388 protein-coding genes, 6 tRNA genes, 1 other RNA gene, 3 pseudogenes, 1 CRISPR repeat array and 1 riboswitch (2 of these 400 running past the window's edge) are annotated in these 461,373 nt (G+C 71.2%); of the genes and pseudogenes, 190 read left to right on the top strand and 208 right to left on the bottom strand.

Going from position 1 to position 461,373, the window contains the following annotated elements:
* The 4 genes from OG302_RS29315 to OG302_RS29300 all read right to left on the bottom strand — a co-directional run.
* Window positions 1-1,193, bottom strand: the 5' portion of a protein-coding gene (locus tag OG302_RS29315; RefSeq protein WP_371750268.1) for an MFS transporter. The gene continues 22 nt to the left of window position 1, outside the view; 1,193 of the gene's 1,215 nt are visible here — the first part of the coding sequence; it begins with the start codon at window positions 1,191-1,193; its stop codon lies off the left edge, out of view.
* Window positions 1,194-1,331: 138 nt separating this feature from the next.
* Window positions 1,332-2,354 carry an endonuclease/exonuclease/phosphatase family protein gene (locus OG302_RS29310; RefSeq protein ID WP_371529516.1) on the bottom strand — a complete coding sequence of 341 codons (1,023 nt, stop codon included), beginning with the start codon at window positions 2,352-2,354 and terminating at the stop codon, window positions 1,332-1,334.
* 174 nt (window positions 2,355-2,528) lie between these two features.
* Complete coding sequence (locus tag OG302_RS29305) at window positions 2,529-3,128, bottom strand: TetR/AcrR family transcriptional regulator (RefSeq protein WP_371529515.1); 600 nt, start codon at window positions 3,126-3,128, stop codon at window positions 2,529-2,531.
* A 56-nt stretch (window positions 3,129-3,184) separates the two neighbouring features.
* On the bottom strand, window positions 3,185-4,777 hold the full coding sequence (locus OG302_RS29300; RefSeq protein WP_371529514.1) for an MFS transporter: 1,593 nt from the start codon (window positions 4,775-4,777) through the stop codon (window positions 3,185-3,187).
* 156 nt (window positions 4,778-4,933) lie between these two features.
* Here OG302_RS29300 and panB point away from each other — a divergent pair, with 156 nt between their 5' ends.
* The 3 genes from panB to OG302_RS29285 all read left to right on the top strand — a co-directional run bounded on the left by panB (window position 4,934) and on the right by OG302_RS29285 (window position 7,860).
* On the top strand, window positions 4,934-5,824 hold the full coding sequence (panB, locus tag OG302_RS29295) for a 3-methyl-2-oxobutanoate hydroxymethyltransferase (RefSeq protein WP_371529513.1): 891 nt from the start codon (window positions 4,934-4,936) through the stop codon (window positions 5,822-5,824).
* A gap of 192 nt (window positions 5,825-6,016) precedes the next feature.
* The gene (locus OG302_RS29290) at window positions 6,017-7,036 is read left to right on the top strand and encodes an ATP-binding cassette domain-containing protein (protein WP_371529512.1); all 1,020 of its coding nucleotides are present in this window, start codon (window positions 6,017-6,019) and stop codon (window positions 7,034-7,036) included.
* On the top strand, window positions 7,033-7,860 hold the full coding sequence (locus OG302_RS29285) for an ABC transporter permease (protein WP_371529511.1): 828 nt from the start codon (window positions 7,033-7,035) through the stop codon (window positions 7,858-7,860). Before OG302_RS29290 ends, OG302_RS29285 begins: the two co-directional genes overlap by 4 nt.
* Before the next feature lie 11 nt (window positions 7,861-7,871).
* Here the strand turns inward: OG302_RS29285 and OG302_RS29280 are convergent, their stop codons facing one another.
* Together OG302_RS29280 and OG302_RS29275 are read right to left on the bottom strand one after the other, a co-directional pair.
* Entirely contained in the window at window positions 7,872-11,195 is a 3,324-nt protein-coding gene (locus OG302_RS29280; RefSeq protein WP_371529510.1) for a BTAD domain-containing putative transcriptional regulator, read from the bottom strand.
* A gap of 166 nt (window positions 11,196-11,361) precedes the next feature.
* On the bottom strand, window positions 11,362-11,727 hold the full coding sequence (locus tag OG302_RS29275; protein ID WP_371529509.1) for a DUF6578 domain-containing protein: 366 nt from the start codon (window positions 11,725-11,727) through the stop codon (window positions 11,362-11,364).
* Window positions 11,728-11,834: 107 nt separating this feature from the next.
* On the opposite strand from OG302_RS29275, the gene OG302_RS29270 reads away from it, so the two are divergent.
* Complete coding sequence (locus tag OG302_RS29270; RefSeq protein ID WP_371529508.1) at window positions 11,835-12,638, top strand: site-2 protease family protein; 804 nt, start codon at window positions 11,835-11,837, stop codon at window positions 12,636-12,638.
* Here OG302_RS29270 and OG302_RS29265 read toward each other — a convergent pair.
* The 3 genes from OG302_RS29265 to OG302_RS29255 are packed head-to-tail and all read right to left on the bottom strand — an operon-like array spanning window position 12,628 to window position 14,740.
* On the bottom strand, window positions 12,628-12,897 hold the full coding sequence (locus OG302_RS29265; RefSeq protein WP_371529506.1) for a hypothetical protein: 270 nt from the start codon (window positions 12,895-12,897) through the stop codon (window positions 12,628-12,630). The two genes, OG302_RS29270 and OG302_RS29265, sit on opposite strands and share 11 nt — an antisense overlap.
* A gap of 12 nt (window positions 12,898-12,909) precedes the next feature.
* On the bottom strand, window positions 12,910-13,614 hold the full coding sequence (gene npdG, locus OG302_RS29260) for an NADPH-dependent F420 reductase (protein WP_361827371.1): 705 nt from the start codon (window positions 13,612-13,614) through the stop codon (window positions 12,910-12,912).
* A gap of 37 nt (window positions 13,615-13,651) precedes the next feature.
* Entirely contained in the window at window positions 13,652-14,740 is a 1,089-nt protein-coding gene (locus OG302_RS29255; RefSeq protein ID WP_371529505.1) for an exo-alpha-sialidase, read from the bottom strand.
* Window positions 14,741-14,819: 79 nt separating this feature from the next.
* On the opposite strand from OG302_RS29255, the gene OG302_RS29250 reads away from it, so the two are divergent.
* Window positions 14,820-15,434 (top strand): hypothetical protein, encoded by a 615-nt coding sequence (locus tag OG302_RS29250; RefSeq protein WP_371529504.1) that lies wholly within the window; start codon window positions 14,820-14,822, stop codon window positions 15,432-15,434.
* Window positions 15,435-15,566: 132 nt separating this feature from the next.
* On the opposite strand, the gene OG302_RS29245 is transcribed toward OG302_RS29250, so the two are convergent.
* Window positions 15,567-15,788, bottom strand: a complete 222-nt coding sequence (locus OG302_RS29245; RefSeq protein ID WP_371529503.1) for a hypothetical protein — start codon at window positions 15,786-15,788, stop codon at window positions 15,567-15,569.
* A gap of 58 nt (window positions 15,789-15,846) precedes the next feature.
* Here OG302_RS29245 and map point away from each other — a divergent pair, with 58 nt between their 5' ends.
* Together map and OG302_RS29235 are read left to right on the top strand one after the other, a co-directional pair.
* Entirely contained in the window at window positions 15,847-16,704 is an 858-nt protein-coding gene (gene map / locus OG302_RS29240) for a type I methionyl aminopeptidase (protein ID WP_371529502.1), read from the top strand.
* A 159-nt stretch (window positions 16,705-16,863) separates the two neighbouring features.
* Window positions 16,864-17,520, top strand: a complete 657-nt coding sequence (locus OG302_RS29235) for a heme oxygenase (biliverdin-producing) (protein WP_371529501.1) — start codon at window positions 16,864-16,866, stop codon at window positions 17,518-17,520.
* Window positions 17,521-17,713: 193 nt separating this feature from the next.
* On the opposite strand, the gene OG302_RS29230 is transcribed toward OG302_RS29235, so the two are convergent.
* Genes OG302_RS29230 through OG302_RS29220 form a run of 3 tightly spaced genes read right to left on the bottom strand, consistent with a single transcriptional unit; the run spans window position 17,714 to window position 21,479 of the window.
* Complete coding sequence (locus OG302_RS29230) at window positions 17,714-18,397, bottom strand: PhzF family phenazine biosynthesis protein (protein WP_371529500.1); 684 nt, start codon at window positions 18,395-18,397, stop codon at window positions 17,714-17,716.
* 34 nt (window positions 18,398-18,431) lie between these two features.
* Window positions 18,432-19,946, bottom strand: a complete 1,515-nt coding sequence (locus OG302_RS29225) for an HtaA domain-containing protein (RefSeq protein WP_371529499.1) — start codon at window positions 19,944-19,946, stop codon at window positions 18,432-18,434.
* 60 nt (window positions 19,947-20,006) lie between these two features.
* A complete protein-coding gene (locus OG302_RS29220) occupies window positions 20,007-21,479 on the bottom strand; it encodes an HtaA domain-containing protein (RefSeq protein WP_371529498.1) in 1,473 nt (490 codons plus the stop codon).
* A gap of 142 nt (window positions 21,480-21,621) precedes the next feature.
* Here OG302_RS29220 and OG302_RS29215 point away from each other — a divergent pair, with 142 nt between their 5' ends.
* The 7 genes from OG302_RS29215 to OG302_RS29185 all read left to right on the top strand — a co-directional run bounded on the left by OG302_RS29215 (window position 21,622) and on the right by OG302_RS29185 (window position 29,247).
* Window positions 21,622-22,653, top strand: a complete 1,032-nt coding sequence (locus OG302_RS29215; protein ID WP_371529497.1) for a hemin ABC transporter substrate-binding protein — start codon at window positions 21,622-21,624, stop codon at window positions 22,651-22,653.
* A gap of 5 nt (window positions 22,654-22,658) precedes the next feature.
* A complete protein-coding gene (locus OG302_RS29210) occupies window positions 22,659-23,747 on the top strand; it encodes a FecCD family ABC transporter permease (protein WP_371750267.1) in 1,089 nt (362 codons plus the stop codon).
* On the top strand, window positions 23,744-24,622 hold the full coding sequence (locus OG302_RS29205) for a heme ABC transporter ATP-binding protein (protein ID WP_371529496.1): 879 nt from the start codon (window positions 23,744-23,746) through the stop codon (window positions 24,620-24,622). Before OG302_RS29210 ends, OG302_RS29205 begins: the two co-directional genes overlap by 4 nt.
* A 265-nt stretch (window positions 24,623-24,887) precedes the next feature.
* On the top strand, window positions 24,888-26,051 hold the full coding sequence (efeO, locus tag OG302_RS29200) for an iron uptake system protein EfeO (protein WP_371529495.1): 1,164 nt from the start codon (window positions 24,888-24,890) through the stop codon (window positions 26,049-26,051).
* Between the two features lie 21 nt (window positions 26,052-26,072).
* A complete protein-coding gene (gene efeB / locus OG302_RS29195) occupies window positions 26,073-27,392 on the top strand; it encodes an iron uptake transporter deferrochelatase/peroxidase subunit (RefSeq protein ID WP_371529494.1) in 1,320 nt (439 codons plus the stop codon).
* A gap of 15 nt (window positions 27,393-27,407) precedes the next feature.
* Complete coding sequence (gene efeU, locus OG302_RS29190) at window positions 27,408-28,406, top strand: iron uptake transporter permease EfeU (RefSeq protein WP_371529493.1); 999 nt, start codon at window positions 27,408-27,410, stop codon at window positions 28,404-28,406.
* Window positions 28,309-29,247, top strand: coding sequence for a hypothetical protein (locus tag OG302_RS29185; protein ID WP_371750266.1), 939 nt, complete (start codon window positions 28,309-28,311; stop codon window positions 29,245-29,247). The genes efeU and OG302_RS29185 overlap by 98 nt, the downstream gene beginning before the upstream one ends.
* A 34-nt stretch (window positions 29,248-29,281) precedes the next feature.
* Here OG302_RS29185 and OG302_RS29180 read toward each other — a convergent pair whose 3' ends face one another.
* Window positions 29,282-30,025, bottom strand: a complete 744-nt coding sequence (locus OG302_RS29180) for a bifunctional DNA primase/polymerase (protein ID WP_371529492.1) — start codon at window positions 30,023-30,025, stop codon at window positions 29,282-29,284.
* A 170-nt stretch (window positions 30,026-30,195) separates the two neighbouring features.
* Between OG302_RS29180 and OG302_RS29175 the strand changes: the two genes are divergently transcribed.
* Window positions 30,196-31,047, top strand: a complete 852-nt coding sequence (locus OG302_RS29175; RefSeq protein ID WP_371529491.1) for a glycerophosphodiester phosphodiesterase — start codon at window positions 30,196-30,198, stop codon at window positions 31,045-31,047.
* On the opposite strand, the gene OG302_RS29170 is transcribed toward OG302_RS29175, so the two are convergent.
* On the bottom strand, window positions 31,048-31,680 hold the full coding sequence (locus tag OG302_RS29170; RefSeq protein WP_371529490.1) for a TetR/AcrR family transcriptional regulator: 633 nt from the start codon (window positions 31,678-31,680) through the stop codon (window positions 31,048-31,050).
* A gap of 174 nt (window positions 31,681-31,854) precedes the next feature.
* On the opposite strand from OG302_RS29170, the gene ddaH reads away from it, so the two are divergent.
* Window positions 31,855-32,685 (top strand): dimethylargininase, encoded by an 831-nt coding sequence (gene ddaH / locus OG302_RS29165; protein WP_371529489.1) that lies wholly within the window; start codon window positions 31,855-31,857, stop codon window positions 32,683-32,685.
* Window positions 32,686-32,695: 10 nt separating this feature from the next.
* On the opposite strand, the gene OG302_RS29160 is transcribed toward ddaH, so the two are convergent.
* The 3 genes from OG302_RS29160 to OG302_RS29150 are packed head-to-tail and all read right to left on the bottom strand — an operon-like array spanning window position 32,696 to window position 36,202.
* A complete protein-coding gene (locus OG302_RS29160; RefSeq protein WP_371529488.1) occupies window positions 32,696-33,703 on the bottom strand; it encodes a small ribosomal subunit Rsm22 family protein in 1,008 nt (335 codons plus the stop codon).
* Window positions 33,704-33,743: 40 nt separating this feature from the next.
* A complete protein-coding gene (locus OG302_RS29155) occupies window positions 33,744-34,913 on the bottom strand; it encodes a serine hydrolase domain-containing protein (RefSeq protein ID WP_371750265.1) in 1,170 nt (389 codons plus the stop codon).
* Window positions 34,868-36,202 carry a Bcr/CflA family multidrug efflux MFS transporter gene (locus OG302_RS29150; RefSeq protein ID WP_371529487.1) on the bottom strand — a complete coding sequence of 445 codons (1,335 nt, stop codon included), beginning with the start codon at window positions 36,200-36,202 and terminating at the stop codon, window positions 34,868-34,870. Before OG302_RS29150 ends, OG302_RS29155 begins: the two co-directional genes overlap by 46 nt.
* Window positions 36,203-36,309: 107 nt before the next feature.
* Here OG302_RS29150 and OG302_RS29145 point away from each other — a divergent pair, with 107 nt between their 5' ends.
* A complete protein-coding gene (locus OG302_RS29145) occupies window positions 36,310-37,311 on the top strand; it encodes a Gfo/Idh/MocA family protein (RefSeq protein WP_371529486.1) in 1,002 nt (333 codons plus the stop codon).
* Between the two features lie 32 nt (window positions 37,312-37,343).
* Here OG302_RS29145 and OG302_RS29140 read toward each other — a convergent pair whose 3' ends face one another.
* Window positions 37,344-38,978, bottom strand: coding sequence for an alkaline phosphatase (locus OG302_RS29140; protein WP_371529485.1), 1,635 nt, complete (start codon window positions 38,976-38,978; stop codon window positions 37,344-37,346).
* 133 nt (window positions 38,979-39,111) lie between these two features.
* Between OG302_RS29140 and OG302_RS29135 the strand changes: the two genes are divergently transcribed.
* The 3 genes from OG302_RS29135 (at window position 39,112) to OG302_RS29125 (ending at window position 41,638) form a co-directional block, all read left to right on the top strand.
* Entirely contained in the window at window positions 39,112-39,951 is an 840-nt protein-coding gene (locus OG302_RS29135; protein ID WP_371529484.1) for an SDR family oxidoreductase, read from the top strand.
* Window positions 39,952-40,136: 185 nt separating this feature from the next.
* On the top strand, window positions 40,137-40,601 hold the full coding sequence (locus tag OG302_RS29130; protein ID WP_371529483.1) for a lamin tail domain-containing protein: 465 nt from the start codon (window positions 40,137-40,139) through the stop codon (window positions 40,599-40,601).
* A gap of 119 nt (window positions 40,602-40,720) precedes the next feature.
* Window positions 40,721-41,638 carry a PhzF family phenazine biosynthesis protein gene (locus OG302_RS29125; protein WP_371529482.1) on the top strand — a complete coding sequence of 306 codons (918 nt, stop codon included), beginning with the start codon at window positions 40,721-40,723 and terminating at the stop codon, window positions 41,636-41,638.
* Window positions 41,639-41,714: 76 nt separating this feature from the next.
* Here OG302_RS29125 and OG302_RS29120 read toward each other — a convergent pair whose 3' ends face one another.
* Window positions 41,715-42,038, bottom strand: a complete 324-nt coding sequence (locus OG302_RS29120; RefSeq protein ID WP_371529481.1) for a nuclear transport factor 2 family protein — start codon at window positions 42,036-42,038, stop codon at window positions 41,715-41,717.
* 159 nt (window positions 42,039-42,197) lie between these two features.
* Between OG302_RS29120 and OG302_RS29115 the strand changes: the two genes are divergently transcribed.
* The 3 genes from OG302_RS29115 (at window position 42,198) to OG302_RS29105 (ending at window position 44,971) form a co-directional block, all read left to right on the top strand.
* Window positions 42,198-42,743 (top strand): DoxX family protein, encoded by a 546-nt coding sequence (locus OG302_RS29115; protein ID WP_371529480.1) that lies wholly within the window; start codon window positions 42,198-42,200, stop codon window positions 42,741-42,743.
* Window positions 42,744-43,290: 547 nt separating this feature from the next.
* Window positions 43,291-44,088: a cyclopropane-fatty-acyl-phospholipid synthase family protein gene (locus OG302_RS29110; protein ID WP_371529479.1), complete on the top strand. Its 798-nt coding sequence runs from the start codon at window positions 43,291-43,293 to the stop codon at window positions 44,086-44,088.
* A gap of 133 nt (window positions 44,089-44,221) precedes the next feature.
* The gene (locus OG302_RS29105) at window positions 44,222-44,971 is read left to right on the top strand and encodes a hypothetical protein (protein ID WP_371529478.1); all 750 of its coding nucleotides are present in this window, start codon (window positions 44,222-44,224) and stop codon (window positions 44,969-44,971) included.
* Window positions 44,972-44,996: 25 nt separating this feature from the next.
* Here OG302_RS29105 and OG302_RS29100 read toward each other — a convergent pair whose 3' ends face one another.
* Complete coding sequence (locus OG302_RS29100) at window positions 44,997-45,401, bottom strand: hypothetical protein (RefSeq protein WP_371750264.1); 405 nt, start codon at window positions 45,399-45,401, stop codon at window positions 44,997-44,999.
* A gap of 309 nt (window positions 45,402-45,710) precedes the next feature.
* Here OG302_RS29100 and OG302_RS29095 point away from each other — a divergent pair, with 309 nt between their 5' ends.
* The gene (locus OG302_RS29095) at window positions 45,711-46,643 is read left to right on the top strand and encodes a glutaminase (RefSeq protein WP_371529477.1); all 933 of its coding nucleotides are present in this window, start codon (window positions 45,711-45,713) and stop codon (window positions 46,641-46,643) included.
* A 94-nt stretch (window positions 46,644-46,737) separates the two neighbouring features.
* On the opposite strand, the gene rnpB is transcribed toward OG302_RS29095, so the two are convergent.
* The 5 genes and pseudogenes from rnpB to OG302_RS29070 form a co-directional block, all read right to left on the bottom strand.
* Window positions 46,738-47,147: RNase P RNA component class A (gene rnpB, locus OG302_RS29090), an RNA gene on the bottom strand.
* 121 nt (window positions 47,148-47,268) lie between these two features.
* A pseudogene (locus OG302_RS29085) lies at window positions 47,269-47,985 on the bottom strand (DMT family transporter); the annotation flags it as partial.
* 82 nt (window positions 47,986-48,067) lie between these two features.
* Window positions 48,068-48,946 carry an AraC family transcriptional regulator gene (locus tag OG302_RS29080; protein WP_371529476.1) on the bottom strand — a complete coding sequence of 293 codons (879 nt, stop codon included), beginning with the start codon at window positions 48,944-48,946 and terminating at the stop codon, window positions 48,068-48,070.
* Window positions 48,947-49,018: 72 nt separating this feature from the next.
* Complete coding sequence (locus tag OG302_RS29075; RefSeq protein ID WP_371750263.1) at window positions 49,019-49,507, bottom strand: TetR/AcrR family transcriptional regulator; 489 nt, start codon at window positions 49,505-49,507, stop codon at window positions 49,019-49,021.
* A gap of 103 nt (window positions 49,508-49,610) precedes the next feature.
* Entirely contained in the window at window positions 49,611-50,048 is a 438-nt protein-coding gene (locus OG302_RS29070) for a DUF4260 family protein (RefSeq protein WP_371529475.1), read from the bottom strand.
* Between the two features lie 148 nt (window positions 50,049-50,196).
* Between OG302_RS29070 and OG302_RS29065 the strand changes: the two genes are divergently transcribed.
* Entirely contained in the window at window positions 50,197-51,021 is an 825-nt protein-coding gene (locus tag OG302_RS29065) for a MerR family transcriptional regulator (protein ID WP_371750262.1), read from the top strand.
* Window positions 51,018-51,845, top strand: coding sequence for a hypothetical protein (locus OG302_RS29060; RefSeq protein WP_371529474.1), 828 nt, complete (start codon window positions 51,018-51,020; stop codon window positions 51,843-51,845). The genes OG302_RS29065 and OG302_RS29060 overlap by 4 nt, the downstream gene beginning before the upstream one ends.
* On the opposite strand, the gene OG302_RS29055 is transcribed toward OG302_RS29060, so the two are convergent.
* Window positions 51,796-53,238 (bottom strand): RNB domain-containing ribonuclease, encoded by a 1,443-nt coding sequence (locus OG302_RS29055; protein WP_371529473.1) that lies wholly within the window; start codon window positions 53,236-53,238, stop codon window positions 51,796-51,798. The genes OG302_RS29060 and OG302_RS29055 overlap by 50 nt on opposite strands.
* A gap of 353 nt (window positions 53,239-53,591) precedes the next feature.
* Between OG302_RS29055 and yaaA the strand changes: the two genes are divergently transcribed.
* Window positions 53,592-54,392 (top strand): peroxide stress protein YaaA, encoded by an 801-nt coding sequence (gene yaaA, locus OG302_RS29050; RefSeq protein ID WP_371529472.1) that lies wholly within the window; start codon window positions 53,592-53,594, stop codon window positions 54,390-54,392.
* A 74-nt stretch (window positions 54,393-54,466) separates the two neighbouring features.
* A complete protein-coding gene (eda, locus tag OG302_RS29045) occupies window positions 54,467-55,108 on the top strand; it encodes a bifunctional 4-hydroxy-2-oxoglutarate aldolase/2-dehydro-3-deoxy-phosphogluconate aldolase (RefSeq protein WP_371529471.1) in 642 nt (213 codons plus the stop codon).
* 52 nt (window positions 55,109-55,160) lie between these two features.
* Window positions 55,161-55,524: direct repeats of the CRISPR family, unit length 30 nt; unit sequence CGCGCAGTTCCCCGCGCCCCTTACGGGCCT.
* A 57-nt stretch (window positions 55,525-55,581) separates the two neighbouring features.
* Here the strand turns inward: eda and OG302_RS29040 are convergent.
* From OG302_RS29040 to OG302_RS29025, 4 genes are all read right to left on the bottom strand, one after another.
* Window positions 55,582-56,844: a bifunctional RNase H/acid phosphatase gene (locus OG302_RS29040; protein ID WP_371529470.1), complete on the bottom strand. Its 1,263-nt coding sequence runs from the start codon at window positions 56,842-56,844 to the stop codon at window positions 55,582-55,584.
* Window positions 56,845-56,856: 12 nt separating this feature from the next.
* Window positions 56,857-57,600, bottom strand: coding sequence for a zinc ribbon domain-containing protein (locus tag OG302_RS29035; protein WP_371750261.1), 744 nt, complete (start codon window positions 57,598-57,600; stop codon window positions 56,857-56,859).
* The gene (locus tag OG302_RS29030; protein ID WP_371529469.1) at window positions 57,596-58,447 is read right to left on the bottom strand and encodes a Nif3-like dinuclear metal center hexameric protein; all 852 of its coding nucleotides are present in this window, start codon (window positions 58,445-58,447) and stop codon (window positions 57,596-57,598) included. The genes OG302_RS29035 and OG302_RS29030 overlap by 5 nt, the downstream gene beginning before the upstream one ends.
* 90 nt (window positions 58,448-58,537) lie before the next feature.
* The gene (locus OG302_RS29025) at window positions 58,538-59,614 is read right to left on the bottom strand and encodes an ABC transporter substrate-binding protein (RefSeq protein WP_371529468.1); all 1,077 of its coding nucleotides are present in this window, start codon (window positions 59,612-59,614) and stop codon (window positions 58,538-58,540) included.
* 219 nt (window positions 59,615-59,833) lie between these two features.
* Here OG302_RS29025 and OG302_RS29020 point away from each other — a divergent pair, with 219 nt between their 5' ends.
* Both OG302_RS29020 and OG302_RS29015 read left to right on the top strand, forming a co-directional pair.
* Window positions 59,834-60,934, top strand: a complete 1,101-nt coding sequence (locus OG302_RS29020) for a hypothetical protein (protein WP_371529467.1) — start codon at window positions 59,834-59,836, stop codon at window positions 60,932-60,934.
* Window positions 60,935-60,989: 55 nt separating this feature from the next.
* A complete protein-coding gene (locus OG302_RS29015) occupies window positions 60,990-61,142 on the top strand; it encodes a hypothetical protein (protein ID WP_361827493.1) in 153 nt (50 codons plus the stop codon).
* A gap of 87 nt (window positions 61,143-61,229) precedes the next feature.
* On the opposite strand, the gene OG302_RS29010 is transcribed toward OG302_RS29015, so the two are convergent.
* The 3 genes from OG302_RS29010 to OG302_RS29000 are packed head-to-tail and all read right to left on the bottom strand — an operon-like array spanning window position 61,230 to window position 64,156.
* Window positions 61,230-62,183 carry a 3-oxoacyl-ACP reductase gene (locus OG302_RS29010; RefSeq protein ID WP_371529466.1) on the bottom strand — a complete coding sequence of 318 codons (954 nt, stop codon included), beginning with the start codon at window positions 62,181-62,183 and terminating at the stop codon, window positions 61,230-61,232.
* A 17-nt stretch (window positions 62,184-62,200) separates the two neighbouring features.
* Window positions 62,201-63,277: a Zn-dependent alcohol dehydrogenase gene (locus OG302_RS29005; protein ID WP_371529465.1), complete on the bottom strand. Its 1,077-nt coding sequence runs from the start codon at window positions 63,275-63,277 to the stop codon at window positions 62,201-62,203.
* A gap of 24 nt (window positions 63,278-63,301) precedes the next feature.
* Complete coding sequence (locus OG302_RS29000; protein ID WP_371529464.1) at window positions 63,302-64,156, bottom strand: MaoC/PaaZ C-terminal domain-containing protein; 855 nt, start codon at window positions 64,154-64,156, stop codon at window positions 63,302-63,304.
* 267 nt (window positions 64,157-64,423) lie between these two features.
* Here OG302_RS29000 and OG302_RS28995 point away from each other — a divergent pair, with 267 nt between their 5' ends.
* Genes OG302_RS28995 through OG302_RS28980 form a run of 4 tightly spaced genes read left to right on the top strand, consistent with a single transcriptional unit; the run spans window position 64,424 to window position 67,957 of the window.
* The gene (locus OG302_RS28995) at window positions 64,424-65,356 is read left to right on the top strand and encodes an ABC transporter ATP-binding protein (protein WP_371529463.1); all 933 of its coding nucleotides are present in this window, start codon (window positions 64,424-64,426) and stop codon (window positions 65,354-65,356) included.
* A complete protein-coding gene (locus OG302_RS28990; protein ID WP_371529462.1) occupies window positions 65,356-66,078 on the top strand; it encodes an ABC transporter permease in 723 nt (240 codons plus the stop codon). The genes OG302_RS28995 and OG302_RS28990 overlap by 1 nt, the downstream gene beginning before the upstream one ends.
* 29 nt (window positions 66,079-66,107) lie before the next feature.
* Window positions 66,108-67,355 (top strand): sensor histidine kinase, encoded by a 1,248-nt coding sequence (locus OG302_RS28985; RefSeq protein ID WP_371529461.1) that lies wholly within the window; start codon window positions 66,108-66,110, stop codon window positions 67,353-67,355.
* The gene (locus OG302_RS28980; protein ID WP_371529460.1) at window positions 67,352-67,957 is read left to right on the top strand and encodes a response regulator; all 606 of its coding nucleotides are present in this window, start codon (window positions 67,352-67,354) and stop codon (window positions 67,955-67,957) included. Before OG302_RS28985 ends, OG302_RS28980 begins: the two co-directional genes overlap by 4 nt.
* 52 nt (window positions 67,958-68,009) lie before the next feature.
* Here OG302_RS28980 and OG302_RS28975 read toward each other — a convergent pair whose 3' ends face one another.
* From OG302_RS28975 to OG302_RS28965, 3 genes are all read right to left on the bottom strand, one after another.
* Window positions 68,010-69,446 (bottom strand): MFS transporter, encoded by a 1,437-nt coding sequence (locus OG302_RS28975; RefSeq protein ID WP_371529459.1) that lies wholly within the window; start codon window positions 69,444-69,446, stop codon window positions 68,010-68,012.
* A 115-nt stretch (window positions 69,447-69,561) separates the two neighbouring features.
* Window positions 69,562-70,752: a lipid-transfer protein gene (locus OG302_RS28970; RefSeq protein WP_371529458.1), complete on the bottom strand. Its 1,191-nt coding sequence runs from the start codon at window positions 70,750-70,752 to the stop codon at window positions 69,562-69,564.
* Window positions 70,749-72,992 (bottom strand): acyl-CoA dehydrogenase, encoded by a 2,244-nt coding sequence (locus tag OG302_RS28965; RefSeq protein ID WP_371529457.1) that lies wholly within the window; start codon window positions 72,990-72,992, stop codon window positions 70,749-70,751. Before OG302_RS28965 ends, OG302_RS28970 begins: the two co-directional genes overlap by 4 nt.
* 215 nt (window positions 72,993-73,207) lie before the next feature.
* Here OG302_RS28965 and OG302_RS28960 point away from each other — a divergent pair, with 215 nt between their 5' ends.
* Window positions 73,208-74,941, top strand: a complete 1,734-nt coding sequence (locus OG302_RS28960; RefSeq protein ID WP_371529456.1) for an MFS transporter — start codon at window positions 73,208-73,210, stop codon at window positions 74,939-74,941.
* A 131-nt stretch (window positions 74,942-75,072) separates the two neighbouring features.
* On the opposite strand, the gene OG302_RS28955 is transcribed toward OG302_RS28960, so the two are convergent.
* A complete protein-coding gene (locus OG302_RS28955; protein ID WP_371529455.1) occupies window positions 75,073-75,717 on the bottom strand; it encodes a CatB-related O-acetyltransferase in 645 nt (214 codons plus the stop codon).
* A 117-nt stretch (window positions 75,718-75,834) separates the two neighbouring features.
* Here OG302_RS28955 and OG302_RS28950 point away from each other — a divergent pair, with 117 nt between their 5' ends.
* The gene (locus tag OG302_RS28950) at window positions 75,835-76,515 is read left to right on the top strand and encodes a class I SAM-dependent methyltransferase (protein WP_371529454.1); all 681 of its coding nucleotides are present in this window, start codon (window positions 75,835-75,837) and stop codon (window positions 76,513-76,515) included.
* Here the strand turns inward: OG302_RS28950 and OG302_RS28945 are convergent.
* The gene (locus OG302_RS28945) at window positions 76,447-77,682 is read right to left on the bottom strand and encodes an epoxide hydrolase (RefSeq protein WP_371529453.1); all 1,236 of its coding nucleotides are present in this window, start codon (window positions 77,680-77,682) and stop codon (window positions 76,447-76,449) included. The genes OG302_RS28950 and OG302_RS28945 overlap by 69 nt on opposite strands.
* A gap of 103 nt (window positions 77,683-77,785) precedes the next feature.
* On the opposite strand from OG302_RS28945, the gene OG302_RS28940 reads away from it, so the two are divergent.
* The 4 genes from OG302_RS28940 (at window position 77,786) to OG302_RS28925 (ending at window position 81,628) form a co-directional block, all read left to right on the top strand.
* Window positions 77,786-78,361: an ABATE domain-containing protein gene (locus tag OG302_RS28940; protein ID WP_371529452.1), complete on the top strand. Its 576-nt coding sequence runs from the start codon at window positions 77,786-77,788 to the stop codon at window positions 78,359-78,361.
* A gap of 130 nt (window positions 78,362-78,491) precedes the next feature.
* Entirely contained in the window at window positions 78,492-79,481 is a 990-nt protein-coding gene (locus OG302_RS28935; RefSeq protein ID WP_371529451.1) for an N-acetylmuramoyl-L-alanine amidase, read from the top strand.
* 160 nt (window positions 79,482-79,641) lie between these two features.
* Complete coding sequence (locus tag OG302_RS28930) at window positions 79,642-80,499, top strand: hypothetical protein (protein ID WP_371529450.1); 858 nt, start codon at window positions 79,642-79,644, stop codon at window positions 80,497-80,499.
* Window positions 80,500-80,617: 118 nt separating this feature from the next.
* Window positions 80,618-81,628 (top strand): LLM class F420-dependent oxidoreductase, encoded by a 1,011-nt coding sequence (locus OG302_RS28925; RefSeq protein WP_371529449.1) that lies wholly within the window; start codon window positions 80,618-80,620, stop codon window positions 81,626-81,628.
* A 279-nt stretch (window positions 81,629-81,907) separates the two neighbouring features.
* On the opposite strand, the gene OG302_RS28920 is transcribed toward OG302_RS28925, so the two are convergent.
* A complete protein-coding gene (locus tag OG302_RS28920; RefSeq protein WP_371529448.1) occupies window positions 81,908-82,456 on the bottom strand; it encodes a hypothetical protein in 549 nt (182 codons plus the stop codon).
* 126 nt (window positions 82,457-82,582) lie between these two features.
* On the opposite strand from OG302_RS28920, the gene OG302_RS28915 reads away from it, so the two are divergent.
* Window positions 82,583-82,873 (top strand): hypothetical protein, encoded by a 291-nt coding sequence (locus tag OG302_RS28915; RefSeq protein WP_361827541.1) that lies wholly within the window; start codon window positions 82,583-82,585, stop codon window positions 82,871-82,873.
* A 63-nt stretch (window positions 82,874-82,936) separates the two neighbouring features.
* Here the strand turns inward: OG302_RS28915 and OG302_RS28910 are convergent, their stop codons facing one another.
* From OG302_RS28910 to OG302_RS28900, 3 genes are read right to left on the bottom strand one after another with little or no spacing between them, the layout of a single operon-like run.
* Window positions 82,937-84,028 carry a prenyltransferase gene (locus OG302_RS28910; RefSeq protein WP_371529447.1) on the bottom strand — a complete coding sequence of 364 codons (1,092 nt, stop codon included), beginning with the start codon at window positions 84,026-84,028 and terminating at the stop codon, window positions 82,937-82,939.
* Window positions 84,025-84,768 carry a class I SAM-dependent methyltransferase gene (locus tag OG302_RS28905; RefSeq protein WP_365817441.1) on the bottom strand — a complete coding sequence of 248 codons (744 nt, stop codon included), beginning with the start codon at window positions 84,766-84,768 and terminating at the stop codon, window positions 84,025-84,027. Before OG302_RS28905 ends, OG302_RS28910 begins: the two co-directional genes overlap by 4 nt.
* A complete protein-coding gene (locus tag OG302_RS28900) occupies window positions 84,768-86,123 on the bottom strand; it encodes a glycosyltransferase family 4 protein (protein ID WP_371529446.1) in 1,356 nt (451 codons plus the stop codon). Before OG302_RS28900 ends, OG302_RS28905 begins: the two co-directional genes overlap by 1 nt.
* Window positions 86,124-86,344: 221 nt before the next feature.
* Between OG302_RS28900 and OG302_RS28895 the strand changes: the two genes are divergently transcribed.
* Entirely contained in the window at window positions 86,345-86,980 is a 636-nt protein-coding gene (locus tag OG302_RS28895; protein ID WP_361827552.1) for a TetR family transcriptional regulator, read from the top strand.
* 545 nt (window positions 86,981-87,525) lie between these two features.
* Window positions 87,526-87,768, top strand: a pseudogene (locus tag OG302_RS28890) (LuxR C-terminal-related transcriptional regulator); the annotation flags it as partial.
* Here OG302_RS28890 and OG302_RS28885 read toward each other — a convergent pair.
* The 6 genes from OG302_RS28885 to OG302_RS28860 form a co-directional block, all read right to left on the bottom strand.
* Entirely contained in the window at window positions 87,694-89,682 is a 1,989-nt protein-coding gene (locus OG302_RS28885) for an ATP-binding cassette domain-containing protein (protein ID WP_371529445.1), read from the bottom strand. The pseudogene OG302_RS28890 and the gene OG302_RS28885 overlap by 75 nt on opposite strands.
* A complete protein-coding gene (locus OG302_RS28880) occupies window positions 89,679-91,406 on the bottom strand; it encodes an ABC transporter ATP-binding protein (protein ID WP_371529444.1) in 1,728 nt (575 codons plus the stop codon). Before OG302_RS28880 ends, OG302_RS28885 begins: the two co-directional genes overlap by 4 nt.
* Window positions 91,407-91,533: 127 nt before the next feature.
* Entirely contained in the window at window positions 91,534-91,656 is a 123-nt protein-coding gene (locus OG302_RS28875) for a SapB/AmfS family lanthipeptide (RefSeq protein WP_371529443.1), read from the bottom strand.
* Window positions 91,657-91,700: 44 nt separating this feature from the next.
* Window positions 91,701-94,328, bottom strand: a complete 2,628-nt coding sequence (lanKC, locus tag OG302_RS28870; protein WP_371529442.1) for a class III lanthionine synthetase LanKC — start codon at window positions 94,326-94,328, stop codon at window positions 91,701-91,703.
* Window positions 94,329-94,555: 227 nt separating this feature from the next.
* Window positions 94,556-94,789 (bottom strand): ferredoxin, encoded by a 234-nt coding sequence (locus tag OG302_RS28865; protein ID WP_344521034.1) that lies wholly within the window; start codon window positions 94,787-94,789, stop codon window positions 94,556-94,558.
* On the bottom strand, window positions 94,789-96,255 hold the full coding sequence (locus OG302_RS28860; protein WP_371529441.1) for an aldehyde dehydrogenase: 1,467 nt from the start codon (window positions 96,253-96,255) through the stop codon (window positions 94,789-94,791). The genes OG302_RS28865 and OG302_RS28860 overlap by 1 nt, the downstream gene beginning before the upstream one ends.
* Before the next feature lie 213 nt (window positions 96,256-96,468).
* On the opposite strand from OG302_RS28860, the gene OG302_RS28855 reads away from it, so the two are divergent.
* The 7 genes from OG302_RS28855 (at window position 96,469) to OG302_RS28825 (ending at window position 104,184) form a co-directional block, all read left to right on the top strand.
* Window positions 96,469-97,518 carry an MBL fold metallo-hydrolase gene (locus OG302_RS28855; RefSeq protein ID WP_371529440.1) on the top strand — a complete coding sequence of 350 codons (1,050 nt, stop codon included), beginning with the start codon at window positions 96,469-96,471 and terminating at the stop codon, window positions 97,516-97,518.
* A gap of 38 nt (window positions 97,519-97,556) precedes the next feature.
* Window positions 97,557-97,691: riboswitch (cobalamin riboswitch) on the top strand.
* 123 nt (window positions 97,692-97,814) lie between these two features.
* A complete protein-coding gene (locus tag OG302_RS28850) occupies window positions 97,815-99,032 on the top strand; it encodes a prenyltransferase/squalene oxidase repeat-containing protein (RefSeq protein WP_371529439.1) in 1,218 nt (405 codons plus the stop codon).
* The gene (locus OG302_RS28845) at window positions 99,029-99,697 is read left to right on the top strand and encodes an SCO2322 family protein (RefSeq protein WP_371529438.1); all 669 of its coding nucleotides are present in this window, start codon (window positions 99,029-99,031) and stop codon (window positions 99,695-99,697) included. The genes OG302_RS28850 and OG302_RS28845 overlap by 4 nt, the downstream gene beginning before the upstream one ends.
* 7 nt (window positions 99,698-99,704) lie before the next feature.
* Window positions 99,705-100,874, top strand: a complete 1,170-nt coding sequence (locus OG302_RS28840; RefSeq protein WP_371529437.1) for an energy-coupling factor transporter transmembrane component T — start codon at window positions 99,705-99,707, stop codon at window positions 100,872-100,874.
* Window positions 100,871-102,553 (top strand): ABC transporter ATP-binding protein, encoded by a 1,683-nt coding sequence (locus OG302_RS28835; protein ID WP_371529436.1) that lies wholly within the window; start codon window positions 100,871-100,873, stop codon window positions 102,551-102,553. The genes OG302_RS28840 and OG302_RS28835 overlap by 4 nt, the downstream gene beginning before the upstream one ends.
* Window positions 102,550-103,383, top strand: coding sequence for an ECF transporter S component (locus OG302_RS28830; protein WP_371529435.1), 834 nt, complete (start codon window positions 102,550-102,552; stop codon window positions 103,381-103,383). The genes OG302_RS28835 and OG302_RS28830 overlap by 4 nt, the downstream gene beginning before the upstream one ends.
* 345 nt (window positions 103,384-103,728) lie before the next feature.
* Window positions 103,729-104,184, top strand: a complete 456-nt coding sequence (locus OG302_RS28825) for a transglycosylase SLT domain-containing protein (protein WP_361827583.1) — start codon at window positions 103,729-103,731, stop codon at window positions 104,182-104,184.
* A gap of 130 nt (window positions 104,185-104,314) precedes the next feature.
* On the opposite strand, the gene OG302_RS28820 is transcribed toward OG302_RS28825, so the two are convergent.
* Window positions 104,315-105,484, bottom strand: a complete 1,170-nt coding sequence (locus tag OG302_RS28820) for a steroid 3-ketoacyl-CoA thiolase (protein ID WP_371529434.1) — start codon at window positions 105,482-105,484, stop codon at window positions 104,315-104,317.
* Window positions 105,485-105,767: 283 nt separating this feature from the next.
* Here OG302_RS28820 and OG302_RS28815 point away from each other — a divergent pair, with 283 nt between their 5' ends.
* Both OG302_RS28815 and OG302_RS28810 read left to right on the top strand, forming a co-directional pair.
* Window positions 105,768-107,012, top strand: a complete 1,245-nt coding sequence (locus OG302_RS28815) for a cytochrome P450 (RefSeq protein ID WP_371529433.1) — start codon at window positions 105,768-105,770, stop codon at window positions 107,010-107,012.
* 235 nt (window positions 107,013-107,247) lie between these two features.
* Complete coding sequence (locus OG302_RS28810) at window positions 107,248-108,873, top strand: hypothetical protein (protein WP_371529432.1); 1,626 nt, start codon at window positions 107,248-107,250, stop codon at window positions 108,871-108,873.
* Here OG302_RS28810 and OG302_RS28805 read toward each other — a convergent pair.
* The gene (locus OG302_RS28805) at window positions 108,827-110,887 is read right to left on the bottom strand and encodes a bifunctional glycosyltransferase 87/phosphatase PAP2 family protein (RefSeq protein ID WP_371529431.1); all 2,061 of its coding nucleotides are present in this window, start codon (window positions 110,885-110,887) and stop codon (window positions 108,827-108,829) included. The two genes, OG302_RS28810 and OG302_RS28805, sit on opposite strands and share 47 nt — an antisense overlap.
* A gap of 514 nt (window positions 110,888-111,401) precedes the next feature.
* On the opposite strand from OG302_RS28805, the gene proP reads away from it, so the two are divergent.
* The gene (gene proP / locus OG302_RS28800; protein WP_371529430.1) at window positions 111,402-112,808 is read left to right on the top strand and encodes a glycine betaine/L-proline transporter ProP; all 1,407 of its coding nucleotides are present in this window, start codon (window positions 111,402-111,404) and stop codon (window positions 112,806-112,808) included.
* Between the two features lie 210 nt (window positions 112,809-113,018).
* Here proP and OG302_RS28795 read toward each other — a convergent pair whose 3' ends face one another.
* Window positions 113,019-114,170, bottom strand: a complete 1,152-nt coding sequence (locus tag OG302_RS28795) for a serpin family protein (RefSeq protein ID WP_371529429.1) — start codon at window positions 114,168-114,170, stop codon at window positions 113,019-113,021.
* A 138-nt stretch (window positions 114,171-114,308) separates the two neighbouring features.
* Here OG302_RS28795 and OG302_RS28790 point away from each other — a divergent pair, with 138 nt between their 5' ends.
* Window positions 114,309-114,977, top strand: coding sequence for an O-methyltransferase (locus OG302_RS28790; RefSeq protein WP_371529428.1), 669 nt, complete (start codon window positions 114,309-114,311; stop codon window positions 114,975-114,977).
* Between the two features lie 66 nt (window positions 114,978-115,043).
* Here OG302_RS28790 and OG302_RS28785 read toward each other — a convergent pair whose 3' ends face one another.
* A complete protein-coding gene (locus OG302_RS28785) occupies window positions 115,044-115,436 on the bottom strand; it encodes a hypothetical protein (protein ID WP_371529427.1) in 393 nt (130 codons plus the stop codon).
* Window positions 115,437-115,571: 135 nt separating this feature from the next.
* On the opposite strand from OG302_RS28785, the gene OG302_RS28780 reads away from it, so the two are divergent.
* The 5 genes from OG302_RS28780 to OG302_RS28760 all read left to right on the top strand — a co-directional run bounded on the left by OG302_RS28780 (window position 115,572) and on the right by OG302_RS28760 (window position 118,207).
* Window positions 115,572-115,985: a DUF1992 domain-containing protein gene (locus OG302_RS28780; RefSeq protein ID WP_371529426.1), complete on the top strand. Its 414-nt coding sequence runs from the start codon at window positions 115,572-115,574 to the stop codon at window positions 115,983-115,985.
* A 6-nt stretch (window positions 115,986-115,991) separates the two neighbouring features.
* Window positions 115,992-116,441 (top strand): hypothetical protein, encoded by a 450-nt coding sequence (locus OG302_RS28775; RefSeq protein WP_371529425.1) that lies wholly within the window; start codon window positions 115,992-115,994, stop codon window positions 116,439-116,441.
* Between the two features lie 60 nt (window positions 116,442-116,501).
* Window positions 116,502-116,828, top strand: coding sequence for an antibiotic biosynthesis monooxygenase (locus tag OG302_RS28770; RefSeq protein WP_371529424.1), 327 nt, complete (start codon window positions 116,502-116,504; stop codon window positions 116,826-116,828).
* A gap of 66 nt (window positions 116,829-116,894) precedes the next feature.
* Complete coding sequence (locus OG302_RS28765) at window positions 116,895-117,533, top strand: LysE family translocator (RefSeq protein WP_371529423.1); 639 nt, start codon at window positions 116,895-116,897, stop codon at window positions 117,531-117,533.
* Between the two features lie 113 nt (window positions 117,534-117,646).
* Window positions 117,647-118,207: a GNAT family N-acetyltransferase gene (locus OG302_RS28760; protein WP_371529422.1), complete on the top strand. Its 561-nt coding sequence runs from the start codon at window positions 117,647-117,649 to the stop codon at window positions 118,205-118,207.
* A 51-nt stretch (window positions 118,208-118,258) separates the two neighbouring features.
* Here OG302_RS28760 and OG302_RS28755 read toward each other — a convergent pair whose 3' ends face one another.
* A complete protein-coding gene (locus tag OG302_RS28755) occupies window positions 118,259-120,328 on the bottom strand; it encodes a DHA2 family efflux MFS transporter permease subunit (RefSeq protein WP_371529421.1) in 2,070 nt (689 codons plus the stop codon).
* A 730-nt stretch (window positions 120,329-121,058) separates the two neighbouring features.
* Here OG302_RS28755 and OG302_RS28750 point away from each other — a divergent pair.
* Window positions 121,059-121,610 (top strand): peptidoglycan-binding protein, encoded by a 552-nt coding sequence (locus OG302_RS28750; protein ID WP_371529420.1) that lies wholly within the window; start codon window positions 121,059-121,061, stop codon window positions 121,608-121,610.
* 144 nt (window positions 121,611-121,754) lie between these two features.
* Here OG302_RS28750 and OG302_RS28745 read toward each other — a convergent pair whose 3' ends face one another.
* On the bottom strand, window positions 121,755-122,420 hold the full coding sequence (locus OG302_RS28745; RefSeq protein ID WP_371529419.1) for an HAD-IA family hydrolase: 666 nt from the start codon (window positions 122,418-122,420) through the stop codon (window positions 121,755-121,757).
* A 239-nt stretch (window positions 122,421-122,659) separates the two neighbouring features.
* Window positions 122,660-123,238 carry a TMEM165/GDT1 family protein gene (locus OG302_RS28740; protein ID WP_371529418.1) on the bottom strand — a complete coding sequence of 193 codons (579 nt, stop codon included), beginning with the start codon at window positions 123,236-123,238 and terminating at the stop codon, window positions 122,660-122,662.
* A gap of 501 nt (window positions 123,239-123,739) precedes the next feature.
* On the opposite strand from OG302_RS28740, the gene OG302_RS28735 reads away from it, so the two are divergent.
* The 4 genes from OG302_RS28735 to OG302_RS28720 all read left to right on the top strand — a co-directional run bounded on the left by OG302_RS28735 (window position 123,740) and on the right by OG302_RS28720 (window position 129,025).
* The gene (locus tag OG302_RS28735; protein ID WP_361827626.1) at window positions 123,740-124,387 is read left to right on the top strand and encodes an HNH endonuclease family protein; all 648 of its coding nucleotides are present in this window, start codon (window positions 123,740-123,742) and stop codon (window positions 124,385-124,387) included.
* 117 nt (window positions 124,388-124,504) lie between these two features.
* The gene (locus tag OG302_RS28730; RefSeq protein ID WP_371529417.1) at window positions 124,505-126,181 is read left to right on the top strand and encodes an alkaline phosphatase D family protein; all 1,677 of its coding nucleotides are present in this window, start codon (window positions 124,505-124,507) and stop codon (window positions 126,179-126,181) included.
* Window positions 126,182-126,540: 359 nt separating this feature from the next.
* Window positions 126,541-128,514 carry an FAD/NAD(P)-binding protein gene (locus tag OG302_RS28725; protein WP_371529416.1) on the top strand — a complete coding sequence of 658 codons (1,974 nt, stop codon included), beginning with the start codon at window positions 126,541-126,543 and terminating at the stop codon, window positions 128,512-128,514.
* A gap of 61 nt (window positions 128,515-128,575) precedes the next feature.
* Window positions 128,576-129,025, top strand: a complete 450-nt coding sequence (locus OG302_RS28720; protein ID WP_371529415.1) for a DoxX family protein — start codon at window positions 128,576-128,578, stop codon at window positions 129,023-129,025.
* Window positions 129,026-129,164: 139 nt separating this feature from the next.
* Here the strand turns inward: OG302_RS28720 and OG302_RS28715 are convergent, their stop codons facing one another.
* Window positions 129,165-129,719 (bottom strand): superoxide dismutase family protein, encoded by a 555-nt coding sequence (locus OG302_RS28715; protein ID WP_371529414.1) that lies wholly within the window; start codon window positions 129,717-129,719, stop codon window positions 129,165-129,167.
* A gap of 258 nt (window positions 129,720-129,977) precedes the next feature.
* On the opposite strand from OG302_RS28715, the gene OG302_RS28710 reads away from it, so the two are divergent.
* Window positions 129,978-130,619 carry a DedA family protein gene (locus OG302_RS28710; protein ID WP_371529413.1) on the top strand — a complete coding sequence of 214 codons (642 nt, stop codon included), beginning with the start codon at window positions 129,978-129,980 and terminating at the stop codon, window positions 130,617-130,619.
* A gap of 30 nt (window positions 130,620-130,649) precedes the next feature.
* Here the strand turns inward: OG302_RS28710 and OG302_RS28705 are convergent, their stop codons facing one another.
* On the bottom strand, window positions 130,650-130,907 hold the full coding sequence (locus tag OG302_RS28705) for a DUF2277 domain-containing protein (RefSeq protein ID WP_371529412.1): 258 nt from the start codon (window positions 130,905-130,907) through the stop codon (window positions 130,650-130,652).
* A 144-nt stretch (window positions 130,908-131,051) separates the two neighbouring features.
* Here OG302_RS28705 and OG302_RS28700 point away from each other — a divergent pair, with 144 nt between their 5' ends.
* The 5 genes from OG302_RS28700 (at window position 131,052) to OG302_RS28680 (ending at window position 133,255) form a co-directional block, all read left to right on the top strand.
* Window positions 131,052-131,399: a hypothetical protein gene (locus tag OG302_RS28700; RefSeq protein WP_361827644.1), complete on the top strand. Its 348-nt coding sequence runs from the start codon at window positions 131,052-131,054 to the stop codon at window positions 131,397-131,399.
* Window positions 131,400-131,439: 40 nt separating this feature from the next.
* Window positions 131,440-131,748 carry a hypothetical protein gene (locus OG302_RS28695; protein ID WP_371529411.1) on the top strand — a complete coding sequence of 103 codons (309 nt, stop codon included), beginning with the start codon at window positions 131,440-131,442 and terminating at the stop codon, window positions 131,746-131,748.
* Between the two features lie 146 nt (window positions 131,749-131,894).
* Entirely contained in the window at window positions 131,895-132,281 is a 387-nt protein-coding gene (locus tag OG302_RS28690) for a hypothetical protein (protein ID WP_371529410.1), read from the top strand.
* A gap of 9 nt (window positions 132,282-132,290) precedes the next feature.
* A complete protein-coding gene (locus OG302_RS28685) occupies window positions 132,291-132,815 on the top strand; it encodes a hypothetical protein (RefSeq protein ID WP_371529409.1) in 525 nt (174 codons plus the stop codon).
* A 50-nt stretch (window positions 132,816-132,865) separates the two neighbouring features.
* Window positions 132,866-133,255, top strand: a complete 390-nt coding sequence (locus OG302_RS28680; RefSeq protein WP_371529408.1) for a peptidase inhibitor family I36 protein — start codon at window positions 132,866-132,868, stop codon at window positions 133,253-133,255.
* A gap of 76 nt (window positions 133,256-133,331) precedes the next feature.
* On the opposite strand, the gene OG302_RS28675 is transcribed toward OG302_RS28680, so the two are convergent.
* On the bottom strand, window positions 133,332-133,625 hold the full coding sequence (locus tag OG302_RS28675; RefSeq protein WP_371529407.1) for a hypothetical protein: 294 nt from the start codon (window positions 133,623-133,625) through the stop codon (window positions 133,332-133,334).
* Window positions 133,626-133,956: 331 nt separating this feature from the next.
* Between OG302_RS28675 and OG302_RS28670 the strand changes: the two genes are divergently transcribed.
* Both OG302_RS28670 and OG302_RS28665 read left to right on the top strand, forming a co-directional pair.
* On the top strand, window positions 133,957-134,316 hold the full coding sequence (locus OG302_RS28670) for a cupin domain-containing protein (protein ID WP_371750260.1): 360 nt from the start codon (window positions 133,957-133,959) through the stop codon (window positions 134,314-134,316).
* Window positions 134,317-134,553: 237 nt separating this feature from the next.
* The gene (locus OG302_RS28665) at window positions 134,554-135,060 is read left to right on the top strand and encodes a two-component system response regulator (protein ID WP_371529406.1); all 507 of its coding nucleotides are present in this window, start codon (window positions 134,554-134,556) and stop codon (window positions 135,058-135,060) included.
* 44 nt (window positions 135,061-135,104) lie between these two features.
* Here the strand turns inward: OG302_RS28665 and OG302_RS28660 are convergent.
* Window positions 135,105-135,176, bottom strand: a tRNA-Val gene (locus OG302_RS28660).
* 203 nt (window positions 135,177-135,379) lie between these two features.
* Between OG302_RS28660 and OG302_RS28655 the strand changes: the two genes are divergently transcribed.
* The 5 genes from OG302_RS28655 (at window position 135,380) to OG302_RS28635 (ending at window position 140,392) form a co-directional block, all read left to right on the top strand.
* The gene (locus tag OG302_RS28655; RefSeq protein ID WP_371529405.1) at window positions 135,380-136,201 is read left to right on the top strand and encodes a DUF4097 family beta strand repeat-containing protein; all 822 of its coding nucleotides are present in this window, start codon (window positions 135,380-135,382) and stop codon (window positions 136,199-136,201) included.
* Between the two features lie 308 nt (window positions 136,202-136,509).
* The gene (locus tag OG302_RS28650; RefSeq protein ID WP_371529404.1) at window positions 136,510-137,889 is read left to right on the top strand and encodes a hypothetical protein; all 1,380 of its coding nucleotides are present in this window, start codon (window positions 136,510-136,512) and stop codon (window positions 137,887-137,889) included.
* Window positions 137,890-138,088: 199 nt separating this feature from the next.
* Window positions 138,089-138,694: a DUF4383 domain-containing protein gene (locus tag OG302_RS28645; protein ID WP_371529403.1), complete on the top strand. Its 606-nt coding sequence runs from the start codon at window positions 138,089-138,091 to the stop codon at window positions 138,692-138,694.
* Window positions 138,695-138,755: 61 nt separating this feature from the next.
* Entirely contained in the window at window positions 138,756-139,424 is a 669-nt protein-coding gene (locus tag OG302_RS28640; RefSeq protein ID WP_371529402.1) for a bifunctional 4-hydroxy-2-oxoglutarate aldolase/2-dehydro-3-deoxy-phosphogluconate aldolase, read from the top strand.
* Entirely contained in the window at window positions 139,421-140,392 is a 972-nt protein-coding gene (locus OG302_RS28635; protein ID WP_371529401.1) for a sugar kinase, read from the top strand. Before OG302_RS28640 ends, OG302_RS28635 begins: the two co-directional genes overlap by 4 nt.
* A gap of 30 nt (window positions 140,393-140,422) precedes the next feature.
* Here the strand turns inward: OG302_RS28635 and OG302_RS28630 are convergent, their stop codons facing one another.
* The 4 genes from OG302_RS28630 to OG302_RS28615 all read right to left on the bottom strand — a co-directional run bounded on the left by OG302_RS28630 (window position 140,423) and on the right by OG302_RS28615 (window position 145,460).
* Window positions 140,423-140,641 (bottom strand): zinc ribbon domain-containing protein, encoded by a 219-nt coding sequence (locus OG302_RS28630; RefSeq protein WP_371529400.1) that lies wholly within the window; start codon window positions 140,639-140,641, stop codon window positions 140,423-140,425.
* Between the two features lie 56 nt (window positions 140,642-140,697).
* Window positions 140,698-141,453: an HAD family hydrolase gene (locus tag OG302_RS28625; RefSeq protein ID WP_371750259.1), complete on the bottom strand. Its 756-nt coding sequence runs from the start codon at window positions 141,451-141,453 to the stop codon at window positions 140,698-140,700.
* Window positions 141,454-141,530: 77 nt separating this feature from the next.
* Window positions 141,531-144,131 (bottom strand): phosphoribosyltransferase, encoded by a 2,601-nt coding sequence (locus OG302_RS28620; protein WP_371529399.1) that lies wholly within the window; start codon window positions 144,129-144,131, stop codon window positions 141,531-141,533.
* A 117-nt stretch (window positions 144,132-144,248) separates the two neighbouring features.
* Window positions 144,249-145,460 (bottom strand): HpcH/HpaI aldolase/citrate lyase family protein, encoded by a 1,212-nt coding sequence (locus OG302_RS28615; protein ID WP_371529398.1) that lies wholly within the window; start codon window positions 145,458-145,460, stop codon window positions 144,249-144,251.
* A 181-nt stretch (window positions 145,461-145,641) separates the two neighbouring features.
* Between OG302_RS28615 and OG302_RS28610 the strand changes: the two genes are divergently transcribed.
* Window positions 145,642-146,547, top strand: coding sequence for a TerD family protein (locus OG302_RS28610; RefSeq protein ID WP_371529397.1), 906 nt, complete (start codon window positions 145,642-145,644; stop codon window positions 146,545-146,547).
* 119 nt (window positions 146,548-146,666) lie between these two features.
* Here the strand turns inward: OG302_RS28610 and OG302_RS28605 are convergent, their stop codons facing one another.
* The 6 genes from OG302_RS28605 to OG302_RS28580 form a co-directional block, all read right to left on the bottom strand.
* A complete protein-coding gene (locus tag OG302_RS28605) occupies window positions 146,667-147,410 on the bottom strand; it encodes a Tellurium resistance (RefSeq protein ID WP_371529396.1) in 744 nt (247 codons plus the stop codon).
* Between the two features lie 160 nt (window positions 147,411-147,570).
* Window positions 147,571-148,713: a DUF475 domain-containing protein gene (locus OG302_RS28600; protein ID WP_371529395.1), complete on the bottom strand. Its 1,143-nt coding sequence runs from the start codon at window positions 148,711-148,713 to the stop codon at window positions 147,571-147,573.
* Between the two features lie 64 nt (window positions 148,714-148,777).
* Entirely contained in the window at window positions 148,778-149,353 is a 576-nt protein-coding gene (locus OG302_RS28595; protein ID WP_371750258.1) for a TerD family protein, read from the bottom strand.
* 149 nt (window positions 149,354-149,502) lie between these two features.
* Window positions 149,503-150,078 (bottom strand): TerD family protein, encoded by a 576-nt coding sequence (locus OG302_RS28590; protein WP_361827689.1) that lies wholly within the window; start codon window positions 150,076-150,078, stop codon window positions 149,503-149,505.
* Between the two features lie 139 nt (window positions 150,079-150,217).
* Window positions 150,218-150,685, bottom strand: a complete 468-nt coding sequence (locus tag OG302_RS28585) for a peroxiredoxin (protein WP_371529394.1) — start codon at window positions 150,683-150,685, stop codon at window positions 150,218-150,220.
* A gap of 210 nt (window positions 150,686-150,895) precedes the next feature.
* Window positions 150,896-151,333: a DUF3052 domain-containing protein gene (locus OG302_RS28580; protein ID WP_361827694.1), complete on the bottom strand. Its 438-nt coding sequence runs from the start codon at window positions 151,331-151,333 to the stop codon at window positions 150,896-150,898.
* A 413-nt stretch (window positions 151,334-151,746) separates the two neighbouring features.
* On the opposite strand from OG302_RS28580, the gene aceE reads away from it, so the two are divergent.
* Together aceE and OG302_RS28570 are read left to right on the top strand one after the other, a co-directional pair.
* Window positions 151,747-154,479, top strand: a complete 2,733-nt coding sequence (aceE, locus tag OG302_RS28575) for a pyruvate dehydrogenase (acetyl-transferring), homodimeric type (RefSeq protein ID WP_371529393.1) — start codon at window positions 151,747-151,749, stop codon at window positions 154,477-154,479.
* A gap of 125 nt (window positions 154,480-154,604) precedes the next feature.
* Window positions 154,605-155,429: a potassium channel family protein gene (locus OG302_RS28570; RefSeq protein ID WP_371529392.1), complete on the top strand. Its 825-nt coding sequence runs from the start codon at window positions 154,605-154,607 to the stop codon at window positions 155,427-155,429.
* Here OG302_RS28570 and OG302_RS28565 read toward each other — a convergent pair.
* Window positions 155,410-155,826 (bottom strand): peptidase inhibitor family I36 protein, encoded by a 417-nt coding sequence (locus OG302_RS28565; protein WP_371750257.1) that lies wholly within the window; start codon window positions 155,824-155,826, stop codon window positions 155,410-155,412. The genes OG302_RS28570 and OG302_RS28565 overlap by 20 nt on opposite strands.
* Before the next feature lie 233 nt (window positions 155,827-156,059).
* On the bottom strand, window positions 156,060-157,670 hold the full coding sequence (locus OG302_RS28560; RefSeq protein ID WP_371529391.1) for an MFS transporter: 1,611 nt from the start codon (window positions 157,668-157,670) through the stop codon (window positions 156,060-156,062).
* Between the two features lie 203 nt (window positions 157,671-157,873).
* Here OG302_RS28560 and OG302_RS28555 point away from each other — a divergent pair, with 203 nt between their 5' ends.
* The 7 genes from OG302_RS28555 (at window position 157,874) to OG302_RS28525 (ending at window position 165,672) form a co-directional block, all read left to right on the top strand.
* The gene (locus OG302_RS28555; RefSeq protein WP_371750256.1) at window positions 157,874-158,491 is read left to right on the top strand and encodes a TetR/AcrR family transcriptional regulator; all 618 of its coding nucleotides are present in this window, start codon (window positions 157,874-157,876) and stop codon (window positions 158,489-158,491) included.
* A 243-nt stretch (window positions 158,492-158,734) separates the two neighbouring features.
* Window positions 158,735-159,946, top strand: a complete 1,212-nt coding sequence (locus tag OG302_RS28550) for an alpha/beta hydrolase (protein WP_371529390.1) — start codon at window positions 158,735-158,737, stop codon at window positions 159,944-159,946.
* A 75-nt stretch (window positions 159,947-160,021) separates the two neighbouring features.
* Complete coding sequence (locus OG302_RS28545; RefSeq protein ID WP_371529389.1) at window positions 160,022-160,894, top strand: DUF4429 domain-containing protein; 873 nt, start codon at window positions 160,022-160,024, stop codon at window positions 160,892-160,894.
* Between the two features lie 142 nt (window positions 160,895-161,036).
* On the top strand, window positions 161,037-162,401 hold the full coding sequence (locus OG302_RS28540) for a sensor histidine kinase (protein WP_371529388.1): 1,365 nt from the start codon (window positions 161,037-161,039) through the stop codon (window positions 162,399-162,401).
* Window positions 162,398-163,069: a response regulator gene (locus tag OG302_RS28535; protein ID WP_371529387.1), complete on the top strand. Its 672-nt coding sequence runs from the start codon at window positions 162,398-162,400 to the stop codon at window positions 163,067-163,069. Before OG302_RS28540 ends, OG302_RS28535 begins: the two co-directional genes overlap by 4 nt.
* A 150-nt stretch (window positions 163,070-163,219) precedes the next feature.
* Entirely contained in the window at window positions 163,220-164,446 is a 1,227-nt protein-coding gene (locus tag OG302_RS28530) for an alpha/beta hydrolase (protein ID WP_371529386.1), read from the top strand.
* Complete coding sequence (locus OG302_RS28525; RefSeq protein WP_371529385.1) at window positions 164,443-165,672, top strand: acyltransferase; 1,230 nt, start codon at window positions 164,443-164,445, stop codon at window positions 165,670-165,672. Before OG302_RS28530 ends, OG302_RS28525 begins: the two co-directional genes overlap by 4 nt.
* Window positions 165,673-165,996: 324 nt before the next feature.
* Here the strand turns inward: OG302_RS28525 and OG302_RS28520 are convergent, their stop codons facing one another.
* A complete protein-coding gene (locus OG302_RS28520) occupies window positions 165,997-167,049 on the bottom strand; it encodes an aldo/keto reductase (protein ID WP_371529384.1) in 1,053 nt (350 codons plus the stop codon).
* A gap of 5 nt (window positions 167,050-167,054) precedes the next feature.
* Window positions 167,055-167,612 (bottom strand): MerR family transcriptional regulator, encoded by a 558-nt coding sequence (locus OG302_RS28515; protein WP_371529383.1) that lies wholly within the window; start codon window positions 167,610-167,612, stop codon window positions 167,055-167,057.
* A gap of 123 nt (window positions 167,613-167,735) precedes the next feature.
* Between OG302_RS28515 and OG302_RS28510 the strand changes: the two genes are divergently transcribed.
* Window positions 167,736-168,251, top strand: a complete 516-nt coding sequence (locus tag OG302_RS28510) for a GNAT family N-acetyltransferase (RefSeq protein WP_371529382.1) — start codon at window positions 167,736-167,738, stop codon at window positions 168,249-168,251.
* A gap of 13 nt (window positions 168,252-168,264) precedes the next feature.
* Window positions 168,265-169,086: a serine hydrolase domain-containing protein gene (locus OG302_RS28505; protein WP_371529381.1), complete on the top strand. Its 822-nt coding sequence runs from the start codon at window positions 168,265-168,267 to the stop codon at window positions 169,084-169,086.
* 52 nt (window positions 169,087-169,138) lie between these two features.
* Here OG302_RS28505 and OG302_RS28500 read toward each other — a convergent pair whose 3' ends face one another.
* Window positions 169,139-169,810 carry a pirin family protein gene (locus tag OG302_RS28500; protein ID WP_371529380.1) on the bottom strand — a complete coding sequence of 224 codons (672 nt, stop codon included), beginning with the start codon at window positions 169,808-169,810 and terminating at the stop codon, window positions 169,139-169,141.
* Window positions 169,811-169,986: 176 nt separating this feature from the next.
* Between OG302_RS28500 and fasR the strand changes: the two genes are divergently transcribed.
* The 5 genes from fasR to fabF all read left to right on the top strand — a co-directional run bounded on the left by fasR (window position 169,987) and on the right by fabF (window position 174,894).
* On the top strand, window positions 169,987-171,120 hold the full coding sequence (gene fasR, locus OG302_RS28495) for a fatty acid biosynthesis transcriptional regulator FasR (RefSeq protein ID WP_361828527.1): 1,134 nt from the start codon (window positions 169,987-169,989) through the stop codon (window positions 171,118-171,120).
* A 95-nt stretch (window positions 171,121-171,215) separates the two neighbouring features.
* Window positions 171,216-172,163 (top strand): ACP S-malonyltransferase, encoded by a 948-nt coding sequence (locus tag OG302_RS28490; protein WP_371529379.1) that lies wholly within the window; start codon window positions 171,216-171,218, stop codon window positions 172,161-172,163.
* Window positions 172,164-172,180: 17 nt separating this feature from the next.
* Window positions 172,181-173,212, top strand: coding sequence for a ketoacyl-ACP synthase III (locus OG302_RS28485; RefSeq protein WP_371529378.1), 1,032 nt, complete (start codon window positions 172,181-172,183; stop codon window positions 173,210-173,212).
* Window positions 173,213-173,309: 97 nt separating this feature from the next.
* Window positions 173,310-173,561 (top strand): acyl carrier protein, encoded by a 252-nt coding sequence (locus tag OG302_RS28480; RefSeq protein ID WP_249590117.1) that lies wholly within the window; start codon window positions 173,310-173,312, stop codon window positions 173,559-173,561.
* 70 nt (window positions 173,562-173,631) lie between these two features.
* Window positions 173,632-174,894 (top strand): beta-ketoacyl-ACP synthase II, encoded by a 1,263-nt coding sequence (fabF, locus tag OG302_RS28475; RefSeq protein WP_371529377.1) that lies wholly within the window; start codon window positions 173,632-173,634, stop codon window positions 174,892-174,894.
* 72 nt (window positions 174,895-174,966) lie between these two features.
* Here the strand turns inward: fabF and OG302_RS28470 are convergent, their stop codons facing one another.
* A complete protein-coding gene (locus OG302_RS28470) occupies window positions 174,967-175,461 on the bottom strand; it encodes a DUF3145 domain-containing protein (RefSeq protein ID WP_361827740.1) in 495 nt (164 codons plus the stop codon).
* A 301-nt stretch (window positions 175,462-175,762) separates the two neighbouring features.
* Between OG302_RS28470 and OG302_RS28465 the strand changes: the two genes are divergently transcribed.
* Window positions 175,763-176,680 (top strand): SGNH/GDSL hydrolase family protein, encoded by a 918-nt coding sequence (locus OG302_RS28465; RefSeq protein WP_371529376.1) that lies wholly within the window; start codon window positions 175,763-175,765, stop codon window positions 176,678-176,680.
* A 37-nt stretch (window positions 176,681-176,717) separates the two neighbouring features.
* Window positions 176,718-177,704, top strand: a complete 987-nt coding sequence (locus OG302_RS28460; RefSeq protein ID WP_371529375.1) for an aldose epimerase family protein — start codon at window positions 176,718-176,720, stop codon at window positions 177,702-177,704.
* 44 nt (window positions 177,705-177,748) lie between these two features.
* Here the strand turns inward: OG302_RS28460 and OG302_RS28455 are convergent, their stop codons facing one another.
* Window positions 177,749-180,202, bottom strand: coding sequence for a glycoside hydrolase family 3 C-terminal domain-containing protein (locus OG302_RS28455; protein ID WP_371529374.1), 2,454 nt, complete (start codon window positions 180,200-180,202; stop codon window positions 177,749-177,751).
* Between the two features lie 175 nt (window positions 180,203-180,377).
* On the opposite strand from OG302_RS28455, the gene OG302_RS28450 reads away from it, so the two are divergent.
* Window positions 180,378-180,953, top strand: a complete 576-nt coding sequence (locus OG302_RS28450; RefSeq protein ID WP_371529373.1) for a TetR/AcrR family transcriptional regulator — start codon at window positions 180,378-180,380, stop codon at window positions 180,951-180,953.
* 34 nt (window positions 180,954-180,987) lie between these two features.
* Here the strand turns inward: OG302_RS28450 and OG302_RS28445 are convergent, their stop codons facing one another.
* Window positions 180,988-181,797, bottom strand: a complete 810-nt coding sequence (locus OG302_RS28445) for an NAD(P)-dependent oxidoreductase (protein ID WP_371529372.1) — start codon at window positions 181,795-181,797, stop codon at window positions 180,988-180,990.
* A gap of 131 nt (window positions 181,798-181,928) precedes the next feature.
* On the opposite strand from OG302_RS28445, the gene OG302_RS28440 reads away from it, so the two are divergent.
* Together OG302_RS28440 and OG302_RS28435 are read left to right on the top strand one after the other, a co-directional pair.
* On the top strand, window positions 181,929-182,831 hold the full coding sequence (locus OG302_RS28440; protein WP_371529371.1) for an aminoglycoside phosphotransferase family protein: 903 nt from the start codon (window positions 181,929-181,931) through the stop codon (window positions 182,829-182,831).
* A 65-nt stretch (window positions 182,832-182,896) separates the two neighbouring features.
* Window positions 182,897-184,171, top strand: a complete 1,275-nt coding sequence (locus OG302_RS28435) for a pyroglutamyl peptidase (RefSeq protein ID WP_371529370.1) — start codon at window positions 182,897-182,899, stop codon at window positions 184,169-184,171.
* Here the strand turns inward: OG302_RS28435 and OG302_RS28430 are convergent.
* Window positions 184,152-184,982, bottom strand: coding sequence for an EI24 domain-containing protein (locus tag OG302_RS28430; RefSeq protein WP_371529369.1), 831 nt, complete (start codon window positions 184,980-184,982; stop codon window positions 184,152-184,154). The genes OG302_RS28435 and OG302_RS28430 overlap by 20 nt on opposite strands.
* A 167-nt stretch (window positions 184,983-185,149) precedes the next feature.
* Between OG302_RS28430 and OG302_RS28425 the strand changes: the two genes are divergently transcribed.
* On the top strand, window positions 185,150-187,765 hold the full coding sequence (locus tag OG302_RS28425) for a M14 family zinc carboxypeptidase (RefSeq protein ID WP_371529368.1): 2,616 nt from the start codon (window positions 185,150-185,152) through the stop codon (window positions 187,763-187,765).
* A gap of 140 nt (window positions 187,766-187,905) precedes the next feature.
* Entirely contained in the window at window positions 187,906-189,063 is a 1,158-nt protein-coding gene (locus OG302_RS28420; protein ID WP_371529367.1) for a serine hydrolase domain-containing protein, read from the top strand.
* Window positions 189,064-189,145: 82 nt separating this feature from the next.
* Here the strand turns inward: OG302_RS28420 and OG302_RS28415 are convergent, their stop codons facing one another.
* Window positions 189,146-189,574, bottom strand: a complete 429-nt coding sequence (locus OG302_RS28415) for an organic hydroperoxide resistance protein (protein WP_361827766.1) — start codon at window positions 189,572-189,574, stop codon at window positions 189,146-189,148.
* A gap of 148 nt (window positions 189,575-189,722) precedes the next feature.
* Complete coding sequence (locus OG302_RS28410) at window positions 189,723-190,769, bottom strand: NADP-dependent oxidoreductase (protein WP_371529366.1); 1,047 nt, start codon at window positions 190,767-190,769, stop codon at window positions 189,723-189,725.
* Window positions 190,770-190,896: 127 nt separating this feature from the next.
* On the opposite strand from OG302_RS28410, the gene OG302_RS28405 reads away from it, so the two are divergent.
* Window positions 190,897-191,346 (top strand): MarR family winged helix-turn-helix transcriptional regulator, encoded by a 450-nt coding sequence (locus tag OG302_RS28405; RefSeq protein ID WP_371529365.1) that lies wholly within the window; start codon window positions 190,897-190,899, stop codon window positions 191,344-191,346.
* A gap of 18 nt (window positions 191,347-191,364) precedes the next feature.
* Here OG302_RS28405 and OG302_RS28400 read toward each other — a convergent pair whose 3' ends face one another.
* The 4 genes from OG302_RS28400 to OG302_RS28385 all read right to left on the bottom strand — a co-directional run bounded on the left by OG302_RS28400 (window position 191,365) and on the right by OG302_RS28385 (window position 194,576).
* Entirely contained in the window at window positions 191,365-192,087 is a 723-nt protein-coding gene (locus OG302_RS28400) for a hypothetical protein (protein WP_371529364.1), read from the bottom strand.
* 137 nt (window positions 192,088-192,224) lie between these two features.
* Window positions 192,225-193,073, bottom strand: coding sequence for an SMP-30/gluconolactonase/LRE family protein (locus OG302_RS28395; protein ID WP_371529363.1), 849 nt, complete (start codon window positions 193,071-193,073; stop codon window positions 192,225-192,227).
* A gap of 27 nt (window positions 193,074-193,100) precedes the next feature.
* A complete protein-coding gene (locus OG302_RS28390) occupies window positions 193,101-194,411 on the bottom strand; it encodes a helix-turn-helix domain-containing protein (RefSeq protein ID WP_371529362.1) in 1,311 nt (436 codons plus the stop codon).
* Window positions 194,412-194,423: 12 nt separating this feature from the next.
* A complete protein-coding gene (locus OG302_RS28385) occupies window positions 194,424-194,576 on the bottom strand; it encodes a hypothetical protein (protein WP_371529361.1) in 153 nt (50 codons plus the stop codon).
* Between the two features lie 191 nt (window positions 194,577-194,767).
* On the opposite strand from OG302_RS28385, the gene OG302_RS28380 reads away from it, so the two are divergent.
* From OG302_RS28380 to OG302_RS28335, 10 genes are all read left to right on the top strand, one after another.
* A complete protein-coding gene (locus tag OG302_RS28380; protein WP_371529360.1) occupies window positions 194,768-195,802 on the top strand; it encodes a DUF3068 domain-containing protein in 1,035 nt (344 codons plus the stop codon).
* A 220-nt stretch (window positions 195,803-196,022) separates the two neighbouring features.
* On the top strand, window positions 196,023-197,189 hold the full coding sequence (locus OG302_RS28375) for a glycosyltransferase family 4 protein (protein ID WP_371529359.1): 1,167 nt from the start codon (window positions 196,023-196,025) through the stop codon (window positions 197,187-197,189).
* On the top strand, window positions 197,186-197,905 hold the full coding sequence (locus tag OG302_RS28370; protein ID WP_371529358.1) for a class I SAM-dependent methyltransferase: 720 nt from the start codon (window positions 197,186-197,188) through the stop codon (window positions 197,903-197,905). Before OG302_RS28375 ends, OG302_RS28370 begins: the two co-directional genes overlap by 4 nt.
* Window positions 197,902-202,485, top strand: a complete 4,584-nt coding sequence (locus tag OG302_RS28365; protein ID WP_371529357.1) for an alpha-(1->3)-arabinofuranosyltransferase family protein — start codon at window positions 197,902-197,904, stop codon at window positions 202,483-202,485. The genes OG302_RS28370 and OG302_RS28365 overlap by 4 nt, the downstream gene beginning before the upstream one ends.
* On the top strand, window positions 202,482-203,900 hold the full coding sequence (locus OG302_RS28360) for a condensation protein (RefSeq protein WP_371529356.1): 1,419 nt from the start codon (window positions 202,482-202,484) through the stop codon (window positions 203,898-203,900). The genes OG302_RS28365 and OG302_RS28360 overlap by 4 nt, the downstream gene beginning before the upstream one ends.
* Complete coding sequence (locus OG302_RS28355; protein ID WP_371529355.1) at window positions 203,897-204,646, top strand: class I SAM-dependent methyltransferase; 750 nt, start codon at window positions 203,897-203,899, stop codon at window positions 204,644-204,646. Before OG302_RS28360 ends, OG302_RS28355 begins: the two co-directional genes overlap by 4 nt.
* Before the next feature lie 14 nt (window positions 204,647-204,660).
* The gene (locus OG302_RS28350; RefSeq protein ID WP_371750255.1) at window positions 204,661-205,566 is read left to right on the top strand and encodes a hypothetical protein; all 906 of its coding nucleotides are present in this window, start codon (window positions 204,661-204,663) and stop codon (window positions 205,564-205,566) included.
* Window positions 205,566-205,793 (top strand): Trm112 family protein, encoded by a 228-nt coding sequence (locus OG302_RS28345; RefSeq protein ID WP_361827795.1) that lies wholly within the window; start codon window positions 205,566-205,568, stop codon window positions 205,791-205,793. The genes OG302_RS28350 and OG302_RS28345 overlap by 1 nt, the downstream gene beginning before the upstream one ends.
* The gene (locus tag OG302_RS28340; protein ID WP_371529354.1) at window positions 205,790-206,608 is read left to right on the top strand and encodes an FkbM family methyltransferase; all 819 of its coding nucleotides are present in this window, start codon (window positions 205,790-205,792) and stop codon (window positions 206,606-206,608) included. The genes OG302_RS28345 and OG302_RS28340 overlap by 4 nt, the downstream gene beginning before the upstream one ends.
* Window positions 206,589-207,206 (top strand): hypothetical protein, encoded by a 618-nt coding sequence (locus OG302_RS28335; protein WP_371529353.1) that lies wholly within the window; start codon window positions 206,589-206,591, stop codon window positions 207,204-207,206. The genes OG302_RS28340 and OG302_RS28335 overlap by 20 nt, the downstream gene beginning before the upstream one ends.
* Here the strand turns inward: OG302_RS28335 and OG302_RS28330 are convergent.
* The 5 genes from OG302_RS28330 to OG302_RS28310 all read right to left on the bottom strand — a co-directional run bounded on the left by OG302_RS28330 (window position 207,134) and on the right by OG302_RS28310 (window position 214,802).
* Window positions 207,134-208,342 carry a Cmx/CmrA family chloramphenicol efflux MFS transporter gene (locus tag OG302_RS28330; RefSeq protein ID WP_371529352.1) on the bottom strand — a complete coding sequence of 403 codons (1,209 nt, stop codon included), beginning with the start codon at window positions 208,340-208,342 and terminating at the stop codon, window positions 207,134-207,136. The genes OG302_RS28335 and OG302_RS28330 overlap by 73 nt on opposite strands.
* Window positions 208,343-208,643: 301 nt before the next feature.
* Entirely contained in the window at window positions 208,644-209,528 is an 885-nt protein-coding gene (locus OG302_RS28325) for a RimK family alpha-L-glutamate ligase (protein ID WP_371529351.1), read from the bottom strand.
* Window positions 209,529-209,852: 324 nt separating this feature from the next.
* Window positions 209,853-210,161 carry a hypothetical protein gene (locus OG302_RS28320; RefSeq protein WP_371529350.1) on the bottom strand — a complete coding sequence of 103 codons (309 nt, stop codon included), beginning with the start codon at window positions 210,159-210,161 and terminating at the stop codon, window positions 209,853-209,855.
* 142 nt (window positions 210,162-210,303) lie between these two features.
* A complete protein-coding gene (locus tag OG302_RS28315; protein ID WP_371529349.1) occupies window positions 210,304-210,669 on the bottom strand; it encodes a DUF488 domain-containing protein in 366 nt (121 codons plus the stop codon).
* Window positions 210,670-211,067: 398 nt separating this feature from the next.
* Window positions 211,068-214,802, bottom strand: a complete 3,735-nt coding sequence (locus tag OG302_RS28310; RefSeq protein WP_371529348.1) for a S8 family serine peptidase — start codon at window positions 214,800-214,802, stop codon at window positions 211,068-211,070.
* Between the two features lie 205 nt (window positions 214,803-215,007).
* Here OG302_RS28310 and OG302_RS28305 point away from each other — a divergent pair, with 205 nt between their 5' ends.
* The 4 genes from OG302_RS28305 (at window position 215,008) to OG302_RS28290 (ending at window position 222,754) form a co-directional block, all read left to right on the top strand.
* Window positions 215,008-215,454: a CU044_2847 family protein gene (locus OG302_RS28305; RefSeq protein ID WP_371529347.1), complete on the top strand. Its 447-nt coding sequence runs from the start codon at window positions 215,008-215,010 to the stop codon at window positions 215,452-215,454.
* Window positions 215,451-217,160, top strand: coding sequence for a trypsin-like peptidase domain-containing protein (locus OG302_RS28300; protein WP_371529346.1), 1,710 nt, complete (start codon window positions 215,451-215,453; stop codon window positions 217,158-217,160). The genes OG302_RS28305 and OG302_RS28300 overlap by 4 nt, the downstream gene beginning before the upstream one ends.
* 51 nt (window positions 217,161-217,211) lie before the next feature.
* Entirely contained in the window at window positions 217,212-218,228 is a 1,017-nt protein-coding gene (locus OG302_RS28295) for an AAA family ATPase (RefSeq protein WP_371529345.1), read from the top strand.
* Between the two features lie 311 nt (window positions 218,229-218,539).
* Window positions 218,540-222,754: an SAV_2336 N-terminal domain-related protein gene (locus OG302_RS28290; protein ID WP_371529344.1), complete on the top strand. Its 4,215-nt coding sequence runs from the start codon at window positions 218,540-218,542 to the stop codon at window positions 222,752-222,754.
* Window positions 222,755-222,760: 6 nt separating this feature from the next.
* Here OG302_RS28290 and OG302_RS28285 read toward each other — a convergent pair whose 3' ends face one another.
* Complete coding sequence (locus OG302_RS28285; protein ID WP_371750254.1) at window positions 222,761-224,038, bottom strand: MFS transporter; 1,278 nt, start codon at window positions 224,036-224,038, stop codon at window positions 222,761-222,763.
* 235 nt (window positions 224,039-224,273) lie between these two features.
* Here OG302_RS28285 and OG302_RS28280 point away from each other — a divergent pair, with 235 nt between their 5' ends.
* Window positions 224,274-225,311: a rod shape-determining protein gene (locus OG302_RS28280; RefSeq protein WP_371529343.1), complete on the top strand. Its 1,038-nt coding sequence runs from the start codon at window positions 224,274-224,276 to the stop codon at window positions 225,309-225,311.
* A 190-nt stretch (window positions 225,312-225,501) separates the two neighbouring features.
* Entirely contained in the window at window positions 225,502-227,103 is a 1,602-nt protein-coding gene (locus OG302_RS28275) for a GAF domain-containing protein (protein ID WP_371529342.1), read from the top strand.
* Between the two features lie 43 nt (window positions 227,104-227,146).
* Here the strand turns inward: OG302_RS28275 and OG302_RS28270 are convergent, their stop codons facing one another.
* The 4 genes from OG302_RS28270 to OG302_RS28255 all read right to left on the bottom strand — a co-directional run bounded on the left by OG302_RS28270 (window position 227,147) and on the right by OG302_RS28255 (window position 227,972).
* The gene (locus tag OG302_RS28270; protein ID WP_371529341.1) at window positions 227,147-227,380 is read right to left on the bottom strand and encodes a hypothetical protein; all 234 of its coding nucleotides are present in this window, start codon (window positions 227,378-227,380) and stop codon (window positions 227,147-227,149) included.
* A 191-nt stretch (window positions 227,381-227,571) separates the two neighbouring features.
* Window positions 227,572-227,645 (bottom strand) — tRNA-Ile (locus tag OG302_RS28265).
* Between the two features lie 176 nt (window positions 227,646-227,821).
* Window positions 227,822-227,894 (bottom strand) — tRNA-Asn (locus tag OG302_RS28260).
* Window positions 227,895-227,899: 5 nt separating this feature from the next.
* Window positions 227,900-227,972 (bottom strand) — tRNA-Asn (locus OG302_RS28255).
* Between the two features lie 178 nt (window positions 227,973-228,150).
* Between OG302_RS28255 and OG302_RS28250 the strand changes: the two genes are divergently transcribed.
* The 4 genes from OG302_RS28250 (at window position 228,151) to OG302_RS28235 (ending at window position 233,768) form a co-directional block, all read left to right on the top strand.
* Window positions 228,151-228,453, top strand: coding sequence for a YtxH domain-containing protein (locus OG302_RS28250; RefSeq protein ID WP_361057864.1), 303 nt, complete (start codon window positions 228,151-228,153; stop codon window positions 228,451-228,453).
* A 62-nt stretch (window positions 228,454-228,515) separates the two neighbouring features.
* Window positions 228,516-229,955 carry an FGGY-family carbohydrate kinase gene (locus OG302_RS28245; RefSeq protein WP_371529340.1) on the top strand — a complete coding sequence of 480 codons (1,440 nt, stop codon included), beginning with the start codon at window positions 228,516-228,518 and terminating at the stop codon, window positions 229,953-229,955.
* 154 nt (window positions 229,956-230,109) lie between these two features.
* A complete protein-coding gene (locus tag OG302_RS28240; protein WP_371529339.1) occupies window positions 230,110-231,843 on the top strand; it encodes an ABC transporter ATP-binding protein in 1,734 nt (577 codons plus the stop codon).
* A 14-nt stretch (window positions 231,844-231,857) separates the two neighbouring features.
* Window positions 231,858-233,768: an ABC transporter ATP-binding protein gene (locus OG302_RS28235; RefSeq protein WP_371529338.1), complete on the top strand. Its 1,911-nt coding sequence runs from the start codon at window positions 231,858-231,860 to the stop codon at window positions 233,766-233,768.
* 22 nt (window positions 233,769-233,790) lie between these two features.
* Here OG302_RS28235 and OG302_RS28230 read toward each other — a convergent pair whose 3' ends face one another.
* From OG302_RS28230 to OG302_RS28210, 5 genes are all read right to left on the bottom strand, one after another.
* Complete coding sequence (locus OG302_RS28230) at window positions 233,791-235,116, bottom strand: RNA polymerase sigma factor (RefSeq protein WP_371529337.1); 1,326 nt, start codon at window positions 235,114-235,116, stop codon at window positions 233,791-233,793.
* 118 nt (window positions 235,117-235,234) lie between these two features.
* A complete protein-coding gene (dnaG, locus tag OG302_RS28225) occupies window positions 235,235-237,142 on the bottom strand; it encodes a DNA primase (protein WP_371529336.1) in 1,908 nt (635 codons plus the stop codon).
* 43 nt (window positions 237,143-237,185) lie between these two features.
* On the bottom strand, window positions 237,186-238,448 hold the full coding sequence (locus OG302_RS28220; RefSeq protein ID WP_371529335.1) for an NAD(P)/FAD-dependent oxidoreductase: 1,263 nt from the start codon (window positions 238,446-238,448) through the stop codon (window positions 237,186-237,188).
* Between the two features lie 144 nt (window positions 238,449-238,592).
* On the bottom strand, window positions 238,593-239,930 hold the full coding sequence (locus tag OG302_RS28215) for a deoxyguanosinetriphosphate triphosphohydrolase (RefSeq protein WP_371529334.1): 1,338 nt from the start codon (window positions 239,928-239,930) through the stop codon (window positions 238,593-238,595).
* A 56-nt stretch (window positions 239,931-239,986) separates the two neighbouring features.
* On the bottom strand, window positions 239,987-240,913 hold the full coding sequence (locus OG302_RS28210; protein ID WP_371529333.1) for a sirohydrochlorin chelatase: 927 nt from the start codon (window positions 240,911-240,913) through the stop codon (window positions 239,987-239,989).
* Between the two features lie 184 nt (window positions 240,914-241,097).
* On the opposite strand from OG302_RS28210, the gene OG302_RS28205 reads away from it, so the two are divergent.
* Complete coding sequence (locus OG302_RS28205) at window positions 241,098-241,853, top strand: vancomycin high temperature exclusion protein (RefSeq protein WP_371529332.1); 756 nt, start codon at window positions 241,098-241,100, stop codon at window positions 241,851-241,853.
* Between the two features lie 212 nt (window positions 241,854-242,065).
* Window positions 242,066-244,207, top strand: coding sequence for a molybdopterin oxidoreductase family protein (locus tag OG302_RS28200; RefSeq protein ID WP_371529331.1), 2,142 nt, complete (start codon window positions 242,066-242,068; stop codon window positions 244,205-244,207).
* A gap of 52 nt (window positions 244,208-244,259) precedes the next feature.
* Here the strand turns inward: OG302_RS28200 and OG302_RS28195 are convergent, their stop codons facing one another.
* On the bottom strand, window positions 244,260-244,556 hold the full coding sequence (locus tag OG302_RS28195; protein WP_371529330.1) for a DUF6355 family natural product biosynthesis protein: 297 nt from the start codon (window positions 244,554-244,556) through the stop codon (window positions 244,260-244,262).
* Window positions 244,557-244,763: 207 nt separating this feature from the next.
* A complete protein-coding gene (locus OG302_RS28190) occupies window positions 244,764-245,204 on the bottom strand; it encodes a gamma-glutamylcyclotransferase family protein (RefSeq protein ID WP_371529329.1) in 441 nt (146 codons plus the stop codon).
* A 183-nt stretch (window positions 245,205-245,387) separates the two neighbouring features.
* Here OG302_RS28190 and OG302_RS28185 point away from each other — a divergent pair, with 183 nt between their 5' ends.
* Both OG302_RS28185 and OG302_RS28180 read left to right on the top strand, forming a co-directional pair.
* Entirely contained in the window at window positions 245,388-246,155 is a 768-nt protein-coding gene (locus tag OG302_RS28185; protein ID WP_371529328.1) for a hypothetical protein, read from the top strand.
* Window positions 246,155-247,441 carry an ATP-binding protein gene (locus OG302_RS28180; protein WP_371529327.1) on the top strand — a complete coding sequence of 429 codons (1,287 nt, stop codon included), beginning with the start codon at window positions 246,155-246,157 and terminating at the stop codon, window positions 247,439-247,441. Before OG302_RS28185 ends, OG302_RS28180 begins: the two co-directional genes overlap by 1 nt.
* 20 nt (window positions 247,442-247,461) lie before the next feature.
* On the opposite strand, the gene OG302_RS28175 is transcribed toward OG302_RS28180, so the two are convergent.
* On the bottom strand, window positions 247,462-248,118 hold the full coding sequence (locus OG302_RS28175; protein ID WP_371529326.1) for an NADPH-dependent FMN reductase: 657 nt from the start codon (window positions 248,116-248,118) through the stop codon (window positions 247,462-247,464).
* Window positions 248,119-248,262: 144 nt separating this feature from the next.
* On the opposite strand from OG302_RS28175, the gene OG302_RS28170 reads away from it, so the two are divergent.
* The 3 genes from OG302_RS28170 (at window position 248,263) to OG302_RS28160 (ending at window position 250,769) form a co-directional block, all read left to right on the top strand.
* Complete coding sequence (locus OG302_RS28170) at window positions 248,263-249,048, top strand: aminotransferase class IV family protein (protein WP_371529325.1); 786 nt, start codon at window positions 248,263-248,265, stop codon at window positions 249,046-249,048.
* A 338-nt stretch (window positions 249,049-249,386) separates the two neighbouring features.
* Complete coding sequence (locus OG302_RS28165; protein ID WP_371529323.1) at window positions 249,387-249,938, top strand: hypothetical protein; 552 nt, start codon at window positions 249,387-249,389, stop codon at window positions 249,936-249,938.
* 126 nt (window positions 249,939-250,064) lie between these two features.
* Window positions 250,065-250,769, top strand: a complete 705-nt coding sequence (locus OG302_RS28160; RefSeq protein WP_371529322.1) for a class F sortase — start codon at window positions 250,065-250,067, stop codon at window positions 250,767-250,769.
* 38 nt (window positions 250,770-250,807) lie between these two features.
* Here OG302_RS28160 and OG302_RS28155 read toward each other — a convergent pair whose 3' ends face one another.
* The 4 genes from OG302_RS28155 to OG302_RS28140 all read right to left on the bottom strand — a co-directional run bounded on the left by OG302_RS28155 (window position 250,808) and on the right by OG302_RS28140 (window position 253,772).
* Window positions 250,808-251,590, bottom strand: a complete 783-nt coding sequence (locus tag OG302_RS28155; protein WP_371529321.1) for a sulfite exporter TauE/SafE family protein — start codon at window positions 251,588-251,590, stop codon at window positions 250,808-250,810.
* A gap of 107 nt (window positions 251,591-251,697) precedes the next feature.
* On the bottom strand, window positions 251,698-251,889 hold the full coding sequence (locus OG302_RS28150) for a hypothetical protein (protein ID WP_371529320.1): 192 nt from the start codon (window positions 251,887-251,889) through the stop codon (window positions 251,698-251,700).
* Between the two features lie 11 nt (window positions 251,890-251,900).
* Window positions 251,901-253,343: a ferric reductase-like transmembrane domain-containing protein gene (locus tag OG302_RS28145; protein ID WP_371529319.1), complete on the bottom strand. Its 1,443-nt coding sequence runs from the start codon at window positions 253,341-253,343 to the stop codon at window positions 251,901-251,903.
* 84 nt (window positions 253,344-253,427) lie between these two features.
* Complete coding sequence (locus OG302_RS28140) at window positions 253,428-253,772, bottom strand: hypothetical protein (protein ID WP_371529318.1); 345 nt, start codon at window positions 253,770-253,772, stop codon at window positions 253,428-253,430.
* Between the two features lie 334 nt (window positions 253,773-254,106).
* Here OG302_RS28140 and OG302_RS28135 point away from each other — a divergent pair, with 334 nt between their 5' ends.
* The 6 genes from OG302_RS28135 to OG302_RS28110 all read left to right on the top strand — a co-directional run bounded on the left by OG302_RS28135 (window position 254,107) and on the right by OG302_RS28110 (window position 260,834).
* The gene (locus OG302_RS28135; protein WP_371529317.1) at window positions 254,107-255,363 is read left to right on the top strand and encodes an NAD(P)/FAD-dependent oxidoreductase; all 1,257 of its coding nucleotides are present in this window, start codon (window positions 254,107-254,109) and stop codon (window positions 255,361-255,363) included.
* A 1-nt stretch (window position 255,364) separates the two neighbouring features.
* Complete coding sequence (gene nirB / locus OG302_RS28130; protein ID WP_371529316.1) at window positions 255,365-257,971, top strand: nitrite reductase large subunit NirB; 2,607 nt, start codon at window positions 255,365-255,367, stop codon at window positions 257,969-257,971.
* The gene (nirD, locus tag OG302_RS28125; RefSeq protein ID WP_371529315.1) at window positions 257,971-258,294 is read left to right on the top strand and encodes a nitrite reductase small subunit NirD; all 324 of its coding nucleotides are present in this window, start codon (window positions 257,971-257,973) and stop codon (window positions 258,292-258,294) included. Before nirB ends, nirD begins: the two co-directional genes overlap by 1 nt.
* Window positions 258,295-258,343: 49 nt before the next feature.
* A complete protein-coding gene (locus OG302_RS28120) occupies window positions 258,344-258,928 on the top strand; it encodes a TetR/AcrR family transcriptional regulator (RefSeq protein ID WP_371529314.1) in 585 nt (194 codons plus the stop codon).
* Between the two features lie 101 nt (window positions 258,929-259,029).
* Window positions 259,030-259,815, top strand: a complete 786-nt coding sequence (locus OG302_RS28115) for an SDR family NAD(P)-dependent oxidoreductase (RefSeq protein WP_371529313.1) — start codon at window positions 259,030-259,032, stop codon at window positions 259,813-259,815.
* 80 nt (window positions 259,816-259,895) lie between these two features.
* Window positions 259,896-260,834, top strand: coding sequence for an oxidoreductase (locus tag OG302_RS28110; protein ID WP_371529312.1), 939 nt, complete (start codon window positions 259,896-259,898; stop codon window positions 260,832-260,834).
* Window positions 260,835-261,004: 170 nt separating this feature from the next.
* Here the strand turns inward: OG302_RS28110 and OG302_RS28105 are convergent, their stop codons facing one another.
* On the bottom strand, window positions 261,005-261,574 hold the full coding sequence (locus OG302_RS28105; protein ID WP_371529311.1) for a hypothetical protein: 570 nt from the start codon (window positions 261,572-261,574) through the stop codon (window positions 261,005-261,007).
* Between the two features lie 233 nt (window positions 261,575-261,807).
* Between OG302_RS28105 and OG302_RS28100 the strand changes: the two genes are divergently transcribed.
* From OG302_RS28100 to OG302_RS28085, 4 genes are all read left to right on the top strand, one after another.
* Window positions 261,808-263,655, top strand: a complete 1,848-nt coding sequence (locus OG302_RS28100) for an APC family permease (protein ID WP_371529310.1) — start codon at window positions 261,808-261,810, stop codon at window positions 263,653-263,655.
* Between the two features lie 10 nt (window positions 263,656-263,665).
* Window positions 263,666-264,298, top strand: coding sequence for a hypothetical protein (locus OG302_RS28095; RefSeq protein ID WP_371529309.1), 633 nt, complete (start codon window positions 263,666-263,668; stop codon window positions 264,296-264,298).
* A gap of 487 nt (window positions 264,299-264,785) precedes the next feature.
* On the top strand, window positions 264,786-269,222 hold the full coding sequence (locus OG302_RS28090; RefSeq protein ID WP_371529308.1) for an RHS repeat-associated core domain-containing protein: 4,437 nt from the start codon (window positions 264,786-264,788) through the stop codon (window positions 269,220-269,222).
* A 10-nt stretch (window positions 269,223-269,232) separates the two neighbouring features.
* On the top strand, window positions 269,233-269,793 hold the full coding sequence (locus OG302_RS28085; protein WP_371529307.1) for a hypothetical protein: 561 nt from the start codon (window positions 269,233-269,235) through the stop codon (window positions 269,791-269,793).
* 170 nt (window positions 269,794-269,963) lie between these two features.
* On the opposite strand, the gene ppdK is transcribed toward OG302_RS28085, so the two are convergent.
* Complete coding sequence (gene ppdK, locus OG302_RS28080; protein ID WP_371529306.1) at window positions 269,964-272,720, bottom strand: pyruvate, phosphate dikinase; 2,757 nt, start codon at window positions 272,718-272,720, stop codon at window positions 269,964-269,966.
* A gap of 405 nt (window positions 272,721-273,125) precedes the next feature.
* Complete coding sequence (locus OG302_RS28075; protein WP_371529305.1) at window positions 273,126-274,448, bottom strand: ROK family protein; 1,323 nt, start codon at window positions 274,446-274,448, stop codon at window positions 273,126-273,128.
* A 122-nt stretch (window positions 274,449-274,570) separates the two neighbouring features.
* Here OG302_RS28075 and OG302_RS28070 point away from each other — a divergent pair, with 122 nt between their 5' ends.
* On the top strand, window positions 274,571-276,058 hold the full coding sequence (locus OG302_RS28070; protein ID WP_371529304.1) for a hypothetical protein: 1,488 nt from the start codon (window positions 274,571-274,573) through the stop codon (window positions 276,056-276,058).
* Window positions 276,051-278,012, top strand: coding sequence for a glycogen debranching N-terminal domain-containing protein (locus OG302_RS28065; protein WP_371529303.1), 1,962 nt, complete (start codon window positions 276,051-276,053; stop codon window positions 278,010-278,012). The genes OG302_RS28070 and OG302_RS28065 overlap by 8 nt, the downstream gene beginning before the upstream one ends.
* A gap of 350 nt (window positions 278,013-278,362) precedes the next feature.
* Here the strand turns inward: OG302_RS28065 and OG302_RS28060 are convergent, their stop codons facing one another.
* The 5 genes from OG302_RS28060 to OG302_RS28040 are packed head-to-tail and all read right to left on the bottom strand — an operon-like array spanning window position 278,363 to window position 283,198.
* Window positions 278,363-279,595 carry an NAD(P)/FAD-dependent oxidoreductase gene (locus tag OG302_RS28060; RefSeq protein WP_371529302.1) on the bottom strand — a complete coding sequence of 411 codons (1,233 nt, stop codon included), beginning with the start codon at window positions 279,593-279,595 and terminating at the stop codon, window positions 278,363-278,365.
* Between the two features lie 6 nt (window positions 279,596-279,601).
* The gene (locus OG302_RS28055) at window positions 279,602-279,793 is read right to left on the bottom strand and encodes a ferredoxin (RefSeq protein WP_371529301.1); all 192 of its coding nucleotides are present in this window, start codon (window positions 279,791-279,793) and stop codon (window positions 279,602-279,604) included.
* A gap of 48 nt (window positions 279,794-279,841) precedes the next feature.
* Entirely contained in the window at window positions 279,842-280,732 is an 891-nt protein-coding gene (locus OG302_RS28050) for a fumarylacetoacetate hydrolase family protein (protein WP_371529300.1), read from the bottom strand.
* Window positions 280,729-281,652 (bottom strand): catechol 1,2-dioxygenase, encoded by a 924-nt coding sequence (locus OG302_RS28045; protein ID WP_371529299.1) that lies wholly within the window; start codon window positions 281,650-281,652, stop codon window positions 280,729-280,731. Before OG302_RS28045 ends, OG302_RS28050 begins: the two co-directional genes overlap by 4 nt.
* Window positions 281,645-283,198, bottom strand: a complete 1,554-nt coding sequence (locus OG302_RS28040) for an aldehyde dehydrogenase (protein ID WP_371529298.1) — start codon at window positions 283,196-283,198, stop codon at window positions 281,645-281,647. Before OG302_RS28040 ends, OG302_RS28045 begins: the two co-directional genes overlap by 8 nt.
* 288 nt (window positions 283,199-283,486) lie before the next feature.
* Between OG302_RS28040 and OG302_RS28035 the strand changes: the two genes are divergently transcribed.
* Complete coding sequence (locus OG302_RS28035) at window positions 283,487-284,188, top strand: gamma-glutamyl-gamma-aminobutyrate hydrolase family protein (protein ID WP_371750253.1); 702 nt, start codon at window positions 283,487-283,489, stop codon at window positions 284,186-284,188.
* A gap of 330 nt (window positions 284,189-284,518) precedes the next feature.
* Here the strand turns inward: OG302_RS28035 and OG302_RS28030 are convergent, their stop codons facing one another.
* Window positions 284,519-285,118, bottom strand: a complete 600-nt coding sequence (locus OG302_RS28030; protein WP_371529297.1) for a MarR family winged helix-turn-helix transcriptional regulator — start codon at window positions 285,116-285,118, stop codon at window positions 284,519-284,521.
* A 214-nt stretch (window positions 285,119-285,332) separates the two neighbouring features.
* Between OG302_RS28030 and OG302_RS28025 the strand changes: the two genes are divergently transcribed.
* Window positions 285,333-286,826: an APC family permease gene (locus tag OG302_RS28025; protein ID WP_371529296.1), complete on the top strand. Its 1,494-nt coding sequence runs from the start codon at window positions 285,333-285,335 to the stop codon at window positions 286,824-286,826.
* A gap of 9 nt (window positions 286,827-286,835) precedes the next feature.
* Here OG302_RS28025 and OG302_RS28020 read toward each other — a convergent pair whose 3' ends face one another.
* A complete protein-coding gene (locus OG302_RS28020; RefSeq protein WP_371529295.1) occupies window positions 286,836-287,627 on the bottom strand; it encodes an acetoacetate decarboxylase family protein in 792 nt (263 codons plus the stop codon).
* A gap of 267 nt (window positions 287,628-287,894) precedes the next feature.
* On the opposite strand from OG302_RS28020, the gene OG302_RS28015 reads away from it, so the two are divergent.
* Together OG302_RS28015 and OG302_RS28010 are read left to right on the top strand one after the other, a co-directional pair.
* Window positions 287,895-289,223, top strand: a complete 1,329-nt coding sequence (locus OG302_RS28015) for a glutamine synthetase family protein (RefSeq protein ID WP_371529294.1) — start codon at window positions 287,895-287,897, stop codon at window positions 289,221-289,223.
* Window positions 289,224-289,324: 101 nt separating this feature from the next.
* Window positions 289,325-290,599: a cytochrome P450 gene (locus tag OG302_RS28010; RefSeq protein WP_371529293.1), complete on the top strand. Its 1,275-nt coding sequence runs from the start codon at window positions 289,325-289,327 to the stop codon at window positions 290,597-290,599.
* 39 nt (window positions 290,600-290,638) lie between these two features.
* Here the strand turns inward: OG302_RS28010 and dusB are convergent, their stop codons facing one another.
* The gene (gene dusB, locus OG302_RS28005) at window positions 290,639-291,769 is read right to left on the bottom strand and encodes a tRNA dihydrouridine synthase DusB (protein WP_371529292.1); all 1,131 of its coding nucleotides are present in this window, start codon (window positions 291,767-291,769) and stop codon (window positions 290,639-290,641) included.
* A gap of 61 nt (window positions 291,770-291,830) precedes the next feature.
* Window positions 291,831-292,766 (bottom strand): helix-turn-helix transcriptional regulator, encoded by a 936-nt coding sequence (locus OG302_RS28000; RefSeq protein ID WP_371529291.1) that lies wholly within the window; start codon window positions 292,764-292,766, stop codon window positions 291,831-291,833.
* A gap of 101 nt (window positions 292,767-292,867) precedes the next feature.
* Between OG302_RS28000 and OG302_RS27995 the strand changes: the two genes are divergently transcribed.
* From OG302_RS27995 to OG302_RS27985, 3 genes are all read left to right on the top strand, one after another.
* Window positions 292,868-294,334, top strand: a complete 1,467-nt coding sequence (locus tag OG302_RS27995) for an MFS transporter (RefSeq protein ID WP_371529290.1) — start codon at window positions 292,868-292,870, stop codon at window positions 294,332-294,334.
* 101 nt (window positions 294,335-294,435) lie between these two features.
* Window positions 294,436-295,917 (top strand): MFS transporter, encoded by a 1,482-nt coding sequence (locus tag OG302_RS27990; RefSeq protein ID WP_371529289.1) that lies wholly within the window; start codon window positions 294,436-294,438, stop codon window positions 295,915-295,917.
* A gap of 49 nt (window positions 295,918-295,966) precedes the next feature.
* A complete protein-coding gene (locus OG302_RS27985; RefSeq protein ID WP_371529288.1) occupies window positions 295,967-296,395 on the top strand; it encodes a protein-tyrosine phosphatase family protein in 429 nt (142 codons plus the stop codon).
* Window positions 296,396-296,449: 54 nt separating this feature from the next.
* Here OG302_RS27985 and OG302_RS27980 read toward each other — a convergent pair whose 3' ends face one another.
* Window positions 296,450-297,415, bottom strand: coding sequence for a DMT family transporter (locus OG302_RS27980; RefSeq protein WP_371529287.1), 966 nt, complete (start codon window positions 297,413-297,415; stop codon window positions 296,450-296,452).
* 83 nt (window positions 297,416-297,498) lie between these two features.
* Between OG302_RS27980 and OG302_RS27975 the strand changes: the two genes are divergently transcribed.
* Genes OG302_RS27975 through OG302_RS27965 form a run of 3 tightly spaced genes read left to right on the top strand, consistent with a single transcriptional unit; the run spans window position 297,499 to window position 300,082 of the window.
* Window positions 297,499-298,395 carry a LysR family transcriptional regulator gene (locus OG302_RS27975; RefSeq protein ID WP_371529286.1) on the top strand — a complete coding sequence of 299 codons (897 nt, stop codon included), beginning with the start codon at window positions 297,499-297,501 and terminating at the stop codon, window positions 298,393-298,395.
* A 55-nt stretch (window positions 298,396-298,450) separates the two neighbouring features.
* Window positions 298,451-299,467 carry an aldo/keto reductase gene (locus OG302_RS27970; RefSeq protein ID WP_371529285.1) on the top strand — a complete coding sequence of 339 codons (1,017 nt, stop codon included), beginning with the start codon at window positions 298,451-298,453 and terminating at the stop codon, window positions 299,465-299,467.
* Between the two features lie 24 nt (window positions 299,468-299,491).
* Entirely contained in the window at window positions 299,492-300,082 is a 591-nt protein-coding gene (locus OG302_RS27965) for a TetR family transcriptional regulator (protein WP_361827976.1), read from the top strand.
* 287 nt (window positions 300,083-300,369) lie between these two features.
* On the opposite strand, the gene OG302_RS27960 is transcribed toward OG302_RS27965, so the two are convergent.
* The 3 genes and pseudogenes from OG302_RS27960 to OG302_RS27950 all read right to left on the bottom strand — a co-directional run.
* On the bottom strand, window positions 300,370-301,068 hold the full coding sequence (locus tag OG302_RS27960) for a DUF4232 domain-containing protein (RefSeq protein WP_371529284.1): 699 nt from the start codon (window positions 301,066-301,068) through the stop codon (window positions 300,370-300,372).
* A gap of 112 nt (window positions 301,069-301,180) precedes the next feature.
* Window positions 301,181-301,330 carry a hypothetical protein gene (locus tag OG302_RS27955; protein WP_371750402.1) on the bottom strand — a complete coding sequence of 50 codons (150 nt, stop codon included), beginning with the start codon at window positions 301,328-301,330 and terminating at the stop codon, window positions 301,181-301,183.
* 1 nt (window position 301,331) lies between these two features.
* A pseudogene (locus OG302_RS27950) lies at window positions 301,332-301,550 on the bottom strand (helix-turn-helix domain-containing protein); the annotation flags it as partial.
* 136 nt (window positions 301,551-301,686) lie between these two features.
* Between OG302_RS27950 and OG302_RS27945 the strand changes: the two are divergent.
* Window positions 301,687-302,304 carry a YdcF family protein gene (locus tag OG302_RS27945; protein ID WP_371529283.1) on the top strand — a complete coding sequence of 206 codons (618 nt, stop codon included), beginning with the start codon at window positions 301,687-301,689 and terminating at the stop codon, window positions 302,302-302,304.
* A 50-nt stretch (window positions 302,305-302,354) separates the two neighbouring features.
* Here the strand turns inward: OG302_RS27945 and OG302_RS27940 are convergent, their stop codons facing one another.
* Window positions 302,355-302,576 (bottom strand): hypothetical protein, encoded by a 222-nt coding sequence (locus OG302_RS27940; RefSeq protein WP_371529282.1) that lies wholly within the window; start codon window positions 302,574-302,576, stop codon window positions 302,355-302,357.
* A gap of 96 nt (window positions 302,577-302,672) precedes the next feature.
* Window positions 302,673-304,052 carry a glycine--tRNA ligase gene (locus tag OG302_RS27935; protein ID WP_351160301.1) on the bottom strand — a complete coding sequence of 460 codons (1,380 nt, stop codon included), beginning with the start codon at window positions 304,050-304,052 and terminating at the stop codon, window positions 302,673-302,675.
* A 213-nt stretch (window positions 304,053-304,265) separates the two neighbouring features.
* Here OG302_RS27935 and OG302_RS27930 point away from each other — a divergent pair, with 213 nt between their 5' ends.
* Genes OG302_RS27930 through OG302_RS27915 form a run of 4 tightly spaced genes read left to right on the top strand, consistent with a single transcriptional unit; the run spans window position 304,266 to window position 307,486 of the window.
* Window positions 304,266-305,255: a metal ABC transporter substrate-binding protein gene (locus OG302_RS27930; RefSeq protein WP_371529281.1), complete on the top strand. Its 990-nt coding sequence runs from the start codon at window positions 304,266-304,268 to the stop codon at window positions 305,253-305,255.
* 41 nt (window positions 305,256-305,296) lie between these two features.
* The gene (locus tag OG302_RS27925; protein ID WP_371529280.1) at window positions 305,297-306,088 is read left to right on the top strand and encodes a metal ABC transporter ATP-binding protein; all 792 of its coding nucleotides are present in this window, start codon (window positions 305,297-305,299) and stop codon (window positions 306,086-306,088) included.
* A 2-nt stretch (window positions 306,089-306,090) separates the two neighbouring features.
* Window positions 306,091-306,993: a metal ABC transporter permease gene (locus OG302_RS27920; RefSeq protein ID WP_371750252.1), complete on the top strand. Its 903-nt coding sequence runs from the start codon at window positions 306,091-306,093 to the stop codon at window positions 306,991-306,993.
* Between the two features lie 37 nt (window positions 306,994-307,030).
* Window positions 307,031-307,486 (top strand): transcriptional repressor, encoded by a 456-nt coding sequence (locus OG302_RS27915; protein ID WP_361827995.1) that lies wholly within the window; start codon window positions 307,031-307,033, stop codon window positions 307,484-307,486.
* A 69-nt stretch (window positions 307,487-307,555) separates the two neighbouring features.
* On the opposite strand, the gene OG302_RS27910 is transcribed toward OG302_RS27915, so the two are convergent.
* Complete coding sequence (locus OG302_RS27910) at window positions 307,556-308,377, bottom strand: isoprenyl transferase (protein WP_361827998.1); 822 nt, start codon at window positions 308,375-308,377, stop codon at window positions 307,556-307,558.
* Between the two features lie 75 nt (window positions 308,378-308,452).
* Window positions 308,453-309,205, bottom strand: coding sequence for a DNA repair protein RecO (gene recO, locus OG302_RS27905; protein WP_371529279.1), 753 nt, complete (start codon window positions 309,203-309,205; stop codon window positions 308,453-308,455).
* Window positions 309,206-309,302: 97 nt separating this feature from the next.
* Here recO and OG302_RS27900 point away from each other — a divergent pair, with 97 nt between their 5' ends.
* Window positions 309,303-309,980, top strand: a complete 678-nt coding sequence (locus tag OG302_RS27900) for an AIM24 family protein (RefSeq protein WP_371529278.1) — start codon at window positions 309,303-309,305, stop codon at window positions 309,978-309,980.
* Between the two features lie 7 nt (window positions 309,981-309,987).
* Here the strand turns inward: OG302_RS27900 and OG302_RS27895 are convergent, their stop codons facing one another.
* From OG302_RS27895 to OG302_RS27885, 3 genes are read right to left on the bottom strand one after another with little or no spacing between them, the layout of a single operon-like run.
* Window positions 309,988-310,617: a DUF1266 domain-containing protein gene (locus tag OG302_RS27895; protein WP_371529277.1), complete on the bottom strand. Its 630-nt coding sequence runs from the start codon at window positions 310,615-310,617 to the stop codon at window positions 309,988-309,990.
* Window positions 310,618-310,633: 16 nt separating this feature from the next.
* Entirely contained in the window at window positions 310,634-310,855 is a 222-nt protein-coding gene (locus OG302_RS27890; RefSeq protein WP_371750401.1) for a hypothetical protein, read from the bottom strand.
* The gene (locus OG302_RS27885; protein ID WP_371529276.1) at window positions 310,852-311,034 is read right to left on the bottom strand and encodes a hypothetical protein; all 183 of its coding nucleotides are present in this window, start codon (window positions 311,032-311,034) and stop codon (window positions 310,852-310,854) included. The genes OG302_RS27890 and OG302_RS27885 overlap by 4 nt, the downstream gene beginning before the upstream one ends.
* 118 nt (window positions 311,035-311,152) lie before the next feature.
* Between OG302_RS27885 and OG302_RS27880 the strand changes: the two genes are divergently transcribed.
* The 3 genes from OG302_RS27880 to OG302_RS27870 all read left to right on the top strand — a co-directional run bounded on the left by OG302_RS27880 (window position 311,153) and on the right by OG302_RS27870 (window position 312,717).
* The gene (locus OG302_RS27880) at window positions 311,153-311,986 is read left to right on the top strand and encodes a helix-turn-helix domain-containing protein (protein WP_371529275.1); all 834 of its coding nucleotides are present in this window, start codon (window positions 311,153-311,155) and stop codon (window positions 311,984-311,986) included.
* Window positions 311,968-312,168, top strand: coding sequence for a DUF397 domain-containing protein (locus OG302_RS27875; protein WP_371529274.1), 201 nt, complete (start codon window positions 311,968-311,970; stop codon window positions 312,166-312,168). Before OG302_RS27880 ends, OG302_RS27875 begins: the two co-directional genes overlap by 19 nt.
* Before the next feature lie 195 nt (window positions 312,169-312,363).
* Entirely contained in the window at window positions 312,364-312,717 is a 354-nt protein-coding gene (locus tag OG302_RS27870; protein WP_371529273.1) for a hypothetical protein, read from the top strand.
* A gap of 99 nt (window positions 312,718-312,816) precedes the next feature.
* On the opposite strand, the gene OG302_RS27865 is transcribed toward OG302_RS27870, so the two are convergent.
* The 6 genes from OG302_RS27865 to OG302_RS27840 all read right to left on the bottom strand — a co-directional run bounded on the left by OG302_RS27865 (window position 312,817) and on the right by OG302_RS27840 (window position 319,635).
* Window positions 312,817-313,419 (bottom strand): GNAT family N-acetyltransferase, encoded by a 603-nt coding sequence (locus OG302_RS27865; protein WP_371529272.1) that lies wholly within the window; start codon window positions 313,417-313,419, stop codon window positions 312,817-312,819.
* A gap of 5 nt (window positions 313,420-313,424) precedes the next feature.
* Window positions 313,425-314,447, bottom strand: coding sequence for a ThiF family adenylyltransferase (locus OG302_RS27860; RefSeq protein WP_371529271.1), 1,023 nt, complete (start codon window positions 314,445-314,447; stop codon window positions 313,425-313,427).
* A 274-nt stretch (window positions 314,448-314,721) separates the two neighbouring features.
* Window positions 314,722-315,207, bottom strand: a complete 486-nt coding sequence (locus OG302_RS27855) for a GNAT family N-acetyltransferase (RefSeq protein WP_371529270.1) — start codon at window positions 315,205-315,207, stop codon at window positions 314,722-314,724.
* A 103-nt stretch (window positions 315,208-315,310) separates the two neighbouring features.
* Window positions 315,311-317,215, bottom strand: a complete 1,905-nt coding sequence (locus tag OG302_RS27850; RefSeq protein ID WP_371529269.1) for a beta-galactosidase — start codon at window positions 317,213-317,215, stop codon at window positions 315,311-315,313.
* Window positions 317,216-317,238: 23 nt separating this feature from the next.
* Entirely contained in the window at window positions 317,239-318,387 is a 1,149-nt protein-coding gene (locus OG302_RS27845) for a PP2C family protein-serine/threonine phosphatase (protein ID WP_371529268.1), read from the bottom strand.
* A gap of 519 nt (window positions 318,388-318,906) precedes the next feature.
* A complete protein-coding gene (locus OG302_RS27840) occupies window positions 318,907-319,635 on the bottom strand; it encodes a FadR/GntR family transcriptional regulator (protein WP_371750251.1) in 729 nt (242 codons plus the stop codon).
* A gap of 160 nt (window positions 319,636-319,795) precedes the next feature.
* On the opposite strand from OG302_RS27840, the gene OG302_RS27835 reads away from it, so the two are divergent.
* Genes OG302_RS27835 through OG302_RS27815 form a run of 5 tightly spaced genes read left to right on the top strand, consistent with a single transcriptional unit; the run spans window position 319,796 to window position 326,504 of the window.
* Window positions 319,796-321,445 (top strand): ABC transporter substrate-binding protein, encoded by a 1,650-nt coding sequence (locus tag OG302_RS27835; RefSeq protein WP_371529267.1) that lies wholly within the window; start codon window positions 319,796-319,798, stop codon window positions 321,443-321,445.
* Window positions 321,446-321,503: 58 nt separating this feature from the next.
* Window positions 321,504-322,460 carry an ABC transporter permease gene (locus tag OG302_RS27830; RefSeq protein WP_371529266.1) on the top strand — a complete coding sequence of 319 codons (957 nt, stop codon included), beginning with the start codon at window positions 321,504-321,506 and terminating at the stop codon, window positions 322,458-322,460.
* Entirely contained in the window at window positions 322,460-324,451 is a 1,992-nt protein-coding gene (locus tag OG302_RS27825; RefSeq protein ID WP_371529265.1) for a dipeptide/oligopeptide/nickel ABC transporter permease/ATP-binding protein, read from the top strand. The genes OG302_RS27830 and OG302_RS27825 overlap by 1 nt, the downstream gene beginning before the upstream one ends.
* The gene (locus OG302_RS27820) at window positions 324,448-325,524 is read left to right on the top strand and encodes an oligopeptide/dipeptide ABC transporter ATP-binding protein (RefSeq protein ID WP_371529264.1); all 1,077 of its coding nucleotides are present in this window, start codon (window positions 324,448-324,450) and stop codon (window positions 325,522-325,524) included. Before OG302_RS27825 ends, OG302_RS27820 begins: the two co-directional genes overlap by 4 nt.
* Window positions 325,521-326,504 carry a dihydrodipicolinate synthase family protein gene (locus OG302_RS27815; RefSeq protein WP_371529263.1) on the top strand — a complete coding sequence of 328 codons (984 nt, stop codon included), beginning with the start codon at window positions 325,521-325,523 and terminating at the stop codon, window positions 326,502-326,504. The genes OG302_RS27820 and OG302_RS27815 overlap by 4 nt, the downstream gene beginning before the upstream one ends.
* A 116-nt stretch (window positions 326,505-326,620) precedes the next feature.
* On the opposite strand, the gene OG302_RS27810 is transcribed toward OG302_RS27815, so the two are convergent.
* From OG302_RS27810 to leuA, 5 genes are all read right to left on the bottom strand, one after another.
* Window positions 326,621-327,298: a response regulator gene (locus tag OG302_RS27810; protein ID WP_371529262.1), complete on the bottom strand. Its 678-nt coding sequence runs from the start codon at window positions 327,296-327,298 to the stop codon at window positions 326,621-326,623.
* Complete coding sequence (locus OG302_RS27805; protein ID WP_371750250.1) at window positions 327,295-328,533, bottom strand: sensor histidine kinase; 1,239 nt, start codon at window positions 328,531-328,533, stop codon at window positions 327,295-327,297. The genes OG302_RS27810 and OG302_RS27805 overlap by 4 nt, the downstream gene beginning before the upstream one ends.
* Before the next feature lie 74 nt (window positions 328,534-328,607).
* Window positions 328,608-330,689, bottom strand: coding sequence for an MMPL family transporter (locus OG302_RS27800; RefSeq protein ID WP_371529261.1), 2,082 nt, complete (start codon window positions 330,687-330,689; stop codon window positions 328,608-328,610).
* Between the two features lie 181 nt (window positions 330,690-330,870).
* Complete coding sequence (locus OG302_RS27795; RefSeq protein WP_371529260.1) at window positions 330,871-331,605, bottom strand: TerB family tellurite resistance protein; 735 nt, start codon at window positions 331,603-331,605, stop codon at window positions 330,871-330,873.
* Between the two features lie 196 nt (window positions 331,606-331,801).
* On the bottom strand, window positions 331,802-333,529 hold the full coding sequence (leuA, locus tag OG302_RS27790) for a 2-isopropylmalate synthase (RefSeq protein ID WP_371529259.1): 1,728 nt from the start codon (window positions 333,527-333,529) through the stop codon (window positions 331,802-331,804).
* Between the two features lie 298 nt (window positions 333,530-333,827).
* On the opposite strand from leuA, the gene OG302_RS27785 reads away from it, so the two are divergent.
* From OG302_RS27785 to OG302_RS27770, 4 genes are all read left to right on the top strand, one after another.
* Window positions 333,828-334,901, top strand: coding sequence for a M4 family metallopeptidase (locus OG302_RS27785; protein ID WP_371529258.1), 1,074 nt, complete (start codon window positions 333,828-333,830; stop codon window positions 334,899-334,901).
* Between the two features lie 62 nt (window positions 334,902-334,963).
* A complete protein-coding gene (locus OG302_RS27780) occupies window positions 334,964-335,230 on the top strand; it encodes a protealysin inhibitor emfourin (RefSeq protein ID WP_371529257.1) in 267 nt (88 codons plus the stop codon).
* A gap of 86 nt (window positions 335,231-335,316) precedes the next feature.
* Window positions 335,317-336,687: a GH1 family beta-glucosidase gene (locus OG302_RS27775; protein WP_371529256.1), complete on the top strand. Its 1,371-nt coding sequence runs from the start codon at window positions 335,317-335,319 to the stop codon at window positions 336,685-336,687.
* The gene (locus tag OG302_RS27770; protein WP_371529255.1) at window positions 336,684-337,931 is read left to right on the top strand and encodes an MFS transporter; all 1,248 of its coding nucleotides are present in this window, start codon (window positions 336,684-336,686) and stop codon (window positions 337,929-337,931) included. Before OG302_RS27775 ends, OG302_RS27770 begins: the two co-directional genes overlap by 4 nt.
* Before the next feature lie 9 nt (window positions 337,932-337,940).
* Here the strand turns inward: OG302_RS27770 and era are convergent, their stop codons facing one another.
* Window positions 337,941-338,909 (bottom strand): GTPase Era, encoded by a 969-nt coding sequence (gene era / locus OG302_RS27765; RefSeq protein WP_371529254.1) that lies wholly within the window; start codon window positions 338,907-338,909, stop codon window positions 337,941-337,943.
* Window positions 338,910-339,113: 204 nt separating this feature from the next.
* Here era and OG302_RS27760 point away from each other — a divergent pair, with 204 nt between their 5' ends.
* Both OG302_RS27760 and OG302_RS27755 read left to right on the top strand, forming a co-directional pair.
* On the top strand, window positions 339,114-340,424 hold the full coding sequence (locus OG302_RS27760; protein ID WP_371529253.1) for an ammonium transporter: 1,311 nt from the start codon (window positions 339,114-339,116) through the stop codon (window positions 340,422-340,424).
* Window positions 340,421-340,759: a P-II family nitrogen regulator gene (locus OG302_RS27755; protein ID WP_371529252.1), complete on the top strand. Its 339-nt coding sequence runs from the start codon at window positions 340,421-340,423 to the stop codon at window positions 340,757-340,759. Before OG302_RS27760 ends, OG302_RS27755 begins: the two co-directional genes overlap by 4 nt.
* Before the next feature lie 200 nt (window positions 340,760-340,959).
* Here OG302_RS27755 and OG302_RS27750 read toward each other — a convergent pair whose 3' ends face one another.
* Both OG302_RS27750 and OG302_RS27745 read right to left on the bottom strand, forming a co-directional pair.
* Window positions 340,960-341,313 (bottom strand): cytidine deaminase, encoded by a 354-nt coding sequence (locus OG302_RS27750; protein ID WP_371529251.1) that lies wholly within the window; start codon window positions 341,311-341,313, stop codon window positions 340,960-340,962.
* A 26-nt stretch (window positions 341,314-341,339) separates the two neighbouring features.
* Window positions 341,340-342,248, bottom strand: coding sequence for a helix-turn-helix transcriptional regulator (locus tag OG302_RS27745; RefSeq protein WP_371529250.1), 909 nt, complete (start codon window positions 342,246-342,248; stop codon window positions 341,340-341,342).
* Between the two features lie 84 nt (window positions 342,249-342,332).
* Here OG302_RS27745 and OG302_RS27740 point away from each other — a divergent pair, with 84 nt between their 5' ends.
* On the top strand, window positions 342,333-343,760 hold the full coding sequence (locus tag OG302_RS27740) for an MFS transporter (RefSeq protein ID WP_371529249.1): 1,428 nt from the start codon (window positions 342,333-342,335) through the stop codon (window positions 343,758-343,760).
* Window positions 343,761-343,771: 11 nt separating this feature from the next.
* Here the strand turns inward: OG302_RS27740 and OG302_RS27735 are convergent, their stop codons facing one another.
* The 15 genes from OG302_RS27735 to hrcA form a co-directional block, all read right to left on the bottom strand.
* Window positions 343,772-344,128, bottom strand: a complete 357-nt coding sequence (locus tag OG302_RS27735; protein WP_371529248.1) for an MmcQ/YjbR family DNA-binding protein — start codon at window positions 344,126-344,128, stop codon at window positions 343,772-343,774.
* Window positions 344,125-345,426, bottom strand: coding sequence for a hemolysin family protein (locus tag OG302_RS27730; protein ID WP_371529247.1), 1,302 nt, complete (start codon window positions 345,424-345,426; stop codon window positions 344,125-344,127). Before OG302_RS27730 ends, OG302_RS27735 begins: the two co-directional genes overlap by 4 nt.
* Before the next feature lie 4 nt (window positions 345,427-345,430).
* Window positions 345,431-345,928: an rRNA maturation RNase YbeY gene (gene ybeY, locus OG302_RS27725; protein ID WP_361828095.1), complete on the bottom strand. Its 498-nt coding sequence runs from the start codon at window positions 345,926-345,928 to the stop codon at window positions 345,431-345,433.
* Between the two features lie 13 nt (window positions 345,929-345,941).
* Complete coding sequence (locus OG302_RS27720) at window positions 345,942-346,976, bottom strand: PhoH family protein (protein ID WP_371529246.1); 1,035 nt, start codon at window positions 346,974-346,976, stop codon at window positions 345,942-345,944.
* A gap of 160 nt (window positions 346,977-347,136) precedes the next feature.
* On the bottom strand, window positions 347,137-348,240 hold the full coding sequence (locus OG302_RS27715) for a carbohydrate kinase family protein (protein WP_371529245.1): 1,104 nt from the start codon (window positions 348,238-348,240) through the stop codon (window positions 347,137-347,139).
* A gap of 88 nt (window positions 348,241-348,328) precedes the next feature.
* Window positions 348,329-349,330 (bottom strand): adenosine deaminase, encoded by a 1,002-nt coding sequence (locus OG302_RS27710; RefSeq protein ID WP_371529244.1) that lies wholly within the window; start codon window positions 349,328-349,330, stop codon window positions 348,329-348,331.
* Between the two features lie 13 nt (window positions 349,331-349,343).
* The gene (locus OG302_RS27705) at window positions 349,344-350,252 is read right to left on the bottom strand and encodes a ribonuclease Z (protein WP_371529243.1); all 909 of its coding nucleotides are present in this window, start codon (window positions 350,250-350,252) and stop codon (window positions 349,344-349,346) included.
* Window positions 350,253-350,258: 6 nt separating this feature from the next.
* Entirely contained in the window at window positions 350,259-350,612 is a 354-nt protein-coding gene (locus tag OG302_RS27700) for a histidine triad nucleotide-binding protein (RefSeq protein WP_371529242.1), read from the bottom strand.
* A 131-nt stretch (window positions 350,613-350,743) separates the two neighbouring features.
* Entirely contained in the window at window positions 350,744-353,977 is a 3,234-nt protein-coding gene (locus OG302_RS27695) for a S41 family peptidase (protein ID WP_371529241.1), read from the bottom strand.
* A 45-nt stretch (window positions 353,978-354,022) separates the two neighbouring features.
* A complete protein-coding gene (locus OG302_RS27690) occupies window positions 354,023-354,604 on the bottom strand; it encodes a hypothetical protein (protein WP_371529240.1) in 582 nt (193 codons plus the stop codon).
* A gap of 113 nt (window positions 354,605-354,717) precedes the next feature.
* The gene (locus tag OG302_RS27685; protein WP_371529239.1) at window positions 354,718-355,110 is read right to left on the bottom strand and encodes a VOC family protein; all 393 of its coding nucleotides are present in this window, start codon (window positions 355,108-355,110) and stop codon (window positions 354,718-354,720) included.
* A 27-nt stretch (window positions 355,111-355,137) separates the two neighbouring features.
* Window positions 355,138-355,893 carry a 16S rRNA (uracil(1498)-N(3))-methyltransferase gene (locus OG302_RS27680; protein ID WP_371529238.1) on the bottom strand — a complete coding sequence of 252 codons (756 nt, stop codon included), beginning with the start codon at window positions 355,891-355,893 and terminating at the stop codon, window positions 355,138-355,140.
* Window positions 355,890-356,987: a nitronate monooxygenase gene (locus OG302_RS27675; protein ID WP_371529237.1), complete on the bottom strand. Its 1,098-nt coding sequence runs from the start codon at window positions 356,985-356,987 to the stop codon at window positions 355,890-355,892. The genes OG302_RS27680 and OG302_RS27675 overlap by 4 nt, the downstream gene beginning before the upstream one ends.
* 170 nt (window positions 356,988-357,157) lie before the next feature.
* Window positions 357,158-358,294: a molecular chaperone DnaJ gene (dnaJ, locus tag OG302_RS27670; RefSeq protein WP_361828118.1), complete on the bottom strand. Its 1,137-nt coding sequence runs from the start codon at window positions 358,292-358,294 to the stop codon at window positions 357,158-357,160.
* Entirely contained in the window at window positions 358,295-359,311 is a 1,017-nt protein-coding gene (gene hrcA / locus OG302_RS27665; protein ID WP_351160429.1) for a heat-inducible transcriptional repressor HrcA, read from the bottom strand.
* A gap of 202 nt (window positions 359,312-359,513) precedes the next feature.
* Between hrcA and OG302_RS27660 the strand changes: the two genes are divergently transcribed.
* On the top strand, window positions 359,514-360,257 hold the full coding sequence (locus tag OG302_RS27660; protein ID WP_371529236.1) for an MBL fold metallo-hydrolase: 744 nt from the start codon (window positions 359,514-359,516) through the stop codon (window positions 360,255-360,257).
* Between the two features lie 35 nt (window positions 360,258-360,292).
* Window positions 360,293-361,114 (top strand): DUF3097 domain-containing protein, encoded by an 822-nt coding sequence (locus OG302_RS27655; RefSeq protein WP_371529235.1) that lies wholly within the window; start codon window positions 360,293-360,295, stop codon window positions 361,112-361,114.
* A gap of 135 nt (window positions 361,115-361,249) precedes the next feature.
* On the opposite strand, the gene hemW is transcribed toward OG302_RS27655, so the two are convergent.
* Both hemW and OG302_RS27645 read right to left on the bottom strand, forming a co-directional pair.
* Entirely contained in the window at window positions 361,250-362,482 is a 1,233-nt protein-coding gene (hemW, locus tag OG302_RS27650) for a radical SAM family heme chaperone HemW (RefSeq protein WP_371529234.1), read from the bottom strand.
* Between the two features lie 60 nt (window positions 362,483-362,542).
* Window positions 362,543-364,465 (bottom strand): SpoIIE family protein phosphatase, encoded by a 1,923-nt coding sequence (locus tag OG302_RS27645; protein ID WP_371529233.1) that lies wholly within the window; start codon window positions 364,463-364,465, stop codon window positions 362,543-362,545.
* Between the two features lie 270 nt (window positions 364,466-364,735).
* On the opposite strand from OG302_RS27645, the gene OG302_RS27640 reads away from it, so the two are divergent.
* Window positions 364,736-368,833: a HAMP domain-containing protein gene (locus OG302_RS27640; RefSeq protein ID WP_371529232.1), complete on the top strand. Its 4,098-nt coding sequence runs from the start codon at window positions 364,736-364,738 to the stop codon at window positions 368,831-368,833.
* Window positions 368,834-368,845: 12 nt separating this feature from the next.
* Entirely contained in the window at window positions 368,846-369,433 is a 588-nt protein-coding gene (locus tag OG302_RS27635; protein ID WP_371529231.1) for a two-component system response regulator, read from the top strand.
* Window positions 369,434-369,493: 60 nt separating this feature from the next.
* Here OG302_RS27635 and OG302_RS27630 read toward each other — a convergent pair whose 3' ends face one another.
* Window positions 369,494-371,383, bottom strand: coding sequence for a long-chain fatty acid--CoA ligase (locus OG302_RS27630; RefSeq protein WP_371529230.1), 1,890 nt, complete (start codon window positions 371,381-371,383; stop codon window positions 369,494-369,496).
* A gap of 241 nt (window positions 371,384-371,624) precedes the next feature.
* A complete protein-coding gene (gene lepA / locus OG302_RS27625) occupies window positions 371,625-373,496 on the bottom strand; it encodes a translation elongation factor 4 (RefSeq protein ID WP_371529229.1) in 1,872 nt (623 codons plus the stop codon).
* Between the two features lie 250 nt (window positions 373,497-373,746).
* Here lepA and rpsT point away from each other — a divergent pair, with 250 nt between their 5' ends.
* From rpsT to OG302_RS27600, 5 genes are all read left to right on the top strand, one after another.
* A complete protein-coding gene (gene rpsT / locus OG302_RS27620; protein WP_135334171.1) occupies window positions 373,747-374,013 on the top strand; it encodes a 30S ribosomal protein S20 in 267 nt (88 codons plus the stop codon).
* 486 nt (window positions 374,014-374,499) lie between these two features.
* Window positions 374,500-391,950: a non-ribosomal peptide synthase/polyketide synthase gene (locus OG302_RS27615; RefSeq protein ID WP_371529228.1), complete on the top strand. Its 17,451-nt coding sequence runs from the start codon at window positions 374,500-374,502 to the stop codon at window positions 391,948-391,950.
* Window positions 391,947-396,029 carry an amino acid adenylation domain-containing protein gene (locus OG302_RS27610; RefSeq protein WP_371529227.1) on the top strand — a complete coding sequence of 1,361 codons (4,083 nt, stop codon included), beginning with the start codon at window positions 391,947-391,949 and terminating at the stop codon, window positions 396,027-396,029. The genes OG302_RS27615 and OG302_RS27610 overlap by 4 nt, the downstream gene beginning before the upstream one ends.
* Window positions 396,026-396,265, top strand: coding sequence for an MbtH family protein (locus OG302_RS27605; RefSeq protein WP_371529226.1), 240 nt, complete (start codon window positions 396,026-396,028; stop codon window positions 396,263-396,265). The genes OG302_RS27610 and OG302_RS27605 overlap by 4 nt, the downstream gene beginning before the upstream one ends.
* Window positions 396,266-396,312: 47 nt before the next feature.
* Window positions 396,313-397,644: a hypothetical protein gene (locus OG302_RS27600; protein WP_371529225.1), complete on the top strand. Its 1,332-nt coding sequence runs from the start codon at window positions 396,313-396,315 to the stop codon at window positions 397,642-397,644.
* Window positions 397,645-397,735: 91 nt separating this feature from the next.
* Here the strand turns inward: OG302_RS27600 and OG302_RS27595 are convergent, their stop codons facing one another.
* The 3 genes from OG302_RS27595 to OG302_RS27585 form a co-directional block, all read right to left on the bottom strand.
* A complete protein-coding gene (locus tag OG302_RS27595) occupies window positions 397,736-398,812 on the bottom strand; it encodes an alpha-hydroxy acid oxidase (RefSeq protein WP_371529224.1) in 1,077 nt (358 codons plus the stop codon).
* On the bottom strand, window positions 398,809-399,915 hold the full coding sequence (gene hppD / locus OG302_RS27590; protein WP_371529223.1) for a 4-hydroxyphenylpyruvate dioxygenase: 1,107 nt from the start codon (window positions 399,913-399,915) through the stop codon (window positions 398,809-398,811). The genes OG302_RS27595 and hppD overlap by 4 nt, the downstream gene beginning before the upstream one ends.
* 158 nt (window positions 399,916-400,073) lie before the next feature.
* Window positions 400,074-401,372 carry a PLP-dependent aminotransferase family protein gene (locus OG302_RS27585; RefSeq protein ID WP_371529222.1) on the bottom strand — a complete coding sequence of 433 codons (1,299 nt, stop codon included), beginning with the start codon at window positions 401,370-401,372 and terminating at the stop codon, window positions 400,074-400,076.
* 525 nt (window positions 401,373-401,897) lie between these two features.
* Between OG302_RS27585 and ccsB the strand changes: the two genes are divergently transcribed.
* The gene (ccsB, locus tag OG302_RS27580; protein ID WP_371529221.1) at window positions 401,898-402,986 is read left to right on the top strand and encodes a c-type cytochrome biogenesis protein CcsB; all 1,089 of its coding nucleotides are present in this window, start codon (window positions 401,898-401,900) and stop codon (window positions 402,984-402,986) included.
* A gap of 377 nt (window positions 402,987-403,363) precedes the next feature.
* Here the strand turns inward: ccsB and holA are convergent, their stop codons facing one another.
* Window positions 403,364-404,350: a DNA polymerase III subunit delta gene (holA, locus tag OG302_RS27575; RefSeq protein ID WP_371529220.1), complete on the bottom strand. Its 987-nt coding sequence runs from the start codon at window positions 404,348-404,350 to the stop codon at window positions 403,364-403,366.
* 173 nt (window positions 404,351-404,523) lie between these two features.
* Between holA and OG302_RS27570 the strand changes: the two genes are divergently transcribed.
* Complete coding sequence (locus OG302_RS27570) at window positions 404,524-404,769, top strand: hypothetical protein (RefSeq protein WP_371529219.1); 246 nt, start codon at window positions 404,524-404,526, stop codon at window positions 404,767-404,769.
* Between the two features lie 30 nt (window positions 404,770-404,799).
* Here the strand turns inward: OG302_RS27570 and OG302_RS27565 are convergent, their stop codons facing one another.
* From OG302_RS27565 to leuS, 6 genes are all read right to left on the bottom strand, one after another.
* Window positions 404,800-405,726: a YceI family protein gene (locus OG302_RS27565; protein WP_371750249.1), complete on the bottom strand. Its 927-nt coding sequence runs from the start codon at window positions 405,724-405,726 to the stop codon at window positions 404,800-404,802.
* 223 nt (window positions 405,727-405,949) lie between these two features.
* Window positions 405,950-408,607, bottom strand: a complete 2,658-nt coding sequence (locus tag OG302_RS27560; RefSeq protein ID WP_371529218.1) for a ComEC/Rec2 family competence protein — start codon at window positions 408,605-408,607, stop codon at window positions 405,950-405,952.
* On the bottom strand, window positions 408,604-409,473 hold the full coding sequence (locus OG302_RS27555; RefSeq protein ID WP_371529217.1) for a helix-hairpin-helix domain-containing protein: 870 nt from the start codon (window positions 409,471-409,473) through the stop codon (window positions 408,604-408,606). The genes OG302_RS27560 and OG302_RS27555 overlap by 4 nt, the downstream gene beginning before the upstream one ends.
* Window positions 409,474-410,618: 1,145 nt before the next feature.
* Window positions 410,619-411,464 carry a DegV family protein gene (locus tag OG302_RS27550; protein ID WP_371529216.1) on the bottom strand — a complete coding sequence of 282 codons (846 nt, stop codon included), beginning with the start codon at window positions 411,462-411,464 and terminating at the stop codon, window positions 410,619-410,621.
* A 99-nt stretch (window positions 411,465-411,563) separates the two neighbouring features.
* The gene (locus tag OG302_RS27545) at window positions 411,564-412,325 is read right to left on the bottom strand and encodes a hypothetical protein (RefSeq protein WP_371529215.1); all 762 of its coding nucleotides are present in this window, start codon (window positions 412,323-412,325) and stop codon (window positions 411,564-411,566) included.
* Window positions 412,326-412,456: 131 nt separating this feature from the next.
* Window positions 412,457-415,360 (bottom strand): leucine--tRNA ligase, encoded by a 2,904-nt coding sequence (gene leuS / locus OG302_RS27540; protein WP_371529214.1) that lies wholly within the window; start codon window positions 415,358-415,360, stop codon window positions 412,457-412,459.
* Between the two features lie 426 nt (window positions 415,361-415,786).
* Here leuS and OG302_RS27535 point away from each other — a divergent pair, with 426 nt between their 5' ends.
* Window positions 415,787-417,061 carry a cytochrome b/b6 domain-containing protein gene (locus OG302_RS27535; RefSeq protein WP_371529213.1) on the top strand — a complete coding sequence of 425 codons (1,275 nt, stop codon included), beginning with the start codon at window positions 415,787-415,789 and terminating at the stop codon, window positions 417,059-417,061.
* Window positions 417,058-418,647 (top strand): NADH-ubiquinone oxidoreductase-F iron-sulfur binding region domain-containing protein, encoded by a 1,590-nt coding sequence (locus OG302_RS27530; RefSeq protein WP_371529212.1) that lies wholly within the window; start codon window positions 417,058-417,060, stop codon window positions 418,645-418,647. Before OG302_RS27535 ends, OG302_RS27530 begins: the two co-directional genes overlap by 4 nt.
* Window positions 418,648-418,723: 76 nt before the next feature.
* Here the strand turns inward: OG302_RS27530 and OG302_RS27525 are convergent.
* A tRNA-Ala gene (locus OG302_RS27525) sits at window positions 418,724-418,796 on the bottom strand.
* 111 nt (window positions 418,797-418,907) lie between these two features.
* Here OG302_RS27525 and OG302_RS27520 point away from each other — a divergent pair.
* Entirely contained in the window at window positions 418,908-420,143 is a 1,236-nt protein-coding gene (locus OG302_RS27520) for a glycosyltransferase 87 family protein (protein ID WP_371529211.1), read from the top strand.
* Here OG302_RS27520 and OG302_RS27515 read toward each other — a convergent pair.
* From OG302_RS27515 to OG302_RS27505, 3 genes are all read right to left on the bottom strand, one after another.
* Entirely contained in the window at window positions 420,112-420,345 is a 234-nt protein-coding gene (locus OG302_RS27515; protein ID WP_016643127.1) for a hypothetical protein, read from the bottom strand. The genes OG302_RS27520 and OG302_RS27515 overlap by 32 nt on opposite strands.
* 3 nt (window positions 420,346-420,348) lie before the next feature.
* Window positions 420,349-420,540, bottom strand: coding sequence for a hypothetical protein (locus OG302_RS27510; RefSeq protein WP_371529210.1), 192 nt, complete (start codon window positions 420,538-420,540; stop codon window positions 420,349-420,351).
* Window positions 420,541-420,626: 86 nt separating this feature from the next.
* Window positions 420,627-422,093, bottom strand: coding sequence for an MFS transporter (locus OG302_RS27505; RefSeq protein ID WP_371529209.1), 1,467 nt, complete (start codon window positions 422,091-422,093; stop codon window positions 420,627-420,629).
* 94 nt (window positions 422,094-422,187) lie between these two features.
* On the opposite strand from OG302_RS27505, the gene OG302_RS27500 reads away from it, so the two are divergent.
* Window positions 422,188-423,099, top strand: a complete 912-nt coding sequence (locus tag OG302_RS27500) for a helix-turn-helix transcriptional regulator (RefSeq protein ID WP_371529208.1) — start codon at window positions 422,188-422,190, stop codon at window positions 423,097-423,099.
* Here the strand turns inward: OG302_RS27500 and OG302_RS27495 are convergent.
* The 7 genes from OG302_RS27495 to OG302_RS27465 form a co-directional block, all read right to left on the bottom strand.
* Window positions 423,091-423,163, bottom strand: a tRNA-Ala gene (locus OG302_RS27495). The genes OG302_RS27500 and OG302_RS27495 overlap by 9 nt on opposite strands.
* 154 nt (window positions 423,164-423,317) lie before the next feature.
* The gene (locus OG302_RS27490) at window positions 423,318-423,959 is read right to left on the bottom strand and encodes a histidine phosphatase family protein (protein WP_371529207.1); all 642 of its coding nucleotides are present in this window, start codon (window positions 423,957-423,959) and stop codon (window positions 423,318-423,320) included.
* The gene (rsfS, locus tag OG302_RS27485) at window positions 423,956-424,402 is read right to left on the bottom strand and encodes a ribosome silencing factor (RefSeq protein ID WP_371529206.1); all 447 of its coding nucleotides are present in this window, start codon (window positions 424,400-424,402) and stop codon (window positions 423,956-423,958) included. Before rsfS ends, OG302_RS27490 begins: the two co-directional genes overlap by 4 nt.
* Before the next feature lie 134 nt (window positions 424,403-424,536).
* Window positions 424,537-426,312: an LCP family protein gene (locus OG302_RS27480; RefSeq protein WP_371529205.1), complete on the bottom strand. Its 1,776-nt coding sequence runs from the start codon at window positions 426,310-426,312 to the stop codon at window positions 424,537-424,539.
* A gap of 16 nt (window positions 426,313-426,328) precedes the next feature.
* The gene (gene nadD, locus OG302_RS27475; protein WP_266867029.1) at window positions 426,329-426,967 is read right to left on the bottom strand and encodes a nicotinate-nucleotide adenylyltransferase; all 639 of its coding nucleotides are present in this window, start codon (window positions 426,965-426,967) and stop codon (window positions 426,329-426,331) included.
* A 63-nt stretch (window positions 426,968-427,030) separates the two neighbouring features.
* Window positions 427,031-427,192 (bottom strand): hypothetical protein, encoded by a 162-nt coding sequence (locus OG302_RS27470; protein ID WP_361828207.1) that lies wholly within the window; start codon window positions 427,190-427,192, stop codon window positions 427,031-427,033.
* Between the two features lie 84 nt (window positions 427,193-427,276).
* Entirely contained in the window at window positions 427,277-427,594 is a 318-nt protein-coding gene (locus OG302_RS27465; RefSeq protein ID WP_371750400.1) for a hypothetical protein, read from the bottom strand.
* A 100-nt stretch (window positions 427,595-427,694) separates the two neighbouring features.
* Here OG302_RS27465 and OG302_RS27460 point away from each other — a divergent pair, with 100 nt between their 5' ends.
* Window positions 427,695-428,822 (top strand): M48 family metallopeptidase, encoded by a 1,128-nt coding sequence (locus OG302_RS27460; RefSeq protein WP_371529204.1) that lies wholly within the window; start codon window positions 427,695-427,697, stop codon window positions 428,820-428,822.
* A 74-nt stretch (window positions 428,823-428,896) separates the two neighbouring features.
* On the opposite strand, the gene OG302_RS27455 is transcribed toward OG302_RS27460, so the two are convergent.
* The 5 genes from OG302_RS27455 to proB all read right to left on the bottom strand — a co-directional run bounded on the left by OG302_RS27455 (window position 428,897) and on the right by proB (window position 433,845).
* A complete protein-coding gene (locus tag OG302_RS27455) occupies window positions 428,897-429,964 on the bottom strand; it encodes a hypothetical protein (protein ID WP_371529203.1) in 1,068 nt (355 codons plus the stop codon).
* Window positions 429,965-430,030: 66 nt separating this feature from the next.
* Window positions 430,031-430,603 (bottom strand): hypothetical protein, encoded by a 573-nt coding sequence (locus tag OG302_RS27450; protein WP_371529202.1) that lies wholly within the window; start codon window positions 430,601-430,603, stop codon window positions 430,031-430,033.
* A 78-nt stretch (window positions 430,604-430,681) separates the two neighbouring features.
* A complete protein-coding gene (locus tag OG302_RS27445; RefSeq protein ID WP_371529201.1) occupies window positions 430,682-431,992 on the bottom strand; it encodes a glutamate-5-semialdehyde dehydrogenase in 1,311 nt (436 codons plus the stop codon).
* Window positions 431,993-432,066: 74 nt separating this feature from the next.
* Window positions 432,067-432,546, bottom strand: a complete 480-nt coding sequence (locus OG302_RS27440; protein WP_371529200.1) for a hypothetical protein — start codon at window positions 432,544-432,546, stop codon at window positions 432,067-432,069.
* A gap of 108 nt (window positions 432,547-432,654) precedes the next feature.
* The gene (gene proB / locus OG302_RS27435) at window positions 432,655-433,845 is read right to left on the bottom strand and encodes a glutamate 5-kinase (protein ID WP_371529199.1); all 1,191 of its coding nucleotides are present in this window, start codon (window positions 433,843-433,845) and stop codon (window positions 432,655-432,657) included.
* Between the two features lie 283 nt (window positions 433,846-434,128).
* On the opposite strand from proB, the gene OG302_RS27430 reads away from it, so the two are divergent.
* Window positions 434,129-436,219 carry a hypothetical protein gene (locus tag OG302_RS27430; protein ID WP_371529197.1) on the top strand — a complete coding sequence of 697 codons (2,091 nt, stop codon included), beginning with the start codon at window positions 434,129-434,131 and terminating at the stop codon, window positions 436,217-436,219.
* A 131-nt stretch (window positions 436,220-436,350) separates the two neighbouring features.
* On the opposite strand, the gene obgE is transcribed toward OG302_RS27430, so the two are convergent.
* The 18 genes from obgE to OG302_RS27340 all read right to left on the bottom strand — a co-directional run bounded on the left by obgE (window position 436,351) and on the right by OG302_RS27340 (window position 459,830).
* Window positions 436,351-437,790, bottom strand: coding sequence for a GTPase ObgE (obgE, locus tag OG302_RS27425; RefSeq protein WP_371529196.1), 1,440 nt, complete (start codon window positions 437,788-437,790; stop codon window positions 436,351-436,353).
* Between the two features lie 133 nt (window positions 437,791-437,923).
* Entirely contained in the window at window positions 437,924-438,178 is a 255-nt protein-coding gene (rpmA, locus tag OG302_RS27420; RefSeq protein WP_030564037.1) for a 50S ribosomal protein L27, read from the bottom strand.
* Between the two features lie 11 nt (window positions 438,179-438,189).
* Window positions 438,190-438,510, bottom strand: coding sequence for a 50S ribosomal protein L21 (gene rplU / locus OG302_RS27415; RefSeq protein ID WP_361828232.1), 321 nt, complete (start codon window positions 438,508-438,510; stop codon window positions 438,190-438,192).
* Window positions 438,511-438,674: 164 nt separating this feature from the next.
* Window positions 438,675-440,024: a phospholipase D-like domain-containing protein gene (locus OG302_RS27410; protein ID WP_371529195.1), complete on the bottom strand. Its 1,350-nt coding sequence runs from the start codon at window positions 440,022-440,024 to the stop codon at window positions 438,675-438,677.
* Window positions 440,025-440,205: 181 nt separating this feature from the next.
* Window positions 440,206-444,105: an Rne/Rng family ribonuclease gene (locus OG302_RS27405; protein WP_371529194.1), complete on the bottom strand. Its 3,900-nt coding sequence runs from the start codon at window positions 444,103-444,105 to the stop codon at window positions 440,206-440,208.
* Between the two features lie 236 nt (window positions 444,106-444,341).
* A complete protein-coding gene (locus OG302_RS27400; protein ID WP_371529193.1) occupies window positions 444,342-445,145 on the bottom strand; it encodes a TIGR03936 family radical SAM-associated protein in 804 nt (267 codons plus the stop codon).
* A 46-nt stretch (window positions 445,146-445,191) separates the two neighbouring features.
* Complete coding sequence (locus OG302_RS27395) at window positions 445,192-446,535, bottom strand: hypothetical protein (RefSeq protein ID WP_371529192.1); 1,344 nt, start codon at window positions 446,533-446,535, stop codon at window positions 445,192-445,194.
* A gap of 36 nt (window positions 446,536-446,571) precedes the next feature.
* Window positions 446,572-447,141 (bottom strand): GNAT family N-acetyltransferase, encoded by a 570-nt coding sequence (locus tag OG302_RS27390; protein WP_371529191.1) that lies wholly within the window; start codon window positions 447,139-447,141, stop codon window positions 446,572-446,574.
* The gene (locus OG302_RS27385) at window positions 447,142-449,064 is read right to left on the bottom strand and encodes a TIGR03960 family B12-binding radical SAM protein (RefSeq protein WP_361828246.1); all 1,923 of its coding nucleotides are present in this window, start codon (window positions 449,062-449,064) and stop codon (window positions 447,142-447,144) included.
* Window positions 449,065-449,128: 64 nt separating this feature from the next.
* On the bottom strand, window positions 449,129-450,739 hold the full coding sequence (locus OG302_RS27380; RefSeq protein WP_371529190.1) for a CHAD domain-containing protein: 1,611 nt from the start codon (window positions 450,737-450,739) through the stop codon (window positions 449,129-449,131).
* Between the two features lie 49 nt (window positions 450,740-450,788).
* Window positions 450,789-451,937, bottom strand: coding sequence for a rod shape-determining protein RodA (gene rodA / locus OG302_RS27375; RefSeq protein ID WP_371750248.1), 1,149 nt, complete (start codon window positions 451,935-451,937; stop codon window positions 450,789-450,791).
* Window positions 451,938-451,990: 53 nt separating this feature from the next.
* Complete coding sequence (gene mrdA / locus OG302_RS27370; RefSeq protein ID WP_371529189.1) at window positions 451,991-454,165, bottom strand: penicillin-binding protein 2; 2,175 nt, start codon at window positions 454,163-454,165, stop codon at window positions 451,991-451,993.
* A 97-nt stretch (window positions 454,166-454,262) separates the two neighbouring features.
* Entirely contained in the window at window positions 454,263-454,934 is a 672-nt protein-coding gene (gene mreD, locus OG302_RS27365) for a rod shape-determining protein MreD (protein WP_361828257.1), read from the bottom strand.
* Between the two features lie 14 nt (window positions 454,935-454,948).
* Entirely contained in the window at window positions 454,949-455,902 is a 954-nt protein-coding gene (gene mreC / locus OG302_RS27360) for a rod shape-determining protein MreC (RefSeq protein ID WP_371529188.1), read from the bottom strand.
* 166 nt (window positions 455,903-456,068) lie between these two features.
* Window positions 456,069-457,088: a rod shape-determining protein gene (locus OG302_RS27355; RefSeq protein WP_160505014.1), complete on the bottom strand. Its 1,020-nt coding sequence runs from the start codon at window positions 457,086-457,088 to the stop codon at window positions 456,069-456,071.
* 324 nt (window positions 457,089-457,412) lie between these two features.
* Window positions 457,413-457,826 carry a nucleoside-diphosphate kinase gene (gene ndk / locus OG302_RS27350; RefSeq protein WP_361828263.1) on the bottom strand — a complete coding sequence of 138 codons (414 nt, stop codon included), beginning with the start codon at window positions 457,824-457,826 and terminating at the stop codon, window positions 457,413-457,415.
* Window positions 457,827-457,947: 121 nt separating this feature from the next.
* A complete protein-coding gene (locus OG302_RS27345; RefSeq protein WP_371529187.1) occupies window positions 457,948-458,298 on the bottom strand; it encodes a DUF4233 domain-containing protein in 351 nt (116 codons plus the stop codon).
* Between the two features lie 5 nt (window positions 458,299-458,303).
* Window positions 458,304-459,830 (bottom strand): folylpolyglutamate synthase/dihydrofolate synthase family protein, encoded by a 1,527-nt coding sequence (locus tag OG302_RS27340; RefSeq protein WP_371529186.1) that lies wholly within the window; start codon window positions 459,828-459,830, stop codon window positions 458,304-458,306.
* A gap of 133 nt (window positions 459,831-459,963) precedes the next feature.
* On the opposite strand from OG302_RS27340, the gene OG302_RS27335 reads away from it, so the two are divergent.
* On the top strand, window positions 459,964-460,971 hold the full coding sequence (locus tag OG302_RS27335; RefSeq protein ID WP_371529185.1) for a rod shape-determining protein: 1,008 nt from the start codon (window positions 459,964-459,966) through the stop codon (window positions 460,969-460,971).
* Window positions 460,972-461,163: 192 nt separating this feature from the next.
* Here OG302_RS27335 and OG302_RS27330 read toward each other — a convergent pair whose 3' ends face one another.
* Window positions 461,164-461,373, bottom strand: the 3' portion of a protein-coding gene (locus tag OG302_RS27330) for a sensor histidine kinase (protein ID WP_371529184.1). It continues 951 nt past the right edge of the window; only the last 210 of its 1,161 coding nucleotides appear in the window; its start codon lies off the right edge, out of view — the gene reads right to left on this strand; the stop codon is at window positions 461,164-461,166.

The following is a 461,373-nucleotide window of genomic DNA, read 5'->3' as shown; positions in this document are numbered from 1 at the left end:
CGCAACGGCTCCCCCGAAGCCACGAGCCGCTCACTGCCGACCGAGGGCGACCGCAGGTCCACCAGGTACGCCACCCCGGCCACCCCGAGGCCCAGCACGGCGAGCGCCGCGCCCGTCAGCGCCGGGGAGGTGACCCCGAAGCCCGCGGCGAGCGCGAGGCCGCCGATCCAGGCGCCGCCCGCGTTGGCGAGGTTGAACGCGGCCTGGTTGGCGGAGGAGGCCAGGGACGGGGCCGCCGACGCCTTCTCCATCACCATGAGCTGCAGGGGCGACCCCGTCGTGAACGCCGCCATGCCGAGCAGCGTCACCGCGAGCGCCGCGCTCCACGCCGTACCCATCAGGACCGGGAACAGGGCGAGGACCACGACCAGCGCCGTGAGCCCGCCGAAGAGCGTGCCCCGCAGGGAGTGGTCGGCGAGCCGGCCGCCGAGCAGGTTGCCCGCCGTGGCACCGACGCCGAAGAGTGCCAGGAGCAGCGTGACGCTGGATTCCGCGTAGCCCGCGGCGTCGGTCAGCATCGGGGTCACATAGCTGTAGGCGGAGAACAGCGCGCCGAAGCCCGCCACGGTCGTGCCGAGCGCGAGCCAGACCGGGACGCTGCCGAGCGCCCGGAGTTCCCCGCGCAGGCCGCCGCTCTCGCCGTGGCCGTGGTCGGCGGGGACGAGGAGCGCCAGCGAGGCGATCGCCGCGAGGCCGATCGCGCTGACCGCGAGGAATGTCGCGCGCCAGCCGAGCTGCTGCCCCATCGCCGTGGCCACGGGCACGCCCACGATGTTGGCGACGGTCAGGCCGAGGAACATGAGCGAGACCGAGCGTGCCTTGCGCTCGGGGGCCACCAGGCCGGTGGCGACGACCGCGCCGACGCCGAAGAACGCGCCGTGCGGAAGGCCGCTCAGGAAGCGGGCGGCCATCAGCCAGTGGTAGTCGGGGGCCGCCGCCGACAGCGCGTTGCCCGCGACGAAGAGCACCATGAGGCCGATGAGGACCCGGCGGCGCGGCATGCGCGCGGTGACCGCGGCGAGCAGCGGGGCGCCGATGACGACACCCAGGGCGTACGCCGAGACGAGGTGCCCGGCGGTGGGGATGGATATGTCCAGGTCGTCCGCGACGTTGGGCAGCAGGCCCATCATCACGAACTCGGTCGTACCGATGCCGAAGGCGCCCACGGCTAGGGCGAGCAGGGCCAGGGGCATGAAGAACCTTCCGGGGGAGCGCATGAGGGACTGGTGTTCCGTAAGTTTACGTACGGAACAAACCCTCTCGGGCCCAGTATTCCGCGAGGTTAAGAACGCATGTGCAGCACGTGGCAGGAGGGACCCGGGGCTAGGGCCCTAGAGCTCCAGGCGGGCCGCGATCGGCAGGTGGTCGCTGCCCGTCTCCGGCAGCGTCCACGACGACAGCGGCTCGACGCCCTTGACCATGATCTGGTCGATCCGCGCCATCGGGAACGACGCGGGCCAGCTGAAGCCGAAGCCGTCGCCCGCCGCGCCCTGCGTGGACCGCATCTGCGAGGTGACCGCGTTCAGGGCCCGGTCGTTCATCGTGCCGTTCAGGTCGCCGAGCAGCACGACCTTGGAGGTCGGCTCGTCGGCGATCGCCTCGCCCAGAGCGTCCGCGCTCGCGTCACGCTGGTTGGCGGTGAAGCCCGCGTCCAGCTTGACCCGCACCGACGGCAGGTGGGCCACGTAGACGGCGACCTCGCCCTTGGGGCTCGCGACCGTCGTCCGCATCGCGCGCGTCCAGCCCAGCTTGATGTCGACGGGCTTGGTGCCGGTCAGCGGGTACTTGCTCCACAGGCCGACCGTGCCCTGCACCGAGTGGTACTTGTACGTGCCGGCCAGGGCCTTCTCGTACGTCGGGACGGCGTCCGCGGTGAGCTCCTCCAGGGCCACGACGTCGGCGCCGGACGCGGCGACGTCACGGGCGGTGCCCGACGGGTCGGCGTTCTCCGCGTTCACGTTGTGCGTGGCGACCGTCAGGTCGCCGCCCGCACCGGACTTGTCGGTGATCAGGCCGCCGAAGGAGCTCACCCAGATGATCCCCGGAAGCAGCACGGCGATCAGCGCGGTGGCGGACTTGCGGACGAAGCCGATGACGAGCAGCACCGGGACGAGGAAGCCGAGCCAGGGCAGGAACGTCTCGATGAGGCTGCCGAGGTTGCCGACGCCGTTCGGGATCTGGGCGTGGAAGAGCATCACCAGGGCGAGCAGCACCGCGAACCCGGCGGTGACGAGCCCACGCCGCCAGATGCCCCGGTCGTTCCGCCACCCGTCGACCAGGCGCCGGAACCGAGCCCCCTGGCGGCCGGGTTCCGAGCCGCCGCTGCCCGTCTCCGTCACATACGCCTGCGCCATACGCTCGTCGCCTCACTGCTGCCGTGCAACCGTCCTCGCCCCTGAAACCCTAGGCGATGATCGGGTGTCCTCCCCGCCGTCCGTGACGGCCGTACGGGACGAGGACGAGCGGCGCGGGGCGGCAGGTTCCGCATCTCGCCGCACAACGGGGCCGCTGTGACGAAACGCGCACATTCACCCCGTGGGCCGCAGCCCCGCGAGCACGGAGTCGACGATCCGCTCGGCGAGGTCCTCGTCGAGCGGGTCGTCGGAGCGCAGCACGGTGCGTACGAGCATGGGGCCGACGAAGAGGTCGTTGGCGAGCACGATGTCGATGTCGTCGCGGAGTTCGCCGTTCTCCATGCCGCGGCGCAGCACCTCGCGCATGACGCGGCGCTGGGGTTCGACGACGGTCGCGTGGTAGGCCTCCCACAGCTTCGGCAGGCTCTTCATCTGCGCGAACACGTTGTGCAGGAGCGCGGAGGAGCGCATGTTCACGCCGCGCCTGCGCAGATGTTCCAGGCAGACGATGATGTCGCCGCGCATCGAGTCCCCGGCCAGCACGGGCTGCGGGTCGTCGATGCCGCGCAGGATGTCGACGAAGAGTTCCTCCTTGCCGCTCCAGCGACGGTAGATGGTGGCCTTGCCGACACCCGCCGTGCGGGCGATCCGTTCGATGGAGAGGTCGGCGAGGGGCACACCGTCCTCGATCAGCTTCAGGACGCCCTCGACGATCGACCGCTCCACGGCCTCACTGCGGGGGCGCCCCCGGACGCCTTTGGCGATGTGGCCCACGTCAACTCCGTCTCTCCTCGTCCGGCGCTCTGCCGGGCCGATTCTCCCTGTCCTGGTCAGCGCCCCGCGCCCACCGGGTCGGCCTCCGGCTTCTGGGCCTCGGGCTCCTGGGGTGTGCGGCCCGGCAGGAACAGGGCGACGACCACGACGCCGATCAGGGCGACGCCCGCACCGCAGAGCGCCGTGATGTGCATGGCGTGCAGGAAGGAGTCGTGGGCGGCGGTGACCAGGGGTTCGCCGCGCGGGCCGAGCTTGGCGGCGACACCGAGGGTGGCCTCGATGGACTCTCCCGCGGTGTGCCGGATGTCGGCGGGCAGCAGCGTGAGCTTGTCCTCGACGCCGCTGCGGTAGGCCGCGGAGAGCACGGAGCCGAGCACCGCGATGCCCAGGGCGCCGCCGACCTGGCGGAAGGTGTTGCTCAGGGCGGAGGCGGAGCCCGCCTTCTCGCGGGGCAGCGCCTGCATGATGACGACGCTGGCGGGAGTCATGATGTGCGCCATCCCGGCGCCCATCAGGAAGAACATGACCTCCAGGATCCAGATCGGGGTGTCGGCCTCCAGGATCGTGAAGGCGGCGAGCATCGCGGCCAGGAGCAGCAGCCCGCCCGCACACACGGCGCGGACGCCGAAGCGGTCCACGACGAGGCGGGCGCGCGGCGCGAAGATGAGCTGGGCCGCGGCGAGCGGCAGCATCAGCAGGCCGGTCTGCAGCGGCGAGTAGCCGCGGACGCTCTGGGTGTAGAAGACCGCGAAGAACGTCACGCCCATCAGCGCGAAGAAGACGAGCGCGAGGGAGCTGATCGCCGCCGAGAAGACGCGGTTCTTGAAGTACGAGATGTCGATGGACGGGTGGTCGCTGCGCTTCTCGTACAGCACGAAGCCGACGAGTACGGCGAGGCCCGCGACGATGGTCGCGAGAACGGCCGGGTCGGTGAAGTCGGCGAGCTGGCCGCCCTTGATGATGCCGTAGACGAGCAGGACGAGGCCGACGATGGACAGGCCCACGCCCACCAGGTCGATCCGGCCCGGCTTCGGGTCGCGCGACTCGGGCACGAGCCAGATCATCAGCCCGATGGCGACGATCACGATCGGCACGTTCACCAGGAAGACCGAGCCCCACCAGAAGTGGTCGAGGAGCACGCCGCCGGTGATGGGCCCGATCGCGATGGCGAGGCCGACGCCGCCGGCCCAGATGCCGATGGCCTTGGGCTGCTCGTCGCGCTCGAAGACGTTCATCAGGACGGCGAGGGTGGCGGGCATCACGAAGGCCGCGCCGAGACCCATCACCGCGCGGAACAGGATGAGCTGGACCGGGGAGCCGGATTCGGCGGCGAGCGCGGAGCCGATGCCGAAGACGGCGAGGCCCGCGAGCAGCACCTTCTTGCGGCCGAGCCGGTCACCGAGCAGCCCTGCCGTGAAGAGGAGCCCGGCGAAGACCAGTGTGTAGGAGTTGATGGCCCACTCCAGGTCACTCTGGGTGGCGCCGAGACCCGTGGGCTCCGGGGTCGAGATCGTCTTGATGGCGACGTTCAGGATCGAGTTGTCGAGCACCACGATCAGCAGGCTCAGCATCAGGACGCCGAGGATCGCCCACCGGCGCCGGTGAACGGCTTCCGGTATGCGTGGGGTGGTGACGGCTGGAGTAGTCATGGCTCCCACCCTAGGCCCATTTCGATACGAGACCGTCTCGTATTGTAAAGACTTTACCGAAGGGTCCACTAGCCGCCGGGCGGCACGCGATGCCACCATGGAGGTGATCCGGGGACGCCGTCAGGGCGCCTCGAGATAACAGAAGGAGCCGTTGCGATGACGCAACTTCCGGCTGCCCAGAACCAGCCTGCGAGTCCCGCCGCGAGCCAGTCCACCGACAGCAGCAAGGCGCTGTACGGAGGCAAGAGCTCCCGCCGCATCACCGTGCGGGACATCACCGCCGCCAAGGAGCGGGGCGAGAAGTGGCCCATGCTCACCGCGTACGACGCGATGACCGCGTCCGTCTTCGACGAGGCGGGCATCCCCGTGATGCTGGTCGGCGACTCGGCGGGCAACTGCCACCTCGGGTACGAGACGACCGTGCCGGTCACCCTCGACGAGATGACCATGCTGTCCGCGGCCGTCGTACGGGGCACGTCGCGCGCCCTGATCGTCGGTGACCTGCCCTTCGGCTCGTACCAGGAAGGCCCGGTCCAGGCCCTTCGCTCGGCGACGCGCCTGGTGAAGGAGGCCGGTGTCGGCGCGGTGAAGCTGGAGGGCGGCGAACGCTCGCTCCCCCAGACCGAGCTGATCGTCTCCTCCGGCATCCCCGTCATGTCCCACCTCGGCCTCACTCCGCAGTCCGTGAACACCATGGGCTACCGCGTCCAGGGCCGCGGCGACGAGGCGGCGCACCGTCTGCTGAGCGACGCGAAGGCCGCGCAGGACGCGGGCGCGTTCGCGGTGGTCCTCGAACTGGTCCCGGCGGAGCTCGCGGCCGAGGTCACCCGCTCCCTGCACATCCCGACGGTCGGGATCGGCGCGGGAGCGGCGTGCGACGCCCAGGTCCTCGTCTGGACCGACATGCTCGGCCTCACCGGCGGCAAGATGCCGCGCTTCGTGAAGCAGTACGCGGATCTGCGGGGCGTGATGAGCGGCGCGGCCAAGGCGTTCGCGGAGGACGTGGTGGGCGGGGCGTTTCCCGCCGCGGAGCACTCGGTCCACTAGGGCCACCAGGTCCGCCCGTACCACCCGTACCACCCGTACCCCCGGGAGCGCGCCGCGCGCCCGGCACATGAGCCATAGCGGCACCACCGGCAGCCCGTCGATCTTCCCCCGTCGACGGGCTGTCCGCCTGCCACCGACCGGGTGTAGGCGGCCTGTCGGTGGTTTGTCGGTGGCTGCTGCCACTCTTGCGGCATGACGCGAATCGACAACACCCCCGGCGGCGCAGGAAGCGCCGTCACCGTGAGGGGACTGGTCAAGCACTACGGCGAGACCAAAGCACTGGACGGCGTGGACCTCGACGTACGCGAAGGCACCGTCCTCGGCGTGCTCGGTCCGAACGGCGCGGGCAAGACCACCCTCGTCCGCTGCCTCTCCACCCTCGTCGTCCCGGACTCGGGCTCGGCCTTCGTGGCCGGGTACGACGTCGTGAAGCAGCCCCGCCAGCTCCGCCGGGTCATAGGCCTCACCGGTCAGTACGCGGCCGTCGACGAGAAGCTCTCGGGCCGCGAGAACCTGTACATGATCGGGCGGCTCCTCGACCTCTCCCGCAAGGAGTCGCGGGCGAAGGCCGACGCTCTCCTGGAGCGGTTCTCGCTCACCGAGGCGGCGAGCCGCCCCTCCAAGACGTACTCCGGCGGCATGCGCCGGCGCCTCGACCTCGCGGCGTCGATGATCGGCAGCCCGTCCGTCCTCTACCTGGACGAGCCGACCACCGGCCTCGACCCCCGCACCCGCAACGAGGTGTGGGCCGAGGTCAAGCGCATGGTCGGCGACGGCGTCACCGTGCTGCTCACCACCCAGTACATGGAGGAGGCCGAGCAGCTCGCCTCCGAGCTGACCGTCATCGACCGCGGCAAGGTCATCGCCAACGGCGGCATCGACGAGCTGAAGGCGAAGGTCGGCGGCCGCACCCTGCGCATCCGCCCGGCCGACCCGCTGGAGCTGCGCCCGCTGGCCGGCGCGCTCGACGACATGGGCCTCACCGGCCTCGCCACCTCCACCGTGGACGCCGAGTCCGGCACGGTCCTGGTGCCGATCCTCAGCGACGAGCAGCTCACCGCCGTGGTCGGCGCGGTCACCGCGCGCGGCATCACGATCGGCTCGATCGCCACCGAACTGCCCAGCCTGGACGAGGTGTTCCTCTCCATCACCGGACACAAGGCCAGCGCCCCGCAGGACGTCCGCCCCGAACTCGAGGAGGTTGCCGTATGAGCACCGCCACTCTCACGCCGCCCCTCCACCAGGGAGAGGCCGACGCCCGTATCGGGCTGCGCGACCACGTGCGCCACACCAGCGCCCTGGTCCGCCGCAATCTGCTCTGGATCCGCCAGGACCCCGAGTCGATGTTCGACGCGGTCCTGATGCCGATCGTCTTCACGCTCCTGTTCGTGTACGTCTTCGGCGGCTCCATCGGCCAGGCGCTCGGCGGCGGTCAGGACCAGTACGTGCAGTACGTGGTGCCCGGCATGATGGCGATGATGAGCATGAACATCGCCATGGCCGTCGGCACCGGCTTCAACCAGGACTTCCAGAACGGCATCATGGACCGTTTCCGCACCCTGCCGATCGGCCAGGGCTCGGTCCTCTTCGCCAAGGTCGTGGTGGAGCTGATGCGGCTGCTCATCGCGACGACGATCATGATGATCGTCGGTGTCCTGGTGGGCTTCGACATCACGAACTGGGCCGGGCTGTTCGCCGCCGTGGGCCTCTCCGCGCTCTTCGGCACGTCGATCATGTGGATCTTCCTGGTCCTCGGCGTCACGATGAAGAGCGCCCAGTCCGTGCAGGCGATGGGCTTCCTGGTCCTGATGCCGCTGCAGTTCGGCTCGTCGATCTTCGCGCCGACCCAGTCGATGCCGGGCTGGCTGCAGGGCTTCACCGACTACAACCCGCTGTCCTCGCTCGCGGACTCCGCGCGCGGCCTGATGGTGGGCGGCCCGGTCGCCCACGACGTCTGGGTGACGGTCGGCTGGTCGGTGGCGCTCACGCTGGTGATGGCGCCGATCGCGATCCACAAGTTCCGCACGAAGAACTGAGTGCGTACGCGCTAGCCGGTGATGTACCTGTCGCAGAGGGCGGCGGCCTCCTCCACGGAGAGGCTGCCGCCTTCCGCGTACGCGGCCTCGTACGCGGTGTCACCCAGTGCCCCGCGGGCCGACTCCACGGCGGCCGTGACGATTTCGCGCTCCGCGGCGGGCGCGAAGTGACCGGGCGGCAGCTCATGGGCCGCGACCGCGAGCAGCCGCACCGCGTCGTGGGCGCACCGGCCGCCGTCGAGGGCGGCCAGGGCGCGGGCGGCGGTGGCGAGATGGACGGAGGTCATCTGCGGAGCCATCATCTTGCTGAGCGGGTCGCGGGACTTGTCGAGCGCGGCGCGCGCCGCGGCGAGACCCTCGGCATGCCGGCCGTCCACGGTGTGGATCCAGGCCTCGGCGCCCAGCATGAAACCCTCGAAGATGACGAACTCGGCGGCCTTGAACTCCTCCCGGAGCAGCTGGAGTTGCTGCCGCGCCTGGGCGGTGCGGCCGGTGCGGGTGAGCAGGTCGACGAGGAAGAAGCGGGCCGCGGGCAGGGACTCGCTGGAGTTCGCGGCGGCCTTGCCGTCATGGTCGAGGACCGACCAGAGCAGTTCCTCGCCCCGCTCCATTTCGCCCGCCTCGGTGAGCACCGCCCCGAGCCGGGCCGTGAGCACGCTCACCTGCGCGGGGGCGCCGAGCCGCTCCGCGTGCCCGATGGCGGCCTCGAAGTCCTCGGCGGCCAGGGCGAACCGGCCGCGCCGCTCATGGGCCTCGCCGCGCGAGGACAGCGCCTCGGCCATGCCCCACACGTCGCCGAGCCGGTCGAAGATCTCCAGGGACTCGTCGGCGTCACGGCGGGCGTCGCCCGCCCGGTCGGCCCGGTTGGCGAGGACGTTGGCGCGCTGCTGCAAGGACGCGGCGAGCTCCCAGTCGTACCCCCGCTCGCGGCAGGTGTCGATGGTCGCGTCGATGATGCGGTGCATCCGGTCGATGTCACCGTCGAGCAGGACCGCGAAGAACCACAGGCTGCCCGGCGACCAGCAGGTCTGCGGAAGCCCCGGCCGGTACGCCTCCCGGATGCCCGCGAGTTTCTCCAGGGCCTCCGGTGTCTGCCAGGAGTCCAGGTTCATGTCCATGCAGGAGAGCTGGATGAGGTGAACACCTCGCCGTGCCTCCTGGAGCACCTCGGGGCGCATGGGCGGCGGGTTGTCCGTGCAGCGTTCGTAGAGCGGTTCCACCGGCGTGACGGGACGCACGAAGGGGTCCGGGCCGAGGGCGATGACCTCGCGGGACCAGTTGCGGATCTCGATGCGCAGATCACGGATCGTCCAGTACCAGGACAGCGAGAGGACCAGGCAGAGCGCTTCCTGCTCCTCCCTGGCGGCGACGGCGTGCCGCAGGGCGGTGCGCAGATTCTCGTACTCGACCTCGAAGCGTTCGACGGCATCCCGCTGGCCTCCGCCCCGCAGGCGCGGTTCGGTCAGCCGGGCCAGCTCACGGAAGTACACCAGGTGGGCCCGTTCGGCGGCCTCGCGGTCACCGTCCTCGTCGAGCCGCTCCCCCGCGTACTCACCGACGGTTTCGAGCAGCCGGTAGCGCATGACGCCTTGCGGCGAAGGGGCGGCGACGGCAAGGGACTTGTCGACGAGGGAGCCGAGCACGTCGGCGACGTCCCGCGGCCGGAGCCCGGCCGCGGCCCCGCACACCGTTTCCGCGGCGGCCAGGTCGCAGCCGCCCGCGAAGACGGAGAGGCGGCGGAGCACGGTGCGTTCGGGGGCGTCCAGGAGGTCCCAGGACCAGTCGACCACCGCGCGCAGGGTCTGCTGGCGGGGCAGGACCGTGCGGGCGCCGTTCGTCAGGAGGCGGAAGCGGTCGTCGAGGCGGTCGGCGATCTGCCGGGGGGTGAGCATGCGCAGGCGGGCCGCGGCCAGTTCGATGGCCAGCGGCAGGCCGTCGAGGCGTCGGCAGATCTCGGCCGCCGCCGGCCGGTCGTCCTCGATGCGGAAGCCGGGCCGGGCCGCCGCACCGCGGTCCGCGAGCAGACGCAGTGCGATCGGCTCCGGCAGGGGCTCCACGGGGTGCAGCAACTCCCCCGGTACGCCGAGGGGTTCACGGCTGGTGGCGAGGACCGTCAGGCCGGGGCAGTGCGCGAGCAGCCGGTCCGCGAGGCGGGCAGCGGCGTCGATGACGTGCTCGCAGTTGTCGAGGATCAGGAGCATGCGGCGCGGTGCGCAGTGCTCGGTGAGGCGGACGACGGGGTCGTCGTCGTGCCACTCCGAGACGGCACGCAGCTCTTCGGCGCCCGCTCCGCGCAGGACCGTCTCGCGGGCGCCGAGCGCGGTGAGGACCGCCTCCGGTACCGCGTCCGGGTCGTCGACCGGGGCGAGTTCGGCCAGCCATACGCCGTCGGGCACGCCGTCGGCGTGGGCTTCGGCGGCCTCCTGCGAGAGCCGTGTCTTCCCGGAGCCGCCGGGCCCGAGCAGCGTGACCAGGCGGGCCCGTGCCAGGTCGCCCCGGATGGCCTCGATGTCGCCCTCCCGGCCGACGAACGACGTGAGCCTGGCCCGCAGGTTGCCCTGCGGTCTCCGGGGCGGCCGGGTCCGGGCAGGGGGCGGCTGCGGCTCGTCGGCGTGCAGCAACTCCTGGTGCAGGGCGCGGAGTTCGGGGCCGGGGTCGGCGCCGATGCGGTCCGCGATGAGGCGGCGCACTCCGTCGTACGCGGCGAGGGCCTGCGCCGGGCGGCCCGCGTCACGCAGGGCCCGCAGCCGCAGGGCCTGGAGCGGCTCGTCGAGGGGGTGGCCGTCGCACAGGGCGGCGAGCTCGGGAAGGACCTGCTCGGCCCGGCCCAGGGCGAGCGCGGCGGCCAGCCTGGCGCGGCGGACCTCCAGGCGGCGGGACTCCCAGCGGGCCGCGTCCGCCGTGCGGTCCGGGAGGTCGGCGAGCGGAGGGCCCTGCCAGAGGGCCAGGGCGTCGTCCAGGATCGCCGCCGCCTTGGCCGCGTCACCGTCGGCGAGGGCGTCCGTCCCCTCGGCCGCGAGGCGGTCGAAGCGGTGCAGGTCGACGTGGTCGGGATCGGCGCACAGCTGGTAGCCGCCGTCGCCGGAGGCGATCGCCCCGGCGCCGACCGCCCGCCGCAGCCGGCCCACCAGGGCCTGCAGCGCACCGGTCGCGTCGGCGGGCGGATCCCCGCCCCACACCTCGTCGACGAGCACGGCCGCCGGAACGGCCCGCGGGACGCGCAGGGCGAGGACCGTCAGCAGAGCGCGCAGCCTTGAACCGCCGACGGCGACAGGGGTGCCGTCGGCATGGAATGCCTGGGTGGTGCCGAGAATGCGGTAGCGCACGGGGTCCATTGTCTCCGGTCAGGATGAGGGGCGATGCAGGGCGCCGCACCGCACGTGGGCCCGTCACGGGCCGACTGCTACGTGATGTCGGGGGTCGCCCGCAGGCCGGGGGCGCGCTCGGCGCGGGCGCTGCCCTGCGGCCCGGAGCGATCGGGGCGGGCCCTCACGCCGCTGGTCACTCGGCCTCTTCCCGTACGTCGAGGACGACCAGTACCCCTACCTCCCGCCGGAAGTATCCCTGCTCCCGGCTCCCCTCCACCGGGTCCGTGAACCACTTCGGGCATGCCTCCACGGAGCGGAGCCACTCCTCGCCCGGTACGGGTTCGAACGTGTTCGTGCCGGCCGCGCGGGCGAAGCCCCGGGTCACCATCCGGATCGACCGGACCCGGCCCACCGTGTCCGGTGCCTCCTCGCCGTGCCGCTCCACGGAGTAGAGGTCAGGACCGCCCTCCAGCTGCCACGCCACCTCGTCCCCCACGGAGAACGGCGTCCCGCAGCACTCCATCTGCCAGTCGTCGTACATCACGTCCCACAGCGTCATGCCCCCACCCTCCCCGGAACTCCCCGCCGAGTGCGAGACGTTTTAGCCGTACGCCGGGGTACGTTCCCGTACGACAACCGGCCCGCCACCTCCAGGAGCCCCGCACCATGACCACCGCTCCCACCCGAAGCAGCGACCGGCGGATCAGCCCCGTCTTCCTCGGGATCGCCGCCGTCACCGCGGTCTCCGGCTGGGCCGCATGGACCGGGTTCGCGGACAATCCCGGGCTCGCGGTCTTTCTCTTCGTGACGGCGGCCTGGATCGTCTCGCTCTGTCTGCACGAGTACGCGCACGCCCGCACCGCCCTGCACAGCGGTGACATCTCCGTCGGCGCGAAGGGCTATCTGACCCTCAACCCGCTGAAGTACACGCACGCGCTGCTCAGCATCGTGCTTCCGGTGCTCTTCGTGATCATGGGTGGCATCGGCCTGCCCGGCGGTGCCGTCTTCATCGAGCGGGGCCGCATCCGGGGCAAGTGGAAGCACAGCCTGATCTCGGCGGCGGGCCCGCTGACGAACGTGCTCTTCGCGGTCGTCTGCACCGCGCCCTTCTGGCTGGACTCGCTCTCCGGCGTGCCGGACACCTTCCGCTTCGCGCTCGCCTTCCTCGCGCTGCTCCAGGTGACGGCCGCGATCCTGAACTCGCTGCCCATCCCGGGCCTGGACGGGTACGGCGTCATCGAGCCCTGGCTCTCGTACAAGATCCGCCGCCAGGTGGAGCCGTTCGCGCCGTTCGGTCTGATCGCCGTCTTCGGCATCCTGTGGATCCCCGAGGTGAACGGCGCCTTCTTCGACGCGATCGACGCGATCCTGCGAGGGCTCGGCGTGGGCGACCTGGAGACCTACTGCGGCCAGGACTTCTACCGCTTCTGGGACGGCGACCCGAGCCAGTCCTGCACGCTCAACTCGTAGCGGCGCGGGCGTTGCGCTCGGCCTTCGCGCGGCGCAGGTAGTACCACGCCATGTTCGACGAGAGTCCGGCGAGCAGCACCCAGATCACGCCGATCCAGTAGCCCTGGACGAAGGAGACCACGGCCGCCGCGACGGCGAGGGCGCAGACCGCGAGGGCGTAGAGAGCGAGGCGGGGCATGGGGGTCGGCTCCTGTCGGGGGTCGGTCCGTGGGGTGGCGGGCCGCCGCGCGATGCGGCGTCCGCAACCAGTGTCCCCCATGCCCGCTACGTCCTAGACGTCGGTCACGCGCAGCCCCGCGTGGGCCTTGTAGCGCCGGTTCACGGAGATCAGGTTGGCCACCAGGGACTCGACCTGGTGCGCGTTGCGCAGCCGCCCCGCGAAGACGCCCCGCATGCCGGGGATGCGGGCGGCGAGCGCCTGGACGATGTCCGTGTCGGCGCGGACCTCGCCCAGGACCATCACATCGGTGTCGATCTCCTCGACGGCCGCGTCCTGGAGCAGCACCGCCGACAGGTGGTGGAAGGCGGCCGTCACCCGGGAGTCCGGCAGCAGGGCGGCGGCCTGCTCTGCTGCGCTGCCCTCCTCGGGCTTCAGGGCGTAGGCGCCCTTCTTGTCGAAGCCCAGCGGGTTCACGCAGTCGATGACGAGCTTGCCGCTCAGCTCCTCGCGCAGCGCTTCGAGGGTCTTGCCGTGCCCGTCCCACGGCACGGCGACGATCACGATGTCGCTGCGCCGCGCGCACTCCGCGTTCTCGGCGCCCTCGACGCCGAGGCCCAGCTCGTCGGCCGCGGTCCGCGCGCGCTCGGCCGCGCGGGAGCCGATGATCACCTTCTGGCCCGCGCGGGCCAGGCGGTAGGCGAGGCCGCGGCCCTGGTCGCCGGTGCCGCCGAGCACGCCGACGACGAGCCCGGAGACGTCGGGCAGCTCCCAGGGATCCTTGGCCGGGGGCTTCTGCACACTGTCGTTAGAGGTCATGCGGCCGACCTTACTCACCGCCCGGTCGCCGCCCGAGTCAGGCCAGCGCGGCCACCGGTATCCGCCGGAACGTGATCGTCTCGTAGGCGCTGAAGTCGCCCGTCTCGTAGAGGAGTCCGACGGTCCCGTCGTCGACGCGCACGAGATCGGAGTACGCGGCGGGCAGCCCGTCCACCGTGTACGCGTCCTGCCACGTGGTGCCTCCGTCGCGGCTGCGGCGCACCGTCATCAGGGCCCGGAAGCCTGGGTCCGCGGGCCCGGAGAACAGCAGCACGTCCGGCGTGCGCAACTGGAGCACGCCGCATTCGACGACCGGGCCGACGAGCCCTGCCTGCGGCCGGAAGGGCTTGAGCAGGCTCCGGCCGCCGTCCAGGGAGTGGGCGTCGGCGCGGGTGCCGGGGGACGGCGAGTCGTTGCGGGTGTTGAAGTAGAGCCGCCCGTCGGGGAGTTCGGCGGCGGTGGTCTCGTTCACGTTCACGTAGCCGTCGGTGTTGTCGTCGACGTAGCCGATGCGCCAGGTCTGTCCGTGGTCGTCGCTGAGCAGGCAGTGGCCGCCGTTGTACTTGCCCTCGGTGCCGTCGTCCGTACCGGAGGGCGGCAGGGAGTGGTTGGCGGGCACGACGACCCGGCCGGTCGCGGCGGTGCCGGTCAGCTGGATCGCGTGGCCGGGCGTGGTCGCGTACCACCGCCAGTTCGTCTTCTTCACCTGCCCGGTGATCTCCCTGGCGGCCGACCAGGTGAGTGCGTCGTCGTCACTGTGCCGGACCCAGATCCGCCGCCCGTTCGCGGCGGAGACCTTGCCGCGCCGGATGGCGTCCTCGGTCGCGGCGGCGGCGTTGCGGACATGGACGAGGAGGATCCGGCCGGTGTCCAGGACGACGGGGGCGGGGTTGCCCGCGAGGTTGGTGCCGTTCTGGGCGACGACCTGGAGCGGCCCCCAGGTGCGGCCGCCGTCGCTGGACCGCTTCAGCACGACGTCGATGTTGCCGAAGTCCGCCTGCGAGCCGACTCTCCCCTCGCAGAAGGCCAGCAGGGTGCCGGAGCGGGTGCGGACGACGGCGGGGATCCGGAAGCTCGCATAGCCCTCGCGCCCGGCCCGGAAGGGAACAGATGTCTCATCAGCCATCCCCGGTCAGTCCCCACCCCGGGCGAATTCCCGGTGAACTCCGCCTGACGAGTCACACGTTGGGGCAGGATGCGACCCCATGGACGCCGTACGGGTCGCGCTGCTGCGCGAAGTGCTCGCGGGAACCGAGTGGGTGGGCGCGACGCGCCGCTTCGCGGGGACGCTGCGGTCCTCCGTGGTGCCGCACGGGGGCGGGCTGCTGCTCGTGGGCACGGAGGAGTACGAGCCGTGGCATCTGGCCGCGCATCTCGTGGACGAGGCGGCGTGGTCCGGGACACCGGAACTGACGCCGACCCTCGTACGCCACCGGGTGCGGGAGGGTGATCCCGCGCATCTGTCGACCGGGCTCGGCCGCATCGAGGCGGCAAGGCGCGGGGAGACGCTGCTGGTGGTGGCGCCGGACACGCCCGCGGCCGCGCCGGGGGCGGACCTCCTCGACCGGGTCCACGACGCCCGCGCGGCGGGGGCGACGGTGCTCGCCCTCGGCTCGGCCGACAGCGATCTGCGGGCCATGGCCCACGAGGCACTGCCCGTACCAGAGTCTCCCGACCTGGACCTGGACATGGTCCAGCACCTGGTGAGCGCGGCGACGGGCGAGAACTCGCTCCCGGCGGCGCGGGGCCGGAAGCGGCTGCGTGACCGGCTGTCACGGCTGGCCGACCAGCTGACGGCGCCACCGCCGGCGCGGTGGTAGCACCTGCGCTGAACCGCCGCTACGCGGCGGATGTCTCCCACCCACCCACCCGATCACCCCGCAGGGCGACGGGTGGGCGGGAAATATCCGCCGCGCAGTGGTGGTTCAGTTCCCCGCAGTCCCGGCGGCGGGTCAGGCGCTGCCGGCGTCCTTGTCATGCCACTTCGGGTCGGTCTCCCACTCCAGGTTCCGCTCGGCGGCGGTCTCCATCGCCCGCTGGGCCTCCTCGCGGGACCCATAGGGCCCGAAACGGTCCTTGCCCGGACAGTCGGGGCCCTCCTCGACCTTCTTGTGCTCCAGACAGTAGAACCACTCGCCCGGTTTACCGACGGTCCGCTTCTTGAACAGTGCCATGGTCTGCTCCTCTCTCTCCCGCCATGCTGCCCCACCACCGCTGGTTAGACTCGCTGGCATGTCTGGCCAGTCACTGCTCGTACCAGGGGAGCTCTCTCCCATCCGCCCCGTTCCGGGAAACATCAGGCGCCCGGAGTACGTGGGGAAACCCGCGCCCACCCCGTACACCGGGCCCGAGGTGCAGACCCCCGAGACCATCGAGCTGATGCGCGTCGCGGGCCGTATCGCCGCGCGCGCGATGGCCGAGGCCGCCAAGCACATCGCACCCGGCGTGACCACCGATGAGCTGGACCGCGTCGCCCACGAGTACATGTGCGACCACGGCGCCTACCCCTCCACGCTCGGCTACCGCGGCTTCAAGAAGTCGCTGTGCACCTCCGTCAACGAGGTCATCTGCCACGGCATCCCGGACTCCACCGTCCTGAACGACGGCGACATCATCAACCTCGACGTGACCGCGTACATCGGCGGTGTGCACGGCGACAACAACGCCACGTACCTGGTCGGGGACGTCGACGAGGAGTCCAGGCTCCTCGTGGAGCGGACCCGGGAGTCCCTGGACCGCGCCATCAAGGCGGTCAAGCCCGGCCGCCAGATCAACATCATCGGCCGCGTCATCGAGTCGTACGCCAAGCGCTTCGGCTACGGCGTCGTCCGTGACTTCACCGGCCACGGCATCAACACGTCCTTCCACTCCGGGCTGATCGTGCCGCACTACGACAGCCCGCACGCGACCACGACGATCAAGCCCGGCATGACGTTCACCATCGAGCCGATGCTGACCCTCGGCACGTACGAGTACGACATGTGGGAGGACGGCTGGACCGTGGTGACGAAGGACCGCAAGCGGACCGCGCAGTTCGAGGAGACGCTCGTGGTGACGGACAGCGGGGCGGAGATCCTTACGCTTCCCTGAGCTCTGAGCGGGTAGCGTTTTACCGACAGGACGTCGGGAACCAGTTGACTTAGGTAAGCCTAACTTGGATGATCGGTAGCGGTCGTACTGGCTCCCGCCTTTCCGCGGCTTTCTTTCGCGCTCTTCGCTCCCCGCTCTCTTCGGCTTCGGAGGTCCCTCATGGATCCGTTCTCCACGGTCATCCGCACCGCCTCGCACGAGCAGCACACGGAGGCGGAGACCTCGACGTTCATGAGCGACCTCCTCGGCGGCAGGCTCGGCGTCGACGCGTACGCGCGCTACACGGAACAGCTGTGGTTCGTGTACCGCGCCCTGGAGGAGGGCGCGGAGGCGCTGAAGGACGATCCGGTCGCCGGCCCCTTCATCCAGCCCGAACTGCTGCGCGTCGCGGAACTGGAGCGGGACCTCTCGCATCTGCGGGGCGCGGGCTGGCGGACGGAGGCGACGCCCCTGCCGGCGACCGCGGCGTACGCGGCACGGGTCGCGGAGTGCGCGCGGGAGTGGCCGGGCGGTTACGTGGCCCACCACTACACCCGCTACCTCGGCGATCTCTCCGGCGGCCAGATCATCCGCGGCAAGGCGGAGCAGACGTGGGGGTTCGCCCGGAAGGGCGACGGCGTCCGGTTCTACGTCTTCGAGGGCATCTCGAACCCGGCGGCGTTCAAGCGGGGCTATCGGGAGCTGCTCGACGGCCTGGGCGAGGTCGTCCCGGACGAGCTGGAGCGCCAGCGGATCGTGGACGAGTGCAAGCGCGCTTTCGCCCTGAACACCGGGGTGTTCCGCGAACTGGGCGAAGAGTTCCCGCTGTCGGCGTAGGAGCAGGCTCTGCGGAGCTTTCCCCCACCCCCGCCCCTTCCCGAAACCATGAGGCTCCGCCCCCTGGACCCCCGACAAGACGTCCTCAAACGCCGGACGGGCTGGATATTTCCAGCCCGTCCGGCGTTTGAGGACGAACTCGGCGGAGCCGGGAAGGGGCGGGGGTGGGGAAAGGACCGCCGGAGGCAAGACCTCAGCCCCCGCTGAGCCGTACCCGTCCCCCCACCTCGATCAGTCCGTCCGGTGCGGGGGCCGTGAGGATCTGGGAGCCTCGGCCCTGCGTGATGTTGAGCGCACGGCCGAGCCGCTCGGTGAGGAGCAGCGCCGCCGCCCCCGTGGCCTCGTCCTCCCGGATTCCGTCGTCCCGGCCGGGAAAGGCCCGCGCGCGCACCCGTCCCGCCGCCTCGTCCTCCCACGCCCAGGCGTAGATCCACTCCCCCGGCGGGGGCACGTCAAGGGCGTTCACCTCGGCCGGGGTCGCGTAGGCGCGCAGCGTCCGCTCCGGCGCCCACCGGGGCCGCGCCGCGATCCAGTTGAACTCCCCGTCCTGGCGGGCCTCCACCACCCCTGCGGGCGTGACCAGTTCAGGTACGTCGAGCAGCCAGGACGTACCGACGCAGGGGTGCCCCGCGAAGGGCAGCCGCAGGGTGGGGGTGTAGATGTCGATGACCCCGCGTTCGGGGTCATCGACGAACACCGTCTCGCTGAAGCCGAGCTTCGCGGCGATCGCCTGCCGCTCGTCCCGCCCCGCGACGCGGGCCCCCTCGCGCACGACACCCAGCTCATTGCCGTGCCGGCCGTCGGGCCCGCAGAACACCCGGAGCACGTCGAGACCGTCAGGCAGTTCAGAAGGCAGTTGCGAAGGCAGTCGCGTCATCCGGGCATTCAAGCATCCGCGGGATCCCCGCGCGTCAGGAAGCCCGGCGGCGGGCCACGAAGACCGCACCGGCACCCGCCGCGGCGATCGCCCCCGCGGCCCCGAGCAGCGCACCCGTCGGCACCGACGCACCGGTGGACGCCAGCGACCCTCCCGTACCGCCACCGACCGAACCGCCGCCACCGAGCGCGGCCGAACCGCCGCCGGTGGAACCGGAGTCGGCCGAGCCGCCCGTCGAGCCACCCGTCGAGCCACTGGGCAGCTTCGCCCCTTCGGCGACGGAGAGCGCCACCGTCACGGGGTCCATCGCGTCGCCCTTCTTGTAGCTGGAGGGTGCGTCGTCGCTGGCGAACTGCTTCGCGCCCGCCGCGGTGAACGCCGCGGGCACCTTGTCGAGCACGACGACGTCGTTCCTCGCCGTGTACGACGCCTTGGCGAGGTCGAGCGTCGCGAACTTCACGTCGTCGTTCTTGCCCTTGGGCGAGGTGACGTCCACGGTCAGCGTGCCCTTGCTGCCGTTCGCCGCCACCTTGATGTCGCTCAGCTTGATGTCGATGCCGTGCGCCTTGTACTGGAAGCGGACGGCACCGCCGAAGGACGCGGTCAGCTTCTTGGCGTCGGATTCCACCTCGCCCTTGGCGTACGGGAAGTCGTAGCCGTTGCCGTTCTTCTTGGCGCCGCCCGAGAGCGTCGCGCCGCCGCCGGACTCGATGTAGCGGCGGAAGCTCTCCTTCACGCCCCAGGCGAGCGAGCCGTCGTGCACCTCGCCCGTGGGCTTCCCGCCGCCGGACGTGCCGGTCGGCTTCGGGGTCGTGGTGGGGCTGCCGGTCGGCTCGGCGGTCTCCGTGGGCTTGGGGGTCGCGGTCGGCTTGGGCGTCTCGGTCGGCTTCGGCGTCCCGGTGGGCTTCGGCGTCTCGGTCACGGCGCCGCCCGCCTTCACCGACAGCGTCGCCGGGTCGAGCTTGTCGCCCTCCTTGTACATGCCGTTGAACGCCTTGGCGCCGTCCGCGGTCAGCGTCGCCGGGATGTCCTTGAAGGTCATCGCGCCGCCCTCGCCCTGGCCGGGCCTGATCCCGGTCAGGTCGAGCTTCGCGAGGTCGATGTCGTTCTGGACGGCGCCGTTGAGGCTGACGTCGGCCCGGATGGCGCCGTTCGTGCCCTCCGTGCGGACCTTGACGTCGGCGACCGTGATGTCGAAACGGTGAGCCGGGGAGGAGAAGCGGACGCCGCCCTTGAAGGCGGTGTCGGTGGCGTGCGTCCCGGTGTCGTACGTCCCCTTGCCGTCGGTGAAGGTGAACACCCCGTTGTCGGCGGCCTGCCTGGCGCCGTCCGTGGCCTCGATCTTGCCCACGGCGGGACCGGTGACGTACGTGCGGAAGGACTCCTTGAGGCCCCAGTCCAGCGTGCCGTCCGTCAGCTCCAGCTTCGGCGCGGCGGCGGCGCTTCCGCTGTCGGCGGCGAGCGCCGGGAGGGTGAGGGCGGTCGCGCCGAGCGTGACGGCGGTCGCGACGGCTGCCGCGAGGGTTACGGGACGACGGGTGGCGGCCATGATCAGTCTTCTCCTTGGAGAGAGCGGTAACAGCGAGGAGGGGGTGGGGTGATGGAGCGGTCAGGAGTCCGAGCCGGTGGCGTCCGCCGCCGCACGCTTCTTGCGCACGACCCCGAACGTGACCGCCGCGGCGAGGAGCACCGCCACACCCGCGCCGATGCCGATCGGCACGGCGGGCGAGGAGGAGTCGGAGGCGTCGGCGGCGTTCTGCGTCTTCGGTCCGGCGGCCTTCTCGGCCTGCGGCGACGGGCTCGCGGACGAGCCGAGGTCCGGCAGCGCGGGCAGCTTCGCGTCGGCGTCGAGGGCGACGGCCAGCGAGAGCGGGTCCATCGTGGAACCCGCCTTGTACATGCCGCCGAACGCCTTGGCGCCGTCGGCGGTGAGCTTCGAGGGCACTTCGGTGAGGGAGACGAGCCCGTCAGCGGGCTTCAGCCGACCGGATCCCGCCGCGAAGGTGATCAGCGGCGCCTTCTTCAGGGCGACCCCCTTGTCACCCTTGCTGTCACCCTTGCTGTCGACGTCCGCGAAGAGCGTGCCCTTGCCGTCCTCGACCTCTACGGCGACCTTGCTCAGCGCGAGGTCGAGGCCGTGCTCGCCGGTGAAGCGCACTGTGCCCGCGAAGTCCGCGTCGAGGGTCCGCTTCTTCTCGTCGTACGTCCCCTCTCCCCGGGGGAAGCGGAAGAGCGCGCCGCCGTCCTGGGCCCCGGCGGACAGTTTCCACTCGCCCTTGGCGATGGAGCCGGTGACGTACTCCCGGAAGGTGCGGCGCACGCCCCAGTCGACGGCGGCGTCCTCGATGCGCCCCGCCTTCGCCTTCTCCTTCTTCTCGGAGGGCTTCTTCGAGGGCTTCCCGGACGGCTTCTTCTCGCCGGAGCCCGAGCCGGAGCCGGCCGACCCCGCGACCAGATCCGTCGACAGGCTCACCCGGTCCAGCTCCGTGCCCGCCGTGTAGTACCCGGCGAAAGCCTTCGCGCCCTGGGAAGTGAGCGTCGCGGGCAGGTTGTTGAGGGCGATGGGTCCTGAGCCGCCCTTCATGTTGATGCCGGACATGCCGAGCGTGGCGAGGGGCACCTGGGCGGTGGACGTGACCTTGCCCGTGCCCTTCTCCTTGCTGACCATGTCGGCGTAGAGCGTGCCGGAGCCACCGGAGATCTTGACGGTGGGGCGGCTGACGGTGAGGTCCAGCTCGTACGAGCCGCCCTTCTTGTGCCCGAGGAAGTGCACTCCGCCGGAGAACCCGGCGCTGAAGGCCCCGCTGTCCGGGTCGTACGACCCCTTCGCCGAGTGGAAGCGGAACTGGCTGCCGCCGACCGTGGCCGCGCCGCCCTGGAGGGTCGAACTCCCCTGGGCTATCGGCCCGGTGACGTAGCTCTGGAACGAGGATTTGATGCCCCAGTCGAGCCGTCCGCCCCGGACCGTGCGGTCCTCGGCGTGCGCGGCGGCCGTGGGGAGCAGCGCTCCGACGAGTGCGGTGAGCACCACCACGGCTCCGGCGCGGGCGATGGCTCGCGCCTGTCTGGACGACGACGACATGGGACCCCTCCGGGTGTGGCCAATAAGGTAAGGCTAACCTAAACTACGATCACTTCGGCTGGAACCCCTCCCGGCCACCCGGGCCCCGGGCGCCTCGGCACAGACCCTCAACAGCACGACAGGACGGTGGACTTCGGTGCGTATGCCGCGCTCATTCCGTATCGCCGGCGCGTGGACCGCCGTGCTCGCCCTGGCCCTCACGGGCTGCGGGTCTGCCTCGGACGGCGGTGGCGGGACGTCCCCGAAGACGAAGGCGGCGGCCTCCGCACCCGATCGCGCCGATCGCCCGGACCGCGTCGAGCCGCTGAAGTCCCGCCCCGAGCCCGTTCTCCCCGCCACCGTCACGTCCGCCGACGGCAAGAAGGTCACCGTCAAGGACACGAGCCGGATCGTGCCGCTCACCGGCAGCCTGAACGAGATCGTCTTCACGCTCGGCCTCGGCGAGAACGTCGTGGCCCGCGACATCACCGCCACCTTCGAGCAGGCGAAGAAGCTGCCGGTGGTGACGCGTGCGCACGACGTCTCGGCGGAGAGCGTCCTCTCCCTGAAGCCGACGGTCGTCCTCGCGGACAGCACGACGGGACCCGCCGAGGCCATCGGCCAGATACGCGACGCGGGCATCCCGCTGGTCGTGTTCGACCCGGCGAAGGGCCTGGACGACGTGGGCCCCCGGATCGACGCGGTGGCCGAGACGCTGGGGGTCGAGAAGTCGGGCGACGCGCTCAAGTCCCGTACGCAGGAGCGCATCGCGAAGGTCAGGAAGTCCATCCCGGCAGCCGCCCACAGCGAGAAGCCCCGCGTCGCCTTCCTCTACTTGCGCGGCTCCGCGTCCGTCTATCTGCTCGGTGGCCGTGAGTCCGGCGCGAGTTCGCTCCTGGAGGCGGCGGGCGCGGTCGACGCGGGCAAGGAGTCGGGCCTGAAGAAGGACTTCACGGCGATCACCAGCGAGGCACTGGCCAAGGCGGCACCGGACGCGATCCTCGTCATGTCCAAGGGGCTCGCATCGGTCGACGGCGTGGACGGGCTGCTCAAGGTACCGGGGGTCGCCGAGACCCCGGCCGGGCTCGATCGCCGCATCGTCTCGGTCGACGACGGGGTGCTCCTGAACTACGGACCGCGCACGGACCAGGTCCTGAAGTCCCTGGTGGAGCAGTTGCACGGGGGCAAGAAGTGACCGTCGTGACCAAGGCGGCGGACGCCGGGCCCGCCACGAGGGAGCCGGCTGCGCCCCGGGCCCGCCGGCGCGGCACGGCCGCCACCCTGACCGCCGGGCTCACCGCCGCCCTCGTCCTGCTCTGTCTCCTCTCCGCGGGCATCGGCGCGTACGACATCCCCCTCGGGCACGTCCTGGGCTCCGTCCAGCACCGGATCGGTCTCGGTGGGAGCGCGCTGGACCGGGTCGGCGAGAGCGTCCTGTGGAACGTACGGCTGCCGCGTGTGACGCTCGCGCTGCTCGTCGGGGCGTCCCTGGGGTGCGCGGGGGCTCTCATGCAGGGCGTGTTCGGCAACCCCCTCGCCGAGCCGGGCGTGATCGGGATCTCGGCGGGCGCGGCCGTCGGCGCGGTGGCGTCCATCGCGCTCGGCCTCAGCTTCTTCGGGAACTGGACCGTGACGGTCTGCGCGTTCGTCGCCGGACTCGCCACCGTCCTTCTCGTGTACGTCCTTTCGCGCAACGGCGGCCGCACGGAGGTCGTCACGCTCATCCTCACCGGCATCGCCGTGAACGCGTTCGCGGGGGCGCTGATCGGGCTCTGCATCTTCTTCGCGGACAACGCGCAGGTCACCCAGATCACGTTCTGGCAGCTCGGCTCGCTCGCCCAGGCGACCTGGCCCAAGGTGCTCGCCGTGCTGCCCTGCGCGGCGGCCGGTCTGGCCGTGGCGCCGCTGTACGCAGGGAAGTTGGACCTGCTCGCGCTGGGCGAGCGGCCCGCGCGGCATCTGGGAGTCGACGTCGAACGGCTGCGGCTCGTGCTGGTCCTGGTGGTGGCGCTGCTGACCGCCGCCGCCGTGGCCGTCGCCGGGATCATCACGTTCGTCGGTCTGCTCGTCCCGCATCTGCTGCGCATGGCCGCGGGGCCGGGCCACCGCTTCCTCGTGCCGGGCAGCGCGCTCGGCGGGGCGGTCGTCCTCGTCGGCGCGGATCTCGCGGCGCGGACGGTGGCGGCTCCCGCGGAGCTGCCGCTCGGGGTGCTCACCGCGCTCTTCGGCAGCCCGTTCTTCTTCTGGCTGCTGCGCAGGACCCGTCGCGGACAAGGGGGTTGGGCATGATCACGCGGATCGCGCGGCGGTTGTTCGCGACCGGTGGCGGGCGGGCCGCCCTGCCGGGGGCCTTCGCTCCGGGCGATGTGCTCGCCGAGGCGTCGGGGCTCGTGGTGCGGCTCGGGGGCCGCGAGGTCCTTGCCGGGGTCTCGCTCACCGCCCGAGCGGGAGAGGTGCTTGCCCTCGTGGGGCCGAACGGGGCGGGGAAGTCGACGCTGCTGGCCGCGCTCGCGGCCGATCTCCCGGCCGCCGAAGGGGACGTACGCGTCTGCGGGCGGCCCACCGGCGAGTGGCCCGCGCGTGAACTGGCGCTGCGGCGCGCGGTGTTGCCGCAGTCCGCCGTGCTCTCCTTTCCCTTCGCGGTCGAGGAGGTCGTACGGATGGGGCGTGCGCCCTGGGCGGGGACGGCGCTGGAGGACGAGGACGACCGCGTGGTGCGGGAGGCGCTCGCCGCGACCGAGGTGACCGAGTTCGCCGCACGTCCCTTCTCCGCGCTGAGCGGCGGCGAGCGGGCGCGGGTCGCGCTGGCCCGGGTGCTCGCCCAGCGGACCCCGCTCCTCCTCCTGGACGAGCCGACCGCCGCGCTCGATCTGCGCCACCAGGAGCTGGTCCTGCGGATCTGCCGGGAGCGGGCCGCCGCCGGTGACGCGGTGGTGGTGGTCCTGCACGACCTGGGGCTCGCGGCTGCCTACGCGGACCGGGTGGCGGTGCTGCGAGCCGGGGTGGTGGCGGCGGAGGGCGCGCCGGGCGAGGTCTTCACGGGCGAGCTCCTGAGCGAGGTGTACCGGCAGCGGGTCGAGGTGTTCCCGCATCCGCGGACGGGGGTGCCGATGGTCGCCCCGGTGCGGGCCACGGCCGTCGGCAGCGGCGTGTCCGGCGATTGAGGACGAACGCGGCGAAGCCGGAGATCTGCGCGCCCAAGCCCACGAGTACGGGCCTGAAGATCCTTATTGACCCTCGCTTGACCCACCCATGAATCTCCCATCACCCCACCGTGACACCTCCGTAAGCACCCCTTGTCCAGTGAGAGGTGAATCACTGGATGGCTGGGTATCGACCAGGTAAGGCTCAGTTAAGTTAGGTCCGCCTCACCCCGCGACGCGCCCCACCCGCACGTCCGATCCATCCTTGACCCGTCTTGGAGCTCGTATGCGCCCCGTCCGTCTCTCTGCCGCCACCGCCGTCGCCGCAGTGGCAGCACTCACCGCCGTCACGGGCTGCACCGAGAAGAGCGAGGCCAAGGGCGGCGACAACACCGTCGAGGTGACCGCCACCGACGACAAGTGCGACGTCTCCGAGACCAAGCTCAGCGCCGGGCACGTCGAGCTCGCCATCGAGAACAAGGGCTCCAAGGTCACCGAGGTCTACCTCCTCTTCCCCGACGACCGCATCGTCAGCGAGCGCGAGAACATCGGCCCCGGCACGAAGCAGAAGCTCACCGCCGAGGTGAAGTCCGGCTCGTACCAGATCGCCTGCAAGCCCGGCATGAAGGGCGACGGCATCCGCCAGAAGGTCACCGTCAGCGGCGGCAAGACCGTCAAGCGCGACCCGCGCCTCGACAAGTCCGTCGCCGACTACCGCGCCTACGCGCAGGAGCAGGCCGACGCGACGCTGCCCAAGGTGAAGGTCTTCACCGACGCCGTCCGCAAGGGCGACATCGAGGCCGCCAAGAAGGCGTACGCCAACTCCCGCATCGGCTGGGAGCGCACCGAGCCGGTCGCCGAGTCCTTCGGTGACATCGACCCGAAGGTCGACGTCCGCGAGGACGGCCTGGAAGAGGGCCAGGACCTGGCGAAGGACTGGACGGGCTGGCACCGTCTGGAGCGGGCCCTGTGGAAGGACAAGAAGATCGGCGGGCGCGAGAAGGAGCTCGCCACGCGGCTCGACAAGGACCTCAAGGACTGGCAGAACCGCGTCGGCAAGGCCGAGATCACCCCGACCTCCATGGCCAACGGCGCCAAGGAGCTCCTCGACGAGGTAGCCACCGGCAAGGTCACCGGCGAGGAAGAGCGCTACTCGCACACCGACCTCGTCGACTTCAAGGCGAACGTCGAGGGCGCGGAGAAGGCGTACGGCCTGCTCAAGGCCGTCGCCTCGGAGAACGACCCGGCGCTCACCAAGGAGCTCGACAAGCAGTTCGCGGCCCTGGACAAGCTGCTCGGCGAGTACCGCACGGGCGGCGGCAAGGACTCGTACACGTTCACGTCGTACGACAAGCTCGACAAGGCGGACACCAAGGAGCTGTCGGACGGCGTCAACGCGCTCGCGGAGCCGCTGTCGAAGCTGGCCGCCGCCGTCGCGAAGAGCAAGTAGCGGTTAGGGGGCACCGGAACGATGACCGACACCACGAACGACACCGGCACCGACAGCGCGGCCGTGCCGGACGAGACGGGCAATGACGCCGGCGCCGCTTCCGCGTCCGCTCCCTCTTCCTCCTCCCCTTCCCGGCGTTCGCTGCTCGGCTGGGGCGGTGCGGGGCTCGCGCTAGGCGCCGCCGTCACCGGGGGCGCGGTGGCCGTGGCCCGCTCCGGGGACGAGGCCGTGCCCGCCGCGTCGGCGGGCGGCGCGGTCGCCTTCCTCGGCAAGCACCAGGCGGGCATCGCGACGCCCGTCCAGGACCGGCTGCACTTCGCCGCGTTCGACGTGAAGACGGACGACCGCGAGGAGTTCGTGCAGCTCCTGAAGGACTGGACGAAGGCCGCCGCGCGGATGACCGCGGGGCACGAGGTCGGTGAGGGTGCCTACGGCGGGCTCACCGAGGCGCCACCGGACGACACGGGCGAGGCGCTGGGCCTCAAGCCGTCACGGCTGACGCTCACGATCGGCTTCGGTCCCGGCCTCTTCGAGAAGTTCGACCTCTCGGACCGGCGCCCCGAGGCCCTCGTCGACCTCCCCAAGTTCCCCGGCGACAACCTCGACAAGTCCCGCGGCGGCGGCGACCTCTGCGTGCAGGCCTGCGCGGACGACCCGCAGGTCGCCGTGCACGCCATCCGCAACCTCGCCCGCATCGGCTTCGGCAAGGTCGCGGTGCGCTGGTCGCAGCTCGGCTTCGGCAAGACCTCGTCGACGACGCCGGGCGCGCAGACGCCGCGCAACCTCTTCGGGTTCAAGGACGGCACCCGCAACGTCTCGGGCGACGACAACTCCGCGCTCGCCGAGCACGTGTGGGTCGGCGAGAAGGACGGTCCCGGCTGGATGGCCGGTGGCTCGTACCTCGTCGCGCGCCGCATCCGCATGAACGTCGAGACCTGGGACCGGACCTCGCTCGGTGAGCAGGAGGACATCTTCGGGCGCGACAAGGGCGAGGGCGCGCCGGTCGGCAAGGCCAAGGAGCACGACAAGCCGTTCCTGAAGGCGATGAAGCCCACCTCGCACGTCCGGCTCGCGCACCCGGACAGCAACGACGGTGCGACGATCCTGCGCCGCGGCTACTCCTTCACGGACGGCACCGACGGTCTGGGCCGCCTGGACGCGGGGCTGTTCTTCCTCGCGTACCAGCGGGACGTCCGCACGGGCTTCATCCCGGTGCAGCGCAGCCTGTCGCGTTCCGACGCGCTCAACGAGTACATCCAGCACGTGGGCTCCGCGGTCTTCGCGATCCCGCCGGGCGTCCGCGACAAGGACGACTGGTGGGGCCGGGCACTGTTCGGCTGAGGGGATCTGACAGACATGTTCGGCAACTACCTGATCGGCCTGCGCGAGGGTCTTGAGGCCAGCCTGGTCGTCTGCATCCTCATCGCCTATCTGGTGAAGACGGAGCGCCGCGACGCCCTCAAGCCCATCTGGCTGGGCATCGGCGTCGCGTGCGGGATCGCGTTCGGCTTCGGCTGCGCGCTGACGTTCGGTTCGCAGGAGCTGACGTTCAAGGCGCAGGAGGCGCTGGGCGGTTCGCTGTCGATCGTCGCTGTGGCGCTGGTGACGTGGATGGTCTTCTGGATGCGGCGTACGGCCCGTCATCTCAAGGCGGAGCTGCACGGCAAACTGGACGCGGCGCTGCAGATGGGCACGGGCGCGCTGGTCGCCACCGCGTTCCTGGCCGTGGGCCGGGAGGGCCTGGAGACCGCGCTGTTCGTGTGGGCGTCGGTGCGCGCGTCCAACGACGGTACGCACGGTCCGCTGATCGGCGTGCTCCTGGGCCTGGTCACCGCGATCGCGCTGGGCTGGCTCTTCTACAAGGGCACGGTCCGCATCAACCTGGCGAAGTTCTTCACCTGGACCGGCGCCATGCTGGTGGTCGTGGCGGCGGGGGTCCTCGCGTACGGCGTCCATGACCTGCAGGAGGCGGAGTTCCTCGGCGGCCTGCAGAACAAGGCGTTCGACATCAGCACGACGATCCCGCCGGACAGCTGGTACGGCACCCTCCTGAAGGGCGTCCTCAACTTCCAGCCCGACCCGACGGTCGTCCAGGTCACGGTGTGGCTGCTGTACCTGATCCCGACGCTCGCGTTCTTCTTCGCCCCGGTAGGGTTCGGGCCCGGGAAGGGGAAGGTGAACGCAACGCATGAGCAGGCTTCCAAGGCAGCGCACTCCGATGCGGGAGGGCCGGTCGCGACGTCCGGTCCGGTACGCGATGGTGGCGTCGACGGTGACCGTACTGACGGTGACGGCGAGCGGGTGCGTGACGGTGCACGGGGAGCGGGAAGTCGTCCCGGCGGCGACGAGGGCTGAGGCCGACCGCGCACTGCGGGACTTCCTCACCGCGTACAACAAGGCGGACAAGGCGTACGACCCGGCGCTGGACGCCGCCCGGGTCACCGGTCCGCTGAGCGCCATCAACCAGGCGGGCCTGAAGTCGAACGGCGCCCAGCACCCGGACGGCAATCCCGGCCAGGTGCCGCTCGAACTGACGGACGCGAAGTTCTCGATCCCCAAGAAGGCCGGCTGGCCCCGGTGGTTCGTCGCCGACACGCGTGCCAACCGCCGCGCTGACATGCGCTGGCTGCTGGTCTTCACGAAGGGCAGCAAGGACCAGCTGTGGGAGGCGTCCTATCTGAATCTGGTGGCGCCCGGAAAGGTGCCCGACCTGAAGAAGGACAAGGACGGCTGGGCGGAGCCGGTCGAGGTGAACTCCCCGGGTCTCGCGGTGGCGCCGAAGGATCTCGGCGAGGAGTACACGACGTATCTGAAGTCGGGCGGCGACACGTTCGCGCCGGGCGACCACACGTCGACGTGGAAGGCGTTCCGCGACAAGAACACCAAGCGCCGCGGCATAGCCGTCCAGTACATCGACGAGCCGCGGAACGACGGGACGTTCGCGCCGGTGGGCCTGCGGACCCAGGACGGCGGGGCGATGGTCTTCTTCTCGACGCACCACTACGAGAAGCGGACCGCGGCGAAGGGCGTGAACATCCCCGTCGCGCCCGACGTGAAGCCGCTCCTGAAGGGTGAGGTCAAGCAGTCGATGACGCTTGAGCGCGTCTCCAACCAGCTCGTCGTCGACCCGGCCGGCTCGGGCAAGGTGACGTTCCTGAGCCGCATCCAGGGCCTGACGGGCGCGCAGGGCGACTAGCCGCCGGTTCTGGAGGCGACCCCGCGCGCGGGTGTCAGCCCCTCAACGGCCAGGCGGCGACTTCGTGCTGGGGCTCGCCCGCGACGCGGGCGCATTCGTCGGTGAGCGTCTCCAGGAGCGTCAGCGGGTCCGGGAGCGCGTGCTCGGGACCGCGGATCCAGTGGACCGCCAGGTCACCGGGCAGCCGCGCGGGCGGCACGAGGACGTACGAACCGCGGCAGTGCCAGCGGAAACCCGGGTGTTCGTTCGTGGTCTCGGGGTGGCAGTCCAGCTCGCAGGGCCACCACTCGTCCTCGTCCTCGGGGGTGCCGCGGGTGAGCGTGAAGAAGAGCATCCGCCCCTCGTCCATGGTGCCCTCGGACTCGGCGACGGGGCCCACGTCGATGCCGTCGGCGAGCAGCCTGGCGAGGGCCTCGCGCCCGGCGGCCAGCGGCACGTCGAGGACGTCGTGGACCATGCCGGTCGCGGTGATGAAGTTGGCCTGCGGCTGATGCCTGGCCCAGCGCTCGATCTGCCCGCGGTCGGTGGTGGACTGCGTCTGCCAGGCGAAGGAGATGGGGTGCCTGGCGGGGGTGGGACAGCCGATGCGGTCACAGGAACATCGGTACGCGGAGGGGTGCGCGGCCGGTGAGAGCGGCAGACCCGCTGCCGCCGCGGCGACCAGCAGGGCCTCGCGGCCCGCTTCGTCACCTGCCGTGTCGTCCGGTCGGGGACGTCGGCGAAGCCACTGGGAAATCCTGCTCTGCCCGCCGGACCGGCGGCCGAACTCCGCGCCCATCAATCCCCTCACCTCGCATGTGTGCCGAGAAGCATCTCCCATGGTCGCACCATCCTGCTCCTCGGGGGGCCAGAGCCCACATCCGGGGTAGCTGGGGTGATGCAAGGCGCAGGGTGACACCGCGCGTCATTCCGTACTAACTGGGGATTTAGCCCCCTACCGTGTTCGCCATGGTCACCAGGACTGTGCTCACGGGACTGTCGGGATTCATGAGCCTCGCCACACTGGCTCTCGCGGCGCCCGCCGGACCGCTCACCCCGCTCGAATGGGGCGGCGGCGGCCCCCTGACGGTGGAGGCCCTCCCCCGCGTCACCTACACCGCACACCGCGGCGGCGCCCTGGAGGTGCCGGAGAACAGCATGTCCGGCCTGGTGGCGGCCTACCAACGCGGCACGGCCCAGGTCATCGACGTCGACACCCGGATACTGCGCGACGGCACCCTCGTGGCCATGCACGACGAGACCCTGGACCGTACGACGACGTCCAAGGGGCCGGTGCGTTCGCTCACCCTGAGCCAGTGGCGGAAGGTGCGGCTTCGCCCGCGGGCCGGCCTGCCCGGGAGCTGGCGCGCCGAGCGTCCGCCGACGGTCGCCGAGATCCTCGACCGCTTCGGCGGGCGGATCGTGCTGATGCTGGAGGCGAAGGATCCGCGCAGCCTGCGGACGCTCGGCTCGCTGATCCGCGCCCGCGGCCTGACGCGCTCGGTGTTCGTGAACTCGAACGAGCCCCGTGTCGCCGCGCGCGCCCACGGCATGGGCCTGCTCGCGCAGCTGTGGCGTTCCAAGGCGCAGATGCGCACGGACCGGCCCGCGCTGTGGGCGGGGTTCGTGGACGTCCTGGACGTGGATCACAAGGCGCGGGACCTGGATCTCCTGCGCGCGGTCCACTCCGGGGTCCCCCGGGTGTGGGCGCACACGGTGACCACACCGCGCCAGCGCGACCGGGCTCTGCGGCTCGGCTGCAACGGCGTGATCACGGATGCGCCGGGGCTGCTGGCGCGGACGCCCTCGAAGGGTGGGTGATCAGCGCGGCGCGATTCCGTAGAGGGCGTATTCGACGAGCTTGTCGGCGTACTCGTGCGTGAGCGGGCCGGTGCGCTGCATCCAGCGCTGGGCGAGCGGGCCCGTCCACAGCTCCAGGGCGATGCGGGGGTCCACCTCGGGCGCGACCTGGCCGGCCTCCTGGGCGATCTCGATGCGCCGCACGTACATCTGGAGTCCGGGCTCCAGAAGCTTCTGCACGTACTCGGCGCCGAGCTCCGTGTTGAGCATGCCCTCGGCGGCGAGTGCCCGCCAGGGTGCGTCGTACTTGGGGTTCTTGAACTCGTCGATGGTGGCCCGCATGACGAGCTTGAGGTCCGCCTCCAGGTCTCCGGAGTCCGGGATCTCGGTCGGGGTCAGCTCGCGGCCCGTGCTGTCGCCCGCCTCCTGGTGGGCCTGTTCGCCGAGGTCCACGAAGGCGTCGAGCAGGACGGCTCCCTTGGACGGCCACCAGCGGTAGATCGTCTGCTTGCCCACGCCCGCACGGGCGGCGATCGCCTCGATCGTGAGCTTGCCGTAGCCGACCTCGGAGACCAGGTCGAGGGCGGCGTCATAGATCGCGCGGCGAGAGCGTTCACTGCGGCGCTTGGAGTCTGGGGCGGATTTCGTGGCCATGCCTTCGAATGTAGCAGCGAGCGAGCCGAGACGTACCGTCTCGTAAACGCGGGTGGGCCACTCGATGAACCACCCGTTCAGATCACAGCGCGCGGGCTCCGCAGACCGCACCATGGGCAGCAACTGCCCCACTACGGGCAGCAGCTGACCCCCGCGGTACGTGAGGAGCCCTCGTTGACCCGATTTCCTCGTCGCGCCACACCCCGGCGCTATCTGATGTGCTCACCCGCACACTTCAAGGTCACGTACTCCATCAACCCCTGGATGGATCCCTCGAAACCGGTCGACGTCCCGCTGGCCATCGCCCAGTGGGAGGACCTGCGCGACCGCTACCGCTCGCTCGGCCACACCGTCGAGGAGCTCACCCCGCGTCCCGGCCTGCCGGACATGGTCTTCGCCGCGAACGGCGCGACCGTCATCGAAGGCCGGGTGCTGGGCGCGCGGTTCGCCCATCCTGAGCGCGCCCCCGAGGCCGTCGCCCACCTGGAGTGGTTCAGGGAGCACGGCTTCACGGACCTCCACGAACCCACCCACATCAACGAGGGCGAGGGCGACTTCGCCGTCACGTCCTCGTACGTCCTGGCCGGGCGCGGCTTCCGGGCCAGCCCCCTGTCGCACGGGGAGGCGCAGGAGTTCTTCGGCCGCCCGGTGCTCGGGCTCGATCTCGTCGACCCCCGCTACTACCACCTGGACACGGCACTCGCCGTGCTCGACGACGCGACGGACGACGTCATGTACTACCCGCCGGCGTTCTCGCCGGGCAGCCAGGCGGTCCTGCGGCGCCTCTTCCCCGACGCGCTGATCGCCGAGGAGCCGGACGCGGTGGCGCTCGGGCTCAACGCGGTCTCGGACGGCCTGCACGTGCTGCTCCCGCAGGCCGCGGTCGGCCTCTTCGGGCCGCTGCGGGAGCGCGGCTACGAACCCGTCGTCATGGACCTGAGCGAGCTGCTCAAGGGCGGCGGCAGCGTGAAGTGCTGCACGCAGGAGCTGCGCGGCCGGCCCTGACCGGCTCCCGCTAGCTCTCCTGGTGGGGCGGCCAGGCGTCGCCCCACTCCGCGTCACGGGCCGCGCGGTACAGCGGCCCGTGGCGCTTGGTCACCGTCTCGCGGTGCAGGGTCTCGTCCACCGCGCACAGGTCGAGCAGGACCTGGCCCTTGCGGATCTGCGGCTTGCGCACCACTCGCTCCGGCGCCGGATCCGCGTCGAAGCGGACCGCCGCCACATAGCTGAACTTCTCGTCCTCGTACGCCAGGGACCCGCCCTTGACCTGCCGGTGCAGGGAGGAGCGGCTGACGCGGGCGGAGAAGTGGCACCAGTCATCTCCGGGCACGATCGGGCATGCGGAGCTGTGCGGGCAGGGGGCGGCGATGCGGAAACCGGCCTCGATGAGCCGGTCCCTGGCCTCGATGATCCGCGTGTAGCCGTCGGGGGTGCCCGGCTCGATGATGACGACGGCCTGCCGCGCCGCTGCCGCCGCCGCGTCCACGAGGGACCGGCGGTCGGACTCGGTCAGCTCCTTGAGGACGTACGACACCGTGACGAGATCGGTGCTCTCGATGGTGAGCGCCGATCCGATACGAGAGCGCTGCCACCGCACGGCCTTCAACCACGGGTTCGCGGCGGCCAGTTCACGCCCCAGGGCGAGGGCGGGCTCGGCCCAGTCGAGGACCGTGACGGGCCGCTCGCCCTCCCAGGTCGCGCTCACCGCCCAGGTCGCCGCGCCGGTCCCGCCGCCGACGTCCACGTGGCTGCCGGGCGCCCATGCCTCGGGCGCCGCGTCCGCGAGGGCGCCGAGCGCGGAACACACCGCCTCGAAGGTCGCGGGCATGCGGTAGGCGGCGTACGCGGCGACGTCCGCGCGGTCACGCAGGATCGGGGCGTCGGTCGGGGTGAGGCCCCGGTAGCTGGCGATCAGCCGGTCGACGGCTTGCGCGGCCTGCCTGGGCGGAAGCCCGTCGAGGAGCCCGGCGAGGGCGGTGCGCAGGGTCTCGGCGGGGGATGCCGGGGAAATCGGGGCGTTCACCCCGTGATTCTAGGCGCCGGAAGGGACGGGCCCCGTCCGTTCAGCGGGCAGCCCGCGCAAGACGGGTCGCCGCCCGTGCCCGGGGGCCGCTGTCGGCGGGCCCACGGCGCGGGTGGACCGTGTTGGCGAGGAGGATCAGGAAGGTGTCCGTGGCCGGGTCGATGACCAGGGACGTTCCGGTGAATCCGGTGTGGCCGGCCGCGCCGCGCCCCGCGAGCTCCCCCATGAACCACGCCTGGTCGAGGCCGAAGCCAAGACCCGGCGGCGTCAGCATCAGCTCCACGAAGTCCGGGCCGAGGATGCGCGCCGTGCCGTACGAACCGCCGCACAGCAGCGCGCGGCAGAAGACCGCGAGGTCGCGCGCGGTGGAGAAGAGCCCGGCGTGGCCCGCGACGCCGCCGAGCGCCCAGGCGTTCTCGTCGTGCACCTCGCCCCGCAGCATCCCCCGGTCGGCCTTGGCCCAGGGTCTGCGCTGGTCCTCGGTGGCGGCGGCGTCGGGGCGCGGCCCGAAGGCGGTGGCCGTCATGCCGAGCGGCCGGGTGATGCCCTCACGGACGAGCTCGTCGAGCGGGCGGCGCGTGAGGCGCTCCAGGACGTGCTGGAGGAGCAGCATGTTCAGGTCGGAGTAGCGGTGGTCGCCCGGCGGACCCGTCGGGGCCTCCGCGCGCAGGGCGGCGAGGCGCGCGGCGTCGTCCGGGCAGTCGTACAGCGGGAGTTCGGGGCGCAGGCCCGAAGTGTGCGTGAGCAGCTGGCGCACCGTGATGCCGTGCTCGGCGGCCGCCGTGAACTCGGGGACGTACGCGGAGACCAGCGCGTCGATGCCGAGGGTGCCGCGCTCCAGCTGCTGCATCGCGGCAACCGTCGTGAACAGCTTGGTGAGCGAGGCCAGGTCGAAGGGGGTGCCGGTGCGGGTCAACACCTGCTCGGCGGGCGGCAGTTCGACCCCGGCGCCCTTCTCCGGGTCGTACGCGGCGTAGCGCACCGCACGGCCCACCGCCTCCTCGACGGCGATCACCGGGCCGCGTCCGGCGAGCACGACGGCGCCCGCGCACCAGGGGCGTTCGCCGCGCGTCAGTGCGCGCACCTCGCGTACGAGGTGGGCCATCTCGTCCGTGTCGAGCCCCGCGCGGTCCGGCGTCCCGGCGCGCAGCAGGCGTGGCGCGGTCAGTGGTCCGTCCCCTCCCCGTTCGGCCTGGCCGAGTGCTGCCAGGGGCGGCACAGTCCCAGAAAGCAGCCGATGGCCGCAAGGCCGCAGAAGAGCTGCACCACGGCCATCGGGACGGCCGTGGCCTCGCCCGCGATGCCGACCAGCGGGGAGGCGATCGCGCCGACGAGGAACGAGGACGTGCCGAGCAGCGCCGACGCGGATCCGGCGGCGTGCGGGGTGCGCATCAGGGCGAGGGCGTTCGTGTTCGGCGTCGCGAGGCCCATCGCCGACATCAGGACGAAGAGCCCGGCCGCGACGGGGAACAGGCCGACGTGCCCGAAGACCCCCGAGGTCATGACGAGCAGCGCGGTGGCGGCGAGGACGAGGACCGTCAGACCGAAGGCGAGCACCTTGTCGAGGCTGACGCGGCCGACGAGGACCTTGCCGTTGATCTGGCCGACGACGATCAGGCCCACGGAGTTCACGCCGAAGAGCAGGCTGAAGGTCTGCGGGGAGGCGCCGTAGATCTCCTGGATGACGAACGGCGACGCGGAGATGTATGCGAACAGCGCGGCGAACGCGAAGCCGCCCGCGATCATGTACCCGGTGAAGACGCGGTCGGCGAGGAGCGACTTCATGGTGCGCAGCGCCTCGACGGTGCCGCCGCTGTGCCGGTTCTCGGGGGCGAGCGTCTCGGGCAGGGACCGCCAGACCAGGACCGTCAGGGCGATGCCGACCACGGTGAGCACGGCGAAGATGCCGTGCCAGTCGGTGAAGCGCAGGACCTGGCCGCCGATGAGGGGCGCGATGACCGGGGCGACCCCGGAGATCAGCATGAGGGTGGAGAAGAAGCGGGCCATCTCCACGCCGTCGTAGAGGTCACGGACGACGGCGCGGGCGATGACGATGCCCGCGGCGCCCGCCAGACCCTGCAACAGGCGGAAGGCGATGAGGAGTTCCGCGGTGGGCGCGAAGGCGCAGATCGCGGTGGCGAGGATGTAGACCAGGAGCCCGATGAGCAGCGGCCTGCGGCGCCCCCACTTGTCGCTCATCGGCCCGACGACGAGCTGCCCGAGCGCCATGCCGGTGAGGCAGGCGGTGAGGGTGAGCTGCGCGGTCGCGGCGGAGGTGTGCAGCGAGCGGGTGACCTCCGGGAGCGCCGGGAGGTACATGTCCATGGAGAGCGGCGGCACCGCCGTGAGGCCGCCGAGCACGAGGGTGACCAGGATGCCGGTGCGGCGCTGGGCGGTGCGGGCGGGAGCGGCCGGGGCCACGTCGCTCTCCACCGTCCGGGACTGCCGTATGAGGGGGCCTTCTGACCCACTCGTGGTGCGGCTGCCGTGCTCCGGCATGCGGATTCCCTCCCGATTAGGCGTGCGATTACCTATGCTCTCAGCTCAGCTGTGCTGGTTGAGACCATTTCCCGCGGTACTCCGCGGTAGGAACAGGGGCCCCTGTGGTGGAAGACGACCGTGAGCCCGTGCGCTGGGGCATCCTCGCGACGGGCGGGATCGCCGCGTCGTTCACGGCGAACCTCCTCGACATGCCGGACGCGGAGGTGGTCGCGGTGGCGTCCCGGACCGACGCGTCGGCGAAGGCGTTCGCCGAGCGGTTCGGGATACCGCGTGCGTACGGGGAGTGGGGCGCGCTCGCCGAGGACGAGGACATCGACGTCGTGTACGTGGCGACGCCGCACGCCTCGCACCGGGCGGCGGCGGGGCTCTGCCTGGAGTCCGGCCGCGCGGTGCTCTGCGAGAAGGCGTTCGCGCTGAACGCACGCGAGGCTCTGGAGATGGTGACGCTCGCCCGGCGGCGCGGCCTCTTCCTGATGGAGGCCATGTGGATGTACTGCCATCCGCTGATCAGGCGGCTGAAGGCGCTGGTCGACGACGGGGCGATCGGCGAGGTGCGGACCGTGCAGGCCGACTTCGGGCTCGCCGGGCCCTTCCCGCCGGCGCACCGCCTCCGCGACCCGGCGCAGGGCGGTGGTTCGCTGCTCGATCTCGGGGTGTACCCGGTGTCGTTCGCGCAGCTGCTGCTCGGGGAGCCCTCGGGAGTGACTGCGAGAGCGGCGCTCTCGGACGAGGGCGTTGATCTCCAGACGGGAATGCTGCTCTCGTGGGAGAGCGGTGCTCACGCTTTGTTGCACTGCTCCATCAACGCGGGCACCCCCGTCACCGCCTCCGTCACCGGTTCGCGGGGCCGCATCGACGTCCCGAACGGCTTCTTCTTCCCGGACCGCTTCGTGCTGCACCGCGACGGCCGTGACCCCGAGGAGTTCACGGCCGTCCCCGAGCACGGCCCCCGCGACAGCCTCAAGCACGAGGCCGCCGAGGTCATGCACCGCCTGCGCGCGGGCGACACCGAGTCGCCCCTGGTCCCGCTGGACGGGACGCTCGCGGTGATGCGGACCCTGGACGCGGTGCGGGAGCGGATCGGGGTGCGCTACCCGGGCGAGTGAGCGCGGCCCCGCGGACCGCTGGGTCAGGAGGGTCAGGCGGGCTTCAGCCCCGGGTTCCCCGCCTCCGTCACGAAGGACGCGGCCGTGGTGATCGGCGCCCCCGGCGTGGTCACCGCCGACACGGTCTTGAAGTCGGCGCGCGCGGACTTCTGTCCGAGAGCGACGGTCACGTACCCGCGCCGCCCGTTGTAGAACTTCATGTGCGGGTTGGCCTTGGTGTAGGTGTCCCAGTTCGCGGGCTTGTCGGCGCCGTCCTTGCCGCTGGCGATGGACGTGGCGACGATCTCCGTGCCTACCGTCCTGGACGCCTGGTCGTCGAAGTCGGCCTTGATGTCGTAGGCGTACGCGACGTGCACGTCGCCCGTGAGCACCATCAGGTTCTCGATCCCGGCCGACGCCGCGCCCGCAAGGACCCGGTCGCGGGAGGCGGTGTAGCCGTCCCAGGCGTCCATGCTGACCTTCGCCACCGCGTTGAGGTCGAGCTTGCGCTGGGAGAAGTTGACCTGCTGCGGCACGACGTTCCACAGCGCACGCGAGCGGCGCCAGCCGTCGATGAGCCAGCGCTCCTGGGTGGCCCCGGTGAGCGTGCGCCTCGGGTCCGTCGACTCGGGTCCCGGGACGTGCGTGCCGTCGCCGTACGCCTGGTCGGAGCGGTACTGCCGGGTGTCGAGGACGTCGAACTGGGCGAGCCTGCCCCACTGCACACGGCGGTAGAGCTGCAGGTCCGGGCCCTGGGGCTGCTGGGGGCTGCGCAGCGGCTGGTTCTCCCAGTACGCGCGGTAGGCGGCGGCGCGGCGGACGAGGAACTCGGCGGGCGGGTTGCCGTTCTCGTCGAGGTCGCCCGCGTAGTTGTTCTCGGCCTCGTGGTCGTCCCAGGTGACGACGAAGGGGTGCGCGGCGTGCGCGGCGCGCAGATCCGGGTCGGACTTGTAGAGGGCGTACCGCAGGCGGTAGTCCTCAAGTGTCTGCGTCTCGCGGTTGTAGAGCGCGGGCAGCGTGCGGTCGGTGTAGTTGCGGGCGCCGCCGACCGCGTTCACCGCGTACTCGTAGAGGTAGTCACCGAGGTGGAAGACGACGTCGACATCGTCCTGCGCCAGGTGTTTGTACGCGGTGAAGTAGCCGTCGTGGTACGCCTGGCAGGACACGGCGGCGAGCGTCAGGGAGCTGACCCTGCTGCCGGCCGCGGGGGCGGTGCGGGTCCGGCCGGTGTCGCTGATCCACTTCCCCGTCTTGAAGCGGAAGTAGTAGGTCCGGCCGGCGTCGAGGTTGTTCACCTCGACGTGCACGGTGTGGTTGAACTCGGGGTGGGCGTTGGCGGAACCGCGTCTGGCGATGCGGCGGAAGCGGGCGTCGTGGGCGAGCTCCCACTGGACGATGACACGCTCGGCGGGCAGACCGTTGCCCGGCTCGTACGGGGACGGGGCGAGGCGGGTCCAGAGCAGGACCGAGCCGGGCAGCGGGTCGCCGGATGCCACACCGAGCGTGAACGGATTGTCGGCGATCTTCCGTGCGTCCAGCTCGGCGGCGCTCGCCGCGCCCGCCGTCGGCAGGTTGGTGGCGAAGGCGAGCGAGGCGGCGGCTCCGGTGACGGTGAGGAAACGACGGCGGCCCAAGCGGCTCGCGGCCGCTCGGATTTCGGCTGTGCCCTGCTGGCCTGCGGGTGTCATGTGGCCCTCCCCTGACGATTGGTGTCACGGGCATGCAAGTGGCGGGGGACGACGCGCGCCTGTCGCGTACACAACACTCGGATGGCGGGACGATGATGCTCGCGTGGACGAGCCTCACGTACGCTGCGGGGCCATGAACGCTGAGCCAACTGGACAGACGAAGACCGCTGTGGTGACCGGCGCGGGCTCCGGGATCGGCCGGTCCGTGGCGGTCGAACTGCTGCGGGCCGGATGGTCCGTGGCGCTCGCGGGGCGCCGCAAGGAGACACTGGAGGAGACGGCGGCGATCGCGGCCGGAGTGTCGGAGGGCGCGGCCGTGCGGCCCGTCCCGCACGCCGAGGGATCCGCCGAGCCGAACGCCCCGGCCGAGACCGACGCCTTGTGCCTGCGCACCGACGTCTCACGGCCCGATGACGTGGCCGCGCTCTTCGCGGCCGTACGCGACCGCTTCGGCCGTCTCGATCTCCTCTTCAACAACGCCGGCACGTTCGGCCCCGGCGGCGTGCCCGTCGACGAACTGGAGTACGACGCGTGGCGGCACGTCGTCGACACGAACCTCAACGGCGCGTTCCTGTGCGCGCAGGCGGCCTTCCGGCAGATGAAGGGGCAGGACCCGCAGGGCGGCCGGATCATCAACAACGGCTCGATCTCCGCGCACGTCCCGCGCCCGCGCTCCATCGCGTACACGGCGACCAAGCACGCGCTGACCGGCCTGACGAAGTCGCTCTCCCTGGACGGCCGCCCCTACCGGATCGCCTGCGGCCAGATCGACATCGGCAACGCGGCGACGGACATGACCGAGCAGATGCGGACCGGGATCCTCCAGGCCAACGGGGAGCTGGCTCCCGAGCCGGTGATGGACGTGTCGGACGTGGCACGGACGGTGCGCCACATGGCGGAGCTCCCCCTGGAGGCGAACGTGCAGTTCGCGACGGTGCTGGCGACCAACATGCCGTTCATCGGGCGGGGTTAGCCGCCGGCGCCCCTGGCAGACCGCGATGTGGCCGACCGTGACCCCACCCTCACGGTCGGCCCACATCTGCACAAACGGAATGGGAAGTCCCGCGTCAATTACGCGCATCACACCCCGTATGCTCAGCGAGCCCTCCACGAGAACTCCACATTCAGAGCACTCTCACAGCACACTCGGAGCACACCTTGCGCATACGTTCCGCCGCCCCGGCCATCCTCGCCGCGGCCGCACTCGCGGCCCCTCTGCTCGCCGCGTCCCCCGCGACCGCGGCCTCGCACCAGGGCGGACTGCACCTCGGGTACATCCAGTTCGACAGCCCGGGCCGCGACTCCCGTTCCAACTCCTCGCTGAACGCGGAGTGGGTGAACATCCACAACAACTCCGGCTCGGCGGTCCAGCTCAAGGGCTACAAGCTGAAGGACAACACCGGCTACACGTACACCTTCGGCAGCTACAAGATCGGCGCCGGCAAGACGGTCAAGGTCCGCACCGGCAAGGGCACCAACGCCTCCGGCGTCCGCTACTGGGGCCGCGGCTCGTACGTCTGGAACAACACCAGCGACAAGGCCCGCCTCATCAAGCCGAGCGGTTCGCTCAAGGACTCCTGCTCCTGGACGAACAGCGACCCCGGCTACAAGAGCTGCCACTGACGGCCCATCGGCCACTGTGAAGGGGAGGGGGGCAGGGCAGCCGCTCCGTGACGGCCGGTGGGGACCCGCGCTGGGGGGCGGCGGGAATGACCGGGGTCGCGGAACGGTTGCCCTGCGACATGACGACGAATCCAGCCGGCATCTCCTCCCCCGGCGCGCCCTCTCCTGACGTGCTGCGCTACACCGCGTTCGCGACCGACCCGGCGGGCGGCAACCCCGCCGGGATCGTGCTCGACGCCGCCGGTCTCGACGATGCGGCGATGCTGGGGATCGCGGCGGAGGTGGGGTACAGCGAATCGGCCTTCCTGTTCCCCGCGTCCGGTGCCGCTTCCGGTGAGGGCCGCTCCGCCGACGGGCGCTCCTACGAGGTGCGCTACTTCAGCCCGAAGGCCGAGGTCTCCTTCTGCGGGCACGCGACGGTCGCGGCGGCGGTCGCCCTGGCCGAACGGGGCGGCGGCGCGGGCGACTTCGTCTTCTCCACGCAGGCGGGTACGGTGCCGGTGACCGTGACCGACGCGGACGGCACCCTGCGGGCCACGCTCACCAGCGTCGAACCGCGCGTCGACGAGGTCACGGCGGCCGACCTGACCGAGGCCCTGGCCGCGCTCGACTGGCCCGCGGCCGACCTCGACCCGTCCCTGCCGCCCCACCTCGCCTACGCGGGCGCCCGCCATCTGATCCTGGCCGCCGCGACGCGCGAGCGGCTCGCCGACCTGTCGTACGACTTCGACCGCCTCGCGGCCCTGATGCGCCGCCTGGATCTGACCACGGTCCAACTGGTCTGGCGGGAATCGGAGTTGACGTTCCACGTGCGCGACCCGTTCCCGGTGGGCGGCGTGGTGGAGGACCCCGCCACGGGCGCGGCGGCGGCCGCGTTCGGTGCGTACGCGCGCGAACTGGGCCTGGTACCCGCCGAGTCGGAGCTCACCCTGCACCAGGGCGCGGACATGGGACGCCCCGGGGTGCTCACGGTCACCCTGCGGGAGGGTGACGCGAGGGTGCGGGTCAGCGGGGCGGCGGTGCCGATCGGGGAGTAGGGCCCTTCACCCTGGTGGGCCCGGGGGCACCCCCGTGGGCGAACCCGGGAACCCCGGCGCGAGGCGGTGGGCCTCGTCAGGCCTGACCCGTCTCGAACCGGGAGACCTTCCCGTCGTCGACGGTGAAGTGCCACTTGGTCCGCATCTCGCCCCACGTGTCGTTGCGGAACGTGACGAGCAGCGTGCGCCCGGCGTCCGCCTCGTTCTCCACGTCCATGTGGCCGTGCGGGGAGAAGATCTCGCGGTCCGTCCAGTCGGCGATGTCCCGGTCGGAACCGTCGTCGGACATGGTGGCACCGGGGGCGAGCAGGGCCTGGAAGGCGGCCTGGTCGTGGGAGTTCACGGCGGTGACGAAGGCCCTGACCGTCGGGTCGGAGAGCCGGTTTACCTGAATGCTCATGCACCCACGGTCACACCGGCCGCCCCGCCCCGCCACCGGACGGGGTCACCCGTACGGCCGCTTGAGCGGGGTGCGCGGCAGGGCTCTGACGGACGGTGGGGGGACGAGCACCGCGTGACGAGCACCGCCGCCCAGGCCCCAACCCCAGGAGACAGCGCCATGACCAGTTCCTGCTTCGACCGACGCGACCTGGGCCTTCTGCTGCTCCGCGTCGGGACCGGCGGCGTCCTCGCCGCACACGGCGCCCAGAAGCTGTTCGGCTGGTTCGGCGGGCATGGCATCGAAGGCACCGGCGCCTTCATGGAGTCCATCGGCTACAAGCCCGGCAAGGCGAACGCCGTCATCGCGGGGCTCGCCGAGGCGGGCGGCGGCACCCTGCTCGCGCTCGGCCTCGCGACCCCCGCCGCCGGTTCCGCCGCGGCGGGCGCCATGGCCGGGGCGACCGCGGTGCACGCCCCCAACGGCTTCTTCAGCCAGGGCGGCGGCTACGAGTACCCGGCGTTCCTCGGCATGGTCGCCGCGGCCCTCGCCGTCACGGGCCCCGGCGCCTACTCCGCCGACTCCGCGCTCGGCCACACGTTCAACCGCAACTGGATGGTGCCGGCCGCCCTGGCGGGCACGGCACTCGGCGTACTCGTGACGGTGGGCTCGCGAACCAAGAACGTACGGGAACAGGAAAACGAGTCAGGCCCCGACGAGACCTGACGACTACCCCCACGGCTGCCCCACGGCCGTCGGCCCGGCGCTTGATGGGCGCTTGACAAGGGACGTGGCCGTCGGCCCGCGACAATGGCCACCCTGCACCACCGGTGCCTGACGGCCGCTTGATGGACGCTCGACGACGTACGTGGCCACCCGGCCGCCACGATGGCCACCCGACGCACCACAGCCCCCTGCCCGCCGCCCCACAGCCGTCTACCCAGCGCTTCACGGACGCCTCGCCGGCGCCTGACGCGGACGCTTCGATGAACGCTCGACGACGTACGCGCCCACCCGGCCGCCACGATGGCCACCCGACGCACCACAGCCCTCTGCACGCCGCATCACCGATGCCTGACGAGCGCTTCTTGGGCGCTCGACGACATACGTGGCCGCCCGGCCGCCACGATGGTGTCGATCGGCGGAAGCTTCGGTGGGTGAGGCCGTCCGGCGCCCCACGGCGGTCGGCCGACGGCCCGGCGCCCGGCGTTCCGGCGCCCCGCGGCGAAAGTCGCTCGCACCGGTACGAGTTGACCGGATAGCGTCCGCGCCCATGACCGACACCACCCCCTCCCCCGCGTCCGGCGGGACCGCCGCATCGGACCTGCCGCCCCGCCTCACCCGCCTCACCTTCCACGGCCCGCTCTCCGCGGCGCGGGCCGCACGCCTCGTCGAGCGCGTCGCGCCGGGCACCGGCTCGGTCCTCGATCTCGGCTGCGGCTGGGGCGAGTTGCTGCTGCGCGTCCTCGAAGCCGCCCCGGGCGCCACCGGCGTGGGCGTCGATCTGTCGGCCGAGGACCTGGCCAGGGGCCACGCCGCCGCCAAGGAGCGCGGCCTGGCCGAACGGGTCTCCTTCGTCGAGGAATCGGCGACGGACACCACCCGTGGCCCCGCCGATCTCGTCCTCTGCCTGGGAGCGAGCCACGCCCTCAGTTCCACCGAGCCGCCGGGCCACACCGAGGCGGCCCTGCGCGCGCTGCGCGGCCTGGTCAACCCCGGTGGCCGTGTCGTGCTCGGCGAGGGCTTCTGGCAGCGCACGCCCACCTCCGACGAGCTCTCCGCGATGTGGCCGGGCGCCCACGCCGGCGAACACCTCTACCTGGGCGACCTCGTGGACGCGGCGATCGCCGCGGACTTCCGGCCGGTGTGGGTGGAGACGGCGAGCGCGGAGGAGTGGGAGGAGTTCGAGTCCGGCTACCGAGCGGATGTGGAGGAATGGCTGGCCACGCACCCCGGCCACCCCCTTGCCGCCGAGACCCGCGAGAAGGTCGACCACCAGCGCTCCGGCTGGCTGCGCGGCTACCGGCAGGCGCTCGGCATCGCCTATCTGACGTTGATGCCGGTGGGCTGAGGACGGTGGGCCGAGGGCAGCGGGCCGAGGGCGGTGGGCAGCCGCCCGCGCCTCCGCGATACCGACCGAAGTCTGCCGCCCATCGACTTTCGGCCGCTCCCCCGCGGGCACCTGCCCGCCTAGCGTCGAGGACATGACCAGCGAAGAGCGTCTCGCCCCCGTCCCGCTCCACAAGGACCGCACGACGGTCCTCGGTTACCCGCGCGGTGACCTGCTGGCGATCCTCATCGGCACGCCGGTCCTGGGGCTGCTGCTGGGGCTCGCCCTGCCACCCCTGGCCCGGTGGCTGAGTGACCTGCCGGTGCTGCCCTGGCGGGACGGCATCACGTTCGTCGGCTCGCTGGACGAGCCGTGGCAGACCGCGATCGTGACGGGCGTCGGTCTGGTCGGCGGAGTTCTCCTCGCCGTCACGGAGATCGCCGGGACCCTGAAGCTGAGGATGACCGACCAGGAGCTGGTGACCGAGCAGCACGAGGTGACGCGGACCATCGAACGCGCCCGCGTCTCCGCGGTGTTCCTGGACGGCAAGGAGCTGGTGGTCCTGGACGAGACGTCACGCCAGTTCACGCGCGGCGTCCACAAGACGGCGGCCCCGGCCCTGGCCGAGGCGTTCCGCTCGCACGGCTACCCCTGGCAGGACGCCGACCCGTACGCGCCCATGTTCCACCGCTGGATCCCCGGCGCTCCCGGCCTGCCCGCCGAGGCGCACGCGGTCCTCGCGGCGCGGAAGGCCGCGCTGAAGAGCGAGGCCAAGGAGGACGTCCGGGACCTCGCGGAGACGATGCAGGGTCTGGGATACGTCGTACGGGACGAGGGCAAGGACCAGTACTGGCGCCCGCTGGCAGGGGGACCCGGCGGAAGGGGCGGTGGCGCTCGGACCTGAGCGCCACCGCCCGCACACACGAGGGTCAGAAGACGAACGGCCCGGGCGCCTGCGCCGACGTGGCGTTGCAGGTCACGCTGATCCCGAGGACCACGACCTGCAGCGACTTGCCCTCCAGGCTGTCGCCGGTGGCGACGGTCCCGTCGAGCGGTCCGGTGGAGACCTCGCCGCCGGCGGGGATGGCCGGGTTGGAGCTGCCGGTGAAGGTCGCGGTGTCCGAGCCGTTCTTGGTGAGCGTGAGCGTCGAGTCGACCGAGTTGGCGGCGATGTCGATGGGGGCGCTGATCGCCGAGGTGGAGACGCTGATGGTCGCGGCGGTCCCGTCCTGGGTGGCCTTGAGCGTCGCCGACCCCGAGCCCCACGACCCGCAGTCGAACGAGATGGTGGCCGTGTCCGGGGTGACCGCGGTGGCGGCGGGCGCCATCACCATCGCGCCGACGGCGACAAGACCGACACCGAGCGCCGACCCGGCACCGAGCCTGCCGGGTCCGCCGAGTCCGCCGGACCCGACGGCACCGAATCCGCCTCTTCTTCCTATTGCGCGCATGCCATGCCTCATGGGGGCCTGCCTTCAAGTGGGGGGAATGCGGGGGGGGGAGGAAGCCCGGCAACTGACGACTCGTCAGCATCCCGAGCCGTCGCCCATTGAGGCACGGGCCCCTTGCGGCCACAAGGGGCACTCCCATGATTCTTGACATGCTACGGCCAATTTCGGCCGCGCCTCCGCAATCAGTGCAAAATGGCGATCATGACCTCGCCCCAGACCTATCAGCCGGTACTCGACCGCATCGCGGCCGAGATCGAGAAGACACCGGGGCGCGGCACGCCCGCCGACTACATCCCGGCGCTCGCCGCGTGCGACCCGCGCCGCTTCGGCATGGCCGTCGCGGAGCCGGACGGCACCGTGTACGGCGTGGGCGACTGGCGGCAACCGTTCTCCGCGCAGTCCATCACCAAGGTGTTCACCCTCGCGCTCGACCTGGCTCGCGAGGGCGACGCGCTCTGGGACCACGTGGGCCGGGAGCCCTCCGGCAACCCCTTCAACTCGCTCGTGCAGCTGGAGTACGAGAGCGGCATCCCGCGCAACCCGTTCATCAACGCGGGCGCACTCGTCGTCACCGACCGCCTCCAGACCCAGACCGGGGACGCGGCGGGCGCGCTCCTGGACCTGCTGCGCGCGGAGAGCGGCAACGACCGGCTCACCATCAACGAGAGCGTCGCCGCCTCCGAGTCCACACACGGGGACCGCAACGCCGCGCTGGGCCATTTCATGGCGGCGTACGGAAACATCGACAACCCGGTGCCCGTCCTGCTGGACCAGTACTTCCGCCAGTGCTCCGTCGAGGCGTCCTGCGCCGACCTCGCCCTGGCCACCGGCTTCCTCGCCCGCTACGGCATCCGCGCCGACGGCACGCGCCTGCTCAGCCGCAGCCAGGCCAAGCAGGTCAACGCGATCATGCTCACCTGCGGCACGTACGACGCGGCGGGCGACTTCGCCTACCGCGTGGGCCTCCCCGGCAAGAGCGGCGTCGGCGGCGGCATCATCGCGGTCGTCCCGGGCCACTGCACGCTCTGCGTCTGGAGCCCGGGCCTGGACGAGCGCGGCAACTCGGTCTCGGGAGTGGCTGCGCTCGACCGCTTCACGACCCTGACGGGCCTCTCGGTGTTCTGAGACTCGCGGCGACCTGAGGCTCCGGTGCCTGGATCGAGGACTCCACAGGGACCCAACGCCCCTCAGAGGGCGCCGGGCCGCAGGGGAGAAGCGGCAGACGAGTCGGGCTGTACGCCGGGTTCTGTCGCCCGGTCGCCTCGCGGCGGCCGGGGAGACGGCCATCCATCTAGGGCCCGCATTGCTGCGGGCCTCGTGCGGTCTACCCGCGGACTCGGGCGGGCAGCCCTCGGTCGTCCGCGCAGGGCCCTGTCTCCAGGGCCCCTCTTGACCTTGCTCCAGGTGGGGTTTACCTAGCCGCCTGAGTCACCTCAGGCGCTGGTGGTCTCTTACACCACCGTTTCACCCTTACCGGAGACCGAAGTCTCCGGCGGTCTGTTTTCTGTGGCACTGTCCCGCGGGTCACCCCGGGTGGCCGTTAGCCACCACCTTGCCCTGTGGAGCCCGGACGTTCCTCGGGAAGAGCCCCTGGTGAGGGGAGCTTCACGCGGCCGTCCGCCCGGCTCGTCTGCCGTGTCGACCATGCTACCCGGCGTGTGCCGCGGCTCTGCCCCACGAACGCCCCCGTCGCCAGGAACGAGCCCGCCAGGATGAGCGCGAACGCCGCCGCGATGCCCGCCGTGAGGGGTTCGGAGAGGAACGCGACGCCTGCCGCCACCGCCACCGCCGGGTTCACGTAGGTGAAGACGACCGCCTTGGTCGGGCCCGCCTCACGGATGAGTTCGAGGAAGACGACGAAGGCCAGGGCCGTGCAGATGACGCCGAGGCCCGCGAGGGAGACCAGCGTCGGGGCGTCCGGGACGGCGGACGGCCAGGTCAGCGCGGCCGGTACGGCGTAGACCACGGCCGCCAGCGTCAGGCAGGGGGCGATCAGTTGGAGCGTGGGGACCGCCTTGAGGTGGCGGGCCACGATCAGGGGCGCCGCCGCGTAGCCGAGCGCCGTGAGCAGGACCTCCGTGAGGGACCAGGCGTCGCCGCCGGTGAGGTGCGGGACGGTCAGGACCGCCACTCCGCCGAGGCCGAGACCGAGCCCCGTCAGGCGGCGCGCGCCAAGGCGCTCCGTGTCTCCGAAGAGGCGGGCCAGGACGGCGCCGATGATCGGCACGGCGGCGATCAGGAGGCCCGCGGTGGAGCTGGAGAGGTGGCGCTCGGCGTCCGTCAGGGTCCACCAGGGGCCCAGGATCTCGATGCAGGCAAAGGCCAGCATCGGCTTCCAGTGGGCGCCCAGGACGCGGGTGAGACCCCCTTGCCGCAGGGCGAACGGCAGCAGCAGTGCGGCGCCGAGCGCGCAGCGGGTGAAGACCACCATGGAGGGTGAGAGGTCTTCGACCGCCACCTTGATCATCAGGTACGGGATGCCCCAGAGGACGCCCATGAGGGAGAAGAGGAACCAGCCGCGTGCAGTCATGCGGGCAGTTTCCGGCCGTTCAGCGCCCGCCGTCTTGAACGCTGTTGCGGTCCTGAGGGCTGTGGTGGCCCTGAACGCTGGTGCGGTACGCCGCCGGGGTCACCCCGAGGACGCGGCGGAACCACCGGGTCAGGTGCGCCTGATCGGCGAAGCCCACCAGGGACGCCGCCTCCGCGGGCCGCAGCCCCGCGTCGAGCAGCGCGCGGGCCCGGGTCACGCGGTGCTGGGCGAGCCAGGCGTACGGCGGCATCCCCGTCGACGTACGGAAGGCGCGCAGGAGTTGGTAGCGGGAGAGGCCCAGGGGCGCCGCCAGTTCGGCGAGGGAGGGCGGGGCCAGGAGTTCGTCGGCGAGGCGGTCGCGCACGGCGCGGGCGATGCGGTCGCCGCCGGGCACCGTGTCGCACAGGGGCCGGGCGGAGCCGTGTCTGCGGGCGAGGGCGGTGAGCAGCCAGGGCAGCCGTGACTCGGCCTCCAGCCGGTCGTGGCTGCCGCTGAGTTCGGTGTGGGCGGTGCGCAGGGCCGCGGCGAGCTCGGGGTCGTGCAGGACCGGGTCGCCGAAGTGGGGTGCGGTCAGGGTGCCCTCGGCGAGGAGGTGCGGCGCGGGGTACATCGCCCGGTACGCGTATCCGCCCTGGCGTCCCGGGCCGCCGGTGTGCACCTCGCCCGGGGCGAGCACGACGATGCTTCCGGGTCCGACGTCGAGGCGTCCGCCCCGGTAGTCGATGACCTCGGAGCCGCCGACGCAGACGCCGACGGTGAACTCCGCGTGGTAGTGCGGGGCGTAGCGGTGCCGGTCGAAGCGGGCGGTGAGGAGGTCGAGGGGCGGTGCACACGGTTCGAGGCGGGCCCGCGCCCAGACCGCGTGCTCACGACCGCCCTGCGGTGCCCCACCGTTCATGCCGCTCCCCCTCGTCACCACGCTCGACCGACGCTTCCGGACGCCGCGCTCAGACGTCACCCACGGGCGCCCTCAGGGGTGCAACGCCCGCGCGCCCCTCTTCCATGCCGTCGCCAGGTCGGCGTCGCCGGGAAACCGTCCGTGGATCTCCAGGATGACCATGCCGTGCGCGAAGGCCCAGGCCGCGCGGGCCAGGTCGACGTCGTGGTCGCAGGCCCGCATGAGGGGGGCGGCGGCCCGGTCCTCCAGGCCGGCCGGGAGGGCGTGGCGCGGGAGGGGGCGTTCGGTGGCGAGGCGGTAGAGGTGGGGGTGGGCGAGGGCGTAGGTGCGGTACGCGTCGGTCAGGGCCTGGAGCGAGCCGGGGTGCTCGGCCTCGGCCGCCTCGCAGGCTTCCGCCGATTCGGTGAGCATGTGCGCGATCAGCTCGACCTCCACCGCCGTCTTGTCGGGGAAGTGCTTGTAGAGGGACGGGGCCTTGATGCCGAGCCGGTCGGCCAGGGAGCGCATCGTGAGCTTCTCGGCGCCGGACTCCTCCAGGAGGTCACGGGCCGCCGCGACGATCTCCCGCGCGCGGGGCGTGAGGTGCTGCCCCCCTGCGGGCCGCTCGGGACGTCCGGGCCGCCCGGACCGCCCCGCGGGCTCGGCCCGCCGCTCCTGTCGCTGGTCAGCCACGCTGGAACCCTTCCTTCGTACGCAGTCCATAGCCGAAGGCGCGATCGTACGAGATGTGGGCGAGCCAGCCGCACAGGGCGGCGAAGGCGGGGGCCCATTCGATCGGCGTGAAGGTGTAGAGGGCGATGAGGGCGACGGGGATCAGGGCCCGGTGCGCCGCGTTGTAGAACGGGACGGCGCGGGGCGGGAGTTGACCCTTCACCATGTGGGGAGCGTCGCCGACGGCGACCAGGAAGGTCAGGTCGGGGGCGATGAAGAAGGCGAAGGCCAGGAGACCCGCGAGCCAGCCGTGGTTGACGGCTTCGAGTACGGCGAAGGCCGACCAGAAGAGCGCGTTCGCCAGCCAGGCGGCACGGCGGACGAGGGCGAGCCTGCCGATCGTCGTGCGCGGGGTGGCGGCGGTGACCGGGTGCGTTGCCGTGGCGCTCATGGGGGCCTCCTCGGAAGCGGTTGGCTAACCTTGTTAGCCAGAATCTACGGCTAACGACGTTAGCCGTCAAGGAATGCGTCGCGGAGACACCGACGGCCTTCCTTGACCTTGCCGCAGCGTCAACGTTTCTACTGGCCTCATGAACGGGATGCGGATCGGCGAGCTCGCCGGTGTCGTCGGCGTCACCACGCGGGCGATCAGGCACTATCACCACCTGGGGCTGCTGCCGGAGCCCGAGCGGCGGGCCAACGGTTATCGGGAGTACGGGCTGCGGCACGCCGTCGTACTCGCGCGGATCCGGCGGCTGACCGAGCTGGGGCTCGGGCTCGCCGAGGTGCGGGACGTGCTCGCGGACGACGCGGGGCGCGAGCTCGCCGAGGTGCTCGCCGAACTGGACGCGGACCTCGCACGTCAGGAGGACGCCATCCGCGCGCGGCGGGAGCGGCTGCGGGTGCTGTTGGAGGACGCGGAGCAGGGACGACTGTCCGCCGAGGGGCCCGTCTCGCCCCAACTGGGCGAGTTCTTCGCGGAGATGGCCCGCTCCACCGCCGGCCGCGAGGGGCCGGAGTCCGCGATGGCCGCGAAGGACCGGGAGCTGCTCGCCCTGATCGACACGACGGCACCCCCGGAGGACCGGGACAGGCTCCTGGCGGCGATGCACCCGGCGCTGACCACTCCGGGGGCGGTGGAGCGCGCGCACGAGGTGTACGCGCTGCTCGACGCGCTGGCGGAGGCCGATCCCGCCGATCCGGGTACGGACGCCGCCGTGGAGGAGGCGGCCCGCGCGCTCGCCGGAGCGCTGCCCGACTCTCTCCTGGAGGACCTTGGCACGGAGGGCGTACGGGCCGTGGCCGACGGGGTGGGCCTCGGGGACGACCGGTTCCTCGACGCCTTCTTCTCCGAATTCGCCCCCGCCCAGGCGGAGGCCGTCCGCCGCGGGATGCGGCTGCTCCTGGAGCGAGGTGCGGGATGAGGGCGCTCATGCGGGCCCTCGCCTGGGTGGTCGTACCCGTCGAACTCGCGCTCGCCGTCTGCCTGTTGGTGGGCGTCCCACTACCCCCGCACGTCCTCGTCGGCGTGGAGGCCGTCGCCGTGGCGCTGCTCGCCGTCGAGGGAGTGGGGCTCGCGGTCGTCTACCGGCGAGGCGGGCGCGCGGCGGTCAGGGAGCTCGTGCCCGAGCCGGTGCGGCTGATCGTCGGCCATGAGGTGCGGGCGCTGCACGGCCTGGTGCTGTGGGTGGCGCGGCGGCGGCACGGCGTGCGGGCGGGGGATCTCGCCTTCGGGTACGCCCGCGATCAGGCCGCGATGCTCTACGGCTTCGTGTTCGTCTGCGTCGTGGAGACGGTCGGGCTCGCCGTGCTGCTGCGGAACTTTCCCACGCTCCACGCGATCACTCTCGTCATCGACGTCTACGGCGTCGTCCTGATGCTCGGCATCCATGCCGCGTCCGTGACCCGGCCGCACGTGCTGTCCGCCGACGCACTCCGCGTACGCCACGGCGCCCACCGTGACCTGCGAATACCCCTGCACCTGATCGCGTCCGCGAGCGGTCAGCGGCGTTTCACGCACGAGGCCGCCGACGGGGTGCTCGACATTCCGGTCGCCTCGCAGACGTCCCTCACGCTGGAGCTGACGGAGCCGATCATGGCGGTCGGTCTTCTTGGTGGGCGCCGGCCTGTGACGACCGTACGGCTGCATTCCGACGAGCCGGCGAAGCTGCGAGCCGCGCTGGGGCGGGCCCTGGCACTCACGCAGGCACGAACCGCACCTTCGCCGTCCCAGGGTCCGCCTGCGTGAGCCGTACCCGCAGCCGCTCCCCCAACGGCAGGTCGCCGGTACCGCCCTCGACGCGGGCGACGATCGCGGGGTCGGTCAACTGGACCGTCCCGACCGCGGGTTCACGCTCCTGGACATCGACCACCACCCCGTCGAAGAGCTCGCCCACCCGGTCCTTGAGCAGCGCGGCCTCGACGAGGTCCACGCACTCGCGCTCCACGGTGTTGGCGCGCCGCGTGCCGTCCGCCATCTCCTTGGGCAAGTCCGGCAGCGCGGCGAGCACCCACTCCGGTGGCTCGTCCCCGGCGACCGCGGCCACGCACAGCTCGGCGGCGTAACGGTCGACGAGGCGGCGGAGCGGGGCGGTGCAGTGGGCGTAGGGGGCGGCGACGGCGGCGTGCGTGGTGAGCTCCGGGACGTCGCCGCCGCTGAACGCCGTATAGCCCGCGCCCCGCAGGAGCGTCGTGCACTCCTGGAGGAACGCGGCGTGGTGCGGCTGGTGCGGGTCGAGGGAGCGGACGAGCTCGGCGTACGGGACGTGGTGCGGCCAGTCGACCCGCAGGGCCTTCGCGGTGCGGCGCAGCCGGCCGACGGCGCCGTCCGGGGCGGTGGGCAGGGTGCGCAGGATCCCCGCTCCCGTCCGGATCATGAGCTCGGCGGCGGCCATGCCGGTGAGCAGGGAGATCTGGGCGTTCCACCCGTCGGCGGGCAGCGGGGCGCGGAAGTCGAGTTCGTACGCGCCGTTGCGCTCCACGATCTCCTGCTCGGGCACGTTGAGGGAGATGCCGCCGCGCTCGACCTCCAGTTGCTCGCGCAGCCGCCCGATGTCGGCGAGCAGCGCGAGGGCCTCCTCGGCGGTGCCGCCGTCGATGGCCCGCTGTACGCCGTCGTAGTCGAGCTTCGCGCGGCTGCGTACGAGGGCACGGCGCACGTCCGTGGAGAGCGCCCGCCCCTCCCCGTCCAGATCGATCGTCCAGAGCACCGCGGGGCAGTCCTGCCCCGGAAGCAGACTGGCGGCGCCCTCGCTCAGCGAGGTGGGGTGCAGCGGCACCTTCTCGTCGGGGAAGTACAGGGTGGTGACGCGTCGATGGGCCTCCGCGTCGAGCGGCGCGCCCGGCGTCACATACGCGGCGACGTCGGCGATGGCGTACCGCACCCGGAATCCGCCGCCCTGCCGCCGGGACAGGTGCATCGCCTGGTCGAGGTCGACGGAGGTGGGCGGGTCGATGGTGAAGAGGTGGATGTCGGTCGCGTCGAGCGCGGGGAGACGCGGGGCGGCGACGGCCCGCTCGGCATCGGCGAGGACGGCCCCGTAAAACCCCTCGGGAACCTCCAACTTCGCACGCAGCTCACGCAGCACGCCCCGCAACGGAGCTTCGGCTGCACCGGTCACACGGAGATGACGACGAGGCATGGACCGAGCGTAGGCCGGGAGGGGCGGGGCGGCACGGCGGAGGGGGCGGGGCGGCTGCGGAAGGGGGCGGCGGGTGGACACGCGGGCGGGGGGCGGACGCGTGATGCGGGGCGCGACGGGCGGCGGGCGGCGGGTGAACAGCGGCTGCGCGGCGCGATCGCGGGCCAGGCGGGCCCCGGGCGGCGGAGCATCCGTGCCGGGCACGCGGGGGTGCAGGGGTTTTCGGTGGGGTGGCTCTGCCTGCGGGGTGAGCGGGCTGGGGCGAGGGGGTCGGCGTGCGTGAATCTTGGTGGCGGGGGCGATTACCCTGGCGCGGGGCCGCACCCCCCTTTCGTCACCTCCGAAGGAGACCCATGCTCGTCCTGCTGCCGCCCTCCGAAGGCAAGGCGCCCTCCGGCCGTGGCGCCCCCCTCAAGCCGGAGTCGCTCTCCCTGCCGGCGCTCGCGGACGCGCGGCAGGCAGTGCTCGACGAGCTGGTCGACCTCTGCGTGGCGGACGAGGAGAAGGCCCGTGACGTACTCGGACTGAGCGAGGGCCTGCGCGGCGAGATCGCGAAGAACACCGAGCTGAGGACGGCGGGCGCGCGTCCCGCCGGGGAGATCTACACGGGTGTGCTGTACGACGCCCTGGACCTCGCCTCCCTCGACGCCGCCGCCAAGCGCCGCGCGGCCCGCTCGCTGCTTGTCTTCTCCGGGCTGTGGGGCGCCGTCGGCGTCACCGACCGCATCCCCTCCTACCGCTGCTCGATGGGCGTGAAGCTGCCCGGCCTCGGCGCCCTGGGCGCCTACTGGCGTACGCCGATGACCTCGGCGATGCCCGAGGCCGCGGGCGACGATCTGGTGCTCGACCTGCGTTCGTCGGCGTACACGGCCGCGTGGAAGCCGAAGGGCGAGGTCGCGGACCGGACGGCGACGGTGCGGGTGCTGCACGCGCAGATGGTCGACGGAGTCGAGAAGCGCTCCGTCGTCTCGCACTTCAACAAGGCGACCAAGGGGCGGATCGTGCGCTCCCTGCTGGAGACCGGCGCTCAGCCGAAGGGTCCGGCCGAGCTCGTCGAGGTGCTGCGCGATCTCGGACATGTGGTGGAGGCGCAGGCACCCGCGAAGGCGGGCAAGGCCTGGGCGCTCGACGTCGTGGTGCGCGAGATCCACTGACCCCGCCCCACCTGCGGTTGCAGCATGCGCAACGCCCTTTGCGCATGCTGCGTGGGCCGGGGCAGGATGCACCCATGACTTCCCCCTCCTCCGCCGCGGCTTCCGCCTCCGTGCTCGATCTCGCCCCCGTCGTCCCCGTGGTCGTCGTGGAGGACGTCGCCGACGCCGTGCCGCTGGCGCGCGCCCTGGTCGCGGGCGGGCTGCCCGCGATCGAGGTGACGCTGCGTACGCCCGCCGCGCTCGACTCGATCCGGGCCATCGCGGCGGAGGTGCCGGATGCCGTGGTCGGCGCGGGCACGGTCATCTCGCCCCAGGGCGTCGCGGACTCCGTCGACGCCGGGGCCCGCTTCCTGGTCAGCCCGGGGTGGACCGACACGCTGCTCGCCGCGATGAAGGCGTCCGGGGTGCCGTTCCTGCCGGGGGTCTCCACGACGTCCGAGGTCGTGGCGCTCCTGGAGCGCGGGGTGCACGAGATGAAGTTCTTCCCGGCGGAGGCCGCGGGCGGCACCGCCTATCTGAAGTCGCTCGGCGGCCCCCTCCCGCAGGCCCGCTTCTGCCCGACGGGCGGCATCGGCCTCGCCTCCGCGCCGTCGTACCTCGCGCTGGCGAACGTCGGCTGCGTGGGCGGCAGCTGGATGCTTCCCGCTGACGCGGTCTCGGCGAAGGACTGGCCCCGCATCGAGGCCTTGGCCCGCGAGGCGGCTGCCCTGCGGTGACGGGCCCCGGGGCCTGATGCGGGTACGCATCCGCAGGTGCGTGGGGGTTGGCCACGCAGTTCCCCGCGCCCCTTACGGGCCTGACGTCTGCACACCTCTGCGGGTACCTCGCGGCTGAGCGCGCAGTTCCCCGCGCCCCTTACGGGCCTGGCACGCGTACGCATCCGCAGGTGCGTGGGGGTTGGCCGCCCAGTTCCCCGCGCCCCTTACGGGCCTGACGTCTGCACACCTCTGCGGGTACCTCGCGGCTGAGCGCGCAGTTCCCCGCGCCCCTTACGGGCCTGACACGCGTACGCATCCGCAGGTGCGTGGGGGTTGGCCGCGCAGTTCCCCGCGCCCCTTACGGGCCTACGTCTGCACACCTCTGCGGGTACCTCGCGGCTGAGCGCGCAGTTCCTCGCGCCCCTTACGGGCATCACGCGCGTACGCATCCGCAGGTGCGTGGGGGCTGAGCGCGCAGCCCCCGCCAAGCCCTACCGCAGGTGCGACGTGTCGTTCAGCAAGCGCACCGACGCGTTGCCGTCCCCGTAGTACGCCACCGCCGACACCGACGCCGCCGAGAGTTCCATGCGGAACAGGGACTCCGGCGGTGCGCCGAGGGCCAGGCGGACCAGTGTCTTGATCGGCGTGACGTGGGTGACCAGGAGGACCGTGCGGCCCGCGTATTCGGCGGCGAGGCGGTCCCGCGCCGCCGACACCCTGAGGGCCACTTCGGCGAAGGACTCCCCACCAGGAGGTGCCGCGTCGGGCGAGGCGAGCCACGCGTTCAGCTCCTCGGGCTGACTCGAACGCACCTCTCCGAAAGTCAGCCCCTCCCAGGCCCCGAAGTCCGTCTCGCGCAGCCCCTCGTCGATGCGTACGTCGAGGCCCAGGCGCCCGGCGACGGCCTGCGCGGTCTCCTGGCAGCGCTTCAGGGGCGAGGAGACGATCGCCTGGATCGTGCCGCGGACGGCGAAGGCCGCCGCCGCACGCTCGGCCTGCTCCCGGCCCACCTCGGAGAGGGACGGGTCGGAACCGCCGCTCCCGGAGAACCGCTTCTGGGGTGTCAGCGCGGTCTCGCCGTGCCGCAGCAGCACGAAGGTCGCGGGAGCACCGAGGTCCGCGGGCGCCGCCCAGCCGACGGGCGGGGCCTGCGCCGCCACACTGCCCGCGGCACGCGCATCGGCACGCGCGTCGGCCGTCACCGTGCCCGCCAGCGCCGCCCGCGCCTTCGCCGCACCGGCGATGGCGTCACCCGGCGGGCCCGAGGGCTCAGCAGAAACGGAAGCCGACCGTGCCGCCCTCGCGTCCAGCTCCGCCGTCGAGTCCGACGGCTCCCACTGCTCGCCCCGCTTGCCCGCGTCCATCGCCTCGTTGGCGAGCCGGTCCGCGTGCTTGTTCTTCTCGCGCGGAATCCACTCGTACGTCACCTGGGACGACGGGAAGACCCGCGCGGCCTCGGCGGCGAGCGGCTTCATGTCCGGGTGCTTGATCTTCCAGCGGCCCGACATCTGCTCGACGACGAGCTTGGAGTCCATGCGGACGTGGACGGAGGCGGCCGGGTCGAGGTCGTGGGCCGCCTTCAGACCGGCCACAAGGCCCTTGTACTCGGCGACGTTGTTCGTCGCGACGCCGATGTACTCGGCGGCCTCCCGCAGGGTCTCCCCCGTGGTCGCGTCGATGACCACCGAGCCGTAGCCCGCGGGCCCCGGATTGCCCCGCGACCCGCCGTCGGCCTCCACGATGAACTCCCGCACGGCCACGGTCCCTTACAGACCCGACTCGGACGTACGGACCAGGATGCGGCGGCAGTTCTCGCACCGCAGGACGGTGTCCGGGGACGCCGCCTTCACTTCGTTCACCTCGGTGATGTTCAGCTCGAGGCGGCAGCCCTCGCAGCGGCGCTGGTAGAGCTTGGCCGCGCCGACGCCGCCCTGCTGGACACGGAGCTTGTCGTAGAGCTTGAGCAGGTCGGCCGGGACCGAACCCGCCACGACCTCGCGCTCCTTGGTGGTCGTGGCGCCCTCGGCGTCGATCTCCTCGAAGGCCGCGTCACGGCGGGCCGTCGCGTCGTCGATCTTCGCCTGGACCGAGGAGACACGTTCCGCCAGCTCCGCGACCCGCTCCTGGGCGGCCTCACGGCGCTCCATGACCTCGAGGACGACGTCCTCCAGGTCACCCTGGCGCTTGGCGAGCGAGGCGATCTCGCGCTGGAGGTTCTCCAGGTCCTTGGGGGACGTCACGGCGCCCGAGTCGAGGCGCTGCTGGTCGCGGTTGGCGCGCTGGCGCACCTGGTCGACGTCCTGCTCCGCCTTGGTCTGCTCGCGGGCGCAGTCGCTCTCCTCTGTCGTCGAGGCGACGTGCAGATCGCGCAGCTGCGCGATGTCCTTGGTCAGCGACTCGATCTCGGCGTGCTCGGGCAGGGACTTCTTCCGGTGCGCCAGCTGCTGGAGGCGTACGTCGAGTGCCTGGACGTCGAGGAGTCGGATCTGGTCGGCGGGCGCGGCGTTAATTGGGGGCTCCTGTGGTGTGGGTATTCGAGGCCGCGTGGGCGGTCCAGGGGTCGGTGACCGTCTTGGAGACGTGGACGCGCAGTCCCCATCCGTGACGGTCGGAGATCTGATCGAGCTGTGCGGCGGCCAGCTCGCACCACGGCCACTCGGTGGCCCAGTGCGCGGCGTCGAGCAGCGCGAGCGGGGTCTGGGCGCGGGCCTCCGACACCGGGTGGTGGCGCAGGTCCGCGGTGAGGAAGGCGTCCACGCCCGACGCGCGTACGTCGTCGAAGAGGCTGTCGCCGGAGCCGCCGCTGACCGCGAGGGTGCGGATGACCTGCTCGGGGTCGCCCGCGACGCGGATGCCCTGCGCGGTGGCGGGCAGCCGCTCGGCCGCGCGGGCGGCGAGTTCGCGGAGCGTCAGGGGGTGTTCGAGCTCGCAGATCCGGCCGAGTCCGCGGCGGCCTTGCGCGTCCGCGGGGTCCGGTACGAGGGGACGGACGATCCGGAGGTCGAGCGCGCCCGCGAGGGCGTCGGAGACACCGGGGTCGGCACGGTCCGCGTTCGTGTGGGCGACGTGCAGCGCGACGTCGTTCTTGATGAGGTCGTGGACGACGCGGCCCTTGAAGGTGGACGCCGCGACCGTGGTCGTGCCGCGCAGATAGAGCGGGTGGTGCGTGACCAGGAGCTGGGCGCCCAGCTTCACGGCTTCGTCGACGATGTCCTGCACGGGGTCGACGGCGAAGAGGACCCGGGAGATCTCCGCTCCGGGGTCGCCGCAGACCGTGCCGACCGCATCCCAGCTCTCGGCCAGTTCGGCGGGCCACAGGGCGTCGAGGGCGGCGATGACTTCAGACAGACGGGGCACAGAGGAAAGGCTACCTGCCCTCCGTGCCCCGCCGGCCATGGCTTACGTACTGCTACCGGACGCCCACGAGCTGCGTGCTACTTGACCGTCCTACTTGACGAGGAAGCCCTTGAGGTCGTCCAGGACCTCGTTCGCCGCCGTCACGCCGAGACCCAGGTACCAGGTCTCGTCCGGGACATCCTTCGCCTGGCCGTCCTCGACCGCGCCGAGCTTCTTCCACAGCGGGTTCTTCTCGGCCTCGGTGCGGCCCGTCTTCTTGGCGTCGCCGTAGACGCCGGTGAAGATCCAGTCGGCGTCGGCCTCGTCGATCTTCTCGGTGCTGATCTCCGTGGCGAGGTCGTTGACCTGCTGGTTCTTGGGGCGGGGCAGGCCGGTGTCGTCGAGGATCGTGCCGATGAAGGACGCCTTCGCGTAGAGGCGTACGCGGTCCGGCATGTAGCGGAGCATCGTGATCGTCGGCTTCTTTCCGCCGTCACCGATCTCCTCGCCGAGCGCCTTCGCCTTCTTCTCGTACGCGCCGAGCTTCGCCTTGGCCTCGGCGGTTCTGTCGAGCGCGGCGGCGTTCAGGAGGTAGTTCTCCTTCCACGTGAAGCCGGGGCGGATGGAGAAGACCGTCGGGGCGATCTTGTCGAGCTGCGGGTAGAGCTTGGCGGCGCGCAGCTCGCTGCCGATGATCAGGTCGGGCTTGAGGTTCGCGATCGCTTCCAGGTTGAGGGCGTTGATCGTGCCGACGTCCTTGGGGTTCCCGGCGTCCTTCTTCAGGTAGCCGGGGATACCGTCGTCGCCCTCGGTGGGGGCGTAGCCGACGGGCTTGATGCCGAGGGATACGACGTTGTCGAGCTCGCCGACGTCCAGGACCACGACCCGCTCGGGCCGCGCCTTGAGCTCTGTCCTGCCGCGGGCGTGCGTGATGGTGCGCGGGAACTCGCCCGGCTTCGCCGTGGTGCCCATCTTCGCGGTCTGCTCGGCGGCCTTGGCGAAGTCGTCACCGCCCTGGGCGACGGCCTTGCTGCCGCTGCCGTTGTCGGACTTGCCGGAGTCGTCACCGGACCCGCAGGCCGCGAGGGAGAGCGCGCCGGCCACGGCCACGGCGACCGCGGCCGCGGCCCGGTGGCGGCGGGGTCGTACGGACCGTGAGGACCGTGAAAGCAGTGCAAGCGGTGACATCGGTGCTCCAGGCTCCAGGGGGTGTGCCGCGGCTGCCGCTACCGCAGGCCCGCAACCACTTAGGTTCGCCTTACCCTAAGCGCGGCCTTCCCGCCCAGCACAACCACCCCCGCCCCCTCAGGCGAATCGATACATCGCCACCCTTCTGTGTGAAGCGGGCGGCCACGGATGCCACGGCAGTGCGTGCGAAAACTAGCTTCATGGCCCGGAGGTTCCCCCATGACAGCGCCCACGCTTGAGCCCGAGCCCACGACCGCGCCGCCGTCTCCCCCGGCGCCCGCGACACCCCCCGTGATAACCGCCGACGGCGCGTACGCCGCCCGCCTCGCCCTCGACGGCGATTCCTGGTTCCCCGAGCGCTGGACCCTCGACTCCCCCGAGCCGTACGCGGTGCCCCTGCCCGGCAGCCAGCCCGAGGAGCCCGGCACCGAGGTGCTCCCGATGGCCGACGGGCGCGTCCTGATCCACCGCGTCGTCGACGGCCGGCACACGTTCACGCTCCTCTACCCGACGGGCCCGCAGACCGGCGAGGTGCCCCTCGGCGCCGTGGAGTGCGGCGAGTCCCGGCTGACGCTGCTGCCGCCGTCGCCGGTCGGCAGTCACGCGTACGCCCTCGCGGTGGGCGCCGGGTCGACCGCCCTGTGGCTGGTGGCGGGCGGCGCCTTCGGTCCCGAGCACGTCGCGGAGATCCCCGGGCGCTGCTCGGGCGGGGTCTGGCTGGACGGAGAGGGCCGGATGCTGGCTCTGGACCGGGAGCTGGGCGGCCGGGTGAAGGCGGTGGCGGTGGACCTGGAGCGGGCCGGTGAGGTGTCCCCCCTCCTCCAGATCGCCGACGAGAGCAACGACCGGCTGCTGCTCGCGGACCCCGACAGCGGGCTGCTCCTGATCCGTTCGGACGCTCCGGGTCACGACCGGCTCGGCTGGGGGGTCCTCGGCGGCACGCGCCCGGTGCGCTTCCCGGAGTGCCTGCGCCTGCCCGATCTCGCGGTGACGCCGTTCGCCATCCAGCCGGGTCAGACGCTGATGCCGGAGAGCTGCGCGGTGGCGCTGCGGCTCGACGGGGCGGCGGGAAGCTGGCTGGGCCTGTGGCGGCCCGCCGAGCGCCGGCTGCATCAACTGGCCGCCCCTGAGGGGTGGTTGGCGGGCTCGGGGTGGTGGACGCGGGAGGGGGCGCTGCGTCTTCCGTATGTCACGGAGGCGGTTCCGTGCGGGGTCGCGGAGGTGGAACCGGCCGCTCCGGCGGCGGCGCCCGCGCCGGTCGCCGCGCGGCCCGTTCCGTTGCAGCAGGCGCCTCTCACCGGGCGCACGGACGTTGGTTAGACTCGCCCGGCTGTACGAACGATCTTCTTTACCGGTTTACGGGGTGAGTGTGTTGATGACGACCGAGATCAGTACGGAATCCGAGCGGAATCCCGAGCCGCGGGAGGCGGCGGGCGCTACCGGTGCGGGCAAGCACCGGGGGCCTGTGGCCGAGCACGACGGGGGCGCGGCGCCGCGGGGGCGGCACCGCCGCCAGGGCGAGAAGTAGGACCCGGCTCCACCGGGTTCTTCGCACGACAACGCCGGGCGGGCCGGATGTTCCGGCCCGCCCGGCGTCTGCCGTTTCCGGCGGGGTTCACCCCCGCTTCAGGCCCAGGACCTCCGACGCCGCGAACGTCTCCCCGTCCGGCCGCCCCGCGTAATAGGGCGACAGGGCCTCGTCCAGTTCCTCGTACGTGAAGACGTCCTTCGCCGTGTCGAACTTCGCCGCCACCTTGGGCCGCTCGACCACCGCGACCATGCCGCCGTGCACCACGAGCAGCTGTCCGTTGACCCCGGAGGCCGCGGGTGACGCCAAGTAGCCGACCAGCGGCGCCACATGCTCGGGGGCGAGCGCGTCCAGCTCGCCCGCGCCCGGCTCCTGGTACCCGGCGAAGACGTCCTCCGTCATCCGGGTCCGCGCCCGGGGGCAGATGACATTGGCCGTCACCCCGTACTTGCGCAGCGCCAGCGCGCTCGACGTCGTCAGGCCGACGATGCCGCCCTTGGCCGCCGCGTAGTTCGGCTGGCCCGCCGACCCCGCGAGGAACGCCTCGGACGAGGTGTTGACGATCCGGCCGTAGACGGGGCCGCCCGCCGCCTTGGACCGCTCGCGCCAGTGCACGGAGGCGAAGTGCGTGGTGTTGAAGTGGCCCTTGAGGTGGACGTGGATGACCGAGTCCCACTCGCTCTCGCTCATCGAGAAGATCATCCGGTCACGCAGGATCCCCGCGTTGTTCACCAGGATGTCGAGCTTGCCGTACGTGTCGACCGCCAACCGGACGAGCCCGCGCGCCTGTTCGTGGTCCGCGACATCGCCCAGGTGCGCGATCGCCTGCCCGCCCGCCGCCCGGATCTCGGCGGCGACCTCCTCGGCGGGCGTGGCCGACGCCTCGCCCGAGCCGTCGCGGCCCGGCTGGCCGAAGTCGTTGACGACGACGCTCGCGCCGAGCCTGCCGAGTTCGAGGGCTTCCGCGCGCCCGAGGCCCCGGCCCGCTCCTGTCACGATCGCGGCCAAACCGTCCAGTGGCCGTGGCAATGGCTGTGCCATCAGGGATCGAAGTCCTCTCAGATCTCGATGCACGTACGCAGCGCGACGCCCGTACGCATCTGGTCAAGCGCTTCGTTGATCTCGGAGAGCGGCACCCGGTGGGTGATCAGGCTCTCCAGGTCGATCCGGCCCGCGCGCCACAGCGCGATGGCCCGCTCGTAGGACTGCAGGACGTCACCGCCGCCGTACATCGACGGCAGGATCTTCTTCTCGTCGAAGAACAGCTCGAACATGTTGAGCTGGAGGTTGTCGTCCATGGCGCCCGCGCCGACGATGACGAGCGTGCCGCCGCGCCGTGTCGTCTCGTAGGCGGTGCGTGCGGTGGCGGACTTGCCGACGACCTCGAAGACGTAGTCGAAGCCCTCGCCCGCGGTGATCCGCTGCTTGGCGTCGGCCAGTTCGTCCGGGGAGACCGCCTCCGTCGCGCCGAACCGCAGGGCCGCCTCGCGCCGCGACGCCACCGGGTCGACGGCGATGATCTGCGCCGCGCCCTTGAGCCGCGCGCCCTGGATCGCGGAGATGCCGACGCCGCCGCAGCCGATGACGGCGACCGACGCACCGGCCTCCACCTTCGCGGTGTTGACGGCCGCGCCGAGGCCCGTCGTCACCCCGCAGCCGATCAGGGCCGCGATGTCGAAGGGCACGTCGTCCGGGATCGGCACCGCGCACCCCGCGTCGACCACGACCTCCTCGGTGAACGTCCCCGTGCCCGCGAAGCCGAAGACATCCCCGCCGGGGCGCTTGAAGTTGGGGGTGCCCGCGTTCATGAACCCGGCGAGGCAGAGCTGGCTCTGGCCGCGCTTGCACGCCGGACACTGGCCGCAGGCGGGCAGCCAGCAGACCAGGACCCGGTCTCCCTGACTGATGCCGGTCACGCCGTCGCCGACGTCGACGATCTCGCCCGCGCCCTCGTGGCCGGGGATGAACGGCGCGGGCTGCGGCAGTACGCCGTTCATGGCGGAGACGTCGGAGTGGCACAGGCCGGTGGCCCGCACCCGGATCTTCACCTTGCCGGGGCCGAAGCCCACCGTCTCGACGTCGTCGAGCACCTCTAGTTTGTCCTGGCCTATCTCGTGCAGTACGGCTGCGCGCATGGTGCGGCTCCCTCGTACGAAGATTCAGGCGTGTTCGACGATCGTGTCGGCGAGCACCGGCGCGTCGTCCCGTTCGACCGCCGTCACCGCCACCTGGACCCGGCCATCGGAGCGCCACATCCGGATCCGCAGGGTCTCGCCGGGGAAGACGATCCCGGTGAAGCGCGTGCTGTAGCTCCGCACCCGCGACACGTCGCCGCCGAGCACCGTGTCGACGACCGCCTTGAGCGTCATCCCGTACGTGCACAGGCCGTGCAGGATGGGGCGGTCGAAGCCCGCGAGCTTGGCGAACTCGGGGTCGGCGTGCAGCGGGTTCCAGTCCCCGGAGAGGCGGTAGAGCAGCGCCTGCTCCTCGCGGACGGGGCGCTCGACGGTCCTGTCGGGCTCTCCTTCGGGGGCCGGGAGGCGGGTGGAGGGGCCGCGTTCGCCGCCGAATCCGCCTTCGCCGCGTACGAAGATCTGGGCGTCGCTGGTCCACAACGGCCCGTCTGCGTCGGCCACTTCGGTGCGCAGGACGAGGATCGCGGCCTTGCCCTTGTCGTACACGGCGGCGACCTTGGAGGTGGTGACGGCCTCGCCCTTGACCGGGATCGGGCGGTGCAGCGTGATGCTCTGGCCGCCGTGCAGGACCGCGGCCAGGTTCACCTCGATGCCCGGGGACGAGAGGCCGCCGACGACGCCCATGCCGGCGCCCGCGACGGTGGCGAAGCTGGGCAGGACGTGCAGCCTGGACTCCAGGGTGTAGCGCAGTTCGTCGGGGTCGGTGGCGGGGACGCCCGCGCCCAGGCCCAGGTGGTAGAGCTGGATGTCCTTGTGATCCCAGGCGATCTCGGCCGACCTGGGCTCCGCGGCCAGTGCTTTCGCGGCGTCGATGGGCATGTGGTGGCAGCTCCTTGGCCGGTCTGAAGACCTCGGTGCGGCCGTCCGCACCGTCGGTCGCACCGAGGTCGCAACAGGGCCGGAAGGAGCCCGTTCTAGAACGCGTTCCAGTCCGGCGAACCCATGTATAGCCGAGCGTCCGGTAGTTGTGAAGACTCCTGACGTCACGTCAGATTTCCCGCTGATCACGCGTGTGACATTTGTACCGGCCGAGTCCGTACAACCACATCTGCCGCCGCCACGGCCCGCGTTCGTAGTGTCGGAGACATGACGAAGACAGCTCCCGCCGAGCGGGCCGTGGCATTCACCTCAGTGGGCAAGGCCTTCGGCCCGCTCCGCGCCGTCGACGGCGTCGACCTGGAGATCCGCCGCGGCGAGACCGTCGCCCTGCTCGGCCGCAACGGCGCAGGCAAGTCCACGACGATCTCCCTCCTGCTGGGCCTCGACGACCCCGACACGGGCCGCGTCGAGCTCTTCGGCGGCCCGCCCGAGGACGCCGTGCGCACCGGGAAGGTGGGCGCGATGCTCCAGGAAGGCCGCCTGGTTTCGCGCGTCACCGTGCGCGAGCTGGTCTCCTTCGTGGCCGGGCGTTATCCCGCGCCGCTGCCCGTCGGCGAGGCCCTCGCGCTGGCCGGGATCGAGGAGCTGGCGGGGCGGCGCGTCGACAAGCTGTCCGGGGGCCAGACGCAGCGGGTGCGGTTCGCGGTCGCGCTGGCCGGTGACCCCGCGCTGATCGTCCTCGACGAGCCGACCGCCGCTCTCGACGTGGAGGCGCGGCAGACGTTCTGGACCTCGATGCGGGCCTATGCGCGGCGCGGCCACACCGTCCTGTTCTCCACCCACTACCTGGAGGAGGCGGACCGGCACGCCGACCGCATCCTTGTCATGGACCACGGCCGGATCGTCGCCGACGGCAGCGGCGAGCAGGTCAAGCGGTCCGCGGGCGGCAGCACCGTCTCCTTCGACCTCGCGGGGCACGGCACGGAAGGCCTGACCCTGCTGCCCGGCGTGGTCTCCGTCGAGGTGCGCGGCGACCGGGCCCGGCTGCGTACGCGGGACTCGGACGCGACCGTGATCGCGCTCGCGGAGCTCGGCGCGATCCGTGGCCTGGAGGTCGCCGCGGCCTCGCTCGACGAGGCGTTCCTCGCCCTGACCGCCCCCGTCACCTCCCTCACCTCCCTCACCCAGGAGACCGTGTGATGTTCGCCTACCTCAGGCTCGAAGTACGCAGGACACTGCGCGACACCGGCTTCGTGATCGGCGGCATCGGGCTCCCGGTGCTGATGTATCTGCTGTTCACCAACATCGGCGGCGGCGCGGACTACGACGAGTGGAAGACGACGTCGATGATCGGCATGGCCGCGTACGGGGCCGTGATCGCCGCCCTGAACACCGGCACCGGCGTCGCCGAGGACAAGACGACCGGCTGGCTGCGGCAGTTGCGGGTCACACCGATGACGCCGCGCGAGGTCGTGACGGGCCGTGCCCTGACCGGCGCCGTGACGGTGCTCCCGGCGATCGTGGCGGTGTTCGCCGCGGGCGGCCTGGTCAACGGCGTACGCCTGGCGGCCTGGCAGTGGGCGGCGGCGGCACTCCTGCTGTGGCTCGGCTCGCTGCCCTTCACGATGCTGGGGCTCGGCAACGGCTACCGCCTGACCGCGCAGACCACGGGCGTGGTGAACACGGCCTGCAATCTGGGGCTGGCGGTGCTCGGCGGCCTGTGGTTCCCCGTGGAGCTGTTCCCCGGCTGGCTGCGCACCGTGTCCGACTACACCCCCACGCACCGCTTCGCGGAGCTCGGCACGTCCGTGACGGACGGCGGAGGCCTCGGCATCGGCACCGTGGCGGTGCTGACTGCCTGGCTGCTCGTGTTCGCTTCGTACGCTGTGTCCTCGTACCGCCGGTCTGCGCGGACCTCATGACGAGGCGCGACGGCGCCATGGGAGAAGTGATGTCGGAGAAGGGCTTCTGGCGGCGGCACACTCGCCTCGCGCGCTGGAAACACAGCAGCAGGGCTCAGCTCGCCGAGGTGCGGGCGCGGGAGAAGTCCTCCCGGAGCAGGCCCGACGACCTGGGCCCGCCGAACGGCTTCGCGATGCTGCCCTGGCTCCTGATGGGCATGGGCGCCTTCTCCAACCTCCTCCAGGGCAAGACGGGCAATCCCTGGATCGCGGGGATCGGCCTGCTGGTCTTCAACTCCCTCTACATCAACGTGGTGTTCCGCGCCTTCGACAAGAAGGCGCGGGAAGCGCGCGCCACCAAACAGGCACTGCTCGCGCTGACCGCGGTCACCTTCGCCCTGGCCATCGGCTACGGCGACAGCTGGCTGATGTTCTTCCCGCTGCTCGGCCTGGCCACCGGCTCGGTCCTGCGGGGCAAGCAGCTCGCTCCCGCGGGGTTCGCGCTGAGCATCTCCGCCGCGGTGGTCGGCGGGCTGCGGGAGGGCTGGGATGCGGCGGGTATCGCGTACGGCACGTTCATCTCCGTGATGGTGACGGCGGCGATCCTCGCGCTCTCCGAGACGGTGAAGGAACTGCGCTCCACCCGCGAGGAGTTGGCCCGCAGCGCGGTCGAGAAGGAACGGCTGCGCTTCTCCCGGGACCTGCACGACCTCCTCGGCCACACGCTCTCGGTGATCGTCGTGAAGGCGGAGGCGACCCGGCGGCTCGCCCCGCGCGACCTGGACGCGGCGCTCGGCCAGGTCGCCGACATCGAGTCCGTCGGCCGCCAGGCCCTGACCGAGATCCGCGAGGCGGTCACCGGCTACCGCGAGGGCAGCCTGGCCACTGAGCTCGACCGGGCGCGCGACCTCCTGGACGCGGCCGGCATCGAGGCGGTCGTACGCCAGTCGGGACCGCCGCTCGCCCCGCAGACCGCGGCGCTGCTCGGCTGGGTCGTGCGGGAGTCCGCCACGAACGTCGTACGCCACTCACGGGCGACCCGCTGCGAGATCGAGGTGACGGGCACCGCCGAACGGTCCCGGCTGCTGATCACCGACGACGGCCGCGGCGTAGGCTCGACACCGCCCGGCAGCGGGCTGAAAGGCCTGGCCGAACGCCTCGCGGCGGCGGGCGGCTCCCTGGAGTCGGGCCCCGCACCGCGCGGCGGCTTCCGGGTCACGGCGGAGCTGCCGGTCACCGAACCAAGTCCCGGCCCCGGTCCCGGTTCCGGCCCCGTCCTGGAGGAGCACACCCCATGATCAGAGTCCTGCTCGCCGAGGACCAGGGCATGATGCGGGGCGCGCTCGCGCTGCTGCTCGGCATGGAGGAGGACATCGAGGTCGTCGCGCAGGTCGGCAGGGGCGACGAGATCGTGGACGCGGCGCTGAACGCACGCCCCGACGTGGCGCTCCTCGACATCGAACTGCCGGGCCGCAGCGGTCTGGAGGCGGCGGCGGACCTGCGGGAGGAGTGCCCCGAGTGCCGCGTCCTCATCCTCACGACCTTCGGCAGGCCCGGCTATCTGCGCCGGGCCATGGAGGCGGGCGCGGTGGGATTCCTGGTCAAGGACGGCCCGGTGGAGGACCTCGCGGAGGCGATCCGGCAGGTCCTGCGGGGCGAGACGGTGATCGACCCCGCGCTCGCGGCGGCTGCCCTGAGCGCGGGGCCGAGTCCGCTGACCGGACGGGAGGCGGACGTCCTGAAGGCTTCGGTGGACGGGGCGACGGTCTCCGACATCGCGGGGCAGCTGCATCTGTCGGAGTCGACCGTGCGCAACTACCTCTCGGCGGCCATCGGGAAGACGGGGACGCGCAACCGCATGGAGGCGGTCCGTGAGGCGAGGCAGCGGGGCTGGCTCTGACTGGCCCCTGGGCCTCGCACACCGTCGATCACCGGCTCCGCCGAGTTCGTCCTCAAACGCCGGACGGGCTGGAATTCCCCTCCCGCGGCATCCACACCAGCAGCACCAACACGCCCGCCAGCAGGATGAACCCACTGGTCCGGAACGCCATCGCGTACCCCGCCGTGAGCGCCTCCGGCGTGGTCGAGCCGCCCATCCGCGACGCCGAGACGGTGGAGAGCACCGCCAGGCCCAGCGCGCCGCCCATCGTGCGGGAGGTGTTGATGAGCCCGGAGACGAGGCCCGCGTCGCCCGGGTCCGCCCCGGACGTGCCGAGGGAGGCCAGCGGTGTCGACGCGAGGCCCGCGCCGAACATCATCACGATGCCGGGCAGCATGATCGAGGTGAGGTAGCCGCCGTCGGCGGTCATCGTCGACTGCCAGCCGAAGCCCGCCGCCGCCACGATGATGCCGAGCAGGGACACGTTCCTGGCCCCGAGCACCGGCATCAGACGCGGAGCGAGCTTCGAGCCGAGGACGATCGTCAGCGACGAGGGGATCAGGGCAAGGCCCGCCTTCAGCGCCGAGTAGCCGAGGACGTTCTGCGCGTACAGCGTCATGAAGAACCACATGGCGAACATGCCGCCGCCGCACACGAACATCGCCGCGTTGGCCGCCGAGACGGACCGCACCCGGAACAGCTTCAGGGGCATCAGCGGCACCCTCGTACGCGCCTCGACGAGGATGAAGAGGGCGAGGAGCGCGAGGCCCGCCGCCAGCGGTACCAGGGTCGCCGCGGCCGTCCAGCCCTTCTCCTCGGTCTGCACGATCCCGTACGCGAGCGTGGCGAGCCCCGCCGTCACGAGGACCGCGCCCGGCACGTCCAGGCGACGTGCCTCGCCGGCCCGGCTCTCGCTGAGCCAGGCGACGCCCGCGACGATGACGAGGGCGCCGATCGGCACGTTGATCAGGAGCACCCAGCGCCAGGAGAGCAGGTCGGTGAGGACCCCGCCGACCAGGCCGCCCGCGGCGCCGCCGCCCGCGCCCACCGCCGACCAGGTGCCGATCGCGCGGACCCGCGCGGGCCCCTCGGGCACCGCCGAGGTGAGGATCGTCAGCGTGGACGGCGCGAGCACCGCCGCGCCGAGTCCCTGCACGGCCCGCGCCACGAGCAGCTGCCAGTCGGCCTGCGCGAGGCCGCCCGCGAGCGAGGCCACCGTGAAGAGTCCGAGCCCCACGAGGAACATCCGCTTGCGCCCGAAGAGGTCCCCGGCCCGCCCGCCGAGCAGCATGAAGCCCGCGAAGGTGATCGAGTAGGCGTTGACCACCCATTGCAGTCCGACCGCGCTCATGCCTAGGTCGGCCCGCATGGACGGGAGCGCGGTGTTCACCACCGACACGTCGAGGACGACCAGGAACTGTCCGGCGCAGGCGGCGAGGAGCACCGCCCAGACGGGTGCGGACTTCCGCGGCGGCGCGGCTATGTAAGTGTCAGGGGGCGTTTGGACCATGACGGCCATGCTCTCAGGCACCGGATGCGCCATGCATCGGGGTTTTGGCGCAGGGGGCCTCGGTCGTGCGTCCTAGGACTCCAGGACCTCGCTTCCGGCGCTGCCGCCCCTCTGCTCAGTTCTTCCGCAGCAGCGTCACCACAGCCGCCCCACCCAGGCCGATGTTGTGCGCGAGGCCCACCCGCGCCCCCGCCACCTGCCGCGCGTCCGCCGCGCCCCGCAACTGCCATGTGAGTTCCGCCACTTGGGCGATTCCCGTCGCGCCGAGGGGGTGCCCCTTGGAGATCAGGCCGCCCGAGGGGTTCACCACCCACCGCCCGCCGTACGTCGTCGCGCCGCTCTCGACGAGCTTTCCGGACTCCCCCGGCGCGCACATGCCGAGGGCCTCGTAGGTGAGGAGCTCGTTGATGGAGAAGCAGTCGTGCAGTTCGACGACGTCGACGTCCTCGATGCCGAGGCCCGACTTCTCGAACACCTGCCGTGCGGCGGCCCGTGACATCGGCTGCCCCACGACGTCGATGCACGAGCCCGAGCCGAAGGACTCCCCCGTGTCCGTGGTCATCGACTGCGCGGCGATCTCCACGGCACGCTCCTCAAGGCCGTGCCGCTCGACGAACCGCTCGGACACCACGACCGCGGCGGCGGAGCCGTCCGACGTCGGCGAGCACTGGAGCTTGGTGAGCGGGCGGTGGATGGTCTTGGCGGCGAGGATCTCGTCGACGCTGTACTCGTCCTGGAACTGGGCGTACGGATTGTGCACCGAGTGCCGGTGGTTCTTCGCGCCCACCGCGGCGAGCTGCGCCTCGGTGGTGCCGTACTTCTCCATGTGCTCGCGCGCCGCGTTGCCGAAGATCTGGGCGGTGGGCGGGGTCATCTCGAAGCCGTGCCCGGCCGCCATCACGCCGTAGTGCCGGGCGACGGGGGACGTCTTGAAGTCCCCTCCGTCGGAGCCGCCGCCGAGCGCGCCGCGCGCCATCTTCTCGAAACCGAGCGCGAGCACGCAGTCGTTGATGCCGCCCTCGACGAACTGCCGCGCCATCATCAGCGCGGTCGACGCCGTCGCGCAGTTGTTGTTCACGTTGTAGACGGGGACACCGGTCAGACCCAGTTCGTACACGGCGCGCTGGCCGGCCGTCGACGCCTGGAAGCAGTACCCGACCGGGACCTGCTCCACGTCCTCGTACGAGATCCCGGCGTCGTCGAGCGCCTTGGTTCCCGCCTCCTTCGCCATGTCCCAGTACTGCCAGTCCCGTGTCTCGGGCTTCTCGAACTTCGTCATGCCGACGCCGGCTATGTACGCCTTCACTGTCCAGCTCCTCTAGAGGTGGTGGGGCGGGGCTCGGGGTCCCTCGGCAGGCCGAGGAGCCGTTCCGCGACGACGTTGAGCTGGACCTGCGTGGTCCCGCCCGCGATGGTCAGACAGCGCGACATCAGGAAGCCGTGCAGTGCCCGCTCCCCGGCGCCCTCGCGCACCGCGCCCGCCGGGCCGAGCAGTTCCAGGGCCAGCTCGGCGACCTTCTGCTGGTGCGGGGTCTGCACGAGCTTGCGGACGGAGGCCCCGGCGCCCGGTTCCGCCCCGGCCACCTGCCGCATCGTCGTGCGCAGGCCGATGCAGGCGAGCGCGTGCGCCTCGGCGGCGAGCGCACCGATCCGGGCGCGGCAGGCGCCGTCGACCTCCGCGGCGCGTGCGATGAGCGCCTCCAGGCCGGTGTCGAAGGTGAGCTGGTCGGCCATGTGGACGCGTTCGTTGCCGAGCGTGTGGCGAGCGACCCGCCAGCCGTCGTTCACCTCGCCGACGACCGCGTCCTCGGGCAGCAGGACGTCGTCGAAGTAGACCTCGTTGAAGAGGGAGTCCCCGGTGATCTCCTTCAGCGGACGGATGTCGATGCCCGAGGCCCGCTTCATGTCGATGAGGAAGTACGTCAGGCCCTTGTGCTTGGGGGCGTCGGGGTCGGTGCGGGCCAGCAGGATCCCGTGGTCGGCCCACTGCGCCGCGCTCGTCCACACCTTCTGGCCGTTGATCCGCCAGCCGCCCTCGACCCGCTCGGCCCGCGTCCGCAGCGCGGCCAGGTCCGAACCGGCCCCGGGCTCGCTGAACAGCTGGCACCACAGCACCTCGCCGCTGAGCGTGGGCGCCAGGAACCGCTCCTGCTGCCCTTGCGACCCGTACGCGATGAGCGAGGGCACCACCCAGGTGGCGATCCCGAGGTCGCTGACGCGCACCCCGGCCGCCGCCAGCTCCTGCTGGACGGCGAGCTGCTGGACGGGCCCCGCGCCCAGGCCGTACGGCTCGGGGAGGTGGGGCGCGGCGTAGCCGGTGGGCGCGAGGACCTTGCGGGCGGCTGCCGGGTCGAGGCCGCGGGCCGGGGCGATGGCCTCGCGCGCCTGCTCCCGGTACGCCGCCGCCTCCCGGGGCAGCTCCACCCGCAGCTCCCGGCGCGCCCCGCCCTCCGCGAGCCGCACCGCCCGCAGCCGGTGCGCGTCGCCGGTGCCGAGCAGCTGCCGGGCAACCAGTGACCTGCGCAGATACAGATGTGCGTCGTGCTCCCAGGTGAACCCGATGCCGCCGAGGATCTGGATGGCGTCCTTGGCACAGGAGTACGCGGCATCGAGCGCGACCCCGGCGGCGAGCGCGGAAACAAGGCTCCGCGCGTCCCGCGCGGGGTCGTCCGCCGCTCGTGCCGCGTCCCAGGCGAGCGCCCGCGCCTGCTCGACGCGCACGAGCATGTCCGCGCACAGGTGCTTGACCGCCTGGAACTGCCCGATCGGGCGTCCGAACTGCTCCCGTACCTTCGCGTGACCGGCGGCCGTCTCCAGCGCCCAGGCCGCCACCCCGCACGCGTCCGCCGCGTACAGGGCGCACGCCAGGTCCCGTACGAGCGCCGCGTCGACGTCGAGCCTCCGTCCCGCCGGGACCTCCACCCCGGCCGCCGTCACCTCGGCGGTGGGCCGCGTCGGATCGGCGCTCTCCTGCGTACGTACGGTCAGCTCGGCCGCGTCGACGGCCAGCCACTCGGTTCCGCGCGCGGACTCGGCGGCCAGGATCAGCAGGTCGGCGTCGGCCCCGCAGAGCACGGGCGGCGCGGTGCCGTCGAGGAGGTAGCCGTCCGCCACGGACACCGCGGTCAGCGTGCCCGCGCCGAGAGCGACGGCGCCGATCCGCGCCCCGGACGCCAGCTCGGCGGCGAGCCCGGCGGCGCCCGCCCGGTGCAGCACGACCGAGGCGAGGGAGCTCGCCAGGTACGGTCCCGGGAGCGCCGCCCGCCCGGCCTCCTCCAGGACGACCGCGAGGTCCACGAGATCGCCGCCCCCGCCACCGCACTCCTCGGGCAGGTGCACCGCGAGCAGCCCCTGCTCGGCGAGCCCGTCCCAGTGGGCGGGCCTCGCGCCCGTGCCGGGATCGGGGTCTCCCCTGCTCGAACGGAGCTGAGAGCTCGGGGAGGAGTCGAGCAGCTTGCGTATCTCCTCGGGCGGCACCGCGCGGGTGATCCAGCCCCGCACCGCCGCCGCCAACTCCCGCTGTTCCTGCGTGATTCCGATGCCCATGCGCGTCCTCGCCGGTAGCAGCTTCCGGGACGGCGACAGACTAGAACACGTTCCAATTCGATGGAAGCCTGACGAGTGGTCAGATCCACACCCCGGTTAACAACAGGTCAAGAATTCACCTCGTACGACATCCGTCGGAATAGTCGCCCCGGGAAACAGGTTCGTTCTGCACGTACCCCTGCCAGCTTTTGCACCGCCCCCGGAGGCCCCACGTAATGACGCAGTCGACGACCCACCAACGCGGCACCCGCGGAGTCGTCCCCGTACTCGCCTTCGCCGGCATCGTCGTCGCGGTGATGCAGACACTCCTGGTGCCGGTCATCAAGGACCTGCCGACGCTGCTGAGCACCACGCCGTCGAACGCCACCTGGGTCATGACGGCGACCCTGCTCGCCGGCGCCGTCTCGACCCCGATCATGGGCCGCCTCGGCGACCTCTACGGCAAGCGCCGCATGCTCCTGACGAGCCTTGCCGTGATGGTCGTGGGCTCCCTGATCTGCGGCTTCACCGACGACCTCGTCGTGATGATCGTCGGCCGCGCCCTGCAGGGCTTCGCGATGGGCGCCATCCCGCTCGGCATCGGCCTGATGCGCGACATGCTGCCCCGCGAGAAGCTCGGCTCCGCGATGGCCCTGATGAGCTCGTCCATCGGCGTCGGCGGCGGCCTCGCGCTGCCGCTCGCGGCACTGACCGCACAGCACGCCGACTGGCACACCTTGTTCTTCGGCGCCGCGGGCCTCGGCGTCATCTCGATGCTCCTGACCGTCCTCTTCGTGCCCGAGAGCACGGTGAAGGCACAGGGCACGTTCGACGTGGTCGGCGCCCTCGGGCTCTCCGCCGGGCTCGTCCTCTTCCTCCTCCCCATCACCAAGGGCAGCGACTGGGGCTGGACCTCGGGCATGACGCTCGGCCTGTTCGCCGCCGCCGCGGTCGTCCTCGTCCTGTGGGGCGTGATGGAACTGCGTCTCAAGGCACCGCTGGTCGACCTGCGCACCACGGCCCGCCCCGCGGTCCTCTTCACCAACCTCGCCTCGATCATGGTCGGCGTCGCGTTCTACGCGATCTCCCTGGTGCTCCCGCAGCTGCTCCAGCTGCCGACCGCCACCGGCTACGGCCTCGGCCAGTCCATGGTCGTCGCGGGCCTCTGCGTGGCGCCGCTCGGCCTCACGATGATGTTCACGGCCCCGGTCTACGCGCGCCTCTCGGCGAAGTACGGCCCGAAGGTGACCCTCATCCTCGGCATGCTGATCATCGCGATCGGCTACGGCGCGGGCCTCGGCCTGATGAGCGCCGCCTGGCAGACGATCATCATCGCGGTCGTGGTGGGCGCGGGCATCGGCCTCGCCTACTCCTCGCTCCCCGCGCTGATCATCGGCGCCGTCGACCCCTCCGAGACGGGCGCGGCGAACGGCCTCAACACGCTGATGCGCTCCATCGGTACGTCGGTCTCCAGCGCCGTCATCGGCATGGTCCTCGCCAACACGGCGGACCACGTGGGCGGCGTCGCGATCCCCACGATGACGGGCTTCCGCACATCGTTCCTGATCGCCACCGGCGCGGTCGCGCTCGGCCTGGTCTTCGCCCTGTTCCTCCCCTCCGCCCGCCGCTCGGTCAAGACCCAGCTCCGGGCGAGCAGCGAGGAGGACGCGAACCTGCGCGCCGCGACGGAGGCGCTGGCCGGCTTCCACGGCCGGGTACTGAGCCCCTCCGGGACGCCGGTCGCCCGCGCCAAGGTCACGCTGATCGACCGCAGGGGGCGGCAGGCGGGCTCGGCCCTCACGGACGAGGTCGGCCGCTACGCGCTCCCCGTCCCCGGGGACGGCTCCTACGTCCTCGCGGCCACGGCCGCCGGCCACGCACCGCTGGCCTCGGCGGCGGCACACCGGGGCGACGACTCGGCGGTGGAGATGGACCTGCTGCTGCCGGGCGGGAGTGATGTGCTGGCGTAGGGCGGGCCCTACGGGGCTTTCCCCTCACATGCCGGCCGGGCTGGATCTTCCAGCCCGGCCGGAGCCTTTCAGCCCGTCCGGCGTCTGAGGACGAACCCGGCGGAGCCGGTGATGACGGCGACCAAGGCCGGCTAGGACCGGGGCGCCGCCTGCTCCAGCTCATCGATCGTCCCGGACATCACGGCCCGGACATGCTCGGTGAGATGCTCCGCAGGCCAGTCCCACCAGGCGACAGCCAACAGCCGCGCCACCTCATCCTCGCTGTACCGCGTACGGATGAGCTTGGCGGGGTTTCCACCAACAACCCCGTAATCGGGCACGTCGTCGACCACCACGGACCCGGAAGCGATGACGGCCCCGTGCCCGATCCGCACGCCGGGCATCACCGTCACCCCGTACCCGAACCACACGTCATGGCCGACCACGGTGTCGCCGCGCCCCGGCAGCCCGCTGATCAGATCGAAGTGCTCGGACCACGAGCCGCCCATGATGGGGAACGGAAAGGTCGAGGGCCCGTCCATGCGGTGGTTGGCGCCGTTCATGATGAACCGCACCCCCGTCCCGAACGCACAGAACTTGCCGATGCGGAGCTTCTCGGGCCCGTAGTGATAGAGGACGTTGCGCGTCTCGAAGCCGGTCGCGTCGTCAGGGTCGTCGTAGTACGAGAACTCCCCCACCTCGATCAACGGCGACTTCACCAGCGGCTTCAGGAGCACGACACGAGGCTGGTCCGGGAACGGATGCAGCACCGTCGGATCGGCCGGTACGAGTTCCATGCGCTCTTGCCTCCACTGCTGAGGTACGGCCCCGCCTCGATGATCAGCTGAACCATGCGGCAGCATAGGGCGGCCCGCCCCGGACACCCACCGCTTTTCCGAAGCTCAGGAGAACCCATGGCCCCCCAGCCCAAGCCGGAGATCCTCGCCGCCTTCGAAGCGGCCAAGGGCTTCATGCCGACCGGCGAGGGCCTGGCCCTCTACGCGGCGGCGACGGAAGCGGCGACGCTCGGCCTCCCCCTCCTGGAGGTCGGCACGTACTGCGGCCGCTCCACGATCCTGCTCGCGGACGCGGCGCGCGAGGCGGGCGTCACGGCGATCACCGTGGACCACCACCGCGGCAGCGAGGAGCAGCAGCCGGGCTGGGAATACCACGACCCGGAGACGGTCGACCCGCAGGTCGGCCGCATGGACACGCTCCCCACGTTCCGCCGCACGCTCCACCGGGCGGGCCTGGAGGAGCACGTGATCGCGATCGTCGGCCGCTCGCCGCAGGTGGCGAAGACCTGGGGCGGCCCCCTCGGCCTGGTGTTCATCGACGGCGGCCACACGGACGAGCACGCGACGGCCGACTACGAGGGCTGGGCCCCGCACATCGCGGAGGGCGGCCTCCTCCTGATCCACGACGTGTTCCCGGACCCGGCGGACATCATGACGGGCCAGGCCCCGTACCGCGTCTACCTCAGGGCACTGGAGTCCGGCGCGTTCACAGAGGTCTCGGCAACGGACTCACTGCGCGTCCTGCGCCGAACGGGAGGAGTGCTGAGCGGCCAGCACCGCCGCGAGGCCCTCTTGTAGGTCCTTGACGAAATACTCGGGGATCTCCAGCGACGGGAAATGGCCCCCGCTCCCGGGCGACCTCCAACGGACGATCTGCCGGTACCGCTCCTGCGCCCAGGGGCGTGGAGACTTCTCGATGTCACTGGGGTACATGGTGATGGCCGACGGGACGTCGACCCGGAGTTCGGGGTCCAGCGAGTTGTGGCTCTCGTAGTAGATGCGGGCCGCCGAAGCGCCGGTCCGCGTCAGCCAGTACAGGGTGACGTCGTCCAGGACCCTGTCCATGGAAATCGTCTCGAACGGGCTGTCCTCGGTGTCCGACCACTCGGCGAACTTGTCGAGGATCCAGGCGAGAAGCCCGACCGGTGAGTCGACGAGCGAGTAGCCGATGGTCTGCGGCCGGGTCGCCTGCTGCTTCGCGTACGCCGCGCGGTGGCGCCAGAAATGGCGGGTGTCCTCGGTCCACTGGCGCTCGACCGCCGTCAGCCCGTCCGTCGTCAATCCGGGCGGCGCCTCCGCGAACGTGGTGTGGATGCCGAGCACGTGTGCCGGGAACCTGCCGCCGAGGACCGTGGTGATGTTGCCTCCCCAGTCGCCGCCGTGGGCCACGAACTTGCTGTAGCCGAGCCTTCCCATCAGTTCCACCCAGGCGGCCGCGATCTTCTCGGTTCCCCACCCGGTGGTGGCCGGCTTGTCGCTGTAACCAAAGCCCGGCAGCGACGGGACCACGACGTGGAACGCCGGCGCTTCCGCATCGTTCGGATCAGCCAGCTCGTCCACCACGTCGACGAACTCGGCGATGCTGCCCGGCCACCCGTGCGTCAGGACCAGAGGAGTGGCGTCCGCGCGCGCGGACCGGCGGTGCAGGAAGTGGATTCCCAGACCGTCAATGGTCGTGCGGAACTGACCGATCCGGTCGAGGCGTGCCTCGAACGACCGCCAGTCGTATCCGGTGCGCCAGTAGTTCACGACATCGACGAGGTCGGCGAGAGGTACGCCCTGCTCCCAGCGGCGGGAGCCGGGCGCCGCGCCCTGGACCGTCTCGGCCTCCGGCAGCCGGGCCGCGGCCAGTCGCGCGCGCAGATCGTCGAGGTCGGCGTCGGATGCGTGGGCTTCGAATGCCTGCACGTCTGCTTGCTCGTCTGCTTGCACGCCTTCTTGCACGTCGCTGGTGGGACGGGTCATGAGACCTCCTGGCCATCGTCGAACCGACCGTGAACCACTGGGAACCGGCTAAGACGGTTCTACCGTGCCATCGCATCGGTGTGCAACCGGCTAAGGTGGTTCCATGCGTGCTGGCTTCCCTGATTTCCGCCTCGGCAGTGTGCTGGCGACCAGCTTCACGGGGACGCTGTCGGAGCGTCATGGCGACTCCGTGGAGCGCATCCCCACGCCGCAGCGCCTCATCGACTGGCTGGCGGTGAACGGCCTCGCCGTGGACTCCTGCACCGCCGCCCAGCTCGACCTCGCCCGGGAGCTGAGGGAGTCGATCCACGCCGCCGCGACAGCCGCCGCGGTCCGGGACCCTCTCCCCGCGTCCGCCGTCCAGGTCATCAATGACCGCAGCGCCCAGGGGCGGGCCGCGGCCGTCCTGACGGCCGACGGCGAGCGGCGATGGCGGCTCGGCTCGGCTTCCCGCGTGGAAGACGCCCTCAGCGTGATCGCCGCCGACGCGGTCCACATCATCGCGGGCGAACGGGACGGAAAACTGGCCCTGTGCGCCTCACCGACCTGCCGGGCCGCCTTCTTCGACACCAGCCAGAGCCGCACTCGTAAGTGGTGCGACATGAACACGTGCGGAAACCGCCAGAAGAAGGCGCGCTTCCACGCCAACCAGCGCAAGAACCCGACATCGGCGAAATGACCTGCGACACCGCGCGTACCGGGCGTAGCTCGCCGCCCCCGGAAGGACCCCCGCGTCCGGGGCGTAACCGGAAGGAGTGGAGAACCGTGGGTCCCTGCGGAGCACGTGAACGGCCCGTAAGGTGGCTCTCGTGTCGTACGTAGGTCCGGACAGCCAGCCCCCACGCCCGCCCCGCCGTTTCAGCGGCGGCCCCCTCACCGTGACGCTCGCCGCACTGGTGCCGACGTGCCTTGCGGGGTGGCTCATTTACGAGGCGACGAGCGGTCCCGGCGGGAACGAACCGCCCAGAACGCTCCCCTCCGCCAGCCGGTCCGCGCAGAGTTCGCCCTCCTCCGAGCCGTCCCCGGCGGCCTCCGAGAAGGACGACGACAAGGGCGAGGGCAAGGCGAGCGCCAAGCCGAGCACGACGAAGCCCCCGAAGTCCTCGACCCGGCCCGCCGCCTCCGGGCCCCTCAAGGGCAAGGTCGTCGTCGTCGACCCCGGTCACAACACCGGCAACGGCAGGCACACGGCCGAGATCAACCGCCTGGTGAACATCGGGACGAACCGCAAGGCGTGCGACACCACGGGCACCTCCACCAACAACGGTTACAGCGAGGCCCAGTTCACCCTCGACGTCTCGCGCCGGCTGCGCACGCTGCTGGAGAAGCAGGGCGCCACCGTGAAGTTCACCCAGGACGGCGACCGGCCCTGGGGCCCCTGCGTCGACGAGCGCGCCCGCATCGGCAACAACGCCCACGCGGACGCCGTCGTCTCCGTCCACGCCGACGGATCCGCGGTGGGCAACCGCGGCTTCCATGTGATCCTGCCCGCATCGGTGAAGTCCGGCGCCGCGGACACCACCAAGATCGTCGTCCCGTCACGCGCCCTGGGCGAGCGCATCGCGGGCAAGTTCCTGAGCTCGACGGGCAGCGCCCCGTCCAACTACATCGGTGACGGCACCGGTCTCGACGTACGCAAGGACCTGGGCGGCCTCAACCTGTCCACCGTCCCCAAGGTGTTCATCGAATGCGGCAACATGCGGGACCCCAAGGACGAGGCGTTGCTCACCAGCGACGCGTGGCGGCAGAAGGCCGCACAGGGCATCTCCGACGGAATCGTGAGCTTCTTGCGCGGATAACGGGTTGGTAGCGGGTTGACAGGTCTTTATCCCGAGCAGACACCCCACGCGAGTGAACGATAATGTCCTCCGTACGATGGGGGGCCATCCCCGCGCTTTGCACCACGACCTTGGGGCGAGCGACGCCTCCACCGACGAGACGACTTACGAAGGACCTGAAGTGAATATCCGCTCTCTCACTCGAGGCGACGGCGTGGTGATCGGGGCAGCGGTTTTGCTGTTCATCGCCTCGTTCCTGGACATCATCGACCTCGAAGGCGTCTCGGACTCAGCCGACATGCCGAACGCCTGGAACAGCGGGCCGTTCCTGCTGGGTGTCACCCTGGCCGGGATCATCGGTGCCGCCTGCATCGTCGTCGCCCGCGCGCTGCCGACGCCTCCGAAGGTCCTCGGCATCGACCTCGGGCACTTCGGTGTCGCCTTCACGGTGGCCTCGGCCTGGAACGCCATCGGGCAGATCTTCGACCCGGCCGGCGGCTTCGACAACATGGGGCAGTCGGGCGACAGCGGCATCGACGCCGGTGTCGGCACCATCCTTTCCCTGATCGCCGCGCTGGTCATGGCCGCCGGGGCGATCCTCGCCCTGACCGTGCCCGCCTTCAAGGCCCCCCTCGTCGGCTCCCCGCGTCCCGCCCCCCAGCCCTACGGCGCTCAGCCGCAGGGCGGGTACGGGTACCCCGGTGCGCAGGGCCAGCCCGGTCAGCCGTACGGCGCCCAGCCCGGTCAGCCCGGCCAGCCGCAGCAGGGGCAGCCGTTCGGCGCCCAGCCGGGCCAGCCGCAGCAGCAGACGCCGCCTCCCGGGCAGGCGCAGGCCACCGGTGAGTTCTCGCCGTTCTGGTTCGCCGTGCCGGTGCCGCGTCCGCTGTACGCGGAGGACGGTTCGCCGACGCCGATCGCCGAACTGGCGCCCGGCACCTGGTACTTGGCCGTCGAGCAGCGCGGCCCCGGCCTGGTGGCCCAGACGCAGGACGGCCGTCGTGGCGTGCTGCAGGACACCACGGGGATCCAGCGCGGCTGATCTCTCCCGTCCCTCGCGACACCTCGCGGCCCCTCGCCCTTCCGGGCGGGGGGCCGTTGTCGTACAGTCGCCATCCTGCAGGGAGCTGACGGGCCGTCAGAAGGGATCGGGATCGCGTATGCGCCTGGGACTCGCACTCGGTTACTGGGGGCGCGGCCCCGACCCCGGACACGTGGCGCTCGCCCAGGAGGCCGAGCGGCTCGGATACGACTCCGTGTGGACGGCGGAGGCCTGGGGCTCCGACGCCTTCACTCCCCTCACCTGGATCGCGGCGCGGACCTCACGGATCAAGCTGGGCACGGCGGTCGTGCAGATGGCGGCGCGCTCGCCGGTGACGACAGCCATGCACGCGCTGACCCTCGACCATCTCTCCGGCGGCCGGATGATGCTCGGACTCGGGCTTTCCGGGCCGCAGGTGGTGGAGGGGTGGTACGGGCGGCCGTTCCCGAAGTCGCCGCTGACCGCGACGCGCGAGTACGTGGACGTCATCCGCCAAGTGCTGCGGCGGGAGGGGCCGGTGACCCTCGAAGGCCGCTTCCACGCGCACCCGTACCAGGGCGAGGACGGCAGCGGCCTCGGCAAACCCCTGAAGCCGATCACGCACCCCCTCCGAGCGGACCTGCCGGTGCTGCTCGGCGCCGAGGGGCCCAAGAACATCGCGCAGACGGCACGGATCGCCGACGGCTGGCTGCCCCTCTACTGGTCGCCGATGCGGGCTGATGTGTACGAGGCGTCGCTGACGGAGGCGCGGGACGGTTTCATGGTCGCGCCCATGGCGCGGGCGAAGGTCTGCGACGACGTTGCGGAGGGCCTGCTTCCGGTCAAGGCGATGCTGGGGTTCTATATCGGCGGAATGGGGCACTCCGCGCGAAACTTTCATGCGGATCTGATGGCGCGGATGGGGTTCGAGGAGGAGGCCCGACGCATTCAGGACCTGTTCCTGGCAGGCCGCCGAGAGGAGGCGGTACTGGCCGTTCCGGACGCCTTCGCCGACGAGATCTCCCTGATCGGCCCCCGAGAACGCATAGCGGAACGCCTGGAACTATGGCGCAAGGGCCCCGTAACGGACCTCCTCGTCCTGTCCCCGGACCACCACACGCTACGAGTACTGGCCGAACTGAACGGCTAGCGCGAACGGCTTGCGCGGGGGCTTGCGCGGACCGCTGCGGCGAGCGCGAACGGCTGGCGCGGAACGGGGCGGTGGGCCTACTCGGCCGATGTCCCGGAGCGTCTGGCGCAGGTCTCCGCCCGCCGACGCCCATCTCCCCCAGCCCGCCCGGCACTTGAGGGCGGGCCCGGCGGAGCCGGTGGTCAGGCCGGGGCGCGGCCAGGCGGCGGCTCGGCCCAGGGTCCGGACCCTGCCCCGGACCCGGACCCGAACCCGGACCGCCCGAGGCCAGGGGCCTACCTAGCCCTTTGCCAGTTCGCCTGCTGATGGCACGCGGTCCTTGACCTCCGCGCCCGCGCCCTTGCCCGCGTCCTTCACCTTGTTGATGACGTCGTCGAAGGAGTTCACCACCGAGTCCGTCGAATCACCCTTGCGGAGCTTCTTGGGGAGATCCTTCAGGGCGTCGATGCCCGCCGTCAGCGGGGCCACCGCCTTGGACAGCGTCGGGTCGCCCTGGGCGTTCTTCGTCGCCGCCTTCAGGCGGTTGTAGGCGAGGGTTCCGGCGAGGCCCGCCTTGATCAGGGCGAACTTGCGCCCATCGGCGCCCTTCTTGAACTTCCCCGCCCGGAAGGGCTTCACGATCCACTGGTACGTCGCACCGGCGGCGATCCCCGCGTTCGCCACGAACCGTGTCTTCGCGAACTTCTGCTTCTCGGCGGAGCTCGAACTGGACGGCGCCGAGGCGGCGTCCGCTTCGTCACCGCCGCACCCGGTCAGCCCCGCGAGCAGGGCGCCGCACAGCACAGGGGCGACGAGGGACCGGCGTACGGTCGCGGCGGACAGCAACACGGGGGACCTCCGGGAGTGGACAGCTAGAGGACAGCTCTCCCGGCAGCCTCACCCCGCCCGGCACGGCCCGCCACTCGGGCGAGCCCGTACGGGTTTCAACCGGGCCGATCCCGGTACACGGGTCTTATGTCCACCCGACAAGCACGTGGCAGCACCGCAGCGAGGGTCATCGTCATCGTCGCAGACGTGATGGCCATCATCCTCGGCCTGTGGATCCTCATGTATCTGTTGGACGCGAACCGCGCCAACGACCTCGTCCAGTTCATCCACGACGTGGCCCGCTGGCTCGCAGGCTGGTCACACGACCTGTTCACATTCGACGAGGCCTGGGCCCGCGTCGTCTGCGGCTACGGCCTCGCAGCTCTCGTGTACGTCTTCATCGGCCACGCCGTCGCAGGACGGCTCCGCCGCTACTGAGCGGAGGGACCAGGCGTCGGCGCGCCGCTGTCACCCCCCGGCAGCGGCGCCGCTGCGGCGTCGCTACTGCCCCCCGGTGGCGGCGTCGCAGCACTCCGGTGCGAGGCCCTGGGGCAGGCGTTCTCCCGAGAACACCGCGCAGGTGGCCTCGTCGCCGCCCAGTGCCGCCACCGCGAGCAGCAGGGAGCCCGCCGTCCAGGTCGTCAGTTCCTCGGGCCAGATCGCCTTGTCGTCGAAGACGTAGCCCGTCCAGTAGAGGCCGGACTCGGGGTCGCGCAGGTGCTGGATCGACTGGAGGATCTCCAGGGCGCGGTCCGATTCACCCAACACCCAGAGGGACAGGGCGAGTTCAGCGCTCTCACCGCCCGTCACCCAGTTGTTGGGGATGACGCAGCGCACGCCGAGGTCCGGCACCACGAAGCGGTCCCAGCCCTCCTCCATCCGGGACTTGGCCTCCGTGCCCGTGAGCGCGCCACCGAGGACCGGGTAGTACCAGTCCATCGAGTAGCGGTCCTTGTCCAGGAAGCGCTCGGGGTGGCTGCGTATGGCGTGGGCCAGCGAGCCGGTCGCCAGCTCCCAGTCCGGCTGCGGCTCCTCCCGCTGCTCGGCGATCGCCAGAGCGCAGCGCAGCGCCTGGTGGATCGACGAACTGCCGGTCAGGAGCGCGTCGTTGACCGGCGTGCCGTCCTGCTCCCGCTTCCAGCCGATCTGACCGCCCGGCTGTTGCAGGGTGAGGACGAACTCCACCGCCGCCACCACCGTCGGCCACAAGCGGTCGAGGAACGTGTCGTCACCGGTCGAGAGGTAGTGGTGCCAGACGCCCACGGCGATGTACGCGCAGAAGTTCGTCTCGCGGCCCCGGTCCGTCACGTCGTGCGGATCCCCGTCGGCGTACGCCGCGTACCAGGAACCGTCCGGATTCTGGTGCCGCGCGAGCCAGTCGTAGGCGCGGCCCGCGGCCTCGTGCTCGCCCGCCGCGTCCAGGGCCATCGCGGCCTCGGTGTGGTCCCAGGGGTCGAGGTGGTGGCCGCGGAACCACGGGATCGCGCCGTCCTCGCGCTGGACGGCAAGGATCCCGCGCACGGTCCGCGTGGCCTGATCCGCCGTCAGGACGCCCGGCAGGACCAGGTGTTCCGTCCGCTCCGGGCTCGTCACGCGTCGGTCTTCGCGTCGGCCTTCGGCAGGTGCGGCTTCGTCGCGTACGCCACGAAACTCTTGCCCACGACCGGGTTGAGCAACTGTTCCGCCACCTTCGTGGCCAGCGGCTTCTTCATGATGTCCCAGACCAGGAGCTTGTGGTACGCCCGCACGGGCAGCGCCTTGTCGTTGTCCACGCCGAACGCGCACTTCAGCCACCAGTACGGCGCGTGCAGGGCATGCGCGTGGTGCGTGCCGTACGGCTTCAGGCCCGCCTCCCGCATCCTGCCGAGGAGTTCGTCCGCCTTGTAGATGCGGATGTGACCGCCCTCGACCTCGTGGTACGCGTCCGACAGGGCCCAGCAGATCTTCTCGGGTCCGTAGCGCGGGACCGTCACCGCGATGCGGCCGCCCGGCTTCAGGACGCGGACCATCTCGGCGAGCACGCCCTTGTCGTCGGGGATGTGCTCCATCACCTCGGAGATGATCACGACGTCGAACGAGGCGTCGGGGAACGGCAGGTTGAGCGCGTCGCCCTCCATCGCGGTGGCCGTCGCGCCCGCCGGCGCCTCGCCCGCCTCCTTCATCGCGGCGAACCACTTGGCGACCTCACGGATCTCCTCGGCGTTCTGGTCGAGGGCCACCACCTGGGCCCCCCGCCGGTAACACTCGAAGGCGTGCCGGCCCGCGCCGCAGCCCAGGTCCAGGACGCGGTCGCCCGCGGCGAGCGGGAAGCGGGTGAAGTCGACGGTCAGCATCAGCTGGGGCTCCCGGAGTACGTCGGGGTGGCCGCGGGGCGGCCGGATTGCGGGCGGGCATCGCGGGCGATCGCCGCGCGGTACAGCTCTGCGGTGCCCTGGGCGGCGCGGGCCCAGGTGAATTTGGCGAGAACCCGCTCACGCCCGGCCGCGCCGAGGCGGGCCCGCAGCACCGGGTCCCCGAGCAGCCGGTTCAGTCCGGCGGCGAGCGCGCCGGGGTCGGCGGGCGGCACCGCGAGGCAGGTCTCGCCGTCCGGGCCCGCGACCTCCGGGATCGCGCCGCCGGTCGTCGCGAGCAGCGGGGTGCCGGTCGCCATGGCCTCGGCCGCGGGGAGCGAGAACCCCTCGTACAGCGAAGGGACACAGGCGATCTCGGCCGAGCGGACGAGGTCCACGAGCTCGGCGTCGGTGATGCCCTTGACGAACTCGATGGCGCCTTCGAGGCCGTACCTCTCGATCGCCTGCGCCACCGGGCCGTCCTCGGCGCGCTTGCCGACGACGACGAGGTGGGCGGCGGGGTTCTCGGCGCGGACCTTGGCCAGCGCCTCGACGAGGTGGATGAGGCCCTTGAGCGGGACGTCGGCGCTGGAGGTCGTGACGATCCGGCCCGGGACCTCGGGGACCGACGGGTCGGGCGAGAAGAGGTCGGTGTCGGCGCCGATGTGCACGACGTCGATGCGGTCGTCGCGTACGCCGAGGTGGTCGATGATCTCCTGGCGCGAGGTGCCGGAGACGGTGAGCACGGAGGGCAGCCGGCGGGCCACGCGCTTCTGCATGCGGGTGAACGCGTACCAGCGGCGCACGGACATGCGGCGCCGCCAGCCGGCCGCCGCGTCCAGCTCCAGCTGTCGGTCCACCGTGATGGGGTGATGGATCGTGGAGACGAGCGGCGCGCCCAGGTCGCCCAAGAGGCCGTAGCCGAGGGTCTGGTTGTCGTGCACGACGTCGAACTCGCCGCGCCGTGCCCGCAGGTGACGGCGGGCGCGCAGGCTGAACGTCGCGGGCTCGGGGAAACCGCCGGTCCACATCGTCGCCACTTCGAGCGCGTCGACCCAGTCGCGGTACTCGCCGCGCTTCGGCGTGCGGAAGGGGTCGGGCGAGCGGTAGAGGTCGAGGCTGGGCAGCTCGGTGAGCCTGAGGCCCTCAAGGCCCTCGTCCAGGACGGGGTAGGGCTGCGCGCCGATCACCTCGACGCTGTGGCCGAGCCGGGCCAGCTCGCGCGAGAGGTGACGTACGTAGACGCCCTGTCCCCCGCAGAACGGGTTGCCTTTGTACGTGAGGAGAGCGATGCGCAACGGACGGTCACCATCGGCCGGACCCGTACGGGGACCCGCCTCCATGGCCTCAGCGGTCACTCTCGGCCCCCTTCTCCCTGCGGTTGTCCGCGAGGTTACGCCGGGACGGTAATCTAGAACAAGTTTCAGACTTGATCGTTGAATGATCGCTGAACGAGCTTTGAATCTACCGGCAGGTAGCCGCGCTGTAAGGCCCGGATCAGGTGATTCGCGCCACGGCGGGTGCCCTGCCATGCTGGCCGACCACGTGACCGTAACGGGACGACGGAACAACGGGACATATGACAGCGGAAGCCAAGGCAGCGGAAGTCGCAGCAGCTGATCCGGCGTCGCCGCCCCTGACCGAACGGCAGGAGGCGCGCCGCCGCCGCATCCTGCACGCCAGCGCCCAACTCGCGAGCAGGGGCGGGTTCGACGCGGTGCAGATGCGCGAGGTCGCCGAGTCGTCCAGCGTCGCCCTCGGCACGCTGTACCGCTACTTCCCCTCCAAGGTGCATCTCCTGGTCGCCACCATGCAGGACCAGCTGCAGCACATGCACACCACGATCCGGAAGCGCCCGCCCGCCGGCGAGACACCCGCCGAGCGGTGCGCGGAGACGCTGATGCGGGCCTTCCGTGCCCTGCAGCGCGAGCCGCACCTGGCGGACGCGATGGTCAGGGCGCTGACCTTCGCCGACCGCTCCGTGAGCCCCGAGGTGGACACGGTCTCGCGGCTGACCACCGCGATCATCCTGGACGCGATGGGCCTGGCCGACGCGCCGACCCCCGAGCAGCTCTCGGCGGTCCGGGTCATCGAGCACACCTGGCACTCGGCGCTGATCACCTGGCTCTCGGGGCGGGCCTCGATCGCACAGGTCAAGATCGACATCGAGATGGTGTGCCGCCTGATCGACCTGACGTCCCCCGAGAGCGCGTAAACCCGTTCCAGGCCCGCCCCCCAGGCCGCACAGCCCGCCCCTCGGACCCCAGGACCCGTCACACATCCCTCTGGCCAACGCTTCCCGCAACCCCTCAATCGGTGCATGGGGGGCGCACAACCACCTGGCAATTGCGCCCCTGAGCCTCTCCTGGTCCCGCTTGGCCAGTTCTCCGCGTACACACGGCGGTCGGCGCGGCTATTAATGGTCTGCGTGCTGTACGAAGCCATCGGGACCGGAGCTGGAACCTGGAGGAGCGAAGCGTGACGCGGGTACTTCTCGTGCACGACGCCTGTCTTTTGCGATCGGCCCTGGCGGAACGTCTCGCCCGTGAGCCGGACCTGGAGGTGTTCCATGCACCGTGGCACAACGCCCGCGACCGTACGGGTGCGGTGCTTCCCGACGTCTGCGTCGTGGACCCGGACGGCGACACGGCGTACGCGTCCGCCGAGTTCGGGGAGCAGTCCCATCCCGTGAGCGGCGGCCTCGGCTGCCCGCTCCTCGTCCTGGTGTCCGGCAGCCGGCCGGGGCTGCTGCGGCGCTGCATGGAGGCGGGCGCCCTCGGCTTCGTGGACAAGGCGAGCCCGCCGGACCGGCTGCTCGCCGGGATCAGGAAGGTGGCGGCCGGCGAGCGGTTCGTGGACGAGTCACTGGGCTTCGGATTCCTGAAGGCAGCTCAGATGCCGCTCACGCACCGGGAGTTACTGGTGCTCTCACTCGCCGCCGGGGGCGCGCCCGTCGCCGAGATCGCGCACCGCCTGCACCTGACCAACGGGACGGTGCGCAACTACATGGCCGCGATCACCCGCAAGACCGGGGCCCGCAACAGGATCGACGCCATACGGATCTCGCGCGGCGAGGGCTGGGTGTGACGACCCGTTCACCGGGCCCCAGTTGCCCGAGAGTTCACGGTAGAGGGAGGAGCTCCCGAGCAGCTCCTCGTGGCGGCCGCACAGGGTGTGCGTGCCGTCCATCACCAGGATGCGGTCGGCGCGGCGGGCCGAGCTGATGCGGTGGGCGATCACCACGAGGGTGCCGCCCGGCCGCGCCGCGAAGGCCCGCTCGGCGCGGGCCTCCGCCACCGGGTCGAGGTGACAGGTGGCCTCGTCGAGCAGGGCGAGGGGAGCGTACGAGACATAGGCGCGGGTCAGCGCGATGAGCTGGCGCTCGCCCGCCGAGAGCGCGGCGGGGTCGACCTCCGCGGCGAGACCGCCGAGCCGCTCGATCACCGCCCCGAGCCCGACGGCCTGCGCGGCGGCCAGCAGCTCCGCATCGCTGACGGCATCCGCCCGCAGATACTCCAGGTTCTTGCGCACCGTGTCGCTGAAGACGTACGCCTCCTGCGGGATCAACACCCGCCGCCCGACAGCTTGTCGCCCCCGCACGGACCGCCCGCCCACGCGAACCGCGCCGCCGCCGGGCTCAAGGAGACCGGCCACGAGCCCGGCAAGGGTGGACTTTCCGATGCCGCTGGGCCCGACGACCGCCAGATGGCCGCCTCGCGGGACGGTGAGCGACAGGTCACGCAGGACGGGCTCGGCGCGGGGGCCGTAGGCGAAGGTGACGGAGGAGAGCTGGAGGGCGGGCGCGTCGGCGGGAGCGGGGGCCTGGGCCGGAACGGGAGCCGAGGCGGGCCCCCCTTGCACGTCCCCGTCCGCACCCCCGCCCGCGCCCCCGTCCGCCTCTGCCCCGCCCGGCCCGGACAACGCCGCCTGCGGGGTCCACGCCAGGCGGCGCAGGACGACGGCCAGGCGGGCGCCGCTCGTGCCCAGGCCGTGGATCAGGTTGTGCAGGGCCGGGAGCAGCGCCTGGGCGACGTAGGCGATCGCCCCGACCAGGGCGCCCGGCGTCACCCCGCGGTTCAGGAGCCAGGGGGCCGTGACGAGGAGAAGGACGAGCGGGAGCTGGCCGCCGGTCGCGAGGGCAGCTGTCCGCAGGACGCCCCAGCGGGCCAGGGAACGGGCCGCCGCGTACTCCGTGGCGATGCCCCGGTCCAGGTCCTCGGCGACGTCCTGCTCGGCGCCCGCAGCCGCGACGTCCCGCAATCCAGGTGATATCGCGCCGAGTTGACCCGCGATGCCCTCGTCCGCGACGAGGAACCTCTCCTGGCGCCGTGCCAGCGGGCGCAGGCTCCCCACGAACAGGCCGACACCGGCGAGCAACGGCGGCGCGACGACCAGGAGGAGCAGCGGGGCGAGCGAGAACAGGCCGATCAGCGCGCCCGTCGCCGTGAAGAGGAACGAGCGGGACACGAGGACAAGGCCCGCGAACGTGTCCCTGGCGATCTCCACCTGCTGGGTGAGCCGGGACACGGAGGCGCTGTCCGCGTCCCGCAGCCCCCGGCCGACGACCTGCCGTACCAGGGTGTCCCGCAGCGGCTCCACCAGATCGGCGACCGCGCGGTACACACGCCCCGTGCCGTAGGCGGCCACGACCACACCGAGCCCGGCCGCACCGAGCCACCCGAGGCCCACCGCCTCGTCCCCCGCGAGGAACCCGTCGTCCAGGGCGCGGGCGAGGGCGTACCCGGTGAGGAAGGTCTGCCCGGTCTCCAGTACGGACCAGAGCGCGAGCCGCAGCACCACAGGCCACCTGCGCCAGAGGAAGCGGACACCTCGGCGGTAGGGGCCCGGCGGGGCAGGCGGGGAGGCCGGCTGCGGGGCCGGGGAGAGCGGCTCAGGAGCGCCGGAGGACACCTTCACGCGCCGAACACCTCCCGGTACTCCGCCCGCTCCCACAGCTCCGCGTGCGTCCCCACCGCCCGTATCCGCCCGTCGTGCAGCCACGCCACCGTGTCCGCGCGGGCCGCCGTCGCCGCGCGGTGGGCGATGATCAGGCGGCTGCGGTGCGGGGTGTGGTGGAGCAGGGCCTCGGCTATGTGGTGTTCGGTCACGGTGTCCAGGCTCGACATCGCGTCGTCCAGGATCAGGAGCCGCCCGCCGCGCGCGAACGCCCTTGCCAGACCCAGGCGTTGGGCCTCACCCCCGGAGAGGGGCGCCTCCGTGCAGGGTGTGGCGTAGCCGTCGGGGAGGCGGGTGATGAAGGGGTCGGCGTGTGCCGCGCGGGCCGCGTCGCGGATGCGGGGCGGCGCGGGGCGCGGGGCGCCGAAGCCGATCGTGTCCTCCAGGGTCGTGCCGAGCAGCGCGGGCCGCTCGAAGGCGTAGCCGATCTCGCGGCGCAGTTCCTCGCGGCGGAGCGAACGCAGCGGGACGCCGTCGAGGCGTACGTCCCCTTCGTCGGGGTCGGCGAGCCGGCCCGCGACGGACGCGAGCAGCGACTTGCCCGCGCCTGAACGCCCGACCACGGCGAGCGTGCCGCCCGGCGGCACCGTGAGGTCGACGCCGTCGAGAACGGTGCGTTCGCCGCGGATCACCGTCACTCCGCGTAGCTCCAACTCGCCGTATCCGGGCGGGAGCTCCGCGTTTCCGTACGAGGTCTCCGGCTCGGTGAGCACCTCGCCCAGGCGGCGCGCCGCGGCCCTGGCCCGTACCAGCGCGCCGAGCTGTCCGACGAGCATGCCGATCCCGGTGGCGAGCACCGCGTACCGGGAGGCGGCGAGCAACTCACCGACGCTGATGCGGTCTTGGAGCACGAGATGGCCCGCCACCGCGATGACCCCGAGCTGCAGGAGGGGTGCGACCGCGACGGCCTGTGCCTGGGAGCGGCCCTGGACCGTCCACATCCGGTGGCCCTGACGGGAGAGTTCGGGCAGGGCGTCCAGGACGCGCCCGGCCTCCTTGTCCTCGGTGTGCGCGGCGGCGATGGTCCGGGCGCCGCCGATCGCCTCGCCGAGCCGGCCCGCGATGTCCCCCTGGACCTGCTGGTAGCGCGCCACGCAGTCGGAGGAGACGCGCACGAACCAGCGCAGGAGCAGGACGAGGACGGGCGCCCCCGCGATGAACACCACGGCCAGCCAGGCGTCGATCAGGGCGAGGGCCACCACGGCGCCCACGGGCGCGACCAGGGCGGCGAGGAGCGCGGCGAGCGTGGCGGGCGCGACGCCCGCGTGTGCCGCGTTGTCGATGAGGCGGGCCACCAGGTCGCCGGGGGCGAAGCGCGCGGTGGCGCGTGGTCCGACGGCCAGCACATGGCGTCCGACACGGCCGCGCAGCCAGGCCGTCGTACGGGCGTTGGTGGTTCCGGTGAGGACGCCGTCGCAGGCGTCGAGGAGTGCGCTCACGGCGATGAGCGCCGTGCACACGAGGATCCAGCGGGTGGCGTCGGCGCCGACGTGACCGGCCGCGTGGCCCGCGAGGACGGCGTCGAGTGCGCGGCCGATCGCGAACGGCAGGAAGAGGCTCGCGCCCGCCCCCGCGACGCTGCACAGCGCGAGGGCCGCGCAACGGGCCGCGCTGTGCCGGGTCGCCGCCTTCAGCAGGCCCGCGTCGTGTTCGGGCCGGGGAGGACGGGTGGTCGTGGTCGCCATGCGGTCCGGGTCCTCGCAGTCCTCGTGTCCGTGGGGCGTCCGTGGCATGGATGGATCCGGGCGGTGCCTCTGGGGAGAGGCACCGCCCGGTCCCTCACGAACCGTGCCGGTCAGGCACGGGCCAGCGTCACAGACAGAGCAGCACGCTGGCGGCGCTCCAGCAAGCAATCAGGCTCACCTGGCTGCCGCCACCGCCGCCGCCACCGGTCATCTCGTCGGACTCCATGCTCTGCAGGTCGAGAAGCGCCATGATCTTCCCTCTCTTTTGGGGACGTAGTTGTCCTATGGGTGGTGTCACGACCCCGCCGCGTGGCGGGACCGGCTCTGGGGCCGCCTGAGCGGCGGCAGGAAGGGGACGTGTGCTCCGCCGTCCCCCAGGGCGGCGGCGAGGGCGAGAAGACAGCCCGCCGTTCCGGTGTGCAGGTCCATGGAAAGGCGCAGCATCTGGTTGCCGGGGAACGCGAGTTGGCCGGCGTACGGCATCGCGAACCAGCCGAGTCCCTCGATCTGCGCGGGGACGTCCTCGGGCGTGATGCCGGGCGCGGTGCTGCGGTTGAGGTGCAGCAGGAATCCGGCCCGCCCCTGGTAGAGGCCCGGCTGTACGCAGAAGCGTGAGCGCGCGGTGGACAGGATGCCCGGCCGCACGGCCTCGAACCCGGCGTCGTCCCGGTGCGCGAGGTAGTCGTCGAGGACCATCCCGATGCCCACGCTGCCGTCGCCGAGGTACGGCATCGTGCGCCAGCCCTCGTCCACCCCGAGGCTGCCGTCCGGCCGTGCCACGCACCGGGCGAGGTCCGCGCGCAGGGCCCGTGCCGCCAGGTCGAGGAGCGCGGGGTCGCCGTTCCTCTCGTAGAGCCGCAGGAAGAGGAGTGCGGGGCCGGTGTCGCCGTGCAGCAGACCGGCCCGTGGCCGTCCCTTCGGCGGGCTCTGGGAGGTCAGCCGCTCACCGATCACCTGCGCGGCCTGCAGGGCGTGCTGGGCGAGCGCCTCCTCGCCGGTGCTGTGCGCGAGGGCGTCGAGGGCGAGGCCGAGTCCGGCGAGGCCGCCGTCCAGGTCGGAGGGGAGCCGTTGCCAGTTCTCCCGGAGGACGAGCTCCATCAGGTCGAGCGCGCGGGTGCGGTGGCCGAGGCGTTCGAGGACGTGGGCGATGCCCGCGAGGCCGTCGTTGAGTCCGAGGGGTGTGCCGGGCGGTGCGGGCTCGGTGTGCTTCAGGAGCCAGCGCTCGCCCTCCTCGTAGCGTTCGGCGCCGCTCTCGGCGAGGGCGAGCAGCACGCCGGCCGCGCCGTGCGCGAGGCCGAGCCCGCCGCCGTCGGTGAACTGCGCGATGTCGCCGGGGAAGAGCCGGTCGTCGCGCTCGGGGGTGGCCGAGGCGAGGATGGCCTTGACCATCGAGTCCCGGCTGTACGGCCAGTCGGCGACGTCGACGAGCGGTGCGGCCTGCCCGGTCACCGGCTTCGCGGCACCCGCCGCGCGGGCCCGGTCCCGTCCGCCGCGCTCGATCTCCGCCACGGCTTCGTCGAGGAACTCCCGCGGTATGTCGGGGAACTGCTCGGCGATCACCGCGGCGAGGTGGGCGGCCTTGCCCCGGTCGACGGCGAGGAGCGTGGTGATCGGCAGGAAGAGGGCGAGCCGCAGGCACGCGAGAGCGTAGCGGTCGACGTCCACGCCCTCGCGGTCGGCGGGTGCGATGAAGCCGGGGTGGGCCACGACCTGGCGGCCGCCCTCTCCCACCCGCGTCGCCGCCTCGAAGTCGAGGAGGGAGACGGACTGTTCGTCGGGCGCGACCATGATGTTGAACATGTGGAGGTCGTTGAAGACGACACCCCGCTCGTGCACGGCGGCGACGGCCTCCTCGACGGCGCGGTGCATCCGCAGCGCCCAGGCCGTGTACGAGGCGACCGCGTCCGGGTCCGGCTCGCTGACGAGCAGCGGATGCCGGTCCGCGAAGAAGGAGTTGAGGGTGCTGCCCTCCAGGAAGTCCATGACGAGGAAGCGGTGGCCGCCGAGTTCGAACCAGTCGCGCACCTCGGGCGCGACACCGAGACCCGCCAGCTTCTCCAGCGCGCCCCGTTCGCGCTCCAGGCGGGCCACGGCGTCGGCCCCGTCGGATGCCAGGCCCGCGTGCGGCCGGCCCTCCTTCAGGACGACCTTGCGGCCGTCCCGGGTATCGGTGCCCGCGTAGACCCCGCCGCCGTTGGAGAAGTGCAGCGCCTTCTCCATGCGGTACGGCAGGTCGCCGACCGTCGTGTTGTTGCGCGCGGCGAGCTGCGCCTCCAGGAACGGCGGCAGCGTCACCCACTCGGGGACCTTGAAGGCCGGGTCGCGCGAGTCGGGGACGAGGCGGCCCTGGTCGTCCTCGACGGCGAGCACGAGACTGCCGCGCTCGTTGACGCACATGCGGCGGGTGAAGGCGCCGTACCTGACGTACAGCGGCCCTTCCTGCCAGCGCAGGTCGGTGAGGATGTAGGGCCCCTCGCATCCTTCGAGGGTCTTGCCCAACTCGTTGAGTATCGCGTGAAGTTGATCCTCGTCGGACGGGTAGAGCGTCGCGAACTTGCCGCTGCCGTCGCGTCCCGCGTACTTGCTGTTGCGCAGGTGGAGCAGGTGCGGCCCCGCGATGAACTTGAAGGGCACGGCGCGCGGGACGCAGTACTCGCGGACGGCGGCGGCTATGCGGTCCGCGTTCTCCAGCGTGGCGGACACGTGGATCTTCCAGCCCTGCTGCGGCGCGGGACGTGCGCGCCCGTCGTCGCCGAGCGGGACGAAGGTCAGCCAGTCGCCCTCGCGGGCCGACAGCCACCCTTGCGGGACCGGGCGCCGCGCCGTCTCGAACTCAGGGGCGTTCTTGCCCACGGACAAGCGGTCCGGAGTCTCGTAGAAGTGCCTGTCGGCCAGACAGTAGACCTCGTACCGCTTGTCCACGTCGTCCTCTCCCCATGTCGTCTGGGTCCGACAGTTCCAGGCCGCAAAGGGGACGGACAGTCACGGATGTCATCGATCAGGTATGCAGAACGCATGGGTAAAGTCCTGTTCGCACCCGTTCGAGCGCACATAAAGCACATAGGAACCGCACAAACCAGCGCGGATCGCATCACGGAAGTAAATCCCGTTGCCAGAGCGAACCCGGTCGGCCCGCGGGGCGAATCCCGTCAGTCCTCCGGCGGAAAGACGACCTCACCACTTCCGGACAACGTGATCGTGATCGCCTCGACCGGGCACCCCTCGGCCGCTTCGAGCACCTTTTCGTTGGCGTCGGTCTCGGGATCCGCGGGGTGCGACTGACGGGCGGAGTCGAGCGCGAAGCCGCCCGGCGCCGTGATCACGCACATCCCGGAGCCGATGCAGACCGACCGGTCCACCTCGACGTGCCAGCGGTCACCCATCAGGCACCCGTCCCCTCGTAGCCCGCGGGCAGGTGGATCATCTTGTGCTCGAAGTACTCGCCGTACCCCTCGGGCCCGAACTCCCGCCCGAGACCGGAGTTCTTGTAGCCGCCGAACGGGCCGAGCATGTCGAGGCTGAAGGTGTTCACCGAGTACGTCCCGGTGCGCACCCGGCGCGCGACGTCGATACCGCGCTCCACGTCCGCCGTCCACACGCTGCCGCTGAGCCCGTAGTCGGAGTCGTTGGCGATCTTCACGGCCTCGCTCTCGTCGCCGTACGGGATGAGGCAGATGACCGGGCCGAAGATCTCCTCGCGGGCGATGCGCATCGAGTTGTCCACGCCGCCGAAGAGCGTCGGCTCGACGTACCAGCCGTCGTCGAACCCGGGCGGACGCCCGCCGCCCGCGAGGATCTTGGCGCCCTCCTCCTGGCCGATGCGGATGTAGTCGAGCGAGCGCTGCTGCTGGCGCTTGGCGACGAGCGGGCCCAGTTCGGTCTCCGGGTCGAGCGGGTCGCCGACCTTGAGCGCGGACGCCGCGGCGGCGAAGGCCTCGGCGAACTCGTCGTAGCGCGAGCGAGGCACGAGGATGCGGGTCTGGGCCACGCACGCCTGGCCGTTGATCATCCAGGCGAAGGGGACGATGCCGGCGACCGCCGCCGACGCGTCCGCGTCCGGCAGGATCACGGCGGCCGACTTGCCGCCCAACTCCAGGGTCACGCGCGTGAGATTGCGCGCGGCGACCTCCATCACGCGCTTGCCCGCGCCGACGGAACCGGTGAAGGACACCTTGTCGACGCCGGGGTGCCCGACGAGGTACTCGCTGACCTCGCGGTCCGCCGAGAGGATCGAGAGCACGCCCTTCGGCAGCCCTGCCTCATGGGCGATGTCGGCGAGTATGTAGGCGTCGAGCGGCGTCTCGGGCGAGGTCTTGAGGATCACCGGACACCCGGCGAGCAGCGCGGGCGCGAGCTTGGCCGCGGCGGTGAACTGCGGGACGTTCCACGGCACCACGGCCGCCACCACACCGACCGGCTCGCGCCGTACGAGGATCTTGCCGAGGGCTCCGTCGCGCGCCTCTTCGTACGTGAAGTTCTTCGCGACCGTGAGCGCCGAGTCCCAGACCATCATCGAGGCGAGGGACTGCACCATCACGCTCGCCGTGTACGGGGTGCCGTTCTCGGAGCTGATGACGCGGGCGATCTCCTCGTGCCGTACGGCGAACGCGTCCTTGATCTTCGTGACGACCTCGATCCGCTCGTCGAGCGTCATCCGGGGCCAGGGGCCCTCCTCGAACGCCTTGCGCGCGGTGGCGACGGCCCGGTCGACATCGGCGGGCGCCGCGTGCGGCACACGCGCGAAGAGCTGGCCGGTGTGCGGCGAGACCACCTCGATGACGTCCTTGCCGAGGGGGTCCACCAGCTCCCCGCCGATAAAAAGCTGTCCGTGTTCCACGAGCTCGGTCATGGCTGACTGCCTCCTGCGGGATTCCGCCTGCGCGGCACGCTTTCTGACACTGTTTCAGAACTGATACCAGTTCTAGTTCCAGTAGTCCACGGAGAGCGAGATGCAAGTAACCTGTCGAAACAGTCGACTTGGGCGATCATTGGAACTAGTTCTAGTTATGGTGACGACGGCCGTGGTCGTGGCCGTGCAGCCGACGAGAGGCGAGGGTGCCCGATGACGCAGGTGACCGATCCGAAGGCGACCGACCACGGCGGCGGCGTGTGGAGCATCAAGGTCCCCATCCCGGACAACCCCCTGGGCTTCACCCTGGTCCACCTCCTGGACACGGACGCCGGCCCTGTCCTCATCGACACGGGCTGGGACGACCCCACGTCCTGGGACGCCCTCGCCGAGGGCCTCACCGCCTGCGGCACGTCCGCCGACGCGGTGCACGGCGTCGTCATCACCCACCACCACCCCGACCACCACGGTCTGTCCGCCAAGGTCCGCGAGGCGTCCGGCGCGTGGATCGCGATGCACGAGGCGGACGCGTCGGTCGTACGCCGTACGCGGACCGGGCCCCCCGAGCGCTGGTTCGACTACATGGTGGAGAAGCTGACGGCCGCCGGAGCCCCCGCCGACCACCTGGCCCCCCTGGTGGCGGCCCGTGACGCGGGCCGCGCGCCCCGGCTGCCCGGCCTCGCCGCCGCGCTCCCCGACCGCGGCATCGCCCCCGGCGAGCTCCTCGAACTGCCGGGGCGCAGGCTCCGCGCGATCTGGACCCCCGGCCACACCCCGGGCCACGTCTGCCTGCACCTGGAGGAGGAGCACCCGGCGCGGCTGCCGGGCCACGGCCGGCTGTTCTCCGGCGACCATCTGCTCCCCGGGATCACCCCGCACATCGGCCTGTACGAGGACCCCGACGACGAGACCGTCACCGATCCGCTCGGCGACTACCTCGACTCCCTGGAGCGCATCGGCCGCCTGGGCCCCGCCGAGGTGCTTCCGGCCCACCAGTACGCGTTCGCCGACGCCCCGGCCCGTGTGCGGGAGATCCTGGCCCACCACGAGGAGCGTCTGACGGACCTGCTCGCCCTCCTGGCCGAGCCGCTCACGCCCTGGCAGCTCGCCGAGCAGATGGAGTGGAACCGCCCCTGGGCCCAGATCCGCTACGGCTCGCGGAACATCGCGGTCTCCGAGGCCGAGGCCCATGTGCGGCGTCTGGTGAAGCTGGGGCGTGCCGAGGCGGTCGGCCACGATCCGGTGCGCTACCGGGCGGTGTGACCTGCGGCCCGGGAGGCGGGCACCCCGGACCGCTCCCCCTACGGGCCGGTAGAGTGACCCCGTCGTCATCATGCCCGTACGGGGGAAAGCCGGTGCGAATCCGGCGCTGACCCGCAGCCGTGTACCGCGTCCAGCGGTGAGCCGGAATGCCCGGTACCGAGCATGACCGGCTCGCTTCATCGGGGCCCCCGATGAACGGCACCGTCGAGGTATACGGAGCCGGAGCCGCCCGGTGCCCGTGCCCGCACGCGCCCGTGCTGCCCCGCTCCCCCGCAGGGAGAGGCACCCGCCGCATCATGAACGTTCGCCGCAGCGCAGCGGTCCTGGCCGCCGTCGCCGTGATCGGTTCGGCCGCCGCCCCGGCCGCTTTCGCGGACAGCGCGTCCCCGTCGCCTTCCGCAGCCCTCCCCTCCGGGCTCTACGGAGACGCGGATCCCAAGTTCGACGGGGTGTTCCGGCAGTCGTACGCCCTGCTCGCCCAGGACTCGGCCGGTGTGAAGCCCGCCGCGAAGTCCGTCGACTGGCTCACCGGGCAGCAGTGCGAGAGCGGCGGTTTCGCCGCATACCGCGCCGACGCGGGTGAGCCGTGCGACTCCAAGACGATGTTCGACAGCAACGCGACCGCATCCGCCGTGCAGGCCCTGGCCGCGCTCGGCGGTCAGAAGAAGGCGGTCGGCAAGGGCGTCGACTGGCTGAAGTCGGTGCAGAACAAGGACGGCGGCTGGGGCTACAGCCCCGGCATGGCCTCCGACGCCAACTCGACCGGCATCGTGATCGGCGCCCTCGCCGCGGCGGGCGAGAAGCCGCAGTCGGTGAAGGCCCAGAGCGGCAAGTCCCCCTACGACGCGCTGCCCGCGCTCTCGATGAGCTGTGACAAGGACGGCGGCGCCTTCGGCCTCGCGGACGCCAAGTCCGGCAAGCTCTCGCCGAACGCGGACGCCACGGCGGCCGGTGTGCTCGGCGCCCACGGCAAGGGCCTGGTCGTCGACCCCGCCGGGAAGAAGGCCGCCGCCCCGAAGTGCGAGAAGGCGGACACCGCCGAGCAGGCGGCCTCGAACGGCACCGGCTACCTCCTGAAGACCCTCGCCAAGGGCGACGACCACCTGATGTCGTCGATGCCCGGCGCCAAGAACATGCCCGACCTGGGCAACACCGCGGACTCCGTGCTCGCGCTCGCCGCGGCCGGCCAGCCGGAGCAGGCCAAGAAGTCCGCCGAGTGGCTGTCGAAGAACTCCGCCGACTGGGCCAAGAAGTCCGGCCCGGCCGCGTACGCCCAGCTGATCTTCGCCGCCCGCGCCTCGGGCCTGGACCCGCGTGACTTCGGCGGCGCGGACCTGGTCAAGCAGCTCAACGCGACCGGCCCGGCCCCGCAGGCGACCGAGGCCGCCGACGAGAAGAAGGACAGCGACGACGACAGTGGCGTCAGCGTCTGGTGGATCATCGGTGTCGGTCTGGTCGCCGGTGCCGGCATCGGCTTCCTGTACAGCGGCAACAAGAAGAAGCAGCAGCCGTGACGCGGGGTCGCGTGCGGTGCGGGCGCCTGGTGACCGGGGCGCTCGTCGCCGCCCTGTCCGGCGTCCTCGCCGCCGCCCCCGCCCAGGCCGCCGGCTACCGTTACTGGTCCTTCTGGGACCGGGACGGCTCCACGTGGGCGTACGCGACCCAGGGGCCGAGCACCGCACGCCCCGACGACGGGGCCGTGCAGGGTTTCCGGTTCTCCGTGTCCGCCGACTCGAAGGACGCCGCGAAGCCGCGCGGCGCCGCGGACTTCGACACCATCTGCGCCAAGACCCCCGCCAAGGACGACCGCAAGCGGATCGCCCTGGTCATCGACTTCGGCACGCCGGGTGACGCCCCCGACGGCGAGACCCCGCCGAAGCCGCGTACCGCATGCGCGCGGGTCGCGGACGACGCGACCAGCGCCGACGCGCTGGCCGCGGTCGCCAAGCCCCTGCGCTACGACAGCAACGCCCTGCTGTGCGCCATCGCGGACTTCCCGAAGTCCGGCTGCGGCGAACAGGTCTCGGGCGACGGGGAGTCCGGGAAGAAGCAGGACCGGACGGCGAGCGACAAGGACGGCGACTCCGGTGGCCCCTCCGTCGGTCTGATCGCGGGTGTGGCCGCCATCGCCCTGCTCGGCGGCGCCGCCGTCTGGCAGGCACGCCGCCGACGCGGCTGACCGCACGATGACCGATCACCCGAGCACCGCTCCCGGTGCGCTGCGGCGGCGCCTCGCCCCCGAGGCGCACCGGAGCAACGCGCTGCACCCGGGCGCCTGGTGGGTGTGGGCGCTCGGGCTCGGCGTCGCGGCGTCCCGCACCACCAACCCGCTGCTGCTCGGGATGCTGATCGGCGTCGCGGGCTATGTCGTGGCGGCGCGCAGGACGTCGGCGCCGTGGGCTCGGTCGTACGGCGCCTTCGTGAAGCTGGGTCTCGTGGTGATCGCGATCCGGCTCGTCTTCGCCGTCGTCCTCGGCTCCCCCATCCCCGGTACGCACGTCATCATGACGCTCCCCGAGGTGCCGCTGCCCGACTGGGCGAAGGGCGTGCGGATCGGGGGCCGGGTGACGGCCGAGGGGCTGCTCTTCGCGCTCTACGACGGGGTGCGCCTGGCGGGTCTGCTGATCTGCGTGGGCGCCGCGAACGCCCTCGCCAGTCCGGCGCGGCTGCTCAAGTCGCTGCCGGGCGCGCTGTACGAGGTGGGGGTCGCCATCGTCGTGGCGATGACGTTCGCACCGAACCTGATCATGGATGTGCAGCGCCTGCGGGCCGCGCGGCGCCTTCGCGGGCGCGCGGACCGGGGCATCCGGGGGCTGCTCCAGGTCGGGCTCCCGGTCCTGGAGGGCGCCCTGGAGCGGTCGGTCGCCCTGGCCGCCGCGATGGACGCGCGGGGCTTCGGCCGCAGCGCGCCGGTGCCCGCGGGGGTGCGCAGGGCGACGGCGGTCCTGACGCTCGGCGGCCTGATGGGCGTCTGCGCCGGTACGTACGGGCTGCTCTCCGCGGACGGCACGGGCTACGGCCTGCCCGTCCTGGCCGCCGGTCTGCTCGCCGCGCTCGCCGGACTGCGCCTCGGCGGCCGGCGCTCCGTGCGCACCCGCTACCGCCCCGACCCCTGGGGCGTGCGCGCCTGGCTCGTCGCCGGGTCGGGGATCGCGGTGGCGGGCCTGACGATCTGGGCCGCCTCCTACGACACTGCCGCCCTGCACCCCGGGGTGGTCCCCCTGACGGCACCGGCCCTGCCGCTGTGGCCCGCGGCGGCCGTCCTGGTCGGACTGCTCCCCGCCTTCGTGGCACCGGTGCCCGCCGATTCCGCCGCCCCTGTCCGCGCCCCCGCTCGCTCCAAGGAGCCCTCATGATCCGCTTCGAGGATGTCTCCGTGACGTACGAAGGGGTCGAAAGGCCCACCGTGTGCGGGGTCGATCTCGCCGTGCCCGAGGGCGAGCTGGTGCTCCTCGTCGGCCCTTCCGGGGTCGGCAAGTCGACACTGCTCGGCACGGTGAGCGGCCTCGTCCCGCACTTCACCGGGGGCACTCTGCGGGGCCGGGTGACGGTGGCCGGGCGCGACACCCGTACGCACAAGCCGCGTGAACTCGCCGATGTCGTCGGTACGGTGGGCCAGGATCCGCTCTCGCACTTCGTGACGGACACGGTCGAGGACGAGCTGGCGTACGGGATGGAGTCGCTCGGGCTCGCCCCCGACGTGATGCGCCGCCGGGTGGAGGAGACCCTGGATCTGCTGGGCCTCGCCGATCTGCGCGAGCGCCCCATCGCCACGCTCTCCGGCGGCCAGCAGCAGCGCGTCGCCATCGGCTCGGTGCTCACCCCGCACCCCGAGGTCCTCGTCCTGGACGAACCGACCTCCGCCCTCGACCCGGCAGCCGCCGAGGAGGTCCTGGCCGTACTGCAGCGCCTCGTGCACGACCTGGGCACGACGGTCCTGATGGCCGAGCACCGCCTGGAACGGGTCGTGCAGTACGCGGACCAGGTGCTGCTGCTCGCGGCGCCGGGCGAGCCGCCCGTGCTCGGGGACCCCGCATCGCTGATGGCCCGCTCTCCGGTCTACCCGCCGGTGGTGGGCCTCGGCCGCCTGGCGGGCTGGTCCCCGCTGCCGCTGACGGTGCGGGACGCCCGGCGCAGGGCGGGCGCGCTGCGCGAACGCCTGGCCACGGCCGCGCCCCGGGAGGTGGTCGCCGTCCCGCACCCCGACGCGCGCCCGGCGACACGCTGGGCCCGGCTCCGTGGACGCACGCAGGCGGACGCGCCAGAAGCAGCCGCGAGCGTCTCCGGTCTGGCCGTGCGCCGGGGCCGTGTGGAAGCCCTGCGCCGCGTGGACCTCACCGTCCGCGCGGGCGAGACCGTGGCCCTGATGGGCCGCAACGGCGCCGGGAAGTCCACGCTCCTCTCGACCCTGGTGGGCCTGCTCGAACCGGCGGCGGGCTCGGTCCGCGTCGGCGGCGCGATCCCGCACCGCACCGGCCCGCGCGAGCTGATCCGGCACGTCGGCCTGGTCCCCCAGGAGCCCCGCGACCTCCTCTACGCGGACACGGTGGCCGCCGAGTGCGCGGCGGCCGACCACGACGCGGCGGCGGACCCCGGCACCTGCCGCGCCCTGGTCACCGAGCTGCTCCCGGGCATCGCGGACGACACGCACCCCCGCGACCTCTCCGAGGGCCAGCGCCTCACCCTGGCGCTGGCGATCGTCCTGACGGCCCGCCCTCCCCTGCTCCTCCTGGACGAGCCGACCCGTGGCCTCGACTACGCGGCCAAGGCCCGTCTTGTCACGCTCCTGCGCGGCCTCGCCGCCGAGGGGCACGCCATCGTCCTGGCCACGCACGACGTGGAACTGGCGGCGGAACTTGCCCACCGGGTGGCGATCCTCGCCGACGGGGAGATCGTCGCCGACGGCCCGACCCCGGACATCGTGGTCTCCTCCCCGTCCTTCGCCCCGCAGACCACCAAGATCCTGGCCCCGCAGAAGTGGCTGACGGTCACGGAGGTACGGGACGCGCTGGGCGCCGGGGGTGGGGTCGCGTGAGCAGCTCCCCCGTGGCCCGCCAGGCCCGCCCCATCCGCCTGGGCCCGCGCTCCGTCGGCGCCCTCGCGCTCGTCAGCGCGGTCGGTGTCGTGGCCTTCGGGTGGCCGCTCATCGCGGGCGGGGACTCGGGGCTGAGCGCGCACGCCCAGGACGCGCCGTGGCTGTTCGCGGCCCTGCTGCCGCTGCTGCTCGCCGTGGTCGTGGCGACCATCGCGGACGTCGGTCTCGACGCCAAGGCCATCGCGATGCTCGGGGTGCTCGCCGCTGCCGGTGCCGCGCTGCGGCCGCTGGGGGCGGGGACGGCCGGGATCGAGCCGATGTTCTTCCTGATGGTGCTCAGCGGGCGGGTGCTCGGACCCGGGTTCGGCTTCGTGCTCGGTGCCGTGTCCATGTTCGCCTCGGCGCTGCTCACCGGTGGCGTCGGGCCGTGGATGCCGTTCCAGATGCTGTCCATGGGGTGGGTCTGCATGGGCGCGGGGCTGCTGCCGGGGGCGGACTCCCTGCGCGGGAAACGTGAGCTGTGGCTGCTCGCCGCCTATGGGGCCGTCTCGTCCGTCCTGTACGGCACCGTCATGAATCTGCAGGGCTGGCCCTACCTCGGCGGCCTCGCGACCGGCGTCTCCTTCGTGCCCGGTGACCCCGTCGGCGAGAACCTCGGCCGCTTCATCGCGTACTGCCTGGCGACCTCCCTCGGCTGGGACCTCCCCCGGGCCGTCGTCACCGTCCTGCTGAGCCTCGCCCTCGGCCCCGCCGTCCTGAAGGCGCTGCGCCGGGCCACGCGCCGTGCCGCCTTCGAGGCCCAGGTCACATTCGAGGGCCCGAAGGCGTAGGCGGCCGTGGGCTCTCCGTTACATGGAGGTCCCAGCGGGGTGAGGCGGCCCACAGGACCAAGGTCCTCTACGAAGCAGGGCCGTAGATCATCTCTGATGACGCGGACGCGTCAAAACGCCTTCTGACCTGGTGATTGAGAGCCACGTCACACGGAGGACCTTCCGCGCACATGCGACATCCACTAGTAAAAGGGGTCATTGCGGAGGCGTTGCGGCCCTGCTTCTCTGGATCGAGTCGCACGGCGCTTCAGGCCTCAAGGCCAACGGCCCGACGCATTCCCTCAGCCACACCCCCGTGGCCCACGGCATGCCCGCGACACCATGTCCCCCACGGAAGGCCACGCTTTGTCCGCCACGCTCCTCCGCCGTATCGCCACCCCGAAGAAGGCCCTCACCGGTGCCGCTCTGGCCGCCGCCACGACCGGCATGGTGTTCATGGCTGGTCCGGCCCAGGCCGCGGCCCCCACCGCCGCGAAGGCCGCCGCTCCGGCCGCCGCCCCCGCTGCGGCTCCTTCCTCGGCGCAGGCGATCGCGAAGAAGATGATCCCGGACCCCGCGCAGTACAAGGCGTTCAGCAAGATCGTCGAGCACGAGAGCGGCTGGAACCCGAAGGCGACGAACTCCTCCTCCGGCGCCTACGGCCTGGTCCAGGCTCTCCCCGCCTCGAAGATGGCTTCGGCCGGCGCGGACTGGAAGACCAACCCCGAGACCCAGATCAAGTGGGGCCTCGACTACATGAACGACCGCTACGGCAGCCCGGTCGGCGCCTGGAACCACTGGCAGGCCAACGGCTCGTACTGAGCACTGAGCCGACCGAGCCGACAGGAATCCCTGAGTCACATGAAGGCGGCCACCCCTCTCCAGGGGTGGCCGCCTTCGTCGTACGCGGGCCACTTCGCCGTACGCGAGGAAGCAGCAGGCAGCAGACCGCTCACAGCCGCTGAATGATCGTCCCCGTGGCCACCGCGCCGCCCGCGCACATCGTGATCAGCGCGAACTCCTTGTCGCGGCGCTCCAGCTCGTGCAGGGCGGTGGCGATGAGCCGCGCCCCGGTCGCCCCGACGGGGTGCCCGATGGCGATCGCACCCCCGTTCACGTTCACCTTCTCCAGGTCCTGCTCGAAGACCTGCGCCCAGCTCAGCACCACCGACGCGAAGGCCTCGTTGATCTCCACGAGGTCGATGTCCCTCAGGGACATCCCCGCCTTGCCCAGGACCGCCCGCGTCGCGTCGATCGGCCCGTCCAGATGGAAGTGCGGATCGGCGCCCACCAGGGCCTGCGCCACGATCCGCGCGCGCGGCTTCAGCTTCAGTGCCCGCGCCATCCGCTTCGACGCCCACATGATCGCCGCCGCGCCGTCCGAGATCTGCGAGGAGTTCCCCGCGGTGTGCACGGCGGTCGGCATCACCGGCTTGAGCCGCTCCAGGCCTTCCATCGTGGTGTCCCGCAGCCCCTCGTCGCGGTCGACGAGCCGCCACATGCCCTGCCCGCCGGCCTGCTCCTCCTCCGTCGTGGGGACCTGGACGGCGAAGGTCTCGCGTTTGAAGCGCTCCTCGGCCCAGGCGGTGGCGGCGCGCTCCTGCGAGATGAGCCCGAGCGAGTCGACGTTCTCCCTGGTGAGTCCGCGGTTGCGGGCGATGCGCTCGGCCGCCTCGAACTGGTTGGGCAGGTCGACGTTCCACTCCTCGGGGAACGGCTTGCCGGGGCCGTGCTTGGAGCCCGACCCCAGCGGCACCCGCGACATCGCCTCGACACCGCAGCTGATGCCGACGTCGATGACACCGGCCGCGACCATGTTGGCGACCATGTGGCTCGCCTGCTGCGACGAGCCGCACTGACAGTCCACGGTCGTCGCCGCGGTCTCGTACGGGAGGCCCATCGTGAGCCAGGCCGTGCGCGCCGGGTTCATGGACTGTTCCCCGGCGTGCGTGACCGTCCCGCCCACGATCTGCTCGACGCAGTCGGCGTGGATGCCCGTACGCCCGAGGAGCTCGCGGTAGGTCTCGCCGAGCAGATAGGCGGGGTGGAGATTGGCGAGCGCGCCGCCGCGCTTACCGATGGGGGTGCGTACGGCTTCGACGATGACAGGTTCCGCGGCCATGGGCGTCCTCTCCATCCACATCCCGCGGGAGTGTCCCGGCACCCACGCGGAGAACTAGTACGCGTTCTAGTTCTGCATGCAGTCTGCTGAGCGCGACCCCGGCACCGCAAGGGGCTTGCACGCACCTTGCGCACTACCTGCACGAAAGCCGTGCCGTCGAGGGCCTTGCCTCTTGTAGAACCCGTTACTACCTTGCGGGGCATCTCCTGATGGACCGTCAGAATCAGGAGGCCGGACCCCGGCCCGAGACTCAGAACCCAGAACTGAACTCCTGGAGTTGCCGATGCCCTGTCCAGCGCTGCCCGACGGGTTCGACTTCACCGACCCCGACCTGCTCCAAGAGCGCGTGCCCCACCCGGAGTTCGCCCAGCTGCGGCAGACGGAACCGGTGCGCTGGATCACCCAGCCGCCGCGCATCTCCGGCTTCGACGACTCGGGCTACTGGGCCGTCACGCGGCACGCGGACGTCAAGTACGTCTCCACGCACCCGGAGTTGTTCTCCTCCAACCTCAACACCGCGGTCATCCGCTTCAACGAGACGATCAGCCGCGACCAGATCGAGGTCCAGAAGCTGATCATGCTGAACATGGACCCGCCCCAGCACACGAGGGTCCGCCAGATCGTGCAGCGCGGCTTCACCCCCCGCGCCATCCGCTCCCTGGAGGACGCCCTGCGCAACCGCGCGGGCTCCATCGTCGAGACGGCCCGGGCGAACGCCGCGGCCGACGGATCCTTCGACTTCGTCACGAACGTGGCCGTGGAACTTCCCCTCCAGGCCATCGCCGAGCTCATCGGCGTCCCCCAGGGCGACCGGACGAAGATCTTCGACTGGTCCAACAAGATGGCGGCCTACGACGACCCGGAGTACGCGATCACCGAGGAGGTCGGCGCCGAGGCGGCCATGGAGATCGTCTCGTACGCGATGAACCTCGCCGCCGCCCGCAAGGAGTGCCCGGCCAAGGACATCGTCAGCCAGCTGGTGGCCGCCGAGGACGAAGGCAACCTCTCCTCCGACGAGTTCGGCTTCTTCGTCATCCTGCTCGCGGTGGCCGGCAACGAGACGACCCGCAACGCCATCACCCACGGCATGCACGCCTTCCTCACCCACCCCGAGCAGTGGGAACTCTTCAAGCGCGAGCGCCCGGATACCACCGCCGAGGAGATCGTGCGCTGGGCGACCCCCGTCGTCTCCTTCCAGCGCACCGCCACCCAGGACACCGAGATCGGCGAGGCGAGGATCAAGAAGGGCGACCGCGTCGGCATCTTCTACTCCTCGGCCAACAACGACCCCGACGTGTTCGAGGAGCCGGAGAAGTTCGACATCTCCCGCGACCCGAACCCGCACCTCGGATTCGGCGGCGGAGGCCCGCACTTCTGCCTCGGAAAGTCGCTCGCGGTCCTGGAGATCAACCTCATCTTCAACGCCATCGCGGACGCGCTGCCCGAACTGCGGCTCGTCTCCGACCCCCGCAGGCTCCGCTCGGCCTGGCTGAACGGAGTCAAGGAACTGCAGGTCAGCACAGGCTGACCTGCTGGCCAGGGAGGCAGGGACAACTCCCTCCTACGCCCTGCCCCTGCCTCCCCCGGGCCTCCCCCAGGCCGCCCACGGCCCCGTGCGCCACCTGTGGGCCACCTGCAGGTCAGCTCTGCGCCATCAGGCTGAATATCCGGCCATCAGGTGGCCTGAGCCAACGTTCCCGTTGCCTAACGCGTCTTGAGAAGCAAACCTTGCCTCTCCAAGACTTCGAACGGAAACGGTTGCCGTGGTCTCCGCCGGTCTTCCTCTCGCCCCCTCGGACAGCAGCACACCCACGGGGCGGAAGGGAAGCCTCCGGGAGTTCTGCCGGCGCAACCGGATCCCGCTCCTCGCCACCCTGCCCACGCTGCCGCTGTACGCGGTGTGGGCGGCGTTCCTCGCCACCGGCGGCGGCGACCTGGCGGCCCAGGAGGCGTGGGCGCGCTTCGCCTCCGAGCACGGGGCGTCCGCGTACGGCCTGTTCTGGTACGGCGGCATGCACACCGCCAACTACAGCCTGATCTCCCCCTACTTGATGGCCGCTGTCGGCGTGAAGACGGTGACGGTGGTGTCGGGTGTCGCCGGTGCCTGGCTGGTCGCCGCGCTCGTCGAACGCACCGGCCTTCGGCGCCCGCTGTGGCCCGCGGTGCTCGCCTCGCTCGCGGTGTGGTGCAACGTCGCCTCGGGGCGTACGACGTTCGCGCTCGGCATCGCCTTCGGGTTCGCCGCGTGCCTGGTGCTCGTGCGGGAGCGGCGCGTGGGGGCCGCCGTGCTGTGCGCGGCGCTCGCCACCATGTCCAGCCCGGTGGCGGGGCTCTTCCTGGTGGTGGCGGGCGCGGCCTTCTTCTTCGTGCGCGACTGGGGGCGGGCCGCGGCGCTGATCGTGCCGCCGGTGGTCGTCGTGGGGGCGACCACCGTGCTTTTCCCGTTCAACGGCGAGCAGTTGATGCCGTTCGACCGGATCTTCCCGCCGGTCCTGTTCAGTATCGCGCTCATCGTGGCGGCTCCGCGCGAGTGGCGGGTGCTGCGGTGGGGGGCGGCCGTGTACGCGGCCGGGACGGTCCTGACGTATCTCATCCCCTCCCCGATCGGCACGAACGTGGAGCGCCTCGCCGAGCTGCTCGCGCCCACCGCGCTGCTCGGCGCCCTCCTGGTGCCCGCGCTGACCCGCGCACGCCGCATCGTGCTCATCGTCGCCCTCGTCCTGTCCACCGCCTGGGTGACGCAGAAGACGGTGGACGACCTGACGGTGTCGACGACCGTTCCCGAGTGGGCCGCCGACACCCAGGGCGTGGTGCGGGAGCTGGAGCGGCTCGGCGCCGACCGGGGGCGCGTGGAGGTGGTCCCGGCCCGCAATCACCGCGAGGCCACGGCCCTGGCGCCGTACGTGAACATGGCGCGCGGCTGGAACCGCCAGCTCGACATCGAGCGCGGCCGTCTCTTCTACGACGGGACCTTCTCGGCCGCGACCTACCGGGCCTGGCTGGACAAGTGGGCGGTCGGCTATGTGGTGCTGCCCTCGGGCAAGCCGGACGGGTTCGCCGAGGACGAGGCGGCCCTGGTCGCCGGCGGCCCCGAATGGCTCGAACCGGTGTGGCGGGACGCGAACTGGCGGGTGTTCCGGGTGAGGAACGCGGTGCCGATGGTGTCGAGGCCGGCGACCGTCGTGCGGGCCACGGGCTCGGACCTGACGGTCCGGGTGCCCACACGCGGGCCGGTGACGCTGCGCCTGGTGTACTCGCCGTGGCTTCGGGCGGAGGGAGCCTGCCTGAAGCGGCACGGCGAGTTCACCCGTCTCAGCGTGCCCACGCCCGGCACGTACCGGATCAGCTCGGGGTACGGTCCTTCGCCGAGTCCTTCGGCATGTCGATGACCGGCTCCGCGCCCGTCGCCACCTTCAGGGTGCGGCCCACCCGGGGCCCGGCCAGGAGGTAGCCGATGGCGAAGCCCGCGCCGACGACGGTGGCGCCGCCGACCGCGTCCAGGACCCAGTGGTTCCCGGTGGCGACGATCGCGGAGACCGTGCACAGCGGATGCAGCAGGCCGAGCGCCTTCATCCACCACTTGGGCGCGAGGGCCACGATCACCACACCGCACCACAGCGACCAGCCGAAGTGCAGTGACGGCATCGCCGCGTACTGGTTGGTGAGCGCGGTCAGCGTGCCGTACTCCGGCTTGCTGAAGTCCTGCACGCCGTGGACCGTGTCGATGAAGCCGAGGTCCGGCATGAGGCGCGGCGGGGCCAGCGGGTAGAGCCAGAACCCGACGAGCGCGAGGACGGTCGCGAAGCCGAGGGCCGAGCGCGCCCAGCGGTAGTCGGCGGGGCGCCGGACGTAGAGGACGGCGAGGACGCTCAGCGGGACCACGAAGTGGAACGACGTGTAGTAGAAGTTGAAGAACTCCTTGAGCCAGTCGACCTTCACCACCGCGTGGTTGACCCAGTGCTCGATGTCGATGTGCAGGAACTGCTCGATCGCGTAGACCTGCTCGCCGTGCTGCTCGGCGGTGGCCCGGCCGCCCGAGTTGGTGCCGCCCGTCGCGGCGAGGCGCGCCTGCTGGTAGGCGGAGTAGCCGACGCGGATCAGGAGGAGTTCGAGGAGGAGGTTCGGGCGGGTGGTGACCCGCCGCCAGAACGGGATGAGCGGCACCCAGCTCCAGCGCGCGGGCACGGGCGCGGCGTAGTCGGTGGGGATGGGCGCCTGGTACGCCGCCGCCGTACGCGACAGGAACGGGACGACCGTGGCTGCGGCGAGCGCGGCGATCAGGACGACGTTGTCGCGGATCGGCTCCACGACCGGCATGTTCGGCAGCATCATCTTCGCGGGCAGCGTCGACACCAGGACGACCGCCACCGGCCACATGTACCGGTCGGACTGCTTCTTGCCGACCCGGCCGACCACCGCGAGCAGCACCCACAGGAGCTGGTGCTGCCAGGTCGTCGGGGACACGGCGACGGCGACGCAGCCGGTGATGGCCACGGCGAGCAGCAGCTGGCCGTCCTTGGCGTAGCGGACGGCGCGGCGCAGGCCGAGCCAGCCGACGGCCACGCTCAGGGTGACGTAGAACCCGATCTCCAGCGGCCCTTCGAGGCCGAACCGGAGGAGGGCGCCGTGCAGCGACTGGTTGGCGAGACCGGCCGGGCTCGCGCCGAGTCCCGCGCCCGCCAGGTGGTGTATCCAGTACGTCCACGAGTCGTGCGGCATCGCGGCCCAGGCGAGCGCGGTGACGGCGAGGAACGTGGCGCCCGCGGACGCCGTGGCGCGCCTGCGGCCGGTGAACCAGAAGAGGGCGGCGAACAGCAGCAGGGTGGGCTGGAGCGCGGCCCCGATGCCGATCAGGATGCCGCTGGCGCGTTCCCCCCGGACGGCGAAGCACCCGAGCAGGACGAGGAGCACGGGAAAGATGCTGGTCTGGCCGAGATACAGGGTGTTGCGCACCGGGAGCGACAGCATCAGGAGGCAGATCGCGACGGGCGCGGCGAGCAGCGAGGTGCGCCGGGCCACGGGCTGCGGCAGGGCGCGGGCCACGACGAGGCCGAGGATCACGACCAGGAGCAGCGTGCCGAACGTCCAGCCCCAGCCGAGTGCCTGCTCGGCCGCGCGGGAGAACGGCTTGAGCACGAGCCCGGCGAAGGGCGTACCGGTGAACTTGTCCGCGTCGTAGAACGAGCCGGTCACATGCAGGACGCCGTCCGGGCCGATCCAGGTCTCCAGGTCGGTGAGCCGCTCGCCTTTCGGCGTACGCAGGACGACGGCCGCCTGGCGTACCGCGAGTACGGCGGCGATCAGCCAGAGGGCGACGCGAGCCGCCCCGATCCGCGTCCTCGGTGTGCCGGGCACCCCCGTCCCAAAGGCATTTCCCGGTCCTCCGTGCTCAACGTTCGCCACGTGCCGTCGGCCCTCCCGCCCCGCTCGTCGTCTCTGTTCGGTTCTGCTCGGTCCCAACGTCCGGTCGGCTCCGAGAGTTCGCCGCCGCCTCCGGCATGCGCCGTGCGGACCCGGGACTCACGCCCTCGGGTAAGACGCGCACCACCTCCATTTCACCTGGCGGCCACACCGCTTTCTACCGGCTTTTGCGCAGACTTCCCAACCAGCCCTTTTGTCCGCATGGCAACGTGATCTGCACGGTCCGTACACCTTCTGTCCACGCTCGTCCATGGAACGACGGCCCGCACCCCGCGGGGCGGTTCCCCGGGCGAACCGCGACATAGATCACAAGAACGCCTTCCGGCCACTGTCGGAAGCGGAACCATTTGCCCTGGATAGCAGCGGTTTCGGGGCGGTGCGCGGTCGGCCGGACACCGAACGTAATGATGCTGCCTACACCTATGGTCGCCTGCGGGCCGCCCCTCGCCGGGCGGCCCTGTCCTTGCAGTCAACCGAGAGGCAGGCGAGCGAACCCTTGCCGGCAGCCGCCCCCGTCGCACCCGTAGCGCCGCAGACCCAGGCCCCGCAGACCCAGGCCCCTCCGTCCGCGGACGCGTCGGCGGACGTCACCGTCGTCGACCCGGCGCTGGTCAAGCGGGCGGTGAAAGCGGCCGCTCTCGGCAACGCGATGGAGTGGTTCGACTTCGGCGTCTACAGCTACATCGCCGTGACGCTGGGCAAGGTCTTCTTCCCCTCGGGCAACCCCACGGCCCAACTGCTCTCCACGTTCGGCGCGTTCGCGGCGGCCTTCCTGATCCGCCCGCTCGGCGGCATGGTCTTCGGCCCGCTCGGCGACCGCATCGGCCGCCAGAAGATCCTCGCGCTCACCATGATCATGATGGCGGCGGGCACCTTCGCGATCGGCCTGATCCCCTCCTACGCGTCCATCGGCGTGGGAGCTCCGATCCTCCTGCTGGTCGCCCGCCTGGTGCAGGGCTTCTCGACGGGCGGCGAGTACGCGGGCGCGTCCACCTTCATCGCCGAGTACGCGCCCGACAAGAAGCGGGGCTTCCTCGGCAGCTGGCTGGAGTTCGGCACCCTCGCCGGTTACATCGGCGGCGCGGGCCTGGTGACCCTGATGACGGCCCTCCTCTCCACGGAGGACCTCCTCTCCTGGGGCTGGCGCATCCCCTTCCTGATCGCGGGCCCCATGGGCCTGATCGGCCTGTACCTGCGGATGAAGCTGGAGGAGACCCCGGCGTTCGCCGCGGAGCTCACCAAGGCACACAAGGACGAGCAGTCCCGCCCGAAGGTGCGGCTGCGCGACATGGTCACGGGCCAGTGGAAGGCGCTGCTCCTGTGCATGGGCCTGGTCCTGGTCTTCAACGTCACGGACTACATGCTGCTGTCGTACATGCCGAGCTATCTGACGAGCGAGCTGAAGTACGACGAGACGCACGGCCTCCTGGTCGTGCTCGCCGTGATGGCGCTGATGATGTGCGTCCAGCCGTTCGCGGGCGCGCTGACCGACCGGGTGGGCCGCCGCCCGGTGATCGCCGCGGGCTGCGCGGGCTTCCTGCTCCTCTCCGTCCCCGCCCTGCTCCTGATCCGCCAGGGCTCGCTCTGGGCGATCGCCCTCGGCATGGCGGCACTCGGCCTGCTCCTGGTCTGCTTCACGGCCTCGATGCCCTCGACGCTCCCGGCCCTCTTCCCGACCAAGGTGCGCTACGGCTCGCTCTCCATCGGCTTCAACATCTCCGTGTCGGTCTTCGGAGGCACGACACCGCTGGTGGTGACGGCGCTGATCGGTGCGACGGGAAACATGATGATGCCCGCGTACTACATGATGGCCGCGGCCGTGGTGGGCGGCATCGCGGTGTGGTTCATGAGCGAGAGCGCGGGCCGCCCACTGCCGGGCTCGCCCCCGGCGGTGGAGAAGTAGCCCTGGGGTTGCGTTCGTTCGACCGGCCGGCGCTTGAGGCACTTCCCCCCTACAGCCCGGCCGGCGTGTGAGGCCGATCCTTTCGGGGGTCCAGGGGGCGGAGCCCCTTGCCATGCGGCGGAGCCGAACATCAGGTACAGCGGGAACGGGCGGGATGGGGGAAGGCCCCGCAGGGCCCGCCCGAACCTCAGCCCCGCTCCCCTCTGTCGCCTACCCCGGCACCCCCGCCTGCCAGGCGGTGAAGAGGGGCACCTCCCCACCCCCGTCGAGCACCACCACCCCGAACGGCCGGTTGAAGGCGATCCACTCGATCCGTCGAGGAACATACGCACCGCCGGGCGCCATCGGCACAGCAGTCACCGCCGCCGCCTCGACCCCCTCCTCGGCGATCTTCACCACGGCCTCCTGCACCACCTGCGATATCGCGAGCCGCTCCGGAGACATCCCGGAGAAGTCGGCCCCCTCGCTCATCGCCCACCGCACCCCGAGGGCGGCCAACTGCTCCGTCGCGTCCACCCGCGTCCGCAAGGACATCCGCGGCAACGTCATGTTGATCTGCTCGGCGTCGATGCCCGTCCACCGGCCTTCCGGCGCCCACGCCAGCGGCAGCACCTCGGCCGCCCCGGCCCCCGGCTCACCGAGCACGAACCGCACCCGGGCAGGCGCCCGCCCGCCCTCCGCCCGGCACTTCAGCTCGACGACGCTCGCGCCGCCCACCGTCCAGGCGCAGTTCAGCGGGACGGGCCGGTGCATCGTGGGCACCCGGTGCCGCACGCCGAGCGCATCCGTGAAGTCCTGATCACGCGTGCCGGCACCCTCGAAGGGGATCTCCCAACGCGCTTTCAGAGCAAGGGCATTCACCAGCACCAGCAGCACGTCCGGAGTAATGACCACCGGCAGCCGCTCGATCAGCCCGTTCGTCGCCTCCCGCACCCACGCGTCGATGCCGTCCGGGTCCATCGGCCCGAATCCGATGTCCGGCAGCGCTTCCCGATGGGCTCGGTACACCGGAACCCGGCTCCACACCCGGGTGGCGACGGCCAGCGCGTCCGTGGAGGCCAGCGCCCGCGCGGCCGCCGTGACCACACCGGCGGCCTTCTCGCCCGCGACGCCGAGCAACTCCCGCAGCTCCCCGGCGGTTTCCTCCCGCGCGCCCACCGCGACGGCGGCCAGCGCGAGCCACAGCCCCGCGGGCGAGCACACGAAGTCCCCCGCGCCCGCCCCGTCACTCCGGGCGTGCCCGTCCGCCGAGCCCGGCGAAGCCATCAGCGGCAGCCACCGGTCGGCAAGCCCGCGGATCGCCGCCGCGGGCAGCTCCGCTCCGGTCCCGACCCCTGGCCCCGCCCCAGTCCCGTACGTCATCTCAACCCCCGCAGCCAGCCCACAGCCCTCGTCCCGCCGTCACAGCCCGACGACCCCAGTATGCGAGTCCCCGCTGACAATCGACCCCCACCCCACTAACATCGTTAGGGAACCTAACGAACGTTCGGAAAGGCCCCCATGACCCAGCAGCAATGGACCGCGGTGGACACGTACTTCACCGACCTGCTCACCCCGGCCGACGAGGCGCTGACCGCGGCCCTGCACGACAGCGACGCAGCCGGTCTGCCGCAGATCAGCGTCGCGCCGAACCAGGGCAAGCTGCTCCAGCTCATCGCCCAGATCCAGGGCGCGCACCGCATCCTCGAGATCGGCACGCTCGGCGGTTACAGCACCATCTGGCTGGCCCGCGCGCTGCCCGCGGACGGCCGCCTGATCACCCTGGAGTACTCCCCGGTCCACGCCGACGTGGCCCGCGGCAACCTCGCCCGCGCCGGCCTCGACAAGCTCACCGAGGTCCGGGTGGGCCCGGCCCTCGACTCGCTCGCCGCGCTCGTGGTCGAGGAGGCGGACCCCTTCGACCTGGTCTTCATCGACGCGGACAAGGCCAACAACCCGCACTACGTGGAGTGGTCGCTCAAGCTGACCCGCCCCGGCAGCCTCATCATCGTCGACAACGTCGTACGAAGCGGCGCGGTGGCCGACGCCGACAGCACGGACCCCAGCGTGCAGGGAACGCGCAAGGCGCTGGAACTCATCGCGAGCCACCCGAAGTTGACCGGAACGGCGTTGCAGACGGTGGGCACGAAGGGGTACGACGGCCTGGCCGTGGCCCGAGTACTGGACTAGGCACCGCACCGGCCCGCCCGGCCACGGCTCTCCCGGCCATGGCTCTCCTGCTCAACCCTCCTGTGCTCAACCCTCCTGATAAAAGCCGACGTTCACGCTGCGTGGCCCGGCCCGGTCCTGGATGACGACCTCACCGGATCCGCCCCGCGGCAGCGGCGCCGTCCCCCCGTACGCGAGAGGCGACGGCGCCCCGCCCACGGTGAGCCGCACCTCCGACGCGGGCTCGGGATGCGACCCGCGCAACCAGGTGACGGTCCAGGTCCCGTCGGGCCCGCAGCGGAACTCCAGATGCGTGCGCGAGACGAACAGCCAGTCGTCGGGCGGCACAAGACGGCACACACCGCGATCGCGCCCCACCCGCAACACGGAACCGGGCGCGCTCGGCGCGTCGGCCATGAGCATGCCCGCCGTCGCCCCTTCGTCCGCCCCGGACAAGAAGGCCATGGTCAGCTCCAGCACGTAAATTCCCCCACTCTCTACGACCGGACGCGCTCCATGGAGCCGCTTCGCGCCACGCCCCACCGCTCCACACCGCGCCGCCGCATCCTAAGGCGCCCCTCGCGCGAAAGCACGGGCACTTGGAACAATGAACCCATGACCGAACGGAAGCCACCTGGGGTCGACTTCGAGTCCTGGATCGACAAGCAGATCCGTGAGGCGGAGGAGCGCGGCGACTTCGCCACGCGGCCGGGCCGCGGCAAGCCGCTCCCGGAGGGCCTCGACACCGCCTCGTACGACGAGCAGTGGTGGGTGAAGCAGAAGATGGTCAGGGAGGGCCTGTCCCACCTCCCGCCGACGCTCGCCCTGCGCAAGGAGGCCGAGGACGTCCTGGCCGCGGCCCCCGAAGCCCCGTCCGAGCAGGCCGCCCGCCGACTGGTGACGGACCTCGACGCCAAGATCCGCGAGTCCCTGCGCATGCCGCCCCCGGGCCCGCCCCTGGGCCTGAAGCCCTTCGACGTGGACGAGGTGGCCCAGACATGGCGCGACCGCCACGCGGACAGGAGCTAGGTCACCATGACCCGACGCCACTCGGCAGCATCCGCCGCCCTGACCGCCGCGCTCCTTTCACCCTTCTTGGCGGCGTGCGGCTCCGGAGACTCCACGACCACCTCCGCCTCAAAGCAGGGCGCCCGCAAGGCAGTCGAGTCCTACGTCACGGCACTGAACACCCGCGACGCGAACCGGCTGATCGAAGTGGGCGGCGTCCCGAACGACGCCCGCGCCCGCAACGAGGCCCGCCGGATCCTCGCCGACAAGGGCGGCCGGGAGCTGTCGGTCAAGAAGATCCAGATAGACCTGGACATGGGCCCCGACACCGGCTCGGCAAAGCTGACGGCACAAGAGAAGTCCGGCAGGAACACGCACGACACCTTCAGCGTCCTGAAAAAGAACGGCACCTGGCACCTCACCCTCTTCACCGATCGCCCACCCCCACCCGGCAAACCGACGTCGGAGGCGGAGTAGGGCAGTCCTGAGGCGAGCCCAAGGCTCCGGTACCGAGCGCCCCTGCGGCAGGATGGCCCCATGAGCATCGTCAAGATCAACGTGTTGACCGTCCCGGCCGAGCAGCGGGAAACCCTTGAGAAGCGCTTCGCGTCCCGCGCAGGCGCCGTGGAGAACTCCGACGGCTTCGAGTGGTTCGAGCTGCTGCGCCCCATCGAAGGGACCGACGACTACCTCGTGTACACGCGCTGGCGTGACGAGGAGTCCTTCAAGGCGTGGATGGAGGGTCCGATGAAGGCCGCGCACCAGGGCGGTGGCGCGGCCGGCGGGGAGCGGCCCAAGCCTGCGTCGAGCAGCGCCGCGGTGTGGTCCTTCGAGGTCGTGCAGCAGGCCTCGCCCAAGAGCTAGCCGCCGCCCCGGAGCGGGGCGGAAAAGCGGTACCGGTGCGCGCCGGCCCCGTGGTGCCATGAGGCCATGATGTCCATCGATCGGATACTCGCCTTCGCGGCCATGTCGTTCCTGCTCATCGTGGTCCCCGGGCCCAGCGTCCTGTTCGTGATCGGGCGGGCGCTGGCGCAGGGGCGCCGGGCCGCGCTGACCTCGGTGGTGGGGAACACGATCGGCGCGTACGTGCTCGTCGTGGCCGTCGCGCTCGGGGTCGGGTCCGTCGTCGAGCGCTCGGTCGTCGTCTTCACGGCGCTGAAGCTCCTCGGCGCCGCCTACCTGGTGTACCTGGGGGTCAAGGCGGTGCGCCAACGCGGCTCCCTGCACGCCGCGTTCAGCGGTGAAGGACCCGCCCGCGGTGGCCTGCGTACGTTGTGGGAGGGGTTCGCCGTCGGTGTGGCCAACCCCAAGACCATCGTCTTCTTCGCCGCCGTGCTGCCGCAGTTCGTGGACCGCGAGCAGGGGCACGTCGCGCTGCAGATGCTGGTGCTCGGCCTCGTGTTCAACGCCATCGCCGTGGCATCCGACAGCGTGTGGGGCCTGGTCGCGGCCACCGCGCGCGGCTGGTTCGCGAGCGCGCCGCGGCGGCTCTCGATGATCGGCGGCGTCGGCGGGCTCACCATGATCGGGCTCGGCGTCGGTGTCGCCGCCACCGGGCGCAAGGACTGACCTCAGCAGGGCCCGGAGACCCGGAACCCAGGGCCCGGAGACCCGCGCCCCAGGGCCCCGGGGCCCGTAATTCGCTTGCGGGGCAGCGCAGTCGCGTCCCGAGAATGGCCCCCATGAGCACCCACATCGAGACCGGTACCGCGGCCTCCGAAGCCGCCCCCTCCTGGACCATCGCCCCCGAAGCCGTCGACTCCGAAGCCGCCGCGGCGCTCTGGCGCGCGTACTACACGGAGGTGAGCGACCGGTACTACCTCCTCCATGAGGGGCACAGGACCGCCCCCGAGGAGCTGGAGCGCGAGGTCGCGGCGGAGACCGGCGACGACCTGCGTCCGCCCACCGGCATGCTCTTCGTCGCCCGCTACGGGGGCGAGCCCGCCGGGACGGCCGGGGTGCGGCTCCTGGGCGAGCTGAAGGGCGCGAGCACCGCCGAACTCAAGCGCGTCTTCCTCCGTGAGGACATGCGCGGCAAGGGCGGCGCCGGGCTCCTCCTCGCCGCCGCCGAGGACGCCGCCCGCGCGCTCGGCGCGGAGCGCGTCATCCTCGACACCCGTCTCGATCTGGTCGAGGCCAGAGCACTCTACGCACGGCACGGCTACGAGGAGAGCGAGCCGCTCACCGAGCGGATGTACGCCGAGTGCTGGTACGCCAAGAGGCTCTCCCCCGCAACCAGTTGAGCCGGCCGGGCCCTCCTGTACGCCCCGGCCGGAGCGGGGTGGCGGCGCCGCTCAGGCCGCCACCCCGCGCTGTTGCGGCCTGCCGTCGTGCGGCCGTTCGGAGTCCGAGCCGCACATCTCGGCGCCGAGTTCCTCGACGAGCTTGACCAGGTCGGTGGGCCGCTCCGGGCCCCACCAGTCGCCCAGCAACTCGGACAGGGACTCCTCACGAGCCCTGGAGAGACCGACGACGGCGGCCCGCCCCTCGTCGGTCAGCGTCAGACCCATGCCCTCGCGGCGGGCGAGACGGCGCTCCTCGACCTGCCGGGACGCCGCCGTGATCACGCTCAGCGGTACGGTGCTGCGCTCGGCCAGCGCCGCCGGCTCCACGTGGCCGTGGCGGCTGATCCGCAGCAGGAGCCAGCTGGCGGCGGGCAGCAGGTCGTAACCCGCGCGCTCGGTGATGCGCACGTAGATCTCGCGGCGGCCCTCCCGCGTGCCGAGGACCGAGAGCGCCCGCGCCACCTCGTCGTACGACGAACGCTCGACGGGATTGCTGGCGAGCGTCTGCGTCGGATCCGGTGCCGTGACCGAGCCGCGCAGCTTGTCCTCGCGCAGGAACCAGGCGAGGACGAAGGCGACCAGGGCCACCGGCGCCGCGTACAGGAAGACGTCCGTGATGGACGAGGCGTACGCGTGCACGACGTCGGACCGCAGCGCCGGCGGCAGCGCGGCGATGCCCCGCGGATCGGCCGTGAGGGAGTCCGCGCTGACGCCGGGCGGCAGGTCCTGGCCCGCGACGGCGTCGGAGAGCTCGGTGACGAGCCGGTTGGCGAAGACCGTGCCGAAGATCGCGACACCGAACGAGGCCCCGATGGAGCGGAAGAACGTCGCGCCGGACGTGGCGACGCCCAGATCCCCGTACGGGACCGCGTTCTGCACGATCAGCACCAGGACCTGCATGACCAGGCCGAGCCCGAAGCCGAAGACGAAGAAGTAGGCGCTCATCTCGCCCGTGGAGCTGTTCTCGTCGAGCTGGTGGAGCAGGAGCAGGCCGAGCGCGGTGACGCCGGTGCCCGCGACGGGGAACACCTTCCAGCGGCCCGTACGGCTGACGATCTGGCCGGACGCGGTCGACGAGATGAGCATGCCGATCACCATCGGCAGCATGTGCACGCCCGACATCGTCGGCGAGACACCCTGGACGACCTGGAGGAACGTCGGCAGATAGGTCATCGCGCCGAACATCGCGAAGCCGACCACGAAGCTGATGATCGCGGAGAGCGTGAACGTCCTGACCCGGAACAGCTTCATCGGGATGACCGGTTCGGCCGCCCGGCGCTCGATGGCCACGAAGGCCGCGGCGAGCACGACGCCGAGCACCGCGAGGCCGATGATCTGCGGCGATCCCCACTCCCAGGTGGTGCCGCCGAGCGAGGCGACGAGAACGAGGCAGGTGGCGACGGCCGCGATCAGGAAGGTGCCGAGGTAGTCGATGACGTGCTTCGTCGAGCGCACCGGGATGTGCAGGGCCGCGGCGATGACGACGAGCGCAACGACGCCGATCGGGAGGTTGATGTAGAAGACCCAGCGCCAGCTGAGGTGCTCGGTGAAGAGGCCGCCGAGCAGCGGACCGAGGACGCTCGTCGCTCCGAAGACCGCGCCGAACAGGCCCTGGTACTTGCCTCGTTCGCGCGGCGAGACGATGTCGCCGACGATCGCCATCGACAGGACCATCAGTCCGCCGCCGCCGATTCCCTGGAGCGCGCGGAAGCCGATGAGCTGCGGCATGTTCTGCGCCATGCCGCAGAGCGCCGAGCTGACGAGGAAGATCACGATGGCGAGCTGGAACAGCTTCTTGCGGCCGTACTGGTCGCCGAGCTTGCCCCAGAGCGGCGTCGCGGCCGTCGCGGCGAGCAGATAAGCGGTGACGACCCAGGAGAGGTGCTCCATGCCGCCGAGGTCGCTGACGATGGTGGGCAGCGCGGTCGAGACGATGGTCTGGTCGAGGGCGGCGAGCAGCATGCCGAGCAGCAGCGCGCCGATGGAGACCAGTACGCCGCCGTGCGCGTGCTCGTCCGGTGGCCCGGGGACGGGATCCGGCTCCGGCCCCACGGGGCGGGCGCTGACTTCCTGCGTCATGGACACCTCCTGAGGGCTCCCGCGAGTCCTGCGGCATCGCGCGCGGGGCCCCTCCCTCTCCATCCTGGTGCGTGTGACCCGTTATGGCCTGTTGAACCGGGGGTCTGCATAATCGCTGGAGTTCTCTAGGGGTGGGGTACGAAGAGTGAGCAGCAGGGAAAGACGTCCGGGCGGCGGCGACGGCAGCGGGGACAGGGGCGGGGAAACCGGCGGGGACGGCGTGCCCGGCCTGGGCGGCCGGGACGGTCAGCGATGTCCTCAATGCGGTACGTCGCGGGTCTCGGGCAGCGCTCCTGCCTGCGGCTGTACGGAGCGGGCCGCCGACGCGGCGCGGGACGCGAGGTCCGCGGACGCGGCCGCCGCGGAGGACTTCGATCCGCTGCGGATACGTCCCTATGTGACGCTGCCGGAGCCGGGTTCCGGGGACGCTGGGACAGGGGCGGAGGCGGCACCTGGCCCGGGGGCGGGGTCGGGGTCAGGGGCAGTTCCCGCGCCCGTTCTCCCGCCGGAGGCCGAGGCCCCGGTCCCGCCGCGGTCGGCGGACGTGGGGCTGTTCGCGCCGGGGACGCCGAGAGGAGCGGCCTCGGGGCCCTCGGGGCTCCCGGAACCCTCCGGACCCTCGGAATCTACCGGGCCGGAAGGGGGCCCGCCCTCGCCCACTCCGCCGTACGACGCCGAACCGGAGCCGCGGCGCGGTCGCCGTGTCCGCCTGTACGCGGCGGTGAGCGCCGTGGCGGCCGTGGTGGCCGTCGCGGTGCTGGCGGCGGTGCTGCTCGCGCCCGACAAGCCGCAGCGGGACCAGTCGCTGCCGGACGTGCCGACCCGTGCGGTGACCGCCGCGTCCGACTCCGCCACGGAGCCGCCGAAGTCGACGCCTGCGGCTTCCCCGTCACCCTCCGCGCCTCCGTCCGCGTCGGCTTCCCCGCCGCCGTCACCCAAGGAGAGCCCCTCCCCGTCCCCGTCACACACAGCCTCGGCCAAGCCACGGCCCACCCCGCCGCCGAGCCGCTCGACGGCACGGGCAACGGGTTCGGTGGAGCCGTCGGCACCGAAGTCCGGGGGCGTACTGCGCCGCGGCGACGAGGGCCCTGAGGTCGTGGAACTCCAAAAGCGCCTGCAGCAGCTGTACTTGTACATGGACGACGCCGACGGCACGTACGACTCCGAGGTGGCGGACGCGGTGTCCCGCTTCCAGTACGCCCGCGCGACGCAGGGCGACGGCAAGGGGGTCTACGGGAAGAAGACGCGGGCGGCGCTGGAGGCGGAGACGAGGGAGCCGTAGGGAGCCCTGGGGGCGCGGGGAACACCGGGAACGCGAAGGCGCCCTGCACCGCAAGGGTGCAGGGCGCCGAAAACACCGCAGAGGTCAGAGGCCAAAGCTCAGAGGTCAACGGCCAACGCCCCAGAGCCCGGAGCCCGGCCAAGGTCAGCCGAAGCTGAGCCGAAGCCCGCCACCGGCGACCGGCTCCACCCGTACCTCCGTCAGATCAGCGACATGCACGGTGGGCCCGAACTCCCCGGCCCGGGGGCCTATCCCCACGACCCGCATGCCCGCCGCGAGCCCCGCGGCGATCCCCGCCCCGGAGTCCTCGAAGACCACGCAGTCAGCGGGGTCGAAGCCGAGCTCGGCGGCCCCCTTGAGGAACCCCTCGGGGTCGGGCTTGCTCGCCCCCACGCTCTCGGCGGTGACACGCACGGCGGGCAGCGAAAGACCGGCCGCGGCCATCCGCCCGGTGGACAGGGGAACGTCCGCGGACGTCACGAGCGCGTGCGGCAGCCCCTCGAGCGAGGCCAGGAAGGCAGCGGCTCCCGGCACGGGGACGACACCCTCCATGTCCGCGGTCTCGGCGGCCAGCATCTCGCGGTTCTCCGCGTAGTTCTCCTCCATGGCCCGCTCCGGCAGCAGCACCGCCATCGACGCGTACCCCTGGCGTCCGTGGACGACCTTGATGACCTCGTCGAAGTCGAGGCCGTGCCGCTCGGACCAGCGCCGCCAGCAGCGCTCGACCACGGCGTCGGAGTTGACGAGGGTCCCGTCCATGTCCAGGAGGAGGGCCCGGGCGGTCAGTACAGGGGCAGTCTCAGCCGTCATCGACGTACTCCAGAGCACAGAGGGAGCGGGAAGGGGAGAGGGAGATTCCGCGCAGAAAGGAATCAAGGCGGCCCCGCCCGCCGGTCAGGGAACACGGGCGGAGCCACTTTGTTCCTCCACGATACAAAACGGGGCCACCAGACGCCAGCACCGCAGGTCACACCCCTTACAAGGGGTGACTCACAGGGGGCGGCCATCGGGACGCCTCAGCCAAATCGGGAGCCAGTTCAGGAGCCGATTCAGGCAATCGCCTCGTACAGGCTCCACACACCCAGCGCCGTCATCAACAGCGCCGCGATCTTGGTGATGAGCGACAGCGGCACGCGCTTCATCAGCGCCTTTCCGCCGACGATGCCGAGCCCGGCGACCGCCCACAGCGCGAGCACCGCACCGAGACCCACGGAGAGCGGGTCGTCGTACCGTGCGGCCAGGTTCGCGGTCATGATCTGCGTCAGGTCGCCGAACTCGGCGACCAGGATCAGCGTGAAGCCCGCGCCGGAGACCTTCCAGAAGCTCTGGTCCTTGGGCTCGCGGACCTCTTCGTCGTGGTCGCCGCCCTTGAGGAGCAGCATCGCCGCCCCGCCCAGGAAGAGGACGCCGGTGAGCGCGTGCAGGAGTTGCTGGGGCAGGAGCGTCAGCACGCTGCCCGCCGCGACGGCGAGCACGACATGGACGACGAAGGCGGCGGCGACCCCGACGAAGACGTACGAGGCGCGGTAGCGCGTCCCGAGGACGAGCCCGGCCAGCGCTGTCTTGTCCGGGAGTTCGGCAAGGAAGACGACGCCGAAGACGAGCGCCATCACGCTGATGCTGATCAAGGTTCCTCAATCGGTCGGGGCTGCCCCACCGAGAGCAATCTGTACATCACGTACGACACCTCGGCACGGCAGCACACACGGACGTACACGGTCATGTACGTCGGGTACTGCTTGCCGAAGGTCTCGCTGGCCGACCACGTCGATGACGGGGTCTGCCTCCGGGCGCCGGCTCAGGCGAGCTGAGCAGTATGTCGACGGTCCGGCGAAGAGCTACTCCCCTTCTGCGCCATCCATCGTACGGGACGTCCGCACGCCCCGGACCAGGGCCTTTCGCCCCCTCCGGAGGGTGACCCAGGTCACCCTCCGCGGGCCCCCCGGGGGCTTTTCGGCACCCTTCCGCCAACTCCCGCACAGATGACCGGCCATGACACTGCGCCAGAACTCTTGAACTGACCACCCGATTGACGCGACCCTGTCACCTGGCGCACATCCGCAGGAAACCCCACCGCGTCAGCATGGCCGCCCCAACGGCCAATATCCCCCCACATCAAGGGAGTTCGTATGTCCGCTGTCTACGCGCGTCGACGCCTCGCCACTCTCACCGCCCTCACCGCGCTCGCCTCCGGGGCCGCCCTCCTCACCGGCGCCCCCGCCCAGGCCGCTCCCCCGGCCCCGGTCTCCGCCGCCACCGCCCGCACCTACCTGGGGCAGCTCACCGTGAAGGCCGAGGGCTCGTCCGACGGCTACAGCCGCGAGAAGTTCCCGCACTGGAGCACCCAGTCCGGGGCCTGCAACACCCGAGAGGTCGTCCTCAAGCGCGACGGCACGAACGTCCAGCAGGACTCCAGCTGCGCGGCCACCTCCGGCACCTGGAAATCCCCCTACGACGGCGGCACCTGGACCGCCGCGGCCGACGTCGACATCGACCACGTCGTCCCGCTCTCCGAGGCCTGGAAGTCCGGCGCGAGCGGCTGGACCACCGCCCAGCGGGAAGGTTTCGCCAACGACCTCACCCGGCCCCAGCTGATCGCCGTCACCGACAACGTCAACCAGAGCAAGGGCGACCAGGACCCGGCGGAGTGGATGCCGCCCACCGCGTCGTACCACTGCTACTACGCCCGGATGTGGGTGGACGTGAAGCACTACTACAAGCTCACCGTGAACGCGGAGGAGAAGACCAAGCTGTCCTCGATCCTCAACGGCTGCTGAGCTCACCTGCCTGCGAGCAGCGAGGCAACCGGCCTGTAACCAGCGGGAATCCGCGGAACCTCGCCACGGGCCTCCGTCGTTCCGTACCGTACGGGGCGACGGAGGAGAGTGATCATCGTGGCACGGCTGCGCCTGGGTCCACTGCTGAGGTATGTCGACGGTTCGACGGCGACGGTCTGGGTCGAGGCCGACCGCCCGTGCACCGCCGAGGTGCGGTGCGCCGACGGCGCCAAGGGCACGGCGGACACGTTCCAGATCGCGGGCCATCACTACGCGCTCATCCCGGTCACCGGGCTGCGTCCGGGCACGGAGACCGCATACGAGGTGCGGCTCGGTGACAGCGGCGTCCCCGTGTGGCCGCTGCCGGAGTCACCCTTCCCGCCGAGCACCATCCGCACGCCGGGCGAGGGCGACGACGAGGCGCTCCGTGTCACCTTCGGCTCCTGCCGCTGGGCGGCACCGCCGAGCGACGAGCACGACCCCGTCGGGCCCGACGCCCTGGACACCCTCGCCGCCCGGATGGCCACGGGCACGGCGGCCGACCGCCCGGACGTCCTGCTCCTCCTGGGCGACCAGGTGTACGCGGACAACACGTCCGAGGCGACGCGGCGCTGGCTAGCGGCCCGCCGGAACCTGAAGGACCCGCCGGGCGACCAGGTCGCGGACTACGAGGAGTACACCCACCTCTACTACGAGTCGTGGCTCGACCCCGAGGTGCGGTGGCTGCTCTCCACCGTGCCGAGCTGCATGATCTTCGACGACCATGACGTCATAGACGACTGGAACACCAGCGCGGCCTGGCTCGCCGAGATGCGGGCGACGCCGTGGTGGCGCGAGCGCGTGCTGAGCGGTCTGATGTCGTACTGGGTCTACCAGCACATCGGCAATCTGCCGCCCGCCGAGCTGGAGCGCGACGAGCTGTACGCCTCGCTGCGCGCGACGCCGGACGGCACGGACGCGCTGCGTGCCTTCGCGGCGGCCTCCGACGCCGACCCCACGGCGACGCGGTGGAGCTACCGCCGGGACTTCGGGCGCGTACGCCTGCTGATGATCGACACACGGGCGGCGCGCGTACTCGACGAGCAGAACCGCGCGATGATCGACCCGGAGGAGGCCCGCTGGCTGCGGGAGCAGGCCCTGGACGGCATGGGCGAGGCGGCCGGCGCAGGCGACTCGGGCAGCGTCGACCACCTGCTGATCGGGACGTCACTGCCGTGGCTGCTGCCGCACCTCATCCATGACGCCGAGGGCTGGAACGCCGCGCTGTGCCGTGGCGAGCGCGGCGCGCGCTGGGCCCGCTTCGGCGAAGACCTGCGCAGGCGCTCGGATCTGGAGCACTGGGCGGCGTTCCCCTCGTCCTTCGACGCGCTGACCTCCCTGATCGCGGAGGCGGGCACGGGCGCGGGCGCACCGGCGACGGTGTGCGTGCTCTCCGGCGACGTCCACCACGCGTACATCGCGGAACCCACGTGGCCGGGTGGCGGCGGTCCCGACTCCCGTGTCCTGCAGCTGACGTGCTCCCCCGTCCACAACTCCATCCCCGCGTCGATAAAGCTGGGCTTCCACTTCGGCTGGAGCAGGGTGGGCCGCGCCCTCGGCCGCCGCTTCGTGCGCCACGGACGAACGAAGCGGGCTGCCATCAACTGGCGCAAAACCGGCGGCCCTTGGTTCGGCAACCAACTCATGACACTGACGCTACGAGGCCGTTCGGCGGACGTACGCCTCGATCAGGCCCGGGTGGTAAAGGGAGTCGGCGTCAACCTGGAGACAACCCAGGAGTCAAAGCTGTCGTGAGCGAGCGGCACTGGGGGCTCTCGCGGGGCTGAGGGAGCGCGGGAGCGCTGCCCTGCGGCTCTACCAACCCGGCCCCGCAGCTCTATCAACCCCCCATAAATCCCGTGGGCTTCTCGTCACGGACCTCTCCCCCCACACCTCTCACACCCGTCTCACACCCCCCTTATTCCCCATAGTCCCGCAAAGGCGACCAGCACCCCACGGGCATCATGTGACGCAGCCCACACCCGCCTGGGGATCCTTCGCCACGGGTTCGACTTCGGGGCTTCCGGCGGCATGATGAGGCGGACCGTCCGCTTCCATCACCCCCTATCCCCCCACCGCCCCCACACACCCTCCTATGCCCGGGAGTCACACCTTTGTCCGCACCATCCGCAGCGGCCTCACCGGAGCATGACGTTGCAGTCGCCGTCGTCGGCGCGGGGCCCCGCGGCACGAGTGTCCTGGAGCGCCTCTGCGCCTCGGCAGTCGAACTCCTGCCGCCGGGAGCACGGCTGACGGTCCACGTCGTCGACCCCTCTCCCCCGGGGCCGGGACGCGTCTGGCGCACCGCACAGCCGGCCGAGCTGCTCATGAACACGGTGGCCTCACAGGTGACCCTCTTCACCGACGAGAGCGTCGACTGCGCGGGGCCGGTCCAGCCGGGGCCGAGCCTGTACGCGTGGGCCGCCGCCGGCCACGCTCCGGGGCTCGGCCCGGACGACTACCCGACCCGCGCCTGCTACGGCCGCTACCTGGAGTGGGTCTTCGCCCAGACCCTGCGCGGCGCCCCCGGAACGGTCCGGGTCGAGGTGCACGCGGCACGCGCCGTACGGCTCGACGGCCCGGGTGACGGCGCCCAGACCCTCGTACTCGACAGCGGCCGCGAACTCCCCGGGCTCAGCGCCGTCGTCCTCGCACAGGGCCACCTCCCCACGAACAGTGCCGAAGGGCAGGAGCACCTCGCCGCGCACGCGGCGCGGCACGGCCTGCGCCACATACCGCCCGCCAACCCCGCCGACGTGGACCTGTCGGCCGTCGCCCCCGGCGAACGCGTCCTGCTGCGCGGGCTCGGCCTGAACTTCTTCGACCACATGGCGCTCCTGACGGTGGGCCGCGGCGGACGCTTCACCCCGACGCCGGACGGCACGCCAGGCGGCGGTCTCCGCTATCAGCCGTCGGGGCACGAGCCGAAGCTGTACGCGGGCTCCCGGCGCGGCATCCCCTACCACGCGCGCGGCGACAACGCGAAGGGTCCGTACGGACGGCACGAGCCGCTCGTCCTCACCTCCGACGTCATAGCCCGGTTCCGCAAGCGCGCGGACAGCGGCGACGCCCCGGACTTCCTGGACGAGATATGGCCGCTGGTGGCGAAGGAGGTGGAGACGGTCTATTACACCGCCCTCGTCCAACCCGACGGGCGGGCAACGGGCTTCCGGGACTCCTTCCTCGCCGCACCGCACCACAGCCCTCAAGAAGCTCTCGTACTGGACGAGTTCGGCATCCCCGAGGCCGCACGCTGGTCCTGGGACCGGCTCGCGCAGCCGCACTCCGGCCGCACCTTCCGCTCCCCGGACGACTTCCGCGCCTGGCTGCTCGCCTATCTGCGCGAGGACACCGCACAGGCCGCGCTCGGCAACGTAGAGAGCCCGCTGAAGTCCGCCCTGGACGTGCTGCGCGACCTGCGCAACGAGCTCCGCCTGATCCTCGACCACGGCGGCCTGTCCGGGACTTCGCGCCGCGAGCACCTGGACCGCTGGTACACACCGCTCAACGCCTTCCTCTCGATCGGCCCGCCCCGGCGCCGCATCGAGGAGATGACGGCGCTGATCGAGGCGGGCGTCGTCGAGGTGCTCGGCCCGCGGCTCGACGTGCGGCCCGCCGCGGACGGGACGTATCGCGCGCACTCCCCCGACGTACCAGGGTCGGATGTGTCGGTCACCACAGTGATCGAGGCCCGGCTCCCCGAACCGGACGTGCGGCGCACCGCGGACGATCTGCTCGGGCAGCTCCTGAGGACGGGCCAGTGCCGCGCCCACGTGGTCGACGGCTACGAAACCGGAGGGCTCGACGTCACACCCCGCCCCTATCACCTGATCGACCGTCAAGGTCATTTCCACGCAAGGAGGTTCGCGTTCGGAGTACCCACCGAGGGCGTGCACTGGGTGACGGCCGCCGGGGCCAGGCCGGGCGTCGACTCGGTGACCCTGTCGGACGCGGACGCGGTGGCACGGGCCGTGCTGCGGACGGCGGCGGGCGCGGCGGAGGCCCCATCTGCGAGGGGAAGGGTCCCGTCCGCGAGAAGAGCGGAATCCTCCGAATGGCCAGATGTTGAACTTGCAAGCATTGATTAGGTTCCCCTAACCTTGGGCCTCCGCTCGGTTACCGTCCCCAAAAACCGAAGGAGTCCCCCACATGACTGGACGTCTCAACAGCGCCCAGCCCTACGCCCTCGGGCTGTTCCGCATGGTCATCGGCCTGCTCTTCGCCTGTCACGGCGCCGCCTCGCTCTTCGGCGTGCTCGGTGGCGCGATGGGCGGCGGCACGATCGACGCGGGCACCTGGCCGGGCTGGTACGCGGCCGTCATCCAGCTGGTCGGCGGCGCCCTGGTCGCCCTCGGCCTCGGCACCCGCGCCGCGGCGTTCATCTCGTCCGGCTCGATGGCGTACGCCTACTTCAAGGTGCACCAGCCGGAGGCCCTGTGGCCGCTGCAGAACGGCGGAGAGGCGTCGGCGATATTCTGCTGGGCCATGCTCCTGTTCGTCTTCACCGGCTCGGGCGCGCTCGGCCTCGACCGCCTCTTCGCCTCGCGCGGCGAGAACACGGACGAGTCGGCGTCGGAGCGGACGCCGGTGGCCGCCTGACGCGTTCACGCGTTCACGCGCAGCTTTGCGTGACGGCGCCTCCTGCCCCGTACGAGTACGAAGTACGGGGCAGGAGGCGCCGTCACGTTCAGACCTCTCGCCGCTCCGAGGCCTCGGTCAGGGGCCTCGTCCGGAGGCCTCAGCCGGTGGGACCGAACGGCACCGTGAAACACGCCACCCGGTCACCCGCGCCGCCCTGCTCGCGGTGCAGCACGACGGATCCGGCCCCGCCCGGCCGGAACTCCCAGCCGTGGCGGGCGGTCGCCCCGCCCGAGCCGTCCTTGCCCGCGGTGAAGTCCAGCCAGACCTCGTTGTCCGGGTTGACGTAGGCCGGGTCCTTGGAGGGCTGGACCGGGTCCTCGCGGTGCTGGTAGTGCCCGCCGGCCGCGGCCGGGTCGGCGCCGCACGGCTTCTGGTGCACGTGCACGCCGTACGCGTGACCGGGCTTCATCCCCTTCACCCGGACCGTGACCGCCATGTCGCCCGGCTCGCTCCGCTGCTCGACCTCGATCCGCGACCCGGCGGGGACGAGCTTCTTGTCGTACGTGATCGCCGACGAGGCGACGAAGGCCGTGGGCGGCGCGAACCGCGCCCCGACCCGGATCTCGTGACAAGGCCCGTCCGAGCCGACCGTGCCACCGCCTGCCGCGAGCACCGCCGCCGCCACGGTCCCGGCGAGCATTCCTCCCACCATCGCCCCGCTCCTTCCGAACCGTCCGTCGGCCCTGCTGGCCTCCGCGCCGGTGACTTCTGTTCGTACGGGACTTCGGCGCGGCATGCCCCATCGAAGGCGGCAGCCGGGTGAACGTGATGTAGCGAACATATGAGCCCCCCGTGGATCTCCGTCGGAGAGCGCGGCGTACGCTGTACAGCTGTCACCAAGCCGCCCCTGCCGCTCCCCCGCGACGTCGCGGCAGTCACGTCGTCGACCGGGGAGTTACGGGGAATTTCGGTGCTTGAGAGTCTGGGCGCACTGACCAGCAGCCCATGGATCTACGCGGCAGTGGCACTTTCCGTGCTCTTCGACATCGTCCTGCCCGTGCTGCCGAGCGGCGTTCTCGTCATCACGGCTGCCACCGCGGCGGCAGCGGCGGGCACGGCCGGTACGGCGGCGGGTACGGCGGGCGCGGGAAACGTCCCGCACGCGGTCCCCGACATCCTGATCCTGCTGCTCTGCGCGGCCACCGCATCGGTACTCGGCGACCTGGCCGTCTACCGCCTCGCCTGGCGCGGCGGCGAGCGCCTGGACCGCGCCATCGCCCGCTCGCGCCGCCTCACCACCGCGCAGGAACGACTCGGCACGGCGCTTTCCCGGGGCGGCGGCATCCTGGTAGTCATCGCGCGCTTCGCCCCGGCGGGCCGCTCGATCGTCTCGCTCGCGGCGGGCGCGGCACACCGCAAGGTGCGCGAGTTCCTGCCCTGGTCGGCCCTGGCCGGCGTGGCCTGGGCCGGGTACAGCGTCGCGCTCGGCTACTTCGGCGGGCAGTGGCTCGGCGCGTCGTGGCTGGCCACGGGCGTCTCGCTGCTCGCGCTGTTCGCGGCAGGCGCGGGAGCGGCGTTCCTGGTCCGCCGACCGCGTACGGCTACCAGCTAGGCAGCGGGGCTCAGGCGGGCGGACCTGGGCTCAGGCAGCCGGGGCTTCCTCGGGCGACTGCTCGGCCGCCCGCGGCTTGGACCCGCGCACCTCGATCCCGGCGAGCAGCTCGGCGGTGGCTTCGGCGACCGCCTCCACGGCACGGTCGAAGACCTCGCGGTTGTGCGCTGCCGGGGCTCGGAAACCCGAGACCTTGCGCACGTACTGAAGCGCGGCGGCCCGGATCTCCTCCTCGGTGGCGTCTTCGGGGATGGCGGGCGGACGGAGCGTCTTGATGCTGCGGCACATGCTTACAGCTTGCCGCGAGCGGCGCGCGGACGGGAAGCCGTACGCCCATGAGAGCCACCGAGGCCCCCGCACCCCCAGAAGTTCGCCCCACCTCACGCGTGGCAGCCCTCGCACTCGAAATTCGAACAGGAGTACCATTAGCGGGTGCCTGCAACCCCTGCATACGACTTCCCTGACGACCTCCTCGCGGGCCAGGAGGAACTGCACCAGGTCCGGGCCGAGCTCCTGGCCCTGCTGAAGCGGCTCCCCTGGTCGGTCACGCCGCTGGACGGCTTCAGCGACGACCACGGCTGGCGGAAGGTCGAGCGTCCCGCATCCCCCGGCTGGACCCCGGACGAACAGGCGGAGGTCGAGAAACTCCGCGCGCGGGAGCGGGAGTTGGCGGTGTTCGTCACTTGCCACCGCTTCTGGGAACAGGTGGCGGGACCCGAGGCGGTGGCGGCTCGCGCACGGCTCAAACACGCCCACGGGAAATCCATTGACACGGGGTGACAGCGGGCGTTGACTCCCTCTACGCCAGGGAGGTGCTGCCATGAATGTTCTGCTGGTCGTCCTGCTCATCGCCCTGATCGGCCTGGGTTTCAGCCAGCCGCTTCTGTGGCTGGCCGCTGCGGCACTCGTCTTCTTCATGGTCCAGCACTACGACCGCGGGGGCTCGGGCAAGAGCAGCAGCGGAAGCGGTGCGGGCGCGGCCCCTGGTGCCGGTGGTGGCGGTGGAGCCGGAGGCGGCGGTGGAGGCGGCGGCTACCCCAAGACGTACCGCGACTACCGCATCCGCAAGGAACGCCAGGAGCGCTGGGACCGCAGGTACCGCCGGACCCACCGGGGTTCGGGTCGCTGAACGGTGCGGCCGCCACCGGGCGACCGCACCCGCTGACACCACCGGTATGACTAGTCATCATTCCGAGTGACAGGGCGCTTACCTGCGCAAACGCTGGGGATTGAGGTCATGCACAACGCATCGACCAGCCCCGGGAGCCCACGCGCATGCGCTTCACGACCGTTGCCTTCACCGCCGCCGTCGCGGCCCTTCTGACCGCGGCCGCGCCTTCGGCCACCGCCGAGCCGCACGCCGCCCGGGCCCGGGCGGCGACACCCCCCGGCCAGGTCTGTTTCTGGACCAAGCCCGGCATGATGGGCCAGGCCTGGTGCTACGGCCCGCCCGGCTACGCGGAGGCCGAGAACGGCACGCAGCGCAGCGCCTACTCCTTCGAGTCACGCGCCAACGGCAGTGTCTACGCCATCAGTTACGGCGCCGGATCCAGTTGCGTCTACCGAGAGATCCGCAAGGACGACTACGACGAGGACTGGACGGCCTGGGCCACGAAGCTGGACGGCGTGAGCCACGAGACCATGGGTTGCGAACAGGGCTGACGTACGCAGATGCCGCACCGCTCCCGCCGCCTCCTGGCCGCACTGTCCCTCTCGCCCGCCCTGCTCCTGAGCGCATGCGCGCAGTCGCCCGCACGGGCCCCCGCGATGCCACCGGACGACGTCATCAGATCGGCCCAACAGCAGCTGACGGACGCCTGCTTGAAGAGGCAGGGCCTGAAGCCGCCACGTCCGCACGCCGGTCCCGAGAAGACACCGGCCGCCGCCCAACAACGTACGGCTGACGCCCTGTTCGGCACGGGCCGCGCGGAACTCTCCATCGAGCTGCCCACCGGGTACCTCGTGCGCGCCCACACGGACGGCTGCCTCGCCGCGGCACAACGCACGCTCTACGGCGATCAGAAGCGCTGGTTCCAGGTCTCGACGATCAGTAACAACCTCAAGCCGGAAGCGGCGCACAGCCACCGCAGCCTCGCGTCGGTCCGCGCCGAGCACCGCGAGGAACTGGCCGACTGGCGAACGCTGCGCGCACGGGCCCTGCACCGAGCCAAGGCCCAACTGGCCACCCACCCCTGACCACTCATCACTGACCACCAACTCCCCACCAGGCAAGAGGGAAACACCGGATGATCAACAAGCACACGCACAGGCCCGCGGCCCTGCTCGCCGCCACGCTCCTGGCGATCGGCACCGCCGTGACCACCTCGGCCGCCGCCCAGGCGGCCTCGTGTCCGAGCGGCCAGTTCTGCGCGTGGACGGACAGCAACTTCGGCGGCCAGCGCACGAATTGGTCGGGGGACGACCACGACTGGGAGGACCCCATCCAGGACAACGACTCCTCCTGGGCCAACCACGGCATCTCGGGCCCCGGCATCAAGGACCACGTACAGGTCTACGAGAACCCGGGCCTCGTCGGCATCGGCACGGTGTGCCTGGACCCCGGCCAGGAGATCGCCACCCCCAGCGGCTGGGCCAACGACAGCGGCGACTCCCACACATGGAAGATGGACTGCTAGCTGCCGCCCCACCACGGTGCACCCCTATATCGGCCGTATCGGCCGTAACGGCCAACGGGGTGCACCGCCCCCTCGGTCAGCCGAGCGGCACCCCGGCGGGCAGCCCCCCGATCATCGAGGCCGGCCCCTGCACCGCGTCGCCGACCTTGGTCGTGACAGCAGCGGGATCGTCCGCCCGCACCTCACCGGCGGCCGGGTCGACGGCGACGTCGGTCAGGGGGTCCTTCAGGTCCTGCGTGGTCCTGGCGGCGGAGTCGAGCATCTGCGTCTCCCCGCCGGCAGGTGGCTGCGGCGCGGCGAACGCGGGAGAAACGGCCCCCAGGGCGAGCCCGACACCGACGGCACCAGCAGCGGCCTTGGCAATCTTCACGAGGTGAATCCCTTCCGGCAGGGCCCGACGGCAGTACGACGGTCGCCCGCCGAAAGCATCCGGGCCGGACACTCACAGAGCCCTTGCCGAAGCGCCCAACTCACCCAAGATCCGCAAGGTTCTGAACGACCACCCGATCGATTCGCCAAGATCCACGAAGGAGTCGGAAAGCTCCTGCTGGCGTGCTCGCCCGCATCCCCGGTGGCGTCCCCCGGTGGACAGGCAGACGATGGAGTGAAAGGGGTCGGCTGGTGACTGCGGCGGCCATGGACCTGCGGCGGCGACAACCGACTCCGAGAGTGTGGGCATGGCCCGGACGGAGGAAGTCGTCATGATGGAGGTCAAAGCGGTAGAGAAGCCGGACGAGCGGCGAGATTTCCCGCGCGGTCACCTGGAAGCCGTCCACCTCACAGGGCTGGACTTCGCCGTGGGCACCTTCGAGCCCGGCTGGCGCTGGTCCGAGTCCGTGGCCCCGCTCGCGGGCACCAAGAGCTGCCAGATCCACCACAACGCCTATGTCGTCAAGGGCCGGATGCGCGTCCGCATGGACGACGGGGCCGAGGGCGAAGTGGGACCGGGCGATGTCTTCGTGTGCCCGCCGGGACACGACGCGTGGGTCGTCGGTGACGAACAGGTCGTCGTGTACGACTTCGCGGGAGGCATGGCGCAGGAGTACGCGAAGGCACCGTAACTCCTGCGGGTACCTCCGCAATCTGCACTCAGCACATGGCACGACAGGCGCCCCCACTCGCTTCCAGGCGGGAGGGGGCGCTTTCGCTGCAACCAATTCTGTAACCAATGGTGCTGCTGTTATCCCTGTGACTCCTGATGCTTCTTCCTTGAACCCGGACACCACCCTGAGCTGACGAAGGGACTCTCCAACTCGACTTCGGCATAACGTGGTTACTGAGAGAGGGGGCTCATGTCCATGTCGTCCGAATCCGTGATCCTCGTAGTCGATGACCACAAGGACACCCTGTTCGCGCTGGAGAGCGCATTGGCCCCTCTCGGCTACCCGCTGGTGAGCGTGACCAACGGCGACCACGCCCTGAGGGTGATCCTTCGCGGGGAGGTCGGACTCATCCTGCTCGATGTGCGCATGCCGGGCGTGAGCGGTCTCGACGTCGTGCGCTACGTACGGCGCCTCGACCAGACACGCGCCATACCCATCATCCTGCTGACCGGCTTCGACGTGAGCCGCGAGATCGCCGCGGCGGCCTTCCTGCTCGGCGTGGCGGACGTAGCCCTCAAGCCCATCGATCCCCTGACCCTGCGCACCAAGGTCCGCTATCTCTTCGACACCTACGAGCAGTTGAAGTCCTTACAACAGGAGATAGACGATCTCCGCTCCCAGGTAAGAGCCGGAACCCTCAAACCCTCGAACGACAGCCACTCGGCCCCCCGCTGGACCCCCGGCCCCCAGGTCGAAACGTAACGAGAAGACCCCCGGCCAAGATCGGCCGGGGGTCTTCGTACCGGTGGGCGCGGACGGTTTCGAACCGCCGACATCTGCCTTGTAAGGGCAGCGCTCTACCGCTGAGCTACGCGCCCGGGATATTGCGACAGCCTACCTTGCCTGTGGCCCCGGGCCGCAAACCCGTATGCGGGGGTCTCGGGAGGGGGTTAACCCCACCTTTGGTCCGGGAGCGGGCCGGATCCCGTGGGGCGGGGTTCCTTCGTACGGTCTGAGGGCGGCCAGGTGGCCGCAGTCGTGGCGTGGACCGCCTGCCGTGGCCACTCTGGGGGAGATCTTCATGACCGTCCGTTCCGTGCGCGTACACACGCAGCGCCGCAGCGATTCCCGCCGTGCCCGCGCTCTCGCCGCCGCCGGTGGCGTCGTCGTCGCCCTACTCGCCGGTGCCTGTGGGGCCAGCGCCGACGACGACTCCGATCCGGAGCGGCGGACCTTCGCGCTGGAGGGGAAGACCTTGACCGTCGACTCCGACGACTCCGCGCTGGAGTTCGTCACCGGCGGCTCCGACGACAGCAAGGTCAAGGTGACCCGGTGGTTCGAAGGGTCCACCGCGCTCGGTGACACTCCCAAAGTGACCTGGGCCATGGACGGCGACCGGCTGACCCTGCGCATGAAGTGCTCCGGCGTCTTCAGTGCCTGCTCGGCCAAGCACCGCATCGAGGTGCCCCGTGGGGTGGCCCTGAAGGTGGAGAACGGTGACGGGCACGTGAGCGCGAGCGGGCTGCGGGAGCCGCTCTCCATCCGGACCCACGACGGCTCCGTCAGCGTCAAGGACTTCGCCGGGCCGCTCACCCTGGCCAGCGGCGACGGCGCGGTCGACGCCACCGGCATCCGGTCGGCGCGCGTCCGCGCCACCTCCAAGGACGGTGCCGTACGGCTGAAGCTGGACTCCGTGCCCGACCGTGTCGAGGCCCGCAGCGCGGACGGCGCCGTCACCATCGAGGTGCCGGAGAAGAAGGACGGCCGCGACGTCGCGTACGACGTGACGACCAAGACGGCCGACGGGGGCGTGGATGTTTCCGTTCCCCGCGACAGTGGTAGTCCGCACCTCGTGTCCGCCCGCAGCGAAGACGGCAAAGTCACGGTGCGCAGCGCGAACTAACCGGCCCGTGTGTTCGTCATTAACCGGTGGGAGAATGTGACACCGGGCAAGGCGGATGACAGCACGGGAGAGGGATAGTGACGGCGACACCTTCGCAGCCGTACACACCAGACACGTCGAGCAGATCAGCACTGCCGAAACCGCCGAGTCTGTCGGAAGTGGCGGAACTGCGAGAGCTGTCGGAACTCCGGGAGCCGCCGAAGCCGCCGGAGCTGTCAAAGCCGCCGGAACTTCGCGAGCTGCCGGACGAGGATGTGCGTCCTCACGGGAGCGTGCGGCCGCGGTCCGTCCCTGGCGTGCTCCCTGCCGTGCCCCGTGCCGTGTCCCCTGGCGTCCCGTCCCGCCCCCGCGTCCGCGTCCGCCGAAGCGCTCTTCGTGATGCCGTCACGCTCGTCCTCCTGCCCCTCCCCCTCCTCGCCCTCACCCTCCCCGCCGCCTTCGCAGGAGGCGGCACCCGGCGGTGGTTCGGCGGGCGCGGCGAGAGCATGCGGGCCGACGCCCAGGCCGCCAAGGACGCGGCAGCCGCGGCCTTCTACGAGCTGGACACCGCCCAGCGGGATCTGCGGATCTCCATCGAGACCATCGTCGCCGTCGACTCCACGCCCGCCGCGCAGCGTGCCGTCTCGGACTTCGACGCCATCGGCCGGCGGATCGACGAGGCCAGCCAGAAGTACATCAGCGCGGTGGACGCGCACGACCTCGACCGCGATGATCTGGAGGCCTCCGTCGCCGCCCGTGCGCGGAGCGAGCTCACCGAGGCCAAGGGCGAGCTGGACAAGGCCAAGCAGGACCTGGACCGCTTCCAGCAGGGGCTCGGCCCGCTGCTCGACAAGGCGGAGACGCAGCTGGCCCGGCTCGCCCCGGCCGTCGAGCGCGCCCGGCAGACCCTCCTCGCCGCCAGCAACGCCCTCGATGCCGTACGAGGGGCGGGGCTCAAGGCCGATGATCTGGCTGCCCGCCTCGCCGCGCTCGGGCCCGAGCTGACCAAGCTCAATCAAGGCGCCGGCCAGCACGGCGTGCCGGAGACGCTGCAGCGCGCCGACCGCGTCCTGCGGGACGCCGAAGCCGTGCGGGCCGAGGCCGAGCAGCTGCCGGAGCGGGCCGCCGAGATAGACCGCCGCCTCGTCTCGCTGCGTACGCGCGCGCAGGCGCTCACCACCCGCAGCGGGCAGGTCGACCCGGTCCTCAGCGAACTGCGGCGGCGGTTCACGGCCGCCTGCTGGCAGGACCTGCAGCGCGTGCCGGACGACGCCGCGGAGAACGTACGGCAGGCCGAGGCCAAGCTCAAAGAGGCCCGGCAGGCACGTGAAGAGCAGCGCTGGCCGGACGCCACCGCCCTGCTCTCCACGGTCCGCGCCCTGCTGAACTCGACGGACGAGGCGGTATCGGCCGCCGGCGACCGGCTGCAGCGGCTCAACGCGGTGGCGAAGGACCCCCAGCAGGAGATCGAGCGCACCCGCTTCGCGATCCGCGACGCCCAGCGCCTGGCCATGGCGGGGCGCCAGACCCCGGAGCAGCGGCACGCCCGCCCGCTGGACGAGTCCGTCGCCCGCCTGGACCGCGCGGTGGCCTCCTTGGAGGGGCGCCACCCGGACTACTGGCACTTCCTGACCGAGACCGAGGCCGTGCGGCAGTCGGTGGCCCGCGTGGTCTCCCAGATCCGGGAGGAGCGGGGGCAGGGGGCCTAGAGGGCCAGGGAGGCCAGGCCAGGCCCTAGGGGCGACCGGGTTCTGTCCCGTCTGCTGGCGGTCGGAGGCTTGCGGGCGGATCCTTGAGGTACGTACGCCGGATTCCGAGTACGTCGGTGAGTACTGCGGTTCGGAGTACGCGGTTCCGAGTTCGGAGCAACGTACAGAAGTGTCCTTCGCGCACTCCAAGGAGGCGGACATGGCCACGCATGTACTTCACTCAGGGGCGAAGCGGCCCAGGCGACGCGTCACGCTCAACGAGCATCTCCCCGTCGACCACCGCCTCAGCACGATCTACCGCTTCGGTGCCGGTCTCATGGGGCTCGTCCTGCTCGCGTTCGGCATCCTCGGCCTGATCGACAAGGTCGGCTTCTTCGACACCGGGGGCGACACCGTCGCCGGTCTGAACACCAACGGCGCGCTCAGCGTCCTGTCGATCTGCGTCGGGCTGCTCCTCTTCGTCGGCATGGTGATCGGCGGCAACTTCGCGTCGACGCTCAACATGGTCCTGGGCTGCGCGTTCATCCTCAGCGGCTTCGTCAATCTCGCCCTGCTCGACACGGGCCTCAACTTCCTCGCCTTCCGCATTCCGAACGTCCTGTTCAGCTTTGTGGTCGGGGTCCTGCTCATGATCTTCGGGATGTACGGGCGGGTCGGGTCCGCCCTGCCGCACGACAACCCGTACTGGCAGGCACGCCACCCGGAGCAGGTGCGGCACACCGGGCACGGGCGTATGCACGGGGCTCACCGCTCCGGGCGGTCCCTCCCCTCGGACCGGAGCGACCAGCCTGACCGGGCCGACTAGCGCGCTACCGGCCCGACCACCCTGAGCAGGCACGCTGGACCCCCTGTGCGAGCCTTGAGGCATGTCGGACCTCACCACTGACCCCGCCACCGGCCTCATCACTGCCTTCAGTTCTGCCCTGCGGACCCGGCGTCTGGTCGCCATCGTGCGCGGCACCGACGCGGAGGCCTCCTTCCGGACGGTCATGACTCTCGTCGAGTCCGGTGTACCGCTCGTCGAGGTCTCCCTCAGCGGCTCCGACGCACTGGGCGTCCTGCGCCGGGCCCGCGCGGAGCTGGGCGGCGAGGCCTGGCTGGGAGCGGGCACGGTCCTCACCGCGGACGACGCACGGCGCGCCGCGGACGCGGGGGCGAACCTCATCGTGACGCCGGGGCTCGGGGCCGGGGTGGACGAGGCCCTGCGGCGCGAACTGCCCGTCGCCGCCGGGGTGTTGACGCCCACCGACGTGATCGCGGCGAGCGCTGCCGGCGCCACCGCCCTGAAGATCTTCCCCGCTTCGGCGATGGGCGGCCCCGCCTATCTCAAGGCGCTGCGAGCCCCCTTCCCCGACATGCCCTTCGTACCGGTGGGCGGCGTGGACGCGGCCGCCGCCGAGGAGTATCTGGCGCTCGGCGCGGTCGCGGTCGGCGTCGGCTCCCCGCTCATCGGGGACGCGGCGGACGGCGGCGACCTGGACGCGCTGCGCAAGCGCGCGGCGGAGTTCGTGGCGGTCGCGGGGGCCGGCCGATGAGCGCCCTGACCCAAGCACACCCTTCCGACGTCCTGACCCTGGGCGAGACCATGGTCGCCCTGCGCGGCAGCGGCCCGCTCAAGCTCGGCGGCTCGATGGACGTGTCCATCGCGGGCGCCGAGTCGAACGTGGCCATCGGCCTCGCGCGTCTCGGCCACGCGACGCGGTGGGCCGGCGCCGTCGGCGACGACGAGGCGGGCGAGCTGGTGCTGCGCACGCTGCGCGCCGAGGGTGTCGACGTCAGCGGCGCCACCCGTGATCCGGACGCGCCCACGGGACTGATCCTCTTCGAGCCGCGGCTCCCCGAAGTGACCCGCGTGCACTACTACCGCGCGGGCTCCGCCGGTTCACGCCTCACGGCGGCGGCGGTCGAGGGCGCCTTCGCCGCTCCTGGCGCGCCCCGCGTCCTGCACCTCACCGGCATCACCCCGGCTCTCGGCCCAGCCGCCCTCGACGCATGCCGCCGGGCCCTCGAACTGGCCCGGGAGCACGGCACGACGGTCTGCCTCGATGTCAACTTCCGCTCACGGCTGTGGAGCGCCGAGGAGTCCGCGGCGGTCATGCGTTCCTGGATTCCCTACGTCGATGTCCTCATCGCCTCGGACGACGAACTGCCGCTGTGCGCCCCGGAGGAAGCCACCCCCGGCGAGGCCCGCGCGCTGCTCGCGCGGGGCGTCGGCGAGGTCGTGGTGAAGCTCGGCGCCGACGGAGCGACCGCGCACACCACCGACGGCGAACTGCACGTACCGGCACGTCCGGTGCGGGCGGTGGACGCCGTGGGCGCCGGGGACGCGTTCGTCGCCGGGTACCTGTCCGCACTGCTGGACGGTGAGGACGTAACAGGCCGCCTCGACCGGGCCGTGACCACGGGCGCCTTCGCTGTGGCGTCACACGGGGACTGGGAAGGAGCGCCCACACGGGCGGAGCTCGGGCTGCTGGGAGCGGGTCCGGGGACCGTGATCCGCTAGCGCCACAGCCCCGCCGAGTCGGCAGGCTCGCTAGCCGCAGCAGCCCCCGCCACAGCAGCCGCCTCCGCCACCGCCCTGCGGGGCAGGGGCGGACGTCGAGGCCGAGCCTCCGACGGCCACCGTCGACAGCAGCTTCACCGTGTCCTCGTGCCCGGCGGGGCAGGACGCGGGGGCGGCGGACTCGGCCATCGGGCGGCTCAGCTCAAAGGTGTCACCACAGGAACGGCAGCGGTACTCGTATCGGGGCATGGGCCAAGGCTAACGGCAGCGGATCACCCGTGGGCAGTCCCAGGCGACGCAGCGGTTCACCCGTGGGCAGTCCCAGGTGATCCCGACGCCGCGAGGAACCCCCGCAGGATCTCCTCCCCCGCCGCGACCCCGCGCTCCGGAAGCACCGTGAGCCCCGGCGCCCTCCAGCCCGTGTCCGCCAGCTCGCCGTGCCCCGGTCGCCAGGAGCGGTCGGCGGCGAGCAGCAGATCGGCGTCGAGGAGCGAGTCACCGGCGGCGAGGATCTCCTCCGCGCCGATACGGCGTGCCACCTCACGCACCGCCGCACTCTTCGTCAGCGGCTTCGGCACGGCGTAGATCTTGCGCCCCTGCAGCGAAACGGTCCAGCCGCGCCCCTCCGCCCACACGGCGAGCTCCTTGACCCAGCCGTCCGGCAGCAGGGAGCGCTCGACGACCAGATAGGCGAAGAGGTCCTCGGCCACCCGCTCCTTCAGGAGCCAGGCCGGGTCGGCGGTGCGCACCATGTGCGCGCGGACCTCGTCGAGCGAGGCGCACTCGGCGGCCAGGCGGCGGCCGACGCCCGCACGCCACTCGGGGTCGGACACCCCGTCGACGAGCAGGTGCCCGCCGTTGGCGCAGATCGCGAACTCCGGTGCGGGCCCCGGGAGATGGATGCGGCCGTACTGTTCGCGCGTACGCGTGGTCGTCGGCACGAAGACCGTGCCGCGGCCGACCTCGTCGAGGAGCCCGGCGGCGGTCTCGGTGACGTACGACAGCGGCTTGCTCTCGTACACCTCGACGCAGAGCAGGCGCGGCGCTTCGGCGTCGGGCATGGTCAGGCCGAGGGCGGCGGCGGAGTAGATGAGGGTGCGGTCGAGGTCGCTGGCCACGAGGACCCGGCGGGGCGTGCTCACTTGGCGGCCACCGCCTTGCCGTCCGTGCCGGTGGCGCCGCGCGTGAACTGAGGGTGGATCAATCCGACGCAGGTGTAAGGGAGTTCGGCCACTTCCTCCACCGGCACGCCTCGCTGCTCCGCGAGGAGCCGTACGTGGTCGAGGTCGGCCCCCGCCCCCGCGCGCGCAAGGATCTTCCAGGGCACGCGACGCAGCAGGACACGCGTGGTCTCGCCGACGCCCGGCTTGACCAGGTTCACGTCGTGGATCCCGTACTCCTCGCTGATCCGCTCCACGGCGGCCCAGCCCTCCCAGGTCGGCGCCCTGTCGGCGGAGAGCAGCTCCTTGACCTGGGCGTCGACGGCGTCGGTCACCTCGTCGAAGCGGGCCGCGACGGCGTCCAGGAAGTCGAGGGAGACATCGCCGTCGGCGAGCTCGCGGTAGAACTTCGCGCCGTGGAAGTCGTCGGGCCCGACGAGGTCCGCGCGGAGGACGGTGCGCGATATCAGGCCGGACACCGTCGAGTTGAGGCAGGCCGAGGGGATGAGGAAGTCCTCGCGGGTGCCGTAGGTGCGGACGCAGGAGCCGGGGTCGGCGAGGACGGCGATCTCCGGGTTGAAGCCGACCGGGCCACCGGACTCCTCGAACTCCCTTACCGCGTCGGCGAGTTCGCGCGTGATCGCCCCCTTGCCCGTCCAGCCGTCGACGAAGACGACGTCGGCCGTGTCGTGGTGGGCGGCGAGCCACCGCAGCGCGTTGGCGTCGATGCCGCGGCCACGCACGATCGACACGGCGTAGTGCGGCAGGTCGAGGCCGTGCCGGTGCTGCGCCCAGCGCCGCATCAGTACGCCGACGGGCGTGCCCGCGCGGGCCAGCGAGACGAGGACGGGGCGGGGGGTAGGGGTCCCCCCGCGCTTTCGGCTGTGGGGGAGCTCGGCGAGCACGGTCTCGGTGACGGTGCCGACGGCCTGCGCGATGCGGGCGGCGGAGGTGCCGAGCGCGGCGCGGAACAGCTCTTGGTACTGCTGGCTCGGCTGGTACTCGACCGGCAGCGATTCGGCGTAGTGCGCGCCACCGCTCTGTATCGCCTCCTCGCGCTCCTCGGTGGGCGCCTCCAGGCTCACGTCCGAGAGGTCCTGGAGCAGCCAGCCGACGTCTTCGGCCGCGTACGAGGAGAAGTCGGGGCCGCGAAGGGGCTCGGGCAGCATGGAGGGCCTTTCGGGGACGTGCTCAGGGGTGCGCTCAGGGATGCGCTCAGGGATGCGCCGGGGGGCTTGCTCGAATGCCTGCTCGGATGCCTGCCGGGATATTCGCCCGGACGCCGGCCCGGGGACGTACGAGGGCACGACGGCGAGCAGCACCCGCGGCGCATGCGCGGCGAGCTGGGCCAACAGGCCGTCGGGGGCGTGGAGTTCGGGGCGGTCCGCCACGGAGTCGACGACGAGGACGATCGCGTCGAAGCCGCCGCCCGCGACGTTGTACGCGTACCTCTCGCCGGGTCCGTCGGCGGGCGCGTCGTGCGCGGGGAAGACGAGGCGGCTGCGGATGGCGTAGCCGGGGTCGGCGACGGCGAGTACGGGCGAGCGGGTGGTGGTGGAGTACCGCACCTCCGCGTCGGTGCCGTCGGTGCGCAGCCGCTCCTCCAGCGCCACCCCGAGGGCCAGCGGCGCGTACATCAGCTCCTCGAAGCCGAGGACCAGGACGCGGCGCGGGGGCGTGGCCCCGGCCGCGGGCTCCGCAGCCAGCGCCTCCGCGACCCTCTCCGCCATCCCCGGCAGCACCGCCTCAAGTGCCGCCCGGTGCTCGGGGGCGAAGCCGTGGCGCCCGCCGTCCGGCACTCCGGCGGGCCAGCCGAGGTCGACCCGGGTGACCGCGCCGCCCTCCCGGCGCGGGGCGGGGAGCTCCGAAGCCTCGTACTCCTCGACCAGCGCCTGCCCCTTCTCCAGGACGCCGTCCGGCAGGCTCACCGTGCCGGACGCCGTCGTGATCAGGTCGACCCGCGCGCCGATCTCGCGGGCGAAGTCGGCCAGGCGGCCCTGGTCCCGCGGGGAGCGCATGTCGACGAGGGCCACGATGACGTACCGCTCGCGCGGGTGCAGTTCGTGCAGGGCGCGGATGGTGTTGAGGACCGTGTTGCCGGTGGAGAACTCGTCGTCCACGAGGACCAGCGGACCGTCCCCGGTGAGCAGTCGGGGGTCCTCGGGGAGCAGCAGGTGCGAGGTGGCGTGCGAGTGGGACTCCTCGAAGCCGCCCGCACTGCGCACTCCGTCGACCGGGCGACGCGTGGAGTGGAGGTAGGGCGCGAGGCCGATGCCGTCCGCGACGCAGTGGCCGAGGCCGGTCGCCGTCTCCGCGTACCCGAGCACGACCGCGCGCCGGGCCTCCGCGTCGCCCAGGAGCGTGCGCACCCGTTCACCGAGGTCGTGCCCGGCCGCGTACACGACGGAAGGGAGCTGTGGCACATGCTTGCCGAGGACGTTCGACACCAGGAGGTGCGCCCGCTTCGGGTTGCGGCGCAGGGCGAGGCCGAGCATGCCGCTCAGCCCCGCGTCCCCGGCCAGCTCCACACCGAGCCGCTCGGCGACCCACGTCCCTGACCACACCACGTCGTCGTTCACAGTCCTCGCACAGTCCTTGCGTTGCTTGCGTTGCTTGCGTTGCTTGCGTGCTTTGGGCGGCCCGGGTCCGGCCCAGGCGTTGCCTTGGGCGGCCGGAGTCCGGCCCAGCGGCGGTGGTCAGCCGGAGAGCCCGGCGGTGAGCAGCTCCACGAAGCCGATGTCCTCGCGCGCGACGCCGAAGACCTCGGCGCGCTGGAGGGTCCGCTCGGCCCAGGCGCGATGCGGCTTCACTTCGTTCATCTTGTTCGTGTACGTCGAGCGCATGACCCCTCCGCCGTCCCGCTCCGGGCGCAGGATGTCCTCGGCGTCGCTGAACTCCTCGTGGCTGACGACCGAGAGCGCGTGCACGGGCAGCACGTGCGAGGGGTGGATGCAGGTCTTGCCGAGCAGGCCGTTGGCCCGGTCGAGTTCGATCTCGCGCAGCAGCCCGTCGATGTCGTGCTCGATGAGCGCCTGCCGCAGTTCCTCGGCCCGGCCCTCCAGGAAGGGGCTCCGGCGCAGCTGCGGCTTGAACATCCTCTCCTGGACGCGGAAGTACTCCCACACGGGTCCGGTCACGGTGAAGCCCGTGCCGTCGGCCCTGCCGAGGTGATTGACCACGTCGGCGATGACCGACGCCACGATGTGGACGTCGTACGCCGTCATGTGCGGAGGTCTGCGCAGTCCGTACGCCGAGCAGAAGTCGGTGACGCCGAGCCGCAGCGCCAGCACCCGCTCGCGGTACTTGTCGACGGTGCGGGCGATGCCGGCGAGGGTCTCCGAGCGGCTCTCCAGGTGCAGCAGCTCGGGCGATTCGAGGACCGGCATCGCGAAGAGCCGACGGCCGCTGGCGGCTTCCGCCGCGGCGAGCGACTCCAGGAAGGCGACGCCGCGCTCCTCGGTGAACTTCGGCAGCACGAATCCGGACAGCAGCCGGATGGCGGAGCCGAGGCGGTCCACCAGGTCGGGTATCTGCTCGGGGGTCCGGACCCGTATGAACAGCAGCGGCGGTTCCGCTCCGTCCCGGGCCGCTCCGTCCTGCCCCGTCCTGTCCCGCTCCGTCCTGTCCCGCTCCGCCAGGTCGGCGAACTGCCTGACCAGGTTCTCCTCGGCTTCGACGACCTCCGCGTCGTCGATCGAGTCCTCCAGGCAGAGCACCATCGAGATCACGCCACGCCCGGCCTGCTTCAGGATGTCGTCGGCGAGGCGGGGGCGCGTGGCAGGGCTGTAGAGCGTGGCTCCCAGGGCGGCGGCGAGCAGACGCGGGGAGGAGTCCGCGGTGAAGGCGCACGGCTCCCGATGAAAGAGGCGCTGTCGCACCTCTGGGGCGATATGCCCGAAATGACGCATTATTTCCCCTGTACTCGTCGGCGCGACCCGACGTGATGTGGCCGGTAATAGTACGTAGGGACGGGTGTCAAGGGTTCCCCATGGGCATGAAATTCAAGTAACTCGGCCATGACGGACACACAGGCCACACACCGTCACCCCCGCGTTGTCCCGTCCAAACCCGGGAAGGCAGGATGACCGCATGACGCACGCGATGTTGAAGGGGTCGAACGTCCCGCTCGAAGCCACGGCCGTCCGCGCCGTGCTGCGCTGGACCCCCGGGCAGGGCGTCCCGGACGTCGACGCGTCGGCCCTGCTGCTCGGCGCCGACGGCCGCGTGCGCTCCGACGAGGACTTCGTCTTCTACAACCAGCCGCGCCATCCGTCCGGCAAGGTCTGGCGGCTCGGCAAGAAGCGCGTCGCCCAGGGCCTCTCCGAGGGCCTGACCGACACGATTCAGACGGACATGGCGGGCCTGGATCCCGCGGTGAGCCGAGTTCTGCTCGTCGCCTCCGCCGAGAACGTCGCCTTCGAACACGTACGCGCTCTGCGCATCCTGCTGTACGACGCCGGCGCGGGCGAGGCCGAACCGCTCGCCTACTTCGACATCACCCCGCAGACGGGCGCCGAGACGGCCCTGATCTGCGGCGAGCTCTACCGCCGCGGTGACGTCTGGAAGTTCCGCGCCCTGGGCGAGGGATATCTGAACGGCCTGGAGGGTCTCGCCGGCGACTTCGGGATCTCCGTGGACGAGTCGGAGGCGGTGCCCGAGCCGACGACCGAGGCATCGCTCCCGCAGCCGTACCCCCAGCGGCAGGCGCAGCCTCAGCCGATGCCCACACCGGCCACGCAGGCTCAGGCTCCGGCCCCGCAGATTCCGGCTCCGCAGCCCTTCCCCGCCCCGGCCCCGCAGCCCTCGTACGGCTACCCTCCCGCGCCGCCGCGCCACCAGCCCGCCCCGCAGCCGTCCTACGGCTACCCGCAGCACGCGCCCGCCCAGGCGCCGCCGGTGCCGCAGCCCTCGTACGGCTATCCGCAGCCCGTGGCCCCGATGCCCGACCCGAACTTCCGGCTGCCGCCCCAGGGGCCGCAGTTCCTCGCACGCTGAGAGTGCGGGGCTCGCGGGCCGCGCGGGACGTGTGAGGCGCGCGAGACTTGCGGGGCTCCTGAGGTGCGTGCGGCAGCTGTCGGGGCCAGGAAGAGGGCGCCCGGAGCCGTCCGGGCGCTTCAGGTGCCGCCCACCTTCGACTTGTAGCCACGGCCCCACTGCAGCCCCCAGCCGTACAGCCGGTCGAGCTCGGCCTGGAAGCCGTACACGAACTTCACCTCTCGGCGCACGACCAGCTCGCCCTTGACGTTCTCCAGCGTGAATATCGCGCAGGAGCGGGCCTGCGGCTGGCGCTCGTCCAGGTCGATCTCGATCCGCGGGCCGTTGCTGGGGTAGAGCGTGACCTTGGCGTGCGTGCGGTCGAAGGCCGGCGTCTGGTCGTAGATGTAGGCGAAGAACAGCAGCCGCTTGATCGACTCCCGGTGGTCGAGGTTCACGTAGATCGTCTCGCCCGACGGCGAACCGAACCGGTCGTCGCCGCTCAGCTTCACGTACGGCGGGGCGTTCAGGCTGCCGAAGAAGCTGCCCAGCGGCTGTACGACGCCCTTGGCGCCTTCCACCGTCTCGTACATACAACCGAGGTCGAGGTCCACGTTGACCACGCCCTGGGTGTGCGCCTGCACGACGTCGGGCTGGAACATCCTGAAGGGATGCCGCAGCAGGCCGCCGCCCTTGGGCTTGCCGATGATGTCGGACGTGCGCATCTGCCAGGAGAGGTTGACCCGGAGGTTGCCGGTGGACGCGCCCTGTTTGTTGAGCGAGACCGTCGGGTGCCGCTTCGTGAGTTCGATGGAGTTGGTCGCCGCACTGCCCGACTCGTAGTCCATCGAGCGCCCACGCCACAAACCGTCCCAGAAGGACATCGCCGCCCCCAAAAAAGTACCGGAGCCCCTTGGGCCCCTTACGAATGCCACGGGGCGGCCAGGAGGACTCGTCCTCGATGGCCGCCCCGTTCAGAAGCGTTCCTCACTCTTCCCCGCGTCACACTCCGGGGACGTGTCCGACCCTGGGCCGGACATCACGTCAGACGCCGGAAGAGACCTCAGTCTTCTCGTTCGAGCCCTTGCCCTCCGCTGCCGCCAGTTTCTTGTTGCGGCGGACCGAGGAGAAGAAGGACCAGGCGATCAGGATGACGCCGGCGGAGCCGGTGATCACCTCGTGGATCTCGTACTGGATCGTGACGAGCAGGATCACGGCGAGGGCGCCGATCGCGTAGTGCGCGCCGTGCTCGAGGTAGACGTAGTCGTCGAGGGTGCCCTGGCGGACCAGGTAGACCGTGAGCGAACGGACGTACATCGCGCCGATGCCCAGACCGAGCGCCATCAGGACGATGTCGTTCGTGACGGCGAAGGCACCGATGACGCCGTCGAAGGAGAACGACGCGTCCAGGACCTCGAGGTACAGGAACATGAAGAAGGCGGCCTTGCCGGCCAGGACGACGGCAGGAACCTTCTTGCCGCTCTTCTTGGCCTCTTCCTCCTGCTCGTGCTCGCGCTCCTCCTCTTCCTCCAGCTTGTTCTCGAAGAAGCCCGAGAGACCGCCCACCACGAGATACGTGATGAGTCCGGCGATCCCGGAGATGAGCACGGTCTGCGCCTTGTCCACATGCGCGCCACCGTGCTGGTGGGCGTGGGTGGCGAAGGTCATCGCAGTGATCATGAGCACGACGAGCGCGATGCAGACCGACAGCATGTCGACCTTGCCGAGCTTGGCCAGCGGGCGCTCCAGCCAGCCGAGCCACTTGATGTCACGGTCCTCGAAAATGAAGTCGAGGAAGATCATCAACAGGAACATGCCACCGAACGCGGCGATCGACGGGTGAGCGTCGGTCACCAGCTGCTGGTACTTGTCCTTGTCGTCGAGCGCGAGACGCACAGCCTCGATCGGGCCGATCTTGGCGCTGATGGCCACGATCGCGACGGGGAACACGAGCCGCATGCCGAAGACGGCGATCAGCACACCGACGGTGAGGAAGATCTTCTGCCAGAAGGCACTCATCTTCTTCAAGATCCCGGCGTTGACCACCGCGTTGTCGAAGGACAGCGAGATCTCGAGGATCGACAGGATCGCCACGATCCCGAACCCTGTCCACCCCCCGTAGAACACCGCCGCGGCCAGGCCGAGCGCGGTAACCGCGAACGACCAGCCGAAGGTTTTCAGAAGCACTGGCTACCCAATCGTGTGTGTACGGGCTCCCGTTTAGCGGTCTCCCCCGCGCCGGTCCCCGGCTTTACGAAACATTGACCCCGAAGTCTAGAGCGATGCCCCGCAGACCTGACGCGTACCCCTGCCCAACGGCACGGAACTTCCACTCTCCTCCATAGCGGTACACCTCGCCAAAGATCATTGCGGTCTCCGTGGAGGCGTCCTCGGAGAGGTCGTACCGAGCGAGCTCCTGCTGGTCCGCTTGGTTGACCACCCGGATGAAAGCGTTGCTGACCTGGCCGAACGTCTGGCCGCGGTTGTCCGCCTCATGGATCGAGACAGGGAAGACGATCTTGTCGCAGTTGGCGGGAACCTTGGCGAGGTCGATCAGGAGCGACTCGTCGTCCCCGTCACCCTCACCCGTCAGGTTGTCGCCGGTGTGTTCGACAGAGCCGTCCGGGCTCTTGAGGTTGTTGTAGAAGACGAACCACTCATCACCGATGACCCGGCCCGAGTTGCACATCAGCGCACTGGCATCGAGGTCGAAGGGTGCTCCGGTGGTGGAGCGCGCGTCCCAGCCGAGGCCGATCAGGACCTGTGTGAGGTTCGGTGCGGCCTTGGAGAGGGAGACATTGCCTCCCTTGGCGAGCGTGACGCCCATGATGTGGTCCTCCCCGTGGTTCGTGAGCAAGAATTCCCCGGTCCCCCATTGGTTCGGGAGCACTGCCCGGGAGCAAGAGTTTTAAGCACGTCCGGCGCCGCACTCGTGGTGTGCGGCGCCGGACGACAAGGCGGAGGGCGTTACTCGGCTCAGACGTTGACGCCGAAGTCCTGCGCGATGCCGCGCAGGCCCGAGGCATAGCCCTGGCCGACGGCGCGGAACTTCCACTCCGCCCCGTTGCGGTACAGCTCACCGAAGACCATCGCCGTCTCCGTCGAGGCGTCCTCGGAGAGGTCGTACCGTGCGATCTCCGCGCCGCCCGCCTGGTTCACGACGCGGATGAACGCGTTGCGGACCTGGCCGAACGACTGCTGGCGGGTCTCGGCGTCGTAGATCGAGACCGGGAAAACGATCTTGTCCACGTCGGCCGGAACGGCTGCCAGGTCGACCTTGATCGCCTCGTCGTCGCCCTCGCCCTCACCGGTGGTGTTGTCACCGGTGTGCTCGACGGATCCGTCCGGGCTCTTCAGGTTGTTGAAGAACACGAAGTTGCCGTCGCTGCTGACCTTGCCCTCGGCGTTGGTCAGAATGGCGCTCGCGTCGAGGTCGAAGTCCGTACCGGTGGTGGTACGGACATCCCAGCCCAGGCCGACCAGAACCGCGGTCAGGCCGGGCGCCTCCTTGCTCAGCGATACGTTGCCGCCCTTGCTGAGGCTGACTCCCACAGGTCCTCCCAATTGATGTCCAGGGGCGGGGAGCCCCAGTCGTGCTTTGCCATCGGATCAACGAGTGGATCCTAGTGACCGGTTCCCGGCCGCCACAGGCTCTGCACCTGAAGAATCACAGGGTGTCACCCCTGAGGAATCACAGGGTGCCGAGCGCCTTGACGTACTCGTTGAGGTCGCGGGCGTCCGGCAGGCCGTTGACGACAGTCCAGCGCACCACGCCCTCCTTGTCGATGATGAAGGTGCCGCGCACCGCGCAGCCCTTGTCCTCATCGAAGACCTCATACGCGCGCGACGCCTCGCCATGCGGCCAGAAATCGGAGAGCAGCGGGTACTCCAGGCCCTCCTGTTCGGCGAAGACGCGCAGGGTGTGCATGGAGTCGTTCGAGACCGCGAGCAGCTGGGTGTCGTCGTTCACGAACTTCGGAAGTTCGTCGCGCAGCGCACAGAGCTCGCCCGTGCACACACCGGTGAACGCGAACGGATAGAAGAGCAGCACCACGTTCTTCTCGCCGCGGAAGTCCGACAGCTTCACGGTCCGGCCGTGGTTGTCCTTCAGCTCGAAGTCCGGGGCCTTGGTGCCGGTCGCGAGTCCAGCGAGCGCCATGAGTTCGCATCCCTTCGATGGGGCTGTTCGGGTGATGACCACCCTACGCAACGGGCGTTTCGTCCGATCACCCCGCAGGGCGGACACTCCCCTCGCCGCTCCCTCGCCGCTCGTTGCGGCCCACGCGCACGCGTGAGCCCCCACCGGCATGCGTCGGTGGGGGCTCACAGCGATTGGCTCAGTCGACTTCCTGCTGCCTGAGCGGCAGCTTCACCGCTTCTTGGCTGCCGCCTTCGGCGTGACCAGACGGCTGCCCGTCCAGTCCTTGCCCGCGTTGATGCTCTTGGTCTGAGCGAGGCCGGCGGTCGTGGCCGCTTCGTTGATGTCGCTCGGCTCGACATAGCCGTCACGGCCTGTCTTGGGCGTCATCAGCCAGAGGTCGCCACCCTCTTCGATCAGCTGGGTGGCGTCCACCAGCGCATCCGTCAGGTCGCCGTCGTCCTCGCGGAACCACAGCACTACGGCGTCAGCAGTGTCGTCGTAGTCCTCGTCGACGAGCTCGCTGCCGATCACCCCTTCAATGGCCTCGCGGAGCTCCTGATCGACATCGTCGTCGTAGCCGATCTCCTGGACCACCTGCTCGGGCTGGAATCCCAGCCTCGCGGCAGGGTTGGTCCGCTCCTCCGCGTGGTCCGCGGTCGCGCTCACGGCTTGCCTCCTGATCATGTTTTCGGGAATGCCTTCATCCACGCGCGTGCGCGGGACATTGGCGGTAGTCCACACGGGCGGACCGGATCGCGCAAGTACCCGGCCGTCAAGACCGCTGAAACGGTGACGTTCCCGGCCGTGTCGACGCAACTCAAGGCCCACCTGCCAGATCCTTCTCCGCTCGCACTTCGCTCGCACGACACCGATCGGAACTGAGGTCCGAACGGCCTTACGAACCGGCTAGGCAGGATGGGCGTATCGTTGCGATTTGGTCGAGCCTACCCCAGGGCCGCCGGGCGGACCCCTCGGTTACCTCTCAGTAGAGATGACGATTCCGCCTACGCGGTACACGATGGGGAACGTCTCACAGCCAGGCAGAACCCAGGCGAAAGCCCCAACAGCGAAGGAACAGCGTGGCTTCCGGATCCGATCGCAACCCGATCATCATTGGCGGCCTGCCGAGTCAGGTCCCGGACTTCGATCCCGAAGAGACCCAGGAGTGGCTCGACTCCCTCGATGCCGCGGTCGACGAACGCGGCCGCGAGCGGGCCCGCTACCTGATGCTCCGGCTCATCGAACGCGCGCGCGAAAAGCGCGTCGCCGTGCCCGAGATGCGCAGCACGGACTACGTCAACACGATCGCCACCAAGGACGAGCCGTTCTTCCCCGGCAACGAGGAGATCGAACGCAAGGTCCTGAACGCGACCCGCTGGAACGCCGCGGTGATGGTGTCGCGCGCCCAGCGCCCCGGCATCGGGGTCGGCGGCCACATCGCCACCTTCGCCTCGTCGGCCTCGCTCTACGACGTGGGCTTCAACCACTTCTTCCGCGGCAAGGACGAGGGCGACGGCGGCGACCAGATCTTCTTCCAGGGACACGCGTCCCCCGGCATCTACGCCCGCGCGTTCCTCCTCGACCGGCTCTCCGAGCAGCAGCTCGACGCGTTCCGCCAGGAGAAGTCGAAGGCCCCGAACGGGCTTTCGTCCTACCCGCACCCGCGGCTGATGCCGGACTTCTGGGAGTTCCCGACCGTCTCGATGGGCCTCGGCCCGCTCGGCGCGATCTTCCAGGCGCGGATGAACCGCTACATGGAGGCGCGCGGCATCGCCGACACCTCCAAGTCGCACGTCTGGGCCTACCTCGGCGACGGCGAGATGGACGAGCCCGAGTCGCTCGGCCAGCTCTCCATCGCCGCCCGCGAGGGCCTGGACAACCTGACCTTCGTCGTCAACTGCAACCTCCAGCGCCTCGACGGCCCGGTGCGCGGCAACGGCAAGATCATCCAGGAGCTCGAGTCGCAGTTCCGCGGCGCCGGCTGGAACGTCATCAAGCTGGTCTGGGACCGCAGTTGGGACCCGCTGCTCGCCCAGGACCGCGACGGCGTCCTGGTCAACCGGCTCAACACCACCCCCGACGGCCAGTTCCAGACGTACGCGACCGAGACCGGCTCGTACATCCGCGAACACTTCTTCGGCGACGACCACCGCTTGCGCGCCATGGTCGAGAACATGACCGACGAGCAGATCCTGCACCTGGGCCGCGGCGGTCACGACCACAAGAAGGTCTACGCGGCCTACGCGGCGGCCAAGGCCCACAAGGGCCAGCCGACCGTCATCCTGGCGCAGACGGTCAAGGGCTGGACGCTCGGCCCGAACTTCGAGGGCCGCAACGCCACGCACCAGATGAAGAAGCTGACGGCCGACGACCTCAAGGGCTTCCGCGACCGTCTGCACATCCCGATCACGGACAAGGAGCTGGAGGGCGGCGCCCCGCCGTACTACCACCCGGGCCGTGACTCGGAAGAGATCCAGTACATGCACGACCGCCGCCAGGGCCTCGGCGGTTACGTCCCGACCCGCGTCGTCCGCTCGAAGCCCCTCCAGCTCCCCGAGGACAAAACGTACGCGACCGCGAAGAAGGGCTCGGGTCAGCAGTCGATCGCCACCACCATGGCGTTCGTCCGCATCCTGAAGGACCTCATGCGGGACAAGGAGATCGGCAAGCGCTTCGTGCTGATCGCCCCCGACGAGTACCGCACCTTCGGCATGGACGCCTTCTTCCCGAGCGCGAAGATCTACAACCCGCTCGGCCAGCAGTACGAGGCCGTCGACCGCGAACTGCTCCTCGCCTACAAGGAGTCCCCGACCGGCCAGATGCTGCACGACGGCATCTCGGAGGCCGGCTGCACGGCCTCGCTGATCGCCGCTGGCTCGGCCTACGCCACCCACGGCGAACCGCTGATCCCCGTGTACGTCTTCTACTCGATGTTCGGTTTCCAGCGCACCGGCGACCAGTTCTGGCAGATGGCCGACCAACTGGCCCGCGGCTTCGTCCTGGGTGCCACCGCCGGCCGCACGACACTGACCGGCGAGGGCCTCCAGCACGCGGACGGCCACTCGCAGCTGCTCGCCTCGACCAACCCTGGCTGCGTCGCCTACGACCCCGCCTTCGGTTACGAGATCGCGCACATCGTCAAGGACGGCCTGCGCCGGATGTACGGCCCCGACAGCGAGGACGTCTTCTACTACCTCACCGTCTACAACGAGCCGGTCCAGCACCCGGCCGAGCCCGCCGATGTGGACGTCGACGGCATCCTCAAGGGCATCTACCGCTACAAGGCGGGCGAGCAGGGCGCCATCCCGGCGCAGATCCTCGCCTCCGGTGTCGCGGTGCCGTGGGCGGTCGAGGCCCAGCAGATTCTCGCTTCGGAGTGGAACGTCAAGGCGGACGTCTGGTCGGCGACCTCCTGGAACGAACTGCGCCGCGAGGCGGTCGACGTGGAGCGCCACAACTTCCTGCACCCCGAGGAAGAGCAGCGCACCCCGTACGTGACGCAGAAGCTGTCCGGCGCCGAGGGCCCGTTCGTGGCCGTCTCCGACTGGATGCGGAGCGTCCCCGACCAGATCTCCCGCTGGGTCCCCGGCACGTACCAGTCCCTGGGCGCCGATGGCTTCGGCTTCGCGGACACCCGCGGTGCGGCTCGCCGCTTCTTCCACATCGACGCGCAGTCGATCGTGGTCGGCGTGCTCACCGAGCTGGCCCGCGAGGGCAAGCTCGACCGCTCCGTACTGAAGCAGGCCATCGACCGCTACCAGCTCCTGGACGTCACGGCGGCCGACCCGGGCGCCGCTGGGGGCGACGCCTAGGCCTTGCTGCCGAGGACCAGTGGTAACCGCCGTGCGGTACGCGCGGCGCCAGTAGCACGTAGGTCGTCCGGAGGGCGGTGGGGCGGTGGCTCCCGCCGCCCTCCGGCGTTTCCTACGATGCGCGCATGGAAGCGCCCATAAAGCACCAGTCGGCACAGCTCCGCTGGGAGCGACGCACCCAAGGTCCGCTCCTCGTGCTCGCGGTGGCCTTCGCCGTCGCCTATGCCGTGCCCATCGTGGCGCCCGACGCGAGCGAGGGCGTCGGAACCACCTGCACGGTAGTGGAGTGGATCGTCTGGGCTTCGTTCGCCGCCGACTATCTCGTACGCCTCTACCTCACCGACCACCGCAAGCAGTTCGTCCGCTCGCACTGGCTGGACCTCTGTGCTGTCCTCCTCCCGATGCTGCAGCCGCTGCGGCTGTTGCGGCTGGTCTCGACTCTGATGCTGGTCGGGCGCAGGGCCCGGATGGCGTCTCAGATTCAGCTGACGACGTATGTCGCCGGGGCTGTCGTGGGCCTCCTCATGTTCGGTTCGCTGGCCGTCCTTTCGGTGGAGCGGGAGTCACCGAACGGCAACATCAAGACTCTTGGCGACGCGGTGTGGTGGTCCTTCACCACGATGACCACCGTTGGCTACGGCGATCACGCGCCGACGACCGGGCTCGGCCGCATACTCGCGGTCGGCCTGATGCTGTCGGGCATCGCACTCCTGGGTGTCGTCACCGCCAATATCGCGGCCTGGTTCATCGCGCGCTTCGACCGGGACGACGTCGAGGAGCGGCGCCAGACAGCAGCGATCGAGGCGCTGACGACGGAGGTGCGAGAGCTGCGGGCACAGGTGACGGCACTGTCGGCCGGGGCGCTTCAGCCGACGTCGGTGGAGGTTCCGCGGCCGGCGCCGGCCGCGGATGCTCCTCAGGTGCCTCCGGTCAGCTCTCCCAGACCTTGAACGCCCTTACACGATAGGGCGATTCGGGTACCCAGGTGCCACCCCCTGGATAGGTGTCGAACTCGCCGGTCTCGGCGCACTCCACGGATTGATACGTGGTGACCGGCCGGCCCGTGCGGTTGGCGAGGGCTTGAGCGCTGCCCCCCTCCGGCAGCGCTACACAGCTCTCGATGTCGATCTCGGACAGCTCATACGTCTGTCGGGCACCTTTGAACTTCGCCTTTCCCCATAGGCAGAGCTCCCCCGGCCCGCAGGCGGCGAGCGTGGGTGGTGCGGCGGCCCCGGCGTATTTCGCGGGTGTCGCGAGATCGGCCTGAGTGGCGGGTGCCGCGGCACCCGCCTGTGCGGGGGCAAGGATCACCGTGGCGAGTGCGGCGACGGCGAAGGTCGTGGGCATGGTCGTACGCATCTGCTTCAACTCCCGTGTCGTTTGGATCACTTGCCAGAACTGTGACCCACTCGCTAGCTCCGTCGGAAGGGGTACGGATGTGCGTCACCCAGATAGGCGAAAGCCCCCCAGTTGAACCCTGAGGGGCTTTCCCTGATGCGTGAGCGCCAGGCAGATACTTGCTCGGCGTACGCCGTTCTTATGCCCTGAAATGTCTCCGGACGGGACCGGAACGCCTCCGGCTAGATGTGTCCGACTCCGGCTCCCGCTTCGGCGTTGGCGCCTCGCTTGGTCAACGTGGCGACCAGGGCCGCGACGACCGCGACGGCACCGGCGACGGTGAAGGCCAGGCCCATGCCGGACACGAACGTCTCGTGCGCGACCGAGGTGATCGCCTCGGCGATCGGCTCCGGCGCCTTCGGCGGTACCGGGGCTCCGCCCATCTCGATGGCGCCGGACGCCTGGTCGAGCTGGGCCGACGTCATGGGCGGAAGCTTGGCGTCCGCCCAGTTCGCGGGAAGGTCCTTGTCGACCCGGGAGGCCATCACCGCGCCGAGCACCGCCGTGCCGAGCGCGCCGCCGACCTGCATGCCGGCCTGCTGGAGGCCGCCCGCCACGCCGGACAGCTCCAGCGGGGCGTTGCCGACGATGACCTCGGTGGCTCCCACCATCACGGGCGCGAGGCCGAGGCCGAGGAGGCCGAGCCAGAGCGACATCGGCAGGGTCGCCGTATCCGTCGTCATCGTGGACATGCCGAACATCGCGACAGCGGTGGCCACCATGCCGCCGACGAGCGGGACGCGCGGGCCGAACTTCGTGATGAGCGCACCGGCGATCGGCGAGGACACGATCATCATGGCGGTCAGCGGCAGGAGGTGCAGACCGCTGTCGACCGGGCTCATCCCGTGCACGTTCTGCAGGTAGAACGTGACGAAGAACAGGCCGCCCATGAAGGCGAAGGCCATCAGCACCATCAGGACCACGCCGGCGGACAGCGGCACGGACCGGAACATGCCCAGCGGGATGAGCGGTTCCTTGACCTTCGTCTCCCAGAAGGCGAAGAGCGCGAAGAGAACCACCGCGCCCACGAGGAAGAGCAGCGTCCTGGGTCCGCCCCAGCCCCACTCCGAGCCCTTGATGAGGGCCAGGATCAGCGCGAACATGCCGCCCGACAGCAGGACGATGCCAGGGACGTCGAAGGACTTCGGCGCGTTCTCCGCGCGGTGGTCCTTGAGGATCACCAGGCCGAGGACGAGGGCGATGACACCGACCGGCACGTTGATGAAGAACACCGACTGCCAGCTGACGTGCTCGACGAGCAGCCCGCCGACGATGGGACCGCCTGCGGTCGAGGCACCGATGACCATGCCCCAGATGCCGATCGCCATGTTCAGCTTCTCGGCGGGGAAGGTGGCGCGCAGCAGGCCGAGCGCGGCCGGCATCAGGAGGGCGCCGAAGAGGCCCTGGAGCACGCGGAAGGCGACGACCAGGCCGACGCTGCTGGAGAACCCGATGGCGCCCGAGGCCACGGCGAAGCCCGCCACGCCTATCAGGAACGTCTGCCGGTGGCCGAAGCGGTCACCCAGCTTTCCGGCGGTGATCAGCGCGACGGCGAGCGCCAGGAGGTAGCCGTTGGTGATCCACTGGACGCCGGACATCGTGGTGCCGAGGTCCTTGGCGATGGCCGGGTTGGCGATCGCCACGATGGTGCCGTCCAGGGCGACCATCATCACGCCGATCGCGACGGAGAAGAGCGTCAGCCAAGGGTGGCCGCGGAGCCCCTTGGCCTGGGCCGGAGCGGACGAAGGCTCCGGCGCCTTGTCCGCCTTGTCGACGGTGATCTGACTAGTCATGCGTTCGAGGCTAGTGTCAGTCACTGACAGTTGACAAACCATTTCACAAGTCGGTAACTGTCACGTAGCTCACAGGTAAGGTGAGCTGGTCAGAACGGTGGAAAGAGGGCCATGGCGTGAGGACCGAGCAGCGAGCGGCGGACCCCGCGAAACCGCAGGCCGAGACTTCGGGAGAGACCTCCGTCGAGCCCTCGAGGCCCGGACTGCGCGAGCGCAAGAAGCAGCGCACCCGTGACGCGCTCCTGCGGGCGGCGCTCGAGCTCTTCACGACCAAGGGGTTCGAGGAGACGACGGTCGACGAGATCGCCGAAGCCGTCGACGTCTCCCAGCGCACGTTCTTCCGGTACTTCGCCAACAAGCAGGAGACCGCCTTCGCCGTACAGGAGATGGTGGAGCAGCGATTCGTGGAGACGCTGCGCGAACGCCCTGCCCACGAAGCACCGTTCGTGGCCCTGCGCGGCGCCGTCATCGGAGCCTGGGACGCCATGGGCCGGTCCATCGAGGAGGTCGTCCCGGTCGAACTCCACATGCGGACCTACCAGATGATCGAGTCCACCCCTTCTTTGCTCGCCGCCCACCTGCGCCGCTCCATCGAGATGGAGGAAGAGATCGCGAAGGTGATCGCCGAGCGCGAGGGGCTCGACCTGGAGACGGACCCCCGACCGCGCGTGGTGGTGGCCGCCTTCAGCGGAGTGATGCGCGTGACCGGGCGACTGTGGGGTGCGGGTCAGGACTCGAGCGTGGAGTCGATCCGCGCGATCACCGAGACATATCTCGACCACCTGGGGCCCGCGTTGGCGGAGGACTGGCGCACGGAGTGACGGTGCGCGCACCCCGCGTCGGTCGCGCTGAAGATCGACCCATCGAACAAATCAACACGTTGAGTGAATCATTGATGCACCGTCAGTAGCGGCGCACTCGGGCGCGCTACGCGCACGTAACGCATACAGAGTGTGACGAAATCGCTCAGAGTGCGCCCGCTATGCCTCAATTACCCCACAGGAAACGTGATCTGCCTCACCCAGTGCACGGTAGGCATCACGATTCTCCTAGGGTGTTCCGTAGTGACTTCCTTCGACTCCTCCCCTCAACTCAGCGCCTGGCGCGCACTGCTCGCGCTCGCCGTCGTGTTCGTCATGCTGGCGACCACGGGCTGGACCGCGGTGCGCCACCACAAGGACGCCTCATCGCCGCTCGCGGCCTCGCTCTCCGCCTGGGAGCACGGGCACATCAACGGACGGGCCCTGCCCGACTCCGGTGCCCCGGCCGGCAGGCTCGCCCACTTCTTCGCGTCGCTCAACGCGCAACAGCGCACCCGGCTCGCCACCCGCTATCCCCTTGCGGTCGGCAACATGAACGGTGCCCCCGTAGAGCTGCGATATCGCGCGAACCACATCGCCCTGGAGCAAGCCCGCAATACCGAGCGACGGCGCATGCACGACAACCGACTCTCCCCTCTCGGGCAGCAGGAGGCGGAGCGCAGAATGAAGCGCTTCGGCGTGATGATGCACCCGGGTCGGCAGGTCCTGTCGTTCGATCCCATGGGGACGGGTCGCATAGCCGAGGTCTTCGGAGACCTGGATCGGGCTTCCCGGGTGTCGGTCGTGGTGCCCGGAGTGGACACAAACGTACTGACGTTCGAGCGGACGAACCGCAAGTACTCGGCGCCTGTCGGCATGGCCAAGGCCCTGTACGGCGCGGAGCACACGGCGAGCCCACGCGCGCGTACCGCCGTGATCGCCTGGGCCGACTACACCGCGCCTGCCGGCCTCGGTGTGGACGCGGCCACGTCGATGCGCGCGGACGAGGGGGCGATCCGGCTCAACTCTCTGGTCCGCGGCCTGCCGGGTCACGCGCCTGTCGCGCTGTACTGCCACAGTTACGGCTCGGTGGTGTGCGGGGTCGCCGCGCGACAGCTGCCCTCCCGTGTCTCCGACATCGCGGTCGCGGGCAGCCCCGGCATGCGCGCGGACACGGCGGCACAGCTGGGCACCGGTGCCCGGATCTGGGCCACAAGGGACGGCGACGACTGGATCCAGGATGTGCCAAACATGGAGGTCGGCGGGCTCGGTCACGGTGCCGATCCCGTCTCTCGGGACTTCGGCGCCCGCGTGCTGTCCGCACGGGGCGCGATCGGCCACACCGGCTATTTCGAGCCGGGTACGGAGAGCCTCAGGAACTTCGCCGACATCGGCACCGGTTCGTACCGCTCGGTGCGGTGTGCGAGCGGGGATGACGGGTGCCGGAAGGAATTTTCCGGCACCGCAGTGGCCTGACGCGCGTAGAAATCGACAAAACAGCGGCACGCCGCAGGAGGGACGGAGGCGCGCGTGCCGCCTACGATGAGCCGCATGGGTGACGTACTGGCCGGATTTCATGCCGCCTGGGAGTTCGAGTCCGACTCCGTGCTCATCCGCTTCGAACGGGGGATCCGTACGCCGAAGCTGCTTCAGGCGCTCGGCGAACGCCGCATCCCTCACGAGGCGATCGCGGCAGTGACACTTACTCCCGGCAAGCGAGGGACGGTCGTGCTGCACGCCGTGCCGAGACCGGGCGCCGATCCGCTGATGGAGGCGGCCGCGGGTCAGCTCAAGGATGGCTGCGACCCGTATCGACTCGTGCTGCCTGCCGAGCGGGAGACGCTCGCCGAGTACTACGCGGACGAGCTGCGGGCTCAGCTCACAGACGGCGACTGCGGTCCCCCGGACCGCTACCTGGTGGCCGCGCCGGAGACTCCGCTGCAGTTCAAGGCGTACGACGGGAAGGCGTCCTTCGACGGTAAGTCGGTGGCCTTCCGGTGGTTCTGGACCGGCGCTTCGTCCGCGAAGTGGAAGGCCGGCGACCAGAGCTTCCTGGTCACGGACCTGAGCGGCGTCGAGTGGCGCTCCCCCGAGGTCTTCGAGGGCCACCTGCGGCTGCTGCGGCGTGAGACCCCGCTCGCCCAGCCCGCGCAGGCGGACCAGGATCCCGCGGCCGTCGTCTTCGGTCTCGGGTACGGGCCGGTGCACGAGTCGCTGCCGTTCGCCGCGTCGGTGCTCGCCGCGGTCCGGTCATCGGGACCGGCCCTGACGCCCGGGACGGTCCCCAGCGACGCTCCGGTGGCCCGCCGTGACCCGGCGGACATCGCGGAGCGCATCCGGCACCTCGGTGAGCTGCACCAGTCCGGTCTGCTCACCGACGAGGAATTCACCACGAAGAAGGCCGAGCTGCTCGCGGAGCTGTGACAGGTGTGACCCGGCGGAGCCATGGGCTCACGGGTCATACCTGGGTATTGGGTAGAGCCCGGTTCGTACCCTGGTATGAGGTGCAGGTCAGCTCCGCGGTACGACGCCGCCGGGCATGCTTCACGCCTACGCTGATCAGGCCATGAGCAGCGCATCGACACCACCGGACCAGGATCCCCGCCCACCGGCCTCCGGGCCGGACGGACGCCGGGTCACCCTTCAGCGTGTGACCGCGGGCGTCCGCGAAGGACTCGGCAAGGCCGGGGCTTTCCTCTCGACACCCGCCGGGCGGGCAGAGCCACCCCTGGCCCGGGCGACCAAGCGCTGGGTGCGCATGCTTCCCCTGATCACCGCGCTGGGCTTCGTGGTGGTACTCATTCCAGTCACGACCCAGGTGCTGGCCAACGACTATGGGGTGAGCGGCGGGCTGGCGGGCGCCTTGGGCGTCGCGCAGGCCGCACCGCTGCTGCTGGCGATCACCCGCCCGTTGGCCGCCTGGTGCATCATCATCGTCGCGGATGTCATCGGGGCGATCGTGACGCTGTCCATGGGCGACAACCGCCCCGCTCCCTGGACAGCCATGATCATCGTGGGTTACGTGGTCGTGTGCCTCTTCCTGTCCCTGCGCGAGAGCCGTCGCACCCTTCTCAGGATCTGGCTGGTCACCGTCGTCGCGAGCCTCGTCCTCAGTGCGTTCCGCGACGACGGCAGCCAGGACAGCAGCGTGCTGCTGATCGTGCTGAGCGGCGTCACGCTGCTGCTCGGCGCACTGCTGCGCGAGCGTGGCGACGCTCAGCGCAGGCTCGTCGAGCAGGAGACCATCAGCGAGGCCGAGCGCTCACAGCGCACTCTCCTCGAGGAACGGGCGCGCATTGCCCGGGAGTTGCACGATGTCGTCGCTCACCACATGTCGGTGATCACCGTGCAGGCCGACTCCGCGCCCTACCGCCTCGACGGCCTTCCGGACGCGGCGCGTGAGGAGTTCGGAAGCATCGCGGCCAGCGCTCGTGAATCCCTCACCGAGATGCGGCGTTTGCTCGCCGTGCTGCGCAGCGAGGGCACACCGGGCGAACGGACGCCGCAGCCGGGGCTCAGCAGACTGCCGCATCTGGTGGAGGCGACGATGCGCGCCGGCATACCGATCGATCTGTCACGTCCCGAACTGACCGTGCTCACGCAGTTGGCCGACGTCACACCGGCCGTCGACCTGTCCGCCTATCGCATCGTCCAGGAAGCCTTGTCGAACGTGATGCGGCACGCGCCGGGAGCGCGCACCAGCATCACCGTGACCCTGGACGAGGAGCATCTGCTGCTCCTCGTGGTCAACGGACCGCCCACCGAAACACCCGACTCTTTGGAGCACAGCGGCACAGGGCACGGCCTTGTCGGCATGCGCGAACGCGTACGGTTGGTCGGCGGTACGGTCGACGCCGGGCCGCTGCCCGACGGCGGTTTCCGTGTGGCCGCCCAACTCCCTCTTCTCAAAAAGGACTCCGGCACCGCATGACCATCCGCGTGATCATCGTCGATGACCAGAACATGGTGCGGTCCGGCTTCGCCGCACTCCTCGCGGCCCAGAGCGACATCGACGTCGTGGGCGAGGCACCGAACGGCAAGGTGGCCATCGAAGTCAGCCGCAGCACCCATCCCGATGTCGTCCTGATGGATGTCCGCATGCCCGAGATGGACGGACTCATCGCGACCCGCGCACTGTTGGACCCGCCGCCCGGGGTGGTTCACGTGCCGAAGGTTCTGATGCTCACCACCTTCGACGCGGACGACTATGTGTACGAGGCGCTGCGCGCCGGAGCCTCGGGCTTCCTCCTCAAGGACGCCCCGACCGCCGATCTCATCTCGGCGGTACGCGTGGTGGCGGCCGGCGACGCGCTGCTCGCTCCGTCGGTCACACGTCGTCTGATCACGGACTTCGCCAAGCAACGCCCGCGCAATGACCAGGCGCTGCGGCTGAACGGTCTGACGCCACGTGAGACCGAGGTACTGGCTCTGATCGCGCGCGGCCTGTCCAATCAGGAGATCGCCGAGCGCCTTGTCCTCGCCGAGCAGACCGTGAAGACCCATATCGGCAAGGTGCTGTCCAAGTTGGACCTGCGGGACCGCGCACAGGCCGTGATCTTCGCCTATGAGTCAGGACTGATCACGCCCGGAGAGCAGTAGAGCCCTCTCCCTCATACCGCGGTATGAGATCTCCATACTCCGGTATGACCTGCGAGTTGGCTCCCCAGTGTGAGGTGTCGCGGGGCACCGTCTCCCTACTTTTCCCTCGTCACGCCAGAGCGTGCCACGAGATGGGGAGGGAGACGGGCCATGCGCCTTCGTTCTTGGAAGGCCCGCGGAACGCGCGGGAGCTGGAGGGCACGCAGCAAGCGGACGCTGATCGCCGCGGCGCTCACGACGACGATCGTGGCCGGCACGACCGGCTGGGCGGTCGGCAATGAGCAGCAGCCGATCACAGGGCCACCACCGGGTACACAGGCGTGGCGCGCGGACCATACGTGGGGGGTTCGGTTGCCGGATCCGGCAACCACGGCCCCCGCCCGAGTCGCCGCGTTCTTCGACTCGTTGAGCGAGGCGCGGCAGCACAAGCTGGCCGCGCGGCACCCCTCGGTCGTCGGCAACCTGGACGGCGCCCCGGCCGCCCTGCGTTTCGAGGCCAACTCCCTTGCCCTCAAAGCCGAGCGTGCCCGCGAGCAGGCCCGGGAGAGCGATCCGGATCTCACACTGCAGGACCACGAGCGAGCCCGATCCCTCGTCGCGCGTTACGAAGAACTCCTGGGCCCCGGTCGGCAGATACTCGCGTTCGATCCGCGCGGCAGAGGCCAAGTGGCCGAGGTGTACGGGCACTTGGCGAGTGCGCACCATGTATCCGTTGTCGTTCCTGGCTCCGACATAGACCTGAGTACCTTCGACCGGTCGACGGACGAGTACGGCACACCGGCCGGAATGGCACGCTCCCTTCGCGCCAGGGCGGGCGACGACACGGCCGTGGTGGCCTGGGTCGGCTACACGACTCCGGTCGGTCTCGGCCCCGATGCCGCGACGGGACGGCTCGCGGAGGCCGGGGCGCCACGGCTCGCCCGGTTCGTGCAGGGCATGACGGCGTCTGGTGCCCCACGCCCCGCCGTGTTCTGCCACAGCTACGGCTCGGTGGTGTGCGGTCTGGCGGCCCCACACCTTCCGGCATCCGACCTGGTGGTGCTCGGCTCCCCCGGCATGCGTGCGGACACCGTGGCCGATCTGCACACCTCCGCCCGTGTGTGGGCGGCCAAGGACGACAGCGACTGGATCGGTGACGTGCCGAACGTCGAGCTGTTCGGCCTCGGCCATGGCGAGGACCCGGCCGATCCGGGATTCGGCGCCCGCCGCGTTCCCGCGGAACGAGCCGAGGGCCACACCGGCTACTTCGCCCCGGGGACGGACTCCCTCCAGGCCTTCGCCGCCATCGCGCAGACCCCTGCCGCCGGCACCCCGGACGACGGCACCGCCGGAAGTGCGGCTGCCGCCGACGCCCGTCCCATCGGAGAGCGGCCATGAGCCTCACCCCACTGAACACCTTGCGCAAGACCGCGTCGGCGATCGACGCCAAGACACCCGCACATCGCGACCGGGCCATAGACGGCCTGCGCGCGCTCGCCCTCCTCGCCGTACCGACCGGGCACTGGCTGCTCGGCGGATTCACGCTCGACGCGGGCGGCGCGCTGCACAATGCCAGCCCTCTGGCGTCGTTCGGGTTCTTCGCGCCGCTCAGCTGGGTGCTGCAGATGCTCGGCGTCTTCTTCCTGGTGGGCGGCTATGCCTCCGTCCTGTCGTATCGCCGGGCGGCGGCGCGTGGCGAGTCGACGAAGCGCTGGCTTCGCGGGCGGGTGGCGCGTCTCGGCCGTCCGGTCCTCGGCGTGACGGCAGTCTGGGCCGCGCTGGTCCCGGTCTTGTACGCGATGGGGGTGCCGGCCACGACTCTGCGCACGGGGTCCACGCTGGTGATACAGCCACTGTGGTTCGTCGGGATCTATGCGGTGATCACCGCGCTCACCCCCTGGTGCATCAAGGCGGCCGAGCGGCTCGGTGCTTGGGCCGCGGCACCCCTCCTCGGATCGGTCGCCGTTGTCGACTTCTTGCGCTACGGCCCGTTCGGGGAGGCCATGCCGTCCTGGCTGAGCCTGTTGAATCTGCTGCCCGGCTGGCTGTTCGCCTATCAACTGGGCGTCAGCTGGGGCGAGAAGAAGCTGGGCAGGCGCGGTGCGTGGCTGCTGCTCGCCGGTGGGACTGCCCTCTTCGCGGCCCTGCTGTTGGTCTTCCACTATCCGTCGTCGATGGTCGGCGTCCCGGGCGAGGCCCGGACGAACTCCCATCCCCCGTCGCTGTTGGTCCTGGCGCTGGCTGCCGCGCAGAGCGGTGCGGCGATCCTGCTGCGGGAACGCATCGGCAAGTTGTTGCGCAGGCCCGCTCTGTGGGCACCGGTGGTCGTGATCAACCTGTCGGCCATGACGATCCTGTGCTGGCACCAGACGGCGCTGCTCGCCGCCGCCGTGCCTGGTTCGTTCCTCGGCGGCACGGTGCCAGGGCTGACGGCGGGTCCGGACACCTGGGGCTGGATAGCCGCCCGGGTCGCCTGGCTTCCGGTCTTCGGGATGCTCCTCCTGCTGATAGGCCGCTTCACCCGCGGCTTCGAGGCCCCATGGAAGCGGGCCACACACGCTCGAAGGGCACTCGCCGGAGTCCTGGCGGCCGGGTTCGCGGTCTTCGCGCTGGGACTGGCGTAGCGGCCGGCCCGCCAAGAGACGGGAGGCTACGCGGAGGGGAGCCGCACTGCGGCGCCATGCCCGGAGGAGGCCCGCACGGCACGGGTCTCCGTCCATCGCAGCAAGCCGCCGATGGGCCGTCGCGGCGCACGAAGCCCTCCCGGGTGGGCCGTCGCGGCGCACGAAACCCTCCCCCCGGTAGGCCGCTTCGGCGCACGAAACCCTCCCCGGTGGGCCGTTGCAGCCCAAGGACCCCTCCCGCCGGGCTCTTGCTGCGCAGCAAGAAGCCCTGCCGAATGGGATGTTGCCGCGGTGACATCGCCGTGGGGAGTGGTCGGTTCGTTGTTACTCGCGGCCTGCCGAGGTGAAGGTCATGTCGGCGTAGCGGTCGCCTGCGACCTGGGTGGCGATGGGGTTGAGCCGGGCGAGTTCGGAGGGGGTGAGATCGAGGCGGGTGGCCGCGGTGTTCTCCTCGACGCGAGAGCGCTTGCGGGTGCCGGGGATGGGGACGACGGCCAGTCCGTGGGCCTGGGCCTGCTGTTGGACCCAGGCGAGGGCGACCTGGCCGAGGCTCGCGCCGTGGGCTTCGGCGACGGTGCGGATGGGTTCCAGGAGGGCCGCGTTGGCAGCGGCGTTGTCGCCCGTGAAGCGGGGCTGCTGGCGGCGGAAGTCGTCCTCGCCGAGTTCCTTGTCGGCGCTGACGAACGAGCCGGTGAGGAAGCCGCGGCCGAGCGGGGAGTAGGGGACGAGGGCGACGCCGAGTTCGGCGGCGGCGGGGACCACGCCCTGCTCGATGTCACGGCTGAAGAGCGACCACTCCGACTGGAGGGCGGCGATGGGATGGACGGCGTGGGCGGCGCGGAGTTCCGTGCCGGTGACCTCACTGAGGCCGAGGTGCTTGACCTTGCCCGCGGCGACCAGTTCGGCCATCACGCCGACGGTCTCCTCGATCGGCACCTGGGGGTTGCGGCGGTGCATGTAGTAGAGGTCGATGACGTCCACGCCGAGGCGCTGGAGGCTGGCGTCGACGCAGGCGCGGATGTAGGCGGGGTCATTGTTGATGATCCGCTTGGTCGAGTCGTCCGGGTCTACGGCCAGGGCGAACTTGGTGGCGAGGACGACCTCGTCGCGGTGTGCCTTGAGGAAGGGGGAAAGGAACTTCTCGTTCTCACCGGCGGCGTAGGCGTCGGCGGTGTCGTAGAGGGTGACGCCCAGTTCGAGGGCGCGCTCCAGGGTCGCCCGGGCCTCGTCGGCGTCGGTGGGGCCGTAGGCGAAGCTCATGCCCATGCAGCCGAGTCCCTGGACCCCGACTTCGGGGCCGTCCGTCCCGAGCCGCACCTTCGCGATCCGGTCGGGGGACTGGGGAGTCGCGGGAGTGTTGGGGGTTTCTGCGGTCATCAGTGTCAGAGCCTCTCTGGCGCCGGGCGGGCGTCAGCGTAGAAGTTGATCTTGTAGTCGAGTACGGCGAGCGTGTCCTGGAGCTCCGCTATGCGGGTGCGGACGTCGCGGCGGGTCCGTTCTAGGAGCTCCTGGCGCTCGGTGAAGGTGTGCTCGCCCTCGCGCACCAGCTCGGCGTAGCGGACCATGTCCGCCACCGGCATGCCTGTCAGGCGGAGCTTGCCGACGAAGGTGAGCCAGTCCAGGTCGCGGTTGCGGTAGCGGCGCTGGCCCGTGTGGGAGCGGTCGATGTGGGGCATCAGGCCGATTCGCTCGTACCAGCGCAGGGTGTGCGCGGTCAGGCCGATGAAGGCGACGACCTCGCTGATCGTGTAGTGGTCCTGCCCGTTCGGGCGGGGATGCGCGGTGGGTGCCGAGGCGCAGGCGTCGGCCCCGGTTCCGGCACCGGCGGAGCTGTCGGTGCTGCCGGCGCTCAGGGTGGCGTCGGCGCTGCCGGGTGTCGGGGCGGTCGCGCCCTGCGCGGGGCCCTTCGTGCGGGTCGTCTCGGTCTCCATCACCGTCATGACCTCCACGCTAGAACCTTGGAGTGCGCTCCAAGCAAGCAGAACCGGGAGGAAATATGTGACGGAAACAAACCCTCGGAAAAGCGGGGGACGTCGCTTCGTGCGGTGACTACGGTGCCGATCATGAGTGTTGTACGTCGCGCCACGCCAGAGGATGCCGAGGAACTGCTCAGGCTGCGGCAGGTGATGATCGACTCGATGTTCGCGAACGGTTCGGCTGCCACCGTCGAGTCGGACACCAGCTGGCATGCCGAGTCGCTTGCTGTCGTCCGGACCAAACTCGCCGAACCGGACGGCAACTTCGCCGCCTTCGTCATCGACCGACCAGGCCAGCCGGAGCGGCAGGAGCAGCCGAACCAGCCCCGGAAGCTTGCGGCGCTGGTGGTGGGGACGCTGGACTACCGCATCGGGCGGGCGGGGAATCCGCGGGGCGTCGTGGGTCAGGTGTTCAGCGTGGCCACTGATCCGGATCAGCGGCGGCGTGGGTATGCGCGGGCCTGCATGGAGGTACTGCTCGACTGGTTCCGGGAGCGTGGTGCGGGGAGCGTCGATCTCAATGCGTCGGCGGAGGCGGAGCCGTTGTACGCCTCGCTCGGCTTCGTGCGCAAGCCCGACCCCTCGATGCGGCTGAGCCTGTAGGGCGCTTAGGCTCGTGTCCATGCAGAGCCTGGCGTTGATCGAGAACTGGCCGGTCCCCACCGCTGCCGCCGCCGTCGTTCGTGCGGACGGCACGGTCGTCGGGGCGCACGGACCCACCGGGCACCGTTTCGCGCTCGCTTCGGTCACCAAGCCGCTGGCGGCGTACGCGGCGCTGGTGGCGTACGAAGAGGGGGCCGTCGAGCTCGATGAGCCCGCCGGGCCCGAGGGATCGACCGTGCGGCATCTGCTGGCGCACACCAGCGGCCTTGCGTTCGACGAGCACCGGGTGACGGCGCCTGCCGGGACGCGGCGGCTGTACTCGAACGCCGGGTTCGAGGTGCTCGGGGATCACATCGCCAAGGCGACGGACATTCCCTTCGCGGAGTATCTGCGGCAGGCGGTGCTCGAACCGCTGGGGATGGGGTCCACCACGCTGGAGGGGGACGCCTCGCCCGCCAAGGACGGCGTGTCCACCGTCGATGACCTGGTGAAGTTCGCCGCCGAGGTGCAGGCGCCGCGGCTGCTCGATCCGCGGACGGTGGCCGCGGCGATGTCGGTGACGTATCCGGGGCTGAAGGGTGTGCTTCCCGGGTACGGGCATCAGAGTCCCAATGACTGGGGGCTCGGGTTCGAGATCCGGGACTCCAAGTCGCCGCACTGGACGGGGAGTTCGTCCTCGCCCCGGACGTTCGGGCACTTCGGGCAGGCCGGGACGTTCCTCTGGGTCGATCCCGACGCGGGGGCGGCGTGTGTCGCTCTGGCGGACCGGGCGTTCGGACCGTGGGCCGTCGAGGCGTGGCCTCCGTTCACCGACGCGGTGCTCGCCGAGCTCTGAGGTCACCTCCACGAGCGTTTCCGCAGCCCGGCAGGCGCGGGATGCCCTCGTTTCAGCCCGCCATCTCCCACACCAGCAGCTCCGCCGCCCCCTCGCCCCCCGCCACCGCTTCCAGGCCCTCCGCGCTCGTGATGCGGGCCGCGTCGCCCGGGGTCAGGGTTTCGCCGGCCACGTGGACCTCGCCGCGCACCACGTGGAGGTACGCGAAAGGGGCGTCCGGGATCGCGGTGCGCTCGCCTGGGGCGAGCCTGCGGACGTGGAGGAGCGCTCCCGCCGCGGGGACGGCGTACGGAGTGGAGTCCGCGATGCCGTGGACGACCTCGTAGGACGGGTCGCCGCCAGGGGCCAGGGGTGACAGCCACATCTGGATGAAGACCAGCGGGGTCCCGGCGTCATTGCGTTCCACGTGGCGGACGCCCCCGGCCGCGCTCAGGTGCTGGACGTCCCCGGGGCGTACGACCGACTCGTGGCCGGCCGTGTCGCGGTGGGTCAGCTCGCCCTCCACCACCCAGGTCACGATCTCGGTGTGGCTGTGCGGGTGTTCGTCGAAGCCCGCGCCGGGCGCGAGACGCTCTTCGTTGCAGGCCAGGACCGCGCCGAAGCGGAGGTTGTCCGGGTCGTAGTGCGGCCCGAAGGAGAAGGCGTGGAAGGTTTCGACACCGGTGCCGGGCTCCCCGCCGCGGTACCGATCGATGGAGCGCCGTACATCAATCACACACCCCACGTTAGACCCGGCACCGCACGCCCCCGCCCCGATAAGGCAGTCTTGTCCCCGTGCCCGAACCCTCTGCGAACGAAGCCCGCCAGGACGCCCATCAGGCAGCCCACGAGGAAGCCGCGCGCCACGAGGAAGCCGCCCGGCAGGACGCGCACCGGAAGGCCCACGCCCACTCAGCCACGCTGAAGCGCCTGGAACAGTCATCCGGCAGCCTCGCGGCGCAGGCCATCGCGCGCATGGACGAGACGCTGTCCTGGTACCGGGCGATGCCGCCGGAGAACCGCTCCTGGATCGGCCTGGTGGCACAGGCCGGCATCGCCGCCTTCACCGAGTGGTTCCGCCACCCCGACGCGCCCCAGGCCATCTCCACCGACGTCTTCGGCACCGCCCCGCGCGAGCTGACCAGGGCGATCACCCTGCGCCAGACCGTGGAGATGGTGCGTACGACGATCGAGGTGATGGAGTCCGCGGTCGACGAGATCGCGGCCCCGGGGGATGAATCCATCCTCCGCGAGGCGCTCCTCGTGTACGCCCGCGAGATCGCCTTCGCCACCGCGCAGGTCTACGCGCAGGCCGCCGAGGCACGCGGTGCCTGGGACGCCCGGCTCGAATCCCTCGTCGTGAACGCCGTGCTCTCCGGAGAAGCCGACGAGGGGGCCGTCTCCCGCGCCGCCGCGCTCGGCTGGAACTCCCCCGACCACGTCTGTGTCGTCCTCGGCACCGCGCCCGACGGCGACAGCGAGCTCACCGTCGAAGCCATCCGCCGCGCCGCGCGCCACGCCAAGCTGCAGGTCCTCACCGGGGTGCTCGGCGACCGTCTCGTCGTCATCGCGGGCGGCAACGACAATCCGCTGCAGGTCGCCAAGGGTCTGATCGGCCCGTACGCGGCCGGGCCCGTCGTCGCCGGACCCATCGTCCCCGACCTGCTCGCCGCCACCCGGTCCGCGCAGGCCGCGGCCGCCGGGCTCAAGGCCTGCGCCGCCTGGCAGGACGCCCCGCGCCCGGTCCTGGCGGACGATCTCCTGCCGGAGCGCGCGATCGCGAGCGATCCCGCCGCGCGCGACCAGTTGGTGGAGGAGATCTACAGACCGCTGGAGGAAGCCGGCTCCGCGCTCCTGGAGACGCTCAGCGTCTATCTGGAACAGGCCAGCAGTCTCGAAGGGGCCGCCCGGATGCTCTTCGTGCACCCCAACACCGTGCGCTACCGGCTGCGACGTGTGACAGACGTCACCGGCTGGTCGCCATCGGACGTACGCTCGGCATTCACGCTGCGGATCGCGCTGATCCTGGGACGACTGGCCGACGGAGATCTCTGACCCCAGGGTTTTGTCGGGCCCCTACAATTCCCCCAGCGGTTCTTCGTCCCTGTCCCCACGGGCGGCTACCACCGTCCACAAGAGAGAGTGTGAGAGTGCTCGTACTCGTCGCTCCCGGCCAAGGCGCTCAGACGCCCGGCTTCCTGACTCCCTGGCTCGATCTCCTCGGTGCGGCCGACCGCATCGGCGCGTGGTCGGACGCCATCGGGCTGGACCTTGCCCACTACGGCACCCAGGCCGACGCCGACGCGATCCGTGACACCGCGGTGGCCCAGCCGCTGCTTGTGGCCGCCGGTCTGCTGTCCGCCGAGGCACTCAGTGACGTCCTCGCCGTGAACAAGCCCGGCGCGGTCGCGGGACACAGCGTCGGCGAGATCACCGCGGCCGCCCTCGCGGGTGTGCTCGGGGACGACGCCGCGCTCGGTCTCGTCCGCAAGCGGGGTCTGGCCATGGCCGAGGCCGCGGCCGTCACGGAGACCGGCATGGCGGCGCTGCTCGGCGGCGACCCCGAGGTCACCGTCCCGCACCTGGAGAAGCTCGGCCTGACGCCGGCGAACGTGAACGGCGCGGGCCAGGTCGTCGCCGCGGGCACCGCGGAGCAGCTCGCGGCGCTCGCCGAGGACAAGCCCGAGGGCGTCCGACGCGTCGTACCGTTGAAGGTGGCGGGCGCGTTCCACACGCACCACATGGCTCCCGCGGTCGCCGCGCTCGAGGAGGCCGCCAAGGTCCTCGACCCGGCCGACCCGACGCTGACGTACATCTCGAACCGTGACGGCCAGGCCGTGGCGACCGGCTCGGACGTGCTGTCCCGCCTGGTCGGCCAGGTGGCCAACCCCGTGCGCTGGGACCTGTGCATGGAGACGTTCAAGGACCTGGGCGCCACGGCGATGATCGAGCTGTGCCCCGGTGGCACGCTGACCGGTCTCGCCAAGCGCGCCCTGCCCGGGGTGCGGACAGTGGCCCTCAAGACGCCCGACGACCTCGACGCCGCTCGTGAGCTCATCGCCGACACCGCATCCGCCGCCGACGCGGCGGGTGCCTGAGAAGGAGCCAGGAGAGCATGTCGAAGATCAAGCCCAGTAAGGGCGCCCCGTACGCGCGCATCATGGGTGTCGGTGGCTACCGGCCGACCCGTGTCGTGCCCAACGAGGTGATCCTCGAGACGATCGACTCGTCCGACGAGTGGATCCGCTCCCGCTCCGGCATCGCGACCCGCCACTGGGCCTCCGACGAGGAGACCGTGGCCGCGATGTCCATCGAGGCCTCCGGCAAGGCGATCGCCGACGCGGGCATCACCCCGGAGCAGATCGGCGCGGTCGTCGTCTCGACCGTCTCGCACTTCAAGCAGACGCCGGCCATCGCGACCGAGATCGCGGACAAGATCGGCGCGGGCAAGCCCGCCGCCTTCGACATCTCCGCGGGCTGCGCCGGCTTCGGCTACGGCCTGACGCTCGCCAAGGGCATGATCGTCGAGGGTTCCGCGGAGTACGTCCTGGTCATCGGCGTCGAGCGGCTGAGCGACCTGACCGACCTGGAGGACCGCGCGACGGCCTTCCTGTTCGGTGACGGCGCGGGTGCCGTGATCGTCGGCCCGTCCCAGGAGCCGCAGATCGGCCCCACCATCTGGGGCAGCGAGGGCGACAAGTCCGAGACCATCAAGCAGACCGTGGCGTGGAACGACCTCCACGTCGGCGATGTCTCGAAGCTGCCTCTCGACAGCGAGGGCAACATCAAGTTCCCTGCGATCACGCAGGAGGGCCAGGCGGTCTTCCGCTGGGCCGTGTTCGAGATGGCGAAGGTCGCCCAGCAGGCGCTGGACGCGGCCGGAATCACCGCGGACGACCTGGATGTCTTCATCCCGCATCAGGCCAACGAGCGGATCATCGACTCGATGGTGAAGACTCTGAAACTGCCGGAACACGTCACGGTCGCCCGTGATGTGCGCACCACCGGGAACACGTCGGCAGCCTCGATTCCGCTCGCGATGGAGCGGCTTCTGGCGACCGGCGAGGCGAAGAGCGGCGACACCGCGCTCGTCATCGGCTTCGGGGCGGGTCTCGTGTACGCCGCCACGGTCGTTACCCTCCCCTAGGCATGAAGTCCGGATCAGCCGATCCGGACGTCTGCAACCAACCTGCCGCTGCCGCGGCGGGCGCCACACCCTCTGGATACATAGAAGGAGCGCCAACATGGCCGCCACTCAGGAAGAGATCGTCGCCGGTCTCGCCGAGATCGTGAACGAGATCGCCGGCATCCCGGTCGAGGACGTCCAGCTGGACAAGTCCTTCACCGACGACCTGGACGTCGACTCGCTGTCCATGGTCGAGGTCGTCGTCGCCGCTGAAGAGCGCTTCGACGTCAAGATCCCGGACGACGACGTCAAGAACCTCAAGACGGTCGGCGACGCGACCAGCTACATCCTCAAGCACCAGGCCGCCTGACCAGGCTGCTCTGCTGTCGCCACCCGGCGGTGGCGCCGCTGATCCCCTCAACACCGTGGAGAAATTTCCTGTGAACTCGACCAATCGCACCGTGGTCGTCACCGGTATCGGCGCAACCACACCGCTGGGTGGCGACGCAGCCTCTACCTGGGAAGGTCTGCTCGCGGGCCGTTCCGGTGTCCGTCTTCTCGAGCAGGACTGGGCGGCCGAGCTTCCGGTCCGCATCGCGGGCCAGATCGCGGTCGAGCCGGGCGAGGTCATCCCGCGTCCGCAGGCCCGCAAGCTGGACCGTTCGGCGCAGTTCGCGCTGATCGCGGCCAAGGAGGCCTGGGCCGACGCGGGGTACACCGCGAAGGCCGGCGAGGACACGTCCGTGGACCCGCACCGCCTCGGCGCGGTCATCGCCTCCGGCATCGGCGGCGTGACCACCCTGCTCGACCAGTACGACGTGCTCAAGGAGAAGGGCGTACGCCGCGTCTCCCCGCACACCGTGCCGATGCTGATGCCCAACTCCCCGTCGGCCAATGTCGGCATCGAGCTGGGCGCCCACGCGGGTGTGCACACTCCCGTCTCGGCGTGCGCCTCGGGCGCCGAGGCCATCGGCTACGCGATCGAGATGATCCGCACCGGCCGCGCCGACGTCGTCGTCGCGGGTGGCACGGAGGCGGCGATCCACCCGCTGCCGATCGTCGCGTTCGGCAACATGATGGCGATGTCCAAGAACAACGACGACCCGGCGGGCGCCTCGCGTCCCTACGACGTCGACCGCAACGGCTTCGTGCTCGGCGAGGGCGCCGGCGTGATCGTCCTCGAGTCCGAGGAGCACGCCAAGGCCCGCGGCGCGAAGGTCTACGCGGAGGCCGTCGGCCAGGGCATCTCGGCCGACGCCCACCACATCACGCAGCCCGAGCCGTCCGGCAACGGCATCGCGGCGGCGCTGCAGAACCTCATCGACGGCACGGACCTGAAGCCCGCCGAGATCGTGTACGTGAACGCGCACGCGACCTCGACGCCGCAGGGTGACGTCGCCGAGATCAAGGCGCTGCGCAAGGCGTTCGGCGACGACGTCGACCACATGGCGATCTCCAGCACGAAGTCGATGACGGGTCACCTGCTCGGTGGCGCGGGCGGCGTGGAGACCGTGGCCACGGTCCTCGCGCTGAAGAACCGCATCGCCCCGCCGACCATCAACATCGAGAACCTCGACCCCGAGGTCGACGCGGATGTCATCCGCGACGAGGCCCGCGCGCTGCCCGAGGGCAGGATCGCGGCGCTGAACGACTCGTTCGGCTTCGGCGGCCACAACGTGGTGCTCGCGTTCCGGACCGTCTGAGCAGTCACGCGTAAGTGACGAAGGGCCCCCACCGCTCGGTGGGGGCCCTTCGTCATACGAGTAGGAGCTACGTCAGACGACCTGGTGCAGCCACCGCACGGGTGCGCCCTCGCCCGCGTACCGGAAAGGCTCCAGTTCGTCGTCCCAGGGCTTGCCGAGCAGTTTGGCGAGCTCGGCCTCCAGGTCGCTCTCGCCGCGCTGGGAGCGGGCCAGAGCGGCGCGCAGGCGGTCCTCGGGGATCAGGATGTCGCCGTGGATGCCGGTGACGGCGTGGAAGATCCCGAGTTCGGGTGTGGCGCTGTACCGCTCGCCCTCGGCCGTGGGGCACGGCTCGGACGTGACCTCGAAGCGCAGCAGCTGCCAGCCGCGCAGGGCGGACGCGAGTTTGGACGCGGTACCCACCGACCCGCGCCAGGAGAACTCCGATCTCCAGCTGCCGGGCGCCGCGGGCTGCCTGATCCAGTCGAGGTTGACGCGCGCGCCGAGTACGCCCGCGACTGCCCATTCGACGTGCGGACACAGCGCGCGCGGTGCGGAGTGCACGTAAAGAACTCCACGTGTCGTCACCGGGACCTCCAGTGTGGGTCGAGGTTCGCCTTCCCCAGCGGCCTCGCGCCCGTGCCGAGCGTTGTCGCCCCGAATTCGGAAACTCCCAAAAACGGGACAGATGTGACGTGATGTAATTTAGCGGAACCGGAAGAGCAGGGTGCCACTGGGTGGCGAGGCTACCGTGCGGCGGAACAAGGAGTGTGACGTACCGTCGGTCCCAGGGCCAGGAATCGCCCACCATTCACCCGCAGGGGCGCCGAAACGGCGCGGTCGGCCTAGACGGCGATGGATCGGCCCACGGCAACAGAGGGGACTGGGGATGCGGAACCGAAGGCACCGCTCGCGTGCCGCCGTCGCCGCCGCGACGGCGGTTCTTCTCGGCGCCACCGCACTCACGGCATGCGACGCCTCCGGCGGTGACTCCCCCGCACCCCAGGGGCCGTCGGCGGACAAGCCGTCCCCCAAGCCCACCCCGGTCTGGGACACGTCCCCGGACTCCCTGGCGGCCGTCGGCGACTCCATCACCCGTGGCTTCGACGCCTGCTCGGTGCTCGCCGACTGCCCCGAGGCGTCCTGGGCGACCGGCACGGACTCCGAGGTGCGCAGCCTCGCCACCCGGCTCCTGGGGAAGGAGCGGGCCGCCGAGCACAGCTGGAACTACGCGAAGACCGGCGCCCGCATGGCGGATCTCCCGGGGCAGGTCGAGCAGGCCGCTGCCGAGCGGCCCGAGCTGATCACGGTGATGGCGGGGGCGAACGACGCGTGCCGTCCCTCGGTCGCTTCCATGACGCCGGTCGGCGAGTTCCGCGCGGACTTCGAGAAGGCGATGCGCACGCTGCGGCGCGAGCTCCCCAAGACCCAGGTGTACGTCACCTCCGTACCGGACCTGAAGCGGCTCTGGTCCCAGGGGCGCACCAACGCGCTGGGCAAGCAGATCTGGAAGCTGGGCATCTGCTCGTCGATGCTGGCGGACCCGGATGCGCGGGACGCGGCGGCGACGGAGCGGCGGGCCGGCGTGCAGAACCGGGTGGTCGCGTACAACGACGTGCTCAAGGATGTGTGCGCCAAGGATCTGCGCTGCCGGTACGACGGCGGTGCGGTCTTCGACTACCGCTTCGACGGCGACCAGTTGAGCCACTGGGACTGGTTCCACCCCAGCAAGGACGGCCAGTCGCGGCTCGCCGAGCTGGCCTACCGCCAGGTGAAGGCCAAGAATCCCGGGGATCCCGGGACCTGAGCCCGGCGGTGCGGCGGCCCGGCGTAGGGTCGCGATCATGCGCAGTGAACTCTTCGGGGCACTCCCCGACGGCACGCCCGTCCATCGCTGGACCCTGGAAAGGGGCGGGGTGCGGGTACGCGTCCTGACGTACGGCGGGATCATCCAGTCGGCGGAAGTTCCTGACCGGTCGGGGCGGCGTGAGCCGGTGGCCCTCGGCTTCGAGGACCTCCAGGGCTACCTCGATCATCCCGGGCCGTACTTCGGGGCGCTGGTGGGCCGGTACGCGAACCGCATCGCGGGCGGCGAGTTCGAGCTCGACGGCCGGACGTACCGCCTGGCGCGGAACAACGATCCCAATGCGCTGCACGGCGGCACGGCGGGCTTCGACAAGCGGGTGTGGGAGGCGGCGGAGGCCGGGCACGGGGTGCGCCTGACCCGGGTGAGCCCGGACGGCGAGGAGGGTTATCCCGGGCGGCTCGCGGTGGCGGTGACGTACTCGCTGGACGAGACGGGCGCGCTGCGGATCGCGTACGAGGCGACGACGGACGCCCCGACGGTCGTGAACCTCACCAACCACACGTACTGGAATCTCGCGGGGGCCGGGAGCGGCAGCGCGGGCGGGCACGAGCTGCGGATCGCGGCGGCGCGGCTCACCCCGACGGACGGCGTGCAGATTCCGACGGGGGCGTACGAGGACGTCGACGGGACGCGCTTCGACTTCCGGGAGGCGCGGAAGGTCGGGGCCGGGATCGACCACAACTACGTGCTCGACAAGGGGGTCACCACGCGGCCCGTCGAGGTGGCGGAGCTGAGCGATCCGGCGTCGGGGAGGGTGCTGACCGTGGCGACGACGGAGCCGGGCCTCCAGCTGTACACCGGGGACCACTTCGAGGAGACGCTGCCGTTCGGCCCCGGGGACGGGGTCGCCCTGGAGACACAGCACTTCCCCGACTCCCCCAACAGGCCGGAGTTCCCGGGCACGGTGCTGCGGCCGGGTGAGGTGTACGCGTCGGAGACCGTGTACGGCTTCTCGGTGCGTTAGCGCGGCGGGACGGAGGCCGTGCCGTCCCGCCGCGCACCGAACCGTCAGACGACGATCGTCTCGCTCAGCCGCCGGTCGGCGATGGAGCGGCCCACCTCGATCTCGTACGAACCACCTTGGTGTGCCCAGGCGTTGGCGGACTCGTCCCAGATCTCGAAGGCGCGGCGCGGGAGTTCGATCCGCACCTCCACGCTCTCGCCGGGCGCGGCCTCGGCGCCCGCGAAGCCGGCGAGCCAGCGGGCCGGGCGGGTGCCGTCGTCGGCGGCCGGGGCGAGATAGACCTGGACGACCTCGCGGCCGGTGCGCGGGCCGGAGTTGCGGACGCGGACCGTGGCCGTCGTGCCCTCCACGGCCAGGGACTCGTACGTCCAGTCGGTGTAGCCGAGGCCGTGACCGAAGGCGTACGCGGGGGTGGCGCCCGCCTTCTCCCAGGCGCGGTAGCCGATGAACACCCCCTCGCTGTAGGCGAGTTCACCGTCGGCCGGGGTGACCTGAGTGACCGGCGCGTCCGTGAGGCCGCCCCATGTCGTGGGCAGCCGCCCTCCCGGCTCCTGCGCGCCGAGCAGTACGTCGGCGAGCGCGGCGCCGCCCTCCTGGCCCGGGAACCAGCCGAGCAGCACCGCCGCGACGTCCTCGCGCCACGGAAGCTCCACCGGGGAGCCGGAGTTGACGACGACGACCGTGCGGGGGTTGGCCGCGGCCACCGCACGCACCAGATCGTCCTGGCGGCCCGGGAGCCGCAGGTCCCGCCGGTCGAAGCCCTCGGACTCGACGCGCTCGGTGGTGGCGACGACCACGACCGCGGTGTCCGCCGCGCGCGCCGCCTCGACAGCCTCGGCGATCAGCGCGTCGGGGTCGCGCCGCGGTCCCAGGTGCACGAAGGAGAACACCACGCCGGGGAGCGGAGCCTTCAGCTCCTTGTCGAGCGGGTGGAACAGGGAGACCTCGACCGCCGCGCCCGCCGTCAGGCTCACCCTGGCCCGCTCGACCGGTGAGCCGAAGAGCGCCTCGAAGGGGTCGGACCCGGCGGCCATCACCTCGGACCCGTCGAAGACGATCTCACCGTCGACGGAGAGCGTGAAGGCGCCCACGCCGCGCGTGCCGAAGGAGTGCTCGCCACTCTCGCGCGGGGTGAACGATCCGACGACCTCGACGGAGGCCAGCGCCTCATGGGTGACGCCGTCGGGCAGGTCGTCGCCGATCCACTGGACCTGGCCGGAGGGGAGGCTGCCCTCTCCGATGACGGCGCCGTCCGCGTCGCGGCAGACGGCCCGCAGCTCGAACCCCTTGCCGGCGGGGGCGAGTTCGTCGCTCGGGTCGGCACCGACGGCGTACGTCAGGGCGTCCTCGCCGAGCGCCGCCGTCAGACCGTCGAGCGGGGAGACCACGTGCGCCGGGAAGACGGTGGCGGAGCCGCCGCCCAGGACACGGGCGTCGCGTGCGGCGGCGCCGATGAGGGCGACCGACGCGGCGGGCCGCAGCGGCAGCGCTTCGTTCTCGTTGCGCACGAGGACGAAGGCGCGGCGGGCGATCTCGCGGGCGAGCGCCTCGCCGTCGATCTCGGCGGGCAGGCCGGTGACCACGGGTTCGGCACCTTCGAGGATGCCGACGCGGGCGGCGAGCCGCAGGACGTTGCGCACGGCGTCGTCGACCGCCGACTCCTTGACCCGGCCGCCGCGCACGGCCTCGGCGAGCGCATCGCCGTAGACGGTCCGCGGTCCTGGCATGGCGGCGTCGAGGCCGCCCTCGATGGCGCCGGTGGTCGAGCGGGCGGCCATCCAGTCGGAGACGTTGTAGCCGTCGAAGCCCCATTCGCCGCGCAGGACCTCGTTGACCAGGTAGCGGTGCTCGGTCATCGTCGTACCGTTGACCTGGTTGTACGCCGTCATGATGCCCCAGGGGTGGGCGTTGGTGACGATCGCCTCGAAGGGCGCGAGGTACAGCTCGCGCAGGGCGCGGGCGCCGACCAGGTTGTCGACGGTGAAGCGGTCGGTCTCGGCGTCGTTCGCGACGAAGTGCTTGACGGTCGTGCCGACGCCGCCGGACTGCACGCCCTGGACGTAGCCGGTGCCGATGACGCCGGTCAGATACGGGTCCTCGCTGTACGCCTCGAAGTGCCGGCCGCCCAGCGGTGAGCGGTGCAGGTTGACGGTGGGCGCGAGGAGGACGTGCACGCCCTTGCGGCGGGCCTCCTGGGCGAGGAGGGTGCCCGCCCGGCGGGCGAGGTCCTGGTCCCAGGTGGCGGCGAGCGCGGTCGGGGACGGCAGGGCGATGGACGGGTCGTCGGCGGTCCAGCGGGTGCCGCGCACGCCGATCGGGCCGTCCGACATCACGAGGGACGTCAGGCCGATCTCGGGCAGCGGGTGCAGCGACCACATGTCACGCCCGCCGAGCAGCCGGGCCTTCGCGTCCAGGTCCAGCGCGGCGAGCGCGGCCTCCACGACCGCCTCGCGCGCCCGGTCGGCCTGCGTGGCTCCCGTGCCCTGGGTTCCCGCCATGGCGGTACCTCCTCGTTGAAGTCCGGGTGAAGTCCGTTTCGTACGTCCCCTCCATCCTGCCTCGGCTACCTGTAGACCAGTAGGTTTCGTTATGCGGAAGTTACATTAGAGGCGACCATGACGTACGGTCGTTCCGTGAGCCGGAGCACGGCCGAGAACGCGAGGGGCGGACACGATGGCACCCAAGGCCACGACCAGGGCCAGGAGCGAGGAGCGGCGGGCCGAGATCCTCCGGGCCGCCCTGGAGGTGATCGCCGAGCGCGGCTACCGCGGCGCGAGCCTGGCCGCGGTGGCCGAGCGCGTCGGGCTCACCCAGCAGGGCCTGCTGCACTACTTCCCCACGAAGGACGCCCTGCTGGTCGCCGTCCTGGAGGCCCGCGACCAGTGGGACGCGGTGCCGGGGAACGAGATCCGCCTCGACCTGCTCGGCTCGCTCGTCGAGTACAACGCGATGCGCCCCGGCATCATCCAGACCTTCTCCGCACTGCTCGGCGAGAGCGTCACGGACGGGCATCCGGCACGGGAGTACTTCACCGAGCGGTACGGGTCGGTGCGGGAGAAGTTCGCGGCGGTCCTGCGCGTGGAGTACGGGGAGCGGCTCCCCGGAGGTCTCACCCCGGAGGCGGCGGCCCCGCTCCTCGTCGCCGTGATGGACGGTCTCCAGTACCAGTGGCTCCTGGACCCCGAATCGGTGGACATGGCGGGGGCGTTCAGGGATTTCCTGGCCCTGCTTGACGGCGGCGGCGAGTGAACGGCCGCGGTGGGTGAACGGCTGCGGTGGGTGATCAGGCCGACCGGATGTGGCCGACCGCCCGCGCGATGTCCTCGTGGACGACGTCCGGGTCGGCGGCGGCGGCCTTGTAGTGGTCGAGGACCGCTTCCATCGCCGGGAGCCGGGTGACCTCTGTCGCGAGCGCGACGTCCTTCACGGCGAGGTCGCTGCCGAAGTGCACATCGGTGGCGAAGGCCCGGCCCACCGCGCCCCCGAGCGGGCCCCCGGCGAGCGCTCCCTTGGCCGTCTCCTCGTCGAGGCCCAGCGCGTCCGCCAGTTTCATCGCCTCGGCCACGAGGACCACGCCCCCGATGACGGCGGTGTTGACGACGATCTTCAGCGCGGCCCCCGAACCGAGCGGGCCCGTACGGGTCACCGGGCCGAAGCGGGCCAGGATCCGCTCGATCCCGTCCGCGTCGCCCCCCGCGAGAATGCCGAGCTGTCCCGACGCCGCCTTGTCCGTGCTCCCCATGACGGGCGCGTCGACGAGAGTCACGCCGTCCGGCACCCTCGCCCCCAACTCCCGTACGACATCGGGCCCGACGGTGGACATCTCCGCCCAGTGGGTCCCCGCCCTCAGCTCCGGCACGATGGCGTCGGCGACGGCACGCACCGCGTCGGGGCCCGCCAGCATGGTGATGACGACATCGGCGTCCCGCACGGCTTCCGCCGGGTCGGCGGCGAGCCGGGCCCCCTCCTTCACGAGCGGCTCCGCCTTCTCGGCGGTCCGGTTCCACACCGTCAACGGATGACCGGCCGCGAGGAGTTGACGTTCCATCGGCTCGCCCATGTGCCCCAGTCCAAGAAACGCGATCTTCTCCATGGCCTCGACGCTAGAGCCGGGCGCGTGCCGCGACAAGCGGCTGACCGGGCGCCAATTCAGTTGACCCGGCACGCCCCGGCCAGCTTCGATCGCCGTCGGTTCTCGCTCGCCCGCCGCCCCGGAAGGCCCGCATGTCCCCCGCCAAGATGCACGCCCACGAAGCCGACATCGACACGCATCTCGTACGGCGGCTGCTCGCCGCGCAGTTTCCCGGCTGGGCGGACCTGAGTGTCGAGCCGGTCGAGTCCAACGGCACCGTCAACGCCATCTACCGCCTCGGCGACGACATGGCCGTCCGGCTTCCGCGCATCGAGGGCGGCGTCGAGGACGTACGGCGCGAGATGCGGTACCTGCCTGGACTGGCCTCCTCACTGCCCCTCGCGATTCCCGCGCCGCTGGGCGAGGGCGAGCCCGGGGAGGGCTTCCCCTGGCCCTGGTACGTGTACCGCTGGGTCGAGGGCGAGAATCCGGTGATCGGCGCTCTGGCCGAACCGGGGCTCTTCGCCGCCGACCTGGCGGAGTTCGTCCTCGCCCTGCAGCGCGTCGATCCCGCCGACGCGCCTCCCGCGTACCGCAGCGGGCCTCTCGCCTCCCGTGACGCCGACACCCGCGAGGCCATCTCGCAGCTGCGGGGCGTCATCGACACCGATGCCGCCACCGCCGCCTGGGACACCGCCCTGAGCGCCCCCCGGTGGGGCGGGCCGCCGGTCTGGGTCCACGCCGACCTGCAACCAGGGAATCTGCTCACCTCAGGCGGACGGCTCAGCGCCGTCATCGACTTCGGGTGCATGGGGCACGGCGAACCCGCCGTCGACCTGATCACCGCGTGGAGCCTGCTGACCGCGGAGGCGCGGCAGGAGTTCCGCGCCGCCCTGGGCGTCGACGACGCGACGTGGGCGCGAGGGCGTGGCTGGGCCCTGTCGATCGCTCTCATCGAGCTGCCGTACTACCGGACCAGGAACGCCACCATCACCAGGACCGCGAGCCATGTGATCGGTGAAGTGCTCGCGGATCACGCCACCGTGGATCACTAGACCCTTTCCGCGCCGCCTTCCTGCCGGGATACTGCGACCACCCCACCGGCCACGGAAGGACTCCCGTGTCACTCACGCCCCCCGTCTCCCCGCGGCTCGCCGCGCTCGGTGCCGCCCTCCTGCTCTCCCTCGCCGCGACGCCCGCGTCGGCGGCCCCCGCACCGGCCGCCACCACCGAGGAGCAGCGCCTGGACCGGGCGGCCCCGCAGGAGATCCTGCGCCGCAGCGGATTCGACGCCGTGGCACCGGAGTTCGCGCGCGCCCTGGACCGCGCCCATTCGTACGGCGAGGCCAGGCGCATAGTCGAACGGCAGGGCGAGGCGCTGTGGCGGCGTGCCGTCGACCGGGCACAGGGGCGGGGACCCGCGGGGGGCGGGGCCGAGGCGCTGAGCCGGGACGACGACCGGCCGTTGTACTGGGCCAGGCTCGGCATGACGCGGGAGCTCCGGCAGTGGAAACCGGCCGGATTCGGACTGGGCGAGGCCCGGCAGGGACGGCTGATGCGGGCCCTTGAGGATGCCTCGCGCGGGCACGACTCCGTCGGTTACCCGAAGAAGGACCGCGCGGGCCACCGTCTCAAGCGCATCCTCGTCACCGGCTTCGACCCGTTCACGCTCGACCGGGACGTCCGCATCAGCAACCCGTCCGGCGCCACCGCCCTGGCGCTCGACGGCGCCGTCATCGAGACCGCCGACGGACCGGCCCGCGTGGAGACCGTCGTCTTCCCCGTCCGCTGGGACGACTTCGCCGAGGGAACGGTCGAGCGCACCCTGCGCGCCCATCTCCCCCGCGTGGACCTCTTCACCACCATCAGCCAGGGCCGCGCGGGACGCTTCGACATCGAGCGGACCAACGGGGCCTGGCGGGGCGGCTTCCCCGACAACGAGAACCTCTCGCGCACGGAGACCGTCCCGGTCACCGATCCGGCCACGCAGCCGCAGTGGACGTCCACGACCCTCCCGTACAAGGAGATCGTGAGCGCGGGGACGGGCCGCTTCCCGGTGTACGACAACACCTCGGTGACCGAGATCCCGGCGGGCCGGACCGATCCCGTGGTCCGTCCCGACGGGCCCACCGACGGATCGACGGCCCGTGAGGGCGGCGGCGGCAACTACCTGTCGAACGAGATCGCCTACCGGGCGACGCTGCTGCGCGACCGCCTCGGGCTGCACGACCGCCTGCCCGGGGGCCATGTGCACACGCCGATCCTGCAGTTCGGTACGGGCAACACGGACCCGGCCACGGGGAAGATCACCGATGCCGAGTTCGTGCGCAACCGCCTCGACATCATCGCGCAGGTACGGCAGATCCTGACGACGGCTATGAACGCCCGCCGGTAGCGGACGGCTGTCCGCCGGGGCCGGCCGGACCGGCCGCGCCCCGCGGATCGTCGTCGTCCGCGGCCCGCCCGCTGTCCTCGCCGACCAGCTCCCGCGCCATGAGCGTCGCGCCCGCGACCGCCCCCGGCATCAGGAACACCGCGACGAACGGGACCAGGAAGGCCACGGCGAGCGGAGTGCCGAAGCCCCAGGCCAGCTGCTTGCGGCCGCGCAGGAGCGCCAGCCGGTCGCGGAGTTCGACGCCCCGGCGCTGAAGCGCCACCGCCGTCAGCTCCTCGACCAGGAAGAAGCCCGTCACGCAGAAGCCGACCACCGGGACGACGGTCTGGCCGACGACCGGGATGAAGCCGAGGGCGAAGAGCAGGATGCCCCAGATCACGGCCCGTACGACGATACGGAGGCTGTCGCGTGCGGAGATCCACAGTTCACGCCAGAGCGGCAGGCCCGACTCGGGGGCGTACCCGGAGACGGAGATGTCGACCTTCTCCGACAGCGACTCGTAGAAGGGCTGGCCCACCAGGAGCGTCACCGCCGTGAAGGTGATCACGGAGAGGAGGAGCGCGAGGGCGAAGAGCAGGGCCGTGAGGAAGCCGCGGAACAGGCCGAGCCACGGCGCGGACCAGTTGTCCGCGAACGGCGTCGCCCAGCCGACGAAGTCCGCGCCCCAGAGGGCGAGCGCGACGAGCGCCGCCGCGTAGAGAAGCAGGGTGATCAGGCCGGGCAGCAGGCCGACTCCGTACTGCTTGCCGTGCTGGGCGACCCAGCGCTGGCCCTTCATCAAGTAGCCGAAGCCCCGTCCCAGATCACGCATGCGGAACACCCTATCCGCCGGTGGGGGCGCTGCGGCCCACGGGACGCGTGGGGCCGAAGGCCCTCTTGTTGCGCGGGGGTTGGCACGGTAGACCACGCGTACTGACTTTCTCTCCAGGCTTCTACAGGCGGCTACAGGCAGCCACAGGCTTCTTCCAGGAGGTACGTATGGCGATATCCCGGCCATCGAGACCCGTTCTGCTCACCACCCTCGCCTCGGCGGGCGCCCTTGTTCTCACCACGCTCGCCCCGGGCAGCGCGACCGCGGATCCCGGCCCGCACGGCCGCGACATCCACCGCGAGGGCGCGCCCCTCAGCTCCACCGAGCGGGCCGCGAGGAGCCCGGAGAGCGCCGCCGACCGAGCCTTGGGGCCCGCGGCCTCCCCCGGGCTCGATACCGGCCCCGGCGCCGGCAAGAACCGCGGCTATCCGCGCGAGCAGAAGCTCACCGCGCCTCCCGCCAATCCGGACGACAAGTCGATAAAGCTGGGTCTGGCGCCGTATCACTCCCTGGCCCCGAAGCTGAATGACATCCAGGGCATCGGCGACCGCGTCAGCGTGGAGATCGCGGGCCGTTCGGCGGGCGGTCACCAGCTGTACATGGTGACGGTCACCGCCCCCGAGTCCGCGAAGGAGACCGCCCGCCAAGAGCGGATGCGCGAGCTCATCGAGAACGCGCCGGGCGCCGCAGCGAAGGATCCGGCGGTCAAGTCCTCGTACAAGACGCCGGTCTTCATCAACAACAACATCCACGGCAACGAGTGGGAGGGCACGGACGCCGCCCTCAGGCTCATCGAGAAGCTCGCGAAGGCCAAGGACGACAAGACCAAGGACCTGCTCGCGCACAACCGGCTGTACTTCAACGTCACGGCCAACCCCGACGGCCGCATCGCGGGCACCCGCGAGAACGCCAACGGCTTCGACCTCAACCGCGACTTCATCACCGCCTCGCAGCCCGAGGTCCGCGCGATGCGGCAGATCGCGATCGACAAGCAGCCCGCGGTCATGATCGACCTGCACGGGTACGTCAACGGCACGCTGATCGAGCCGACGACTCCCCCGCACGGCGAGAACTACGAGTACGACCTCTTCCTCAAGAACTCCTACGCCAACGCGCTGGGCATGGAGGCCGCGGTCAACGGCCTCGGCTACACGCCCGAGAAGGACGGCGTCGAACCGGCGATCATCCCCTTCCGCGACCAGGAGGAGGGCTGGGACGACTGGCCGCCGATCTTCACCCCGCAGTACATGCCGTTCCACGGCGCGGTCGCCGCGCACACCATCGAGTTCCCCATGACCGTCAACAACGAGGAGTACGACGAGCTGCCGGTGCCGGAGCTGCGGCGGCGGTCCGCGATCAACGTGGACATCGCGGGCGCCGCGATGTCGGCGACGCTCAAGTACACCCAGGAAAACCGGACTTCGGTCATCGCGGATCAGATCGAGACGTTCCGGCGGGGCGCGACGGGCGCGAAGCAGGTGCCGGTGTCGCCGGAGACCGTGCCCGGGGTGCCCGGCATCGGTCCGGAGGACGTCTACACGACCGACTTCCCGCGTGCGTACGTGATTCCGCGAGGCAAGGGGAAGGGTGAGCGCGGGCAGCGCTCGGCCGCTGCCGCCTCGCGGCTCGTGGAGCATCTGCTCGCCAATGACGTCCACGTCCGCAGGGCTACAAGGGACTTCAGGCTCGGCGGGACGTCGTACGGCGCGGGTTCGTATGTCATCGACATGCGTCAGCCCAAGCGCGGGATCGCCAATGTGATGCTCGCCGATGGGCGCGACATCAGCGACAAGGTGTCGACGATGTACGACATCTCGGGGTGGAGCCTCGGGCGGTTGTGGGGCGCGACGGTGGACTCGGTGAAGGGCGGCTCGCTGACCGGTGTGCGGACACGGGTCGTGGACGAGGCCTCCCGGGTCGGGTATGTCGCGCCGCGCGGGAATCTCCGTCTGCGGCTGGACGACGCGCGTGAGGTGGCTGCCCTCAACTGGCTCACGGACAAGGGTGTTTCCGTGCGCCGGGCCGATGACGGCAGCGTGATCGTGCCGTCGGCGTCGCGGGGTGCGGCTGCCGCCGCGGCGAAGAAGTACGACGTCGCCTTCGACGCGACCAGGGTGAAGGGCGGAGCCGTCGTCCACCGCACGCGGGTGGCCGCGGCCGTCACTCCCGGCGAGCTGTTCGCGCTACGGGAGATGAACTTCGACGTGGTGCCGGTCTCGACGGAGGTCCTCAACGCCGGGTTCGACTGGAAGAAGTCGGGTGCGGACGCGCTGTTCGTGTCGGCCGGGCTCGCCTACGGCGAGCTGAACGCCGGGGCCAAGGCCGGGCTCGACGCGTTCCTCGCCGGTGGGGGCGGGCTCGTCGGGCGTGGTGCGGAGGGGGCCGCGTTGAACTCCGCCGCGAAGCTGCTGTCCGTGAAGGCGGTCTCCGGGAACGGGGATGCCAATGGTGTGGTGCGGGTCGTCAATGCGGGCGGGCCCGTCACCGGCGGCGCGATCGAGCACTCCTTCGTGTACGCGCCCATGTGGTTCACGGGGCTTGGGAGCGGGGTGCGGGTGGATCAGTCCTACGGGGCCGGGAACCCGCTGCTGTCCGGGCACTGGCGAGCCGTGGAAGGCGGGGGCGGTGGGCCCTCCGATGCTGCGGGCAAGGCGTCTGTGGTGAGTGGGGCCGCTGCGGGGTCCCACGTGGTGCTCTTCGGCACCGAGCCGCTGTTCCGCGATCACCCCAAGGGGGTGTTCCCGCAGGTGGGGCGGGCTTTGCTGAGCGTGGACCGAGGCTAGAGCGGCCCCTGCGAGGCTTTCCCCGATCCCGCCCCTTCCCGATCCTGGGGCTCCGCCCCAGACCCCGCTCCTCAAACGCCGGAGGGGCTGAAAGCTCAGCTCCTCCGGCGGCAATCAAGACCCAGGAGGCACCGAACCGCATGACTCGTGAGATCAAGGTGCAAGGCACCGTCGCAGCCGGATACGAAGCCGTGCGGGAGGAGTTCGCCGCCCTGCTCGCCGGGGAGAAGCCCGATCACGCCTCGCAGCTCTCCGCCCACGTGCGGGGGAAGCAGGTCGTCGACCTGTGGGTGGGGCCCGACACCGACGGCGACACCCTCTTCGGCGTCTACTCGTCCACGAAGGGCGCGGCGTATCTCACCGTGGCCCTGCTCGTCCAGGACGGCACCCTGGATCTCGACCGCGAAGTGGCCCACTACTGGCCGGAGTTCGCCGCCGAGGGCAAGGCGGGCGTCACCCTGCGCGAGCTCCTCTCGCATCGCGCGGGCGTCGTGGGGGCCGACGGCGGCCTCACTCCCGAGGAGGTCGCCGACGACCGTGCCGTCGCCGCCCGGGCCGCGGCCCAGCGCCCGTACTGGCGCCCCGGCACCGCCTTCGGCTACCACGCCCTGACCATCGGCGCGATGGCCGGCGAGGTCGTCCTGCGGGCCACCGGGCGGACGCTGCACGAGACGTACGAGGAGCTCGTCCGCGCCCCGTACGGCCTTGACTTCTACCTGGGGCTGCCCGAGGCCCTCGAGCCCCGGTTCCGCTCCGTCCTGCCGATGATGCCCTCCCCCGCGGAGCGCGCGATCCTCGACGCGGAGCCGCCGCAGCCGGGCAGCCTGAACTCCATCGCCTTCAACCGCAACGGCGTGCGGCCCACCGACCTGGAGACGCTGCCCAATTCACGCCTGGTGCGTGCCAAGGGCCCCGCCTCCGTCGGCGGTGTCGCGTCCGCGCGCGGCCTCGCCCGGATGTACGCGGCGGCGGTCACCGGGCTCGACGGGCGTGAGCCGCTACTCAAGGCGGACACCGTGGCCGAGTTCGGGCAGATCCATTCCCACGGGTACGACCTGGTGTCGCGGGCCCACAAGGCGTTCGGGGTGGGCTTCCAGAGCGTCGCCGACGCCTGGTACCCGTACCTCGGCGCGGGGTCCATCGGGCACAAGGGCGCGGGCGGCTCGCAGTCCTTCGCCGATCCGCGCAGCGGGCTCGCCTACGGCTACACGCGGCGCCGGTTCGCCTTCCCCCCAGGGTCGGTCCCGGAGGACGACCGGCTCGTGCGGGCGATCCACACGGCCGCGGTCACCGGCTGAGCGGGAGACCCCCGGGCGACATGACGGAGGGCCGCACCCCCGCTCGGGGGTGCGGCCCTCCGTCACGTACGCGTCGCCCGGATCAGGCGACCGAGAGCTCCACCTTGATGTTGTCGCGCGTGGCGCTCGAGTACGGGCACACCTGGTGCGCCTTCTCGATGAGGGACTGCGCGGTGGCCGCGTCCACGTTCGGGATGGAGGCGCTGATGGCGACCTCCAGGCCGAAGCCGCCGGCCTCGGTCTGGCCTATGCCGACCTTGGCGGTCACGGTCGAGCCGGAGATGTCGGCGTTCTCCTTGCGGGCGACCACGCCGAGGGCGCCCTGGAAGCAGGCGCTGTAGCCGGCCGCGAAGAGCTGCTCGGGGTTGGTGCCGGCGCCGCTGCCGCCCATCTCCTTCGGCGGGTTGACGACGACGTCGAGCTTGCCGTCATCGGTGGCGACGCGGCCGTCACGGCCGTTCTCGGCGGTGGCGACGGCGGTGTACTTGACGTCGATCTTCTGGATGGACATAAGTGCCGGTTCCTCCTGAGATGTTCCGCGATGCGCGCCCACAGTCGCGAGAATGTGGAATCACTTTATCGGATGACGGAAAATGGCGGTCGGCGGCCACCTGCGCTCCGGCCGCCGCCCGCCGTCCTCATGTCACCGCTCACCACTCTCAGACGAGGGAAACGACCATCTTTCCGGTGTTCTCGCCGCGCAGCATGCCGAGGAAGGCCTCGACGCCGTTCTCCACGCCCTCGACGAACGTCTCGTTGTACTTGAGCTCACCGGAGCGGATCCACGCGCCGACCTCGGAGACGAACTGCGGCTGCAGCGCCTCGTGGTCCCCGACGAGGATGCCCTGCAGGCGCAGGCGCTTACCGATGATCATGGCCATGTTGCGCGGGCCCGGCGTCGGCTCGGTGTCGTTGTAACCCGCGATCATGCCGCAGATGGTGGCGCGGCCGTGCACGTTCATGCGGCTGATGGCCGCTTCGAGGTGCTCGCCGCCGACGTTGTCGAAGTAGACGTCGATGCCGTCGGGGGCCGCCTCCTTCAGCTGCTCCACGACCGGGCGCGGGTCCTTGTAGTTGAACGCGGCGTCGAAGCCGAGCTCCTCGACGAGGTGCTTCACCTTCTCGTCCGAGCCCGCCGAGCCGATGACGCGCGAGGCACCCTTGAGCTTGGCCATCTGGCCGACCTGGGAGCCGACGGCACCCGCGGCGCCGGAGACGAACACCGCGTCGCCCTCCTTGAAGGAGGCGACCTCGAAGAGTCCGGCGTAGGCCGTCAGGCCCGGCATGCCGAGCACACCGAGGTACGCCGACAGCGGCGCGGCCTGGGCGTCCACCTTGACGGCGTGCTTGGCCGGGACGGTCGCGTAATCGCGCCAGCCCGCGAAGTGCAGGACATGGTCGCCCACGGCCAGGCCCTCGGCGTTCGACGCGATGACCTCGCCGACCGCACCGCCCTGCATGGGCTGGTCGAGCTGGAACGGCGGGGTGTACGACTTCACGTCGTTCATCCGGCCCCGCATGTACGGGTCCACGGAGAAGTGCAGGTTGCGGACCAGGACCTGGCCGTCGGCCGGGGCGGAAACCGGGGCCTCGCGCAGGGCGAAGTCCTCCGGGACCGGCCAGCCGTGCGGACGGCGCACCAGGTGCCACTCGCGGCTGACGGCGGGGAGCTGCGCGGACCCGGGGGCCTCGGGGGTGACGGACATGCGGGCGTCCTCCTCCTGCTCAGACTGCCGTTCCCGGCAGACTGACGTCTCGGAAATGCTTCAGGTTGTGAAACAACCATGCTCCTACATATTTCATGATGTCAAGTAACGGGGTAGCCTGGAGCACATGGCCACCACCAGCTCCCGCACCCCGCGCACGGATCCCCTGACGCTCGAAGTCGTCGAGCTCATCGGCACGGTCGTCGCGCGCTACCACGAGGAGTACGACGCGGCGGCGGGCAAGCACGCCCTCACCGGGGCGCAGGCACGTGTACTGGGTCTGTTGTCCCTCGATCCGCTGCCCATGCGCCGGATAGCACAGAAGCTGAAGTGTGAGCCGTCGAACATCACGGGGATCGTCGACCGCCTGGAGGCGCGCGGCCTCGTCGAGCGGCGGCCCGACCCGGCCGACCGCCGCGTGAAGCTGGCGGCGCCGACGGAGGAGGGCCTCACCGTCGCCCGCAGCCTGCGCGAGTCCCTCGACTTCGCGCGGGAGCCGCTGGCCGAGCTCTCCCGCGAGGAGCGGCTCTCGCTGCGCGGGCTGCTCCGGAGGATGGTCGGCGAGGACGCCGGCTGAGGGCGGCCGCCGCGTTCGCTACCTGCACCACCACAGGAAGCGGTCGCACGTCTGGGACGGCTCCGGCTCGGGCGTCGGATCCGGCTGCCGCGTGGTCGGCGGGGGTGTGGGACGCGCGGTCCCGGGGGTGCCCGGCGCGTCCGGGCTGCCGGGCGCGGAGGTCGTGACCGGGGCGGTCGAATCGGGATCGCCGTCGGCCTCGTCCGCCTTGTCTGCGTTCTTGGCGTTCTTGGCGTCCTCGGCGTCCTCGGCGTCCTTGGCCTTCTTCGCCTCCTTGGACGCCTTGTCCTCCGCGGACGCCGACGCCGACTCCGATGCGGAGGGATCCGCCGACGAGGCCGCGCCGGCCATCGCACCCGTCGTCGCACCGCCCTCCGGGTCCTTCGGCGTGCGGGACGCGGCACCGCCCGCTCCGCCGTCCGGCGACGACGCCGCCGTCGGTTCGTCGAAGGGGCCCTCGATGCCGAGCTCGGCCAGGCTCAGGCCACCGGCCGCGAGCGCAAGGCCTGCGGTGATCAGCAGGACCTTGCGGCGCCTGCGGCGGTGCGCCCGGCGCCCGCGCTCCCGGCGGCGGCCTCTGCCCCGCGGCGCCTCGTCGTCGTGCGCGTGCCCGGGGTCCACCGGCTCGTCCTGCGTGGCGACCGCCTCCGCGTACTCACGGCAGGCTTCGGCCGGGGTTCCGCACCCCGGGCAGGCCAGGGCGCCGTTGAGGTGCCGGTGGCACGGGTGGCAGTAGTCCATGAGGCATGGAGGCTAAGTGAGCCGCGGGTAACAGAGGAAGCCGCTGCCGTGAAGGTTGTGTGCGGAATCGAATCTTCCAGCCGTGTCGGCTTCCCCTATGGGGCAAACCACCTGTTCCGCTCCGGCACACGCACCGCCTATCCCGCGAACGCCGCCTGTTCGACGCCTTGCCCGGCGTCCGGCAGCACGAGCACGGAGCCGGACAGGGGGTGCGGCGCCTCAAGTCCCGTACGGGCGGACGTGATGTACAGGTCACGCAGTCCCGCGCCGCCGAACGCGCATGCGGTCGGGCGGCGCACCGGCAGCTCGATCACCCGGTCCAGGGCGCCGGACGGGGTGTAGCGGCGGAGGGCGGCACCGTCCCACAGGGCGACCCAGACGCATCCGTCCGCGTCGACGGTGAGGCCGTCGGGGAATCCGGCCTCCGGTTCGATGGCGGCGAACGGCCGCCTGGCCGAACGGAGTTCACCTTCGCCCAGGTCCAGTACGTCGATGCGCCGGGTCGCGGTGTCCACGTAGTACAGGGAGCGGCCGTCCGGGCTCCACCCCGTGCCGTTGCTGACGGACACGTCGTCGAAGACCTCGGTCACGGTGCCGTCGCCGGTCACGCGGATCAGGTTGCCGCCGCCCGCCCCCTCGTCGTAGCGCATCGTGCCCGCCCAGAGCGCTCCGTCGGGGGCGACCGCCGCGTCGTTGCCCCGGCGGCCGGGCACGACCTCGCGGTGCAGCCAGCGGAAGGCGCCTCCGTCGGCCATGGCGTCGTACAGGCCGATGCCGTCCCGGAGGTTGACCACCAGGCCGCCGCCCGCGCGCGGTTTCGCGGCGCCGACGTGCTGCTCGGTGGCCAGGACCGAGCGGTGCCCGTTCGACGGGTCGTACGTGTGGACGCGTGAGCTCAGGATGTCGACCCAGATCAGCCGCTGGGCGGCATGATCCCAGGTGGGGCCCTCGCCGAGTGCTGCCTGCGCGCGTACCGCTATGTCCATTGCGGCAGGCTACCCGCACGCCCCCGCTCAGCCCACCCTTCCCAGCTCCCCGCGCAACCGCCGCGCCCTGAGCACCAGTTCCAGCTCGAAGCGGCGGTCCGGGTCGTCGACCTCGTCGCCCCACAGTTCCCTGATCTGCCGCAGGCGGTAGCGCACCGTCTGCGGATGCACCCCGAGCCGGGCCGCGACCTCCGGCGCGCCGCCCCGCGTCTCCAGCCAGGCCAGCAGCGTCTCGGCCAGACGGCGGCCGTGCGCGGGCCCGCAGTGCGCGAGCGGCGCCAGGCAGCGGCGGGCCAGGTCCTCGATGAGTTCCTCGGGCTGGAGCAGCACCAGGGCCTCGGTGTGCTCCGTGCAGTGCAGGACCTCGCCGGAGGGCAGCAGTCCGCGTTCCATCAGGCGGACCGCGGCCTCCGCCCAGCGCAGCGACTTCGCCGCGTCGGCGAGCGGTACGGGCGGGCCGATCGCACCGGACCAGCCGGCCATGGCACGCCGGAGGAGCTCGGGGCGGCCCGCGGCGTCGGGGTCGGGGACGACCATGCGGGGCTGTTCGGTCTCCATGTCGAGCAGGACGCCCTGGCCGACAGCGGGCGCCACGGCTTCCCTCGCCGGGCGGAGCAGGACGCCGACGGCGACCCGCTCGGGCAGTTGCCAGCCGACGCGGGCGGCCCGTTCGTCGAGGGCGCTGCGGGCACCGCGAGCACCCGGCTGCCTGGAAGCGGGATGCGGACCGGAGCCGTGGCCGGAATCCGCCGGTGTCCCGGCTCCCGCTTCCCCGCGCCGCTCCGAGAGCAGCAGTTCCATCAACTTCCGTTGCAGGCGCAGGCGTTCACCGGCCTGCCGGGCCGCGGCCTCGGCGTAGCCGCGGACGGACTGGTCGACCAGGCCGTCCAGGTACTCGAAGCCCGACTCGGCGAGTTCGTACATGGCCGGTGGCGGGATCTCGATCTGCTGGCCGATCTCGGCCAGGCGGCGCCAGGCGAGCCGAACACCGAGGCGGTAGATCGCCTGGAGCGAGTCGAGGCTGCGGCCGTGCAGGCCCTCGCCCCTGCCGAACTCCTGGAAGACTTCCAGGGGATAGCAGGGCCGGCCGCCCTCGGCGGCAGCGATCTGCTGGACGAATCCCTCCAGGGCGCGCCGTATGCCGATGAGCGCCATGGGTTCGCCCGAGTCGTCGAGGACGACCGGCAGGCCGGGGTACTCGGCGCGGATCTCCCGCAGGATGTCCTGGGCGAGGGCGGGCACTTCGTCCAGCGCGAGCGCGGCGAACTGCCGCACCTGCACGGGCGGTACGTCGCGCCAGGCCGAGCGGACGGACAGCGAACCCTGGCTCTCGGTCACGGGTACGGCCACTCACTGTCCCCGAGGGGCAGTCTCGTAGTGCACGAGGGGCGTGTTGGGCTGGTCGGGCGTCGCGTTCAGGAGCGCGACGACGCCGAACGCGGCGGCCACGGCGAGTGCCGCTGCGGCCACGGTGGTCAGCCCGGCTGCGAGCAATCGGTGCATGTCAGGGTCAGCCTCTCTGCTGGAGGTCGATCCCACCCGGGTCACGCTGATGTCGTACGCACAGTCCTTCACCGGCCCCGCCCGGCAAGTGCACAGTCTCATCAACGCATTGACACTTCGTCAAGGGTCCGCCTAGCGTCACGGCCCCATACGGCTCGGTAACACTTCTCACCCGCCCCCAGGAGTGCCGGATGCGCCGCACAGCCTCGCCCCTCTCGCTGATCCTCCTCGGACTCGGCGTCTTTCTGCTCGTCCTGGCCCCGATGCTCGCCTGGTACGTCGAGCCACGCGCGAAACGCACACCCGTCGACATCGACACCACCACTGTTTTCAAGGGCAAAGGCAGCTATTTCGACACCGAGAAGATCAAGACGGTGAACGGCAAGAACCTCACGATCACCCGCCAGGTCCGTGGTGACGTGGAGGACAGCAACAGCGACCACGCGGTCTGGGACGTGGTCACGTCGGTCGATCCGGACAAGTCCCTGCCGGCCTCCGACCCGCACGATTCGCTCCAGTTCACGACCGAGCGCTGGGTCACCGACCGCGAGACGAACAAGCCGGTGCACTGCTGCGACGAGAAGCCGTACTTCGAGGGCGAGGCCTACCTCAAGTTCCCCTTCGACGTGCAGAAACGCTCCTACACCTGGTGGGACAACACCCTCGGCGCGACCGTCCCGCTGACCTTCCGGGGCACGAAGAAGATCCAGGGGTACGAGGGCTACCGCTTCACCGCCAAGGTGAAGCCCGCCAAGACCGGGACCCGGCTGGTGCCGGGCCGCCTGGTGGGACAGCCCAAGCGCAGCAACGTCCTCGCCGAGGAGTGGTACGCCAACCACGGCGTCGAACTCGTCGCCGACAAGCGCACGGGCCGGATCATCTACGCGGCGATCGGCCCCCGCAAGACACTGCGCGCGCCCGGCTCCGACAAGGACGCGACGGTGCTCCTCGACAGCGAGCGCATCGCGTTCACGCCGAAGACGCAGAAGGCCCAGGTCAAGCTCGCCGACGACGACAGCAGCCGGCTCAAGCTGGTCGGCGAGACACTGCCGCTGGGGGCGGGTGTGCTGGGTGCGCTGCTCGCGATCGCCGGAGGCGTCCTGGTCCTGCGCGGACGACGTTCCGACAGTGGTGCACAAGGGACGAACGGGCCGGGTTCAGCGGCGGAGCCGGGCGGTCCGAATGGCGATACGTCCCCAACCGCCCTGCAACCCAGCACGATGTGATGAGACGTCAGCTGTTGAAAGCCCGAAAGTTGTCACTTCGGTGAGTAGCCGCGCCGAACACAGCGGCGAAAACTAACGATCCCCACCCGAACACAGTCCCCGCACCGCCCCCGCACCACCCTCGCACAGTCAGAGCACAGCGCCTTTGCAAGCGACCCCCGAACGGTGCAACCCCCCATAGCGACCTCACGGTTCCGCACCCTGACGAGTTGGAGCACGCATGCCCCAGCACGTGCCTTCTCCGCTGCGCGCCGCCACCCCCCGGGTCGCGCAACGGCTACCGGCACCTCCCCCGCAGCCGCGCCGGATCGTTTTTCTCGCCCGGCGCGACCTGGCGAATCCGGCCGCGGGCGGATCCGAGCTGCTCGTCGACCGGCTGGCCGACGGACTGAGCAGACTCGGCCATCAGGTCACCCTCCTGTGCGGAGGTCCCGCCGCTTTCCGCGACTACCGCGTCGTGTCGGCGGGCGGTGACCTCGGGCACTATCTGCGCTCGCGTTCCGCCTTCACCCGGCAGGTCGGCGACTGCGACCTCCTGGTCGAGGTCTGCAACGGCATGCCGTACCTGGCGCCGCTGTGGCACCGCGGGCCCACGCTGTGCCTGGTCAACCACGTCCACACCGATCTGTGGGGGATGCGCTTCCAGGGTGCGCTCGCCCCCGCGGCCCGGCTCGGCCGAAGACTCGAACACTGGTCGCTCTCCGGTGCCCAGCGCGGCAATCTCCTGGTGGCCGTCTCGCCGTCGACGGCCACCGCGCTGCGCGCGATAGGCGTCGAGCGTGAGCGCATACGCATAGTCCACAACGGGGTCGAGGAGCCGGGCCCGCTCCACCCCCGTTCGGACGAGCCGATGTTCCTGGCGATGGGACGGCTCGTCGAGTACAAGCGCATCGATCTGCTCCTTCGCCTCTGGGAGCGCGTCAGGCCCGTCACCGGCGGACGTCTGGTGATCGTGGGCGACGGACCCGAGCGGGCCCGACTCGAACAACTCGCCGGGCCCGGCGTTGAGTTCAGGGGCCATGTCACCGAGGCCGAGAAGCACCGGCTGCTCTGCGAGGCGTGGATGCTCCTCCATCCCTCCGCCGTCGAGGGCTGGGGCCTGGTCATCACCGAGGCGGCGACCCGCTCGACGCCGGCGATCGGCTTCGACGTACCGGGTGTGCGTGACTCCATCGAGGACGGCGTGACGGGGCTGCTGGCCCGGGGCGAGAGTTCCTTCGCCGCCGCCTGGTGCACCCTGGCGCTGAGCACCGAACGCCGGGAGACCTTCGGCAAGGCGGCGGGCGAACGGGCCACCAGCTACCGGTGGGCCAATTCCGTGCGCGAGTTCCAGGCGGTGGCCTCCGAGGCGATCGTCACGCACCAGGCAGCACAGGGGTCCGCGTGAAGGACCCGTCCCTGCACCGATCCATCACCCTCTTCCGGGCTTTTCTGCGCGAGCAGAAAGAGCCCGAGCGGTGTTACACCCTGCTCGCCCGTGACGCCGCCGACCAGGTCGAGGCCTATGGACCGGTCAAGGGCCGTGTCGTCGTCGATGTCGGCGGCGGCGGCGGGTACTTCACCGAGGAGTTCCGGCGGCGCGGCGCGCAGAGTTTCCTCTTCGAGCCGGATCCGGCCGAACTGGGCGCCAAACCGCCGGAGGGCTCCGTCGTCGCCGACGGATACCTCCTCCCGCTCGCGGACGGCGTCGCCGACGTCACCTTCTCCTCCAACGTCCTCGAGCACGTGGACGATCCGCAGACGTTCCTCAGCGAGATGGTGCGGGTGACCAGGCCCGGCGGCCTGATCTACGTCTCCTTCACCAACTGGTACTCGCCGTGGGGCGGCCACGAGTGGGCGCCCTGGCACTACCTGGGCGGCGCCCGTGGGCGCGCCCGCTATGAACGGCGTACCGGAAAAGCAGCCAAACACACGCTCGGCGAGAACCTCTTCGCTCACCACGTCGGTCCGACCCTGCGCCAGGTGCGGGCGAGGAACGACGTGTCCGTCGTGTCCGCACGGTCCCGCTACTGGCCGTTCCTGGCCGGTGGCATCACCAAAGTGCCGGGTGTACGCGAGTTCGCCACCTGGAATCTCCTTCTCATCCTCAGGCGGTGTCCATGACCACGGTCCAGGCCCCACCCCCGGCGGCAGTCCGGCCCACGGCTGACGCCCCCGAACCCGGCAGAGGCCCGCGCTCGCGGCGCTGGCTGTTCGGGTTCTGGGCCGTGGTGTTCGTCCTCTTCCTGGCCGTGAAGCCGGGGCGGATGACGTTCGACACCAAGCTGGGGGTCGCCGTCGACCCCTGGCAGTTCCTCTCCGACCTGGGCCAGCTCTGGCACGACCGGGGCGGTTTCGGCGGGATCCAGGACCAGTACGTCGGTTACACGTGGCCGATGCTGCCGTTCTACGGTCTGGCGAAGCTCGTCCAGCTCCCGGTGTGGTTCGCGGAGCGCCTCTGGATGTCGCTGATCGTGGCCACCGCGTTCTGGGGTGTGCTGCGGCTCGCCGAGAGGCTGCGGGTGGGCAGCGGAGCGAGCCGGCTGCTCGGTGCGGCGGCCTACGCCCTGTGGCCGACGTTCACCATCGTCGTCGGGTCGACGTCGGCGGCGGCGCTGCCCGGCGCCCTGCTGCCGTGGGTGCTGCTCCCGCTGACGAACGACCGCATCAGCGCGCGCTCGGCGGCCCTGCGGTCCGCGCTCTTCATCCCCTTCATGGGCGGCGTGAACGCGGCGGCGACGCTGGCGTCCCTGCTGCCGGTGGGCCTGTACCTCCTGTCGCGACCGAACGGGCCCCGCAAGCGCAAGCTGATCACCTGGTGGGTGCCCGGAGTCATCCTCGCCACCGCCTGGTGGGTCGTCCCTCTGCTGATGCTCGGCATCTACGGCGAGAACTTCCTTCCGTACGTGGAGAGTTCGGCCACCACGACCGGCACGATGTCGGCCACGGAGACGCTGCGCGGCGCGGGCAACTGGGTCGCGTACCTGAACTTCGGCGAGGCGTGGCTGCCCGCGGGGTGGACGGTCGCGACATCCGTGCTCGTCGTGGTCTGCTCGGCACTCGCCGCCGCCCTCGGCCTGGCCGGGCTCGCGCGGCGCGATCTGCCCGAGCGGCGCTGGCTCGTCCTGACCGTGCTGTCGGTCGTGCTGGTCACGCTCGCCGGGTACGGCGGCGCGTTCGGCGCGCCCTTCCACGAGACGGTGCAGTCCTGGCTGAACGGCGGGCTCGTCCCCTTCCGGAACATCTACAAGTTCCAGACGGGCCTCGCGCTCGCGCTGGTCCTCGGGCTGATGCACCTCGTGGGCGTGGCCGCGCAGGCGCGCGGGGCGCGACCGGTGCGCGGGCGCAAGTTCGCCCCGCTGATCGCCGCCGTTCTCGTACTGCCGGGGCTCGCCCTCCCCTACCTGAACGGCTCGATCCTCCAGCCGGGCTCCTTCCAGAAGCTTCCCAACTACTGGGAGGCGACGGGCGACTGGCTGAAGAAATACTCCCCCGACTCCCGTGCGCTCGTGGTGCCCGCCACCGCGCACGGCATCTACACCTGGGGCTCGCCCATCGACCAGCCCCTCGACGTGCTCGCCGATTCGCGCTGGGCGCAGCGGGACTACGTCCCGTTCGGCACTCCCGGCAACCGGCGCGCGATGGACGCGGTGGAGCAGGCGCTCACGACCGGCGGCAAAGTCCCCGGTCTGCGGGACTACTTGACGCGCGCGGGCCTCTACTACGTCGTCGTGCGCAATGACCTCGACCCCGACCAGGTCGGGAACGTGCCGACCTCGACGGTGAAGCGGACCCTGGAGGAGTCCGGCTTCGAGCGGGTCACCGGCTTCGGTCCGACGGAGACCGGCGGGATCATCCCCAACGACACGCCCCTCCAGGTCGAGGGCCTCTACCCGCGCGAGCGTGCGGTGGAGATCTACGCACCGGGCGCGGGCGCCAAGCGGCCCGGCCAGGCCGGGATCAAGCCGGTCTCGAACACGGCCGTGGTGAGCGGCGGCCCCGAGTCGCTGCTCCCGCTCTCCGCCGACCCCTCGATGCGGGACCGCCCCTCCGTCCTGACGGGCGACAACCATCCCGGCGTGGGAACTCCCGGTCTGCAGGCGGTCGGTGACGGTCTGCGCCGCGCGGACACGCGCTTCGGCCTGGTCAGCTCCAACACCTCGTACACCTACACACCGGGCGAGTACAACGCGAGCGGCGCCCTCCAGGAACCGGGCGAGAAGCCGCACCAGATCCTGCCCACCACGGGGATCGAGCACCAGACGACGGCCCAGCTGCGCGGCGCGAAGTCCGTGACCGCGTCGAGCTACGGCAACTGGCTCTTCCATCTGCCGCAGTACGACCCCGTGAACGCCTTCGACGGCAATCCGGCCACGGCATGGGCCGAGGGCAGCCCCGGGAAGCCGAAGGGCGAATGGCTCAAGGCGGAGTTCAGGGCCAAGGAGGCGATCCCGTCCTCGATCCGGGTCACGCCGCTGCCGCAGGAGGGCGTGCGAGCCGCGCCCACCCGGGTGCGGGTGGAGACGGAGCGGGGCAGCCGCACCAGTGCGCTGCAGCCCAACGGCATGCGGCAGAGCATCAAGGCTCCGGCGGGTGATTCCAGCTGGCTGAAGATCACCATCCTGGACGCGGAGATCGGCCACGAAGGCCTGACGGGCGCCGGATTCTCGGAGATCACCGTGCCGGGTGTGCGCGTGACGAAACTTCTGCAGCTCCCCACGGACACCGGGTCCACCAGCTCGGACCGGGAGGCGCCCGCGGGCGCCGAGGCGACGACGTACTCGATGCACCGTGCGTCGGACCCGAGCGCCCTGTCGCCGGTGAACACCGAGTCGGGGCTGCACCGGCGCTTCACGACCCCGGCCGAGGGCGAGTACGAGGTCAAGGCCGGCGCGCTCCCCGTGGCGGGGTCCGAGCTGGACGAGCTGCTCTACAAGGTGGCGCCGGAGCAGCAGGAGCAGATCGTCGCGAGCGCCGACTCCACGTCGAAGCTCGGCGGCGGCCTGTCGCCGCGCAACCTCACGGACGGCGATCTGACGACGGCCTGGATCGCCGGTGACAGCCCGGTGATCCATCTGAAGTGGAAGGGCAAGCAGCCGATCGGCGAGATCGTCCTGCCCGCGGCGGGCGGGCTCTCGACCCGCCCCGAGAAGGTGGAGATCAGCTCGCCGGACGGCGCGGCGATCGCCGGCGTCGACGAGAACGGCAACACGCGGTTCCCGCCGATCACCACGGACGAGCTGACCATCACGGTCACCGAGACCGCGCCGCTGACGGTCCACAACCCGGTGGCGGACGACGACATGCAGCTGCCGGTGGGCCTCACCGAGGCCTACATCCCGGCCCTGGACAAGTACCGGACGAAGCAGCCTTCGGCGTCCAAGACCTTCGAACTCGCCTGCGGGGAAGGCCCGATGCTCGCCGTCGACGGCAAGCTGCACGCGACGAGCGCGAAGGGTTCGGTACGGGACCTGATCGAGCGGCGGCCCATCGAGGTGACGCTCTGCTCGCGCGGCTCGGAGAACACGACCCTGTCGCTGGGCGCGGGCAAGCACACCGTCGAGGCCGGGGACGCGGGTCCGCTCGCCCTGATGGACGTCTCGATGACGCAGGGGACGCCGGGCGCGATCGACCGCCAGTCCCGTTCCATGAACATCAAGGACTGGCTGGGCGACCGGCGCGAGGTGTCGGTGGGCGCGGGCGCGGCCTCGTACCTCACGACCTACGAGAACATCAACGACGGCTGGAAGGCGACGCTCAACGGCAAGGAACTGTCGTCCGTACGCCTCGACGGCTGGCAGCAGGGCTTCCTGGTGCCGAAGGGCGAGGGCGGCACGGTCAAGCTCTCCTACGAGCCCTCGCGGATCTACGAGATAGGCCTGATCGGCGGCGGTGTCGCCGTCCTCGCCCTGATCGCGCTCGCCCTGATCCGGCGCCGCGAGCCGAACCCGGACGGCCCGGACCTGGCGCCGCCCGCGCCGGGTCTCGTCCTGGGCACGGTCGCGCTGACGCTGGTGGCCGCGGTGATCGCGGGCTGGTTCGCCCTGCTCGTGCCCGTGCTAGCCCTGCTGGCCTTCCGCCGTCACGCACTGCTCGTCCCGCTCGCCTTCGTGGCGATGGCCGGGGCGGGGATCGCGGCGGCGATGGGTGCCGGCGAGCCGACCACGGCGGACGAGGGCGCGTTCGGCCATGCCGCCCAACTCATGGCTCTCATCGCCCTGTTCGCGGCGCTGGTGAGTGTGCGGGGTGACGCCGGGGGTACGCGCACGGTGGCCGAAGGACCCGGTGGCGGTGGCAACGGCGGAGAGTTCGCTCCGTGGGAGCCGCCTCCGCACCAGCCTCCGCCCGCGGCACCCCCGGTGATGCCACCCCCGGCGAGCGGCCCCACGCCACCGCCGGGCCCTGACCGGGACCTGGGCACGACTCCGCTGCCGCGCCGCAAGCGCGGGGAGAGCGGGCAGGGGTCGGATACGGGGTCCGGGGCGGGCTCCGGGGCGGGCGGCGGCCTGGACGCCGGTGGCGCACCGCAGGCCACCAGCTCGACCATCTCGGCGAGAGGCCCGGCGTCGGCCCAGCCGGAACCGGCACCGCCGGGCACGCGGACGGCACGGACCACGCGCTTCAGGCGGCGCAGGCCAAGGGCGACGGACGGGCTCGCGGGAGCCGCGGCTCCGTCCGCCCCCGGGGAGGACACAGAACGATGACCGCACTCGATCACCCGGCACGTCACGCCGACGGACCCGAACGGCCTCCGGAGCGCGTGCCGTTCCCCGTCGTCGACGAGGTCTCCCGGCACTGCCTCCAGGAGGAGGAGCCGGAGACGGTACACATCGAGGTCCATCTGCCCGGCACACCGGACCCGGCCCGCCTGAAGGCCGCGTTCACCGAGGCCCTGCGCCGCCACCCGCGCATCCTGATGCGGGAGGCGCGGGGGCCTTGGTACCGCCGCCGCTACGAGTGGGAGCTGACGGCGGAGCCGGACGTGGAGGTGGTGACGTTCCCGGCCCCGGAGCGGGACGCCCTGAAGAAGGCCCGCACCCGCTCCCTCTCCGAAGCCCCGCCGCTGTCGGCATCGCCGCCGATCCGCCTGGAGGTGATCGCTTCGGAGCACGCCGCCAAGGCGGTCGCCCCCGGCGGGGACAACGGCTCGGGCAGCGAGGCCAGTACTTCCGACGCCCCCGACAGCGGCAGCGTCCTCTTCCTCACCATCAATCACACCGCCCTCGACGGCCCCGCCTGCCTCCGTGTCCTGGCCACCGCCGCCGAGCTGTACGGCGGGCAGGACAACTCCCCCGCCGCGCCTCCGCTGCGTACGGCCTCGTCCGACGCGCCGGAGAGTGCGGTGGACATCGGCGACGCGCCCTCCGGCTGGGCTCCGCCCGCCCGCGTCTCGCGCGGCACCCCGGAGCCCTCTCCCGGCAACGGCATGCTCGTCTCCGAGCTGCCGGTGCCGCGGCGGCCCAAGGGCGCGCCGTTCACCGTGAACGACCAGCTCATGGTGGCGACCGCGCTGATGATCGCGCACTGGAACCGGGAGCACGGCGCGCGGCCGAAGCCGTTCCGGATCACCATGCCCGTCGACGACCGGCCCCGCAGCATGGAGATGCCCATCGGGAACGGCACCCGCCTCGTCGAAGTGCCGTTCAGCGCCGCCGAGTTGACCTCCGAGGAGTGGAGCCCGGAGGACATCGGGGCACTCCTGCGCCGCACAGCGGAGCGCACCCGCGCCCTCAAGGCGCTCTCCCGGCCCCAACTCGGCCGCGGGGCGGCCCTCCTGACCTCGCCCGTCCTGCCCGTCGTCCTCAGGGCCGCCGTCACGCGCGGCCTGCGCAGAGCGGCGGCGCCCTGGACGTCCACCACGCTGCTCAGCAACATCGGGCGCGTTCCGTACTCCCTGGACTTCGGTGACGCCGGACGCGCGCACGCCGTCTGGTTCTCCGCGCCCGCCCGGCTGCCCCGCGGGCTGACCGTGACCACGGCATCCACCGCGGGCCGCCTGCACGTCGCCTTCCGCTGGTCGAAGTCCCTGCTCAGCAGCGGCGACGGCGCCCACCTGCGCGACCTCTTCGAGCACTACCTCCACGCCACGGAGCACACGGAGGAGGGGACGACACCGTGAGCAGCACCAGCACCGCGAGCACCAGCACCGCACCGCGCGACCTGCGGGACTTCTACGAGGACCCCTCCGTCCCCGTCGCGTCCGGCGACGCCCGCAGCCTCCGTCAGGCCCGGATGCTCGCCGACGCCCTCGGCCCGGCCACCGCCCACACGGCTGTCGTCCTCGACATCGGCTGCGGCGACGGTACCGCCGCGTCGGCCGCCGCCCCGCTCCTCGCGGGGCATCGCGTCGTCGGCGTCGACTGGTCCCAGGACGCCCTCAAGCGGGCCCACGCGCATCTGCCGTACGTCGTGCGCGGTGAACTCACCGACGGCGGGCTCCCGTTCGCCGACGGCGCCGCCGACGCCGTCCTCTTCAGCGAGGTCATCGAGCATCTCGTCGACCCCGACAGCGCGCTCGACGAGCTGAGGAGAGTGCTCAGGCCAGGAGGGCATCTGATGCTGTCCACGCCCAACCTCGCCGCCTGGTACAACCGCGGGCTCCTGCTCGCGGGGGTGCAGCCCGTCTTCTCCGAGGTCAGCCTGCGCGGCATCCACGGCCGTCCGGGGAGTGAGGTCGTCGGGCATCTGCGGCTCTACACCGCCCGTGCGCTGAGGGAGTTCGTCGCCGCGTCCGGCTTCGACGTGGTGCGGGTCGCCGGCGCGCCCTTCCACGGCGTGCCCCGTCCGCTGCGCGGCCTCGACCGGCTCGCCTGCGCCGTGCCGAGCGCCTCGTCGATCCTGCTGCTGCACGCCCGAAGGACGTAACCGTGTGGTGGGGTGTGGCCGCGGCCCTGCTGGCGAACCTCCTCTACAGCACCGGGTTCGTCCTGGAGAAACGGGCCCTGACCGCGATGCCCTCCGTCAGCGTGCGCAATCCGGCACGGCTGCTGCGGCAGGTCATCTCCAGTCCGCTGTGGATCGGCGGATCGCTCGCGCTCGCCGCCGGTTTCGGCGCGCAGCTCGCCGTCTACCGGACGCTGCCGATCGCCGCCGCGCAGGGCATCTTCGTGTCCGGGCTCGTGCTTCTGCTGCTGCTCTCCTCGGTGCTGCTCGGGGAGCAGACGTCGGGGCGCGAGCGGTACGCCGTCGGGGCCATTCTCGCCGCGCTGCTCATGGTCGTCCTCTCGCTCAGCGAGGAGGCCGACACCGTGAGCCGCAGCGCGCCCGTCCCGCTCGTCCTCACGGTCTGCCTGCCGTCCCTCGCGGCGGGAGTCCTGCTGTACGGATCGGCCGAGCGCCGCGCGAAGCACCGGCACCGCCTGCCGACGACGGGCGTCGAGTACGGGGTCGCCGTCGGCCTTCTCTACGGGGTCAGCTCGCTCGCCATCAAGGGCGTGTCCAGCTATCTGACCACGCAGGATCTGGGCTCGGCGCTGCTCCATCTGCTGGGCTCCCCGTACCCGTATCTCCTGCTGTTCACCGGCGCGTTCGGCCTGGTCATGTCCCAGGCGGCGCTGCAGCGCTGCCGGGCCTCTCTCATCGTCCCCGTGTGCACGACGGTTACCGCGCTGTTCACCGCGGTACTCGGCACGCTGGCGTTCGGTGAGCCGCTGCCGCAGGAACCGGTGCGGCTCGCCCTGCGGATCGCGGGCACGGCGCTCGCGGTGTCCGTGCTCCTCGCCATGCCCAAGCATGACGCGCCACCGCCTCAACCAACGCCCCCGACCAAGGAGTTGACGAGCTGATGAATCCCGAAGACCCGCTCCTGAAGATCCTCGCCTGCCCACTGGACAAGGGACCGCTGCATCTCCTGGAGCCCGCGGAACCCCTCGTACCGGAGGAGGTGCTCTACAACCCCCGGCTGCGCCGCCGTTACCCCATCGTCGACGGCATACCGCAGCTGCTGCCCTCATCAGGAGAGCAGATATCGGAGGACGAGCACGAGCAGCTCCTGAAGCGGATCTCCCCGTGACGGGCCCCCACAAGACCGTGGCCGCCCGGCTCGCCCCGCACCTCCCCGCCCGTCTGATCGCCTCCCTGGCCCGTCTCGTCTACCCGCGCTTCGAACCGGAGCTCGCCCGCCTCGCCGACCTCTGCCCGAGCGGCTGCGGCACGGCGGTGGACGTCGGCGGCTGGTACGGCCCCTGGTCGCGCCGCCTCGCCTCGCGTGCGCGCCGCGTGGTGACCGTGGAGCCCGTCCCGCATCTCGCCCGGCTCCTGGAGACCTCCACGCCCGGCAACGTCCGGGTGATCCAGGCCGCCGCCACCGACCGCCCCGGCACGGCCCGGCTCTGGCTGCCGCAGGGCGACCGCGGGGACCGCGGGGTCTCCTCGCTCATCCGCAGGGACATCCACGCCACGGCGGTCGAGGTGCCCTGCCTGACGCTGGACGGGCTCGGCCTGCGCGACGTCGACTTCATCAAGATCGACGTGGACGGCAACGAACTCCCGGTGCTGCACGGCGCCCACGACCTGCTCACCCGTGACCGGCCCGCCCTCTTCATCGAGCTGGAGTCCCGCATCCAGCCGATCGAGCCGATCGTCGAGCTGCTCACCCGGCACCACGGCTACCAGGGCTGGGTCCTGCCCGGACACACCTGGCTGCCGCTGGCCGACTTCGACCTGGAGGCGCACCAGAGCGACACGTCGTACGTCGTGTCGCAGGGGCTGCTGCGCAGGGTGCTCACCCCGCGCAGGCCCCGGTACGTCAACTCGGTGCTGTTCCTTCCCGGCGACCGTCGCCCGGGGGCCGCCGCGGTGCGCGACCATGGAGCCCATGTCCGCTAGCTCCGCCTCCGGCCCCGGCTCCTCGGGCCCGTTCACTCCTCTCGACTTCCAGCTGGTCCTGTTGCGCCGCATGGCCGACCACAACCCGGACCTGGTGGAGGCGGCCCGGCACGAGCTGGGTGTCTCCATCGCGGACATGCGCGAGGCCAACCGCCGCTGGCAGGCGATGAGCCGCTCCGCCCGCTCGCGGGGCGCGGTCTCCCGCTACCGCTCGGTGCTCGGCACGCCCGAGACCACCGTGGCCCGGCAGATCGGCGACCTGGAGTGCGAGGCCCTGCTGTGGCCGGTGCCGCTCTGGCCGGACCTGCGCTTCGAGGTGCTGCGGGCGCCGAACGGGGCGGTGTGGAACGAGTGGCTGATCCGCGCGCCCGGCGCCCCGGGCCCCGCGCTCCGCACCCTTGACGACCTCACGCCCTGGTCGTGCACGGTCGACGAGGCCGCCCGCGCGTTCGCCCCTGCCCGCCCGATGGAGGGCACGGCGCCCACGCGCTGGCGGCTCGCCTTCACCGCGCCGGACGGGGCGGGTCAGCCGCGACGCTGCGTCGCGGAGTTCACCTGGGGGCTGCTCCAGCGGCTCTCGTTCCCGGACGGCGACTGACGCTTCCCCACGGTCGCGATTCCGGTCACCAGGGCCAGCGCCACGAGCAGTGCGCTGACCCACAGCGGCGAGCGGTGGCCGAGTCCCGCGGAGAGTGCGATGCCGCCGCCCACGGGACCGATCGCGGCTCCCACGTTCAGGGCGGCCGTGGCGAATCCGCCCGCGAGCGTGGGGGCGCCGGTGGCCGCGTACAGCGCCTGGGTGATCAGCGCGGAGCCGACGCCGAAGGACAGCGCGCCCTGGACGAGGACGAGGACGACCGCCGCCACGGGGTGCTGCGCGGTCAGCGCGAAGAGCACCCACCCGGCGAGCAGCGCCACCGCGCCCGCGAGGAGGAACGGAACGGGCCGCGCGCCCGCGAACCGCCCCGCGACCGTCACCCCGGCGAACGATCCGGCGCCGAAGAGCGCGAGCAGCGCGGGCACCCACCCCTGCGAGAAGCCGGTGACGTCGGTGATGACCGGCGAGAGGTAGGTGAACGTACAGAAGGTCGCGCCGTTCACCAGGGCCCCGAGGAGCAGCGTCACCCCGAGGCGCGGTGCGCGCAGCGAGCGCAGCTCCCCGCGCACGTCGGACAGCGCGGCATCGGGCGCACCGGCGGGCACGGACCGCAGGATCGCGAGGACGGCGGGCACCGAGACGAGGGCCACCGCCCAGAAGGCGGACCGCCACCCCCAGTACTGCCCGAGCAGCGCGCCGCCGGGGACGCCCGCGACACAGGCGAGGGTGACGCCGCCGAGCAGCACCGACGTGGCCCGCCCCTTGGCGTCCGGCTCGACCATGCCGACGGCGGCGACCAGGGCCACCGCGAGGAATCCGGCGTTGGCGAGCGCACCGACGACGCGGGTCGCGAGCAGCACGGCGAAGCTGGTGGTCAGCGCGCCGGCCACGTGGACGAGCAGGAAGGTGGTCAGGAAGGCGAGCAGCGCGGTCCTGCGTGGCCGGCGACGGCTGAGTACGGCCATCATCGGCGCGCCGACGATCATCCCGACGGCGAAGGCCGAGGTCAGGGTGCCCGCGGTGGAGAGGGACACATCGAGGTCGGCGGCGATGTCGGGGCCGAGACCGGAGAGCATGAACTCGGATGTGCCTTGCGCGAAGACGGCGAGTCCGAGGATGTAGAGGGCAAGGGGCATGAAGGAACTCCGCACCTACGTCATGGATCGACAGGGCGGCGGCCGGCCACGGATGCCGCCCCGGCAGAGGGGGGCCACGCGGCGGTCGCGCCAACAGGTCGCGCCAGGAAGGGAAAGAGAAGAGGGATGTCAGTCCGCACGGCGGCGGTGAACCGCTTCGGCGAGGGATCCGGTGACGTGAGTGAGGGCCACCGGACATGCCGGCCGGTGGCTAGAGTCTGTCGGACTCGGGACTGGACATGGCCGCAGACTATTCACGTCTCGGAGGCCACGTCCACTCGGTTGCCCTGCATTACCGGCATTACCCGGCGGCGGTGAGGATCTCCTCGGTCACCGCGGGCAGCGAGTCCGCGTGCAGGAAGAGGAAGAGGTTCGGCTCGACGAGTTCGAGCTCCATGACGCGGGGCTCACCGCTGTCCGCGTCGTCGACGAGGTCCACGCGCGCGTAGAGCAGCTCGGGCGAGCCCGGGACGGCGGCCAACGCCCGCTCGGCGAGGGCGAGTTCGTCGACGGTCGGCTGCCAGGGGCGCAGATCGGGGTGCGGCATCTTCTCGTCGTCGTACGCCGTGCCCGGCGCGAGCACCGCGCCCTTCTGTATGGCGTGCAGGAAGCGCCCGCCGACGAAGACGAGGGCGCGTTCGCCGGTCTCGTCGATGCGCGGCATGTAGGGCTGCACCATCGCGGTGAGACCTTGGTCGTGCATCCGCTCGATGTGCCGTACGGCGGCCTCGTACTCGCCCTTCTCGTACCGCGCCGCGAGACGCGCCCCCGCCCCGGACGTGGGCTTGACGACGAACGTGCCGTCGTCCGGGATCTCCGGCACGTCGCCGGGCGCCACATAGCGGGTCGGCACGACGGGCACCCCCGACGCCGCGAGCTCCGCCAGGTACCGCTTGTCGGTGTTCCACCGCACCACGGACGCCGGGTTGGCCAGGACGGTGAGCCGCGCGACGCGCCCCGCCCAGGCCACGAACTCGGCGACGCGCTCGCTGTAGTCCCAGGCGGACCGGATGACGACGAGATCGAACCGCTCCCAGTCGACGTCCGGGTCGTCCCAGGAGACGGTGGCGACATCGGCGTCCGCCGCGCCGAGCGAGCGTGCCAGCTCGGGGAGGTCACGGTCGAGACCGGTCTCCAGCTGAGGCCTGCTGGTGACCAGGGCGATCGTGGGGCGGTCGGGTGACACGGAGGCCTCCAGGGTTCGATGATCCGCCCCGCAGGCTAACAACCTCTCGACGTGTCCCCGACAAGGCCTGCCTCGTACGTCATGCTCACGAGCCGCACCCGGTCACGCGCGTCCGGCTTGATATCGCCCGGCCGGGCCGGCGGCGGTACGGCACCGCGATCAGTGAGGCCCGTCGACAAGACGAAGCACCGCCCCGAGCCCCCGCACCGCCCCGGCCACCGCTCCACCGGGCAACACGTAGGACCGCAGACCTGCGCCCGCCGCCCCGCCGTCCTTGGCGGGGTGGTCGCCTTCTAGAGCTCGGAGGATCTGGTGGGGCCGGACTCAGAGGATGAAGACGCTCTGGGCCGTCTCCGTGCGGTACGTCTCGCCCGGGTAGACCAGCCATTCGACCTGGCCGGAGCAGTCGGGGCCCGAATGGACCTCGGCGATGGCGTCGGTGTGGTTGGTGACCGAGGACGGGAACCGGTCGATGGCGTAGCAGCCGCTCGAGTCCCCGTGTTCGTTGCCATTGACGATCAGGACACCTTGCGCCGCGTACGCCGATCCCGGCACCGCGACCGTCAGCGTCACGGTGGCCGCGAGCGCCCCCAGGGCCACAGCCACGCGTCCTCGCATCGTGTGTCGCATCATGTTGAGACTCCATCCGCCGTGCGGCCGCTCACGACGCGGTCCGCTGGAGTCACCCAAAGTAGCCGATCAGGCACACCAAGTGTCCGGCGCGCGGTTGCACCTGCCGCCGGCTCGCGCGCCGTGCGCCCCCGGCCTGACCGGTTCAGCCCTCCGTCAACTCCGCCCGCAGCGTCGGCAGATGGCCGTGCTCCACGTCCTTCACGGCGGTGACCAGGGTGACCACTCCGGCGGCCGCCAGGTCGCGCAGGTGCTGGAGGGCGTCCTGCTGCTCCGGCCCCGCGAGCTCGGCGCGGTAACGGCGGTCGAACTCCTCGTGCTGGTCCCGGTGTTGATGGAACCAGGTGCGCAGCTCGCTGGAGGGCGTGACCTCCTTGGGCCATTCGTCGACGGCCGCCCGCTCCTTGGAGACGCCGCGCGGCCAGAGCCGGTCGACCAGGACGCGCACGCCGTCCTCCTCGCCGGGCGGGTCGTACACACGGCGCACGGGGAACGTCTCGGCAGCCTTCATGGGCCCATCGTCGCGCCCCGCCAGGCCCCCCGCATCTCGAAAATGCGAACAAGGGAGCAGTTGTTCCCTGGAACAGGTGATCGTTACGCCAGGGATTGCATGTGACCTCTGTGATTGACGATGATTACGGTGCGCAAGCGACGGGCTGCAGACCGTAGTTGCCGCGTTCCCGGTCCATGTCCCATACGGGGTCCGGGAGTTGGAACATCCTGAGAAAGTCCCACAAGGAGAAGCACCACCATGAACCTCATCACTGACGTCGTCGCCGGTCTCGCCCACTTCCTCGGCTGGCTGGTCTGACGTCACCCGGAAGTACTCACAGCGACGCCGCCTCCCCGTCCCACGGGAGGCGGCGTCGCCGCGTCGAGGCCGTCCGATGAGCCTCGCGGGGGCCTCCGCTACCGCACCCCCACCGCCCGGATGATCTCCTGCGTGACCGACCCGCCCCGGTCGTCGCGAGCCGAGGCCCGCAGCGAGACGAACTCGGCGGAGGAAGGCACCTTCAGCTTCCCGCCCCAGGCTGCCGCCTTGCCGCCTTCACGGTCCAGCTTCACCCCGGTCCAGCTCTTCCCGTCGTCGTACGACACCTCCAGCTTGCCGCCTCCGATGGATCCCGTGTCCGCCGCTCCCTTGACGTACTCGGAGAAGATCCCGACATCCAGGGAGCGCCCGCCCCGCACGTTGCCCGCGAGGTCCGTGTCCACGTCGAACCCGAGGTTCAGCAGGGGCAGGAAGGCCCTCCGGTCGCCCGGCGTCTCCTTGGACCTGAAGGTCCACTCCGAGTGGCCCTTCGTGGCGAGCCGCCACCGCTCGGGATCCAGCGTCGTGTCCGTCACGACCTTGTACGTCGTCAGCGCCGGATCCGCGTCCCACACGTACACGCCCGAACTCTGCTTGCGGTCGACCAGCTTCCCGTCCGCGTAGACCTCGCTGAACTGCGTCATCGAGTCCTCGTTCCACACATCGCCGAACCCCGTGTGGTCGGGCCCGGAATCACCCCACCCGGGCACATTGAATTCCAGCGTGTTCCCGTACCGCTGCTGCCCCCAGCCGAGGCCCGTCCCCAGCCACGGATGCCACACGGGCTTGAACCAGTTCAGCTCGCCCCGCTTGCCGCCCCGGTAGCTGACAAGGCCGCTCCGCTCCTCCAGGGCGCCCGGCCCGGACGACACCGACTCGTGCCACAGCTGCCCGGCACCCGTGGACGCGTAGTCCGTGCGCTCCACCGGGTAGTCGATCTTCTCCTGGAAGCCGATCCCGACGGAGAAGGTGTCCGTCAGCGAGTAGCGGAACTCACCGCCCGCCACCGGCTTCACCGCGTGGAACTTCGTGTCGAGTGACGCCAGTTCACGCTTCGACGGCTCGTACGTCAGGTCGCGGGGCACCGCGCCCTTGTGGCCCTCCGACACGTCGTAGACGTACGGCGTGCGGGAGGTCGCCGTGGTCTCCACGGGCCGCCCCGACTTCGCCGCCGCGCGCAGCCGCGCGCCGTCCGCCGCGTCGACCGTGCCGATCTGGAGCGGCCGGTCCGCGTTGTCGTGCGTACCGAACCAGGCATTGAGCCTGCCCGGCGCGTCGTCCGTCACGAACAGCGCCTTCACGCCCGCGTCCTGGGCGGCCTGCCCGAGCTGGGCGGGCGTCGCGTCCGAGCCGGGGTCGCGCCGCACGATGACGGCCTTGCCCCGCACGTTCTTGCCCGCGTACTCGGCCGCCGTGCCGCCGCCCACGTCCACGATCGGCAGCTTGCCGCGGCCGTCGCTCACCGTGCCGCCGGGCTGCGCGACGACCTGGCCGAGGCCCTTCACGTCCAGGGCCGGCTTGCCGAGGCGCCAGACGGTGCGGTACTCGAAGCTGCCGTCGGTCACCTTGTCGGTGGGGGCGGCGAAGACGCTGTCGTACGTGACGGGCACCTGGACCGCGCCCTGCAGAGCGGCTCCGTTCGCCCGGCGGTCGTACTCCATCAGGAGCTGACGGGTCTCCGTCCGCTTGCCGACGTCCACGCCGACCTCACGCAACTTCCGCCCGTCTAGGGTGACTTCACGGTCCTTGTCGAGGACGATCTCCGGTGCGGCGAGGAAGCCGAGGCCCAGGGAGTCCTTGCCCTTGCCGCCGCGCACGTCGAGGAAGGAGGAGAGGGCGTACGTGCCGGGCTTGAGGCGCAGCTCCAGGGTTCCGGAGTCACCGACCTCCGCCTGGACGGGGTCGACCTGCTCCGCGAGCCGCTGGTAGACCAGACCGGCCGCGGTCGCGGCGCCGTCACGGTCCTTGACGTGGACGGTGAGCGTGTACCGCTCCTCCTCCTTGACCAGGCCGAACGCGGTGTGCGCGACGGGCTTCCCGGCGGCGCTCGCGACGATGCGGCCGCTGGCGCTGCCGACGGGCGCCTTCGCTCCGTCGCCGGTCACCGTGGTCGACGCGGTGCCGTGTGCCGGGACGGTGAGCGTCTTGTCGGCGAGGGTCGCGACCCCCTCCGCCGCGCCCTCGGCGGCGAGGCTCAACTCCACCGCCTCAGCCGATGAATTGGAGTACGTCACCGTCCTCGTGACGGGCTTGTTGTCGCCGTACGGCCATGAGTAGAACCCGAGGTCGGCGCTGCCGCTCGCGGTGACCCGCGCGTCGATCGCGTCGGGCACGCTGACTCGGCCCGAACCCAACTCATACGCGGACGCGTCGAGTTGTACGGACGTCGACATCAGGGCGTCCTTGAGGCGCGCACCGCTCCAGTCCGGGTGCTTCTCGGCGAGCAGGGCGGCGACGCCCGCGACGTGCGGGGTCGCCATCGACGTACCGCTCATCTCGGTGTAGTAGCCCTCGCCGCTCACCAGTTGGGAGCGGGCGGCGAGGATGTCGACGCCGGGTGCCGACAGGTCGGGCTTGAGGGCGTTGTCGCCGTGCCGGGGGCCCTGGCTGGTGAAGTACGCGGCCTGGTCGGCGGAGTCGACCGCGCCGATGGTCAGCGCGGAGTCGGCGGCGCCGGGCGAGCCGATCGACGAAGGGGCGCCGGTGTTGCCCGCGGCGATGACGAAGAGGGCGCCGGTGTCCTTCGAGAGGGTATTGACGGCGGCGGCCATCGGGTCGGTGCCGTCGCTCGCCTCCTGCGAACCGAGGCTCATCGAGACGACCTTGGCGCCGACGTCCTTGGCCGCCCACTCCATTCCGGCGATGATCTGCGATTCGCTGCCGGATCCCTCGTCGCTGAGCACCTTGCCTACGGAGAGCGTGGCGCCGGGCGCCACGCCCTTCTCCTTGTTGCCCTCGGACCCGGCGCCGCTGCCGCCGACGGTCGAGGTCACATGGGTGCCGTGGCCGTTGCGGTCGGCGACCTCCTCGCCCGGGATGAAGCTCTTGGTGGCGTCCACCCGGTCCTTGAGGCCGGGGTGGCCGCCGTCGACGCCGGTGTCGAGGACGGCCACCTTCACGCCCTTGCCGGTGAGTCCGGCCTCCCAGGCCTTGGGGGTGCCGATCTGCTCGTTGCTCTGCGCCATGTCGGCGTCGACGCGCCCGTCGAGCCAGATCCTCTCGATGCCGTCGGCGAGTCCGCCGTCCGAACCCGCCTTCGTACGCGCCGGCTTGCCCGCATCCGGCGCGACATCCCGCCAGAAAGTGCCGGGCTCGGCCGCCTTCACCGCCACGCCGCCCACGCTGGGCAGCGAGCGCACCTTGTCCGCGCCACGGGGGACCGCCGGGCCGGCGGTGCGCCGCGCGGCCTTCTCGTACGTGACGATGAGCGGCAGCGCACCGCCCTTCTCGTCCCCGAGCCCCTGCCGTATCAGCTCCGTCACGTCGAACAGCCGCTTGTCGAGGGTGCCCGCGCTCAGATAGGGCCGCGCCTCGTCCGGTACGACGGTGATGCGGTCCCCCGTGATCTCGCTCCGCACGGCTCCGGTGGCCCCGGCGGGCCGGTCGACGGTGACGGTCCTCTTGCCGCCGCCGAGTTCCGTGACGGTGACCTTGTCGCCGGTCACCAGGGTGACGGTGTGCGCGGCGCGGGCGGCGGGGGTGGCAGCGGTGGCCCGCCCTTGCGGCACGCCGGAAGGAGCCGCGGTAGCGGCCTGCCCCGCCGGCAGCAGCGCGAACGCGAGGCCGACGGCCGGCAGCAGCCTGGCTCTTCGCCACGCGGGTGATCGGGTCATGGGTGCCCTCTCTTCGTCGGACCCGGGCGGGGGTGGTTCCCGGGTGCTGCGAAGAGTGTCCGGGGGCTGGTGTTGCCGGGGTGTTGCCAGGTGCTGGCGGGAAGCCGCCAGGGCACCTTCCCGCCAGCCCCGCGCGTACGCGCCCGTCGCCCGGGAGGTGCGCGCCTGTCGCCCGGGAGGTGCGCGCCTGTCGCCCGGGAGTTGGATGACAGCCACAAGGGCCGTCGGCAACAATGCAGTTGGCAGGCGCGGCACGGGCTCGACGGGGGCATTGATGGACGATCTGGTGGAGTTCGCGACCGACGACGGCACGCACGTCGTGCTGGCCGACGTGGAGGACATGCACGGCTCGCACCTCGTCTCACGCGGCGAAGGACCGGTCCGGGCGGTCCGCACCTTCGAGGAGTCGCTCGCCGGGGCGCGCGCGGCGGCGGAGTCCGCGCTGCGGGTGTTCCGCGACGGGACCCTGCGCCCGGACTCGGTGGAGATCGAGTTCGGCGTTCGGATGTCGGCGGAGGCGGGCGCGGTGATCGTGAAGGGCACGGCGGAGGGCCACCTGGTGGTGCGCCTCGCGTGGACGCCGGACGGCCCCGCCACCGTGCCGGCACCCGAGGCCGCCCCCGCCCCGTCGGAGGCCACCCCCGCCCCATGAGCAGCGCATCGTGGCATGCCCGCATCGCGTGCGGGAGCGAAGTCGGCGCCGGGTTTCTCGTGTCCGAGCGGCACGTGCTGACCTGCGCGCACGTCGTCCGCGGCAGCGGCGGCGCGCCTGTCACCGTCTCCTTCCCGCACCGCGAGGACCTCGGCACGGTGGGCGCCGCCGTCGGGGCGCACGGCGGCTGGGACGGGCACGGCGACGACGTGGGCGACCTCGCCGTCCTGGAGCTGGAGCACGCGGTGCCGGTGCGGCCCGCCGAGTTCGCGGCGCCCGACGACGCGTACACGGAACCCCGTCCACGGCTCCTCGCGTACGGATTCCCCAAGGGGTACCGCGAGGGCACCCTCGCCGAGTACCGCGCGACCGCCGCCCAGCGGATCGCCGACGAGTGGGTCCAGCTGGAGGCATGGAGCGCTCACGGGCAGCCCCTGGCACCGGGGTTCAGCGGCGCGGCGGTGGCCCTCGCGGACAGCAACCGGGTCGTGGGCATGGTGTCGGCCGCCACCCGCGCGTCCAGCGGCGTACGCAACGGCCGGATGCTGCCCACCTCCGTCATGGCCCGCTACTGGCCGCCGCTCGGCGACCTGGTCCCCACCCCCGGCCATCAGCGGGCCGCGAAGGAACGGCTGCGCGCCCTGGTGGACCGGGCGGCGGACACCGGCGCGGCCCGCGACCCGGAGCGGCTGTACCGCGACGCGGTGGGCCCGCTCGGCCCGCCCGTGCCGCCGGAGGGCTTCGGCTCGCTCTGGTCGGCGGCCTGGTACGTGCTCTCGGAGGTCGACGACCCGGACGCGGTGGCGCGCCTCGCCGACCGACTCGCGGGCCTGCTCGAAGCGCCGTCGGCCCCCGCCCCACCGAAACCCGGCGCGTTACCGGCCTGGTCCCCCATCCTCGTCGAGATCGACCACAGCGGTGCGGGCGACGACCAGCTCCTGGTCGAGGTGTCCGCGTACCGCGAGGGCCTGCGCCACCCCGTCGGCTCGCACACCCTGCCCGCCGGTCACGTCCGCGCGTACGTCCAGGAGCTCGTCGACGACGCCTTCTCCCATCTCGCTCCCGGCACGGACGAGTTGCTGGCGTTCGTGCTGCCCCGGGCGCTGCTCAACTGGCCGGTGGCCCAGTGGGAGTGCGGTGCCGACGACCCGACCCCGCTCGGCTGCTCGTACCCCCTGGTCGTGACCGACCGGTCCCGACGCAAGGGCGGCCTGCGCCACCGCCTCGCCCGCAAGTGGGAGCACCTGGACGAGCGGCACACGACCGTCCTGCACCGCGTCGAGTGCGGCACCCAGGAGAAGCCGAACAAGCTGCGGTTCCGGCTGCGGCGCGACGGCGCGGATCTGGCGGGGTTCGCGGCGCCGCCGCGCGCCGACCGCGCGGGGCCCGACGCCGACGTGACGCACTTCGACGTCTCGCTGACCGCGCCGGTGCCGGTCCTCCTGTGGCCGCGCACGGGCTGCGCGGACCCCGGCCACCGGAGCGACACGAGCTGCGCGGGCTCCGACTTCCTCGACCGCATCGCCGCCCACGTCGAAGGCCGTCCGCCCGCCGAACTCCCCCGCACCATCCTGACGTTGCGCGAGACCGCGGAGGCGTCGGACGAGCCGGACACGCACTGGGCCCGGGACGTCCAGCTCCTCTGGGACGACCCGCGCTGCTTCCCCGACGCACCCGCCGCCCACCACCGCTCCCCCGTCGCCTGAGCCCGTCGCGGTACGCCTGAGTCCGACACCCGAATACGGAGAACCCCGATCATGTCCCTGTGGCCCGTCTACACCGGCACGAACGAGCCCCACGACGGGATCAACGAGCTGCCCGAGCCGCCGCCCTGGCGCGCCTTCGACGGCGGCCCGGTCCTCGACACCCCCACGGACGACGGCTCGGCGACCTCCCCGGACCGCGTGCACCGGGCGCACACCTACCGGGCCACGGAGACCTGCGTCCAATTGGTCAACGCCGCGCTGTACTTGCGGCGCCCGCTCCTGGTGACGGGCCCTCCCGGCAGCGGCAAGTCGAGCCTCGCGTACGCGGTGGCACGGGAGTTGGGCCTGGGCCCGGTCCTGCGCTGGAACATCACGAGCCGCAGCGCCCTGCACGACGGCCTCTACCAGTACGACCCGCTGTCGCGCCTCTACGCGGCGGGGCGCGCGCCCAGAGCGCGGGCGGCGCGGGACGGCGCGGGCGTCGAGGACCACCTCCGCCTGGGCCCGCTCGGCACCGCGCTCCTCCCCTACCGCCGGCCCCGCGCGCTCCTCATCGACGAGATCGACAAGAGCGACCTCGACCTGCCCAACGACCTCCTGAACATCCTGGAGGAGGGCCAGTACGAGATCCCCGAGCTGGTACGGATCGCCAAGCACACCCCGAAGGCCGAGCTCCTGGCCGACGGCTCGGACGACCCGGTGACGGTCGAGCGCGGCCGGGTGCGCTGCCGGGCCTTCCCGTTCGTCGTCCTGACCAGCAACGGCGAGCGCGAGTTCCCGCCCGCGTTCCTGCGCCGCTGCGTCACGCTGCGCCTGCGCCAGCCGCGCGACGAGCACCTGGAGGAGATCGTCCGGGCCCACCTCGGCGAGCCCGACGCCTACGCCCGCACGCTCATCGCCCGCTTCCTGGAACGCGGCACCGGCGGCGAACTCGCCACGGACCAGCTCCTGAACGCGATCTACCTGACCGGCGCGGCAGGCCTCGACGCGACCTCCCGCGACGAACTCGCCCGCCAGCTGATGCCGTATCTGACCCAGGCCGCAGACCTGGACCCGAATGCACTCTGACCGGCCCCGGCACCGGGGCCCCGTGACGCGACTCACCGATCTCCTCGCGGAGACGGCGGGCGGTGCACGTCCGACATTGACCGAGCCGACCCGACACCCGTTACTGACACGGAAGTTGATGCCACATCTGACACGGGCCGCAGATTCCCACCCCTCTGCCCCGCCTCCGCGGCGGGGCCCCGGCGCGCAGCTCGCCTGTCTCCCCACCACGGAGGCGGCGGACGACGCATGCCTGACATCAGCCGAGCCGGCGAAACGCCGCTGGCCGGCATGGCAGTTGGCGCCTTACCTGACACAGGCAACGGACCCCTATGCGCGCTGACCCGCCCCCGCGGCGGGGACCCGTCGCGCGGCTCGCCGATCTGCTTGCGGAGGCGGCGGGCGGTGCACGTCCGACGTCGGTCGAGCTGGCCGAACTTCTGTGGCTCGCGGGGCAGATGGGCGGCGAGGTGACGCCGCCGGATGCCTCCGACGTCGTGCCGTCCGGGCCGCCACCCGCGCCGCCATCGGAGGACCCGCCGCGTCCACAGCCCGCCGAGCCCACGCCTGCCCCCGCACCGGACGACCGGGTGCCGCTGCGGCTGCCTGCTCCGGCGGGCCGTGACGCCGCGGGGGCGTCCGCCACGCCTGCGGTCCCGTCGGGCACCCCCGACGCACCGGACGCGACCGCTCACACCCCGGTCCGGGTCCCCGTCCCCCCGATGGTGACGCACCCCCTCACGCTGCAACGCGCCCTGCGTCCCCTGAAGCGCCGCGTCCCCTCCCCCGTGGGGCAGGTCATCGACGAGGAGGCCACGGCCCACCGCATCGCCCGCCTGGGCGGCCACCCGCGTGGCTGGCTTCCGGTCCTGCGGCCCGCCGAAGAGCGCTGGCTGCGTCTGTGCCTGGTGTACGACGCGGGCCCCACGATGCCGATCTGGCGCCCCCTGGTCCACGAACTCCACACGGCGCTCGCCCAGTCCGGCATCTTCCGCACGGTGGAGCTGCACCGGGCGGAGCCGGACGGCACGGTGCCGCCCCAGGCCGCCCACGCCCCCGCGTCGGGCCGCACGGTCACCCTCGTGATCAGCGACTGCATGGGCCCGCAGTGGCGGCAGGGCGCGGCGGGCACCCGCTGGTACCGCACGCTGCGGCGCTGGGCGGCGCGGATGCCGGTGGCCGTGATCCAGCCACTGCCGGAACGCCTCTGGCGCACCACGGCGCTGCCCACGACCCCCGGCTCGCTGTCGGCTCCCCACCCGGCTTCGCCGTCCGCGGCCCTTACCTTCACGCCGTACGCCGCCTCGGACGCGCCGCCCGCCGGGGCGATGCCGGTCCCGGTCCTGGAACCCGCCGGACCGTGGCTCGCCCACTGGGCTGCGCTGGTGGCGGACGCGGGCGGGGCGCAGCTGCCGGGGGCGGTGGGGTGGCTCGGACCCGGCCCGCAGCCTCCGGCGTTCGATGCCGATGCCTCGGACATCGGCGACCTCACCGCCGAGGACCTCGTACTCCGCTTCCGCTCCACGGCGTCCCCGGCGGCCTTCCGCCTGGCGGGCCATCTGGCCGTGGGCGAGCCGCAGTTGGGGGTGATGCGGCTCGTACAGGCCGCAGTGGAGGAACACCCGCGCCCCCAACACCTCGCGGAGGTGATCCTCAGCGGGATGATGCTGGCTTCGGACACGGGCCCCGGGTCGTACGAATTCCGCGACGGGGTGCGGGAGTTGCTGCTGCGCACTCTGCCGCGTACCGCTCGCGGTCGTACGCGGGAACTCCTCGCCCGGGTGGGCGGGCTGATCGACGATCGGGCGGGGACGGCCCCCGGGGAGCTGCGGGCGGTGGCCGCTTCCGGGGGTGACACCGCCTCCGGGGGCGGCACCGGACCGAAGACCCCGGTGGGCGACCCCTTCGCTTCGGTCACCCCGGAGAGCGTGCGACAACTGGGCGGCGGCGGCCGTGACCCGCGGCTTCTCGGTGACCGCTACCGCATGGTGCGGCAGATCGGGCAGAGCGGCAACGTGTGGCTCGCGGAGGATCTGCGCCGGGACGGAACACCCGTGGTGGTGCAGCGCTACCCGCAGGCACCGCAGTGGCTCCGCCTCGACTTCACCCGGGCCGCACGGCAGCTGTCCCGGTTCCGCCACGCGCAGGTGGCCGCCGTGCTGGACTACGCGAACGGTGAAGTTCCGTACGTGGTCATGGAGTTCGTCGAGGGCCGCACCCTCGCGGAGCTCCTCGCGGACCACCCGCACGGGCTGCCCGTCCCCCTCCTCCTGGACCTCATCCCGCCGCTCGCCCGCGCGATCTCCGCCCTGCACGCCGAAGGCCTGACCCATGGCGCGCTCTCCCCCGTCTTCGTGCTGCTCCCGCCACAAGGGGGCGCCGTCCTGTGCGGCTTCACGCTCATCCCGTACGACGAGGAGAGCGGCTCCGCCGACCTCGGGGCGCTCGGCCTCCTCGTACGCCACATGTACGCCGGCACCCAAGGAGCCGCCGGGCTGAACCCGACGAGTCCGCCCGGAGCACCCGAGCGCCGCAGCATCGGGGAGACGCTGCTGCCGGCCGTCGTGAACCTCGCCTCCAGCGACCCGGAGCTCCGGCGCGATGCCCTCCGGCGGCTCACCCAGCTCTCCGCGCCCGAGTCGCGCGAGCGCACGTACTCCCTGCTGGGGCCCTTGCGCGTCACCCGCGACGGCCGCCCGCTCGCCACCGGCAGCAGCCGGGAGCAGGCCATGCTCTGCATGCTGCTGCTCCGGCGCGGCCGAGGCGTGTCCCGCGACGAGCTGATCCAGGGCCTGTGGGGTGCGGGGGCCGAGCCCGCCGACGCGTCCCGGCTCCTGGGCACGTACGCGTCCCGCCTGCGCAACGCGCTCGGCCCCGACTCCGTGGTGACGGGGAGCGGCATGTACTCGCTGTCCCTCCCGACGGGCCCCGACGTCGTCGACCTGTTCCGCTTGCAGCGACTGCACGACGACGCCCGTGACGCCCGCTTCGCGGGAGACTTCACCCGCGCACGCGAGCTCGTACGGTCCGCCCTGGGCCTGTGGCGCGGCACTCCGCTGGACGGCATCCCCGGCCCGGCGGCCCAGGCCGCCCGCGCCGACATCGACCGCCTGCGGCAGTCCCTCCTCCACACGCAGCTGGAGCTGAACCGGGAGCTCGGCGCGACCGAGCAGGAGCAGACGGAACTGGACGAACTGCTCCAGGAGTTCACCCACACCGAGGACGAGGTGCTCGCCCCCCACGAGGAACTGCCCAGCGCCCAGCTCGACGACCTCGGCGTCAACCGTGAACTGCCGGACGACCAGCCGACACCCCCGGCTACGACCCTCACCTTCGAGTACCTGACCCGCCCCTCGGGAACCCAGCCGGAGACCCTGCACAAGCTGGGCCGGGCGATCTCGCACCTCCTCATCACGGGCGGCATCGGCCCCGACCACTTCGAGCTGCGACCCCGCGCCCGCGGCTGGGACGTGGCCATCGCCCCGGAGGTCCACGTCCTGCACGCACTGACGGCGACGATCCAGCAACTCCCCTCGGCTCTCGCCGAGTTGCCGGAAATCGGCCTGGGCGTCACCGTCACCCACGAGCCCGACCCCACGGTCTCCGCCCTCACCTTCCCCGACGAGCTGCGGCACCTCTTCCACCGCCCCGGCAGCCGCGCCACCGTGATCGTCTCGAACGACCTGCACGACAGGCTCAGCCGCTCGGGCCGCGGGGGCGACGCCCGGTTCGAGCCGGTCCCGCAGTCCGACGACTGGTACTGCGAGGTCACCGCGACCGCGGAACCCGTGCCATCGGGCACGGCCGACCCCGCCGCCCTGCGTGCCCTGTTCGCCGATCGCAGCGCCGTGATCCTCGGCTTCGACGGCCCGGTCGTGCCGCTCTACTCCGCCTCGCAGGCGCGCGCCGCCGCCCTCAACCTGATGGGCCCCATCACGGAGTCGCGGGAGGTGGGGGGCGCCCTGGAGGGCAGGGCGCCGCTGCCGGGCGAGCTGGAAGGGTACGAGGGTTCGGTGCACCCGATGGACCTGCTCCGCGCCCACCAGGGCCACGAGCTGGCCGACGAACTCCGCACGCGGCTCCTGTACATCGAGCGGCAGAGCCTGACGAACGCCCGGCCGACGCCGCACCTCCCCCAGCTCCTGAACACCCTCATGTCCAAGGGCCTGCGCGTCGCGGTCGCCGGGGACTGCGAGTCCGGCGTCATGGCGGACATGCTCTCCAGGCGGGGCCTTGCCGCCATGGTCGGCGGCGGCACGCACGGCCGCCGCGGGAACTCGCCCCTGCTGCCGGACCCCGACTGCCTGCGCCGCGCGCTCCTGGCCCTGGAGACCGATCCGGGGCAGTGCGTGATGGTCGGCTCCTCGTCGGCGGAGCTGCTCGCCGCACGGCGGATCGGGCTGCCGTTCATCGGCTTCCGACGGGACGAGAAGTCCTACCGCAGGCTCCAGGCGGACGGCTGCGAGCAAACGCTGACCTCGCTCTCCCCCTTGATCGACGCGACCCGCGGCACGTGGAACCACCTCAGGCCGAACGACACCACCTGACCCCCCTCACGCCTCCGGCGCCCTGGCGTCGTACCGGGCGAACCTCCGCCACCGCAGCGCCAGCAGCCCCACGGCGACGACGCACGCGATGCCGCCGCCCACGACCGCGAGGCCCGGGGATCCCAGATCCCCCACCGACCCCGCGATGAAGTCCCCGAGCCGGGGTCCGCCCGCCACCACCACGATGAAGACCCCCTGCAGCCGCCCCCGCATCTCGTCCGGCACGGCCGCCTGCAGCATCGTGCTCCGGAACACCATCGAGACGGTGTCCGCGCAGCCCGCGAGCGCGAGGAAGAACAGCCCGAGCCACAGGTTCCGCGTCAGGCCGAAGACGGCGATCGCCGTGCCCCACCCGGCCACCGAGAGGAGGATCGCCAGGCCGTGCCGCCGGATCCGGCCCAGCCACCCGGAGAACACCGCGCCGAGCAGCGCGCCGACCGCGGGCGCGGCGACAAGCAGGCCCACCGTCTTCGCGTCGCCCCCGAACCACACCACCGCCACGGCGGGGAACAGCGCCCGGGGATGCGCGAGCACCATCGCGCACATGTCCGTGAAGAACGTCATCCGCAGGTTCGGCCGCGTGGCCAGGAACCGCAGGCCGTCGATGACCGAGGCCCGCTTCCTGCGCACGCCTTCCACCGAGCCCTCCGGCCGCATCGCGGGCAGCCGCCACATCGCGTACAGCGAGGCGCTGAAGGCCACCGCGTCCACCGTGTACGCCGCCTGATAGCCCCACAGGCCGACGATGAGCCCGCCCAGCATGGGGCCGAGCATCGTGCCCCCAGTGGTGGTGATCGACGACAGCGCGTTGGCGGCGGGGAGCTGCTCCGCCGGAAGGAGCCGCGGGATCATCGACGAGCGCGCCGGCGAGTTCAGCGCCCCGCAGACCGCCTGCAGCGCGACCACGGAGTACAGGAACCACACGTGGTGGAAGCCGGCGAACGCACCCGCGGCCAGCGCGACCGAAAGGGCGCACGAGCCGAGCGACGAGAACAGGCCCAGCTTCCGCCGGTCCACGGTGTCCGCGATCGCGCCCCCGTACAGGCCGAAGACCACGAGGGGGACCAGCGAGAAGAGTCCCACCAGGCCGACCGAGAAGCTGGAGTGCGTGATGTCGTAGACCTGGAGGGAGACCGCCAGCGCGGTCATCGCCTGGCCGATCCAGGAGATCGTGTTGCCGAACCAGAGGCGGCGGTAGTCGACGGACGTACGCAAAGGAGTCAGATCGGCGAGTATCCGCCTTTTCGTGACGGGCCCCTGAGGCTCCACTGGTAGCGGGGGCAGCGGGGGGCTGTTGTCGGCTTCGGGTATGTGGGAGCCGTCGGCTTCGTCTTCTTCCGGGGGCGTATGCGTCACACGCGATGCTAACTTCGCCGTCCCAGACGCGATCAAGACCACCCGTGCGGCGGCGCCCCGCCCGGCTCAGCCCAACGCGCGCGCCGCCCGCGGCCACCGCACGATGCGAGACAGGACCGTCGTCCGACGGTCCGTACGGTCTGCGCTCTCGGGAGGATCTGCCATGACCGTCAGTCTGGAGCAGTTGCGTCGCTGCCACATCGCCGTCGACCTGGGTGCCGCGAGGACCCGGGTGTTCGTGAAGGGCGCGGGTCTCGTCGTCGACGAACCCAGCGCCGCCGCCGTGAACACCCGGACGGGCGCCCTCATCGCGGTCGGCCAGTTCGCCGAGCAGATGACGGGACGTACGCCGGACTACATCCGGGTCGTACGGCCGGTCTCCGGCGGCACCGTCGTCGACATCGAGATGGCCCAGCGCATGCTGCGCCACCTCCTCGGCGAGAAGCTCCGCCGCACCCTGCGCCGCAAGCCGCGGCTGCGCGCCGCCGCCTGCACGCCGCACGACGCGGACCCGCTGGCGCAGCGCGCCGCCGTCGAGACGATGGTCGGGCTCGGGGCGCGCCGGGTCGAGCTGGTGGACACGCTCATCGCGGCGGCGGTCGGCTGCGGGCTGCCCGTCGAGCGGCCGGAAGCGACGATGATCCTGGTGTGCGGGGCCGCGACCACGCAGGTCGCGGTGTTGTCCCTGGGGTCGATCGTCACGGCCCAGCGGATCCCGGTCGGCGGCGAGGCCATCGACCACGCGATCGTCCAGCACCTGCGCCACCACCACGAGCTGATGCTGCCCAGCCAGTCGGTACGTCCGCTCCAGCTCGCCCTGCGCGGCAACGGCCTCACGTCACAGGGGCCCGAGTCGACGGAGATCCACGGCCGTGACGTGGCCACGGGCCTCGCCCGGTCGGTGCACGTCGACACCGCCGCCGTCCGCGACGCGATCCACACCCCGCTCACCGCCGTACTGGACGGCATCGGCAAGGTGCTGCGGGACTGCCCGCCGGACCTGGTGGCCGACCTGGCCGATCGCGGGATCATGATGGTCGGCGGCAGCGCGCTGCTCCCGGGGCTCGACCAGATGCTGCGGGACGCGACGGGGATGCCGGTGGAGATCGCCGAACGGCCCGACGTGTGTGCCGTGCTCGGGCTCGGGGCGATGCTGGAGGGCAAGATCCAGCCCCTGGTGCTCAACCCGCTCTCCGGCTGACCCAGGGCTTCCGCCGGCCCTGTCTCTGGCTGAACTTCACCGGTTCGGGGCTCACCGCGGGCGATGCTCTGTACGAACGTCAGTGGGGATTTCTGCTTCTGGAGGGGGCGTGGACGGTGGTCTCGTTGCTGAGCCTGGTCAAGAAGGCGCGAGGCGGCGGGGCGGGACCGGGGCCGAGCGGCGCCGCGCGATGAACGGCGACGACCTGCCGCTGCCCCTCGTGCCCCTCCTGGACGCGGTGCTGGGCGTCGGCTCGGACCTCGAACTGCACACCACGCTCCAGCACATCGTGGAGAGCGCGGCCGAGCTGACCGGCGCCCGGTACGGCGCGCTCGGCGTCATCGACCCCGGGCACGGCAAGCTGACCGACCTGTTCACCACGGGCCTGACCACGGCCGAGCGCGAACGCATCGGCCCCCTCCCCGACGGCCACTCGGGTCTCCTGGGCACCCTGATCCGCGAGCCACGGCCGCTCCTCCTGGACGACCTGACGGCGGACCCGCGCTCGTGCGGGGTCCCGCCGGGGCACCCGGAGATGCACAGCTTCCTGGGCGTGCCGGTGAACGTCCACGACGAGGCGTTCGGCAACCTCTACCTCACCGAGAAGCGCACGGGCCGCTTCACGGAGGACGACCTCCAGCTGCTCCGCGTCCTCGCGAGCCAGGCGGGCATCGCGATCGGCAACGCCCGTCTGTACGAGGCGGCCCGGCAGCGCGAGCGGTGGATCGACGGCGCGGCGGCGGTCACCACGGCCCTGCTGACCGGCGAACCGGCGGCCGACGCCCTGATGACGGTCGCCGAGCAGGCCCGCATCCTCGCGAGCGCGTCGGCGGGGGTGATCCTGCAGCCCACGGACCAGGGCGGCATGCGGATCGTCGCGGCGGCGACGGAGGCGGAGGACGGCATCACGCCCCCGAGCGAGGCGGAGGCCCACCCCCACGCCCTTCAGAACGACCTCATCGGCACGACCATCGAGCCCGGCAGCGCGGTCCTCGAGCAACTGCTCGGGGGTGAGCCGGTGTTCATCGAGGACTCCGCGACCGACCCCAGGATGACCACGCACGTGCGGACCAACTTCGGGCCCAGCATGATGCTGCCGCTCCAGGCGGGCGGGCGGCTCATCGGGACGCTCGCCCTGCCCCGCCGCAGGGGCGAGCGCCCCTACACCTCCGTGGAGCGTCTCCTGGCCACCCAGTTCGCCTCACAGGCCGCCCTGGCCCTGGTCCTGGCGGACGCCCAGCAGAGCCGGCAGCGCCTGGCGGTGTTCGAGGACCGCGACCGCATCGCGCGCGACCTGCACGACCTCGTCGTCCAGCGGCTCTTCGCCACCGGCATGATGCTGGAGTCGACCCGGCGCAGGGACACCTCGCCCCAGGTGGAGTCCACGCTCGACCAGGCCGTGGACGAGCTGGAGTCGACGATCCAGGAGGTCCGTACGGCGATCTTCGCGCTCCAGCAGCCGCCGGCCGACGCCCCGACCACGTTCCGCGGCAAGGTGCTCCGCGAGACGGCGGGCGCGGCGGCCGTGGTCGGCGTGCAGCCCTCCGTGCACTTCACCGGCGCCGTCGACGCCCGCGTCACGGACCCGGCGGCGGGCCATCTCCTCGCCGCCCTGCGCCGCGCCCTGGCCGCCGCGTCACGCCGCCCCGACGTGACGCGCATCGAGGTGGCGGTGGACGCGCGGGCGACGCTGCCGGACGGCCGGACGGGCGTACGTCTGACGGTCTACGACGACGGCACGACGGACGGTGTCGGATCGGGCACGACGACCACCTGGCAGGCACCGCTCTAGACGGCTCTGGACGGCGGCCGTGCGCCCGGGGCAGGGGCCCTGCCTAAGCCGCTTCGTACTGGTGCGAAGGGCCGCCGCGCCACGTCACCCACGCGGGATCGTCCAGGAGTTCCTCCGCGTCCGGCAGCCCGGCCACCCGCAGGAACTCGACCACGTCCGCGTCCGAGTGCGCGAGGCCGAGGATCTGCCCGTGGACCGTCACCCGGCGGCCTCCGGTGCCCGAGGGCGGATGCACGGCCACCGGCACGGCCGCCGTGGATCCGGCGTGCGCGTTCACCGACGCTTCCGCGATTGCATGTACCAGGCCGCTGCCAGGCCGATGACCACCAGGACGATCAATATCTTCATGAGGCCCTGCTGCCCCGGATCCCGGGCCTGAAGCTCACCCGCGCGTCACTTCAAAGAGAAGGACGGGGAGGTTTGCGCTGTTGACGCAGGTGGAATCGTTCCTGCGCCCCAGCGCTTCGGTGGGGCGGGTGGGACTCGAACCCACGGCCGACGGATTATGAGTCCGCTGCTCTAACCGGCTGAGCTACCGCCCCTAACGGCGCGTCGCGCACATTTGTGCGCGCCGTCTGCCGCAGCATAGCCGCTCATACGATCTCCTGCTTCGGATGGTCGGCATCGCTCGACCATGAGGACCGCAGTGCTGCCCGCATGGTTCCACCAGGCACGAAAAAGGACCCCTGAGGGCAATCCCAGGGGTCCTTCCTCACAGCTCTCCCGACTGGACTCGAACCAGTAACCTGCCGGTTAACAGCCGGCTGCTCTGCCAATTGAGCTACAGGAGACCGAGCTCCCCCGACTGGACTCGAACCAGTAACCTGCCGGTTAACAGCCGGCTGCTCTGCCAATTGAGCTACAGGGGATCGTCTCGTTGCATCGAACGCAGCTACCTGGGAACTCTCCAGGCGGCGGGCGGTCGCTGCGACACATACATTAGCGCAAGCAGGGGGGTGCTCCGCCAATCGGTATCCCCACCGCCCCCACGGGGCAACAGACGAGCGAACAGACGATCGATGCCGAGGCAAGGGAAGGGTGGCAGCCATGCGCTACCGGCTCACATTCGTCGCGGGAGTGGCTCTCGGGTACGTGCTCGGTACCCGGGCAGGCCGCGAACGCTACGAGAAGCTGAAGAAGTCCGCCCGCGAGTTCGCGCAGAACCCGGCCGTGCGCAACACGGTGGAGTCCGCGACACAGCAGGGCCGCGACGTGGCGGGCAAGGCCTTCCACTCCGTGTCCGAGAAGGTCGGCGACCGGGTCCCCGACTCGGTGGCCGACCGGGTGCGGTCGCTGCGCGAGCGCGGGCAGGGCAGTGGCGAGGACGACTGGGGCACCAGTAATACGTGACCGGGGCGGCTCCTGGGAGCTGAGGTACGGGACACGTCGCGCGGTGCGGCAGAATTCCTGGCATGGGGATAGTCGCAGGGTTGGACAGTTCGCCCGATTTCACGCGCATCGTGGTCTGTGACGCGGACACGGGCGCCGTACTCAAGCAGGGCTATGCCCCGCATCCGACGGAAGGCCCCGATGGCGGCGGCCGTCCGTCGGACGTGGATCCGCAGGCCTGGCTGCTCTCGCTCGGTGAGGCAGCGGGCGGCGGGCTGCTCGAAGGCGTACAGGCGATCGGCGTCTCGGCGCAGCAGAACGCGGTCATCCCCCTGGACCAGCACGGCAACACCGTGCGGCCCGCGCTCGTCGGCAACGACCGGCGGGCGCAGGTCGCCGCAGCCGACCTGATCGACGGGCTCGGCAGCCGCGAGGCCTGGGCGCAGGCCGTCGGCTGCGTCCCGCAGGCGGCGCATCCCGTGACGAAGCTGCGCTGGCTGGCGAAGAACGAGCCGGAGGCGGCCCAGCGCGTCGCCTCCCTCATGCAGGCGCACGACTGGCTGGTGTGGCAGCTGCTCGGGCGGCCCGCGCGGCGCACGAGCGACCGGGGCGGGGCCTCCGGGACCGGCTACTGGTCGGCGGCGACGGGTACGTACCGCCCCGATCTCGTCGAGCTCGCGCTCGGCCACCAGGCGATGCTGCCCGAGGTGATCGGTCCCGCCGAGGCGGCGGGGACGACGCCCGAGGGGCTGCTGATCTCGGCGGGGACCGGCGAGACGATGGCGGCGGCGTTCGGGCTCGGGGTCCAACAGGGCGACGCGGTCGTCTCGTTGGGGGCTTCGGGGTCCGTGATGGCCGTGCACCACGAGGCCCTGGTCGACGCGAGCGGGACGATCACCTCGCTCGCGGACGCCACCGGCATGCATCTGCCGGTGGTGCACACGCTGAACGCCGTGCGGGTGCTGCGCGGCGCGGCCGAGATGCTCGGGGTGGCCGATCTGGAGGGGCTCTCGGAGCTGGCCATGAAGTCGACGCCGGGAGCGCACGGGCTCGTACTCCTGCCGTATCTGGAGGGTGAGAAAACGCCGAATCTGCCGCACGCGGCGGGCACCCTGACCGGGCTGCGGCGGGAGTCGATGCGGCCCGAGCATCTGGCGCGGGCGGCCTTCGAGGGCATGCTGTGCGGGCTCGGGGACGCGCTGGACGTACTGCGGGGCCGGGGCGTGGAGGTGCGCCGGGTCTTCCTGCTCGGCGCGGCGGCCGAGCTGCCGGCGGTGCAGGCCGCGGCGCCGATGCTGTTCGGCACGCAGGTCGTGGTGCCGCAGCCAGCGGACTACGCGGCGATCGGTGCGGCGCGGCAGGCGGCGTGGGCGCTGAACGGCCAACTGCCCTACTGGCAGGGCGCGACCGCGCAGGTATTCGAGCCGGGCGACGAGCACGCCGTGGGGCAGGCGGTGCGACAGCAGTACCGGACCGTGCGGGAGCAGACCCATCCCGGGGCATTCGAGGCGAGCGGCTACTGAGGGGCGCCCCGTCAGGGGGCGCCGGGAGCCGTTCTGTACTCGGGCAACATTTTTACCCGGTCATGGCTTAATCGGTTGCGCATGCCCGGGTGCGGTACCCGAGTATGGAGGGCGCCCACGCCAGAAACCCCGTCCACGCCTCTCGAGAGACCCCGTGCTCATACGACTCCTACGGGCCCATCTGGGTCCGTACAAGAAGCCCATCGCCCTGCTGGTGCTGCTGCAGTTCCTGCAGACCTGCGCCTCGCTCTATCTGCCCACGCTCAACGCCGACATCATCGACGAGGGTGTCGTGAAGGGCGACACGGGCTACATCCTGTCGTTCGGCGGCATCATGATCGCCGTCACCGTCGCCCAGGTGGTCTGCAACGTCGGCGCCGTCTACTACGGCGCCCGCACCGCGTCCGCGCTCGGCCGCGACGTCCGGGCCGCCGTCTTCGACCGCGTGCAGTCTTTCTCCGCACGGGAGTTGGGGCAGTTCGGCGCGCCGTCGCTGATCACCCGGACCACGAACGACGTCCAGCAGGTGCAGATGCTGGTCCTGATGACGTTCACGCTGATGGTGTCGGCGCCGATCATGTGCGTCGGCGGCATCATCATGGCCCTCGGCCTCGACGTACCGCTCTCGGGTGTCCTGGTCGCGGTCGTGCCCGTCCTCGCGATCTGCGTGAGCCTCATCGTGAAGCGGCTCCGCCCGCTCTTCCGCACCATGCAGGTGCGCCTGGACACCGTGAACCGCGTGCTGCGCGAGCAGATCACCGGCAACCGCGTCATCCGCGCCTTCGTCCGCGACGAGTACGAGCAGGACCGCTTCCGGCGGGCCAACGCCGAGCTGACCGAGGTGTCGCTCGGCACCGGCAAGCTGCTCGCCCTGATGTTCCCGATCGTCATGACCGTCGTGAACGTCTCGTCGATCGCCGTGGTGTGGTTCGGCGCGCACCGCATCGACAGCGGTGGCATGCAGATCGGGGCGCTCACCGCGTTCCTCGCGTATCTGATGCAGATCGTGATGTCCGTGATGATGGCCACCTTCATGTTCATGATGGTGCCGCGCGCCGAGGTCTGCGCCGAGCGCATCGAGGAGGTCCTGGACACCGAGAGCAGCGTGGTGCCCCCGGCCTCCCCCGTACGGAAGCTGCTGCGCCACGGCCACCTGGAGATCCGCGACGCGGGCTTCCGCTACCCCGGCGCCGAGGAGCCCGTCCTGAAGGCCGTCGGCCTGGTCGCACGGCCCGGTGAGACGACCGCCGTGATCGGCTCGACCGGCAGCGGCAAGTCGACGCTGCTCAGCCTCGTGCCGCGGCTCATCGACAGCACCGAGGGCGAGGTCCTGGTGGACGGTGTGCCCGTGCACACCATCGAGCCCGCGCTGCTCGCCAGGACGGTGGGCCTGGTGCCGCAGAAGCCGTACCTCTTCGCCGGCACGGTCGCCACCAACCTGCGCTACGGAAACCCGGACGCGACGGACGAGGAGCTCTGGCACGCCCTTCAGGTGGCCCAGGCCAAGGGCTTCGTGGAAAGCCTGGAGGAGGGCCTGAACGCGCCCGTCTCGCAGGGCGGCACGAACGTCTCCGGCGGTCAGCGCCAGCGCCTCGCGATCGCCAGGACCCTGGTGCAGCGCCCCGAGATCTATCTCTTCGACGACTCCTTCTCGGCCCTCGACTACGCGACCGACGCGGCCCTGCGCGCCGCGCTGGGCCGCGAGACCGCCGAGGCGACCGTCGTGATCGTCGCCCAGCGCGTGTCGACCATCAGGGACGCCGACCGCATCGTCGTCCTCGACGAGGGCCGGGTCGTGGGGACGGGACGCCATCACGAGCTGATGGAGAGCAATGAGACCTACCGGGAGATCGTGCTCTCCCAGCTGACGGAAGCGGAGGCCGCGTAATGCCCCCTGGTGGCATGGGTGGACCCATGATGGGCCCGGACTCCAAGTCCATGGACTTCAAGGGCTCCGGCAAACGGCTCCTCACGCAGTTCAAGCCGGAACGCGCCACGATGTACGGGATGCTCGGCGCCGGAGTGCTCAGCGTGGGGCTCAGCGTGCTCGGCCCGAAGATCCTCGGCAAGGCGACCGACCTGCTCTTCGCGGGCATCGTCGGCCGTGACATGCCGGACGGCATCACCAAGGACCAGGCCATCGAGAGCCTGCGCGACAAGGGCGACGGCGGCATGGCCGACATGCTCTCCGGGGTCGACTTCACGCCCGGCAAGGGCATCGACTTCGGCGCCATGGGCGAGGTGCTGCTCCTCGCGCTCTGCACGTTCCTGATCGCCGGCCTGCTGATGATGGTGGCGACGCGGCTCTCGAACCGTGCCATCAACAAGACCGTCTTCCGGATGCGCGGCGACGTCCAGGCGAAGCTGTCGCGGCTGCCGCTCGCGTACTTCGACAAGCGGCAGCGCGGCGAGGTGCTCAGCCGGGCGACGAACGACCTCGACAACATCGGCCAGACCCTGCAGCAGACCATGGGCCAGCTGGTGAACTCGCTGCTGACCATCGTCGGCGTACTGGTGATGATGTTCTACGTCTCGCCACTGCTGGCCCTGGTGGCACTGATCACCGTGCCGCTGTCGTTCTTCGTCGCGACGAAGGTCGGCAAGCGGTCGCAGCCGCAGTTCGTGCAGCAGTGGAAGACCACCGGCAAGCTCAACGCGCACATCGAGGAGATGTACACCGGGCACACCCTGGTGAAGGTCTTCGGGCGCCAGGACGAGTCGGCGAAGGCCTTCGCCGAGCAGAACGACGCGCTGTACGAGGCCGGGTTCAAGGCGCAGTTCAACAGCGGGGCCATGCAGCCGCTGATGTTCTTCATGTCGAACATCAACTACGTCCTCGTGGCCGTCGTCGGTGGCCTGCGGGTCGCGTCCGGCGCGCTGTCGATCGGTGACGTGCAGGCCTTCATCCAGTACTCGCGGCAGTTCTCGATGCCGCTCACGCAGGTCGCGTCGATGGCGAACCTGGTGCAGTCCGGTGTCGCGTCCGCCGAGCGGGTCTTCGAGCTGCTCGACGCGGACGAGCAGGAGGCCGACCCGGTGCCGGGGATGCGTCCCGACCAGCTGCGCGGCCGGGTCGAGATGGAGAAGGTGTCCTTCCGCTACGAGGAGGACAAGCCGCTCATCGAGGACCTGTCCCTGAAGGTCGAGCCGGGCCACACGGTGGCGATCGTCGGACCGACTGGCGCGGGCAAGACCACGCTGGTCAATCTGCTGATGCGGTTCTACGAGGTCACCGGCGGGCGCATCACGCTCGACGGGGTCGACATCGCGAAGATGTCGCGCGACGAACTGCGGGCAGGCATCGGCATGGTGCTCCAGGACACCTGGCTGTTCGGCGGCACCATCGCGGAGAACATCGCGTACGGTGCGGCCAAGGACGTCACCCGTGAGGAGATCGAGGAGGCGGCGCGGGCGGCCCACGCCGACCGCTTCTGCCGCACGCTGCCCGACGGCTACGACACGGTGATCGACGACGAGGGCACGGGGGTGAGCGCGGGCGAGAAGCAGCTGATCACGATCGCGCGGGCGTTCCTGTCCGACCCGGTGATCCTGGTCCTCGACGAGGCGACCAGCTCGGTCGACACCCGTACCGAGGTGCTCATCCAGAAGGCGATGTCGCGGCTCGCCCACGGGCGGACCTCGTTCGTCATCGCGCACCGTCTCTCCACGATCCGTGACGCGGACACCATCCTGGTGATGGAGGACGGCGCGATCGTCGAACAGGGCACGCATGACGCCCTGCTGGCCGCGGACGGGGCCTATGCCCGTCTGTATGCCGCTCAGTTCGCGCAGGCCGTGGCCGAGGTCGACTAGGCGGGCTGTACCGACTGGCGAACTAGTCGAGGTAGCCGCGCAGTTGGTCCGCGAAGGCGTGGTCCCGCAGCTTGTTGAGGGTCTTGGACTCGATCTGGCGGATGCGTTCGCGTGTCACGCCGAAGATCCGGCCGATCTCCTCCAGGGTGCGGGGCCTGCCGTCCGCGAGGCCGTAGCGCAGCTGGACCACCTTGCGTTCGCGCTCGCCGAGCGTGGAGAGCACCGCTTCCAGGTGCTCGCGCAGGAGGAGGAAGGCCGCCGATTCGACGGGGCTCGTCGCGTCGCCGTCCTCGATGAGGTCGCCGAGTGCGACATCGTCCTCCTCGCCCACGGGCGCGTGCAGCGACACCGGTTCCTGTGCCAGGCGCAGGACTTCGCTGACCCGCTCGGGCGCCAGGTCCAGCTGGGCGGCGACCTCCTCGGGGGTCGGTTCGTACCCCCGCTCCTGGAGCATGCGGCGCTGGACGCGGACGACGCGGTTGATGAGCTCCACGACATGCACGGGGACGCGGATGGTGCGGGCCTGGTCGGCGAGGGCCCGCGACATCGCCTGGCGGATCCACCAGGTGGCGTACGTGGAGAACTTGTAGCCGCGTGCGTAGTCGAACTTCTCGACCGCCCTGATCAGGCCCAGGTTTCCCTCCTGGACGAGGTCGAGCATGGTCAGCCCGCGCCCCACGTACCGCTTGGCGACGGAGACGACCAGGCGGAGGTTGGCCTCGATGAGGCGGCGCTTGGCCATGCGGCCCACGACGACGAGCTTGTCGAGGTCGAGCGCGAGTTGTGAGTCGAGGTCGGTGGCGAGGCGCAGCTTCTCCTCGGCGAACAGACCGGCCTCGACCCCGCGGGCGAGTTCCACTTCCTCCGCCGCCGTGAGCAGGGAGATCCGGCCGATCTCGCGCAGGTACTGGCGGAACAGGTCGGACGACGGGCCGCCGGTGTCGGCGCGGCCACGGGCGGTGGGCGGCGGCACGGGCAGCTCGCTGCTGTCCGGTTCGAGCGCCTCCGGGGCGTCCGGAGGCTCGGGGGCGGCTTCCGCTTCAGGGCTTTCGGTACCTGCCTCCGGGTGCCGCGCGGCGTGACTCTGCGTCGGAACGGCTGCTATGACGTCCGTATCCACCGCCCCTTCCGCTTCCGCGGCAAGGGCGGTCTCGGTTTGGCTGAGGGTCTGGGTCTGCACGGGGGCGACCTCCATGATGATCGCTGCTGAGGCGTGCGGCAGCGGTACAGCGGGATCGGCTTCGACGGCCTCGCCGCTGTCCGTCCCGAACACGATGTGTGGAATCGCGGGTTCACCGGAACCGCATCCGCTGTCTGCGGGCCGGCCGCGCTCCGAGGACTCAGGCACCGGAACCCAGTGTGGGGTACGACACACGGCCGCCACGAGGGGCGTGCGGTGACTTTTTGAGACCGGTGCGTGACCGCGTGGTTACCCGACGGGTAACCAGCCGGACGCTAGACGAACCTCAGAGCGCGTCCGCGCCGCGCTCGCGCAGCGCCTGCGCATACTGCTGGAGGACCCACAACTCGTTCTGCACGGCCGTCAGTTGCGCGGGGTCACCCTGCGCGCTCAGACGGGTCAGGCTGCCCTGGACGTCACGGATGCGGCGGTCGACGGCGCGCAGCCGGACCTGGACGAGCTGGATACCCGCATACATCTCGTCCACCGTCTTGCGCAGGATCGCCTCGACGGCCAGCTCGGTGACCATGGCGCGGACCGTGTCGTCCGGTGCGGCGTCCAGGACACGGGCGAGGTAGGTCTGCGACTCGGGGATGCCGGCCTCGGCTCCGCCCGCCTCCTCGATGCACTGGCGCACCGCCGCGTACGGAGGGGCGGTGAACTCGTCCACGCCGTACGCGTCGAAGGCCGGGGAGACCAGCTCCGGGCGCTGCAGGGCCAGCTTGAGCAGCTCGCGCTCGGTGCGGTGGGCGGGGCTGCGCAGGGTGAGCGCGGGGCCGGAGTGCGCCGACGCCGCCGAGGGCCCGTACTGCTGGTTCTGCTGCGGGCGCTGCTGCTGCGGGGCCGGGCCCCGGCCGCCCCGGTCACGGGCCCAGCGAGCGAGCTGGGCGACGCGCTTGACCACGAACTGGGTGTCCAGGATGCCGAGCATCCCGGCGAGCTGGACGGCCACCTCGTGCTGCGCGCCGCTGTTCTTGATGCGGGCCACGACCGGCGCCGACTCGTCCAGGGCGGCGGCGCGGCCCGCGGGGGTCTCCAGGTCGTACCGCCCGACGATCTGGCGCAGCGCGAACTCGAAGAGCGGCGTGCGGGGTTCGACGAGGTCGGCGACCGCACCGTCCCCCTTGGCCAGGCGCAGCTCGCAGGGGTCCATGCCGTCGGGCGCGATGGCGATGTACGTCTCGGCGGCGAACTTCTGGTCGTCCTCGAAGGCGCGCAGGGCGGCCTTCTGGCCTGCCGCGTCGCCGTCGAAGGTGAAGATCACCCGCGCCGAGCCGTTGTCCATCAGGAGGCGGCGCAGGATCTTGATGTGGTCGCCGCCGAAGGCGGTGCCGCAGGTCGCGATGGCCGTGGTGACACCGGCGAGGTGGCAGGCCATGACGTCCGTGTACCCCTCGACGACGACCGCGCGGGAGGTCTTGGCGATCTCCTTCTTGGCCAGGTCAACGCCGTAGAGCACCTGGCCTTTCTTGTAGATCGGCGTCTCGGGGGTGTTGAGGTACTTGGGGCCGTTGTCGTCGTCGCGCAGCTTGCGCGCGCCGAAGCCGACGACCTCGCCGCTGATGTCGCGGATCGGCCACATCAGACGGCCGCGGAAGCGGTCGATGGGGCCGCGGCGGCCCTCCTGGGAGATCCCGGAGAGGATGAGCTCCTTGTCGGTGAAGCCCTTGCCGCGCAGGAACCGGGTGAGGTGGTCCCAGCCCGCCGGGCTGTAGCCGACGCCGAAGTGCGCGGCGGCGGCCTGGTCGAAGCCGCGCTCGGCCAGGAACTTGCGGCCGATCTCCGCCTCGGGGCTCTCCAGCTGGTCGACGTAGAACTGCGCGGCGATCTTGTGGGCCTCGACGAGGCGGATGCGCTCGCCACGCTGGCTCGTGGGGTTGTACCCGCCCTCTTCGTACCGCAGCGTGATGCCCGCCTGGGCGGCGAGGCGCTCGACCGTCTCGGAGAAGGTGAGGTGGTCGATCTTCATCACGAAGGCGATCGTGTCGCCGCCTTCCTGGCAGCCGAAGCAGTGGAAGAGACCCTTGCTCGGGCTGACCTGGAAGGACGGTGACTTCTCGTCGTGGAAGGGGCACAGACCCTTGAGGTTGCCGCCGCCCGCGTTCCGCAGCTGGAGGTAGTCGGAGACCACGGCGTCGATCGGGACCGCGTCCCGAACCGCCTTCACGTCCTCGTCATTGATCCTGCCTGCCACGTGGGAATACTACGGCCCTGCTGTGACACTCCCGCCCGGCCCGTCACCCGAGCAGTGACTCCAGGGGGACGGACGGGTCGGAGAGGGACTCGGCCGGAGGCCTCGCCCCCGCGCGGATCAGCTTCTGGATGGTGTCCGTGACGTCCCACACATTTACGTTCATGCCGGCGAGGACCCGGCCCTCGCTGAGCCAGAAGGCGACGAACTCCCGCTTCCCGGCGTCGCCTCGGACCACGACCTGGTCGTACGTCCCCGGCGGCGCCCAGCCCGAGTACTCCAGGCCCACGTCGTACTGGTCGGAGAAGAAGTAGGGCACGCGGTCGTACGTGACGTCCTGGCCGAGCATGGCGCGGGCCGCGGCCGGGCCGCCGTTCAGGGCGTTCGCCCAGTGCTCCACGCGCAGCCTCGTGTCGAAGAGCGGGTGCTGGACGGCGGCCACGTCGCCCGCCGCGAAGATGTCCGGGTCCGAGGTCCGCAGGGAGGCGTCGACCACGACACCGCCGCCGTGCGCCCCGTCGGCGATCTCCAGACCGGCGGCCTCGGCAAGCGCGGTGCGCGGGGCGGCGCCGATCGCGGCGAGGACGTCGTGCGCCGGGTGCTCCTCGCCGTCGTCCGTGCGGGCGGCGAGGACCAGGCCGTCCTCCCCCGCGATCTCGGTGAGGGTGGCGCCGAAGTGGAAGCGCACGCCGTGCTCGGCGTGCAGGTCGGTGAACATCTGGCCGACCTCGGGGCCCAGGACCGCGTGCAGCGGGGTGGCCTGCGGCTCGACGACGGTGACCTCCGCGCCGTACGTCCGCGCGGCGGCGGCGACCTCCAGGCCGATCCAGCCCGCTCCGGCGATCACCAGGTGGCCGTTGTCGCGGCCGAGACTGGCCAGAACCTGCCGCAGCCGGTCGGCGTGCGCGAGGCGGCGCAGGTGGTGCACGCCCACCAGGCCGGTGCCGGGGACGTCGAGACGGCGCGGCTCCGCGCCCGTGGCCAGAAGCAGCTTGTCGTAGTGGATGACGTCCCGGTCGCCGAGGCGGACGGCCTTGGCCTCGCGGTCGATGGAGACGACGGTCTGGCCCAGGTGCAGCTCGACGTCCGACTGCGCGTACCAGGAGGGTTCGTGGACGAATACGCTGTCGCGCTCCTCCTTGCCCAGGAGATACCCCTTCGACAGGGGTGGGCGCTCGTACGGGTGGTCGCGTTCGTCGCCGATGAGGATCACCCGGCCGGTGAAGCCCTCGGACCGGAGTGTCTCGGCCGCTTTCGCGCCCGCGAGACCTCCTCCGACAATGACGAACGTCTGATCCGCGTCGACCACTTGATGCCTCCTCAAAGCCTTGCCGTCAGGGGGGAGCGTCCCGCACGGAGCGTGATGGGGGAAGGGGTTGCGACCCGATCCGGCCAGTTTTCGTCACGCCCCGTGGTCGATTGGTTCATTCCGCATATGTCACGGTCCTCTGTGTCAAGAGTGTCTTGCCGTGAGCCTCGCGTGCAGGGAGCGCGCGGCGGCGTCCGTGAGGGACGCGATCTGGTCGACGACCACGCGCAGTGCCGCGCGGTCGTCGCGCGCCGTGTCGTACAGCGCGCGGAACTGCGGGTCGAGTCCTTCGGGGGCGCGGGCCGTGAGCGCCTCGGCCAGTTCGGCGACGACGATCCGCTGGTCGGCGCGGAGCCGCTCCTGGGCGGGGCGCTGCATCACGTAGCGGTCGGCGACGGCCTTGAGGACCGCGCACTCGTGGCGGGCCTCGCGCGGGACGACGAGCTCGGCTGCGTACCGCGTCAGGGGGCCCGTGCCGTACCGCGCGCGGGTGGCGCTCTCCGCGGCGAGGCAGAAGTGGCCGATGAGCTGGCTTGTGGCGTCCTTCAGGCGGCCCTGGGCGATCGCCGAGCCGTCGTACCCATGCGGCCACCACTCCTGGTCCAGGAGGCGGTCGAGGGCCTCGGAGAGCTCTTCGGGGTCGGTGTCCGCGGGCACGTACCGGCCGATGGCGACGGCGAAGATGTCCCGGCGCTCGGGCTCGGCGTGCAGCAGGTTCGGGTCGAGGTGCCCGGCGTGCAGGCCGTCCTCGATGTCATGCACCGAATACGCCACGTCGTCCGACCAGTCCATGACCTGGGCCTCGAAGCACGTACGGCGCCCCGGGGCCTCCTTGCGGACCCAGTCGAAGACCGGCCTGTCGTCTTCGTAGACCCCGAACTTGGGGGAATCCGGGTCGGTGGGGTGGGCGCCGCGCGGCCAGGGGTACTTGGTGGCGGCGTCCAGGGCGGCACGGGTGAGGTTGAGCCCCACGCTGACCAGTTCGTCCGTCTCCTCGCTGCGGACGAAGCGCTTCGGCTCGATGCGGGTGAGGAGGCGCAGCGACTGGGCGTTGCCCTCGAAACCGCCGCAGCTCTCGGCGACTTCGTTCAGCGCCTGCTCGCCGTTGTGCCCGAACGGCGGGTGGCCCATGTCGTGCGAGAGACAGGCCGTCTCCACCAGGTCGGGGTCGCAGCCGAGGGCGGCGCCGAGCTCGCGGCCGACCTGGGCGCACTCCAGGGAGTGCGTCAGACGGGTGCGGGCGCTGGCGTCCCACGCCTCGTTGCTGCGCGTGCCCGGGGTGACCACCTGGGTCTTGCCCGCGAGCCGGCGCAGCGCGGCGGAGTGCAGGACGCGCGCGCGGTCGCGCTGGAAGGCCGTGCGCCCCGGCCGTTTGTCCGGCTCGGTGGCCCATCGCTCGACGGCGGCCTTGTCATAGGCCGCTTCCTGGGACGCGCCAAAGGACGCCTCGTCGTCGTGCGTGTTCGGTGCAGTGCCTTCCATGCACCGACAGTAAACGCAAGCAGTGACAAAGAGGGCTTCAGGGGTCTCTGCGACCGTCAGGCGGAGGCCAGCTGACGGTGCGGAATCTGTGGGGCGGGTGAGGTCGCGGTGGCGGCCGGGGCGGTCGCCGACGCGGTCGCGCGGGCCTGGTCGTAGCGGTGCAGGAGGAGGTGGGCCATCGCCTGGTGGGCGCCGAGCGGGGCCGCCTCGATCCAGGGGGCGGCGTCGGCGCACTGCGTGGCGAAGCGGCCGGGTGCGGTGAAGTACGAGGCCACGGCGGTGCGGTGGCGGCCACGGGCGGCGAGGGCGCGCACCGCGGCGGACACGCTGAGCGGGGCCGCCGGGGTCGGCGTGGCGTACGCGGGGATCACCGGTACGCCGAGCCGCTGGGCGAGGAGGTCCGCCGTACGCCGGGTGTCCGTGGCGGAGTCCGGGTCGCGGGAGCCCGCTGCGGCGAGGACCACCCCGCCGGTGCGCCGCGCCGCCTGGCCGGCACCCGTCGGCCAGCCCGCCTCGACGAGCCGGTCGTGCAGTGCGTCGACGAGCAGGGGGTGCGGGCCGAGCGGGGCCGCGACCCGCGTGTCGAGGTGCGGGGCGTGGGCGGCGGCCTCGGGGATGTCGTGCTTGACGTGGTAGCCGCGGCTCAGCAGCAGCGGCACGAGGACGGCGGAGCCGGTGGCTTCGGCGAGGGTGTCGCCGAGCAGCGGCTCGTTCAGCTCGATGTGGCCGAGGCGCACGCCGAGCCCGGGGCGCAGCTCGCGGACCCGTTCGAGGAGCGCCGTGACGGTGGCGAGAGCGCGGGGGTCACGGCTGCCGTGGGCGACCACGACGAGGTCGGGCACCGGTGCGGGGCGGCGCCTGCCGTCGAGCGAGACGAGGGTGAGCTGGCTGACGAGCTGGCTGTTGATCCGGTCCATGAGGTGCGCCGTACTTTCGAGAGGGGTGCTGCCGGACTCATCGCGAAGAGGGTTCGACGGCGTCATGGACCGAGGATGGCCGCGCCGTATTGCGGTCGCGTTGCGCGCCGGTCACGGGCCGTTTCAGCCTGGCTCACCGACGGCTTGGCGGGGCTGTCAGTCCGGCTTCGCGGGGTTGTCGGTGCGGTCGCTTACCGTTGGGGACAGTGATCGGATCGGGGGGATCCGGCCTGGGGCACGGGGGAACGGGATGGAACGGCCGGGGTGGATGCGGCGGACGGGGGCGGCCCGGCCGTCAGGGGTGCGGGGCCCGACCGGCAGATGCGTGGCCCGGCTGCGCCGTCTGCGGCTGCCGCGCACGCGGCGGGGACAGCGGCGGGCCGTGCAGGCCTTCATGGCGGTGTGCGTGGTGGCGCTGCTGCCCGCGACGTGGCTCTTCGTGACGGCGGAGGGCCGGCTGCACACCACGGCCGACGTGCCGCGCACGCGGGTCGCGGTGGTCTTCGGGGCCGGGCTGTGGGAGGGCGAGCCGTCGCCGTATCTCGCGCACCGGCTCGACGCGGCGGCGGAGTTGTACGAGGCGGGGCGGATAGAGGTCGTCCTCGTCACCGGGGACAACAGCCGCGAGGACTACGACGAGCCGGACGCCATGCGCGCGTATCTGACCGAGCGCGGCGTGCCGGGGCGGCGGATCGTCAGCGACTACGCGGGCTTCGACACGTGGGACTCCTGCGTGCGCGCCAAGAAGGTGTTCGGCGTCGACCGGGCGGTGCTGATCAGCCAGGGCTTCCACATACGCAGGGCCGTCGCGCTCTGCCGCGCGGCGGGCGTCGCGTCGTACGGCGTCGGGGTCGACGCCAAGCACGACGCGACCTGGTACTACGGCGGCGCGAGGGAGCTGTTCGCGGCGGGCAAGGCGGCGCTCGACTCGGCGTTTCAACCGGATCCGCGGTTCCTCGGGCCCCGGGAGCCGGGCGTGGACCGGGCGCTGGCCGCACCTCGCTGAGCCTGGGCCTTGAGCGGGGTGCGGGGGTGCGTCTGCCTTCTTCCGCTCGTCCGCCGGCTGCGGGTTGTGGCCCGTCCTCGCGCAGTTCCCCGCGCCCCTGACGGGGCACGACCGGGCTCACAGTGGGGGGCGGGGCTCGCTGAGGTCGGCTTACCGCGTGTGTAACGCGATCGCGTCGGGGCGCGTAACAAGCCCGGCGGACGCTGGACCGCATGCACACCACGGCGACACCGACCCACTGTCCGTACTGCGCGCTGCAATGCGGGATGGGCCTGGCCACAGGGCCCGGCGGGGTGGAGGTCGTGGAGCGTCCGGGGTTCCCCGTGAACGGGGGCGCGCTGTGCGGCAAGGGCCGCACGGCGCCCGCTGTGCTCTCCTCCCGGGTGCGCCTGACCGAGCCACTCATCCGGTCCCACGCCACGGGCCGGCTCGAACCGGCCACCTGGGAGGAGGCGATCGGCCGCGTCGCCGAGGGCCTTTCCCGCACGCGTGCGGAGCATGGCGCGGACGCCTGCGGGGTGTTCGGCGGCGGGGGTCTGACCAACGAGAAGGCGTACGCCCTGGGGAAGTTCGCACGGGTGGCGCTCGGCACGTCGCAGATCGACTACAACGGCCGGTTCTGCATGTCGTCGGCGGCAGCGGCGGGGCAGCGGGCCTTCGGGCTCGACCGCGGTCTGCCGTTCCCTCTTGAGGACATTCCGCGCACCGGCTGTGTGATCCTCGTCGGCTCGAACCTCGCCGAGACGATGCCGCCCGCGCTGCGGTATCTGACGGAGCTGAAGGCGAACGGCGGCAAGCTGATCGTCATTGACCCGCGCAGGACCCGCACCGCCGAGCAGGCCGACCTGCATCTGGCGCCGCGTCCCGGCACCGATCTGGCGCTCGCGCTCGGCCTGCTGCATCTGGTGGTGGCCGAGGGGCGGACGGACGAGGCGTTCATCGAGGAGCGGACCAGCGGCTGGGAGGAGGCGCGGGCGGCGGCGATGGCGCACTGGCCGGAGCACGTGGAGCGGATCAGCGGCGTCTCCGTGCCGCAGCTCCGGGACGCGGTGCGGATGTTCTGCGACGCCGAGGCCGCGATGGTGCTCACCGCGCGCGGGCCCGAGCAGCAGTCCAAGGGGACGGACACGGTGGGCGCGTGGATCAACCTCTGCCTCGCGACGGGCAACGCGGGCCGCCCGCTGGCCGGGTACGGCTGCCTGACCGGGCAGGGCAACGGGCAGGGCGGGCGCGAACACGGCCAGAAGGCCGACCAGTTGCCCGGCTACCGCAAGCTGACGGACCCCGCGGCGCGGGCGCACGTGGCGGGGGTGTGGGGCGTCGACCCCGACTCGCTCCCCGGCCCCGGCCGGTCCGCGTACGAGCTGCTGGACGCGCTCGGCGGGGACATCAAGGCGCTGCTCCTGATGGGCTCCAATCCGGTCGTCTCGGCACCGCGTGCCGCGCACGTGGAGGAGAAGCTGCGGTCCCTCGACTTCCTGGCGGTGGCGGACGTCGTCCTCTCCGAGACGGCGCACCTGGCCGATGTGGTCCTTCCGGTGACGCAGTGGGCCGAGGAGACGGGAACGGTGACGAACCTGGAGGGCCGGGTCCTCCTGCGCCGCCGGGCGACAGGCGCCCCCGCCGGCGTCCGAAGCGACCTGGACGTACTGCACGGCCTCGCCGCCCATCTCGGCCACGAGAAGGGCTTCCCCACGGACCCGGAGGAAGTCTTCGAGGAACTGCGCCGGGCGAGCGCGGGCGGCCCGGCGGACTACTCGGGGATCACGTACGCGCGCCTGAAGGAGGGAAACGGGGAGGGCGTGTTCTGGCCTTGCCCCGCGGACGAGGACGGGAGTGAGAGCGGAGGTGCAGGCGGGGCCGATGGTGTGCATCCCGGGACCCCGCGGCTCTTTCTCGGGGGGTTCGCCACCGCGGACGGGCGGGCCCGGTTCGTGCCGGTGGTGCATCGGGCCGCCGCCGAGGAGCCGGACGCGGAGTATCCCGTGCTCCTGACCACCGGGCGGGTCCTCGCGCAGTATCAGTCGGGGGCCCAGACGCGCCGTGTCGACGAGCTCAACTCGGCCGCTCCCGGCCCCTTCGTGGAGCTGCATCCGCGGCTCGCCGCGCGACTGGAGGTCGAGGAGGGCGAGCCGGTGACCGTCGTCTCACGGCGCGGCAAGGCCGTCGCCCCGGCGCGCATCACGAGCACGATCCGCTCCGACACCGTCTTCATGCCGTTCCACTGGCCGGGCGAGGGACGGGCCAACTCCCTCACGAATCCGGCACTTGACCCGGTGTCCCGGATGCCGGAGTTCAAGGTGTGCGCGGTGCGACTGGAGCGGGCCGAGAGGCCCTGGCGGCGCCGGGCATGACAGCGGGCCGGGAGGCATGCTCTCCCGGCCCGCTGTCATGCCCGTACGGAAATCAGCAGGTGCGTCCGGTGTAGTGCGCGCCCTGGATCTTGCTCGCCGAACCCAGCCAGCTCCGGCCCGGGCCCACACAGCGCTCGTAATCGGGGGCCATCGCCACCTCCACCTTGATGACGACGTTCGAGCCGTCGCCCGTGCAGTGGTTGTAGAACGCGTCGCTGCCGGTCTCGTAGAACCCGCAGGGGTTCATGACGGCGGCCGGGGCGTGAGCGGACGCGTCGGCCGCCACGGGGAGGCCGAGGGTGAGGGCTACGGCGCCGACGAGGACCGGCAGCGAACGGCGAAGGCTCATGGGGCAACTCCTGCTGAGGACGTGGTGCTCACGCACCGACTCGCGCACCGACTGGTGCACACGGAGAGTGCCACAACCGCGACCCTCCGCGATCATGGCGGTTCACGGGGTCGCTCGCACGGGTGACGGAGTCCACCGGATCGAGTGCGCAGGCGTTTGAGCTGCGTGATTCGCGCCGAGACCCGGCCCGCGCGTCACCATTGCCTCTCAGCGGCGCGACCGGAACGCACCCCAGTCCCCTCCCTCGATCACCGCCCCCGAAGCCCGCAGTCTCGCCGCCACCCGCACCGCCGTCACGTACACCCACGCCCGCGAAGTCGTCCCGTCCAGGAGGGTCACCTCGCGCACGACGCGCTCGTACAGGTTGCGGGGGTCGCCCGGCGCGTACACCTCCAGTACGTCGAGATCGGCGAGGAGCCGGTCGTACGCGGACGGGAGCGCGGTGATCAACTCGCCGCGCACCGGGCCGCCTTCGGGGTCCTCCAGGAGGTAGGGATAGCCGGGCCCTTCGTAGAGGACCGCCCCCGGGAGCCGGGCGGGCGACTCCGCCTCGACCCTGCCGCGCAGGTGGACGTCATGGTTGCGCTCCCCCGGCCGCAGCGTCCCGTACACGAAGAACGGCAGCCGATCCCCCTCCGGTGTCATCATGCGCCCGATTCTCGCCGGACCGACCGCACGGTGGGGCGGCAGGGGCGGCAGGGGCGGCAGGGGCGGCAGGGGACACCGGCCCTGGTCGAAGGTCCCGATCTCCGCGTTTCCACCCCGTTCACCCCTTCCTGTTACACAATCTCCCGTTTTCCGTGATGGACGCTTCTTACCGTCGGTAGGGCCATGAACCTTTCCTGCCCCCGCCGCCGCGCCCTGCGCCGCGCCGCCCTCTTCACCGCCACGGCGGCCGTCGTGCTGGCCGGATGCGGCAGCGTGGACGGGCTCGGCCCCGGTGAGCCCGCGCCGTCCGTGTCCGTGCAGCCGCGCCCCGAACCGCTCTGGCCCGCCTGGTCCGGTACGTCGTCCGAGGCGCCCGGCGCCGACACCGCCACCCACCAGCCGCCGCCGGAAGCCCTGGAGGGACTGCCGAAGCTGGGCGAGGACGGACTCCGCACGGAGGACTTCCGCAAGGTCCTGCGGGCCGATCCCCGGATGAAGCCGCTGGCCGACCGCGGCGAGATCGACCGCCCCGGAATGGCCGGGATCCGGCCGCCGCTGCTGACGGACCTGACCGGCGACGGGCGGCCCGAGCTGCTCGTGGCCGCCGACACGGAGAGCGGCCGGAGCGTTCTCGCCGTCTACAAGGAGCGCGACGGCCGGGTCTATCCGATCCTTTTCACGTCCGGGAAGCGCGTGAACATCGAGACGCTCGGCCAGGACGTCCTGGTGCGCAGCTCGTGCACGGACGGCGGCCAGCAGGCCGTGCGCTACCACTGGGACGGCGTACGGATGTCCACGGTGAGCGACAACAAGAGCTACAAGAAGACGCCGGATTCCGACGGCTCCCAGCCGACGAAGCCGGCTCCGGAACTGCCGGGCCGCATCAGGCCCTCGGGCGGCATGGAGTCTTCGCGTGGCGCCGAGCCTTCCCTCGGCCGGGACGGGCACTGATGAGGACCCTCGTGGAGCGCGCCCGCGCCACGCTCAACTCCCTCGGCCTGCGCTGGAAGATCGCCGCGCTGCTCGCACTCGGCTGCGCGGTCGTCGCCGTCGCCATCGGGGTCCTCGTCCACCAGGCCCGCCTCGAACAGGTCTCCGCGGGCGCCAGGTCGGGGGCCACCGCGCAGTTGGTGCGGGTGCGCCAGCTGTACGAGCTGACGGGGCAGGTCGACACCGGCGACGAGGGCATGGACGCCGCCCTCGACGCACCCGACCTGCCCGCGTCGCTGCGGTCGGCGGCCCTGGACGGGCGGCGGACCACGTACCTCGACATGAGCGCCGACAAACCCGCCGTGTGGGCGGCGCGCCCGGTCGGCGACCACGTGCTCTCCGTTCGCGAGCCGCTGACCGAACAGGCCGCCGAGATGGCGGAGTTCGACCGGCAGCTGTTGGCGTCGGGCGCCGTCGTCGTCATCCTCGCGGCGCTCGGCGGCGCCGCGCTGGCCAGCCGTCTCAGCCGCGAGCTGCGGACCGCGGCGGCCACCGCGCGCCGCATCAGCGAGGGCGAGCTGGACGCCCGTATCGACCACCCGCGACCGCCGGGCAGCCGGCCCGGCAAGGACGAGGTGGCCGAACTGGCCACCGCGGTCGACACGATGGCGGCGTCCCTGCAGCAGCGCATCGAGGCCGAGCAGCGCTTCACCGCGGACGTCGCCCACGAGCTGCGCACCCCGCTGACCGGTCTGCACACCGCGGCCGAGCTGCTGCCGCAGAGCCGCCCCACGGAACTCGTGCGCGACCGGGTGCTCGCCCTGCGCACCCTCACCGAGGATCTGCTCGAAGTGGCCCGGCTGGACGCGGAGGTGGAGCGGCCCGACCTGGACGCGCATCCCCTGGGCTCGCTCGCCGAAGGGATCGTGCAGCGGTCGGGGTGCCCGGTCCGGTTCGTGGCGGCGGGCGGCCCGGACGACGACGCGCTCGTACGCACTGACGCACGCCGCCTGGAGCGGATCATCGCCAACCTCGTCGCCAACGCCCGCAGGCACGGGGCCGACCCGGTCGACGTACGGGTGGCCGGGCCGGTGGTCACGGTCAGCGACCACGGCCCCGGATTCCCCGAACATCTCCTGAAGGACGGCCCGCAGCGCTTCCAGACCGGCACCACCGAGCGCGGCCACGGCACGGGCCTCGGCCTGACGATCGCGTTCGGCCAGGCGCAGGTGATCGGCGCGCGCGTGGAGCTGCGCAACGCGGAGAGCGGCGGCGCGGTGGCGGAAGTACACCTGCCGCAGGCCTAGTCGCGCAACCGTTCGTGCCATCAACTCCCGTACGGGCGGACCTCCTTGGCGCTGCGGAGTGCCCACGCCCACCACTGGAGCTGGTCGAGCATCGACTTGGCGGCGGCGTTCGCGGCCGTCGGGTCCTTGTGGGTGCCGTCGTCGGCGAAGAGGCCTCCGGCGTTGTGGAAGGAGACGGTGTCGCGAATCGTCATGGTGTGCAGCTCGGCGAAGACGGGACGCAGGTGCTCGACGGCACGCAGACCGCCGGAGAGCCCTCCGTAGGAGACGAAGGCGAGGGGCTTGGCCTGCCATTCGGCGTTGTGCCAGTCGATGAGGCTCTTGAGGGACGCGGGGTACGAGTGGTTGTACTCGGGGGTGAGCACGACGAAGGCGTCGGCGGCGGCCAGCTTCGGGGTGACCTTGCCGAGCTCGGCGAGGGTCTCGGGCGACGGGTTGAAGGAGAGCGAGGTCGGCAGCCGGGACTCGGCAAGGTCGACGACGTCCGCCTCGAAGTCCGTACGCTCCCGGATCCGGCCCAGCAGCCAATCAGCGACGATCGGCCCGAAGCGTCCTTCGCGATTGCTCCCGATGATGACGGCGACGCGAAGGGGCGCGGGGGTGGAGGCAGAGGCGACAGGGGCGGCAGAGGCGACAGGGGCGGGCGTGGGATCAACGGCATTCGTGTTCTGGGTCATGACCGAAGCCTCGATGCTCAACCTTGGTTGAGGTCAAGCGGCTCCGGCGACGGGTTCGGTGGGGGCGCGCGGAGGCCTCGTCGGCGCGCGGAGGCCTCGCCCGCCCCTCCCTCGCCTCTCCCCCCGCGACGTACCGTGATCCCCATGACAACTCCCTCGCCTCTGCAGCGCCTTGAGATCGACGGGCAGGCCGCCACCGCCGACCGGCTGTTGTGGGCCGCGCTCGGTGGCGTGGGGCACTTCACCGCCATGCAGGTCAGAGGCGGTGCCACGCGTGGGCTCGGGCTGCATCTGGACCGGCTCGACGCCGCCACCCGCGAGCTCTTCGGCCGGGAGCTCGACGGGGAGCACGTCCGCGAGCTCGTCCGGCACGTGCTCCGCGACGACATCGCCGACGCCTCCGTACGCGTCCACGTCCACGCACCCGAGGGCGAGCCGTCCGTGACGGTCACCGTCCGGGCGCCCGGCACGGTGTCCGAGAGTGCGCAGGCCCTGCGGTCCGTCCCCTACCAGCGGCCCTTCCCGCACATCAAGCACCTGGGCGGCTTCGGGCAGGCCCGCCACGGCGAGCTCGCCCGGCGGGCCGGCTTCGACGACGCGCTGCTCACCGCGCCCGACGGAACGATCAGCGAGGGCGCCGTCACGAACATCGGCTTCTACGGCGGCTCGGAGGTGATCTGGCCCGCCGCGCCCTGCCTGCACGGCATCACCATGCAGCTGCTCGCACCGCGGCTCCCGGCCGCCGGTCTTCCCACCCGCCGGGCCCCGGTCACGCTCGCGGACCTCTCCTCGTACGCGGCTGCCTTCGTCACCAATGCGCGGGGCATCGCGCCGGTGCGGCGGATCGACGGTACGGAGTTCGGCGTCGACGAGAAGCTGATGGCGACGCTGGCGGGGCTCTACGCCGACGTCCCCTGGGACGCCGTCTGAGGCGGACTCAGGTGAGGCGGACTCAGGTGCACGGGGCGGGCCGTCCGGCGGGGGGGCGTGACGGGGGGGCGCGACACGTCCACTCGGCCCCGGGGTCACCCATTCACAGGCTCCCCGCGCCCCCTTCGGACACTTCTCGGCGACACGCCGGGTGACCTGCTGGAACGTTCCCGTCGAAGTGTCAGAAGCCGCTCCAGCGCAGAGATTCTGACGGGCCTTCAGGAGGCGTGCGCCGCCGAGTGCCACTTACCTCGGTAGAGCGGGGTTCGACCGACGCAGCGGCACTTGGAGGTGCCGCGGGCCGTGCCCTCTGATGGTCCCTCGGAGGAGCAAGCACGATGCGCAAAGCCCGCCTGCTGACCACCGCCGCGCTCGCCGTCGCATCGGCGGGTCTCATGGCACCCCAGGCCGCCGCCGCGACCCTCGCCGCCGGAGGAGGCCTGGAGATCCAGCCGTCCACCGTCATGCCCGGCTCCACGGTCACCGTGAACACCGCCGCCTGCGGCAGCGACGGGACCGCCTCGGGCGACGCCAGCGCGGTCGGCGCCGGTACCTTCACGCTCGCGCCGGGCGCGGAGGAGGAGAGCGCGAGCGGTCGGTTCAAGGTGCCCCCGTCGGCCCAGCCCGGCACGTACGAGATCGTCGCCAAGTGCTCCGGCTCCGGCGCGGACGGCAAGCAGGTGGCGGGCGACCTGGTCGTCACGATCACCTCCACCGCCACCGCCCGTGAGCAGCAGCAGGTGGCCCCGAAGGGACATGTGAAGACGGGGGTCGGCGGCGCTCTCGGCCCCGACCCCGTGCAGACCGCGGCGGGTGTGGCGGCGCTTGCCGTCGCCGCCGCGGGCGGTACCTGGCTCCTGCATCGCCGGGCGAGAGGCGACAGGATCTGACGGACACCCTCCGCTGTCCACCGGTACCGCCAGCCCCCTCCCTCTCCGGGTCCGCCTGTCCCTCGTGGACCCGGAGAGGGATGCGGGGACCGGCCTCCCCGAACCCTGAGGGGGACGAGTCGAGTGATGCGCAGGAAGAACACCGGGCAGACGAACCCCGGGGAGAAGAAGCCGGGCGGGAAGAGGCCGGGCGGAAAGAGGCCCGGCCGACGGATCCTCAACTCCGTCATAGGCGCGGTCACCGTCCTGGCCCTGTGCTCGGGGGCCTGGCTGCTGCACAACGGCACCGAGTCCCACCCGCCGCCCCAGCCGGCCGCCGAGCAGGCCGCGTCGGCGCACCCCCCGTCCGGCCGCGCGCAGACCTCCGCCGCGCTCCCGCCGTCCCCGCCCGACCGCATCCGCATCCCCGCGATCCGGGTCGACGCGCCCCTCATGGGGCTCGGCCTCACGCGGCAGGGCAGCCTCGACGTACCGCCGCCGAAGAAGACGAACCTGGCGGGCTGGTACGAGTCGGGGACGACGCCCGGCGAGAGCGGCACGGCCATCGTGGCGGGGCACGTCGACAATGCCGAAGGGCCTTCCGTCTTCTACGACCTGGGGCGCCTGACCAGGGGCCGCACCATCGAGGTCGAGCGCAGGGACGGCAGCGTCGCGGTGTTCACGGTCGACGCGAACGAGGTCTACGACGCGAAGAACTTCCCGGACGACAAGGTGTACGGGGCCGCGGACCGGCCGGAGCTGCGGGTGATCACCTGCGGCGGCACCTATTCACGCAAGACGGGCTATCAGGGCAACGTCGTGGTGTTCGCCCACCTGACGAGCGTGCGCTGACGCCTCCGCCGAGGCGCTGTCCTGGGCGAGGCGCTGACCTAGGCGATCCACTGCTCGTACGCCATCTTCGCCACGAGCCCGAACACGGTGGTGAGCAGCACGATCCGGACGAAGCCGCTGCCCTTCTTCAGTGCGGTGTGCGCGCCGAGCATGCCGCCCGCGAGGTTGAAGACGGCCATCAGTGCGGCCAGTTGCCACAGGACCGCGCCCTGCCAGGCGAACATCGCGAGGGCGCCCGCGTTGGTGCAGCAGTTGACGATCTTGGCGGTGGCGGAGGCGGACACCAGGTCGAGATGGAGCACGGCGGTCAGCGCGAGCACCAGGAAGGTGCCGGTGCCGGGCCCGATGAGCCCGTCGTAGAACCCGATGCCGAGGCCCGCGAGGCCGATGGCGGCGAGGATGCGCTTCGGCGACGCCGGCCGGGCGGAGGGCGCGGTGCCGAACGCGGGCCTGAAGATGACGAAGGCACCGACGCCGAGCAGCACCACCATGATCACGGGCTTGAGCACCTCGGTGCTCATCCCGGCGGCGAAGAAGGCGCCGCCCATGGACCCGGCGAGCGCGGCGAGCCCGATCCGTACGGCGGTGGGCACGTCGACGGGTGTCTTCCTGACGTACGTCACCGCGGCGCCGGTCGTCCCGACGATGGCGACGGCCTTGTTCGTCCCCAGGGCATGAGCCGCCGGGGTCGAACCCGGCAACCCGAGCAGCAGCGCGGGCAGCAGCAGGAGGCCGCCCCCGCCGACCACGGCGTCGATCCAGCCGGCCGCGAGGGCGGCCACGCAGAGGACGACGACGGTGGTCAGAGATATGTCGGGCATGATCGTGACCTTATGGAGCGGGCGATCACGCCGTCCACGAATTCGGGGAGAGTTGAGGGTCTTCAGAGGTTCCGGTTTCCGGTTTCCGGCGGAGGTCTCCGTCGCCCCTACGGCGCCGCCTGAGGTGCCGGGACCCCGGCCGGGGCGCGGTCGGGCGCGGGCGGTGCCGCGGGGTCGACCGTGAGGGCGAGGACGGTGGCGACCAGCGCGCTCGCACCGGCGAGGCCCGTCGCCAGCTTGCGGCGCGCCTGCAGGGTCGGGCCGAGGACCGGGCCCACGGGTCTGCGGTGACGTCCCATGTCAGCCCCTCTCAGAAGGTGAAGCACTCGGCGTGGATGCGCTCCTGGGGCACCCCGGCCCGTACGAGCGCGGTGGTGGCCGAAGCGGCCATCCCGGGCGGCCCGCACAGGTACACGTCGTGCTCGGCGAGGTCGGGGACGAGGTTGCGCAGGGCCTGCGGGGCGAGCGGGTCGAAGGAGGCGTCGGACCGTCCGAGCAGATAGTGCAGCCCCGCTCCCCGGCTCCGGGCGATCTCCTCCAGCTCCTCCCGCAGCACGAGCTGCTCCGCGCTGCCCGCCCGGTAGAGGAGCGTGATGTCCCCGGGCCCGCCCGGCAGCGTCTCGAACAGCGCCCGCATCGGGGTGATGCCCACGCCGCCCGCGAGCAGCAGCACCTTCCGCCTCGTACGCCGGTGAGCGGTCAGCGCCCCGAAGGGCCCGGTGGCGAGCACCCGCGTCCCCGGCTTCAGGCGCCGCATCCGCCGCGTGTGGTCGCCGATGGCCTTCACGGTGATCCGGAGGGTGTCGTCGCGCACGGGCGCGGAGAGCGAGAAGGGCAGCGCGGTGCGCCAGAGCCTGCGCCGCAGGAAGCGCCAGCGGAAGAACTGTCCGGGTTCGGCGCGCAGCTCGTCGAGCCCGATGCCCTGCATCACGACCGACACGACACCGGGTCCTTCGTCGCGTACGCCGATGACACGCAGGCTGTGCTTCAGCGCCTGCCGCACGGGTACGACGACGCGGTACCAGGCGAGCAGCACCGCCACCGTGGCGTGCAGCATCGACCACACCCACACCGTCAGGATGCTGCCCGCCACGTCGGGCCCCGCGAGCTGGTGCACGAACGCGAGCGCGGCGCCGAGGTACGTCAGCAGGTGAACGGCCCGCCACGTCTCGTGCGGGACGCGGCGCCGCATCGCGCGCGCCGATGTGACGCCGACGGCCATCAGCAGGGACGTGCCGACGGCGGCCAGGGCGAGGCCCGGGTAGCCGAGCAGGTCGAGGGTGGCGCTGAGGAGGTCGGTGCCGGCGTGGGCGGCGTAGCCGCACAGGGCGAGCAGGGCGTGGCCGAGGCAGAGAGTGAGCACGTAGCGGCCGCCGAGCGCGTGCAGCCGGGCGAGCCGGTCGGCGCCGACGCCGTGCTCCACCGCGGGCAAGCGGGCCATCAGGAAGAGCATGACGAGGACGCCGTACCCGGCGAGCAGCCCGCTGAGATGGGCGCCGGTCGCGAAGAGCACGTCCAGCCGGGCCGAGGGTTCGGCCTGCACGGCCCAGAGCGCGGTGACGGCGATGCCTACGGCGAGGATGCCGTTGCGCAGGGCGGTGGGGGTGATGCGGATCGGGGGGACGGGGGTGCCGGCCCGGGGGCGCGGGGACGTCTGCGGCATCGGCGGAATCAGCGGCCCCTCCGTCTGCCGCAGGTATGCGGACAGTGCGGGGTACGCGTCGAGTCGGGATTCGGCTGCCTCGGTGGTCACCGCCGCAGACTAGGCGCGGGGCGCCGGTGGAAGTGGCTGGTCAGCGAGTTACCGCTGATCCTTAAGGCGGACTTGAGGATCGGCTCAACGGGGGTTAAGTCCGGGCGGCATTTGGCTGATCGATGACGCTGCGGGGCAAACGGGCGGCTGGGCGGGAAAGGCCAGTTCAGCAACGGTCAGATGCGCGGCAAACGGGCGGCTGGGCGGGAAGGCCAGTTCAGCAACGGTCAGATGCGCGGCAAACGGGCGGCTGGGCGGGAAGGCCAGTTCAGCAACGGTCGGATGCGCGGCAAACGGGCGAGTGGGCGGGAAGGCCAGTTCAGCAACGGTCGGATGCGCGGCAAACGGGCGGCTGGGCGGGAAGGCCAGTTCAGCAACGGTCGGATGCGCGGCAAACGGGCGGCTGGGCGGGAAAGGCCTGTTCGGCAACGGTCGGATGCGGGGCAAACGGGCGGGTGGGCGGGAAAGGCCTGTTCGGGCAGGTGGCGCTGCGGGGTGATCGGGCGGTGGGCGGGAAGGCCTGCTCGGGCAGAGGTAGCTGCGGGGCAAGGGGCGGGAGAGGCCCGGTCAGCACCGGGTGGCTGCGGGGCAACCCGCGGGAGAGGCCCCGTCGCCGGCAGATGGCTGCGGGGGGGGGCAAGCGGCACCCAGGGGCCGCCCCCGGCCCCCTCACACCCCGCCCCGGCGCCCGCTGAGGGCAGCGTTCCTCCTGGGAAACAGTCAAGATGCCGCCGGGTAACACCGCCCCCGCACTCTGCCGTACATGACCTCTTCCACCCCGAGCCCCAGCACCGCCCCCGTGGTGGTCATCGGCAGCGGACTGGCCGGTGTCCGCCTGGCCCAGCGGCTCGGGGCGTCCGGCGACACCGCCCTCACCCTCATCGGGGAGGAGCCCCACGCCCCGTACAACCGCGTGCTCCTCGCCGACGTCCTCTCCGGACGACTCGGCCCCGAGGTCATCGGACTCCCGCCCGCCACCGGCGACTTCCTCCGCACCCGCGCCGTCCGCGTGGACCCCGCGGACCGGCTCGTGCACTGCGCGGACGGCAGCGTCGTCCCGTACGGCACCCTCGTCCTCGCGACCGGCTCGAACCCGGTGCTCCCGCCCCTGCGCGGACTCTTCGAGCCAGGTGCCGCCGAGCTTCCGCGCGGCGTGCACCCGTTCCGGACCATGGACGACTGCCTCGCCCTGTCCGAGGCAGTGGGTCCTGGCACCCGCGTCGTCGTCATCGGCGGCGGCCTCCTCGGCGTATCGGCGGCCCGCGCGCTCGCCGTCCGTGGCGCCCAGGTCGTCCTCACCCAGCAGGGCGACCGGCTCATGGAGCGGCAGCTCGACCCGGCCGCGAGCGCGCTGGTCCACCGGCATCTCACCGAGCTCGGGGTGGAGGTGCACACCGAGTGCCGCGTGCGCGGGGTGCGGCAGGCCGACGGGGCCGTGCGGTCGGTGGAGCTCGCCGACGGCTACGTACTCGGCACCGACCTCACCGTCCTGGCCTGCGGCGTCCGCCCCCGCACGGGACTCGCCCAGGCCGCGGGCCTCGACGTGCGCCGCGGCATCGTCGTCGACGACGAGCTGCGCACCTCCGACCCGTACATCCGCGCCATCGGCGACTGCGCCGAGCACTCCGGCGAGGCCCGCTGCCTGGCGGCGCCCGCGCTCGAACAGGCCGACGCCCTCGCGGACGCCCTGATCTCCCCGCGGGACGCACGCCCCTACTCCGGCACCCGCGCCCTCACCCGCCTCACCCTGCACAACGGACACCCCGGATCCGCTCCCCTGGACCTGGCGGCCTTCGGCGACCCCGAGCACCGGCCCGACGACGACGTCGTCCAGCTCGCGGACGCCACCCGTGGCACGTACCGCAAGGTCGTCGTGCGCGGCGACCGGCTCGTCGGCGGCGTACTGCTCGGCGAGCTCACCGCCGTCGGCGCGCTCGCCCGCGCCTGGGAGGCCGACGACCTGCTGCCCGACGACGGCAGCCCCCTGCTCCACCTGCTCACCAACGACGGAGGCCTCTGAGATGCCCACGGACACCCCCCGCCACGGCGCGCGCGACCACACCATCGTGCTGGTCGGGCACGGCATGGTCGGCCAGCGCTTCCTGGAGGCCCTCGCCGCCCGCGGACTCACCGACACGCACCGCGTGGTCGTCCTGTGCGAGGAGCCGCGGCCCGCCTACGACCGCGTACAGCTCACCTCGTACTTCGCGGGCCGCACGCCCGACGAACTCTCCCTCACGGACCCGGAGTTCATCGAGAAGCACGGCATCGAGCTGTACGTCGGCGACCCGGCCGAGACCCTCGACCGTGACGCGAGGACCGTCACCGCGCGTTCGGGGCAGACCTTCGCGTACGACACCCTCGTCCTCGCGACCGGCTCCTTCCCCTTCGTGCCACCGGTGCCGGGCAAGGACACCACCGGGTGTTTCGTCTACCGCACCATCGAGGACCTGCTCGCCATCGAGGAGTACGCCAAGACGTACGCCACGACCGGCGCCGTCGTCGGCGGCGGACTGCTCGGACTTGAGGCGGCGGGCGCGCTGCGCGGCCTCGGACTCGACACGCACGTCGTGGAGTTCGCTCCGCGACTGATGCCCGTACAGGTCGACGAGGGCGGCGGCGCGGCCCTCCTGCGCACCATCACCGGCATGGGCCTGACCGTGCACACCGGCGTCGGCACCCAGGAGATCGTCAGCACGGAAGGTGCCGTCAGCGGAATGAAGCTGTCGGACGGCAGTGAACTCACCACCGATCTGGTCGTGTTCTCCGCCGGTGTCCGGCCCCGCGACCAACTCGCCCGCGACAGCGGGCTTTCCGTGGGCGAGCGCGGCGGCATCATCGTCGACGAGCAGTGCCGCACCAGCGACCCCGCCGTGTACGCGATCGGCGAGTGCGCCCAGGCGTCGGACGGCCGGGTCTACGGACTCGTCGCGCCCGGCTACGAGATGGCCGAGACCGTCGCCGCCGCGATCGCCACGGAGGAGTCGAGCTTCACCGGCGCCGACCTGTCGACGAAGCTGAAGCTCCTCGGTGTGGATGTCGCCTCCTTCGGCGACGCGCACGGCGCGACCCCGGACTGCCTGGACGTCGTCTACTCGGACTCGCGCTCGGGCACGTACAAGAAGCTGGTCATCGGCTCGGGCGGCGAGCTGCTCGGCGGCGTCCTGGTCGGCGACGCGGAGGCGTACGGCGTGCTGCGGCCGATGACCGGCAGCGTCCCGCCGGTCTCGCCCGAGCAGCTGGTGCTCCCCGCGGGCGCGGGCGGCCCGGTGGCGCTCGGCCCGTCCTCGCTGCCGGACTCCGCGGTCATCTGCTCCTGCCACAACGTCACCAAGGGCTCGATCCGCGGCGCCGTCACCGAGCACAGCTGCACCACCGTGCCCGAGGTCAAGAAGTGCACCAAGGCCGGTACGGGCTGCGGCAGCTGCGTGAAGGTGCTCGGCCAGCTGGTCAACGACGAGCTGGAGGCGTCGGGCGTCGAGGTCGACAAGGGCCTGTGCGGCTGCTTCGCCCAGACCCGCCAGGAGCTGTACGAGATCGTCCACACCCTGGGGATCACCTCCTACCGGCGGCTCCTGGACTCCCACGGCCGCGAGTCCGCCCGTGGCACGGAGGGCTGCGAGACCTGCAAGCCGACGGTCGGTTCGATCATCGCCTCGCTGGCCCCGACGATCGGCGCCGACGGCTACGTGCTCGAAGGCGAGCAGGCCTCACTCCAGGACACGAACGACCACTTCCTCGCCAACCTCCAGAAGAACGGCTCCTATTCGGTCGTGCCGCGCATCCCCGGCGGCGAGATCACCCCGGACAAGCTGATCGTGATCGGCGAGGTGGCAAGGGACTTCGGCCTCTACACCAAGATCACCGGCGGCCAGCGCATCGACATGTTCGGCGCGCGCGTCGAACAACTGCCGCTGATCTGGACGCGGTTGGTGGACGCGGGGTTCGAGTCTGGTCACGCGTACGGGAAGTCGCTGCGGACGGTGAAGTCGTGCGTCGGGCAGACCTGGTGCCGCTACGGCGTCCAGGACTCGGTCCGGATGGCGATCGACCTGGAGCTGCGCTACCGGGGCCTGCGCTCCCCGCACAAGCTGAAGTCGGCCGTGTCGGGCTGCGCCCGCGAGTGCGCGGAGGCCCAGTCCAAGGACTTCGGCGTCATCGCCACGTCGAGCGGCTGGAACCTCTACGTGGGCGGCAACGGCGGCGCCACCCCGCGCCACGCGGATCTGCTCGCGCAGGACCTGTCCGACGCCGAACTGGTGCGCCTCATCGACCGGTTCCTGATGTTCTACATCCGTACGGCGGACCGCCTCGAGCGCACCTCGACGTGGCTGGAGCGGATCGAGGGCGGCCTCGACCACGTACGGGACGTGGTCGTCCATGACTCGCTCGGGCTCTGCGACGAGCTGGAGGCCCTGATGGCCGACCATGTCGCGCACTACCGCGACGAGTGGTCCGAGACCATCAACGACCCCGAGCGCCTGGCGCGGTTCGTGTCCTTCGTGAACGCGCCGGACGTCCCGGACCCGACCGTGAGCTTCGTCCCGGAACGGGACCAGATCAAGCCGGACCTGCCGCTGCTCTCCATCGGCTCCCGCCCTCGCGACCTGGAAGGTGCTGCATCCTGATGAGCATTCAACTCCGCCTGGAAGACAACTGGTTCGAGGTCTGCGACCGCGCGCACCTGACGCCGGGCCGCGGCATCGCCGCACTGCTCCCCGACGGCCGCCAGGCCGCACTCTTCATCGACCGCGCGGGCCGCGCGTACGCGATCGACAACCGCGACCCTTTCACGGGCGCGGCGGTGCTCTCGCGCGGGCTGCTCGGCGCGGCGGCGGGCCGGCCGTTCGTCGCCTCACCGCTCCTGAAGCAGCGGTTCGACCTGGAGACGGGCCGGTGCCTGGACGACGACTCGGTGACGGTGGAGACGCACAGGGTCCGGCTCGCCTGACCAGAAACATTACTTGACCGACCGTTCCAGTATTGCTTACTCTCTCCTCGTGGCCAGGACCAAGGAATTCGATCCGGACGCCGCGCTCCAGTCGGCCCTAGAGCTGTTCTGGCGGCGCGGCTACGAGGCGACGTCGATGGCGGACCTCGTCGAGGAGCTGGGCATCGGACGCGCCAGCATCTACGCGACGTTCGGCAACAAGCACGAGCTGTACCTGAAGGCACTGGACCGGTACGCCGCACTCCAGAACCCCCGCCTGCTCGGCGAGCTCTCGCAGCCGGGGCCCGCGCTGCCCGCCGTCCGCTCGGTGGTGCGCCGCTTCGGCGGCGAGGCGGCCTCCGACGAGGGGCGTCTGAACGGCTGCTTCATCACCAACACGGCAGCCGAACTGGGCCCGCACGACGAGGCCGCCACCCGTTGCGTCGAGCGCAACTGGGAGTACATGGAGACGCTGCTGCACTCGGCGCTCGTCCGCGCGCAGGCGCAGGGCGAGCTCCCGGAGGACCGCGACCCGCTCGCCCTCGCGCGCATGCTGCTGACCCTGATGCAGGGGCTGCGCGTGATCGGCAAGGCGTCGAAGGACCCGGCACGGGTGCGGGACGCCACGGAACAGGCGCTGAGCCTGCTCGACTGAGCACTGAGCCTGCCCGACCGGCCTTTCCGCTCAGCCCCTCCGCTGGCCTTCTTTTTTCATGCCCTCATACTGAACCGATCGTTCAAGAAAAGGATTCTGCCATGACTGCAGCGACTTCAGCGGCGCGTACCCGTTTCGCCGGCCGCACGGCCCTCGTCACCGGCGGCGGCTCCGGCCTCGGCCGTGCCATGGCGCTCGCCTTCGCCGCCGAGGGCGCGAACGTCGTCGTCGCCGGACGTACCGAGGTCCCGCTCAAGGAGACCGTGGGGCTCATCGAGGAGGCGGGCGGCACAGCGCTCGCCGTCACCGCCGACGTCTCGCGCTCCGAAGACCTCGCGGCGCTCGTCGACGCCACCGTCGAGCGGTTCGGCTCCCTGGACGTGGCCGTCAACAACGCGGGCGTCCTGCGCGCCGGGCAGCTCGTCGCCGAGCTGCCCGAGGAGGACTGGCGGACGATGCTCGACATCAACGTCACCGGCGTCCTGCTCGCCCTCCAGGCCGAGGTGAAGCAGATGCGCACGCAGCCGAACGGCGGGGCGATCGTCAACATCTCCTCCAACCTGGGCGCCCACACCAGCCTTCCGGGCACCATCGGATACGGCGCCACCAAGGCAGCCGTATCCGCACTGACCAAGGGCGCCGCGATCGAGTACATCGGGGACGGCATACGGATCAACGCGGTGAGCCCCGGATCCTCGGACACCACCATGTCCCTGCGCCCGGGCGAGAGCGAGGCCGAGCGCGCCGAGCGGATGAGGAGCGCGACGCCGCTCGGCCGCGTCTCGTCGACCGAAGAGGTCGCGGCGGCCGTGCTCTACCTCGCCTCGGACGAATCGGCGTCGGTGGTCGGTGCGGATCTGGTGATCGACGGGGGTGCCGCAGCCTGACGCCCCGCCCTGGGCTCGCACTGCCTACTCTTGAGTAGGAACAGGCGTGCCCAGGCAGAGGGAGCAGAAGGAGCTGTGTCATGACGGGCTGGAACGCGAGCGACATCCCCGACCAGAGCGGCCGCAGCGCCGTGGTCACCGGCGCCAACAGCGGCATCGGCTATGTCACCGCACGCGAACTCGCCCGCCGTGGCGCGCGCGTGGTCCTCGCCTGCCGCAGCGAGGAGCGGGGGACGCGGGCGCTGGAGCAGTTGCGTTCCGAAGTACCTTCGGCGGAGGCGGAGTTCAGGCGGCTCGACCTGGCGGATCTGGGGTCGGTGCGGCTGTTCGCGGAGGCGTACGACCGTGACGACGAGGGCGGCGGCCTCGATCTCCTCGTCAACAACGCGGGCGTGATGGCGCTGCCCTACCGGCAGACGGCGGACGGCTTCGAGACGCAGTTCGGCGTCAACCACCTGGGCCACTTCGCGCTCACCGGGCTGCTGCTGCCCCGGCTCCTCAGGACGCCGGGGGCCAGGATCGTCACGGTCTCCAGCGCCTTCCACGCCCTGGGCAACATCGACATGGGCGACCTCAACAGCGAGCGGAACTACCGGCGTTGGATCGCCTACGGCCGCTCCAAGACGGCGAACCTCCTCTTCGTCCACGAGCTGGCGCGGCACCTCGCGGCGGCCGGCTCGGACGTCGTGGCCGCCGCGGCGCATCCCGGCTACGCGGAGACGAACCTCCAGGCCGCCGGACCCAAGATGGAGGGGCGCAAGATCGCCGAGCGCGTGATGGGTCTCGGCAACCGCGTCCTGGCCCAGCCCGCGACGTCCGGCGCACTGCCGACGCTGTACGCGGCCACGGCGCCGGGCGTCCGCCCCGACTCGTTCACCGGGCCTCGGGTGCTGGGGTGGCAGGGGGCGCCGGGACGATCCTGGCGGGCCAAGTGGACCCTGAACGACACGGCGGCGGAGCGGCTGTGGGTGGCTTCGGAGGGGTTGACGGGGGTGCGGTATCCGTCACTGAAGGGGTGAGCGACCGGAAATCCCTGCCGGAAGAGACGGGAAATCCCTGCCGGAAAAGGCGAACTGCACACCGGCTCCGGAGAACGCCAAAAGCATGACCCTTGGCCGGATTACGCACCGGACGCCCACGACCAGATCGCGCACCGGAAGGTAAACGCACGCCCCGGTGGCGCCGCCCCTCACCGCAGCCCCGACACCTCAAAAACCCCCTTCGCCCCATCCCCGTCGAGCCGGGCCACCAGCCGCCCGAGAACCTCCGCCCCGGTCCGCAGCAGTCCGCACGCCCGCGCATCCCGCGCCCCCGCGTCCAGCCGATGCAGCAGCAGTGGATTCTCCGCGAGCACCTGGGGATCCACCTCCACCCGGTTCCCGAGCGAGTCGCACAGCACGAGCCGCGCGGCGACCCCCTCGCTGTGCCGTACGGCGGTCAACAGCCCCGTACAGACATGCCGGTGCCGCAGCAGACCCCGCACGGCGAGCCACCCCGGCCCCGCGGTCACCCGCGCCGGGTGCAGGATCAGATAGAGCAGCGCCGAGAGCCCCGCCCACAGCACGCCACGCAGCGCACTCAGCGTGCCGTTCGCCCAGTCGACGAGGACGATGAGCACGAAGAGCGCGAGGGCGCAGAAGACGGCGGCCCGCACATCGGCCGCCCAGCGCCGGTCGGCCACGACACCGTCCCCGTCCCGTACACCCCCGGCGCGCACATCCCCGTCCCCGCCCCGGTCCCCGTACATCTCATGTCGCATGTGCGGCACCGTAGGACGGACTGCGCGCGGAGTCACCGGCGTTGACGGCCCGCATACTCCTCCCCCGCCCCCCTTGACGAACCGCTGACGCCTCGGTTGGCGCCCCCGTCAAAGGGGCGTGAAGATCCACGCCGTACGCGCCAAGGAGCCGCCAATAGGGCGCGCGGTCCGTCCGGGGCCCGCCCAGGCTGGGCATCGCTCACGCGAACGAACCCGCCTGGAGGGGCCCGCCCATGACCACTGTCTCCGAGACCCCGGAAGCCCTCAGGACCCCGGACCCGGGAAGTCCCGGCGACCGCCACCGCCTGACCGCCCTCCAGGGCCTCGCCGCGCTATCCCTGGACGCGATGGCCTCGGTCGCCTACGGACCCGAGGCCATCGTCCTGGTCCTCGCGGCGGCCGGCGCCCACGGGCTCGGCTTCACGCTGCCGGTGACCCTGGGGATCGCCGCGCTGCTCGCCGTGCTCGTCGCCTCCTACCGTCAGGTGATCGCCGCCTTCCCCGACGGCGGAGGCAGCTACGCGGCGGCCAAGGCCCACCTGGGCCGCCGCGCGGGCCTGGTCGCCGCGGCCTCACTCGTCCTCGACTACGTCCTGAACGTCGCCGTCGCCGTCACCGCGGGCGTCGCGGCGCTCACCTCGGCGTTCCCGGAGCTGTACGGCGACCGGGTGGCGCTGTGCCTGGCCGTCCTCGTCGTCGTCACGGGCGTCAATCTGCGCGGCATCGTCGACTCGGCGCGCGTCTTCATCGTCCCGACCGCGATATTCGTCGGCGCGATCCTGACCATGGTCGCCGTCGGCCTGTTCCGCGAAGGACCGGTCAGCACGGCCGCCGCCGATGGCCACGCCTCCGTCCTCGCCGACAACGCCACGACCGTCGGCGCACTGCTCCTGCTCAAGGCGTTCGCCTCGGGCTGCTCGGCCCTCACCGGAGTGGAGGCCATCGCCAACGCCGTACCGTCCTTCCGCGCCCCGCGCGTCAGGCGCGCCCAGCACGCGGAGGTGGCGCTCGGCGCGCTCCTTGGCGTGATGCTGATCGGCCTGTCCGTCCCCATCTCCCGCTTCGGGCTGCAGCCGGTGGAGGGCGTCACGGTCCTGGCACAGCTGGCGGACGCGTCACTGGGCCACAACTGGGCTTTCTACGTGGTTCAGTTCGCGACGATGATCCTGCTCGCCCTCTCCGCCAACACCTCCTTCGGCGGCCTGCCGGTCCTGATGGGTCTGCTCGCCCGGGACAACTACCTCCCGCACGTCTTCGGGCTGAAGGCCGACCGTCAGGTCCACCGGCACGGCGTCCTCGCGCTTGCCGCCGTGTCGGCCGGGCTGCTGGTCTTCTCCGGCGGCGACACCAACACGCTCGTACCGCTCTTCGCGATCGGTGTCTTCATCGGCTTCACGCTCTGCCAGACCGGGATGGTGCTCCACTGGCGCAAGGCCGGCAGGCCCGCCAAGGCCCTGCTCAACGGCTTCGGGGCGGTCCTGACCGGCGTCTCGGCGGTGGTTGTCACGGCCACCAAGTTCACCGAGGGCGCCTGGCTGATCGTGCTCGCGCTGCCCGCCATCGTGCTCTGCTTCGAGGCCGTGCACCGCGCCTACGGCCGGATCGGCGACGATCTGGGCCTGGGCCGCGTCCCGGCGCCCCCGCACCGCGACCACTCCCTGGTCATCGTCCCCGTCTCGAACCTGTCCCGCCTCACCGGTGAGGCCCTGAACGCGGCGGTGTCCCTCGGCGACGAAGTGCGCGCGGTCACGGTCACCCACACCGACCCCGAGGACCGCCGCGCCACGGAGGCGCTGCGCCGCGACTGGGAGCTGTGGAACCCGGGCGTCGACCTGGTGGAGCTGTCGTCCCTGACACGTTCGGTCGGCCGCCCGGTGTCGGCGTACGTACAGAGGATCTACACCTACCACCCCACCACCCGCGTCACCGTCCTGATCCCCGAGGTCGAACCGGCCCACGTCTGGCAGCGCCTGCTCCAGAACCAACGCGGCACGGTCCTCGCCCACGCGGTCCGCAGGGACACGGACGCGGTGATCTGCCGCCTGCGGTTCCGCCTTGCGAGGGGGCGGACGCGGTCCTAGCGTCGGCGCCATGAGCGGAAGCAGGGGCGACGCGGGCAGTGGGGGCGCTGCGGGGGCTGCGGGCGCTGCGGGACGGCGGATCACGGAGAAGCTGTCGGCGGAGGCCCTGCGCGAGGCGACGGGCAAGACCTGGACGCAGTGGTTCGCGCTGCTGGACGCCTGGGACGGCACCTCCCACACCCACACGGAGATCGCCCGCCACATCCGCGAGGAGCACGGCACCGACGGCTGGTACGCCCAGTCCGTGGCCGTCGGCTACGAACAGGAGCGCGGCCTGCGCGAGGTGGGCCAGAGCAGCACGGGCGCCTGGCGGACCAGCGGCAGCAAGACGATAGCCACGTCGGCGGCCCGAGCCATCGAGGCCTTCACGGACGAGACCGTACGCGCCCGCTGGCTCCCCGGCATCGACCTCACCCTCCGCACGCACCGCCCCGCCAAGTCGGTGACGGCCGACTTCAAGGACACAACGGGCACCACCACGCGCATCTCCGTGGGCATCACGGTCAAGACCCCGGAGAAGACAACGGTGGCCATCGGCCACGAGAAACTGCGGGACGCGGCGGAGGTGGCAACGTACAAGAAGTTCTGGCACGAACGCTTGTCGAAGCTCAAGGCCCTGCTGGAAAGCACCGACCAGCCCTGAGGGACGGGATTTCATCGCAGTCGCCCCTGCCCGCCGCCATCGGCCTGGACGCCATCCCCTCCGCGGGACGGCTCGATACCTGTGACGCCGAGCGGAATCGCAGGATCGTCCCGGCCCTGTACGAGCACGACCACGCGCTCGGCAGGAACGCCTTGCAGGCGGTCACCGAAGGGGGACCGACCCGGCGGCTTCCGCCGGATGGTTCGCCTACGACGTTGGTCGACAGTCCCCGCTGACGAGGCCCGAAGGGGCAGCGCCCTCGCAGGTGCCCCCCAATCGGCCACGTCGTCGGGATTCGTCACAACCGACGCAATCGGGCCAGCCGGCAACGGCTGCCACGGGCCGGGCGCGATCGCTGCCCGCGGTATGTTTCCGCTGAACAGCTGCGCCTTGTACTTTCATCTGCGCACAAGGCTGATGGTGATGTACGCGCGACGGGGGTTGCAACATGGCGGGGAATCGTCCGGCGGATTGGCATGTCCTTGACTTGGACAAGGACCCGACGCCCGGGGACCCGGACCGCGTCCGGAACCTCGCCAAGAATCTGCACGACTTCGCCGACGACGTGTCGAAGGTCCTCCGTGACATCAAGGGGATGGCGGGCGAGGACGCCATCCTGACCTGGGCGGGCAAGACGGCAGAGTCCTTCACCTCCGAGTTCGAGGACGCGCCGGGCAAGCTGAAGAAGCTCAAGAAGAGCTACGAGATGGCCGGCGACGCCCTCTCCACCTACTGGCCCGAACTCGAACGCTCCCAGGCTCTCGCCGACAAGGCCCTGGCCAAGGGCCGTGAGGCTCAGACCAGCCTCTCCGCCGCCCAGTCCCGCCTCACCTCAGCCGACTCCTGGGTGGACAGGGCGGGCAAGGAAGCCGACAAGTACAAGGACGACGACGGCGGTTCCAAGGCCGGCAAGGACGTCCCGAAGCCCGACCCGGACAAGGTCAAGGCCGCCACCCGCAACGCCAACTCCGCCGAGAAAGCCCAGACGGCGGCGAAGTCGGACGTCTCCGCCGCCCAAAGCAGTCTGGACGCGGCGAAGAAAATGGCCGAAGACGCCCGCAAGATGCGTCAGGACGCGGCCGGGACGGCGAAGAAGAAGCTCGAGGACGCCTCCGACGCCGGGATCCAGAACCGCAAGTGGTGGGAGGAAGTCGGGGACTGGGTCACCGACAACTGGGACACCATCGTCGCCGTCTGCAAAGTCGTCGTCGCCGTCCTCGGCGTCATCGCGATGATCATCGGCGGGCCCATCCTCGGCGCCATCGTCCTCATCGCCGCCCTCGTCGTCCTCGCCGACACCCTCAACAAATACGCCAACGGGGAAGCAGGCCTACTCGACGTCGCCTTCGCCGCGCTCGACTGCATACCCGGCATGAAGGGACTGACCTCCCTGGGCAAGCTCGCCAAGGGCATGAAGGGCCTCAAGGCCGGGATGAAGGGGCTTGGCAAGGGCCTCAAGAACGGTCTGCGGCGCGGCGGGGACGATCTGGCCACCAGCAAGCCCGCCAAGAGCCGCTGCAAGAACGGCGACCCCATCGACATGATCTCCGGCGAGATGATCATGGAGAAGACCGACGTCGAACTGCCGGGCCTGCTCCCGCTGATCCTGCGGCGCACACATCTTTCCACGTACGAGTCGGGCCGGTGGTTCGGCCCGTCCTGGGCCTCCACGCTCGACGAGCGCCTCGAACTCGACCACGAGGGCGTCGCGTTCGCCACCGAGGACGGCATGATCCTGCTCTATCCGGCGCCCACGCCCGGCGCCTCGGTGCTGCCGGTGGCAGGCCCGCGCTGGCCGTTGGACTGGGACGGCACCCCCGGTACTCCCCTCCGCATCACCGACCCGCACACCGGCCACACCCGCCACTTCCTCCCCGCTCCTGCCCCTGCCGGTGCCGTAGAGGGGCCAGAGACCCTGCCCCTGCGAGCCATCACCGACCGCAACGGCAACCGCATCGACATCGACCACGACCCCACCGGCGTCCCTACGGCGATACGCCACACCGGCGGCTACCACCTGAACGTGGACACCGACGACCACCGCATCACCGCCCTGCGCCTGCTCTCCCCCGCCACCGAAACCACCGTCGAGGACGCCCCCGCCACCACCCTCGTAGCCGCCTACAGCTACGACGGCCTCGGCAATCTCACCGAAGTCCACAACTCAGCCGGACCGAAGCTGCACCTGGACTACGACGACCGCGCCCGCATCACGTCCTGGACCGACAGCAACCGCACCTGGTACCGCTTCACCTACGACGACGAAGACCGCTGCGTCCGTGGCCAGAGCACCGCCGGTCACCTGTCCTGCACCATCGAGTACCGCCCGGACGAGCAGGAAACCCGCTACACCGACGCCCTAGGCCAGACCACCGTCTACCGCTACAACGACCTCGACCAGCTCCTCTCCGAGGCGGACCCGCTGGGCGGCACCGTCCACACCGAGTGGGACAGGTGGAACAACCTGCTCGCCCGCACCGACGCGCTGGGGCACCGCACCGAGAACACCTGGGACGAGCAAGGCAATCTGACCGCCACACGCGGTCCGGACGGCACCCGCGCCAGCGCGGAGTACAACGACCTGAACCTGCTGGTCGAGCTCGTCGGCCCGGACGGCGCCGTCCAGCGCCAGACATGGGACGAGCACGGCAACCGCACCAGCGTGACCGCCCCCGACGGCACGACGCACCACTTCACCCACGACGCCACCGGAGCCGTGTCCACCATCACGGACCCCCTCGGCCACACCACCGAGCTGCGCTGCAACGCGGCGGGCCTGCCGCTGGAGGTCACGGACCCGCTGGGCGCGGTGACCCGCTACGACCTCGACGCTTTCGGCCGCCCGCACACGATCACGGACCCGACGGGCGCGACCACGCGCCTTGAGTGGACGGCGGAGGGTCAGCTGGCGCGGCGCACGGAGGCGGACGGTTCGTCGGAGTCGTGGACGTACGACATCGAGGGCAACTGCGTCTCGCACACGGACGCGATGGGCGCGACCACGACACACGAGTACACGCACTTCGACCTGATCGCGGCCCGCACGGACCCCGACGGCGCCCGCTACGAGTTCGACCACGACACCCAGCTCAAGCTCCGCAAGGTCACCAACCCACAGGGACTGACCTGGAGTTACGAGTACGACCCGGCGGGCCGCCTGGTGGCGGAGACGGACTTCGACGACCACACACTGACGTACACCCTCGACGCGGCGGGCCAGTTGGCGGCCCGTACGACGGCCATGGGCGACGTGATCACCTTCGAACGGGACGTGCTGGGCCGGACGGTCACGCAGAACGTGGCAGGCTCCGCGATCACGCGCTACACCTACGACGCGACAGGCGCCCTCACCGAGGCGGTGAGCCCGGACGTGACACTGACCCTGGCGAGGGACAGGGCAGGCCGTCTGATGTCCGAAACGGTCAACGGCCGCACCCTGACCCACACTTACGACGCACTGGGCCGCCGCACCAGCCGCACCACGCCGTCCGGCGCGACGAGCACCTGGACGTACGACGCGGCAGGCCACGTCACGGAACTCGCCACGGCCGGGCAGAGGCTGGCATTCACGCACGACGGGGTGGGCCGGGAACTCACCCGCACGGTCGGCGGGGCCCTGACGCTGACGAACGCGTACGACGTCGTGGGGCGCCTGGCGGAACAGGAGCTGACGGGCCCGGCCCGCACGCGTATCCAGCACCGGGCGTACACCTACCGTGCCGACGACCACCTGACCGGCATGGAGGACCAGCTCAACGGCGCGCGCCGCTTCGACCTCGACGCGGCGGGACGCGTCACGGCGGTCCGCGCGGCAGGCTGGACGGAGACCTACGCCTACGACGACGCGGGCAACCAGACCGACGCCTCCTGGCCGGCCCCCATGCCGGGCCAAGAGGCGACGGGCCCCCGCACCTACACCGGCACCCGTATCACCGCGGCAGGCAGCGTCCGCTACGAACACGACACGGCGGGCCGCACCACCCTGCGCCAGAAGGCCCGCCTGTCCCGCAAGCCCGACACCTGGCACTACACGTGGGACGCGGAGGACCGCCTCACCTCCGTGGTGACCCCCGATGGCACGAGGTGGCGCTACGTCTACGACCCCCTGGGCCGCCGCGTGTCCAAGGAGCGCCTGACGGAGCAGGGGGTGGCGGAACAGGTCCACTTCACCTGGGACGACATGACCCTCTGCGAACAGACGAGCCACACCCCGGGCGCACCGGAATCAGTGACCCTCACCTGGGACCACGACGGCCTGCTCCCCCTGGCCCAGACAGAGCGCAAACACCTCACCGACGAAGAGGTGGACGCCCGCTTCTACGCCATCGTCACCGACCTCGTCGGCACCCCGACCGAACTCCTCGACGAGCACGGCGACATCGCCTGGCGCAGCAGAACCACCCTCTGGGGCACCACGGTCTGGAACCGGGGCGCCACCGCCTACACCCCCCTGCGTTTCCCCGGCCAGTACTACGACCCCGAGACGGGGCTGCACTACAACTACTTCCGGCATTACGACCCCGAGACCGCCCGCTACCTCTCCTCGGACCCGATCGGTCTCGCCGGTGGCTTCGCGCCGCACAGTTACGTGCCCAACCCGTTCACGTGGATCGACCCGCTCGGCCTTTCCCTCCTCGACGTCAGCAAGAACGGCGTGAAGATCGTCGTGCACGAGTACGACGTCGACAAGCCGGCGCACGCCCATGTCACCGGTGGCGGGGGTCGCGAGGTCAGAATCGGACCGAACGGCAAACCCCTCCACAACCAACCGGAGCTTTCGAGCAAGCAACGACAGGCGGTGGAGCACTTCAAGCCGCAGATCAGGACCGCCGTCAGGAAGCTCGGCAAGCGGAGTCAGGCGGAGGAGCGGGCTGCGAAGGAGCAGCGCGAGGCCGCCGACGCCGCCAAGAAACCCTGCAAGTAGGGATGAAGCGATGACATTGCATTCCGATGTGGCCGCGTTGCTGGCGGAGGCCGGCATCGTCGACGTGGACGTCGACGAAGCCGTCGCGGACGAGCACGCCCGGACATCCGCGTACCTGCGCGTCGTCTCGGTGATCGCCGCCTCGCCGAGCCGCGACCGCGACCGGGACCGCGCGATCGTGGCCACGATCCTGCGCGACCCCAACGACATGGGGGCCAAGACGGCGGTGGTCGCCCTCGTGGACGAGGTCGCGTATGAAGTGAACGGCCCTGACGAGTTCCGGCAGTGGTCGGACGGACTGCTGCCGGAGATCGACCGGCTCAAGGCGGAGGGGGTCCGCGAGTTCATCCGCCGCCGTATCCACGACTGGCTGTTCTACCTGTCCGTCAAGGACGGTCACGTGCCGACACCGGCCGAGTTGGCGGAGGTCACGGACTGGATGCAGCGCCACCTCGCCGAGTGGTCGACGTCGCCGGCGGTACTCGCCGTGGTCGCCGAGTCGGCCCGCACCAAGAAGACACGCAACATCGCGAAGAACCGGGCCGGAAGCCGCGAGCTGAGAGCGGAATGAGCCGGTAGGGGTCGGCAGGGGCCGTGGGCGGCCCCCGCGGAGAACGCCCGAAGGGGCAGCTCCCCCGCACAGGGAGCTGCCCCTTCTTGGTGAACCGGAGCCGATGCCGCATCGGTGAGGGTCGGGGACACGGCGTCGGCCCCGGAGTCCGACCGGTGGCCAGGAGAGACCTACCGGTGGTCGCTGCCCGCCGACTCCGACGCCGCGCGCCCCGCCTCCAGGCGGGCCACCGGGATGCGGAACGGGGAGCAGGAGACGTAGTCCAGGCCCACCTCGTGGAAGAAGTGCACGGACTCCGGGTCGCCGCCGTGCTCGCCGCAGACGCCGAGCTTCAGGTCGGGGCGGGTGGCGCGGCCGGCCTTGACCGCGTCCTTCACCAGCTTGCCCACGCCGTCCTTGTCGATGGTCTCGAAGGGCGAGACCCCGAAGATGCCCTTCTCCAGGTACGCCGTGAAGAAGCTCGCCTCCACGTCGTCCCGCGAGAAGCCCCAGACGGTCTGTGTGAGGTCGTTCGTGCCGAAGGAGAAGAACTCGGCCGCCTCCGCGATCTGGTCCGCCGTGAGCGCCGCACGCGGCAGCTCGATCATGGTGCCGAGCGCCAGCTTCAGCGCCACGCCCGTCGTCGCCTCGACCTCGGCGATGACCTGCTCGGCCTCCTCGCGGACGATCTCCAGCTCCTGGACCGTGCCGACGAGCGGAATCATGATCTCCGCGCGCGGGTCGCCCTTGGCGTTCTTGCGCTCGGCCGCGGCCTCGGCGATCGCCCGTACCTGCATGGTGAACAGGCCGGGGATGACCAGGCCCAGGCGTACGCCGCGCAGGCCCAGCATCGGGTTCTGCTCGTGCAGGCGGTGCACGGCCTGGAGCAGGCGCAGGTCGTTCTCGTTGGAGTCCTTGCGGGACTCGGCGAGGGCGACGCGTACGGAGAGCTCGGTGATGTCGGGCAGGAACTCGTGCAGCGGCGGGTCCAGGAGGCGGACCGTGACCGGGAGGCCGTCCATCGCCTCGAAGAGCTCCACGAAGTCGCGCTTCTGGAGCGGCAGGAGCTCCTTGAGGGCCTTCTCGCGGGCCTCGTCCGCGTCGGCGAGGATCAGCCGCTCGACCATCTCGCGGCGCTCACCGAGGAACATGTGCTCGGTGCGGCACAGGCCGATGCCCTGGGCGCCGAAGCGGCGGGCCCGCAGCGCGTCCTCTGCGTTGTCGGCGTTGGCGCGGACCCGCAGGCGGCGTACCCGGTCCGCGTACGCCATGATCCGGTGCACGGCGCCGACCAGCTCGTCGGCGTCGTCGGCGCCCGCGTGCATCCGGCCCTCGAAGTACTCGACGACGGGGGACGGCACGACGGGGACCTCTCCGGCGTAGACCTTGCCGGTCGAGCCGTCGATGGAGACGACGTCGCCCTCCTCGATGACCACACCGCCGGGGGCCGTCAGACGGCGCCGCTTGGTGTCGACCTCGATCTCCTCGGCGCCGCAGACACAGGTCTTGCCCATGCCGCGGGCGACGACGGCCGCGTGCGAGGTCTTGCCGCCGCGCGAGGTCAGGATGCCCTCGGCCGCGATCATGCCATCGAGGTCGTCGGGGTTGGTCTCACGGCGGATGAGGATGACCTTCTCGCCCGAACGCGACCACTTGATGGCCGTGTACGAGTCGAAGACCGCCTTGCCGACCGCGGCACCGGGTGACGCGGCGATGCCCCGGCCGAGCTGCTCGACCTTCGCGGTCTCGTCGAAGCGGGGGAACATCAGCTGGGCGAGCTGCGCGCCGTTGACGCGCTGGAGCGCCTCGGCCTCGTCGATCAGACCCTGGTCGACGAGCTGCGTCGCGATGCGGAAGGCGGCACCGGCGGTGCGCTTGCCGACGCGGGTCTGCAGCATCCACAGCTGGCCGCGCTCGATGGTGAACTCGATGTCGCAGAGGTCCTTGTAGTGCGTCTCAAGGGTCTCCATGATCTGCATGAGCTGGTCGTACGACTTCTTGTCGATCTGCTCCAGCTCCGCGAGCGGGACGGTGTTGCGGATGCCCGCCACCACGTCCTCGCCCTGCGCGTTCTGCAGGTAGTCGCCGTACACGCCCTGGTGGCCGCTGGCCGGGTCGCGGGTGAACGCGACGCCCGTGCCGGAGTCGGGGCCGAGGTTGCCGAAGACCATGGAACAGATGTTGACCGCGGTGCCCAGGTCGCCGGGGATGCGCTCCTGGCGGCGGTAGAGCTTGGCGCGGTCGGTGTTCCACGACTCGAAGACCGAGCGGATCGCGAGGTCCATCTGCTCGCGCGGGTCCTGCGGGAAGTCGCGGCCGGCCTCGGTCTTGACGATCTTCTTGAACTTCGTGACGAGCTTCTTGAGGTCGGCGGCCTCCAGGTCGGTGTCGACCGTGACCTTCTTGGCGGCCTTGGCGGCCTCCAGGGCGTCCTCGAAGAGCTCGCCGTCCACGTCCATGACGGTCTTGCCGAACATCTGGATGAGGCGGCGGTAGGAATCCCACGCGAAGCGGTCGTCGCCGGACTGCTTGGCGAGGCCCGTCACCGACTTGTCGGAGAGCCCGATGTTCAGGACGGTGTCCATCATCCCGGGCATCGAGAACTTGGCGCCCGAGCGGACCGAGACGAGCAGCGGGTCATTGGCCTGACCCAGCTTCTTGCCCATCTTCTTCTCAAGGGCGTCGAGGTGCGCACTCACCTCGTCGCGCAGCTCGACCGGCTCCTCGCCGCTGGCGAGGTAGGTCTTGCAGGCCTCTGTGGTGATCGTGAAGCCCGGAGGGACGGGCAGCCCGAGGTTGGTCATCTCGGCGAGGTTCGCGCCCTTCCCGCCGAGAAGGTCCTTGAGGTCCCTGTTGCCCTCGGTGAAGTCATAGACGAACTTCACGACCGCATCGCTCGCATCGCTCGCATCGTTCTGCGCTACGTGGGGATCTTTGTTTTCCGACACGGGTCTCGACTCCTCGAGGACTCGGTGGCTGCCCTGACGGCGAGGAACATACCCAGATCGAAGGCGCATGGGTACGTCCACTTGTGCGTCATGCGGCCGTAACCACCCGTCCGCCAGTAGATCGAAAGTGACTCAGCGGTAGCCCGATCGGCCATCATGTATTCAAGTCTTGAACACTCAACTCCTGTAGACCCAGTGATTCGCTCGAATGAGCGGCCCATACTCAGATGTGAGTTCACCTCATGAATGATCGAGCAGTGGCACTGAGTGCCACCCCTTCCAGAAGTGCAGTCGGTCTTAAAGCGCTCATCTGAGCGCAAGGCCTATCAGGGGTGGCGAGAATCACGCCGTTTGAAGCCTCCGGATGTCAGCATCCGGACGCGGAACGAGACGGTCGCGCGCCCTTCACACGCCGAGCGCGGCCAGCCGTTCCTCCGCCCGGCGCGGGGCGTACAGGTGCTCCACCACCAGCGTTCCCGCACCGATGAGGGCCGCGCGGTCGCCGAGACGCGAGGTGACGACCTCCAGATGAGCGGTGGAGCGGGGCAGGGCACGCTGGTAGAGCAGTTCGCGCACCCCGGTCAGAAACGGTGTTCCGGCCAGATCTCCAGCGATCATGAGAACTCCGGGGTTCAGGAGCGTGACGACGGTGGCGAGCACCTCGCCGACCTGCCGCCCCGCCTCGCGCGCGAAGCCGACCGCCACCGGATTCCCCGCCTCCAGGAGCTCCCGCACATCAGCCCCCGACGCCGCGGGGACACCCGCCTCCCTCAGCCGGCGGGCCACCGCACGGCCGCTGGCCACCGCGGCCAGACAGCCGTACGAACCGCACTTGCACAGGGCGGCGGCCGCGCTTCCGGGGCCGTCCGTCCCTCCTGAGCCCGCCGTGCCTGCCGTGCCCGTCGAGCTCCCTTGGCCCCCCGGCACCCTGATGTGCCCGATGTCCCCGGCTCCCCCGTCGATGCCCCGGTAGACCGCGCCGTCCACGACGACGCCCGCGCCGATGCCGGTGGAGACCTTGACCAGGGCGAAGGCCGAGCACTCCGCGTACGAGGCGCGCTGTTCGCCGTACGCCATGAGGTTCGCGTCGTTGTCGACGAGGACCGGGAGGTCGGCGGGGCCGCCCGTCTGCTCGGTGAAGGCGCGGCGCAGGCGGCCTCTTATGTCGTAGCCGTCCCAGCCCGGCATGATCGGCGGCTGGACGACGCGGCCCGTCTCGCTGTCCACGGGCCCCGGCACCGCGAGTCCGATGCCGCAGACCGAGGCCGGGGAGCGGTCGGCCTTGCGCAGCAGCTCGGCGAAGCGGATGCCCAGCTCGCCGAGGACCGCGTCCGGGCCGTCATCGATCGCCAGGGGGCCCGCCTGCTCGGCGACGATCTCGCCGGTGAGGCCGAGCAGGGCGGTGCGGACGTGCCGGGTCTCCAGGTCGGCGGCGAGAACCACCGCGTGGGCGTCGTCGAACTCCAGACGGACGGCGGGGCGCCCGCCGAGCGACGAGCCCGCCTTGTCAGGGGGGCCGCCCGCGCCCTCCCGCAGCCAGCCCGCGCGGAAGAGCCGGTCGAGACGCTGACCGACCGTGGCCCGGGAGAGCCCGGTGGCCTGCTGCAGGGCGCCGCGCGTGGTGGCCCGTCCGCTGCGCACCAGGTGGAGCAGGTCCCCGGCCCCCGCATGCCGGCCGGCCGCGCGTCCACCCGCCGCCTGCCCCTCGTACTCCGCTCGGTCCGGCATCCGCTCTCCCCTTGTGCTCGTCAACTCCGCGTTACATATTGGGTTTTGCGTGTTGAGTAGACGTAACTCTAAGGTGGCCAACACGAAACTGACAGGGCGTCGAGCCCCTCGGGGAGAACCGCGTGGACCGCACGAACGTGGGCCGCACAGCCCAGCTCACCACCCGCCGAGCCACGACGTCCCTGCGCGAGCGCGCCGCCGAGGTGCTGTGGGCCAACTGGACGGGCACGTCGACGGTCCCCTCCCGGCAGCTCTATCCCCACCAATGGTCCTGGGACTCCGCTTTCATCGCGATCGGCCTGCGTCATCTGTCCCCCTTACGGGCGCAGTTGGAGCTGGAGACGCTGCTCTCCGCCCAGTGGGGCGACGGCCGCGTCCCGCACATCGTGTTCAATCCTGCCGTCCCCCTGGACGCCTACTTCCCCAGCCCCGACTTCTGGCGCTCCACCACGGCCGGGCGCACTGCCGGGGCACCCGGTGCCATCCACACCTCCGGCATCGTCCAGCCGCCGGTCCACGCACTCGCCGTCTGGCTGGTGCACCGCGCCGACCCGGGGCTCTCCCGCGCCCGTTCGTTCCTGGCCCGCACCCACCCCCGGCTCGCCGCCTGGCACCGCTACCTGCGCTGCCGCAGGGACGCGGGTGGCGCGGGGCTCGCCTCCGTGCTCCACCCCTGGGAGCAGGGCATGGACAACAGCCCCTGCTGGGACGCCCCGTTGAGCCGGGTGACCCCGGCCGATCCGTCCGCCTACCGGCGCGCCGACCTGGACCACGGCGCCGCGGAGGACCGGCCGACCGACCTCGACTACGGCAGGTACGTGCGGCTCGCGGCCGACTACCGCGATCGCGGCTACGCGGACGGCGGATGCGTGGGCGGGGAGTACGCGGACGGGGCGGGCGAGTTCGCCGTCGAGGAACCCTCGTTCAACGCGCTCCTGATCGCCTCCGAGCACGCACTGGCCCGTATCGAGGCCGAGCTGGGCCTGCGGGACGCGTCCGTCGTACGGGAGGCGCGTGCGCGAGCGCTCACGGGCACCCTCGTCGAGCGCCTCTGGGACCCGGCGGACGGCCTCTTCCTCTGCCGCGACCTGCGCTCCGGGGACCGCCGCGAGCTGCCCTCCGGGGAGCTGGTGCCGGAGCTCGGGGTCGGCGGGCTCGTCCCGCTGATCCTGCCCGCGCTGCCCGCCCCCGTCGCCGCCGCGCTCGTACGGACCGCGTGCGGACCGCACTTCGGGCTCGGCGGGCCCGCGCGGCTCGTGCCGAGCTACGACCTCACGGGAAGCGCCTTCGACCCACGGCGGTACTGGCGCGGACCCGCATGGTTCAACACCAACTGGCTTCTTGAGCGGGGGCTTCGGCTGCACGGCGAGCGCACACGGGCCGACGGTCTGCGGCGTGCGCTGCTCGAAGTGGCCGGGGAGTCCGGGTTCGCGGAGTACGTGGACCCGTACACAGGGCGGGGCTGCGGTGCGCGCGGCTTCGGCTGGAGCGCCGCGCTCGCCCTGGATCTGCTGCTCGACGATCCCGCCGGGCGTGACGAGGAGCCGCACACGAGGCCCGCCGAGGCGCCTTCCGTCGCGGTGACGAGGAAGAGGTTCAGGGATGACTGATCGGCGTCAACCACTGGTGCGGGGCGGTACGTTCGCGGCGCTCGGCGCGGGCGGCGACATCAGCGGGGTGCCCGGCGGCACGGCCCCGGACGGGCTCTTCGTGCGTGACGCCCGGCACCTGAGCCGCTGGCAGCTGACGGTCGACGGGGCCGTCCCCGAGGTCCTCGCACCGGTGTCGGACACCGACGCGGACGCGGGCATCGCGCGATGCGTCCTCGTCCCGCGCGGCGGCAGGCAGGAGCCCGCGTCCTGCACGCTCTTCCGCGAACAGGCCGTGACGGAGGGCACGTTCGTGGAGTCGCTGCGCCTCACCAGCAATCGCGCGGTGCCGACGACCGTGCGGATCGCGCTGACCGTGGACGCCGACTTCACCGACCAGTTCGAGCTGCGCTCCGACCACCGTACGTACGCGAAGACCGGCGCCGTCAGGTCGCGCACGGTCATCACCGGCGACGACGAGGAGGCCCGGGGCATCGAGTTCGCCTACCGGCGCCGCGAGTGGTGCTCCCGCACGAAGGTCACCGCGGACCCCGCGCCGGACGCGGTCGAGGAGACCGGCACCGGTGCGCGGCGGCTCGTCTGGACCTTAGGCCTCGACGCGCACGGCACGGCGGAGATGACACTGCGCGTCGCGGCGCATCCGCACGGGGCGCCCGAGCCGAGCATGCCGACGGGCCCCACGGAAGCATCCGCCCAACTCACCAGCTTGGAGGCCGAGTTCGCGTCGGGCGTCGAGATCCCCGATGGCTGGCCGGAGCTCGCGGCGGCGTGCCGACGGGGCCTCGCGGACCTCGCCGTACTCCAGGTGCCCGCGTCGGGCCCGGACGGCGAGCCGCTGAGCGTACCGGCGGCGGGGGTCCCGTGGTTCATGACGCTCCTGGGCCGCGACGCCCTCCTGACCTCGCTCTTCGCCCTCCCCTATCTGCCGCGCCTGGCCGCGGCGACGCTCCCCGCGCTCGCCGCCACCCAGGCGACGGAGGCCACCGAAGGTGCGGTCGCCCAGCCCGGCAAGATCGTGCACGAGGTACGGCACGGGGAGCTGGCCCACTTCGGGCAGGTGCCGTTCGGGTGCTACTACGGCTCCGTCGACGCGACCCCGCTCTTCCTCGTCCTGCTCGGCGCCTACACGGAACGGACGGGCGACACCGCGCTTGCCCGCCGCCTGGAGCCGCACGCGCGGGCCGCCATCGGCTGGATCCTCGACCACGGAGGCCTCACCTCGCGCGGCTATCTCGTCTACCGCGCCGACGAGGGCGGCCTCGCCAACCAGAACTGGAAGGACTCCCCCGGCGCGATCTGCTCCGCCGACGGCAGCCGCGCCACGGGCCCCGTGATGGCGGCGGGCGCGCAGGGCTACGCGTACGACGCCCTTGGCCGTACGGCGTGGCTGGCGCGCACGGTCTGGGGCGACACGGTGTACGCGGACCTCCTGACGCAGGCGGCGGCCGACCTGCGGGACCGCTTCCAGCGGGACTTCTGGATGCCGGAGGCGGGCTTTCCCGCGCTCGCCCTGGACGGCGAAGGACACCAGGTCGACGCGCTCGCGTCGGACGCCGGGCACCTGCTGTGGTCGGGCCTCCTGGACAAGGAGTACGGGGAGGCGGTGGGCCACCGCCTCCTCGAACCGGACTTCTTCTCGGGCTGGGGAGTACGCACCCTGGCCGCCGGCCAGCCTGCGTACCACCCGCTCTCCTACCACCGGGGTTCGGTGTGGCCGCACGACAACGCCCTGATCACCTTGGGCCTGGCACGCTACGGCCTGCACGACGAGGCGCGGGCGGTGGCGCGGGGCCTGGTGGCGGCGGCGACCCGGGGCGGCAACCGGCTGCCGGAGGTACTCGCGGGCTACGACAGGGACGCCCACCCGGGCCCGGTCCCTTACCCCCACGCGTGCGTACGGGAATCCCGCTCGGCGGCGGCGCCGCTTGCGCTGTTGAGTGCGGTGGGGGGATAGGGGATCGCGGGGCGAGGCGCTCGCTCTGGGCTTTGGGGCCGGGGGCCGGAGGCCGGGTGCCGGAGGCCGGGTGCCGGAGGCCGGGTGCCGGGGTGCCGGAGGCCGGAGGCCGGGTGCCGGGGTGCCGGGGTGCTGGGACCTTGCGGGTTCCGGGGGTCTGCGCGCCGGGCTCCCGGGGCCTTGCGCGCCCGCGCTCCAGGGCTCTGCGTGCCGGGGCTCCTGGGCCCTGGGTGCCCGGGCTCCGGAGCCCTGCGCGCCGGGACTCCGGAGCCTTGGACGCCGGCGCTCCGGGGCCTTACGTGCTTCACGGCTCCGCGCGCCGTCGATCACCGCCTCCGCCGAGTTCGTCCTCAGACGCCGGACCGGCTGGAGGGTTCCGCCTCCGGCAACGCCATCAGCTCCGCCCGATAACGCCCCGCCATCCCCACGGCCCTGGCCCCGCCCAGCGCGACGACCCCGATCATCCGCTCCCCCAGGTAGTAGCCGTACACCACGTCCCCGTCCTCGGAGTCCGGATCGCCCCCCAGCAGCCGCACTCCGTCCCCCACCCCCGGAAGCCCGAACGACTGCACCCGCACATCGACCTGATCGCTCCAGAACGACGGCAGCGGCGCGAACGGCGTCGCGTCGTGCGGTGACGCGGCCCCGTCCCCCGACAGCCCCGCCACCAGCACCCGCGCCGCATGCTTCGCGCAGTCCGCCGGCATCGACCAGTGCTCGACCCGCCGCGCGAGCGCCCCGTACCGGGGGTTCGGGAAGCGCGCCACATCCCCCACGGCGACCGCGTGCGCAAGCCCCCCGATCCGTAGCTGCGCGTCGCAGAGGATGCCGTCCGTCAGGTCGACCCCCGCACTCGCCCCCAGCCACTCCACGTTCGGCAGCGAACCGACCGCCTCGACCACCACATCGGCCCCGCACTCGCTCCCGTCGTCCAACGCCACGTAATCAGCGGCGTGTTGGGAGACCAGCCGCCCCATTCGGAACCGCACCCCGCGCGCCTCGTGCCGTCGTCGCAGCACCCGCCCGAGCCTCTCCCCCACCGCCAGCATCATCGGCTCGGTCTCCGGCGCGACGACCGTCACCTCGCACCCCGCCCTGCGCGCCGTGGCCGCCACCTCGCAGCCGATGAAGCCCGACCCGATCACCAACACCCGTACGCCCTCGGCAAGTTCGGCACGCAGTGCCGCCGCGTCCTCCAGTGTCCGTACGACATGCCGTGGCGGACCCCCGGGCAGAGGAAGCCTGCGTGGCCGCACCCCCGTCGCGGCCACCAGACCCTCGTACGCATGGACCGAACCATCGGCCAGCGTGAGTGTGCGCGCGGCCAGGTCGGCGGATTCGACCGCCGTACCGAGCCGCCATTCGACGTCGGCGATGCTGGGGCGATGGCGCAGCGCCGTGGTGGCGGCGGGTGCCTCCCCCGCGAGGACCTCCTTGGACAACGGGGGGCGGTTGTACGGGAGATGGGGCTCGTCCCCGTACACCGTGATCGCCCTTTCCCACCCCGCCGCCCGCAGCTGCTCGGCCGCCCGCAGCCCGCCGAGCGACGCGCCGACGACGGCGATTCCCCCCGGGGAGGCCACGGCGGGTCAGCCCTCGACCCGGATGGCCTGCAGCGGGCAGACGTCGGCGGCGTCCTCCGCGTCGGCGCGCAGGGCTTCGTCGGGCGATTCGACGTACGCGAGGTGGCCGTCCTCGTCGAGCGTGAAGACCTCCGGCGCCGCGAAGACGCACTGCCCGTGGTCCTGGCAGACGTCCAGGTCGACGGTGACCTTGAGCATGTGAACTCCCGGTGCGGTGAGGGGATATGGCGGTGCGACCGCATGCGTTCAGCGGCGTGGGGGGCGGATTCCGCGGAACTCCCAGTCGCCCCCGAAGGCCGTCGAGACGACCTCCTCGGACTCCGTGGGCTGAGCGCCGACGTCGGAGCGGACGGCCGTCGGGCCGGTGACGATGTGGTTGGTGAGGCGTCCGAGGCCCTCGGCCTCGACCTCGACGACGTCTCCCGGCCGGACGGGCCGGGAGTTGGCGGGGGTGCCGGACAGGATCACGTCACCCGGCTCCATGGTGATCGTGCGGGCGATGTCGGAGACCAGATAGCGCATGTCCCACTCCATCTCGTCCGTCGAACCGTCCTGTACGAGCTCGCCGTTGACGTACGTCCGCAGGTACTTGGAGTGGAAGTCCCACCCGGTGACGAGGCCCGGGCCCAGCGGGCAGAGCGTGTCGGAGCCCTTGACCCGGAGCATCGAACCGGCGTCGGTGTCGCGGAAGTCGTGCAGGCCGTAGTCGTTGGCGACGGTGTAGCCCGCGATGTACGTGTCCGCGTCGGCCGGGGCGATGTTGCGGCAGGTGCGGCCGATGACGATGCCGATCTCGCCCTCGTAGTTGAGGTACTTGCAGCGCTCGGGTCGGACGACGGCACCGCCGTGCGCGTTCAGCGCCGAGACCGGCTTGTGGAAGTAGGTGGGTGCGGGCGGCAGCCCGACGCCGAACTCCTCCACCCGGCTGCGGTGGTTGAGGTGGACGGCGATCACCTTGGAGGGGCGTACGGGCGGCAGGTGGTGGGCCTCGGCGGTCTTCACGCGGCGGCCGTCGGCGGCGACCAGCTCGTCCCCTTCGCGCACGACCTGGACTGCGGCGCCTTCGAGGAGGACGCGGCGGTACTCGACGGTGGTCGCCTTACGGGTCGAAGTAGTCGTGGGCGTCGTGGGCGTCATGCGAGGGAGACCTCACTCCGGGTCTGGTCGGGGGCGCCGGTCCAGCCTTCGGCGGGGCGGTCGAACCACAGGTGCATCTGTCCGGTGCCCACCGAGTTCTCGTAGTCGCTGAAGGCGCGACCGGCCGCGGAGCACCGCTCTTCTCCGAGAGCACCGATCATCATCAGGTAGTGGCCGAAGCGCGCCTCGGGCTTGTGGGTCAAAAACTCGGGCATCGTGCGCAGGACTTCGGCGTGGTCGCCGCGTGCGAGGCGTTCGATGCACTGCTCGTCGGCGGCCCGCGCCTCGGGCGTACGGATGTGGGACGGTTCGCTCGACTCGTGGGCGCGCAGTTGCCGCAGCGGCCAGAAGGAATGCGAGAGCGCGCCGGACGCGATGAGGAGGACCTTGCGGTCGGGCAGCGCCGCGATGCCGTCGGCGAGTGCGCGGCCGAGGCGGAGATGGTCCTCGGTGTCGCCGGTCTGGCAGACGCCGATCGAGAGCCACTTCTTGTCGGGGAGGCCTTCACCCAGGTACTTCCAGAGGTTGATCGTGGCGTAGTGGACCGGCAGGTACGGGTCGTCGATCGGCGTGATCCACGTCCCGTGCCGCTCGTCGAACTCGCTTATGGAGGCCGCCAGTTCGGGGTCACCGGGGTAGTCGTACGGCATCCGGCACATCCCGCGCGGCAGCTCCTCGGAGGTGAAGAGCCCGGCGCGGCGCGCGTGCGCGGAGACGACGAACTCGACGGTGGTGGCCCAGTGCGAGTCGAGGACGACGACGGTGTCGTGGTCGAGGGTCTCGAAGACCTCTTCGCGCAGCCGTCGCAGTCCGGGGACGAGGCTGATCTCGCGGCCTTCGTTGAGCTCTTTGCGGGACTCTTCGGGGAGCACGATGGTGGGCACGTGGGCGAGGAGGCCCGCCCCGACGATCTCACCCATGGCGGGCCCGTCCTTCCCCAAGCTCTCGGCTCCGCTCGAGCAGGGGAGGCCCCATTGGCGCGGTCACGGTGTTCTTCAGGTCGCAGTAGAAGTCGAAGGACCAGTCGCCGCCCTCGCGCCCGATCCCCGAGTCGCGGGAGCCGCCGAAGGGTGCGGAGAGGTCGCGCACGAAGAAGCAGTTGACCCAGACCGTGCCGGCGACGAGCCGTGCGGAGACCCGGGCGGCACGCTCGCGGTCGCCGGTGGCGAGGGTCGCGGCGAGGCCGAAGCGGGTGCCGTTGGCGAGGCGCACGGCCTCGTCCTCGTCGCCGTCGGGGAAGGTCTGGAGGGTGAGGACGGGTCCGAAGACCTCTTCCTGGACGATCTCGGAGTCCTGGTCGACGTCGGTGAGGAGGGTGGGGAGGTAGTAGTTGCCGCCGAGTGCGGTGTTGGGGCCGCCGCCGATGACGGCCTTCGCGCCCGCGTCCAGGGCGCGCCGGACGAATCCGTCGACGCGCTCGACGTGCCGGGGGTGGATGTTGGGCCCGACGTCGGTTGCCTCGTCGCGCGGATCTCCCTGGGTCAACTTCGTTACCCGGTCAAGAATGTGCCCGAGGAAGGCGTCCCGGGCGGACTCCTCGACCAGGATGCGAGTGGCGGCCAGACAGACCTGCCCGGCATTGTCGAACTGCTCTACGGCGAGGTCGGCGGCGAGCTCCGGATCGGCGTCGGCGAAGACGAGCAGCGGGGATTTGCCGCCCAGTTCGAAGCTGCACGGCACGAGGCGTTCGGCCGCGGTCGCAGCGATCCGCCGCGCGGTGGGAACGGACCCGGTGAAGCTGATGCGGCGCACGCCGGGATCGGCGACGAGCGGCGCCCCGGCCTCCGCCCCGTACCCCTGCACCACGTTGAACACCCCGGCCGGGAGGCCCGCCTCGTGGGCGATGTCCGCGAAGAGCGACGCGGTCAGCGGGGTCCACTCGGAGGGCTTGAGGACGACGGTGCTCCCGGCGGCGAGCGCGGGCCCGGTCTTCCAGCTGGCCAGCATCAGCGGGGCGTTCCACGGCGTGATGAGGACGGCCGGTCCTGCCGGGTCCCAGCTCACGTGGTTCGTGTGCCCCCGGGTCTCGAAGTCGTCGTGGGCGAGGGCGAGCAGGCGGTCGGCGAAGTAGCGGAGGTTGTGGGCGACGCGGGGCATGACACCGCGGCGGTGGGAGCGCAGGAGCGCGCCGTTGTCGGCGGTCTCGACGGCTGCGAGGTCCTCGGTGCGGGCCTCGACCCCGTCGGCGACGGCGTGCAGGAGCCGGGCGCGTTCGGTGGGCGGGGTGGCGGCCCAGCCGGGAAAGGCCTCGCGGGCCGCGGCCACGGCTGCCCGCGCCTCTTCGGCTCCGCCGCGGGCGATCTCGGCGAGCGGGGTGCCGTCGAGTGGCGAGTCATCGGTGAAGGTGGCGCCGGACGCGGAGGCGACGCGCCGCCCGCCGATCCAGTGCCGGGTGTCGACGGGGACACCGGCGACGGTCGCGGTGTGCGAGGAGTTCTCCGGTGCCTCGGGGGCGGGGGGAGCCATGAGGTCCTCCAGTTCGTTTGAACCCAAACAACATTAGGAGCGGCGTGGCGACCGGTCAACCCCTCGATAGGGCAGCCCTGTTCGGCTATTGTTTGGGCTCAAACGAATACCGCACACCGAGTATCGCAGCGGGTGGGACAAGTCGGTGCACGCGATGGAGAAGTACACGGAGCTGAAGACGACGTGGATCCAGCTTTGACGCCTCCCGGCGGGGGGAACCGTGCGGGGGGCCGCTCGGGGGGCCTCCCGGGGAGCCACCCGGGAGGCCACTCAGGGGGCCGCCGCCCGCTGATCGCTCTGCCGCAGCGGTACGCGGCGTCGACGTCGGCACTTCGGTACGAAGCCGTTGTGACGGCGCGGGCGTTGGCGGAGGCGGTGTTCCGCGCGGGCGGTGAGCCGTTCATGATGCTGCCCGGCCCGCCCGGCGAGGCGGCGGCGAGACTGGCCCGGTGCGACGGGCTGCTGCTGCCGGGGGGCGGGGATGTGGCGCCGTGGCGGTACGAGGACGCGAGCGCCGGGGGCGAGGTGCACGGTTCCGTATACGACGTGGATGACGCCCAGGATGCGTTCGACCTCGCGCTCGCGGAGTGCGCGGTGGCCTGCGGCCTGCCTCTGCTGGCCGTCTGCCGGGGGCTGCAGGTGGTGAACGTCGCGCTGGGCGGTTCACTGCGGCAGGACATGGGCGGGCCGGAGTCGGAGCACCGGCACGTGGTGCATCCGGTGCGGATGACTTCCGGTTCGGTGGTGGCCCGGGCCATGGGCGCCGAGAAGGTGGAGGCTTCCTGCTTCCACCATCAGTGCGTGGAGGCGCTGGGACGCGGGCTCGTCGCTACGGGCCGGGCGGCGGACGGGACGGTGGAGGCACTGGAACTCCCGTATGGGGAGGGTTGGTTCGCGGCTGTTCAGTGGCATCCGGAGGACACCGCTGGCTCGGACGTGGCGCAGCAGAGGCTGTTCGGGGCGCTGGTGCATGCGGCGCAGCGGGAGTAACTCGGCCGGTCTGAGGCTGAAGGACAGACGGGACTTGGCGGGCTGGTGACCTTGCGGCGGGCGGGGCGGGGCGGAGCCGGTGACCTGCCGCCGTGCAACGCCGGGCGGGGCCCGGGGGGGGCCACCCACCCCAGCCCGTCCGGCGCTTGAGGACGAACTCGGCGCAGCCGGTGAGCTTCCGACGCCCGGAGCGGGACGGAGCCGGTGACCTGCCGCCGTGCGCGCAAAGCCGAGCGGAGCCGGTGGTCAACGCCGGGCGGAGCCGGTGGTCAACCGCCGTGCGCGCAAAGCCGGGCGAAGCCAGTGGTCAACGCCGGGCGGAGCCCGTGATCAACGCTGCTCAAGACCCTCGCCCAGCGGCCCCTTGGCCCGCCTGCCGCTCCGGCGAGGAGCCGGCTCCGCTCCGTCGAGGAGTTCCAGCCTTCGCTCCTCCCCCTTCTCCTCCGTCTGCACCACGATCTTCCGCAGCAGATCCGCCAGGGTCCTGCACTCCTCGTCCGTCAGCCCGTCGGCGACGAACGCCTCCTCCGCGTTGAAGGCGGGGAACACCTTCTCCATCAGCCGCTCCCCCTCCTCCGTGAGCCGCAGCAGCGCGAGCCGCCCGTCGCCGGGGTGGCCGCGCCGTTCCAGCAGGCCCCGCCCCGCGAGGGTGCGGGCGACCCCGGTCAGCGTGCCCTTGGAGATGCCCGCCTCCTCGGCGACGTACCGCGTCTCCATCTCCCCCCAGATCCAGACCACGTACAGGACAACGAACGACGTCCACGTCAGCTCGGCCCCGCGCAGCACGGAGTTCTCGAAGTGCTGCCGGACGGCCGAAGCCGCGCGGTAGATGTTCGAGACGGCGGCCATCTGCTCGTACTTGAGGGGGGTGCCGCCGAGCTTGGCCCGGACCGCCTTCTCGGTCTCGCGGATGGAGCGGTAGCCCGTCACGTCCGTATCTCCTCGTCCCTGTGGTGCCGGTGGCGCCTGCACGCCTCCAGTCTCCCAAGACCTCTTGCCGGGGCGTATGCGCGTCCGTACCATCAGCGCCACTCGAATTTCGTACGGGTTCAAACGATAACGCGCATCCAGCGGATACGCGTTTCTCTTCCCACCCCTCTCCCCTCCCTCTCCTCTCCTCTCCTCCCCTCCCCGGAGGCCCGGCATGACCATCGATCACCCCGGCACGCCCATGCCCGCTCCCGCACCGCCGCCTCCCCCCGCCTCCGCACCCGCCCTCGCGCCCGAGCGCCGTATCGGCGTCACCGGCATCGTCTTCGCCGTCGTGGCGGCATCGGCCCCGCTCACCGTGGCCGCGGGCGGCATACCGCAGTCCCTCGGCGTCACCGGGATCCTCGGCATACCCCTGCTCTACCTCCTCGTCGGCGTCGTCCTCGCGCTCTTCAGTGCGGGATACGCGGCGATGAGCCGCCGCATCACGGGTGCGGGGGCGTTCTACGCGTACACCGCGCAGGGGCTCGGGCGTACCGCCGGTGTCGGTGCGGCCTTCGTGGCGCTGCTCGCGTACAACGCGATGCAGATCGGTATCGCGGGGCTCTTCGGGGCGACGACCTCGCAGTTCATCGAATCCAAGACCGGCGCCGACATCCCGTGGTGGGCGCTCGTCCTCGCCTGCACGGTCGTCGTGGGTGCGCTCGGCTACCGGCGCGTGGACCTGGGCGTGAAGGTGCTCGCCGTACTGCTCGTACTCGAATTCGGCACCGTGCTGGTCTTCGACATCGGGATGTTCGCCGACGCCCCGCAGGGGATCTCCGCCACCCCGTTCACGCGGGCCGCCGCGACGGACGGCGCGCTCGGGGTCGCGCTGTGCTGCGTGTTCGCCGCGTACATGGGCTTCGAGTCGGCGGCGCTCTACAGCGAGGAGTGCCGTGATCCGCGCCGCACGGTGGCGCGCGCCACGTACATCGCCGTGGGCCTCATCGGTGTCTTCTACGCCGCCACCGCGTGGGCGATGATCAGCGGGGCCGGCACCGGGCAGGCCACGAAGGTCGCGGCGGAGCAGGGCCCGGAGATGCTGTTCTTCCTCAGCGACCGCAGCAGCGGGCTCAACTCCGCCTTCTCCGACTTCGCACAGCTCTTCCTCATCACCAGCCTGCTCGCCGCGCTGCTCTCCTTCCACAACGCCGTTGCCCGGTACGTCCGTTCGCTGGGCCGGGAGGGTGTGCTGCCGCGCGGGCTCGGGGCGCTCCACCCCCGGCACAAGTCACCGCACCGGGGTTCCCTGCTCCAGACCGCCCTCAGTGTCGTCGTCATCGGTGTCTTCGCGCTGGCGGGGCGTGACCCGGTGATGGATGTCTTCACCTGGCTGACCAATCTCGGCGCCCTCGGCGTGATCCTCCTCCTGCTCGCCACGTCGGCCTCGGTCATCGCCTACTTCGTCCGCCACCGCGAACTGAGCGAGCCCCTGTGGAACCGGCTCGCCGCCCCGCTCCTCTCGGGCGTCGCCCTCGCCGTCTTCTTCTGGCTGGCGCTGACCAACTTCAGCGTGCAGCTGGGGGTTTCGCCCGGGAATCCGCTGCGGTGGATATTGCCGTGCCTGATCCTCGCCACTGGTGCGGCGGGGGTGGTGTGGGGGCTTTGGCTGCGGAGGGTGCGACCGGAGACGTACGCGGGGATCGGTACGGGGGCGGGGCAGTAGGCCTGCGGTTCACAGGCTCGTCTCCAGGAGGGTCCCGCCGTTCCAAGTGACGCCGACCTGACGGTAGTACGCGCCGATGGGCTCCTCGATCGTCAGCGCGGCCAGCTCTTCGGTGGGCACGTCGAAGAGGTCGAGGTCCGCCTCACCCGACCAGGCCCGACCCCCCTCGAAGGAAGCCGCACCGGATGCGATCAACTCATCGAGCGCCATCCCTTTCCCCTCTATGGAGGGGAGCTGGCGGTGGTGGGCCATGGGGTGGGCGTTGACGAATCCGTTCGACTCGGAGGGTTCGCGCAGGGTCACGACGGCCTGGGCGAGGCGCCGGTCGGCGGCGGCGAGCGTCGCACCGAAGGTGGCGCCCCCCTCTATGCGGGGCGCGGGACCGAAGGGGTGCGGGCGCGTGAGATGGATCGAGCCGAGCTTCTTCGGGTAGCCCTGGTGGTTGCCGCGGGCGATGGCGAAGTCCTTGTCGACCCAGATGTAGACGCAGCGCGAGTAGGTACGGCCACGGTACTCGCAGCGCACGACGGCGAAGCACTCCTTGTACTGGGACCGCACCGGGTCGAGCAGCTCCTCCCTGGAGTCCCCGCAGGACTGCCAGTCGGCCCAGATGAGGGCGACGGCGCCGGGGTCGTCGGCAGCCAGATCGAGGGGCGCGGGGAGGAGTTCGCGGACGCGGGCGGGGTCGGTGCGGTACTCGACGGTGAGCAGGTCGCCCGAGTAGTGCCAGGGCGGTGACGGGATGATCGAGGAGCGGCCCGTGGCGGACTTGGGCGGAAAGAATCCCTGAACTCGGGCCATGGCCAGACTCCTTCGCTCGTCGTTTGGATCCGTACGATATGCCTCCGCCGGTTTGAGCGCCACGGGGTGCCGTTGTCCGCCGATACAGGGACCCCCGCGTGGGGCAACGCCCCGCAGGTCGCGTCCAGTTACCCCCCGATCCCCCCGAAGGGGCTTGCGCGGACCCCCGGGGGTTTCTATCGTTTGGTCTCAAACGATAAGCCCGATCCACCTCGCAGAAAGGCTGGACCACGGGTGAGTGAAACGAGCGCAGCCGCAACAGCAGCAATGGAAGCGCTGCAAGCGCAGGGCACGGACGTGGTCCGCGTGATCTACCCGGACCTCCTCGGCGCCGACCGCGGCCGGGACATCCTCATAGGACATCTGCCGACGGCCTGCGGACACGGGCTCTCCTTCTGCCGAGCCGTCTACCACACCACCCCCCGGGGCGACGTCGTCCCCGTCCCCGGCGGGCTCGACGCAGGGCTGCCGGACGTCTCCGTACGGCCTGATCTGAGTACCCTCCAGGCTCTGCCCTGGGAACCCGGCGTCGCCTGGTGCCTCGGGGACACCTTCGATCCCGCCACCGGTGAACCCACCCCGGAATCACCACGCGCCCTGCTGCGGCGGGTACTTGAGCGTGCGGAGGAGCACGCCGGCGGCGCCGTGACCCCGGTCGTCGGGCCCGAGCTCGAGTACTTCCTGTGCGACGCCGACCCCGCCGCCCCCTCCGGATGGGCCGTGTACGGGGGCGCCACCGGCAACGTCTACAGCGCCGGCCGCCGCGGCGACCCGGACGGCCACCTCCTGCGGACCCTGCGCTCACTCGACGCCCTCGGCGTCGGCGTCATCGCGGGCAACCACGAATTCGACGGCGGGCAGTTCGAGATCAACCTCGGGCACTCCGACGCCCTGGACGCGGCCGACCGAGCCTTCCGCTTCAAGGCCGCCGTCAAGGAGACGGCCCGCCGCGAGGGACGGCTCGCGACCTTCATGGCCAAGCCGTTCAACGGACTCGGCGGCTCCGGCTTCCACCTGCACGTCTCCCTGGTCGACGGCGCCGGACGCAACGTGTTCGAGGACGCGGAAGCCCCCGACGGGCTCTCCACGACGGCCCGGCACTCCATCGCCGGGCTCCTCCGCCACGCGCCCGCCCTCAGCGCCCTGCTCAACCCGACCATCAACTCCTACAAGCGCTTCGGCCCCGACACCCTCGCCCCCTGGCTGATCGACTGGGGCCTGGACAACCGCAGCGCCATGCTGCGGATACCGCCGGAGAGGGGATCGGGGACCAGGCTGGAGCTGCGGCTCGGCGACGCCTCCGCCAACCCCTACCTCGTCATGGCGGGCACCGTCGCCGCCCTGCTCCTCGGCATCCGCGACAAGGCGGAGCCGCCCGCCCCGCTGGAGGGCCACGGCTACCAGGAGGACTCCGCGCCCCGTCTCCCCGGCACGCTCGGCGCCGCGCTCGACGCCCTGGAGGCCGACGAAGCGCTGACCGGGCTCCTGGGCGCGGAGTTCACCGAAGCCTTCCTCACGTACAAGCGCAATGAGATCGAACGCTTCCAACAGCACGTCACCGAATGGGAGTTCACGGAGTACGCCTTCCTCATCTGATCCCGGAGGGAAGGTTCTGGACGACCTCGGATGGCCGCGGATGGCCTCAGCCGACATCGTCCGACCGCGACACCCGAACCGAGATCCGAAGGAGTACGTCCATGAGTACGGTCACGGAGCCGCCACCCCTGGCCCTGTCCGACGTCGACCTCGCCGACAACGACAAGTTCACCGACGGCGCCCTGCCCTGGCGGATGTTCGACGTGCTGCGCCGGGAGGACCCCGTCCACTGGCAGCCCGAACCCGCGCCCAACTCCGGCTTCTGGGCGGTCACCCGGCACGAGGACATCGTGCGCGTGGACCGCGACCCGGACACCTTCACCTCGATGCGGTTCACCAACCTCGAAGAGGTCGAGGAGGACTACATCGCGTTGCGTCGTTCCCTTCTGGAGACCGACGGCATGCGGCACCGCGCGATGCGGCTGATCCTGCAGAAGCAGTTCACGCCGCGCGCGGTCGCCACGTACGAGACGTTCCTGCGCGGCCTGACGGCCCGCACCCTCGACGCGGCGCTCCCCAAGGGCTCGTTCGACTTCGTGAAGGAGGTCTCCGCCGACTTCCCGATCAATGTCCTCGCGCGGATGCTCGACGTGCCGGAGGAGGACACCCAGCAGCTCATCGACTGGGGCAACCGCATCATCGGCAACACGGATCCTGATTACGCCGACGTGCTTCTGGGGAGCGCGGAGAGCGAGCAGTACCGCAATCTGCCCTTCCGCTCCCCCGCCGCACTCGAAGTCTTCGAGTACGGGCGGAAGCTGGCGGCGAAACGGCGGGGCGGCGACGGCACGGATCTGGTGAGCACGCTGGTGAACAACTCACCCAAGGACGGTGTCCCGCTCTCCCCCACCGACTTCGACAACTACTTCCTGCTGCTCGTCGTCGCGGGCAACGAGACGACGCGGCACGCCATCTCGCACTCCATGCTCGCGCTGATCGACCACCCGGCGGAGCACGCCAAGCTCACCGCCGACCCCTCGCTCATCCCGGGCGGCGTCGAGGAGTGCCTGCGCTGGGCCTCGCCCGTCTACCACTTCCGGCGGACGGCGACCCGTGACGTCGAGCTGGGCGGCAAACTGATCAGGGAGGGCGACAAGGTGGTGCTGTGGTTCGCCTCGGGCAACCGTGACGCCGACGTCTTCCCGGACCCGTACCGCTTCGACGTGACGCGCGAGAACATCGACCACGTCACCTTCGGCAAGGGCAGCCCGCACTTCTGCCTGGGCAACTCCCTGGCCCGCCTGGAGATGCGGATCATGTTCGAGGAGCTGCTGCCGCGGCTCGCCGATGTCAGGGTGACCGGCGAGGTGCGGCGGGTCCGGTCGAACTTCGTGAACGGCATCAAGGAGCTGCCGGTCACGGTGACTCTCAGGTGAGCTCCGAGGTAAAAGCTGAGGCGAGCTCTCGGGTGAGAATCAGCCGCCGGACGTGTCCAGCTCCGCGTCCTCGCTGATGCCCGCACAGTCGTAGGGGTCCTTCAGCCAGCCGTCCGGCAGGACGACGCGGTTGTTGCCCGACGTACGGCCGCGCGGACCGTCCGCGCCCGTCGGCCACCCCTGGTCGAGGTCCAACTCGCCGAGCCCGTCCTCCAGTTCGGCGAGGGACGAGGTGATCGCGAGGCGCTTGCGCATCTCCGAGCCGACCGCGAAACCCTTCAGGTACCAGGCCACGTGCTTGCGGAAGTCGATGACGCCGCGCGCCTCGTCGCCGATCCACTCGCCGAGCAGGGTCGCGTGGCGGAGCATGACCTTCGAGACCTCGCGCAGGTCCGGGGCCTTGGGCGCGCCCGTGCCCTCGAAGGCGGCCACCAGGTCCGCGAAGAGCCAGGGGCGGCCGAGGCAACCGCGGCCCACGACGACTCCGTCGCAGCCGGTCTCGGCCATCATCCGCACCGCGTCGGCCGCCGACCAGATGTCGCCGTTGCCGAGGACGGGGATCTCGGGGACGTGCTCCTTGAGGCGGGCGATGGCGTCCCAGTCGGCGGTGCCGCCGTAGTGCTGGGCGGCCGTGCGGCCGTGCAGGGCGATCGCCGTGACGCCCTCCTCGACGGCGATGCGGCCCGCGTCGAGGAAGGTGATGTGCTCGTCGTTGATGCCCTTGCGCATCTTCATGGTGACGGGCAGGTCCCCGGCACCGCTGACGGCCTCCCGCAGGATCGCCCGCAGCAAGGGCCTCTTGTACGGGAGCGCGGAGCCACCGCCCTTGCGGGTGACCTTGGGGACGGGACAGCCGAAGTTCAGGTCGATGTGGTCGGCGAGGTTCTCCTCGGCGATCATGCGGACCGCCTTGCCGACCGTCGCGGGGTCGACGCCGTACAGCTGGATGGACCGGGGCTTCTCGGTCTCGTCGAAGTGGATCAGCTGCATGGTCTTCTCGTTGCGCTCGACCAGGGCGCGCGTCGTGATCATCTCGCTGACGAAGAGGCCCTTGCCCCCGCTGAACTCCCGGCACAGCGTCCGGAACGGCGCGTTCGTGATGCCCGCCATGGGGGCGAGCACGACGGGCGGCCGCACGGCGTGCGGGCCGATCTGAAGCTGGGGCTCCATGGCGCGGGATCCTCCGGGGCGAGCTGTGTCGGTGCGATGCGGGAAAGCCGGGGCAGACCTCTTATTGTCCCTCATCCGCGGGAGTGCCCCTGCGACCGGCCATAGGAGTGCCCGTACGGCCCGCCTTCACCAACCGGAGCAGCTCCTCCGTGGCCGCCTGCGAGCGCGCGTCCGCCGGGACGTACGTCCCCAGGCGCGGGCCCTCGGCCGGGCCGAGCCACAGCCCGTGGTACGTGAAATGCAGCGGCCCCACGAGCGGGTTGTTGAACCGCTTGGACTTGTCCACGGCCTGCATCACCTCATGCCGCTCCCACAGCTCGCAGAACTCCGGCGAGGCCTTGCTCAGCCTCCTGAGCAGCGTCTTCCACGCCGGGTCCGCGAGATGCCCGGCCATCCGCGCCCGGAACCTCGCGACCATCCGGCGCATCGTCTCGTCCCGGTCCTCCATGGCGGCCTGCCAGGCGGGGTGCGTGAAGGTCAGCCACATGCAGTTGCGGTCCTCGGGCGGCAGCACGTCGAGGTCGGTGAGGAGATGCCCGTACGTGGCGTTGTAGGCGAGGACGTCGTAGCGGGAGTTCTGCACGCAGGCCGGATACGGCTCCAGCTGGGTGACGATCCGCAGGAGGCCCGGTGGGACCGACGCGGTCTCGGCGGCCGGGGAAGGGTCCGCGGTGCCCGCGAGCTGGAAGAGGTGGGCGCGCTCACCGGCGTCCAGCATCAGGGCGCGGGACAGCGCGTCGAGCACCTGCGCCGAGACGTGGATGGCGCGGCCCTGCTCCAGCCACGTGTACCAGGTGACGCCCACCGTGGAGAGGTGCGCGACCTCCTCGCGGCGCAGGCCCGGCGTACGGCGGCGCGGGCCGCGGGGCAGGCCCGCCTGCTCGGGCGTGATGCGCTCGCGGCGGCTGCGCAGGAAGTCGGCGAGCTCGCTGCGGCGGATGCGGTCGGGCTGCGCCGGCGCCCCGGTGTCCGCGGTGCCGGCTTGTGCGGTGTCCATGGGAACAGCTTGCCTGCCCGGCGACCCTGTTTCCAGGTAGTACAGGTACCAGGATAAAGAGACTCTGGTACCAGGCTGACGATGCGACGACCGTCGTACTCGTGAACCTCACGAACTCCACGGCCCACGTCCTGAAGCCCACCCCGGCAGCCCCGGCCTCCCCTGGCCGCCCTCAGACTCCCCCGGGCGCCCTGACCCCGCTCGGCCTGGTCACCATCCTGCTCGGCGCCGCGCTCCCGATGATCGACTTCTTCATCGTCAACGTCGCCCTGCCCAGCATCGAACACGACCTGCGCGCGTCCCCCGCCACCCTGGAGATGGTCGTCGCGGGCTACGCCGTCGCGTACGCCGTGCTGCTCGTCCTCGGCGGGCGACTCGGCGACACGTACGGGCGCCGCAGGCTGTTCCTCTGGGGCGTCGCCGCCTTCGGCGTGACCTCGCTGGCCTGCGGGCTCGCACCCGGCGCCTGGTGGCTGGTCGGGGCGCGTGTCGCCCAGGGCGCCGCCTCCGCGCTGATGCTGCCGCAGGTCCTCGCCACCATCCACGCGACGACGCGGGGCGAGCAGCGGTCGAAGTCGGTCGCCCTCTACGGCTCGGTGGGCGGCATCTCCATCATCCTCGGCCAGGTGCTCGGCGGGGTCCTGGTCTCCGCCGACCTGGCCGGCACCGGCTGGCGCGCGGTGTTCCTGGTGAACGCACCCGTCGCGGTCGGCGCCCTGCTGTGCGCGGTGCGCTCGGTGCCGGACAGCCGCGCCGAGCGGCCCGCCCGCGGCGACATCGCCGGCACGCTCCTGCTCGCCGCCTCCCTGATCGCGCTGCTGCTGCCCCTGACCGAGAGACGGGCCGCGGGCTGGCCCCTGTGGTCGCTGCTCTCGCTGATCGCCGCGCCGTTCCTCGCCTGGGCGTTCGCCCGCGTCGAGCTGCGCGCCGAACGCACCGGCGGCAGTCCACTGCTGCCCCCGTCCCTGCTGCGCGAGCCGGGAGTACGGAAGGGACTGGCCATCGGCCTGCCCATCTTCACCGGCTTCGCGGGCTGGATGTTCGTCAGCGCGGTGACGCTCCAGCAGTGGCTGGGCTTCAGCCCCCTGAAGGCCGGACTGACCCTGATCCCCATGGGCGTCGCGCAGTTCGCGGCGTCGATGCTCGCCCCGCGGCTGGTGACACGGCTCGGCAGCCGGGCCCTTACGGTGTGCGCGCTGGTGCACGGCACCGGCCTCGCCATCCTCGCGCTCACGGTGCTGTGGACTCCGTGGGCGTCACTGACCCCGCTCGTCCTCGCCCCCGGCCTCGCGCTGTGCGGCGTCGGCCAGGGCGTACAGCTCGCCCTCTACTACCGCATCGTGCTCGCCGCCGTACCGGCCGAACGCGCGGGCGCGGGCAGCGGCCTCGCAGCAACGGTCCAGCAGTCCTGCCTGGCCCTCGGCGTCGCCACCCTCGGCTCACTGTTCCTCGCCCTGATACCGGCCCTGGGAATGCGGCACGCGTTCGCGATCATCCTCGGCACCCAACTGGCAGGCCTCGCGGGCCTCGCCCTGCTGAGCTTGCGACTGCCGCGGAGGCTTGGTTGAGGGGGCGGTCGCGGCGGGGGCTCGGGGGTGGTGCAGAGGCCCAAGCAGTAGGGCGCCGCCCGCAGACGCGGCCCACAGTTCGCCGGGATACCGTCGGGTGCATGCCAGCGCCAGAGCTCACGCACCGCCGACGCATGCTCGTCCTCGCGATCTGCTGCATGAGCCTGCTCATCGTCAGCCTCGACAACACCGTCCTGAACGTCGCCCTGCCCACCATGGCGCGGGAGTTCGACACCAGCATCTCGGGCATGCAGTGGACGATCGACGCCTACACCCTCGTACTCGCCGCACTCCTCATGCTGGCGGGGTCGACGGCTGACCGCGTGGGCCGCCAGAAGATCTTCAAGGTGGGGCTCGTGATCTTCACGGCCGCCTCCGTCGCCTGCTCCCTCGCCCCCAACCTCCCGTCCCTCGTGGCATTCCGCATGCTCCAGGCGGTCGGCGGCTCCATGCTCAACCCGGTCGCGATGTCGATCATCACCAACACCTTCACCGAGCCGCGCGAACGGGCCCGCGCCATCGGTGTCTGGGGCGGCGTCGTCGGCATCTCCATGGCCGCGGGCCCGATCATCGGCGGCCTCCTGGTGGACTCCGTCGGCTGGCGCTCCATCTTCTGGATCAACCTGCCGGTAGGCCTCGCGGCGCTGCTCCTCACCATCCGCTACGTCCCCGAGTCCCGCGCCCCCAAGGCCCGCCGCCCCGACCCCATCGGCCAGCTCCTGGTCATCGTGCTGCTCGGCGCCCTGACGTACGCGATCATCGAGGCGCCCACGGCGGGCTGGACATCACCACTGATCATCGCGTTCGCAGCCGCGTCACTCTTGGCCCTCCTCGGCCTCGTCGCCTACGAGCCGCGCCGCGCCGACCCCCTCATCGACCTGCGCTTCTTCGGCTCCGCGCCGTTCAGCGGGGCCACCGTGATCGCGGTCTGCGCCTTCGCGGCACTGGGCGGATTCCTCTTCCTCTCCACGCTCTACCTCCAGAACGTCCGCGGACTCAATGCCCTGCACGCGGGCGTATGGATGCTGCCGATGGCCGCCATGACACTGATCTGCGCCCCGCTGTCCGGCCGACTCGTCGGCAGCCGGGGCCCGCGCCTGCCGCTCCTGATCGCGGGGGTCACGATGACGGCTTCGGGGGTCCTGTTCGCCGCCTTCGACGCGGAGACCACGAACGCGACACTCTTCCTCGGATACGTCCTCTTCGGCCTCGGCTTCGGCTTCGTGAACGCACCCATCACCAATACCGCCGTCTCCGGAATGCCCCGCTCCCAGGCGGGCGTCGCCGCCGCCGTCGCCTCCACGAGCCGCCAGATCGGCCAGACCCTGGGCGTCGCGGTCATCGGCGCGGTGCTTGCCTCCGGGGTGGAATCCTCGTCGTACGCGGCCGCCTTCACGGAAGCGAGCCGCCCCGCCTGGTGGATCATCGCGGGCTGCGGCCTCGCGGTCCTGCTCCTCGGCGCGCTGACCAGCGGCCACTGGGCGAGGGAAACAGCACGCCGCACGGCGGAACGCCTGGAGGCCATGCCCCAGGGACGACGTGCGGGCACAGCACACCCCGATCAGCAGTCGGCCAGGCCGTGAGCTGAACGCCGGCAGCACGTCGATTCCACCCCAGCACTACGCTCGCGCCGTGACTGCGACGTGGGAATCCTCTGCATCAGGCGTACTTCGACTCCCTTCGGGCCGCCTCGTCCGCGGCCGAGGCCTGCGGCACCCCCTCCCGGACGGGCCGACGCCCGACTTCGCGCTGTACCTCCTGGGCAAGGAACCGCCCGCCGTGGCCTGGGAGTTCCGCTGGCTGCGCTGGCCCGACTTCCGCCTCCCCACCGACCGCACGGCGACGGCCACCGCCCTGCGCGAGGCACTGGAGCGAGCGGGGACCGAACGGGTCGAGGTCGCGTGCGGTGGCGGCCAGGGCCGTACGGGCACGGCGCTGGCATGCATGGCGGTCCTGGACGGCGTACCGAGCGGCGAGGCGGTGGCATACGTGCGTGAGCACTACGCGCCACGGGCGGTGGAGACGCCGTGGCAGCGGAGATTCGTGAAGCGCTTCGGCTGACGCGTTCCGCGCCCTCCCGGCGGCTCCGCTGCACGAGTTCACTACACGAGTCCGCTACACGAATTGCCCGGCAGAGGGCTCCCGCGGGACGGCAGCGGGGCCGTCGGACTCGGCGGGGTCGGCGGGGTCAGCGGGGTCAGCAGCGGGGCGGACCCCGCTCCGCACGGCGCCGACGCCCGCGCTCACCACGAGCAGCACGCCGACCGCGGGCGCGAGCCCGGGCATCTGGCCGAGCACGAACAGGCCGGCGAGGAGCGCGATGGCGGGCTCCACGCTCATCAAAGTGCCGAACGCCGAAGTGGTCAGCCGGCGCAGGGCGAGGAATTCGAGGACGAAGGGCAGGACGGCGCCCAGGAGAGCCAGGCCCAGCATGGCGGCCAGCAGCGGCCAGGTGACGCGGGCCAGCTCGGAGGGGGCCGCGACGAGCAGACCGATGATGCCCGCGACGGGCATCGAGATCGCAAGACCGTTCAGGCCGGTGACCGTGTCTCCCACGTGCTGGGTCAGCAGGATGTAGGCCGCCCAGCACCCCGCGGCGGCCAGGGCGAAGCCCGCGCCGACGGGGTCGATGCCGCCGTGCCAGGGTTCGGTCAGCGCCAGGACCCCGAGGGCGGCGAGGACGGTCCAGTACTTGCGCCCCCTGCCCGGGCCGTACAAGGACACCGCGAGCGGACCGAGGAACTCCAGGGCGCTTGCGGTGCCGAGCGGCAGGCGCGTCACGGCCAGCATGAAGAACAGCATCATGCCCGCGCTCACCGCGCCCAGCAGGGCGCACGCCCCCAGATTGCGGGCGGCGAAGTCCCGCAGCCGGGGACGGACCAGGATCAGGAGGAGAAGGCCCGCCCACCCCAGGCGCAGCCCCGTCGCGCCCAGGGCGCCGAGCTGTTCCGTCAGCGGGATCGACAGGGCCAGACCGAGCTGGATGGCGGACATGGACGTCACGGCCATCAGCCCTCCGGTCGCGGAGGTGGGCAGGCGTACGGGCAGGCGTACAGGTATGCGAGGTCCCGGCAGGTTCATGGTCGCAGTAGACGTGAGTCGAACCATTCGCGTCCACGTGCCGATTCCGAACGATCCGTTCGTGAATCATGGACAATACGGTGATGGAGACACGACGTCTGCGGATGCTGGTGGAACTGTCCCGGCTCGGTTCCATGCGAGCGGTGGCCGACACGCTGGGCACGACCACCTCGACGGTTTCGCAGCAGGTCGCCGCCCTGGCCCAGGAGATGGGCACCGCGCTGATCGAGCCGAGCGGACGCCGCGTACGGCTGACGCCCCAGGGCCGCCGTCTCGCCGAGCACGCGGGAACGATCCTCGCCGCCGTCGAGGCCGCGCGCCACGACCTCGCCCCGGAGGCCGAACCCAACGGCACCTTGCGCGTCGCCGGATTCGCCACCGCCATCCGCGAGCAGCTGCTGCCCGTCATCACCGGCCTCGCCGAGAGCCATCCGCGCCTCCGCGTCCTGATCCGCGAACACGAACCCGCCGAGGCGCTGCGGCTCCTCACCGAGGACGGCACGGATCTGGCCCTGACCTACGACTACAACCTGGCACCGGCGGCCGAGGACCCCGCCCTGCACACCACCGCCCTGTGGACCGCACGCTGGGGCCTGGGGGTCCCGGCCACGAAGGGCGTCCGGGAGGGGAGCACTCTGGAGGTCTTCGCGCAGTTCGCCGAGCACGACTGGATCGTCAATTCCCGCAATACGGCGGACGAGACCGTGATCCGCACCCTCGCCTCGATGGCGGGCTTCACGCCGCGCATCACCCACCAGGCCGACAGCCTCGACCTCGTGCAGGGCATGATCACCGCCAACCTCGGCGTAGGCCTCCTACCTGTCGGAACGGCGACTTTCCCGGCTGTGCGGTTCCTCCCACTGGCGGGCCCCGACGTCGAGCTGCGCGCGTACGCGGTCGCGGGGCATGGGCGCTTGAACTGGGCGCCGCTTGCCTTGGTCACCGACCTCCTGCTCGGACGGGCCTCTGCTGGCAGATAGCCCATGACAGATGACAGATATTGAAATCTGTCATCTGTCATGGCATGGTGAATGCATGCGTACTCTCACCCTCGGAACCACCGGCCCCCACACCTCCGCCCTCGGCCTCGGCGCCATGGGCATGTCCGCGCTCTACGGCGACGCCGACCGCGCGGAGTCCATCGCGACCATCCACGCCGCCCTCGAAGCGGGCGTCACCCTCATCGACACCGGCGACTTCTACGCCATGGGTCACAACGAGATGCTGATCGGCGAGGCCCTCCGCTCCGCCCCCGCCGCGCGCCGCGAACAGGCGCAGACCAGCGTCAAGTTCGGCGCCCTCCGCGACCCGGACGGCGGCTGGTCCGGGTACGACGGGCGGCCCTCGGCGGTCAAGAACTTCGCCGCGTACTCCCTCCAGCGGCTCGGCGTCGACCACATCGACGTCTACCGCATCGCCCGCATCGACCCGGACGTACCCATCGAGGAGACCGTCGGCGCGATCGCCGAGCTCGTCGAGAAGGGGCACGTGCGCCACATCGGGCTCTCGGAGGTCGGCGCCGACACGATCCGCCGCGCCGCCGCCACGGCCCCGATCTCCGACGTGCAGATCGAGTACTCGCTCATCTCCCGCGGCATCGAGGAGCAGATCCTGCCGACCGTCAGCGAGCTGGGCATCGCGATCACGGCGTACGGAGTCCTGTCCCGCGGCCTCATCTCCGGCCACTTCTCCCGTGACCGCAAGCTCGCCGCGAACGACTTCCGCTCCATGAGCCCCCGCTTCCAGGGCGAGAACCTAGACCGGAACCTCGACCTCGTCGACGCCCTCCGCAAGATCGCCGAGCAGAAGGGCGTCAGCGTCGCGCAGACCGCGATCGCCTGGGTGCTCGCGCAGGCCCCGCGGCACGACGCGACCATCGTGCCCCTGATCGGCGCCCGCCGCCGCGACCGCCTCTCCGAGGCACTCGGTGCGCTCGACGTGACCCTCGACGACGCCGACCTCGCCGCTATCGAGCAGGCGGTCCCCGCGGGCGCGGCAGCCGGCGCGCGCTACCCGGCCGCACAGATGGCACACCTCGACAGCGAGCACTGATCTCGTCCGGGTACGGTCACCTTCATGGCAACCGGCACCCTGACACCCGAGCGCATCCTCGAAGCCACGGAGGACATGCTGCGCCGCCATGGCGCGGCGAAGGCCACGGTGGTGGACGTGGCCCGCGCGCTGGGGGTCAGCCACGGCACGGTGTACCGCCACTTCCGTACGAAGGCGGAGCTGCGCGAGGCGGTCACGAAGCGGTGGCTCGACCGTACGACGGGCGAGTTGGTGCTGATCGTCGAGGACCGGTCGGTGTCCGCGGACGTCCGGTTGCGCCGGTGGATGTCGGCACTCTTCGCGGCCAAGCGTCGCAAGGCTGGTGACGATCCAGAGCTGTTCGCCACGTACTCGGTGCTGCTCGGCGAGAGCAGCACCGTGGTCGCGACACACATCGGGGAGCTGGTCGGCCAGCTTGAGGTGATCATCGTGGAGGGCGTGCAGCGGGGCGAGTTGACGCCCGCGCACCCGGATCCGGCGATGGCCGCCCGAGCGGTCTTCGACGCCACCAACCGCTTCCACGACCCGGCCTACGCGGGGGAATGGTCGAAGCCCGACATCGAATCCGCCTTCACGGCAGTGCTCGACCTGGTGGTACGCGGCCTACGCCCCTGAAGCGAATTGCAGGTTCTTCCCGCCGGGCGCTTGGGGCGTCAGCCTGACCAGCCTCACCGCCGCCCGGCAGTGGGCCCGCTGACCTGCCGACCTGCCGAGCTGCCGAGCTGCCGAGCTGCCCGCGACGAACGCGTACTTCGCCGCTCGCTCATCTTCTTGCCTGGGGTTCGATCGTGGGATTTCGCTGCAACTGACCAGCCGGTCGCCAGCCACTCGCGGCCTGAGGGGCCGGTGGGGCCGGTGGGGCCGGCCGCGGGCACCGGCTCTACTTGGCCCGGGCACCGGCTCTAGTTGGTGGTGTGGGTGGGGTAGACCTGGACGTCGGTGTAGGCGCCCTTGATGTCTCCTGCGGCCGCGGGCCAGTCCAGGGTCACGGTGTGGGTCTCGTTGGGGGGCGTCACCAGGATGTTGGTCGGGGACGTGAGGCTGTTGCCGCTGTTGTCGATGGTGTAGGCGAGGTTGAAGACGGCGGCGTCGCCGGGCTTGAGGGTGGTGACGCGGGGCTGGGCGGGGCCGCGCTCGATGGGGTTGGAGGTGTGGTCGGCGTCCTTGATGTCGACGCCCGCGAAGCCGGTCGCCGAGCAGGTGGTCGAACCCCGGTTGATCATGGTGATGTTGATCCTGCCGGAGGTCTCGTCGGGCGCGGCGTCGACTGCGTCGATGGCCAGGTCCTCGGTCTTGCAGAAGGTGACCTTGGTGCTGGTCTGCTTCGCGTTGTTGGCGGCTGCCTCTGCCGTGGTGTCCTTCCCGGAGCCCGCCTTGGCGGCGTTGCCGGCCGTCGAGCCGCCGGAGCCCGAGCCGCCCTCCGCCTTCGCGCCGCCCTCCGCAGACGAGGACGAGGACGAGGAGCCCTTCGCGGATGAGTCGTTTCCGGAGTCGCCGTTGCCGCAGGCGGTGAGGGAGAGGCCCGCGGCCACGGTCAGGGCCGCGGCGGCGAAGCGCAGGTTGCGGCGGCGGTTTCCACGGATGGTGGTGGTGGAGCGCATGGCGGATCCTCCGGTGAGTAGTGGGTGGTGCTCCCTCCTCGGGAACAGCACCCACTCTGTTGGAGGCCGCTACTGCCCAGTTGCCGTCCCGCTAACGTCCGCCTAACGGAGATCACCCGCACCCGATCAAGGGGGTGCGCGGCAGCGTCACCGGGATGGGGTCCTGCATGAAGCCCGCGCGGATGTTGCCGTCGACCGGGTTGAACGACGTCGCGGCGACGCGGATCCGGACCTCCCCGGCCGCGGGGACCGGGAGTTCCACGTCCCCGGGCGAGCCCGACGAGTATCTGCTCCGACGGTGCCGGACCTCGCTGCTGCTCGATCCGGCTGTAGTAGTCGGCCGACATCCCGGCCAGCGCCGCCACTTCCTCGCGCCGCAGCCCGCCGGTACGGCGCCGCCGCCCGCGGGGAAGTCCGAGGTCCTCCGGCTGCGACGCCTCACGACGCGTACGGAGAAAATCCGCCAGCAACGCCCGGTCCATCGTCGGGCCTCCTCTGTTCGACAGGCCAATCCTGACGCGAACCGGGAACCTGATGAAGGGTGGTTCGAACCGCGGACAAGTTGTCCCTGGCCAGTGCCATGACGCCAGTTGTATCGAGATGTCCTAGAGTCGCCGCATGCGACGGAGGACGGGGCTGGCGATCACCGCGGCCGGGGCTGTGGCCTTGGCCTGGGGCGAGTGGGTGAACTGGCGCTGGTCCCGGGCTCTCACGGGAAGCGGCGGGGGTGGCTCCGAAGCCGGGTCCGAGGCCGTGGTCGTGCTGGGGTTCCGAAACCCTCGGGCGACGGCGAACTTCATCAATCGCTGGCGGGTCCGTGCCGGGATTCGTTCCATCGCCGCCGACCCCGCGTGTGACACCCGCCTGATCTTCAGTGGCGGTGCGACCAGCGGCGGTGCTACGGAGGCCCAGTTGATGGCTGACTACGCACAGGGAGTGCTCGCGTACGACGGGCCGGTGCTTCTCGAGGACAAGAGCGCGACGACGTGGGAGAACATCACGAACGTGATCCCCCTGCTGGAGGACGCAGACCGCATCAAGATCGCCTCCCAGCCCGCTCACGCGCTCAAGGCCCGCGCGTACCTGCGGCGGCAGCGCCCTGATCTTGCCGAGAGGCTCGTGTGTGCGGATGACTACCGACCCGGTGAGTGGCTGGTCGCCAAACCGCTGCTGGCCCTGTACGGGCTGTGGACCCTGCGCGGCCTTCAGGGCGACCGAACCGTAGAGGACGGCTGAAGACGCTGAAGGAGGCTGAAGGCCACCGTGTCAGCGCCGCCCCAGGAGTCCTACGGCACCGACGGGTCCACCGTCGCCTGATGTTCCTCCGCGAGGTGTTCCTCCGCGAGGTGTTCCTCCGCCTTCAGCCACGGCAGGAACTGGACCCGTTTCCCCCATCCGCATGTGTCGCAGCTCAACTGCCGCTGCACTCCCGCCTTTTGCAGGTGCACCACATGCTCGCGCCCGTGCTGGTCCCATCTGCTGACCTTGCTCGTGGTCATCGAAGGCATGGCGAACAGTGTGCAGCAGAAGCCCCCGGTTCCGTGCACGGAACCGGGGGCTTCTTTCAAGCTTCACTCAGCGGGCGGCCGAGTGGAAGCCACGCGTCAGCAGCCCACCAGGCGCGAGGCGAGGTAGCCCTCGATCTGGTCGAGGGAGACCCGCTCCTGCTTCATCGAGTCACGCTCGCGCACCGTCACCGCGTTGTCGTCCAGGGTGTCGAAGTCGACCGTCACGCAGTACGGCGTGCCGATCTCGTCCTGGCGGCGGTAGCGGCGGCCGATGGCGCCCGCGTCGTCGAAGTCGATGTTCCAGTTCTGCCGCAGGGCCGTCGCCAGGCCCTTGGCCTTCGGCGAGAGCTCCGGGTTGCGGGAGAGCGGCAGGACCGCGACCTTCACCGGCGCGATGCGGTGGTCGAAGCGCATGACGGTCCGCTTCTCCAGCTTGCCCTTGGCGTTGGGGGCCTCGTCCTCGATGTACGAGTCGAGGAGGAACGCCAGCATGGTGCGGCCGACGCCCGCCGCGGGCTCGATGACGTACGGGGTCCAGCGCTCGCCGGCCTCCTGGTCGAAGTAGGACAGGTCCTGGCCCGACGCCTTGGAGTGCGCGGAGAGGTCGTAGTCCGTGCGGTTGGCGACGCCTTCCAGCTCGCCCCACTCGCTGCCGCCGAAGCGGAAGCGGTACTCGATGTCAGCGGTGCGCTTCGAGTAGTGGGAGAGCTTCTCCTTCGGGTGCTCGAACCACCGCATGTTCTCCTCGCGCAGGCCCAGGCCGGTGTACCAGTTCCAGCGCTGCTCCATCCAGTACTCCTGCCACTTCTCGTCCTCGCCCGGCTTGACGAAGAACTCCATCTCCATCTGCTCGAACTCGCGGGTCCGGAAGATGAAGTTGCCGGGCGTGATCTCGTTGCGGAAGGACTTGCCCATCTGCGCGATGCCGAACGGCGGCTTCTTGCGCGAAGTCTGCTGGACCTGGCCGAAGTTGGTGAAGATGCCCTGTGCGGTCTCGGGGCGCAGGTAGGCGACGGAGCCGCTGTCCTGCGTGGGGCCGAGGTGCGTGGAGAGCATGCCGGAGAACTGCTTGGGCTCGGTGAACTGGCCCTTGGTGCCGCAGTTGGGGCAGTTGACGTCGGCGAGCGACTCGGGCGGACGGCCGTGCTTGGCCTCGTACGCCTCTTCCAGGTGGTCGGCGCGGTGGCGCTTGTGACAGGAGAGGCACTCGGTCAACGGGTCCGAGAACGTGGCGACGTGACCCGAGGCCTGCCAGACCTCCGTGGCCAGGATCACCGACGAGTCGATGCCGACGACGTCCTCACGCGAAGTGACCATGTAGCGCCACCACTGGCGCTTGAGGTTCTCCTTGAGCTCGACGCCGAGCGGCCCGTAATCCCAGGCGGCACGCTGGCCGCCGTAGATCTCACTGCACGGGTAAACAAAGCCACGGCGCTTGCTCAGGCTGACGATGCTGTCGATCTTGTCGGCGGCCACGGTGCTCTCTTCATTACGACGGTGGGCGAAGCGAATGCTTCAGGTTACCGGCGGCCTTACCCCCCTAATCAAATCGGTTCCGGATCGGAGCCCGGAGCGACCTCTGATCAGAGCCCGGAGCGGCCTCCGATCGGGGCCCGGAGCGGCCTCTCGCCGGGGTCCGCGGCGAGAGCTAGTTGACAATCGTTTCCAGATTTGTTGAAAATGAGTGTCATGAACGTACGTCGCCTCATACCCACCGCAGCCGTCGCCTCCGCCACGGTTCTCGGCCTCACGGCCCTGACCGCCTGCTCGTCCTCCAGCGCCGCGGACAAGAACGGTGACGGCAAGCTGAACGTGACGGCGTCGTTCTATCCCATGCAGTACCTGGCCCAGGAGATCGGCGGCGACCACGTCTCCGTGGACACCCTGACCAAGCCGGGCGTAGAGCCGCACGACCTGGAGCTCACCCCGAAGCAGACCGCCTTCCTGGGCGAATCGGACTTCATCCTCTACCTCAAGGGCATCCAGCCCGCCGTCGACGACGCCATCGGCCAGTCCGGCGTGAAGAACACCGTGGATGCCGCGAAGCTCACCACGCTGGAGAAGCACGGCACCGGCGTCGGCCACGACCACGGCCACGACGAGGGCGAAGAGCACGCCGAGGAAGACGCACACGAGCACGGGGGTGAGGGCGAAGCCGGTACCGACCCGCACATCTGGCTCGACCCGGTGAAGTACGCCGAGGTCGCCGAGGGCGTCGGCAAGGCGATGGAGAAGGCCGACCCCGACCACGCGGCGGCGTACAAGAAGAACACCAAGGCCCTGGTCAAGAAGCTGGACGCCCTGAACACGAAGTTCGAGGACGGCCTGAGGAACACCAAGTCCAAGACCTTCATCACGACGCACTCCGCCTTCGGCTACCTCGCCGAGCGCTACGGCCTGGACCAGGAGGGCATCTCCGGCGTCGACCCCGAGTCGGACCCGAGCCCCGCCCGCATCAAGGAGCTCCAGGACATCGCCAAGAAGGACAAGGTCTCCACGGTGTTCTTCGAGACCCTCGCCAGCGACAGGACCGCGAAGACCCTCGCGGACGACGCGGGCCTCAAGACGGACGTCCTGGACCCCCTGGAGGGAATCACGGACAAGTCCAAGGGCGATGACTACATGGGGGTCATGGAGTCCAACCTCGCCGCGCTGCAGAAGTCCCTCGGCGCGAAGTGAAAGAACCGCTAGCAGCATCGGAGGCGCCCGCCATGGAAGCCATGGAAGCGACTGAGCCCGCCCCGCCCGTCATATCCGTACGGGCGGCCACGGCCACCCTCGGCGCGCGCCCGGTGCTGCGCGGCATCGACCTCACCGTCAGGCCCGGCGAGGTCGTCGCCCTGCTCGGCGCGAACGGCTCGGGCAAGTCGACCGCCGTCCGCTCCGTGATCGGCCAAGTCCCCCTCACCGGCGGCGGCATAAGCCTCTTCGGCACCCCCCTGAAGCGCTTCAGGCAGTGGGCCCGCATCGGCTACGTACCGCAGCGCACCACGGCCGCGAGCGGCGTCCCCGCGACGATCCGCGAGGTCGTCTCGTCGGGCCGTCTCTCGCGCACGAAGCTCACGAAGCTGGGCTGGACGTCGAAGGCGGACCGCGCGGCGGTCGACCGGGCCATCGGGCTGGTCGGTCTCGCCGACCGCGCCAAGGACTCCGTGAGCGCCCTCTCCGGCGGCCAGCACCAGCGCGTCCTCATCGCCCGCGCGCTGGCCTCCGAGCCGGAGCTGCTGATCATGGACGAGCCGATGGCGGGCGTCGACCTGGCCAGCCAGGAGATCCTCGCGCAGACCCTGCGCGAGCAGGTGGCGGCCGGTACGACGGTCCTGCTCGTCCTGCACGAGCTCGGCGCCCTGGAGCCGCTGATCGACCGCGCGGTCGTCCTGCGCGACGGCTGCGTGACCCACGACGGTCCGCCGCCCAAGGCCACGGGCCAGCACGCGCTGCCCGGCCACGACCACGTACATCCGCACTCGGCCGACGAGCACGAGCCGATCCGCACGGGACTGCTGACCTGATGATGGAAATCTTCCAGACCGAATTCATGCAGCGGGCGCTGATCGCCGCCGTCCTCGTCGGCATCACGGCCCCCGCCATCGGCATCTACCTCGTCCAGCGCCGCCAGGCCCTGATGGGCGACGGCATCGGCCACATCGCCATGACGGGCGTCGGCCTCGGCTTCCTGCTCAATTCGAGCCCGGTGTGGATGGCCACGCTGATCTCGGTCGTCGGCGCGGTGACGATGGAGCTGATCAGGGCGTACGGGAAGACGCGCGGCGACATCGCCCTCGCGATGCTCTTCTACGGCGGCATGGCGGGCGGTGTCCTGCTGATCAACCTCTCGGACACCGGCTCCAACGCGAACCTCTCCTCGTACCTCTTCGGCTCGCTCTCGACGGTCTCGGACTCCGACGTCACGGCGATCTGCCTGCTCGCGGCCTTTGTGGTGCTCGTCACGGTCGGTCTGCGCAAGCAGTTGTTCGCGGTGAGCCAGGACGAGGAGTTCGCACGGGTCACGGGGCTGCCGGTGCGGGCGCTGAACCTCCTGATCGCGGTCACGGCCGCCGTCACGGTCACCGTCGCGATGCGCGTCGTCGGGCTGCTCCTGGTGAGCGCGCTGATGGTGGTGCCGGTGGCCGCGGCCCAGCAGATCACCCGCTCGTTCAAGGTGACGTTCATCCTGTCGGTGGTCATCGGCACGGCCGTGACGCTGTCCGGCACCGTCACGTCGTACTACCAGGACGTGCCGCCCGGCGCGACCATCGTCCTGATGGCGATCGGCGTCTTCGTCGTCCTGACGGCGCTCGCGACGCCGCTGGCCCGGCGCCGGGCCCGTTCCGTGGCCGCCGCCGACGCGACCTGCACGGCCGGCGTCCCCGCGGCGCGGCGCCCTGCGGACGAGGTCGACGAGGTCACTGTCTGAGATCGAGCTGGCACAATGGCCCGACGGGATATGACAGATGTGCGGGCGATCGTGCGAGTTTTCAGTTGAGGAGGCACCTGTGACAACGGCTGCGGGACCCCCGGTACGAGGCCGATCCACCCGGCAGCGCGCCGCGGTGGCGGCGGCCCTGGGCGAGGTGGACGAGTTCCGCAGTGCGCAGGACCTGCACGACATGCTCAAGCACAAGGGCGATTCGGTGGGCCTGACCACGGTCTACCGGACGCTCCAGTCCCTCGCCGACGCCGGCGAGGTCGACGTGCTCCGCACCGACGAGGGCGAGTCGGTGTACCGCCGCTGCTCCACCGGCGACCACCACCATCACCTGGTCTGCCGGGTGTGCGGCAAGGCGGTCGAGGTCGAAGGCCCGGCGGTCGAGAAGTGGGCCGAGGCGATCGCCTCCGACCACGGGTACGTCGACGTGGCGCACACCGTGGAGATCTTCGGCACCTGCGCGGAGTGCGCGAAGAAGTGACCTGAACGCACGCATGTGGGGCCCGCACCGAAGCCGGTGCGGGCCCCACGTGCGTGCGGGTCGTGCGGGTCAGCTGTTGGCGATCTCTTCCTCGTTCGGGATCGCCCCGCCGAAGCGGCGGTCGCGTCCCGCGTATTCGAGGCAGGCGCGCCACAGGTCGCGCCGGTCGAAGTCCGGCCAGAGCACGTCCTGGAAGACCATCTCGGCGTAACTGGACTGCCAGATCAGGTAGTTGGAGGTGCGCTGTTCGCCGCTGGGGCGCAGGAACAGGTCCACGTCCGGCATGTCCGGGTAGTACATGTACTTGGCGAAGGTCTTCTCGTTGACCTTCGACGGGTCGAGCTTGCCCGCCGCGACGTCGCGCGCGATGGCCTGCGCGGCGTCCGCGATCTCGGCGCGTCCGCCGTAGTTGACGCAGAAGTACAGGGTCATCGCGTCGTTGTCGACGGTCTGCTCCTGGGCGATCTGGAGCTCCTGGACGACGGATTTCCACATCTTGGGCATGCGCCCCACCCAGCGGATCCGGATCCCGAGCTCGTTCATTTCATCCCGGCGCCTGCGAATGACGTCGCGGTTGAAGTTCATCAGGAAGCGGACCTCGTCGGGCGAGCGCTTCCAGTTCTCGGTGGAGAAGGCGTACAGCGAGAGGTTCTTGACGCCCATCTCCAGGCAGCCCTTGAGCACGTCGAGGACGACGCCCTCGCCGACCTTGTGCCCCTCGGTGCGCGGCAGCCCCCGCTCCTTGGCCCAACGGCCGTTGCCGTCCATGACGCACGCCACATGCTGCGGCACCAGCTCGCCGGGGATCTTCGGCGGAGTGGCGCCCGAGGGGTGCGGCTCGGGGACCTTGTACTCACGGCGGGACCGTCCGAGGATTCCGCGTCGTGCCATGGGGGGCTCTCTCCTACCTAGCTGTTCTCTGTACGTGACGTGCTTACGTGCCTGCGCGCCTGCGCGCCTGCGTACTTACGTGGTTTTCTCTACGTACCGCAATGAGCGGAGCCCGCGCTCCAAGTGCCAGTGCAGATAGGCGGAAACAAGCCCGCTGCCCTCCCTGACATGCCGTGCCTCGCACGCGTCCGCCGTCTCCCAGTCCCCGGTGAGCAGCGCACCGAGCAGGCCGAGGGCTTCCGACGAGGGTACGACGCTGCCGGGTACCCGGCAGTCGACGCAGACGGAGCCGCCCGCGGCCACGGAGAAGAACCGGTTCGGACCGGGCATTCCGCACTTCGCGCAGGAGTCGAAGCTGGGTGCGTACCCGTTCACGGCGAGGGAGCGAAGAAGAAACGCGTCGAGGATGAGGTGCGGCTCGTGCTCGCCGTTGGCGAGGGTCCGCAGTCCTCCGACGAGCAGCAGGTACTGCTGCACGGCGGGCTCGCCCTCGTGGTCGGTGAAGCGCTCGGCGGTCTCCAGCATGGCCGTGCCGGCGGTGTAGCGCGCGTAGTCCGTGACGATTCCGCCACCGTACGGAGCGATGATCTCACTCTGTGTGCACAACGGGAGGCCGCGTCCGATGAGTTCGCTGCCGCGTGAGAAGAACTGCACGTCGACGTGCGAGAAGGGTTCGAGCCGCGCGCCGAACTTGGACTTCGTGCGCCGCACGCCGCGGGCGACGGCGCGGACCCGGCCGTGGCTGCGGGTGAGCAGCGTGATGATGCGGTCCGCCTCACCCAGCTTCTGGGTGCGCAGCACGACGCCGTCATCACGGAACAGACTCATGGCCCCATTCTCGCGTACGGGGCCGACAGCCGTGGCCGGTGGGCTCCGGATCGCCCGTACCTCTGGCCGTATCCCTCACAGCTGCCAAAATGCCCGCATGAAGAGTGAGCTGTTCTCCACGGAGCACATGGCGCAGCAGTCCGTCGTCCCCGGGATGACCCTGCAGAACGCCAAGTCCATCAAGTACGCGGTCAACGGTGAGATGCACGCGCGGCAGGGCGCGATGATCGCCTACCGCGGCGACCTGCAGTTCGAGCGCAAGGGCCAGGGCGTGGGCGGCATGCTCAAGCGGGCGATGACCGGTGAGGGTCTGCCGCTGATGGCGGTGCGCGGTCAGGGTGAGGCGTGGTTCGCGCACGAGGCGCAGAACTGTTTCATCGTCGACATCGAGCCGGGCGACGTCCTCACCGTCAACGGCCGCAACGTCCTGTGCTTCGACGCGACGCTGTCGTACGAGATAAAGACGGTGAAGGGTGCGGGCGTCACGGGCGGTGGCCTCTTCAACAGTGTTTTCACGGGTTCCGGGCAGCTCGGTCTGGTCTGTGACGGCAACCCGCTGGTGATTCCGGTGTCGCCGCAGCAGCCGGTGTACGTGGACACGGACGCAGTGGTCGGCTGGACCGCGAACCTGGACACGTCGCTGCACCGCTCGCAGTCGATCGGCTCCATGATCAGGGGTGGTTCCGGCGAGGCGGTGCAGTTGCTGCTGCGCGGCGAGGGGTATGTCATCGTGCGGCCGAGCGAGGCGACTCCGCAGAAGCCGCAGCAGCACTAGGGCGCTGCTACCCGCGGCGGGCGGGGCGCGCCTGGTCGGGCCTGCTGATCGCTTCCCAGGGGGCGAGGTTCCAGGGGCTGGTCCGGTTCGCCGGGTCCAGGAGGGCTTTCAGATGGGCGTCGGAGACGGCCTGGGGCGCGGGGAAGTCCTGGTCCTCCGTGCCTTCAAGGCTCTCCCGCCAGACCTGCCTGCCGAGGAGGTAGTGGTCGGCGTACTCCTGCCAGGAGGCGTACGTCCCCGCGACCGTCGGTACGACGTTCTTGAGCCGCGCCCAGGTGTCGGCCTCGCTCAGCATGCCGCAGGCGTAGCCGCGCCGGGAGATGTCCACGTACAGCGCGATGTCCCAGGCCAGGGGCGCCACACCGGTGCGCCGCCGGGCCATGGCGCGGTAGCCGGTGCTGGCGAGTCCGCTCAGGCGCCCGAGCAGTTGCTCGGGGGCGGTGATCTCCCACTGCTCGGCCAGCCACTTCTGGGCCTTGCCGTCGTCGACGCGGGTGAACGGATACAGGGTGGTCCGTGAGGCGTCCTTGTCCCGGCTGACCGGCGCGCTCAGCGACACCATCCAGAGCTGGTGCATGGTGAGCGGCGTCGGGTACCTGGACTCGACCCTGGGCTTTCTCCACTTCCATATGGCCATGCGCCCGCACCTTACGTCACGGCACTTCACCCCGGCTCCGGGCGTTGGCATAGGCCGTCGCCGCACGCAGCCGCTCCGCCGTGGTGGCGGTCCTGAGCGCGTCCGGCACGCAGTCCCACTCCCTCCCGCCGCCGAAGGGCCGGAGCTGGACGTAGGGCCCTTCGTGGCCCATCACGCGGCCCACTTGTCCGGTGCGGGTGTCCACGGCGTAGGCGCCGACGGGCAGATACAGATTCACTTCGGCTCACCGCCCGCCAATTCAATGAGCGGACAGGGGGCTTCGCGGGCCCAGGATGTGGGGCCGATCCGCAATGACGGAAGAATAATTCCGGCCCGCGCGAGTGCGGCACGCAATTCCTTCACGGTCTCCTCCGCTTCTTCGACGCACGGCGCCGAGTGCGCCTGTCCATCAGCCATGAAGGGGCTCCCCTTTCCCATCGGATTTCACGCTTCACGTGCCGATGGCAACGGCCTCGTCCTACACTCGACAGGAGTCTGTGCCGCACAACTGCTGTGCAGTGAAAGGTGGTTGGCCATGGCCAATGGTTCGCGGCAGGCGGCTTGGGAGTTCTTCGGGGCGGAGTTGAAGCGGCGTCGAGAGGCCGCTGGTTTCACCCAGTCGGCGCTGGGGGTGCAGGTCTTTGTGTCCGGCGGATACATCGGCCTATTCGAACAGGCCATTCGCAAACCACAGTTGGATGTGGCGCAGCGACTCGACGAGGTTCTGCAAACCGATGGCATTTTCGAGCGAATGTGCCGCAAGCTCATCAAGGATCAGCCGTATACGGAGTACTTCGCGCATGCTGCGGAGTTGGAGCGGCTGGCGACGGAGATCTGCGACTTCGCTCCGGCAGTGGTCCCGGGCCTTCTGCAGACCTCTGAGTACGCACGAGCCGTCTTCCTGGGCAGTAACCCTCTCGCCACCGACGAGTACGTCGAGGAGCTCGTCAGGGCCCGTATGGACCGCACGTTGATCCTCAAGGACGCGACACGTCCGGTGTACTGGGCGATCCTGCACGAGACGGCGCTGTGCGTACCGGTCGGCGGTCCCGCCGCGATGGCCCGGCAGCTCGATCACGTCGCGGCGATGGCACGCGAGCGCAGGGTGGTGGTCCAGGTGCTCCCGTTCGCGGCCGGGGCGTACTCGCCGATGGGCAAGATGATGCGGCTCATGGAGTTCGAGGACGCACCGCCAACTGTCTATACAGAGGCCGTGTTTTCGGGCAACTTGCTGGACGATCCGGCTGTGGTGAAGCGGACCAGGTCGTCTTACGATCAGCTCAGGGCCGTCGCGTTGTCGCCGGAGGCGTCCCTGGATCTGATCGATTCGGCGTCGGAGGTTTTCAGACGATGCGCGAGTACGACCTGAGCAACGCCCGTTGGCGCAAGAGCAGCCACAGTGGCGGCGACGGCGGAGAGGAATGCATAGAGGTCGCGTACGACTTCGTCCCCGGCATCATCCCCGTCCGTGACAGCAAGGCCCCGCAGGGCCCCGCCCTGCTCATCGGCGCCGAAGCCTGGGCCGCGTTCGTGGCGGGCGTCACGCGCTGAGCCGCGAGCAGGGCGGTCACCGCGCTGGCCGCCGCGGTCCTCGCACCGGTCGGGGTGAACGGACCCACGCAGGCCGCCGCCGCCAGCGCCACGGGCGCCGCTGGCGACGGCTTCCATCCAAGAAGGGGACGACGAACTGCGGACGCGGCAAGACCGCGCACGGCTTCGTGACGGCCACGGGGTACACCCCGCAAGGTGCGGTGGAAGGTCACCAATGAGTGGGGCGCGGGCAAGGACAACCTCAGCAAGGTGTACGCCTACTGCAGCAAGGGCGGCGGAAAGCCGAGGAGCGGCCGCTCCACCAAGGTGATGGCCAAGAAGAGCGGCACAAAGAGCTGCGCCCGCGGGAAGCAGGTCGTCATCCGCTCCTGGGGCATGGGCTGGGTCCGGCACAAGTTCAAGTCCACCAAGGCGGGTTCGAGGGTCTACACCCATGACCTCACCCGGCAGGGATACCTCATGGACACCCGCATCACGCCGACCAACATGCGCAAGGTGAAGTGGGTGGCCAGGGCGCACGAAGGGGTCTACCAGAACGGCGGCAGCTGAAGGAGATGAATCTCCACTGCGGCAAGATCTAGGGCATGTGCTGCCGGGGTCCCCGCCGGAAGGCGGCGGGGACCCCGGTGCCGAACCAGGTGCACGACCTCACGGCACGCGCGTGAGGGGCTCGCCGTCCAGGATGCGCGTCTCGGACTCGGTCGCCTGACGCTTCCATTCCGGGGCGAGGGCGGTGTACGTCGTGACGTCGTGCCAGATGCCGCTGGTGTGGAACAGCTGCCGCAGGTTGGCCTCCGGGGCGAACCCGGCGGCCCGCATGACGCCTTGCATGTGGGTGTGGTCGCTCCGGTGGCCCGCCCACACGCGATGCAGGCCCAGCTGACCGAAGGCGTAGGCCAGCAGCAGACGGCCCGCTTCGTGGGTGTGGCCGCTGGCGGGTGACCCCGGCAGCACGACGAGGCCGGTGATCATCGCGTTGCTGCCGTAGTCCTCGCGCAGGAGACCGATGGTGCCGATCATGGTGTCCGGCTCGGGAGAGGGCGGGCAGACCGCGAGCGTGTACTTGCGGCGGGATTCCGTGAGCGGTTGGGCCAGCGCGCGGATGAAGGACTTCTCGGCCTGCGGTCTGTCGAGGCGGTCGGTGCCCAGGTACCGGGTCAGGCCCCGGTGCGTGAAGATCCGTACGTAGGTCTCCCGGTCGTCGAGACACAGTTCTCGCAGCCGCAGGTGTGTGCCGTGCAGTGCGGGCATCGCGCTCACCGGGCGCCCTCGGCGGTGGGCGAGACACGGGAGGCGGGGACGTCGGCGGCGGGGATAAGGGCGTCGAGATCGACGCTGTAGCTGCCCGAGGGGACGGGCTCGCCCAGCAGGATGCGGCGGGCGCTGTCGGTGACCAACGCCCCGCCGAGCAGGACCCCGCTGGCGAGTTGCGGCCAGCTGGAGAGGGTGCGCCCGACCTGCGGGAGCGCCGCGGTCATCGCGGGGCTGAGCCGTTCGGCGCCCACGGCCCGCATCATGAAGGCCGTCAGCGCGGCACGGTCGAGCTGTCGTACGTCGGCGGCGGTCGTCTCTCCGATGCGGCCGTGGAAGAGGGGGCGGTCCGGTTCCATGTCGAAGCGCTCGATGTCGAGCAGTCCGCGGTCGTTCGCCTCCATGAGGACGGGAATCTTTCGCTCGCGGGCCAGTTCACGGGCGGCGACCTTGGCCCACGGGCTGTCGCATTCCTCGATCAGCAGATCAGGTCCGGCCTTGACGAACGCGGCCAGCGAGGCCTCGCCGAGGCCTTCCCGGTAGATCTCGACGTGGAGGTAGGGGTCCAGCTCGGCCATGGCCCGTGCGCACAGCACCGTCTTCTCGACGCCCAGTTCGTGGACGCCGGCCCGCAGCCGGTTGAGGTTCGACAGGCTCAGTCGGTCGAAGTCGGTGAGGAGGAAGGTTCCGCCGACGCCTTCCGCGGCGCACGCCAGTGCGGCGGCGGCACCCACGGAGAGGCCGATCACCCCGATTCTCCGGGTGAGCAGGGCACGCTGCTGGGAGCGGGTGATCTTTCCGCGGTTGCGGTCGGTACGAACGAGTCGGTACTCGTCCCTGGGCAGTACGTGCACGAGACGGCCCGACCACGGGTACCAGGCCCAAGTCCCGTACGCGTCGCCGGGGACGCCATCGGTCACCCGGGAGACGGCGGCCGCCAGTTCCGCACCCCCGAGCCCCGCGTCGGGCGAGAGGCACCGGACGAGCTCTTCGAGCTGTGCGTCGATCTGGTCGTGGACGTCGCGCACCCGGCCGGACGCGCGGAGATCGTGCAGAGCTTCGCGCTCCGATGGCCTGGAGAGATCGAACAGGACAGGGCGAAACGATTCCCTGTGGTGAGCACGCGTCGGTTCGGCCACTGAAGTGGAGTTGTTCACGAGCGCCAAAAATAGCCGGGTGATCGACAACTTCGACGGCCCATCACCCTGGGGCGCACTCTCGAATTGATCTTCGCATGACGCACGCCCCCCTGCCCCTCCCGTGCCCCCCTCATGCGCCCTCTGACCTGGGACCGATCAGGCCTCAGGCGGCCGTCTCACGCCGATAGCGCACCTCGGCCCGCCCCTCGACCTCCACCTCGCCCACGGCCACGAACCCGGCGCGGACGAGCACTGTCCGCGACCCGGCGTTGTCGGCGTACGTCGCCGCCCGCAGCGCGCGCAGCCCGTACTCGGCACCGGCGATCCCGCACACCTGCCGCACGGCGGAGGTGGCGAGCCCGCGCCCGGTCACCCGCTCGGCGATGCGGTAACCGAGCTCGGCCTCGCCCTCCGCCACATCCACCAGATTGACGCGCCCGAGCACCGCCCCCTCTTCGTCCACGAGCACATGGAAGTGACAGCTGCCGTCCGCCTGTTCGGCGAGCAGGGCCGCGTGCCGCGCGGCGAACCCGGTGAAGTAGGCGTCGCCACGATCGGGGACGGACCTGGCGAAGAACTCCCGGTTCTCCCGCTCGAAGGCGAGCAGGGCGGGAGCGTGACCGGGGCGCAGACGCTGGAGTTCGGGCATACCGCGACGCTAACCCCGTCGGACAGGGCGCCGCACCGGGAATTGCTGCCGGGCGGCGTCCCGGAAGGGGAGCCGCCTTGGGCGCCGGGGCGCCGGGTGCCGGTCAGCGGCTCTCCCGCCGCACCTCCACACTCAAGTCCCCTTCGTTCAGCACCACATGCAGCCGGTCCCCCGCTGCCGTCACCCGCGTCCGCGCCCGCACCCCCTCGGGAAGGTCCGGCAAGGTCGGCCGCACGCCGCATTCCGCTCGCACGCGGTCCAGGAGTGCGCGCATCTCCTTGGGGGCGGGGCGTGTGCTCAGGTACCAGGCCGTTCCTTCGCCGTAGGTGTGGCGGGTCACCGTCGGGGCGCCTTCGGGGGACGAGGTCACCGCCTGCGCTCCCTCCAGGTGGATCTCCTCCGTCCAGGTGCCGTCGGGGCGGGGGTCGAACTCCTCCACGCGTAGGCCAAGGAGGGCGCGGAAGGGGGCCGGGTAGCCGCCGAGGTGGACCCGGTCGTGTTCGTCGGTGATTCCGGAGAAGTAGGACATGACCACCGTGCCGCCGGTTCTGACATACGTGCAGATGCGTTCCGCTGTCTCATTCGTCACCGAGTAAAGATTGGGGATCAGGAGCAGGCGATACCTGGTCAAGGCCGCCAGATCCGTTTTCGCTGACACCACGTCGCAGGCCACCGACGCGTCGTACAGCGGCTTGTGGTGGGCCAGGGCCGCGTCCAGGAGCCGTACGTCCGCGCTGGGGTGCGCGTCCAGTTCCAGGGCCCACCAGCTGGGCCAGTCCAGGAGCAGGGCCGCGTCCGCCCGCTCGGGGCGGGAACCCAACAGATCGGGGTACGAGGCCAGTTCCGCGCCCAGCTCGCGCACCTCCCGGAAGATCCGCGTCTCCCGGCCCCCGTGCGGCACCATCGCCGAGTGGAACTTCTCTGCGCCCCCGCGCGACTGCCGCCACTGGAAGAACAGCACCGAGTCCGCGCCGTGCGCCACCGCCTGCCAGCTGTCCAGGCGCATCCGGCCCGGCGGCTTCCTGCCGTTGCGCTCACGCCAGTTGACCGCTCCCGGGGCCTGTTCCAGGAGCAGCCACGGCCGGCCGTCCTTCAGTCCGCGCATGACGTCGTACGAGAAGGCCGTCCGGTGCGGGGCGGACTCGTCGTGCGGGTCCGGGTAGGAGTCGTACGCGATCACGTCCAGGTGGGGGGCCCACGCGAACAGGTCAAGGGTCTTTGCCAGCGGGACGAAGTTCGTCGTGACCGGTACGTCCGGTGTGATGCGGGTCAGGACCTCCTTCTCCGCCAGGTAGCACGCCAGGAGCTCGTCCGACGAGAAGCGCCAGTAGTCCAGCTGCTGGGCCGGGTTGCGGAACGACGGGGCCTTGCGCGGGGTGTGGATCTCCTCGAAGGTGCCGTAGCGCTGCGACCAGAAGTCCGTCGACCAGGCGTCGTTGAGCTCCGCCACCGTGCCGTAGCGCTGCCGCAGCCAACCGCGGAACGCCGCCGTCGACACCTCGCAGTGGCAGTGGCGCGAGATGTGGCAGCCGTATTCGTTGCCGATGTGCCAGAGGGCCAGCGCGGGGTGCGTGCCATAGCGCGTGGCCAGGCGCTCGGCGAGGCGTACGGCGTGGGTGCGGTGGACCGGGCTGGACGGGCACCAGTGCTGGCGCGAGCCAGGATGCAGGCGGACCCCGTCCTCCGTGACCGGGAGGACGGAGGGGTGCAGGCGCGTCAGCCAGGGGGGCGGGGACGCCGTCATCGTGGCCAGGCCGACCGCGACGCCCGCCTCCGCCAGGCGGTCCAGGTGACCGTCGAGCCAGGTGAAATCGTATGCCCCCGGGGCGGGCTCCGTCTTCGCCCAGGAGAAGATCCCGAGCGTCACGAGATTCACGCCCGCCTCGCGCATCAACTCGGCGTCCTCGGCGTGGACTTCGGGGCCCCACTGCTCGGGGTTGTAGTCCCCGCCGTACCCGAGGGACGCGAGACGCCCGTAGAGGCGTCGCAGGCGCGCGGTTTCATCCATGGCCGACAACGTAGGACGTCGGCTCACCCGTCGCCAGAGGCGGAGGAGGCCGTGGATGAGGAGGACGTTTTCGGTGGGGCCAGGCAGGCCGGGTCCGGTACGGCACAGCCCTCGGTCGGCTCGGCCGGCTGGCAGAGCATCAGTGCCACGTCGTCGGCCAGCGGCGCCCCCGTGTGCTCGGTCACCCGCGCGTAGAGCGCGTCCAGCGCGTCCGACGCCAGCGGTTCGGCCAGCGCGTGGGCGGCGCCCTCGCTCAGCGGGAAGTCGGTGCCGTCCGCGTCACGCGCCTCGCTGAGCCCGTCCGTGTAGAACAGCATCCGGTCGCCGGGCTGCAGCCAGCTCCGGTGCATCACGGGCTTCGAGCCGAGCCCCAACGGCACGGCGGGCGCCGGAGCTTCGAGCAGCTTGACCCGCCGGCCGACGCGCAGCGGCGCGGGATGCCCGCAGTTGACGAGCCGCACCTCACCCTGGGCGAACTCGGCGAAGACGGCGGTGACGAAGTCCTCCGGGCCCAGCTCCGGCGTGATCCGCGCGTCCAGGGCCCGCGCCAGGTCGGGCAGGCGCGGGGTGGTGTAGGCGAGGTCGCGGAACGCTCCGATGACCCCGGCCGAGATGCGCAGCGCCTCCAGGTCGTGGCCGCGTACGTCCCCCATGAACACCCGGAGTCCGTACGGCGTGTGCGCGATGTCGTACACGTCCCCGGCCACCGTCGCCCCCTGGACCGGGCAGTGGTGGCGGGTGCAGACGTCGATGCCGCCGATCTGCTCGGACACCGGCCGCAGGATCGCGCCCTGCGCCGCCCGCGCCACCTCCGTGGCCCGGGCCAGCGCGACCTCTCCCGCGCTCTGCCGGGCGGCGACGACGACGGCCAGCGCGCCTCCCGCGAGCAGCACCAGGAACTCCACCAGGAAGGGTGGGCCCGGGAACGCGGGGAAGCTGCGCGTCACTCCTGCCGTCACGGCGAGGAGCACGGTCCAGCCTGCCGTGGCGGCCGTGTGCCGGACGCCGTGCCGGACACAGGACGCCAGTGGGCCGATCAGCAGCATGGCGGCGGCCGGCTCCCAGCCCGCGGCGAAGATTCCCGGGGCGGCGAGAACGGAGCAGACGGTCAGGGGCAGCACACGGCTCACCCTCGCGCCCCACCGCTCACGCCATCCTTCACGGATGGCCATGCGCAGGCCCCCTGACTCTGTGTAACCCCGCTCTCGTGAACGGCAACTATGGCGTAAGGGCCATAGATTCACGGCCCGTTGACAGGAGCAGGGCTCTTGATGATCAGGACTGACTCCGCCATGCGGGTATTTGCACGTCTGGCCGGTGAGGGGGTGCCACTTGCGGCGACCATGCCCCTGCCGGGCCCTCGCGGAGGAGAGCGCCATCGAAGCCATGTTGGGAGAGTCACGCCTCGTGACGCTGACCGGAGTGGGGGGGTCGGCAAGTCGCGCCTGGCGCTGCGGGCCGCCCGCCGGGCCGAGCGGGTCTTCGCCCCCGGGGCGCGGCTGATCCAGCTGGCACCGCTGCGCGAGGCGTCGCTGCTCGGTGCCGTACCCCTTGAGGAGCCGTACCTGGCCGACCAGAGCACCAGGCCCGCCGAGGACGTGGTCGCCGAGTGGCTCGCCGACAAGCAGCTCCTCCGGGTCCTCGACTCGTGCGAACACCTCGTCGAGGCGTGCGCCCGGCTGGTGCGGACCCTAGCCCACGCCCCGCGACTCCTGCCCCGACCGCGCCTCGATCCCCCGGAAGTGGTCCGCCATCGCGCGCTGAGCCCGCTCCACGTCCCGTGCCCGCAGCGCCGTCACGATGTCCCGGTGTCTGCGCACCGTCACCTCCGGGGCGGGGTCACGGGCCCACCCCCGTACGCCCGCCACCCGGTGGAAGACGTTCCAGAACGCGCCGAGCAGCTGCGGCACCAGCTCGTTGCCCAGCGAGCGGTAGAGCGTCTCGTGGAACTCGCGGTCGAGGTCGGGGAAGGCGGCGCCCGTGCCCGCCGATTCCTCCATCTTGCGGACCAGAGACTCCAGTTGGGACAGTTCATCGTCCGTGAGCAGGACCGCGACCCGGCGCACCAGGCCCTCCTCAAGGACCTCGCGCACCTGAAGTATCTCCGCGAGCGCATGGGTGTCGTCCGCGAGCTGCACCAGTGTGCGGAAGGTGAGCCCGTCGGCCAGCGGCATCAGCGACGCCTGCCCGACGTACGTTCCGTAGCCGTGTCTGATCTCCACGATGTCCAGGGCCTGGAGCGCCTTGAGTGCCTCGCGCACCGAGTTCCTGCTGACCCCGAGTTCCTCCATCAGCTCGGCCTCGGTGGGCAGCAGCGCGCCCGGCCGGAGTTTCCTGTCGAGGATCAACTGCATGACTGCGCGCTGGACTTGGCTGCCCACACGCCGTTCGCGGACTGGCTCCTGAGGCATGCGGCACATCGTAGGCACGGATGACATCCCACGTCCCACCTCCGGACCAACATCGTCCGGCATGGCCCGGATTCGGATCCGTGCGCGATCTCTTGACCGGCCATCGCGGCGCTCCTATGGTCGCCACGCCACTACGACGTAGGACGTGGGATCTCTCAAGGGAGACACAGTGAGCGACCAGAAGACCAGCATCGCCTCCACCGGACCCGCACCGGACCGCCGGTCCTTCCTCAGGTACACCGGTGCGCTGGGCGCGGCGGCCGCCCTCACCACCTCGCTCTCCGCCTGCTCGTCGGGGCCCGAGTCCACGAATGACGCGGGAGGGGGCGGCGGCACGGGCGGCGACTCCACCCTCACCGCCGTCATCGGCTATGGGAACGACGGCAGTTGGGATCCGACGCAGACCGCGTCCGCCTTCGCGATGGCCGGCAACGAACACATCTACGAGGGCCTGCTCAACACCGATCCCATCACGCGCGAGCCGTACCCCGCGCTCGCCACGCAGATCCCCTCCGACCACAAGGCGACCACCTGGAAGTTCACGCTGCGGCCCGGCGCCAAGTGGCACGACGGGAAGCCCGTGACCGCCGACGACGTGGTGTTCGTCTTCGACCGCATCCTGGACCCCAAGACGCAGACGCTGGCCAAGGGCTTCTTCGAGAGCTGGCTGAAGGGCGTCAAGAAGATCGACGCGACGACCGTCGAACTCACCCTGAGGTTCCCCTTCCCGGACGGTCTGGCCCGGCTCTCCCTCGCCAAGATCATGCCGAAGCACGTCTTCTCCAAGCCGGGCGCCTGGGACGAGGCGACCAAGGGCAAGGCGGTGGGCTCGGGCCCGTACAAGCAGGTGTCGCACCACCCGAAGTCCAACACCACCTTCGAGGCGTTCGGCGACTACAACGGCCCGCGCAAGGCCGCCTTCAAGAAGATGAACTGGCTGACCATCGTGGACGCGGCACCCCGCGTCGCGAAGATCTCCGGCGGCAGCGCGGACGCGGAGATCTCCGACAACATCCCGTACGCCAACATCGAGCAGCTCAAGAAGGACGGCCTGACCGTCGAGGGCGGGGCGGGGATGAACAACCTGTTCCTGATGTTCAACACCGCGCACAAGCCCTTCGACGACGTCCGCGTACGGCAGGCGCTGCACTACGCCATCGACACCGAGAAGATGATCCAGGTCGCGCTCAAGGGCCACGGCAAGGCGTCGACCTCGTTCCTCAACGAGACCAACCCGGCCTACCGCCCGGCGAAGTCGGTCTACGCGTACGACCCGGCGAAGGCGAAGAAGCTCCTGAAGGAGGCCGGGGTCAAGGATCTGTCGATCAACCTCATGGCGGTGAACGTGAGCTGGATCGTCGACTGTCTGCCGACGATCAAGGCCTCGTGGGACGCGATCGGCGTCAAGACGACGCTCGACCCGCAGGAGACGACGGCCGTCTTCACCAAGATGGACCAGAAGAAGGACTACCAGATCGTCGCGGCGGCCTCGAACCCCAACCAGTTCGGCATCGACCCCGATCTGATCATGCACTACAACTACGGGCCCGAGAACCTGTGGATGGGTTACGCCCGCTGGGCGGACGACGCCGTCGCCAAGAAGCTCTTCAGGGACATGGACCAGGCGACGCGCGAGCCCGACGCGACCAAGAAGAAGACCATGGTCCAGGACTACATCGACACCGTCGCCGAGCAGGCGGTGATCTATCCGGTCGTGCACAACGAGCTGATGACCGCCTGGGACCCGAAGAAGCTCACCGGCATCAAGGCCCAGCCCTATCCGGGCATCAACCTCCTCCAGGCCAAGTGGGCCGACTAGGCAACCATCCGACTGGCCGACCGGCCGTCCCGGCACCACCGTTGGGAGTCGTACGCACGTGACCGCGATCGTCAGAATCCTGGCCCGCCGCCTCCTCCTGCTCGTCCCGCTGCTGCTCGGCATCGTCCTGTTCGTCTTCCTCGTGATGCGCTTCTCGGACATCGACCCGGCGTCGGCGTTCTTCCAGGGCGCCAATCCGACCCCGGAGCAACTGCACGAGTTCCGTGAGGAGAACGGCCTGCTCGATCCGCTGCCGGTGCGCTACGTCGCGTTCGTCGGCGATCTCGTCCAGGGCGACATGGGCATCAGCGTGCTCACCCGCTCACCGGTGGTGGAGCAGGTCACCACCGCGCTTCCGCTCACCGTGCAGCTCACCTTCATGGGCCTGGGCATCGCCGTGGTGATCTCGCTGCTGCTCGGTGTGACCGCCGCGATCTACCGCGACCGGCTGCCCGACCAGCTGATCCGCGTCATCTCGCTGACCGGGGTGGCGGCGCCCGGCTTCTGGCTGGCGCTGCTCATGATCCAGTACTTCGCGGTGGAGGCGGGCTGGTTCCCGACCGGCGGGTACGTCAACCCCGGCGACTCGTTCACCGGCTGGCTGAAGACGATGACGCTCCCCGCGCTCGCGCTCTCCCTGCCGGTGGCCGCCGGGCTCACCCGCATCATCCGCACGGCGGTGGTCGAGGAACTCGACAAGGACTACGTGAGGACGGCGATCGGCAGCGGCCTGCCACCGGTCGTGGTGGTCGGCCGGAACGTCCTGCGCAACGCCCTCATCAACCCGCTGACCGTGCTCGGCCTGCGCGTCGGCTATCTGCTCGGCGGCGCCGTCGTCATCGAGACGATCTTCTCGCTGCCCGGCATGGGGAAGCTGATGATCGACGCCGTGAAGAACGGCGACCCGGCCGTCGTGCAGGGGGTCGTCATCACGACGGCCGTCGGATTCGTGATCGTGAACCTGGTCCTCGACATCCTCCACCTGCTGGTCAATCCGCGTCTGAGGGGGGCCTGATGGTCACGTCGCGCAAAGCCCTGGCAGAGCGGCTCTCGCGGCCCGGCATCCGGCTGCGCTCCCTGCGCCGCCTCCCGGTGCTCTCGCGCGTCGCGGTGGGCGTGGTCGGGGTGGTCGTCCTCGTGGCGCTCTTCGCGCCGCTGCTCGCCCCGCACGACCCGCTCGACCAGCAACCCCAGGTCGACGGCACGGGACACCCGTCGGCGGACCACTGGATGGGCCAGGACAGCCTCGGCAGGGACATCCTCAGCCGGCTGATGTACGGGGCGCGCTGGTCCCTGGCGATCGGACTCGGGGCGACGCTGCTCGCCCTGCTCGTCGGTGCCCTGCTCGGGGCGATCGCGGCGACCTCGCGCAAGGCGGTCGACGAGACGCTGATGCGGGGCCTTGACATCGTCATGGCGTTCCCGGGGATCGCGCTCGCCGCCGTGCTCGTGGCGGTCTTCGGCGGCGGCATCCTCGTCCTGATCTGCGCCATCGCGTTCCTGTTCACCCCGCCGATCGCCCGAGTCGTGCGCGCGAACGTGATGGACCAGTACGGCGAGGACTACGTCGTCGCCGAGCGTATCGTCGGCGCCCGCACCCCGCACATCCTCATCAGGCACGTGGCCATCAACTGTGCCGCACCGATCCTGGTGTTCTGCACGGTGCAGGTCGCCGAGGCCATCGTCTTCGAGGCCTCGCTGTCGTTCATCGGCGCGGGCGTGCGGCCCCCGGACCCGTCCTGGGGCAGCGTCATCGCCGACGGCAAGAACATGGTGCTGCTCGGCGGCTGGTGGGCGACGGTCTTCCCCGGCCTGCTGATGCTGATCACGGTCCTGTCCCTGAACATCCTCTCCGAGGGCGTCTCGGACGCGTGGGCGGCGCCCGTCTCCCGCGACGTGCCGCGCGGCGCCCGCAAAGAGGACCCCCTCGAAGCTCCCGAGCCGGGCAGCGGCGAGGTCCTTGAACTGCCGGGCCTGACGGAGGCGGCCCAGCGTCTGCGCTCCCGCGCGCGCCCGCTGCCGGAGGGCGCTCCGGTGCTGAGCGTCTCCGGCCTCACGATCGGCTTCGACGCCCGGCACGGCGGCGTGGACATCGTCGACGGCATCAGCTTCCACGTACGGCCGGGTGAAGTCCTCGGCCTGGTGGGCGAGTCGGGCTGCGGCAAGTCGCTCACCGCGCTGACCGTGATGGGCCTGGAACCGAAGGGGGCCCGCATCGGCGGCCAAGTCACGTTCGACGGCGAGCAGTTGATCGGGATGCCGATGCGCACCCGCAGGCGGCTGCTCGGCCACGACATGGCGATGATCTACCAGGACGCCCTGTCCTCCCTCAACCCCGCGATGACGGTCCGGTCCCAGCTCAAACAGGTCGTACGGCGGGGAGGGCGCCGCACGGCGGTCGAACTCCTCGAACTGGTCGGCCTGGACCCGGACCGCACCCTGCGCAGCTATCCGCACGAGCTCTCCGGCGGCCAGCGCCAGCGCGTCCTGATCGCGATGGCGCTCTCCCGCGACCCGAAGCTGATCGTCGCGGACGAGCCGACGACCGCCCTGGACGTCACCGTGCAGGCCCAGGTCATCCAGCTCCTGCTGCGCCTGCGCGAGGAACTGGGCTTCGCGCTGATCCTCGTCTCGCACGACCTGGCCCTGGTCGCGGACGTCACCGACCGGGTGGTCGTGATGTACGGCGGCCAGATCGTCGAGACGGGCGTGACGGCGGACCTCGTCGAGGCACCCTCGCACCACTACACGCGCGGCCTGCTCGGCTCGGTGCTCTCGCTCGAATCGGCGGCGGAACGCCTCACCCAGATCAAGGGCGTCGTGCCCTCGCCCGCCGACTTCCCCGCGGGCTGCCGGTTCGCGGACCGGTGCCCCCTCGCGAGCGAGGTGTGCCGCACGACGGCGCCCGGACTCGTCGGCGGGGCACGGCACTCCATCGCCTGCCACCATCCGGCGCAGCAGCCGCCGCGGGTGCCGGAACCCAGGGGAAGCGAGGCCCTCCAGTGACAGGGACAGCGACAGAAACAGCGGCAGCGACAGGGACAGCAGACGACCTGATCACCCTCTCCGACGCGCACGTCGTGCACCGGGCGCGCTCGGGCGGGCTGTTCTCGCGCGACCGCGTGTACGCCCTGACCGGCGCCGATCTGACCATCGCGCCCGGCGAGACGGTGGGCGTCGTGGGCGAGTCGGGGTGCGGCAAGTCGACGCTCGCGAAGGTGCTCGTGGGAGTGCAGCGGCCCACGGCGGGCACGGTGTCCTTCCGGGGAAGCGACCTGTGGACGATGCCGCCCGCCGAGCGGCGGGCCGCGATCGGCGGGCACACCGCCATGATCTTCCAGGATCCTTCGACGGCACTGAACCGCAGGCTGACGGTGCGCCAGATCCTGCGGGACCCACTGGACGTGCACAAGGTGGGCACGTCCGCTCAACGCGACGTACGCGTGCGTGAGTTGATGTCCCTCGTCGGGCTGCCCAAGGTCCTCGCGGACGGGCTGCCGGGGCAGCTGTCGGGCGGGCAGCGGCAGCGCGTGGCGATCGCGCGCGCACTGGCGCTGGAACCGGATCTCGTGGTGGCGGACGAGCCGACGAGCGCCCTCGACGTCTCGGTGCGCGCGCAGATCCTCAACCTCCTCCTCGACCTGAAGGAGCGGCTCGGTCTGGCCCTGGTCTTCGTGTCGCACGACATCCAGACGGTGCGAAGGATGAGCGACCGGGTCATCACCATGTATCTGGGCAGGATCGTGGAGGAGTCACCGGCCCAGGAGATCCTGGACCGGGCACGGCACCCGTACACCCGGGCGCTCTTCTCGGCGACGCCCGGCCTCCTCGACCCCATCGACCCGATCCCGCTCGTCGGCCCGGTCCCGTCGGCCACCCGGCCGCCGAGCGGCTGCCCGTTCCGTACGCGGTGCTGGAAGGCGGACGACGTTTGCGCCGCCACCATGCCGGACTTCGCGTCGACGGAGGGGTCCGGGCACCGCTACCGCTGCCACCACCCCGTGCGGGACGGCCAGTCCACGCACGAGCTAGTGATCCAGTCCGCCGCCACGGACGCGAGCCCCAGGGAGAATCCATGACCGCCCGCCCGTCGCCCGCCACCGCTCCTCCAAGGATGCGCTTCTCGCCTTCTGAATCCCCGCTCACCGGTGTCGTACCGCCCGTCTGCACCCCTCTGACACCGGACCGCGAGGTGGATACAGCGTCGCTCGTCAGGCTGGTCGACCACTTGGTGGCGGGCGGGGTCGACGGCCTGTTCGTCCTCGGCTCGTCGTCGGAGGCGGCGTACCTGACGGACAGCCAGCGCAGGCTGGTGGTCGACACGGTGGCCGGACACGTCGGGGGCCAACTCCCCGTCCTGGCAGGGGCGATCGACATGGCCACGCCACGGGTCCTCGACCACGTCCGCTCGGTGACGGACGCGGGGGCCGACGGAGTGGTGGTGACGGCCCCCTTCTACACGCGCACCCACCCGGTGGAGGTGGCACGCCACTTCCGGCTGGTCGCGGCGGGGTCACCGGTACCGGTCTTCGCGTATGACCTCCCGGTGGGCGTCCACACGAAACTGGCCGCGGAGCTCGTCCTTGAACTGGCGGCGGACGGCGTGCTCGCCGGTCTCAAGGACTCCAGCGGGGACGAGGGGAACTTCCGTGAGGTGGTGCTCGGGGCGCGGGGGCGGGCGGACCTCTCGGGCTTCAGCGTGCTGACGGGTTCGGAGACGACGGTGGACACGGCGCTCGCGATGGGCGCGGACGGGGTGGTGCCGGGCCTGGGGAACGTGGACCCGGAGGGGTACGCGCGGCTGTACCGCTCCTGCCGGGAGGGTGACTGGGTGCGGGCACGGGCCGAACAGGAGCGGCTGTGCGGCCTGTTCGGGATGGTGCGGGTCGGGGATGCCGGGCGGATGGGCGGCAGCTCGTCCGCGCTCGGCGCGTTCAAGGCGGCGCTGCATCTGCGAGGTGTGATCGCGTGTGCGGCCACCGCTGAGCCGCAGGTGCCGCTCTCCTCCGGAGAGGTTGAGCGGGTGGGGAAGTTCTTGGCCGGGGCCGGGTTGTTGTAGCCCCCGGCGTCCCGCTGCGGGGCGGCGTCGCGTGCCGTCTGTCACCGGCTTCGCCGAGTTCGTCCTCAAACGCCGGACGGGCTGGAATTCTCCCCGGACGGGCTGAGGCCGCGGAATCAGCCCGTCCCCGTCACTCCCGGCCGCACCAGCCCCGACTCGTACGCCACGATCACCAGCTGCGCCCGGTCCCTCGCCCCCAGCTTGCCCATGATCCGGCTGACATGTGTCTTCGCGGTCAGCGGGCTCAGCCCCAGCGACTCCGCGATCTCCGTGTTGTTCAGGCCGCGCGCCACCAGGGCGAGCACCTGGCACTCCCGCTCGCTCAGCTGCCCGGAGAGCACCTCCGGCAGGGACACCTCGGCCGGTGCCCGCAGGGCCCGTGCGATCAGCCGGGACGTCGGGCCCGGTGAAAGGAGCGACTCCCCCGCCGCCACCGTACGGATCGCCTCCAGGAGCTCCCCCGGCTTCGTGTCCTTGACCAGGAAGCCGGACGCCCCGGCCCGCAGCGCGTCGACGACGTGCTCGTCCGTGTCGTAGGTCGTCAGCATCAGCACCTTCACGCCGGCCAGGTCCTCGTCCTGGGCGAGGAGCCGCGTCGCCTCGATCCCGTCGAGGTCGGGCATCCGGATGTCCATGACGATGAGATCGGCACGCTCCGACCGGGCGAGGTCGACCGCCGACCGCCCCGTGCCCGCCTGTCCCACCACCTCCATGTCCGGTGCGGACTCGACCAGCATCGCGAACGCCGCCCGCACCAGCGTCTGATCATCGGCAAGCAGTACACGGATCGTCATTGAAGCCCTCCCCCGGCAGACCCCGCAGACCCTACAGAGGCCAGCGGCAGCACGGCCGACACCGTGAACCCGCCGCCCTCCCTGGGGCCCGCCTCCAGTGTGCCGCCCACGCTCCGGGCCCGTTCCCGCATCCCGACGAGGCCGAATCCGGGCGTGCGGGACGGCGCGACGGCCGCGGTCCCGTCGTCCGTGACGGTCACCCGCAGCGCCGCGTCCGACGTGTGTATCCGCACCTGGACGGTGAGCCCGGGACCGCCGTGCCGCACCGCGTTCGTCAGGGCCTCCTGCACGATCCGGTAGGCCGCGGCGCCGACGGCGGGCGGCGCCTGTGCCTCCCGTACGGCCAGCTCGACCTCGGCGCCCGACGTCCGCGCCGCCTCCGCCAGATCGGCGAGACCGTCGAGCCCCGGCAGCGGGCCCCGCGGCTCATCGGCGGTGCCCGCCCGCAACACGTGCAGCGTGGCCCGGAGTTCGCCCCGCGCGGAGCGGCAGGTGTCGGCGATGTCGTCGAGGGCCTTGGCCACCGCCGCCCGGTCGAGGCGCTCCGGGTCGGCGGCCAGGACATGCGCCGCCACGGAGGTCTGGACGCCGACCAGGGTGATGCTGTGCGCGAGCAGGTCGTGCAGATCGCGGGCGACCCGCAGCCTCTCCTCGGCGACCCGCCGCCGCGCCTCCTCCTCGCGCGTACGCTCCGCCCGCTCGGCACGTTCCAGTACGGAGGTGACGTACTGGCGGTGGATGCGGACATAGACGCCGAGCAGCAGCACGGAGACGATCCAGCCGGAGATCCTGAGGACCTCGGCCACCTGGTGCGGGGCGACGCTCGCGTTGACGGTCAGCGTGATGCCGACGACGAGGAGGCCGGTGATCAGGGCACGGCGCGGGCGGCCGGACACGGCGACGGTGTAGAGCGCGACCATGCCGACCGGGACGGCGGCCATGTGCGTGTAGTCCACGGCGTGGTACGGGGCGACGCAGGCGACCACCGCGAGGAGCACGAGCAGGGGGTGGCCGCGTCGCCACGCCAGCGGCACGTGCGCGCAGAGCAGCAGCGTCCACCCGAGGAGGTCGGGCCTGCGGCCGTCGTCGACGAATGCGGCGAGGAGGCCGGACAGCACCGCGAGCCCCGCGGCGAACAGCGCGTCGTCGCGCAGGGCGCGCCGGCTGCCGGGCACGGCTCCCGTCAAGGCGAGCAGGCCACGCGGCGCGGACGACCTCTCGTGAACCCGCGGTATGTCCCCCACAGTTGCATCCTCCCGTACGAGGGTGCCCCTCCGGCGGGAAAGGGGCACCCTGAGGCGGTCGACGTTCAGGACACGGTGGCCCGTTGGGGCTTCTGGGCCGCTCCTGAGGCGGGCGCCGGGCGTGAGAGGTTCCCCGGCCACCACACCTTCCGCCCGAGCGCCACGCTGGCGCTCGTGACCAGATACGTCCGCACCAGGAACGTGTCGAGGAGCACCCCGACCGCGATCACGAAGCCCAGTTCGACGAGCTGCACCAGCGGCATGCTGGTGAGCACCGCGAAGGTCGCCGCGAGCACGAGACCCGCCGACGCGATGACGCCGCCCGTGGTGCGCAGCGCGGTCAGCGCCGCCTCCCCCGGTTCCGCTCCGGCGAGGGACTCCTCGCGCATGCGGTGCATCAGGAAGATGCCGTAGTCGACGCCCAGGGCGACGAGGAAGACGAAGGACAGCAGGCCGAGCCCGGGATCCGTGCCCTCGAAGCCGAAGAGCGGCTCGAAGACCAGGCCCGCGATGCCGAGCGAGGCTCCCCATACGGCGACCACGGCGGCGAGGAGCAGCAACGGCGCGACGAGGGACCTCAGCAGCACCACCAGGATCAGCAGGACCGCCGCGAGGACCAGTGGCACGATGATCAGGCGGTCACGGTCGTTCGTGTCCTTCAGGTCGAGTTGCTGGGCGCTCGCGCCGCCGACGTAGGAGCCGTCGAGGTCCGACCGCAGTGCCTTGATCGTCGCCGTCTCCCCCGCCGACTCGGGCGCGGACGTCGCGACGACGGAGAACTCCGTCCAGCCCTCGCCCGTACGTCCCTTGGCGGCGCTGTCCACGCCCTTGGTGCCCTTGATGTCGGCGAGGGCGTCGGTGGCCCGGTCGGCGGGCGTCATCACGGTGATGGGCCGGGTGCCGTGTTCGGGGTAGGCCTTGGCGAGGGTCTCCATCGCGGTGACGGAGTCGGGGGTCTTGGTGAAGGAGTCCTCCTGCTTCAGGGCGCCCGGCAGGTTCAGCGCCCCCAGGGCGAGCGCGCCGAGCAGCACGGCGCCGCCCGCGAGCACGGTGAGGGGCCTGCGGCCCGCCGAACTCCCCATCATGGAGAAGAGGCTGCGCCGCTGCTTGGGCTCGCTGCCGAAGGCGGGCACGAGCGGCCAGAACACGCGCCGTCCGAGCAGGACCAGGAGCGCGGGCAGCAGTGTCAGCATCGCGAGGAGCGCGCACAGCACGCCGACCGTGCCGAGCGGGCCCATGCCGCGGCTGCTGTTGAGGTCGGCGGCGAGCAGGCAGAACAGCCCGAGCGCGACCGTCCCGGACGAGGCGAGCACGGCGGGTCCGCAGCCCTTGAGCGCGGCGACCATCGCGTCGTAGGGCCGTTCGATCCTGCGCAGTTCCTCGCGGTAGCGGGAGACGATGAGCAGGGCGTAGTCGGTGCCCGCGCCGAACACGAGGATCGTCATCACGCCGCTGCTCTGGCCGGTGACGGACGTCCCGAAGCCTTCGTGCAGGCCGTATGCGATGCCCATCGCCAGGTAGTCGGCCATGCCCGCCACGGCGAGCGGCACGAGCCACAGGAACGGGCTGCGGTAGATGAGGATCAGGAGCAGCGCGACCACGCCTGCGGTGGTGTAGAGCAGCGGCCCGCCGAGCGAGTTGTAGACCTTGCCCGCGTCGGTGGTGAGGGCTCCGGGGCCGCCGACGTCGACGTTCAACCCACCTCTGTCGTGGGCGACTTCGCGCACGTCGTCGACGAGTGCGTCCCTGGCCTTCTCGTCCTGTCCGGGCTCGTTGCTGGCCACCGGGTACATCAGCGTGGTGCCGTCCTTGGACGGTACGGCGCGTGGGGTGGCGGTCAGCTTGTGGGCCTTGCCGATCTCGGCGATGTGGGAGGCGGCGGCCTTGCGGTCGGCGGCGGTCAGTCCTCCGTCGCGGTGGTAGACGAGCACGAGTTCGGTGGCCTCGCCGCCGGGCAGCTGGGCCTGGAGCTTGGCCACGTGGGTGGAGTCGGCGCTGGCGGGGAGGTAGTCGACGACGCGGTCCTGCTGGGCGTCGGCCAGCTTCGACGCGAAGGGCCCGGCGAGCGCGATGACGGCGATCCACAGCCCCAGGAACAGCCAGGGCACGGCTCGGCGCCGTCGTGAGGTGGTCTGTTCGGCCCGCATGACGGGCCTCCTTCCGGCAGGTTGGCAGGTTCGTTGCCAACCCTTCCGGAGGGGGCCGTGCGATCCGTCGGGCGTGAGGGCGAGTTGGGGCGTACGGCGCAGGGAGGCGGCGGGGCCGCACTACTCCCCCGGGAGTACGGCGGTCCGGCTCACGCGGGGTCGGGCGTGGGCCGTGCGCCGGTCAGAAGTGGGTCGTCCTGGCCGCCACCATCAGCCGCGTGACCTCGTCGGCGCCGATGGTCAGCGCGCCGCCGACCGTGGCGAGGACTTCGCGTTCGGCGGGGGTGTACGGGCCGTCGGCGAGTGCGATCCGGGCGCCCTGGAGCAGCAGCGCCTCACGTCCGGCCGGGGCGAGGTGCGGGGCCAACGGGCCGAGCGCCTCGTGGAGTTCTATGGCCAGTCCGGGCCCGCAGTCCGGGACGGTCGCGCGGCCGGTGTCGGCGGCGAGCGCGTCGACGAGCGCGACGAGTTGTTCCTCGCGGCAGTCGTCGAATCCGGCGCCGCGCAGCGCGCCGACGGCCGCGTCGAGCGTGGAGCGCGACGAGGTGCCGCCCGCGGCGAGGATCGCGAGGACGACGGTGTGCACGGCGTCGCGGACCATGGCCGAGAGCCGGGTGGTCGTGGGATGGCCGAGAACGTCCGTTCCGAAGTGGTCGCCGCAGGCGGCGCACTCGACGATGGGCCCCGTGGTGCCGCGCGGCAGGACCGGGACACCGAGCAGGACGAAGCGGCGACGGCCGGTGCGGCGCTGGAAGTTGCGGTCACCGCCGCAGCCGGGGCAGAAGAACTCGCCGTCCCCGACGGTGGTCCAGGCCGTATGCACGCCGATCACGCGCCGGCGCAGGACCCGCCCGCGTGAAACGGGCATGGCGAAGATGCGGGAGTCCCGGCCGTTTCGTCCCCGATCTGGCAGCACCACGCACCTCCGTAACACCCCGGCGACATTGCCGCGTTGGGCGTGATGTTAGCCACATTGTTGATGTGGCGTCAGCACCCTGTACGAGAGATGGCCGGTAGACGACCTGGACACGGCCGCACGCAAAAGCGCCGGACGGGCCCATTCGAGCCCGTCCGGCGCTTGCTGACGTCGTGCTTGAGGCGCGAGGCGCAGGTCAGCGGGCCGCGCGGTTCACCGCGGAAACCGCGGCCTTCAGCGAGGCACGTGTCGTGTTCGCGTCGATGCCGATGCCCCACAGAACCTTGTCGCCGATCGCGCACTCGATGTACGAGGCGGCCTGCGCGGAGGCTCCCTCGCTCATCGTGTGCTCCTGGTAGTCCAGGAGGCGTACGTCGATGCCGATGCCCTGCAGGGCGTTGAAGAAGGCCGAGATCGGGCCGTTGCCGGTGCCGGTCAGGACCGTGTCGGCGCCGTCGACCGTCGCCTCGACGGTCAGCGTGTCCGTGCCGTCCTTGTCGGTGGTGGTCTGGCCGTTCTTGACCTGGATGCGTCCCCACGGGTTCTCGGGGTTGGGCAGGTACTCGTCCTGGAAGATGCCCCAGATCGCGTCCGGCGTGACCTCGCCGCCGTCGGTGTCGGTCTTCGTCTGGATGATCTTCGAGAACTCGACCTGCATGCGGCGCGGCAGGTCCAGGTTGTGGTCGCTCTGCAGGACGTAGGCGATGCCGCCCTTGCCGGACTGCGAGTTGACGCGGATCACGGCCTCGTACGAACGGCCGACGTCCTTCGGGTCGATCGGCAGGTACGGGACGGCCCACTCGATCTCGTCGACCGTCTTGCCCTGCTGCTCGGCCCGGACACCCATCGCCTCGAAGCCCTTCTTGATGGCGTCCTGGTGGGAGCCGGAGAAGGCGGTGTAGACGAGGTCACCGGCGTACGGGTGGCGCGGGTGGACCTCCATCTGGTTGCAGTACTCGGCGGTGCGGCGGATCTCGTCGATGTCGGAGAAGTCGATCTGCGGGTCGACGCCCTGCGAGAACAGGTTCATGCCCAGGGTGACCAGGTCGACGTTGCCGGTGCGCTCGCCCTGTCCGAACAGGCAGCCCTCGATGCGGTCGGCGCCGGCCATGATGGCCAGTTCGGCGGCGGCGACGGCGGTGCCGCGGTCGTTGTGCGGGTGGACCGACAGGCAGACGTGCTCGCGGCGCGACAGGTTCCGGGACATCCACTCGAAGCGGTCCGCGTGGGTGGAGGGCGTCGAACGCTCCACGGTGGCGGGCAGGTTGAGGATGATCTCGCGGCCCTCGGCGGGCTGCCACACGTCGCAGACGGCCTCGCAGACCTCCAGGGCGAAGTCCAGCTCGGTGTCCGTGAAGATCTCGGGGCTGTACTGGTAGCCGAAGACGGTCTCGGGGCCCAGCAGCTTCTCGGCGTACTCCATGACCAGGCGCGTGCCGTCGACGGCGATCTGCTTGACCGCGTCCTTCGAGCCGCGGAAGACGACCTCGCGCCAGACGGGGGCGGTCGCGTTGTACAGGTGGACGGTGGCGCGCCTGGCGCCGACCAGCGACTCGACCGTGCGGGCGATGAGTTCCTCGCGGGCCTGGGTCAGGACGGAGATCGTCACGTCGTCCGGGATCGCGCCATCCTCGATGATCGACCGTACGAAGTCGAAGTCGGTCTGGCCCGAGGAGGGGAAGCCGACCTCGATCTCCTTGTAGCCCATGCGGACCAGCAGGTCGAACATCTCGCGCTTGCGCGCCGGGGACATCGGGTCGATCAGCGCCTGGTTGCCGTCACGCAGGTCCGTGGAGAGCCAGCGGGGAGCGACCGTGATGCGGTTGTCCGGCCACGTGCGGTCGGGGATGTCGACCTGGTCGTACTGGCCGTACTTGTGGACCGGCATGGACGTGGCGCGCTGCAGATTCGGCTTGATGGCCATGATGCGGGGGCTCCTCGGGAGTGTCCTTAAGGACGGCCGACGGTCGCTTCGCGAGCAACACCGAACTCCGCGGGGAGGGGGTCGGCCTCGACTACAGGCCCTCGCCGCGGCAGCTAAGGAGAAGCAGCCCGTAACGCATGATGCTCCGCAGCCTAGCCGAGCCGCGCTGTGTGCGCGGTGCCGTATCAGTATGCGGGATCGCCGTCAGGTAACGGCCAAGAGGTGATCAATACCTCTATTTCACTAATCATGGTTGCAGGTAGTGACAGCGGCATGACCCAGTGCCACATTTGCCGCCATGACCGCCAATCCAGGCTTCGAGCCTGTCTTCTGCAGCATCATTCCGCCTCACGTGCTCGACACTCTGGCCCAGAGTGACGACGCCGCGCTCGCGGGCCCCGCCCGCCGCACCCTGGAACGGGACTCCATCGAGCGCACCCACCGCCGTCTGACCACGGTCATCGGCGCCCCGTCCGTCTCGCTGCCCAAGGAAGCGGCGGAGAACAAACCGCACCGCACGATCTACGACGCGCGGCACAAGACCGACCTGCCGGGCCGCAAGGTCCGCGGTGAGGGCGAGAAGCCCGGCAAGGACGCGACCGTCAACCGCGCGTACGCGGGTCTCGGCGCGACCTTCGAGCTGTACCTGAAGACGTACCAGCGCAACTCCATCGACGGCAGCGGACTGCCGCTGAACGCGACCGTGCACTACTCCGAGGAGTACAACAACGCGTTCTGGAACGGCGAGCAGATGGTGTTCGGCGACGGTGACGGCGAGATCTTCCTCGACTTCACCATCCCCGTGGACGTCATCGGCCACGAGCTGACGCACGGCGTCACGCAGTACACGGCGAACCTCACGTACTTCGGCCAGCCGGGCGCCCTGAACGAGTCCCTTTCGGACGTCTTCGGCTCGCTGATCAAGCAGTACACGCTCGGCCAGAGCGCCTCCGAGGCCGACTGGCTGATCGGCGCCGGGCTGCTCGCCCCGCGCGTCACGGGCAAGGCGCTGCGCTCCATGAAGGAGCCGGGCACGGCCTACGACGACGACGTGCTGGGCAAGGACCCGCAGCCCGCCGACATGGACCACTACGTCCGCACGGGCCGCGACAACGGCGGCGTGCACATCAACTCCGGCATCCCCAACCGCGCCTTCTACCTGGTCGCCGACGCCCTCGGCGGCAACGCGTGGGAGCGGGCGGGGCAGATCTGGTACGCCGTCCTGACCGGCGGCGAGCTGGCGCAGGACGCGTCGTTCACGGACTTCGCGAAGCTGACGGTGGCCGCGGCGCGCGCGAAGTACGGCGACGGCGACGAGCACAAGGCCGTCATCGACGCGTGGTCCACGGTCAAGGTCCCCGCCACCGACTGACGGACGGCCACCGGCCGGCGGACGCGCTACCGGCCGCCCACCCGGTGGAGTAGACAGGACCCATGCGTATCCAGGTGAAGCGGACCGGAGGATTCGCGGGCATCGACCGGCATGCCGAGGTGGACACCTCGGAGCTGGCCGATGCCCCGGAATGGCACGCCCTGGCCGAGGAGGCCGTGGCCGAGGGCCGGAGCACCCCGCCCATAGGGGTGCCGGACGGCTTCAGCTACCAGCTGACGGTGGACGGGCGGACGGTGTACTGCTCGGACCCTCGGCTGACGGAGCCGCAACGCAAGCTGATCTCGCGCGTGCTGAAGGAGGGCGCCTAGCGAAGAACCGGAAAAACTGAGCGTTGTTCATCTTTCTTCCGCACGCCCATTGACTTCCGTACTCGACGGTACGGAAGATCCCGCCCATGGCAGCGAGTGCGGCGATACCCCAGTTCCCCCACGACTTCCTGTGGGGCGTGTCCACATCGGCCCACCAGATCGAGGGCGCCGTCGACGAGCGCGGCGCCTCGGTGTGGGACGCGTTCACCGCCGTCCCCGGCCACGTCAAGGACGGCACCACGGCCGCCGTCGCCTGCGACCACTACCACCGGTACCGCGAAGACGTCGCGCTCATCCGGGAGCTGGGCGTGGACGCCTACCGCTTCTCGGTGTCGTGGCCGCGCGTCCTGCCGGGCGGCACGGGCGAGGTGAGCGCCGCGGGCCTGGACTTCTACGACCGGCTCGTCGACGAGCTGTGCGCGGCGGGCGTGCGCCCCGTCCCGACGCTCTTCCACTGGGACACCCCGCTGGCGCTCGCCGAGCAGGGCGGCTGGCTGCGGCGGGACACGGCCGAGCGGTTCGCCGAGTACGCGGCCGTGGTGGCCGCCCGCATCGGCGACCGCGCCAAGAAGTGGATCACCCTCAACGAACCCGCCGAGCACACCCTCCTCGGTCACGCCCTCGGCCAGCACGCGCCCGGCGAGCAGCTCATGTTCGACGCGCTGCCGGTGGCGCACCACCAGCTCCTCGCCCACGGCCTCGCCGTACGGGCGCTGCGCGCCGCGGGCGTCACGGACATCGGCATCGCCAACTCGCACGGCCCGACCTGGCCGGCGTCGTCCTCCGCCGAGGACACGGAGGCGGCGGACTTCTACGACGTGCTCCTCAACCGCCTGTTCGCGGACCCGCTCATCCTGGGCCGGTACCCGGACGGCATCGGGGAGCTGATGCCGGGCGACGACATCGAGGCCGATCTCAAGGTCATCGCGGAACCGGTCGACTGGTACGGGATCAACTTCTACCAGCCGACGAAGGTGGGGGCCCCGCTCCCGGCGGCGGCTGCGACGGAATTCTCGGGCCTGACACTGCCTCCGGAACTCCCTTTCGCGCCACGCGAGTTGGATGGGTATCCAGTGACGGACTTCGGCTGGCCGGTGGTCCCGGAGTCGCTCACCGAGCTCCTCACCGGCTTCCGCGACCGGTACGGTGACCGCCTCCCGCCCCTGGTGATCACCGAGAACGGCTGCTCGTACGAGGGGATCGACGACCAGCGGCGGATCGACTACCTCGACGGCCATCTCCGCGCCCTGCACCGGGCGCTGGAGGCGGGAGTCGACGTACGCGGCTACTTCGTCTGGTCGCTGCTGGACAACTTCGAGTGGGCGGAGGGCTACAAGCAGCGCTTCGGCCTCGTCCACGTCGACTACACCACCCTCGCGCGCACCCCGAAGGCGTCGTACGCGTGGCTGCGCGAAGCACTCAGGGCGCAGCGGGCCCACCAGGCGCCACAGGCATGACCGCGGAGCCGGCCGAGGCGCTCAGGGAGCCGGCCGAACGGGTCGGGCGGAGCTGGACGAGCGCGCTCTCGCTCGCCAACGGGGCGATCTGGGTCGGCTGGTACGGCCCGCTGCAGATCCTGCTGGCCCTCCAGGCGGAGGACCTCGCCCCGGCCGGCACGTCGAAGGAGACGGTCCTGGCGTGGGTGGCGGGCGCGGGGGCCGTGGTCTCCCTCGCCTCGAACCCGCTCTTCGGCGCGCTCTCGGACCGGACGGTGTCGCGCTTCGGGCGGCGCACGCCGTGGATCGTGGCGGGCACGGCGGGCGGCGCGGCGGCGCTCCTGCTGCTGTCGGCCGCCGGGTCGGTGTGGTGGATGGCGGCGGGCTGGTGTCTGGTCCAGCTCACCCTGAACGCCGCGTTCGCCGCGGTCACGGCGGCCGTGCCGGACCGGGTGCCGCGGCTCCAGCGGGGCGCGGTGGGCGGTTGGCTCGGGGCGGCGCAGATCCTGGGCGTGGTGGTGGGGACGGGCCTCGCGACGGCGGCCGGGGGTGTGGGCGCGGGCTACGCGGCGTGCGCGGTGTTCACCGTGGCGGGAGTGCTCCCGTACGTCCTGCGCCACCGGGACCTGCGCCTTGCCCCGCAGGACAGGCCGCCGTTCGCGTGGCGGTCGTTCGCCGCCGCGTTCTGGCTGAGCCCGCGCCGCTACCCCGACCTGGGCTGGGCCTGGCTGACCCGCTTCCTGATCAACCTCAGCAACGCGCTGGTCCTGCTCTATCTCCTCTACTACCTGCGGGACCGCCTGGAGTACTCCGACCCGGACGAGGGCGTCCTGATCCTCACCGCGGTGAACGGCCTGACGCTGCTCGCGACGGTGGTCGTGGGCGGCGTCTGGTCGGACCGCGTGGGCCGCCGCAAGCCGTTCGTGCTCTGGTCCGGCGTCCTGATCGCGGTGGCGACGGCGCTGCTGTCCGGCTGGCAGACCTGGCCCGGCGCGATCGTCGCGGCGGCCGTGCTCGGGGTGGGCTTCGGCGTCTTCACGTCCGTGGACTTCGCGCTGATGACGGACGTGCTCCCCAAGGCCATGGACCGCGGCAAGGACATGGGCGTCATCAACATCGCCAACTCCCTGCCCCAGGTGGCGGCCCCCGCCCTGGCGGCACCGATCGTGACGCACCTGGGCGGCTACCGGGTGCTGTACCTGGTGGCGGCCGCGATCGGGCTGGCGGGGGCGCTGCTTGTGACGCGGATCAGGGGCGTGGAGTAACCGGGTCTCTCAGAAGCCCAGCTTGCGGAGCTGCTTGGGGTCACGCTGCCAGTCCTTGGCGACCTTCACGTGCAGGTCCAGGAAGACAGGCGTTCCCAGCAGGGCCTCGATCTGCTGGCGGGACTTGATCCCGACCTCCTTGAGGCGCTTGCCCTTCGGGCCGATGATGATGCCCTTCTGGCTGGGGCGCTCGATGTAGACGTTCGCGTGGATGTCGAGCATCGGCTTGTCCGCGGGCCGGTCCTCGCGCGGCAGCATCTCCTCCACCACGACGGCGATGGAGTGCGGCAGCTCGTCCCGTACGCCTTCCAGCGCGGCCTCGCGGATCAGCTCGGCGACCATGACCTGCTCGGGCTCGTCCGTGAGGTCGCCCTCGGGGTAGAGCGGCGGGCTCTTCGGCAGCATCGGGACGATGAGGTCGGCGAGCAGCTGGACCTGCTTGTCGCCGACCGCCGAGACCGGCACGATCTGCGCCCACTCGAAGCCGAGCTCCTTGCCGAGCTGGTCGATGGCGATGAGCTGCTCGGCGAGGGTCTTGCTGTCGACGAGGTCGGTCTTCGTGACGACCGCGATCTTCGGGGTCTTCTTGATGCCGGCCAGTTCCTTGGCGATGAACCGGTCGCCGGGGCCGAGCTTCTCGTTCGCGGGCAGGCAGAAGCCGATGACGTCGACCTCGGCCCAGGTGGTCCGCACCACGTCGTTGAGGCGCTCGCCGAGCAGCGTGCGCGGCTTGTGGAGCCCGGGGGTGTCCACCAGGATCAGCTGGGCGTCCGGCCGGTGCACGATGCCGCGGACCGTGTGCCGCGTGGTCTGCGGCTGGTTCGCGGTGATCGCCACCTTCTGGCCGACCAGAGCATTCGTGAGGGTGGACTTGCCCGCGTTGGGGCGGCCCACGAAGCAGGCGAAGCCGGCGCGGTGGGCTGCCCCCGACGATTCGGACGGCTCGGATGACTCGGTACGAACGCTCATGGCGCCCATTCTCCCTGATCGCCGGAGGGCCGCAGCACCCTGAGGCACCGATCGTGCTCTGATGGGGCACGGACAAGGCATCGGTGAGGCATCGGTGAGCTCACGGAAACCGCCGCGCAACACGAAACACGACGGAAACACCCGGGTGCCAGATCGGAAACGCGGGGCGGTGACGCTCTCCCTCTGCGCCCCCACCCGGAGGAGAGATTCCCCGTGCAGACCCTGTACTCCCCGGCCTCCCTCACGACCCTGGCCGCGGCCAAGGGCCCCGACACCGGCGACACCGCCTGGCTGCTCGCGGCCACCGCCCTCGTCCTGCTGATGACGCCGGGCCTCGCGCTCTTCTACGGCGGCATGGTCCGCACGAAGAGCGTCCTCAACATGCTGCTCATGAGTTTCGTGTCGATCGCCCTGGTCACCGTGGTGTGGCTGCTCGCCGGCTACTCGCTCGCGTTCGGCGACGACGCGTTCGCGGGCCTGATCGGCGGCGTCGATCACCTCGGCATGGCGGGCATCGGCCCGAGCTCCCTCACGGGCACGGTCCCCACCCTCCTCTTCACCACCTTCCAGCTCACTTTCGCGATCCTCACCACGGCACTGATCAGCGGCGCGATCGCGGACCGCACGAAGTTCACGGCGTGGCTGGTCTTCGTGCCGGTCTGGGCGCTGCTCGTATACGTTCCCGTGGCGCACTGGGTCTGGGGCCCGGACGGCTGGATCTCCTCGTCGCTCGGCGCGCTGGACTTCGCGGGCGGCCTGGTCGTCGAGATCGCCTCCGGCGCCTCCGGCCTGGCGCTCGTCCTGGTCCTCGGCCCGCGCATCGGCTTCAAGAAGGACGCGATGCGTCCGCACAACCTGCCGATGGTCCTGATGGGCGCGGGCCTGCTCTGGTTCGGCTGGCTCGGCTTCAACGGCGGCTCGGCCCTCGGCGCGAACGGCCTCGCGGCGGCCTCCCTGCTGAACACGCTCCTGGCCGGCTGCACGGGCCTGCTCGGCTGGCTCTTCGTCGAGCAGAAGCGCGACGGCCACCCCACGACGTTCGGCGCGGCATCGGGTGCGGTGGCGGGTCTCGTCGCCATCACCCCGGCGTGCGGGGTCGTAGGGGTGCTCGGGGCCGCGGTGGTCGGTCTTGCGGCGGGTGTGGTCTGCTCGTACGCCGTGGCATGGAAGTTCCGCTTCGACTACGACGACTCGCTCGACGTGGTGGGCGTGCACTTGGTGGGCGGCATCGTCGGCACGCTCCTGATCGGCCTGTTCGCGACGGCCACGATGACGGACGGCGCGGAGGGCCTCTTCTACGGGGGCGGGCTCGCCCAGTTGGGCAAGCAGACGGTGGCGGTGCTCGTCGTGGCGGCGTACACGTTCGCCGTGACGTTCGGCATCGGCAAGGTGATCGACAAGCTGATGGGCTTCCGCGCGTCCGCCGACGACGAGATGACGGGCCTGGACCAGACGCACCACGCGGAGACGGCCTACGATCACGGCGTCCTGGTCAGCCCGATGAAGGGGAGCACCATCCGATGAAGCTCGTTACCGCGGTCATCAAGCCGTTCCGCCTGGACGAGGTGAAGACGGCACTGCAGGAGCTCGGCGTCCTGGGCCTCACCGTCACCGAGGCCAGCGGGTACGGGCGCCAGCGGGGACACACGGAGGTGTACCGGGGCGCGGAGTACCAGGTGGACCTGGTGCCGAAGGTGCGTCTGGAGGTCGTCGTGGACGACGCGGACGCCGACCCGGTGATCGACGCGATCGTCCGCGCGGCGGCCACGGGCAAGATCGGTGACGGGAAGGTGTGGGCGGTGCCGGTGGAGACGGTGGTGCGGGTACGAACGGGTGAGCGGGGTCCGGACGCGGTGTGATTTCCCCTACCCCGCCCCTTCCCGAGAACCGGCTGCTCCGGGGCGTCCTCAAACGCCGGACGGCTGAAAGACTTCCCCGGACCGGCGGAATTCTCAGCCCGTCCGGCGTTTGAGGACGAACTCGGCGAAGCCGGTGACGGCGGCAACCAAGGCCCCCGCGCCAGAGCGGTTTTCGGGAAGGGGCGGGGTTGGGGAAAAGGTCAGTTCGCCTCGACCCGCACCCGAACCTCACCATCAGGCCCCGCAAGGAAAACCGGCGTCCCGGCCCCGCCAAGATCCCGCACAGCGGCAAGGTCCTCGGCGGAGAGCTCCGACGCGCCGGAGACTACCGCCGCCGCCTCAAGGGACTCCGCCCCGGACGCGACCGCCATGGCAACGGCGGTACGCAAAGCGGAGAGCTGAAGGGAGGAAAGCGCGACGGTCCCGGCGACATACGTCCGCCCCGTCTCGTCCCGCACAGCGGCCCCCTCGGGCACCCCGTTCCGCGCCCGCGCCGAACGAGCCAGCACAACGATCTTCCGGTCCTCAGCGTCAAGCGCAGCACTCTCGGTCATGAGCCGAGCATACGGAGGTCAGGGCACTACACGGCCACCGGGTACATCGACCCCCGCCGCCCCTCCGGCGAGGCGAGCCACTCCAGTTTCGCGGCCGTGTCCGCCTCCGGCAGCGGCGTGTGCAGCACGATCGTCAGGTCGGGCCGCGCGGGCACCCGCAACGCCGTCGACTCGACGTGCAGCGCCCCCACCAGCGGATGGATGAGCTCCTTGTGGACCTGGCCCGCGGGCCGCACGTCCCGCCGCTCCCACAGTTCGGTGAACTCCTCGCCCGCCGCCTCCCGTACCTCGGCGAGGACCGCCTGGAACCCCTCGTCGTCCGGGGTCTCCGAGCACGACGCCCGGAACTGCGCGACGACCGACTCCGCGTTCGTCCGCCAACTCACGCTCCGGGAGCGGTAGATGGGGTCGGTGAAGAAGTCCACGAGGCAGTTCTGGGTGATCTCGGGACGCATCCCGAAGACCATCCCGGCCGCGTCGTTGTACATGACGCAGTTGTAGTAGCGGTCCATGATGTGCGCCGGATACGGCATCCACGTGTCGATCAGCCGCTGCATCCCGTCGCTCATGCCCCGGTCGGCCTGCTCGACCTCGGGCGCGGGCGGGTTGAGCCCCGCCAGTACGTACAGGTGCCGCCGCTCGGCGCTCGACAGCTTCAGGACGCGGCCCACGGAGTCCAGGACCTGCGGCGACACCGAGATGTCGCGGCCCTGCTCAAGCCACTGGTACCAGGAGGCACCCACCCCGGCGAGCACGGCGACCTCCTCGCGGCGCAGCCCCGGCGTACGCCGCCGCGCGCCACCGTCCGGAAGGCCTGCCTCCGCGGGGCTGACCCGGGCCCGGCGGCTCATCAGGAACTCGCGCAGCTCACCGAGCCGCCGTGCCTTGGCCTCGTCCCGCGGCCGTACCACCGCCGCCTCACTCGTCCCTGCCATCGCAGCTCCCCCCTGCCTGGTGTTCCGACCACCAGCATAAGTTCCCGCTCCCCACGGCTGTTCCGGACGCCCGAAGCTCATTCCATGGCGATCGACACCACCACTACCCCGTCCCCCGCGGCCACGGCCCTCGCACCGCAGCCCCCGGCCCCCAAGCTCTCCTCGCGCGACAAACTCGTCCTCTTCGTGCTCTGCGCCGCCCAGTTCATGGTCGCGCTCGACTTCTCCGTGCTGAACGTGGCACTCCCGGTGCTCGGCGCCGACCTGGGCATGAGCCAGTCCGCGCTGCAGTGGGCGGTGACCGCGTTCGCGCTTCCCTCCGGCGGCTTCCTGCTGCTCTTCGGCCGCACCGGCGACCTGTTCGGCCGGCGCAAGCTGTTCCTCGGCGGCCTCGCCCTCTTCGGCCTCGCCTCACTGCTCGCCACCTTCGCCTGGGACCCGGCGTCCTTCCTCGCCGGGCGCGCGCTGCAGGGCGTGGGCGCGGCGGCCATCGTGCCGACCGGCATGTCGCTGCTCACCACGACGTTCCCCGAAGGGCCGCAGCGGGACCGGGCCCTCGGGATATCCGGCACGCTGCTCTCGCTCGGCTTCACGGTCGGCATGGTCCTCGGCGGCGTCCTCACCGACACGCTCGGCTGGCGCTCCACGATGGGCCTGCTGACCCTCTTCGCGCTGATCGTGCTGCCGCTCGCGCCGGGCCTGCTGCCGGAGTCCCGCACCCCGGACCGCCCCCGGCTCGACATCCCCGGCGCGGTCACCGTCACCGGCGGTCTGCTCGCCCTGATCTACGCGCTCTCCACGGCCGCCGAACGCGGCTTCGGCGGTACGGACGTCATCGTCACGCTGATCACCGGCGTCCTGCTGCTCGCTGCCTTCGGGTACATCGAGTCGCGCGCCGCGTCCCCCCTCGTCTCGCTGCCGATGCTGCGGCGGCGGACGGTGGCGTGGGGCAACCTGGGCGGTCTCGTCACCTTCTCGATGATGTCGGTGGTCGTCTTCGTCCTCACCCTGTACCTGCAGGAGGTCCTGAAGCTCTCGGCTTTCCGGACGGGTCTGGTCTTCGGCGTGCAGGGCGTGCTCTCGGTGGTCGCCGGGATCTACGCGCCGAAGGTCATCAGCCGCTTCGGGGCGCGCCGCACCCTGGTCGTCTCGCTCCTGGGCCAGGGCCTGCTCATCGCGACGCTGCTCGGCATCGACGAGGGCATGGGGTCGGTCTGGCTGGCCACGGCGGGCGTCTCGCTGGCGAGCATGTTCCACCTGGGCGCGATCATCTCGTACGGCGTGACGGTCACGTCGGGTGTCCCGGACGAGGAGCAGGGCCTGGCCACCGGCCTGGTGACGTCCACCCAGCAGGTGGGCATCACGATCGGCATCCCGCTCCTGGGGGTCCTGGCGACCACGGGCACGGATCTCCTGGCCGGGGCGCGGACGGTGCTCCTGATCGACGCGGCGGTGGTGCTCGTGGCGGCGGCCCTCGTAGCGCTGGGCCTGCGCACCCGGCGCAGCGCCTGAGGCGTGCGGCCCTAGGGCCGGTCGAGCCGGAGTCGCTCTGCCTTCGGGAGACCCGCGACCACCAGGTCGTACGAGTCCTCGACGAGCTCCCGGACCTGCTGGTCCGGGAGCTTCGCGTCAACCGTCACGGTGTTCCAGTGGCGCTTGTTCATGTGCCACCCCGGCACGATCTCCGGATGCGCGGCCCGCAGCTGGACCGCGATCTCGGGGTCGCACTTCAGGTTCACGGTCAGTGGCGAGGCGTCCAGCGAGGTCAGCGCGAACATCTTCCCCGCGACCTTGAACACCGAGGCCTCGGGGCCGAACGGAAACTCCTCGACCGCGTCGTTGAAGGACAAGCAGAACGCGCGCAGTTCCTGCGGATTCACGCCGACGTCTCCTTCTCCGCGCCCGCGGGCGCGACCGGCTCCACGAGCACCGTCACGATCTTGTTCCGGCGTCCGGCGGCGGATTCCGCGGTGAGCCGCAGCTCCCGTCCGTCCGGCAGCGGCACGACCGCGGACGCGTCGGCGATCGGCACCCGGCCAAGGGCCTTGGCCAGCAGGCCGCCCACCGTCTCGACGTCCTCGTCGTCGAACTCGTCGAGCCCGAAGAGCTCGCCGAGGTCGCCGATGTCCAGGCGCGCGGTGACGCGGTAGCAGCCGTCCGCGAGCTCCTCCACGGGCGGCAGTTCACGGTCGTACTCGTCGGTGATCTCGCCGACGATCTCTTCGAGGATGTCCTCGATGGTGACGATGCCGGCCGTGCCGCCGTACTCGTCGATGACGACGGCGACGTGGTTGCGCTCCTGCTGCATCTCGCGCAGCAGGTCGCCCGCGTTCTTCGTGTCGGGCACGAACGTCGCCGGGCGCATCGCCGTCGACACCAGGTCCGCCTCGCTGTCGCGGTTGATGTGCGTCTTGCGGGCCAGATCCTTGAGATAGACCATGCCGACGACGTCGTCCTCGCTCTCCCCGGTCACGGGGATGCGGGAGAAGCCGGAGCGCAGGGCGAGGGTCAGCGCCTGCCGGATGGTCTTGAAGCGCTCGATGGCGACCAAGTCCGTGCGGGGCACCATGACTTCGCGTACGAGGGTGTCGCCGAGCTCGAAGACGGAGTGCACCATGCGGCGCTCGTCGTCCTCGATGAGGGATTCCTTCTCGGCGAGGTCGACCATCGCGCGCAGCTCGGCCTCGGAGGCGAACGGGCCGCGCCGGAAGCCCTTGCCGGGTGTGAGCGCGTTGCCGATGAGGATCAGGAGCGGCGGGATCGGGCCCATGACGCGGGCCAGCGGCAGCAGGACGTACGCGGCGGCGGTGGCCGTGTTGAGCGGGTGCTGGCGGCCGATGGTGCGCGGCGAGACGCCCACGGCCACGTACGAGACGAGGACCATCACCGCGATGGCGACGGCCAGCGCCTGCCAGGTCTCGTCGAATTCGTTCAGGCAGGCGTACGTCACCAGGGATGCCGCCGCCATCTCGCACGCCACGCGTACGAGGAGCGCCACGTTGAGGTAGCGGGTGGGGTCGGCGGCGACCTGTGCGAGCTTGGCGCTGCCGCGCCGCCCGGAGCGGACCGCCTCCTCCGCGCGGAAGCTGGAGACACGGGCGATGCCCGCCTCGGCACAGGCCGCGAGCCAGGCGACGACGACCAGGGCGACGGCGCCCGCGATCAGCTGGAAACTCATGGCCCTACGAGACGGTGGGCGCGGGAGAAGGACCGGTCAGGCCGTTCTCGGCGCGCCAGCCGTCGACGATGGCCGCCTGGAGGCCGAACATCTCGGCCTTCTCGTCCGGCTCCTCATGGTCGTACCCGAGCAGGTGCAGCACCCCGTGGACGGTGAGCAGCTGGAGCTCCTCGTCCATGGAGTGCTCCGTGGGTGCTTCCTTGCCCTGCTTGATGGCGACCTCGGGGCAGAGCACGATGTCACCGAGGAGGCCCTGCGGGGCCTCCTCCTCGTCCTTGGCCGGCGGACGCAGCTCGTCCATCGGGAAGGACATGACGTCCGTCGGTCCCGGCAGGTCCATCCACTGGATGTGGAGCTGCTCCATGGCGTCCTCGTCCACGACGATCACCGAGAGCTCGGAGAGCGGGTGGATGCGCATCCGCGCGAGGGCGTAGCGGGCGATGTCGAGGATCGCCTGCTCGTCGACCTCGGTCCCGGATTCGTTGTTGACGTCGATCGACATGGTGCGGTTTCCGCTACTTCCCGTTTTTCTTGTTCTGCTGGCTGTCGTCGTACTTCTCGTACGCGTCGACGATACGGCCGACGAGCTTGTGCCGTACGACATCGTGCGAGGTGAGCCGCGAGAAGTGCACCTCGTCGATGCCGTCCAGGATGTCCTGGACCTGGCGCAGACCGGACTTGGTGCCGTTCGGCAGGTCGACCTGGGTGACGTCGCCCGTGATCACGATCTTCGACTCGAAGCCGAGGCGCGTGAGGAACATCTTCATCTGCTCGACGCTGGTGTTCTGCGCCTCGTCGAGAATGATGAACGCGTCGTTCAGGGTGCGGCCTCGCATGTACGCGAGCGGCGCGACCTCGATGGTCCCGGCCGCCATCAGGCGCGGGATCGAATCCGGGTCGAGCATGTCGTGCAGCGCGTCGTACAGCGGACGCAGATACGGGTCGATCTTCTCGTAGAGCGTGCCCGGCAGGAAGCCGAGCCGCTCGCCGGCCTCGACGGCGGGGCGGGTCAGGATGATGCGATTGACCTGCTTGGCCTGGAGGGCCTGCACGGCCTTGGCCATGGCGAGGTAGGTCTTGCCGGTGCCCGCGGGGCCGATGCCGAAGACGATGGTGTTCTTGTCGATGGCGTCGACGTAGCGCTTCTGGTTGAGCGTCTTGGGGCGGATCGTGCGGCCCCGGGACGAGAGGATGTTCTGCGTGAGGACCTCGGCCGGGGTCTCCGGTCCGTCGCCCTCTCCTGCGCCGTCCGCCCTGAGCATGGCGATCGAGCGTTCCACTGCGTCCTCCGTCATCGGCTGACCGGTGCGGAGCACCAGCATCATCTCGTCGAACAGACGCTGGATGAGGGCGACTTCATGGGCGTCACCGACAGCGCTGATCTCATTGCCCCGGACATGGATGTCGGCCGCCGGGAAGGCCTTCTCGATCACGCGCAACAGGGCGTCTCCGGAGCCGAGCACCGTCACCATCGGATGGTTCGCCGGGACGGTGAAGTGGGCTCGGGCCTGACCCTGGGCAGGGGTACGAGCTGTGGGTGATTGAGTCATGGGCCGGCACTCAGGCCTGCTCATCCTCCTCATGCGGGGCTTGGTGGCCGCTCGACAGCCTTGCACTGCCAAGAGTACGACGCACCACTGTCACGGCTGTAGGGCTTTTCCACTCCGGTCACGCACAGATGTGCGACTCCCGGGCGGCTCAGGGAGGCGGCTACGCGGACCGGAACCCGATCGTGGGCACGGCACGCCGCAGCGGCCACGGCCGGGTGGCCTCCGGAAGCAGCCCCTCCAGGAAGCCGTAGCGGCGCAGCGCCACCGGGTCCTGGTCGTCGACCTCCCGCACGGTGCGCCACCACGTGGCGACCTCCGCCCAGCCGGGCGCCGAGAGGGACCCCCCGAATTCCTGTACGGAAAGGGCCGCCGTGAGCCCCGCGAAGGCGAGCCGGTCCGCGAGCGGCCACCCGGCGAGCGTGCCGGTCACGAAGCCCGCCACGAAGACATCACCGGCCCCCGTGGGATCGAGGGCCTCCACCGCGATGGCCGGAACCTCGGCGGTCTCACCGGTCCGCCCGTCCACGGCGTACGCCCCTTCCGCACCCAGCGTCACCACGGCGAGCGGCACATGTTCGGTCAGCGCCCGCGCTGCGGCCCGCGGGCACTGCGTACGGGTGTACCGCATGGCCTCTTCCGCGTTCGGCAGGAACGCCTCGCAGTGCGCCAGGTCCGCGAGCCCCGCCAGATCCCAGCGCCCGGTGTCGTCCCAGCCGACGTCGGCGAAGATCCGGGTGCCCGAGCGGGCGGCCTCGGCGATCCACGGGGCGCGGGTGCCGGGCGTCAGGGAAGCGACGGCGGCACGCGCGCGGGGCGGGCAGGCCGGGGCGCCGCCGTCCGGCGATTCGGCGTCGGGCGGCGGCTCGTGCCCGTGGCTGACCATGGTCCGCTCGCCCTCGTACGCCATCGAGACGGTCACCGGCGAGTGCCAGCCGGGCACGGTGCGTGAGGTCGCCAGGTCGATGCCCTCGCCCTGTTCGAGCGCGTCCCAGCAGTACTCCCCGTAGTGGTCGTCCCCGAACGCCGCGGCGAGGGAGGTGCGCAGGCCGAGCCGGGCCAGCGCGGTCGCCATGTTGGCGACGCCACCGGGGCTCGATCCCATGCCGCGCGCCCAGGACTCGGTGCCGCGTACGGGCGCGGAGTCGAGTCCGGTGAAGATGATGTCGAGGAAGACCGTGCCGGTGAGGAAGACGTCGCAGGGCGGATCGCCTGCCCTGCGGGCTCCCTTGAGCGGGTCGATGCTGGGTTTGAGAGGTACGACCATGCAGGGACCGTAACGGACGGACGCCGGACGGGCCCGTCGCGGCCCGTCCGGCGTTCGAGGGCCTGCGCCCCTGCCGCGCCCTCCGCGGTCAGTCGAACGAATAGTCCGCGACCTCGGCGAGGTAGCGCGCCCGCAGTGCCTCGTCCTGAGCGCTGCCGTCGAGGAAGGACGCCTCGAAGGAGTTCCGCGCGAGCTCCCGCAGCCGCTCCTGGTCGAGCGCGAGGGCTTCCCGTACGGCGTGGAAGGTGTCGTCGACATAGCCGCCGAAGTAGGCGGGGTCGTCGGAGTTGACCGTGCACAGCAGCCCGGCGTCCATCATCGACGCGAGGGGATGCTCTTCGAGTACGTCGATGGCGCGCAGCCGGACGTTGGACAGCGGGCAGAGGGTGAGCGGGATCCGCTCGCGCACGAGGCGTTCCACCAGTTCCGGGTCCTCCACGCAGCGCAGCCCGTGGTCGATTCGCTCGACGCCCAGGACGTCCAGGGCCTCCGTGATGTACGCGGGCGGCCCCTCCTCGCCCGCGTGCGCGACGCGGCGCAGGCCGAGCGCCGCCGCCGCCTCGTACACCTCACGGAACTTGGCGGGCGGGTGGCCGACCTCGGCGGAGTCGAGGCCGACGCCGATGATCCGGTGCAGGTGGGGCTTGGCGGCCTCCAGCGTCTCCAGGGCCGACTCGGCGGACTCGTCGCGCAGGAAGCACATGATGAGCCGGGTCGAGATGCCGTGCCGCTCGACGCTGCGGTCGAGGGCGCGCCCGAGCCCTTCGATCACCGTGCCGATGGGGACGCCGCGCACCATGTGCGCCTGCGGGTCGAAGAAGATCTCGGCGTGCCGCACGCCCTGCCGGGCGGCCCTGGCCAGATACGCGTCGGCGAGCTCCTCGAAGTCCTCCTCGGTCCGCAGGACCGCCATCAGCCCGTAGTAGAGGTCGAGGAAGGACTGCAGGTCGTCGAAGAGGTAGGCCTTGCGGAGCTCTTCGGTGTCCGCGTACGGGAGGGTGACGCCGTTGCGGGCGGCGAGGGAGAAAGCCAGCTCGGGTTCGAGGGTGCCCTCGATGTGGAGGTGGAGTTCGGCTTTGGGAAGGGGCATGGCGGCGGCTCACTCAGGTGGTTCGTTTGGGCAGAGGTACACGCAACAGGTCTTGTGCGACGGTGAGTTCACCGTCGAATCCCGCTTCCCGGGCCTGCTGCTCGAATACGCCGGGGTCGGGGTAGCGCTGGCTGAAGTGGGTCAGCACGAGATGCCGGACACCGGAGTCCACGGCGACCCGGGCGGCCTGCCCCACGGTCAGGTGACCGTGGTCGGTGGCGAGCCGCTCGTCCTCGTCGAGGAAGGTGGACTCGATGACGAGCATGTCGCAGCCCTCGGCGAGGGCGTGGACGCCGTCGCAGAGCCGGGTGTCCATCACGAAGGCGAACTTCTGCCCCCGCCGCACCGTGCTCACGTCGTCGAGCGTGACGCCCCGCAGCTCGCCCTCCCGCTGCAGGCGTCCCACGTCGGGTCCCGCGATGCCGTGCTCGGCGAGCAGCGCCGGGAGTATCCGCCGGCCGTCGGGCTCCGTGACGCGGTAGCCGAAGGACTCGACGGGGTGCGAGAGCTTGACGGCGTCGAGCGTGAAGGAGGGGGTGACGGCCAGCTGTCCGTCGGCCGATACGGGCTCCTGGACGAGGGAGACGGTCTCGCGATAGGCGGTGGCGTACCGCAGCCGGTCGAAGAAGTGCTGCCCCGAGCTCGGGAAGTGCACCGTCACGTCGTGCGGGACGCGGTCCAGGTTGATCCGCTGGATGACGCCCGGCAGTCCCAGCGAGTGATCGCCGTGGAAGTGCGTGACGCAGATCCGGTGCAGGTCGTGCGCGGCGACCCCGGCACGCAGCATCTGCCGCTGCGTGCCCTCGCCGGGGTCGAAGAGGATGCCGTGGCCGTCCCAGAGCAGGACGTAGCCGTTGTGGTTGCGGTGCCGGGTGGGGACCTGGCTCGCGGTGCCGAGGACCACCAGTTCGCGTACGGACAAGGCGAGTTATCCGGGGGGCCACTGCAGGCCGCGTCCGCCCAGGACGTGGGCGTGCGCGTGGAAGACGGTCTGGCCCGCGCCGGAGCCGGTGTTGAAGACGATGCGGTAACTGTCCGCCTTCTCCTCGGCGGCGACCTCTCCTGCCTCGCGCAGGACGTCGGCGGCGACGGCCGGTTCGGCGGCGGCGAGGGTGGCGGCGTCCGGGTAGTGCGCCTTCGGGATGATCAGGACGTGGGTGGGGGCCTGCGGGTTGATGTCCCGGAAGGCGACGGTCGTGTCCGTCTCCCTGACGAGGGTCGCGGGTACGTCCCCTGCGACGATCTTGCAGAACAGGCAGTCAGCCTGCGGTTCTCCCGCCATGGGGCGCCTCCGGTCCTAGCTGGTTCACTGTGGCCCCCCGCATGCTATCCGGGCTGCGCCCTTGCCTGGCCCCTCCCTTGTCCCGCGGTGCCCTCCGCCCGAACGAGCCTCTCCCACCCACCCGCCCCGCCTCAGGCCCCCGGCAGTTCCGGTGCCGTCTTGGGAGGGGTCGTGTCCAAGGACGCCAGGGCCAGGCGGATGGCCTCGTCCAGTTGCGGGTCACGGCCCGACGCGTAGTCCTCCGGCGTCGTCACCACCTCCACGTCCGGGTCCACCCCGTAGTTCTCGACGCCCCACCCGTACCCCTCCAGCCAGAACGCGTACTTCGGCTGCGTCACCAGCGTCCCGTCCACCAGGCGGTACCGGCTGTCGATGCCGATGACCCCGCCCCACGTCCGCGTGCCCACCACGGGCCCGATCCCCAGCGCCTTGATCGCCGCGTTCACGATGTCCCCGTCGGAACCGGAGAATTCGTTGGCGACCACGACGACGGGACCCCGCGGCGCGTCTGCCGGGTAGCTGTACGGCTGCGCACCTCGCGGCAGGTCCCAGCCCACGATCTTCCGGGCCAGCTTCTCCACCACGAGCTGGGACGTGTGCCCGCCACGGTTCTCCCGTACGTCGACGACCAGTCCGTCCCGGGCCACCTCCACCCGCAGGTCCCGGTGGATCTGCGCCCAGCCGGGAGCCTGCATGTCCGGCACGTGCAGATACCCGAGCCGCCCCCCTGACCGCTCGTGGACGTACGCACGCCGGTCCACGACCCAGGCGTGGTACCGCAACGGCTCTTCGTCGTCGACGGGGATCACCACCGCGTGCCGCGGATCGCCGCCGCCCGATGGCGAGATCGTCAGCTCCACCGGCTTCCCCGCCGTACCCACCAGGAGCGGTCCAGGACCCGTCACCGGATCGACCGGACGCCCCGCGACGGCAAGGAGCACGTCCCCGGCCCGCACCGCCACCCCGGGCGCGGCGAGCGGCGACCGGGCGGCGGGGTCCGACGTCTCGGACGGCAGGATGCGGTCGATCCGCCACGCCCCGTCCGCGCCCCGCGAGAGATCCGCGCCGAGCAGCCCCTGCCGCACCGCCGCACTCCCCCAGGCCCCGCCCCCCATGACGTACGCGTGCGAGGTGCCGAGTTCACCGGCCACCTCCCACAGGAGGTCCACGAGGTCGTCGTGCGTGGCGACCCGGTCGAGGACCGGCCGGTACCGGTCGAGTACGCCGTCCCAGTCGACCCCGCCCAGATCGGGCCGCCAGAAGTTGTCCCGCATGAGACGCCCGGCCTCGTCGTACATCTGGCGCCATTCGGCGGCGGGATCGACGGTCTGCCTGACCCGCGTGAGGTCGACGGTGATGTTCGAGTCGGAGCTCTCGTCACCGGACGCCCGCCGGTCGCTCGGCACGACCTTCAGCTTCCCGTCGGCCCACAGCAGGACCCGCTTGCCGTCGCCGCTGACGGCGAAGTGGTCGGCGTCGGAGGCCAGTTCCTCGATGCGCTGCTGTACGAGGTCGTAGCGTTCGAGCTCGGTCCGCGGGTCGGGATCGGACGGGGTGGCCCGGGACGCGCCGAGGACGCCCCGCACGGGATGCCGCAGCCACAGGACGCCGTCCTTGGCGGCCCGCAGCGTCGAGTAGCGGGCGGCCTCGACCGGGAAGGGCACGATGCGGTCGGCGAGACCGTCGAGGTCGATGCGGGTGACGGGCGAGCCCTCGCTGTCCGGGGTCTCGTCCTTGTCGGGCGCCTCGAAGGGCCGCCCGTGCCGCTGCGGCCCGAAGGGCGAGGGGGTCGTGGCGGCCAGCGTGATCAGGTGGGGCCGCGAACCCCCGACGAAGGCGAGGTCGAAGACGTGCTCGTCGTAGACGGGGTCGAAGGCGCGCGCGGACAGGAACGCCAGGTGCTTGCCGTCCAGGGTGAACGCGGGCGCGTAGTCACGGAACCGCAGCGGTGTCGCCTCGGACACCGAGAGGTCAGCGGTGTTCGCCAGCTTCAGCTGCCGCAGCGGACTCGGCCCCGGATGCGACCACGCGAGCCAGGCCGAGTCCGGCGAGAAGACGAGCCCGGTGGCATCCCCGTGCTCCCCGCGGTCGACCTCACGCACCTCGCCGCTCTCCCGCTCCACCAGGAGCACCCGCCCGTCGTGCGAGGCGACGGCGGCGCGGCTGCCGTCGGGCGCCATGGCGAGCCCGAGCACCCGGCCGAGCTGCCCGGCGGCGATCCTGCGCGGTGTGGCTCCGGGCGCGAGCCCCGTGGCCGGTGCGAACTGGAGCGCGTCGTCGCCCTCCGCGTCCGTCACCCACACGACGTGTTCCTCGCCGTCGACGCGGAACGTGCGCGGCAGTCGTGCGCGCACTCCGTGCTCGGCGGCGAGCGCGCGGGCGGGCCCCTCGCGGTGGGTCACCCAGTGCACGCCGCCGCGCACGGAGACGGCGCTGCCCCGGCCCGTGTGGTCGGGGGTGGCGGCGCCGAACCAGCGCGCGGCGGTCACGGGGTACGGCTGGAGGTCGGTGCGCTGGCCGCCGAGGCGGACGTCGACGCGGCGCGGCTCGGCGTCCACCAGGTCGTCCAGGAGCCAGAGTTCACCCGCCGACGCGTACACGACGCGGGTGCCGTCGGTGGCGGCGTGCCGGGCGTAGAAGCCGTCGACATTCGTGTGCCGGCGCAGATCGGAGCCGTCGGGCAGCGAGGAGTAGACGGCGCCGACGCCTTCGTGGTCGGAGAGGAACGCGATGCGCTCACCCACCCACAGCGGGTACTCGATGTTGCCGTCGAGCTCTTCGTGGACGCGTACGAAGCGGGCGTCGCCGCCTTCGTCGTCCGTGTCCCCGCGCCGGATCCAGAGCTTGCCCGCCGTGCCACCGCGGTACCGCTTCCACCAGGCGGCCTCGCGGCCCATCGGCGCGGAGAGCAGCAGGACCTGGCCGTCGTGCGGGCCGTGCGCGACGTCCCCCACGATTCCGTACGGCAGCGTGTCCGCGGGCCCGCCGTCCAGCGGAACGGCCCGCGCCCAGCTGCGGCGCAGGGAGGCCTGGCCGGACGTGCTGATGGCGAGGACCTGCCCTTCCGGGGTCCAGCCCCGCACCGACGTGCGGGAACTGCCCCAGTACGTCAGGCGCTTGGAGGAGCCGCCGTCGACCGGGGCGACGTGCACCTCGGGGGCGCCGTCACGCGTGGACGTCCAGGCGACGGTCGTTCCGTCCGGGGAGATGCGGGGGTGGTTCACCGGCATGTTGTCGGCGCTGACGCGCCATGCCCGGCCACCTTCGAGAGGAGCGACCCAGACGTCGTCCTCGGCGGTGAAGGCGACCAACTCGTCGCGCAGGTGCGGAAACCGGAGATACGCAGGGTGCCCAGTCAGTGTCACCCGGCCAGCCTAGGCAGCCCCGGCGGAACCGGACAGCGTTTTGGATCACTTGCCCTTGAAGCACGAGCACGTGGGATCGGGCTGCTGGGGCGGCGGGTCGGGCGTGACGGTCACCGTCACGGTCGCCGTGGGCGGCTGGTCCGGCTGATCGCCGCCGTGGTCTCCGCCGTCGTCACCGCCGTTGTCGCTTCCGTCGTCACCGCCGGCGCAGTCGCCGAGGACGTCCACCCGGAACCACTGCTTGCCGTCGACATCGGCGGTCAGGTTCCCGCGTACGCAGTGTCCGTCGACGACGGACCACACCGTGCCCTTGACGGTGATGGTGCTGGTGTCGTTCGAGCCCTTGTCCTTCTTGGCCTGTCCCTGGCAGTCGACGGTGGCGACGGCATCGCGGTCCGGGGATTCACTGGACGGGGTGACCTTGTCCTTGTAGCGGGCGGTACAGCTGATCCACAGCACGTCGAGGTGCTGCCCCTCCAACTCCTTGGTCGCCATCTCGTCGGTGGTGATCGCGATGACCGCGGTGTTCATGCCTCCGTCGGCCGGATCGCACGCGGCGACCCCGATCACCGCCGCCCCCGCGAATCCGACGGCGCACAGCACCCGCCGCCGTCCGCGTACGTCCACCGCACGATCACGTAAGCGTCTCAATGCCCCCATAGGCGGCAGAGTGCCATCGCGCGCCGCCTGACGACAGACACCTTTGCGTCCAACTCCCAAGGCCCCTTCGGGACGGTGCCTCAGCCGCGCAGCAGCAGCCACTCCTGTAGTTCCACCAAGTTTCCCTCCGGGTCCTTGAGGTGGGCGACCCGCATGCGGTCCGTCAGGGGGGCGGGGCCCTGGGCGATGGTGCCGCCGCGTTCGGCGATCCGGCGGCAGTGGGCGTCGAGGTCGTCGACCCGCAGCACCACCAGTGAGCGGTGTCCGGTCGCCGACTCCCCCAGCTCGTCGAGGAGCTGGGCCATCATGGAGCGGTCCTGGAGCGCGATGCCCGCGGAACCGGCCGCCGGGCTGAACTTCTCGTACGGCCCGTCCACCGCCCCCGACTGCGGCTTGAGGCCGAGGATGTCGGCGTAGAAGTGGTAGCAGGCGCTGAAGTCCGTTACGAGCAGTCGTACTTGGGCCAGTTCCACGGCATCTCCCTCACCCGGGGCGGGGGTTCAGGACCAGCGGCCCGTACGCCCCAGGAGCAGTGCGGCCGCCGCCGTCCCCGCGGTCGACGTACGCAACACGCTACGCCCCAGGCGGTACGGCTTCGCGCCCGCGTCCGCGAAGGCCGCGAGCTCGTCCGGGGAGACGCCGCCCTCGGGGCCGACCACCAGGACGATGTGCCCGGCAGCCGGAAGGTCCGCCGTGGCCAGCGGTTCGCTGCCTTCCTCGTGCAGGACCGCGGCGAGGTCGGCGGTGCCCAGGAGCGCCGCCACCTGCTTGGTGGACAGGGCGTCCGCGACCTCGGGGAAGCGCACCCGGCGTGACTGCTTGCCCGCCTCGCGCGCCGTGGCACGCCACTTGCCGAGCGCCTTGAGCCCGCGCTCGCCCTTCCACTGGGTGATGCAGCGCGACGCGGACCAGGGCACGATCGCGTCGACGCCGGTCTCCGTCATGGTCTCGACGGCGAGTTCACCGCGGTCGCCCTTGGGCAGCGCCTGTACGACGGTGATCCGGGGCTCCTGCGGCGCCTCCTCCTGTACGGAGTCCATCCGCAGGATCAGCCGGTCCTTGCCCTCGGTGTCCAGGACCACGCAGTCGGCCCAGCGTCCGGCCCCGTCGGTCAGGACGACGTCCTCACCGGCGTGCAGCCGCTTCACGGAGACGGCGTGTCGCCCTTCGGGACCGTCGAGCACGAAGCGTCCGCCGTCCGCGGCAGTGTTCTCGAAGGTCCCGAAGGTCTCGACGACGAAGACGGGCGCGGTCACGCCTGGCTCCCGGGCTGGGTCCCCTGCTGCCCTCCGGCTGCCAACGCGTCCTTCGCCTCGGCCAGTTCGGCCGCGAGGACCTCCACGAGCTGCCCGGCGGGCAGCTCCCGCGCCATGCGGTGGCCCTGGCCCGCCCACAGCGCCATGCCCTGCGCGTCACCGGCCTTGGCGGCGGCCTTGCGCAGGCCGCTGGTGAGGTGGTGGATCTGGGGGTAGGCGGCGGGGGCGTACGGCCCGTGCTCGCGCATGAAGCGGTTGACCAGGCCCCGCGCGGGGCGTCCCGAGAAGGCCCGGGTCAGTTCGGTGCGGGTGAACAGCGGATTGGTCATGGCCTGCTTGTGCAGGGCGTTGGCGCCCGACTCGGGGCAGACCAGGAAGGCCGTGCCGAGCTGCGCGGCGTCCGCGCCGGCCGCGAGCACCGCGGCGATCTGCGAGCCGCGCATCAGGCCACCGGCCGCGACGACCGGGATCTGCACGGTGTCGCGCACCTGCGCGATGAGCGAGAGGAGGCCGAGCCCGGCGCCGTCCGTCTCGGGGTTGTCGCGGTGCGTGCCCTGGTGGCCGCCCGCCTCGATGCCCTGCACGCACACGGCGTCGGCGCCCGACCACTGGGCGGTCTGCGCCTCTTCGGGCGAGGTGACGGTGGCGACGGTGATCGTGCCGACCCGCGCGAAGGCGTCGAAGACGTCACGGGTGGGGCAGCCGAAGGTGAACGACACCAGCGGCACCGGGTCCTCGACGAGGATCGCGAGCTTGGCGTCGTAGCCGTCGTCGCGGCCGCTGTCCGGGTCGCCGAGCTGCGTCTCGTACCAGGCGGCCTCACCGGCGAGCTGGTTGCGGTAGACGTCGACGGCGGCGGCATCGGCGTACTCGGGCTGCGGCATGAAGAGGTTCACGCCGAACGGCCGGCTCGTGAGCCCCCGCAGCTGTTTGATCTCCTGGTACATCCCGTCGGCCGTTTTGTACCCGGCGGCGAGGAATCCGAGCCCCCCGGCCTCGCAGACGGCCGCGGCGAGCTGAGGGCACGAAGCGCCGCCCGCCATGGGGGCCTGCACGATCGGAAGGCGGCAGAGATCGGTCAGTGCGGAGGACATGAACGCATCGTGCCATGACCTGGCCGGGGGGCCGAATCGCGCCTCACGGCGGGCCCGCGGGCGCCTGCCGCGGGCTACAGACTTTCCCGCCCACCCACCCGATACCCCGCAGAAATCGACAATGCTCCGGTGCCGGAGGGCAAACCCTCCGGCACCGGAGCACCGGAATCTCAGCGACCGTTGAACGCGTCCTTCAGGCGCGAGAACAGACCCTGCTGCCCCGGCTGGAACTGCCCGGTGGGCCGCTCCTCGCCCCGCAGCACCGCCAGCTCCCGAAGGACCCGCTCCTGCTCCGCGTCCAGCTTGCTCGGCGTGAGGACCTCGACGTGCACGATGAGGTCACCGCGACCGCCGCCCCGCAGGTGCGTGATGCCCCTGCCGTGCAGCGGCACCGACTGTCCTGACTGCGTGCCCGGCCGGATGTCGACCTCCTCCAGGCCGTCCAGCGTCTCCAGGGGCACCTTGGTGCCCAGAGCCGCGGCCGTCATGGGGATGGTGACCGTGCAGTGCAAGTCGTCCCCGCGCCGCTGGAACACGGCGTGCGGCAGCTCGTGGATCTCCACGTACAGGTCGCCTGCGGGGCCGCCACCGGGGCCGACCTCGCCCTCGCCCGCGAGCTGGATCCGCGTGCCGTTGTCGACACCGGCGGGGATCTTCACGGTGAGCGTCCGCCGCGACCGGATGCGGCCGTCGCCGGCGCACTCGGGGCAGGGGGTGGGCACGACCGTGCCGAAGCCCTGACACTGCGGGCACGGCCGCGACGTCATGACCTGGCCGAGGAACGACCGCGTGACCTGCGACACCTCACCGCGACCGCGGCACATGTCACACGTTTGAGCGGACGTACCCGGCGCGGCACCTTCACCGCTGCAGGTCGTACATACGACCGCCGTGTCGACCTGTATGTCCTTGGTGGTCCCGAAGGCCGCCTCGTCCAGGTCGATCTCGAGCCGGATCATGGCGTCCTGGCCACGGCGCGTGCGCGACCGGGGGCCACGCTGCGACGCCGTCCCGAAGAACGCGTCCATGATGTCCGAGAAGTTGCCGAAGCCACCGGCCCCGAAACCGCCCGCACCGCCGCCGCCCGCCTGGGACAGCGGGTCGCCGCCGAGGTCGTAGACCTGCTTCTTCTGCGGGTCCGACAACACCTCGTACGCGGCGTTGATCTCCTTGAAGCGCTCCTGAGTCTTCGGATCCGGATTCACGTCCGGGTGAAGCTCTCGCGCAAGCCTCCGGAAGGCCTTCTTGATTTCGTCCTGGGAAGCGTCGCGGCGCACGCCTAGTACGGCGTAGTAGTCCGTGGCCACTTACGACTCCGCCAGGATCTGTCCGACGTAACGTGCCACTGCGCGTACTGCTCCCATCGTTCCCGGATAGTCCATGCGGGTCGGGCCGACCACGCCGAGTTTGGCTACTGCCTCGCTGCCCGAACCGTAGCCGACGGAGACCACGGACGTAGAGCTGAGTCCCTCATGGGCGTTCTCGTGACCGATCCGTACGGTCATGCCCGAATCCGTGGCCTCGCCAAGCAACTTGAGCAGGACGACCTGCTCCTCAAGAGCCTCCAGGACGGGCCTGATGGTGAGGGGAAAGTCATGTCCGAAGCGGGTGAGATTGGCCGTTCCGCCGATCATCAGCCGCTCCTCGGTCTCCTCGACCAAGGTTTCGAGGAGTGTGGAGAGCACCGTCGCCACGGTGCCACGGTCCTCCGCGTCGAAGGACTCCGTCATGTCCTGCACGAGCTGCGGCACGTCCGCGAAGCGGCGGCCCGCGACCCTGCTGTTGAGCCGCGCCCGCAGATCCGCGAGCGAGGTCTCCCCGAACGGGGCAGGACAGTCGATCATGCGCTGCTCGACCCGGCCCGTGTCCGTGATCAGGACGAGCATCAGACGGGCCGGAGCCAGTGAGAGCAGCTCCACGTGCCGCACCGTCGACCGCGTGAGCGACGGGTACTGCACGACCGCGACCTGCCGGGTCAGCTGCGCGAGCAGCCGCACCGTGCGCGCCACGACGTCGTCGAGGTCGACGGCGCCGTCGAGGAAGTTCTGGATGGCCCTGCGCTCCGGCGCCGCCATCGGCTTGACGCCCGCGAGCCGGTCGACGAAGAGGCGGTACCCCTTGTCGGTCGGGATGCGCCCGGCACTCGTGTGAGGCTGGGCGATGAACCCTTCCTCCTCCAGCGCCGCCATGTCGTTGCGGACCGTGGCGGGGGACACACCGAGACTGTGCCGCTCGGTGAGCGCCTTGGAGCCGACGGGCTCCTCGGTGCCGACGTAGTCATGGACGATGGCGCGCAGCACCTCGAGCCTGCGTTCACTGAGCATCCGCGCAACACCTCCACCTTTTCGCCCTGCAACCTGTCTGCCCCGTGGTCTGCCTGGCACTCCCCGCGGGTGAGTGCCAGCCTTGCACCGCGCCCAGTGTACGGCCGCGAGGTACGGGCCCGGCAAGGGCCGGACCCCCTGTCTCGGTCCGGCGGGTGAGCGCACTGCTGCCGAGCCGCCCGCGCGGCGCTAGCGTCGCCTTATGAACGTGACGCCGGCTTGGGACGAGGCAGGGTGGGAGCGGCTCGCGCCGCATGTGGGACGGCGGCGCCTCCCGGTCTGGGACTGTACGGCCGGGCTTGTCGTCGGCGGTGAATCGGCGCTGATGATCGAGGCGGGGGCGACCCTGCGCGAGGGGGCGGAGCTGCGCACCCAGGCGCGCGGCATCCTCGGCGGGGGCCGCCGGGTCACCCATCTCGCCCTGACGCACCCGCACTTCGACCATGTGCTCGGCGCCGCGGCGTTCGCGGGCGTGGAGGTGTACGGCGCGGTGGGCCTCGACACGCTGCTCGCTAAGGGCCGCGACGAGCTGCGCGATTCCGCCGTGCGGCACGGGGTCGCGCCGGACGCGGCGGCGGAGGCCGCCGACCTGCTCGTCCACCCGCACCACACGGTGTGCGGGGAGTGGACGCTCGACCTGGGCGGCGGGGTGCAGGTGCTGCTCGCGAACGTCGGCCCGGGACACACGGGCCACGACCTGGCGGTCCTGGTCCCCGGCACGGCGGACTCCCCGGAGATCGTCTTCTGCGGCGATCTGGTCGAGGAGTCGGGTGAACCGCAGGCCGGTGACGACGCGGTCCCGAAGCGGTGGCCTGCGGCGCTCGACCGGCTGCTCGACCTGGGCGGGGAGGACGCGCTGTACGTGCCGGGGCACGGTGCGGTGGTCGATGCGGCATTTGTCCGTGCGCAACGGGCCACACTGGCGGCCCGCTTCGGCGTGTCGTAGCGAGCCTCCCCCTACTTCTTCCTATCGTCGGGAAAATGCGCCAGTACTCTGCGGACCTGACCCCGCCCTGGAAGAAGCCGAAGCCCGTGCCGGAGGTCGCCGCGGAGGCGGACCTCGTGGTGGAGGAGCTGAGCACCGGCTTCTGCGGGGCGGTGATCCGCTGCGAGAAGACGGCGGAGGGTCCGACGGTGACCCTGGAGGACCGCTTCGGCAAGCACCGCGTCTTCCCGATGACTCCGGGTGCCTTCGCCCTGGAGGGCCGTACGGTGACGCTGGTCCGCCCTTCCGCTTCCTCCTCTTCACCGGTACGTCCTTCGCGCACCGCTTCCGGCTCGGTGGCCGTGCCGGGTGCGCGGGCCCGGGTCGCCCGCGCGGGGCGGATCTACGTGGAGGGCCGCCACGACGCGGAGCTCGTCGAGCGGGTGTGGGGCGACGACCTGCGGATCGAGGGCGTCGTCGTCGAGTACCTGGAGGGCATCGACGACCTCCCGGCGATCGTCGAGGAGTTCTCCCCCGGCCCCGACGCGCGACTCGGCGTCCTGGTGGACCACCTGGTGCCCGGCTCGAAGGAGTCGAGGATCGCGGCGCGGGTGAGTTCTTCGTCGGCGCTGGTGGTGGGGCACCCCTACATCGACGTGTGGGAGGCGGTGAAGCCGTCCTCGGTGGGGATCGCGGCGTGGCCGCGCGTCCCCCGCGGCCAGGACTGGAAGACGGGCGTCTGCGAGGCCCTTGGCTGGCCCCTGAACACGGGCGCCGCATGGCAGCGGATCCTGGGCTCGGTGCGCAGCTACCGGGATCTTGAACCGGCGCTTCTGGGCCGCGTGGAGGAACTGATCGACTTCGTCACCGCGGACTAGCGCCGGGAATTCAGCCCGTCCGGCGTTTGAGGACGAACTCGGCGGAGCCGGTGATGACGGTGCCCCCGAGCCGGCGAAGCCGGAATTTCGGGAAGGAGCGGGATTGGGGAAAGCCCCGCAGGGACCGCCCGAACCTCAGTCCACCAGGTCCCGCACCACCGCATCCGCCAGCAACCGCCCCCGCAGGGTCAGCACGGCACGCCCCTCCTCGTAGGGCCCCGCCTCAAGAAGCCCATCGGCGAGCGCCCGGCGGGAAGCCGCGAGGCCCGCGGGGTGGAGCAGGGACAACGGGCACCCCTCAAGGAGCCGCAGCTCCAGCAGGATCCGTTCCACCCGCCGGTCCTCCGCGGCGAGGATCTCCCGCCCGGCCCCGGGCGACCGACCGGCCGCGAGGGCGCCCGCGTAGGCACCCGGATGCTTGACGTTCCACCACCGCACGCCCCCCACGTGGCTGTGGGCGCCCGGCCCGGCCCCCCACCAGTCGGCCCCGCGCCAGTACAACTCGTTGTGCAGGCACCGCCCGGCATCGGACGTGGCCCAGTTCGACACCTCGTACCAGGAGAACCCCGCGCCCCCGAGCACCTCGTCGGCGATCAGATACCGGTCGGCGTGCACGTCGTCGTCCGTCATCGGCACCTCGCCGCGCCGGATCCTGTGCGCGAGCTGCGTGCCCTCCTCGACGATCAGGGCGTAGGCGCTGACGTGGTCGGGCCCGGCGCCGATCGCCGCGTCGAGCGTGGCCCGCCAGTCGTCGTCCGTCTCGCCCGGCGTGCCGTAGATGAGGTCGAGGTTGACGTGGTCGAAGCCCGCCGCCCGCGCCTCGGCCACGCATGCCTCGGGCCGACCGGGGGTGTGCGTACGGTCCAGCACCTTCAGTACGTGCTGCTTCGCGCTCTGCATCCCGAAGGAGACCCGGTTGAAGCCACCGGCCCGCAGTTCGCTCAGATAGGCCGGATCGACGGACTCCGGGTTCGCCTCGGTGGTGATCTCCGCGTCGTCCGCGAGACCGAACTCCTCCCGGACCGCTCCCAGCATGCGGACGAGATCGGCCGCCGCGAGGAGCGTGGGCGTACCGCCGCCGACGAAGACCGTCTGCACCGGGCGCGGGTCGTCCCCCAGGGTCTTGCGCGCGAGCCGCACCTCGTCGATCAGGGTGTCCGCGTAGTTGTCGCGCGAGGCGAGCACGCCGCCGGAGCCGCGCAGCTCGGTCGCGGTGTACGTGTTGAAGTCGCAGTAGCCGCAGCGCGTGGCGCAGTACGGGACGTGGAGGTAGAAGCCGAGGGGCCGTGTCCCCGCACCCGCGAGGGCGGACGCGGGCAGGGACCCGTCCTCGGGCATGGGCTCACCATCGGGCAGTGCGGAAGGCATACCTTCGATTGTCCCGCACCGCGGAGGAACCCGGCGCCGCGCACCGGGCGGCCCGCCCGCCTACTGCGCCTGCAGGACCAGGACCGCCATGTCGTCGTCCGGCGGCCGCTCCGAGAATTCGTGCACCATCCTCTTGATCCGTTCCGCGATCAGCGACGCGTCGAGGCCCGCGCAGCTCGCGAGGGCCTTCGCGAGACCGTCGCCGTCGTCGAACATCAGCTGCCCGGTGCGGCGCTCGGTCACCCCGTCGGTGACGCAGAGCAGCGTGTCTCCCGTGCGCAGGTCGAAGCTCTCGCTCGTATACGTCGCGTCGTCGACGACCCCGAGCAGCAGCTGGGGCGAGGCCGCCACCAGGACCGTGCCGTCCGGGGAGAGCAGCAGCGGCAGCGGGTGCCCCGCGCTGGCCACCGTGCAGCGGACGCCGCCGTCGTCCATGGGGACCAGCTCGCCGTAGAGCAGGGAGAGGAAGCGGGAGGTGGCACCGTCCGGCGGCACGCTCTGGCCGCCCGCCACCGCGACCACCGCCGCCGCCGCGTCCGCCGCCTCCGTCGCGTCGTCGAGGAGGAGCTGGTTGAGGCGGTCGAGCACCTCCGCGACCTCGTACCCCTCGCGGGCGAGCAGACGCAGCCACGGCCGGGCGAGGCCGATCACGACGGCCGCCTCGACGCCCTTGCCCTGGACGTCGCCGAGCGCGAAGCACCAGCGTCCCTTGCCCGCCTGGAACACGTCGTAGAAGTCGCCGCCGGGCCCGCCCTTGTCCCGCGGCTCGTACACGACGCCGCTCCGCACGCCGGGGATGTCCGCGACGGAGCTCGGAAGGAGTCCGCGCTGCAGGACCTGGCTGATGGTGGCCTGTCGCTGATAGCGCCGCGCCGCGCTGATGGCCAGGGCGACGCGGCGGCTGAAGTCCTCGATGAGGCCGGTGACCTCGTCGGCGAAGCGCATCACCCCGGCCCGCCCGATGATGAGCGTGCCCAGCGCACGACCGCCCGCCGTGAGACGGTACGCCAGGGCCGTGCCGCCCCCCTCGTCCGCCAGGGCCTCGCCGGGCCACGTCACGGGGACGGCGCCGCAGCCGGCCGCTTCGGGCAGCAGGGGCGGGTCCTTCTCCAGGCTGCGCCGCAGTTCCTCTATGCGCTGCTCGCTGGTGTGCCAGACGCGGGCGAGCCGGGAGCCCGCGCCCCCGCTCATGGCGCCGCGCGGCGCGGCCTCCGACTCGTCGTCGAGCCATACCGCGCACCAGTCCGCGAGCCGCGGCACGAGCAGCTGCCCGGCGAGTGCGGCCACCAGGTCCTCGTCGAACTGCCCGGCGAGCAGGTCGGACGCCTCGGCGAGGAAGGTGAGCGCGCCGCGGTTGACCCACTCCGTGTCGTGCGTGATCCGTCGCGGCAGCGGGGCGAGGATCTCGGCGGTGCGCAGCCCTCGCTGCATCGCCTGTTCACTCGCGTACGACTCGATCCCCTGTCCGGCCTGCACGCCGCCGACCGGGAGGCGGGCCCAGACGGCCTTGGTGCCGGTGCGGTAGGTGATGCCCCAGGAGTCGGAGAGGGTCGCGACGAGCTGGAGGCCGCGGCCGTACTCGGGCGTGCCGGGCGGCTGGGGCGTGGGCTCGCTGCGGACCGCGCGGGCCGGGTGGTGGTCGGAGACCTCGATGACCAGGGTGTCGGTGCTCTCCCCCAGGCCCGCCTCGTCGAGCCGGCACAGCAGCTCGACCGTGGTGCCCGCGTGCACGACGGCGTTCGTGACCAGTTCGCTGACCAGCAGCACTGCATCGTCCGCCAGGCGGTCGGTGACACCCGCGGCCGCGGGCACGGCGAGCTCGACCCAGTCGGCGAGCGCGGCGCGCACGAACCTGCGTGCGGCGGCGGGCGCCAACGGGTTTCCGGGCAGCGACGTGCACACCACCGCCGGCGGGCCGGGCTGGTACCCCGGCTGGGCGGACGCACGGAAAGTGGTCTCCCGTTGCATCGGAATGGACCCCACGTTTCGGCTCCTGAGCAGTTCGGTCGAATACGCCTCAGGCGACACGGACAGAGTGACAGACTGGCCACGCCCATAAGCACCGAGTTACTGAAGTGGGCCGCTATGAGTGAGAACAGTGCTATGCCCGCGCTCGGTTACGGTCGGATTCCGGCACCGAAACCAGCTTCGACACCACAGTCGTGCACCGGGAACGATCCGGACGCGGCATCAGAAAACATCGCGGAGAACGCCCCGGAAGCGACCTCCGATCTGCGTATCCTGCTGTCCGCCATGCGGGCGGCGCGTGACGGTGACTTCACCAAGGTGACGGTGAGTGGCCACGGCCTGGTCGCCGAGCTGCACGCGGTGTTCAACGAGATGCTGGACCGTTCGCTGCACTTCGACAGTGAACTCACGCGCGTACGCCGGGAGATCATCCGGCACGGCCATCTCGACGAGCGGTTCACCGCGAGCCCGGGACAGGGCAGCTGGGCCACGCGCGTGACGGACGCCAACTCCCTGCTCGACTCGCTGGTCGCCCCGGCGGCCAACGCGACACGCGTACTGAACGCGGTCGCGGGCGGCGACCTCACCCAGCGGGTGGACCTGCACGACGGCTCCCGCGAGCTGCGGGGAGACCTGCGGCGTCTGGGCCGTGCGGTGAATACGATGGTCGACCAGCTGTCGCTCTTCACGGGCGAGGTCACCCGGGTCGCCCGTGAGGTGGGCACGGAGGGGCGGCTCGGCGGGCGCGCCAAGGTGCGCGGTCTGTCGGGCAGCTGGCGTGACGTGACGGAGGCCGTCAACACGATGGCCTCCCGCCTCACCGCCCAGGTGCGCGACATCGCGCTGGTGACGACGGCGGTGGCGCAGGGTGACCTGACCCGGACCGTCACGGTCGAGGCGACGGGCGAGCTGCTCGAACTGAAGCTGACCGTCAACACGATGGTCGATCAGCTGTCCGCGTTCGCGGCCGAGGTGACGCGTGTCGCCCGTGAGGTCGGCACGGAGGGCCAGTTGGGCGGCCGGGCGCAGGCCCGTGGTGTGTCGGGGGTCTGGAAGGACCTCACCGACAACGTCAACTTCATGGCGTCGAACCTCACCTCTCAGGTGCGGAACATCGCCCAGGTCACCACGGCCGTCGCCAACGGCGACCTGAGCCAGAAGATCACCGTCGACGCCCGGGGCGAGATCCTGGAGCTGAAGTCGACGGTGAACACGATGGTGGACCAGCTCTCCGCGTTCGCCGATGAAGTCACGCGTGTCGCCCGCGAGGTCGGCACGGAGGGAAATCTGGGCGGTCGCGCTCAGGTGCGCGGCGTGTCCGGGGTCTGGAAGGACCTCACCGACAACGTCAACTTCATGGCGGACAACCTCACCTCCCAGGTGCGGAACATCGCCCTCGTGTCGACGGCCGTCGCCCAGGGCGACCTGGGCAAGAAGATCACGGTCGAGGCGAAGGGCGAGATCCTCGAACTGAAGTCGACCATCAACACGATGGTGGACCAGCTCTCCGCGTTCGCCGACGAGGTCACCCGTGTCGCCCGCGAGGTCGGCACGGAGGGCAACCTCGGCGGGCAGGCCCAGGTGCGCGGCGTGTCCGGCGTCTGGAAGGACCTCACCGACAACGTCAACTTCATGGCGCTGAACCTCACCTCCCAGGTGCGGAACATCGCCCAGGTCACCACGGCCGTCGCCAACGGCGACCTGTCCAAGATGATCACGGTGACGGCGCGCGGCGAGATCCTGGAGCTGAAGGACACCGTCAACACGATGGTGGAGCAGCTGCGGGCCTTCGCGGACGAGGTGACCCGGGTGGCCCGTGAGGTCGGCACGGACGGCCGGCTCGGCGGGCGGGCCCAGGTGCTCGGTGTCTCCGGCGTCTGGAAGGACCTCACCGACAACGTCAACTACATGGCGGACAACCTCACGGGCCAGGTCCGCAACATCGCGCAGGTCGCGACGGCGGTGGCCCAGGGCGACCTCTCCAAGAAGATCGACGTGGACGCGCGCGGCGAGATCCTGGAGCTGAAGACCACCATCAACACCATGGTGGACACGCTGTCCTCGTTCTCCTCGGAGGTCACCCGCGTGGCCCGCGAGGTCGGCTCCGAGGGCCAACTGGGCGGCCAGGCACGGGTCGAGGGCGTCTACGGCACGTGGAAGCGCCTGACGACGAACGTGAACGAGCTCGCCCTGAACCTCACCACCCAGGTCCGCGCGATCGCCGAGGTCGCCTCGGCCGTGGCCCAGGGCGACATGACCCGTTCCATCACGGTCGAGACCCGCGGCGAGGTCTCCGAGCTCAAGAACAACATCAACGTCATGGTCTCCAACCTCCGTGAGACCACCCGCGCCAAGGACTGGCTGGAGTCGAACCTCGCCCGTCTCGCGGGTCTGATGCAGGGGCACCGTGACCTGATGGAGGTCGCCGACCTGATCCTGCGCGAGCTGACCCCGCTGGTGAACGCCCAGTACGGCGCCTTCTTCCTGGCCGACCCCGAGGCCGGGGACGCCACGACGCTGCAGACGCCCCCGGTCAAGGGGCTCGCCTTCATCGCCGGGTACGGCTCCGCGCAGGGATCGGTCGTCGACACGGGTGCGATGCCCGCGCACGGCCTGGTGCGCCAGGCGGCCCTGGAGAAGAAGCGGATCCTCGTGGACGAGGTGCCGCCCGACTACATCAAGATCACTTCGGGGCTCGGGGACGCCGCACCGGCCAGCCTCGTCATCATCCCCATCCTCTTCGAGGACAAGCTGCTAGGCGTCATCGAGCTGGCCACGTTCTCCCGCTTCTCGGACGTGCACCTCGCGTTCTTCGACCAGTTCGTCAGCACCATCGGCGTCGCGATCAACACGATCATCGCCAACTCCCGTACGGAGTCACTGCTCAGCGAGTCCCAGCGGCTCGCCACGCAGCTCCAGGACCGCTCGGACGAACTCCAGCTCCAGCAGGCGGAGTTGCAGCGTTCGAACGCCGAACTGGAGGAGAAGGCGGCGCTGCTCGCCACCTCCTCGCAGTACAAGTCGGAGTTCCTCGCGAACATGTCGCACGAGCTGCGCACCCCGCTGAACTCCCTGCTCATCCTGGCGAGGCTGCTCTCGGACAACCCCGACAGCCATCTCTCCGACCAGGAGGTGCAGTTCGCGACGACGATCCACCGCTCGGGATCCGACCTGCTCCAGCTCATCAACGACATCCTCGACCTGTCGAAGATCGAGGCGGGCCGGATGGACGTCCGCCCCAAGAAGCTCCCCCTCATCAAGGTCCTCGACTACGTCCACGCGACGTTCCGCCCGCTCACCCTGGACCGCGGGCTCGCCTTCGAGGTCTCGGTCGGCGAGGACGTGCCGCGCGAGATGTTCTCGGACGAGCAGCGGCTCCAGCAGATCCTGCGCAACCTCCTGTCGAACGCGGTCAAGTTCACCGCGAGCGGCCGGGTCGAGCTGCGCGTGAGCCGCGTCAAGAACACCGGCGACCGACGGCTCCACGACGGCGGCGACCGGCTCTGTTTCGCCGTCACGGACACCGGCATCGGCATCCCGCCCGATCAGCTGCCGGCCATCTTCGAGGCGTTCCAGCAGGCCGACGGCACCACCAACCGCAAGTACGGCGGCACCGGCCTCGGCCTCTCCATCAGCCGCGAGATCGCCGGGCTCCTCGGCGGCCGCATCACCGCGGAGAGCAACCCGGGCCAGGGCTCCACCTTCACGCTCTACGTCCCCGTGGTGCACCCCGGCCACGGCCCCGCGGCAGTGGCGTACGCGGCGACCAGGTCGCTCACGACGCCCGAGCCGCACGAAGAGGGGGTCACCATGTCCCCGCACACCTTCCACGAACAGAACGACAGCTGGCCGACACCGACCAAGCTGGAGGAATACCGGGAGGGAGCGGCGGGCCGCATATTGCGTGGGCGCCGCGTCCTGATCGTGGACGACGACATCCGCAACGTCTTCGCGCTCACCCACGTACTGAGCCGCGTCGGCATGCCTGTCCTCTACGCGGAGAACGGCCGCGAAGGCATCGAGACCCTGGAGCGCAACCCCGACACCGACCTCATCCTGATGGACATCATGATGCCGGAGATGGACGGCTACGAAACCATCGCCGCCATCCGCCGCACCCCGCGCTGGGCCGGTCTTCCCATCATCGCGCTGACCGCCAAGGCAATGCCCGGCGACCGCGAGAAGGCCATCGAACAGGGCGCCAACGACTACGTACCCAAACCCGTGGACGTGGACCAGCTGCTCACCGTCGCCTGCGCCCTCTTGGCCCCCGAGGCCGCAGACGCCCCAGAGCCGGAGACGTCCACCACAGCAGATACGACCGTCGCACCGGAACCGGCAGGCACTCTCGGGGAGGCCGCCGTTCCGCCGACGACCGAGTGAGGCACTGTCACCATGAGCACAGAGGTCATGACCGACAACCGCGCGAGCATCCTTCTTGTCGATGACATGGAGGACAACCTGATGGCACTCGAAGCCGTCCTGGGATCCCTCAACGAACCACTGGTGCGCGCCCGTTCGGGCGAGGAGGCCATGAAGGCCCTACTGCGCCAACGTTTCGCCGTGATCCTCCTGGACGTCCGCATGCCGGGGATGGACGGCTTCGAGACCGCGTCGAACATCAAACGGCTCGACCAGACCAAGGACGTGCCCATCATCTTCCTGACGGGCACCGACAACGACGCGGGCTACGCCTTCCGGGGCTATGCGACGGGTGCCGCGGACTACATGACCAAGCCGTTCGACCCCTGGGTACTGCGGGCCAAGGTCACCGTCTTCCTCGAACTGCACCGCAAGAACCAGCAGTTGGAGAAGATCCTGGCGCGCGAGCAGCAGCAGTTCGACGAGCTGGCGGCCCGCCTCTCGGCCATCGAGACGCACATGGCGGCCAGCAGCTTCAAGGACGTGCTCGAACTGCGCCACCACGTGACGCACATGGAGGAGCTGGTGAGAGAGATGCGGCGCGGGCGGGGTGGTGTCTGAGGAACCAGTCCGAGGACCACTGGGTCAGGCAGCGCCCCGCCCGCGCGCGGGAGTCCGGGCTCAGGCCTCGCGCGATCCCGCGTACATCTCGTCGATCAGGTGCTGGTACTCGCGCTCGACGACGGGGCGCTTCAGCTTCAGGCTGGGCGTCAGTTCACCGTGCTCGATGTCCAGGTCGCGGGGCAGCAGCTTGAACTTCTTGACGGTCTGCCAGCGCTGGAGGCCTTCGTTCAGCTCCTTCACATAGCCCTCGACGAGTGCGACCGTCGCCGGGGCGGCGACCACGTCGGCGTAGCTCTTGCCGTCCAGGCCGTTGTCCTTGGCCCAGGCCATGATGGACGGCTCGTCGAGCGCGATCAGAGCGGTGCAGAAGTTCCGGTCGGCGCCGTGCACCAGGATGTTGGAGACGTACGGGCAGACGGCCTTGAACTGGCCCTCGACCTCGGCGGGCGCGATGTACTTGCCGCCCGAGGTCTTGATCAGGTCCTTCTTGCGGTCGGTGATCCGCAGATAGCCGTCCGCGGAGAGCTCGCCGATGTCCCCGGTGTGGAACCATCCGTCGGACTCCAGGACCTCGGCCGTCTTCTCGGCGAGCCCGTGGTAGCCCTCCATGATGCCGGGGCCGCGCAGCAGGATCTCGCCGTCGTCCGCGATCCGGACCTCGGTGCCGGGCAGCGGCTTGCCGACGGTGCCGGTGCGGTAGGCCTCGCCGGGGTTGACGAAGGAGGCCGCGGAGGACTCGGTGAGGCCGTAGCCCTCCAGGATGTGGATGCCCGCGCCGGCGAAGAAGTAGCCGATCTCGGGCGCGAGCGCGGCCGAGCCGGAGACGGCGGCGCGCAGCCGGCCGCCGAAGGCCTCCCGCAGCTTGGAGTAGACGAGCGCGTCGGCGACCTTGTGCTTGGCGCCGAGCCCGAAGGGCACCGAGGCGGTGCCGGTCCTGCGGAAGTTGTCCTGGCTGACCTTCGCGTACTCGCGGGAGACGTCGGCGGCCCACAGGAAGATCTTGTACTTGGCGCCGCCGCCGGCCCGTGCCTTGGCCGCGACCCCGTTGTAGACCTTCTCGAAGATGCGCGGCACGGCGGCCATGTACGTCGGCTGCACCACCGGCAGGTTCTCGATGATCTTGTCGACGCGGCCGTCGACTGCGGTGACGTGCCCGAGCTCGATCTGCCCGGAGGTCAGCACCTTGCCGAAGACGTGCGCGAGCGGCAACCACAGGTACTGCACGTCGTCCGGGCCGAGCAGACCGGTCGACGCGATGGCCTTGGCCATGTACGACCAGTTGTCCTGCGGCAGGCGCACGCCCTTGGGCCTACCGGTGGTGCCGGAGGTGTAGATGATCGTGGCGAGCTGGTCCTTGGTGATCGCCGAGATGCGCTCCTTGACCGCCTCCGGGTTCTTCTCCAGATGGGCGGCGCCGCGCGCCTCCAGGTCGGCGAGGGTGAGCACCCAGCCCTCGGGGTCGCCCTCCGCGGGCCCGGCACCCTCGGCGTCGATGACCACGACGTGCCGCAGCTCGGGCAGCTCGGCCCGCTTCTCGCGCGCCTTGGCGAGCTGCTCGGCGTTCTCGGCGATCAGGACCCGGCTGTCGGAGTCGGCCAGGATGTAGGTGGACTCCTCGGCGTTGGTCTGCGGGTACACCGTGGTCGTGGCCGCGCCCGCGCAGAGGATGCCGAGGTCGGCGAGGATCCATTCGACGCGCGTGGACGAGGCGAGAGCCACCCGGTCCTCGGGGGCGAGGCCGAGCTCGATCAGGCCCGCCGCGATGGCGTAGACCCGCTCGGCGGCCTGCCCCCAGCTCAGCGACTTCCAGTCGTCCGGCCCCTCGCCCGATGCGGCCGGCACCGGATAGCGGTAGGCCTCCGCGTCGGGCGTGGCCGCCACGCGCTCCAGGAAGAGATGGGCCACGGACGGCGGACGGTTCTCGATCAAGGTCTGTGTGTCGCTCACGACATCCTCCGGACCCGCGACAATGCGGCGACTGGCTGGCGGCTGCTGGTCTTGTTTAACTTGCGAGTAACCTACGAGCAGTGATCAGAGTAGAGCGCTGAAGCCCGCCACGTAAGGGGCTTCTGCCTGTCACTTCATACAAGAACGGGTCCGCCGCGCAAGAGCGCGACGGACCCGCTGGGATGCCCCTGTGATGTCCGCGTGACACCCGTGCAGGACGGGACGGCGGCCGGGGTGTGGGCTACTTCTTGGCCTTGCCCGCACCGCTGTCGTCGCTGGAGAGCACCGCGATGAAGGCTTCCTGCGGCACCTCGACGGAGCCGACCATCTTCATGCGCTTCTTGCCCTCCTTCTGCTTCTCGAGCAGCTTGCGCTTACGGGAGATGTCACCGCCGTAGCACTTGGCGAGGACGTCCTTGCGGATCGCGCGGATGGTCTCGCGGGAGATGACCCGGGAGCCGATCGCCGCCTGGATGGGCACCTCGAAGGCCTGGCGCGGGATGAGCTCGCGCAGCTTGGCCACCAGGCGCACGCCGTACGCGTACGCGGCGTCCTTGTGGGTGACGGCGGAGAAGGCGTCGACCTTGTCGCCGTGCAGCAGGATGTCGACCTTGACGAGCTGGGCGGCCTGCTCACCCGTGGGCTCGTAGTCCAGGGACGCGTAACCGCGCGTCTTGGACTTCAGCTGATCGAAGAAGTCGAAGACGATCTCGGCGAGCGGCAGCGTGTAGCGGATCTCCACGCGGTCCTCGGAGAGGTAGTCCATGCCGAGCAGGGTGCCGCGCCGGGTCTGGCACAGCTCCATGATCGAGCCGATGAACTCGCTCGGGGCGAGGACCGTGGCGCGTACGACGGGCTCGAAGACCTTGTCGATCTTGCCCTCGGGGAACTCGCTCGGGTTGGTGACCGTGTGCTCGGTGCCGTCCTCCATGTTCACGCGGTAGACCACGTTCGGAGCGGTGGCGATCAGGTCGAGACCGAACTCGCGCTCCAGGCGCTCACGGATCACGTCGAGGTGCAGCAGGCCCAGGAAGCCGACGCGGAAGCCGAAGCCGAGGGCGGCCGAGGTCTCCGGCTCGTACACCAGCGCGGCGTCGTTGAGCTGCAGCTTGTCGAGGGCCTCGCGCAGGTCGGGGTACTCCGAGCCGTCCAGCGGATAGAGACCCGAGAAGACCATCGGCTTCGGGTCCTTGTAGCCGCCCAGGGCCTCGGTCGCGCCCTTGTTCAGGGAGGTGATCGTGTCACCGACCTTGGACTGACGGACGTCCTTCACGCCGGTGATGATGTAGCCCACCTCGCCGACGCCGATGCCGTCGGCCGGGGTCATCTCGGGGGATGAGACGCCGATCTCAAGGAGCTCGTGGGTGGCGCCGGTGGACATCATCCGGATCCGCTCACGCTTGTTGAGCTGGCCGTCGACGACTCGGACGTACGTCACGACGCCTCGGTAGGAGTCGTACACCGAGTCGAAGATCATCGCTCGCGCGGGCGCGTCGGCGACGCCGACCGGCGGCGGGACCTCGGCGACGACCTTGTCGAGCAGCGCCTCGACGCCCATGCCGGTCTTCGCGGAGACCTTCAGCACGTCGTCCGGGTCGCAGCCGATGAGGTTGGCGAGCTCCTCGGAGAACTTCTCCGGCTGGGCGGCCGGCAGGTCGATCTTGTTGAGGACCGGAACGATCTTGAGGTCGTTCTCCATCGCCAGGTAGAGGTTGGCGAGAGTCTGAGCCTCGATGCCCTGCGCGGCGTCGACGAGGAGGACCGTGCCCTCACAGGCCGCCAGCGAGCGCGACACCTCGTACGTGAAGTCCACGTGCCCCGGGGTGTCGATCATGTTGAGGACGTGGGTCTTGCTCTGGTCGGGGCCCTCGGTGGGGGCCCAGGGCAGACGCACCGCCTGGGACTTGATCGTGATGCCGCGCTCGCGCTCGATGTCCATGCGGTCGAGGTACTGAGCACGCATCTGTCGCTGGTCGACCACACCGGTCAGCTGGAGCATCCGGTCGGCGAGCGTGGACTTGCCGTGGTCGATGTGCGCGATGATGCAGAAATTGCGGATCAGAGCCGGGTCGGTACGGCTCGGCTCGGGCACGTTTTTAGGGATCGCGGGCACGCAGGGTCCTGTCTCTTGAGGCGCCTGTCGCCTCGGGTCGGATCTATACGTAGGTTCCATGGTCCCACGGGTGAGGCACTGGGCCCGGTGTGGGCCGCTCAGGGCCGGGGACCGGGCCCGGATTGGGCCGCCCGGGGTGCGGCTGGTAATCTGGGCCGCTGTGTCTCCTTGCCCTCTCGGCGCCGAGGCACGTGTCAAAGAAACTCATCTGCAGTACCTCTGCAGTACCTGAACCTGAAAAGGCTCTTTCGTGGCGAACATCAAGTCCCAGATCAAGCGGATCAAGACCAACGAGAAGGCGCGTCAGCGCAACAAGGCGGTCAAGTCTTCCCTGAAGACCGCGATCCGCAAGGCCCGCGAGGCCGTTGCCGCAGGCGACACCCAGAAGGCCGTCGAGGCGACGCGTGAGGCTTCGCGTCAGCTCGACAAGGCCGTCTCCAAGGGTGTCATCCACAAGAACCAGGCCGCCAACAAGAAGTCGGCGCTTGCTTCGAAGGTTGCGACCCTCCAGGGCTGAACCCCTGACCGAGCGCCGTCCCGCGGCCGCTCACTTGATTTGAACGCCGGGAAGGACTCAGCGGGCCCTCTCTTCCGCTCCTGACCGGCACCCCGGATCCGCACGCGACCTGCGTTCGCCACGCGGGTGTGGATCCACCCAGCTTGACCGGAAGCCCCGTCTCCCGTCCTTCCCCAGGACGGCGAGGCGGGGCTTTTCGCGTGGCATTCGTGGAATTTTGCATTCCGGTAACGGGGAATTCGGCCTGCTTCCACCCCGTCGCACTATCACTTGTGATGAAGGCGACAGAGAGCCCCGGAAACCCCCTCGGGAAACTGACATGTCGTCGCATGGTGCTAGCATTCGATCTTGTTCGACTTTGGAAAGTGTGTACGGGCGGGGTGAACTCCCGTACACCGGGGGGCCAGAGGCGATTCCGCATAGCCCCCTGCTGACGCGTGGGGGATTCTCAGAGTGTTCGACGGGCCGCAGTCCGCAAGCAATCCTTTGTCGGTAGCCCAGGAGCGCGTCTGGTTCGCCCAGGAGCTGGCTCCGGACAGCCTTCTCTACAACGTCAACGGCTATGTGGAGATTCGCGGCGCACTCGACGAGGCGCTCTTCGAGAAAGCCCTGCGTCAGGCGGTCGACGAGGCCGAGGCGCTGCACGTCACGTTCGGCGAGACGGACGGCGTCCCCCTGCAGTACCTGCGGTCCGACCGCGACTGGCCGCTCCCCCACGCCGACCTGACCTCGGCCGACGACCCCGGCGCCACGGCGTTCGCGGCCATGCAGGCGGACCTCGAACAGCCCATTGACCTGCTGAATGGTCCGCTGTTCAAACAAATGCTGTTCAAGGTCGGCCCCGACCGATTCTTCTGGTATATGCGGACGCACCACATCGTGTGCGACGCCTATGCCTTCAATCTCCTCGTGCAGCGTGTCTCGACGTGCTATACCGCGCTCACGGAAGACGGCCACGAGATACCCGCGACGCCTTTCTCCCCGCTCTCCGAGTTCCTCGACGAGGACATGAAGTACGCCGAGGGCGAGCGCAGCGGCAGGGACCGCGACTACTGGCTGGAAAAGTTCGGTGACGACCCCGACATCCTGAACCTGCCCGACCGGGCCACCGGACTGTGGGCCGAGTCGAAGAGCCATGGCTCGTGGCTGGAAGCCGACTATTTCGCGGAAATCAAACGGCTCGCCCGGGAGGCCCGCTCGACCTGGCAGGTCACCCTGACCGCCGCCGCCGCGGCCTATCTGCGGCACTTCACCCGCACCGATGACGTCGTGCTCGGCTTTCCCGTGACCGGCCGTCTCACGCCGGTCACCCGGGAGACCCCCGGCATGGCCTCGAACGTGCTCCCGCTGCGGATCGCCGTGCGGCCCGACATGTCGTTCGGCGACCTGCAGCGCCACGTCGGCCAGGAGATGCGCGGCCTGCTGCGCCACCAGCGCTACCGCGGCGAGGACCTCCGCAAGGACCTCGGCCTCGGCGGCCTCTCCCGCCGCATGTTCGGCCCCTCCATCAACTTCCTCCCGCTGGAGGAAGGCCTGCGGTTCGGGCCCTGCGTGGCCTCCGTGCACGGCATGCCCAGCGGGCCCGTCGACGACCTCGTCATCATCTTCGAGGGCGGCTCAGGCGACGACGGCATCGGCGTCCGGATCACCGGCAACGTCGCCGCGTACAACGCCGCCGCCATCACCGGCCACGGGCAGCGGTTCGTCGCCTATCTGCGGGCGCTGACCGCCGATCCCGCACGGCCCATCGGCACCCTGGACGTCATGGCGCCGGACGAGCGGGCGCGCGTGCTCACGGAGTGGAACGGAACCGCCCACGATCTGGACGCCGGGACGCTCCCCGACTGGTTCGAGGCGCAAGTCCGGCGCACCCCCGACGCCACCGCCCTGGTGCACGAGGGCGAGCGGCTGACCTACCGCGAGCTGAACGAGCGGGCCAACCGGCTCGCCCACCGGCTGATCGCCCGCGGGGCCGGTCCCGAGCGGCTCGTCGGGCTCGTCCTGCCGCGCTCCGCCGAGCTGGTCGTGGCCGTCCTCGCCGTGCTCAAGTCCGGCGCCGGATATCTGCCGGTCGACCCGGACGCGCCGGCCGCCCGGATCGACGCCGTCCTCGCCGAGGCCCGGCCCGTCCTGGTGCTCGACACCGTCGAGGCCGTACGGGACGTGGCGGGGCATCCCGCGAGCGACCCCACCGACGCCGACAGGGCCGCGCCGCTGCGGGCCGATCACCCGGCGTACGTGATCTTCACGTCCGGTTCGACGGGCAAGCCGAAGGGTGTGGTGAACACCCACCGCAACGTCACCCGGCTGCTCTCGGCCACCGAGGAGCAGTACGGCTTCGGCGAGCGGGACGTCTGGACGCTCTTCCACTCCTACGCCTTCGACTTCTCGGTGTGGGAGCTGTGGGGCGCGCTGCTGTACGGCGGCCGTCTGGTGGTCGTGCCGCACACCGTCTCGCGCTCCCCCGAGGCCTTCCTCGACCTGCTCGCCGACGAGCGGGTCACGGTGCTCAACCAGACCCCGTCGGCGTTCTACCAGCTCATCGAGGCCGACCAGCGGCGCCCCGGCACCACGCTCGCCCTGCGTTACGTCATCTTCGGCGGCGAGGCACTTGCCCCGGGCAGGCTCGGCGAGTGGTACGACCGCCACCCCGACGACCGGCCGACGCTCGTCAACATGTACGGCATCACCGAGACCACCGTGCACGTCACCCAGCACGCCCTCACCCGCGCGTCGGCCGCCGCCGACAGCGGAAGCACCGTCGGCCCCGCCCTGCCGGACCTGCGCGCCTATGTGCTGGACGCCGGTCTGCGGCCGGTGCCGCCCGGCGCCGTCGGGGAGCTGTACGTGGCCGGTCCGGGGCTGGCCCGCGGCTACCTCGGCCGCCCCTCGCTGACCGCCGACCGGTTCGTCGCCTGCCCCTTCGGCCCGGCGGGCAGCCGGATGTACCGCACCGGCGACCTGGCCCACTGGACGTCCGACGGCCTCCTCGTCCACGAGGGCCGCGCCGACCACCAGGTGAAGATCCGCGGGTTCCGGATCGAGCTCGGCGAGGTCGAGGCCGCGCTCTCCCGGCATCCGCGGGTCGCCCAGGTCGCGGTCGTGGCGCGCGAGGACCGCCCCGGCGACAAGCGGCTCGTCGCCTATGTGGTGCCTCGTGACGGCGGCTTCGACCCGTCCGAACTGCGCTCGTACGCGGGCGAGTCCGTCCCCTCGTACATGGTGCCCGCGGCTGTCGTCGCCGTGGACTCCCTGCCGCTCACGCCGAACGGCAAGCTCAACCAGCGTGCGCTGCCCGCGCCCCGGTTCGACACCGCCTCGGCGGGACGTGCGCCGCGCACCGCGCACGAGGAGATCCTCTGCGGGCTGTTCGCCGAGGTCCTCGGCGTGGAACAGCCCGGCATCGACGACAACTTCTTCGACCTCGGCGGCCACTCGCTGCTCGCCACCCGCCTCGCCGTGCGGGTACGGGCCGAGCTCGGCGCCGAGATCCAGCTGAGCACCCTCTTCGAGTCGCCGACCGTGGCGGGCCTCGCCGCCGCGCTGGCCGCGGACCCCGCGGCGGGCGCCGCCGTCCGCCCGGCGCTGGTGCCGATGCCCAGGCCCGAAGCGGTCCCGCTCTCCTTCGCCCAGCAGCGGCTGTGGTTCCTGCACCAGGTCGAGGGCGGCGGGTCGACGTACAACATGCCGCTCGCCCTGCGGCTGCGCGGCGACCTCGACCGCGAGGCGCTGCGCGCCGCCCTGGGTGACGTCGTCGCCCGGCACGAGTCGCTGCGCACCGTCTTCCCGGAGACCGACGGCGCCGCACGCCAGACCGTGCTCGCCGCCCCCTCCGTGCCCCTCCCGGTGGCGGAGACGGACGAGGCGCGGCTCTCCGGCCTCCTGGACGACGCTGCGCGCACGGACTTCGACCTGTCCCGCGAGATACCGCTGCGCGCCACCCTGTTCAGGCTCGGCGAGCGGGAGCACGTGCTGGCGCTCGTGCTGCACCACATCGCGGGCGACGAATGGTCGATGGCCCCGCTGGCACGCGACCTCGGCACGGCCTACGCGGCGCGTCTCGAAGGCGGCGAGCCCGGCTGGCGGCCATTGCCCGTCCAGTACGCCGACTACAGCCTGTGGCAGCGCGAGCTCCTCGGCGACGAGACCGACCCGGACAGCCTGGCCCACCGGCAGCTCGCGTACTGGCGCACGGCGCTCGCCGCCCTGCCGGAGGAACTCGACCTGCCCACCGACCGGCCACGCCCCGCGGTGACCGGCCACGAGGGCGCGGCGCTGCCCGTGGCCCTCGGCGCGGAACTGCACCGGGCGCTCGCGGACCTGGCGGCGAGCCGCGGGGCCACGCTGTACATGGTGCTCCAGGCCGGACTCGCCGCGCTGCTCAGCCGGTTGGGCGCGGGCGACGACATCCCCGTCGGCAGCCCGGTCGCGGGCCGCACGGACGAAGCCCTCGACGACCTCGTCGGGTTCTTCGTCAACACCCTGGTCCTGCGCACCGACACCTCGGGGAACCCCGGCTTCGGCGATCTCGTGGACCGGGTCAGGGCCGCCGATCTGGAGGCGTACGCCCATCAGGACCTGCCGTTCGACCGGCTCGTCGAGGTGCTCAACCCGGCGCGTTCCGCGAGCCGGCAGCCGCTGGTGCAGATCCTGCTCGCGCTGCAGAACACCCCGGAAGCCGGCATGGAGCTGCCCGGCATCGACCTCGACCGGTACGCCGTCCACCCCGGCGGGTCCAAGTTCGACCTCTCGCTGAGCCTGACCGAGACCCGGGACGCGTCCGGCGCGCCCGCCGGCCTCGATGGCTTCATCGAGTACAGCACCGACCTGTTCGACCGGGGCACCGTCGAGCTGCTGGTGGGCAGGCTCGTACGGCTGCTGAGCGCCGCGGTCGCCTCGCCCGAGCGGGGCATCGGCGACATAGAGCTGCTCACGGACGCCGAACACACGCGGCTCGCGGGCGAGTTCAACGACACCCGGCGTGACGTGCCCCGGCTGACCGTGCCCGCGCTCTTCGAGGCACGGGCCGCCGAGTCGCCGGACGCGCCCGCCGTCGTCTTCGACGGGACCGGTCTCTCCGAGGGCTCTGGTCCCTCCGACGGCACCAGCCTCTCGTACGGCGAGCTGAACCGGCGTGCCAACCGGCTCGCCCGCATGCTCATCGCGCGCGGCATCGGCCCCGAGGACACGGTGGCCCTGATGCTGCCGCGCTCGGCGGAGCTGGTCGTCGCGGTCCTCGCCGTACTCAAGTCCGGTGCCGCGTATCTGCCCGTCGACCCGGCGTACCCGGCCGACCGCATCGCGTACCTGCTCACCGACGGAGCACCCCGGCTCACGCTCACCACGGCAGCCCTCTCTGGCGGGCTGCCCGCGGACACGGCGCACTGGACGGCCGAGGAGTGGACGGCGGCGGAGGAGGCGACGGCCGGGCTCATCGGTGCTGATGTTCTCTCCGGTGCGTACTCCGACGTCCTGTCCGAGGCGAACGTGACGGACGCCGAGCGGCACGGCCCGCTCACGCTCTCCCACGCGGCCTACATCATCTACACCTCGGGATCCAGTGGTCGCCCCAAGGGAGTCGTCTGCACCCACAGGGGCGTGGCGAGCCTGCTCGACGCCCGCGGCAACCTCCTCGCCCTCGGCCCCGGCGACCGGGTCCTCCAGTTCGCCTCGCTCAGCTTCGACGCGGCGTTCTGGGAGCTGTCCATGGCGCTGCTCTCCGGCGCCACCCTGGTCCTCGCCTCGCCCGACAGGCTGCGGCCCGGCGCCCCGCTGGTGGCGCTCGCGGCCGAGCACGAGGTGACGCATCTGCTGCTTCCACCGTCGGTGCTGGACGTCCTGGCGCCGTCGGACCTGCCGACGGTGCGCACGCTCCTGGTGGGCGGTGAGGCGTCCTCCGGCGAGCTGGTGTCCCGCTGGTCCCCCGGCCGCCGGATGATCAATGCCTACGGCCCGACGGAGATCACCGTCTGCGCGACGCTGAGCGGGCCGCTGTCCGGCGACGCCAGGCCGCCGATCGGCCGGCCGGTCACGAACATGCGCGCCTACGTCCTGGACGCGCGGCTGCGGCCGGTGCCGGTCGGTGTCGTGGGTGAGCTCTATCTCGCGGGCGAGGGTGTGGCGCGCGGATATCTGGGGCGTCCGGGTCTGACGGGTGAACGCTTCGTGGCCTGCCCGTTCGGGGAGCCCGGCGAGCGCATGTACCGCTCGGGCGACCTCGTGCGCTGGAACGCCTCCGGTGAACTGGAGTACCTGGGCCGTGCTGACGACCAGGTCAAGGTCCGCGGCCACCGCATCGAGCTCGGCGAGATCGAGTCCGTCCTGACGGCGCGGCCGACGGTCGCCCAGGCGGTCGTGGTGACGCGGGCGGACCGCCCCGGTCAGCTCGTCGCGTACGTCGTTCCGGCGGACCCCGGCCATGAGGTGGACGCGGCGGAGCTGCGCGCCCAGGTCGCGGCGGCGCTGCCGGAGTACATGGTCCCGGCCGTCGTCGTGGCCTTGGACGCCCTGCCGCTGACCCCGAACGGGAAGCTGGACCGGCGTGCCCTGCCCGCCCCCGACTTCGGAGCCGTAGTGGCGGGCCGTGCCCCGCGCACCCCCCGCGAGGAAGTCCTCTGCGGACTCTTCGCCGAAGTCCTCGGCGTCCAGCACGTCGGCATCGACGACAACTTCTTCGACCTGGGCGGCCATTCGCTCCTGGCCACCCGCCTGGTCAGCCGCGTCCGCTCCGTCCTGGGCATCGAACTCTCCCTGGGCGCACTCTTCGAAACCCCCACCGTCGCCGGACTCGCCACGGCCGCCACACAGGCGGACGCGGCACGGCCCGCGCTGACGCGGCAGCATCGTCCGGACGCGGTGCCGCTCTCCTTCTCGCAGCAGCGGCTGTGGTTCCTCAACCGCCTGGAGAGCGCGGGCGCGCTCTACAACATGCCGCTCGCCCTGCGCCTCACCGGCCGACTCGACCGCGACGCGCTGCAGGCCGCGCTCGGCGACGTCGTCGCCCGGCACGAATCCCTGCGCACCGTCTTCCCGGACACCGACGGTGCCGCACGCCAGACCGTCCTGGGCTCCGCCCCGGTGCCGCTGCCGGTGACCGAGACCGACGAGCGGGAGCTTCCGGGCCTGCTGAGTGCGGCTGCTGGGGCGGGCTTCGACCTGTCGTCCCACATCCCCGTACGCGCAAGCCTGTTCAGGCTCGGTGCGACCGAGCACGTCCTGTCGCTGGTCCTGCACCACATCGCGGGCGACGGCTGGTCCATGGGCCCCCTGGCCGCCGACCTCGGCACGGCCTACGCCGCCCGCCTGAAGGGCGAGGCACCCGGCTGGCAGCCGCTGCCCGTCCAGTACGCCGACTACGCCCTCTGGCAGCGCCAACTCCTCGGCGACGAGGACGAGTCCGGCAGCCTGGCACACGCGCAACTCGACTACTGGCGCAAGAACCTCGCCGCCCTCCCCGAAGAACTGGAGCTGCCGACGGACCGGCCGCGCCCCACCGAGTCCAGCCACCAGGGTGGCCGCGTGGCGGTGGAGTGGGACGCCGCACTGCACCAGCGGCTGGTGGAGTTCGCGCGCGAGTCCTCCTCGTCCGTCTTCATGGTCGTACAGGCCGCGCTCGCGACGCTGCTCAACCGACTCGGCGCCGGGGACGACATCCCCATCGGCAGCCCCATCGCCGGACGCACCGACGAAGCCCTCGATCACCTCATCGGGTTCTTCACCAACACCCTCGTCCTGCGCACCGACGTCTCCGGACAGCCCACCTTCCGAGAACTCGTCTCCCGCGTCCGCACCACCGACCTCGACGCCTACGCCCACCAGGACATCCCCTTCGAACGCCTCGTCGAACTCGTCAACCCCACCCGCTCACGCTCCCGCCACCCCCTCTTCCAGGTACTCCTCGCCTTCCAGAACACTCCTGAGGCGTCCCTGGAACTGCCCGGTCTCGCAGTCGGGATCGAGGGAGTCGACGTCGGTGTCGCCAAGTTCGACCTGTCGATCAACGTGCAGGAGCGGCACGGGGAGCAGGGCCCTGCGGGCATCGGCGGCACGCTGGAGTACAACGGCGATCTCTTCGACCACGAGACCGCGGCGGCGCTCACCGCACGCCTCGATCATGTCCTGCGCGCCCTCCTGACGGACCCGGACCGACCGGTCAGCCGGGTCGAACTCCTCGACGCCGACGAGCGGCACCGCATCCTGACCGACTGGAACGACACCTCGGCCCCGGTCCAGCACGACACCCTCCCGGCCCTCTTCGAGGCCCAGGCCGCCCGCACCCCGGACGCCGCCGCCGTCATCCACGACGGCACCACCCTCAGCTACGCCGAGCTCAACGCGCTCGCCAACGGTGTGGCGCGGCAGCTCACCGAGCGGGGCGTGGGTCCCGAGGACCTGGTGGCGGTGGCCATGCCCCCGTCGCCGCGGCTTCTCGCCGGGCTGCTCGGCGTGCTCAAGGCCGGTGCCGCCTATCTGCCGGTCGACTGCGACTACCCGGCCGACCGCATCGCGCACATGCTGCGGGACTCCGCTCCCGCGCTGCTCCTGACGACGGAGGAAACGGTCGCCGGGCGCCCGGAGTTCGGCGCGGATGCAGAGCTCGGCGGCGAATCGTCCGGGCTGCCCCGGCTCTTCGGCGACCGCGTGCAGCCCGTATCCGAGAACCCGGACGACGAGCGGCGGACCCGTCCGCTGCGGCCGCACCACCCCGCGTACGTCATCTACACCTCGGGTTCCACCGGCGTCCCCAAGGGCGTCGTCGTGGAGCAGCGCAACCTCGTCGACTACCTGGAGTGGGCGGGCCGCAGCTACCCGAGCGCGGGCGGATCCGCGCTGCTGCACTCCTCGGTGTCCTTCGACATGACGGTCACCGCGCTCCTGACGCCGCTGACCGTCGGCGGCTCTGTGTGCGTGGGCAGTCTCGACGAGGCCGGTCTTCCGGCCACCGCGCCGACCCTGCTCAAGGGCACGCCCAGCCACCTGCCGCTGCTCGAAGCCCTCCCCGGGCACGCGTCGCCGACCGGCGACCTGCTGCTCGCGGGCGAGGCGCTGACCGCCGAGGCCCTGGAGAGCTGGCGCTCCGCGCACCCCGACGTGACCGTGCGGAACGTCTACGGCCCGACCGAGACGACCGTCAGCTGCACCGAGCACCGGATCGCCCCCGGCACTGACCCGGCATCCGGCCCCGTGTCCGGACTCGCATCCGGCCCGCTGCCGATCGGCCGTCCGCTCGCCAACACCCGTCTGTACGTGCTCGGTTCGGGCCTGCTGCCCGTTCCTGCCGGAGTGCCCGGCGAGCTGTACGTCGCCGGACGCGGTGTGGCGCGCGGTTACCTGGGGCGTCCGGGTCTGACGGGTGAGCGTTTCGTGGCCTGCCCGTTCGGGGAGCCCGGCGAGCGCATGTACCGCACCGGCGACCTCGTGCGCTGGAACACGGACGGCGAACTCGAGTACCTGGGCCGTGCGGACGACCAGGTCAAGGTCCGCGGCTTCCGCATCGAACCCGGCGAGATAGCCGCCGTCCTCGACCGCCACCCCACCGTCTCCCACGCCGCCGTCGTCGTACGCGAAGACCGACCCGGCGACAAACGCCTCGTGGCGTACGTGGTCCCCGCGAACCCCGGCCAGGACATCGACCCCGCCGAACTCCGCACCCACGTAGCCGCCACCCTGCCCGAATACATGGTCCCGGCCGCCGTCGTCACCATGGACGCCCTGCCGCTGACTCCGAACGGGAAGCTGGACCGGCGTACCCTGCCCGCCCCCGACTTCGGAGCCGTAGTGGCGGGCCGTGCCCCGCGCACCCCCCGCGAGGAAGTCCTCTGCGGACTCTTCGCCGAAGTCCTCGGCGTCCAGCACGTCGGCATCGACGACAACTTCTTCGACCTGGGCGGGCATTCACTGCTCGCCACTCGCCTGGTCAGCCGCGTCCGCTCCGTCCTGGGCATCGAACTCTCCCTGGGCGCACTCTTCGAAACCCCCACCGTCGCCGGACTCGCCACGGCCGCCACACAGGCGGACGCGGCACGGCCCGCGCTGACGCGGCAGCCGCGCCCCGAAGCCGTACCGCTGTCGTTCGCCCAGCAGCGGCTGTGGTTCCTCAACCGCCTGGAGAGCGCGGGCGCGCTCTACAACATGCCGCTCGCCCTGCGCCTCACCGGCCGGCTCGACCGCGACGCACTGCAGGCCGCGCTCGGCGACGTCGTCGCCCGGCACGAATCCCTGCGCACCGTCTTCCCGGACACCGACGGCGAAGCCCACCAGACCGTCCTCGGCGTCGAAGCCGCGTACGTACCCATCCAGCAGATCGCCGCCTCCGATGAGGCGGAGCTGCGTTCCGCGCTGCGCCAGGAGATGACGGCGGGCTTCGACCTGTCCTGTGAACTGCCCTTGCGCGCGGCCCTGTTCGCGGTGGGCGAGGACGAGCACATCCTGTCGCTGGTCCTGCACCACATCGCGGGCGACGGCTGGTCCATGGGCCCGCTGGCCGCCGACCTCGGCACGGCCTACGCCGCCCGCGCCGAGGGCGAAGCCCCGGACTGGCAGCCGCTGCCCGCCCAGTACGCCGACTACGCCCTCTGGCAGCGCCAACTCCTCGGCGACGAGGACGAGTCCGGCAGCCTGGCACACGCGCAACTCGACTACTGGCGCAAGAACCTCGCCGCCCTCCCCGAAGAGCTCGACCTGCCCACCGACCGGCCCCGTCCCGCGGTGGCCAGCCACGACGGCGGCATGATTCCGCTCGACTGGGACGCCGAACTGCACCAGCGAGTGGTGGAGTTCGCGCGGGAGTCCTCCTCGTCCGTCTTCATGGTCGTGCAGGCCGCACTCGCCGCTCTGCTCAACCGACTCGGCGCCGGGGACGACATCCCCATCGGCAGCCCCATCGCCGGACGCACCGACGAAGCCCTCGATCACCTCATCGGGTTCTTCACCAACACCCTCGTCCTGCGCACCGACGTCTCCGGACAGCCCACCTTCCGAGACCTCGTCTCCCGCGTCCGCACCACCGACCTCGACGCCTACGCCCACCAGGACATCCCCTTCGAACGCCTCGTCGAACTCGTCAACCCCACCCGCTCACGCTCCCGCCACCCCCTCTTCCAGGTACTCCTCGCCTTCCAGAACACCCCCGAGACGGCCCTCGAACTGCCCGGCCTCACCATCGGGGCCGAGCCGGTGGACACCGGTGTCGCCAAGTTCGACCTGGTGTTCAGCCTGCGCGAGCGTGCGGAGACCGGTGGCCTGCACGGGCTCCTTGAGTTCAGCGGTGACCTCTTTGACGCCATCACCGCCGCCGGTCTCGCGCGCCGCCTGGAAACCCTCCTGCGTGCCGTGGTCACCGAGCCGGACGTCCCGGTCAGCCGGGTCGAGCTGCTCGGCGCCGACGAGCGGCAGCAGGTCCTCTCCGGGTGGAACGACACCGCGACCCCGGTCGAGCACGGCACCCTGCCGGCCCTGTTCGAGGCCCAGGTGGCCCGCACCCCGGACGCCGCCGCCGTCATCCACGACGGCACCACCCTCAGCTACGCCGAACTCGACGCACGGGCGAACCGCCTGGCCCGGCTGCTGGTCAGCCGTGGTGTCCGGCCCGAATCGGTGGTGGCCCTCGCCATCCCCCGCTCGGCGGACCTCGTCATGGCCGTCCTCGCGGTCGTCAAGGCGGGCGCCGCGTACCTGAACATCGACCCGGACTACCCGGCCGAGCGCGCCGCCTACATGTGCGCGGACGCCGCGCCCATGGGCCTGCTGACCGTGGGCGACGCCGGTAGGCGCGTCCCGGACTCCGTGCCGCGCTGGCACCTCGACGGGCCCGAGGCCGCCGCAGGGCTCGCCGCCTTCCCCGCGGTCGCCCTGACCGATGCCGAGCGGCAGTGCGCGCTGCGCACCGACCACCCGGCGTACATCGTCTACACGTCGGGCTCCACCGGTACGCCCAAGGGTGTCCTGGTCACGCACCACGGTCTTGCGAGCCTCGCGCTCTCCCACCAGGAGTCCCTCGGGGTGGACGGCGCTTCGAGGGTGCTGCAGTTCGCCTCGCTCAGCTTCGACGCATCGGCGTGCGAGCTGGCCATGACGCTGCTGTCCGGTGCGGCCCTGGTCGTGCCGCGCCCCGAGCAGGTCATCGGGGACGCCGTGGTGCGGCTGATGGCAGAGGAGCGCGTCACGCACGCCATGCTGCCGCCCGCCTTCGTCGCCACCCTGGACCCGGAGCGCGTACCCACGCTGCGCGGTCTGATCACCGGCGGCGAGGCCTGCCCGCCCGAGGTGACGGCCCGCTGGTCGGCCGGGCGGCGGATGCTCAACGCGTACGGCCCGACCGAGTCGACCGTGTGCGCCACGCTGAGCGCCCCGCTGACCGGAGCCGTGTCGGCGCCGATCGGCCGGCCCATCGCCAACACCCGCGTGTACGTGCTGGGTTCGGGTCTGCGCCCGGTGCCCGCCGGGGTCGTGGGTGAGCTGTATCTGGCGGGCGACGGTCTCGCCCGCGGTTACCTGGGGCGTCCGGGTCTGACGGGTGAGCGTTTCGTGGCCTGCCCGTTCGGGGAACCCGGCGAGCGCATGTACCGCACCGGCGACCTCGTGCGCTGGAACACGGACGGCGAACTCGAGTACCTGGGCCGCGCGGACGACCAGGTCAAGGTCCGCGGCTTCCGCATCGAACCCGGCGAGATAGCCGCCGTCCTCGACCGCCACCCCACCGTCTCCCACGCCGCCGTCGTCGTACGCGAAGACCGACCCGGCGACAAACGCCTCGTGGCGTACGTGGTCCCCGCGAACCCCGGCCAGGACATCGACCCCGCCGAACTCCGCACCCACGTAGCCGCCACCCTGCCCGAATACATGGTCCCGGCCGCCGTCGTCACCATGGACGCGATCCCGCTCTCCCCCACCGGCAAGGTCCACCGCGAGGCGCTGCCCGCCCCGGACTACGACGCGGTGATCTCGGGCCGCGCCCCGCGCACCCCGCGTGAGGAAGTCCTCTGCGGGCTCTTCGCCGAGGTCCTCGGTCTCGCCAGGGTCGGCATCGACGACAACTTCTTCGACCTGGGCGGGCATTCACTGCTCGCCACTCGCCTGGTCAGCCGGGTCCGCTCCGTCCTGGGCATCGAGCTGCCGCTCGCCACCCTGTTCGAGGCACCGACGGTGGTGGGTCTCGCCGCCGTGTCGACCGGCGCCGATGCGGCCCGCCCCGCGCTGGAGCCGCAGGAGCGTCCGGAGCCGCTGCCGCTGTCCTTCGCCCAGCACCGCCTGTGGATGCTGAGCCGCCTGCACGACGCGGACGCCCTCTACAACATGCCTGTGGTGCTGCGCCTCACCGGCACCGTGGACCGCGAAGCCCTCCAGGCCGCGCTCGGCGACGTGGTCGCCCGGCATGAATCCCTGCGCACGGTCTTCACCGAGTCCGACGGGCACGCGGAGCAGCGGATCCTCGCACCGGCGGAGGCGGACTTCACCCTGTCCGTCACGCGCACCGACGAGCAGGAGCTCCCGGGGCTGCTGAACGCGGCGGCGGGGGCGGGCTTCGACCTGTCCTCCGAGATACCGGTGCGGGCCAGCCTGTTCACGCTCGACGAGGCCGATCACGTACTGCTCATCTCACTGCACCACATCGCGGGCGACGGCTGGTCCATGGGCCCGCTGGCCGCCGACCTCGGCACGGCCTACGCCGCCCGCCTGAAGGGCGAGGCACCCGGCTGGCAGCCGCTGCCCGTCCAGTACGCCGACTACGCCCTCTGGCAGCGCCAACTCCTCGGCGACGAGGACGAGTCCGGCAGCCTGGCACACGCGCAACTCGACTACTGGCGCAAGAACCTCGCCGCCCTCCCCGAAGAACTGGAGCTGCCGACGGACCGGCCGCGCCCCACCGAGTCCAGCCACCAGGGTGGCCGCGTGGCGGTGGAGTGGGACGCCGCACTGCACCAGCAGCTGGTGGAGTTCGCGCGCGAGTCCTCCTCGTCCGTCTTCATGGTGGTGCAGGCCGCACTCGCCGCCCTGCTCAACCGGCTCGGCGCCGGGGACGACATCCCCATCGGCAGCCCCATCGCCGGACGCACCGACGAAGCCCTCGATCACCTCATCGGGTTCTTCACCAACACCCTCGTCCTGCGCACCGACGTCTCCGGACAGCCCACCTTCCGAGACCTCGTCTCCCGCGTCCGCACCACCGACCTCGACGCCTACGCCCACCAGGACATCCCCTTCGAACGCCTCGTCGAACTCGTCAACCCCACCCGCTCACGCTCCCGCCACCCCCTCTTCCAGGTACTCCTCGCCTTCCAGAACACTCCCGAGACGGCCCTCGAACTGCCCGGCCTCACCATCGGGGCCGAGCCGGTCGACATCGGCGTCGCCAAGTTCGACCTGTCGCTGAGCCTGCGGGAGGGCACGGACGGACAGAGCGCCGCCGGAGTCCGCGGGATGCTCGAATACAGCACCGATCTCTTCGACCACGAGAGCGCGGGCCTGATCGCGGGCCGTCTGGAGCGGCTGCTGCGGGCGGTCGTCGCCGATCCGGACGTCCCGGTCGGCCTGGTCGACATCCTCGGCCCGGAGGAGCGACACCGGACCCTGGTCGAGTGGAACGACACCCAGGTGGCCGTTCCAGGGCTCGGCTCGACAGTTCACGAGACGTTCGCCGAGCAGGCCCGGCTGCGGCCGGACGCCGTGGCGATCACCTCGGGCGCCCGGCACCTGACGTACGCCGAACTGGACCGGCGGGCCAACGGCCTCGCCCACCACCTGGTGGACCTCGGTGTGCGCCCCGAGGACCGCGTCGCCGTGCTCATGGAACGGTCCGCGGACCTCGTGGTCGCCCTGCTCGCCGTGCTCAAGGCGGGCGCGGCCTACGCCCCGCTGCACGAGAGCTACCCGGACGAGCGCATGCGTGACGTGCTGCGCGGCTCCGGCGCCCGGGTCCTGGTCACCGACCGCGCGTGGCGGGAGCGGGGCGTGCCGGAGAACGCGGCGCGGGTCGTGCTCGCCGAGGAGGGCGGGGTGTCGGACCACGCGCCCCGGATCCCGGGGCGGACGGACGCGCTCGCGTACGTCATGCACACCTCCGGTTCCACCGGGGAGCCCAAGGGCATCGCGATCTCCCACCGTTCGCTCCTGGAGCTCGCCCTCGACCCGTCCTGGGCGGAGGGGGGCCGTCACGAGCACGTGCTGATGCACGCCCCGTACGCCTTCGACATCTCCGACTACGAGCTGTGGGTGCCGCTCCTGTCCGGCGCGCGGGTCGTCCTCGCGCCCCCGGGCGAGCCGGACATCGCCGAGCTCAAGCGGCTGATCGTCGAGGAGGGCATCACCGGTGTCCACTTCACGGCGGGGCTCTTCCGGGTCGTCGCGGACGATCTGGGTGACGCGCTCGGCGGCGTCAGGGAGATCCTCACCGGCGGCGACGTGGTGTCGGTCGCGGCGGTCGAGGGCGTGCTGCGCGCCGCCCCGCACGTGGCCGTGCGCCATCTGTACGGGCCCACGGAGATCACCCTGTGCGCCACGACGCATCTGGTGACCGCCCCGGACGCTCTCGGCGACCGGCTGCCGATCGGCCGCCCGATGGCCAACACCCGTACGTACGTGCTCGACGCGTCGCTCGCGCCGGTTCCGGTGGGTGCCGTCGGCGAGCTGTACATCGCCGGCGCGGGCCTGGCGCGCGGGTATCTCGACCGTGCCGCGCTCACCGGCGAGCGGTTCGTCGCCGATCCGTACGGTCCGGCGGGTGGCCGCATGTACCGGACGGGCGACCTGGCGCGCTGGCTGCACGACGGCACGCTTGAGTTCGCGGGCCGTGCCGACGACCAGGTCAAGGTGCGCGGGTTCCGCATCGAGCCGGGCGAGGTCGAGGCGGCGCTCACCCGCCACCCCTCGGTCGCGCAGAGCGCGGTCGTCGTCCGCGAGGACCGGCCGGGCGACAAGCGACTCGTCGCCTACGTCGTCGCGGCGGACCAGAGCGTCGACCCGGCGGAACTGCGAGCCCACGTAGGCGACTTGCTGCCCGACTACATGGTCCCCTCCGCCGTGGTGCCCCTGGACGAGCTGCCGCTGACCCCCAACGGAAAACTGGACCGGGCCGCGCTGCCCGCTCCCGTGTACCGGACCGGATCGGCCGCCGCGCCGCGCACGGAGCGGGAGGTCCTGGTGTGCCGCCTGGTCGCCGAGGTGCTCGGCCTGGAGCAGGTGGGCGTCCAGGACAACTTCTTCGAGCTCGGCGGGGACAGCATCGGCTCCATCCAGCTGGCGAGCCGGGCCCGCTCGGCCGGTCTCGCACTGACCCCGAAGGACGTCTTCCGCACGCGTACGCTGGCGGAACTCGCTTCGGTGGCAGGCGAGTTGACGGATGCCGACACCACGGTGGCGGCCGACGACGGTGACGGCGAAGTGCCGCTCACCCCGGTCATGCACGATCTGCGCGCACGCGGCGGCGGCCTGGACGGACTGCTCCAGTCGGTGCTCCTCCAGGTTCCGGCCGACCTGACCGAGACGGGCCTGGCCGCGACTCTTCAGGCGGCGGTGGACCGGCACGACGTCCTGCGCCTGGAAGTCATGGACGCCGACTGGCGTCTGCGGGTGCGGCCCACGGGTGCGGTGTCGGCGGCCGAGCAGTTGCGCCGCGTCGACACGACGGGCATGGACGAGGAGTCGGCCCGTGCGCTGATGGCCAAGGAGGCGACCGCCGCGGGCGAGCGGCTCTCGCCGGAGGACGGCGTGCTGTTCCAGGCCGTCTGGTTCGACGCTGGCGAAACAGCCGCAGGGCGACTGCTCCTGACGTTGCATCACCTCGCGGTGGACGGTGTGTCCTGGCGTGTGCTGCTGCACGACCTGAGCACGGCGTGGGCCGCCGTCGCGGCCGGGGCGGCGCCTCGGCTCGAAGGGGTCGGCACGTCGTTCCGACGCTGGGCGAACCTCCTGACGGAGGAGGCCGCGAAGCCGTCCCGCACCGCCGAGCTCACCTACTGGACGGGGCTGTACGACCGGCCGGAGCGGCGCATCGGCTCACGGGAGCTCGACCCGGCGCGGGACACCACCGCCACGGCGCGTGCGCTCACGGTCGCGCTGCCCGCCTCGGTGACCGACGCCGTGCTGACCCGGGTGCCCGCCGCCTACAACGCGGGCGTCAACGACGTGCTCCTGACCGCGCTCGCCCTGGCGTTGCTGGCCGACCGCGACGGCACCGACGGCTCCGATGGCGCTGACGGCTCCGTTGGCTCCGACGGCGGTGCGGTGCTCGTGGAGGTCGAGGGCCACGGCCGGCACGAGGACCTGGTGGACGGGCTCAACCTGTCCCGCACCCTCGGCTGGTTCACGAGCGTCCACCCCGTGCGCATCGAGCCGGGCGCCGTCGACTGGGACGACCTGTGGCAGGCGGGGTCCGCCGTGTCGGACGTGCTCAAGCGCGCCAAGGAGCAGCTGCGGGCCGTGCCCGGCCAGGGTCTCGGCCACGGCCTCCTGCGGTATCTGAACGCGGAGACGGCACCGGCGCTGGCCGCCCTGCCCGTCCCGCAGGTCGGTTTCAACTACCTGGGCCGCTTCGACGGTTCGGGGCAGGCCGCCGACTGGGGTCTGGCGCCCGAGGCGACTCGGGACGACGGCGCGGGCATCCCGCCGGGCACGGCGATGCCGCTGCGCAACCCGCTCGCGGTCAACGCCATGACGCGACCCGGACCGGATGGGCCCGAGCTGCGCGCCACGTGGACCTGGCCGGAGGGTCTGCTCACCGAGGCGGAGGTGGCCGCGTTCGCGGACGCCTGGGTGCATGCGCTGACCGCGATGGCCCGGCATGTGGAGCGGGCCGACGCGGGTGGCGCGACGGCATCCGACTTCGACCTGGTCAGCCTCGACCAGGAAGAGATCGAGGCGTTCGAGGACGAGTTCGCCTTCGACGACTTCGACGACTTCGACGAGGACGAGCAGTTCGACCAGGACGGGGACCAGGGATGAAGCGCGAATCGGGCGCGAGGCGCGCTCCGGCACGCATTGAGGACGTGCTGCCGCTGACGGCCCTCCAGGAGGGCTTCCTGTTCCACGCGATGTACGACGAACAGGGCGCGGACGTCTACCACTTGCAGTTCGTCTTCGACCTGCGCGGGGACCTGGACGCCGGAGCCCTGCGCCGGGCCGCCGACGGGCTGCTCCGTCGGCACGGCAACCTGCGCGGCGCGTTCCGCCAGCGCCGCAACGGCGAATCGGTGCAGGTCGTCCTCGAACGGGTCCCGGTGCCGTGGAGCGAGCTCGACCTCTCGGAGCTGCCCGCGGCCGAGCGGGCCGAGCGGCTCGCCGCAGCCCTCGCCGACGACCGCGCGACCCGCTTCGACCTCAAGAAGCCCCCGCTGATCCGCTGCCGCCTGATCCGGCTCGGCCCGGCCGAGCACCGGTTCGTGCTGACGAGCCATCACATCCTGCTCGATGGCTGGTCGGTGCCGCTGATGCTGCACGAGCTGTTCACCATGTACGCCCAGGACGGCGGCGATCACACCCTGCCGCCCGTCCAGCCCTACCGCGACTATCTGCGCTGGCTCGCGGGCCGCGACCGCGCGGAGGCCACCGCCGCCTGGCAGCGGCACCTCGCGGACCTGGCGGGCCCGACCCTGCTCGGCCCGCCCGGCGCGGGCCGCGAGACCGTGCTGCCCGAGGAGGCCGAGGCCGAGCTGGACACGGAACTGACCGCGGAGCTCGCCGAGTTCGCCCGGCGCGGCGGCCTCACCCTCAACTCGGTGGTGCAGGGCGCCTGGGCGCAGGTGCTCGGCGCGCTCACCGGCAGCGACGACGTCGTCTTCGGCGCGACGGTGTCGGGACGGCCGCCGGAGCTGCCCGGCGTCGAGTCCATGATCGGCCTCTTCGCCAACACCGTGCCGGTACGGCTGCGTCTCGACCCGGCCCGGTCCCTCGTGGACACGATGGCGGGCCTGCAGACCGAGCGTTCGTCCCTCGCCGCGTACGAGTACATGGGGCTCGGCGAGATCCAGCAGCTCGCCGGGACGGGCGGTGAACTCTTCGACACGCTCTACGTCTTCGAGAACTACCCCGCCCCCTCCGGCGACGGCAAGCCCGCCTACCAGGGCCTGGAGATCGCCGGCACGGAGGGCCAGGGCGCCGCCCACTACCCGCTGACGCTCACCGTGCTGCCCGGCGCCCGGCTCCGGTTCCGGCTCACCTACCGGCCCGACCTGTTCACCCGCGAGACGGTGCTCGGCTGGGCCGGGCGGCTGCGCCGGGTGCTGCGGGCCGCCGTGGCCACGCCCGGACTGCCGGTCGGCCGCGTGGACGTGCTCGAAGCCGCCGAGCGGCAGCGCGTCGTCGAGGAGTGGAACGACACCGCGGCCGTGCTCGACGAGCGGTGCTGGCCCCGGCTCTTCGAGGAGCAGGTGCGGCGTACGCCCGACGCGACGGCGCTGTGGCAGGACGGCGAGGTCATCACGTACGCCGGACTGAACGCGCGGGCCAACCGTCTGGCACGCCTCCTGGTGGAGCGTGGCGCGGGCCCCGAGACGCTCGTCGCCCTCGCGCTGCCCCGCTCCCCGCAGCTGGTCGTCGCCCTGCTGGCCGTCCAGAAGGCGGGCGCCGCCTACCTCCCGGTGGACCTCGGGCATCCGCGCGAGCGGGTCGCGGCGATCCTCGCCGAGGCCGGTCCGCCCGCCGTCCTGACCACGCTGGACGACCGGCACCGGCTGCCCGAGGGGCAGATGACGCTCTGCCTCGACGATCCGGAGCTGTGTGCGGACCTGGCGGCGCGGGACGAGCGGGACCTGACCGACGCGGACCGCTCCGGGCCGCTGCGGCCCGCGCACCCGGCGTACGCGATCTTCACCTCTGGTTCCACGGGTGCGCCCAAGGGCGTCGTGGTGCCGCACCGGGCGCTGCTCAACTTCCTCACCGCGATGGGCGGCACGTTCCCGCTGGGCACCGCGGACCGGATGCTCGCGGTGACCACGGTCGCGTTCGACATCCACGTCCTGGAGCTCCAGCTGCCGCTGCTCACCGGGGCGAGCGTGGTCGTGGCCGACCGGGACGCGGTGCTCGACCCCGCCGCGCTCGCCGGTCTGATCCGGCGCAGCGGGGCGACGATCATGCAGGCGACGCCGACGCTCTGGCACTCCCTGCTGTCCGAGCAGGCGGACGCCGTCGCGGGCCTGCGCATGCTGGTGGGCGGCGAGGCACTGCCCGCGACGCTCGCCGCGCGGATGCGGGAGACCGGCGCGGAGGTCACCAACCTCTACGGGCCCACCGAGACCACGGTGTGGTCGACGTCCGCCGCGATCGAAGGCCCCGTACAGGGGGCGCCGCGTATCGGCAGCCCGATCCTCAACACCCGGGCCTACGTGCTCGACGGTGCCCTGCGTCCCGTCCTGCCGGGCGTGGCCGGTGAGCTGTATCTGGCGGGCGAGGGGCTTGCCCGGGGTTATCTGGACCGTCCCGCGCTGACCGCGGGACGCTTCGTGGCGGACCCGCACGGGGCTCCCGGGGCGCGGATGTACCGCACCGGTGACCTGGCGCGCTGGACCCCGGACGGCGATCTGGAGTACCTCGGCCGTACCGACCACCAGGTGAAGGTGCGCGGGCACCGCATCGAGCTGGGCGAGATCGAGACGGCGCTGGTCGCCGACGCGCGGGTGGCCCGGGCCGCGGTGGTGGTCCGCGAGGACCGGCCCGGTGACAAGCGGCTCGTCGGGTACGTGGTGCCGGCCTCCGCCGCGGAGTCCGCGCCCGGCGTGGACCCCACGGCCCCGGACGCCTCCGGGGGGCTTTCCGAGTCGCTGCGGGCGCACGTCCGTGACCGGCTGCCGGACTACATGGTCCCCTCGGTCGTCGTCACGCTGTCCGCCCTGCCGCTCACCCCGAACGCCAAGCTGGACCGCAAGGCGCTCCCGGCACCTGACGTGACGACGGGCCGCGGCACCGGCGGGCGCGCGGCACGCACCCCGCAGGAAGAGGTGCTGTGCGGGCTGTTCGCGGAGGTGCTCGGCCTGGAGTCCGTCGGCATCGACGACGACTTCTTCGAGCTCGGCGGCCACTCGCTGCTCGCCACCCGGCTGGTCAACCGCGTCCGTGCCGAGCTGGGCACCGCCACCTCGATCCGCAGCATCTTCGAGGCGCCGACCGTCGCCGGACTCTCCCGGCGCCTGCACGAGGCCGACGACCCGTTCGCCACCCCGCTGCGGCTGCGTGCCGGGCAGCGCGGCAGCACCCCGTACTTCCTCGTGCACCCGGTGGTCGGCATCGGCTGGTGCTACTCCGGGTTCATCACGCGCCTGGGCCGGGACACCCCCGTGTACGCGCTGCAGGCCCGCGGCCTGAACGCCGACGAGAAGTGCGCGGCCGACCTGCCGGAGATGGCCGCGGACTACGTGGCCCAGATCCGCGCGGTCCGCCCGAAGGGCCCGTACCGCCTGGCCGGCTGGTCGTTCGGCGGCCTGGTCGCCCACGAGATCGCCACCCGGCTGCAGGGCGAGGGCGAGGAGGTCGAACTGCTCGCGCTGCTCGACTCCTACCCCGCGCGGGCCGAGGAGACGTTCGCGCCGCCTGGCGGCGAACCGGGCAGCGGCCCGGACAGCGGCCTGGAGAGCGATCTGGAGCAGGAGATCCTGGCCGTGCTGACGGCCGCGCTGGGTCCGGCAGCCACCGGTGCCACCGGTGCCGCGGGCGGCGCGGGCGCCCGGGACAGGACCCTGACCGCGGCGGAGATCGCCGAACTGCTGCGCGAGCAGGACAGCCCGCTCGCGGGCATCGGGGAGGCCGGGATCGCGGCCTTCAGCCGGGTCGCCGCCAACAACCGGCGGATCGCCGGGGAGTTCGAGCCCGGCGTGTTCCGGGGCGACGTCCTGGCCTTCCGCTCCGGCCGGGCGGACGGGTCGCACCCCTACGCGGTCAAGGCGTGGGACTCCCATGTGACGGGAGAGATCCACGAGTACGAAGTGGACTGCACACACCTGGAGATGACCACCCCGGCCGCGCTGGACGTGATCACCCAGGTACTCAACGACCGGATGTCCGGTCGACGACAAGGAGAAGAAACAGCATGACGACCAACCCCTTCGAGGACGACAACGGCAGCTACCTGGTCCTGGTCAACTCCGAGGGCCAGCACTCCCTGTGGCCGGCCTTCGCCGACGTGCCGGCGGGCTGGGAGCGGGTGCACGGCGAGGACACCCGCCAGGCGTGCCTGGACCACATCGAGCGGAACTGGACGGACATGCGTCCCAAGAGCCTGGTCGATGACATGCAGTCCGTGAACTCCATGAACGCCGAACGGGTCTAGCGACCCGGGGAATTGGTGAGAGCGTGTATATGACCGAGAAGGCTTCGGTGGGGGGATCCGCTGAGCACCTCGAACAGGAGAAGACCGGCGTCGGCGGGACGGCCCTCGGCCGCGGCACCGTTCGCGATCACAACCGGGCGCTGCGGCAGGCCCACGACGCGGTGACCGCCTGGTCGCACCGGGCCCTCGGGCCCGGCCGCACCGACTTCCGCGGCTTCCCGTACCGCGAGGTCGTCGACTACTACCGGCGGGTGGGCAAGCTCGCCGTGTCCACCGAGCTGGTCGCCGCCCTGCGCGGGGCCGGGCTCGGCGTCGAGTGCTCGGGCCGCGCCCGCCCCTGGTCGTCCCCGGACGCCTGGGTGTTCGACCGCTGGCTGCCGCTGACCTTCACCGACCGGCCCATGAACTACGTCTCGTACGCCGGGAACGACGTACTGGGAGTGGCCCAGTGGACGGCCGACGGCACACCGGAGGCGGCCGACGCGGCGGACGACCGGCTGATGGCGGCCCTGCTCGCCGACCTCGTGACCCGGGAGACGGACGCGCTCGCGGCGGAGGGGACGGACCCCCGTCAGCGCACCCGGACCACGGCCGTGTGGCAGGCCCTGGCACGGCTCGCCGACTACGCCCCGCGGGGCCTGTCGGACACCGCGCCGCTGGAGAAGCTGCGCGGCGCGCTCGGCGGCCCCGACGACGAGCCCGCGGCGGACGCCGCGCGGGACGCGGTGGCCGCCATCCGGGCCGAGGCGCCGCCCGCGCTGCTCACGGCCGTGGAGATAGCGCTGCTCCCGGTCACTACGCTGCACGACGAGCAGATGTTCCTTCGCTCCATCCAGTTGTTCGAGCGGCTGTTCACGCTGACGGCCCGTGCGCTGACGACGGCGGTCGAAGCCGTCCGCACGGACCGCCCGGCCGACGCGGCAGCCGCCCTGGAGGCGGCGGCGGCCCGCCTCTCCGGCTCCACCGGGCCGCTCTACCGGGTGCTGACCACGATGCCCCCGGAGTCGTTCGCCGTGATCCGGGACCACACGCACGGCGCGAGCGCCATTCAGTCGAGGCCCTACCAACTGGTCGAGACGGTGAGCGCCAAGCGCGAGGGCGAGACGCACCGCCCGGAGAAGGGCCCGCTCTTCGCCCTCGACGCCACGCTGCAGGAGCAGTTCCTGCACCGGGCGGCGGGCTGGGCCACGCGGGACGCGCGTCGGCTGCAGGACGCCATGGTGCGTCTGGACACGAACTGGCGCGGGATGAAGCGCACGCACTGGGGCGTCACGATGAAGATCATCGGGCGGGTGCCGGGCACGGGCGGCACCGCGGGGGCGGACTATCTCAAGGCCGCGGCGGACATGGGGCTCTTTCCGCTGCTTGCTGCGGCTTGAGGGTGCGGAAGTCTGAGGCCGCTCGGGCCTGATGCCGAGGGCCACGTCCGCCGGGCCGGGAGGCCGTGGCGGGCGTGGCCCTCGGGTCGTATCAGAGGTGAACGGTGCGCAGCTCGCGGGCCGCCGCGAGGTCGGGGCAGCCGGACAGCAGCAGCGCCTCGCGCAGTTCGGTGCGCAGCAGGTCGAGCACGAGCCGCACCCCGGCCTCGCCGTCGGCGGCAAGGCCCCAGAGCACGGGCCTGCCGCACAGCACCCCGTCGGCGCCGAGCGCCACGGCACGCAGGACGTCCATGCCGGTGCGTACGCCGCTGTCGAACAGCACCGAGCACCGGCCGCCGACCGCCTCAAGCACCCCGGGCAGCGCGGTGACGCTCGGCACGGCCGCCGCGAACTGCCGGCCGCCGTGGTTGGAGACGATCACCCCGTCGGCACCGAGGTCCACGGCGCGTTCGGCGTCCCGCGGATCCAGGATCCCCTTGAGGACCAGCGGAAGCTTCGTCCGCTCCCGCAGCCACGCCAGGTCGTCCCAGCCGATCGCCGGATCGAACGCCAGGGCGGTGTGGGTGGCCACCGCCGAGCTTCCGGCCTGCCGCGTGTGCGCGGCGGAGACCGGGGCCGGGCCGAGGTTCGCCGCGACCACGTCGGACGGCAGCGAGAAGCCGTTGCGCACGTCACGCAGCCTGCGGCCCATGTGAGGCACGTCGACGGTGACGACGAGGGCCTCGCACCCCGCTTCCTCCGCCCTGCGGACCAGGTCGAGCACCACGTCGCGGTCGTGCACCCAGTACAGCTGGAACCAGACGGGGCCGCCGACCGAGGCGATCTCCTCCAGCGTGAAGCTGCTCAACGTACTGATGATGTAGGGAACTTGGGCATCCCGGGCGGCACGCGCCGCCGCGAGTTCGCCGTCCGGGTGCAGCAGCCGCTGGTACGCCATCGGGGCCACCGCCAGCGGCATCCCCGCCGCGGTGGCGAGCAGCTTCGCGGAGGTGTCGGCCTCGGCCGTGCCGCCCAGGACCCTGGGCAGCAGCCGGACCCCGTCGAGCGCGGTCCGGTTGGTGGCCTGGGTGGACTCGTCACCGCTGCCGCCGTCGACGAAGTCCCGTACGCCCTGCGGGAGTCGTTCGGCCGCGAGGCGTGCCACATCGGCGATGCAGAGCGGAGTCACCGGCCGCCGTCCTGCTGCGCCCGCTCCATCTCCATCTCGACCGCCGTGTAGAGAGCCTTGATGTTGCCGCTGCCGAACGTGCGCGCGCCGAGCCGCTCGATGACCTCGAAGAACAGGGTGCCGCGCGGGTGGACCGACTTCGTGAAGATCTGCAGCAGCTGCCCGTCCTGGTCCTCGTCGACCAGGATGTTGAGCGAGCGGAGCTGGTCGACCGAGTGACGCAGCAGGCTGAGGCGCTCCGGCACGAGGTCGTAGTACGTCGGCGGGGTCTTGAGGAAGGCGAGACCGGCGCCGCCGAGCAGGGTCACGTCCCGCACGATGTCGTCCGTGGCGAACGCGATGTGCTGGACGCCCGCGCCGCCGTGCTCCTTGACGAACTTGTCGATCTGGCCCGGCTCGCGGGAGGTGTCCGGCTCGATCAAGGTGAGCGTCACGGCGCCGGAGCGGCTCTGGACCACCTTGGAGTCCATGGCCTGGCCGCCGACGACGATGCGCTCGGTGAAGACCATCTCGAAGTCGAGGACGGTCTCGTAGAACTCGACTGTGGGCACCAGCTGGCCGGGCTCCAGGCACACGGCGAAGTGGTCGATCGTGTGCAGTCCAGCGGCGGTGGACGCGGACTGGCTCCCGTCGGCGTCGGGGGTTCCGTCCACCGGCGTCAGGCCGGGCAGCGTGTGGGTGGGCGTGCCCTCGGGGCGCTGCACGAACGTGTGGGTCACGTCGCCGAACGCGGATATGGACGCGGTGACGACGCCGTCGCGCTCCTGCGGGGCGGCGACCGGCCGGGCGCCACGACGCACCGCTTCCTCGAAGGCGGCCGTGGCGTCCGGCGTGCTCAGCGCGATGTCTGACACGCCGTCACCATGACGCTCCACGTAGGCCGCTGCCGCGTGGTCGGCGCCCTGTGCGTCGGTCAGCACGAAGCGGATGCCGTGCCGGCCCACGGCGGCGCGGGTCTCGGCGGCGCGGGTCTCGGCGGCCGGGGACGTGGAGCGCGCGTAGACGCCGAGGCCGTAGCTCTCCGTGAAGAATGCGGTGGCGGCGTCGATATCACCCACCGAGAAGCCGACGTGGTCAATTCCGAGTTCATCAAAAGGTCTCATGGTCTTCTTTCTTCATGCATGCCGAACGGCAGTTTTCCGGCAAGTTTTCGGGCAGGGGAATCCGACCGGCGGATGCGACGGCCTCGACGGATTCCGGGAAAAGTAAGGCAAGTGGTACGGGGCAGGAAAAGCGAACGGGGATTTCCCGGTGTCAGACGTCAGCCGGCCTGCTCGCGAATGAACTCCGCGAGACGGCCGACGCCGACCGTGATGTCCTCCGGGGACAGATAGCTGAAGGACAGACGGATCTGCCGGCGTGGTCGACCGTCGCCATAGAAGTGATGCATGGGAGTCCACAGGACCCGGTGCCGGCGCGCGGAATGCTCAAGGAGTTCGTCGTCGACCGGGAAAGGAACCGTGACGACGACGAAGAACCCGCCGGCCGGTGTATTCCAGGTCACCTCGGGACGGCTCCCCGCCGGGAAGTTCCGCTCGAGTTCCTTGAGCAGATGCCGGAGGTTCCCCTGGTACAGCTCCGTTTCCCGTACGTTCGCCGCGCGCAGGCTGTGGTCGTTCTCCAGGAGTTTCCCGCCGATCACCGCCTGGGCCACCGGTGACGTGTTTACCGTGAGCATGCTCTTGATCTTCGCCAGCTGGTCGGCGAAGAGTTCGGACCGGCCGTCCACCGTCGCCACCTGCTGGTCGGCGACCACGAATCCGATCCGCGCACCCGGGAGGCCCGTCTTGGCGAAGGAACCGAGATAGACGACCCGTCTGTCCCGGTCGAGGGACTTGAGCGTGGGGAGCGGCTCGATGCCGGTGGCCTGAAATATCCCGTAGGGGTTGTCCTCCAGGATGAGGAAGTCGTGCTCGGCTGCCAGCCGGAGCAAGGCTTCCCTGGTGTCACGGCTGAGACTGGCGCCGGAGGGATTGGCGAAATCGGCCACGACATAACAGGCACGCGGCCGCAATCCGGCCGCCTTGGCCTCCTCGGCGACCCGGACGAGATCGTCCAGGTCGATGCCGTCGACGCTCTCCTTGACGGGAAGTACCCGCATATCCGCCAGTTCGGCCGCCCCCGTCGCCCCCACATAACAGGGCATCGGAGCCAGCAGCACGTCCTCCTCGCCGCGGCGCAGCGCGCGCAGCGTGAGGAAGAGCGCCTCCTGGCAGCCGACCGTGACGACCACGCTCTCCGGGTCGACGTCGATGTTCTCGTCGACGGAGAGATTCTTGGCGATGAGGCCGTGAATGATCCCCTTGGTCCTGCCGTACTGCAGGAGGGTGCGGCGCGTCCGGGGCACGTCCCCGCCGTTCTCCGAAAGGAGATGCTCCTCGAAGACGCGCAGATGACGGTGCATGTCCGCGGTGTCGAAGAATCCTTCGTAGGGCCGCCCCGCGGCCATCGAGAGTGCCTCGGGGAAACGCTGCGCGATCTCGTTGAGGAAGTTCATCGATTCGATGACCGGAGAGTCGAGAGACGTGTGCAGATCCGCCAGGATCAGTTCTGCGTGCATAAAGTGACGGCCGTACGCGGCCGAATCCCCTCCGAGACAGAACGGAGGCCCCCTGCTTCTCACCACGCGAACACGGAACCCCGGCCCCCGCTTTGAGGGTTCCCTGTGAATGGCACCCCTGAAGTGGCTTGAATCACACGGAAATCAAGAGGAGATCCGCAGAATCAGGCAGAAATCAATGGGTACGGAATACAACTTGATCGATTCAATCATGATGCCTGAGTGGCCGTCAACCTCCGTCCTAACCAACGGCTTCGGCTCCCCGGACACCCGAAGGCATGATCCCCACCCATGAGTTCCACCCCAAGCCCACAAGCTCCCTAGCCCCTAGTCCCCTAGCCCCCTACACCCCGCATCGTGTTGAGTCCACGTCGCCGTGGCGGGCCAACTGGCCCGAGGCGGGGTGGCATTGCCCTTTGCGGCCACGGGCCCCGGATGCCGTCAGGAAGGGCGCGGCGGCTAGGCTGCTTCCCGGGCGTGGACCGCGCCCGGCTCGCAGTCTGAATCCTTCAAAGGGGCAGAGAAGTGAATCTGGCCGCCGCCAACGAGAACTTGGCGCACATCAGCAATGTGCTGATCTATTCGTCAATGGCTGTCTACACGTTGGCCTTCCTCGCCCATATCACCGAATGGATTTTCGGCAGCCGCAGCAAGGTCGGCCGCACGGCCGCCGCGCTCGTCGCCGACGGCGGGGCGGTGGCCGGGCGGGAGACCGCGGGGGCGGGCCAGGCACAGGCGAGCGGTGGTACGGCCGTACTGGACCGGCCGAAGGTGATCGGGCGCTCCACGACCGACGCGCGCGACGTCGAGGACGGGCCCGGCGCGCACGGCGGCGACGAGCAGGGCGACCTCTACGGACGGATCGCCGTGTCCCTCACCGTGCTCGCCTTCCTCACCGAGGCCGGCGGCGTGCTCAGCCGCGCCCTCTCGGTGCAGCGGGCGCCGTGGGGCAACATGTACGAGTTCAGCATCACGTTCTCCACCGTGGCCGTCGGCGTCTACCTCGCCCTGCTCCTGGCGAAGAAGGACGTGCGGTGGATCGGTCTGCCGCTGGTCACGACCGTCCTGCTCGACCTGGGCATCGCGGTCACCTGGCTCTACACCGACAGCGCCCCCCTGGTCCCGGCCCTGCACTCCTACTGGCTGTGGATCCACGTCTCCACCGCGATCTTCTGCGGCGCGGTCCTCTACCTCGGCGCGGTGTCCAACCTCGTCTTCCTCTTCCGCGACTCGTACGAGAGCAAGCTCGCCGGGGGCGGCCGTCCCGGCCGCTTCGCGACCTCCGTCATGGAGCGGCTGCCCGCCGCGGTCAGCCTCGACCGGTTCGCCTACCGCGTGAACGCCGCGGTCTTCCCGCTGTGGACGTTCGCGATCGTCGCGGGCGCGATCTGGGCGGGCGACGCGTGGGGCCGCTACTGGGGCTGGGACCCCAAGGAGGTCTGGTCCTTCATCACCTGGGTCGCCTACGCCTGCTACCTCCACGCCCGCGCGACGGCGGGCTGGAAGGGCCGCAAGGCCGCCTACCTCGCCCTGATCGCCTTCAGCTGCTACCTGTTCAACTACTACGGAGTGAACTTCCTCTTCGGCGGCAAACACTCTTACTCGGGCGTCTGAGCTGAGTCTGGGCGACGCCCTCCCCAGGGGGGGGTAGCGGCAGAGGTTTTCTTCGGTGCCGGCGCTCCTGCGGGGGCGTCCGGCGCGGGCAGCCGGGCCGCCGACGCGACCAGCGCAGGCGGCCGGGGCGGGTGCTCTGGCCTGGGCGTCCGGCACGGACTCCGGCGCGGGTGCCCCAGCGCAGGCGTCTGACACAGGCTCCGGCACCGGCGGCCGACGCGTCCCGCGCAGGCGGCCAGCACTCGCGTCCGGCACGGGAATCCCGCGCCGCCCATCCCGCGGCAGCCATCCCCGGCACAGACATCCAGCCCGGGCGGCCAGCCCAGGCGGTCAGCCCAGGCGGTCAGCCCAGACGCCGGTTCGAGCCCCTGCTCAGGTCAGCCTCGGCGGGCCCTTGCCGCGCGGGCGACGGCGACCACGGCCTTCTCCAAGGCGTACTCCGGGTCGTCCCCGCCTCCCTTGACCCCGGCGTCGGCCGCCGCGACAGCGGTGAGCGCGGCGGCCACGCCGTCCGGCGTCCATCCCCGCATCTGCTGCCGGACCCGGTCGATCTTCCAGGGCGGCATGCCCAGCTCGCGGGCGAGGTCGGCGGGCCGCCCGCCTCGTGCGGAGGAGAGCTTGCCGATCGCCCGGACGGCCTGCGCGAGGGCACTGGTCAGCAGGACGGGAGCGACACCGGTCGACAGGGACCAGCGCAACGCCTCAAGCGCTTCGGCGGCCCGTCCCTCCACCGCGCGGTCGGCCACGGTGAAGCTGGAGGCCTCGGCGCGGCCCGTGTAATAGCGGCCGACGACGGCCTCGTCGATCGTGCCCTCGACGTCCGCCACCAGCTGGGACACCGCCGACGCCAGCTCCCGCAGATCGCTGCCGATCGAGTCGACGAGGGCCTGGCACGCCTCGGGCGTGGCCGAACGGCCCAGGGCACGGAACTCGCTCCGCACGAACGAGAGCCGGTCCGCGGCCTTGGTCATCTTGGGGCAGGCGACCTCACGGGCCCCCGCCTTGCGGGCGGCGTCGAGCAGCCCCTTGCCCTTGGCACCGCCCGCGTGGAGCAGGACGAGGGTGATCTCCTCGGCCGGCGACGCGAGATACCCCTTCACGTCCTTGATCGTGTCGGCCGACAGATCCTGCGCGTTGCGTACGACCACGACCTTGCGCTCGGCGAAGAGCGAGGGACTGGTCAGCTCGGCGAGTGTGCCGGGCTGCAACTGGTCGGAGGTGAGGTCGCGCACGTCCGTGTCGGCGTCCGCGGCGCGTGCGGCGGCCACCACCTGCTGCACGGCGCGGTCGAGGAGGAGGTCCTCCTGGCCCACGGCGAGCGTGAGGGGGGCGAGCGGGTCGGCGGTATCTGTCTTCCTGGCCATCGCGGTCAAGCATCCCACGCGCCACTGACAGCCGACCCCGTACAGCCCGCCCGGTGCGACCCGAGCACCGCGCCCCCTACACCCGCGCCCCTTCCACCCACGCCCCTTCCACTCACGGCCCGTCCACCGCAGCCGGTTCCCGGGCGGCCCGCCCCGTATCGGAGAATGGCCGGGTGACCGACGTACGACATGTCCTGGTGCTGCCCGACCGCGATGCCGCGGAGGAAGTGGCCGAAGAACTCCCCGACCGTTTCGGCGTGCGCGAGCAGCCCCAGCTCGTGCGTGACGCCCTGGCCGGCGAGGACGACGCCGAGGACGCCCAGTGGCTGGTCGTGGTCGAGGACCCCGACCGGCGCCTGGACCGGGCGGCACTCGACGAACTCGCGGCGGAGCACGAGGGCTGGCTAGAAGCTCCCTAATCGGCGGCTCGACCAGTCGGGGGGCCGGAATCAACCCTTGGGGAGGACCTGGATGTCGAGGTCGATCGAGATGCTGGGCCCGACCGCCGCGATGCCGCGGGCGAGCATCGTCTGCCAGTTGATCGTGAAGTCGTCGCGATGCAGCTCGGTGGAGGCGCGGCAGGCCACCCGGGTCTCCCCCTCCAGGCCGTGGCCCACCCCGAGATACTCCGTCTCCAGCGTCACCGTGCGCGTCACCCCGTGCAGCGTCAGACCACCCGAGATCGCCCAGCGACTGCCGCCCTTGTGCACAAAGCGGTCGCTGTAGAACTCCATCGTCGGGAAGCGCTCCACGTCGAGGAAATCCCCGGACCGCAGATGGTCGTCGCGCATCTTCACGGCGGTGTCGATGGAGGCGGCGTCGATGACGACGTGCATCGCGGACTCCTCCATGCGCTCCCCGAGCCGTATGGCGCCCGCGAAACTGTTGAACCGGCCGTGAATACGCGCAAGACCGATGTGCCGCGCGGTGAAGGCGACCGAGGAGTGCAGCGGATCGAGCTCCCAGTCACCGGGCTCGGGCAGCGCCGGGGGCGGGGCTATCTGGAGCATGACGTCACCGAGCGAGGCGTGCGCGCTCTCCCCGACCGTGGCGTTCGCCCGGTACGGAGTGAACCCTTCCGCCGAGACCGCCAGGCGGTAATCACCGGCCGGAACGGTCGCGACGAACGAACCGTACGGATCCAGTCCCCCACCGACGACCTTGCGCCCCATGGCATCACTGACCGCGAACTCCGCGTGCCGCACGGGCTCATTGACCGGGTCGAGCACCCGGCAGCTGAGCACTCCCGCACTCGGCGGAACCGCCACGGCGGACATGGGCCCTCCGCCCCGCCCTGCCCTTACCGCTTGACCGACTCCGATCCGCCCGGCCCCACCGCCTCGCTTCGTACGGTCTCCCAGCCAACGGCCGAACATCTGCGACAACCCCCGCGCACCTTGACAACTCCTGTCCCGAAGAGGCATTCGATCACCGTTGCGGCATTCGATGCAACACGAACCCACTTCACTGAAATCCTGCGTTAGCACTTGAACTGTCGTGACTACCCGAATTGGTCACCCTGGGTGGCGTTTTGATACCTGCGGGGCTTCGGGGGGGGCACGGACGAACCGGTTCGAGGCCCGCCGGGCCCCCGGCCACCTACGGCGGTCGCGTGGCTACCTGCAAAGCCGGAGCCGCCCCGCTCGGTGGTCTGGTCGCCGATTCGTCCGGCGGGACCACTACCGCGATCGAGCCGTCCGTATCCGTCCGAAGGACCTCCGCGCCCCCGGCCCGCAGCGCCGCGACCGTGCGGGGTGCCGGGTGTCCATATGAGTTGTCCCGACCACAGCTGATGAGAGCGAGCCGAGGTGAGGCCCGGCGCAGTAGGCCGGGGTCCTGATACGCCGAGCCGTGGTGGGCGACCTTGAGTACGTCCACGGGTGGCAGAGCCGCCCCGGCCGGGGTGCGCGCCAGGGCCCGTTGAGCGGGTGGTTCAAGATCGCCGAGCAGGAGCAGGGTCACCCCCATGGCCCGGACGAGCAGGGTCACGCTGGCGTCGTTCGGACCATCGGGGGTCGGCAGCAGGCCCGAGCCGTCCGCCGTGGGCCAGAGCACCTGCCAGTCGAGACCTCCGGCATCCGCACGGCGCCGCTCCCCCGCCACGGCACGGCTCACCGGGATCCCGTGGGCTGCCGCCTGTTCCCGTACGAAGCGCGCCTGCCCGGAAGGCTCTTGGTACCCCGTCGTCTCGATCGCCCCGACGGAACGCCCCCGCAGTACGCCCGGCAGGCCCGCCACGTGATCGGCATGGAAGTGGGTTAGCAGCACGAGCGGTACGCGGGTCACGCCGAGCGAGCTCAGACAGCGGTCCACGAGCACCGGGTCGGGCCCCGCGTCGACGACCACTCCCGCCCCCTCACCGGCAGCGAGCACCGTGGCGTCCCCCTGGCCCACGTCACACATCGCGAACCGCCACCCCGGCGGAGGCCAGCCCGCGATCACCCGGGTGAGGGGCGGGGGCTGCACGACCGCGAGAAGGAGCAGCAGGGCGCAGGCCGCGCTGAGCCAGGGGTGTCTGAGAAGCCTGCGGCCGACCAGCACCACGCCGACCGTGGCGAGGGCCAGCAGCAGACCCCCGCGCCAACCGCCGGGCCAGTCGACCCCACTGCCGGGCTGGGCCGCGCCCGTGCGGGCGATGTCCGCGATCCATCCGGTCGGCCAACTCGCGCACCATGCCAGCGCCTTGGCGACCGGCATCGCCCACGGCGCGGTCGCAAGCGTGGCGAAGCCGAGAACCGTGGCGGGCGCGACGGCCACCTCCGCGAGGAGGTTGCACGGCACCGCCACCAGGCTGACCCGTGCCGCAAGGACGACGACGACCGGCGCACACACCGCCTGTGCGGCAGCCGCGGCGGCCAACGCCTCGGCCAGACGCGGCGGAACCCGGCGTCTTCGCAGGGCGGCACTCCACCTCGGGGCGAGGGTGAGCAGGGCTCCGGTGGCGAGCACGGAGAGCAGGAAGCCTGGGCTACGGGCCAGCCACGGGTCGTACAGAACAAGCAGCAGTACGGCCGCGGCCAGCGCCGGGATCAGCGACCGGCGCCGCCCGGTGCCGATGGCCAGCAGCGCGATCGCCCCGCAGGCCGCCGCCCGCAGCACGCTCGGGTCCGGTCGGCACACGATGACGAAGCCGAGGGTGAGGGCCCCGCCGATCAACGCCGTCGCCCGCAGCGGAATCCCCAGCCGCGGCGCGATGCCCTGTCGTTCGGCACGCTGCGCAAGGCCCGGCGGCCCGATGAGCAGGGCGAGGACGATCGTGAGATTGGCGCCGCTCACCGCGAGGAGGTGCGTCAGGTCGGTCGCTTTGAAGGCCTCTTCCAACTCGGGCCGCACGCGCGAGGTGTCCCCGACCACCAGCCCGGGCAGCAACTCCCGGGCGTCGGGCGGCGAACTCTCCGTGGCCTCACGCAGTCCGCCCCGCAACCGCCCCGCCAGGCGCTGCGGCCCTGTCGGCCCCTCCACCACCCGGGGCGCCGGCTCTCCGGATACCCGCAGCACCGCCGCGACGCGGTCGCCCCGCGGCAGGGGAGGCGCGAGGCTCGCCTGCACGCGAAGCCTGGTCGACGGCAGAAGCGCGAGCCAGCGGGCTCTGGACCAGTGACCGGCGGAGCTCCCGCCCCCGCCGCTCCTCTCCCCACCCCCGCTCTCGGCGAAGACCAGGACCGGGGTGCGGGTCACGGAGGTACTTCCGTCCGCCGCCCTGACCCGGACGATCTCCGCGTCCAACATGACGGAGGGCGGAACGGCATGAGCCCCCGAGACGCGGGGCCGCGTCAGTCGGGGATCGGACGTGACCTCCAACTCGACCTCTGCTTCGGCGTACTGACGCGCCAGGGCAGGGACTGGGCCCCGGTGCAGGTCGGCCCCGTGCAGCGCCGCGGAGGTAGCGCCCGCCGCGGCACAGAGGAGTACGGCCGCCGCCGAGACCCGCCTCCAGGGCTGCAGCCGCCTTACGCCGCCACCCGGCTCCGGTGCCTCCCGCCGCCCTCCACGCTCCGGCGACACCTCGGTATTCCCCGGTCTCCCCCGCACCGTCCATGTCACCAACAGGGCGCCGGCCACCGCCACGCAGACCAGTACACCTGCGATCACCCACCGGGGCGGAGCATCCAGCGCCACGGCCGCGGTCCCCCACGCCGCGAGGGCGGGCGGCACGAGACGCAGGTCCAGCGGGCCCTCCGGGCGAGGGCGCACGGCGGGGTTTCCCGGGGCCGTTGGGGCTCCTTGCCCGACGGCCGCCCGACTCCGCGCCCTCATGGCCGCACGAGATTCTGCAGGTCGGCATAGCGTTTGTCGCCGATTCCATTGACCTCGCGCAGTTCATCCACCGAGCGGAAACCGCCGTGCTCCGTGCGGTAGTCGATGATGTGCTGGGCCAGCACGGGTCCGACGCCCGGCAGTTCGTCGAGTTGCTCGGCGGTAGCCGTGCTGAGGCCGATCGGCGCGGCGGGGCCCGCTCCTGTCGCCCCCTCGGCCGCCCCCACGCCAGGTGCCGCCGGGGCTCCCGGTGCCGCCGGTTCCGTCACCGGAGCGCCCACCACCACCTGTTCGCCGTCGATGAGCAGGCGGGCACGGTTGAGACCGTCCGTGTCAGCGCCGCGGCGTACGCCCCCCGCGGCCTTCAGCGCGTCGGCGACCCTGGATCCGGCGGGCATCCGCAGAATTCCGGGGCTGCGGACCTTGCCGCTGATGTCCACGACGATCTCAGCGCCGCCCGCACCGGCCACCGGCCGGCCACCATTGCCCTCCGGTGGAGGCGGGGCTCCCGGCGACGGAGACGGCTCCCCGCCCCGATCGGGCGCCGCCCCGACCACGTCCGGCGCCCGCACCGGCTGCGCCCTCCCTGCCCAGAAGTGCTGGGCGGCGAACACCGCCGCGACGGCAAGGACCACGAGGAGCGCGACGAGACTCCGCCGCTCGAGCCCGCACCGCAGCTGCAGCCACACCGGCAACCGCTCCCGCAAAGCCGGCCCCACCCGCCCTCGCAGGGGCGCCACCAACGCACCCCCGCCCAACGACTGGGCCCGCGACTCCTCAGGAGCCTGAGTCCGACCATCACGCGGCGCGCCCTCCGGAGACTCCGACAGCCCCCGCACCGCCGCAGCCTCCGCCTGCCGCGACATCCCCCGGGCCACCCCCGCACTCCCCGGCTCCAACACCCCCCGCCCGCGCCCCACCACCGGACGCCCCCGCACGCCCTGCCGCCCTTCCTGCGGCACCGTCCCAGCCCCAGACCCCGACACAGACCGAGGCTGCCGCACCACCTGCGACTCCGGCTCAGCCTCCGGCCCCGACACCGCCGGAGGCTGCCCCACAACCTCCGCAAGCGTCACCGCCTCCGACTGCCGCGACACCAACCGAGATGACCGCGCCCCCTCCGGCGCCGACACACTCTGCGCCCGCCCCACGCTCTCCAGCGCCGACTGACGCCGCCCCACAACCTGTCGCTCCGACTGCTGTGCCGCCACGGTCTCCGGTTGCTCTCGCCCCAGGCCCTCCAGCACCGGCTGCCGCCACCGCAGGGCCTGGCTCTCCAACTGCGGCGTGGCAGGCGACTGCGACAACGTCCCCGAACCCGACGCCCACCCCGGCTCCCACCCCGGCCCGTGCTCGGCCCCACGCCCAGGCTCACGCTCGCGCACACCCTGTGAACGCCGCGAGGCCTCCATCTGCCCCCGCACCCCCCACCTCGGTGCACTTGGCTCTGGGTTGGCTCTTGGGCCGGGGTCTGGGCCAGGGTCTGTTCCGGGTTCTGGGCCGGGGCCGAAGCTGGGGATCGGGCTTGGACCAGGGCCAGGTACCGAACCTGGACCGGGACCAGCGCCCGCACCCCCCGCCTCAAAGAGCAACTCCGCCCGCTGCCGCAACGCCCGCTTCCGCGCCTCCCCCAAAGCGTGTCCCCGCCGGGACACCGCTCGCCTGCGGGCGCGGCGGTATCGCGCGCGGTCGTGAGGAGGAGTAGTAGTGGGGCCACCCGAAGCGCGGCGGCCAGCCGAGGCGCGGCCGTCGGACGCAAGGGCTCGGCCCGGTCCGCTCGTCGCAGCCGGTGTCCTTGAAAGTGATCGAAGTGCCATGCCAACGACGCTAGGCACTGCGGCCCCACCGCGTTGATCTTGGTCAATTCCCGTGGATTACCCGGCAGTTGTGGATAACTCCGTCACCCACACGCCCCACCCCGCAACCGCCCCGCCTCACATCACCCCGGCCGCCCCACCGGCCCCACACCTCACCCCACCTCACCACCTCACCACCTCACCACCTCACCACCTCACCAGGGCGAGACCACAGCCCCCAACAACCCCGGCCCCGTATGCGCCCCGATCACCGCGCCGACCTCGCTGACGTGCAGCTCCGCGAGCCCCGGCACCCGGCCCCTGAGACGGTCCGCGAGGGTGGTCGCGCGTTCCGGGGCCGCCAGGTGATGCACCGCGATGTCGACGCGGTGCGACCCGGCGCGCTCGACCACGATCTCCTCCAGGCGGGCGATCGCCTTGGACGCCGTCCGCACCTTCTCCAGCATCTCGATGCGCCCGCCGTCCAGCTGGAGCAGCGGCTTCACGGCAAGGGCCGAGCCCAGCAAGGCCTGTGCGGCGCCGATCCGGCCGCCACGGCGGAGGTAGTCCAGGGTGTCGACGTAGAAGTACGCGGACGTGTTCGCGGCTCTCTTCTCCGCCGCGGTCACCGCCTCGTCCACCGAGCCGCCCGACTCGGCGGCCTCGGCCGCCGCGAGCGCGCAGAAGCCGAGGGCCATCGCGACCATTCCGGTGTCCACCACCCGCACCGGCACCGGCGCGTCCTTGGCGGCGAGGACCGCGGCGTCGTACGTGCCCGAGAACTCGGCGGACAGATGCAGCGAGACGATGGCCGTCGCGCCCGATTCGGCGACCTTGCGATAGGTCTCCGCGAAGACTTCCGGGCTGGGCCGCGACGTGGTGACGGAGCGCCGTTTCTGCAGCGCCAGGGCCAGCGAGCGGGCGGAGATCTCCGTGCCCTCTTCGAGTGCCTGGTCGCCGAGGACCACGGTCAGAGGTACCGACTGGATGCCGTGCCGTTCCATCGTCCGCTGCGGCAGATAGGCCGTTGAATCCGTGACGATCGCGACATGACGGGACATGCGGTGGAGATTACCTGCCTGGACCCGGCGACGGCAGCCCGGCCCCTCGCGGGTCAGTCTGCCAGCCGCGCTCCCGGCCGTGCCAGGTCACCCGTGCCGTCACGTAGTGCTCTCGGGCCTGGCCTGCTTCTCCCAGGAATAGAGAGGCCGCGGCGTCGGCGGCGTGATGGCGGGCCGCGCCGACTCCGACCCCGACGTCTCCGACCGTTCCGGCGTCTCCGACGGTCCCGTCCACGTCTGCTCGGCACTCTCCCCCGCCGCGTCCGCCGCCGGCTCGGGCTCGGGCCACGCGGCGGGCGTCTGCGTCGGCGACGGCTCCTTCGTCCAGTGCCGCAGGGCGCCCGCCTCCATGTCGATCTGGGTGCTCAGCGAGTCCAGGTCGTCGTCCGCGAACCGGCGGGCCCGGTCCCGCGCACTCCACCGCAGGGAGTCCGCCGCCTTGATGACCTGCTCGGTGCGCTCCCGCAGCATGGGGAGCCGCCCGGCCATGGCCGCCTTGTCCGGCTCGCGCTCGAGGCGCCGCAGTTCGTCGTCCAGCTCGTGCCCGTGCGCGCTCAGCCGCTCGAAGAGCCCCAGGGACTCCTTCAGCGAGGCGTCCTCGGCGACACCGGCCTGCAGCGTCTCCTGCGTGGCCCGCATCGACGTACGCAACGAGAGCCGCAGCTGGGCCAGTTCGGCCGCGGCGCCGACCTGTCCGAAGCTCTTGGCCCGAAGCGTCGTGTCCTCCACCGTCCGGCGGGCCTGCGAGATCGTGCGGTCCACGCCGCGCTTGGCGGCACCGATCGCCTTCACCGTCATGTACGCACCAAAGACGACGAACAGCACGACAAGCAGCGCCACGATCGCGATCACGGCTTCCATGACGCTCCTCCCAGGTCCTGCGGCGAGTTCCGCACCGGCCCTTCCACGGTAAACGCAAAGGGCAGGCGGAGGGTTCCAGCGGAACCCCCAACCTGCCCGTAGGGGACTACCCTCATGCCCCGCGCGCGGCTCTAGGCCGGAACGATGTTCACCAGCTTCGGCGCCCGCACGATGATCTTGCGAATGCCGGCACCGTCCAGCGCGGCCAGCACCCTCTCGTCACCCATGGCCACCTTCTCCAGCTCCTCGTCCGAGATCGACGGGGAGACCTCCAGACGCGCCCTGACCTTGCCCTTGATCTGCACGACGCAGGTAACGGTCTCGTCGACGACATACGCCGGGTCGGCCACGGGGAAGTCCCGGTGGACGACCGAGTCGGTGTGGCCCAGCTTGCGCCACAGCTCCTCGCCGACGTGCGGGGCCAGCGGAGCGATCAGCAGCACCAGGCGCTCGGCGACCGAGCGCGGCAGCGTGCCGCCCTCCTTGGTCAGGTAGTTGTTCAGCTCGGTGATCTTGGCGATGGCGGTGTTGAACCGCATGCCGTCCAGGTCCTGGCGGACGCCGTCGATCGCCTTGTGCAGGGCGCGCAGCGTGCCCTCGGCGATGTCGGACTCCGCGACGTCCGTGACGGTGACCTCACCGGTCGACTCGTCGACGATCAGCCGCCACATCCGCTGCAGCAGGCGGTACTGGCCGACCACCGCGCGCGTGTCCCACGGGCGCGAGACGTCCAGCGGGCCCATCGCCATCTCGTACAGGCGCAGGGTGTCCGCACCGTACTCCTCGCAGATCTCGTCCGGAGTGACGGCGTTCTTCAGGGACTTGCCCATCTTGCCCAGCTCGCGCTTGACCGGCTCGCCCTCGAAGAAGTACTGGCCGTCACGCTCCTCGACCTCGGTCGCCTGGACCGGGAAGCCACGGCTGTCGCGGTAGACGTAGGCCTGGATCATGCCCTGGTTGAACAGCTTGTGGAACGGCTCGGCGGACGAGATGTGCCCCAGGTCGAACAGCATCTTCGACCAGAAGCGGGCGTACAGCAGGTGCAGCACGGCGTGCTCGGCGCCGCCCACGTACAGGTCGACGCCGCCGGTCGGCTGACCCTCGCGCGGGCCCATCCAGTACTGCTCGACGGCCGGGTCGACCAGCTGCTGGTCGTTGTGCGGGTCCAGGTAGCGCAGCTCGTACCAGCAGGAACCGGCCCAGTTGGGCATGGTGTTGGTCTCGCGGCGGTACTTCTTGGGGCCGTCGCCCAGGTCCAGGGTGACGTTGACCCAGTCCTCGTTGCGGGACAGCGGCGTCTCCGGGGAGGTGTCCGCGTCGTCCGGCTCGAAGGTGCGCGGGGAGTAGTCGTCGACCTCCGGCAGCTCCAGAGGCAGCATCGACTCGGGCAGCGAGTGGGCGATGCCGTCCTCGTCGTAGACGATCGGGAAGGGCTCGCCCCAGTAGCGCTGGCGGCTGAACAGCCAGTCGCGCAGGCGGAAGTTGACGGTGCCCTCGCCGATGCCGCGCGTGGCCAGCCAGCCGGTGATGCGGGCCTTGGCGCCGGCGACGTCCATGCCGTCCAGCGAGATCTCCGCGTTCGCGGAGTTGACCAGCTTCGCCTCGTAGGAGGAGAAGGCGTCGTCCCACGTCGAGGTGTCGGTGCCGCGGCCGTCGGACGGCTCGACCACGCAGCGCATCGGCAGGTGGAAGGCGCGCGCGAAGGCGAAGTCGCGGCTGTCGTGCGCCGGGACGGCCATGATCGCGCCGGTGCCGTAGCCCATCAGCACGTAGTCGGCGATGAAGACCGGGACCTGCTCACCGCTGACGGGGTTGGTGGCATAGACGCCGGTGAAGACGCCGGTCTTCTCCTTGGCGTCGGCCTGGCGCTCCACGTCGGACTTGGAGGCGGCGAACGCGCGGTACTTGGCGACGGCCTCGGCCGGGGTGGCGTGTCCGCCGGTCCACGTCTCGTGGGTGCCCTCGGGCCAGGCGTCGGGGACGAGCTTGTCGACCAGCTCGTGCTCGGGCGCCAGGACCATGTAGGTGGCGCCGAACAGGGTGTCCTGGCGGGTGGTGAAGACGGTGATCGCGTCGCCGTCCTCGGAGCCGACGGGGAAGTCGACGCGGGCGCCCTCGGAGCGGCCGATCCAGTTGCGCTGCTGCAGCTTGATGGCCTCGGGCCAGTCCAGTGCGTCCAGGTCGTCAAGCAGGCGGTCCGCGTAGGCGGTGATGCGCATGTTCCACTGGCGCAGCTTGGCCTTGAAGACGGGGAAGTTGCCGCGCTCGGAGCGTCCGTCGGCGGTGACCTCCTCGTTCGCCAGGACGGTGCCCAGGCCGGGACACCAGTTGACGGGGGCGTCGGAGGCGTACGCCAGGCGGTACTGGCTCAGGACCTCCGCGCGCTCCACGGCGTCCAGCTCGCTCCACGCGCGCGTGGTGCCCGGTACAGCGCGCTCACCGCTGTCGAACTGGGCGACCAGGTCGGCGATGGGGCGGGCCTTCTGGGCGTCGGCGTCGTACCAGGAGTTGAAGATCTGTACGAAGATCCACTGGGTCCACTTGTAGTAGTCCGGGTCGATCGTCGCGAAGGAGCGGCGCTTGTCGTGGCCCAGGCCCAGACCGCGCAGCTGCGACTTCATGTTCTCGATGTTGGCCTCGGTGGAGACCCGGGGGTGCGTGCCCGTCTGTACGGCGTACTGCTCGGCGGGCAGGCCGAAGGCGTCGAAGCCCAGGGTGTGCAGGACGTTGTGGCCCGTCATGCGCCGGAAGCGTGCGTAGACGTCGGTGGCGATGTACCCCAGGGGGTGACCGACGTGCAGGCCCGCACCGGAGGGGTACGGGAACATGTCCATGATGAACTGCTTGGGCTTGGCGACCAGCGCGGCCTGCGCGTCGCCGTCCGCCGCCAGGTCACCGCTCGGGTTGGGCGCCTCGTATGTGCCGTCGGCGTCCCAGAAGTCCTGCCAGCGTGCCTCGATCTCGGCGGCCAGGGCGGCCGTGTAGCGGTGCGGTGCGGCCACCTCGGAGGCGGCAGCAGAATTCGTCTCGCTCATGATTCTCAAAGCTCCATCGATCGTCTCTGCCTGCGGAAATGACCGTCCTGGCCAAATGAAAAAGCCCCTCACACAGGAGGGGACGCCGCGCCGAAGCCGACCGCGATTTTCCGGCGGTCGGGACTGATCAGCGCGGCCCGCTAAGCAGAAGGCGTACGGCACGCATGGCGTCAGGGTACCGCAGCGCCCGCGCGGCCCGCGACGAGGTTCCGCCGCACCGTCCCGCGCCGCCCCACGATCCGCGGGAGGGCCGCCACCCGGGCCCGCACCCCACCTTTGGCCAAGGGTTACTCCGCGTACCGACCGCTATCGGGGCAACACCAAGATCGCATCGCGTTTAGATAACAACGCAATAACTCAAACCTCGTACTCACTGGTATGAGGACACTTAGCATGCGGCGATCGAGCCATTTCGGAGTCGCCCCCATGAACCCTCTGAATCCTCATCGCAAGAGCGGCGCGAGCCGCGCGACCCGCACCACCCGCACCACCCGCACCACCCGCAACCGCACCGTCCGCAAGAGCCGTTCGTTCGCAGCCTTCCCCGAACCGAGCAGAACCACGCGCGGAGTTCTGACGACCGCCGCACTGCTGCTCATACCCCTGCTCGTGATCCTCGGGAGCGACGCCTTCCGCGCCGCGCTCGACTTCACCACCGGCGTCCTGTCCCTGGTCTCCCTGACCGCCGCCGTCGTCTGGGGCCTGGTCGCCACCGACCGGCTCTTCCTGCACTCCCGTCAGCGACTGCTCGCCCAGGCCGTGCATCGGGCCACCGCCGTCGCCTCCATCGGTTTCCTGCTGCTCCACGTCACCGTCAAGCTGACGCTCGACCACGTGTCGCCGGTCGGCGCCCTCATCCCCTTCGGGCTCGGCTTCTCGGGCAGCGACGGGCTGATCGGCCTCGGGGCGCTCGCCGGGGTCCTCATGGTGGTCACAGGCGTCACCGGGGCCCTGCGCAGCGCCTTCGCCTCCCCCGCCCAGGTCGCCTCGCGCTGGCGGGCGCTGCACATGCTCGCCTACCCCGCCTGGTGTTCGGCGCTGATCCACGGCCTGTACGCGGGACGCGCCCCCGCGACATGGGTGATCGTCCTCTACAGCCTCTGCCTGGTCGCCGTCGCGGGTGCGGTCGCGCTGCGCGCCTCCCCGCTCCCGATCAAGCGGAAGGTGGCCGCCCGGATCCTGGCCGTCCTCGAACCGGAGCGCAGGCTGGGCGGCAGGGATGCCGTCCGCCGGGACACCGCGGAATCGCCTCTCCCCGGCACGGCCGCCGCTCCCGGCCGTGCCCCCGAATCCGAGTCCGACCCCACCACCCCGGTGGTCGGCATCGCGGCGGCCTACCGCGTCCTCGCCTCCACCAACCAGCCCACGGAGGTCGTGTCCAGCACCGACCCCCCGCCGCCCCGCTGGCCGGCCCCGTCGCCGCCGCCCCCGGCCGAGGCCCCTCACATCCCGTACGACACCTCGTACGACAGGGACACCTCGTACGACACCCACTCCCAGGCGTACGGCCCCGAGGACACCGCCTACCGCTCCCACGACACCGCGTACGACCCGCCGTACGGCGCGGCCACCCATCCCCCGTACGAGGCCCCGTACCAAGCCCCGTACGACAGCGGCCCCGCCACTGAGCCGCTGCCCCACACCTTCCAGGCGCCGAGTTCGGGCGAGCCCTGGAACGCCGCCACCGGAGGACCCAAGTGAATGCGTCGCTGCCCGACGTCCCCGAAGTCCGTGTCGTCGGGCTTCCGCTCCTGACCTCGGGCTTCGACCTGGTCGAGCGCCTCGATCTGGCGATGCACCTGAAGGTGCACGGCCCGCTCGAACCCATGGCGGGCGAGTCCCTCGCCACCCTCTCCGAGGCGATCTCGCTGCGCGGCCGGGGCGGCGCGGGCTTCCCCTTCGCCAAGAAACTGCGCTCGGTCGCCGACGCGGCGATACGCCGCGGGGTGCGCCCTGTGGTCGTCGTCAACGGCAGCGAGGACGAACCCGCCTGCCGCAAGGACACCGTCCTGATCAACCGGGCCCCGCACCTCATCCTCGACGGCGCACTCCTTGCCGCCGAGGCTCTGGGCGCCCGCACGCTCGTCGTGGGCGTGACCCGGGACTCCACGGAGTCCTCGATGCTCGCGGCGCTCGCCGAGCGCGGCCTGACCAACCGTCGCGGATCGAGCATCCGCGCGCGCGTGCAGCGCAATCCGGTGCGCATGGTGACCGGCGAATCGTCGGCCCTGGTGCGCTCGGCGGACGGCGGCCCGCCCATGCCGCCGGGGCGCAAGGTGCGCACCTCCGAGTCCGGGGTGGGCGGCGCGCCCACCCTGCTGTCCAACGCGGAGACCTTCGCCCAGCTCGCGGTCGCCGCCCGGATCGGCCCCGACCGCTACTGCCGCACCGGTCTGCGGGAGGAGCCGGGCACGGTGCTGCTCACCGTCTCCGGAGCCGTCGCCAGGCCCATGGTGGTCGAGGTCCCCACGGGAGTGCCCCTGCGGTACGTCCTGCAGCTGGCCGGCGCCCCGCCGCTCCCCCAGGGCGTCCTGACGGGCGGCTATCACGGCAAGTGGCTCGACGCGGTCACCGCTCATGACGCGGTCGTCTCACGCGCCTCCCTGGAGGCCTGCGGCGGCGCGCTGGGCGCGGGCGCGATCCTGCCGATCGGCCCCGGCACCTGCCCGCTCGGTGAGGCGCTGCACGTGGCGAACTGGCTGGCCTCCGAGAGCGCCGGTCAGTGCGGCCCCTGCTATCTGGGCCTCCCCGCGGCGGCCCGCGGCCTCGCGGACGTCCTGGACGGCGGCGGACCCACCGCCCTGGAGGCGCTGCGCGAGGTGACACGGGCCGTGAAGCGACGCGGCGCCTGCAAGCACCCGGACGGCACGGCGGCGTTCATCGAGTCCACCATCTCGGCGTTCACGGACGACCTCGCCGCGCACGTCCTCGGCGGCGGCTGCGGCCGTCCCGTGGAGGGCGTGCTGCCCCTCCAGGAGGAGCTGCCGCAGGCGGAGGCCCCCAGTGGCCGCAGGCTCGCCGTCGACTGGACGCTCTGCCAGGGCCACGGGCTGTGCGCGGACATCATCCCCGAGCTGATCCAGCTGGGCCCCGACGGCTTCCCCGGTGTGGCGGAAGCGTCCGTACCGCGCTACTCCGAAGCGCGTGCCGCACGTGCCGTACGCCGCTGCCCCGCGCTCGCCCTGCGCGTCGAGGAGGACCCGTCCGTGCCCTCACCGCGCACGGCACTGCCGCTCGCGCTGCCGCCGGGCCGCGGCCGCAGGGCGCTCGGCAGCGGACGGCAGTGAGCCGCCCGGAAACAGCCGTCTGAGGGGACACACGAAAGCGGGCCACCCGATCCGGGTGGCCCGCTCTCATCTGCTGTGGAGCTAAGGAGAATTGAACTCCTGACCTCCTGCATGCCATGCAGGCGCTCTACCAACTGAGCTATAGCCCCTTGCTTGTCCGCCCGGTTCCCCCGGCGACTTCGTAAACATTACACGGTCCTCCCCGTGCTCCACCAAATCGTTTCCGGTCTGTACGGATACGGGCGGTACTGTCAGCCTTCGTGACCGTGATCGCGCTTGTCGGCGCCCGTCGCCGCGTGCCCCTCGCCGCCGGGGCGTGCCTGCTCTCCTTCACGGCCTTCTGGCTCGCACAGCGTGCCGCGGACGTCTCGATGATCGACTTGATGGTCTACCGCGCCGAGGGCGAGACCGTGCGCGCGGGCGGCGACCTCTACGCGCTGCGCACCACCGAGGCCCATCTGCCCACCACCTACCCGCCGTTCGCCGCTCTCCTGTTCACGCCGCTGACGCTCCTGGACACCGCGGACATGCGCACGCTGGCGACGCTGAGCAACCTGCTCCTCCTGGTGGCCTTCGCGCACCTCTCCCTCCGACTCGTCGGGCCGGTGCCGAACACGGGGCACGCGCGCGTGGAGACCGCCCTGTGGGTGTCCGCGCTCGCGGTCTGGGCGGAGCCGGTCTGGACGACCCTGCGGTACGGCCAGATCAATCTGCTGCTCGCCGTCCTGGTCCTGTGGGATCTGTCCCGGCGCCCCGGCCGTCGCTGGGCGGGCCTGGGCATCGGCATCGCGGCGGCGATCAAGCTCACTCCCGCGCTCTTCGCGGTGTTCCTGCTGCTCACCGGTGCCGCCGAGGCAGTCCGGCGCGGGCGATGGCAGGAACCGGTGCGCCACGCGTGCGTGGCGGCTGTCTCGTTCGCCGGTGCGACGCTGCTCGCGGCGGCCGTCCTGCCCTACGACTCCCGGCGCTTCTGGACCCGGATGGTCTTCGAGGCGGGCCGGGTCGGGCTCCCCGAGGACACCGCGAACCAGTCACTGCGCGGAGTGCTCGCCCGGCTCCTGCACACCGCGGAGCCCGGCGTCTGGTGGGCGGTGGGCGCGGCGGCGGCCGGCGTGCTCGGCCTCGCGGTCGCGGTGCGCGCGGCACTGCGCGGGGAGCGCGCACGGGCCGCGGTGAGCTGCGCGGCGACGGCGCTCCTGGTCAGCCCGGTGTCGTGGTCGCACCACTGGGTGTGGTGCGTGCCGATGGCCCTGCTCGTATGGGCGGAGGCGGTGCGCCGGGGCGGCCGGGACCGGTGGGCGGCCACCGGCGCCGTGGTCCTCGTCTTCTGTTCGTACGCCCTGTGGTGGGTTCCCCACGGCGTGGGACGGCTGGAACTCGGCCAGAATTATGGCGAGATGACGCTGTCCGCCCTCTACGTAGGAACCGCTTTCGCGTTCCTGGCGCAAGGAGCAGGACAGTGGATCAAGCCGTGGCGAAGGAATAGAAGCGCTTGAGCGTGCAGTGTTCGTCGAGCAGCCGGCCATAGATCGGCTCCCCTTCGAGTTCGCGGTACGTCTCGATGGGGTCGCCCTTTATGATCAGCGCCCGCGCACACTCCTCGCACCAGTACTGATAGTCCGGGTTGACCGGTTCCATGTCGCGGACGATCGGCGTGCCACTGCCGCACCAGTCGCACTTCCGCCTGTGTGCACCCATCGATCAGCTCCAGCTGCGGCCGCAGGCCGTGCACACGTACGAGACACCGCCGTTGTCGCCGAGCACTTGGGCGACATGGGACGAACCGCAGGACGGACAGGTGAGGTGGGCGATCGCCGCGAAGGGAGAGGCAGCGCGTCGCGGCGCGGCCACGGCGATGGGGCCGTCGGCCCCATCGAGGATGCTCGCAGGCATCGCTCTCCCTCCCGTCGGGTCACATTCGGTGGTCTGGTGCGGTCCCCTTCCGGCTGTCCGATTCTGCCACGGCCTGAGCGACCCGGTCAGCGACGCAGTCGTACCAGTCCGGACACGGCACCCAGCGCGGCCGCCCCGGCCAGGGCGTATGTGCACACCAGAAGGGCGTCCGCGGATGAATACGCCCCCGGAGCCCCTTGTGACTCAAGCCGGTTGAGAAAAAGTGCGCCATAACAGGCGACGCCGATCAGCTGGCCGAGCTGAGCGACCGTCGACAGGAGGCCGCTGGCGTCCGCGGCGTCCTCGGGACGCACCGTGGAGAGCGCCCGGGTGAGGGTCGGGCTGAACCCCAGGGAGAGACCCGCGCCGATGGCCACGAAGGCCACATACAGCCACGGTCCGCCTTCCCCGCCGTCCCGGAGCAGCAGGCCCACGCCGACCGACGCGGCCGCGGTGAGCGCGAACCCACCGGGGATCAGCGCCCGTTGGAGCGCCGCGGGCCAGCGGCGCCACGTCAAGCCGACGACACCGAAGACCACCGCGGTCGGCGCGAACGTCAGACCGGCCCGCAGCGCGCTGTAGCCGAGTCCGCCCTGGATGTGCAGCGTGAGCACGAACAGGAAGCCCGCGTTGCCCCCCATCACCGCGGCGATCCGGAACACCGCCAGACCCATGCCGGGGAGGCGCAGGACCCTCGGCGCGATCAGCGGCGCACCGCCGCCCCGGGCGAGCCGGGACTCGTACGCGCAGAAGACGGCGAAGAACACCGCGGCGGAAGCCAGCGAGAGCCAGGACCACAGCGGCCAGTCCTCCTGCTGGCCGAGCACCAGCGGCACGGTGAGCAGCGACACAGCGGCACCGAGCAGGACGAGCCCCGGCAGATCGAGCCCCCGCCCCTGTCCCGGCTCCCCGGCGTCACGCGGCAGCACGCGCCGCGCCATGATCAGCAGGACCACGCCCACCGGCACGTTCACCAGGAACACCGGACGCCATCCCGTGCCGAACAGGTCGGCGCTGACCAGGACCCCGCCGAGCACCTGCCCCGCGGCGGCACCGACGGCGAGGACGGCCGCGTACGCGCCGAGCGCCTTCGTGCGCGCCTCGCCGGTGAAGTTCCGCTGGATCAGGCTGAGCACCTGCGGGATGAGCAGCGCCGAACCCGCGCCCTGCAGCAGCCGGAAGGCGATCAACTCGCCCGTGCCCTGGCTGAGTCCACAGGCGAGCGAGGCGACGGTGAACACCGCGAGGCCCATGAGGTAGACGCGGCGGTGCCCGAGGCGGTCGCCGAGCCGCGCACCGGTGATCAGGAGCACGGCGTACGTGATGGTGTAACCGGCGATCACCAGCTGCAACCCGGCGCCCGACGCGTGCAGTTCGGTGCGGATGGTGGGCGCGGCGACATTGACGATGAAGACGTCGAGCAGCGCCATGAACTGCGCGGCGATGACGACGGCGAGCAGCCGCCCGGGGCGATTGTCAGTGCCGGGGGCTTTACTGGTCGCGGGGCTCGAACCGGCGGGATCCGCCGCGGTGGACGGGGTGGTGGTTGTCATGACACCGAGCGTGGTGGCGAGTTGGTACGGGTAACGAGAGCCCGCTGATGCTGGTACTGGCAGCACCTGGCAAGGCTCGGGGCGAGGACCGACGATGGGGGATGTGACGACGATGGGGACGACTCAGCGACGCCGGCCGGAGCTCGCCGCCTTCCTGCGCGGCCGCAGGGCCAGGGTGACACCGGCCGACGTGGGTATGCCGCCGGGCCTGCGCCGCCGCACGCCCGGCCTGCGCCGGGAGGAGGTCGCCCAGCTCTCCGGAGTCGGCGTCACCTGGTACACGTGGCTGGAGCAGGGCCGTCCGATCAACGCCTCGGCGCAGGTCCTGGACGCCGTGGCGCGCACGCTCCGCCTCGACAGGGCGGAGCGCGAGCACCTGTACCACCTGGCCGAGGTGCCGTTCGAGCCGGACCGCAGGGCCGCATCCCCCGCGGCCGTCGGCCCGGAGATCCAGGGCATCATCGACGCGCTCGACCCGCACCCGGCGGTGGTCTACAACGAGCGGTACGACATCCTCGCCACCAACCCCGCCTACCGGGACCTGTTCTTCGTCCCGCAGCTGGAGGCCTTCGGGGCGCCGAACGTGCTGTGGACGCTGTTCATCGCACCCGACCCGGTCTGCCCGCTGGTCTTCCGCGACGAGGAGCTGCCGGTGATGGTGGCCACGCTGCGCGGTTCGTACGGACGGCATGTGGGCGAGCCCGCCTGGGAGGAGTTCATACACCGCCTGTCCGCCGCCAGCGCGCACTTCGCCGAGCTGTGGGAGAGCGGCGTCGTGGCGCCGCCGGGGCCGCGCGTGAAGACGTTCCGGCACGAGGCGGTCGGCGAGCTGCGGATGACGTCGGTCTCGCTGTCCATCAACGGCATGCCGGAGTGCAGGATCGTCGCGTACACCCCGGACGACGAGGAGAGCCGCACGCGGGCCGCCGAGCTGCGGGCGCTCAGACCGGCGGAAACGGAAGGATCCCGCCCTCTGATGAGGACGGGATCCGGATTGTGGAGCTAAGGAGAATTGAACTCCTGACCTCCTGCATGCCATGCAGGCGCTCTACCAACTGAGCTATAGCCCCGTGCGCCATGCGGCGGAGCCGCATGATGTTCTGTCCCGCTCGGCGGGCGAACAAGAAGAACTTTAGCCTGCGCCGGGCCGGAATGTGAAATCCGGGTGGCGGGCCCTCCCGGGCCCTCCGACCAGCGGCTCTGGCATCCGCTCCCGCACCCGCGCTAGTCGTCGTCGCCGAGCACCGGCTCCGGCAGTGTGCCGGCGTTGTGCTCCAGCAGGCGCCAGCCCCGCGCGCCCTGGCCGAGCACGGACCAGCAGCAGTTGGAGAGCCCGCCGAGGCCCTCCCAGTGATACGACTCCAGGCCGAGGAGACGGCCGATGGTCGTGCGGATCGTGCCGCCGTGGCTGACCACCACGAGCGTGCCGTTCTCCGGCAGCTTCTCGGCATGGCGCAGCACGATCGGCGCGGCCCGGTCGGCGACCTCGGTCTCGAGCTCGCCGCCGCCCCGGCGCACCGATTCGCCGCGCTTCCACGCAGCGTACTGGTCGCCGAAGCGCGCGATGATCTCGTCGTGCGTCAGGCCCTGCCACTCACCGGCGTACGTCTCCTGGAGACCCTGCTCGTGCTGGACGGGCAGGCCGGTGAGGGTCGCGAGTTCGTTCGCGGTGGCCGCCGCCCGCTTGAGGTCGGACGCCACGATGGCGTCCGGCTTCAGCGAGGCGAGCAGCCGGGCGGCGCGCCTGGCCTGCGCGACACCTGTGTCGGTCAGCTCGATGTCCGTGGAGCCCTGGAAGCGGCGCTCCAGGTTCCAGGCCGTCTGGCCGTGCCGCCACAGGATGATCCGGCAGCCGGGGCTGGTCACCGAAGCTCACCGTCCAGGTCGGCTGCCTCCTCCGCGGCGCGCTGCTCTGCGTGCTCGGCGGCCTTGCCGCGGGTCGCGACGGCGTCCGCGGGCAGCTCGATCTCGGGGCAGTCCTTCCACAGGCGCTCAAGGGCGTAGAAGACACGCTCCTCGCTGTGCTGGACGTGCACCACGATGTCCACGTAGTCCAGGAGGACCCAGCGGGCTTCGCGGTCGCCCTCGCGGCGCACCGGCTTGACGCCGAGCTCCTTGTTGAGCCGCTCCTCGATCTCGTCGACGATCGACTTGACCTGGCGGTCGTTGGGCGCGGAGGCGAGCAGGAAGGCGTCGGTGATCGACAGCACGTCACTGACGTCGTACGCGATGATGTCGTGCGCGAGCTTGTCGGCGGCCGATTGCGCGGCGACCTTGATGAGCTCGATGGAGCGGTCCGTGGCGGTCACAGTTGAGCTTTCCTTCAGGTGGTCAAGACACCCCAAGGGTCTCACGGACCGCCGACACCACCCCCGACGATCGCTCGATCACCCTGTCTGCTGCGTCACCCCGGCCGGAAAGGCCCCCGGCCGGGGTCCGTGCGTCAGCCCGCCTTGTAGTCCTGGCCGAGGACGACCGACACATCGGCGTTCGGTGCGGTCTTGCCCTTGCGGACCGCGCTGTCCGGCAGGCCGAGGGTCTTGGCGACCTCGGTGGCCTGCGCCTTCTTGTCCGCGTCGGCGTACGTGACCCGCGATGCGGCCTGGGCTCCGGAGCCCGCGCCGCCGTCCACGAAGGTGTAGCCGCCATTGACCAGCGAGATGCGCGCTTCCTGTCCCGCGCCCTTGCTGCCGGACGCGTTCTTGACGCCGACCCGTACGGCCGCGTCCTTGTCCGGGTTCTTGACCGCGCCGCCCAGGACGTTCTTGACCACGCTCGCGCCGGCCTTCTCCGACAGCGTCCCGTCCTGCTGCACCGGGAGGAGCTGCGTGGCGTAGTCGCCGCCCTTCGCACGGTCGGCGAGCTTGGCGAGGAAGGCGCCGAGGTCCTTCTCCTTGAGGGACGGGTCCAGGATCTGGGCCAGCGACTGGACCGTGGTCGTCGCGGCCTGCGGGTCGGACGACAGCTTCCGCAGGACGCCCTGCATGACCTGCCCGAACCGGCCCAGCTGGGCCGTCTCGGACTCGCCGGTCGCGCGGTAGGTGGCGTACGCGACGGCCATCGGGCCGCTCAGGGTCTGCTGCTCGCCCTTCTTGACGAGCGGCGCCTCGCCCTTCTTGGCCTTGGGGTCCGGCACATTGGCGTCCGTGTCGATGTCGATGTTGCCGACCAGCTCGACGAGGTTGTTCAGGTAGGGGGTGTCGAGGCGCCAGGTGCCCTCGACCTGCGTGCCGAGCAGGCTGTCGATCGACTCGCGGGTACCGGTCGAACCGTCGTCGTCGACCGACTTGCCGAGCGTCGTCCCCGCGCCCTCGTCGTCCGTCACGGAGAGGGAGTTGGGCAGCAGGACGGTGGCACCGCGCTTGGTGGTGGTGTTGTTCACCAGGAGCGCGGTGGAGGTGCCGCCGCCCTTGGTGTTGTGCAGGTGGACGACGATCACGTCGCGGTTCTGCGGTCCGGCCGCCACGTCGCCGCCGCCGGCCGCGTCGTCCGAGAGGCCCGGCAGCTTGCCCGCGTACCAGAGGTAGCCGACGCCGCCCGCGATCACGAGCGCGAGCACCACGACGAGGGCGACGACCCTCGAACGCCCGCGCCGCTTGGCCTCCTCGCGCCGCTCGGTGCGGCTCTCGGTGAACTTCAGCCAGTCGATGACGTCTTCGGACTCTTCGTCCGGCTCCTCGATGAAGGAGAACTGCTGGGTCTCGTACGCGGGGTCGCGCTCGCGCTCCTGCGGGCGCCGGGGCTCGGGCTCCGCCTCGGGTTCCGGTTCCGGCTGCCGCGACTGCTGCGGGATCCAGCCGGTCTGCGTCTGCTGGGCCTGGGCTGCCTGCTGCTGGTGGGCCTGCTGGGGCTGCTGGTGGGCCTGCTGCTGGTCGTACGTCCCGTACGAAGCGGAGTCGTAGGAATCGGAGCCGTACGCCCCGGTGCCGTACGAAGAGTCGTACGGCGGGACAGGAGCCTGCTGCCCCGTCGCGTACGGGTCGTACCCGTAGCCCTGCGGCTGCTGCTGTTGCTGCTGGGGCGGCTGCTGCTGCGATTGCTGCTGCGATTGCTGCTGCTGGGCCTGAGCCCCGTACTGGTCGTACGAAGCCGAGGGCTGTACCTGCTGGTACACCGGCTGCCCGTACTCGTCGTACCCGACGACCTGGTACTGATCAGCCGCGTACTCGCCCGCATACGGGTCGCCGCCCGCATACGGGTCGTACTGTCGGTCGTTCACCGGTGCCCCTCTCGGCTCAATCGCCGCGGTACAGCTCTCGCTTGTCGATATAACGCACCACACCGTCCGGCACCAGGTACCAGACGGGGTCCCCCTTCGCGACCCGCGCACGGCAGTCCGTGGACGAGATGGCGAGGGCCGGGACCTCCACCAGCGAGACGCCACCCTCCGGCAGGCCCGGGTCGGCCAGCGTATGGCCGGGCCGGGTGACCCCGATGAAGTGCGCCAGGGAGAACAGCTCTTCGGTGTAGCGCCAGGTGAGGATCTGGCCGAGGGCGTCGGCGCCCGTGATGAAGAAGAGGTCGGTGTCGGGATTGAGCGTGCGCAGATCGCGCAGCGTGTCCGTCGTGTAGGTCGGTCCGCCGCGGTCGATGTCGATGCGGCTCACCGAGAACTGCGGGTTCTCGGCCGTCGCGATGACCGTCATCAGATAACGGTCCTCCGCCGGGGACACCACCTTGTCGCTCTTCTGCCAGGGCTGCCCGGTCGGCACGAACACCACCTCGTCGAGGTGGAACTGCGCGGCGACCTCCTGGGCCGCCACGAGGTGTCCGTGGTGGATCGGGTCAAACGTTCCGCCCATGACGCCCAGGCGGCGTTTCCCCTTGCTGGCCGGGCCGGTGCCGGGACCGGTAGGCATGTCCTGCTCTCCCATGCGTGCAGACCCTACCGGCCCGGTCGACGGGCTCTGTTTCAGCCGTCCGTTCCGTGAGACCGGTCAGCGGTCGCGGTTGAAACGGGTGGTGATCCACAGGAGCAGCAGCAGCACGACGAACGCGCCACCACCGGTGATGAGAGGGCTGAGGCTTTCGTGCCTGCCGCCGTGCTCACCCTCGGAGGCGAGAGTGACCAGCTGGGAGGCGGTGCTGTGGAGGCTCATCGTCGGCAGGACCTATCCGGAGGTGGGCGGGACAAAGACTTCCGGGCCATCGTATGCGGGGGCACCGGCAGAGCTCACGTCGACTCAGCTGTTGTGGTCGGCGCGGTCGTTCTCGTCGCCCTCACCGGCACGGCCTTCACGGGGCGCGGCATCCGGCTCGGCATCCGGCGCCGCATCCGGCTCGGCACCCTTGCCGGGGCGCTCGGCGTCACCGCTCCCCCGCTCGGCGTCCGCACCCTGGCGGTAACCGCGCAGCAGGAACCACGCCACGAGCACGCAGCCGACGACCATGACGATCAGCACGACGCGGAGCAGATTGCCCGCCCCCTGCTCCTTCGCGGCCAGCGCGGCCGCCTCCGTGACCCAGTGGCGGGCTGCGGCGCTGTGCTCCATGACGGGCATGACGGGCGACTCCATTCGCTGTGCTGCCCTGTCACGGTATCTCCGCCTAGGCTGGGGCCCACCTCGGGGGCATGACTGGACGAGCATGGGGGATGGGGCAATGACCGACGACAACGACCACGGCCGGCAGGGCGGTGGCCACGAGAACGTGCCGAGCAGGCAGCGCAGGCGCTTCCCCGGCATCTCGTCACGGGCGTACGAACACCCGGCCGACCGCTCGGCCCTGGTGGCCCTGCGCAGGCTCAGCGGCTTCGACACCGTCTTCAAGGCACTCAGCGGGCTGCTCCCCGAGCGGAGCCTGCGTCTCCTGTTCCTCTCGGACTCCGTACGGGTCTCCGACGCACAGTTCGCGCACCTCAACACCATGCTGCGCGACGCCTGTTACATCCTGGACCTGGAGAAGGTCCCGCCGATGTACGTGACCCAGGACCCGAACCCGAACGCGATGTGCATCGGCCTGGACGAGCCGATCATCGTGGTGACCACGGGTCTCGTCGAGCTGCTCGACGAGGAGGAGATGCGCGCGGTCGTCGGTCACGAGGTGGGCCACGCCCTCTCCGGCCATTCGGTGTACCGGACGATATTGCTCTTCCTCACCAACCTCGCGCTCAAGGTCGCCTGGATCCCCCTCGGCAACGTGGCGATCATGGCGATCGTGACCGCCCTGCGCGAGTGGTTCCGCAAGTCCGAGCTGTCGGCGGACCGCGCGGGGCTCCTGGTGGGCCAGGACCTCAAGGCGTCGATGCGCGGCCTGATGAAGATCGCGGGCGGCAACCACCTGCACGAGATGAACGTGGACGCGTTCCTGGAGCAGGCCAAGGAGTACGAGGCCGGGGGCGATCTGCGCGACTCGGTCCTGAAGATCCTGAACGTCCTGCCGCGTACGCACCCCTTCACCACCGTGCGCGCGGCCGAGCTGAAGAAGTGGGCCGAGACCCGCGACTACCAGCGGATCATGGACGGCCACTACCCCCGCCGCGACGAGGACAAGGACACCTCGGTGTCGGACTCCTTCCGCCAGTCGGCCTCCAGCTACACGGACGACGTCCGCAACAGCAAGGACCCGCTGATGAAGCTGGTCACCGACATCGCGGGCGGCGCGGGCGACCTGGGCGGCAAACTGCGCGGAAAGTTCACCGGGCAGGGCGGTCAGACCGGGCAGGGCGGACAGAGCGGGAAGCAGGGCGGCGGCCGGAACGACGACCCGCCGACCGACGAAGCCGGGTAACCGCCGAAGCCGGTCAGGGCCCCTGGGACCCTCAGGTCCCGCAGGACCCGCAGGACCCGCAGGACCCGCAGGGTTCAGAGCGAGGGCTGGGCGGCCGCCGAGAGCGAGCCGCACAGCGCCGTGGCATCGCCCGTCGCGTACGGGTCGGTGCCCGCGGGGCCGCCCGCCTTCGCCTTCTGTCCGGCGAGCAGCGGCCGCAGCTGGTTGGCGGCGTCGGCGGAGCAGGCGAGCGGGCCCGCCTGCATGTACGAGACGAGCAGCTCGGCCTGGCGCATCCGCAGGTCGTCGCGGTCGAAGCGGAACTGCAGCTCACGGCGGACGGTGAACAGCGAGGCCTTGACGTGCTCGCCCTTGCCGGCCGGCCGCAGCGCGTAGACGAAGGTGTGGTCCGAGGACACCTCAAGGGTGTTCTTGTCCGCCTCGGTGGCGTGCAGCGTGCCGTGGACGCGGATGCCGGGCGAGGCGAGGGCGGTCCTCGTCGGGTCGAACCGCACCAGCCAGCCGGTGGGCGCGTGCCGGCCGTCGGCCGCCGGGTGGGCGAAGCTCTCGTCGAACTGGTCGAGCTGCCTCGGGTCGAGCAGGATCCTCGTGGAGCGCACGGCGCCGCCGGTGAGGACGTCCGGGTCGAGCGACGACTCCACGAGATAGTCCTTGGCGGTGGTCAGCGCGGTCATCACCTGACCGTCCGAGAAGTGCGAGGTCCGGTGCGCGGCGGGGAGGTTGATGCCGGACGCGCCCACCCGGAACTGCGCGGCCGGACTGTGCTCGTACAGCTCGGCCACCTTCTCGGCGCCGGGCACGGGCCCCGGCGGGGCGAGCGGGATGACCGTCATCCGCAGCGGCTCGGGGCGCTGGGCGGCCGGGTTCTGGTACGGGTGGCGTACGCCCATGTAGATCGCGGTGCCGAAGGCGACGGCGATCAGCACGACGAGGATCACGGCCTGTCTGGAGAGGTGCCGGTGGCGGGCTGGACGGCGGCGCACCGCATGGGTGTGGTCACTCATGCGCTCCTGCGCGGAGTACTCCTGGAGCCGCGCGGCGCGGACGAACGACTCGTCGAACACGACGGATCGGTACTCGTCCTCACCACCGGCGGGAGCACCCTCGGGTGTCCCCTCAGGTGGTTCTCCTGGCCCGCCCATACCTTCAGGGTAGGTCTCCGCGCGGTCAGGTAAACGCCCTGGTACGCGACAAGTTCTGACAACTTCTCACGGGGTGCGGGGCGTCGCCGACACCGGCGGCGGGCCGTACTCGGCGGAGGCCGACGGCTCCGTGGACACCGGCGGCGGGGAAGGGTCCTGGCGGCCCGCCGACGCGCCGCGGTAGACAGCGGTGAAGGCGAGCGCGACCATGCCTATGCCCATCACGAGGGCGAGCATCCAGGCGACCGGGCGGTGCCAGCGGTTGCGGCCGCCATAGCCCTGGCGGCCGTATCCGTCCTCGGTGAACTCCCGGTCGTACACGTCGTCGAGGTCCGCGTCGTGGCCGAACTCGCCGCCGTCCGGGCCGAAGCCCTCGTCGTAGAGGTCGTCGTCCGCCGCGTCACGGCCCGAGCCCCGGGTGCGGGCCCGGCGGCTCTCGGCCTCGGAGGCCTCGGCCCGCGCCTGGGCGGCGGCCAACAGCCGCTCCACCGCGGTGGGTTCATGTATCTCGGCGGCCTTGACGAAGGCCTCGTCGAAGACCACGGAGGCGAACTCTTCGTCCGCACCCCCGCGGTCGTGGTCGTCGTCGGGCTCCCAGCCGTCAGGAAACGACGGCGTGCCCCCCACGTCCTCCGGCACCCTTCCAGCCTAGCCCCGGAAGGGGCAATCTGGGCAGACGGTAAGGGAATTAGGCCGCCGCTCTCCGACTCGGCGGCCTCAGCGGGTGTGGCCGTCGCCGGTGAGGATGTACTTCGTCGACGTCAGCTCGGGAAGCCCCATCGGGCCCCGGGCGTGCAGCTTCTGCGTGGAGATTCCGATCTCGGCGCCGAAGCCGAACTGGCTGCCGTCCGTGAAGCGCGTGGAGGCGTTCACGGCGACCGTGGTGGAGTCCACGAGCTGGGTGAAGCGGCGCGCTGCCTGCTGCGAGGTGGTGACGATCGCCTCGGTGTGCCCGGAGGTCCACAGGCGGATGTGCTCGACGGCCTGCTCCAGGGAGTCGACGATGCCGGCCGCGATGTCGTACGAGAGGTATTCGGTCTCCCAGTCCTCGGTCGTCGCGGGCACGACGGTGGCCTTGGACCCGTCTGTGCCCTCTACGTACCCGATGACCCGCTCGTCGGCGTGCACGGTGACCCCGGCCTCGGCGAGGGCGTCCAGCGCGCGCGGCAGGAAGGCGTCGGCGATGTCCGCGTGCACCAGGAGGGTCTCGGCGGCGTTGCAGACGCTGGGGCGCTGGGCCTTGGAGTTGATGAGGATGTCGACGGCCATGTCGATGTCGGCCTCGGCGTCCACGTAGACGTGGCAGTTGCCGGTGCCGGTCTCGATGACCGGGACGGTGGACTCCTCGACGACGGTCTTGATCAGCGAGGCGCCGCCGCGCGGGATGAGGACGTCGACGAGGCCGCGGGCGCGCATCAGCTCGCGCACGGAGTCGCGGTTGTCGCCCGGCACGAGCTGGACGGCGTCGGCGGGCAGACCCGCTCCGTGGACGGCGTCGCGAAGGACCCGGACCAGCGCGGTGTTCGATTCGTACGCCGACGACGAGCCCCGCAGGAGTACCGCGTTGCCGGACTTCAGGCAGAGGGCGGCGGCGTCCACGGTGACGTTCGGGCGGGCCTCGTAGATGATCCCGACGACGCCCAGCGGGACGCGGACCTGGCGCAGGTCGATGCCGTTCGGCAGGGTCGAGCCGCGGACGACCTCACCGACGGGGTCGGGCAGGCCCGCCACGTCGCGCACGTCGGCGGCGATGGCGCGGACCCGCTCCGGGGTGAGCGTCAGACGGTCGACGATGGACTCGCTCGTCCCGGCCTCACGGGCACGGGCGGTGTCCTTGCCGTTGGCCTCGATGATCTCGGCGGTGCGCACCTCAAGGGCGTCGGCGATCGCCAGGAGCGCGTCGTCCTTGGCGGCACGCGGCAGCGGCGCGAGCGTCGCGGCGGCGCCGCGGGCGCGGTAGGCGGCCTGGGCGACGGGCGAGAGGTTGTCGTACGGCAGGCCCGAGAACGGAGGGGTGAGGGACGTCATGCCCGCAGCGTAATAGGCGGCGGCCGGGGTCCACCCACTGTTTCAGCAGCCGAGACCACGGTGCTCACGACGGCTCAAAAAGGGTGCACGCCCACCGGGGTCGCCGGAAGCGGACCGTACCCCTCCGCGATGCGCTGGTGGTACGTGTCGCGGTCGATCACCTCCAGCCCCACGATCTCCCAGGGCGGGAGCTGCGCGCTCTGCCGGTGCTCGCCCCAGAGCCGGAGCGCGACCGCGGCCGCGTCGTGCAGGTCGCGGGCCTCTTCCCAGTACCGGATCTCCGCGTGGTCGGGCGCATACCTGCTGGTCAGCAGAAAGGGGTGGTCGTGAGCGAGCTGTTCGAGGCCACGCCTGACCTCTTTCAGCGGGGCTTCGCTCCCCGAGACACTCAGGGTGACGTGCCACAGACGGGGCGCGTCCACCGTCTCGCCCTCCCTCTCGTCCGTCTCGCCCGCCGCTTGCGTGTCACCGGTGTACGTGGCCCCCGCGGCAACGCTGGTCAGGGACCGTTCGGCCGGCGCGCGGGACGGAGCCCCCGGGCGCACTCGTCTCACGACGGCCTCCTCTACGCAATGGTGGTGCGGATACGCAATGGTCGTGCGGAAGTGTCTGGAACAAAGTTGAGCAGGCCAAGCGCCTCCGCGGGGCGGTTTTGGGGAGTTTCACCTCGCAGGGGCCGGTCCTCGCACGGCGTTCGCGGCTGTTTTCGGCCGGGGCGCGCGGAGCTGGTCGTGCAGCAGCGCCAGGTCGTCCCGGTGCACCACTTCCCGCTCGTACGCCGGTCCGAGCTCCCGCGCGAGATCCCGCGTGGAACGGCCGAGGAGCTGCGGGAGCTCCTTGGCGTCGAAGTTCACCAGACCGCGCGCCACGGCCCGCCCCGCGGTGTCCCGCAGCTCGACCGGGTCGCCCGCGGCGAAGTCGCCCTCGACCGCCGCGATGCCGGCGGGCAGCAGCGATTTGCGCCCCTCGACGACCGCGCGCACCGCCCCGTCGTCGAGCGTCAGTGCGCCCTGCGGCTCGGAGGCGTGCTGGAGCCAGAGGAGCCGGTCGGCGGAGCGGCGGCCCGTGCGGTGGAAGTACGTGCCGGTGTCGCGGCCAGCGAGGGCGTCGGCGGCCTGGCTGGCGGAGGTCAGGACCACCGGGATCCCGGCCGCGGCGGCGATCCGCGCGGCCTCGACCTTGGTGACCATGCCGCCGGTGCCGACGCCCGCCTTGCCCGCGCTGCCGATCTGGACGTGCGCTATGTCGGCGGGGCCCGTCACCTCGGAGATCCGGGAGGTGCCCGGCCTGGCCGGGTCGCCGTCGTAGAGGCCGTCCACGTCGGAGAGCAGGACGAGGAGATCGGCGTGGACGAGATGGGCGACGAGCGCGGCGAGCCGGTCGTTGTCGCCGAAGCGGATCTCGTCCGTCGCCACCGTGTCGTTCTCGTTCACGACGGGCAGCGCGCCCATCGCCAGGAGCTGGTCGAGGGTGCGGGAGGCGTTGCGGTGGTGGGCACGCCGTGCCATGTCGTCGGAGGTGAGGAGCACCTGCCCGACGCGTACGCCGTAGCGCGCGAAGGAAGCGGTGTAGCGGGCCACGAGAAGCCCCTGGCCGACGCTGGCGGCCGCTTGCTGCCTCGCCAGGTCCTTGGGGCGCCTACGGAGCCCCAGCGGCGAAAGACCGGCCGCGATGGCACCGGACGATACGAGCACGACCTCGCGCTCGCCGCCGCTGCGGCTCTTGGCCAGCACGTCGACGAGGGCGTCGACGCGGTCGGCGTCCAGGCCCCCCGACGCGGTGGTCAGGGACGAGGACCCGACCTTGACGACGATCCTGTGGGCCTCTGCGATGCCCTGCCTTGCCCCAGCCACGTGCTTCCCCAATGATCCCGAAGATCCCGATCCCTGCCGGATCCCTGCCGGACCAGCAATCTACGCGAGTGAGCGCGTGTGCCGCCCATCCATTTCGAGGGACGGACCGAAGACTCCCCGGAGGCAAATCCTCGCCCGAAGGTTCAGTACCTTTGCCCCTTTATCCGGTGATTGTCGTCACGGAAGATTGCTACAGGACCACCGCACGTCATACGGTCAGTGGTCGACTTCCCCGCCTTCCCCCCATCACCCCCATCCGATCCCCCGCCAGGAGCCCAAGCCCGTGCCCTCTGCCGGACTCGCACCCCGCCGCATCGTGCAGCTCACCGCGCTGTTCGCGATGTTCGCGCTCTTCACGGCCCAGCTCGTCAGCGCGCTGGTCCCGTACGTACCGGTGTTCATCGCCGCATCGGCGGCGAACCTCGCGCTCGACGTCTATCTGCAGTACAAGCAGCCGGGGCTCCTCTCCCTCCTTGGCAAGATCCGTTTCGATGTCACCGTCAGGCAGCTCCTGCGCGACATGTTGATCCTGGTCGGCCTGCTGCGCATCGACGGCATCGAGCCGCTCGCCGAGCAGTCGCCGCTGACGATCTCGCTGCTTGCCTTCTACTTCCTGCACTTCGGCTGCCAGGCCACCGCCATACTGGTGCGCCGCCGCCGGCAGCTGCCGATCGTCACGCGCAACATCGACACGTCCGAGCTGCACCTGACCAAGGCCCCGCCGCGGATCCTCTCGCGCCGCCAGGCCCACCGCCTGCTCACGTTCTCGATCCCCGCCACGGCCGGCCTGATGGTCACCGCGGGCACCACGGACGCGTACTGGGGCGGCATCGGCCTGGGGATCTCCATCGCCCTGATGGGCCTCGGCGCGATCTACCTCGCCACGTGGCTGCTCCCCAAGAAGCGCGCGAAGAACGACGAGAAGGTCATGGAGTGGCTGGACAACTGGCTGGCCGAGTACCAGCCGTCCGTCGCCATGTACTTCTCGGGCGGCGCCACGTCCGCGTACCAGGCGAACATGTGGCTCTCCACGCTCTCCAAGCTCGACGGCAAGCCGCTGATCGTGCTGCGTGAGCGGTTCATGGTGCAGAAGATCGACGCGACGGACGTCCCGATCATCTGCTTCCCGAAGGTCGCGACGATGTTCTCCCTGGAGACCTCGACGCTGAAGATGATGCTGCACCCGGCGAACGCCGCGAAGACCTCGCAGGTCCTGCGCATCCCGACGATCAAGCACGCCTTCATCAACCACGGCGAGAGCGACAAGCTGTCCTCCTGCAACCCGTACGCGAAGGCGTACGACGAGGTGTGGGTGGCCGGACCCGCCGCGCGCGACCGCTACCAAGCCGCCGACGTCGGCGTGGACGACAAGGACGTGGTCGAGGTCGGCCGCCCCCAGCTGTCCCCGATCCTGCGGTCCACGGGCGCCCCCACGGGCCCGTTCACGACCGTGCTGTACGCCCCCACCTGGGAGGGCTGGGACGGCAACCCCGGCAACACGTCGGTGACCCTCGCGGGCGAGAACATCGTCCGGCACCTCCTCGCCGACCCTGGCGTCCGGCTCATCTACAAGCCGCACCCGATGACCGGTTCGCAGGACCCCCGCGCCGGCGCCGCCGACCTGCGCATCAAGGCGATGATCCGCGAGGCCGCCGCCAAGCGTTCGGGCGAGCGTCCCGGCCCGGAGGCGGCCGCCGAACTGGCGCGCCGCGCCGCCGAGCTGGACCAGTTGACCTCGACCGCGTTCCGCAAGAGCGTGGACGAGATGGAGCGCATGATGCTCCAGGGCACCCCCGACGGGGACCAGCAGGCGGCGGTCGCCGAGGCGACGGCCGCGTGGGAGGCGGCGTACTGGGCGTCGTTCCCCGAGTGGGAGCACCAGATCATCACCACGGCGCGCCCCGCGATCTTCTCCTGCTTCAACCAGGCGGACCTGCTGATCAGCGATGTCTCCTCGGTCGTCTCCGACTGGCTGACGAACGAGAAGCCGTACGCGGTCGCCAACACGTCCGGCATGTCCGAGGCGGACTTCCGCGCGGGCTTCCCGACGGTGAGCGCGGCAACGATCCTCTCCCCGACCGCCGAGGGCGTCCCGGCCCTCCTGGAGGCCGTCCGCTCCCCGGAGAAGGACGCCCACGCCGAGGCCCGCGCGGCCCTCAAGGAGCACCTCCTGGGCCCCTCGGACCCGCCCTCGCTGGTCCGCTTCAACCAGGCGGCCCTCGCGCTCTCGGCCAAGGCCGACGAACGCCGCATCCGCATGGCCACCCGCATCGACGCGGAAATCCCCGGCCAGCGCGCGGCGGAGGACGCAGCGGAAGAAATGGAGTCCGACCCGGCCGAACAGAACGGCGCAGAGGACTCGGTCACGGCGTAAGGCCCCGTAGGGGCGCGGGGAACTGCGCGACAAGCCCCCACGCACCCGCACGCGGTGTACGAACAAGAGAAGGCCCCCGGAGCCGAAGCTCCGGGGGCCTTCTCCGTACTGCACTGCTCCGGGCGCCCCGCCTAGAACGGCTCGAAGTCGTCGTACGCCTTCTCCGCCTCGTCCCGCTCGCTGTCCCGCTCCCGGCGACGCTGCGCCGCGGGACGGGGCTCCTCCAGGCGGTGGTCCTCGCCGCGGCGGCCCAGCATCTCCGCGCCGGCCATCACCGAGGGCTCCCAGTCGAAGACGACCGCGTTCTCCTCGGGGCCGATGGCGACGCCGTCACCGGTGCCCGCGCCCGCCTTCATGAGCGCGTCCTCGACGCCGAGGCGGTTCAGGCGGTCCGCGAGGTAGCCGACGGCCTCGTCGTTGTTGAAGTCCGTCTGGCGCACCCAGCGCTCCGGCTTCTCGCCGCGCACGCGGTAGATGCCGTCGTCGCCGAGCTTGACGGTGAAGCCCGCGTCGTCCACGGCCTTGGGACGGATGACGATGCGGGTCGCCTCCTCCTTCGGCTTCGCGGCACGCGCGGCGCCGACGACCTCGGCGAGCGCGAAGGACAGCTCCTTGAGGCCCTTGTGCGCCACGGCCGACACCTCGAAGACGCGGTAGCCGCGGGCCTCCAGGTCGGGCCGGACGAGGTCCGCGAGGTCCTGTCCGTCCGGTACGTCGATCTTGTTGAGGACGACGACGCGCGGACGGTTCTCCAGGCCCGCGCCGTACTCCCGCAGCTCCTCCTCGATGATGTCGAGGTCGGAGACGGGGTCACGGTCGGACTCCAGCGTCGCCGTGTCCAGGACGTGCACCAGGACGCTGCAGCGCTCGACGTGCCGCAGGAACTCCAGGCCGAGGCCCTTGCCCTGGCTCGCGCCCGGGATCAGACCGGGCACGTCGGCGATGGTGTAGACGGTCGAACCGGCCGTCACCACACCGAGGTTGGGGACGAGCGTCGTGAACGGGTAGTCCGCGATCTTCGGCTTGGCGGCGCTCAGGACCGAGATCAGCGAGGACTTGCCCGCGCTCGGGTAGCCGACGAGCGCGACGTCCGCGACGGTCTTGAGCTCCAGGACGACGTCGCCGGCATCGCCCGGCTCACCGAGCAGCGCGAAGCCCGGCGCCTTGCGGCGGGCCGAGGCCAGCGCCGCGTTGCCGAGGCCGCCACGGCCGCCCTGCGAGGCCACGTAGGTCGTGCCCTGGCCGACGAGGTCGGCGAGGACGTTGCCCTGCTTGTCGAGGACGACGGTGCCGTCCGGCACGGGCAGGACGAGGTCCTGGCCGTCCTTGCCGGAGCGGTTGTCGCCGGCGCCGGGGGCGCCGTTGGTGGCCTTGCGGTGCGGGGAGTGGTGGTAGTCGAGCAACGTCGTGACCGACTGGTCGACGACCAGGATCACGTCACCGCCACGGCCGCCGTTGCCGCCGTCGGGGCCGCCGAGCGGCTTGAACTTCTCACGGTGGACGGAGGCACAGCCGTGGCCTCCGGCACCCGCGGCGACGTGCAGCTCGACGCGGTCCACGAAGGTGGTCATGGGGTGTGCCTCCAGAAACGTGCGGAATGTCGGGGCGAAATGCCCCTAGGTGTAACACGCGAAGGGCGGACCCGCTTCCCGACAGGGAAGTGAGGTCCGCCCTCGCGAAGAACCTGTTCTACGGAAGCCTGATTCAGGCGACCGGAACGATGTTCACGACCTTGCGGCCACGGTGGGTGCCGAACTCCACCGCACCGGCGTCCAGCGCGAACAAGGTGTCGTCCTTGCCGCGGCCGACGCCCGAGCCCGGGTGGAAGTGGGTGCCACGCTGGCGGACCAGGATCTCACCGGCGTTGACGGTCTGACCGCCGAAGCGCTTCACGCCGAGCCGCTGAGCATTGGAGTCGCGCCCGTTCCGAGTGGACGATGCGCCCTTCTTGTGTGCCATGTCTCAGTCCCTTACTTCGCAGCCGTGGGGATACCGGTGACCTTGATCGCCGTGTACTGCTGGCGGTGACCCTGGCGACGGCGGTAGCCGGTCTTGTTCTTGTACCGAAGGATGTCGATCTTGACGCCCTTGTGGTGGTCCACGACCTCGGCCGTGACCTTGATGCCGGCCAGCACCCACGGGTCGCTGGTGACGGCTTCGCCGTCGACAACGAGCAGGGTCGAGAGCTCGACCGTGTCGCCAACCTTGGCGGTGGGAATCTTGTCAACCTCAACGATGTCGTCGACAGCAACCTTGTGCTGGCGACCACCGCTGCGCACGATGGCGTACACGCGGATCTCTCTCTCGCTCGGAACGGGACCCCCGCAGTCCAGCCGGCCGTTCGCACGGTCGGCCTCTCCCGAGCGCCAGGCGCCGGAAGGAAATTAGGTTTACAGGGGTTGAGCGTGTCTATTGACACGCCGACGCTCAAGATTACGGGGCTGGGCCACAAGGGTCAAACCGGCTTCTCGCCGTCCGGCGGCAGCGGCTTGACGCCCTTGCACAGATCCGTGCTGTCGGCCTTGCCCGGCCAGGCGATGGTCCGCACCCGGTCGAAATGACCGCGGTACGCGTCGTGCACCGAGTCGTCGTCGACCTTCACGATCGCCTCGTCGTTCTCGCGCAGCGCGGGCGCCGTGTAGTTCTGCGACCCGGTGAAGGAGATCTTGTTCTGCTTCCCGTCGTACATGCCGTCGATGAGCAGGTACTTCGAGTGGATGATGTAGGGCGTCACGAGCTTGGTGCCGGGGTGCAGCGGGTCCCGGTCGTCGTTGAAGCAGCGCATCGTGGGGCCACCGGCCTTGTGCAGCGCCTCCCAGGTGCCGGGGGTGCCGCCCTGGCTCTTGGCGCTGTCGGTCTCGGCGTAGACGATGCTGACCGTGCAGCCCGCCTTCTTGAGCGAGACGAGCTTGTCGGCGATCTGCTTCCGGGTGATCTTGAAGATCGAGGCGCGGACGTTCGTGTGCCGGGCCACCCCGGCCGCGTCCCTGTAGTTGCACTGCACGTTGTTCAGGACCGAGTACATGGTGTCGGTCTCGTTGACCGTGCCGGAGCGCGGGAAGAAGTACGCCTTGTAGAGGCCGTCGCTCACCGTGCGGTAGTCCCAGTTCCGCCAGTCCTTGCGCGTCATGTCCGCGAAGTAGTCGGCGTACGCCTCGTACATCGTCGGGTTGTTCGGGAGCTGCAGCGCGTCGTTGTAGAACTTCGTGTGCGCGGAGGGCGTCGAGTTCGACGTGGTCTGCACGACGACGTCCCTGGCGCCCTCGACCTGCGAGAACAGCCAGAACTTGTTGTGCATGATCGACTTGCCGTACCTGGGGTCGCCCAGGCAGGACTTGCCCGTCGGGCAGAGCGTCACGAAGGACGACTTGCTCTTGTCGGTGCCCAGCTCCGCCGCGAGCCTGCTGTACGAGGTGTTCGTGGGGCGATCGCTCCTGCTGGTCTCGTCAAGCACCATCTGTACGTGCACACCGCGCTGCTTGGCCTGCACGAGCGCGTCGACGACCGAGGCCTCCCACACGTGGTAGACAGCGACCTTGATGGTCGAGCCGGGCACCGCGGCGTTCGTCAGCTCGATGAGCCGCGTCCGGATCGCGTACTGCTGCTCGGGAGTGCCCAGCGGATCGTTGAAGATCGGCGCCTCCACCAGGGGCGGCTCCCCGTCGGCCGCCGCCGTCCCCACGGCGCTCACGGACTGGATGCCCGCCGCCGACAGGACCGTGGCCAGCGCGACGGCCTGCCGGCCGCCCTTGATCTGTTTCGCGGCACGGTGACGACCCGTGCCTCTCAGGCGACCGTGCGCCATTGTCCAACCCCTCCCTGACACGAACGCGACGTCTCCCCAGACACCACGCCCGTGTGCTCCTTCACCAACCGCATGAGTTTTACAGGTGCTTCACCGCGTTCCAACAGCCAGATGCCCCCGGCATGGAGAAATCACCATGCCGGGGGCATCCGGTCATATGTACGGACTACAAAGAAGGAGGTCAGCCCTCGTCGGCCGCGGAAGCCTTGACACCGGCCGGTGCCTGCTCCGCCGCAGCGGTCTTCTTCGTCGTCTTCGACGCCTTCTTGGCCGTCGTCTTCTTTGCGGCCGTCTTCTTGGCCGCGGTCTTCTTGGCGGCCGCCTTCTTCGCGGGCGCCTTCTTGGCGGCGGTCTTACGCGCCGCCTTCTTGGCCGGAGCGGCTTCCTCGGCGGGAGCCTCGGCGTCCGTGTCGGCCTTCTCAGGGGCCTGAGCGGCCTTCTCGGCCGACGGGACGACCAGGACGGCCGCATCCTCCGACGCGGTCGGCGCGGTGGCCTTGCGGACCGCACGGCGGCGCGGACGGGCCGGGGCGGCGTCGGCCTTGTCGGGAGAGGCCACCGGCTCGGCCGCGACCGGCTCGGCTACGGGCTCCGCCTTGGGCGCCTCGGTGACGATCACCTCGGCGGCTTCCGGCTCGGTGGTCCGGTCCGTCTTCGGCGAACCGGCGGGCGACGTCGCCTTGCGGGTCGCACGACGGCGCGTGCGCCCCTTGGGTGCCGCGTCGTCCGCGGGCGCCTCGTGGGCCACCTCGACGACCGGGTCCTCCGCGGCGGCGGGGGTCTCGACCACCGGGGCCTCGACCACCGGAGCCTCGGCCTGAGGTGCCTCGGCCTTGGCGGCACGGGACCTGCCCCGCTTCTCCGCCTTGGGCGCGGCCTCCTCCCTGGGAGCCGACTCCGCCTTGGGGGCGCCGGCCGGAGCCGAGGCCCGACGGGTCGCCCTGCGGCGCGAACGGCCACCGCGGGATGCCGCGGCCTCGGCCTCGGAGGCGCTGCTGTACAGCTCCTCGTCCGGCACGAACTCGGGCTCGGGAAGCGCCACCGGGGCGGCGGCTTCCGCGGCGACCTCGGCCTCGGACTCGGTCTCGACCTCGTCCGTGATGTCGAGCGCCTCGTGGTCGTGCTCGTGCGTGTGCTCCTGGCCCTGCTCCGAGCCGCCGCGACCGCGCTTCTTGCGCTTGCCGCCGCCACCGGCGGAGGTCGGCTGCTCCATGTGCACGATGACACCGCGGCCGTTGCAGTGGACGCAGGTCTCGGAGAAGGACTCCAGCAGGCCCTGGCCGACCCGCTTGCGGGTCATCTGGACCAGGCCCAGCGAGGTGACCTCGGCCACCTGGTGCTTCGTACGGTCGCGGCCCAGGCACTCCAGGAGGCGCCGCAGCACCAGGTCCCGGTTCTGCTCCAGGACCATGTCGATGAAGTCGATGACGACGATGCCGCCGAGGTCACGCAGCCGCAGCTGACGCACGATCTCCTCGGCCGCCTCCAGGTTGTTCTTCGTGACGGTCTCTTCGAGGTTGCCGCCCTGGCCGGTGAACTTCCCGGTGTTGACGTCGACGACGATCATCGCCTCGGTCTTGTCGATCACCAGCGAGCCGCCGCTGGGCAGCCAGACCTTGCGGTCCAGGGCCTTCATCAGCTGCTCGTCGATGCGGTACGTCGCGAAGACGTCGACCTCGGAGGTCCAGCGCTGCAGGCGGTCGGCCAGGTCGGGGGCGACGTGCGAGACGTATCCGTGGATGGTCTCCCAGGCGTCCTCGCCGCTGACGATGACCTTCGAGAAGTCCTCGTTGAAGATGTCGCGGACGACACGGACGGTCATGTCCGGCTCGCCGTAGAGCAGCGTCGGCGCGGCGCCGCCGTTCTTCGCCTTCTTCTGGATCTCTTCCCACTGCTGCTGCAGACGCTCGACGTCACGGCGCAGCTCGTCCTCGCTCGCGCCCTCGGCGGCGGTGCGCACGATGACGCCCGCGTCCTCGGGGACGATCTTCTTGAGGATGGTCTTCAGACGCGCGCGCTCGGTGTCGGGCAGCTTGCGGCTGATGCCGGTCATCGAGCCCTCGGGCACGTAGACCAGGTAGCGGCCGGGCAGCGAGACCTGGCTGGTGAGGCGGGCGCCCTTGTGGCCGATCGGGTCCTTCGTGACCTGCACGAGGACCGACTGTCCTGACTTCAGGGCCGACTCGATGCGGCGGGGGCCGTTGGCCATCCCGAGCGCCTCGAAGTTGACCTCACCGGCGTACAGGACCGCGTTGCGGCCCTTGCCGATGTCGATGAAGGCGGCCTCCATGGACGGCAGCACGTTCTGGACCTTGCCCAGGTAGACGTTGCCGACGTACGAGGTGGCCTGCTCCTTGTTGACGTAGTGCTCGACGAGCACGTTGTCCTCGAGGACGCCGATCTGGGTGCGCTCGCCGTTCTGGCGGACGACCATCACGCGCTCGACGGCCTCACGGCGGGCCAGGAACTCGGCCTCCGTGATGATCGGGACGCGGCGGCGGCCCTGCTCGCGGCCCTCGCGGCGGCGCTGCTTCTTGGCCTCAAGGCGGGTCGAGCCCTTGATGGACGTGACCTCGTCGACGCCGGTGCCGAGCTCGCGCTCTTCCTTCTTGCGCGGCTCACGGACCTTGACGACCGTACGCTCCGGGTCGCCGTCCGCGGTGTTCTCGCCCTCACCGGAGTCACCGGCGCGACGACGGCGGCGACGACGGCGACGGCTGCTGCTTGAGCCGGAGCCCGAGCCGTTGTCGTCGGCGTCCTCGTCGCCCTGATCGGCGGTGTCCTCGGCGTCGTCGGTGGACTGGCCCTGCTCGGCTGAGGCGTCCGTGTCGGACTCGTGGTCGGAGTCCTGCTGGTCGCCGGAGTCGTCGGCGGACTCACCGCGGCGGCGGCGACGGCCACCGCGACGGCGACGGCGGCCGTGCCGCTCACCGGAGTCGTCCGACTCGTCCGTGTCCTGGCTGTCTTGGCTGTCCTGGCTGTCGGCGTCCTCGGCGGTGTCCTCGGCCTCTTCGGCTTCGGGGGCCTCGGCCTCGACGGGCTGCGGCGCGGCCTTGGCCGGCTCACGCTCGGCGGCGGGCTGCTCGTCGGAGGCACGGCCGCGGCGACGGCGACGGCGCGGGCCCGTCTCCTCCTCCACCACGGGGGCGGCGGCCACGGGCTCGGCCTCGACCTCTTCGGCGGGCTCGTCGGCCGCTTCGGCGGCGGCAGCGGCGGCAGCGCTCTCGGGGGTCTGGAACATCGGCGCGGCGAACACGGGCGCCTGGAAGACGGCGACGGCGGGGCGCGGCTTGCGCCCGGAGTCCTCGTCGGAGTCACCGCCGCGCGCCTTGCGGGCCCGCGTCGGGGCAGGCGCCGAGAATCCGGCGGCGGCCTTGCGGGTGGCACGGCGGGGACGGCGGCCCGTGGGCGCGTCCTCCTCGGCGGGTTCCGCTTCGGGGGTCTGCTTGGCCGCGGCAGGCGCGGCGTCCGCCTTCGGCTCGGCGGCGGGGGCCTGCTCGGCGGCCTGCGGCTCGGCGGCGGGCGCGGACGAGCCACGGGTCGCGCGGCGGCGGGCACGGCGCGGGGCGGCGTCGCCGGACTCCGGCTGCGCCTCGGGCGCGGCCTCGGCGGCGGGCTCCTGCACGGCGGACTCAGCGGCCACCGGCGTCTCGGCGGCGGCCTGCGGCGCACCGGCGGGCGCGGAGGCGCGGCGCGTGGCGCGGCGGCGGCGCGGGGCGGGAGCGGTCTCTTCGGGCTCGGCCTCGGCCGCGGCCGGGGCGGGCTCGGCGACCGGCGCCTCGGCGTGCGTCTCGGCGCCCTGCGGCGCACCGGCGGGAGCCGAGGCACGGCGGGTGGCACGGCGGCGGCGCGGCGCGGGCGCGGCTTCCTCGGCCGCTGCGGGCTCCGGGGTCACGGCCGCTGCGGGCTCTTCGGCGGCGGGGGTGGCCGGTATGGCTGGCGCAGTGCCCTCGGTGGCCTCGGTGGCCCCCACGGGCGGGCCCGCGGGGCGCGACGCCGCACGGCGCCTGCGGCGCGGCGGCAGGGTGTCGCTGGGTGTGTTGTTGTCCGAGCCCTCAGTGGGTTCGTTCGGCTCATGCATGCGGGCGGTTCTCCCGTCACGCTCCCGGGCGCCGCGCCTGGTCCGGTGATGTCCGCGGCCCTCGCTCAGCTACGCGGGGCCGCCATCCGGGGGCGTGGGCGCCGCACGGGAGCTCTATGTGTCTGTCTCGCCGGTTCCGTACGCCCAAATGCGGACGGCCTGGCGAAAGTCTCGGTCAGTGCGCTGCCCGACCCAGGTGGCTCCCGAGTACCAGGGCGGCGCTACGACATCCGTCCCTACGCGGGACCTTCCTGCGCCGGCGTCTTCGCGGTGGCTGTGGCGGCCCCGTCATTCTCAGACGGGGGCGTGGCTGCCTCGCGGTCGGGCGCGAGCGGGTCGGTCACCGTGCCGGTCTCGTCGTCAAGAAGCCCCTGCGCCAGCCTGGTCACCGCTGCGGGGACCGGCGGCGCCAGGTCGGCCACAGCTCGGAGACCGGACAGGACGTCGTCGGGTCGCACGGCAGGTGTCAAGTGCCGAACAACCAGCCGCAGTATCGCACAGGGCTGGTCGGTCGGCCTATCAGCGTCGTGACTGAGCGCCTCGCCGGGAGCGAGCGTCTCAAGACTCACGACGGCCGCGCGGGCGTCGAAGGTCCGCATGCCGTTCTTCGCGCGGCGCTGGACCTCGACCACCTCCGCGGCCCGGAAGGCCTCGGCGGCGCGCTCCGCGTCCGCGGGCTCCACGCCGTTCAGGCGCAGCTCCCAGATGGACGCGGTGAGCCGGTCGGCGAGCCCTGACGTGCGGGCCTCGACGGCGTCCACGATGTCGAGGCCGGTGGGCATCGACTCGTTGAGGAGCACGCGCAGCTTGTCGGGGTCACGCGCCTCGGTGAGCGCGATCTCCAGGTACTCGGCCTCGCTGCCGGTGCCGGTGGGTGCGGCATTGGCGTACGACACCTTCGGGTGCGGGGTGAAGCCCGCCGAGTACGCCATGGGTACCTCGGCGCGGCGCAGCGCCCGCTCGAAGGCGCGCTGGAAGTCACGGTGGCTGGTGAACCGGAGGCGGCCGCGCTTGGTGTAGCGCAGTCGGATGCGCTGCACCGCGGGAGCGGGCGGCGGGCCTTCGGGCTGTCGCTTGCCCAGTGTTCTAGTCCTTCGTGAGTGCGGTCGTACTGCTACCTAGAGTACGTGTCCCCGCCGTGTCAGGTTCCCGCCGGGCCACCGGCACCGGCGCGGGCTCCCTCGGGGCCGCCGCCACGGGGACCCGCTCCTTCGGCGCGCCGAACAGCATGCGCCGTACGTCGGCACGGGCGTCCCGCACGCTCTGGCGGGCGGCGGCCAGGGCCTGCCGGGTGGCGCGGCCCGCGTCCTTGACCGCCCGGGCGGCCGGGCGCCAGATCCCGTCACGTACCGCGTGCCCCACGGGAGTGAGGACCGCGCGGTACACCCAGCGCACCGGGTCGACGAAGAGCCACCGCAGGAGCTTGCCCAGGAAGCGGCCCACGGCGAGCGAGACATATCCGGCGATGCGCCAGGCGTGTCCGAGCGCGGCACCGATCTCGTGCGCGACGACCGCGATACCCCGCCCGATGGGAGCGAGGACCCAGCGCCACAGGGCGACGGCGGGCACGACGAAGATCCAGCGCCCCAGGGTGGCGAGCACCGTCCCGATCCCCCGCAGCAGCCACATCGTCCCGGAGCCGATCCCCCGTGCCGTCCAGGCGATGCCCGCCCCGATTCCCTTGGCCAGCCAGGCGATCGCGTGCCCGACCGGCGTCAGGACGGACGCGTACAGCCATACGGCGGGGATCACGACGAGCGTCCGCCCCAGCCAGACGGCGCCGTGCCCGATGGCCCTGCACAGCCAGGCGATGCCGTGGCCGAGCGGCGTGAGCGCGGACGCGTACAGCCAGCCGGCGGGGATGACGATCAGCACGCGACCCAGCCACGCGAGGCCCTTGCCGACCGGCACGGCCACATAGCGCCACAACCCCACCCACGGCCACACGAACACCGCCTTGAGCAGCCACATCGCGGCGAAGGTGGTGCCCTGCGCGAGCCAGGCGATGCCGTGGCCGAGGGGCGTGAGGACGGACGCGTACAGCCAGGTGGCGGGGATGACGATCAGCACGCGACCCAGCCACGCGAGACCCTTGCCGACCGGCACGGCCACATAGCGCCACAACCCCACCCACGGCCACACGAACACCGCCTTGAGCAGCCACACCAGTGGCGTCATGATCAGTGTCCGACCCACCCAGGCGAACGCACGACCCATGGGCCGCAGGGCCCTGAAGTACAGAAAGCGGCCGCACACGGCGAGCGCGTCCCACACCAGGCGCACCGGCACGACGAGCACGAGCACCACGATCCGCACCGGAATGCGGATCGCCACGGCGAGACAGCCGTCGGCCTGCGGTTGAGGTGCGGTGAGCCGCTGCTCGGGCTCGGGCGCGCGCTCGTCGAGCGGGGGCCGCTTTTCCAGGTCCATGCCGTCCTAGACGCGTCAGTGGCGGGTGCTGGTTCGTCAGGCGGCGGTCTGGATCCAGTAACGCAGCTTTCCGCCGCGTTCGTCCTCGAAGACGCCGCCCGCACCCTCGATCACCTTGCGCGAACCGGTGTTGTCGGTGTCACAGGTGACCAGCACCGATTCCAGTCCCAGTGCACGGGCATAGGGCAGGGAACCGATCAGCATCGCCGTGGCGTGGCCGCGGCGGCGGGCGGTGGGCCGTACGTCGTAGCCGATGTGGCCGCCGTACTCGCGCAGGAAGCGCGTGTTGACGTTGTGCCGGATGGCGAGACGGCCGAAGTAGTCGGCTCCGTCCGCGTACCAGAGGGTCGTCACCGGTACGGAGAGCGGCTCGGCCGGGTGGGTGGCGGTGCGGACCTCGGTCACGTAACGCTCGAAGACCACCGGGTCGTGCCACTTCTCGCCGTAGTCCCGCAGCGTGCGGCCGAGCGTCGTGTCGTCGTCACGGCCGCCGCGGCCCTCGGCGCGGAACTCCTCCATCGCGGCGATGAAGGAGAGATGCACGAGGCCGGAAGGCGGGGCGAGTCGGGGACCACCCGCCCCGTCCACCGGCGCTCGCCGCGTCACTTACTTCACTACCGACAGCGGGAGGAGCTTCTTGCCGGTCGGGCCGATCTGGATCTCGGTCTGCATCTGCGGGCAGACGCCGCAGTCGAAGCACGGGGTCCAGCGGCAGTCCTCGACCTCGGTCTCGTCGAGCGAGTCCTGCCAGTCGTCCCAGAGCCAGTCCTTGTCGAGACCGGAGTCCAGGTGGTCCCAGGGCAGGACCTCCTCGTACGTGCGCTCACGCGTCGTGTACCAGTCGACGTCCACGCCGAAGGCGGGCAGCGTCTTCTCGGCGCAGGCCATCCAGCGGTCGTAGCTGAAGTGCTCGCGCCAGCCGTCGAAGCGGCCGCCGTCCTCGTAGACGGCGCGGATGACGGAGCCGATGCGGCGGTCACCGCGCGAGAGCAGGCCCTCGACGATGCCGGGCTTGCCGTCGTGGTAGCGGAAGCCGATCGAGCGGCCGTACTTCTTGTCGCCGCGGATCTTGTCGCGCAGCTTCGTGAGGCGGGCGTCCGTCTCCTCGGCCGAGAGCTGCGGGGCCCACTGGAAGGGCGTGTGCGGCTTGGGCACGAAGCCGCCGATGGAGACAGTGCAGCGGATGTCGTTGCCCGCGACCTCGCGGCCCTTGGCGATGACGTTCGCCGCCATGTCCGCGATCTGCAGGACGTCCTCGTCGGTCTCGGTGGGCAGGCCGAGCATGAAGTACAGCTTCACCTGGCGCCAGCCGTTGCCGTACGCGGTCGCGACGGTGCGGATCAGGTCCTCTTCGGAGACCATCTTGTTGATGACCTTGCGCATCCGCTCGCTGCCGCCCTCGGGGGCGAAGGTGAGGCCCGAACGGCGGCCGTTCCTCGTCAGCTCGTTCGCGAGGTCGATGTTGAAGGCGTCGACGCGGGTCGAGGGCAGGGAGAGGCCGATCTTGTCTTCCTCGTACCGGTCCGCGAGGCCCTTGGCGACGTCCGCGATCTCGGTGTGGTCCGCGGAGGACAGCGAGAGCAGGCCGACCTCCTCGAAGCCGGTCGCCTTGAGGCCCTTCTCCACCATGTCGCCGATGCCGGTGATGCTTCGCTCCCGCACGGGGCGCGTGATCATGCCGGCCTGGCAGAAGCGGCAGCCGCGGGTGCAGCCGCGGAAGATCTCCACGGACATGCGCTCGTGGACGGTCTCCGCGAGCGGCACGAGGGGCTGCTTGGGGTAGGGCCACTCGTCCAGGTCCATGACGGTGTGCTTGGACACGCGCCACGGGACACCGGACTTGTTCGGTACGACGCGGCCGATCCGGCCGTCCGGGAGGTACTCGACGTCGTAGAACCCGGGGACGTAGACCGAGCCGGTCCGCGCGAGCCGGAAGAGGACTTCCTCGCGGCCGCCGGGGCGGCCCTCGGCCTTCCACTCGCGGATGATCGCGGTCATGTCGAGCACGGCCTGCTCGCCGTCGCCGATGACCGCGCAGTCGATGAACTCCGCGATCGGCTCGGGGTTGAAGGCCGCGTGGCCTCCGGCGAGGACGATCGGGTGGTCGACCGTGCGGTCCTTGGACTCCAGCGGGATGCCCGCGAGGTCCAGGGCCGTGAGCATGTTCGTGTACCCGAGCTCCGTGGAGAAGCTGAGGCCGAACACGTCGAAGGCGCTGACGGGGCGGTGGCTGTCCACGGTGAACTGCGGGACCTCGTGCTCCCGCATCAGCTCCTCGAGGTCCGGCCAGACGCTGTACGTGCGCTCGGCGAGGACGCCCTCGCGCTCGTTCAGTACCTCATAGAGGATCATGACGCCCTGGTTGGGCAGCCCGACCTCGTACGCGTCGGGGTACATGAGCGCCCAGCGGACGTCACACGCATCCCAGTCCTTGACGGTGGAGTTGAGCTCTCCGCCGACGTACTGGATGGGCTTCTGGACGTGCGGGAGAAGCGCTTCCAGGCGTGGGAAGACGGACTCGACAGGCATCACAGCGTCTTTCGGCAGGGTTCTCATGATCTGGCAGGGGTGACCATCAAGCGTACCCCGGCGGTCAGCTGCTCAATGCCGCCCTCAGTTTGGGCCGGGACGCCCGGTGCCACACCCCCGGCAGTTCGTTCTCGCGCTCGGCGGCCGTGGCCTCCTCCTGGCCGTACACGAGTCCCCAGGTGAAGGCGGTCTCGCCCGCCGCATGGGCCTGGACCGCCAGGTTCCGCAGCGCCTCACGGGCCACGACGCTGTCCTGGTGATCGCCGAGGACCTTCTGGACGGCCTTCATCCGCTTCGCGAACCGCTTGGCGGGCTTGCCGAGCGCGGGCCTGGCCGCCTCGCCCGCGTACCGGGCACGCTTGGCCGCCTTGCGGGCGCCGTGCAGCGCCACATCCCGCTCCTCCCCCGGCTCCAGCGCGAGGGCGTGCTCGATGCGGGCCTCAAGGCGGGCGTAGTCCTTCCGTACGGCCTTGGGGAGGGCCTTGTCCGGGGACGCGGTGGCGGCCTTGCGCAGCGGGGGGTCGGCGAGCAGTGCGTCGACGGAGTTCAGGAGCTGCACATAGCGCTTTCCTTCGAGCGCGGCGACGGTCCGGCTCCGGGCGTCACCGGCGCGGGCGACACCCCAGATCTGCAGGCGGGCCCGTACCGGACCCAGGAGCAGGGTCCCCGGCACGGCGTCCACGCGGTGCGTGAGCCGCTCGGCGAGGACCTCCTGGTCGCGGTCGACCCCGAGCTCGCCCGCGAGCCACTTCAGCTCGTCCCCGATCGGGTCGGTGACGGCACGGTCGAGGAGTTTCCGGTACGAGCGGAACGCGCTGCGCATCCGGCGCGTGGCGACCCGCATCTGGTGCACGGAGTCCGGCACGTCGCGGCGGACGTCGGGGTCGAGGGCGACGAGGGCGTCGCGCTGGGTGCGGACGTAGGCGAGGACATGGTCGGCAGCGGTGACGGGGTCAGGTCGCACGGCGGAGTCCTTCAGCTGGATGACGATGTACTGCTCATCCGCCTTCCCCTTCTCGGCCTTGGCAGGCTTCAGCGTGCCCTCCGCGAGCCGCTGCCGGGTCTCGCTCAGCGCCGTGTCCGCCTGCGCCCTGGCCAGTTTCGACGCGGAGGACGACCGCTGGACGCCCAGCTTCTTCAGCTTCTTCTCGATCCGGTCGAGCAGCGCGGGGTCCGCGCCGTCCGCCAACTCCACCTCGATCTCGGCCCACTCGGAGGTGCCGCCGCCCTCCGTGAGCCGCTCTGCCCTGACCCGGTCGATGCTCAGCTCGGCGAGGAGCGCGCCCTTGCCGTCGAGGAGGTGGCGCAGGTCCCGCGCGGTCAACAGGCGCATGACGGGCACGAGTCCGGCATCGCGCACCCGGGACCGCACGAGCCCGGACAGCTCGGGCGGCACCGTGTCCGAGAGCGGGGCCCGGATCTCGTCCCGCACGCCCTGCGCGAGGGACACCGGCAGCTTCAGGTGCCAGCCCTCGTCTGCGCCGCCCGTGCGGCGGCGCAGCGTGATCGAGTCGGAGAGCAGGAGTTGGTCGGTCGTGTCGTGATAGACGGCGTCCAGTTCGACGACGCCCTTGTCGACGACGTCGGCCACCCCGGCGACCCCGGTCAGGTCAGGCAGCGCCGCGTCCGCCTCGACGTCGTACTTACGCTCGATCTCGCGCTGTGTCTCCGCCATGACCCGAATCTAGACGCGATCCCAGGCCAAGGGCAGACCTGCAACCGGCCTACGCCGACATCGGCCGCTGCACCTTGATCGACTGCAGCAGGCCGACGGCGACCCAGACGGCGAACATCGATGAACCTCCGTACGAGACGAAGGGCAGTGGCAGACCGGCCACCGGCATGATGCCGAGCGTCATGCCGATGTTCTCGAAGGCCTGGAAGGCGAACCAGGCGATGATCCCGGCGGCGACGATCGTGCCGTACAGCTCGGTCGTCTCGCGTGCGATGCGGCAGGCGCGCCAGAGCAGCACGCCGAGCAGGACGAGGATGAGGCCCGCGCCCGCGAAGCCGAGCTCCTCGCCCGCGACGGTGAACACGAAGTCCGTCTGCTGCTCGGGCACGAACTGGCCCGTGGTCTGCGACCCCTTGAAGAGGCCGGTGCCCGAGAGCCCGCCGGAGCCGATGGCGATGCGTGCCTGATTGGTGTTGTAGCCGACGCCCGCCGGGTCGAGGGCGGGGTTGGCGAAGGCCGCGAAGCGGGCGATCTGGTAGTCGTCCAGGATGCCGAGCTGCCAGACGGCGACCGCGCCCGCCGCGCCCGTGCCGAGGAGTCCGAAGACCCAGCGGTTGGAGGCGCCCGAGGCGAGCAGCACGCCGAGGACGATCATCGCCATCACCATGACCGACCCGAGGTCGGGCATGAGGAGCACGATCATTATCGGTACGGCGGCCAGGCCGAGGGCCTGCAGGACCGTGCGGTGGTCGGGGTGGTCGCGGTCGCCCGCGTCCACCCGTGCCGCGAGCAGCATCGCCATGCCCAGGATGATCGTGATCTTCACGAACTCGGAGGGCTGCAGCGAGAAGCCGCCGCCGATCACGATCCAGGCGTGCGCGCCGTTGATCGTCGCGCCGAGCGGGGTGAGGACGAGCAGGACGAGGAAGACGGAGATGCCGTAGAGGATCGGCACGGCCGTGCGCAGCGTCCGGTGGCCGAGCCACACCGTGCCCGCCATCAGCGCGATGCCGATGCCGGTGTTCAGGACGTGCTTGAACAGGAAGGAGTACGGGTCGTCGCCGACGAGCTCGGTGCGGTTGCGGGTCGCCGAGTAGACGAGCGCGGAGCCGATCGCGGAGAGCGCGAGCGCGCAGAGCAGTATCGGCCAGTCCATCCGGCGCACCAGCGAGTCGCGGGCGAACAGACGGGCCGACATGGACGAGCGCTCGGGCCCGTAGCCGGAGACGGAGAAGCCATGGTTGCCGGCCACTAGTCGCGCCTCCCGTTCGCGGGCGCGCCCGCCAGTTCCTGCTGTTCCTGCGGCGGCTTGGGGGCCTCCGGCTTGTACGGCTTGATCTTCGGCGAGTCGATCGAACCGTCGGTCTCGATCTTCGGCAGGTTCTTCTGCGGCTGGGGCAGCAGGGCCTTCTTCAGGTTCTGCTTGCCGCTGTCGTCCAGGCCGTAGATGCCGTCGTAGATCTTGCGGACCGCGGGGCCGGACGCTCCGGAACCCGTACCGCCCTGGGAGATCGTCATCACGATCGAGTAGTCCTTGGTGTACGTCGCGAACCACGAGGTGGTCTGCTTGCCGTAGACCTCGGCCGTACCCGTCTTGGCGTGCATCGGGATCTTGTCCTGCGGCCAGCCGCCGAACCGCCAGGCGGCCGTTCCCTTGGTGGCGACGTCGGCGAGGGCACCGTCTATGTCGTCGCGCGTCTTCTGGTTCATGGGCAGCTTGCCGTGCGACTTCGGCTTGATCTCCTGGACCTGCTTGCCGTCGGCGCTGATGATCGCCTTTCCGACGGTGGGGTCGTGCAGGGTGCCGCCGTTGGCGATGGCGGAGTAGATCGTGGCCATCTGTATCGGGGTGACGAGGGTGTCGCCCTGTCCGATGGAGTAGTTGACGGAGTCACCGGCGCGCATCTTCATGCCTTCGAGGCAGTTCTCGTACGCGATCTGCTCCGCGTAGTCGCCGCCCTTCTTGCCCTGCTTGCACCAGCCGTCCTTGTTGGACTTCCAGTAGTCCTTCTTCCACTGGCGGTCCGGGACGCGGCCGGTGACCTCGTTCGGCAGGTCGATGCCGGTCTCCTTGCCGAGGCCGAACTGGTGGGCCGTCTTGTAGAACCAGTCCTTGGCGTCCTTCTTCGGCTTGTTGCCGCCGTCCTTGGCCCACTGGTCGTGCGAGAGCTTGTAGAAGACGGTGTCGCAGGAGACCTCCAGGGCCTGGCCGAGCGTGATGCTGCCGTGGCCCTTGGACTCGAAGTTCTTGAAGGTCTGGCCGCCGATGGAGTACGAGCTGGGGCAGGGGTAGCGCCCGTTGAAGTCGTAGCCCGCGTTGACCGCCGCCGCCGTCGGGATGACCTTGAAGATCGAGCCGGGGGCCGCCTGGCCCTGGATGGCGCGGTTCAGGAGCGGGTAGTTGGACTTCTTGCCGGTGAGCTGCGCGTAGTCCTTGCCGGAGATGCCGCCGACCCAGGCGTTCGGGTCGTAGGTCGGATTGGACGCCATGGAGACGATGCGTCCGGTCTTGTTCTCCATGACGACGACGGCGCCCGCGTCGGCCTTGTAGTTCTCGCCGGTGTTCTTGTCGAACTCCTGGCGGGCCTTCTTCATCGCGTCGTTCAGCCAGTACTCGGACAGGGCCTGCACGCGCGCGTCGATGCTGGTGACGACGTTCGCGCCGGGCTGGGCCGGGTCGTCCTTGGCCTTGCCGATGACGCGGCCGAGGTTGTCGACCTCGTAGCGGGTGACGCCGGCCTTGCCGCGCAGCTGCGCGTCGTAGGTCCGCTCCAGGCCGGAGCGGCCGACCTGGTCGGAGCGCAGGAACGGCGAGTCGGTGTGCTCCGCCTTGGTGATCTCTTCGTCGGTGACGGGCGAGAGGTAGCCGAGCACCTGGGCGGTGTTGGACTTGCCGGGTGCGGCATAGCGGCGGACGGCGGTCGGCTCGGCGGTGATGCCGGGGAAGTCCTCGGCGCGCTCGCGGATCTGGAGGGCCTGCTTGGGCGAGGCCTCGTCCGTGATCGGGATCGGCTGGTAGGGCGAGCCGTTCCAGCAGGGCTGCGGGGTCTTGGAGTCGCAGAGCCTGACCTTGTCGGAGACGTCCTTGGCGCTCATGCCGAGGACGTCGGCGAGCTTGGCGAGGGCCGCCTTGCCGTCGTCCTTCATCTTCATCAGGTCCGTGCGGGACGCGGAGACGACCAAACGGGTCTCGTTGTCGGCGATCGGCACGCCGCGCGCGTCCAGGATCGAGCCGCGTACGGCGGGCTGGACGACCTGCTGGACGTGGTTGCCCGAGGCTTCCTCGGCGTACTCCTCACCGTTGCGGATCTGGAGATACCAGAGGCGGCCGCCGAGGGTGAGGAGGAGGGAGAGCACGAGGATCTGGATGACGATGAGACGGATCTGGACCCTTGGGGTCCGCCCGGTCTCGGGGATATTGGTCACTGCTGTTCCTCCCCCTCTCAGTGTGTGTACGAGTGGTACGTGTACACGACCGGCCTGTGTGTGCCGCCGGTCGTGTACGGGGCCAGCCGCGCTGCGGTCACAGGCGCTTGACCCCCTTGATGCGTCCGGCGCGCGCGACGCGGGCCTTGGCCGCCTTCATCCGCATGCCGCCGCGCTGGTTGCCGATGCGCAGACCGGTGCCGGAGGAGAGCCAGCCGGACGCGACGTCCGTGGCCTTGTTGGCCGGTGAGGTCTCCCCCAGCGGGTCGTTCTCGGCTCTGCGGGCCAGCGCGATGATCAGCGGCACCGTGAACGGCGCGAGCAGCAGGTCGTACAGGGCGGCCGTGAAGAGGAGCCCGCCCAGGCCCACATGGCGGGCGGCGGTGTCCCCGACGAGGGCGCCCACGCCCGCGTACAGCAGGGTCGACCCGATGGCGGCGCCGACGACCACGACGAGCGGTCCGGTGGCCGACCTGAGCCGTCCGGTCTCCGGCTTGGCCAGGCCCGCGAGGTAGCCGACGACGCACAGGACCAGGGCGTACCGCCCGGCCGCGTGGTCGGCCGGCGGGGCCAGGTCGGCGAGGAGCCCGGCGCCGAAGCCGACGAGGGCGCCGCCCACATGGCCGTAGACCAGGGCGAGGCCGAGCACCGTGAGGAGCACCAGGTCCGGGACCGCGCCCGGCAGTTGCAGCCGGGCCAGGACGCTGACCTGGATGACCAGGGCGACGACGACCAGGGTGGTGGAGAGCAGGATTCGGTTGAAGCGCATAAGTCCGGGGGCTCCTACTGCTCGTTGCCGTTGTCGGCGCCGTCGGCCTGGGCCTGTCCTGACGGGGTGGCCGTCACGGTCACCGTCGGGGTCGGCTTCGGCTTGGCGGGCTTCTTCGGCAGAACCGTGTCGCGCGGGTCCTCGCGGGGCGCCTCGACGACGACTCCGACGATGTCCAGCTTGGTGAAGCCGACGTACGGCTTGATGTAGATGTTGCGCGTCAGGTCACCGCCCGACGGGTCGACGCGGACGACCTCGCCGACCGGCACACCCGGCACGAACGGCTTGTCGGCCTGCGAGCCGAAGGTGACCAGGCGGTCGCCCTTCTTGACCTTGGCCTTGCCGTTGAGCATCTGCACCGAGAGCGGGCGGTCGCCCTGTCCGGTGGCGAAGCCGAGCTCGTCGGTCTTCTCCATGCGGGTGCCGACGGTGAAGTCGGGGTCGTTGGCGAGCAGGACCGTCGCGGTGCTCGGGCCGACCGTGGTGACGCGGCCGACCAGGCCGTCGCCGTTCAGGACGGTCATGTCGCGCTTGAGTCCGTCGTTGGCGCCCGCGTCGATGGTGACGGTCCAGGAGAAGCCCTGGGCCGCTCCTATGCCGATGACTTCGGCGCCCTTGATGCCGTACTGGCCGGCACCGGCGTTCTTCAGCATGCTGTCCAGCTGTCTGACCCGGCTGCGATTGCGGTCGTCGCTGCCGAGCTTCGCCTTCAACGTCGCGTTCTGACGCTCGAGTTCGGCGATCCGGTCATGCCGGTCGCCCGAGTCCCGGACCGCGCCGATGGCGTTGCCGATCGGGTCGACGGCGGACGACACGCCGTCCTCGACCGGGCCGAAGACCGTGGCGGCGGCCTGGCGGGCACCGTCGACCGGCGAGTCCTCGCCACCACGGATGTCCACCGTGATCAAAGCGAACGCGATGGCGATCAGCAGCACCAGGAGCAGCCGGCTCTCTCGTGTGTCCCTCACGTGCGGCGGCCGTGCCTTCCTCAGTTGGAAATCCTTGGAATTCTGAGCATTCACTTATGTCCGGGCAACTGCGCGTGCCCTTTAAAGCCCTCTATATCAACGATCCGCCGCACGAGGTGACAGGCACTCGTACGGCGGACACCCTTTCAGCGGGTTCGCGCCACCCTCAACGGCGCGGTGATGCGTCGAGGACCTGCTGGAGCGCCTCGAACTCCTCGACGCACTTGCCGGAGCCGAGCGCCACGCTGTCCAGCGGGTCCTCGGCGATGTGGATCGGCATGCCCGTCTCGCGGCGGAGACGCTCGTCGAGGCCGCGCAGCAGGGCGCCGCCTCCGGTGAGAACGATGCCGCGGTCCATCACGTCACCGGAAAGTTCCGGCGGGCACTTGTCGAGGGTCGTCTTGACCGCGTCCACGATCGCGTTGACCGGCTCCTCGATGGCCTTGCGGACCTCGGCGGCGGAGATGACGACGGTCTTGGGCAGTCCGGAGACCAGGTCCCTGCCGCGGATCTCGGTGTGCTCGTCGGCGTCCATGTCGTACGCCGAACCGATGGTGATCTTGATCTGCTCGGCCGTCCGCTCACCGAGGAGGAGGGAGTACTCCTTCTTGATGTGCTGGATGATCGCGTTGTCCAGCTCGTCGCCCGCGACACGGATCGACTGTGCCGTGACGATTCCGCCGAGCGAGATGACGGCGACCTCGGTGGTGCCGCCGCCGATGTCGACCACCATGTTGCCCGTGGCCTCGTGGACCGGCAGGCCGGAACCGATGGCCGCGGCCATGGGCTCCTCGATGATGTGCACCTGGCGCGCGCCGGCCTGCGAGGAGGCCTCGATGACGGCGCGGCGCTCGACTCCGGTGATGCCGGAGGGCACACAGACGACGACACGCGGGCGGGCGAGGTACCGCCGCTTGTGGATCTTCAGGATGAAGTAGCGGAGCATCCGCTCGGTGATCTCGAAGTCGGCGATGACGCCGTCCTTCAGCGGTCGCACGGCAACGATGTTGCCCGGCGTGCGACCGATCATCTTCTTGGCTTCGGCGCCGACAGCGAGGATGCCACCAGTGTTGGTGTTGATCGCGACGACGGACGGTTCGTTGAGAACGATCCCGCGACCCCTGACGTACACCAGCGTGTTGGCGGTCCCGAGGTCGACAGCCATGTCACGGCCGATGAACGACATGTTGTTCCCCATGAGGATGCGTCTGGCCTTCCCTGGAGCTTCTGATGGCTTTTTAGGTAGGCGAGGTGGGTGCTGTGTGGCGTGGAGGCTTCCATCGTAGTCTCGCCTGCACGAACACGGCGCTAGGGTCTTCGCCATTGTCAGCAGATGATGCGCCGCCTCGCCCTTGGAGACGTGCCATCGGAGGCACGGGTTCCCCCAATTGGGGCGCATATGCCAAGGGGCGGCCGGTTTTCTCGGCCACCCCTGGTCAGGGCGGTGCCCTGCTGACTAGGCGTCAGAAGTCTTTACGGAACTCTTTCCGCGCGTCTCTGCATACGGACGTCAGACGGCGCTCGGGAAGAAGATCTTCAGCTCGCGCTCGGCGGACTCCTCGGAGTCCGAGGCGTGGATCAGGTTCTCCCGGACGATGGTGCCGAAGTCGCCCCGGATGGAGCCGGGCGCCGCGGCGATCGGGTCGGTCGGACCCGCGAGGGCGCGCACGCCCTCGATGACACGCTCACCCTCGACGACGAGCGCGACGACCGGACCCGAGGACATGAAGTCGACCAGCGGCTCGTAGAAGGGCTTGCCCTTGTGCTCGCCGTAGTGCTGCTCCAGCGTCTCCTGGTCGAGCGAGCGCAGTTCGAGCGCGGAGATCGTCCAGCCCGCCTTGCGCTCGATGCGGCCGATGATCTCGCCGATCAGGCCACGACGGACGGTGTCGGGCTTGAGCAGGACGAGAGTGCGCTGGGTCATGTGCGGCTCCAAGCATTTTTTCTACGAGCGTGTGGGTTGACCGGCACGATACCGGCACCCACTACACCGCGTTACCTCCGGCCCCGGAAGCGCTGCGGCCGGCGGCCGTGCGGCCCGGGGCCTAGGCTCCCGCCCCGGCCTCCGCCTGCGCCGCGAACCTGGCCTTCGCCTCGTCGATCTTCCGCCCGAAGTGCAGGGACGCCCACCACAGCACGGCGAACAGTGCCCCCATGAAGAACATGATCGGCACGACGAAGCCGCTCGCGATGAGCGCGATCTGCAGCGCCCAGCCGAGCTGCACCCCGCCGGGCCGGGTGATCATGCCGCACAGCAGGACGCTGAACAGCATCGCGACGCCGCAGACCGTCCAGACCGTGCCCATCGACAGGTCCGGGTCCTTCATGGCGACCAGACCGGCGAAGCCGATGACGAAGAACTCGCCGATCAGCGTCGAAGCGCAGAGCGTACGCACAGGAGTCAGCCCCTCCCCAGGAGCAGTCGGGCCTCGCCGACCGTGATGACGGATCCGGTGACCAGGACGCCACCGCCCGCGTACTCGCCCTCTTCCTCGGCGAGGGTGATCGCGGCCTCCAGGGCGTCCGGCAGACGCGGCTCGACCTGGACGCGGTCGTCGCCGAACACCTCGACGGCGAGCCCGGCCAGCGTGTCCGCGTCCATCGCCCGGTGGCTGGAGTTCTGGGTGACGACGACCTCGGCGAAGATCGGCTCGAAGGCTTCGAGCAGCCCCTTCATGTCCTTGCCCTCGCTCGCCCCGACCACGCCGATCAGACGGCTGAAGTCGAAGACCTCGCTGATCGCCTCGGCGGTGGCGCGGGCGCCCGCCGGATTGTGCGCGGCGTCCAGGACGACGGTCGGCGAGGTGCGCACGACCTCCAGGCGGCCCGGCGAGGAGACCGAGGCGAAGGCCTTGCGGATGGTGTCGATGTCCAGGGTGCGCGCGTGCTGCGAGCCGATGCCGAAGAACGCCTCCACCGCGGCGAGCGCGACGGCCGCGTTGTGCGCCTGGTAGGCACCGTGCAGGGGCAGGAAGATCTCCTCGTACTCCCCGCCGAGGCCGCGCAGGGTCAGGAGCTGGCCGCCGACCGCCATCGAGCGGGAGACGATGCCGAACTCCAGGCCCTCGCGGGCCACGGTCGCGTCGACCTCCACGGCCTTCTTCAGGAGCACCTGCGCCGCGTCCACCGGCTGCTGGGCGAGGATCACCGTCGCGTCGGGCTTGATGATGCCTGCCTTCTCGGCGGCGATCTCACCCGGCGTGTTGCCCAGGCGGTCGGTGTGGTCCAGGTCGATGGGCGTGACCACGGCGACCGAGCCGTCGATCACGTTCGTCGCGTCCCAGCTGCCACCCATGCCGACCTCGACGACGGCGACGTCCACGGGGGCGTCGGCGAAGGCCGCGTACGCCATGCCCGTGAGCACCTCGAAGAAGGAGAGCCTGTACTCCTCCTTGGCGTCGACCATCTCCACGTACGGCTTGATGTCGTTGTACGTCTCCACGAAGCGCTCGGCCTCGATGGGGGCGCCGTCCAGGCTGATCCGCTCGGTGATCGACTGGACGTGCGGCGAGGTGTAACGCCCGGTGCGCAGCTCGAAGGCGCTGAACAGGGCCTCGATCATGCGGGCCGTGGACGTCTTGCCGTTCGTGCCGGTGATGTGGATCGAGGGGTACGCGCGCTGGGGCTCGCCCAGGACGTCCATCAGCGCGGAGATCCGGCTGACGGAGGGCTCCAGCTTCGTCTCTCCCCAGCGGCCGGCGAGCTCCGTCTCGACCTCGCGCAGCGCCTTGTCGATCTCCGGGTCGGTGGGGCGGGAGGGGATGTCGCTCTGGGGCGGGCCCGCCTGGGTGCGCAGGGTGCGGCTGCCCGCCTCGATCACGGCGAGGTCGGGGTCACGGTCGGTCTCGGCTTCGACGATCTCTTCGAAACGGTCGTCGCTGTGGTCGCGGTCGGGGTGCTCGCTGTCAGGCGGGGGGAGGTCACTCACGTAGGCCAGTCTACGGACGGGGTACGACAGCCGCCGTCGGGACCTGTGCGACGCCGCCCGGGGACCTTGGTCCCGCCCGATTCGGGACTTTGGTCCCGCCGATCCGGTCAATCGGCGGGCAAACTTGGCGATCATGGACATAGGTATCGACCTCGGCACAGCGAACACCCTTCTCTACGTCCGCGGCCAGGGGATCGTGCTCAACGAGCCGTCCGTGGTCGCCGTCAAGGAGGGCGCGCGGACCGCCCTCGCCGTCGGGACGGAGGCCAAGGAGACGATCGGCCGCACTCCGGGCTCCATCACCGCGATCCGCCCCCTGCGGGACGGCGTGATCAGTGACTACGAAGCGGCCGAGGAGATGATCCGGCACTTCGTGCGCAAGGCCGTGCCCGGACGCCGCCCTCGTACGCGGATGGTGATCTGCGTGCCGAGCGGTGTCACGCAGGTCGAGCGGCGGGCCATCGTGCACGCGGCGCAGCGGGCGGGGGCCCGCGCCGTGCACCTGGTGGAGGAGCCGATGGCCGCGGCGATCGGGGCGGGGCTTCCGGTGGCGGAGCCGCGGGGTTCGATGGTGGTCGACATCGGCGGCGGCACGACCGAGGTCGCCGTGATCTCGCTGGGCGGGATCGTCACGGCGCAGTCGCTGCGGGTGGGCGGGGACCGCCTGGACGAGGCGATCACGAACTTCGTGCGCAAGGAGCACGGGCTGTTGATCGGTGAGCGGACCGCCGAGGACATCAAGGTCGCGATCGGCTCGGCATGGCCGGTGCCGGGGGACGACGCGCTGGAGTCCCGGACGTTCACCGTGCGGGGGCGGGAGAAGGTGCGGGGGCTGCCCAAGACGGTGGAGCTGACGGTGCGTGAGGTGCGGGCGGCGCTGGACGAGCCGGTGGAGGCGATCATCGCGGCGGTGCGGACGACGCTGGAGGAGTGCCCGCCGGAGCTGTCCGGCGACGTCATGGAACACGGCATCGTCCTGACGGGCGGCGGCGCACTGCTCCCCGCCCTCGACCTGCGCATGGCATCGGCCACGGGAATCCCGGTGTTCGTGGCGGACGATCCGCTGGACAGCGTGGCGATGGGGTGCGGCAAGTGCGTGGAGGACTTCGACGGGCTGGAGCGGGTGATGTCTGCGGCGTAGGGCTTTGGCGGGCGGGCGATGCCGCCTGCGGGGGCTGCCCACCCACCGTGTCCGCCCCCGTCACCGCGGGGCAATCAGGCGGGTGGGGAGGGAGGGAAAGGCTTGTTCGTGGAGGCTGGTGCTGCGGGGTGAACGGACGGGTGGGTGGGAGAGCTTGTGCGTGCAGGGGGCACCGCGGGGCAAGCATCGGCCTCAGGCCAAGCTCCCCGCCGGGAGCGTCGCCAGGACCTCGTAGGACCCTGCCCGGGGCCCCGCCGAGAAGCTGCCGCCCACCGTGCGGACCCGCTCGGCCATCCCCGCGGTGCCAGTCCCGGCGGAGACGGGCGACGAAGAAGGCCCCGCCCCGGGCAGGGCGTTGCGCACGCTCACCCGAAGGTGCCCGCCGGCCACCCGTACCCGCAC

This window comes from Streptomyces sp. NBC_01283 (assembly GCF_041435335.1).
GTDB lineage: Bacteria > Actinomycetota > Actinomycetes > Streptomycetales > Streptomycetaceae > Streptomyces.
This window is presented reverse-complemented; position numbering and strand designations above follow the sequence as displayed.

Coding starts and splice junctions, on each gene's coding strand:
- OG302_RS28095 (WP_371529309.1), top strand. CDS start 263,666: ATGAGCGGAAGCAGGGGCGACGCGGGCAGTGGGGGCGCTGCGGGGGCT.
- OG302_RS27885 (WP_371529276.1), bottom strand. CDS start 311,034: ATGGCTGATGGACAGGCGCACTCGGCGCCGTGCGTCGAAGAAGCGGAG.
- OG302_RS27980 (WP_371529287.1), bottom strand. CDS start 297,415: ATGAACCTGCCGGGACCTCGCATACCTGTACGCCTGCCCGTACGCCTG.
- OG302_RS28840 (WP_371529437.1), top strand. CDS start 99,705: ATGACCGATCACCCGAGCACCGCTCCCGGTGCGCTGCGGCGGCGCCTC.
- OG302_RS28655 (WP_371529405.1), top strand. CDS start 135,380: ATGACCGTCCGTTCCGTGCGCGTACACACGCAGCGCCGCAGCGATTCC.
- OG302_RS28480 (WP_249590117.1), top strand. CDS start 173,310: ATGGCCGCCACTCAGGAAGAGATCGTCGCCGGTCTCGCCGAGATCGTG.
- OG302_RS29205 (WP_371529496.1), top strand. CDS start 23,744: ATGATCACGCGGATCGCGCGGCGGTTGTTCGCGACCGGTGGCGGGCGG.
- OG302_RS28190 (WP_371529329.1), bottom strand. CDS start 245,204: ATGATGACACCGGAGGGGGATCGGCTGCCGTTCTTCGTGTACGGGACG.
- OG302_RS29060 (WP_371529474.1), top strand. CDS start 51,018: ATGAGGGCGCTCATGCGGGCCCTCGCCTGGGTGGTCGTACCCGTCGAA.
- OG302_RS28400 (WP_371529364.1), bottom strand. CDS start 192,087: ATGGACTACTGCCACCCGTGCCACCGGCACCTCAACGGCGCCCTGGCC.
- OG302_RS28430 (WP_371529369.1), bottom strand. CDS start 184,982: ATGCGTGATCTGGGACGGGGCTTCGGCTACTTGATGAAGGGCCAGCGC.
- OG302_RS29220 (WP_371529498.1), bottom strand. CDS start 21,479: ATGTCGTCGTCGTCCAGACAGGCGCGAGCCATCGCCCGCGCCGGAGCC.
- OG302_RS28695 (WP_371529411.1), top strand. CDS start 131,440: ATGAATGTTCTGCTGGTCGTCCTGCTCATCGCCCTGATCGGCCTGGGT.
- OG302_RS28010 (WP_371529293.1), top strand. CDS start 289,325: ATGAGTACGGTCACGGAGCCGCCACCCCTGGCCCTGTCCGACGTCGAC.
- OG302_RS28610 (WP_371529397.1), top strand. CDS start 145,642: ATGACGCACGCGATGTTGAAGGGGTCGAACGTCCCGCTCGAAGCCACG.
- hemW (WP_371529234.1), bottom strand. CDS start 362,482: ATGCCTTCCGCACTGCCCGATGGTGAGCCCATGCCCGAGGACGGGTCC.
- OG302_RS29285 (WP_371529511.1), top strand. CDS start 7,033: ATGAGCACCGCCACTCTCACGCCGCCCCTCCACCAGGGAGAGGCCGAC.
- OG302_RS28460 (WP_371529375.1), top strand. CDS start 176,718: ATGCGCAGTGAACTCTTCGGGGCACTCCCCGACGGCACGCCCGTCCAT.
- OG302_RS29185 (WP_371750266.1), top strand. CDS start 28,309: ATGGTGGCGTCGACGGTGACCGTACTGACGGTGACGGCGAGCGGGTGC.
- OG302_RS29015 (WP_361827493.1), top strand. CDS start 60,990: ATGACGACCGAGATCAGTACGGAATCCGAGCGGAATCCCGAGCCGCGG.
- hrcA (WP_351160429.1), bottom strand. CDS start 359,311: ATGCTCAGTGAACGCAGGCTCGAGGTGCTGCGCGCCATCGTCCATGAC.
- OG302_RS28385 (WP_371529361.1), bottom strand. CDS start 194,576: ATGCACCGATTGCTCGCAGCCGGGCTGACCACCGTGGCCGCAGCGGCA.
- OG302_RS28000 (WP_371529291.1), bottom strand. CDS start 292,766: ATGGACACCGCACAAGCCGGCACCGCGGACACCGGGGCGCCGGCGCAG.
- yaaA (WP_371529472.1), top strand. CDS start 53,592: ATGCTCGTCCTGCTGCCGCCCTCCGAAGGCAAGGCGCCCTCCGGCCGT.
- OG302_RS28535 (WP_371529387.1), top strand. CDS start 162,398: ATGACCATCCGCGTGATCATCGTCGATGACCAGAACATGGTGCGGTCC.
- OG302_RS28025 (WP_371529296.1), top strand. CDS start 285,333: ATGACCATCGATCACCCCGGCACGCCCATGCCCGCTCCCGCACCGCCG.
- OG302_RS28290 (WP_371529344.1), top strand. CDS start 218,540: ATGCGCGCTGACCCGCCCCCGCGGCGGGGACCCGTCGCGCGGCTCGCC.
- OG302_RS29150 (WP_371529487.1), bottom strand. CDS start 36,202: ATGCCGGAGCACGGCAGCCGCACCACGAGTGGGTCAGAAGGCCCCCTC.
- OG302_RS29065 (WP_371750262.1), top strand. CDS start 50,197: ATGCGGATCGGCGAGCTCGCCGGTGTCGTCGGCGTCACCACGCGGGCG.
- OG302_RS28820 (WP_371529434.1), bottom strand. CDS start 105,484: ATGGCCGCGGAACCTGTCATCGTCGAAGCCGTACGCACCCCCATCGGT.
- nirD (WP_371529315.1), top strand. CDS start 257,971: ATGAGCATTCAACTCCGCCTGGAAGACAACTGGTTCGAGGTCTGCGAC.
- OG302_RS27910 (WP_361827998.1), bottom strand. CDS start 308,377: ATGGCACGACGCGGAATCCTCGGACGGTCCCGCCGTGAGTACAAGGTC.
- OG302_RS27465 (WP_371750400.1), bottom strand. CDS start 427,594: ATGCCCGTCATGGAGCACAGCGCCGCAGCCCGCCACTGGGTCACGGAG.
- OG302_RS29080 (WP_371529476.1), bottom strand. CDS start 48,946: ATGAACGGTGGGGCACCGCAGGGCGGTCGTGAGCACGCGGTCTGGGCG.
- panB (WP_371529513.1), top strand. CDS start 4,934: ATGACGCAACTTCCGGCTGCCCAGAACCAGCCTGCGAGTCCCGCCGCG.
- OG302_RS29120 (WP_371529481.1), bottom strand. CDS start 42,038: ATGAGCATTCAGGTAAACCGGCTCTCCGACCCGACGGTCAGGGCCTTC.
- OG302_RS29290 (WP_371529512.1), top strand. CDS start 6,017: ATGACGCGAATCGACAACACCCCCGGCGGCGCAGGAAGCGCCGTCACC.
- OG302_RS28545 (WP_371529389.1), top strand. CDS start 160,022: ATGGGTGACGTACTGGCCGGATTTCATGCCGCCTGGGAGTTCGAGTCC.
- OG302_RS28200 (WP_371529331.1), top strand. CDS start 242,066: ATGCACACCACGGCGACACCGACCCACTGTCCGTACTGCGCGCTGCAA.
- OG302_RS28015 (WP_371529294.1), top strand. CDS start 287,895: ATGGAAGCGCTGCAAGCGCAGGGCACGGACGTGGTCCGCGTGATCTAC.
- OG302_RS28055 (WP_371529301.1), bottom strand. CDS start 279,793: ATGCTCAAGGTCACCGTCGACCTGGACGTCTGCCAGGACCACGGGCAG.
- OG302_RS29225 (WP_371529499.1), bottom strand. CDS start 19,946: ATGGCCGCCACCCGTCGTCCCGTAACCCTCGCGGCAGCCGTCGCGACC.
- era (WP_371529254.1), bottom strand. CDS start 338,909: ATGGGCGCCATGAGCGTTCGTACCGAGTCATCCGAGCCGTCCGAATCG.
- OG302_RS28760 (WP_371529422.1), top strand. CDS start 117,647: ATGAGCACCCACATCGAGACCGGTACCGCGGCCTCCGAAGCCGCCCCC.
- OG302_RS28960 (WP_371529456.1), top strand. CDS start 73,208: ATGACGCAGTCGACGACCCACCAACGCGGCACCCGCGGAGTCGTCCCC.
- OG302_RS28895 (WP_361827552.1), top strand. CDS start 86,345: ATGACAGCGGAAGCCAAGGCAGCGGAAGTCGCAGCAGCTGATCCGGCG.
- OG302_RS28945 (WP_371529453.1), bottom strand. CDS start 77,682: ATGACCCGTCCCACCAGCGACGTGCAAGAAGGCGTGCAAGCAGACGAG.
- OG302_RS27535 (WP_371529213.1), top strand. CDS start 415,787: ATGAACCCTCTGAATCCTCATCGCAAGAGCGGCGCGAGCCGCGCGACC.
- OG302_RS28165 (WP_371529323.1), top strand. CDS start 249,387: ATGCGCAAAGCCCGCCTGCTGACCACCGCCGCGCTCGCCGTCGCATCG.
- OG302_RS28985 (WP_371529461.1), top strand. CDS start 66,108: ATGTCGGAGAAGGGCTTCTGGCGGCGGCACACTCGCCTCGCGCGCTGG.
- OG302_RS27855 (WP_371529270.1), bottom strand. CDS start 315,207: ATGCCCGAACTCCAGCGTCTGCGCCCCGGTCACGCTCCCGCCCTGCTC.
- OG302_RS28670 (WP_371750260.1), top strand. CDS start 133,957: ATGATGGAGGTCAAAGCGGTAGAGAAGCCGGACGAGCGGCGAGATTTC.
- nirB (WP_371529316.1), top strand. CDS start 255,365: ATGCCCACGGACACCCCCCGCCACGGCGCGCGCGACCACACCATCGTG.
- OG302_RS27675 (WP_371529237.1), bottom strand. CDS start 356,987: ATGTCCTCCGCACTGACCGATCTCTGCCGCCTTCCGATCGTGCAGGCC.
- OG302_RS27560 (WP_371529218.1), bottom strand. CDS start 408,607: ATGAGGGCGCGGAGTCGGGCGGCCGTCGGGCAAGGAGCCCCAACGGCC.
- OG302_RS28560 (WP_371529391.1), bottom strand. CDS start 157,670: ATGACTAGTCAGATCACCGTCGACAAGGCGGACAAGGCGCCGGAGCCT.
- OG302_RS28775 (WP_371529425.1), top strand. CDS start 115,992: ATGACCCGACGCCACTCGGCAGCATCCGCCGCCCTGACCGCCGCGCTC.
- OG302_RS27840 (WP_371750251.1), bottom strand. CDS start 319,635: ATGTGCCGCATGCCTCAGGAGCCAGTCCGCGAACGGCGTGTGGGCAGC.
- OG302_RS28115 (WP_371529313.1), top strand. CDS start 259,030: ATGACTGCAGCGACTTCAGCGGCGCGTACCCGTTTCGCCGGCCGCACG.
- OG302_RS28195 (WP_371529330.1), bottom strand. CDS start 244,556: ATGAGCCTTCGCCGTTCGCTGCCGGTCCTCGTCGGCGCCGTAGCCCTC.
- OG302_RS28515 (WP_371529383.1), bottom strand. CDS start 167,612: ATGACGGTGATGGAGACCGAGACGACCCGCACGAAGGGCCCCGCGCAG.
- OG302_RS28955 (WP_371529455.1), bottom strand. CDS start 75,717: ATGGAACTCGTACCGGCCGATCCGACGGTGCTGCATCCGTTCCCGGAC.
- leuA (WP_371529259.1), bottom strand. CDS start 333,529: ATGGCCATCAAGCCGAATCTGCAGCGCGCCACGTCCATGCCGGTCCAC.
- OG302_RS29170 (WP_371529490.1), bottom strand. CDS start 31,680: ATGGCCACGAAATCCGCCCCAGACTCCAAGCGCCGCAGTGAACGCTCT.
- OG302_RS27460 (WP_371529204.1), top strand. CDS start 427,695: ATGACCGACGACAACGACCACGGCCGGCAGGGCGGTGGCCACGAGAAC.
- OG302_RS27470 (WP_361828207.1), bottom strand. CDS start 427,192: ATGAGCCTCCACAGCACCGCCTCCCAGCTGGTCACTCTCGCCTCCGAG.
- recO (WP_371529279.1), bottom strand. CDS start 309,205: ATGAGTCTGTTCCGTGATGACGGCGTCGTGCTGCGCACCCAGAAGCTG.
- hppD (WP_371529223.1), bottom strand. CDS start 399,915: ATGAGACCTTTTGATGAACTCGGAATTGACCACGTCGGCTTCTCGGTG.
- npdG (WP_361827371.1), bottom strand. CDS start 13,614: ATGACCTCTAACGACAGTGTGCAGAAGCCCCCGGCCAAGGATCCCTGG.
- OG302_RS28540 (WP_371529388.1), top strand. CDS start 161,037: ATGAGCAGCGCATCGACACCACCGGACCAGGATCCCCGCCCACCGGCC.
- OG302_RS27545 (WP_371529215.1), bottom strand. CDS start 412,325: ATGGAAGCCGTGATCGCGATCGTGGCGCTGCTTGTCGTGCTGTTCGTC.
- OG302_RS28865 (WP_344521034.1), bottom strand. CDS start 94,789: ATGGGTGACCGCTGGCACGTCGAGGTGGACCGGTCGGTCTGCATCGGC.
- OG302_RS28450 (WP_371529373.1), top strand. CDS start 180,378: ATGGCACCCAAGGCCACGACCAGGGCCAGGAGCGAGGAGCGGCGGGCC.
- OG302_RS29020 (WP_371529467.1), top strand. CDS start 59,834: ATGACAGCGCCCACGCTTGAGCCCGAGCCCACGACCGCGCCGCCGTCT.
- OG302_RS29265 (WP_371529506.1), bottom strand. CDS start 12,897: ATGGGGGACACTGGTTGCGGACGCCGCATCGCGCGGCGGCCCGCCACC.
- OG302_RS28315 (WP_371529349.1), bottom strand. CDS start 210,669: ATGAAGGCTGCCGAGACGTTCCCCGTGCGCCGTGTGTACGACCCGCCC.
- OG302_RS28170 (WP_371529325.1), top strand. CDS start 248,263: ATGACAACTCCCTCGCCTCTGCAGCGCCTTGAGATCGACGGGCAGGCC.
- OG302_RS28310 (WP_371529348.1), bottom strand. CDS start 214,802: ATGACCCGATCACCCGCGTGGCGAAGAGCCAGGCTGCTGCCGGCCGTC.
- OG302_RS28915 (WP_361827541.1), top strand. CDS start 82,583: ATGTCCACCCGACAAGCACGTGGCAGCACCGCAGCGAGGGTCATCGTC.
- OG302_RS29010 (WP_371529466.1), bottom strand. CDS start 62,183: ATGGCACAGCCATTGCCACGGCCACTGGACGGTTTGGCCGCGATCGTG.
- OG302_RS27810 (WP_371529262.1), bottom strand. CDS start 327,298: ATGACGATCCGTGTACTGCTTGCCGATGATCAGACGCTGGTGCGGGCG.
- OG302_RS28335 (WP_371529353.1), top strand. CDS start 206,589: ATGGAGCCCATGTCCGCTAGCTCCGCCTCCGGCCCCGGCTCCTCGGGC.
- OG302_RS28990 (WP_371529462.1), top strand. CDS start 65,356: ATGTTCGCCTACCTCAGGCTCGAAGTACGCAGGACACTGCGCGACACC.
- OG302_RS28925 (WP_371529449.1), top strand. CDS start 80,618: ATGCGCCTGGGACTCGCACTCGGTTACTGGGGGCGCGGCCCCGACCCC.
- OG302_RS27850 (WP_371529269.1), bottom strand. CDS start 317,215: ATGGATGAAACCGCGCGCCTGCGACGCCTCTACGGGCGTCTCGCGTCC.
- OG302_RS27755 (WP_371529252.1), top strand. CDS start 340,421: ATGAAGCTCGTTACCGCGGTCATCAAGCCGTTCCGCCTGGACGAGGTG.
- OG302_RS28950 (WP_371529454.1), top strand. CDS start 75,835: ATGGCCCCCCAGCCCAAGCCGGAGATCCTCGCCGCCTTCGAAGCGGCC.
- OG302_RS27750 (WP_371529251.1), bottom strand. CDS start 341,313: ATGACCGAGAGTGCTGCGCTTGACGCTGAGGACCGGAAGATCGTTGTG.
- OG302_RS27975 (WP_371529286.1), top strand. CDS start 297,499: ATGGAGACACGACGTCTGCGGATGCTGGTGGAACTGTCCCGGCTCGGT.
- OG302_RS28640 (WP_371529402.1), top strand. CDS start 138,756: ATGTCGGACCTCACCACTGACCCCGCCACCGGCCTCATCACTGCCTTC.
- OG302_RS28275 (WP_371529342.1), top strand. CDS start 225,502: ATGAACGGCGACGACCTGCCGCTGCCCCTCGTGCCCCTCCTGGACGCG.
- OG302_RS28135 (WP_371529317.1), top strand. CDS start 254,107: ATGACCTCTTCCACCCCGAGCCCCAGCACCGCCCCCGTGGTGGTCATC.
- OG302_RS28445 (WP_371529372.1), bottom strand. CDS start 181,797: ATGGAGAAGATCGCGTTTCTTGGACTGGGGCACATGGGCGAGCCGATG.
- OG302_RS28595 (WP_371750258.1), bottom strand. CDS start 149,353: ATGGGCGTCACGCTCGCCAAGGGAGGCAATGTCTCCCTCTCCAAGGCC.
- OG302_RS27710 (WP_371529244.1), bottom strand. CDS start 349,330: ATGCCCCTTCCCAAAGCCGAACTCCACCTCCACATCGAGGGCACCCTC.
- OG302_RS28665 (WP_371529406.1), top strand. CDS start 134,554: ATGTCGTCCGAATCCGTGATCCTCGTAGTCGATGACCACAAGGACACC.
- OG302_RS28605 (WP_371529396.1), bottom strand. CDS start 147,410: ATGTCCTTCTGGGACGGTTTGTGGCGTGGGCGCTCGATGGACTACGAG.
- OG302_RS27900 (WP_371529278.1), top strand. CDS start 309,303: ATGAAGAGTGAGCTGTTCTCCACGGAGCACATGGCGCAGCAGTCCGTC.
- OG302_RS28405 (WP_371529365.1), top strand. CDS start 190,897: ATGGCCACCACCAGCTCCCGCACCCCGCGCACGGATCCCCTGACGCTC.
- OG302_RS28110 (WP_371529312.1), top strand. CDS start 259,896: ATGACGGGCTGGAACGCGAGCGACATCCCCGACCAGAGCGGCCGCAGC.
- OG302_RS27800 (WP_371529261.1), bottom strand. CDS start 330,689: ATGCGGGCCGAACAGACCACCTCACGACGGCGCCGAGCCGTGCCCTGG.
- OG302_RS27845 (WP_371529268.1), bottom strand. CDS start 318,387: ATGGCCATCCGTGAAGGATGGCGTGAGCGGTGGGGCGCGAGGGTGAGC.
- OG302_RS28755 (WP_371529421.1), bottom strand. CDS start 120,328: ATGACGCAGGAAGTCAGCGCCCGCCCCGTGGGGCCGGAGCCGGATCCC.
- OG302_RS28465 (WP_371529376.1), top strand. CDS start 175,763: ATGCGGAACCGAAGGCACCGCTCGCGTGCCGCCGTCGCCGCCGCGACG.
- OG302_RS28525 (WP_371529385.1), top strand. CDS start 164,443: ATGAGCCTCACCCCACTGAACACCTTGCGCAAGACCGCGTCGGCGATC.
- OG302_RS28440 (WP_371529371.1), top strand. CDS start 181,929: ATGTCCCCCGCCAAGATGCACGCCCACGAAGCCGACATCGACACGCAT.
- OG302_RS27895 (WP_371529277.1), bottom strand. CDS start 310,617: ATGGCCATATGGAAGTGGAGAAAGCCCAGGGTCGAGTCCAGGTACCCG.
- OG302_RS28330 (WP_371529352.1), bottom strand. CDS start 208,342: ATGCCCCTTGCCCTCTACATCCTCGGACTCGCCGTCTTCGCGCAAGGC.
- OG302_RS28585 (WP_371529394.1), bottom strand. CDS start 150,685: ATGGCGCTCGCTGGACTCGCGACCGGCACCAAGGCCCCGGACTTCGAG.
- OG302_RS27715 (WP_371529245.1), bottom strand. CDS start 348,240: ATGGTCGTACCTCTCAAACCCAGCATCGACCCGCTCAAGGGAGCCCGC.
- OG302_RS27500 (WP_371529208.1), top strand. CDS start 422,188: ATGGGGGATGTGACGACGATGGGGACGACTCAGCGACGCCGGCCGGAG.
- OG302_RS28305 (WP_371529347.1), top strand. CDS start 215,008: ATGACAGCCACAAGGGCCGTCGGCAACAATGCAGTTGGCAGGCGCGGC.
- OG302_RS28455 (WP_371529374.1), bottom strand. CDS start 180,202: ATGGCGGGAACCCAGGGCACGGGAGCCACGCAGGCCGACCGGGCGCGC.
- efeO (WP_371529495.1), top strand. CDS start 24,888: ATGCGCCCCGTCCGTCTCTCTGCCGCCACCGCCGTCGCCGCAGTGGCA.
- eda (WP_371529471.1), top strand. CDS start 54,467: ATGACTTCCCCCTCCTCCGCCGCGGCTTCCGCCTCCGTGCTCGATCTC.
- holA (WP_371529220.1), bottom strand. CDS start 404,350: ATGGCCAGGAAGACAGATACCGCCGACCCGCTCGCCCCCCTCACGCTC.
- OG302_RS28415 (WP_361827766.1), bottom strand. CDS start 189,574: ATGTCCATCCAGAAGATCGACGTCAAGTACACCGCCGTCGCCACCGCC.
- dusB (WP_371529292.1), bottom strand. CDS start 291,769: ATGGAGCCCCAGCTTCAGATCGGCCCGCACGCCGTGCGGCCGCCCGTC.
- OG302_RS28645 (WP_371529403.1), top strand. CDS start 138,089: ATGGCCACGCATGTACTTCACTCAGGGGCGAAGCGGCCCAGGCGACGC.
- OG302_RS28980 (WP_371529460.1), top strand. CDS start 67,352: ATGATCAGAGTCCTGCTCGCCGAGGACCAGGGCATGATGCGGGGCGCG.
- OG302_RS27930 (WP_371529281.1), top strand. CDS start 304,266: ATGAACGTACGTCGCCTCATACCCACCGCAGCCGTCGCCTCCGCCACG.
- OG302_RS29245 (WP_371529503.1), bottom strand. CDS start 15,788: ATGGCACTGTTCAAGAAGCGGACCGTCGGTAAACCGGGCGAGTGGTTC.
- OG302_RS28420 (WP_371529367.1), top strand. CDS start 187,906: ATGACTCGTGAGATCAAGGTGCAAGGCACCGTCGCAGCCGGATACGAA.
- OG302_RS28180 (WP_371529327.1), top strand. CDS start 246,155: ATGAGGACCCTCGTGGAGCGCGCCCGCGCCACGCTCAACTCCCTCGGC.
- OG302_RS28860 (WP_371529441.1), bottom strand. CDS start 96,255: ATGACCGAGCTCGTGGAACACGGACAGCTTTTTATCGGCGGGGAGCTG.
- efeB (WP_371529494.1), top strand. CDS start 26,073: ATGACCGACACCACGAACGACACCGGCACCGACAGCGCGGCCGTGCCG.
- OG302_RS27945 (WP_371529283.1), top strand. CDS start 301,687: ATGCGACGGAGGACGGGGCTGGCGATCACCGCGGCCGGGGCTGTGGCC.
- OG302_RS29055 (WP_371529473.1), bottom strand. CDS start 53,238: ATGCCTCGTCGTCATCTCCGTGTGACCGGTGCAGCCGAAGCTCCGTTG.
- OG302_RS29025 (WP_371529468.1), bottom strand. CDS start 59,614: ATGTCACCGCTTGCACTGCTTTCACGGTCCTCACGGTCCGTACGACCC.
- OG302_RS27635 (WP_371529231.1), top strand. CDS start 368,846: ATGAGCACAGAGGTCATGACCGACAACCGCGCGAGCATCCTTCTTGTC.
- OG302_RS28300 (WP_371529346.1), top strand. CDS start 215,451: ATGAGCAGCGCATCGTGGCATGCCCGCATCGCGTGCGGGAGCGAAGTC.
- rodA (WP_371750248.1), bottom strand. CDS start 451,937: ATGTCGGCCCGTCTGTTCGCCCGCGACTCGCTGGTGCGCCGGATGGAC.
- OG302_RS28905 (WP_365817441.1), bottom strand. CDS start 84,768: ATGCTGACCGTCGACTTCACCCGCTTCCCGCTCGCCGCGGGCGACCGC.
- OG302_RS27380 (WP_371529190.1), bottom strand. CDS start 450,739: ATGGCGGAGACACAGCGCGAGATCGAGCGTAAGTACGACGTCGAGGCG.
- OG302_RS29105 (WP_371529478.1), top strand. CDS start 44,222: ATGACCAGCGAAGAGCGTCTCGCCCCCGTCCCGCTCCACAAGGACCGC.
- OG302_RS29115 (WP_371529480.1), top strand. CDS start 42,198: ATGACCAGTTCCTGCTTCGACCGACGCGACCTGGGCCTTCTGCTGCTC.
- rpmA (WP_030564037.1), bottom strand. CDS start 438,178: ATGGCACACAAGAAGGGCGCATCGTCCACTCGGAACGGGCGCGACTCC.
- OG302_RS29095 (WP_371529477.1), top strand. CDS start 45,711: ATGGCGATCATGACCTCGCCCCAGACCTATCAGCCGGTACTCGACCGC.
- OG302_RS28850 (WP_371529439.1), top strand. CDS start 97,815: ATGAACGTTCGCCGCAGCGCAGCGGTCCTGGCCGCCGTCGCCGTGATC.
- OG302_RS28520 (WP_371529384.1), bottom strand. CDS start 167,049: ATGACCGCAGAAACCCCCAACACTCCCGCGACTCCCCAGTCCCCCGAC.
- OG302_RS28105 (WP_371529311.1), bottom strand. CDS start 261,574: ATGCGACATGAGATGTACGGGGACCGGGGCGGGGACGGGGATGTGCGC.
- OG302_RS28530 (WP_371529386.1), top strand. CDS start 163,220: ATGCGCCTTCGTTCTTGGAAGGCCCGCGGAACGCGCGGGAGCTGGAGG.
- OG302_RS28705 (WP_371529412.1), bottom strand. CDS start 130,907: ATGTGCCGCAGCATCAAGACGCTCCGTCCGCCCGCCATCCCCGAAGAC.
- OG302_RS28320 (WP_371529350.1), bottom strand. CDS start 210,161: ATGATGCGACACACGATGCGAGGACGCGTGGCTGTGGCCCTGGGGGCG.
- OG302_RS28735 (WP_361827626.1), top strand. CDS start 123,740: ATGTCCGCTGTCTACGCGCGTCGACGCCTCGCCACTCTCACCGCCCTC.
- OG302_RS29125 (WP_371529482.1), top strand. CDS start 40,721: ATGACGACGAATCCAGCCGGCATCTCCTCCCCCGGCGCGCCCTCTCCT.
- OG302_RS27605 (WP_371529226.1), top strand. CDS start 396,026: ATGACGACCAACCCCTTCGAGGACGACAACGGCAGCTACCTGGTCCTG.
- OG302_RS28280 (WP_371529343.1), top strand. CDS start 224,274: ATGACCGTCAGTCTGGAGCAGTTGCGTCGCTGCCACATCGCCGTCGAC.
- OG302_RS28020 (WP_371529295.1), bottom strand. CDS start 287,627: ATGGCCCGAGTTCAGGGATTCTTTCCGCCCAAGTCCGCCACGGGCCGC.
- OG302_RS27970 (WP_371529285.1), top strand. CDS start 298,451: ATGCGTACTCTCACCCTCGGAACCACCGGCCCCCACACCTCCGCCCTC.
- OG302_RS27745 (WP_371529250.1), bottom strand. CDS start 342,248: ATGGCAGGGACGAGTGAGGCGGCGGTGGTACGGCCGCGGGACGAGGCC.
- OG302_RS28745 (WP_371529419.1), bottom strand. CDS start 122,420: ATGACGGCTGAGACTGCCCCTGTACTGACCGCCCGGGCCCTCCTCCTG.
- OG302_RS27550 (WP_371529216.1), bottom strand. CDS start 411,464: ATGTCCCGTCATGTCGCGATCGTCACGGATTCAACGGCCTATCTGCCG.
- OG302_RS27515 (WP_016643127.1), bottom strand. CDS start 420,345: ATGGGTGCACACAGGCGGAAGTGCGACTGGTGCGGCAGTGGCACGCCG.
- OG302_RS27395 (WP_371529192.1), bottom strand. CDS start 446,535: ATGGACCTGGAAAAGCGGCCCCCGCTCGACGAGCGCGCGCCCGAGCCC.
- OG302_RS28690 (WP_371529410.1), top strand. CDS start 131,895: ATGCGCTTCACGACCGTTGCCTTCACCGCCGCCGTCGCGGCCCTTCTG.
- OG302_RS27555 (WP_371529217.1), bottom strand. CDS start 409,473: ATGTCGCGGCAGGCGGAGGCTGCGGCGGTGCGGGGGCTGTCGGAGTCT.
- OG302_RS28975 (WP_371529459.1), bottom strand. CDS start 69,446: ATGGTCCAAACGCCCCCTGACACTTACATAGCCGCGCCGCCGCGGAAG.
- OG302_RS28965 (WP_371529457.1), bottom strand. CDS start 72,992: ATGGGCATCGGAATCACGCAGGAACAGCGGGAGTTGGCGGCGGCGGTG.
- OG302_RS27940 (WP_371529282.1), bottom strand. CDS start 302,576: ATGCCTTCGATGACCACGAGCAAGGTCAGCAGATGGGACCAGCACGGG.
- OG302_RS27445 (WP_371529201.1), bottom strand. CDS start 431,992: ATGACGTCCCTCACCCCTCCGTTCTCGGGCCTGCCGTACGACAACCTC.
- OG302_RS27740 (WP_371529249.1), top strand. CDS start 342,333: ATGGCGATCGACACCACCACTACCCCGTCCCCCGCGGCCACGGCCCTC.
- OG302_RS27585 (WP_371529222.1), bottom strand. CDS start 401,372: ATGCACGCAGAACTGATCCTGGCGGATCTGCACACGTCTCTCGACTCT.
- OG302_RS27815 (WP_371529263.1), top strand. CDS start 325,521: ATGACCGCCCGCCCGTCGCCCGCCACCGCTCCTCCAAGGATGCGCTTC.
- OG302_RS29270 (WP_371529508.1), top strand. CDS start 11,835: ATGACCACCGCTCCCACCCGAAGCAGCGACCGGCGGATCAGCCCCGTC.
- OG302_RS28205 (WP_371529332.1), top strand. CDS start 241,098: ATGGAACGGCCGGGGTGGATGCGGCGGACGGGGGCGGCCCGGCCGTCA.
- OG302_RS29110 (WP_371529479.1), top strand. CDS start 43,291: ATGACCGACACCACCCCCTCCCCCGCGTCCGGCGGGACCGCCGCATCG.
- OG302_RS29100 (WP_371750264.1), bottom strand. CDS start 45,401: ATGGTGATGGCGCCCGCCGCCACCGCGGTCACCCCGGACACGGCCACC.
- OG302_RS27770 (WP_371529255.1), top strand. CDS start 336,684: ATGACCGCGGAGCCGGCCGAGGCGCTCAGGGAGCCGGCCGAACGGGTC.
- OG302_RS28780 (WP_371529426.1), top strand. CDS start 115,572: ATGACCGAACGGAAGCCACCTGGGGTCGACTTCGAGTCCTGGATCGAC.
- OG302_RS28995 (WP_371529463.1), top strand. CDS start 64,424: ATGACGAAGACAGCTCCCGCCGAGCGGGCCGTGGCATTCACCTCAGTG.
- OG302_RS29135 (WP_371529484.1), top strand. CDS start 39,112: ATGAACGCTGAGCCAACTGGACAGACGAAGACCGCTGTGGTGACCGGC.
- OG302_RS28050 (WP_371529300.1), bottom strand. CDS start 280,732: ATGACGCCCACGACGCCCACGACTACTTCGACCCGTAAGGCGACCACC.
- OG302_RS28345 (WP_361827795.1), top strand. CDS start 205,566: ATGAATCCCGAAGACCCGCTCCTGAAGATCCTCGCCTGCCCACTGGAC.
- OG302_RS28770 (WP_371529424.1), top strand. CDS start 116,502: ATGAGCATCGTCAAGATCAACGTGTTGACCGTCCCGGCCGAGCAGCGG.
- OG302_RS28875 (WP_371529443.1), bottom strand. CDS start 91,656: ATGGCGCTTCTCGACCTGCAGAGCATGGAGTCCGACGAGATGACCGGT.
- OG302_RS27880 (WP_371529275.1), top strand. CDS start 311,153: ATGGCCAATGGTTCGCGGCAGGCGGCTTGGGAGTTCTTCGGGGCGGAG.
- OG302_RS28625 (WP_371750259.1), bottom strand. CDS start 141,453: ATGCCCGACGCCGAAGCGCCGCGCCTGCTCTGCGTCGAGGTGTACGAG.
- OG302_RS27660 (WP_371529236.1), top strand. CDS start 359,514: ATGAACGTGACGCCGGCTTGGGACGAGGCAGGGTGGGAGCGGCTCGCG.
- efeU (WP_371529493.1), top strand. CDS start 27,408: ATGTTCGGCAACTACCTGATCGGCCTGCGCGAGGGTCTTGAGGCCAGC.
- OG302_RS29215 (WP_371529497.1), top strand. CDS start 21,622: ATGCCGCGCTCATTCCGTATCGCCGGCGCGTGGACCGCCGTGCTCGCC.
- OG302_RS28680 (WP_371529408.1), top strand. CDS start 132,866: ATGATCAACAAGCACACGCACAGGCCCGCGGCCCTGCTCGCCGCCACG.
- OG302_RS29230 (WP_371529500.1), bottom strand. CDS start 18,397: ATGACGCGACTGCCTTCGCAACTGCCTTCTGAACTGCCTGACGGTCTC.
- OG302_RS27655 (WP_371529235.1), top strand. CDS start 360,293: ATGCGCCAGTACTCTGCGGACCTGACCCCGCCCTGGAAGAAGCCGAAG.
- OG302_RS27865 (WP_371529272.1), bottom strand. CDS start 313,419: ATGCCCGCACTGCACGGCACACACCTGCGGCTGCGAGAACTGTGTCTC.
- OG302_RS28245 (WP_371529340.1), top strand. CDS start 228,516: ATGGGGATAGTCGCAGGGTTGGACAGTTCGCCCGATTTCACGCGCATC.
- OG302_RS28880 (WP_371529444.1), bottom strand. CDS start 91,406: ATGGCGACCACGACCACCCGTCCTCCCCGGCCCGAACACGACGCGGGC.
- OG302_RS28100 (WP_371529310.1), top strand. CDS start 261,808: ATGACCACTGTCTCCGAGACCCCGGAAGCCCTCAGGACCCCGGACCCG.
- OG302_RS28150 (WP_371529320.1), bottom strand. CDS start 251,889: ATGGGACGTCACCGCAGACCCGTGGGCCCGGTCCTCGGCCCGACCCTG.
- OG302_RS29310 (WP_371529516.1), bottom strand. CDS start 2,354: ATGGCGCAGGCGTATGTGACGGAGACGGGCAGCGGCGGCTCGGAACCC.
- OG302_RS28510 (WP_371529382.1), top strand. CDS start 167,736: ATGAGTGTTGTACGTCGCGCCACGCCAGAGGATGCCGAGGAACTGCTC.
- OG302_RS27355 (WP_160505014.1), bottom strand. CDS start 457,088: ATGTCGTTCATCGGCCGTGACATGGCTGTCGACCTCGGGACCGCCAAC.
- OG302_RS29235 (WP_371529501.1), top strand. CDS start 16,864: ATGGATCCGTTCTCCACGGTCATCCGCACCGCCTCGCACGAGCAGCAC.
- OG302_RS28630 (WP_371529400.1), bottom strand. CDS start 140,641: ATGCCCCGATACGAGTACCGCTGCCGTTCCTGTGGTGACACCTTTGAG.
- leuS (WP_371529214.1), bottom strand. CDS start 415,360: ATGAGCGAGACGAATTCTGCTGCCGCCTCCGAGGTGGCCGCACCGCAC.
- OG302_RS28425 (WP_371529368.1), top strand. CDS start 185,150: ATGGCGATATCCCGGCCATCGAGACCCGTTCTGCTCACCACCCTCGCC.
- OG302_RS29180 (WP_371529492.1), bottom strand. CDS start 30,025: ATGGGCGCGGAGTTCGGCCGCCGGTCCGGCGGGCAGAGCAGGATTTCC.
- OG302_RS29255 (WP_371529505.1), bottom strand. CDS start 14,740: ATGGCTGATGAGACATCTGTTCCCTTCCGGGCCGGGCGCGAGGGCTAT.
- map (WP_371529502.1), top strand. CDS start 15,847: ATGTCTGGCCAGTCACTGCTCGTACCAGGGGAGCTCTCTCCCATCCGC.
- OG302_RS27410 (WP_371529195.1), bottom strand. CDS start 440,024: ATGGCGCACGGTCGCCTGAGAGGCACGGGTCGTCACCGTGCCGCGAAA.
- OG302_RS28295 (WP_371529345.1), top strand. CDS start 217,212: ATGTCCCTGTGGCCCGTCTACACCGGCACGAACGAGCCCCACGACGGG.
- OG302_RS28940 (WP_371529452.1), top strand. CDS start 77,786: ATGCGTGCTGGCTTCCCTGATTTCCGCCTCGGCAGTGTGCTGGCGACC.
- OG302_RS28615 (WP_371529398.1), bottom strand. CDS start 145,460: ATGCGTCATTTCGGGCATATCGCCCCAGAGGTGCGACAGCGCCTCTTT.
- OG302_RS28485 (WP_371529378.1), top strand. CDS start 172,181: ATGTCGAAGATCAAGCCCAGTAAGGGCGCCCCGTACGCGCGCATCATG.
- OG302_RS28410 (WP_371529366.1), bottom strand. CDS start 190,769: ATGTCCGTCACCCCCGAGGCCCCCGGGTCCGCGCAGCTCCCCGCCGTC.
- OG302_RS27640 (WP_371529232.1), top strand. CDS start 364,736: ATGCGGGCGGCGCGTGACGGTGACTTCACCAAGGTGACGGTGAGTGGC.
- OG302_RS29005 (WP_371529465.1), bottom strand. CDS start 63,277: ATGCGCGCAGCCGTACTGCACGAGATAGGCCAGGACAAACTAGAGGTG.
- OG302_RS28835 (WP_371529436.1), top strand. CDS start 100,871: ATGATCCGCTTCGAGGATGTCTCCGTGACGTACGAAGGGGTCGAAAGG.
- OG302_RS28250 (WP_361057864.1), top strand. CDS start 228,151: ATGCGCTACCGGCTCACATTCGTCGCGGGAGTGGCTCTCGGGTACGTG.
- OG302_RS28365 (WP_371529357.1), top strand. CDS start 197,902: ATGACCACGGTCCAGGCCCCACCCCCGGCGGCAGTCCGGCCCACGGCT.
- OG302_RS28160 (WP_371529322.1), top strand. CDS start 250,065: ATGCGCAGGAAGAACACCGGGCAGACGAACCCCGGGGAGAAGAAGCCG.
- OG302_RS27775 (WP_371529256.1), top strand. CDS start 335,317: ATGGCAGCGAGTGCGGCGATACCCCAGTTCCCCCACGACTTCCTGTGG.
- obgE (WP_371529196.1), bottom strand. CDS start 437,790: ATGACCACCTTCGTGGACCGCGTCGAGCTGCACGTCGCCGCGGGTGCC.
- OG302_RS29275 (WP_371529509.1), bottom strand. CDS start 11,727: ATGACGCTGTGGGACGTGATGTACGACGACTGGCAGATGGAGTGCTGC.
- OG302_RS28380 (WP_371529360.1), top strand. CDS start 194,768: ATGCGCCGCACAGCCTCGCCCCTCTCGCTGATCCTCCTCGGACTCGGC.
- OG302_RS28570 (WP_371529392.1), top strand. CDS start 154,605: ATGGAAGCGCCCATAAAGCACCAGTCGGCACAGCTCCGCTGGGAGCGA.
- OG302_RS28065 (WP_371529303.1), top strand. CDS start 276,051: ATGACTGATCGGCGTCAACCACTGGTGCGGGGCGGTACGTTCGCGGCG.
- OG302_RS29140 (WP_371529485.1), bottom strand. CDS start 38,978: ATGACACCCGCAGGCCAGCAGGGCACAGCCGAAATCCGAGCGGCCGCG.
- OG302_RS29280 (WP_371529510.1), bottom strand. CDS start 11,195: ATGGACCCCGTGCGCTACCGCATTCTCGGCACCACCCAGGCATTCCAT.
- OG302_RS29300 (WP_371529514.1), bottom strand. CDS start 4,777: ATGACTACTCCAGCCGTCACCACCCCACGCATACCGGAAGCCGTTCAC.
- OG302_RS28045 (WP_371529299.1), bottom strand. CDS start 281,652: ATGGGTGAGATCGTCGGGGCGGGCCTCCTCGCCCACGTGCCCACCATC.
- OG302_RS28360 (WP_371529356.1), top strand. CDS start 202,482: ATGACCGCACTCGATCACCCGGCACGTCACGCCGACGGACCCGAACGG.
- OG302_RS28685 (WP_371529409.1), top strand. CDS start 132,291: ATGCCGCACCGCTCCCGCCGCCTCCTGGCCGCACTGTCCCTCTCGCCC.
- OG302_RS28565 (WP_371750257.1), bottom strand. CDS start 155,826: ATGCCCACGACCTTCGCCGTCGCCGCACTCGCCACGGTGATCCTTGCC.
- OG302_RS28215 (WP_371529334.1), bottom strand. CDS start 239,930: ATGGAAGGCACTGCACCGAACACGCACGACGACGAGGCGTCCTTTGGC.
- OG302_RS28075 (WP_371529305.1), bottom strand. CDS start 274,448: ATGCCGGACCGAGCGGAGTACGAGGGGCAGGCGGCGGGTGGACGCGCG.
- OG302_RS28790 (WP_371529428.1), top strand. CDS start 114,309: ATGACCCAGCAGCAATGGACCGCGGTGGACACGTACTTCACCGACCTG.
- OG302_RS28210 (WP_371529333.1), bottom strand. CDS start 240,913: ATGACGCCGTCGAACCCTCTTCGCGATGAGTCCGGCAGCACCCCTCTC.
- OG302_RS29250 (WP_371529504.1), top strand. CDS start 14,820: ATGGACGCCGTACGGGTCGCGCTGCTGCGCGAAGTGCTCGCGGGAACC.
- mreD (WP_361828257.1), bottom strand. CDS start 454,934: ATGCGCTTCAACCGAATCCTGCTCTCCACCACCCTGGTCGTCGTCGCC.
- OG302_RS28155 (WP_371529321.1), bottom strand. CDS start 251,590: ATGCCCGACATATCTCTGACCACCGTCGTCGTCCTCTGCGTGGCCGCC.
- OG302_RS27565 (WP_371750249.1), bottom strand. CDS start 405,726: ATGTTCGGCCGTTGGCTGGGAGACCGTACGAAGCGAGGCGGTGGGGCC.
- OG302_RS29175 (WP_371529491.1), top strand. CDS start 30,196: ATGGTCACCAGGACTGTGCTCACGGGACTGTCGGGATTCATGAGCCTC.
- OG302_RS27505 (WP_371529209.1), bottom strand. CDS start 422,093: ATGACAACCACCACCCCGTCCACCGCGGCGGATCCCGCCGGTTCGAGC.
- OG302_RS28720 (WP_371529415.1), top strand. CDS start 128,576: ATGACTGGACGTCTCAACAGCGCCCAGCCCTACGCCCTCGGGCTGTTC.
- nadD (WP_266867029.1), bottom strand. CDS start 426,967: ATGGGAGAGCAGGACATGCCTACCGGTCCCGGCACCGGCCCGGCCAGC.
- OG302_RS27730 (WP_371529247.1), bottom strand. CDS start 345,426: ATGAGTTTCCAGCTGATCGCGGGCGCCGTCGCCCTGGTCGTCGTCGCC.
- OG302_RS27915 (WP_361827995.1), top strand. CDS start 307,031: ATGTGCGGGCGATCGTGCGAGTTTTCAGTTGAGGAGGCACCTGTGACA.
- OG302_RS27700 (WP_371529242.1), bottom strand. CDS start 350,612: ATGGCGGGAGAACCGCAGGCTGACTGCCTGTTCTGCAAGATCGTCGCA.
- OG302_RS28235 (WP_371529338.1), top strand. CDS start 231,858: ATGGGTGGACCCATGATGGGCCCGGACTCCAAGTCCATGGACTTCAAG.
- OG302_RS27925 (WP_371529280.1), top strand. CDS start 305,297: ATGGAAGCGACTGAGCCCGCCCCGCCCGTCATATCCGTACGGGCGGCC.
- OG302_RS29070 (WP_371529475.1), bottom strand. CDS start 50,048: ATGAGCGCCACGGCAACGCACCCGGTCACCGCCGCCACCCCGCGCACG.
- OG302_RS28375 (WP_371529359.1), top strand. CDS start 196,023: ATGCCCCAGCACGTGCCTTCTCCGCTGCGCGCCGCCACCCCCCGGGTC.
- OG302_RS27960 (WP_371529284.1), bottom strand. CDS start 301,068: ATGCGCTCCACCACCACCATCCGTGGAAACCGCCGCCGCAACCTGCGC.
- OG302_RS28040 (WP_371529298.1), bottom strand. CDS start 283,198: ATGGCTCCCCCCGCCCCCGAGGCACCGGAGAACTCCTCGCACACCGCG.
- ybeY (WP_361828095.1), bottom strand. CDS start 345,928: ATGTCGATCGACGTCAACAACGAATCCGGGACCGAGGTCGACGAGCAG.
- OG302_RS27780 (WP_371529257.1), top strand. CDS start 334,964: ATGCGTATCCAGGTGAAGCGGACCGGAGGATTCGCGGGCATCGACCGG.
- OG302_RS27875 (WP_371529274.1), top strand. CDS start 311,968: ATGCGCGAGTACGACCTGAGCAACGCCCGTTGGCGCAAGAGCAGCCAC.
- OG302_RS27920 (WP_371750252.1), top strand. CDS start 306,091: ATGGAAATCTTCCAGACCGAATTCATGCAGCGGGCGCTGATCGCCGCC.
- OG302_RS28855 (WP_371529440.1), top strand. CDS start 96,469: ATGACGCAGGTGACCGATCCGAAGGCGACCGACCACGGCGGCGGCGTG.
- OG302_RS28795 (WP_371529429.1), bottom strand. CDS start 114,170: ATGACGTACGGGACTGGGGCGGGGCCAGGGGTCGGGACCGGAGCGGAG.
- OG302_RS27720 (WP_371529246.1), bottom strand. CDS start 346,976: ATGACTCAATCACCCACAGCTCGTACCCCTGCCCAGGGTCAGGCCCGA.
- OG302_RS28635 (WP_371529401.1), top strand. CDS start 139,421: ATGAGCGCCCTGACCCAAGCACACCCTTCCGACGTCCTGACCCTGGGC.
- OG302_RS28185 (WP_371529328.1), top strand. CDS start 245,388: ATGAACCTTTCCTGCCCCCGCCGCCGCGCCCTGCGCCGCGCCGCCCTC.
- OG302_RS28715 (WP_371529414.1), bottom strand. CDS start 129,719: ATGGTGGGAGGAATGCTCGCCGGGACCGTGGCGGCGGCGGTGCTCGCG.
- OG302_RS27335 (WP_371529185.1), top strand. CDS start 459,964: ATGGACATAGGTATCGACCTCGGCACAGCGAACACCCTTCTCTACGTC.
- OG302_RS27610 (WP_371529227.1), top strand. CDS start 391,947: ATGAAGCGCGAATCGGGCGCGAGGCGCGCTCCGGCACGCATTGAGGAC.
- OG302_RS28395 (WP_371529363.1), bottom strand. CDS start 193,073: ATGGACATAGCGGTACGCGCGCAGGCAGCACTCGGCGAGGGCCCCACC.
- OG302_RS27990 (WP_371529289.1), top strand. CDS start 294,436: ATGCCAGCGCCAGAGCTCACGCACCGCCGACGCATGCTCGTCCTCGCG.
- OG302_RS28085 (WP_371529307.1), top strand. CDS start 269,233: ATGACATTGCATTCCGATGTGGCCGCGTTGCTGGCGGAGGCCGGCATC.
- OG302_RS27965 (WP_361827976.1), top strand. CDS start 299,492: ATGGCAACCGGCACCCTGACACCCGAGCGCATCCTCGAAGCCACGGAG.
- OG302_RS28175 (WP_371529326.1), bottom strand. CDS start 248,118: ATGACCCAGAACACGAATGCCGTTGATCCCACGCCCGCCCCTGTCGCC.
- OG302_RS27455 (WP_371529203.1), bottom strand. CDS start 429,964: ATGGGCGGGCCAGGAGAACCACCTGAGGGGACACCCGAGGGTGCTCCC.
- ndk (WP_361828263.1), bottom strand. CDS start 457,826: ATGACCCAGCGCACTCTCGTCCTGCTCAAGCCCGACACCGTCCGTCGT.
- OG302_RS28765 (WP_371529423.1), top strand. CDS start 116,895: ATGATGTCCATCGATCGGATACTCGCCTTCGCGGCCATGTCGTTCCTG.
- OG302_RS29000 (WP_371529464.1), bottom strand. CDS start 64,156: ATGCCCATCGACGCCGCGAAAGCACTGGCCGCGGAGCCCAGGTCGGCC.
- OG302_RS27385 (WP_361828246.1), bottom strand. CDS start 449,064: ATGCCTGTCGAGTCCGTCTTCCCACGCCTGGAAGCGCTTCTCCCGCAC.
- OG302_RS27510 (WP_371529210.1), bottom strand. CDS start 420,540: ATGCCTGCGAGCATCCTCGATGGGGCCGACGGCCCCATCGCCGTGGCC.
- OG302_RS28815 (WP_371529433.1), top strand. CDS start 105,768: ATGCCCTGTCCAGCGCTGCCCGACGGGTTCGACTTCACCGACCCCGAC.
- OG302_RS27785 (WP_371529258.1), top strand. CDS start 333,828: ATGACCGCCAATCCAGGCTTCGAGCCTGTCTTCTGCAGCATCATTCCG.
- OG302_RS27405 (WP_371529194.1), bottom strand. CDS start 444,105: ATGCATGAGCCGAACGAACCCACTGAGGGCTCGGACAACAACACACCC.
- OG302_RS27825 (WP_371529265.1), top strand. CDS start 322,460: ATGGTCACGTCGCGCAAAGCCCTGGCAGAGCGGCTCTCGCGGCCCGGC.